The sequence below is a fragment of the Prevotella sp. khp1 genome (assembly GCF_900102205.1).
GTDB classification, from domain to species: Bacteria; Bacteroidota; Bacteroidia; order Bacteroidales; family Bacteroidaceae; genus Prevotella; species Prevotella ruminicola.
The window spans coordinates 1,038,086-1,448,203 of sequence record NZ_FNJZ01000001.1; the positions used below are offsets into that span (position 1 = coordinate 1,038,086).

The window sequence follows — 410,118 nt, forward strand, 5'->3', positions numbered from 1 at the left end:
ATGAAAACCAGCAGGACTTATGAATAGAAACGATAGTGTATCAAAAGGATGCGAACACTGCAGGTTACCCATCATATCACTATTTACAAACTGAGACACCCCAGGCGTATAAGCCAATACCACATACCACCCGACGAAAAACAAATTCCAAATGATATAGGGTATGAGCAGTGTTTTGGTCCTCTTAATGATTTTGGGTAACAAATCCCTCGTCTGAACTATGCCTTTAAAGAATAGCAATCCGGAGATAAAGTAGAATAGAGGAACCGCAGCCAAACTCATACCAGAAGTACCAAGAAACAGTTGTACAGACATTGCTTTGGGATAATCAACTGATTCCGAAAAATTAGAATGTATAAGCAAAACGAATAGGATAGCTATAAAATTAAGCGCCTTAATCTTTTGGCTATTATACGATGATATTACCATGAGACTATGGTTCTATGCTTTGTAAATTATGATGATAAACGGGATTAGATGTAGAGAATCTGCTCTTAATCCTATCGATAAATCTCTTAATCAAAGATTTTTGGGGTTTGGCATTAAAAAAAAGCAGATTTTGATTTTTCTTTTCTACAGGATAGGGAATTTTATTCAAGTAATCAAGAATTTCCGGTTTTTTTTGTGTAAAATCGTACGCATGGTCAGCCCCTTCATCATTCTCTACATAGAAACTCTTTTGGCGGAAATTGATACCTGTTGGGGTAATGTATAGTATATCACTATCTTGGTTATATTTTCGAAAAAAATTTAGTACATACTCGTGGTTCTCATCAATCCAATCGGCATCCTCTTGATCATATAGATAATAGATAAATAGACAGGGTTCTATGATGTCCTTATAAAATTGTGAAACCCTTCTCCTGTATTTTTCAATAACTTTATCTAATTGTGACTCAAGAGTATCCGTTGCGTTAAAATCATGGACAAAATATATTTGGAACTCTTTCATCAGATATATGTTGGGAATCGCTCGCTGATATAGGTTATCTATTCTCATACCGGAAAATAGTGGCTCAAAATTCTCTTCAAGAAGCTTCATCTTTAGTTTAAGACTTCTGGACCCACACCAATCAAATGGACCACTATGGTCTCGATAGCCAAGGTGTTCCAATTCGTGAGCAACGGCACAAGCGTGTCCAAGACTGATTACATGCTGGTATTCTTTATCCATAATATTATGCTTTTGAGCAAGGACCTTCTACAACTGAGGTTTTATGTTCTACTTGAATATTTTCAATTAATTTTAACAAACTCTTGGCAGCGTTTGCCGGACTCCACAACTTTACCATTGACTCACGTCCTGCCTTAGCGATCTGCTTACGTACGTCTGGATTATCCAACAAGTATCTCACCTGTTCGTAGAGTGAATTCAAATCACATGAACGGTAAATCATACCGGTTTCTTTATGTTTTACCAAATACCGTGTGCTTCCAATAGCATCGCTTGCTACCAACACGCACCCGTTGGCCATAGATTCATTGGCGACTGCACCCCACCCTTCCAAGCGGTCAGAAGTGAACAGGAAGATATCTCCCTCCTGCATGGCTTTTAATATATCACTATTGGGGCGATTACCTTTCAGTGTAACAATATCTGCCACATCCAACTTGTCAATCAAAGCCAACAATTTCTTTCGTGGATATGTGTTCCGGCAAGGACTCGAAGGCTCATCACCATACATATCAATAGCAACATCATAGCCATCCTTCTTCAATCTATCCGCTAACTCAATGACCAGCTCCGGATGTTTCAACAAAAGGAAACGTGCACACCAAAGGATGTGTACTTTCCATTTTGTTGAAACATCCGCGTCGAATGCTTCAACAAATTTTTCTTCTACCTTGGTAAAATAGCCCCATTTGTAGTGGCAGCCTTTATAGCAGCCAAGCTTAACATCATCTTCTGCCGTAAAGGCACTACAACAGAGACGATAGAAAGGTTTTTTTCTCAACTTAAACTGATAGAGCAGCCACCATTTAATAAGCCTAGGAGAGAACACATTACGCCATCCTTTCTTTAACCATCGTTCTGAGACTTCAAAAGAAAGTTTATTTGTTTTAGACCTTTCATTTTCCCATTTAAGATTACCGGCACCAAAAACGCATACATCAGATTCTATATTAAGTCGATGGGCCTCACATAAACCATTTTCACTCTCTGTAGACAATATACAATATGGCCTGTTGCTATAATCCAATCCACCTTTCAATTCCTTTGGGTCTCTTGGGCAAGTGGCAACAAAATGAAAATCGTTACCAATCATCTCATACATGGCATCAGCAACAAGAACCTGATGATGATTTAGATAGTTAAAAAAAAATGTAATCGTCATACGCCTACTTTATCATAGATGTGCCAAACAACAATTGACTAATCTTAGTTTTATCCATTATGCATGCACACATATAACTTAATGCAATAACCAAAATACTCGCTATAATGCCATAGAGAATCCTTAAATTATCAAAACTAAAGAATCTATAAAGCACAGAGATAAATGGTGTAAAGAAAAACGACCAACAAACAACAGGCAATGTATTCTTACCTATCCAACATATGGATGTTTTAATTTTATCATCTTTTATCCTCTCATATACACAAATAAACAATATGAAATACAACATAGTATTGGCAATTGTGACAGGAATACAGAATTGGAAAGAGTTATCGTAAAACCCAATAATGATCAGCCCAATTATGCATGAAAGCATCAAAAGCCAAGATGGAATAAAAGATAATCGAAAAGTTCGCAGCAATTGTCCCAACAAAAAAAAGATAACACACCTCCACATAAATACCGTGGGAAGCAACAACGAGATACCATAAAATATACAAGCAGATAAGATAATCGTCGTTAATTTCTGTCTATTGCATAATATATTTAATATATATATTATTGGCATAGCGACAAGCAACGTATAAATATACCACAAAGTACCCACAGGAGCAGACACCAGTCTTCCTAAAATCAGAGCAAATGAAAGTTGTTCTTGCTCACCTCCAGTCATAGTGCCGTAGAACCAAAAGCTTATAATATACAGTAGATTAAAAAACAAATACACTCCTAACAACAAACGATAACTATGCCAAAATTTCCCCAACGGCTTTTCTGGATTAAACAAGAATCCACTAATCAATAAGAAGGTCATCATATGGAAACTATAAACATAATCTGAAAGTCTAAGATATTGGCAATTAAAATCTCCTAAATGGAATAAAACCATCAGGAATATCATAATAGCCCTAATAAAATCCAGAGAAGGAAGTCGATGACCATTATCGATGGAAAGACAAACACTATTCATTGTTGTAGTACTTTAAATCATAACAAGCTCCAACAGCACTCCATAAATAAACGCAAAGAAAACTGCCTCCAGAGAAAATATAACCCTCCGCAAAAAGGTGTACCATAAACACTACAAGGGTTGCGAGATAAAATGGTCTTCTTCTGGAGTTACTATGTACTGCATTAGAAGTGGCTTTATAAAAAAATGAGAATATAAATAAGGCACCTATTATACCCGTCATGGATAGTACAGACAACCATGAACTTCCCGGCTCAATAACACCAGTAAGTTCATTAAAACTCCAACTATCCTTTAATCCGACCGCAGGAATACCCACTCCAAAAATAGGGCTCTCCATAAATTCGCCAATTCGGTAACTCCATTTTCCTGCGCGAGTTGCAAATATTGTACTACTGGATGCCATTCCTGCTGCATTTTTTGCCTCAAATCCAGAAGTCCACATCTTCCATAGGGGATATGATACGGCCAAAAGAATAACAACGATGAGTACGCGTTTGAAGAAAACTGTTTTTTTGTCTGACTGATAATAGAATACCACAATCTGACCAGCAATCATAGCCAATAGTGCAGATCTGGAAGAGGCGAAGAACAATGATCCTATTGCCATAATATCCAGAACCCAGAAAATCTTTTTTTTTGTAGTCAAAGCAAGATGACTGAGATAGACAGAAGCCATAGCAGATAATGGAGCAAGGGTCATAGAATGCCAAGTAATACCACCAAAGGTACCACCAGTATTGTTGACATTAGTCGGTTCTATGGCTGGCATCATATTAATGCCTAAAAAGAAACAAAAGAACGAACTGACAGCTACAAATACGTTAATTACGCTGAATGCCATCATCACATTATGACGAATATCCCTAATCCTGGGTGACTTAATAAACGGAGAGAAACAAATCAAGACAATAGCGAACAAAGGCATACGTACCCAGCAATTAAACAGCTCTGGTGGTTGAGCCAATAGCAGTTCTATTGGCAGATATAACAAGAATGCCATATATCCACTTTCCACACCCCTTCCATTGAAAAAAGCATAAACGGCAAATAAGCACATAGTAGCGTATGCTACAGTGGCAGTCGGCCACAATTGAATACCAATTGCTGTCGCATACATGATAATCGCAAACACAAAGGGCATCCAACCTATATTATTTTTAATAAATGCCGTTAATTCCGATATTTTGAACATAATTTATTATAAGTCAGTTAATGTGCGTCATTAAGAGCGTATAAATACTCGCCTATAAGCACATCGATATTCCATTTTTTTTCATAAATCTGCATCTGAGGTTGCGCAATAAAGTCTTCTATATGCTTAGAAAGACTCTTGTGGTCGAATGGCGCAATCGTCCATATTTTCATTTGCTGGTCAGAGATATATTCAGAACATCCTTGGTTGATACAACACATGAAAGGCACGCCACAGGCAGCAGCCTCGGTAAAGACACAGCCAAATCCTTCGAAATACGATGGCAGGACAAATATATCTAAGGTATTATAGTACCTAACCAATTCACTGTGATGAACCTCTTTCTCGAAAATAAAGTATTTTTGGAGATTATGTTGGTTAATATATTCCTGACATGCCTGTTTTGTAATGCCTGAGCCTACAAAAGAAACGCGAAGATTGTCGTATCTCACATCCTTAACCAGCATCTCAACTGCCTTTATCAAGGTCATCTGATCCTTCCAATCAATAAAGTTCGCAACACAGCCAATCTTGAATATGGAAGAGTCTTTCAGACCGTCAATAGGATGGAAAGATGAGATATCTACACCATTATACAGAACGTAAGTATTCAGATTTTGAGGAGATGGGATGTCTTTTACGACATTTAATGCTCGTTTGTATGAATCATAACATTCTTCTGGATGTGGAATCGGAAAATGGGTAAGGTTATATTCAACTTTTTTACTGATACACAGATGTAGGTCAATATACTTAAACTGCGAAATCAACTTTTTTGCCCGATACGTGGCATTCGGCTTCCATAATGCCCATTTACCATTTCGAATCTGATATGGGTCTGGATCGTGATATTGTATGACAGTCTTGATATTTATGTTCGCTTTCTTTAGGGCAGTAGCATAGCATGCAAATGAGGCTGTATGAACATGTACGACGGCTATATCTTTTAATGGAATACCCAATATTTGTAATTGCTTTAACAGATTTCTTCCGTTAAGGCCTCCACCAAACCCATTGAAAATATATGACGGAGTAAAGAACGATGGTACATGGTGTACCGTAATACCTTCATACTCATAAGGCTGCTCCCTATGCCATAAGCTGCAAGGCTTGAAAACAACGACCCTATACTTTCCTGTACGTTCAATAGCCTTTACCTGATCAAGGACATAGGGGCCCCGAAACGAATCTGGAGTTGGGAAGAAAGGGGTTACAACAAGGTATATTGGTTTCATTAATTGTGCAGATATCGTTTTAAAATCTTTTTAAACCATAATGGAAGGATTCGTGCCAGGATATGAGGCTTAGTTATTTCTGGAACTACAAAATGATCCAAATCCTGTTTTGCTTCAGGTAAAATATAGTCAATCGACTCACATGCTTCATTAAAAGTTTTAATATATTTCTTTACCTGTATCTCTGTTGAGAACTCCCTTACTGCTTTGTTGTGTGCAGCTTTACCCATACTAATTCTTAGTGCCTTGTCCTTGGCTAATCGTTCTATACCATCAGCAAATTCAGACATTGAATTCTTTTCACATAGGATACCCTCAACATCAGGATTAAGCATCATATTTGTTACATCATGTATGTAAGAAACGACACAAGGCAAGCCTACAAGCATTGCTTCAATCAATGCCATTGGACACCCCTCATGATTTGAAGGCATAATCATGATGTCATATTGACGGAGTACTGCCGGTATTTCAGTTGGTTGTAATAAACCCTTATAGGCAATAACATCCTCCACATTGTATTTCTTGTTAAGGGCATAAAATTTCTTTTCATATCCCCAATGAAAATATCCGTAAAAATCCCATTGCAGATTGAGGCCTCTTTTTTTTAGGATACTTGCAATTTCGGGTATTTTGTCACATCCTTTTGTTACATCCTCAATACGTCCGAAGAATACTACCTTAAGAGGATCGTTGGAGAATGTATAATCCTTTTCTGGATAGTCTTCTGCATTAAGAGCATTAGTAATGAATGAAATCTTATGATGCATAGATGTAGGAAGGGTATTCTTGAGTTTCTTCTCAACCTCCCAGCTGATAGCAATGAACCTACTTACACGCTCTTTGTATGCGGTAGCAATCTTTAGTGATGATGGGGATATACTATGAACTGACACAACAATACGAATATCTTTACGAAGATAGGGATAAACACAAGCCCAGTTAAAAGAGCCAAAGTGAGAGAATATACTGTTTTCTGGAATACTATTCAGATATTCGACCATCCTTTTGATAATATTCTCTGTTCCAGGATCTTCTGGCTCATCACAGATGAAGACAGGATGAAACTCCTCTATATATCCAGGAACATCTATGTGCTTCCATGCATGAACAGGTTGTACCTCTACGCCAACCTTCTTTAGGGATCTCATCAATGCCATTGCTTCCGATCCCATTCCATCCTGTCGGATGTCATTAAATCCAAAATATACCTTCATAACTATCTAATCTTTCGTTTTATGTTTTTTAATGGGTTAATTATCGCATTAGTAAAAATATCTATCATTGCCTTTACGGAATGACCTGTTGCTCTTTCGATATTATCGAAGAATTCTATTTTCCAAACATTTTGCTGACAATGATTCATCCACGCACTATATATTTCACGAACAATGATGTCATTTGCACTTATAACATCTGTTTGACAACTTTCCCCTCGCTGCAAGTTATCAAAAATCATCTGCCAACGAGCCACAACCTCGTCATCATTGAAATCAGATAAAGTTTCATAAGCATCTTCTCCCATCTGTTTAATTCTCTCAGGATTATGAAACAGTTCAATAATGCTCTTTGCCATTCCCTTAATGTCACTTTGCTCATGTATAATGACCCCTTTGCCGTCTTCTACCAATTCAATGAATGGAACATCATACATGACTGTAGGGATACGATAACTTTTTGCTTCTGCAACAACAAGACAAAATGACTCTGTAACGGAAGTCAGTAGATGTATAGAAGCACGTTCATAGTACTTTCCTATCTCGTTAGTAGGTGGAATGATTTCAATATTCTTTTCAATGTCTAGTTTTTTTATGTCTTTATAAAAAGCCCCCTTTTCAACCCCTACCATCAGTAGTTTAACATCAGGTACTTGCTTTGCTATTTCAGCGACAATCTCTAATGCTTCTACCGGTTTTTTTTGGGGGGCCCCTCTACCAACCCAAATCAAGGTGTGTGAGGTATAATCCTTCGTCGAATTACTATGATCATAGTAAGTAAACGGATTCCGAACAGGGAACGCATTGCATCCGAGAGCTCGCCACCATATTGCATCAAGTTTATTCACTGTTGCAACAGCATCGCACTCTTTCCCTATTTTTAGAACGTTTGCATAACTCTCCCAAGCCTCGTTAAAAAGGATAGGACTGGGAAAAGAGAAATGTATAGTGTTGATTACCTTTGCACCAGCGTCATGTATAAACTTAATATCTTTCAAATCGGGGGCTCCAAAGCCTCCATTTGTTATTACGAACTGCACATTGTGCTCTTGAATCGTTTTGATCCATGTGTTTTGCCGCTTTACGATGTCAGATGGCAGCAAAATACATTCCACATTTATTCTATTTCTATAAAAATGTGGTTCTACGTCTGTATAGAGAACACATGAATATTTTTTCTCCTCAAAAATGCGACACAGTTCAACAACAACGCGCTCTATTCCTCCTGAATGTTCCAACGAGGGATAATACAAAGCTACAGATTCCATCTATCTAAAATTAATATATTTAATTTATGGAAATACCATGCAATTATATATGAACACACCATTAATAGCATCATTGCCCAAAGACTACTACCTATTATGGTGTAAAATGGATAATGTACTAAATAAAGTTCATATGCTATAACCCCTGTAAAATACAGAAACTTATTATTATGAAAATGATCATTCATGCATAAAACAAGTATTATTCCTATAGAACAAAATGTTGAAATACACAAGTCTATATAAGGCAGCAAACTTGCTAATGAGCCATTTCTTACAATATCGCACTGTTTAATTGCAAGTAACATTATAGACAAAATAATTAAAAAGCCACCCGTTTTTGACAACGCCCCTGGCTTTGAATCACTAATAGTTTCTATTTTATACTTATATTCAGAAAGCAACACACCAATAGTAAAAGCAAAAGCTTGATTTGAGTTAACAAAGAAAAAACATGGAATGCCCAAAAAGAGTAACATCATCCATCGCCATTCATTTTTAAACATCTTTGATACTATCCAAAATGCGATATAGCAATATATGATAAATGCTATAAACCAATAGTATGGATAAATGAGTATGACGTTTCCAAGAAACCACATAAGAGAACGTTCTAAAAACAATGTAACTAAGGCTATTGCTATAACGAATGGTATCATTACACGAAGGAGACGCCTGCTCCAAAAATTCTTTAATCCATGATGTTTGTAACTTTCATTCAAGCCATAGCCAGAAAGCAGTAAGAACATGGAAACCCCGATACTACCGAAAGGAGTATAATATACCCCACAATAAGATGTGCAATGGCTTAACATTATCATGATAATAGCCACACCCTTCATACTGGTTGTGTATTTCCGATCTAAAAGGGCATTCAAGGAAATGCCCCCCCCAGGCAGTTCGCAATAACATGTTACTACAAAAGGAACAACGACAAAAATTGTCAACAATATGATATTCAACATACTATTTTTTTATTCCGACCATCCAAGGTAAATACGTAGTAATAACATAAATCAACGGGAACTCCAATGCCACAATAATACAAAACACCAGATAAGGATTCCAATCAAGATTCTTGAATATGTACATGTATATTAGAAAATGTGTAAGATAAAACACTATAGAGTTTTTTCCCACATAGGCAAGAAGGGTCGCGATAAGCGGCACCTTTTCTAGTATACGACAGAGTACAAGCCCCAAAAGAATACACATTAATGTATAGGGGAATCCATATACAAGCCAAGGGATATGACTTAGACAACCACTCTCCCAATCCACACAATGAACAAACAAAAGATATGCCGCCCCAAGTAAATAACAGGTTACACTTTGCACATTATTGGATATTGAAAATTCCAACACCTTTTTCCCATAGACATACCCAATTACATAGTAAATACCGAACATAAACAACTCCACAACTGGAATAATCGGTACCACTACATCTGGATATTTAACTTTCCAAAGATACCCAATAGGATATAGTATAGTTGCCAATGCGAGGTACCACCATTTAGGATGATACTTTTCAAAAGGATAGTTCAACGTCCTTAGACAAAACAAAGCAATTAAAAACCATGTGATACTACCGTTTCTGCATGCCTGCAACACCTCAATAACATTCCATGACCATAAATTGTCCCCTCTCATAGTCATAAGAATCGCGGCTATTGCCATAAAGCATACAGTTGGAACTAACAACCGATAGCTATCATTCTTTATTTGTTCTCTAAACGAACTCTTAACTCGAAAGAATGTACCAGACAGGAAGAAGAATATCGGCATCTGAACCGATGGATATATCAGTTCTGGCATATTCATGTGCATCCACAGGACCCAGATGATTGTGAAACCTTTCAGTATGTCAATATATTGTTGTCGCATAAAAAAATTATTTATTGAAGATAATCTTTGTAGTTATTATTTGCACAACTGTTTAATGAGTATCTCCCACTCATCAATTATCTTATCTAAATCAAATCTCTTTGTAGAAGCCAATGCTTTATCTGCCATTTGCTGTCTCAAATCCTCATCATCCATCAACCTTGACAACTTTTCTGCATACGACTGCTTATCAAATGGTGGGATAATATAGCCTGTTTCACCATCCGCGATTAGATTCTTAGCTGCTGAATAGGTGTCATATACTATAGGCACACACTTGCATTGCATTGCTTCGATAATCACCATGGGAGTACCTTCATACAAAGATGTCATGCACAGTATGCGCGCACGCTGATAATATGGCTGTGGAGTCACATTGCCTTTAAACTTTACCCCCTTTATGTTGTTTTGCACTGCATATTGCATAAGCGCTCCCTTAAATTCACCATCGCCACAAATCTCAAGGGTCCAATCCTTATGATTAGCATATACTTGCTTCCATATATCCAATAAAAAATCAATCCTTTTTTGCGAATAATCTAGCCTACCTATAGAAAGCACCACTTTTTCTTTCTGTAATGGAGATTCCGAAGGGATAAATGTGTTAGGATTATATATAGATATTATCTTTGAATAGTCACTTAGGTTAGCTAAATCTGCAAATTCCTTTATATAGGATGGACTCAAAACGACAACCTTATCTGAATATTCATACATGTATTTATACCTTTTTCCTGTGTTCTTAAGGAGTTTTGCCTTTTGATAAGGAGAACGAAGCCACTTGAGAATATTTATCACGCTGGTTTTGGGTTTGCTAATGACTACTGGTAGATATAGAGATTTGTAATAATATCTAAATGATAATGTAGGACAGAAATGCAGTTCTGTAATGATCTTTACATTATGCAGATGCTCCTTGCTAAACAAACGTACCTCTTCACAATTACCTGCCTCATTAATAATTATATCTATTTTATATTCAAGAATAAATTGCCGGAGATAGGAGATGTTATTTTTCGTAACACCTAATTCAGGAAGAAAGAAACATGGTATATCATATTCACCGGGAACCCTATCGTTGGACATATAGTATATGTTATGTCCACGAGCTTTAAGCCCGTGGGCGACATTGTCAGCAACGCGCTCTGTCCCACCACATTGAGGATTTATTTGATTAACAAAATAGAATAAGATATTCATTTGCACAGAAGATGTTTGATAGACCTCAGAAAATCATAAAGATTAAGTCTTTGGGAAATCATAATTACATTATTTCTCAGTTTTTCATTAAAAACACGTTTTTTACGCTTCAATAATAATTGCTTTCGCGAGATGAATTTTGCAAACTTATTATGATTACTGAGTAGGCTTTGAATAAGTTTAATATCATCTGTATCTTTGGATAAATGCATTACTTTATAACGATTCTGTTTGAGGAGTAGAATGTTTTGGAGTGTAACAAACTTAATTTCGTTATACACAAAATAATTACACGGGTCATTGATTAAGTCTTTTAAGGGTATGGAACATAATCCGCTGGGGGAATCATAATGCTCTTCGATTTCATCATCGGAAGGATATCGTAATTCTGGCGAAGCATGGAGGCAATAATAGTCAAGATCAAGAGTAGGTCTCAAGCCATAAATACTAAGCACCATTCCATTAACGATGATAAACTCATCCTTATCAAAACCTCCATGAGAAATTATGTCTTTAAAACGAGTAAAGAGTTTGTATGAGTCTTTATAGCGTGTTACGTCTGCATTCAAAAGATGGTGACGAGAATTTGGATTGAGTAATGCATTCATGGCCATTTTGGTCTCTCGGATATTGTCAGTACTATGAATGGAAGCCAGTCCAATACCAAACATATCGCGTACTTTACCTTTGATAGCTAATACCTCTTCACAACTATTTGCCTGAACAAGTACAATGCGAACTAGACCATTGTCTGCCCACACCTCATCAGCCTTGCCTGTAATGTTGGCATAGCCATCATCAATAGATCCTACCCAATCCATGTGACCATAAAGCTGAATCATAAGATTCTTAATTGCTTCGAAGGTCAGTTTATATTCGACTTGATATAAAATTGAAGTTTCATTAGCTATAAGCGAGATTGCCTTCTGCAATTTATCTGCACTTTTATGTGCCTTAGGCCAAAGGAATAAAGCAAAAATGTTATCATGCCATTTGAGAGACTCAATGGCCATCGTATCGGCAATGTCGGAAGGAAGGAACTCATGATGTAAGTATACATAGTCACATGGGAGCACCTCGCGTTCTAAAAAGCGTAAAACCTTTATCTTTTTATTGAAGTAAGCAGCACAAGAAATACGATGTGCCCCATCAATAGGTTCACCTTTTTTATCTACAGGGATGAGTGTCTTATCGTAGTCATAATTGTCATTTTGAAAATCAGTAATAAGATTGTCGAGTACTTTTATAAAGTCATCAAATGAGGATTTTTCATCATTTCCTATCTCAGAGAATCGGAAACCTGTCATGGCTCGAGTGCGCTCTTTATATACCTCTTTTGCGTATGATAAGTCTGTAACTCCCTTAACCTTTTGGTCGATGTAAAAGAGGATGCCATACAAGTCAAAGCGATAAGGTCCTAAAAGAGAACGTGCATCTATGACCTCTTCAATACAATTATCCTCAAGTGAATAATTGAAATAACACTTATCGAGTTTGTTAAATTGTTCTTGCGTCATATAATTTATTTCTGTATGTATTTGCAAACTTGCTGAATGATAACGTTACGTTCAGACGAAGTGAATCCTATTGTAAATATAGTCATACCAGTTAAAACAGCAATACAGATTGATTCTATAATCAGACGTACGATTGATTCACTATACGGAGCAAATTCCTTGTAAACAATTAATGGTAGAATCGTAATAGTACAAACTGCCATGACTGGCATAATTACATTTTTTACGAATGAGATTATAGACATGTCAATCTCTTTGTGTATAAACCATACCCGATAACCCATAAGAAGAGCAGCTACGATACATGGCATTAAGTATATCATGTAAGGCTCTATATCTAAATAGCATATGGTAAGTGCTGAGATAACACTAAGGATGCGAAAAAGTGATACTATAACCTGATAAGTCTTAATTTTACCTATGGCAAAAATCGTCGTATATAAGGGTGAGGAGATACACTCAAATAGTTGGACTACAATACCAAGAATACAGATAGAAACGGTATAGTTTGGTACTTGTCCTAGCCATAGATATAGAAATTGATAGAGATTTGACATAATGGGAAGTGAAAGGACGAACATGATGAAGAAAGAAAATTTGGCTGAACGACATATCAGACTGAATTGTCGCTGTCTATCGCCAGAAGATTCTGACATAACCAACTGAGGGTTTAGAGCTTGCTGGAAACCACTTACGAACTGATTGATAACTGCTCTTACTTGTCCTGCAATGCCTACAGCAGCATTTAACACGACACCAAAGAAGATATTGACAATCATATTGAGACCCTGAGTCTCGAGCATGCCAGCAACACTGCCAAATAGAGTCCATCCAGAGAAGGATAGAAGATATTTATAGAGGCTTTTATCCAAGATGGCAACAATCTTTAACCCTGGTAGTTTTTTATGGGCATAAAATAGTTGTATTACAAATCCAACAATAACTACAAATAGAATGAATGCGGCATAAGTGATAAGTTTATCAAACGTAACGACCAACAATATGTATGCCATCAATAGTTTTGACACAGCATCAAATATACTCATGTAGGCATAAAATGACATTCGTTCATAAGCAATAACGGATGCATCATACGGTGTTTTTATAATACCTATAAAGCAATTAACAAGCGCAATCTGATAGATCACATTGGCAGCAAACATTCTTTCTGTTGGTATATTGAGTTGGGTATTAAGAAACCAAAGCCCAACTAACTCACCCAATAATACAACCAGTGCGCCAAGTACAACATGGATTTTAAGACATGCACTAAATATCTCCGAAATTCTACCATCTTTTTTACCCAATTCATAGGATATGTGTCGTTGAGTTCCTGTTGCCATTGCATTATTTATAAATGTAAACAACACAACAACACCTGCAACAACATTGTAAATGCCATAATCTTCAACGCCAAGCGTATTGAGGACAACACGCGACGTATAAAGGCTAATGATCATAGTAACAAGCATGCGTATATAAAGAAGAATCGTATTCTTCGCTATTCGCTTGTTATTTGATGATGTATTAAATATTTGTTCTGACATTGAAGTTGTTTACTTTTATCATGCTCCGATTAATATTACCGTAGTAAGCATCCAATCCCTTTTTCCCCACATGCCTTGGACCCAGCATGTGTTGGGTGGCTGAGCATTATAAAGAAATTGAGGGAGCTTTGAGGGGGCTTATTTTTAAATAAATATTTAGAATGACGTATCCGTTAAGAATTACTAAACATGTCCCCACGGGGACAGATATTTTGTTGGTTCATTACTTATTCGTACCTTTGCGAGGTTAAAATGAATAGTAACAATTAATCACAAAATTAATAACCAAAAGATATGACAAATTCAAATTCCATCAAGACAACTTTACTCCATGCCGGCAAAACAACCACGGCATCGGACACTTATAAGCAATATCCTCATCCCTTCTTAACCCCCTCTCTATATAGTCCCCACCCTCTCTCTATAGAGAGGTGGGGCTATAGTAAGAGGGGTGTAAGGGATAGGGATATTTTTCCTTATTAGTTTTCACCGAAAATCAAGTTGATTTCTACTCATAAACAAGTTAATTTTGACTCAAAATCAATTTGTTTTTTCCTCGAAATTGAGAGGCCTCCCCCAAGATTGGAGTACCCCTTAACAGGGGTACGTAAATCTTTAGGGGGAAGGAGGCCTCGAAGTGCGGTGAATTAATTCAAAAGGGGCAATGAATTAATTCATTAAGGGTTTTGAATTAATTGACGGTATTTTTGGGGTTATATTTTCTGGAGGAACGGGGTTGGGATGTAGGCGGTGGCGCAGAGGCAATTGAGGGCGGTAAGAGCGACAAGCACTCGCTGCTGACCACGAGCCCTGATGACTCGACCACGAACACCTTTGAACTGACCACAGATAACCTCGACCTCATCGTCGGTTTTGTAATGGAAGTCGCCTCCCTGGAGCATCAGCAGATTCTCGTCGTTCGAGCAGGTGGCACGAATAAAGTTGAGCATCTCGTGCTCTGGGATAGTAAGCGGCGGGTTGCGCCAGTTCTCACTCTGAACAAAATGATTGTAGTAGAAGCTGAGGAACTCAGACAACTGCGGCGCAGGCGAAGGCTCATCTGGATCGTTATTACGAACGAAAATCATAGCCTGCCTGGGGGTGAGATAGGCGAACACGATATTGGCGATGAGGCATTGCAACACCTTTTTGGGGCGCCCCTTAACCTCGATATAGGCATAACGTTTGGGAACGTAGGCATAGACATGGCTCTGGATGAGTAGCTGTTCGGCTAATATCTCACGACCATAGGAGGCACGGAGAACATACCAACGCTTATCAGGGGCTGGAGCGTATTCTACCGACACCCCTTTTTGTGCATCTACAGCTTCGGGGATGGCCATGGGGGTAAGTCCACAGCGGGTTATTGGTGATGTAGCCTTGTTAGCATTAGTCAATGCATCCATATCGGCCTACTGTTTTTAGGCGCGCCAAAGTCTTGGCGGCAAGGCATAAAAAAAGCGTGGAACCGTCGCTGCCCGTTCCACCCTTCGAGGCTCTGGAATTGCCCATTGGAATTGAACAGACAACGTCAGAGCCCACGCCGATATGAATACAATGCGCCCTACCCCACATACGAAGATAGGGGACGCGTATAAACACATCCCGAGAGCATCTACCGTTGCTAAGTTCAAGATTCCAATTTTGAATTTTCCAGATTCCGAAGAGTCTTAAACGTAGCGCTTGTAAACGCCTTTAATATGTATGAAAACTCGCTACCCACCCTTCCACTTCTTGGCACGATTGCCTTGAATCCGGCGTGGACATGACGAGAATTCGGGCACAAAAGTACACCTTTTATCTGAAATAACCAAAGAAAAAGCCAATAAAGAATAAAAAAATCCTCCTGCCTTGATTAAAAGCAGAAAATAACAATTTGTTCATCTTCTTTTCAAAAAACTTGCAAGTTTCAACTATTTGTTTTATATTTGCAGCGTCTTAACAATATTAGAGTTATATATGGAAGATAATAATATCAAAATGGCTTCAGAGCCTGCAGTAGCATATCCCATAACATCTTATACAGATGTGATGGAGTATATTCACTCTATCCATATATCACGTGAAGACAAGGAAAAAGTGGCTCAGCGTCTTACAGTTGAGGTAACTCAACCAGCTTTGGCTGAGGCCTATGATCGCATAGATCACCTAAGTACGCTTGGAATAGATTGGGATGGCCACGGAGCTCTTCCTATATCATTTCGAGTACTTAAAAATATCAAGAGCGTTCTGATGATTTCACAGAATTCTGATTGGGAACACTGGATGATTGCTCCTGATACTAACGCTACGATTGATTTGGAGTCGGAAAAAACTGGAGCTGTAATCAGTCTTGGAGCTTATGAGTATTCTTATTTTGCAAAGGTTAATGGTGAAAGATTAGGTGAGAGTCATATTGATTTTAAACCAGAGGCTTTCCTTGAATTAATGCGTAAACTCGGATGAATACATATGACAAGAGAAGAAGCTTTAAAACGTTTCAAAGCAGCTAAGCTAACTAAATTTGATGCTGTAACTGCTCTTGAGCAGGAAATGAAACAGGCCTACGAAGAGCGTACAGGCTTAAAGGCTAACTATGTGATGTCGTTATGAACTAACAATATTCTATCGATATATCCAATGTTTACACTCGAGAAAGGAACAAAAAAGATGAATACAGTTGAAATTAATAATAAAGGAATAAAGGTTGATGTTTCAGTCATTCTGTTTAAGGAAGACGACGTTTTTCATGCCTATTGTCCGGAATTAGACTTGGTGGGCTATGATTATACCGAAGATGGAGCCAAGAAAAGTTTCGAATGGGTATTGAAGGATTATCTCGACTATACAGTTGAGAATGGTACCCTTGAGCAGGATTTGCTGAATCATGGTTGGAGAAAAACATGTTAATCTATTGGGAACTTACAGATTTAGTAAGCTCTCATTAGTAACAGAGTAACAATCGACTAGCGTATTTAAACATTAAATGTTTATTTTCGCTAGTCGATTGCAATTTATCTAATACCTGAAAACACCGCGGGGAATGCCGCGCGGCTGGGGGCACGCTGCCCCCAAAGAGCGAGGGCGGGTGGAGCGAGCTTCACGCGAGCGGGGTTATAATGCTGATGCGACTTTGTTGGTGAGTTTTGTCAACCATAACGATGATATTTTGGGTGCAAAGATACGAAGAAAAACGTAAAACGCGATATTTTACATAAAAACATAGCATCAGAATACGATATTTTACAAGAAACAACGTTTCAGAACGCGATATTTTACATAATAACGCCACAATTTTAAAAGTGTAGTTTATCGTTTGAAAAGTGTAGTTTTTAGCCACTTAACCCCATAATCTGATTCCATCTTCAGTTACGTTTTCGCGGAAAGGGCTGCTAATACTGCTATCCCAATCACGTTTGGTGTATAAGATAGCATTGATGCACTGATTATAGTCCCAACCCAATTCGCGTAATGGATAAGAATAATCATCAATATCCTGAGAGGTTATGTGATCTTTATCAAGTAGGATAAGCACATCCCAATCAGAATCTTCACGAGCATCGCCACGTGCTCTTGAGCCAAAAAGAATAACAATAGCACCCTTTGGCACAATCTGACTAGCCTTGTCTCTTATAGCATTCAAAATTTGATTATTAATCACGCTTACCCTCCATCTTATCAATAAAAATTTCCTTCCATTCTTGGATAAAGTATTCTGGTATCATATTTCATCAGTTTCTATTTCTTGATTAACAATCACCTTCCATCGACTATCAATTACCATATCGTCTGTTTGAGTCTTCGACTGCTTCAGACGGATTTTCCGAAACAGTTTACTCTGGTTTTGTGCAAGCATCAGCAGACGATCGGCAAGTTCATGCTCTTCAATCAAATCAAGCAAATATCCCAGACGCTGAATAACGGGTGCATTAAAGAAAGTGAGAAGATCTGTGAAGGATTCGTCGAAATGCATGTTTTCTGATAGTTCTATCAGCACCTCTGTAACGCGATTAATACCACCAACCTTGTTCTCATTAAGCACCAAATCAAGGGCCGTTAACTCAGGCGACGAAACATTTATGAACCCCATTTGAGTCTTCACCTGCTTCACATACATCATAGGGAGAGGGTTGCGAAGTGTAAAATCAAGTCTTACTCCATTCTTTATTCCAGAGTGTATAGGTGCTCCGTTCACTGTAACCTGAAACGCCATTGCCCGCTGATGCCCCGCGCCGTTCAGCGCAGCAGCCGACAGCAGAGATACGTAATAATCCCTACCTAAAGACTTCATCAGATGGTCGATATAAAGCGATGGTGGCACATTTCCCTTCAACCGATACTCCGTAGGCACCACCACATAGAAATTCTGCCAAGGAGAAACAATCACACCCTTCTTGCCTAACCTCGACAAAGCCGTATTCAGACTATCATCCGCCTGCGATAGCCCTTGTGCTAACACATCTTCCTTCGTAAAGATGTACCTGCCTCGAATCATTTGCTGGTCAACCCAGCTCTGTAAACTACCCGTTCGCATAACAATCTACTAACAGAAATAAACATTTAATGTTTAAATTCGCTTTTCGGCTGCAAATATAAACAATATAATTAAAACTACCAAGTCTTTAAGGGAAAAAGTTACTATTAGATATAAAAATACCCAAAAGGACCGTGGGGTATGCCGCGCGGCTGGGGGCACGCTGCCCCCAAAGAGCGAGGGCGGGTGGAGCGAGCTTTATGCGAGCGGGGTTATAATGCTGATGCGACTTTGTTGGTGAGTTCGATGAACTGGGGGATGGAGAGCTGCTCGGGGCGGCGGGTCATTATCTCATCGTCGAAGAAGCCTGCAGGGGCAGGATGATTGGCATCGAAAATCTGACGAAGAGAAACACGCAGCATCTTGCGACGCTGATTGAAAGTGGTTTTTACCACGCGACGGAACAACTGTTCGTCGCAACCCAGATCGGTAACCTCGTTACGCGTCATGCGGATAACGGCACTCTGTACCTTGGGAGGCGGATTGAACACGCCTGGCTCGACGGTGAAGAGATACTCCACATTATACCAAGCCTGAATAAGCACCGACAAGATGCCATACTGTTTGTTGCCGGGCTGTGAGGCCATGCGAACAGCCACCTCGTGCTGAATCATACCGGTGCAACAGGGAATCAGATCCTTATTGTCGAGCATCTTAAAGAAAATCTGCGACGAGATATCGTAAGGATAGTTGCCTGTGAGCACAAACTGCTGACCATCAAACACCTCACGAAGGTCCATACGTAGAAAATCGCCACCAATGATATTATCATTGAGACGTGGAAAATTCTCCTGCAGATAGGCTACACTCTCGCGGTCGATTTCGACGACCTTGAAAGGACGGGGCTTCTCTACCAGATATTGAGTCATCACACCCATGCCAGGACCAACCTCCAGTACAGGAATGTCGGGACAGGCATCAACGGTATCGGCAATACGCTTGGCGATATTCAGGTCGGTCAGAAAGTGCTGACCGAGATTTTTCTTGGGTCGAACTTGTTTCATGGGTGCAAAAATATAAAAAAAATCGCAGATTAGAAAATCTGCGACTCCATTTTTCAATTTTTTGTTCAATTACTTATTGTTGTCTACATTAACAGCAACGGTTACTACCAGTGATACAGCTAATGCGAAGGCAGCCATGGTCATTAATAAAAAACTTGTCTCTAAAGTTACCATAATTAATTCCTTTCTCTAATCTTTTATTTATTTGTTATCCTTAAAACCGCTGCAAAGGTACGACTGTTATCGCACACAGCCAAGAAAATAGTAGAAAAAAGCCAAAAAAGAGAGCTTTCTTTGACACGTATCAATTATTATTCGTACCTTTGTCGGCATGGAAATAAAAAACATCATCAGTAGCGTTGCTAAAGTGGTACTGCCTTTTATACTTGGCGGTGCCATTTTGTGGTGGATGTATCGTGGTGAAGACTTTTCGACTATCAGTCGTGTGCTGACCGAAGAAATGAACTGGACTTGGATGTTGCTATCGTTCCCCTTTGGAATCTTAGCACAGATGTTTCGCGGTTGGCGATGGAAACAGACATTGGAACCGATTGGCGAGCACCCTCGTTCGTCGGTGTGTCATCATGCGGTGTTTATATCGTATGCGGCCAGTTTGGTGATACCTCGTATCGGCGAGTTTTCGCGATGCGCCATCCTTAAGCGCTACGACGGCATATCATTCTCGAAAGCCTTAGGCACAGTAGTTACAGAGCGTGCAGTAGATACGCTGATAGTAATGATATACTCGGGTATCATCCTGCTTGTTGAGATAAGCGTGTTTGGCACCTTCTTCCGCAAGACAGGTACATCGCTCGACAGGATATTAGGAGGTTTCTCGGTAACTGGATGGGTGGTAACAGCCATCTGCGCTGTGGCCGTGCTGATACTGCTGCATCTGCTGCTGAAAAACTTCTCTATATATAATAAGGTAAAGATGACGTTAGGTGGCATCTGGGAGGGTGTGCTCTCGCTGAAGGGCGTACGCAACCTGCCACTCTATCTGTTTTTCTCGATTGGCATCTGGGTGATGTACTTTCTGCATTACTACCTCACCTTCTTCTGCTTCGACTTTACCGAGAACTTAGGTATCGGCTGTGCATTGGTATCGTTTGTGGTAGCCAACTTCGCCGTTATCGTGCCTACGCCTAATGGTGCCGGGCCCTGGCATTTTGCCATCAAGACCATGCTGATTCTCTATGGCGTGGCTGACGAGCATGCCCTCTGGTTTGTACTGATAGTTCATACCGTACAGACGATGTTGGTGATTGCATTAGGCATCTACGCCTGGGCAGCCTTGATGTTTACGAAACGTTTTAACCCAAATAAACAAAAAAACTATGAGTGAAATTAAGAATCTGAACCCAGTGTGCATCTGGAAGAATTTCTATGCACTGACACAGGTTCCACGTCCTTCTGGACATTTGGAGAAAGTACAACAGTTTCTGCTTGACTTTGCCAAGCAGGCAGGTGTAGAGGCCTTTAAGGACCCTGCAGATAATATTGTGATGCGCAAACCCGCTTCGCCAGGTATGGAGAAGAAGAAGGGTGTGATTCTGCAGGCACACATGGACATGGTTCCACAGAAAACACCTGAGAGCACTCATAACTTTGAGACTGACCCTATTGAGCCATGGATTGATGGTGAGTGGGTAAAGGCTAAGGGCACTACCCTGGGTGCCGACAACGGCTTAGGCGTAGCTGCCATCATGGCTGTGATGGAGGATAAGACCTTGAAGCACGGACCTATCGAGGCACTGATTACTGCCGACGAGGAGACAGGCATGTTTGGTGCCAACGCTCTGCCTGCTGGCGAGCTGAATGGCGACATTCTGCTGAACCTCGACTCTGAGTGCTGGGGAAAGTTTGTGATTGGTAGCGCTGGTGGTATCGACGTAACTGCCACTCTGGACTATAAAGAGGTAGAGACCGAAGCCGACGATGCTGCTGTAAAGGTAACTGTCAAGGGCTTGCGTGGCGGACACTCTGGCCTGGAGATTCACGAGGGTCGTGGTAATGCCAACAAGCTGCTGGTTCGTATCGTTCGCGAGGCCATCGAAGAGTGCGAGGCCCGTCTGGCCAGTTGGCAGGGTGGCAACATGCGTAATGCCATCCCATTCAAGGCAGAGGCTGTGCTCACATTGCCAAAGGAGAATGTAGCAGCCCTGAAGGAACTGGCTGCCGACTGGCAGGACGATTTCCAGGACGAGTACAAAGGCATTGAGAGCGGTATCGAGGTGCTCTGCGAGGAAGTGGAGACACCAAAGATGGAGGTGCCTGTAGAGATTCAGGACAACCTGATTAACGCTATCTATGGCTGTCACGATGGTGTGATCCGCATGATTCCCAGCTATCCTAACGTGGTGGAGACATCAAGCAACCTGGCCATCATCAACATTGGCGAGGGTAAGGCTTCGCTGAAGATTCTGGCTCGTTCAAGTCGTGAGGATATGAAGGACTATATCGTAAAAACCTTGGAGAGCTGCTTTAACATGGCAGGCATGAAGGTGGAGACTGCTGGCAGCTACGGCGGCTGGGATCCCAACCCCGATAGCGAGATTCTGAATCTGCTCTGCAAGGAATACAAGGCTCTGTTTGGCCAGGATGGTATTATCCAGGTTGACCATGCCGGTTTGGAGTGCTCTATCATCCTGGGCAAGTATCCACACCTGGATGTAGTAAGCTTCGGTCCCACCATGAAGTCGCCTCACACCACTACCGAGCGTGCCCTGATAGCTACTGTAGATCCATTCTGGACACTGCTGAAGCACACACTCGAGGTGATACCTGAGAAGTAGTTTTTTGGCACGGATTACACGAATTAACACGGATTATTTTTATACACAATCGAAAACTTTCGTGTAATTCGCGTAATTCGTGCCTTAAAAATTTGTTTTTTCAATTTTTCTTTTTACCTTTGCACACGATAAATTAATTTAATAACAAACATTATGGACGATTACCCGGCGAATAGTTACAACTGTTAGGCTGGAGGGTGGCAGGCAAGACCGCTAATCCTCTTGCCGCTAAGTCAATTATCAATTGTCAATTATCAATTGTCAATTTAAAATGAAGGATTAGCAAAATGAAGACATTCTGGAATACCCAAGGCGGACTGACCCAGATCAATGACTGGCAGCCCAATTGCTGGATACAGGTGACATGCCCCACCGAAGAAGACCAGCGCGAACTCGAAGAGAAGTTTAATATCCCCGACTACTTCATGTCGGACATCAGCGATACCGATGAGCGTGCACGTTATGAGTACGACGACGGATGGATGCTGATTATTCTGCGTATCCCTTACGTAAAAGAGATACGATCGCGTACGCCATACACCACAGTGCCCTTGGGTATCATTCATAAACGTGATGTGACTATTACCGTTTGTTTTTACGAAACAAACGTGATGATTGATTTCGTGAGTTTCCAGCAGAAGCGTGGCGAGGGCTTTACCGACCACGTAGATATGATTTTCCGTTTGTTCCTTTCAAGTGCCGTTTGGTACCTGAAGCGACTGAAGCAGATATCGATGCTGGTAGATAAGGCAAAGCGCAACCTGGATAAGGAGGTGAACAACGAGAGCCTGATTGGCTTGAGCCGACTGCAAGACTCGCTCACCTACTTCCAGACCTCTATCCGTGGTAACGAGACCCTGCTGTCGAAACTGAAGTTCAAACTGCAGATTGACGAGCTGGATGCCGACCTGATTGAGGACGTAACCATTGAGATGACACAGGCTCGCGAAACAACCATGATTTACTCGAACATTCTCGAGTCGACTATGGACACTTATCAAAGTATTATCAATAACAACATGAACACCGTGATGCGTACACTTACTACGGTAACCATCCTGATGATGATACCTACGCTGGTGACGTCGATGTTCGGTATGAACCTAATCAACGGCATGGAATCCAAACCATGGGGATTCATCTTGGCAGTCATCATTTCTGTCGCCATTTCGGCTATTGCATGGGGTATTTTCCGTCATAAACGACTGGTTTAGGCCTCAAAAACGCAAAAAAACGCCAAAAAATTAGGTTAATTAAATAATAATGTTTAATTTTGACCCCAAATGTTGATGATGCTAAGCATCATTTAGTAATAATTTAATAGTTAAATGATGGACTCTCAAGAGAATACCCTCGAACTGGGTAAAAACGAAGAAGTAGTTAACGAAGAGGTTACCTCTCAAGTAGAAACAACTGAAAACTCGGAGCCAGCAGCTGAGCAGGCCGAGGAGCAGACTCGTGTGGTTTATGAGACCAAAGCCGATGTACTGCACCGTTTGCAGGACATTGCACATGGCGAGGAAGTTCCACAGAAGGACGAAGTAGAGTATCTGAAGTCGTCGTTCTACAAACTGCACGTAGCTGAGCGCGAGGCTAAGCTCAAAGCTTATCTCGATGCAGGCGGCGATCCTGAGCAGTACCAGTACACGCCCGACGAGCAGGAAGAGGCTTTCAAAGCCGAGATGGGCATCATCAAGGAAAAGCGCGCCAAGGTTTTCAAGGAGCAGGAGGCTGAAAAGCAGGAGAACCTGACCAAGAAACTGGCTATCATCGACCGTATCAAGGCTATGGTAACCACCCCCGACGAGGCCAACAAGAACTACAAGGAGTTCAAGGCCCTGCAGGAGCAGTGGCGCGAAATTAAGAATGTGCCAGCTGATAAGGCCAACGAGTTGTGGCGCAACTATCAGCTGTACGTAGAGCAGTTCTACGATATGCTCCGCCTGAACAGCGAAGCACGCGAGTACGACTTTAAGAAGAACCTGGAGCTGAAGACCGCTCTTTGCGAGGCAGCCGAGAAGTTGGCCGACGAAGAGGATGTGATCAGCGCTTTCCACCAGTTGCAGAAGCTGCACCAGGAGTATCGCGAGATTGGTCCTGTAGCCAAGGAGCAGCGCGAGGAAATCTGGAACCGTTTCAAGGCTGCATCGAGCGTTATCAACAAGCGCCACCAGCAGCACTTTGAGGGTGTGCGTGCCAAGGAGGAAGACAACCTGGCCCGTAAAACCGTACTCTGCGAGAAGGTAGAGGCCATTGCTGCCGAGGAGAACAAGGGCAGTGGCGATTGGGAGAAGCACACCAAGCAGATTATTGATATTCAGACTGAGTGGAAGACCATTGGTTTTGCACCTCAGAAGATGAACGTGAAGATATTTGAGCGTTTCCGTGCCGCTTGCGACGATTTCTTTGGTCGTAAGGCTGCTTACTTCAAGGGCTTGAAAGAAACCTTCAAGGAGAATGCCGAGAAGAAGCGCGCCCTGATTGAGAAGGCCAAGGAGCTGCAATCGTCGACCGAATGGAAATCTACCAGCGACAAGTTCATCGCTCTGCAGAAGGAGTGGAAGACCATTGGTATGGTACCTAAGAAGTTGGGCGACCAGCTGTGGGAGGAGTTCCTGGCAGCATGCAACACCTTCTTCGAGGCCCGCAATGCCGCAGGTGCTGGTGCACGTGGTGAGGAGCGCGAGAACCTGGAGAAGAAGCTGGGCATCATTGAGCAGCTGAAGGCTTTGGCAACAGAGACTGGTGAAGAGGTGCCCGAAAAGGTACAGAAGCTGGTTGATGAGTACAACGCTGTAGGTCACGTACCTTATAAAGAGAAGGATAAGCTCTACAAGGAGTATCACGCTGTGCTGGACAAGCTGTATAAGGATTTGAACATCAGCGTAGCCAAGCGCAAGCTGAACAACTTTAAGCAGAACCTGAAGAACGTAGCTGAGCGCGGCGAGAATGCCCTCGACAACGAGCGCACACGCCTGTTCCGCCAGTACGAGAACCTGAAGTCGGAGATTCAGACCTACGAGAACAACCTCGGATTCCTGAATGCCAGCTCGAAGAAAGGTAACAGTCTGATTGACGAGATGAACCGCAAGGTGCAGAAGTTGAAGGACGATATGAACCTGATTCGCGAGAAAATCAAGGCTATTGATGCAGAAAACAAACAATAATTGCGGATGATAACAGAACAAGATAAGAAATTTATGAGGGAAGCCATCCGCCTCGCCAACGAAAGCGTTGAGCGAGGCGGTGGTCCCTTTGGGGCTGTCATAGTAAAGGACGGCGAAATCATTGCTGGTAGCAGCAACAGTGTAACCATTGATAACGACCCTACAGCTCATGCTGAGGTTAATACCATCAGAAAGGCATGTTTTAAGCTGCGCACGTTCGATCTCTCGGGATGTACTATCTACACCTCGTGCGAACCCTGCCCTATGTGCTTAGGCGCCATCTATTGGGCTCGTATCAGCAAGATATTCTACGGTAACACCCGTAAGGATGCCCGCGATATCCAGTTTGCCGATGATTTCATCTACGAGGAGCTGGAACGTCCTATGGACAAGCGTACGGTGCCCATTGTGCCACTACTGCGCGACGAGGCGCTACACACCTTCCGATTGTGGACAGAGAAAACAGATAAAACAGAGTATTAATAACAAAAAAGAGACCTGCGTTTCAGATCTCTTTTTTTGTGGGTGCTGATGGATTCGAACCACCGAAGTCGAAAGACAGCAGATTTACAGTCTGCCCCATTTGGCCACTCTGGAAAACACCCATCGCTCAAATGTGGGTGCAAAGGTACTAAGATTTTTTGAGCTGTGCAAATTTTCGAGCAAGAAATTTTAGAAATAATGCATATTCAGCTAAAAAAACAAGAATGGAGAGCTTGCATGGGCAAACTCTCCATTGTTTTTGTTAGGCCAAAAGAAGCTGATTACTTCTTCTCAGCAGGTGTTTCAGCGGCGGGAGCCTGAGTAGCAGGAGCTGCAGGAGCAGCTGCGTCCTTCTGCTGACTGGCACCGAAACCAGGCAGGTTGTTAGGATTGGTAGCAGGAGCCTGATAGTTCTCCATAACAGAGGTGTCGCCACCAGCCTGAGGAGCTACATAAGCGCAACAAACGCTAACGAGTACCATGAAACCAGCGAGGAACCAAGTGGCCTTCTCGATAAAGTCGGTAGTTTTACGAACACCGCCAATCTGGTTATAACCTGAGAACTGAGAAGCCAGACCGCCTCCCTTTGACTCCTGGATGAGCACAATGCCAATCATAAGCAGTGCTGCAACCACAATGAGAATTACAAATAATGTGTACATTTTTTTATTTATTTTTTTTGTTACTATTTACTATTAATTTCTCTAAGAAACGTATTTGATCTGCAAAGTAAGCATTTTTTTTCGGAATTTGCAAACTTAATCGCTGAATTATTTCCAAAGCTTTCGAATATCTACCCTGTTTGATGTAAATTCGTGCCAAAGTTTCGGTAAAGTACTCACTTTCAACCCCATTTTCTTCCTCAGAGGGCTCTGGTTGGGGCTCAGGACGGTACTCAGGTACCTCGCGCAGCTGAAACCCACCTTTGTCATCATTTATGAACGAATCAATCAGGTCCTGACCAAACATTTTTGGCATCTCACCAGGCATCTCCTGACCACCATCGGGCTCGATATCCATCAGGTAGGCCACGTAATCTACAGCAGCATCGGCAGGCGTAGGCTTGCGCTTGGGCTTCAGTGTATCGGTCTTGGCCTCCTCGGGGATACTATCCAGGAAGTTATCAATCAGCGAGATGGTACGATCTTCGGTTGGTTCAGCTGGCTGCTGAACAGGTTTTGCTGCAGGTGCAGGCTTAGCCACAGGATGATACTCGTAATGGCGCCCCTCGATCATCTGGAACAGCACGCGGCGATCGGTGATATAGGCTGATGCGCGACGCAATTCTTCGTCGAATGTAGGATCATGCAACAGATACAGATTCTGCAGCATCAACAAGCGAGCCGTCTGAAAATAGGGATACAGAGCCAGCAGCGAACGCAACTCGTAGAGCGTTTCGCGGTCCATCTGTTCAGGATGCTTAATGAGTTCTGTAATCTCCATTACGCTATTATCTTAACTTAAAATTACCAGTTGGCTACGGTACGGTTGAAGATCTGATCGCAGAGGTCCTTCACCATCTGTGTTACCAGTTCCTCCTGCACAGCATTCAGACTCTGTGTAGTCTCGTAGCTCTGCGAGGCAGTAAACTGCTGCTCAAAATCTTCGTTGTGGTTCTTATTATTCGTAAATCGTACGTTCACTGTCATGGAGAGCTCGGTCATAGCCGAATATCCCTCGGCACTCACGCTCTTGTTACGCTGCTCGTAGCGTATAATCTCACCCTCAATCTTCAGGTCGCCATTACGCTTAACCTGCTCCAAGCGGGTATGGTTAGCAAACTGATCCTTCAGCTGATTGTTGAACATCGGGCCCATGGGTCCCCACACATAGCTACTGCGAATGGGGAACTCGGCAATGGTGATGGTCTTGGTCTGCGAATAGTCGATGCTGGCACCGTTGAACTTATAGCTCACGGAGCAGCTTGTTACAACTGCAATGGCAGCAACAAACACGATTGTTTTTATCTTATTGATCCAAGCCATACTGTTTCAATCTGCGATAAAGGGTTCTATCACTAATACCCAGTTCCTGGGCGGCTTTCTTACGATTGCCATGGTTGCGCTCCAAGGCCTTCTCCAGCATCTGCTTACCCATGTCGTTCAGGTTCAAGCTCTCGAGTTCCTTCTCGGGCTCGATGTACTCCTCAGCAACTGCGTCTTCGACAGTTGCCACGGGTGCTGGGTGCTGGGTGATAGGTGTTGGGAATGTGGTGGCTGGCATATGCTCAACCTGAGGTGCAACTGGCGATGCAGTCTGCACATCGTCGAGCTGCTTTTTCAGCGCACTCATCTCGCGGCGCATATCGTTCACGTTACCACGAAGCTCGAACAGAATCTTATACAGAATCTCGCGTTCGTTCTCAAAGCTATGATCGCCACTGCCATCGCGATGGATGGTGGCCAGCTGTGTGGTTTCATGATCCTGAGGGATGAACTGACTGAGCACCTGAGCGGTGATGGTACGTTCGGGCGAAAGCACACTAATCTGTTCAGTGATATTCTTCAGCTGGCGAACGTTGCCCGGCCACTTATAATGCAGCAGTATCTGCTTAGCACCCTCGTCGAGCACCACGCGGTCCATCTTATATTTCTCGGCCATCTGCAAGGCAAACAAACGGAACAACAGGATGATATCCTCGCCACGCTCACGCAGAGGAGGCATCTGGATGGGTATCGAGTTGAGGCGGTAGTAGAGGTCTTCGCGGAAGCGACCCTCGCTGATGGCCTGACGGATATTCACATTGGTAGCGGCTACAATACGTACGTCGGTTTTACGAATCTCGGTGCCACCCACAGGGATATACTCACCAGTTTCGAGCACACGCAGCAATCGCGCCTGGGTGGCCAAAGGCAGTTCGCCCACCTCGTCCAGGAAGAGCGTACCCTTGTTAGCTACACCAAAGTAACCTGGCGAATCGTTGATGGCACCAGTGTACGAACCCTTTACATGTCCAAAGAGTTCTGAGTCGATGGTACCCTCGGGGATAGAGCCACAGTTGATGGCAAAATACTTTTCGCGACGGCGTGGTGAGTTGTCGTGAATCACCCTTGGAATGATTTCCTTACCTACTCCGCTCTCGCCTACAATCAACACACTAAGGTCGGTGGGCGCAACCTGTAAGGCTACGTCGAGCACGTGGTTCAATGCGTCGCAATTGCCAACGATATTGTACCGCTGTTTGATGTTTTGAAGTTCTGATGTCTTCATTGAGCTGACAAAATTACATATTTTTTCTGAAACATCTGCAATTTTGGCAGAATTTTAACGCTTATTACTTTTCTTTCTTGTCCAACTTGATTAAAAGCAGACCAATAGCCGTCCATATCAACTCACGCAAGCGCACCAGCAGGGCAACAAAAATACCAGCATTAGCTGTCATACTCAAGCCCTCGGTACTCATCAAGAAGCCACCTTCGCGACCACCCAACTGCAGGGGCATAAAGAACAGCATATTGGCAAACAGCGTGGTAAATGCGTAAATCAGGATACACTGCGGAATGGTAACCTGAGGCATAATCACCAGCAGGATAAAATAGATTTCGAACGTAGAGGCCACACGGCACAGCAGTTCGAGCACCACAGCCAGTTTAAATGTACGGGGGTTCTGATTGTGCAGGGCAGCTATCTGCTCGTCCACCTCGGCCAATTTTTCGCGGTTGCGCTCGATAAAGGGGGCAGCCCACTTCTTTACCATGGGGAAATGACTCAGGATGGTCATACCCGTCATGGCAATACCACGCTTGTAGCCACGCAAGAAGAACCAGATGGCCAACAGTGCCACTGCAGCGATGATGGGCAGCAGGATATAGGTAAGCGGTGTCATCTTCTGCGTGATAATATAAAGAGGTACGCTAAGCAGCCAGAACCAGAAGTGACTGTAGATGTGCGTCATCACATACAGTATGACTGACGATGATGCACGCTGGGTGCCCACCTTAGGCGACAGCGACATGATGCGGTAGGGCTCGCCACCCATCAGTCCACCAGGGGTAGCATAATTCAAGGCAAAGGCCGAGATGGTGATCTTATAGAGCCACCAGAAGCCCACCTTGCATTTGCGACACACGCCCTGCTCGTTACCGATGGTATTGATAATGAGATACCACGAGGCGGTGTTCATCATATACAGGAAAGCCCAAAGTACCAACACACCTACGAACCAATAGCCCGCATGCTGAATGCCCTCCCAAGCCTGACGGAAGTCGAGCTGCGAGGCCATGATAATCAGTACCAATAATCCGAACAGGAAAAAACCGTTCTGATATTTTTTATTCATTTTGTCTAGTTTCTCGTGATTTTATTTAAAGATATCCTTGGCACGAGGCATCTGGAAACGTGCCTTGTCGCCATCCTCACGCTTCTCGTGATACAGTTTTGGCAGTGGATTAGCCAATGGCTCATCGTACTCGGCACGATGGCGGAACATATCTACAGCCGTATAGATGGCATGGCGCAACGAGGTAGCATCGGCAATTCCCTTACCGGCTATCTCGAACTCAGGACCATGAACGGCAGTAGTGCAGATGGCAGTCATACCAGCCTTCAGCTTTACGCCATACTCGGTAGCCAGCGCATTAAATGGCAGTGTGCCCTGATCGTCGTACATAGCCAGCACACCATCAAACTGCTCGTACTGGTTGTTGGCAAAGAATTCCTCGGCAGCATAAGGACCAAAGGCCATCATGTTCTGCTTCTCCAGCTCGGCAATGGCAGGGGCGATAATCTGCTCCTCCTCGGCGCCTGGCTGCGGATTCAGTGCCAGCACAGCGATACGGGGATTGTTTACACGGAAGTCGCGCTTCAGACTCTTAAAGAAGATGGTACCCTTCTCAACGATTTTCTCAACGCTGATGCTCTGAGCCACCTCCTTGATAGGAAGATGGTTGGTAAGCAGACCGATACGTACACGCTCACTGAGCATGATGGTAAGCGGCTTTTCGTCGCGATTGGGGTTGGCATTTGGCACCACGGGGCCCAGCACCAGTACATCAAACAGGTGCTTCTGCATATCCTCTTTAACACGCTGCATCACAGCCTTGGCTGCCTTATCCGACTCATCGGTGGGCTGTCCGAAATCTACCTTCACCTCCTCGTCGAAGGCAGCCAACAAGTTCACACGCCCATCCTTGGCCTCGGCAGCGTCGTTAATAATGCTATACTGGGTTTCTATCTCCATAGCCTTACGATGAAAGGCTGCGGCTTTAGGCGAACCATAGATGATAGGTGTACACATATCCAGCATCATGGGGTCTTCGAAAGCACGAAGTATCACCTCATAACCAATGCCGTTGGTGTCGCCATGCGTGATGGCCACGCGAATTTTCTTATCCATAGATATATTTGACAATTTTTACGATTTACTATTTGACAATTTCTTGGCCGTACTCAGCAGACCACAGGCTGCAAAGATATCCTGTCCACGACTGGCGCGGATAGTGGTAAACACGCCATGGGCGGTGAGATAGTCACGCAAGGCTTCCATGCGCTTCTCGTCGGCACCAGGCAAATCCACACCAGGTATCTCGTGGAATCGAATCAAATTTACACGACAGTCCAATCCACGCACCAGCTTCACAATCTCGCGGGCATGCATGGTGGTGTCGTTCAGTCCGGCAAAGCAGATGTACTCGAACGAACAACGGCGCTGGTGCGAGAAGTCGTACTGCTTCAGCAGGTCAACCACCTCGGTAATCGACATCTGCTTCTCGGCAGGCATCAACATCTGGCGCTGTTCGGGCAGTGGCGAGTGCATCGATATAGCCACGTGGCACTCACTCTCGTCGAGGAATCGCTTCAGCTTGTTTTTCACACCCACACTCGATACAGTGATGCGGCGCGGACTCCAGGCATAACCCCAATCGGCAGTCAGTACCTGAGTGGCCTGCAGGATAGCGTCGAGGTTATCCATGGGCTCACCCTGACCCATAAACACGATATTGGTCAGTGTGTCGCGCTCTGGCAACGCATATATCTGGTTCAGGATATCAGCAGCAGTCAAACTGCCCTCAAACCCCTGTTTACCAGTCTGACAGAACAAGCAATTCATTTTACAACCCACCTGGCACGATACACACAGCGTGGCGCGATCGCCGTCTGGTATATACACCGTTTCAACAAACTTACCACTACGGGTTGGGAACAGATATTTGATGGTTCCATCCACCGAACGCTGACAGTCGATGGGCGCCATGCTGCCCACCTCGTACTGTTCGGCCAGTTTTTCACGGTTTGCCTTCGACAGGTTGGTCATATCGGCAATGCTACCAACATGTTGCTGGTAGAGCCACTTGGCAATCTGTGCAGCCGTAAACTTGGGCATTCCCAATTCGGTTACCACTTGCTGCAATTCGCCAGGCTGCATGCCTAATAATACCTTCTTTTCGTCGTACATCTTTACTTTTTGGGTGCAAAGGTAGAAAAATTTCCCTAATTTATTTGGTTTTCTCGGAAAATATTACGAATTTTGCGCTTTATAAATCACTAATTACACGTAATGAGAGAAAAAATTGACTGTTTTTTGCCTTGCAACGACCTTGAGACAGCGCGCGATGTGATAGCGCAAATCAAGGGTAGCAAGACTATTCAACATATCTGCTTGCTGGTAAACCAACCCCTCGAGGCCACCGACGAGGCCCTGAGCGATTGCGAGCAAATAGTAGTTAACGACCTGACAAGCAGCACCACCCTACAGGCTATTTCAGAACATGCCAAAGCTGATTACGCCCTGTTGCAGATTCGTCCACGACAGATACAGATGGCCAAAGGCACACTCGATCGCATGCTGCGTATCGCATCCGATTCGGATGCTGCCATGATCTACGCCGACCACAACGACCTGATTGATGGCAAGCTGCAGCCCCATCCTGTTATCGATTATCAGATTGGTAGTATCCGCGACGATTTCGATCTGGGCTCGCTCATCCTGGTTAAAACCAGTCTGCTGCACTGCTTTACCATGCAGTGCAACGAGCACCCCTACCAGTATGCTGCTGTTTATGCCCTGCGCTTGTTCCTGAGTCGTAAAGGCCGTATCTTCCACATTAACGAGAAGCTTTATACCGAGCAGGAGACCGATACCCGTGCCTCGGGCGAAAAGCAGTTCGACTACGTAAACCCACGCAACCGTGAGGTGCAGATTGAGATGGAGCATGCTGCCACCGCCCACCTGGCTGCCATTGGCGCCAAAATCGACCCCACGTTCTATCGTCGTCCCGACTTTAACGAGCAGGAGTTTGATGTAGAGGCATCGGTGGTTATCCCCGTTTACAACCGCGAAAAAACCATCTGCGATGCCGTTAACAGCGCCCTGAGTCAGAAAACCAAGTTTAAGTTTAATGTGATTGTGGTTGACAACCACTCTACCGATAAGACAACCGAGTTGCTGCGTGCCTTCCACGACGAGCGACTTATCCATATCATCCCCGATCGTAACGACCTGGGTATTGGTGGTTGCTGGAATATGGCTATTCACGACGACCGCTGCGGACGCTTTGCCGTGCAGCTGGATAGCGACGACCTGTACTCGTCGCCCAAAACACTGCAGCAGATTGTAGATACCTTCTACAAGCAGAATGCCGCCATGGTGATTGGTTCGTATCGTATGTGCGACTTCGACCTGAACACCCTGCCACCAGGACTGATTGACCATGCTGAGTGGACAGACGAGAATGGTCCTAACAACGCCCTGCGTATCAACGGTCTGGGTGCACCACGCGCCTTCTTTACCCCACTGCTGCGCCAGGTTGGATTCCCCAACACCTCGTATGGCGAGGACTATGCGTTGGGATTGATTTTCTCGCGCCACTACCGTATCGGTCGTATCTTCAGCGAACTTTATCTCTGTCGTCGCTGGGGTGGCAACAGCGATGCAGCCCTCTCTATCGATAAGGTAAACGCCAACAACCTGTATAAGGACCAGTTGCGCTCGTTAGAGATTATGGCACGCCAGCAGATGCTGCAGGGCAAGCAGGAAATGCTGAACGATTCGCCCCTGATGCGATTCTTCAACCGTCAGTTAGAGAAGTGGGACGATGCCCGTCGCCGCTATCACGACCTGCGCAACGTGAAGACCCGCGAGTTGTCGGTTGGCACTTCAACCATGAAGGTGCAGTATAACCCCGCCCGTATCGTATCAACAGGCGCTAAGATTGACAAGCAGACACTGGCCGAGCGCCCCTGTTTCCTGTGCGAGCAGAATCGCCCCAAGGAGCAGGTTAAGAAATCTATCGATGGACAGTTCGACCTGCTGGTCAACCCCTTCCCCATCCTGCCCATCCACTTTACCATTCCATCGGTAAAGCACGAGCCGCAGTTGATTCGTAATGCCTATGGCGAGATTCACAAGCTGCTTACCGAGTATCCACAGATGATGGTATTCTATAACGGACCAAAGTGCGGTGCTTCGGCTCCCGATCACGCCCACTTCCAGGGTGGCACATCAGGTGTATTACCCCTGCAGATGGCATGGGGCCGCTTGTCGCGCAGTCTGAAACCCATCCTGGATCTGAATAACGAGGAGGGCATCTCGCTCATCGAGGAGTATCCCTGCCCCGCCCTGCTCATCCACAGCAAAACGCAATATGGCGACGAGCAGCTGTTCCGTCGTTTGTACGAGTCGCTGCCCATCAAAGAAGGTGAGCCCGAGCCAATGCTCAACATCGTAAGCTGGCGAAACGATGCCGATTACTACTCGGTGGTATTCCCCCGCGACAAACACCGTCCCGACTGCTACTACAAGGAGGGCTGCGAGCAATACATCATATCGCCAGGTGCTCTGGACATGGCAGGTTTCATCGTTACCCCACGTAAGGAGGATTTCGATCGTATCACCCCCGAGGTAGCCCTGGGCATACTTAACGAAGTATCGCTGCCAGCCGATGCGCTTCAACAGGTTATCGAACGCCTGAGAGCTACTCAAAATTCAATGGTCAATGGTCAATGTTCAATGAAAAAAGAGCCAAACGTTACCGTGGGTATCGTCAGTGGCGAAAAGATATCGTTCAGCCTTAACAAACCTTACATGGCTAAGGGCGAGGTGATTACCGGCGACCAGGTAGTTGAGTTTAGCGATGGCGGTATTCTGTGGCGTGGCACCCAGTATCGTAACCTGACATTTACCCCACAGACCGACGATGCCTCGTTCTCGCTCAACGATGTGACTATCGGCGTTAACTTCCACTGGGAGCGCAAGGAAACCCAGACCTTCGAGGGTACCCTGCGCATTGTGGTTGAGGCCGATAAGATTGTGGCCATCAACGAGTTGCCAGTCGAGAAGTATCTTACCAGCGTGATATCAAGTGAAATGAGCAGCACCTCGAGTGTTGAGTTCCTCAAGGCCCACGCCGTTATCTCGCGTTCGTGGCTGCTGGCACAGATTGAGAAACGCAAACAGCACGAAAGCGGTGGCGACAACTTCTTCTCGTTTACTAAGAGTGACCAGGAGTTTATCCGCTGGTACGACCGCGAGGATCATACCATCTTTGATGTATGTGCCGACGATCACTGCCAGCGTTACCAAGGCATCACCCGCGCCAACAACACCCATGTTGAGGAAGCTATCAGTCAGACCCGCGGTCAGGTGCTGATGTATGACGATGAGATTTGCGATGCCCGTTTCTCAAAGTGCTGTGGTGGTCAGACCGAGGAGTTCCAATACTGCTGGGAAGATACCCCTAAGCCATATCTCGTTTCGTTCCACGATCCTTACTGCAACACCAGCGATAAGCACATCCTTTCGCAGGTACTCAACGATTTCGATCAGGAAACCCCCGATTTCTATCGTTGGACGGTAAGCTACACCCAGCAGGAACTGTCGGAGTTGGTAAACCGCAAACTCAAGATCGACTTTGGTACCATTACCGACCTCATCCCCGTTGAGCGTGGCAAGAGCGACCGTATCTGGAAACTCAAGATTGTTGGTACCAAAAAGACCCTCACCATCGGTAAGGAGTTGGAAATCCGCCGTGCCCTGAGCGAGAGCCACCTCTACTCATCAGCCTTTGATGTTGAGAAAGATGGCGATAAGTTTGTGCTTAAAGGCAAGGGCTGGGGCCATGGTGTGGGCTTGTGCCAGATAGGTGCCGCTGTGATGGGCGAGCAAGGTCATCCTTACGATGACATCCTGCTGTTCTACTATCGCGGTGCCCAAATCAAGCGCCTCTACGATTAAAAAATGTTTCATGTTTAATGTTTAATGTTTCATGTTTAATGTTTAATGTTTCATGAACAATAAGAATCCTTGGGCCTGGGTGCCCACCCTTTACTTTGCCGAGGGCGTTCCCTACGTAGCAGTGATGACCATCTCGGTTATCATCTACAAACGCCTTGGTTTGTCGAATACCGACATCACGCTCTACACCTCGTGGCTCTATCTGCCTTGGGTTATCAAGCCCCTTTGGAGCCCGTTTGTAGATATGTTAAGAACCAAACGCTGGTGGATACTCAGTATGCAGATACTGATAGCTGCAGCCCTGGCAGGTGTGGCTTTTACCATCCCGGGACCGTTTTGGCTGCAAGGCTCGCTCAGCTTTTTCTGGCTGTTGGCCTTTAGCAGTGCCACCCACGATATTGCTGCCGACGGCTTTTATATGTTAGGACTGGAGCAGCACGAGCAGGCCTATTTTGTGGGCATCCGTTCCACGTTCTATCGCATAGCCACCATTTTCTCGTCGGGCTTGCTGGTAGGCTTGGCAGGTGTGTTGCAGGTGCTCACCCGTAGCATCAGCTATGCCTGGAGCCTGGTGTTCTATCTCATAGCCGGTCTGTTTATCGCCTTGTGGCTCTATCATAGCTGGGCACTGCCCCGCCCCAGCGAGGACACCCATCGCATACAGAAAACCGCTGCCGATATCATCACCGAGTTCTGGAACACCCTCGTAACCTTCTTCCAGAAACCACAGGTATGGGTAGGCATCTGCTTTATGCTGTTCTATCGTATGCCTGAGGGACTGCTGGCTAAGGTATCGGCTCTGTTCCTGGTTGATAAGATGGCCAATGGCGGTCTGGGCCTGAGTGATGTAGAGTTTGGTATGGTTCAGGGCACCGTAGGTGTTATCGGTCTGACCTTAGGTGGCATCTTAGGTGGTATTGTTGCCAGTCGCGACGGACTTAAACGTTGGCTGTGGCCTATGGTGATGGCTATCACCATTCCCGATTTGGTATACGTATATCTTTCGTGCGCCCTGCCATCCAGTCTGCTTATCATCAACATCTGTATCTTCTTAGAGCAGTTTGGTTATGGTTTTGGTTTCTCGGCCTATATGCTATACCTTATATATTATAGTCAGGGCGAGCACAAAACAGCCCACTATGCACTGTGTACCGCTTTCATGGCTCTATCGATGATGATACCAGGATTGTTTGCCGGCGCCCTGCAAGAGGCAGTGGGCTATCGTGCATTCTTCGTGATCGTCGTGGTTTGCTGCGTGATGACCTACATCGTAGCCAGCTTACTGAAAATCGATCCCGAGTTCGGAAAGAAAAAAGAGTAATTTTCAGGCACGGATTAACACGGCTCTTTTACAAAGAAACACGGCCTTAGTTGGAATTCTAAAGCCGTGTTTTTAATTTATTAAAGCAGTGTTAATCCGTGCCAAATTTAAATTCCGGCTCCGTCTTGGAAAGCTACATCCACTGCTTTACTCTGCTGAATGCGCGAGTAAGGCGGCACGCTATGCGTTACCCAGATGTTACCACCAATCACGGAGTCGTGACCGATGGTGATACGACCTAAGATTGAGGCATTGGAATAAACCGTCACATGGTCTTCCAGGATGGGGTGACGGGGAATGTTCAGCATGTTACCATTCTCATCGTACTTAAAACTCTTGGCACCCAGTGTTACCCCCTGATACAGCGTGACATGATTGCCGATGATAGCCGTTTCGCCGATAACCACACCCGTACCGTGGTCGATGGCAAAGTACTCGCCAATCGTAGCTCCTGGGTGTATGTCGATACCCGTTTTGCTGTGTGCCTGCTCGGTGATGATACGTGGGATGACGGGCACCTGAAGCTCGTGCAACTTATGTGCTATGCGGTAGTGCGTCATCGTGTTCATTGATGGGTAGCAGAAGATTACCTCGCCAAAGTTAGGTGCAGCAGGGTCGTTATCAAACATCGCCTGTATGTCGGTATAAAGCAGTCGTTTAATCTCGGGCAATGCATCAATAAATGCAAGTGCTTTCTCTTCGGCTATGCCATAAACCTGTGCCTTGGTGCTGTTAGCCTCGCAGTCCTCGCAGAACTGTAGTCCGTGTGCAATCTGCTTGGTAAGCAGTGTTGTCAACTCCTCCATCCACACACCTATATGATAGGCACGGATAGCCTCGTCGGGCTGTCGCTTTTCAAAATAATCGGGAAAGATAATGCTCTTTACCAGCGTTACGATACGCTTCACCATCTCTACCGATGGCAGCGGTGCCACCGTGGCTGGCATCATACCCAACTCTCTTTCCGATTGCTTCGACAGCAGCGCCACATTCCTGCGCAATGTCTCGTTTATCTTTGTTTTGTCCATACTTACAACGTTAAAGTTCGGGGGCAAAGGTACGAATAAGTGAGCGAAATACAAAATAAATCGACAAATATTTTTATTTCCGAACGAAAGTACACTCTTATCTACTACAATCTGATTCCGTACTTAGCTATCCGCTCCTCCATCATTCCTTCGGGCATGAATCGGAGGAGCGTTTTTGTGATGGTATTCAGCATGGCCTGGCGGATGTAGTCCTCGCGGATGTAGAGCGATACACGGCGCTGCGACAGATAATCGCCCTCGATGCGGCGCACATTCTCGCGTTGCGCATCAGAAAGGAACGGCAGGTGCATCTCTGGGATAATGGTAAAACCGCCATTCTCGTCAACAATGCGTATCAGGGTATCGATACTGCCAGCCTCGTACACCCTGCGGCCCTTGGTGCGCGCCTTGCAAAAGCTGAAAGCACTATCGCGCAGGCACTGGGCATCGCGCATAATCCACATTTTTTCGTGTTCCAGATTCTCGGGACGGAACACGGGCAGCTTGCGCCAACAGTCGGCCGAGAGATACACCATAAACCGCTCGGTATAAAGCGGAATCTCGAGTATGCCCTGCTGGGCGTGGCCACCGGTGGCGATAGCACCATCGATATGTCCCTGCTGCAATTCGGCCAGAATGGCATCGCCCTTAAGCTCGATGATGGAAAGTCGCACCTGCGGATAATCCTCGGTATAAAAACGGATAAACTTGGGCAGGATATAAGGCGCGATGCTGGACACAACGCACAGGCGCAGATCACCAGCCACGTCGCCCTTGTCTTCGCTCACCAGCTCGTTGATACGCTCGGCTTCGGCGATAGTACGCTCGGCCTGACGGATAATTTTCTCGCCGGCAATCGTGGGCGTAACACTCTTGTTGCTACGCTCAAAAATGCGCACGTCGAGTTCGTCTTCCAACTTTACCAACATGGCACTCAGGGTGGGTTGCGAAATGCCTAAGGCGTCGGCAGCCTTGGCAAAACTGCGGTAGCGATCGATGGCTACAATGTACTTAAGTTGCTGTAATGTCATACGTTCCTGATATTTATAATAGACTACATCGATGCAAAGATAGATAAAATAATTCGTATATCTATCAAAATATGCGTAATTTTGCACCGTGAAAACAAAAAAAGGTAAAAAAGTAAAAAGGTAAAAAGTATGGCAAAACAATTTCATCGACATTTTGCAACACCCGGAAAGCCACTCTACTGGATTATCATCGCCTACATCCTGCTGGGATGGTTTTTCCCAGTGATTGGTCTGGTGGCAATCATCTGCATGATTGGTCCGGTGCTGTTCAGTATCTGGAAAGGTAGATGGTGGTGCGGCAATGTTTGTCCGCGCGGCAATCTGTACAGCCGACTGCTGTCGAAGTATTCGCCCCACCGCGAGATACCTAAGTTTGTGCGCACCTTCGGGTTCCGATTGTTTATGGTGTTCTTTATCTTCACCATGTTTGGCATACAGCTGAGCTTTGTGCCCTGGAGCGAGGGCGGACTGCCCATGTGGGCTGGCATCGGTAAGGTGTTCTGGACCATCATTGTGGTAACCACCATCGTGGGTGTGGCGCTGGCATTCATCTATGCCCCACGCACCTGGTGTACATTCTGCCCCATGGGAACCATCTCGAACTGGGTATCGCCCAAGCACGCACCACTGCCCAAGGCATTTACTAATGTACACGTATCGAGTGTCTGCCAGATGAAGTGTAAGAGCTGTGCCCGCGTATGCCCCATGCAGCTCACCCCGTACGACTCACGCGGTCAGGAATCGGGCTATCTGGATGCCGACTGCATCAAGTGCGGCAAGTGCACCCTGGCCTGCCCCACGAAGATTATGAGCATGAAACATTAAAGATTAAACATTAAAGATTAAACATTAATACCAACACAATTATTTATATATAGCCCACTAAAACTTGATATCGAACTTATATTCGGGGATTATTTCTACGTTCTGGATATCTACCACAGGGCCGTGTTCGAAATTGGGCACGGCCTTTTTGGGCAGATCGCCTAAGAAGGGAGCGTTGGCACGCAGCGGACGGAAATAAAACGTCAATGGATCGGTCTTAAGATCATCGGCATAGCGTTTCAAGCCAATCGTCCAGGGCTCGCCATGATAGAACTCATCCTGCACCAGCTGGCCCTTCATAAAGGCCATAGCCACATCGCCCACATAGTGGATGCGGAGGAAATACTCTGAAGCCTCTCCCCCCGCCCCTCTCCAAGTAGAGAGGGGAGATTTTACTGATACCGACATGCGGCGGGGACCTGCTTTTGTTACCTCGAACTGGGGCGTAACAGGTGCTACGCTAGCTGTCTGAGCCTTAAAGCCCTGCTTGCTGGGATAAACCACATAGCTTACCTGATGGTTACCAAGGCTTAGCAGCGTGGCGCCATTGGCTGCAGGCAGCACGGTGGCATCGGTAATTAGCAGTTTGCCGTTTACCTTGAGTGCGTTCAGCGCCTGCTGGCGGGTAAGCGTGGTTACCTTGATGGTGCGACCAGAAGCCGTTTTTAAGGCAAAAGTACTCTTAAAACCTGCAACAGGCTTAAAGAAATGCTTCCCCTTTACGGTGGTGGCATCAAACAGATATTCGGTAGCCATACCATCGGGCGCAAAGAAAAAATAATGCTCGGCATCACCATCCTTCAGCTTTGTAAGCAGCTGTGCGGTGGCGTATTTCAGCAACGCACCATCCATATCGAGATTGAAAGGCAGGATAACACTCTGATCCTTGCCAAGCGTAAAACCTCCCTGAGCGGGAATGTTTAATGTTTCATGTTTCATGTTTAATCTAACCTGCAGGTTAGTCTGATCGTGGCGCAGGGTGTCGTGGTCCTGAAAGTTAACCATAAACAGGAATCCGCTGCCATCCTTGATACGGGCAGCATAGCGCAGATGGTCGCGGTTGTCGGGTGTCATCTGCTGCCAATCGGCAGGCAGAACGGGCTCCATAGGCGCCAAAACATCGCCGAAATCGGCCAGGAAAGTGTGCAGCAGTCGCAAGTTACGATACATCTTACCCTCGAGTCCGAACTCACCGATAGGAGCCTGAAAATCGTAGCTAATCTTGGGCATACCCATGGGCTCATCGTTAAACGAACCCACCCCACCAATCTGCTTGGGCGTGCTGCCACCATGATACATGTAATAGCCAATGCCGTTGCTACCGCTACCCAAGGTGCGCACCATCAAGCCCTCGGCTGCCTGAGCCGTTACTATCGGACGGGCGCCATAAATCATCTGGATACCAGCACCCATCTCGGCACAGAACGAGGGGTAATCGGCAGGGTTATAACGTGTAGGCGCATAATCGGCCTCCTTGGTTAAATCCTTAAACATCAGGAATTTCGACATATGAGGCTTAGCCCAGAAGGGATAGGTATAGGCCGCTGTAACGGGGATGGCCTCGCCCTCGATAACAGCCGCATTACCCCACCCTGTGGCGGTGTAGAAAGGCACATCGATACCAGCCTCAACAGCCATCTTTTTAAGCAGCTGCATGTGCAGCGTACCCATCTCGGCACCAGTAGCCTTACGCGCCTGGTTGCCCACACCAATCATGGCCTCGCCGGCATTGTAGCTGGCAGCCGTGTTATCCTTGGGTTCGCCGGCATAGGTAATGGCCCAAGGGGCAGCCGAATGCTGCATCTCGTTCTCAACCTGACAGCCGATAATCGGGCCACCATCCTTGTAATACAGGCCTTGCAACTGCTTGCCAATCTCGGTATAGAGTCGCTTAACGATTTTCAGGTATTCGGGATCGTTACTACGCACCTCAAGAGGTTTGGCAAACAGCCAATCGGGGAAACCGCCACTACGAATCTCGCCATGGCAGAACGGACCGATACGCACAATCACAGCCATATTGTGCTTTTTACAAAGCTCGATAAAGCGGCGCAGGTTACGCTGACCGTCCCAACGGAACTGGCCCTCAACCTCCTCGTGCAGGCTCCAGAACACATAGGTAGGGATAACAGTTACACCACCCGCCTTCATCTTCAAGATCTCCTCCTCCCACTGCTCGGCCGGGTAGCGACTGTAGTGGAACTCGCCCATCACTGGGATAACAGGCTTGCCTGCCATCGACATATAGAAATTATTTACATCGATACGCTCGCCCTGCGGGTTTACGCCACCCATGCGCAGGTGGTTGCTACGTATAAGCTTAGGCTGTGCTGGCTCGGTAAGCTGGTACACCTGCTGTGCCTGAACCGAAGTTCCGACGGCCAACGCAGCTATCATGAAAAATTGTTTCATCATATTCATTATTATTTTGGATGCAAAATTACTACATTAAAATCTTATTCACATGGACAAAAGCATCATATATTATGGACTTTTTTGCGATATTACTTGCGTAACTCGCGGCTTTTGCGTATTTTTGCGGCGATGATTAAGAAGAAAGACGGTTTCCAGGGCGAACAGATGGTGGTGCTGCCACCGGTGTTGATCGAGATGGAAGAGCACGATGAGCTCTGCCAGAGTTTGTATATTACCGATATCGGCTACTATCCCAAGGCCGAACACCACCAGCGCACCCGCGAAAAGGCCATTCCCCAGTATGTGCTGATATACTGTGTTGAGGGCGACGGCTGGTACCAGGTGGATGGCAAGCGCCACCAGGTAAGCAAGAACCAGTACTTTATTCTGCCAGCCCACAAACCGCACGCCTACGGCACCAAACAAAGCTGGACCATCTACTGGGTACACTTTGCAGGCACGGCAGCCCATGTGTATGCCCAAGGTGCCGCCACGCCGCAGAGCATTAACGTAGCCATCAACTCGCGCATTGGCGAACGCCTGAACATCTTCGAGGAGATATTAGGCACACTCTGCGCCGGCAAGGAGCTTGAGGATATGCGCTACGCCAGCAGTCTGCTGCACCATTTCTTAGCATCCATGCGCTATTTAGGTCAGTTCCGCCGCGCCAAAGCCGAAGCACCAACCGACATTGTTGACCAAGCCATCCACTACATGCGCGAGAATATCGAGAACCGCATGATGATGGACGATGTACTGCGCTACGTGGGCTACTCGCAGAGCCACTTCAACACGCTGTTTAAAAAGAAAACGGGTGTTAGTCCTATCACCTACTTTAACCACCTTAAAATAGAACATGCCTGCAGACTGTTACGCACTACAGACATGAAAATAAATATGATTTGCTATAAAGTAGGCATCGAGGATCCGCTCTATTTTTCGCGCCTGTTCTCAAAACTCATGGGCATGAGTCCTACCGATTACCGCAATCAGTTGTAAATCGAGTTGGCATCGGTCTTCTGGTCAACCGATTTCTCCAGAATCAGGCTGCGCACATCCTGCTCCGATAGCTGCATGGCGGGCTTGAATGCATCGCTCAGCATATACTGCACCAAGCTGTACTGCATCTGTCGCAACTCGGGCAGATGGGCATCGGTCAGCAGGTCGATGCTCGAGAATATCAGACTACCCTTACCCACCTTTGCCTCGAACACCTGCGCCAAGCGGCGATTGTTCACAAAGTTATCTACACTCTCAACGATAGGCTGTACGGGCGCGATGCTATCCAGCACCATCACGCGACTACGCTTAACCAGGTTCCACCACTGCCAGTTGCTGTGCATCTCGGTGGGGAAGTTGGCCAATGCCGGGTGCTGCGGGTTGCACAGCAAGCCCATGGTGCCAGCCTGCTTGGGGAAGTGTACCGGACTCCAGAATACAGGCAGGAACTTGCCTTCCAAGCCCTTGATGGTAGCAGTTTTTGGCGACAGCAGCACCTTCTTGCCCTTCTTCAAGGCCTTCATAGCCTCGTCCACATCGCCCGTAACTATCAACTTTCCACTTTCAACTATCCGCTCGGCTTTGCCGCTTGGCTTGTCCAAGAACTTTACCTCGGGATAAACCCAGATGCTCCAGCGATTTCGCCATGGCGTGTCTTTGATGGCTACCACCAGCTCCAGGCGCTGCGCCTTCTCTACCTTGTTTAGGGCTATCTTTATGTTCTCGCCAGTTCCCTCGGCATAGGCATTACCAGCCTCATCGTTCAGCCGCCAGCTAATGGTTTTATCGGCCATCGTTTCAAAACTGTAGTTGGCAATATCCACCTTGGCGGTAAATGTCTCGTCGGCCTTCCACACAGCCTTATCAAACTGGGCCAAAGGCACCACGGGCGCACAAGCCTCGCGGAAACGCTGCGGCTCTACCAAGCCCTTACTGTCCCAAAAGGCATCCAGCAGTCCTACCAGCGCCGTTCCCTGTCCGGGGAAATCGTGCAGATCCAGCAGTTGGAAACCACTCTGCTGTGGCGTTTTCAGCGCACGCTCTATCTCCTCCTTGTAAAGGATGGCAGCCAGCTTTCCCGATGCCTTCAGATAGTCGTCGGCACGGTTCAGCAAGCCCTTCTGCTGCAGGTCGTTGCGTATCGCCTTAAAGTTCAGCGGGTTCAGCACACCCGTGTACTTATCTATCTCCTTGATGTTTGGATACACGCTGTACTGCCCTATCTCGTGACTTACCAATGGCACCGTAATGTTTTTGGCGGCCTCACGATAGTCGCTCTTAAAGTCGGGCACACGCTCATCAAACACGCCCTGCCCGCGCACCCATCCGTTGTCAGTCCACTGGGTAATAAAAATATCATCCTCGGGCTCCTGCTTTACGCCGTGTCCTTTCTCAAAGGTAAAGGTCGATGTTACGTAAAGGTGTCGTGGGTCCTGCTGCTTCATGTAATGCGTCAGTTGGTTCAGGAAGTCGAAGTCAGGCTGCAGCTCGTTACCACAGCTGATGATGCACAGCGATGGATGGTTACCGTAGTTGCGGACGATGTTGTCGAACTCCTGATACAGGAACTTGGCGGTTACTGTATCCTTGTTCACCGTGAGCGACCAGTTGGGCAGCTCCACCTGACAGTAGAATCCCATCTTATCGGCCACACGAAAAGCAGCCTCGGGCGGGCACCACGAGTGGAAACGCAGGTGGTTCAGGCCATACTCGCGGGCGGTGGTAAACACCTTCATCCAGCCGCGTTCGTCCGTTGGTGGTGTGCCTGTTAGCGGGAAGATGCAGCACTCTAATGTGCCCCTTAGGAAGGTTGGATGACCATTGATGAGCAGGCGATTGCCCTCAGCCTTAAAGCTGCGCATACCAAAGCTAACGGTTTTGGTTTGTCCGCCCGCCATCACACTCAGGGTGTAGAGATGCGGATTAAACTCGCTCCACAGCTGTGCATCCGCCATTGGCAGCACATACTCGCCAGCAGCCACCTTGGTAGGTTTCACCGCCCGTCCATCCAGCATAAACAGCGGTTCCTTCTTAGCATCCAGCAACGCCAATTTGATACGCGCCTGCTGTTTGTCCACCTCAGGATACACCTGCACATTGCTGATGGCAGGTGCCACGCTCAGCTCCATACGTCCCAACACACCGTTCCACATAATCTGCGTGTCGTTGGTGTACGAATGAGCCAGATTATCAACCGATATATCGTGTAGTTTGTTATTGTCGATCGTTAGTGTCAGCGTGTGCTTGCCCGCAGCCAGACCATCCTTCATATCAAAGAGGTGTGGCGACGTCAAGCTCTCCTGCATCTGACCCAAGTCCACGCCATCTATCATCATCCTACTGCGCCACATCACACGCTCCAGCAGCAGCTGTAGAGGTTTGCCAGCCATCGCATGAGGTATGGTGATATCGCGCTGATAGGTAGCCGTGCCGATGTACGAGTGGTTACGTGTCAGTCGCGACAGCTGCGGCTTTTGTAGCGCAGGCTGCAGCGTATTAGGCGTACCAATGCCAGCCCCATCAAGCGTGCCAGGCAGGGCAATAGGCTGCACCTTACCGGTGCCAAGCCTAACCTGCCACTGGCCACTCAAGTTCATGGTTTGCTGTGCCGACGCCGTCAGCATCATCAAACACGACAGAAAACATACTATACCTTTTATACCAATACCTTTAATCATATCACGTTAGTTGTTTTCGGCGGCCATCAGGGTGCGGAACTGGCGGGCGCCTAGGTGATTATTGTCCATTTCCTCTACCTGGCGCAGGTAGCGCTCGGCCTTTGCCTTATCGCCCATGCCGTAATAGCCCAGGGCGAGCATGTACAGGCAGTGGATGCGGTTAAGCTCGTCGAGGTCGCCCTCCCAAACCAGCAGGTCGGGCAGCGATACGGCAAAGTAGTCCATCACCACATGCTCGAAGATGTGCTGCTTGCCGTAGTTGATGAGCTTATGGAACAGCGAGCGGGCCTTATCTTCCTGACCGAGTTTGCGGTAGCACAGGGCGGCATAGAAGATTTTATCGGGCTTAGCATCGTTGTAGTACATGGCGGCAGCGGGCTCGGTTGGGCCTGCGGTACCTTCCTGGTAGCGGCCCAGGAAGTAGAGGAAGTCGTTATCCTGCGAGCCATAGAGCTTGCCCTCGCCCAAGTGATGTGGGAACACAAGGCACTCCTCCAGCAGCTGTTTGGCGCGGGCATCCTTTGGATACTTCTGCAACAGCTGCTTGGCAATCTCCAGGCGGCACATCTGGTACTGACCGCTCACCTTGCCTTCACCACCCTCCCATGGATGGAAGATGCGGTTATCAATCAACGCCTTAGCCTCTTCGTAGCGGCCCAGCATATTGAGCAGAGTGGCATGTTCGAGCACGAGGTCGTCGCGACGCTCTATCAGCTCGGCATGCTGCTCGTAGAAGGCCAAGCGCTCGGCATGCGGACGGTGCAGGCGCTTGTAAAGCTGGTCGAGCTCCATGAAGATGCGCTCATCGTTCTCATCCAGATGGAAGGCGCGCTCCATATATTCGAGTGCCTGCTCATGATTGCCCTGCTTATTGAAGCGTGCGAGAGCCAGGTTGCGCCATACGGTTGGAAAGTTAGGGTCGAGCTTGGCCGAGAGTTCCCAATTCTCGATAGCCAAATCGTACTGGCGCTTGTCGTAATACAGGCAGCCCAGATAGTAAGGTGCCTTGGGATCGTTAATTAGCTTAAAGGCCTCGAGCATACGTGCATCTTCCAATCGATTAGGGAAGCAATAATCGGGAGACGCCGTTATAGCCTTGTTGACATACTCCTTAACATCGGCCAAACTCATAACATTTGCCAGATAATAATAGGTGAGTGGCGACTCCTCTACCCCACGCTTGATGGCGGCTTGCAGCACCAGCGCAGCCTCGTTGTTCAAACCGGCCTGCATATAATCGAGGGCTGTTTCGTGGTAGTTATAGATGTTGCCGTGCATGAGTTCTACCATGCGATTGAGCGGTGCATCATCGCCTGTAAGCAGGTGCTCCTCGACCATGCACACATAGCTGAATGGATCAATGGTGTACGACTCCGTAATCCAAGCCAAAGCCTCATCTTTTCGACCTAATTTGCGCAGCACGGCAGCCTTCATGGCACGTGCCTTGTGGTTATGACTGTTGCTAATGAGGGCGCGTTCGAGTTCGTCGAGCGCATCCTCCCATTTTTCAGCAGCGATGCTGATGCAGGCGGCCTCGAAATAGCCGGCATCGGCCCAACCCTTGTTCCAGGTAGATTTCCAGAAGCAATTGTAGGCCACACCATATTGCCCCAGCAGCTTATTAACAACACCCAGATAAAACAGAGCCTCGCCATCATAGGGGTTGGGATTGCGCTTTTTCTGAACCTTTACGGCTGTTTCGAGATAGGTTCTAGCCTTATCGAAACGAGCGCGGCGCAGGTACCATAAGCCCATCTGCATGTTACAGCGGTAATCCATAGGATCGCGGCGCAGAGCCTCCTCGTAATAATCGAGTGCGCTCCATGTGGCATGTCGATACTGCTCGAGGTGCAAACCTGTAAGGTAAAGCTGATCGACAGTCTTGGTATCCTGTGGCGAGAGCGCAGCCTCGGCGGCATCGGGGATAGGACGGATTTTATCATCCTCGGCATGCCACTCTAACAATGGAAGCATGCGGGGATTCTCTGGACGATCGATGGTCAAAAACATATCGCTTAACTGCGCATCCTGGGTATCCACCGTCTCTATGAGCACCTCCTCGGGAGAGAGGGTTACTACCTGATTATAATACTCATGGCTGAATTTATCCTCGAGTACAATGCGTACCTCTTTCTTCGAAGTAGCCAGAATCTTAAAGGTGGTATGGGTGGCATCAGCCTGCTCGATATTCATCACGAAATCCTTTGAGGCCTGCTTGACGATGCCCACCTCGCGATAAGGCATGAAGTACTGCACAAACTGTTTCTCCTCGTAAGGCATCAGCCAGGTAAAGTCGGGCTGGTTCTCGGTATATACGCCTGCCATCAGCTCAATATAGGGACGGAAGCCCTCGCGATCGATATGCCACTGAGCCATCTCCTCGGGTGTAGCCTCGTCGGTGAGGTTACGGTCCCAAGCGCGACCAAAGTCGCCATTACCCCAAGTCCATTGTTTCTTGCCTGGCGAGTAGTGGTGACTGGCCACATGCAGCATGCCACCCTTGGTATCGTTCTCGTAACCACCCTCGAAGTCAAAGCGCGAGTTTACACCCATATAGCTGGTGGGTACGAAGATATTTTTATAGTTAGAGATATCGACACCAGCCGAATAGTCCATCTTATAATAGGTGCCTGTGGCGATGGGGAAGCTGCTTACGGCACGCTTTCCATGATCGAACACGGCATTGATATCTGGTGGGAACACACTCTGGTAGGCATCGTTAACCTCAACGGCTGGGTTGGCCCACCACAGGAATGTCTGCGGCAGATTGGTGCGATTGCTGACGCGACCCTGAATTTCGAGATAAGCACAACCAGGGCGCAGGGTAAAGCCTGCCATACCCTTTTGGTGGAACATGCGCTCCATCTCGTTTACCCATACGGTGATAGAGCCATCCTCGTTCTCAACAATGGTGCTATCAACGGGCATGTAGGTGGATGGACGATGGTGCTGGGGCCAGTTAAACTCGATACCACCGCTAATCCAAGGACCAGCTAAGCCTACCAATGCGGGCTTAATAACATGATTATAATACACAAAGTGGCGCTGCTTAATCTTATCGTAAGCCATCTGCACACGTCCGCCCAGTTCGGGCAGTATCATCACCTTGATATACTCGTTCTCGATATAAACGGCCTTATACTCTTTATCCACCTTCTCGTCGCTCATCGACTCGATAACGGGATAAGGATATACCACGCCACTAGAACCCTGATAAACACGTTTTTCCAGGAACATCGGGTTCTTCTCGGGCTTTCCTACTTCGTAGGTAGGAATAGTCACGATTTCTCTCCAAGCTTTTACCATATTTTAATGTTTACATTTTTACATTATCCCTACTTCACGAGTTCACTCTCCAGCTCCTCCAGACTCTTGCCTTTGGTTTCGGGGCAGTTGCGCAGCAGATAGATAAAGGCACACACGCAGATGCCGCTATAAATCCAGAACGTACCGCTACTGCCTAAAGCCGCATTCATGGATGGGAACGAGAAGGTAAGCGTGCAACAGCCCACCCAAAGGGCAAAGGTACACGTAGCCATGGCGATGCCACGCACGCGGTGTGGGAATATCTCGACCAACAGCGTCCACGTAACAGGGCCTAACGTCATGGCATACACAGAGATAGCAGCCACTACCAGGGCTACCATCAGCATGCCCGTCATACCCATAAAGTAACAGGAGCCAAGCGTAAGGTAAATCAGTCCCAGTCCGCCAGCGCCAATCAGAATGAGCGTACGGCGGCCCCACTTCTCGATGGTATAGAGTGCCACAAAGGTAAACACCACGTTGGCGATACCTGTGATGACGATATTGATAAACATACCATCCACATCGAAGCCTGCACCCACAAAAATCTCCTGAGCGTAGTTGAAAATCACGTTGGTGCCGCACCACTGCTGGAATACGGCTATAACCAAACCCAACAGCAAAACCTTGCCATATTTCTGCTGGAACAGTTCGCCCAAACCAGCCTCGCGCTTCAGCGAGCCATCAGTTTTGCCCTGCTTTAATGCCAAATACACTGGGCTCTCGGGTATGAAGAAACTCATCAGTAGGAACAGCGCTGCAGGAACGGTTTCGGCCCAGAACATCCAGCGCCAGCCCCACTCTACATTCCACGCCTGACTCTCGGCTACAGCCGTATCGCGCGCCAACAGCATGTTTACGATTTGCGCACCAAGTATACCAAGCACAATGGTCATCTGGTTCAGACTCACCATGCGACCGCGAATCTCAGCCGGACTCACCTCGGCTATATACATAGGTGCCAAGGCCGAAGCCACACCGATGCCTATACCACCCACAAAACGGGCGATATTAAATAAGGTGAAATCATTGAACAAGCCCGTGGCGATGGCCGACACCGTAAACAGTACTGCCGATGTCATCAACAGCGGTTTGCGACCGTACTTATCGGCAGCGGCACCTGCCACCATAGCGCCTACCAGACAACCAATCAAGGCAGTAGTCATAGCTACACCTTGCATCAAAGGCGAATGGCTAATGTCAAAATACAACTCATAAAAGGGTTTGGCACCGCCTATCACCACCCAGTCGTAACCAAAAAGCAGTCCGCCCATGGCCGACACGGCGCAGATGAAATACAGAAAACCTTTGTTATAGCTTTGCATATCTTTAAACGTTTTTAATTTTCACGGTGCAAAGGTAATGTATTTCCCGTACAACACACATAGAAAAAACAACGATAAAGCATGGATTATTTTACGGCATAGTAAAAAACAAAAAAAGGTCCCCCGCCATCAACCGGCGGGAGACCCCAAAATTGTTTTCAATTATATTAATTATTCAGTTATAAACGTTGTAATGCTGCGGGGAGGCAGTTGCTGGCTGCCAGCTGTTACACCCACAGGCTTTAATGTTTCGCCCGACACATCGGATGTGCGATACATGTGCCACTGGCGCGCCTGACCATCAGACAGACTGAGGTTGAAGGGCTGCAACTGGTTGCTATAGTTGATGACCACAGCCACCCACTTGCCATCGGCATTGCGATAGGCTGAGCACATCACACCGTAGGGATCGAACTCGGCCGACGACGACACCTCATAGCGCACAGCACCTGGACGGATAAAGCGGCTGTAGTTGCCCAACGCCCACATCAGGCGCGAATCTACGGCATAACCACTCTTCATCTGGTCGGAGGTATAAACACGTATCAAACCATCCTTGTAGTCCTCGCCTACCGAGCGCCACCACGACCAGCTTTCGGCATCGGCAAACACCAGGTCGTGATGAATGACACGAGCCACGTAAAGGGCGGTCTTCATCGAGAAGTCGTAGCCGCCGCCACCGCCGATCTCATCGTCGTTACCCATGATACAGAGCTCGGTTTGCCAGAACTTCAAGCCGTATTTGGCAATGGTATCGCGCAACTGCTCACGAATCTCGCGCATATAAGGCACGGGGGTGTTGGTCCAATAGCTATGGCCAACCATCAGCTTGGGCACGTTGGGCACATTTTCCAGATAAGTCTTTGTGCTGTCCTTCGAGAAGAAGGTGCGTATCTGATAGCCACGCTCCCAGTTGGTTTCGTGGGTAGCCAGCATACAGCGCAGGTCGCTCGACTCGTCAACGATAATCTGGGTGGTCAGGCCCTGCTTCTTGAAAGCCTTACCTGTTTCGCGTACCAGACGGGCTATCTCGCGGTTGGTAGCAGGCGAACCTTCCTGCTTAGGACCAAGCCAGTTCCAATGACCATCGGGCTCGTTTACAGGGCACAGATAATCAAAGTGGATACCATCGTGCTGCTCGATACCCTTGACGGCAGTAGCCATGAAGCGGGCAAAATCGTCGTAGCAATCATCCCTCAGGTTGATGTTGCCGCCACGACCGGTATTGGTGGCCAGTCCGTTCTGAGTGAAATAAACAGGCGCAGAATTAAGGAATGCCAGAAAATAAGGCACGCCACGCTTCTTGGCCATCTGCAGGAACTTGCGCTGTCCGGGCTGCTTGGTCCAATCGTAGGTGCCATCCTTGGTAAGGAAACACTCGGTACGTGTGCCTGGCTGTATCTGCGCATCATCGCCCTGCTCGGCACTACCGGCACCTAAGTTGAAGCGCCAAACCGATAGGCCAATACCCTTGGGTTTGCCCTGTGCATCGTTCTCGAGCGAAAAAAGCCAGTCGGCAATCTTCTCTTGTTCGGCCTCGTTATCCCACAAGCCGATGAACTGCATCGACCAGGCATCGGAAGCACCGAAGTGCTGGATGTGCTGACGGGGCTGACTGACCTCTATTTTAAAGTCGGCTGCCTGACAGGCTGTTACTATGGCTGTCAGACCTATTAACCATTGATATCTCATTTTACCACAAATTTCTTACCGTTCTTAATAATAATACCCTTCTGCGGATGTGACAGCTGACGACCATCAAGGGCATAGATCTTGTTGTTGCCCTTAGTAGTTTCGGTCTTGGCTGTGCTGATGCCCGAAGCGGTACCAAGTGTTGTAACAACGGTAACCACCGAGCGGGCTGGGATGTCCATATCCGACACATCGCTGAGCGAACTATCCAACTCCAGATCGCGATCCTTATCGGTAACATACGTCTTAACACTCTGTACCGACTGGCCGTCGAGCGAAAGCGCAATGTTACGACTGATACGATTCATGTTTACCAGCACCGTTACCAGCGTGTTGCCATCGGCCGACAACCACGACGAAGCCATCAAGGCATTCATCTCATCGGCACCGCTCACATCCACGCGCTTGTAGCCAGGACGGATAAAGCGGCTGTAGTTGCCCAGTACCCACAGGTTCTTATCGGCAGTAAGTGTACCACCGTTCTTGATATCGCGATAGCTCTCATCGCTGGTGTCGCCCTTGGCGTTCATACGGATAAGGTAGAAACGGTTTTTCTGGCTCCACTTTTCCTGGGCAAAGGCTGTCCAGTACGACCAGCCCGACATATTGCCGTAGTTCAGGTCGCAGTAGATCAACTTACCCATATAGAGTGCGATATCCATCTTGGTAGCGGCATCGTAGCTGGCAGGGAAACCTGCCGAAGTAGATGGCTCGGCATCGAGCATCGACCACTCTGTCTGCATCACCTCAAGTCCGTACTCGCTGGCGGCATCGCGCACAGCCTCACGAATATCCTTCAGGTCGGTATTGTTACCAAAAGTCCAGTAGCTATGACCGGCAACCACCTTGGCCAACGATGGCAAGTTGCCGATATAGTTTGAGCTGCTGCTATTGAAGAAAGCATCAATCTGATTGGCAGCACGACCGCTACCGCTATACAGGAGATCCCACGAGCTGGCCTCGGGAATAAGAATCTTTGTATTAAGATTGCGGCTGGTAACACTCTTATCCAGCTCGGTAACCAGCTGGGCAATGTTGGCATTCTCCCATGGTGAACCTTCCTGACCGTCTTTCCAGTCGAAACGGGGCTCGTTAACAGGGTCGATATAGGTCACGTTATAACCCTCGTCCACAAAGTGCTTGGTGGTGGTGGCCAGGAACTCGGCAAAGTCGTCGTAACAATCGTCATTCAGATTGCACGAGAGACTCTGGTTGTTGGTATTGGCCTTGCCGCTCTTGGTGTAATAGATGGGTGCAGAGTTTGAGAACAGCAGGAAATGATCTACACCGTAGTCCTTGGCCTGCTTCATGAACCACTGCTGACCGTCGCAAACCGACCAGTCGTAGGTGCCATCAGCCTTCATAAAGCACTCGGCACGGCGTGTCTCATCGTCGATATTGCTTGATGAGCCCTGCGAGGCAGAACCGGCACCCAGATTAACGCGCCAGCACGACAAACCGATACCCTCGGGATTGCCGTTGGCATCCATCTGCTGACTGAACAGCCAGCGTGCAGCATTCTCTTTCTGGGTGGCATCAAAATAATCGCTGATATACTCGGAGGTCCAGCAGTCGCTGGCACCAAAATCCAGCACGGTCTGATAAGTCTTGCTCAAATCAATCTTCACCTCGGCAGGGGGCAGCGCCTCGCCTGCACCCAGCGAGATATCATCGAAACAATAGGTGGCCTCGCCCCAACCCGAACGTGGATCGCTCCAGTTACAGCTCAGAACAATATAGATGGTATTCAAAGTCTTACCAACATAGTCGGCCATATCGATACTGATACGCTCCCAAGTGGCATCGGCCGACAGTTTTCCGATATACATCTGTTCAGCCTCCTCGTAGCCGTTAAAGCCTATACGCATATCCTTGGGCTGGATGGAGCGATAAACCGACATGGTGAGGATGCGGTTCTCGTCGCTGATAACCACTGGCTCATTCAGATCGAGAATCAGGAAATTCTTCTCCCAATCGGCATCGGCTATATTAACAGCACCAACACATTTTTCAGAGGTATTGATACCTGATTTTGAAGGATTATCCATGACACGGGGCTTGGTAGAAAACAGACTGCCTTTATAATCCTTATTAATACTTAACTTTCCAGTAGTGCCGTCTTCGAAGTCAGAAAGCAAAGAAGTCTGGGCATAGCTGCCCAGACTTATGATAGTTAAAAGAGTTACTAATATCTTCTTCATAAATTATTATTTGTAACCAGGATTCTGCTTGATGCTTCCATTCGACATGGTGATCTCAGAGTTTGGAATTGGGAACAGCAGGTCGCGGGTCTCGTCGAAGTTGATACCCTTGTCCGAAGCCTCGTTCTGGTTAGAAATCTCCCACTCGTCGGTGCTCTCAACCGTGTTGTAGCGAACGAATGAACCATTAGCACCCATCACGTTGCAGATAGCAGGCTTGCCGTTATCATCCTTCCAACGACGGAGGTCGAACAGGCGGTTACCCTCGAGTGCCAGCTCCAAACGACGCTCCAGACGGATGGCATCGCGCAGTGTCTTGCCAGTAGAGGTCACAGGATCGAGGTTTACACGGTCGCGAACCTGATTCAGTGCCTTCTGTGCCTCGGTATCGTTGCCAAGTGCATTCTCAACCTCGGCCTTCATCAGCAGTACATCGGCATAACGCAGAACACGATAGTTCAAGGGGATGTGAGCTGCATCGTAAGGTGATGGACGACGGTCAACAGGAATGTAAAGCTTCATATTAGCACGCGCACTCTTGTGCTTGCTTGGAGAGATAATATATGGATTATCCTCGGTCCATGTTGGATCGCCAGGAACGCTGGTCTGACCATGACGCATGATGGTGTACTTCAGACGGATATCGTCGCCGGCATCCTTGAAGGCCTTCTCCAGATTGCTGGTAGGACCACCCCACGACCAACCAGAGTCGTCGCGCGAACCTACTACAACCGAGAAACGCTCGCCCACACCATAACGGGTATCGTCGCTGGTCTGGAACTCAAACAGTCCCTCCTTGCTGTTATTATAGTCCATGCTCCATACCTTTGCAAAGTCGTCGAGCAGCTCGTACTCGCCGCTGTTGATTACAGCATCGAGCTGAGTCTTAGCCTCGTTATACTTCTCCTGATACAGATAAACCTTACCCAGCAGGCCCTGAGCAGCACCCTTGGTGGCACGACCCATATCGGCAGCAGCATACTCTGAGCGCAGTGGCAGATACTTGATAGCATCCAGCAGGTCGTTCTCGATAAAGGCATAGCTATCCTCTAACGAAGCACGCTCGATGCCCTGGATTTCGCTTGGCATCAGCAGGCCCTCGACGATAGGCATACCACCAAAGTTACGAACCAGGTCGAAGAACATAAACGCACGCAGGAACTTAGCCTCGCCAATCAGGCGGTTCTGATAGCTCTCGTCGTTGAATGTAAGTTCAGGAATCTTCTGGATAGCGATGTTACACTGCAGAATACCCTTCCAGCGGTACTGGTAGAAGTTCTGAACAGCATTACCACCCTCGACGGTATTACCGGTATAGTGCGACAGGGGCTTGTAATCGCCAGGCTCCTGAGTGGTGTTACCCATCCACTCATCGTCGGTACACATATCAACCAAGCCGTAGTGCTTGTAAATCTGCCACCAGTCGTCGCAAGCCAGATAAGCATAGCAACCAATTACCTGGTTGGCGCACTCATCCTCGGTGGCAAAGTAGTTCTCCATGTCCTGCTGTCCCAGAATAGGCTCTTCCAAGAAGCTAGAGCAACTGGTCAGCGAAAGTCCTGCGGCTAATGTCAAGCCAAATATTATTTTTTTCATAACTGTATTCCTTTAATTGATTAGAAGTTGAGATTTACACCCAGCAGGAAGGTGCGTGGGTTAGGATAGCCAGTCCAGTCGATACCAGCCTCGGTAACACTACCCATGGCTGCAGTTTCTGGATCCATACCGCTGTAACCAGTGATGGTGAAGAGATTCTGAGCCGACAGCGAAATGCGGGCAGTCATCTTAGGACCAAGCACGCTCTTTGGCAGTGTGTAACCAATCTGCAGCAACTTCAAACGCATGTAGCTACCATCCTCAACAAAGAAGGTTGATGGCTTGTTGTGGTTACCGTTAGCATCGTTAACCGACAAACGAGGGATGGTGGTATTGGTGTTATCTGGACGCCAAGCCAAATCGTAAGTGCCGGCAATCACGTTCTGACCATCGGTACCAAAGTAACGATCCTTATTCAGGTTGTAGATATCGTTACCGAATGTGCCGTAGAACTGAGCCATAAAGTCAAAGTTCTTCCACGAAGCATTCAGGTTGATACCCATCATGAGATCGGGGAATGGATTACCGATGTAAGTCTTATCGTTCTCGTCGATAGTACCATCGTTGTTCAAATCCTTGTAGCGGAAATCACCTGGCTGGGCATTGGGCTGCATCAGCTCACCAGTCTCGCTAGTATAAGAGCGCACCTCGGTCTCGCTCTGGAAGATACCATCTACCACGTAGCCGTAGAACTGAGAAATCAGCTGACCAGCCTCGTTACGGATGATGTAATCGCCATTGTGGCTACCGGTATAGATATAATCGCCATTCAGAGTGATGGCCTTGTTCTTAACACTCGAGAGGTTGATGCCTACGCCATAGTTAAAGTCGCCGGCATGATCCTGCCAGTTAAAGCCTAACTCCCAACCAGTGGCACGCATCTCACCTACGTTCTCCCACATCTGACCGTTCCACATGGGATAACCCAACAGCAGCAGGTTGTCCTTCTTCATCAGCATGTCGTGGCTGGTCTTGCGGAACCAGTCGGCAGTAACACGCAAACGGCTCTGCAAGAAGGCTGCATCGATACCAACGTTGTAGTCCTCAACAGTCTCCCACTTCAGTTTCTGGTTACCAATACCGCTAACCTGTGAACCAACTACTACCTGGTCGCCCAGTACATAGCGCATGGTTCCGATAGAGCTCAGATAAGCAGAGTTGTCGATATTCTGGTTACCAACCTTACCCCAACCAAGGCGCAGCTTCAGGTCGTTTACAATATTCTGATTCTGCATGAACTTCTCGCCAGAGATACGCCATGCAGCGCTGACAGCTGGGAAGGTAGCATACTTATTACCTGTAGAGAACTTAGAAGAACCATCCACACGGACAGAGGCTGTGAGGTAGTACTTCTCGTCGTAGTTGTACATTACACGTCCGAGATATGAAATCAGGCTGGTATATGAGTTATAACCGCTGGCATCATCGTCGTCAGTACCTGCACTTACGTAACGCATAGTGCTTACATTCGAAGGAATATCGTAGCTGGTACCGTAGAGGTTATAGTACTGGAAACGCTCCATGGTATAACCAGCCATCAGGTTCAGGTTATGCTTATTGAAGCTCTTCAGATAAGTAAGTGTATTTGTCCAGTTCCAATCAACGTTGTTAGCAAATGTACGTGAAGCCTGGTTGCGCGAAGCCTGCTCCAGATTGTCGATATAGAAGTTGGGAGTGAACGAATCAGACATATTGAAACGGGCGTTCACGCCAAACTGCGTACGGAATGTGAGTCCTGCGATAGGAGTGATAGCTACATAAGGTGTAGCCAGAAGTGCATACTCGTCGGCACCTGCGTCCAGACGGTACATAGAAGCAACGGGGTTCCACTCCTGGTTATTGTTAGAGCGGGCATAGTTGCTATACTGGTTGCTGGTCCACTGATCCTGTGGCAGCATAACATCGGTTGTTGGGTCCATGCTCATAACAGCACCCATCAAACTTGGGGTGTTGTCCCAGTTCTCATAACGAGGTGTGAAGTCGATACCGGCCTTTACCACCTTATTAAAGTTGTACTCCATCGAGAAGCGGGCAGAGAGCTTCTGCCAGTAACCGGTCTTGTACTGAGAGTTCTGGCGATAGTAGCCGATATTGGCTGAGTAGATGAACTTATCGTTACCACCAGAGAAACCAAAGTTGTAGTTCTGCTGTACAGCTACCTTATTAAATACCTCGTTCCACCAGTCGGTGTTACCGCCACCTGTGAAAGGTGAAATCTGACCATCGTTAGTGTAACGGGCGTTGTAAACCTTCTCATACTCTTCAGCATCGGCAATAGCGGGCTTTGAGAGAGTCTGCAAACCTACAGTAGCCGAAGCTGTGAACTTGGTGGCACCAGCCGAACCTTTCTTAGTGGTAATCAGTACAACACCATTCGAAGCACGAGTACCATAGATAGCGCTGGCCGAAGCATCCTTCAGCACCTGCATCGACTCGATATCGTTCTGGTTCAGGAAGTTGATGTTGGTACCAACAGGCATACCATCAACCACATAGAGAGGGTCGGAACCGTTAATGGTTGACACACCACGGATGATAACACGAGGAGTAGCACCAGGGCTACCGGCACCTGTTACCTGTACACCGTTAACCTGACCCTGCAGGGCATTCATCACGTTACCTGTTGACAACTTCTCGAGCTTATCGCCCTTGATAGCAGAGATACTGCTGGTAAGGTCGCCCTTCTTGGCCACACCGTAACCGATAACTATCACCTCGTTCAGGTCGTTAGTCTCGTCGGCAAGCGACACATTGATAGTTGTACGGCCGTTAACAGCCTGTTCTACAGTCTTATAGCCGATTGAAGAGAATACAAGTGTTGCATTCTTATCGACATTCAGCTGGTATTCACCGTCGAAATTAGTTACTGTACCAGTACCAGTTCCCTTTACCTTCACCGTTGCGCCAATCAATGGCTCGTTGGTCGAAGCCTCGACTACAGTACCTTTCACCGTGATGTTCTGAGCTTTAGCAGCCAGCGCAACAACGGCAATCAGCATGGTCAATAAATATTTTTTCATAAAATTTCTATTTTCAATTAATAATTTTCAGTTTATTTCACAAGATAGAGACGTGAACGCAGCAAGTGGTAATCAAACTCAAAGCGGTACTTACCTGTAGCAGGTACAGTCATCTTCTTCATGTTGTCGCCACCGTTCAGCGTGTTCTTCTCGTTATTATCGCTGCCGTCAAAGCGCCAGAAAGGCTCTGGCCACCAACCCCACCAGTGAGTAGCCGAGATAGTGAACTCAATCTGTGTGCCTGCCTCGTAGGTACCCTCACGATAGAGCAGATAGGGGTTCTTGGCATCCTGATTCAGGATATAAGCGCCAGCGTTCTGATTGGTCGTCCAGTTACCAGCACCATCGGGCAGTCCGGCACCAGCCAGACAGATTTGCGCAGGCTGATCACCACTACCATCACCAAAATCGAATGTTGTAGTACCATTTAAGGTAAGAGGATAGGTATATTTCTTACCATGCAAAGTAACCGTCACTGGATCAGGTGTATAGGTGTTAACACTATACTTACCAGTCTTGGTGTTGAACTTAATCTCGTAGTAGCTAACCTTGTCGAGAACGATGCTCTGCGAAGTCTCGGGATCGTTAGCAAAAACACTGTTGTTATCGGCATCAGGACCGAAGCAGATAGGCTCGAAATCGGTCATCTGAGGGATGAAGCGAACTTTTGTGCCAGCCTTCTGGTTATAATAATGAGCGGTGTACTCATAGGCACCAGTGTGATCAATCAGCATAGGTACGCCAAATACATCACTCGACAACTCAGCAGCTGTCTCTACATCAGCCAGATACATCTTATCGAAGTCGGGCATCTCGCTTACAACAATATTTGTTGAAGTAGAGGTCTGATTATCAAAAGCATCAGATACTGTTACAGTTAAGTCGTAGTTACCTGTTAAATTGGCAGGCAAAGTATATGCCTTGCTCAAATCGAATGTTGAAACCGAACCTGTCTCGATAATCTCATCGATAGCAAGAGCAGTACTCTGAACATGGATGTTCTTCAGCACCTTGTTGTCCGAAACCGAGCAGTTAAGCTTGAACTTAGGATTTGGACCAACCAGTACGGTAACCTCCTCGGATGGAGCTACAGTAAAGCTTGGATTGGTAAAGTCGCCATCGGCACTAACAGTCAGCTGGGCTGTCTGCTTGTTACCAACCACGTCCTCAACAGTAATCACAACGGGGAACGAATCGTCATCAGTCCAATCGGTGGTGAACTTCTTGAGATAAGTGTAGTTCAAGTTGTACTCCGTCTGCAGTCCGTCGTAAAGATCAAGCAAGTTGATGGTCTTGTCGAGCTGCAATCCCTCGCTCTTCAAGTTAATACTCTTGATACCATCGGCATCCTTAATTGTTCCCGAAATGGTGAACGCTCTTCCAGCCTCGGTCTGAATGTGATCCGAAAGCAATTCAATCGTTGGATTCTGGTTATCAACTGCTGAATAACCATCATCACTGCTACACGACATAACACCTCCCACCAAAGCAGGAAGAACAAATGCCATGAGCAAACTCTTTTTAAAATAGTTAGTCATTTTTTAATTATATTAATCAGTTTATATTATTGAAATTTTTATAACTTTAGAAGCATATGTTAGGTACGACCGCGCAAAATTACCTTTATTAACACTAAAGATAGGTCAAAAAATGAGCAAATACGGTAACAAATCGTGCATTGACCGATTTGTGATGCATTTTTTTCAGATTAATTATGTACCTTTGCAACATCAAAAACAATGAACAAGATGTACAAAAGATTATTCCTCATAAGTTTGTGTTTGTGCATAAAAGCAGCTGTCAACTGCCTAGGCGCCAATGCCATCAAGGTGCTTGGCTATCAAGAAGGACTGTCGAGTAGCTATGTACAAGCCATCACGCAAGACAAGTTTGGTTTTCTTTGGTTTGCCACCGAAGAAGGACTGAACCGTTTCGATGGCACGAACTTCCAGACATTCTACAAAACAAACGGTATGTCGGGCAACCAGTTGAATTGTGTGGCCGACGACCCAGAGCGCCCTATTATGTGGATAGGCACACAACGTGACGGACTATGCGCCTTTGATTACGAAAAATGCCAATTCACAAATTATTATCATGACGACAGCAACCCCAATAGTCTGATCACCAACGATATCACCAGCCTCTACCCTGCCAGCGACGGACAGATGTGGATTTCGACCTACTGGCATGGTATCGACAAGCATGACCAGCAGAATGGTACATTTGTTCACTACAATCGCCACACCATAAAAGGCTTGCCCAGCGATCAGACCTGGTGTGTGATGGATGATGGCAACGGACTGCTTTATGTCGGACATGTTAACGACGGATTGAGCATTATCGACATCAAAAGCAAGAAGATGGTGGCACATTTCCGTCATTCAAACCAACAGGGTTCAATTGCGGGCAATGATATTCATTGCATATTCAAAGATAAATTAGGTAACATCTGGGTAGGAACCGACAACGGTCTCGACCTTTATGATTCCATGAAAAAAAGCTTCATGCACTTTACCGACCATGGCCGTCTGAAGCGCCGCATCTTTGACATCAAGCAGTTTGGCACCAACCTGTGGCTGGCAACCGAACAGGGAGGAATAGCCGTTATCGACCTATCGCGACGATTCTTCTCGAACGATGAGTTACCACCGATAAGCTACATCTCCGAAGGAGAGAATAGCGACAATTTGAATGGTAATTCTGTACGATGCCTTTTCGAAGACCGCTTTGGTAATATCTGGGCAGGCGTGTACGGTGGAGGTGTAAACGTGATTATGCACCGCCAGGACATGTTTACCTGCATAAGTCGTCAACATTATATATATAGCAAGAACATTAATGCACAATCCATACTCAGCATTGCGCTTGATAACGAACAGAATATCTGGACCGGAACCGATGGCAAAGGTGTGGAAGTATATTCGCACGACGGCAAGAAAATTGCATCCTATCAACAAAAGGAGCTAAGCACCATTCAAACAGCCATCCGCGACTCGAAGGGCCGACTATGGCTGGGTAACTTCAGAGACAATGCATACGTATGCCCCAAGGGAGGAAATAACTTCAAGAAGATATTCGCATCCGACGGCATTGATGTACGTACATTCTATGAACATAAGCAAGCAGGAATAATGCTGGTTGGAACCAATAATGGATTATTCGAGGTGGATATGAATAGTCTTGAGGTAAAAACAAAGCATACCTTTAAGTTTCTTAACGATGTACGTGCCATACAAACGGATGCCAAAGGCAGATTCTGGATTGGATTCTATGGTGGCGGTCTGGAAATCTACAATGCAACATTCCAATTACTGAAGCGTTTTAATACCACGAATCAGTTCCCCTCAAATACTATCAGCCAGATTTTAAAGGACCATCAGGGCAATATGTGGGTAGCAACTCCCGAAGGACTTGTACACTTTACAAGAGGCAATGACAATGATTTTAAAGTATATTCGACAAACAACGGTCTGAAAAATGCAAATATCCACGCTATCGCCGAGGATGCAAACGGCAACATCTGGATGAGCACCAATAAAGGCATCAGTTGTAAGCCCCAGTCGTGCGAGACCATTTCGAACTATGGACATAATGAGGAATTCCTGAACGGTGTATTCTTAAGCGGATCGGTAGCGACAGATAACCACCAGAATATCTACTTTGGCTCATCATCGGGACTTTACCGATTCTCGCCCGAGAATGTGATGGAGCATATTGAAACGCCAGAAATCTTTATTACCGGCATTACCATTTACCGAAATGATGAAGAAAGTACCGAGAACACGCTTACACTAATAGGTCAGAGTCGTGTTACTATGGACTATCGCGACAATAATTTCCGCATCCGATTCAACATACAGGACTATTCTTTGGCCGACCGTGTAGAGTATGCCTATTGCTTAGACGAATACGGTAAGGACACATGGCGCACAACAGCCGAAAACAATATCATTTTCCACGATTTGCCCCCTGGCAAATACAAGTTGCAGGTGCGCTGCCGCCTACGCAATCAGGAATGGGGTACACAGTATGCTGAAATAGAAATTGTGATTACACCACCATTCTGGCGCTCTTGGTGGGCATATACCTGCTATATCATAAGCATCATTGCACTCATAGTTTACTTACTGAATGCCTACAAACACCGTCTGCACCTGGAGTATCTGCTGCAGTCGGAGAAACGTGAGCACGAGCACCAGCAGAGTCTGAACGAGGAACGTTTACGATTCTATACCAACATTACGCACGAGCTACGCACACCACTCACACTGATTATCGGCCCCTTAGAGGATTTCGCAAAGAACAGCGAGATACCTCAGAAAGCCAAACGCAAGCTGGCTGTTATCCATCAAAGTGCGTTACGCCTGAACAATCTGATTTCCGAACTGCTGGAGTTCCGCAAGATGGAAAGTCAGAACCGCAAACTATGTGTAGCAAAAGGCAATATTGTAGAAACCATTAAGGAGGTATGCCTGAAATATGATGAGTTGAACCGTAACGACAGATTGAGCATCCGATTCATGACAGTACAGAACATGATAGAGATGTGGTATGACAAGGAGGTTATCACCATCGTTGTTGATAATCTGGTGTCGAACGCTATCAAATATACGGATCAGGGGCATGTAACCATTTCTATCGAGCAACACGACAACGAAGTAAAAATTGCAGTTGCCGATACTGGGCACGGCATCCCTGCCGAAGCTTTACCACATGTGTTTGAGCGTTATTATCAAGCTGGCAGCGAACATCAGGTTTCGGGTACAGGCATCGGTCTTTCGCTCGTAAAGAGTCTGGTAGAGTTGCACCATGCCACCATCAATGTAGAAAGTAAAACTGGTCAAGGCACATGCTTCACCGTCACGCTACAGGCCGACAACAACTATCCTGACGCACTTCATGCCGAATCTGCCAGACATACATCTGTAGAAAAACCTGCCGCTACAACAGAATCGGACGTAAAAAACAGCGAGATGCCATCAATGCTCGTTGTTGAGGACAACAAGGATATCCGAGAGTATATCGAAGAGTCGTTCTGCTGCCAGTTTACGATTCATACGGCCCAAGACGGAAAAGAAGGATTACATCTGGCACAACAGATTGTGCCCGACATTATTATCAGCGATGTAATGATGCCCAACATGGATGGTAACCAGATGTGTCGTTTATTAAAGAACGACCTTGCTACCAGCCATATCCCCATCATCCTGCTTACGGCAAAGGACTCGCTCGCAGCCAAAGAAGAAGGCTATGACTCGGGAGCCGACTCGTACATCACAAAACCATTCAGCCACTCGTTATTGGCCAGCCGTATCAATAACCTGCTGAAACAACGGCAACGCTTGTCGAAGGTGCTCAGCACGCCCACTACACAGAATGATCAGGCAGAGAAGCAGACCATTCTGAAAGAGTCGTTGAGTAAACTTGACCAGGACTTTTATAACACGCTGAACCAGCTGATTGATGAGCGTATTTCGAGCGAAATTGATGTAAACTACTTAGCAGAGAAACTATGCATGAGTGTTAGCACGCTCTATCGAAAGATGAAGTCGCTGACCGGTCTTTCTACCGTAGAATACATCCGAAAATACAAGATGCAGTATGCGGAGCGGTTGATGCTGGAAGGCAAATACACTATCTCCGAGGTAGCCTACATGTCTGGTTTCAACAGCATCAACTACTTCCGTCGCTGCTTTAAAGAAGAATTCGGCGATGTGCCGTCCGACTATCTTAAGAAATTAAAGACCGTTTCATCGGGTCCGAGATAGAATCCGGGCTCCGATGGCTGGTTGTAGCCCACGTTCTGAGCAGCGGTTGAAAGGCGGTATGGGATATCCTCCATCAGGCAGTTGATACGATAGGCTGTAGGGATGGGCGACACAAAGATGCGCAGCTCGCTGCTGTCGGGGGTGCGGGCTATCACCTCCTCGCGCCAATCGCCTATGATATCGGCCGACAGGCATGGATTCGACTTGGTCCAGTTGTTGAACACCACGCCTTCGAACTTGGTTACGTCTGCAATAGTATGGTTCTGCCAATCGTACTTGCTCACGGTTTCGTGGTCGAGCAGTTCGCGCAGCAGGTCGCCATCCCACCAGATGCCGAAGTTTACCGACAGGTGGCGGCCACCCAGCTTCAGGTGCTGCTTGTGCTGCGGGTCGTCAGGATCTTCGGCGGTGTAAAGCACCTCGCCCTTCATGTTACGGATGCCATGACTATCGGTACTCCACATCTCTAAGCCAGGATTGGTGGGGTCGATATCAGCCGCCATGCAGCGACCCACATCATTGGCTGATGGTATCTTAAAAATCACCTCGCCTGTACGGGCATTACGGAAATCGCTGCCATCGCGGCGGTTCTCGTGGCAGTCCCACACCTGCAGTTCGGTGCTCTTCGGGTCGAAAGCCATCAGGTGCAGCGCATCGCCATGGCCCATGCCGGTGTTATACAATCCACGGCCATCGTGATCTACCGCCATCGAGCCGTAGGTAATCTCGTCGCAACCGTCGCCATCCACATCGGCCACACGCAAGTTGTGGTTACCCTGTCCGGCATAGCTGTGCAGGGGCTTGCCATCCTTGCCAACATCCTCGTTATTGGTGTCGAACACCCAGTGCTGCTTCAGTTCGTGGCCGTCCCAATCCCAGGCAGCCAGCACGGTACGGGTGTAATAACCGCGACAGAAGATGGCCGAGGCATGCTTGCCATCCAGATAGCCCACGGCAGCCAGCATGCGGTCGGAACGGTTGGCATAGTTATCGCCCCAGTCGCTCAGGTTACCACGTGCAGGCACGTAGGGTTTGGTAGCCAAAGCCTTACCCGTTAAACCATCAAACACGGTGATATATTCGTTGCCGGTTAATATACGCCCTGTTTTAGGGCGCCCCTGCTTATTATACTTAACCCACTCGCCTTCGGGCTTGGGATTCTCGGCATCGGCAGGCGCACGGTGGCGGTAGTCGGCATTGGCATCGCCAATCACACGCCCCACTCCATCGCGGGTACCATCACTGGTACGCACCATCAGCTCGGCACGTCCGTCGCCATCCAAATCATAAAATATAAAAGGTGTATAGTGGGCGCCGCTACGGATGTTGATACCCAAATCAATACGCCACAGCAGCGTACCATCCAGTCGGTAGCAGTCCAACAGCGTGGAGCCGGTATAGCCATCGTGGGCATTATCGTGGGCATTGGTTGGGTCCCACTTCAGCAGTATTTCGTATTGTCCGTCGGCATCCACATCGCCCACACTGGCATCGTTGGCCGTATAGCCGAACGTACGTCCGTCGGGAGTTACACCATCGGCAGGCTTCTGCAGTTTGATGGGCAGATAGCCATCAGGGGCATCGGCACGCAACTGATAGCAGCCGTTCTTGCCGCCACCACGCACCTCGTAGGTAGCATCGGCAGTCAACGGTGCCTCGTCAACAAAAAAAGTGCCACCCTGTCGCAAGGGCTTAGAATTCAGCTTTTGTCCGTTGCGGTACACATCAAAGGGTTGACCTACGGCATCGCTGGTAAGGGTGCGCCAGCTTACCATCACCTGATCGCCACTACGGATGGCTACCACGCCACGGTCTAATTGTTCGCGGTTGATATGCTGCATGTCATAACGCGGCTGGGCCTGCAGCATGGTGGCGCCCAACAGCATAAGTACGGTTGTTAGTGTATTCCTTTTCATCGTTAAATCATGTTTTTGCTGCAAATTTACACCTTATTTATAATATGCGCTCGACTTTTTATACGAAAATCTGTAGATTTGTTCGTTTTACGTGCTTGTTTCTCGGAAATAATCGTTAATTTTGCGCCAAATAACGACTAACAACGATGAACTTCAAACAAACCCTCATACTGTGCCTGCTCGGCATCAGCAGCATGCTCTCGGCACAAAACAAGATTCTAACCAACAGCCGCCATATCAGTTCGGCCGATGGCCTGCCAAGCAATCAGATATTCGACATGACACAGGATGCCGACGGCTATATCTGGATGGCCGCCGCCAACGGCTTGTGCCGATACGATGGCTACCACTTCTACAACATCTACAACCTGGGGCCCGAAAGCGACCCTATCCATGGCGTGGTGGGCTACGTGTTCCCCGACGACGATAAGCGCCACCTGTGGATGCGCACCAGTACCTACGTGTATTGCTGTTACGATCTGCATGCAGGCTACTTTATCGACTTTACCAACAAAGGCGACCATGCCCGCACCTATCGCAGATTTATACGTGGCAAGCAGGGTGTGGTATGGATGTTCGACGATGAGAGCGGTGTGCGCCGCGTAAAGGGCAATACCGACGGCCCCGTGAACTGTACCGACTACACCAAGGCAAATGGCGGACTGCCCATCAACCACGTGAACGACGCTTTCGAAGATACACAGGCCCGTCTGTGGGCCATGACCTCATCGGGCATCACCATCATCGACGCACAAGGCAAGGCACGCACCATTGCCAAGGGCATCTTCTTCCGCCGTGGCATACAGATAGGCAAGCAGATGCTGGCACTTACCAACACCGGGCTGGTTTACGCCTTTGATGAGAACGGACGTGAACTGCGCCGCATACCCATAGCTGCCGATGTGAACAACATCAAAATGGTTTCGGCCAGTTTCCAGTGGCATGGCTGCTGGATGATTATGACCAACAACCAGACGATTATGGTTAACCCCAAACAGGGTACTGCAGCTGCCACCGAGCAGTATCACGTGCGTAGCGGTGCCGTGATGGAAGGACTGACCAACGACGACAACTACTTTGTGAGCAACAGCACAGGTATACTGTACGTGTTCCCCGCCCAGGGCGACATGCGCGTGCTGAACCTGATGCAGGGCGTGAAATCAACCGTTGAACGTTTCCGTCGTTATAATATTAAGAAAGGTGCCGACGGCCAGTACTACATTGCCAGCTATGGTAACGGTCTGTTTGTGTACGACATCCAGCACGACCGCCTGCAGCACTACTCGGCCACATCGCCATGGGCTATCGTAGGCAACAGCTATCTGAACAACATCCTCATCGACCGTAGCGGCTGCATCTGGCTGAGCGAGGAATCAACAGGACTCACCTGCATTCTGCCTCCCGACAAGACCAATGCCGACTATTTCTACCCACAACCCAATCGCAAAGGCGACTGGAGTAACTTTGTGCGTATGGTAACCTACACGGGTGGCAACCGCGTACTGCTGAGCACGCGCGACAACATGCTGTACGAGCTGAACCCCACCTCGTGGCAAAGCGCCACAGCCACCACGCTGCCTGCTGCCGTTTACGCCTATTACAAGGACAGTCATGGCCACCAGTGGATGGGCACTCGCGGTGGCGGATTGTACATCGACGGTAAACCCATCGAATTCCCATCCAGTCAGATATACGATATTACCGAAGACCCATTAGGCCGATTGTGGATTGCCACCTGGGGCGACGGACTGTTTGTGGTGCGCCTGGAGGCCGACGGACTGCTGAACATCACACACCTGATGAAGCGCTCGTACAACGAGAGTCTGATACGTATCATACGCGCCGACAACCGTCACCACTACTGGCTGGCCACCAACAACGGCGTGTATCATATCGATATGCTGAAGAAAACGCTGACCGACGACGATTTCATCAGTCATAACATCCAGCACGGCGACTTCCCCTTCGACGAGATTTCATGTCTGATGCCCGACTCGGCTGGCAACATCTGGGTAGGCGGTCGTGGTGGTGGCTTGCAGAAGTGCCGCTACCAGGATGGCAAGTTCAGTATCCAGCAGGGCTACACCACCCACGACGGACTGATTACCAACAATATCCTGAGCGTAACCTCCGACCGTCAAGGCAACGTGTGGGCAGGTACCGACAACGGCATTACCTGTATCCGCAAGGATGGCAAGGTAAACTCGTATCAGTTCGGACATACGCTCGAAAGCAACATCTACAGCGAGAACAGTACTGCTATGCTGCCCGATGGACGACTGCTGTTTGGTACAGCCTACGGTATGATGATTCTGGAACCAGAGCGACTGAATGCCGACACACCCGAGAAGGCTGGTCGACCCATCATCACCATGGTGAGCATTAATGGTGTGGCACGTTACCTTACCACCAGCGACCGCCGATTGGTACTGAGTCACGACCAGAACTCTATCGAATTAGGATTCTCGAACCTCGACTATGCCGGCATCGCCTCAACCCAATACCGCTATTATATGGAGGGATTGGAACACGACTGGCGACAGCTTACCAGCGATAACAGCGCCCGCTACAACGGACTGCCACCTGGCACCTACCAGTTCCACCTGAGTTCGCTGAACAAGAACAACCAGTGGAGCGAGGAGTATGTGTTTACAGTGATTATCCGTCAGCCTTGGTACAACACATGGTGGGCATGGCTCATCTATCTGTTCATCATCGGCGTGCTGTGCTGGTACTTCTACCGTTCATGGCGACGCAACTTCGAACTCGACCAGCAGATTCGCGTGGAAAAGGAGCTTACCACCTTCCGTTTGAACTTCTTTACCCATATCGCCCACGAGTTCCGCACACCATTGGCCATCATCAGCGGTGCCGCCGACAAGCTCACCCAGAAGGGTAACGATACACAGGTATCGCGTTCGGCCGTGCAGACGGTGCGCCGAGGCACGCTGCGACTTACCAAACTAGTTAACCAGCTGATGGAGTTCCGACGTATCAACACAGGTAACCAGCGTTTGGCTGTGGTTGAGGACGATATCATCAAACTGGCACGTACTACCTGCGACGAGTTCCGCGAGGTGGCAGCCCGCAAGGATCAGTCGCTCACCTTTACCCCATTCGCCCATCAGCACCGACTGACGTTCGACCCGCACTTGATCGAGACCATTCTCTACAACCTGCTCTCGAACGCTATCAAATACACCCCACAGGGTGGCAGCATCAGTCTGAAGGCCAAGCTTTCCGACGATCAGCAGCAACTGCAACTGATAGTAGAGGATAGTGGTCCTGGCATCAGCGAGCTGCAGATACCACAGCTCTACCAGCCCTTTATGCACGGCTACGTATCGCAAGGTGGTATGGGCATCGGACTGTACACCGCCTATCAGTCGGCTCTGCTTCACAAGGGACGTTTAGCCTACGAGCGAATTGCTGCCGAAGGTGGCTCGCGTTTCATCGTTACCATCCCCGCCACTGCTGATGTTTATAGTGCCGACGACTATGCCGGCAGTACCGCCGTGAACACCCAGTACGAGCCCGAGCCTACGCCCGACCATATCCGTGAGCTGGCACCCGTGGCCTTTAACGAGAACTATACCGTGGCTATCATCGAGGACGATCCCGACATGCTCGACCAGATTCGTGAGAGTGTGGGTCGCTATTTCCGTACCATCAGTTACACCGAGGGAAAGAAGGCGCTGAGCGATATCGGAGAGCAGCAGCCAAGTCTGATTCTGTGCGATGTGATGCTGCCCGATGTAAACGGCTTTGAGATTGTACGCCAGCTGCGTGCCAACGAGGCTACACGCAACACACCGATGATTATGCTTACCGCACTGGATGGCGACGACCAGCTGCTGCGTGGATACAAGGCCGGCGCCGACGACTATATGGTAAAGCCATGCAACTTTGAACTGCTGGTACTGCGCATTACCCAGCTGATTCAGTGGTACGGCCGCTTACATCAGAATGCACAATCGCCCGCTCCAGCTCTGCTGGCTTGCAAGGCAAGAATGGTCAATGGTCAATCTTCAATGGTCAATGTCAATGCACCCATCATCACCGACGAGGCCGACCAGCGTTTCCGTGAAAAGATGGAAACCATCGTGGCTCAGCGCTTAGGCGATGCCGACTTTAATGTAGATACCCTCGCCTCGCTGCTAAAAATGGGTCGCACCAAGTTCTATGGTAAGATGAAGGAGTTTACAGGCATGTCGCCCAACAGCTATCTGCAGAACGAGCGATTGAAGCGTGCCGCCGAACTGCTTATCGAAGGCGATCTGAACGTTACCGAAGTAAGCTACAAAGTTGGTTTCCAATCGCCCACCTACTTCTACAAGTGCTTCAAAGAAAAGTACGGCGTTCCCCCCAGCAAATTCGGAAAGAGTAAATAAAAAAAGAAACCGCCCCGATGAGTCGCTACTCATGGGGCGGTTTTCAAAAAACAACTAACCTTAATTAATCTGCTAACATTTAATATGTATGAACCAAATTATGTCTAGTTGGTAGAATTAATAACCAGGGTTCTGCATAGCCTGTTTCTGTTCAGCAGACAGACTGCTACCATCCTCATTTGTAATATCGTTGAGGAACGACTGAGGAATAGGACGATAGTAATGCTTAGCAGGATCAAAATTACCAATACCCTGACCAGCGCCATCGTTGAAGGCATGCCAACGAGCATCAAGTGTACGTGTGCGAACCAGATCCTCATAACGATGTCCCTCACCAATCAGCTCGCGACTGCGCTCATCAAGCAGGAAGCACATCATCTTCTGAGCATTGGTAGTGCAATTCAAAGCCTTGTAAATACGCTGTTCGTTAGGCATATTATAAACATCGGCAACACTATTCAAGTGCATAACAGACTTGGTCTCAGCTGTTGTAACTGCAATATTGTTAGACTCGTAGTAGGTGTTAGCATCGGTATAGATGGCACCATCTAGGTTAGCAACACCTGTTCCGAGAGGATTGTTCAAATAAGCCTGACCACCATCAGGGCTCTTAGAGCGATCCTCACCTGCGGCGTAACCAGCACGGTCGCGCAGCATGTTCAGATAGGTAATAGCATTACCATACTCACTCTCACCCTTGCGGATATATGCTTCAGCAACCATCAGCACATCCTCTGCAGATCGGGCAGTGATAGCATCACGGCAACCAAACTGAGAGTTGTAACCATTACGTGAGCCATCACGATACTTTGACAGGGCTACACTGCGGTTGTGAGGATACAGAGTGTAATAGTTACCAGTACGCTCTTCCTTCTTCACATTCCAATTGAACGACTCATTGGCATAGTAACGAATAAATGTGTGAGTATTCTCAAGCTTACCATCCTTCAGCACAGCTAGATCGCTACGACCAGTACCAGCATCTGTAAAGCGGGTATCCTCAGGATTGTTAACGATATACTTAATACCAATCTCACCACCCTTGAAACGAGTATCGCCAGCAACAGCACCCTCTGGGAAGTAAGCTGCGTCAGAAGCATCCCACTTGGGAGCTGCACTACCCTTGTTACATCCGTAGCAGGTAATGAATGACTTCCAGAAACGAGAGTCGTTTACACGATCAAATACCTCCATCGCATACTCAGTAGCACTTACATAACAGAACTCACGACCACCAGAGATATCACGTACACAACCTGAGAGATTCTGATAAACCGAAGGATAGCAAAGGCTCATTTGGTTTCCGAAACGGCCCCAAGAATCAGAGTTATCAGAGAACTGGGCAGCCAGCACAACCTCGCTAACGCTCTCGTTAGCGTCATTAGGTTTGGTGTAGTTCCACAAATCGAGGAAGTTTCCACACAAAGGATGAGCAGCAATAACCTCCTTACCATACTTAATAACAGCATCCAGGTCGGCAGCCTTATAACTGCTATTCCAATTGTCACAACCCTCAGAAGCACGGAAGAGGTGAGCCTTTGCCAGGAAATGGGCAGCAGCACTCTTCAGAATACGACCTGTCTGGTTGCTGCTTGTAGGCAGAAGATTGTATGCCTGCTCGAAATCGCTAATAATCTGCTTGTAACAATCCTCTTCTGAAGCACGGGTGAAATAAGTCTCAACACCTACTGATGGCGACAACTTAATGGGCACACCACCAAAGAGCTTAACCAACTCGAAGTAACCATAGGCACGAAAGAAATAACCTTCGCCCAAACGGGTATTATAGTTGGCGTTGCTTTTGTTATAATACTCAGGAACATTCTGGATAATAATGTTTGACTGCTCAATCAGGCCATAGTAGGTATTCCATACAGTTGCCAAATCTCCCTGTGAAGAGTTCAAAGCTGAGCTGTAGTGATTGTAGTCAGCCATATCGTTATTACCACCAGTAAACTCGTCGATTCCCATGTGCCACATCTTGTAGGCCCACTGATACTCATAGCGGAACTTCAGTGTCTGATAAGCACCTGTCACGAGCGCATCGATACCTTCCTGAGTCTTAAAATACTCTGTATCATGCTTGGTTATTTGGTTTTCGTCAAGGAAATCCTCCTTACACGACGACATTACCACTGTTCCGGCAACAAGAAGTGCCGCGATATATACTTTATTGAGTTTCATATCTCTATCTAATTTTTAGAATCCAACATTAAGACCAACAACCCAGCTACGGATGGTAGTTGTAGTACCAAAGTTGCGAGTATTGTTATCGTAGTTCATCATATCAGTATCAAGCCACTTGCACTTTGAATAGATAGTGAATGGGTTCATGGCCTGTACATATACCTTCAGAGAGTTGATGCCCAGAGGCTTAAGCTGCTTCTTGGTGAAGTTATAACCTAAAGAGATGTTACGCATCTTGATGTAAGAACCATCCTGATAATTCATAGAGGAGGCATAGCGATCCTGTGCCTGACCATTGGTACCAGGGCCATAATAGAGGGCATCCTCATTCTCGCCTGCGATCCAGTAATCGAGGCTACGCATAGCGTAGCGACCATCGAGGTTAGCAGAGCCAGCAGGAACGGTGAACTTCCAACGAGAGAAGATGAAGAACGAGAGCTCGAACTCCTTATATGTAAATGTATTGCGCCATCCAGCTGACCAGCGAGGACGAACCTTACCCACAATAGCACGGTCGTTGTTATCATCCAGTTTACCGTCATCGTTCAGATCCTTTACACGAATCTGACCAGGCTTGCAACCATACTTGGCAGCCTCAGTAGCCTCAGAGGTCTTCCAGATGCCATCGTAAACATAATCGTAGTAAACACCAATCTCTTCACCAACAAACCATCTACGGTTGATATTCTCAGTAACACCATTATTCAGTTTCTCAATCTTGTTGCGATCGAGCGACCAAGAAAGAACGGTATTCCACTCAAAGTCCTTAGTCTTAATTGGCAGTGCATTAATCTGCAAGTCGATACCCCAACCTGAAGTCTCACCCACATTAGCCATTGTTGTTGTATAACCATTGAGTGATGGAATAGTGGTTGACATCAGCAGGTCCTTGGTATAAGTAGTATATACATCCAGAGAACCACCAATACGGCCGTTCAGGAAACTATAATCGATACCGTAGTTCCACTGTGAAGTCTTCTCCCAACCCAGTTCCTGGTTAGCCATCATGTTAGGACTCTTAGCATTTGGATCAGAAGGTACATAACCTACCTCAGTAGTCTTACCCCAGGTGTATGTCAGATCCTGAATAGCGCCCTTTGTAGCATAGGCAGAGATAGCAGCATTACCTGATACACCCCAACCCAAACGGAGTTTTAACTGATCAATCCATGTGATATTTCTCATAAACTTCTCCTGCTCCATGCGCCAACCCAAAGAAATTGAAGGGAAGCTGGCCCACTTGTGACCCTTAGAAAGCTGAGAAGCACCATCCCAACGCATAGAAGCCGTGAGCAAGTAGCGATCCATAAGCGAATAGTTCAAACGAGCCATGTATGAAGTCATCGAAGTCTCAGTCAGGCCTGTAGAATAATCAGTAGGATCATTATTAGAGTGAGCGTTATACCATAACTCTTCGGCTGTAGCCACATTAGCACGAATATTACCGCTCTCATAGTGGAAATCAGAAGCCGACTGCAACAGTGTGATACCAACATTATGGATATCTGCAAAAGTTCTATTATAGTTTACAATGTTATCCAAAGTCCAAGCTACACGCTGATATGGATTATATACAATCTGGTTACGACCAGCACCGTTGATACCCTCTGCTGCATTGGCAGTACCAGCACGATAATACTGGAGCTCAGGACCAAACTGAATGCGATATGAAAGTCCCTCAAGCTGATTCCATATCTGACCAAAATTAATCTGACCATAAGCACTACCGTTGATACGGAAGTTCTTACGCTGGTTCTTGGTATAGTTCAACTCATCGATGGGGTTCTGAATGTTTACATCACCTGTAGGATACTCAATGAAGTTGCCATCAGCATCATAAGGAACTGACCAAGGCAGCATACCACGTAGTGCATTGTAGTAGTCACCAGCACCAGTTGTAGATTTGGTGAAGCTATAACCATACTCCTGAGTGCCATAAGAGGCATTCATGGTCACACCCATAGTGAAATAAGGAAGCACCTTACCCTCGAAAGAGGTATTAAAAGTGAAACGCTGGTAGCTCTGACCAGGCATAACGCCCCTCTCGTTCAAGTAACCGAAAGAACCATAGCCACTGAACTTATCTGTACCACCCGATGCACTCAATGTGTGTTCGTGAGCAATACCAGTACGTTTACCTGCACTTTCCCAATCGTATGAACCAACTTTTGAATAATCAAATGTGGTGTGATCGGCACTCCAAGCCTTTTCGATGTTTGCCCAGGAAGCAGGAACATTACCATAAATCTTATAGTCAAGATCGTAGTTAGGTGTACCATCACCATATGCGCCCTGATTATAGTAAGCATAACGAGAATACTTCAACCACTCTGCAGCACTCATCATCTCTGCAACATTACTGAGTTTAGAGAAAGTAACGGTGCCTGAGTAGTTTAAAGTAACCTTACCCTGCTTACCTTTTTTGGTTGTAACAAGTACAACGCCGTTAGCACCACGGCTACCATAGATAGCGGTTGAAGAAGCATCCTTCAAAACCTCAATACTTTCGATGTCGGCAGGGTTAATATTCTCAATACCACCTGTTTGGATAGTCATACCATCAACAACGTAAAGTGGACCATTACTAGCATCGATAGAACGCTGACCACGAACGGTTATAGAACCTACTTCACCAGGACGCTGGCTATTGGTAATATCCACACCGGCAGCTTTACCCTGCATAGCCTGCAATGCATTGCTTACAGGCATGTTTGTCAACTCCTTGGCATCCATGTGTGCAAGCGCACCTGTTACGTCACTCTTTTTCTGAACACCATAACCTACCACTACGACTTCGTCGAGTAACTGACGGTCTTCTTCAAGAGTAACACTAAACTGAGACTTACCAGCAAGAGCCAAAACCTGTGTTTTGTAACCAATGTAGGAAATCTCAAGGTTACCTTTTGCGGGAGCGTTAGCAACAGTGAACTTACCGTCGAAATCGGTAACGGTACCATTGCTGGTTCCCTTAACAACGACACTTGCGCCGATGATGGGCTCGCCCTGTACATCGACGACAGTACCGGTTACTTTGTTCTGAGCGAATGCGCCAATAGCAAACACTGCGAACAGAACCGTAAACATCAACCTCTGGAGCATGCCCCAGCTGTTGTTCAGACTTGATTTACCAATGTCCTTCATACTGTGTTAATTTTTTGAATTTATAGTTTTGAAATAAAATTTGGTTTTGCTGCAAAAGTAGGTGTTTTTACCTATTTTATATATTACAAAATCGTTCGTTTACTATGATTATCGTACAAACTTTACATTTTTAATTGCCATCGGGCTTGGTTAGATTGGTATTTCCCGAAGGATACCATACAAACGCATCGGGATCATCAGGCTGATTAGGATTGTAATCCTGCCAATCTGTACGCAAGTACTCTACCAATGGCGAGTGCATCTGTTTCAACCCCATCACGATACACTTGGCCACCTGCCACGCACCGTAAGGATTAAAATGAGTGTTATCGGCCAGTGCTTCGGGCTGATTAGCAAAGGTATTAGCAGGATAGTGTACCAGCGCCTTCTTTGAGCCCTCGTAACCTAAAGTTTCGTACAGGGTGGTAGTCATACCATTCAGTTCAATCACAGGCACATTCTCTCTGCGAGCCACGGTACGCATAGCCTCAGGATAGTCGCCATGGGTGTTACGCAGTGTTTTCTGGTCGGCCTCGAAGAACCTGCGCGCTGTAGGTGTCACAAAGATGATGTTACCACCTTTGGCACGTACGCGATCCACAAATATCTTCAGATTGCGTGAGTAGCTGTACCAGGCACCATCGCCAGCTTTCTTCTCCTTCTCGTCGTTATGACCGAACTCACAAATCACATAGTCGCCCTTTCGCAGTTGGGTAAGAATCTTATCCAAACGCAGCTGTGCCAAGAAGGTAGTTGCCGAGAGTCCGCTTTCGGCATAGTTGGCTATCACCACCCTATCGTCGAACCAACGTGTAATCATCTGTCCCCACGAAGCCCAAGGCTCCTGCTCCTGATCCACCACCGTGCTGTTGCCACACAGGAATACCGTAGTGGCAGTTGTATCAGGCGTAATGGTAATACGCTGAACGGCTGGAGCCGGACCGCAGAACTGCAGGTTCAAAGCACCATCCCAGTTTTTGTAACTCAGCTCGCGGGGTTTCAGCTTCACGCTGGTGGTAGCATTTATCCGAGGCTCGTGCTTATTAACCACGAAACTCACGGTTTGGAATTTACCTTTCCTGGTGCTGATAACATCGGTGTAATGCCGACGGCTCTCAGCACGCACCACTGTCTGAGCAGCACGTTTCTTCGAACCGAGCGTAACGGTGACACGATAATTGCCATCGGGCACACGGACAGAAAAATTGATTGGAGCGGCACCCTCTTTATATAATAAGGTGTCGATGGTCTGTGCCTTGACACACAGACTGGCAACTACGGCCACAGTCAAAATGATTAGTCTTTTCATCAGAGTTATTAATTAGTTGGTGCAAAAGTACAGCCTTTATCACTATCATACGACCGATTATTGTCCGTAAACTATCAAACTTGTACAAAATTGCTAATTTCAGAACGAACGTATATGTATCATCACCGCATATTTACCTACTTTTGCAGCAGAAAACTAAAAACGTACGAAAGAGATGAATACAAATCGTATCACCGCATTGGTTTTACCGCTATGCATGGCAACGAGCATGTGGGCACAACCCAGAACAGTGCAATCGCTGAACCTGGGTTGGGAGTTTGCACGCGACTCGTTGTTTACTAACGCGCACCAGGTTGACGTGCCTCACGACTTTCAGATAGAACAGCCATGGGTTGCTCCAAGTGCCGACGAACGTGGCGACAACACCGATGTGGCTGCCAACATAAAAAGCCGTCTGTCGGCCAGAGGTTTTAAAGAGATGGGTGCAGGCTGGTACAGGAAGAATGTAAAAATTGAAGAATGTAAAAATGTAGAAATTGGTCGCCGCCTGCTGCTCGACTTCGAAGGCATTATGTACGTAGGCGATGTATGGTTGAACGGTGTGCATATCGGTGGCACCGATTATGGCTACGTGGGTTTTGAAATCGATGTAACCAAACTATGGCGCTATGGCGAGGACAATGAGATTATCGTCAAGGCACATACCATGACCGAAAAGAACTCACGCTGGTACACAGGTGGCGGTTTGTTCCGCAACGTATCGCTCATCGACACACCTGCCGATTTGTATTTCGAGCGCCATCCGCTCTACATCACTACGCTCGATAATAAATATGTAAATATAGCAGCCGATTTTACAAATCGCACCAAGAACCGTCAAACAGTTATGAAGGTAAGTATTTACGACCCTCAGGGAAAACTGGTAACAGAACAGACGGCTAAACGTGGCGGCAACCCACAAACACGTACACTCACGATACAGGCACCCGAGATGGAGATACCCAATGCGCAGCTTTGGGACACAGAACACCCCGCCTTATATAAAGTGGTGTGCCAGTTGCTGTATGCTGATGGTACCGTGGCCGATGAAGCAAGCGAGCAATTCGGTATCCGCACCATCGAGTACGGTCCCGACTTCGGCTTGAAACTCAACGGTAAGAAAGTGCTGCTCAAAGGCTATGCCAACCACCACACCTTAGGCGCCTTAGGTGCAGCTGCCTATCCCCGCGCCATCGAGAAGCGTCTGCAACTCATGAAGCAGTTCGGCATCAACCACATACGTACCTCGCACAATCCATACAGTCGCGATTTTATCCGCCTATGCGATAAATACGGCATACTGGTTGTTGATGAGCTTTACGATAAGTGGACCCAGCAGCACACTGGCGGACGCGTGCCGTTTATGAACCACTGGGCACAGGATGTTACCGAGTGGATTAAGCGCGACCGCAACTCACCATCGGTGATTATGTGGAGCTTAGGCAACGAGCTGCAGCAAGATCCAAACCTGCCGTTTAACGACTTTGGTGTTACCTGCTACCAGATGATGCGCCCCGTAGTGAACCGCTACGACTCTACCCGCAAGGTTACCGTAGCCATGCACCCGCGCTACCGCAACTGGGAGACCGACTCGCTGCCCTGCGACTTGGCCATGTACACCGATATACAGGCATATAATTATAGGTACATGTACTTCCCTGGCGATGGTCGCCGTTTTCCATGGATGACTTTCTACCAGAGCGAGGCCAGCATCAACAAGATGGGACCGAACTGGTTTGAGATGGACCTGAACAAGGTTATCGGTCTGGCCTACTGGGGTGCTATCGATTACTTAGGCGAGAGTCAGGGCTGGCCAGCCAAAGGTTGGGCACAGGGTGTGTTCGACATCGCGTTAGAGCCCAAGCCCAAAGCCTACTTTATGAAGAGTTATCTGACCGACACCCCCATGGTACATATAGCCATTATCGAGGATACTGATGCCGACATAGAGTGGAACGGCATACAGACAGGTAACGATATCCAATCGGAAAACTGGAACCGCATCGCTGGCACAAAAGTAAATCTGTTTACTTACACCAATGGCGATGAGGTAGAACTGCTACTGAATGGCAAAAGCCTTGGTAAGCAGGCCAACTCTACCGATGCCGAAAAGCGCAACCGCATTTTGTGGAAAGCCATCCCCTATCAGGCAGGCAAGTTAGAAGCCGTGGCCTACAAAAACGGTAAGGTGATAGCCCGCCATGCTATCGAAACCACTGGTAAGGCAGTTAAGCTGCAGGCCATTCCCGATAACACCAACTGGCAGGCAGATGGCGAGGATCTGCAGCATGTGCGCATCATCGCCGTAGATAGCAGAGGTCGCCGTGTACCCGATGCCAGCAACGAACTGCAGTTCGAGGTTGAAGGCGATGCCCGTATTGTGGCTGTAACCAATGGCGATATTGAGAGCGACGAACTGAACGTAACCAATCACCGTCGCCTGTGGCATGGTTCGGCTATGGTTATCCTGCGTGCAGGCAGCAAGCCATCAAAAGTAACGCTAAAGACTACATCCGACAACTTTAAAACCGTTATCAACAAGTTTGAAACTAAATAAACTACATATGAAGAAAACTATTATCGCACTCGTAGCACTCGTGGGACTCACCACCACAGCTACCGCACAGAACAATGTGTTAGAATCAGCACAGAAAACAAACAACTACTTCATGATGAAGTATAGTGACCCTACCCTTCCCACCAACGTGAAGAAGGTGCGCCCCTCGTCGCTTTGGACACGTGCCGTGTACTACGAGGGACTGATGGCCCTGAATGCCATCGACCCACAGCAGCGTTACATCGATTACGCCATGACCTGGGCCGACTTCCACAAGTGGACACCACGCAACGGCGTGAACACCCTTGATGCCGACGACCAGTGCTGCGGACAGACCTACGTGGAACTGGCAGCTTTGAAAGGTGGCGATCAGAAAGCACTCTTAGCTAACGTCATAGCCAATCTGGATCACCAGATGGTTACCCCAAACTCAAAGAAGCAAACCTCTACGCCCAAGGCCAAGACCAACGTGAACTCGTTGTACGGCTGGTGGACCTGGATTGATGCCATACAGATGGCAATGCCACTCTACATGCAGATTGCAAACGTTACTGGCGAACAGAAATATCGCGACCACGCCATGCAAATGTACCGCTGGACTCGTAACGAGTGTGGTGGTGGTTTGTTCAACACCAAAGACGGTTTGTGGTGGCGCGATGCCGACTACGTACCACCTTACAAGGAAAAGGATGGTAAGGACTGCTACTGGAGCCGTGGTAACGGTTGGGTGTATGCCGCCATCGTACGCTGCATGAACCAGTTGAGTCCTAAGAGTAAAGAATATAAGGAACTGAAGAAGGACTTCCTGCTGATGAGCAATGGCTTGCTCAGCTGTCAGCACGAAGATGGTTTCTGGCATGCCAGCTTGGTAAGCGATGCCGACTACCCTACCCCCGAGATGACTGGTACCGCCCTGTTCCTCTATGGTATGGCATGGGGTATTCAGCAGGGGTTGCTCAAAGCCAAGACCTATCGCCCAGCATGCGACAAAGCCTGGCAGGCACTCGCATCATGCGTACATAACGATGGATTCTTAGGATGGAACCAGGGCACAGGAAAGGAACCCTCAGCCGGACAACCTGTTACCTTCGACAGCGTACCCGACTTTGAAGACTATGGCACAGGCTGTTTCCTGCTTGGCGCTTCTGAGTATTACAAACTTACCAGATAATGAGGAAATTCTTAACCATAATATGTGTGGCGTGCTGCTATGCCTCGGCAACCTTTGCCCAGGCATGGCCACAGCCCAAACCAGAAGCTAAACCCGGCACCCGTTGGTGGTGGCTGGGTTCAGCTGTTAATCAGCGTGACCTGCAGTGGAACCTCCAGGAGTATGCCCGTGCAGGCATAGGCGCTGTTGAGATAACGCCTATCTATGGCGTAAAAGGTAACGATGCCAACAACATCGCTTACCTCTCACCCCAATGGATGCAGGCCCTGCAATCGGTTCAAGACATCGCCCGTCCGTTAGGCATCGAGGTGGATATGAACTGCGGTACCGGCTGGCCCTTTGGCGGTCCGCACATCTCGTTAGATCAGGCTGCTTGTCGTGCGATTATCAAGGATACCATTATTAATGGCAAGCACCAGTATGAGGTTGAGATTGGACACACCAAGCAGAAGGTAAAACGTGCCGCTCCTGGTGGCGAAGGCTGGGTGGTGGATCATTTCGACCGCAACGCCGTAGCGCACTACCTGGATCGTTTTGAACAGGCATTTGCAACATCGGGCGTACCTTACCCGCACACGTTCTTTAACGACAGCTACGAGGTGTACAAGGCCGATTGGACGCCCACCCTGTTCGATGAGTTCCAGAAACGTCGTGGATACGACCTGCGTACTAAACTGCCCGAACTGTTAGGCAAGGTAGATGATGGCAACCAGACGTTGGCCGATTATCGCGAAACACTCAGCGATATGCTGCTCGAGAACTTCACCCAGCAGTGGGTGACTTGGGCACACAAGCATGGTGTAAAGGTGCGCAACCAGGCTCATGGCTCACCTGCCAACCTGCTCGATCTTTATGCCGCTGTAGATATTCCAGAGATCGAAGGGTTCGGTCTTTCAGAGTTCGGCATTAAGGGCTTGCGCACCGATCCTGGCAAAACCCGTAAGAATGATAGCGATGTGTCGATGCTCAAGTATGCATCGTCGGCTGCTCATGTCATGGGCAAGCCCTTCACATCCAGCGAAACGTTTACCTGGCTCACCGAGCATTTCCGTACCTCGCTCTCACAGATGAAGCCCGATCTCGACCTGATGTTCACCTGTGGTGTAAACCACGTGTACTTCCATGGTTCGTGCTACACCCCACAGAACGCTGCCTGGCCAGGTTGGAAGTTCTATGCATCGGTTGATATGAGTCCTACCAACTCTATCTGGCGCGATGCCCCTTACCTGATGAAGTACATCGAGCGTTGCCAGAGTTTCCTGCAGTTGGGCGAGCCTGACAACGATTTTCTGGTATATCTGCCCGTACGCGACATGTGGCACCAGCGTGATAACAACAACACGCTACTCATGCAGTTCGACATCCACTCGATGGCCAAGAAAGCGCCTCAGTTTATCCGCAGCATCCTGACGATTGACAGCTTAGGTTACGATTGCGATTACATCAGCGACCGTCAGTTGGCTAAGGTACGCATTCAGGATGGCATGCTTGTTACCGAGGGTGGCACCCGCTATAAGGCGCTTATCATCCCCAGCGGCACCACCATCGATGCGTCGCTGCAAGCACAGATCAACCGCTTGAACGCCTACGTGATTCGTGGCGAACAGGCTGCCGACATGTCCAAGTTTGCAAAAGCTGAACAAATGAAGACCACCTACGGCTTGCGCGCCATCCGTCGCCATACAGCCGATGGTTGGCACTACTTCATCGTAAACCTCACACCGAAGGATATTGCAGGCGATGTAACCCTGGCAGTACCTTTCGAGAGTGCTACCTGGTTCAACCCCATGAACGGTGATATTCAGCCCGCCGAAGTACATAACGGACAGCTGCACATCGCCCTCAAATCAGGCGAGAGCCGCATCCTGCAGACGTCAAATCAACCTTCAACAAATATTGCTACTACTGCATCCGGGACCGAGGAGATAACTCTCCAAGGTCCATGGGTGCTTTCATTCACCGACGAAAGTCCACGTGTTGAAGGCACGTTCAAACTGAACAAGCTCCAGACGTGGGAGACACTGAGCGACAGTGCTGCCGTTACCATGGGTACAGGTGTTTATACCACCAGCATCAAGCTTTCGGCCCAACAAGCTAAGCAGCACTGGCAGATTGACTTAGGCGACGTACGCGAGAGTGCCCGTGTGTATATCAACAGTCAGTTTGTAGGTTGTGCCTGGGCCGTACCATTCATTCTGGATTGCGGCAACACTCTGCACAAGGGCAAGAACGAGATACGTATCGAGGTTACCAACCTGCCTGCCAACCGCATTGCCGAGCTTGACAGAAAAGGCGTACAGTGGCGCAAATTCAACGAGATTAACGTGGTGGATATCAACTATAAGAACACCACCTACGCCGATTGGAAGCCCGTTCCAAGTGGACTGAATACAACCGTTAAACTGGTTCGTTAAGTCGCACGTTACTTTTTAAAATAATGTACGTAAACGTTTCGTATTCGAAAACGTTTACGTGCTTTTTACGCACTTTCTTACCATCGAATAGCCGATTTTTAAATTTTTTATACTATATTTGCACCAATTTAAGGACTAATCTCTGAGAAGTAATTGACTTACTATTATAATTAATAACTTAAACATCAAAGTATGAATCAAGCAATGAGAAGATTGTGCAAACTGTGTCTCTTAGCAGCATTCTTTGTACTGGCTCCCCCTGAGGTGCTGGCTCAAACGATTGCGAAAGGACAGGTGTTTGACTCAACTAACGAGCCCGTTATTGGCGCTACAGTTGTAGAAAAAGGTAGTCCTAAAAACGCTACGATTACCGACTACGACGGTAACTTTAACCTCACGCTGCAGAACAGTAAGCAGGTTGTAATTACCTACATCGGTATGAAATCCAAGACCGTTACCATCAGCGGTGCCCCCGTTAAGGTAACCATGGAAGACGACAACACCACCCTGAACGATGTGGTAGTAATTGGTTACGGTTCGGTTAAGAAGAAAGATCTTACCGGATCGGTAGCAACCGTTAACAGCGAAACCTTGCAGGCTGTACCTGTAGCCAATGCCTCAGAGGCCCTCACCGGTAAGATGGTGGGTGTACAGGTAACTACCACCGAAGGTTCGCCCGATGCCGAAGTAAAGATTCGTGTTCGTGGTGGTGGTTCTATCACCCAGAGCAACGATCCCCTTTACATCGTTGATGGATTCCCCGTTGAAACCATCAGCGACATTCCCGCAAATGATATCGAGGACATCACCGTACTGAAGGATGCATCATCTACCGCCATCTATGGTAGCCGTGGTGCCAATGGTGTTATCCTGGTAACCACCAAGAGCGGTAAGGAGGGTAAGACCAAGGTAAGCTACAATGCTTACTACAGCTGGAAGAAGATTGCCAAGAAGCAGGATGTGCTGAGCGCACGCGACTATGCTACCTGGCAGTACGAGCTGGCCTTGCTGAAGAACAATAACGATCCTGAGAAGATCTCGTCGTACACCGATTATTTCGGCAACTATCAGGATCTGGATATGTACGACAATATTGCCACCAACGATTGGCAGGATCTGGTTTACGGCCGTACCGGTCACACCTTTAATCACAACATCAACATCAATGGTGGTACCGAGAATATCAAGTATGCATTCAGCTATGCACACATGAACGATAAGGCCATCCAGATTGGTTCAAGCTTCAAGCGTGATAACTTCAGTCTGAAGCTGAACACCAAGCCCACCAAGACCACAACACTCGATTTCCAGGCACGTTATGCCGATACCGATATCCGTGGTGGTGGTGCACAGGATGCTACTGGTGTATACGATTCTGACCACCGTCTGCGTTATGCTGTTATCTACAGCCCATTCCCTATCAAGAACCTTGATCCATCAGCCGGTTCTGCCGATGACGACTTAGGTAACCTCTACAATCCTATCCAGGCTCAGTGGGATAACGACCAGAAGAAGGAACGTAAGAACCTGAACATTGCAGGTGCTTTTGGATGGGAGATTTACAAGGACCTGAAGCTGCGTACCGAGTTTGGTTACGACGACTACAACAACTACGACCAGCGTTACTGGGGTCTTACCACCTATTATATTAAGAACGTACCAGCAGTTGACAACCAGAACATGCCAGCCATCCGACTGACATCAACTAACCGTCACCGCTTCCGCAATACCAACACCATCAACTACGACTTCAAGAAGCTGATTAAGAACGAGGATCACAAGTTGAACCTGATGGTAGGTCATGAGTACGTGATTACCAAGCAGCGCGTTAATACCGACGAGGTACACGGTTTCCCCACTGACTTTGATGCCGAGACCGCTTGGAAGCTAACCTCACAGGGTGTACCCTACTCTATCGACGATGCTTACAGCGCCGACGACAAGCTGCTCTCATTCTTCGGTCGTTTGAACTACAACCTCAAGGACCGTTATCTGCTCAGCGCTACATTCCGTGCAGATGCTTCTTCAAAGTTCAACAAGAGCAATCGCTGGGGTTACTTCCCATCAGCAGCCATCGCATGGCGCATCTCTTCTGAGCCATTCATGAAGGGTACAGAGAAGTGGCTCGACGATTTGAAACTGCGCGTCAGCTATGGTACAGCTGGTAACAACAACATCCCTGTTGGTCAGCTCGTACAGACCTATAGCGCCAGCTCAACAGCTTGGGTAAACGGTATCTCTTCATACTGGGCTCCATCAAAGACCATGGCTAACCCCGACCTGAAGTGGGAGACTACCATCACACGTAACGTGGGTATCGACTTCACCCTGTTCGGTGGTAAGCTGAACGGTACTATCGAAGCCTATCTGAACACCACAAAGGATCTGCTCATCCAGTTCCCTGTTGGAGGTACAGGTTACGACAACCAGTATCGCAACATGGGTAAGACCGAGAATAAGGGTCTTGAGTTCAGCTTCACCTACCACATCGTTAACCAGAAGAACTGGGGTATTGACGTGAGCGGTAACATCGGCTTCAACAAGAATAAGGTTAAGAGCCTTGGTGTGATGAACGACTTTGGTTGGAACACCAACTGGGCTTCGACCGAAATCGGTAACGACTACTGGATTTCTGTAGGCGATCCTCTCGGCCAGGTAATGGGATTCCGCATGGATGGCGCTGGTCGCTACGAGGTGAGCGACTTTGCTGGCTACGATGCTAAGCAGGGTTGGATTCTGAAGGATGGTGTAGCCGATGCTACAGCCGTAGTAGGCACTATCCGTCCAGGTTCGCTCAAGCTCAAGGATCTGGATGGCGATGGATTCGTAACATACGAGAACGATGTAGAGGTTCTGGGTGATGTTAACCCAACAGCATTCGGTGGATTCACCCTGAGCGGTCACGCTTACGGCTTCGACCTGAGCGCTGCCTTCAACTACAGCATTGGCAACAAGGTTTATAATGCTAATAAGATTGAGTACACCTCAACCTCAAAGTACCAGTATCGCAGTATGAGCACCGAGATGGCTGCTGGCAAGCGCTGGACCAACCTCGATCCTGAGACCGGTCTGCTCAGCAACGACCCAACCCGTCTGGCCGAGTTGAACGCCAACACCACTATGTGGAGCCCTTACATGAGCCGTATGGTACTTACCGACTGGGCTCTTGAGGATGCTTCATTCCTGCGTCTCAACACCCTGTCGCTGGGTTACACTATTCCTGCTGCCCTCACCAAGCGTGCTGGCATTCAGAGCCTGCGCTTCTATGTAACAGCTTACAACGTATTCACCATCACTAATTACAGCGGTTTCGATCCAGAGAGCGACTGCTACCGCCGTACAGCGCTTACACCAAGTGTTGACCACTCTGGTTATCCACGTAGCCGCCAGTTCGTTGTAGGACTCAATTTGAATTTCTAAAATGAAGGAGGACATGAACATGAAGAATAATATCAAATTAGCTATACTGTCAATGTCGCTGATGGGTCTGGCCTCGTGCGACATGGATGCCCCCAGCATCTCAACCCTCGACGAATCATCGGTATTCGCCACCTACTCGCTGGCCGAATCAGAGGTGATGTCGATCCACGTATCATTTGGCGAGACCAACTCATACCGTGGCCGTTTCCTGCCCTACTACGGTGTTAACAGCGATGTAGAATGGGGTAACGCACCATCGTATGCCGACCGCGTAAGCGATAAGCAGAGTCTGTGGAACTACAGCACTCAGGCTGCTAACGGACAGATGAACACCGCCAACAATGCCTACGCAAAGTTCTACGAGGGTATCGAGCGTGCCAATCTGGCCATCAAGGGTATCCGCCAATATGGTAACATCGAGAACAACGCCGATATGCGCCACCTGTTAGGCGAGGCTCTCACCCTGCGTGCCGTTATCTATAACGACCTGCTGAAGGCTTGGGGCGACGTGCCTGCACGTTTCGAGCCTAACAACTCAGATAATATGTACCTGCCCCGTACCAACCGCGATGTGATTTACAAGCAGTTGCTGGCCGATCTGTTAGAGGCTGAGGACTATTGCTACTGGGCTAAGGAGAATGCTATCACCAAGACTACCGAGCGTGTAAACAAGGACTTTGTTAAGGCCCTGCGTGCCCGTCTGGCTCTCTATGCAGGTGGTTACGGTCTGCGTGGCGATGGCTATCGCCTGTCGAAGGATCCCGAGTTGGCTCCTGAGAAGATGTACCAGATTGCCAAGCAGGAGTGCGAAGAGGTGATTGCCCATGGCAGCAGCAAACTGGGTTCGTTTAAGGAGAACTTCGTTAAGCTCTGTCAGGATAATGTAACAGCTGGTGGCGAAAGCCTTTGGGAGATTCCATTCTCTGCCGGTCGTGGCCGTGTGCTCTACACATGGGGTTTGAAGCATAACGCTAAGGACCAGTACACCCAGCAGTCGCAGGGTGGTATCAACCGCGCAGTTTCTACTCTGTACTACGATTATGATCCCGAGGATATCCGTCGCGACATCACCGTGGTACCTTACGAGTGGAGTAAGGACCTGAAGGATGGCAAGGCTCACGTTGTGCTGAGCGGCTTGAACAAGATGTGCTTTGGTAAGCTGCGCTACGAGTGGATGAGTCGTATTGTTACCAGTACCAACGACGATGGTGTAAACTGGCAGTACATGCGCTTGGCTGATGTTTACCTGATGGCTGCCGAGGCCGAGAACGAACTGGGTAACACCGCCGCTGCATGGAGCTATATGAAGCCCGTTCTGGATCGTGTACTCCCCGCTGCTAAGGTATCTGCCCTGCAGACCAAGTACACCGCCTCTCAGCAGGCTTTCCGCGAGGGCATCTACGATCAGCGTGCACTCGAGTTTGCTGGCGAGGCTCTGCGTAAGGCCGACCTGGTTCGCTGGGGTATCATCGACCAGAAGATGGCCGAGGCCAAGGCTAAGCTCCAGGCTCTGCAGACACGTACTGGCGACTATGCAGGACTGCCCGACAAGGTTTATCTGAAGACTGTTGAGAACGAGAGCGAGATTGAAATCTACGGTCTGAACAAGGGCGAGAACGATGCCACTGTTATCAACGGTTTCGAAGGCGATTGGGAGAGCAAGAGCTGGTTCGGCAGTGCCGACAAGCCAAGCCTTACCGACGATATCATCGACGGTCTCTACGTGGCTACTCCAAGTCTTAACTGCCTGTGGCCTATCTGGCAGAACTTCATCGACTCAAGCAACAACATGCTGAACAACGATGGTAACTACGGTCAGTTGTCTGATTGAAAATTGAACATTGAAAATTGAAGATTTTTTATGAAAAAAATATATTTAAAATCTATCGTATTTGGTCTGGCTACTGTGGCTTTAGCTTCATGTAGCGACGTTGCCGACGAGATTACGAGCATTGTGTATAACCGTAATTTCTCGCCCACCAGCGTAGAGGCCAAGGTGCGCAACCGCACCAATATCGAACTGAGCTGGAACCTTGGCGATGGCGTAACCAACTATAATGTTGAGGTTTATGCCAACGACAGCTTGACCTTTGCCGGTTCGCCCGTACAGAGTTTCTCTGTAACACCCGCTCAGGTGCCCGTGCTTATAACAGGTCTGGATGGCGAAACCCAGTACTCATTCCGTGTTCAGGCCACCGATGGCGATGCCACACGCGACTCAAAGTGGAGCGGTGTGTATGCCAAGACCGAGGCCGAGCAGCTGTTCAAGAACGTGAAGGAAGAGGATATCAAGGCTAAGGAGGTAACCCTGCGCTGGACTGCTGGCGAAGAGGCTGCCACCATCACCCTTACACCTGGTAACATTGTGTATAACATCACAGCTGCCGATATCGCAGCTGGTGCTGCTACCGTTACAGGTCTTACACCTGAGACCGAGTACACCGCTGTAATGGCACGTGCAAACGGTAAAACCCGTGGTAAGATTAGCTTCACCACAGGCGTATATCTCGAAGAGACCGACATTCTAGTTAAGGCAGGTTCGGATATCGCACAGGCCATCACCGACGCTCCTGAAGGCTATCGCCTCATTGTGGAGCCTGGCACATACGGTATCGCTACCGACGAGGCTGCATTTGGCGGTTCAGTAACGGTTAGCAAGAATCTCACCATCAAGGGTCTGCGCCAGAACGATCATCCTGTTATCCAGGGCCGTTTCAAGGTAGAAGCTTCGCTCACTATCGATCAGGTAACACTCGATGGTAAGGGCACCGATGGCGGTCAGGCATTCGATTTCACAGCTGCCAACACCATCGACCACTTCACTGTTAACAATAGCGAGGTGGCCAACTACACCAAGGGATTCTACTATGTGAATAAGGCTGCTAAGATTAACAGCTTGGTTATTAACAACTGTCTCATCAGCAACATCGAGTGTGATGGTGGTGATATGTTCGACTGCCGTGCAGGTGCTATCCTGATGCTCAACATCACCAACAACACTATTTGGAACTCTTGTAAGGGTCGTGACCTGGTACGCTACGACGACAAGTCAAGCAACTTTGCCGGTGTAGCTCCTGTCATCACCATCGATCACAACACCATCGTAGGTGCTTGTAACGATGCAGGAAAGCGCATCCTCTATGTTCGCTTCAAGGGCAATAGTATCACATTCACCAACAACATCGTAACCGCCTCTGCCGGTAACTTCTCTAACCAGAAGAATACCGCCGAGCCTACATTCGAGAACAACTTCTACTCAGGAGCTGATGGTTACGTAACCGAAGGTGCCAACGCCAATGCCCTCTTCGTAGATAAGAGCGGAACCATTGCCGATCCTCAGTTCAAGGACGCCGCCAATGGCGACTTCACCGTTGGCAACGACAACGTAAAAGATAAGAAAGCTGGCGATCCTCGCTGGTTCTAATCAAATAAAGAAGCCTCGCTCCGATGAGCGAGGCTTTTTTATTACTTCTTTAATCTTACAAATACTGGATAGTGATCTGAAGGCAGACGCTTCTGATACTTTTTAAAGCTGATTTCCTGTGGAGCATCGGCACCTTTAAGTTCCTCACCTTGCTGTGGACTCTCGGTCCAATAGGTGTTAGTTAACACGCCGTAACGCTGTACGGTAAAGGCAGGCGATACAAACACGTGGTCGATACGACTGGCGGTCTTCAATTCAGGATCCCAGCTGTTAAAGGTACCGTTCTCGGCAAAGCGGAACTGAGCCTTCTCAAAGCTGTCGTCCAATACACCCGACTGTGTAAAGATACCATAAATCTCGTTAGTCTGATCAACATTAAAATCACCTGTCAGCACCACGGGCTTACCCTTAGCAATCTCTTTGATACGCTGCACCACCAGTTTAGCACCCTCGCGGCGTGCCACAGTACCTACGTGGTCCATGTGCAGATTAAAGTAATAGAACTTCAGGCTGGTACCCTTGAGTTTAAAATAACCCCACGAGCAGATACGCACACAAGCGGCATCCCAACCCAAACCAGGCTTCTCAGGGGTTTCCGACAACCAGAAGTCGCCATGATCCAACAGTTTGATTTTGTTACGGTCGTAGAAGATGTTTGAGTGCTCGCCGGCATGCTTACCATCATCGCGACCTAAACCGATACAGTCGTAATCGGTCAGTTGCTTTAATAAGTCCTGACGCTGCGACTCCAATACCTCCTGAGCACCAAAGATGTCCGGATGCTCAAACAGTATCTGACCGCACAATACCGGCATGCGCTGCTGCCAGGCATTACCTGCTTTGGCATCGTCGTCGATCTGGTAACGAATGTTGTAACTGCCCACGTAAAGTTCCTGGGCCTGTGAAGTAATGCTGGCTGCCATCATCATGGCAACCAGCATAAGTTTACTGAATACTTTCATTAGTAGCGTTTAATTATTTGTGTAAATGAATTGAATAAATTATCTGTTCGATTCTACTTCGGCACGCTTTGCACGATAGTAACGATCCACGAAATCAATCTGCTCACGGTTAGGCACATTAATCAGCGATGCACCATTGCTGAACTGCATAGTGGTTGGCTTGCTCTCGTCGAAGGTTGGCCAGTAAGGCAGCCCCTTACCGTTAGGATTACCCGTCTTGGCGAAGTTTATCCAGTACTGCTGAATGATTTCGGCCAGAGCACTCTCGGTAGGATACTTCTGAGGTTGGTCGAGGAACATACCGTTCAGGTACATGATATCATCGGCATGAGCCACACCCTTACGACGTGGATCACGTGAAAAACTCATCTCCGAAGGCTGAGCCAGATAAGCCGCATAAGCCGCACTCTTACCAGTCTTGGCCTGCAAGCTAACCCATGCATACGATGGCCATGCAAAGCCCATATCACGGAAGGCATCGCCAAAGCCGTGCCAAGCCTCGTCGTTGGTAGCACCAGGATAGAACTTCAATGCCTCGTCGGCCCAAGCACCAAAAATGCTCTTCAGCGTTTTCTGATAGTCCTCGGCAGTAATGTTACCTGGGGCAAACAGCGCACCCTCGTCGCTATTGGTCATCACGATTACAGGCACATCGTTATACTCGCCGCGCTCATACATACGATACTGGTCGTCGCAAATCACGTAACCATCCACGCAAGGCCAGAAACCAGCAAAGCCCACGTTGCCATCGCACAGTGCCATGGCATCCATGGCACGCAGCTGCTTCAGATTCTTTTTCTTCAGATGCTTCATAAAGGCCACACCCTGCTGCTCGGCACCCTTCTGCGAGGCATCAAGTCCTAACGAACGTGGCGCATCGCTCCAAGGCGCAAACGAGCCACCGCTATGACTGATACAACGATGGAACAAACCACGTGCCAAAGGCGATGCACACAGCATGCTACAGCTGATGGCACCAGCACTCTCACCAAAGATGGTTACCTGATCAGGATCGCCACCAAACTGGGCAATGTTACGCTGTACCCACTGCAGGGCATAAATCTGGTCTAACAATCCGTAGTTACCCGAATGGCCGTCTTTGCTTTCCTTAGTCAGTTCGGGATGGGCCATAAAGCCTAAGGCACCTGTACGGTACTCGATGCTCACGATCACTACACCACGCAGTGCCAGGTGCTTCCACAGGTCGCCACCATACCACTCGGTCTGGAAACCGCCACCATGAATCCATACCATCACAGGCAGTTTGTCGTTTACGGTCTTAGCTGGTGTGGCAATACCCAGATACAGGCAGTCCTCGCTCATCATATCGGCCGTACGACCAGGACGTGTGGGCTGTGGAGGCATTTTTCCAAACTCATCGCACACGCGTACACCCTCCCAGGCCTTAGCAGGCTGTGGAGCGCGCCAACGCAGATTACCAACAGGAGGTGCTGCGTATGGGATGGCCTTATACACGGCCAGTCCATCGTCCAGTACACCTTGTACATCACCAGTCTCTACATGTGTAGTCAGGAGCGCTTGCGCCTGCACAGCAGTGCTGGCTGCCATCACAATGGCAACCAGCAACAGTTTTCTAAGTAACACTTTCATCACTTGTTTAATTATTATTTTTTAGTTGTTGTACATTCATTTACCAGATACACAATACTCATATAAGGTATGCCTGTGTTCGATTCGAGACCGATCTCACAGGTACGACTGTTAGAGTAGCCCACCTCGATATGGTTAGCCTCAATCTGTGGGCGCAGCTTGCGCAATCCGTACTTATTCAGCTCTGGGAAGGTAAAGCCTCTATCGCCAGCAAAGCCGCAACACCCCACACCCTCGGGTAGGAACACGTTGTTTGAGCACAGCTTAGCCAAAGCTATCATATCCTTATCTACACCCATCTGTCGGGTAGAACACGTCAGGTGCAGTGCTATATGACGATCGATAGGATGGAACTCCAATCGTGGTACCAAGTACTTCATAATAAACTCAGCTGGCTCGTAAAGATGCATCTTATGCATCACCTTGCGCATACGGTGCAGACACGGACTCTGCGCACACAGCACCGGATATTTGCCTTCTTCGGATGCTTTCCACAGCGCCTGCTCCAGTTCGGCACTCTTACGGTCGGCAATATCCAGCATACCCTTACTCTCCCATATCTGGCCACAGCACATACGCTCCATGCCCTCTGGGAAGATTACCTCGTAGCCAGCCTTAGCCATCAACTGTATCACCTCATCCACCAGGTCGTGAATCTTGCCACCACTCTTCGACTGTCCCATAGTCTGATTGATACAGCTGGGGAAGTAAACCACCTTTGAACATTGAACATTCTTGCCTTGCAAGCCAGCAGAGCTGGAGCGGAACATTGAACATTGAACATTTTTATCTTCTGTTTGCGCAGCAGAATGGTCAATGGTCAACGGTGAATGGTCAATGGAATTAATGATAAACTGCGTCAGGTCGCTCTTCTTGGGCTGGCGATGCTTCTTAGGCATAGCGGTAGTCCAGAGTGGCAGGCCCATCTTGTTCATCGTACGACATACGGTAGTCATCAGTGTCGGACCGAGTGTGACGTGTGCGGCATGTGCCACGTCGAGCACTACGCGCAGTCCGCTCTTGATGCCCGCCATATGCTTGGATGCATAATCGCCCACCCAGTAGCCCAACGGACGTGTGTTCATGTCCAGTTGTCGTATCAGGTGCGTCAGCTCGCCTGTATTAATCTTCATGGGGCATGAGGTTGAACACAAGCCATCGGTAGCACAGGTCTGATCGCCATAGTACTTATACTGCTTCTGCAGGCGCTCCAGGCGCTCGTCGTCCTCACCAGTCTTAATCAGATGACAAATCTCGCGCTGTACGGCGATACGCATACGAGAAGATAGTGTGAGTCCGCACGACATACAGTTAACCTCGCAGAATCCGCACTCAATACACTTGTTGGCACGCTTCACCTGCTCGATGGTTTCCTTGGCTGTACTCAGCTTGTGATCCATCAGGTAGTGTCCGCCATCAGGCACACTCTTGAAGTCGTAATCCAACTCTGGCAGCGGCTTCAGGCACTTGATAAAGCAGTCGGGATCGTCGTTGAATATCACACCCTGGTTCAGCAGTCCGTTCGGGTCGAAAATAGCCTTCAGCTCCTTCATCACCTCGTAGGCCTTCTCGCCCCACTCGTACTTCACAAATGGTGCCATGTTGCGACCAGTACCGTGCTCGGCCTTCAAACTACCGTCGTAGCCCTCAACCACCAGCTTAGCCACATCGCGCATCATCTCGGCATAACGGGCCACCTCGTGCTCATCGGCAAAGCTCTGATTCAAGATAAAGTGGTAGTTACCCTCAAAGGCATGACCGTAGATACATGCATCGTCGTAGCCATGATCGGCTATCAGCTTCTGCAACTTCACGGTAGCCTCAGGCAGACTCTCGATGGGGAATGCCACATCCTCAATCAGGCACGAGGTGCCAACCGGACGTGTACCGCCTACCGATGGGAATATACCGCTACGGATGGCCCAGTACTTACCGTACACAGCCGGATCCTCGGTAAACTCGGCAGGAATATAGAGTTTGAATGCACCTAAGCACTCCTTTATCTTCTCAATCTTCAACAGCAGCTGATCGTGGGTAATACCCTTGGTCTCGGTCAGTATTGCCGTCAAGTTATGGTAATCGCCAGGCTGCACGCCCTCAATCTTACCGGCATCCACATCCTGCTTATACTGCAGATAAACGGGATCATCAACCGATGATAGCGACTTATAGTCGAGCATCTCGGCACTCTTCACCATCAGGTTCTCGGCGCTCATCTCCAGGTCTTCGTCGCCAGCCTTCAGCTTCTTCATAGCCACCACAGCCTCGCAACTCTCCTTCATGGTCATAAAGTAAACCATGGCCGATGCCTTGAACGGATAGTCCTTCAGTGTTTTCATCGTTACCTCCGACAGGAAAGCCAGTGTGCCCTCGCTACCTACGATAGAGTGTGCGATGATATCAAACGGGTCGTCGTAAGCCACCAGTGGGCGCAGATTCAAACCCGTTACGTTCTTAATACTGTATTTCTTGGTAATGCGATCGGTCAGCTCCTGGTCGGCACGTACCTTGTCACGCAGTGCCTCGATCTTAGAGATAAAATCAGGATGTTGTTTCTTGAATGCCTCGCGACTCACCGGGTCGCCAGTATCCAGCACCGTACCATCCGTCAGGATGATACGCGCCGATAGTAGCATACGGTCGCTATTGGCATGCACGCCGCAGTTCATACCCGAAGCATTGTTTACCACGATACCACCTACCATGGCAGCACCGATAGATGCCGGATCGGGTGGGAACACACGTCCGTATGGCTTCAGTATCTGATTAACCCTCGCCCCCACTATACCAGGTTGCAGCTTGATGCTCTCGGCTGTATCCGAAAGCATATACTTCTCCCAATGCTTGCCAGCCACAATGAGCACGCTGTCGGTACAGCTCTGTCCCGAGAGCGATGTGCCAGCAGCACGGAAGGTAAAGGGCAGTTTATACTTGTCGCACAACTGTACAATCTTTGATATCTCGGCCTCACCATCACTACGAAGCACTACCTTCGGAATCTGGCGATAAAAACTGGCGTCGGTACCCCAACCTAAGGTACGTAGCTCGTCGGTGTAAATGCGCTCGGCAGGCATGAATCGCCGAAGTTCTGATAAGAATTCGTTTAGCATAGGGCTCTTGGGTTTAGTTATACTCGATTTTTGTGAGCAAATATACAAAATTTTTCGATATCATCACACTTTTTCTACGTTTTTTTGACTCTTTTGATTTTTTCACAAAAAAAATCGTGGTACGTATCAAAAGTTTTCGTATATTTGTCGGCAGAACTTATATAAATATTCACTAACACTAAAATCCTATGTCAGCATTAGTATCTGCTATCCCTATTCTGTTACTCATTGTATTAATGATGGGTTTCAAGGTATCTGGCTACAAGAGCGCTATCGTTACGCTGATTGTAACCGTTGTATTGGCACTGTTCGCAGCACCTGCCTTAGGCATTGTGCCCGAGAAGTATGCACAGGCAAGCATTGTTGGCATCACGCTATGGTCGGTAGTCGAGGGACTGCTCAAGGCCTGCTTCCCTATCATACTTATTATTATATGTGCGATTTTTAGTTATAACATCCTTTGCGAAACCAAGGAGATCGAGACGATTAAAACGCAGTTTATCCAGATGACCTCGGATAAAGGTCTGCTGGTACTGCTGCTTACATGGGGTCTTGGTGGTGTGCTCGAAGGTATGGCAGGCTTTGGTACGGCTGTAGCCATCCCTGCAGCCATCCTGATAGGCTTAGGTTTCAAGCCCATGTTCTCGGCTGTAATCTGTTTGATTGCCAACACTGTAGCCGTAGGCTTCGGTGCTGTCGGCCTGCCCGCCACCACACTGGCCAACCAGGTTGCTGCCAGCGGTACCGCTACCCCCGAGGAGCTTTGCGAGGTAGCCACCTTTATTATCCTGCAGCTGTCGCTCATGTTCTTTATCACCCCGTTCCTCATCCTGATGCTAACGGATAAGACCAAGGTTGTCAAGAACATCTGCATTGCACTGTTTGTGGGTTCGTTCTCTATTATCGTGCAGTTCTGCTGTGCCCACTTTATCGGTCCTGAGACACCAGCCATTCTGGGTTCGGTAGCCGCCATCGCCGCCATGCTGATTTACAACAAGCTGTTTATACACGATGAGAGTGCTAACGATACGGTACAGATCGAGAAGAAGAACTTCGGTCTGGTTAAAACGCTCAAGGCCTGGAGTGTTTACGGTTTGATTATCTTCTTCATCCTGATCAGCAGTAAGATTGTGCCTCCTGTTAACGAGCTGTTGGGTAGTACACTGGTTACCAAGTTCGACCTGCCCGTTATTGGCAACACCTTTAAGTTTGGCTGGCTGTCGAATGCCGGACTGATGATTTTCCTGGGTGCTGTGATTGGCGGATTGATTCAGGGCATGAGTATCGGTGCCTTGCTGAAGCTGCTGGCCAAAACCACACTGAACCTGCAGAAGACGGTGGTTACCATCTGCTGTCTGGTGGCCATGGCTATGCTCATGAACAATGTAGGTATGACTAACGATATCGCTAAGGGTCTGGTAATGCTTACCGGCGTGGCCTTCCCATTCTTTGCACCGCTCATCGGTTCTATCGGTACGTTTGTTACAGGTAGTGCCACCAACGCCAACATTCTGTTTGGTAAGCTGCAGGCCACTGCCGCTACCGACTTAGGATTGGTTAACCAGGGCACTTTCTTTGGTGTGAGTGGTAGCGAGACCAACTGGCTTGCTGCAGCCAACTGTGCCGGCTCCGAAGGTGGTAAGCTGCTGTCGCCACAAAGTATCGCCATCGCAACCGCAGCATGTGATATGGAGGGTCAGGATGGCGATATTATGCGTAAGACCATGCCGTTCGCTATCTTCTGGATACTGATGAACGGCCTGATGGTATTCTTAGGCTTGCACGTTATTTAGCAGGCTGCAGGTACCAGCGTACCGTCCAGCTTAGCTCAGCACCGGGAGCCAGGGTTGTATAAGCACCTTGGCTCTCGAGTTCTATATAGGTCTTGCCACGGTTCACGTACACCTGAATCTCGGCCTCACCAGGAGCAGGCTCATCAGCCTTCAGGTCGGCAAACTTCTTGGTCAGCACCAGGCCGTTGTTCTCGTAGCTCAGCCAGCCCTTACCGTCGGCATTCACCTTACGGTTCTGCTGGGCCTCGTCGGCAGCATAGCAAGCCACACCGTCTTTCTGCTCAAAGTTCATCAAGCCAGCAGGCCAGATGCTCTCCACAGGGGCATCAAACTTAATCACACCGGCATTAGGCACACGGGTAATCTCCCAGGGAGCCACTTTACGTTCCTCACCACTCTCGTTTATGATCGAATAGGTAATCACAATAGCACCATCCTTCTTATCGGTACTGAAGTCCTTACGCACACGATACTTCAGCTTCTCCGATACCGGACTGGTCATCACCAGATGCCCGTCTTTCTCTACCACCTCGTACACGCCCTTGTCGAGTTCGAATACGGGAGGCCAGTTCCACTCCTTCTGCGGACTTGTCCAGAAGGTGCTACCGAAGCTTTCGGGCCACCTGAGCTGCGAAATAACTTCCTGATCCTGATACTTGAGCGACGTGATTTTAGCGCCCTTTTCGGGGGTGATGGTCATGGTTACATCACCAATCTTCACCTCTTTGGTCTGAGCCATAGCTGCCGATGACATGAGCAGGGCTACGGCCGAAAGCATTACAATTCGTTTCATACTTATAGTTGATAATGATTTTTTTGATGTTAGACGTACGCAAAGGGCAAAAGTTAAGCCCCATTATAGTTCGTTAACGTTAGTTGTTTTGTTTTGTGCGCGCTTAATCGTACCTTTGCACCCGAAATGGATAAACTTTGGAATAGGAACTACTGCAAGGTAATGGCAGCCAACTTTACGTTGTTTTTTGCCTTTTACGTGCTTACACCACTGTTGCCGCTCTACCTGAGCGAGCACTTCGGAGCCACCAAGGACGTGATCGGACTGGTGCTCTCGGGCTATACCATCACCGCCCTGCTGTTTCGTCCGTTCAGCGGCTATGTAGTAGATTCGTTCCCCCGCAAAATGGTGCTCATGGTGTCGTTTGGCGTGTTTGCCATCTTCTTTGCCGGCTACCTGGCCGCCTCTACCCTGTTGCTGTTCACCATTGTGCGCACACTGCATGGCGGTCCGTTCGGCGCCCTCACCGTGGCCAATTCTACCGTGGCCATCGATGTGCTTCCCAGCAGCCGTCGTACCGAGGGTATCGGCTATTACGGCTTGAGCAACAATCTGGCCATGGCCATCGCGCCCACCATCGGCATTTTCATCTACCAGCTTACCAACAGCTTCGAGTTTCTGTTCTGGTTAGCGCTCATCGTAGCCACCACAGGCTGGCTGATTGATAGTACTGTAAAGCTTAAGCCTAGAGATTCTAGCCAGGCTAGAAGCTCAAGGCTCTCACTCGACCGTTTCTTCCTTACACGTGGCTGGCTGTTGGGACTGAACATGGTGGCTTTTGGCTTTAGTTTTGGTGTGCTTAGCAACTATCTGGCCATTTATGGTAAGGAGGTAATGGGCATTACCGGTGGCACAGGCACCTATTTCATGCTGTGCTCAGTAGGTCTTATCCTCAGTCGCCTGCAGGGTAGCAAAGCCCTCCGCGACGGTCGTGTAACCCATAACGCCGCCACCGGCATGGTCATCTCCCTGGTAGGTTACACATTGTTCATTTTAATGCCAACTTTGGCTCAAAGTTCCATGGTCAATGGTCCGCTCCAGCTCTGCTGGCTTGCAAGGCAAGAATGGTCAATGGTCAATGGTCAATGGTCAATGTTCATCGGCTACTACGGTTCCGCATTGTTGATTGGTTTAGGCAACGGTCATATGTGGCCTGCGTTCCAGAACATGACCATCAATGTGGCCACCAACAAACAGCGTGGCACTGCCAACAGTACCATCCTTATCTCGTGGGATATCGGTATGGGATTAGGAATTCTGGTTGGTGGTATCGTAGCCGAGTTGATTAGCTACAGCGCAGCCTTCTGGACGGTAGTACTCGTTAACGGTACAGGTGTAGCCACATATTTCCTGGCTACGCGCGCCTTCTTCCTGCGCCGTAACCTCAATCCTACCGTACGCTAAACAAGTTGTGGTTATTTTACCAGCCCCTTCTTCATGTCGCGCATCTTACAAGGTATCCAAACCGTAACATGGGTACCCTTGCCTTTCTCCGACTTCAGTTCGATGGTGCCATGCAGACCCTCAACAATCGACTTGCAGATAGATAAGCCCAGACCCGAACGCTGATTAAACAGTGCCAGCGAATCGTTACCCTGAATGAGTGTTGAGAAGTTCGACTTGAAGTCCTGAGGCTCACCGTCGCCTGTATCAATCACTTCTATCTTCAAGCCATTATCGGCATAATCATAATCGATGGTAATGGTACCCTCCTGGGTGTGCGCAAGCGCATTGTGCAACAGGTGTGTCATCAGCTGATACATCAGGTTGGTATCTACCATGCCCTTGGCGTGTGGCGATAATGGCGAACGTACAACTACTTGTACATTGGCACCTGCATCGCGCTGAGCCTCACGGCGATACGACGCTATCAACTCGGCCAGATTCACCTCTATCAAGGTAAAAGTGGCCATATTACTATCAAAGCTCGACAGTTCGAGTAGCTGCGATATAAAATACAGCAGCTGCTTACCATTCTGGTTAATGGTAGCCATCATGGCTTTCAGTTTCTTCGGATCAGATTCTTCATTATCCAGCAGCTTCTGACTATCGGTAATAATAGCATTCAAAGGCGTACGCAAGGCATGACTCACATTGGCCATAAACACCGTTTTAATACGCTCGCTACGCTGTGCACGACCTATTTCATTTCTTAGGCGCACGTGATAATAATGCTGCACCAAAAAAAGACAGATTGCAAACAAAACCAGAACCAGAATAAAAATAATCGATTGCCAACTCATAATGCTGTATTTTAGGTTTTAGACTGCAAAGATAAGAAATAATCCGAAAAAAAAGAAGCAGTTAACATTTGTTAACCGCTTCTCCAATGTTTTATTATGCAATGTCTATCTGTCGCGATAGCTTTACCTTCTCTTCTACTATCTTAGGCAGCTCTACGGTAAGTACTCCGTTCTCTACGCGTGCCTTAATGTCCTCCTTCTTCACATCGTCGGGCAGTATCAGTGTCTGCTCAAACTTCGAGTACGAGAACTCGCGGCGCAGATAGCGCATATTCTTATCCTCATCCTTGTGCTCCTGCTTCTGTTCCATCTTAATAATCAGGTTGCCCTCATCGTTAATATGAACATTAAAATCCTCCTTCTTCATGCCCGGTGCTGCAAGCTCTACGGTGTAGGCCTTGTCGCTTTCTTTTACGTTAATAGCAGGTGCTGTGCAATTTGCCTTCGGCATATACTCGGTGTCGAACAAATCTGCAAATACACTTGGAATCCAACTGTTAGTTCTCATTACTGGCATCATAATTTTTACCTCCTAATTCTATTTTTTTAAATTGTTAAACCATGTTGTTGAGCGCCTAGTGGCGTTCACAAGCCATGATTGCAAAACAGATACCAGAGGCAAATTACGCGTCAGATTGACATAATCTCCTGACAGATTGTCAGTGCAGAAGCTACAGTAGGTACTTCCGAAATCACCACCGAATGCTTGCCCTTACCCTCGCGGAAGTTGCACTTACGGGGATAGCGCGACACGTACTGCAGTATCTTACCAAAGGCCTCGCTCTGGAAGTAAGGACTATCGTCGCGACTCACAAAGTAGAAGAACATCTTCTGCTGCTTCAGCATGATTTTCTCGATACCCAGCTGCTTACCGGCCACACGTAACGGTACCACCAGAATCAGCTCCTCGCTCACAGCTGGTATGGCACCAAAACGGTCAACCAAACGCTTGCGATAGGCATCCAGTTGCAACTCCAACTGGGTACTGTTAGCCAGGTTGTCAAGCTCACGATACAGCAGCATACGCTCCGAATCGCTCGGCACATACTGATCGGGGAAGTACATCTCGATATCGCTATCCAGCGCACAGTCGTCAACCCAGGAGATATTACTAGTCTCACTAGCCAGGCTAGCCGGGCTAGTTTTTCCAGCGGCAGAGTCTGCCGCTGAAGCGGCCGATTCGGCCGAAGCTAGGAATTCGGGCTCTTCGTTTTTAAGCTCACTCATTGCCTGACTCAGAATCTTCTGGTACGTTTCGTAGCCCAAGTCGGCAATAAAGCCGCTCTGCTCCGACCCCAACAGGTTTCCGGCACCACGGATGTCCAGATCCTGCATGGCGATGTTAATACCCGAACCTAAGTCGGAGAAGTTCTCGAGGGCCTCCAGTCGTCGGCGACTCTCCGGGTTCAATGCCGAGAGTGGTGGTGCCAGCAGATAGCAGAAGGCCTTGCGGTTGCCACGTCCCACACGTCCGCGCATCTGGTGCAGATCGCTCAGTCCGAAGTTGTGGGCGCCATTGATAATGATGGTATTGGCATTAGGTATGTCGATACCGTTCTCAACGATGGTGGTCGAGAGCAGTATGTCGTAATCGTAGTTCGAGAAGTCGAGGATAATCTTTTCCAGCTCCTCGGGCTTCATCTGTCCGTGTCCGATACATATACGCGCATCGGGCACGTACTTCTGTATAATCTCGGCTATATGCTGCAAATCTGAAATACGGTTGTTCACAAAGTACACCTGTCCGTTTCGGCTCATCTCGTAGTTCACAGCCTCGGCAATAATCTCCGGACTAAAGGTATGGATCTCGGTCTGTATCGGATAGCGGTTAGGTGGTGGCGTTTGTATCACACTCAGATCGCGTGCGCCCACCAGCGAGAACTGCAGCGTACGTGGTATAGGCGTGGCACTCATCGTAAGTGTATCTACCGATGTCTTCATCTGGCGCAGCTTTTCCTTGGTTGATACACCGAACTTCTGCTCCTCGTCGATAATCAGCAGTCCCAAGTCCTTAAACTTCACGCTCTTGCTAATCAGTCGGTGCGTGCCGATGATGATATCTATCTTACCCTCGGCCAGATCTTTCTGTATACGATTGGTATCCTTAGTGGTACGTGCTCGCGTCAGGTAATCCACCGTTACAGGCATGTCCTTCAGTCGGTTGCTGAACGTACGGAAGTGCTGATAGGCCAATACCGTAGTGGGCACCAGCACAGCCACCTGCTTGCCATCCACAGCGGCTTTAAAGGCTGCACGCACAGCCACCTCGGTCTTACCAAAGCCCACATCACCGCACACCAGTCGGTCCATGGGGCGTGCCTTTTCCATATCGGCCTTCACATCCTGCGTAGCCTTCAATTGGTCGGGTGTGTCCTCATACAGGAACGAGGCCTCCAGCTCGTGCTGCAGATACGAGTCGCGACTAAAGGCAAAGCCCTTTTCCTTCCTGCGCTTGGCATACAGTTTTATCAGGTCGCGTGCTATCTCCTTAATGTGCTGCTTGGTGCGCTCCTTCAGGCGTTCCCACTGCCCCGTACCCAAGGTAGAGAGTCGTGGTGCCTCGCCATTATCCTGCGACTTGTATTTGGCCACCTTATACAGCGAGTGGATGCTCACGTAGATGGCATCGCCATGCTGATAGGTGAGCTTGATCATCTCCTGATAGCCATCGCCCTGCGGCATGCGTACCAGTCCGCCGAATCGTCCCACACCATGATCCACGTGTACCACGTAGTCGCCAATCTCAAACTGCTGTATCTCCTTCAGCGTCAGCGCCATCTTTCCGCTACGGGCCTTGTCGCTCTTCAGGTTGTACTTGTGAAAACGGTCAAATATCTGGTGGTCGGTAAAGAAGCACACCTTCAGGTCGTCGTCGATAAAACCCTCGTGCAGTGTCTTATCTACCGGTGTAAAACGTATCTGTGCATGCTCACCCTCGTTTTCGGCACGCTGTGCAAAGATATCCTTCAAGCGCTCGTTCTGCTTGGCACTGTCGGCCAGTATATACACCTGGTAACCCTGGTGCAGATAGTTGTCGAAAGCCTGAAACAGCATCTCAAAGTTCTTATGGAACAGAGGCTGAATGGTGATGTGGAAGCTGATCATTGACCATTGACCATTGACCATTGACTGGCGATGACCGAACTCAATCCTGCGGAAGCCCTCGGCCTGATGCATGAACTGCACGCCTGTTACCAGCGGCATATCCTCCTGGAAAGCGGCATCGATGGCATCGCGCACATACAGATAGTCCTTGGTGGCAATGATGGTATCCTGGGGCAACAACGACAGGAACGGCTCCTGAGCTGCCTCGTCGGCCTCCAGTTCGGGCACTATCTCTACCCTGTCACGCGCATCCAGCGAGAGCTGATCCTCTACCTGGAAGGTGCGCACGCTCTCCACATCGTCGCCAAAAAAGTCGATACGATACGGGTACTCGCAGCTGTAGCTATACACGTCGAGGATAGAGCCACGCAACGCAAACTGTCCGGGCTCGTACACGTAGTCCACCTCGTTAAAGCCCAACTCGCGCAACTGTTTAGTAATATCGCCTACGGGCACCTCCTGCCCTTTCTCAATCACCACCGTACGGTCGTTCAGCGTTTGCTTGGGTACCACCATCTCGGCCAGCGCCTCGGGATAGGTTACGATGAACACCGATTTGTCGATCTGTGTCATCACCTCGGTGCGCAGGATCTGTGAGGCCGAATCAAGCTGTCCGTACTTGATGGCACGACGGTAGCTGCTTGGGAAGAACAGCACCTGTCGGGTGCCCAACAGCTGTGTCAGGTCGTGATAAAAGTAGCCCGCCTCCTCGGCATCCTGCAGTATAAACAGGATGGGCGACTTGCACTTAGCAGCCAGACTACCAAACAACATGGGTGCACTCGAGGCCAACAGCCCCTCAAGGAAAATACGTCGTGTAGCCGCATTTTCTATCTCATGAGCCAGCGCCGCCACCTGTGGCAACTTGGCATATACCTTCTCTAGTTCTTCTATCTTCATTGTGATTCGCGGACAAAGATACAAAAAAAGGCACGAATAACGCGAATTTACACGAATTAATTTATTTTCTTCGCGTTAATTCGCGTATTTCGTGCCTAAACACACTCTGGCGCTACACGATTTCTTCGACAAGCGAAGCGTTTACACGATTTGTACGCCCGAGGCAGCTGCTCCTGCCGCTCCTAACAAGGCGGTTAGCACTGCCAAAAGGAACTTTGCATAAGTCCTCCAGTTCTTCATCATAATTCCTCCTTTCTTAATTTTTACATTATTACATTTTTACATTTTAATAAGGCTGGGGCCGAAGCCCCAAACCTCAATCCCCGATGGGCTCGTGGCTGCCACCGCCGTTACCACCGTTGCTTGGCTGGGTGCTACCACCGTTGCCACTCTGACTGTTACCGCCAGTGGTTGGCTTAGTGGTGTCGACATCGTTCTTTGGCGCCTCCTGCACACTGCAACCGGTGATGAAGGTCTTCTGACGCAGACCACTGCCATCGGTCTTTACCTCGGGCTGAAACAGCACGTGCAAGCCTTTGATGTTCTTGCTGATGCTGAAGTCAGCAGCGCTGTCAGCGCCCTCGCCACGGATACCGATCTTAAACGATCCAAAGCCGTTCAGCTTCACACGCTTAGAATCCTGTAACTGGTCGGCCATCGTCTCGATGAGCTCACTGATCACAGCCACGATATCGGCCTTTTTCAAGGTACAGTTACGCTGCATGATAGTGGCCAGCATCTCCGTATCCACGGTCTGGGTAATCCAATCGTGCGCCCATAGCCAGGAAAGCAGCCCAACAAATCGATCCTGGGCTTAGATAATTAGTTGTTGTGTTAGCTACTTCGGTCATTCCGGAATGCAAAAGTAACAAAAATATTTGAAACTTTAAATACTTCTTCGTATCTTTGCACGCAGAAATAGAGAATATTGTAGAAGGATTGCCTCTGGTGGCAGAAATGCCAATACTATAATAGACGAAAAAGTGTTGTACTTAAAAATGCAGAGTTATGACAAACAAAGAAATACAGGAATTTAACGAGAAATTACGTCGTGGTTTAGAGTTGGCAGAAAAAAGGATGCTTCAAGAAAAAGCTCTAAGAAATCAGGATGTAGTGGTTTGCGGAGCCGACCAGGTCATACGCCGTATACCTGCCAAACAGGTAATAGCCGATAATCCTATTTTTCAGGATTAGAAGTAACTAACAGTACAAATGAAACCATAATATACTCCCTTCGCAAAGTTCATACGAAGGGATTTTTGCACTATACTTATAACAATTGTTAAATAATAACAGAGAAATACAAGATTGGGAGGCTTTTCTGATTATATAAGCAAAACGATAGATTGAGAACTATAAATTCAGAAAGGCAATGAAAAGAGTAATTAAAAACATGATGAGACTAATGGTGGCATGTGTTTTTGCTGCCTGCAGTAGTAGCGACGATGAGCTGATGCCTGGCGTTACTTATCTTTACGAAGAAAACCCCACAACTCTCGAGAGAACCTGGCATCTTGTTAAGGCCAACTACGGATGGGGAGGTATTAAAGAATATCCAGAAGGCGATATCGAAGTTGTATTCAACCCAAGCACTATGCTGGTGATACAACATTCGCACAAAGATGATGAAAAAAACACGAAACCCTTTTTGGATGACGGTACGTACACTTACCAGATTCTTGAAGCCAAACATGACGGTGGAAGCAAACGACTGGCAATCAACGGCAGTGAGGATGGACCCGCTTTTGGTTTTCATGATGGTATGCTGATTATAGATTATGGCATGGCTGCTGATGGGCCTGGATATTACTTCAAAAAGGTAATACCAACATTTTCTACATTTGAAAATTAAATAAAACAACAATAACCATACAAAGAAAAACGAGTTTTCCTTTGGTATTTCGCTCGATTTGCACTATCTTTGCACCGATTTTAATAAAGAAAGTATGAAGCAAAGCGATAGTATAGTTATCATACCAACCTATAATGAGAAGGAGAATATCGAGAAGATTATACGCGCGATATTCGGGTTGGAGAAGAGTTTCCATATACTGGTGATCGACGATGGATCGCCTGATGGTACGGCTGCCATTGTGCGTAGCCTGATGTCCAATGAGTTTGGCGGACAGCTGCACCTGGTGGAACGTAGCGGCAAACTGGGACTGGGAACAGCCTACATTGCCGGATTTAAGTGGGCACTGGAGCGCGACTACGAATACATATTTGAGATGGACGCCGACTTCAGTCACGACCCGAACGACTTGCCACGACTGTATGCGGCCTGCAAAGACGAGGGCTACGATGTGGCTATCGGTAGCCGTTACGTGAGCGGTGTGAACGTGGTGAACTGGCCTATCGGACGTGTGCTGATGAGTTACTTTGCATCGAAATACGTGCGCTTGGTAACGGGCTTTAACGTACACGACACCACTGCAGGATTTAAGTGCTACAAGCGCCGTGTGCTGCAGACCATCGAACTGGATAAGATTCGCTTTAAGGGCTATGCCTTCCAGATAGAAATGAAGTACACTGCCTACAAAATCGGCTTTAAGATCAAGGAGGTAAGCGTGATATTCGTGAACCGACAGGAGGGTGTGAGCAAGATGAGCGGTGGCATATTCGGCGAGGCATTCTTTGGCGTGATGAAACTGCGCTGGGACGGATGGACGAGACGCTATCCGAAAATTGAAAATTGACCATTGACCATTCTTGCTTAGGCAAGCGTACTAAAGAAACGATTAGAACATTGAACATTATGCTTAAGATACTATATAGAATCTACCAGTTTATAGTTTGTTTGCCGGGAATAGTGCTGATGACGATGATTACAGCACTCGAGGTGGGCATTGGTACCACCATAGGCAATGGCCACTTCTGGGGCTACATGCCTGGCCATATATGGGGAAAGCTTATCCTCAAGATGTTTCTGATACCGGTAAAGGTGGAGGGGCGCGAACATCTGGAAAAGAACCAGAGCTACGTGTTTGTGGCCAACCATCAGGGATCGTTCGACATATTCCTGATTTACGGACATCTGAACCGCAACTTTAAGTGGATGATGAAACAGGCGCTGCGCAAGGTGCCATTCTTAGGCTATGCGTGCGAAAAGAGTCACCAGATATTTGTGGATAAGCGCGGCCCCAGCAAGATACGTAAGACCTACAACGATGCACGTGAGATACTGAAGGAGGGCTACAGCGTAACGGTATTCCCAGAGGGTGCACGCTCGTTTACCGGGCATATGGGCGTATTCAGAAAGGGCGCCTTTGCACTGGCCGACGAACTGCAGTTGCCAGTAGTACCACTCACCATCAACGGATCGTTCGACATCCTGCCACGCATGAAGGGCTTTAATTTTGTGAACTGGCATCCGATGACGCTGACCATACACGAGCCTATCTACCCCGTAGGACAGGGTCCTGAGAACGTAGAGGCAACGCTGCGACAGGCGTACGACTCGGTAATGTCGGCACTCGACCCTAAATACCAGGGCTTTGTAGAGAATCCCGATCAATGATTATCATCCGATTTATCATCATCACGGTGCTATTTGTGATAGCACTTACTGCCGTCAGCATCTGGGCCTATAAGCGCCGACTGAAGCTGGTGATGGCTGGCGCTGCCGTGGTGTGGTATATTGCGCTGTACGGCACGTTTATCGGCTTTCAGAAGCTGGAAGTGAACCATCAGACATATACATCGGCCGAGCTGCCGAAAGCTTTCGACGGCTACAAGATAGTGCTCTTTTCGGATGCGCACGTAGGCAGCTACACGGGGCGCAACGAGTGGCTGCTGCAAAGGGCGGTTGACTCGATCAATGCACAGAAGCCCGACATGATTGTGTTTACTGGCGACCTGCAGAACGTGGATCCGCAGGAGATAGCCGAACACCTGAGCACACTGAGCCAGCTGAAGGCTAAGGACGGCGTGTACAGCGTGCTGGGCAATCACGACTACGATAAGTACTTGCTACAAAAGGATGGGCTTGACACGCAGCCTTGCCGCGAAACCATCGCTCTGGAGAAGCGCATGGGCTGGCACCTGCTGCAGAACGAGAACTGCACCATTAAGCGCGGCAACGACAGCTTGACGATAGCGGGCTTGGATAATGATGGCGACGGCAAGCGATTTCCACAGCGAGGCGACGTAAAGAAGGCACTGCAAGGGGCTACACCATTTGTAATCATGCTGGAGCACGACCCGAGTGGATGGCGACGTAAGATTGTGCCCGATGGGCGCGCACAACTGACCCTGAGCGGACATACGCACAACATGCAGTTTGCACTGTTTGGTTGGGCGCCGATGAAGTTGACGGGCAAAGAGATTAACGGCTGGTACGAAGAAGGTCGTCAATCACTGTTTGTAACAGCAGGCTTAGGGGGATTGATACCGTTCCGCTTTGGGGCCACAGGGGAGATCGTGGTGATTACATTAAACATTAAAGATTAAAGATTAAAGATTCTTGCGTCCCTTCGGTAGCAAGCGAACAAGTTCGAGCGAAACATTAAACATTTAACCACTTTCTTAGGACTTCGGCGGGAACGGCGCGGCGGCGGGCGTAATCCTGTAACTGATCTTCACCGATTTTACCAATGGCAAAATAACGGGCTTTTGGGTTGGATATCATCATGCCACTCACACTGGCATGGGGCTTCATGGCACCGCTCTCGGTAAGGCGGATGCCAATCTGTTTCATATCCAATATCTCATCTAACAGGAAATTCAAACTGGTATCGGGCAACGAGGGATAGCCCACAGCGGGACGGATACCCTGGAACTTCTCGACGAGCATATCCTCTATGCTCAGGTTCTCATCCTTGGCATAGCCCCAATACTCCTTACGTACCTGTTCGTGCAGGCGCTCGGCAGCGGCTTCGGCCAAACGGTCGGCTAGCAGCTGGGTGAGCATCTTCTGATACACATCGCTATCAAAATCGGTCTCTAAGCCAATATCAACAGTAGTGGCGAACAAGCCAAGCTTTGATAATTGAGAATTGACAATTGACAATTGACATTTTTTGGGGGGGATGAAATCGGCTAAGCACATGAAGGGGGGATTGCCTTGCTGCTGGCGCAGACAGGGGATGGTGGCTACACGCACGGGGTGCTTAACGCCACAATCGGGGCACAGCAGGGTGCGGTAGATCTCGATATCATCATCCTGACTACGGGCATCGAACAGCTCGAATACGGCATGCACCTGATACTGGGCATCCAGCTCCTGCAGCTTGGCAAGGGCTTCGGCGTGCATACGCTGCTTCTCGGACTCATCCTTTACCTGCCAGGCAAAGTAGTAGTACACCCAGTTGATATAGGGCACCAGCTCGGATATGCGGTAGGTAATCTTCATCTAAACTGAACGGGTTGACCGATATAGTTGGTATCTACAACGCCATCCTTGTAAACGGTATGACCATTGCAAAGCGTCTGCTCAACACGCCACAGGTAGGTGTGGTTCTCCATCGGACTCCAACCGCACTTGCTCTGGATGATGTCCTTGGTTACAGTCCATGCGGCATGAGGACGCACAATCACGATGTCGGCCTGATAACCTTCGCGCAGATAGCCACGGTTACGCACACCGAACAAATCGGCTGGGCGATGGCACATCAGCTCAACCAAACGCTCGATGGTGAGCACACCTTTATCAACCAGCTCAAGCATGGTTACCAACGAGAACTGCAGCATGGGCATGCCGCTGGCAGCCTTACAGCAACCACCCTCTTTCTGTTCTAACAGGTGGGGAGCATGGTCGGTACCAATCACTGCGATACGTCCATCGGCCACAGCCTGACGCAGCGCATCGCGATCGGCTGCCGACTTGATGGCTGGGTTGCACTTGATACGGGTGCCTAAAGCGTTGTAATCGCGATCGCAGAAGTAGAGATGACTTGGTGTCACCTCACAGGTGATGGGTGATGGGTGTGGGGTGTGGGGGATTAGCTCTAACTCCTTGGCCGTAGTGAGGTGGGCAATATGCAGATGGGCATGGTGCTTCAGGGCCAGCTCTACAGCCAGTTTGGTGCTCTGATAGCAGGCCTCAACGCTACGAATCTCGGGGTGATGGGTTACCTTAGGGTCGTCGCCATACAGGCGCTTAGCCTCGGCCATATTGCGGTTAATAATGTCGGTATCTTCGCAATGTACCATGATAGGCATCTGGGCGGTAGAGAAAATCTTCTCTAAAGCCTCACGACGATCTACGAGCATGTTACCCGTTGAACTACCCATGAAGAGTTTGATGCCAGGAATACGATGCACATCGAGTTGCGAAAACAGATCGACATTATCGTTGGTGGCACCGAAAAAGAAACTATAGTTGACGTGACTTTTCTGAGCAGCCAGCTTAAACTTTTCGTCGAGGGCCTCGAGGGTGGTAGTCTGCGGTACGCAGTTGGGCATATCAAAGTAGGTGGTAACGCCACCTGCAGCTGCTGCCCTACTCTCGCTATCGATATCGGCCTTGGCAGTTAAGCCTGGCTCACGAAAGTGCACATGATCATCAATCAGACCGGGAAGTACGAAACATCCCGAAGCATCAATCACTTCGTCGAATGATGCGTTCGGGACGGTGTTTCCTTCTACAATCTTAGTTATCTTAGAATCTTCGACGATGACAGAACCGTCGAATTTGTTGGCGTCGTTAACGAGCGTTCCGTGTAGAATCAGGCGTTTCATTGTTTTCTTGAGCTGGTGCTGGAGTGGGTTGTACATCTTCAACAAGTCCGTTCTGACGAGCCTGAATCTCGTTAGCTACCTGGTAGTACTGCTTCACGTAAGGATCGGCCTTGAACTTCTTAGTAGCCTTGCTCATAATATCCTCGATCTGGGGAGTAAGGATAGGATACTGGTAGCTGCCAGTAATCATCATAAACACACCAGGACCCAGTACATTATCAAAGTTATCGACAATGAAGTTGGTAACGAGCGAATCCTCCTGCATGGCGATGCGATTGGCCTCGGCAGAGAGCTGACGGTTGATGACGTTCTCGTCGATACCCTCGAGCAGCATCTGACTCTGCTTGTGCGAGAGCTCATTGAGCTCGTTGCCCAGCTGATCGTGACGCTTCATAAACTCGTAGAGTTTCTCGTTGAGAGGTGAACCGCTAACGGTACGATTGGTATTGTCGATATGTATCTCGATATCGCCCTGCTCAATCACAACAGGCATCATGAGTGGCTCATCGTCCATATACAGACTGGCCATCTTGATGGTGTCGAGCAAGCCGGCGAATTTAAATTTTCCATGTACAACATCGCACGAGTCGAGATTCTTCAACTCGTCGTTGACCATTGTTTTGAGGTAAAGCTTACTTCCATCGAGTGCCGACACAGAGGTTGAGCCCTGAATGTTGTATGATTCAGCACACGATGCAAAAGTTACTGCTGTTAGTAATGCGTAGAATATCTTGTTCATAACATATTGTTTTCGGCCGCGAAATTACAACTATATATTGAGGTATGAAAATAATTTTGCGCATTTTAAAACAAATGCGCAATCTTTTAATTATTTTTTTGCCTCTTTTTCAAGTTCACTACCAATTCGGTGCATAGAATAAAGCTGCAACAGAGCGGCAATCAGGAGCACTATTACCCATTTGTTATATACATATTCTATATAGGTAATATAGCTCAAGCCTAAAAAATTGCCTTTGCTGGCAAACATCAAAAGGGCTGCCACCAGGAACAACACATCGCTGAGCAGCATCATGCGGCGCAGGCGACGGATGGTGAAGTTCTGACCCTCGTAACGCTGCTGCATCTGCATAGAGCTGAAGCCCAGAGCGCCGATGGCAAAAATATAAGGGGCACTGCCCCACCCTAATAATGTAGTACCGGCTCCAACAGCCATTAATATACCGCCAAACAGAAAGATGGCGGTTTGCAGTTTATTCAACTCTTTCATTAGTCTCTAACGGTTTTACATCGCGATCATCATCGCTCAATACAAATATATCTTCATCGTCGGCCTTCATGAAGTAGCGTTCGCGCGCTATCTTCTCGATGGCCTTGGGATTACGGTCTAACTCCTTGATCTGAGCCTGATCGCGGTTGAAATCAGCCTCGAACTGATCCTTCTCCTCTGTGAGCTCGGCAATACGCTGACGGTTCTTGAAATGACTCCAAAGACTGTTGTCGTCGAGGAAGCCTACCAGCAGCACACCTACAATACAAACCACGGCATACTTAAAGTAAACCGAGCGCCACACCAGCAGTGCATAAGCCTTAATACTCAACAAAACTTTCATAAGCTCATCAATTTGCCTGCAAAGTTACATTTTTTTAGGCACGAATTACGCGAATTACACGTTTTTTTTTATTATTTCGTGTTAATTCGTGCAATTCGTGCCTAATTTTCACTATCTTTGCACCAAGAAATTAAATTGAGCAATATGGAATATATCGTTTCGGCCAGAAAATACCGTCCGCTGAGCTTTGATACAGTGGTAGGTCAAGCGGCCCTCACTACTACACTGAAGAACGCAGTGAAGAGTGGGAAGCTGGCTCATGCCTATCTGTTCTGCGGACCGCGTGGTGTGGGTAAAACCACCTGCGCACGTATCTTTGCCAAGGCCATCAACTGCCAGCACCCTACGGCTGAGGGCGAGGCTTGTAATGAGTGTGAATCGTGCCAGAGCTTTAACGAGCAGCGATCGCTGAACATCTTTGAGCTCGACGCCGCATCGAACAACTCGGTTGAGCACATCAAGACCCTGATGGAGCAGACACGCATTCCACCGCAGTTGGGCAGGTATAAGGTGTTTATCATCGACGAGGTACACATGCTCTCAACAGCCGCCTTCAACGCATTCCTGAAGACGCTGGAGGAGCCACCTGCACACGTGATATTCATTCTGGCCACCACCGAAAAGCATAAGATACTGCCTACCATCCTGAGCCGTTGCCAGATATACGACTTTGAGCGTATGACCATACGCAACACCATCGACCACCTGAAGCATGTGGCCGAGCAGGAAGGCATTACCTACGAGGAGCAGGCATTGGCAGTGATTGCCGAGAAGGCTGATGGCGGAATGCGCGACGCCCTCTCTATCTTCGACCAGGCAGCATCGTTCTGTCAGGGCAACATCACCTACGAGAAGGTGATTGAGGACCTGAACGTGCTGGATAGCGAGAACTACTTTAAGATTATCGACCTGGCCATAGATAATAAGGTGAGCGACATTATGGTGCTGCTGAACGGCGTGATTAACAAAGGCTTTGACGGCGGACTGCTGATTCAGGGTCTGGCTAAGCATGTGCGTAACGTGCTGATGGCACGCGACCCACAGACACTGCCACTGCTGGAGGTGAGCGACCAGATGCGAGCACGCTACGAGGAGCAGGCCAAGAAATGCCAGATAACATTCCTGTACGACGCGCTGAAGCTGATGAACCAGTGCGATATTAACTACCGACAGTCGAGCAACAAGCGCCTGCTGGTAGAGCTCACACTGATTGAGATAGCCCAGATAACACAGCCAGCGGAGGACGGCGCGAGTGCGGGGCGCAAGCCCCGACGACTGAAATCCCTGTTTAAGAACATGATTCAGCAACAGAAGCCCAAGAACGCAGCCCCACAGGTAGCTGCGGCTAAAGTTGCTGTATCGGCTGCTGCAGCTGTTACTGCAGAAGCAACTGGCGAAAGCCAGACGGCTGGCACCACTGCCAGCGAGGCAAGCACTACAAGCAATGCCAAGCCCAAGCTATCGCTGGGTGGCATCGGCTTTTCGTGGAAGAAACTGCGCCAGCAGGATAATGGACCGCAGAAGGGCGGCATGCAGATCATCCCAGGATCGATTAACATGCCTACCGGACAGGATGCCGTTACTGATGCACAGTTTACACAAACCGATCTGGAATTCCAATGGATGGCCATGTGTAACCGTATGCCACAGAAACTGAGCGGTATTGCTACCCGCATGAAGAACATGAACCCTGAGATAACAGAGTTTCCTACGGTTGAGGTAGTGGTGGATAACGAGCTGATCAAGCAAGAGATTGAGGATATCCAGAAGAGCATTGCCAAAACACTGCAGGTATATCTGCACAACAAACAGATACAGATAACTGTTCGTGTAGCCGAACAAACGGAACACGTGAAGATACTATCACGACGCGAACAGTTTGAACAGATGGCAGAAAAAAATGCTGCCGTAGCAAAGCTACAGCAGGCATTTGATTTAGAATTGGCTTGAGTCATTCCGACTCAAGCCTTTTTCTTTCTATTAATCTCCAAGCAGTTTCTTAAGCAGCGCCATGCACTCATCGCGATTAACGGGCTTTGAGAGGAAGCCGCAGCATCCAGCCTGTTCGGCAGCTGTACGGTCGCTATCAAAAGCATTGGCCGTAAGGGCTACAACAGGCAGCTCGGGATGCTTCTCCTTAATCTGGCGAGTGGCCTGCAAGCCGTCCATGACAGGCATCTTAATGTCCATCAGTACCAGATCGTAAGCATTGGCATCAACCATCTCAACTGCAATCTGACCGTTCTTGGCACGTTCAAACTCAAAATCCTTCTTAAGCAGATACGTCATCAGTACGTAATTGCTGTCATTGTCTTCAGCTATTAAAATCTTTTTCATGTGTCAAAAAGTTATTTGTTAGTGAGTTTATCTTTCCACATCTTACTCATATCCTCGAGTGTCTTACCCTTGGTCTCAGGCACAAGGCGCCATACAAACAGGGCTGCCACTACGCAGATAATGCCATAGAGTCCGTAAGTGAACCAGTGACCAAAGTCATCGCCCTCACTCAGGTGCATGTTGAACATGGGCACGAACGATGAGCTGACGATGAAGTTTGAAATCCACTGGAATGCCACAGCAATAGCTACAGCACCACCACGGATGGTGTTGGGGAAAATCTCGGCAATGAGCACCCAGGTGATGGGGCCCCATGAGAACATGAACGAAGCCGAATATACCAACAGCGATGCAGCTGTAAGCATCTCGAGTCCGGCATGTCCGAAGGTAACTGCCACACCAAAGGCACCAAGTGCCATACCCAACGAACCGCTAATCAACAAAGGCTTACGTCCCCACTTCTCGACGGTGAACACAGCCACCAGGGTGAACGTAATATTAATAATACCCATAAATACAGTAAGAATCATGGGGTTATCCATTCCCATATCACCAAAGATACGTGGTGCATAGTAAAGCACGGCATTGATACCTACAGCCTGCTGGAATACTGAGAGCATGATACCCACAAAGATGCAGAGCGCACCATAGGTGAGCAGCTTCTCGGTCTTAACAACCATGGTATCCTTGATATCCTGCAGAATCTGCTGAGCCTTGGCTGTACCGTTGATCTTAGCCAGAATACCCTCGGCTTTCTTATCCTCGCCAATAGAAACAAGGTAACGTGGAGTTTCGGGTACAAAGCAGATGAGCAGTGCAAACAAGCCTGCAGGTACAGCCTCGCTACCAAACATATAGCGCCAACCGGTAGTAACTGTCCACTGTGCAGCAGGGGTAATCTCGGCAATCTGCTTACCGATATCCTCAACCAGTGGCTGCAGGTGGTCGCCCAGGATAAAGAAGTTAACGAAGTAAACTACCAGCTGACCGAAGATAATGGCAAACTGGTTCCAGCTTACAAGCATACCACGGATGTTTGAAGGGGCAACCTCGCCGATGTACATAGGACAGATAGCCGAAGCCAGACCTACACCGATACCACCGATAACACGGTAGAAGTTGAACATCAGAGCCAGTGTGTAAGTGGGCTGACCGTACTCGAAGAACAGGAACTCAGGGTCCATTGAGCCGAGTGCTGAGATAAAGAACAGCAAACCGGCAACGATAAGCGACTTTTTACGTCCCAGGTTAGTGGCCAGGAATCCAGAGATGGCTGAACCGATGATACAGCCGATGAGGGCAGAGGCAGAGGTAAAACCATGCCAGCCGTCGGTGTAATCAAAATCCTGCGCTGTTTTGAAAAACGCCTGTAATCCCTTTTCTGCACCGGATATAACAGCAGTGTCGTATCCGAACAGCAGACCGCCAAGTACGGCGACCATCACGATTGAAATGAGGTAGGCCTTGCTACCTTGTTCTGTTTGTTGATTCATAACTAATTATTTGTTTTAAGTTTAATTGGCAAACTGAGTGTAAAGGTGGTTCCAGCCGCAGAGGTCTGATCGAGCACAAGCGTGCCACCTAACTTGGCCACGGTTTCGTGGCAGTAGGCCAGTCCCAGTCCTAATCCTTCCTTGAATTCATCTACCTTGGTAAAGCGGTTGAAGATGGTACCAATCTTATCCGACGGAATACCACAACCGGTATCCTCGATAGTGAAGTGGAAGTAGTTCTTATCTTTGCTGAGTATAAGACGGATATAGCCGTCGTCGGTAAACTTAGCCGAGTTCTCAAGGATGTTGCCCAACATCTGCAGCAAGCTGTCGCTGTTGGTGGTGAGCGTCTTGCTATGACCTTCGGCCTGATCTACCAGTTCCAGGCTCACACGGTCGGGATTAACTGGTGGCATGGCACTCAGGGCCTTGTGGCAGATATCAAGGGCATCGGTTTCCTCTACATCCTTCAGCAGGTCCTTGGTATGCTCATTAGCCAAAGCCAGCATCTTGTTAACCAACGATGTAATCTGACGGGTGTTCTTACCGATGGTGTCAGCCAGACTTTGACGCTCCTCGGGCTCAAACTCGGCATTGGGCTCCATCAGCACTTGGGTAAAGCCATTGATGATGTTGAGCGGGGTACGTATCTCGTGACTCACACTACGGATAAAATCGGTTTTCATCTCATCGGCTGCAGCCACCTGCTTATAAGCGCGTTTCAATTCCTTGTTCTTGGTGAGCAGCATCTCCTGGTAGCGGCGGCGACCATAGATCGATAAGGCCAGCGCAACAATCAGCATCAAGGCCAGCACCATGGCTATCACCAATACGATGTTCATGATACGGGCAGCCTTCTGCTTCTGGTTCAACAGGAACATCTCCTCTTCCTGATTCTGGATGTTCTCGGCTATAATCACACCTGTGATAGAGTCGCGGGTATGCATCAGCTCACGCTGCAACAGGAAAGCCTTATCCGTATTGCCTAAATAAGTATAGATATCGCAACTTACCAGATAGCGCTCTTTCAGGTTGGACAGATTCTCTACCTCGGCTAAGGCTGCCTGGGTATTGCCATTGAGCAGCGTTTGATAGATACGGGCATAGGGCAGGAAGATGTCGCCCTGAGGATTGGTATTCTTGGCATCCGACTGCTCGGCCAGAGCGATATACTTATGAAAATCGGCGTACCTGCGCTTTTTAAACATCACGATGGCCTTCATGGCATAGGCATCGGTCAGTCCACGCCAATAGTCCTTCTGATCCTTATTGCGTGCCAGCTCCTCTAAGTCCTTATCAAGCCATTTCAGCGTTTCTGCACTATTGTTATTAAGCTGTATGTGCGCCATACCTAAGTACAGGAAGCTCAGTCCGTCCTTCTCGTACTTGGTACCTTTAATCAGCTCGATAGCCTTCTCAAACTCTTTCAGGGCACCAGGAATATTTCCACAGGCATTATACACATGACCTAACATCTTGGGCGCCAGATACTGCTCGTCCTTAACCACATCACGACGGCGTACCAGGTCGTCCTTCATGGTGTTGGCAATATGGTAGGCATCGTGAATATTCATGCGGTCGAGATTATACATCACACCGCATACCCACGAGTCGTAATAGCCGGTATTGTCCTTACATTCTATGCAATGAGCCTGATAAGCCCAGCAAGCAGCATACACCTTATGAGAGTCGTCCTGAGAGCAGGCGGCCCACATCGCATCGCGCAGCTTGCTATGCTTAGCCGTGTCGTTACAGAAGTCTGTCTGAGACACCGCAGGCAACGTAACCAACAGTGTAGCAGTACATAAGATATATTTAGCCCAATGGTTCAAAGTCATTCTAAATAGGTTTATTTGGAAAATCCTCCGCAAAAGTAACGTTTTTCTGCGAAATCGCCAAACTTTTTCGGGCATAAAATGTTATTTTTCGTATAAACTACACTAATATCAGATTTTTTATGTATTTTTGTGCCCGCTGACAACTAATTACAAAACGAGATATGAAACATTTATCAACAATCCTGCTGCTTGCAGCCAGTATGAGTGCTGGAGCGCAGACTCACGTTCTCGACGTGAACACCAAGAAATTAGGGGCACCCGTACAGCCCACTATGTACGGTATCTTTTTCGAGGATATCAACTATGCGGCTGATGGCGGACTGTATGCCGAACTGGTGATGAACCGCTCGTTTGAGTACCCCAACCACTTTGCCGGATGGGATGTATCGGGCAACGTAACCATCAAGGACGACGGACCCTTTGAGCGTAATCCTCACTACGTACGTATGGCGCCTACAGGTCATGGCGACAAGCACTCGATGATTGAGAATCGCGGATTCTTCGGCATGGGTGTTAAGGGCGGTCAGGAGTACCGTTTCTCGGTTTGGGCCCGTGTACCTGATGGCGGTAAGGCCAAGCTGTGGATCGATCTGGTTGACAATGCCACCATGGGCGAAGACCAGAAGCTGTGCAACGCTGGCGTAGAGGTTAGCGGCAGCGAGTGGAAGAAGTACACAGCCACACTGAAGCCAAAGACTACCTTTGCCAAGGCGCACCTGCGCGTATGGGCAGATAGCAAGGTAACCACCGATGTAGAGCATGTAAGTCTGTTCCCAACCGACACCTGGAAGGGGCGCGAGAACGGCATGCGCAAGGACTTGGCTCAGGCCCTGTTCGATATGCACCCAGGCGTATTCCGTTTCCCTGGTGGCTGTATCGTTGAGGGTACCGATTTGGCTACACGTTACCAGTGGAAGAACACTGTAGGTCCCGTTGAGAACCGACCACTGAACGAGAACCGCTGGCACTATACATTCACCAACCGTTACTTCCCTGATTACTATCAGAGCTACGGTCTGGGATTCTTTGAGTTCTTCCAGCTGTGCGAGGACTTTGGTTCAGAGGCACTGCCAGTCATCTCATGCGGACTCTCTTGTCAGTTCCAGAACCCTGATCCTACCAAGCCTGGTGTACACGTAGCACTCGAGGATCTGGAGCCATATATCCAGGATGCACTCGACCTGATTGAGTTTGCTAACGGTCCTGCCGACAGCAAGTGGGGTAAGGTGCGCGCCGAGATGGGCCATCCAGAGCCATTCAACCTGAAGTATCTGGGTGTAGGTAACGAGCAGTGGGACTACGACGAGGCACATGGCGGTTTTGGACCTGTGTTCACAGCACGCCTGAAGAAGTTCAGCGACGCCATCCGTAAGAAGTATCCAAACATCAAGCTCATCGGTACCACAGGTCCTAACTCAGAGGGTTGGGATTTCGACCTGCTGCAGCCTCGTATGAAGGAGCTGAAGGTTGACCTGTACGACGAGCACTACTATCGCAACGAGGAGTGGTTCCTGAGCCACGGACTGCGTTACGACTCATACGACCGCAAGGGTCCAAAGGTATTTGCTGGCGAGTATGCCTGTCACGGCAGCAACAAGCACAAGTGGAACCACTACTATACATCATTGCTGGAGGCTGCCCACATGACCGGTATCGAGCGTAATGCCGACATCGTACACATGGCTACCTACGCCCCACTCTTTGCACACGTTGAGGGTTGGCAGTGGCGTCCAGACGCTATCTGGTACGACAACCTGCGCATGTTCAAGTCGGTTAGCTACTATGTTCAGCAGCTCTATGCCATGAACAAGGGTACCAACGTACTGAAGCTGACAATGGACAAGAAACCTGTAGCAGGTCAGCCTGGTCAGGACGGTCTGTTTGCATCGAGCGTATGGGATGCTGCCACAGGCGAGGTGATTGTGAAGGTAGTAAACACTGGCGATCAGACACAGCCCGTTAGCATTCAGCTGCAGGGCATCAAGGGTGCACGTACAGCCAACACCATCACACTCTGTCACGATGGTATGGACGACGAGAACACCCTGGATCAGCCCGAGAAGATTATCCCTCAGCCAGGCACATGCCAGGTAGAGGCAGGCAAGCAGGCTGCGGTTATCAACGATAATCTGCCAGCTAAAAGCTTCCGCATTTACAAGATTAAAAAGTAATCAAGTATATCGCAACATCATCAAGAGTCCCGCTAAACAGCGGGATTCTTTTTTATATATACGGGCGCGCGTTCAGTTAAATATTCTAAAATAGTGGTGTTACATACAGAAAATTAGTAATAAAATATGTAATTTTGCAGGTTGAAAACATGTTATACAACTATATGGATAAGAAAGAAATTATTAGCATTTGTACAAAAGTAGTGGTTGGAATTCTGGTTACAGTCGGCATCTTTGCTGTAGTACCCATGATTATGCTGGCCATGGACATTATCGGTGTAAGAATGGCTCCAGAGGGAATGGAACTGCCATTTACATTCAAGAAACTTGGACTTGACGCAATGGAAGCTAGCAACCCAGGCGTACTTACAACTTACGTATTTACACTCGCAACAACATTGTTGGCTGCTATCTATGCCCTGCTGCACGCTATCGGCAGAGCTACATTCAACATTGCACCCATGAAGCGTATTGAGCAGATTGCAGTAGGTGCCATCTTCGTGGTATCACTCTGCGTATTGCTGCCCACTACCAAGAGTATTTTCGATGCTACAGAGAAGGCTCTTGTACCTCAGGACGAGGATCGCAACACCTATATGGGCACACAGATGGATGAGTTTAGCAAGAACTACCTGATTAAGAACGGTTGGACTCTGGTTAAGCACGAGCACTGTAACGACAACTACGTACGTAAGGGCGAGTACTACACAGGCGACACCGAGCACGCATATCTGGATGCTTGGAACCCTGCAGGACAGCAGGTTTACCACGCAGAGAAGCGCATGCCTGTTGAGCCTGGTACATACCGCATAATCTGTAGCGCACGTGCCGAGGGTAACGGCTGTTACATCTTTGCTACTACAACCAGCAAGAAGAGCGGCCTGAAACTGGTTGAGGTTCCTCACTATGGCAACAGCGGTGGTGAACTGTGGGAGAATGCTCCTGAGGGTTCAGACATCAAGGAGGCCAACAACGGCGAGGGCTTTGGCTGGAGCAAGGTAGTAGTTACCATCGAGGTGAAGGACGATGATACACTGGTATTCGGTGTAACAACCGATAAGAGCTTTACCGGTAAGTCTTACAACTCTAAGTGGTTCTCAGCAGCCGACTTCGAGGTTGAGCGCCTGAACATGAACTAATGATTAAGAGTCCTGATGATAGGTTATCAAGCCTTCTAAGGGACTCTTTAATATAGTACCCACATGATAGCCTAGTGTTTGCAGCACTAGGCTTAATTGTGCCTGATAGTACCAAGCGATACTGCCAACAAACGATACGGGCAGTTCGGGACGACCATAGCGAGAAAGATGCAGATTTACAAAATCACTGAAAGCGCTGTAAACCATCTCACGGATACCATCATCGTCGAGATGGCGATGAATAAACTCAGAGAATGAAGCCAGGAAACGATTAGGCTGTGGCTGACGGTAAACCTTATCAATAATATCCGACAATTTGAGTTTTGTTTCCTGTTCAAACATATTACGCACACGCTGCGACAGAACGCCTGTATAGATGTCGTGAATCAAATGCTTACCTAACACAGCACCACTACCCTCATCGCCAATAATATAGCCCAGAGCGGGGGTGTTGTGAACAATCTTATGACCATCGTAAACACACGAGTTTGCACCTGTTCCAAGAATACATGCTATACCCGAAGTACGACCGCACAAGGCACGGGCAGCGCCTAACATATCGCTATGAGCCTCGATGGTTTGAGCCGCAGGAAATGCCTCACGCAGCAAACCTGTTACACGCTCCTCAACCTCAGGGCGCACACCACTACCATAAAAATATACATCTGTAATCTCTACATCACCCAACTGGGTAAGCAGGTCGCGCACAAGCACCTGACGGAACTCGTCGTCTGACATATGGAATGGATTCAGACCCACGGTATGGGCCTCAACAGGTTGAATAGAGTTATCGGCATTAATACAAACCCAATCGGTCTTTGTACTGCCACTATCGGCTATCAGTTTCATAACTAAGCAATGTTAAAGCGTTCATTTTGGTGCAAAAGTAACAAAAAATTTGGAGAACTTGCAGAAAATAAAGAAAAAAAGAGTAATTTTGCAAGCAGAATAAAAAGAACTTTAGCTGATTATGAAAAGATTATTGGTATTTTGTATATTCGCATTGGCCATCGTTACCGAGGCTGGCGCGGTACTGAAGGAGAAGGATCTGGAACAGACGTTGGGTATTCTGCGTACTGAACTGAAGCAATACAACAACGAACTGGACCGACGTTCGACAGCACGCAGGGATCGCGCCAAACGACTGATACAGCAGTTGATGGGCACCATGAAGCGAGCCGACCAGAACGCACTGATGCTGTACTCGCAGCAGCAGGATAATGTGTTCGACCTGACTTATGCCTGTCATGAGGCCACACAGCAGTATCGCGATTTTCATAGACAGCAACTGCCTTTTACCAGTTTTCTGGAGAAAACCGAGGGTGAGATTGTCAGATACGACAGTCTGATAAACCATCTGCAAGGTATCCCTACACGCATTATGACCAAATATGGTACCAGCAATCGCGACTCTTGTCTGGTACTGGCCCAGAGCATCCGTGAGAAACTGGAGGTGAACGCCAATATACTGCGTAGAAACATCTATCTGTACACAAAAGCCGAAAACCGTTTGAGCGAGCTGAACGAGTACGCCCAGAAACGCTATTCGGACATACAGCAGAGCATTTTCATTAATGGTGGCGACAGCTACCCCACCCTGCTAAAGAACTTAGGTCGCCGATGGCAACAGATGACCGACAACATACAGAAAAAGTACAGCTTTAATGCCAATGCCAACTCACAATGGAGTCCGCAGTGGATATTCGGTATGTTCCTGGGTATCGTGTTCTACGTCATCGTATCTATCATACTCAACCTGCTGTTCTTCAAGTTCATACTCCCCAACAAAGTAAAGACCGAGGAGTTCAAGAAAAAGCGTGCATGCATTATCATGGCTACCACTACGGTAACCTTTGCCATCATACAGGGACTGGTAATCAACAACTCTAATCAGAACTTCCTGATTATGGCCTCTGGACTGCTGGTAGAGTACTCGTGGCTGCTGGGCGTGGTATTATTCTCGTTGCTTCTGCGTGTGAAAGGCGACCAGATAAAGAGTGCCTTCCGTATCTACGCACCATTGATTGCAGTAGGATTCATAGTTATCGGATGTCGCATCATCCTGATTCCTAACGAGCTGGTAAACCTGGTACTGCCTCCTATCCTGCTGCTGTGTGCGCTGTGGCAATGGCTGGTAATACGTCGCCACAATCAGAACATTCCACGTAGCGACATCTTTTACACATACGTATCGCTCATCGTGTTCGTAGCTTCGGTAGTATGCTCGATGATAGGTTACACGCTGTTTGCCGTACAGCTCATCATCTGGTGGATTATGCAGCTCACATGTATCCTCACCATCACCTGTATCAGTCGTTACCTGGAGATATACGCTAAGCGTAAACGACTGACCGACAAGCCCATAACGCAGACGTGGTGGTACTATCTGGTTGAAAAAGTGGCCATGCCTGTACTGGGTGTACACTCCATCCTGCTGAGTATCTACTGGGCAGCCAAGGTGTTCAACCTCTCGGATATGTGTGTAAGAATATTTATGTACCCTGTTATCGATACGCCTAACCTGCAGATATCGCTGGTAAAACTGATTATGGTGATTAACTCGTGGTTCCTGTTCCGTTACGTATCCAAGACTATTCTGGCATTTCTGAAGATGCACTATCAGATAAGCGATCCATCTACAGCCGCCAGCAAGGAGGTGATGGGACGCAACGTAATACAGGTGCTGGTATGGGGCATCTGGCTGATGTTCTCGCTATCGCTGCTTAACATCAGTATCTACTGGATGCTTGCCCTGGGAGGCGGCTTATCAACAGGTATCGGTTTCGCCTCGAAAGATATCATCGAGAATATCTACTATGGCGCCTCGCTGATGGCAGGACGCATAAAAGTGGGCGACTGGATTGATGTGGATGGCACCATGGGTAAGGTGGTATCTATCAGCTACACCTCAACGGTGATAGAATCAATTCAGGGTGAGGTGATTACCTTCCAGAACGCCCAGTTGTTCACTAAGAACTACAAGAACCTGACGCGTAATCATGGTTATGTGCTCACCACTATCCCATTCGGTGTGGCCTATGGCTCGAACCTGAAAGAGGTAACCAACTTGGTTGAAGCAGCTGTAAACGCCATGCACAACCAGTATATCGATCCTGAGAAACAGGCCAAGTGCGTGGCTACCGAAATGGCCGACTCGAGCGTGAACTTCAAGCTGGCTATCTGGGCCGAGGCTCCTAAGCGCACATACGTTACCAGCGAGGTACTTAAGTGCGTTTACGACACGCTGAACGAGCATCACATCTCGATTCCATTCCCACAGCACGATGTACACATAATCAACGGATAAAAAGTTGTAATTTCCGTATAATCCGTAGGCAAAACTAAAATTATTAATAAATAATTTGGCGGATTTAGAGAAAATGCGTATTTTTGCAGCATAATTATGAGCAAAATGACAACTATCATAGCAGGACCTTGCGTTATCGAGTCGGCTGAACTGCTCGACACGGTAGCGCAGGAATTGGTGAGTATCAATAAAACACATGGTACCGACATCATCTTCAAAGCCTCGTTCGACAAGGCTAACCGTACATCGATTACCTCATTCCGTGGCCCAGGCATCGACCGTGGACTGCAGATGCTGGCAGATATCAAGTCGAAGTACGGCTTGCGTATTCTGACTGATATTCACGAGAGCTGGCAGGCTAAGCCCGTTGGCGAGGTATGCGACGTGATTCAGATACCGGCTTTTCTGTGCCGACAGACCGATCTGATTGTTGCTGCAGCCAAGACAGGTGCTGTAGTAAACATCAAGAAAGCCCAGTTCCTTTCGGGTAAGGATATGGTTTACCCCGTAGGTAAAGCCAAGGATGCAGGTGCCAAGGAGGTTTGGTTGACAGAACGTGGCAACATGATGGGCTACAACAACCTGGTGGTTGACTTCCGTAACATCCCTGACATGCTGGAGATTGTACCAACGGTTATCATGGACTGTACACATAGTGTTCAGCGCCCAGGTGGCAGTGATGGTAAGACTGGTGGCGATCGCCGTTTCGTACCACAGATGGCATTGGCTGCCAAGGCCTTTGGTGCCACAGGTTACTTCTTCGAGGTACACCCCACTCCCGATCAAGGCCTCAGCGATGCAGCCAACATGTTAGAACTCGCCAACTTCGAGCCCCTGGTAAAGAAGCTGATTGAAGATTAAAGGATTAAAATGAAGACTACAAGAGATATCGCAATACAATGTATTAAGGACGAGTCGGAGGCAGTGCTGAGTCTGATTCCACAGCTGGACGAGAACTTCGACAAGGCTGTAGAGCTGATTCTGAACTGCAAAGGCAAGGTAATCGTAACAGGCGTGGGCAAGAGCGGCCATATCGGTGCCAAGATTGCAGCCACCCTGTCGAGCACAGGCACCCCATCGTTCTTTACAAACCCTCTGGATGTATTCCACGGCGACTTAGGTGTAATGACACAGGACGACGTGGTACTAGCCATATCAAACTCAGGTCAGACAGACGAACTGCTGCGTTTCATCCCCATGGTACTACATATGCAGATACCTATCATCGGCATGAGCGGCAACCCCAAATCGCTGTTGGCCAAATATTCTACCTATCACCTGAACGTGCAGGTTGAGAAAGAAGCTTGTCCACTGAATCTGGCTCCTACCAGCAGTACTACAGCACAGCTGACGATGGGCGATGCGCTGGCCATTGCCTTGATGGAAAAGCGTAACTTCCAGCCACGCGACTTTGCTCAGTTCCACCCTGGTGGCGAGCTTGGTAAGCGTTTGCTGACAACGGCTCAGGATGTGATGCGTACAGAGGACATGCCCGTATTGCCACCAGAGATGCATCTGGGCGAGGCCATCATCTTAGTGAGCAAGGCCAAGTTAGGTCTGGGTATCGCGATGGTGAACAACGAGATTGTTGGTCTGATTACCGATGGTGACATCCGTCGCGCTATGGAGAAATGGCAGGCCCAGTTCTTCGACCGTACCGTAAGCGACATTATGACACGTACACCAAAGATGGTAAAACCTGATACAAAGATAACAGAGATTCAACGAATCATGAACCAATACAAGGTACACTCAGTACTTGTTACCGATGGCGAAAACCACCTGCTAGGAGTGGTTGACCATTACTCGTGCATGATTTAGTGAAGAGTGAACAGTGAACGATATGAAGACTATAAAGAAAATACTAATCGCCTTAATGCTCATCATTCCACTAGGAGTGGTGGCTGCCTATCTGTTTAAAACACTGGAAGCCCGCGATGGACTGACATCCAGTCAGGTGAACTGCATATTAAAGGACTCTCGAGGTTACATGTGGTTTGGTACCCCAGCAGGCTTGTACCGCTTCGACGGATACACCTTCCGTAACTTCCAGAGCGACTCACAGAACGGTAGCTCGCTGAGCGATAGCTATATCAACTCTATCCAGGAAACACTCGATGGCAACCTGCTCATCGAAACAGCCTCGGGCTACTGCATCTACCACCCGCAGACAGAGAGCTTCGAGCGCGATATGAAGCAAGCCTTTGCACGCATGGGTATCGAGACCATCCCATCGGTGGTATATGTAGATAAGCACAAGAATCTTTGGGGAGCCATCCCTAACAAGGGTGTGGTTTGCTATAACCAGCAGCAGCAAACATTGCACGAGTTTGGTTATACCGACGATGCTAAAGGTGTGCCACAAGGCGTGGTTTGCTCAATCAGTGAATGTAAGGAAGGCGCCCTGATAGTTTACGACGATGGTAAGATAGCCTGCTGTGATGTGATGCACCAGCAGAGCACACTCTGGGTAAAAGAGGGAATACCTGCACTGAGAGATCATCGCACCAAATCGCTGCGTGCCTACGCCGACGTGAATGACAACATCTGGTTGTATGGACAAGGAACTCTGGTGATGTACGACAAGCAGAAGGACACTTGGGACTACACCATGGGCGAGAAGCTGGGTGTAACCGGTCTGGGTGTGGATCGTAACATCAACGGCATGGCCAGTAGCGCTGGTAGCATCTGGGTTGGTAGTGACCAGTTAGGACTGATTCGCTTTGACCCCAAGACCTTCGAGTATCAGGAGGTTCAGCCTAAGAACATCAACGAGCAGCAATGGGTAAAAGACCATACCAGCATCCAGAGTCTGTATATGGACGATACTGGTTTGCTATGGGTAGGAACCGAGAAATCGGGTGTGGCCTATACCGGTAAGTATATCTACCGCTTTGGTTCCGACCTGATGGGCGATGTAACCGCTATGGCACAACATCCCAATGGCACTATCTGGTACGGTACAAGCGACCGAGGTGTGATAGGTTTCGATGGCAAGTTGGCCAGTTTGAAGGTGTCGTGCATGAGCACCACCCCTGATGGAAGTATCTGGATTGGTTCGAAGCGTAATGGTCTGACACGAATCAAGGATGGCGTATCAACCATCTACTCGGTATCGAAGGACAGCGTTCGCACCATTATCGACGACCATATCAACGCCCTGACATGCGATAAGATTGGTAACCTGTGGATAGCCACCAACGGTGGTCTGCAGGTGTACAACCCACGTATGAACTCGTTCTCGAGCTACACACGCGAGAACGGCAAGTTGAGCACCAACAGCATTACCAGCTTGTTCTACAAGCAGGATGCCAATGCCAATAACCTGTTGGTAGGTACCAGCGAGGGACTGATTATCCTGAACCTCTCGACAACCGAGAAGAAGGTTCTGACAGGTAACAGCACCAACCTGAAGAGCTTTACCAACAACTACATTACACAGATATTCCAGGATTCGCGCGGACTGATTTGGGTTGGTACTCGCGAGGGACTGAACATACTGAACTTAGAGACCGACGAGCTCGACTATCTGACCGAGAAGCAGGGCTTGTGTAATAATAACATCTGCGGTATTGCCGAGGATAAGAACCACTGCATCTGGGTAACCACAAGCCGTGGTGTGAGCCGTATTGTGATACAGCGTAACCACGAGGACGGTGTGAACAACTACGGTCTGTACAACTACAGCACAGCCGATGGTTTGCAGAGCAACGAGTTTAATACCGGTGCTATCCTTACCAAACAGGATGGCGAAGTATTGCTGGGCGGACTGTATGGTGTGAACTGGGTACTGCACAGAGATGGTGCTGAGAAGGAGGACCTGCCACGTGTGATGCTCACCCAGCTGTTTATTGGCGAAGAAGAGATTATTACCGGTCATGAGTATCATGGCAAGGTAATACTTACTCAGGCTCTGAACGAAACCAGCCGTATCGATCTGGCTCACAACCAGAACACATTCAGCATCAAGTTTGCTGCTGGTAACTACAACCAGAGCGAGCGCCTGCAGTTTATGTACTGGATGGAAGGTCGAGACGAAGACTGGCATCATGGTGACGCGCTGTCGCATGGTGTAAACTTCAACAACCTGTCGGCAGGAAAGTACTATCTGCACGTAAAAGCCATCAACGCCGAGGGTGCAGTAAGTAACCAGGAGCGTGTGCTTGAAATCAACGTAGAGCGCCACTTCCTGCTGTCGTGGTGGATGATAACAGCCTATCTGATTGTGCTGGCAGTAATCATCTATTTCTGGCGCATAGGTATCAATCAGCTTAAAGCCATCAAGCACCGTAAGGAGGCTGTGATTAAGGAACTGCAGTTGCAGCGCGAGGAAATTAAGGCTGCGAGCGACGACTTGCGACAGCCTATGGCTCGTATGACATCTATCATCGGTAACCTGTCGGAGAAAGAGAAAACGCTTGAGGAGAAAGAGCAGCTGAATGCCCTACATTCACAGATGCTGCAGATTATCACACGTGTGGCTGATATGCAGATGAACCTGGAACACCCAGAGGAGCGCGCTAAGAATATGGTTCAGGACCGCCTGACCATCAACAGCAAGGGTGAGATTGAGTTGCCAGAGATTGCCAGCGACGTTCTGACATCAGAATCTACTCACTCACGTGCTGCTATCGACTCGCCTACCTCGAAGTTCACCGTTATCATGATTGATGACAACGAGGAGTTCCTGGAGTTTGCTGGTGCACGACTGAGATTTGTTTATAACTTCCACGTTTATAACGACATTGAGAAAGCAGCCGAGGATCTGGAGCAGATTAAGTGCGACCTGGTGGTTTGTAAGCAGGATATGTTTGGTATGACTGGTAGCGACCTGTGTAACCAGTTGAAGACCAACTACGCTACTCAGAACATGAAGTTTATCCTGATGACCGACACCGTGCTGACACCTCAGGATATGCGCTCGAAGAATATCACCCTGAGTGCCGATGACTATCTGGCCAAGCCATTCAACATGCAGGAGGCCACGATGCGATTCAATAAGGTACTGGGATTGGGTGCCGTACAGATGGACAGCAACCTGATTGAGGGTGCGGAGACACGCCGACTGGAAGGCCAGAGTAGCAGTATGACCACAGCTACTGAGACAATGGATGCTGGCGAGATAAGCGCCACTGCACTGGCCGAGGTTAGTGCCGACGACCCCATGAACAAGGTAGACACAGTGGTTAAGAACCCACGCAGTCAGGCAACAACCAGCAACCTGCCTGAGGGTATCAAGGGCATCGACGACGAAGAGGAAGGTGGCGGTAACGACTTCTCGATGATGGACGCTATGGACCTTCAGCTGCTGAAGAACATCGAGCAATACGTATTACAGAATATGAGCCGCGGACAGATTAGTCTGGAAGAGATGGCCAATGCCATGGGAATGGGACGTGTACCTTTCTTCCATCGTGTACGCAGCCTTACAAGCAAAACACCAGCAGAACTCGTGAGAGACATGCGACTGAAACACGCCTGCATTCTGCTTAAGCGCACTAATATTAACATGAGTGAGTTGGCGTCGAACATTGGATTTATGACTGCCGAGAACTTCATCAATATCTTCAAGGAAAAGTTCGGCATGACGCCACTCGAATACAGATTGAAACATCGTAAATGATATCAAGTAAACTACATCAGACAGGAATAGCCACTATGCTATTCCTGCTGATTTCTCTGATTGGAAAAGCTCAGACAAGCGACTCGCTGATAGTGAGCCAAATGAAAACTGTTGGTATTAACTTCTACCCACATAACGAGGTACAACTGATTATGTCGGGTAAGGATAAGTTCGACCTTTTGTTCAAGGATATCCGACAGGCCAAGAGCAGTGTACACCTTGAGTATTTTAATTTTCGTAACGACTCGATAGCCTCGCTGCTGTTCGACATACTGCGTGAGAAGCGCAAGCAGGGTGTTGAGGTACGTGCGCTGTTCGACGGGTTTGGTAACGACTCGAACAACCAGCCACTGAAGAAACATCACATCAAGAGTCTGCGTGCCGACAGCATCGACATCCACGAGTACGACCCCGTGCGTTTTCCCTGGGTAAACCACATCTGGCCTCGCGATCATCGTAAGATAGTAGTGATCGACGGTCATATTGCCTATACAGGCGGTATGAACGTGGCCGATTACTATATTGTTGGCACCAAGCAGGTGGGCGAATGGCGCGATATGCATTGTCGCATTGAGGGACCTGTAGTTAACGAGCTGCAGGATATCTTTGCCCGTATCTGGCAGAAGGTAACCAAGGAGCAGTTGAACGATCCTAAATACTATCAGGGTCAGGACAAAGGCGACAAGATGGTTGGTATCGCTAATCGCGAGCCAAACAAAACCAATAAGATCATGCGCCAGTTCTACATCTCGGCGCTCGACGATGCACAGGATTCCATCCAGATTATCAACCCCTACTTTACACTCACACCATCTGTGAAAAAGGCTATTCACCGTGCCATCAAGCGTGGGGTAAAGGTCGACATCCTAGTATCGGCCAAGAGCGATATCCCATTAACGCCCGATGCTGTATTCTATAACGTTCACAAGCTGATGAAGAAGGGGGCCAACATCTGGCTGTATCAGCCTGGATTCCACCACTCAAAGATTATGATGGTGGATGGCCGGTTCTGCACCGTGGGCAGTACCAACCTGGATGCACGCAGTTTGCGATACGACTACGAGGTGAATGCGCTGATTATTAACAAGCAGGTTACCAAGGAACTGCAGGATATGTTTATACGCGACACCAAGAAAAGCGTGCTGTTAACGCCCGACGAGTGGAACAAGTTCCGTACAGGCTGGCAGAAATTCCGTGGCTGGTTTGCCCAATTATTTACCCCATTTATGTAAGCACTCATGAACAGAAACACCGTCATATCTATTGCAAAGGGTTTAGCCATCATCCTGATGGTAATCGCTCATGCCGAGGCTCCAGGCTGGCTGTGCCGATTCATTTTCGAGTTTCACATGCCACTATTCTTTATCACCGCAGGCTACTTCTTCTCGTTGAAGTACCTGAACGATGAAGCCACGTTTGTAAAAAAGCGCGTAAAGGGCCTTTATATCCCCTTTGTTAAGTGGAGCGTGTTCTTCCTGCTTATACATAATCTGATGTTCAAGATTGGTATCCTGAACGAGATGTATGGCAACGAGATGGGCGGTGTTACCCACCCTTACAGCTGGCACCAGATGCAGCAGAACCTATGGACTATCTTTACCTCGATGGCAGGATACGATGCATTCCTATGTGGTGCGTTCTGGTTCTTCCGTGGGTTGTTCGTGGCCAGCATCTTATACCTTATTATATATAAGGTGCTCGACAGCACGGTATCATCCGTACGTTACAAGAAAGCCATCCCCTACCTCATCTGCGTCATCATGCTGCTGCTGTGCGGATGGAAAACCTACGAGGGACTGAGGGTGCTGACACTGATACAGGGCGGTTATCGCGATATGATGGGCTGCTTCTTCTTTGGTTGCGGTTTTATTTTCCGACAGTATGCCGAGAGCTATCAGTCAGCTATCAAGCGCTACTACGCCATCTTCTGGACCACCATTGTGTTCGGTGTAGTTGTGTATCTGTTCTCGCACTACCTAACAGCCAACATGAACTGGCGCTCTACCTATACCCAGTTCCTGTCGCTGCCTGTACCAGCCATTCTGGGATTCCTGATGATGTACAACATCAGTATGCTGCTTGACAAGAAAGATAACTGGCTGAAACGATTCCTGGTATATACGGGCGACCACACGCTGAATATCTTTATCTTCCACATTGTAGCCTACAAGGTGGTTAGCTTGATAAAGATATGGTACTACAGCTTGGATATCCGTCAGATAGGTTGCCATATGGTGATACACCACAACTCGCAGCACGACGCGTTCTGGGTGCTCTACACCATTGCAGGTGTAGGCTTACCATTATTGGGTACGTGGCTATCTGAAAAGTGGAAGATTAAGCGTTGTAAACGTCAACCCAGTCGATCATCATCTGAATCTCACGATCAGTAATGCCCTTCATCTCCAACAGGTCACTTTCTTTGTAAATGATGCTGTGAAGAGTCGCCCAACGCTCGTCCTTGGGCTTGGCATTTGTAACGTATGAACGGAAACAGTTGGCAGCATCGTCGATCTTACCTGTAAACCACAGATAGAAACCATAGTTAATGCTGTCGCTATCCTCAGGGTTCTCTTGTGCCAACAGCTGATCGTACAGGCGACCTGCCTGTTCGTACTTGCCATCGCCGGTAAGCGCCCAAGCCAACACACGCACCACATGCAGGTTATCGGCATCCTCGAAGTTCAGGCGGAACAGAATTTGTTCGGCCTCTTCAAAACGACACAGATTGGTAAGACAGATGGCCTTGTTTAGCTGATACGATTTCTTATCGGCATTCATCTCCAGCAGCTGGTTATAGGCATCGAGTGCTTTCTCGTAATCCATATGTTTAAACCAGATACGGGCCAAGCCTAATAAGGCACGTTCGCTCTGAGGATTCAGCTCAAGCGCCTTACGATAGCTATCCTCTACATTATCACCCAAATAGCCCTTCAGCATATAGTAATCGTAGTCGTGATACTTCTCCTCAAACCAGTTTGCTAACAAGTCCTTGGCATAATTCTTCTGGTTACGTTTAATCAGAAAAGCTACAACTTCCTTAAAATGAGCCTGTATATCGGTATTATCAAATGCGGTTCGGGTAATGAACATGCTCTGGAACGAATCCTTCTCGAACACGTTCTTAAACTCGTTGCGGAGCGGATTAAGACGGAAGAAACGGAACATGTCCTGCAGATAGATACGACGGATATAAGCAGGTGTACTCATTTCCTCGGTTCCTAACTTCTGATACATCACGGCCTCGCCACGATCCAGCATCTGACGTACATTTTCGGGAATACCATTCAGCACAGTCTCGAAGGCCAGCAAGAACGAATACTTATCGCTATTGCAGAACGGGCCAAACTCAAGAATGCTCGACAAGAACTTAACGTTGCCATACTTATCCCATGTGTGTGCTACACCTGGATGATCGGTAAAGAACGGTGTGAACCAGTTAGAAATCTCGTTAAAGAACGGATATCGCTTCATCTGCGAAAAACCTCCAAAGTACACATCGCTACCCTGTTTCTGCATGTCGATCATACGGTGGAAAGTGTTCTCAAGTTTTTCAAACTCCTGCTCTTCGGCATCAGGATGCAGAATATCATTCAGGATATTCTCTTCGTCCTGTTCCTGCTCGTCTCTATGCTGCATCTTCTGCTGATTCTTAAGCAGCTCGGGCATAATTTCCTTCTCGATGGTGTTACGATCCTCATCAGCACTCAGACAATAGAAGAACTGCTCCTGCAGCTCAATCAGCTCCTTCATGCAGTTGGGGTTCTGTACGGTTTGCTCAACCAGTGTTCGCATCTCAGGGAAGAGGAATTCCTCTAACTCGTTATCGAGCGAGAACACCCAACCAAACAAGGCTCGCTGGCGCACATATTCATCGGTCGACTGCTGGTACACATGAATAAGCGTACGGAACTTAACCATATCGTAGCAGTTCATGGATGCTAACGTGATAGCACTTACAATGAGCTGCTGGTCGGCAGAATCAACGGTGGGCGACAACAGCAGTTGTTCGATAGACTCACCCTGTCCGTCGGTCCATAAGTCGGCAGTCAGAATGTGGGCAAAAAGCTCGGTCATCAGCTGTGTATGCTGCTGGTGCAGCGCTTTGCGGCGCTCCTTAACGGTGTGCTGAGGTTCCAGTTCCAGCAAGGCGATATCAGACACGAACTTCTCTAACTGTTCGCGAACCACCTGTACCGACCAGTCGCGCGGACTCAGATGCGCCTTCATAAAGAGCGATGCCATCAGGGGCGATTGCAGCACGCGGGCATTAGTCATCACATTGGCATAAAGCACATACATACGGTGCAGCAGCTTATGGTAAAGCTGTGGAAGTTCCGGGTCTTTGTATCCTTTGCGCCAATAGTCGATCATCATCTGATAATCGGTTTTGATGGCAAACAATCGGTCGGAATTTATCTGGTGCGGATGGGCAGCCAGATAATTCTCCATATCCTTGATAGCGCACATCAGGTCTTTTCCCTCGAGTGCACCCAATACGTTATTTAAAGTATCGTCTCTAAACATGTGTTACTTCTTCTTTTTTTCAAGCCAGTTCTTAGCGCGGTCAATGTCTTTCTGTCGTGCTGCCTGATAGGTAAACTTCAGCGAATCGGGCAAGGCACTGATGGCCTGAGGTGTTAAGCCGTAGTACTTTTTCAGTATCTCCTTGTAGTGGGTAACACCAAAGCGGTTAATCGAGTCGCAAGCCTGCTTGTAACCCTTCATAAACACCTCCATCTGATGCAGGCGGGTCTTATCGTCCATATTCTTGGTGCGGAATACAAGGGCACCCATCTGCATATCCTCCTTACGGGTGTCGAGCAGCACGTGGTGCTTCTTCAGCAAGGCCTGACTGGCCTGTGGCTCTGTAAGCAGCATGGCATCCATCTCGTTGTTCTCAAGCATTTTCAGACGGATGTTCACATCGTTAATCTGTATGCGGAACACGCGCTCTGGAGCCAGCTTGGCACTATCCACAGCTATGTCGCCCAGCATGTCGGTAACCGAGTAGCGGGTCATGGCCAGCATCTTATCGTCGAGATGCTTAAAGTTAGTGATACGCAACTGGCGCTGACTCAGCATCAGCCAATAGGCATTGGTAGCAGCGGCATATCGCAGGGGTGTGCCCTCCTTTATCATCTTCTCGGCACGCACCAAGTCGGTAATGGCACCTTCGGCACGACCACGAATCAGGGCTGTATCAATATCCATCTGGGCGGTATATCGTTTCAGGCGGATGTCAACGGCTGTATCAAACATCTGGCGCTCCTTGGCCACAAACACAGGCAGACAATCCAATGTGGGCATAACGGCAATCTTGAGTGCAGCCGAATCCTCACGCCACAACTTCAAACGCTGCTCACGCGAGAGGCGTTTGGTTTCTTCGTACGACTGCCCGCAAGCAGCGAGCATTACGAGAGCTATGAATGCTAAAACTAATTTCTTCATAATCGAGTGCAAAGGTACAATTTTTTTTTTAATTTTCAATTTTCAATTATCAATTTTAAATTATTATTATTACCTTTGCACACAATATGGCAAAAGATAAGATAGCATACGTTTGTTCCAACTGCGGACAGGAATCGCCTAAGTGGATTGGCAAGTGCCCTGCCTGCGGACAATGGAACACGTTTAAGGAGATAAAAGTAGCTCCCAGTTCAACCCCTAAAACGGCTGCAGCAAGGGGCGGTTTAAGCGCGGGCACATCAGCCCAGTCGTCGGCTTTGCATGCAGGTAAGGTGCTGCGATTGCGCGACATCAGCTCGAAGGACGACCCACGTATCGACATGCACGATGCCGAACTGAACCGTGTACTGGGTGGCGGATTGGTGCCTGGCAGTATCGTGCTGCTGGGTGGCGAGCCTGGTATCGGCAAATCAACCCTTTCGCTACAAACGATGCTGAACATGCCCGAGAAGAAGATTCTATACGTGAGCGGTGAGGAAAGCGCCCATCAGCTAAAGATGCGTGCAGAACGACTGGGTGGCGAAAACGAGAACTTCCTGCTACTTACAGAGAACTCGCTCGAAACTATCTTCGACCATATTAAAGAGGTACAACCCGAACTGATTGTGATCGACTCGATACAAACCATTTCTACCGAGGATGTTGAGTCGAGTGCAGGCTCTATCGCACAGGTGCGCGAGTGCGCTTCAGCCCTACTCCGTTTTGCCAAAACCAGCGGTGTGCCCGTAATCCTGATTGGTCACATCACCAAAGAGGGCACCTTGGCAGGTCCTAAAATTCTCGAGCATATTGTGGATACAGTTATCCAGTTCGAAGGCGACCAGCACTATATGTACCGCATTCTGCGCAGCATCAAGAACCGCTTTGGTTCTACAGCCGAACTGGGCATCTACGAGATGCTGCAGAACGGTTTGCGACAGGTATCGAACCCATCCGAACTGCTGCTCACACAGGATCGCGACGGCCTTTCGGGCATCGCCATCACATCGGCCATCGAGGGTATTCGTCCGTTCTTAGTCGAGACGCAGGCCCTTGTTTCAACAGCCGCCTACGGCACCCCTCAGCGTTCGGCCACAGGCTTTGATCAGCGCCGACTGAACATGCTACTGGCTGTGCTTGAAAAGCGCGTGGGCTTTAAGCTGGCACAGAAGGATGTGTTTGTGAATATTGCAGGCGGACTTCGTGTTACCGACTTGGCGATGGACCTGAGTGTGATTGCGGCTGTGCTCTCATCTAATGTTGATACACCTATCGAGTCAGGTTGGTGCATGGCAGGCGAGGTTGGACTGAGTGGCGAGGTGCGCCCTGTCAACCGTATCGAGCAGCGAATTGCCGAGGCCGAGAAGCTCGGATTTACCGATATGATTATCCCCAAATACAACCTTCAGGGCTTCGATAAGAATAAATATTCAATCCATTTGCACCCTGTAAGAAAGGTGGAAGAAGCCCTACGTGCAATCTTCGGATAACAATTTGCTATACTTTTGAACATTTTGCTTACATAATTGATAGTTGAGCGCAAAAAAGAATTAAATAATCAATGTTCAATGTTCAATGTTCAATGTTTTTTAGTAACTTTGCAGTCGCATTTTAAAATGAAATTTTTCACATTATTAAATATTTAAATTATGACTATCAACGAATTCAACTTTGCCGGTAAGAAGGCAATCGTACGTGTAGACTTCAACGTACCCCTCGATGAGAATGGTAAGATCACAGACGACACCCGTATCCGTGGTGCCCTGCCTACCCTGAAGAAGATTCTGGCTGATGGTGGTGCTACTATCATTATGAGCCACATGGGTAAGCCCAAAGGTAAGGTAGATGCTAAGAAGTCACTCGGTCAGATCCGCGAGGCTGTTGAGAAGGCTCTGGGTGTTCCCGTTGCTTTCGCTCCCGACTGCGCTAAGGCTGCTGATGCTGCTAAGGCTCTGAAGATGGGTGAGGCTCTGCTGCTCGAGAACCTTCGTTTCTATCCAGAGGAAGAGGGTAAGCCAGTAGGTATCGACAAGGCTGATCCTGCATACGACGAGGCTAAGAAGGCTATGAAGGCCAGCCAGAAGGAGTTTGCTAAGACTCTCGCTTCTTACGCTGACTGCTACGTAATGGATGCCTTCGGTACAGCTCACCGCAAGCACGCTTCTACTGCTGTTATCGCCGATTACTTCGACGCTGACAACAAGATGCTGGGTCTGCTGATGGAGAAGGAGGTTCAGGCTGTTGATGCCGTTCTCTCTAACATCAAGCGTCCTTTCGTTGCCATCATGGGTGGTTCTAAGGTATCTTCTAAGATCGGTATCATCGAGAACCTGCTCGGTAAGGTTGATAAGCTCATCCTCTGCGGTGGTATGACATACACCTTCGCTAAGGCTCACAACGGTGAGATTGGTGATTCAATCGTTGAGCTCGACAAGCTGGATGTAGCTCTGGGTGTTGAGGAGCTGGCTAAGAAGAACGGTGTAGAGCTCGTTCTGGGTTCTGACTGCACCGCTACTAACGGTCTCGACTTCGGCACTATGAGTGTTAAGGAGGGTGCACAGATCATCACCTGCCCTGCCAACAAGGTTCCTGCCGGTTTCGAGGGTGTTGACGCTGGTCCTGAGAGCCAGAAGGCATTTGCCGAGGCTATCAAGGGTGCTAAGACCATCCTGTGGAACGGTCCTGCTGGTGTATTCGAGTGCGACGCTTTCACCGCTGGTTCACGTGCCATCGGCGACGCTATCGCCGAGGCTACTAAGAACGGTGCATTCTCACTGATTGGTGGTGGCGACTCTGTAGCTTGTGTAAACAAGTTCGGACTTGCTGATCAGGTATCTTACATCTCAACTGGTGGTGGTGCTCTGCTCGAGGCCATCGAGGGTAAGGTTCTCCCTGGCGTAGCTGCTATCAAGGGTGAGTAAAAATCAGACACGATTCGATTTTTAAATACAATCAATGGCCGTTCTGCTTAACAGCAGGCGGCCATTATGCTTTTAACATGCCTTGGTCGGCACAAGTCAAGAAAATCACCAACACCGAAATGATATGGTATGGACCCCTCACTGGCAAAACTATCAAACTAAAAAGACAATGAATAAAAGATTTTTAATTATTACTATCCTTGCGGCAGGACTGACCAACACCAGCTGGGCCGACAAACAAGAGAAGCTTGCATCGCCTAACGGCAAAATCGTAGCCAACATCAATATTGGCAAAGAGTTAACTTACAGCGCCTCGTTCAACGGCGAACAGATTCTGAAAGATTGCCCCCTTAGCTTGCAAGTTGGACAGGAATTATTGGGTGTAAACCCAAAGTTAAGCAACACAAAACGTACTAAGATTGATGAGCAGATACGACCTGTAGTGCCTTTAAAACAGGCCGTAGTGCCCAACAAGGCAAATGCCTTAACGCTCAACTTCAAGGGCTACAGCGTAGAGTTCAGAGCCTACGACAATGGTGTGGCCTATCGCTTTATTATAAATAAGAAAGGTGTTGTAGATATCGTAAACGAAGGTATCAACTACCATCTGCCCACAGCCTTCGAGGCTCACATCTCGAAGACGCGCAGCTTCAACACCTCGTACGAGCAGCCTTACACGCACATCAGCACAGCTCAGTATAAGGCCGACGACGAGATAACCTATCTGCCTGTACTGCTCGAAAGTCCCAAAGGCACCAAGGTGCTCATCTCCGAGAGCGATGTGCGCGACTATCCCCACACCTTCCTTAAAAGCACAGGCGCCAATGGTTTTACAGCCGTTCATCCCAAATCGCCCGAAACGTGGAAGCCACGTGGCGACCGAGGTTGGACCATCACCAAAGAGCGCAACTGCATTGCCCGTACCAGCGGACAGCGCACCCTACCCTGGCGTTTTGCCGTTATCGGCAGCGATGCCACGATAGCTGCCAACCAGATGGAACTGGTGCTGGGCGGCAAGTGCGAACTGCAGGATGTGTCGTGGATTAAGCCCGGACAGGTTAACTGGGACTGGTGGAACCACTGGACCATCTGGGATGTGGATTTCGAGACAGGCATCAACAACGATACCTACAAGTACATCATCGATACAGCCTCAAAGTTTGGCGTAGAGTATGTGCTACTCGACGAAGGTTGGAACAAACGCGTAGAAGACCCCTTTACCTACAGCGACAATATCGATGTAAAGGAGCTGGTAGAGTATGGTGCCCAGAAACATGTCGGCATCATTCTCTGGCTATCATGGCTCACCGTTGAGCAGCATCCCGACCTTATTAAGCATTACGCCGATATGGGTGTGAAGGGACTGAAGATCGACTTTATGGACCACAGCGACCAGTGGATGGTGAACTTCTACGAGCGAACAGCCCGCGAGTGTGCCAAGCACAAGTTGCTGGTGGATTTCCACGGTTCGTTCAAGCCATCCGGCCTGGAACAGCGCCTGCCCAACCTGATTTCGTACGAAGGTGTGCGTGGCTTGGAACAAGGCGGAGGTTGCCGACCTGAGAACAGCATCTGGCTGCCGTTTATGCGTAATGCCGTTGGTGCGATGGACTTTACGCCAGGCTCAATGCAGAACGCTCAGCCCGAGGATAATCACGGCACAGGCTCGTTACCGATGGGAGGAGGAACACGTGCCTATCAGATGGCACTCTACGTATGCTTTGAGAGCGGACTGCAGATGCTGGCCGACAGTCCTACCCGCTATCTGCGCGAAGAGGCGTGCACCCGATTCATAGCCTCGGTACCCACCACATGGGACGAAACCCGCGTATTGGCTGCCAAGGCAGGTGATTACTACGTAGTAGCCAAGCGCAAAGGTGCAAAATGGTTTGTAGGAGCCATCACAGGCAGCAAGCCTCAGGACATCACCATCAGTCTCGACTTCCTGACTCGTCCTGCCATGCTCACCTCCTTCCGCGACGGACGCAACGCCCATCGCATCGCCGTAGATTACAAAAAGGAGACTCAGGAGGTGAATCCTGCCACCACGCTCACCCTCCATCTGGCACGCAACGGCGGCTGGTGCGGCTCGATAGAATAGCACTAACTAACAGTTTTAAGATTACATATCTAAAATTATCTCCGCCAAATTTGCTTTTTTCGGATATTCTTTTTATCTTTGTGCCCAAGAAAAAAACAATCTAGTATTAACCCTATGAAAAAGAATATCCTAATAGCCGGTAGCCTATTGCTGACAGGCTGTGCCGACATAACAAACAATGTGGCAGAGAGTTTTAATAACAACCTGATTGCAGAAAACCGCTATCAGATGATTCTGGATGGCCTGCAGGTAACACTCATCATCACCCTTTGCGCCACGATTCTCGGCACACTATTAGGCGGACTGGTGTGTTGGATGCGCATGAACCGCCACAAATGGCTGCGACACATAGCCAGCGCGTATATCGACCTGATGCGAGGCACCCCCGTACTGGTGCTGCTCATGCTGATGTACTATGTACTAATGGCGCCAATAGATGCCACTGGCATCGTGGTAGCCATCGTGACCTTTGCCCTGAACACCGCAGCCTACATCAGCGAGATGCTGCGCACCTCCATCCAAGGCATTGACCGAGGACAGACGGAGGCTGGACTGGCATTGGGCTACACACAACGACAAACATTCATCAGAATCATACTGCCACAGGTAGTCAAGGCTGTCATGCCCGTCTATCAGGGCGAGGTAATAAGTCTGCTGAAAGGCACAAGCATCGTGGGCTACATCGCCGTGAACGATATGACACGAGCATCCGACCTGATACGCTCACGCACCTTCGACGCCTTCTTCCCGCTTATCGTCACAGCCATCATCTACTTTCTGATAGCCTGGCTCATCGGCCAACTGCTCACTGCGCTGCTGCAACGACAGCGGGCCAAAGCCACAGTTGCAGCCGTCATGCTGACCCTGTCGGGGCTTGTGGCCTACGTGCCTTCGATACTAACAGATGCGCAGGCAACGACAGCAGACACAACCGACGCACCACCAGCCATCAAGGCACTATCGGGCAAGCGCGTAGGTGTCATCATCGGCAGTATCCAAGATATTGCAGTAAGCACGATGGCGCCCGATGCCGACATACTGCGCATGACCACCACCACCGACATGATGGCTGCCCTGGAGAACGGCAAGGTGGATGTGGCAGGCAGCGAGAGCCTCACACTGATATTCAACAAGGAACTGGCTGACAAGGTTGACTCCGTAGGAGCCGGACTTACACCGATTCCTATTGGCGCATGCTTCAACCAGAAAAATACTGGGCTGCAGCAAGACTTCAACAGTTTCCTGGCAGAAATCCGCCGCGACGGCACCTATCAGAAAATATACGACCGCTGGCAGAAATCCGACAATCCGTCGGCTATGGACATTCCACAGCAGCGCGGCACTGGGCGCACCGTGCGCATAGCCACCTATCCTGCCATGCCTCCCTTCAACTTTATCAACTCCGGCAAACCATCGGGCCTGGAAATCGACCTGCTGACAGAGTGGGCCAACCGCCGCAACTGGCAACTGGAATTCCTGGTAATGGACTTTGCCGCTCAGATACCCGCTGTACAGACAGGCAAGGCCGACATGGCCATGGGTGCCATCAGCATCACCGAAGAGCGACAAAAACAGGTACTCTTCTCCAATGGCTACATCGAGTCGCACATCGTGCTGATCACACGCAAGAATGAAGCATCAATTATCACGAATCCGTCATACTCTTCCAGCACAGAGCACCCCACGAGCCCCTGGCCGTGGATGGTAGCAATACTTGTCATTGCCGGTAGCGGAGGTTGGTTCATCGTTCGCCGCAAGCGCTACAGCCAGCGGCAGCCTACTACCAACGCACTGGAGCAGCCGAAGGATGAGAAGGAGGCCGTCATCAGCATCGCCCACATGAAGAAGAGCTATGGCACGTTTGATGTGCTGCACGACATCAACCTTGATGTGCATCGGGGCGAAGTGATCTCTGTCATAGGGCCATCCGGCACAGGTAAAAGCACCTTCCTGCGCTGCCTTAACCTCCTTGAGCAGCCTACTGGCGGGAGCATTCTCATAGGTGGAAAAGACATACTGGAACGCAATGCCAACGTGCCGCTATTACGGCGACGCATGGGTATGGTGTTCCAGTCGTTCAACTTGTTCAATGGCATGTCGGTGCTCGACAATATCTGTCTGGCGCCCATGCAACTGTTAGGAAAAACACGGGAGGAAGCCGAGAAACGCGCTCAGCAACTGCTTGAGATGGTAGGACTGGCCGAGCGTGCCACAGCCATGCCCGAGCAACTTTCCGGCGGACAGAAACAGCGTGTGGCCATAGCCCGCGCACTGGCCATGGAGCCGGAGATATTGCTCTTTGATGAGCCAACCTCAGCCCTCGACCCCACCATGGTGAGCGAGGTGCTGGGCGTAATGACCAAACTGGCACGTGAGGGGATGACGATGATTGTGGTGACACACGAGATGCGATTTGCCCGGCAGGTGAGTAGCCGTGTACTATTCTTTGCCGATGGCGTCATCTATGAGGATGGCACCCCCGACCAACTCTTCGACCATCCGCAGCGCGAACGCACCCGACAGTTCATCCAGCAGATACACGAAATGCACTTCCTCATCGAGACCAAGCAATTCGACTGGTATGCTATGACGGCCCAGATGGAGCAGTTCTGCCTGCATTATAATCTGCAGCGCCAGCAAATCTTTGCGGTGCTACACGTCATCGACGAGACACTGGCCATCCTCGGCACTCACCCCAATACACGCCTGACGCTGGCTTATTCTGAAAAGGAAGACACGTTACAGTTCATCGTCAATAGTCCTCATGCCGTCGATAGCAGCGTATTCAGCCAAGAAAGTGATGACATAGCTGTGACCATCCTGCGCAACTTCAGCCGCAACATCCATGTAGATGGCAACACCCTCCGCATCACCATCAAATAAGCACTTTTTGGCGGAAATACGCAATGATATGATCCAGTCCCTCGTCGAGCGACACCTTGGGCTCCCATCCTAATTCACGCTTGGCAAGTGTGATGTCGGGACATTACAAAAAGCAGGTGCAGCAAGTAACCCCATCCACTCAACTCAAGCTCCACTTAGTTCGCAACGGTGGCTGGTGCGGCTCGATAGAATAACTGGAAGGTAGGACGTTAACTACATAACTACATAAAATCGTTCAAAACACCTGTATATATAGGCATTACATGAGCTTTACTAACTACATAAAAACTACATTCTAACTACATAAAACTACATAGCATGAATAGTAGCGTAAAAATTCTCTAGAGAATTTTTACGCTACTTAGGCAGAGAAAAATAGTTAGTACGGCACTAAGCCGAAAATTCTCTAGAGAATTTCTAATCGACCAATAAGGAAAAAGATAGCGAATAAGTTAAAGAGTTTGTTTTAGTAAGGCAGGTCATTTCTTTTTGTGCATCGAAAAGTTACTTTTTGCATCTCGAAAAGCTACTTTTTGAGCAACGAAAAGCTACTTTTGGGGCAACGAAAAGCTACTTTTCGCAGGAATCATGTAGATTTTATGTAGTTTTATGTAGTTAGAATGTAGTTTTTATGTAGGTCGAAAAGTACAAAAATCCCTTTATACATGAAGGTTTTAAGCAATTTCATGTAGTTATGTAGGTCAATTGATAAAAATAAATTTGTGAAATCAAGCCAAAGAGCATAGAACTACGACGCACGAAACAGTTTTACTCAAACGTTTACATACGATTTTTGGGGGTGTGGTGATACAATGTTGGCAGAAAGTGCGTATCTTTGCATCAGCTAAACAAAAGCAGAGGCTGAGATAGCTAAACGACAAACTACAGATCGAATATATAATAGTTAAAAATTATGGGTGAAAAATTTGTTATCGGAAACCGACTGAAGGAAGAATGGATAGCGGTTCTGGATACAGACAAGAAGATACTGGAATTTACCAGCAATCTGGTTAAAGCCCAAGAGTATCAATTGGAAGAGGACGCCCAAATGAACCTCGCCGAAATCCAAAAATCAGGTTACTTCAGCGACCTGCAGATCTACATAAAGGACAACAACAGAGCGTACAGAATTGACGAACGCGGCTGATTTATGATAGAGATGCGAAAAGTAAAAATCCCAGTAAGCAACTACTGGGATTTTATTTTTTTATGCACGAAACGTTTCACGTTTCATCTTGGCATCGAAAAGCCATTTGATGATTCTGGGACAACGTAATGCCCAGCGAAGCAGTCGCCATCCGATAGGACTGAAAAAGAACTCGTACACCTTCTTCTGATGCTCCATCTTGCGGAACTCCTCCTTATTGGTTTCGCTGAACGAACGTCCCTCAACAATAGCACGCTTGGCATTGGCCGCGGTTTTAAAGGCATCGTAAAGTCCCTCGCCCGTAAGCTTATTGGCAAATCCGCCAGCATCGCCAATCAATATCACATTATCGGCTGTATGGGGCACCGTATCAAGTTGGATATAGGCGCCGCAGATGCGATCTACGGGCACGCCAAACTTGGTAAGCGCATGCTTGAAGCCTGCCTTATGGCGGGGCATATCGTCGTTGGTTTCGACCGAGGCATAACCATACATATCGCGCCCTACACTCGAGAACTTATAGAATACGCCGGGACGATAGTTGTTTGAGAAGTGTACAAACACATCATCGCTCTCCTTACCTTCGTCGAACTGCTCGAGGAACATGGCCCGCAACTTGGAATCGCCATGAATCTGCTGACGAATCTGACTGTTAGAACCATCGGCTGCCACCAGATAACGACACGAAATCTGCTCACCCGATTTGAGGGTAACAAGCACCTGGCCGTCGGCCTGCTGATCAAAGCGGGCAAACGAACCTTTCATCAGCTCGCCACCGTGGTCCAAGTAATACTGCAACAACGAATAGTCGAAGTCCTTACGTCGCGTCATGCGGATAGGATATTCGGCCTGAAACTCGCAAACGGCATCGTTCTCGAACTGACAACGCATGCGGGTGATGGGGCGATAGTTATACTGAATGCCAGGCAGCAACATATCCAACAGTCGCCAGGCCTTAACCGTAAGTCCGCCACCGCAAACCTTATCGCGGGGGAACGTGGCCTGATCAACTATCAAACATTCAACACCGGCCTGCTTTAACAGACTACCACAAACGGAGCCGGCAGGACCGGCTCCGATTATCAACACATCAATATGTCTTATATTCTCCATAATTACTCTTTGTCCATCAGAATCTTCATCATCTGGATGGCCGAATACGGAATCGGGGTACCAGGACCGAAGATACAGGCCACACCTGCCTTGTAAAGGAAGTCGTAATCCTGAGCAGGAATAACACCTCCGGCAGTTACCATGATATCCTCGCGGCCCAGTTTCTTCAGCTCCTCGATGAGCTGAGGAATCAGCGTTTTATGACCAGCGGCAAGCGACGAGGCACCTACAATGTGCACATCGTTCTCGACGGCCATACGGGCAGCCTCCTCGGGCGTCTGGAACAGCGGTCCCATATCCACGTCGAAGCCACAGTCGGCATAACCTGTTGCCACTACCTTAGCACCACGGTCGTGACCGTCCTGCCCCATCTTGGCAACGAAGATACGTGGACGTCGACCTTCCTTCTGAGCAAACTCGTCGGTAAGCTTCTTAGCCTCCTCGAATTCCTTATCGTTCTTAGATTCTGAACTATACACGCCTGAAATTGTTCTGATTACTGCTTTATAACGGCCCACGATCTCTTCGCAGGCATCTGAAATCTCACCCAGAGTACAACGCAGCTGTGCAGCCTTGACTGCCAGGTCGAGCAGGTTGTTCTCGCTCTTTCGACCTTCCTTAAAGTCGCGTACACACTCGGTGATAGCCTTGAGTGCAGCCTGACAAGCGGCCTCGTCGCGTGTAGCGCGAACCTGCTTCAGGCTCTCCTCCTGCTGCTTGCGCACAGCGGTGTTGTCAACCTCGAGGATATCGATGGGATCCTCGTGCTCCAAACGGTATTTGTTGGTACCAACGATAGTTTGCACGCCACTATCGATACGAGCCTGAGTGCGGGCTGCAGCCTCCTCGATACGCATCTTAGGCAGACCAGTCTCGATAGCCTTAGCCATACCACCCAGCTTCTCAATCTCCTGGATATGCTCCCAAGCCTTGTGAACCAACTCGTTGGTCAGGGTCTCAACATAGTAGGAACCAGCCCATGGGTCGATCTGCTTGCACACCTTAGTCTCGTTCTGGATATAGATCTGGGTGTTACGAGCGATACGAGCCGAGAAATCGGTAGGCAGAGCGATAGCCTCATCAAGCGCATTGGTGTGCAGCGACTGGGTATGACCCAGCACAGCAGCCATAGCCTCGATACAGGTACGACCTACGTTATTGAATGGGTCCTGCTCGGTAAGACTCCAACCAGATGTCTGTGAGTGGGTACGCAGGGCCAGCGACTTAGGATTCTTGGCACCGAAGCTCTTCACAATCTTAGCCCACAGCAGTCGGCCAGCACGCATCTTGGCAATCTCCATAAAATGGTTCATACCGATAGCCCAGAAGAAACTGAGACGAGGTGCAAAAGCATCCACATCGATACCGGCATTAACACCCGTACGCAGGTAGTCCATACCATCGGCCAAGGTGTAAGCCAACTCGATATCGGCTGTAGCACCAGCCTCCTGCATGTGATAACCCGAGATAGAGATGCTGTTGAACTTAGGCATCTTCTGCGAGGTGTACTCGAAGATATCGGCGATAATCTTCATTGAGAATGCAGGGGGATAGATATAGGTGTTACGCACCATGAACTCCTTTAGAATATCGTTCTGGATGGTTCCAGCCATTTCTTCTAATTGAGCACCCTGCTCCAGACCGGCTACGATATAGAACGCCAGGATAGGCAGCACGGCACCGTTCATGGTCATCGAGACAGACATCTTGTTCAAGGGGATACCGCTGAAGAGCACCTTCATGTTCTCCTCGTTACAGATTGATACACCAGCCTTACCTACATCGCCCACTACACGAGCGTTATCGGGGTCGTAACCACGGTGTGTAGGCAGGTCGAAAGCTACAGAAAGACCTTTCTGACCCGAAGCCAGGTTACGGCGATAGAAGGCATTCGACTCCTCGGCCGTAGAGAATCCGGCATACTGACGGATAGTCCAAGGCTTGAAGGGGTACATCATCGAATACGGACCACGCAGATAGGGAGGGATACCAGCTGTAAAGTCGAGGTGCTCCATACCCTCAAGGTCTTCCTTAGTATAAACCGGACGAACCTCGATGTGCTCTGGGGTTTTCCAGTTGGCCTCAATACCATTATCTTTAATCCACTTGGCACCATCCTGAGCCTTGATGCCTGCATAGATATCAATATCTTTAAACTGTTTACGCATAATTCAAGTCTCCTATTCTTTAAATACCAAGTTTTTGATTATATTCTTTCAAAGTCTCGAGCACGTTGCACTTTACATGTACAAAGTTCTCGATGCCAGCGGCCTTCAGGTCTTCCATGCAAGCAGGTGCACCAGCTACCACGAACATGGCGCGACCATTAAGATACTTGAAGGCAGGGATAGCGTACTCGGCATACTCGTCGTCGCTCGAGCAGATAACCACGATATCGGCCTTAGCCTCTAAAGCGGCATCAACACCCTCTTCAACGGTCTTGAATCCAAGGTTATCAATCACCTTATAGCCAGCGCAAGCCAGGAAGTTGCACGAGAACTGTGCACGAGCCTGACGCATGGCCAGATTACCGATGGTAAGCATAAAGGCAGTAGGCACCTTAGTTTCCTCGGTATGTATGCGGAGATTCTCGAAGTCGGCAGCCAAGCGGGTGCTTTCGATACCCTTAAAGGCTACAGTCTCCTCGCCATGATGGTGCACGCCGCCACAACCGCAATGGTGCTTGTAAGCACGCTTGTTCTCGCTCTTCTCGGTGAAGTTTGGGAACTGGTTGGTACCCAGCAGGAACTCCTTACGCTTGGCAGCATCGCCATGACGCTTAATATTGGTAGCGTTGATATCGTCCTGAATGGTTCCAGCCTTGATAGCAGCGAGGAATCCACCCTCGTCTTCTACCTTCAGGAATATCTTCCAAGCCTCGGTAGCCAGTGCATCAGTGAGGTGCTCGATATAATAAGAACCTGCTGATGGGTCGACGATACGGTCGAAATGGCTCTCCTCCTTAATCAGCAGCTGCTGGTTGCGGGCGATACGCTCAGAGAAATCAGTTGCCTCCTCGTAAGGTGCATCGAACGGTGTTACCACCATCGAATGGACACTACCCAGAGCGGCACTCATAGCCTCGGTCTGCGAACGCAGCAGGTTCACATAACTATCAAACAGCGTCTGATTGTAGGTTGAGGTGGTGGCATTGATAATCATCTTGCAGGCACAGTCGCACTTAGGCTCGTACTGCTTCACAATCTGAGCCCACAACAGGCGGGCGGCACGGAACTTGGCAATCTCCATGAAATAGTTCTCGCTAACACCCATATTAAACTTGATGCTCTTAGCAGCCAGATCCACATCTACACCAGCATCGGTCAACTGCTGCAGATACTCGTTACCCCAAGCCAGAGCATAGCCCAGCTCCTGAACGATGTAGGCACCTGCATTGTTAAGTGCATCGCTATGAACGATGATGCTGCGGAAATTGGGATACTCCTTGAGCGACTCGGCCAGTTTAGGACCAAAGGCGAGCACAGGTGTTACATCCTTACCCGTCATCACAATCTTCTTCATGGGGTCCCACTCAATCGAGCCTACTATCTTTTCCTTGTCGTAACCCTTCTTGGTCCAATAAGTCTTCAGGATTTCGGCCAGTTCGAGCGAATGACGCTGACAGGTAGAGAAGTTAACCTCTACGCACTCGCAGTAAATGCCATCGAGCAATGTCTCGATAGTATCCATCGAAACCAGCTTTCCAGGAATATGGAAACCTAATGAGTCGATACCCTTGTTCAGGATGTCGAGTGCCTTGGCGTTAGCAGCCTTAGGGTCGGCAGCCTCGATATTCTGGCGCACATACCACTCGTTCGAATCCTTTTTATTGCCACGTACAAATGGAAACTCGCCAGGCAGGGCATCGGGTGTTTTCAGGTTAGCCAGATCCTCACGGCGATAGAAGGGTTGTACGTTAAAACCTTCGTTTGTTCTCCATACCAAGCGCTTCTGAAAATCAGCACCTTTCAGGTCTACCTCGATCTTGTCGAGCCATTCCTGTTTGGTAGGGGCTGTGAACTCGGTAAAGAGTTTCTCTTTGTTTGCCATAGATTTGATACGTTTAATTATTATATAAGTAATGTTTTAAGTTTATTCTTAACAGTGGACAAAGATACAACATTTTTGCTCAAAACGGCATTTTGAAGTGTGAAAGAAATAAAAAAACACTATTTATACGAAAATTGATGCACAAAAATGATAAAGATGAGCATTTTTTAACTACCTTTGCAGTCGAATTTGAGATATTTTAAAGAATAGGTATTATTTAGAATTATTTATGGAATCATTTCAGTGGTTAAGTGACCTTTTTACGACGACAGACTCGGTAGCGCACATTACGCTACTCTACGCTATTGTGATAGCGATTGGAGTTTATTTAGGAAAAATTAAGTTTTTTGGTGTTTCACTGGGCGTAACCTTTGTGCTTTTTGCAGGTATTCTGGCCGGACACATCGGCTTTACTGCTCCAACTCCCATTCTTACATTCGTACAGGACTTCGGACTGATACTCTTTGTATTCATGATCGGTCTGCAGGTAGGTCCTGGATTCTTCGAAAGCTTTGGTACACAGGGCATTAAGCTTAACGCAATGGCTGCCACAGCTATCCTGCTTAACATCCTGGTAATGTTCGGATGCTACTACATTTTCTTCGACACTAACAATACCAACAACCTGCCTATGATGGTTGGTACACTGTATGGTGCCGTAACTAACACTCCAGGACTTGGTGCTGCCAACGAGGCTCTCTCGACTGTATTCGGCGGCAACGCTCCACAGATTGCATCGGCCTATGCCTGTGCCTACCCACTTGGTGTGCTGGGTATTATCGGTGCTATTATATTAGTAAGGTATATCTGCAAGGTTAAGCTGGATAAAGAAGAGAAGGACCTTGAGGCACTGGACGAGACCAACGCTAACAAGAAGCCTTACAAGATGCACCTTGAGGTAACAAACAAATACTTGGAGGGAAAGACTCTGCTGCAGGTTCACGACTTCCTGAACCGCGACTTCGTAGTATCACGCCTGGTACACGAGGGCGAGCTGTTTATCCCTAACCGCGATACCATCTTCCACCTGGGCGACCAGATGCTGATAGTATGTGCCGAGGCCGACCAGGAGGCTATCACTGCCTTTATCGGTCCTAAGCTCGACATCGACTTTGAGCAGCAGGATCAGCCTATGGTTTCAAAGCGTATTGTTATTACCAATCCTAAGGTTAACGGTAAAACACTGGCATCGCTGCACTTCTCGAGTGTACATGGTGTTAACGTAACCCGCGTAACCCGTCATGGTATGGACATCTTCGCATCTCCCACCCTGCCCCTGCAGGTAGGCGACCGCATCATGGTTGTTGGTCCTGAGGACGCTGTTGACAACGTGGCTGGTAAGATGGGTAACTCAATCCGCCGTTTGGACGCACCAAACATCGCCACTATCTTCGTGGGTATCTTTATCGGACTTATCTTCGGTATGTTCCCAGTAGCTATTCCTGGCATGCCTGTACCTGTTAAGTTAGGTTTGGCTGGTGGTCCACTTATCATCGCTATTCTGATTGGCCGTTATGGCTATAAGATACATCTGGTAACCTATACCACCACATCGGCTAACATGATGCTGCGTGAGATTGGTTTGGTGCTCTTCCTGGCATCGGTAGGTATCAAGGCTGGAGCCGGGTTCTTTGAGACTGTGGTTCAGGGCGACGGACTGCTCTATGTGCTCACAGGTTTCCTCATCACCATCATCCCCATCCTGATTGTAGGCCCACTGGCTCGCTGGAAGTTTGGCTTCAACTACTTCACGTTGGCTGGTATGATTGCCGGTACCTATACCGATCCCCCCGCACTGGCATATGCCAACAGCATCTGCTCTAAGGAAGCTCCTGCTCTGGGCTACTCAACGGTTTATCCGCTGGCTATGTTCCTCCGCATCTTCACAGCGCAGATTGTGGTATTGTTCTTCTGCGGCTAACGGAGGCAACAATAAACTTATATAATAATTTACCAACAAAATGAAGAAAACCAAAATCCTGCTCAGCGGCCTATTGTTGGCCAGCGCCACGGCGATGATGGCTCAAGGAGCCAAAAACATTCGCATTAACGAGGTGCTGACCAACAATACCGCCAGCATTCAGGATGATTACGGACAAAACCACGCATGGATAGAGTTGGAGAACACCTCGTTCACTACCTATAACGTGCGTGGTATGTATTTTACTACTGATCGTTCCGTACTCGATCCAAAGATGAGTGTGCCTGAACGCATCAAGCGCATGAGTGTTATCCCCAGTGGCGATCCTCGTACGCAGATAGGCGGGCATCAGCACCTAATCTTCTACTGCAACTCTAACCCTGCACAGAGTAAGTTGCACCTCTCGCTCAACGTTCCCTTGTCGGAGCCCCTTTGGTTGGGATTCTACAACGGAAATGCCACCGAACTTATCGACTCAGTAACCATCCCCGCTTTGGCTGCCGATCAGAGCTATGCTCGACAGAACGCCAAATCGTGGGCTGTAAAATCGGCTGAGAACGTAACACCTGGCATTGAGAACTTTATCAAGACCGATGAGACCAAGGACGCTTATCTGAAGCGCGAAGACCCACACGGATTCGGCATTACACTGCTGGCCATGGGTATCGTGTTCTTCTGTCTGGCAGTACTCTTCGTATTCTTCTGGGTATTCGGAATCATTATGCGTAATATCGAGATGGCCAAGAAGGTGGCAAACACCCAGCCCATCAAACCTATTACCAAAACTGTTGAGGTTACCCACGACCTGGCACATGCCACAGGTAATATTCTGCAGGACGGTTTAAAGACCAAAGGTATAGACAAGGAGGTTTACATAGCCGTTATATCTATGGCCCTGAAGCAGTATCAGGATGATGTTCACGATGTTGAGAGTGGTATCATTACCATCAAGGCACGTGAAACAGGATGGAGCGACGAAGGCAGTCAGATGACGCACTTCTCGAAGCCTGTCATCCCAACATCACATCATGCACCCAAAATTCCAACAACCCCAGAAATCCGTTGAACAATATGAATAAGTATCAGTATAAAGTACAAGGCGTTGATTACGACGTAGAGATAGAAGAAGTGGAGGGCAACGTAGCCAAAGTAGTAGTAAATGGCGTACGTTTCGACGTTGAGCTGAAGCAGCCCATCAACCCCACAAGTACACTCAAGAAGGTTCGCGTAGAAGCACCTAAGACAGTGGCTCGTCCTTCGGTAGCCCCTGCAGCTGCACCCGCAGCCGAAAAGCCTGCAGCCGCCGGCTCAGGTCAGGCCATTAAGGCACCACTGCCAGGCACCATCATCGATGTGAAGGTGAACGTAGGCGACACCGTTAAGCAGGGCGACGTAGTGCTGGTGCTCGAAGCTATGAAGATGCAGAACAACATCGAGAGCGAGTACTCTGGCACCGTAACCTCGATCACCGTGAAAGCCGGTGAGAGCGTGATGGAAGGTTCTGTGCTCCTGACCATTGGATAATTGGACAATTGGACTATTTCACTATTGGACAATCATAAAATTGTAAAATCGTCAAATTGTAAAATGAAACTATGGATTTAGGACAGTTTATCATACAGAACTTTCATGAGTTTCTTACCTACACGGCCTTTGCCAATGCTACGGTAGGAAACCTAATCATGATTGCTGTGGGAGCCTTCTTTATCTGGCTTGCCATCAAGAAAGACTTTGAGCCACTGCTGCTCGTCCCCATCGGACTGGGCATCATTCTTGGCAATATCCCCTTCCGCGCTGATGCAGGACTTGAGATAGGACTTTACGAGGATAACTCTGTGCTTAACATCTTCTATCAAGGCGTGCGTCAGGGCTGGTATCCACCACTTATCTTCTTGGGCATTGGTGCCATGACCGACTTTACAGCCCTGTTGGCTAACCCCAAGTTAATGCTGATTGGCGCTGCAGCACAGTTTGGTATTTTTGGTGCCTATATGGTGGCCTTGGCTATGGGATTCGAACCCTCGCAGGCTGCTGGTATCGCCATCATCGGTGGTGCCGACGGTCCTACCGCCATCTTCCTCAGTTCAAAGCTGTCGCCCAACCTGATGGGAGCCATCGCCGTTTGTGCCTACTCGTACATGGCGTTGGTACCCGTTATCCAGCCATTCATCATGCGCCTGCTTACTACCGATAAGGAGCGCGTTATCAAGATGAAGCCTGGTCGCGAGGTATCGCAAACAGAGCGTATTCTGTTCCCCATCATCGGCTTGTTGCTCACCACCTTCATCGTACCATCGGGCCTGCCCTTGCTGGGTATGCTGTTCTTTGGTAACCTGCTGAAGGAGAGTGGCAAGACCACACGTTTGGCAAAGACTGCTGGTGCCGCACTCAACGACATCGTTGTAATGCTGTTAGGTTTAACCGTTGGTTGCTCAACACAGGCCAGCGAGTTCCTCACCTTCAACACCATCAAGATTTTTGCCCTTGGTGCTATGGCCTTTATGATTGCCACCGCATCGGGTGTTTGCTTTGTTAAGCTGATGAACCTGTTCCTGCCCGAAGGCAAGAAACTGAACCCGCTGATTGGTAACGCCGGCGTAAGCGCCGTTCCAATGGCAGCACGTATATCTAACAACCTCGGTCTGGAGTACGACCGTCACAACTTCCTGCTCATGCACGCCATGGGTCCTAACGTAGCTGGTGTGATTGGTTCGGCTGTAGCCGCTGGTGCATTATTAGGATTCTTATCATGAACAATAGACCCAAGATAGCTATCATCGACCCCAATACCCTCTCGGCATTGGGGTTGAAGGCTATTCTCCAGAACGTCATGCCCATCATGACGGTTGACATATTCGGATCGTTATCAGAACTTCAAGCCAACGAGCCCGAGAGTTATTTCCACTACTTTACTGCCATGTCGGTAGTGGTGGAGAACATGGCATTCTTTACAGAGAACAAGCGCAAAACTATCGTGCTCACGTTGTCGCTCGACACCATGTCGCAACTGTCAGATTTTAAATGTCTGTGTGTAAACGTGCCCGAACCCGAGTTGGTACGCTCGTTACTGATGCTGGAGCAGCACGCTCATGGCAAAGGCGAGCATCTGCCACCCATGCCAGCTATCTTGAGTCAGAAAATCCTGTCGGATCGCGAAATCGAAGTGATGTCGCTGATTGTACAGGGATATATCAACAAGGAGATTGCCGACAAGCTGAACATCGGCTTGGCAACGGTGATTACCCATCGCAAAAACATCATGGACAAACTGGGCATGAAGAGTGTTTCGGCACTTACCATCTATGCTGTGATGCATGGCTATGTTGACATCAACAAAATTTAGCGCAAAGGTTTTCGTGGTTTTTTAGGAATTTAGTAACCTCAAATTTGGAAGTATCACAAAATTCGCCTATCTTTGCACTCGCAAATAATAACAATTAAAACAATATTTAGAAATGAAACCACTAAACAAACAGTTTGCTCCTAAGAGCGTTATGCCTGAAAAGGTTATTCAGTTTGGCGAAGGAAACTTCCTCCGTGCATTTGTTGATTGGATTATCTGGAACATGGACCAGAAGACCGACTTCAACGGTTCGGTTGTTGTGGTTCAGCCTATCGAGAAAGGTATGGTTGACTGGCTGAATGCTCAGGACTGTCTGTACCATGTAAATCTGCAGGGTCGCGAGAACGGCAAGCCCGTTAACACCCTGGAGCGTATTGATGTGATTAGTCGTGCTTTGAACCCATATACCCAGAATGCCGCTTTCATGGCTCTGGCCGATCAGCCTGAGATTCGTTTCGTTATCTCGAACACAACCGAGGCTGGTATTGCTTTCGATCCCTCATGCAAACTCGAGGATGCACCTGCAAGCAGCTACCCAGGTAAGCTGGTTCAGCTGTTGTACCGTCGTTATCAGACTTTCAACGGCGACAAGACCAAGGGACTGATTATCTTCCCTTGCGAGCTGATTTTCCTGAACGGCCACGTGCTCAAGGATTGCATCTATAAGTATATCGAACTTTGGAACCTTGGCGACGACTTCAAGAAATGGTTCGAGGAGGCTTGTGGCGTATATGCTACCCTCGTTGACCGTATCGTACCAGGATTCCCACGCAAGGAGATTGCCGAGATTCAGGAGAAGATTTCGTATCGCGACAACCTGGTAGTACAGGCCGAGAACTTCCACCTGTGGGTAATCGAGGCACCAAAAGAGGTTGCCGAGGAGTTCCCCGCTGATAAGGCTGGCTTGCACGTACTCTTTGTACCATCAGAGGAACCATACCACAAGCGTAAGGTTACCCTGCTGAATGGTCCTCACACCGTATTGAGCCCTGTAGCATTCCTGAGTGGTGTTAACATCGTACGCGATGCCTGCAACCACGAGGTAATCGGCAAATATATCCACAAAGTTCAGTTTGAAGAGCTGATGCAGACACTCGACCTGCCTATGGACGAGCTCGAGAAGTTTGCTGGCGACGTACTGGAGCGTTTCGACAACCCATATGTTGACCACCAGGTAACCAGCATCATGCTGAACTCATTCCCCAAGTTCCAGGCTCGCGACCTGCCCGGCGTAAAGACATTCCTGGAGCGCAAGGGCGAGCTGCCTAAGGGATTGGTATTCGGTCTGGCTGCTATCATCACCTATTACAAGGGTGGTAAGCGCGAGGATGGCGTTGAGATTGTTCCAAACGACGACCAGAAGATTATGGACCTGCTGAAGGAGCTCTGGGCAACAGGCGACACACAGAAGGTTACCGATGGTGTGCTGGGCGCCGAGTTCATCTGGCAGGAGGACCTGAACAAGGTTCCTGGTCTGAACGCTATGGTGAAGCAGGATCTCGACCTCATTAAGAGCGTAGGCATGCTCGAGGCCGTGAAGAGTATTCTTTAATAATGAATGAGTGATTCAATAGAGATAAAAGGGGCGCGCGTTAATAACCTTAAGAATATTGACGTTAAAATTCCCCGAAACCAATTTGTTGTGATTGCCGGAGTCAGTGGCTCCGGCAAATCATCTTTGGCCTTCGACACATTGTATGCCGAAGGCCAACGCCGTTATGTAGAGAGTTTGTCGAGCTATGCCCGACAGTTCCTTGGAAGAATGAACAAACCTGAGTGTGATTTCATTCGCGGCATACCGCCTGCCATCGCTATCGAGCAGAAGGTAATATCAAGGAATCCACGAAGCACCGTGGGCACCAGCACAGAAATTTATGAGTATCTACGACTGCTGTTTGCCCGCATAGGTCACACCTATTCGCCCATCAGTGGTTGCGAGGTGAAGAAACACTCTACCGAGGATGTGGTACAGAAGATGCTGGAGTTCTCGAAAGGCACCCGATTCGTGGTGATGGCACCCATCCATCTGCGCGAGGGGCGCTCTATGGAGCAACAGCTCAAGACCTACCAGTTGGAAGGTTATGCCCGCATCTATGTAAACAATGATTTCCAACGAATAGATGATTATCTGGCAGCAGGAAAGTTCGACGACGAGAATATCTATCTGGTCATCGACCGCATGAGCGTAGATGATACCAAGGATGTGATTGCCCGTTTGGTCGACTCAGCCGAAACTGCTTTCTACGAAGGTCATGGTGAGTTGCGCTTGCTATTCCCGCCCACCATCTTCTACGATTTCTCGATGAAGTTCGAGGCTGATGGTATGACCTTTGAAGAGCCTACCGACCAGATGTTCTCGTTCAATTCGCCAGCAGGTGCCTGTCCTGAGTGTCAGGGCTTTGGACGTATTGTTGGTATCGACGAGAAGCTAGTCATCCCCAACACCACTCTGTCTGTTTACGATGGCTGTGTGGTTTGCTGGCATGGCGAGAAAATGAAAGAGTGGCTCGACTGGTTCTGTCGCCACGCGGCCAAGGATGATTTCCCCATCTTTGAGCCCTATATGAACCTGACTCAGAAACAGAAGGACTGGCTATGGCACGGACTGCCCTCGGATAAAGGAAAGAAGGAGCGTCCATGTATCGATGCCTTCTTCGAGATGGTCCAGGAGAATCAGTACAAAATACAATACCGTGTGATGCTGGCACGCTATCGTGGCAAGACCACTTGTCCCAAGTGTCATGGCACACGCTTAAAGCCCGAAGCCGACTACGTGAAGATTGGCGGACGCAGCATTACCGACCTGGTACAAATGCCTGTGGTAAAGGTAAAGGAGTGGTTTGATCGCTTGGAGCTCGACCAGCACGATGCCGAGATTGGTAAGCGCCTGCTAACAGAAATCAAGAGTCGTCTGCAGTTCCTGCTCGATGTGGGTCTGGGTTATCTTACCCTCAACCGACTGTCGAACTCGCTCTCGGGTGGTGAGAGTCAACGTATCAACCTGTGTACATCGCTGGGTAGTTCGCTGGTTGGCTCGTTGTATATCCTCGATGAGCCTAGTATCGGCTTGCACTCAAGAGATACCGACCGCTTGATTCACGTGCTGAAGGAGCTACAATCGTTAGGCAATACGGTGGTTGTAGTAGAGCACGACGAAGATATCATGCGTGCTGCCGACCACCTGATAGATATTGGTCCTGATGCAGGACGCCTGGGTGGTGAGGTAGTGTTTGACGGCGATGCCAAGGAGGTAAACGAAGCTTCGCTCACCAAGTGGCCTAAGAGCTACACGGTAAAATACCTGTTGCATCAGGAAGAGATTCCCGTGCCCGCATCGCGTCGCCCTTGGAACAGATTCATCACCATCAAAGGTGCTCGTATGAACAACCTGAAGGGTATCGATGTAAAGATACCTCTCAACGTGATGACGGTGGTAACAGGTGTTTCAGGTTCTGGTAAGTCGAGCCTCATCAAAGGCATACTGTATCCAGCCATGCGACGCCGCATTGGCGAAGCTTGCGATGCACCAGGCGAATATCTGGGACTGGATGGCGACGTAGAGGCTATCAAGCATATTGAGTTTGTAGATCAGAACCCCATAGGTAAGAGCACACGCTCAAACCCTGCCACATATGTGAAAGCTTACGATGCCATTCGCGATCTGTATGCCCAGCAGCCACTGGCCAAGCAAATGGGCTTTACGCCACAATACTTCTCGTTCAACACCGATGGTGGACGTTGCGAGGAGTGTAAGGGTGCAGGAACCATCACGGTTGAGATGCAGTTCATGGCCGACCTGGTGCTGGAGTGCGAGGCTTGTCATGGTCATCGGTTTAAGAAAGAGATTCTGGATGTAAACTATCGTGGCAAGAGTGTTGATGATGTGCTGAATATGACCATCTCTGAAGCCATCACCTTCTTCGAAGAGGGTGGCGAGAACGTCATCGTTAAGCGTTTGAAGACGCTCGAGGATGTGGGCTTAGGCTACATCAAGCTGGGACAGAACTCATCGTCGCTCTCTGGTGGTGAGAACCAGCGTGTAAAACTGGCCTACTTTATCGGACAGGAGAAACAGGAGCCCACGCTCTTTATCTTCGACGAGCCTACCACAGGTCTGCATTTCCACGATATACAACGCCTGCTGAAAGCCTTCGAGGCCCTGATAGCACGAGGCCATACCATCCTGATTATTGAGCACAACATGGAGGTCATCAAATGTGCCGACCACGTGATAGACTTAGGACCAGATGGTGGCGACAAGGGTGGTAACCTAGTAATAGCAGGAACGCCCGAACAAGTGGTGGCATGCAAAGAGAGTCTGACAGGTAAATACCTGAAAGAAAAACTGGAATAAAAAAAGAGTAACAACTTTGAGATACGATCAACTATTCACCAAAACACTACTGACCGCCATACTTACAAGTATGGTCATGAGTGTATCAGCGAGCAACAAACGTGACTCGCTGAATATCTTGAATCGTATCTACAATTATCAGCAGGCCAACACAGCAGCCATCGACAGTCTTGAGGATCAGGTGTATGCCAAATTCCGATATCATGTAGATAAGCGCAATGCCATACTGTGGCTCATCCCATCGATGTATGTGATGGCTAAGGACGAGAGGGATTATATACGCGAGTCGTACAGCAAGGTATTGTTTACGAATGCGCACGATTACGACATCACCAACCAGTTGCTGTCAGGCACCATCCGTCATAACCGCAAGGCACTCCCTACCCTGCTCGACTACATGACGCCCAACATCTACGATATCGACTTATACAATGGGCACATGCTCTCGCCCTTCAACAAATGCAACCGCAGGTATTACCGTTTTACCCAGAAGCTGCAGCACGACGGCACCACACGTCTGGAGTTCCGTCCGAAGATATACAACACGCAGTTACTGAATGGTTATGCCATCGTTGACACCAACACCGGGCGCATTATCCGTACACTGCTGAATGGCGAGTATGATATGCTCACCTTCCGCACAGAGATTACGCAGGGCGAGGAAGGCGGGCGATCTATCATGCCAGCCAAATGCACTACAGCGGCTACGTTCCGATTCATGGGCAACAGGATTTCTGCTCTGTTCGATGCCAACTATAACTGTAACAAGACGCTACCCGATTCTGTAGAAAGGATGGATAGCAGGGAGCTGATGGATGAGGTTCGTCCCACACCGCTTACAGAAACCGACAAGCATATATACGAGGCCTACGACCAGAAAAACCGTCAGGACTCGATGGTACAAGACACGCTGCCCAAGAAACAGCGACTTTGGAAGAAGATTTTCTGGGACACCATTGGCGAAAACCTAGTTACACCTATCAAGGCCGAATCGGAGGAAGCCAACTTCAGCATGTCGCCTATCATCAACCCGATGTATGTAAGTTACAGTCATGCCCGTGGTGTGCGTTATAAGATGCGCTTCCGCTCGCAGTACAACTTCTCGGCGCATCGTTATCTAACACTCAACCCCACGTTTGGTTACACCTTCAAGGAGCACCAGTTCTACTTTACGGCACCACTCCGTATGACGTATAACCCAAAGCGTAACGGATATACCGAGGTGATATTTGGTAATGGCAACCGCATCAGTACATCTACGGTGATGGATGTGATAAACGCTGCCCATCAGGACACCATCAACTTCGACAATACGGATATGGACAAGTTCAAGGACCAGCATTTCAGCATCATCAACAACATCATGGTGTTCGACTGGCTGGATATCGAAACAGGTTTCATATACCATCGCCGTTCGGCTGTTAACAAGGAGTTAATGAAGTGTTACGACATGCCAACAGAGTATCGAAGCTTTGCACCAAGCATCGGTCTGAAGTTCTCGCCTTGGCTGAATCGTGGCCCTGTACTTTCGGTAGACTACGAGCGAGGCGTGAAGGATGTTAACAAGTCGGATTTGGAATACGAGCGCTGGGAGTTTGATGCCCAATGGAAGAAGAAAATTCCAGGCCTGCGATTGCTCAACATGCGTGCAGGTGCAGGTTTCTATACCAACAAGAAGGACAACCTGTTTGTGGACTTCGCTAACTTCCGCGACGAGAATCTGCCTGAGGGATGGGACGACGACTGGAGTGGTAACTTCCAACTACTGCGCAGTCGTGTGTACAACCAATCCGATTATTATCTGCGTGGCAACGTGTCGTACGAGTCGCCTATGTTGGTGGCTACATGGATTCCCTACCTGGGAAAATATATTGAGAAAGAGCGCTTCTACCTGAGTGGTGTATTACTGCAGGATTCGCGCCCCTATTACGAATTAGGCTATGGCTTTACCAACAGATATATCTCGGTTGGTGCCTTTGCCAGTTTCCGTAACACCCACTTCGACCGTATTGGCGTAGAGGTAGAATTTGAACTATTCAGAAGATGGTAAACGAAACACAGAAATCACTCACCGTATATAAAGCCAGTGCTGGAAGTGGTAAGACTTTCACCCTGGCCACCGAATATATCCGCCTGCTGGTAGAGAATCCGCAAAGCTATCGCAATATCCTGGCAGTAACCTTTACCAACAAGGCTACCGAGGAGATGAAGATGCGTATTCTCAGTCAGCTGTATGGAATCTGGAAACAGTTGCCTGAGTCGGACAACTATCTGCAGAACATCCAAACCAAGACTGGTCTTAAGCCAGAGGTTATCAGCGAGCGTGCTGGTATAGCCCTCAACAACCTCACCCACAACTACAACTATTTCCGTGTGGAGACTATCGACACGTTCTTTCAGAGTGTGCTGCGTAACATGGCACGCGAACTCGACCTAACCACCAACCTGCGCATTGGGTTGAACGATTATCAGGTGGAAGAGCTGGCTGTCGACCAACTGATTGAGGATCTGACCACAACAGATGTGATGCTGCAATGGATTCTGAAATATATCATGGAGAATATCTCTGATGATAAATCGTGGAACGTGATTGCTCAGATTAAGAAGTTTGGTCAGAACATCTTTAAGGACTATTATAAAGAGGTAAGCCTCACCCTCGAACAGAAGATGGGCGAGGAAGGATTCTTCGAGAACTATACCACCACCCTACGCGAGCTGAAGAAAGCTGCCGAAGGCTATATGAAAGAGATTGGCGAATCGTTCTTCGATACCCTCGAAGGCGAAGGCTTGAGTGCAGACGATCTGTCGAGTAAGCAGCGAGGTATCGCCAGTTACTTTAACAAGCTCCGTAAAGGCACTTTCGATCCAAGCATTATCACAACAACAGTAAATAATCATCTGGAGAATATCGAGAAGTGGTGCCCCAAAACCCACCCACAGCGCGATGCCGTACTGAACGTGGTTGAGGCATCGCTGTTACAGATACTGAAATGTGCTGTAGAGGCCCAGGAAAAACAATGGAAAATCTTCCAGTCGGCTAATCTCACCCTACGCCATCTCAACCAGCTACGTCTGTTAAGCAGCATTGAGAAAAAGGTACGCGAGATTAACGAGACTGATAACCGCTTCTTGTTGAGCGACACCCAGCAACTGCTCCACTCGCTCATTGATGGCAGCGACTCGCCTTTTATTTTCGAGAAGATTGGTACCCAACTCAAGCATGTGATGATCGACGAGTTTCAGGACACCTCTACCATCCAGTGGCAAAACTTCAAGGTGCTGCTTTCAGAGACCATGAGTCATGACGATGGCAGTAACCTGATTGTGGGTGATGTAAAACAGAGTATCTATCGTTGGCGCTCAGGCGACTGGCGCTTGCTAAATGGTATTGAGCAGCAGTTTAACTCTATGCTAATGGAAATTAAGTCGCTCTCAACCAATTACCGTTCTACGCGTAATGTCATCGATTTCAACAACCAGTTCTTTACCCACGCTGCCAACTTAGAGTATGCATCACTCGAGGAGTTGAACTGCGACGAGCGCGACCAGCTAAAGAAGGCCTATGCTGACGTAACCCAGCAGGTACCAGATGGCAAGCCACAAGAAGGCAAGATTACCATCGAGCTGCTGCCAAGCGAAGAGTATCAGGAAGAAGTTCTGGCCCACATGACTGAAAACGTGAGTGAACTCATCAGCCAAGGCGTTAGTCAGAAGGATATCGCCATCCTGGTGCGCTATAACTTCCACATACCCATTATTGCCCAGTATTTTCTGGAGCATCTGCCCTCAGTAAGCATTGTGAGCGATGAGGCATTCCGTCTGGATGCATCGAGTGCTGTATGTCTAATGATTCAGGCCCTGCAACTCCTGCTCACACCCGACGACCAACTTACCAAGGCAGCAATCGTAAAAACCTGGCTCTGCACCGTTCAGGGCAAGGAACTGAGCGATAACGAGTTTATGATAGCAGGTGCCAACCTCGATACCTACCTGCCCGAGGCCTATATAGCTCACTTTGATGAGCTATTAACCCTTCCGCTCTACGAATTGGCTGAGAAGATATACGCTATCTTCGAATTGCATCGCCTAGAGGGTCAGGGTGCCTACCTGTGTGCCTTCTACGACCAGTTGGCTAACTACGTTAACGAGAATACTACTGATATCCAGGCTTTCCTGACAGAGTGGGAAGAATCGCTTTGCAAGAAGACTATCCAGAGCGATGAAACCAATGGTATCCGTCTGATCTCCATCCACAAATCAAAGGGTTTGGAGTTCGACCATGTGATTATTCCCTTCTGCGACTGGCCTTTAGAGAAAACAACTGATAATATTATCTGGTGCCAGCCTAACGAGGCTCCTTTCAACGATCTGCCCATTGTACCTATCGACTATAGTCAGAAGGCGATGTTAGGCACCATCTACGAGGGCGATTACCTGCACGAACACCTGCAGAACATGGTTGACAACCTGAACCTGCTGTACGTAGCCTTTACACGTGCTGCCAAGAGTTTGTATGTGATTGGTAAGCGCGGCGTTAAGAATTCGCGCTCAGCCTTGATAGAGCTCTGTCTGCCTTTAGTGGCTGGCGATATGCCCGATGCCCAGCTGGAAGGCATGGAGAACAATGATGCAGCGATTGTATTCTCGATGGGTTCGTTCTCAGTTGGAGCAACTGAGCAGAAAGAAAAAGCTCCTAGCAAGAACCCCTTCCTGCAGAAGTCAGAGGCTGTACATGTGGCCATCCGCAACTTCGAGAGCAAGGTAAACTTCCGTCAGAGTAATCGTAGTCGCGACTTTATCGAGGGCGACGAGCTGGATCAGCAGCACCGCTATATTCAGGCTGGTAGCGTGTTACACGAAATCTTCTCGACTATACAGACAGAGAAGGATATCCCTGAAGCCCTGCAGCGCTTGCAGTTCGAGGGTATTCTGTACGACGAGGAGATGACTGCCGAGAAGATTACCACCATGCTGCGTAAGCGCTTGGCCGATCCACGTGTAGCCTCGTGGTTCTCACCCCGCTGGACACTCTTTAACGAGTGTACCATTCTCTCTGTAGAAGATGGCGAAGTGAAGGAGCATCGCCCCGACCGTGTGATGACGGATGGCAACGAGTGGATAGTGGTCGACTTTAAGTTCGGCCATCCCAACCATGAGTACCATGCCCAGGTGCGCCGTTATATGGACTTATTGCAGTCGATGGGGCACCAAAACATCAAAGGCTATCTGTGGTACGTATATAGCAATCAGATAGAGGAGGTAGAACATTAAACATTAAACATTAAAGATTAAACATTATATGGGTTCATTCCTTGAACATGTAGCAGAAGACCTGCTTTCCAGATATGGCACCAATCTATCACGAGTAGCTGTGGTGTTCCCTAACAAGCGTGCATCGCTGTTCCTTAACGAGCACCTGGCGCGCCTGGCGCAGAAGCCCCTATGGAGCCCTGCCTATATTACCATCAGCGATTTGTTCCGTTCGCACTCCAAACTGCAGGTGGCCGACCCTATCCTGCTGGTTTGTGAACTGCATCGTGTGTTCACAGCCTGTACAGGTATCGACGAGACGCTCGACCATTTCTATGGTTGGGGACAGCTGTTGCTTTCCGACTTCGACGATTTGGATAAGAACATGGCACCTGCCGATAAAGTGCTGGCCAACCTACGCGATATACACGAGCTCGACGACACCTCGTACCTCACACCTGAACAGCGCGAGATGATTAAACGCTTTTTCAGCAATTTCTCTGAGGAGCATAACACTGAACTGAAAGAGCGATTCCTACGCCTGTGGAGCCATATTGGTGAGATTTACCATGCTTACAACCAGCAGTTGGCCGAAAAGCAACTGGCCTACGAGGGTGCCCTCTATCGCCAGGTGGCAACAGACGAGACGTTAGAGTTTGAATACTATACTTATGTGTTTATTGGTTTCAACCTGTTGCAGAAGGTAGAACAAACACTCTTCAGCCGATTGGAGAAGCAGGGCAAGGCCATCTTCTATCAGGATACCGACGAGGTGCCACCACACCACATTAACCTGATTTCGGCTCCTACCGAGAATATCCAGGCACGCTATATCAGCGAGTGGTTGGATGCCGATCGCATTAACGATGGTCGCAAAACAGCCATTGTGCTTTGCAACGAGGGCTTGCTGCAAACAGTTATCCACTGTTTGCCCGAGAATGTTGACAAGATCAATATCACCACAGGTTATCCGCTTGGTCAAACCTCGATAGCGTCGCTCATCAACACGCTTATCAACATGCAGGTGCATGGCTATTCGCTGCGCAAGCAGACCTTTGCACGTAGATGGATTGAGAGCATCAAGCGCCATCCATACGCCACACTGATGCCCGATGATTTTGCCAGTCAGCGTTATACCGATATCCAGCCCTTACTGCATTGGCTCATTAGTCTTACGCAGACCATCGCCACCTCAAAGAGTCCTATCATCGACTCACCACTCGATACTGAGAGCCTGTTCCGTATGTACACCTTGCTTAACAGACTAAGCGGTCTGGTGGATAGTGGCGTGCTGAAAGTGGATGTGATTACGCTGCAACGCCTGGTTGTACAACTGATATCAACCACCTCTATTCCCTTCCATGGCGAACCTGCCGAAGGAATCCAGGTGATGGGTGTGCTCGAAACTCGAAACCTCGACTTCGACCATGTGCTTCTGCTCTCGTGCAACGAGGGTAACATGCCACGTGGCGTTAACGATACCTCGTTTATCCCCTATGCCCTGCGTAAGGCCTACGGACTGACCACAATCGATTACAAGGTATCCATCTACGAGCATTATTTCCATCGCTTGCTGCAACGTGCAAAAGATGTAACCATCCTGTATAACAATGCCACCAGCGATGGTAAAACAGCCGAGATGTCGCGCTTTATGCTGCAACTGATGGTTGAGAACAAGATACCTATCACGTTCCAAACCCTGAAGGCTGGACAAACACCTCAGCTCCATGCGCCTCAGGCCATTAACAAGACACCCGAGGTGATGAGTCAGCTGCAGCGCCGCTTTGCCAAAGATGCAGGCGGCATCAGTCCTACAGCCATCAACACCTATCTGCGCTGCCAACTGCGATTCTTCTATCGTTATGTATGCGAGTTGAAAGAGCCCGACAGCACAGAGGACGATTTGATTGACAACCGTTTATTTGGTAACATCTTCCATAAGGCAGCCCAATTGGTGTACCAGTATCTGGTAGCAACCAAAGCAACCATCACCACGATGGCTATCGACGATTTATTAAAGGAAGAGGTAACGATAGAACGTGTAGTAGATGAGGCCATCAAGCAGGAGTTCTTCCATATCAACGATGCCTCACGTCCATTGCCTCCACTCGATGGCTTGCAGCTTATTAACCGCGAGGTGATTATCAAGTACCTGCGCCAGCTGTTGGAGTGCGATCGCCGTTTGGCGCCCTTCAGCATCCTGGGTCTCGAAAAGCCTGTTAACATCACTTTGAATAATCAGTATATTGCTGGTGTCATCGACCGTTTGGATAGTATTACCGATCCAGAAACAGGACTGGAACGTATCCGTGTGGTAGATTATAAGACAGGTTCGCGCCAGATGAAAGCCATGCCCGATGTGGCAGCCATTTTCTCACAGGAGGCCATCAAGGATCATAGCGATTACTTCCTGCAAACCCTGCTCTATGCCCATATCGTGCGTAGCAAAACACCACAGATGGTGTCGCCATGCCTGCTGTTTATTCAGCATGCAGGTAGCGAGGATTACGACCCTACCCTGAAGATTGGAAAGGAAGCCATCACTGATATAGCAGATTATTCAGATGAGTTTATCACGCTGTTACGCCAACAGCTGGACGATATCTATAATGCCCAGATAGCTTTTGTGCCAACTGACGACCAGCATCGTTGCGAAACATGCCCCTACGCTGCACTCTGTCGAGGGTAATTATCTGTTTTTGTTGTTTGTAAACCAGTTGTGGGTAAAATGGTACATAGCCAAAGCAGCTATTACCAGTACCAAGGCAGCTATCAGTGCGGCTGTAATGTTGCCTTGGAAGATAGCCACACCTGCGCCTACACCCCAAGCGATACCACTCTCCCAGCCTAACAGGAAGGTGCTCTGCGAAGTGCCTCGCTGACAGTGGCGACTCAGTTTGATAAAGAACAGCAGGAAGCGCGAACCTATCAAACCAACGCCCATACCAATAAACAGCGGAGCTGCATACATCACGATAGGCAGATGGCGTGTGATCATCATCAGCAGGGCCACACCCATCAGTATCAAACCTGTTACCACCTCGCTCTTCAACTCAGCATTCTTAAACACAAAGCGCTGCGATAAGATGGCCACAGCAAAGCCCACCATCATCATCGAGTAGAACTGCTCAATCATTACTACCGACAGGATAATACCCACGGCCAAAGTAACCAGTTGCAGGTTTACAAACAGTGGGAATCCATGAGGCAGGAAGAAACGATCCAAGCTAACAGTAGGGATATCATCCTGAGGTGCACGAAAGGGGAAGTTTACCAGCAGCACCAGTACCACCACAGCCATAGCACAAGCCATAGTTGCCAACAGCACATAGTGGAAGCCGGCAATGCGCCCAATGAGCAAACCTGCCATAGGACCCATACTCAGGGCAAATCTCGAGAACCAGGCAGCCGAGTGGTTAGCTTCGGTACGCTGGAACGACTCGCTGGTATCGATAATCAGCGTGCTTGTCAGCACCATCTGGGCCAGTCCGAACACGGCTCCTTGTGCAAAACGCTGCACAAAAACCACCATAGGATTGGCCACACGCATATGCAAACCATCTATATAATACAGGGCTGTAATCAATAGTGCTTCAACCAGCACGGCAAATATGCACACTAAGTTTCTACGATAGTGCTGAACCATATAAGATATGAATGCACCAAGTGCAAACAGTCCTACTCCGAATGCAGCCATAGCAATACCTGCATCCTGAGCCGAGAACTGCTGGGCATCCATCAGCCAGCGGGGCATAGTAGGTACGAGCATATAGACCGTCATAGCCAACAGAAAGTTGGCGATGGCCATCAACCAAAAGTCTTTATGCCACAACCTGATATGTACGGGCGTACTCTGTGAATTCATTCTGGTTTTAATGATTCTTTTATTATTTCGGCTGCAAAAATAGTGATTTTTTATGAGAAATTTGCTATTTTCGAGATTTTAGTGTAATTTTGCGCAAAAATAAATGCAAAAGTATGACAAACCAACTCAAATACACGCTCATTTTCGTTATTCTCGCCGTTTTTACGGGTTGTAGAAACGATGACGAAGGCAAACTGACTTTCGAGATGCTCGAGTCGGAAAAATCCATACGTCTATCAAACGAAGAGCTATCGCCAGTGTGCAATGTAAGTTTAAAACTGCCCTGCGCCACCAAAGAGAGTGGCGAGGTGGGAAAGAATATTAACGAGGCTGTGGTGTATCGCCTCTTTAACCAGGCCGATATGGGCATGCAAGGTGCCATGGACCAGTTTGCCGAGGCTTACACCATGAGTTATAAAACCAACATGCTGCCTCTCTACAATGCCGATCGTGCCGATACCACCAAGCGCTCGTGGTACGAGTTCCATTACATTATCAATGCCACTACCGAGCAAACCTCGAAGCGCACTTTGGCCTATCTGGCCACCATCGACTACAGCGAGGGCCATGCCAACAGCATCCATCAGCTTATCCCGCTTAATTTCAAAGTCGAGACAGGAAAAGAAATCAGGATGAAAGATATTTTTGTGGATGGCTACGAAACCCAGTTGCCACCCGTATTGCTGAAGGCACTCATGGAGAAAACTGAGAGCCAGAACCTTGACCAACTGAAGGAGAAAGGTTATCTGGACCAGGTAGAAATGTACGTACCTGAGAACTTTATTGTGAGCGATAATACCATCACTTTTATTTTCAACCCCTCCGAGATTGCCTCGTTGGAGTTAGGCACTATCGAGTTGGTGCTTACCTATGCCCAGCTTAAGAAATTTGTAAAACCCGCATTTATCAAATCAGTACAATGACAGCAGAGATTATTCAAAAATATTTTCCAAAGCTGAGCGACGAGCAGCGCCAGCAGTTCGACGCCCTCGATGCCCTTTATCGTGATTGGAACACCAAGATTAATGTTATTTCGCGTAAGGATATCGACCAGCTTTACGAGCACCACGTGCTCCACTCACTGGCCATCGCTAAGATGATTAACTTCCGTCCAGGCACACGCATTCTGGATTTTGGTACAGGTGGCGGCTTTCCTGGTGTACCCCTGAGCATTCTGTTTCCAGAGTGCCAGTTTAAGCTGATTGATGGCACAGGCAAGAAGATTCGTGTGGCCCAGGAGGTGTGCAATGCCATTGGCTTGAAGAACTGCCAGCCCACCCATCTGCGTGGCGAGGATGAGAAGGATAAGTACGACTTTATTGTGAGCCGTGCCGTGATGCCCCTCCCCGACCTGGTAAAACTGATGCGTAAGAACATCTCGAAGCAGCAGCAGAATGCCCTGCCCAATGGCGTTATCTGCTTGAAGGGTGGCGATTTGCAGGCCGAGTTGCAGCCCTATCATAAGATTGTAGAAGCCACAGAGATTTCGCAGTTCTTCAGCGAAGAGTGGTTTAAGGAAAAGTACGTTATCTATCTGCCACTATAATGCTACACGTAAAAACCTTCAGTTTTAATCTCCTGCAGGAGAACACCTACGTGGTTTACGACGACACCAACGAGTGTGTGATTATAGACTGTGGCGCCTATTATCAGGAGGAGCGCGATGCGTTGGTAAACTTTATCAACGAGCATCAGCTAAAGCCCGTACATTTGCTATGTACCCATGGCCATTTCGACCATAACTTTGGAATCAACACCGTGTTTGACACATGGGGATTGAAGCCCGAGATTTCGGCCGGCGATGAGTGGCTGATAACAGATATCCCTGGACAGTTCCAGGCGATGGCAGGCATCAAGCTCAACCTGTCATTCCCTGAGCCAGGCCATTACTTTGCCAACGACGAGGTCATCCGTTTTGGCACCCACCAGTTTAAGTTGCTGCGTACCCCAGGCCATACACCAGGTGGTGTTAGCTTCTGGTGCGAAGAAGAGAAGGTGGTGTTTACAGGCGATACCTTGTTCCGTATGAGCATAGGCCGCACCGATTTCGAACGTGGCAGCTATGCCGATATCATGCATAGTCTGCAGCACGTACTTGCAGCGCTACCTGCCGACACCAAGGTTTATACAGGCCACGGCCCACAATCAACTATAGGCGACGAACAGCAATACAATCCTTATATGAACGCATAAAAAAAAGAGTTGGTGTTAAACCAACTCTTTTGCTCTTTCTAATGCTATATTGATGTGCGAGCAAATGTTTTCCTCGCCTAACATCTTATCAAATCCGGCCTTATGGAGTACAGCCTGCACTGTTGGGTTCACACCCGAGAGTACTACCTGTATGCCATCATTCTGACTCATGGTACACAGGTTAGTAAGGTTGTGGATACCAGTAGAATCAACGAAAGGCACCTTACGCATACGAATAATGCGCACCTTGGGTCGCTGACCACGCAAGCTGGCCATAATCTCCTCGAACTTATTACCTGCTCCAAAGAAGTAAGGACCGTTAATCTCGTACACTTCTACACCCTCAGGGATAGTCAGGTGCTCCAGGTTACCCATCTGGAAGTCGCTCTGCTCCTCCTCTGGGTCGATCTCATCGCTGATAACCTTCACATCGGTAGTCTCTGCCATACGACGCATGAACAGCAAGCAAGCGCAGATCAGACCAACCTCGATAGCGATAGTCAAGTCGAAGATAACGGTAAGCAGGAAGGTTACACACAGCACAATCACGTCGCTCTTTGGGTTCTTCATGATCGAAGCGAACGAGCGCCAGCCACTCATGTTGTAGCTCACGATAACCAGCACACCAGCCAGACAGGCCATAGGGATATACTGTGCCAGTGGCATGAGGAACAGGAAGATGAGCAGCAGCACGGCTGCATGTACGATACCAGCCACAGGTGTACGTCCACCATTATTAATATTGGTCATGGTACGTGCAATAGCACCTGTAGCGGGGATACCGCCAAATATAGGACTGGCCAGGTTAGCCACACCCTGTGCAATCAATTCGGTATTAGAGTCGTGGCGATCGCCAATCACACCGTCAGCCACAGTGGCTGAAAGCAAAGATTCTATGGCACCCAAAATGGCGATGGTGATAGCTGGCGATACCAGACCCTTAATCACATCCCACGACAAAGCGGGCATTTCAGCATCAGGCAACTGGTTCGAAATACTGAATCTGTCGCCAATGGTTTCTATACTCATTACGCCAGCATACTGCTTCAACAGCAGAGCGGCTACAGTCATGACGATAATTGCAATCAGCGATCCTGGCAGCTTCTTCAGCAGACTGTTGTACTTAGCAACCATAGGCCATGTGGCAATTACAGCTACCGAGCCGATGCCCACAGCAGTGCTCCACCAGTCGATGGTACCAAAGTCGCCGATGTAAGCGCCCCACTTCTCGATAAAATCGCTGGGTACGCTCTCCATGGTTAAACCAAACAAGTCCTTAATCTGTGTGGTAAAGATGGTGAGCGCAATACCGCTGGTAAAACCTACCACAATGGGGTAAGGTATGTATTTGATGATGGTTCCCAGATGCAGCACACCAAACAGAATCAGGAACACACCAGCCATCAGTGTGGCGATGGTCAAGCCCTCGAAACCGTACTGCTGAATAATACCATAGATAATAATGATAAACGCACCAGTAGGTCCACCAATCTGTACTTTCGAACCACCCAGCAACGAGATAATCAGTCCGGCTACGATGGCGGTGATGATACCCTTCTCAGGGGTTACACCTGATGCAATACCAAAAGCGATGGCCAGAGGCAGTGCTACGATACCTACGATGATACCAGCCAGCAGGTCGGTGGTAAACTGTTGTTTGTTGTAGTGCCGAAGTGTCGACAAAAGTTTCGGCTTGAATGCAAATGTTGTCATCATCTTCTATTAATCTCTATTAATTCCTTTGTTATCTTGAAAAAACGCGTGCAAAAGTATAAAAAAAACAAATTTTATACAACTTTTGCGCTAACGTATTCTAAAATACTTTATTTTTGTTGCCGAAAATCAAGTCATATTAATTGTTTTACTTAAAAATTCAAAGCATTATGAAAAAAGTACTTATCGCAGTTGTGGCCTGCATGGCCATGGGTTTCGCATCTTGCGGAAACAAAACTCAGGCTCCAGCCGAAGCCGCCGATTCAACTGTAGTAGCCGAGCAGAGTGTAGATGAGGCTGTAAGCGCCATCACCGCTGCCCTCACAGAGCAGATTGAGGCCAAGGATGCCAACAAGTTCCAGGCTACACTGGCCACTGTACAGGAGCAGGTTAAAGAGTTCCTCACCACCAATCCTGAGTTGGCCAAGGAGTATGTAACCAAGGTTCAGGAGTTCCTGAAGGCCAATGCCGAGCAGATCAAGGCTTTTGCTGGCGACAATGCCGCTGTAGCTGCTGCTGTTGAAACACTCACTGTTACCCCTGCTGAGACATTCGTTAATGGTCTTACCAGTGCTGTAGGTGGTGTTCAGGAGGCTGGTCAAGCAGCTGTAGATCAGACAGTTGATGCTGCCAATGCTGCAGTTGAGGGTGCCAAGAAGGCTGGTCAGGATGCTGTTGACAACACCAAGAAGGCCGCTGAGGATGCCGCTAACGCAGCTAAGGAAGATGCCAAGAAGAAGGCTAACGATGCCATCGACGAAGGCGCCAATAAGCTGAAGAAGGGTCTGGGACTTTAATCCCAAACACACTTACTTCAATGTTAACTCTACTGGGCAGTGATCGCTGCCCAGTATTTGTGTATGTATCCGGGCATCGTCCATGCGCTCACGCAATCGGTCGCTAATCACAAAATAGTCGATACGCCAGCCAGCGTTCTTCTGGCGTGCCTGGAAACGATAGCTCCACCACGAGTAGGTTACCTGCTCAGGATACTTATAGCGGAACGAATCGGTAAAACCACTGGCCAACAGGGTTGAGAACTGCTCGCGTTCCTGATCGGTAAAGCCGGCATTCATACGGTTGGTCTTGGGGTTCTTCAGGTCAATCTCCTGGTGTGCCACATTCAAGTCACCACACAGTATCACAGGTTTCTTGGCATCGAGGCCCTTCAGATAGGCACGGAAGTCGTTCTCCCATGTCATACGATAGTCAAGGCGCTTCAAACCGTCCTGCGAGTTTGGTGTGTAGCAGGTTACCAGGTAAAAATCCTCCATCTCCAAAGTAATCACACGGCCCTCGTGGTCGTGCTCATCAATCCCTATGCCATAGGTCACGCTCAATGGGTGGTGCTTGGTAAAGATAGCCGTACCACTGTAGCCTTTCTTATCGGCATAGTTCCAATAGCTCTCATAGCCCTCAAAGGCCAAGTCGAGCTGACCAGCCTGCATTTTTGTTTCCTGCAGACAGAAGAAGTCAGCATCCAACTCACGGAAAGTGTCGCTAAACCCCTTTCCTTCACACGCCCTCAGGCCGTTCACATTCCAACTTATCAGTTTCATATCTATTCTTAAAATCTTTTTTCATATAAACATACGCCACGGCTACCAGGACAAACATGCCCACCAGCACATAGGCCGTCAGCTTGAGCACGTACATAAGGCCCAGCATATCAATCTGTCGGCAGGGCACCACCGTTACCATGGTCCAGTCGGTGTACTTCAGCGGTGTATAGAAGAAGTAGCTCTCCTCGCCATTAAACAGATAGCGCTCCTGTGTTTCGTCGCTACTCTGCTCTCCTGCCTTCATCTTGCGTTCCAGCAGGGTTTTCTTACCACTCTTGCTACCCCTTACGTGGTGGAAGAACTGGCCCTCCAATAGCTTTTCTGCCTTGGGGTGCGTGATAAACTTACCATCGTAGTTGATGATGAAACTCTGCGATTTCAGTCCCATCACCTTGGCAGCAAAATTGTTCTGGGCATTATAGGTGCTGTCTGTCTCGTCCAGCTTCCCTGTCAGCCATTCCAGTGAAATATCGGCTCCTAATACAGCCACAGGCTTGCCCTCAGCATCGTGTATGGGCACCATATAGGCCACCAGAGTGGTTGATTTGTCGTAGCCATCGTAGAAGGGATCACTCCACTCGCAGGTATCGCCTTCAATCACACTTCTGAACCAACGGTCGTTCAGGTAGTCAAAATCCTGATCGCCCTTCAAATCCGTCAGTATCTCATCGCGATTCTTTGGGTTACGCCAGGCAAAGGGACAGTATTTCTCACCCTTCTCCGGATAGTAGTTCTTGATAAAGTTCATGCCACAACTATGCACACGATTACCATTACGCACAATACGTGTCATAGCGTCGATTTGGGTCTCAGGTTTGTCGAGCGATTGCTCAATGTAATACACATGGTTAGAAACCTGTACATACACATCCGACAGCACGCGGCGCGTGTACTCATAGTTGATGAGCATACGCATATGAAAGTTCTCTGCATACTGTTTGGTGATACCGTTCAGCGTGTAGTGATAAGAAACAAACCCCACGCACACAGTAATTACCAAGCCACACAACAAGAGTCGGACAGCAATTTTTGCAGGTAACGATTTAATTCTTCCTTTCATAAGCCCAAACTTTTTTGATTCTCTTTGAGTGCAAGAGAGCTCGCTATAGGGTTAGCAAGCTCTCTTAATGGTATAGCAAAGCCGAATTATGCTTCGGCCTTTGTCTCTGCTTTCTTGACTGCTGGCTTTTTAGCAGCAGGCTTCTTGGCGGCCTTTGGCTTGGCAGCGGGTTTCTCGGCCTTGGCAGCCTTACCCTTGCAACCCTCCAGCTTCTCCAGCTTGGCCTTGAGTCGGGTAATCTCCTTATCCTTCATCTCAATCTCATCACCCTGGTTCTTAATGGTGGTGAGCAAGCCCTCCAGCTCGTCGTTATCGATATCGAGTGGATAAAGGGCATTTACACGATTGATAAAGTCGCCCAGGATGTTCATATAGTTGGTGAAGGCATCGAATGGTCCGCTGTAGATACCACGATCCAGTCCTACGTTCGAAGGCTTGGTGGTCATGAAGCGGAAGTTGTTCGAAGCCTGCAGATAATCCCAGTCCTGATTGATACGTGGATCGTTGGCGATACGCAGACGATCGGCCACACTGTACAGTTTGTTGAAAGCCTCGCGCTGCATAGCGTTACCCAACCAGCAGCTAGCGTCGCGCTCCTCGTCGACCCATGAGAGGGTATCAGGCACATCCAGCTGACTCACGCTCTTGCATGCCTTGCAGATTTCTGTAGGTGTAGAGAAGGTGATACCCTTGGCTTTGGCCTGTGCAGGCAGAGCCTTCAGGAAGTCGAGGATGTTAGAGCTGAGTGGCTGGGCGATACCCAGAGCCGAGAGCTCCATGAAGATATTTACAATCTGCTCCTCTTCGGGCAGACGGGCGATACGATCGATATAGGCATCGGCAAACAGTGGATAGCCATCCCACTCTGAGTTGTTGAAGCGCAACGAGATATCATCACTTAGTTCGATATCACGCAGCAACAGCTTCAGGTTTGGAGCCAGGTTGCAGTGGTAAACATAGTGTGGACTCTTCCATCCCAACACGTGCTTAGCACCCTCTGTGAGCATACCCTTGAAGCCCATCGAGGCTACCTGGGCGCCGATATCATCGCTATAGATGAGTGACGAGTTACGCAATACGGTAGGCTTCTTGCCAAACAGCTCCTCGATCTTAGCACACTGCTTCTTTACATCCACAGCAAAGCTATCGGGGTTAGCCAGCGACGACAGTCCGTGGCTGTAAGGCTCGGCCAGGAACTCTACGCAGCCAGTCTCGTTCATAGCCTGCAGCTTTTCGAGCACCTGTGGTGCATGCATCTCCAACTGCTCGATACCAGTACCACTCAGTGAGAAAGCCACCTTGAAGTACTTGCCATGCTCGTTAATCATATCGTGCAGGGCATTGAGTGCGGGCATATAGCTGCGCTCGGCAATGTCGCTGATGCTACGTTCGTTCTCGTAGTCATCATAGTAATAATGATCGGTACCGATATCAAAGAAACGGTAACGCTTCAGATGAATAATCTGATGTATCTCGAAATATAAACAAATTGTTTTCATAACATTTTTAATCTTTAATGTTTTAATCGTTTCTTTAGTACGCTTGGCATAGCCAAGAATCTTTAATGTTTAATTATTCCCATCCTAAGGTGCGGAGGTAGAGGGTACGGATCCATTTGCCCACCTTCTCCCATGTAATCTGGTCAACCTCCTTCTTACCCTCATCCTTCAGGTAGTTAAAGAGCGACTCGTTATGACAGATGGAGTAGATGGCATCGGCCAGCGCGTGGATGTCCCAGTAGTCGACCTTGATACAGTTATCAAGAATCTCGGCACAGCCACTCTGCTTTGAGATGATGCTTGGGGTTCCGCACTGCATGGCCTCCAAGGGCGAGATACCGAATGGTTCGCTCACCGAAGGCATGACGTACACATCAGAGTTCTTCAGGCACTCGTACACCTGCTTGCCACGCATAAAGCCAGGGAAGTGGAATCTGTCGGCAATGCCACGTTCGGCAGCCAGATGGATCATAGCGTCCATCATATCGCCTGAGCCTGCCATACAGAAACGCACGTTGCGGGTACGATGCAGCACCATGGTAGCGGCCTCTACAAAGTACTCAGGTCCCTTCTGCATGGTGATACGACCTAAGAAGGTAACCACCTTTTCCTTGCCAGTATGGTCAGGACGTGGAATATCCTGATACTCCTGTGGCAATGGGTACACAGCATTATGAACGGTAAAGCACTTGCGTGGGTCCTGATGATACTGGTTGATAACCGTCTGACGGGTTAATTCGGATACACACATGATACAATCGGCCCAGTCCATACCATTCTTCTCGATGCTGTAAACAGTAGGATTAACCTTACCACGCGAGCGATCGAAGTCGGTAGCATGAACATGGATACACAGAGGTTTGCCACTTACCTGCTTGGCATGGATACCAGCGGGGAAGGTGAGCCAGTCGTGAGCGTGGATAATATCAAACTCCTCCGTGCGGGCCACCTGTCCGGCAATGATCGAGTAGTTATTAATCTCCTCGTGCAGGTTGCCAGGATAACCACCGGCAAACTCCATCGCACCAAGGTCGTTCACGTTCATATAGTTAAAGTCGGCGTAGATATGCTCGCGCAACTTAAAATAGTAATCGGGATCCATGATATTGCCCACGCGCTGCTTGACGTAGTCGTAATCTACATCGCGCCACGCAATGGGCACAGCGTTCATGGCAACGATACGGCAGGCATGCTGACTCTCATCGCCAAAGGGGTGAGGCAAGCACAGTACCGTCTCGATATCGCCCTGAGCCTTCAGGCCTTCAGAGATACCATAGTTAGCGGTGGCCAATCCACCGAATACGTGAGGAGGATACTCCCATCCAAACATTAATACCTTCATAGCAGTTCCTCCTTACTTTTGATATGAATACTTTTCCATCAACTTGAGCGTGCGCAGAATCTCGGCCACGTTCATAGCAAACGACATGGCACCACGACCATGGAATGGCGGGTTACCGTCGAAAAGTTCAGAGATGGTACCAATGGCATGATAGTCCATTTCGTCTTCATAGCCCACCATCTGTCGCTCCACAAAGCTCAGGCGTGAGCGCTTGTACAGCTTCAGACAGGCCTCCATATAGAAACCACCCAGCCAAGGCCATGCGGTACCCTGATGGTAAGCATAGTCGCGCTGGGTCTGCGGACCCACATAGATAGGATTATAACCACCACTCTTTGGCGAGAGCGAACGCAATCCCTTTGGTGTCAGCAGCTCGCGGGTACAGATATCCACCACGCTCTTCATCTGCTGCTGGTTCAGTGGCGAGTAGTCGAGGGCTACAGCGAAAATCATATTCGGACGTACGCTCCAGTCCATCATCGTGCCATCCACATAGTCCAGCAGATAGCCGTACTCGTTTACAAAGGTTTCTACGAACGAATCCTTCACCTTGGCAGCCAGTTTTTCAATCATTTCAGCGCCCTTCACATCACCCTTCTCGCTAGCCATCAGGGCGCAGAATTTCAGGGCGTTATACCACAGGGCGTTAAACTCTACAATGTAGCCTGAACGTGGCACCACGGGCTTACCGTTGGCAGTAGAGTTCATCCACGTTACAGCCTTATCCTTTCCGTTCGAGTAGAGCAAGCCGTTGTCATCCAGTCGCAAGTTAGGATGCTTACCGTCCAGAATGTACTTGATAATCTGGTGCAACAGTTTACCATACATCTCGAAGCACTTGTCGCGACCCACCTCCTTGGCGTACTGCTGCATGGCCCATACCGCCCACAGGGGCACATCGGGTTGCTCCATCTCGTATATCTTACCACTCAGTGGTTTCTCCTCCATAAAGGCTCGCAGGTCGCGCTCGGCCGTCATCATCACCTTTTCAAAATAGTCCACCTCGCCAATAGCGAGTGTCAATCCAGGTAGGGCGATGAATGTATCGCGTGCACGGCACTTAAACCAGGGATAGCCAGCCAGCAGATAGCGGTCGTGATTTTTCTCCTTGCGATGAAACTGGTGTGCAGCTGTTACCAAGCAGTGGTAGAAGTTGTCGCGTGGCACGCGGTCGGCCACTTCATCGTCAAACAGTTTCTTCATGGCCGATGGCTTGATGGCCGATGTAGAACCCGAGAAGATGATGCTCTCGCCCTTCTTGATAGGCATCTCGAAATAGCCAGGCACGTAGAGGTCCTCGTTCGAAGCATAGCCACGTTCCTGCTCCTTGGGATACTCCACGCCACGATACCAGTCGGGCTGGAAGATAAACTCATTTTTCTTCGAGAACTGCATGTACAAGTCGGGATAGCCGGCATACATACAGGTCTTAATTCCATTTTCAACTTCGCTGTACTCTCTGCTGGCAGTAGCGTTCTCGTGTGTAAACTGTCGCACGCTGCGGAAAGCCAGGAATGGGCGGAAACGTAGTGTAGTAGCTGAGTGTGCATCCACCAAAGTGTAACGAATTAAGATACGATCCTCGTAGTGTTGGAAGATCACCTCTTTCTTTAAGATCACACCACCAACGCGATAAGTAGTAGTAGGAACGGTAGTGGCGTCGAATTCTCGGATGTACTTGTGTCCGTTAGGACTAAAATTGTTGCCCTGATACTTGTGCAGGCCGAGGTTAAACTCGGCGCCATGCTGGATAACCGTGCAGTCGAGCGACGAAAGCAACACGTGGTTTTCGTCATCCAACTCAGGCACGGGCACTACCAGCAATCCGTGGTACTTTCGCGTATTACAGTCTACCAGTGTAGAGCTGCTATAGGCGCCCGAACGATTGGTTCGGAGGAACTCACGGACCAGACTTTCCTGCAGGTTAGTCATCACGGCCTTTTCTAAACGTAGGTAGCTCATAGTTCCTGTCTAAAGGTATTTATTAGTGAATATTCAAGTTTGATTTTCCAAAGGTAGGCATTTTTATGCAGAGTTCAAAGAAATCAAAATGATATTTAACATTTATTTGCGGTTAAAGAAAAAAGGTGCACAATCGTTGCGCACCCTTATTCTTATTCTGGTATCAAGAAATTTACAACTTCTTGTTCAACCGTGATCCTGTACGAACCCACAGGCGTTTTCATCATGCGCCCATCAATGCCCACGATGGCTTTCTTGGCGTACTCCACCTCAATCTCCTTGGTGCGGTAGGGGTGTACGCTACGATGGTTCAGGAATCGGCCTGCCACCAACAGCCACAAACCCTCAATCAGCTGCACCACCTCGGGGTGGTAAACCACGCTCACATCCAGCATACCGTTATAGGGCACTGCATTAGGTGTTTGACCGTAGCCAGGACCCGATCCTATGCACACCGTCATCACCTTGCGCTCTATCACCTCGCTGTTAATCTTCAGCTTCATCTTGTACTCCATGCGGTGGAACAGCATCACAAACAAACTTACCAGGAACGATAAGGTTTGCGATCCGAACAAACGGCGCGTCTGCCGACGCAGATTCATGATGTCGGCAGTAAGTCCGATGTTAATACAATTCAAGAAATAACGGTGACATTTGTCGCCTTTCTTGTTGATATAGCGAATGCAGCCCAGGTCGATCTTGCGCACACGACGCTTGATCAGCCAATCGATGGTTTGCTCTATCTTATCATCGTCGAAATCCCAGAACTTGGCAAAGTCGTTCAGCACGCCATTGGGTATCACGCCCAAAGCAATCTCGTCGCGTACGGATTTCTCTTCCATCATCAGACAGTTCACGGCATCGTTCAGGGCCGAGTCGCCACCCACGATTACAATGGTTTTGTAGCCGTTCTGTATCATCATTTTCACTAATCGTTCCACGCTGTCGGCTGTCTCGCTCTGTACAAAGTCGTACTGCACCTGACGCTCGTCCAGCACCTTCTGTATCTTCTCCCAACGCTTATGCGAGTTAAAGATACCTGTTTTGGGGCAATAAAGTATAGCCCATCTTGTAGTTTCTACTGCCATGATTATTTATTGAACATTGAACATTGAACATTGACCATTAACCATATAACTCTATGATTTTTGCCACCTTATCGGGCATCGGGAGGGTGGCATCAATCCAGTGGATGGTAAAGCCACGACGCTCCATGCCGCGGAACCACGTCATCTGTCGCTTGGCAAACTGATGAATGGCTATCTCGAGCTTGCTGAACATCTCATCGTATGTGAGCTGTCCTATAACATATTCTGTCAAGAATTTATACTCCAATCCGTAGTAAATCAAATCCTCGGGCGCAATGCCTTCGTCGAGCAAACGGCGCACTTCGTCGACCATTCCATTTTCCAAACGGGCCTTCAATCGGCGGGTAATCTTTTCACGGCGCAACTCTCTGTCGATATCGATACCGATGATGAGCGAATCCACAGGTGGCAGCTCTCTACGGGGCACTGGGTTCTCGAGATTATACGTCTCAATCTCGATGGCACGGATGGCACGCTGACACGAATCCACATCTGTTTTGTTATGCATGTTCGAGCCCGTTCTGGCCTTCAGCTCCTGCAGCATCTGTGTAAGCTCAGGTAGTGTTTTGCCCTCCAGACTGTCGCGCAGCGCCTGGTTCTGGGGCACAGGCGATAGTTTGTAGCCCTTCAGCACAGCCTCGATATAAAGGCCCGTGCCACCACACAGCACGGGTGTTTTACCCCTACCCTGTATGTCCTGGTAGGCATCGTAAAAGTCCTGTTGGTATTGAAACAAATTGTATTTGGTACCTGGTTCGCATATGTCTATCAGATGGAAAGGAATGTTTCGCTCGGCTTTGCCGCTTGGCTTGTCCAAGAATGTTTCATCCTTCATGTTTAATGTATAATCATCGAGGTCCTTACCCGTTCCGATATCCATGCGACGATATACCTGGCGCGAATCGGCCGAGATAATCTCACCCCCAATCTTAGCAGCCAGGTGGGCCGCCACGGGTGTTTTACCCGAGGCGGTTGGTCCCAATATCGTTATCATTCTATTCATTAGCACATTATTATATATTCGATTTAGAAGCGAAGCCGGCCTTCAGATCATCGGCTGTCAACTCCGTCAGCTGTTCCTTGTTCAGGTTGCTCATACCGCCCAAACGGTTGGCCTGGGCCTGTATGCTCTTCTCAAACACGTTGCGAGCATAACGGGCATTACCAAAGTTGCGGTCCTTATGGGCCACAGCATACTCAAAGCGTTCCTTCAGATACTGCTCAGCATCGGCCGAGAGGGTGTACTGGTTCTTCTTCATGTACATCTTGAATATCTGAGCCAGCTCGCCACCCGTGTAGTCGGGGAAGTCGATGTAGCGATTAAAGCGCGACTGCAATCCAGGGTTCGAGTCGATAAAACGCTGCATCTCGTTCTTGTAACCAGCCACGATCACCACCAATCTGTCGCGATAGTCCTCCATACGCTTCAGGATGGTAGATATAGCCTCCTGTCCGTAGTCGTTACCGTTGCCCTGTTCAGGTACCAGCGAGTAGGCCTCGTCGATAAACAGCACACCATCCAGCGCCTTCATAATCACGCTGTCGGTCTTGGGTCCTGTCTGTCCCACGTACTGGGCACACAGGCCAGCACGGTCGGTCTCAACGGTATGTCCACGCTTCAGCACACCCAGGTCCTTGTAGATACGACCCACGATACGTGCCACGGTGGTTTTACCCGTACCAGGCGATCCGTAGAACACCAGATGGTAGCTCACCTTAGCCGTTTTCAGTCCCTTTGCCTCGCGCTGCTTTTGCAGCTTCACAAAGTTGGCCAGCGATCGCACCTCGTCCTTCACACTTCCCAAGCCTATCAGCTCGTCAAGCTCCTGATAGGGGTCGCCCTCCAGGGGTTCGTTCACGATCACGCTGTCACGTTTCTCTACCTGTTCCGTCTGGGCTGTCTGGTTCTCATCCTTGTTCTCCTCTTCCTCATCGGGCACGAAAATGCAGATGAGGGCTACCACTACGAAACAGATGATGCTAACACAGCCACACCCTTTCAGGAACTTATTGGCAAACTCTTTAAAATCCATATATTACTTGGTTGCAGCCTTAGCGGCCAATTCCTTTAACTTGTCCTTACCCTTAAAGGCGAATACCCATACCAGGAAACCTGCGATAACCAGCAAGGTAATGCCCAACAGCGGACGGTAGAACAGCCATGCCAGGGCAATCACTATCAGGCTCCACACTACACCCAGGATGGTGCATACCAATCCAACACCCCAGCCGAAAATGCCAGCGATGAATGGTACCACCTTCAGGATAGTCTCCAGGAATCCGAAGATGCCCTTCAATCCGCCAATCACCATCAGGATACCCACAATGCGCAGGGCCCACTTAATAAAGTTGTTACCCTCTTGCTCGGCCTCAATAATCTCGTCGCCACTCTTCTTACCCATCACCAGCGTCTGGAATCGCTTGCCGTTCTTGGCCTTAAAGGGCTTAAAGGTGTCGCCATCTACCACGGCCATCACCGTTACCTTGGCAGGCACCACTTTCTCGAAGGTTACACGCACATCACCCACCTCAGGACTTCCAGGCACACGTCCAAAGTACAGCACGTTGCCAGCCTGGTGTACATACGCCAGATCCTTCTTATTCAGAGCAGCCTCCATGGCTTTGTTAATCGAGTCGTTCACAGCCTGTATCGAGTCCAACTGAGCCTTTACCGAATCAGGCAGCAGGGCCTTGATCGAATCGGGGATGGCAGCTGGTTGCTGGGCCTCAGGTGCAGGCTGATTGTTATTCTTTGGGGCACCGTAGAATCGCTCGTAAGCGGTCTGGGTGTTCTTATCCAGCTGCTTCAGCAGATCCTCGGCAATGGCCAGGTCGAGTGCCTCACGCGAAGAAATGGCGTGAATCAGACTCTCGTTCAGCTTATAGGCACCCCACTCTACGTTCTCGGCATACTGCTGGTCATTCTCAACAGTTGTCAGCACCATGTTCTTTTTCTGGTAAGCGGAATCCTTAAACTCAGCACTCTCAACGGGGCGGCTCACCCACTCTTTGGTATAGGTATAGGTGGTAGTAGTTACCTCTTTGCCACCCAACTTGTCTTCGCTCTTTTCCTTAGCATGCTCTACCCACTGGTAGTACTCCACGGTGCGTCGCATGGCAATGGCTGTGGCACCTACGCCAAAATCCTTGTCAATCAGCGAATCCTGCGTGGTGGCCAGTGCCGTACCACAAATCAGTTCGCCCTCCAGCTGGGCATCCTTCTTGGCGGGGTTAGGCATCTCTACATAGGCGCTCCCTGCCTCTTCCAGCATCTTTTCGGTCTTCACTGCACGTCCTTCGTTCCACCAAAGTAATGCAGTACCCAAGCAGAACAGCACAATGCCGCCGCCTATAGCCTTAAACGAATTTCCTACGCGGGTTCCATATCCCGTTGTTCTTACTTCTTGATAAGCCATAATAATAAATAATAGGTTATTGGTTTTTTATAATGTTTAATGTTTAATCTTTAATGTTTAATCTTTAATGTTTAATGTTTAATGTCTAAAAATTCTCCTACTGCCCTGATAGCTCACGTGGCCCTGGTGCTCCAGATAGTCCATCACCAGCTGGGCTGTAATCTTACCGATACCCTTACCTGGGTCCTTACGGTTAGTAGTGCTGATGGCCACCGTATAGCTGTTGGTAATCACCTTGTAGGTCTTTTTCAGGTTCAGCTTCTTACCGTCCTCACCATACAGCACCACCTTTGTCAGGGCCTTGGTAGCAGGGTCAACGGTGTAATCCACCTTCATGCCACCTACATAGGGGAATCCCTGGTTATCGTTGTCGTAGCACTTCTTCATCATGTCAATCAGCTCCTTACCTGTCAGCTGCAGTTCGATAGCCTCGTTCTGGAATGGGTCCAGTCGCAGAGCATCGGCCACGGTAAAGCCACCCACAGGCTTTGTCTCGTAGCGCACACCACCCGGATTCTGGAAACTCAGGTCGGCATGACCCTCCTGTACGTAGGCATCGCACATCATGTTACCCAACTCCTCGTAGCACTCAAATGGTGTGTCCACCTGTGCCAGCACACGATAGAAGGCAGGGTTCTGCGAGAAATAATCCACCAAGGCTCTTACCACCTTATTCTCGTTCTTACCACCGCGAATGGCGATGTTTTCGGCCTGGCGATCCACCACCTTACCATCCTCAAGTGTCAGTGTGGTATGGGTAACACAAGCCAGTCGGTTCTTGTTCTGGGTGATAAACAGGCCATTGTGCATCTCACCACCCTTCAGCTGGGTGTGACTGTGTCCACCTACGATGATATCCACCCAAGGCAGATCCTTCGACACCTTTACATCGCTCTCAAAGCCCAGGTGCGAGAGGAACAGCACCACATCGCACTCCTTGCGCAGAAACTGGTACTGCTGCAATGTCTCCAGAGGGTCGGTAAACTTGATATCAACCGTATTTTTAGGGTGACTCTCGGGGATACCCATCGCACCCAGTGCCACAGCACCTACGATACCCACCTTAATACCGCCGCAATCAAACACCTGGTAAGGCTTTACGTGCATGTTCCACTTGGCATCGGGCTGCACATTGGCACACAGCGTGGGGAAAGCCGACATGCTAACCAGCTTAGCCAAACCCTCCTGTCCGGAGTCGAACTCGTGGTTACCCAGTGTGGTAGCATTAAAACCAATGATATTCATCAGTGCCACCATCGGATAGGCTGGTATCTCGTACATATCGTTCAGGGGTTCGCCCGAACGGTTATCGCCGGCACTCAGCACCAGCAAGTTGGGATACAAGGCACGCAGCGAGTCTGCCACAAAACCCACTCGTGGCATGCACTCTATAGCCGCATGCATATCGTTAGCACTCAGTATGTGTAGCTCTTTCTTTTCGCCGGCCTGAACACACAGTCCTGCCAGCAGCATCATCGATGCCAATACATATTTCTTTTTAAACATAATGTTTAATGTTTCATGTTTAATGTTTAATCTTTAAACTTCAGTCTGATTTGTGTAAATGCACTCGCGGGCGCATCAAGGTCAATCTCATGTCCCCACACGTCAGTTACTTCCAACTGTTCCAAAAACTTTAAGCTCATCCGCCGTCTGGTCAGATAAGAAATCAATGCGTGGCGTATCTCTGCGCCTTCAAACAACTCGATGGTTGTACGATTCACTTTCAGTTTCATTTCGTTATACGTTCCTTATTATTAATGTTCCGCTTGGCTTGTCCAAGAATGTTCAATGTTCAATGTTCAATGATTAACGTACGCCGCCTCCTCCGCCGCCGCCCGAGAAGCCGCCTCCGCCGCCGCCCCACGACGAGTGTCCGCCACCACCGCTTGCACGGTGTTCGCGTGCTGCCTTGGCAGCCACGGCACTCGATGTACTACGCTGCAGGGTACTGTAAATCAGTGGCAGCGTCATGTTGTCGGCCATGGTACTGGCCACACGGTCCATATCAAAGTAGGCAGGGTTCACCTGCTTCATTTCCTTAATCACCTTATCGGCTATACCAAACAGCGTGGCATATATCATATAATCCTTCCACAGCTTTACTTCCTTCAGTTCGCGCTCATCCAGCAGCGTAAATTCTTTCAGGAATTTTCGCAATCCAAACACCTCGTTCACACCCTTATCGTATGGAGGATACTTCGACAGATCCTTCTTGGCGTGCAAGGTAGTGATAAACTGGTCGATAGCACTCTGATGGGTTCTGCTCTTCATATACGATTTCAGCTCCCATGGCTCCAGTATTCTGTCGCTGCCTGCCGCATCCTTAAACATCTTGTACAGCTGGCGCATCAGCACAGGCTGCTTGTCAATATCCTTGTAGTCGTGCATCACAAAGTTGGGTTCCATCTTACCCTTCGAGTTAGGTTTTGTCTCAATGGTGATAACGCCCATGCTGATCAATTTCAGGATACAAGCCGACATCAGGTTATTATAATCGCTGTTAAAATATTTATAGGCATTCAGTATCTTGTTAGCCTCCTGCAGATTGCCGTTCAGGGGCACATCACGATACCACGTCAGCCCCTTGTTCAGTTGGCGCTTGGCCCGCCATACACGGTACATCTGCCACACGGCGCCACCAATAACCAACAGGGCTGCTCCGCCGTAAAACAGGATGAACAGCACCCACTCAAAGGGACTCATATCATCCTCGTCGTCCTCATCGTACACGTAGTCGCTACCCACAAAGGCCTCTTCCTTCTTGTTCTCAAAGGTATCGTTCTCCCATACGGTAGGCTCAAACATGCTCTTGGGGAATTTCACCATCAGGTACAATCCAGCCTCGTCGCTCATGGGCTTGGTGGTCTCGGCCATCACAAAGCCATCCTGCATCCATATCTCGCCCTCAAACTTAAAGCCCCACACGCCGCACGAGTCCTCATTGATTATCATCGTACTGTCGGCAGTGGTAATGGCCACGCGGGCATGCTCAGGTTTTGGCGATACAGCGGTATCCAGGAACACATGGCGGATGGCACACGCATCGGGATAGCCGCGCACCAGTCCAGTCATCACATAGGTGGTGGTGTACGTACGCTCGCCCTCGGCACCCAGGCCCCAGCACAGCTCAAAGCCGCGCTTGGTGGTAACAATACCGCATTTGTACTGTTTCCAACTGCGCGTCTGGTTCACGTCCCAATCCGTATATACATATCGGGCGCCCGTTTCGTCGGTCACTGTCAGGTTCTTTACAATGCTTGGCCCCATGTTAGCCAAGCCAATATAGCACTCTGTACCCTCGCTGTCGATGGTCATCTGTCGTGTTTCGGTAATCAGGGCATCGCCATTCCTGTCAAGCACCACCCGTATGTCCAGGTCGTGTAACTGCGGACGGGCCAATACCTGTATTACCCCAAGCAGCAAAAGTACGATTGTCAATTTCGCTTTCATTACAAGGTGCAAATTTAAAAAATAGTGCCGAAAGTAGCACCTTTCGACACTAATATTTAACGTTTCTTCCTTTAAACTATGTTAATTGGCTTTAATAAAACATATTTTTATGTATCTTTGCACGCAAAAACAGTACAATCATGGATATTAAAGAATTACTGAACCAGACCGACCATTTTGCAGCCAACGCAGGTTGTAGGATTGTAGAGGTAGACGATCAGCATGCTGTAGCAGAGATGACCGTAACCTCCATGCACCTGAATGGCGGACATGTTTGCCAGGGTGGTGCTTTGTTCACTTTAGCCGACCTTGCCATCGCCGCCTTGATGAACCAGCACGGCGAGTTAACCTTCGGCATCTCCAACAACATCATGTTTGTGGCCAGTGCCATCGAGGGCGACCATCTCAGGGCCGAAGCTACCTTCGTAGCCGATCACCATAAGATTCCCTCTGTTCAGGTTAGCGTCACCAATCAGGAGGGCAAACTCATCTGTCACGTCACCGGCATGGGCTACCGCAAATCCAAGCCGCTTCCGAAAGAATAAATCATACATTAAACTAATAAAAATGAAAGCTATCATTCTCCTAACAGCATTAACATTATCCATCACCGCCTCGGCACAGGATAAAGAGCGCGATGCCATCGTTCAGCACTACATGAGTCTTTCTGCCCAGCTGAAAGCAAGCACGCAGTCAGCCATCAAGTCCGATGGTTCGTTCTACTATCCCCATGCAGGCGATAAGTTCCCAACTTTCTCTGATAAAGACATCGATGGCAACACCTGGAACTCCGATAGCATCCGTGGTCGTGTAGCCGTATTTAATCTATGGTATTCCGGCTGTAGACCATGCCTTGCTGAGATGCCGATTCTTTCAGAATGGAAGCAGCAGCTACCCGAAGTGTTGTATTTTTCAGCAACATTCCACGATGCTGCCACCACCAAACGAATCACCGACAACCGTCAGTTCAGCTGGATCCATCTTGTTGAAGACAAGACCATGATGCCATGGATTGGTTCATTAGGATTTCCACTCACCATCGTAGTCGACAAGCAGGGCATCGTACGTTACGCCGTTCACGGCACATCAGAGCAAAAGCGCGCCGAAATCCTCGACGCCATCAAGTCCGCACTCAAATGACACTCAATGGTACATTAGTTCATTAGTTCATTTCCAATTCTAAGAGACACAAGCAGGAGGGCGAGAGAGGGTAACGGGAGGTGGAGACTATATATATTCTATATTATATATTAAATTTATATATATTATAATATATATAAATTATATAAAGCAATAAGAGTCCACGGATGCGCTACTAAATTTTACAAAATGAACTAATGAACTAATGTACCATTCCAACCCGCCAGCAGGGCATTTTATGTAGTACGGCAGAATCTGGTGGATAGTTTACGAGTTTTCTGTAAATCCTGCCGAACTTTCTCTTAGATAGCTTGGCTGTATCTCGAGGATTGCTGATAGATACATTATTTGTGAAGTAATATTAATTTACAATAAAAAAACAAGGTCCAAAAAACGTTTGGAGGGTAACATTTTTATTTGTACCTTTGCATCGTCAAAAAGAAACAAGTGCACACGTGGATTGAGACACACTAAGAGATTAAGTAACAAGAGTATTAACCATTAAAATTAAAAAGTATTAGAGTATGGCAAAGATTTTTTATGAGTTGTGACAGAACAAGAACAACAAGTCGCAGGTATTTGGCAAGTGGTTCGCCCACAGTAAGAGTATTGAAACCCTGAACACCCGCAAGCTGGCAAAGCACATCTGTGAGCACGGTAGTGTTTATACGCAGGATGTAGTATTTGGTGTGCTGGAGAAGTTCCGTAGCTGTCTGGTGTAGATGCTGCTGGAGAGCAAGCGAGTAAACATCTCGAGTCGTGAGTTCCTGAAGAAGGCCGAGTTTGTGATTTCCGTAGGGTTTTCCCTATCCACAAAGGATTTTTACTATATTTTTTAAATAGGCCGTTTTTTGTGATTCTGGTCAACAATATAGGCCTAATCCGCCATTTTCTACGAAACTTTTGCTTGGTTTAAAGTTTTCGCCTTACCTTTGCAGTGCATTTAGAATCAAAACAGGCGGTACTTTTGGGAGACCAAATGTATATGTTTAATTATTAAAAAGAAAAGAAAATGAAAAAGATTTTTATGACACTCGCAGCAGTGTGTGTAGCTGCAACAATGAATGCGCAGGTTTACGTAGGTGGTGGTCTTGGTCTGGCTTCTACATCTCAGGATGGCAACACCAACACTAGCCTTAAGCTCATGCCTGAGATTGGTTACAACATCAACGATAGCTGGGCCATTGGTGTAGCTTTCGGATATGCCGAGAACGAGCAGAAGGTAAAAGCTGGCAATCTCACTGTATCAGCCAAGGACAAGGTATTCCAGATTAATCCTTACGCCCGTTACACCTTTGCTAAGTTTGATAAGGTAAACCTCTTCCTGGATGGTGGTTTAGATTATATCCACGAGGATCCCGCTGTAGGTAACAAGGTAAACACCTTTGGTCTGGGCATCAAGCCAGGTATTGCAGTTAACCTCAACGATAAGCTCAGCTTTGTAGCTCACGCTGGTTTCCTGGGCTGGCAGAGCGAGAAGGAGGATGTAGATGGCGCCAAGGCTGCTAACACCTTTGGTTTCGACCTCGATGGTTCTAACCTCAGCTTCGGTGTTTACTACAACTTCTAATAGTAAAACCTTAGTTTATATAAATCAAAAAAAAGATGGCTGCATCGTTGCCGGTGCAGCCATTATTTTTATTTAAAGTTCTTACGGACGCCTTGCCACTCGGGGAATTTGAGCTTGAGGTACTCATCGTCGAGGAAGAGGGCCGACTGGCCTACCTGGCCTTTGAGCTGCCAGTCGAGCCATTTTACAACGGCCTTGGCATAGTTGCCACCGTGGGCCTCGTAATAGGTACCACTGTGGCCATCCTTAGAGTTGAGCATCACTACGGGGATATCGTCGGCAATACGCTCGTAATCCTTCTGGGCGTTGGCATAGGCGATATCGGCTGGACCACCAATCATATAGAACATAGGGGTGTGCAGATTCTTAAGGCACTCCTTGGTGGCACCCATCATCTCCATATCGCCAATACCGGTGTTGAGCATCACGCAGGTGCGGATACGGGGATCGTAGGCGATGGCAAGCACCTGAGCGCCACCACACGACTGACCCATGGCAGCAACACGCTGCAGATCGAGACAGTGGTAATACTCGGAACCAGCGGCGGCATTCTGCTCGGTGAGCCAATCGAGCACCTCGAGCAGCATCTTAGGATAGGTACTGAACTGAGGAGCAGCGGGCTGCTTAGCGGCTTTCTTAGCCTTCTTGGTGGCCTGGGCCATCATCTTGGCCTGCTCTTCCTGCTGGGCCTTAATCTCCTCAGCGGTAAGAGGCTTAATCTCCTCGCCATTGGCCATCACTACCTTGCCTTTGGTGGCAGGATAGGCTGATTTGAGCACACCACGCCACTGAGCCATGACATCGGCCTCGTCGTAAGGACCGATAGCAGCAGCCACGTAGCCATACGAGGCTACCTCGCTGAGCAGCAGGCGCATCTCTACATTATTATTAAAGCAGGCGCCGTTGGCATAAACGATAACGGGCAGGGCGCCTTTCTGGGCCACCACCTGCTGCAGGTTCTGCGGGCGATAAACGGTGAAGCCTGGGCAGGAGGCATCGCCTACCACCTCAGACTTAAAGGGGCCTGTACCTCCCTCTTCTACAATCTGTTTCTGAACTGTCTGGGCATTAACCAGCCCGGTACTTGCTGCGAACAGCATAGCTGATAATAGTAACTTTTTCATTTTTACGTTAGGTTTACTGTAATAATACGTTATTTTACGATGGCAAAGGTACACAAAAAAAGCCACCCGACAAAATCGAGTGGCTTAAAATATGTCAAACTAAGATTTGATCTTATTTGAGCTCAGCGAGGTACTTGATAGTACGAACCATCTGAGAAGTGTAAGAGTTCTCGTTGTCGTACCAAGAAACAACCTGTACGAGTGAGTTGCCGTCCTCCATCTTGCTTACCATTGTCTGGTTAGCGTCGAAGAGTGAACCGAACTTCATACCGATGATGTCGCTAGAAACGAGCTTCTCCTCAGTGTAACCGAAGCTCTCGTTAGCAGCAGCCTTCATGGCAGCGTTGATGCTCTCAACAGTTACATCACCCTTAACAACAGCGTGCAGGATAGTTGTAGAACCAGTTGGAGTTGGAACGCGCTGAGCAGCACCGATGAGCTTACCGTTGAGCTCAGGAATTACGAGACCGATAGCCTTAGCAGCACCAGTTGAGTTAGGAACGATGTTCTGAGCACCAGCACGAGCACGCTGAACATCACCCTTGCGCTGAGGACCGTCGAGAATCATCTGGTCACCTGTGTAAGCGTGAACAGTTGTCATGATACCGCTCTGGATTGGAGCGAGGTCGTTCAGAGCCTTTGTCATAGGAGCCAGGCAGTTTGTTGTACAAGAAGCAGCGCTGATAACAGTGTCAGCAGGAGTCAGAGTCTTGTGGTTTACATTGTAAACGATAGTAGGCAGATCGTTACCAGCAGGAGCAGAGATAACAACCTTCTTAGCACCAGCAGTGAGGTGAGCAGAAGCCTTCTCCTTAGATGTGTAGAAACCTGTGCACTCCAGAACAACGTCTACATCCAGCTTACCCCAAGGGAGCTCAGCAGCGTTAGGAATAGCATAGATAGTGATCTTCTGACCATCAACAACGATGTAATCCTCACCAGCCTCTACAGTGTGCTTGTTCTCACCAATCTTGCCACAGAAACCACCCTGAGCGGTATCGTACTTCAGCAGGTGAGCGAGCATCTTAGGACTTGTCAAGTCGTTGATTGCTACTACTTCATAACCTTCAGCCTCGAACATCTGACGGAATGCGAGACGACCAATACGGCCAAAACCGTTAATTGCTACTTTTGTCATTTTCTTAATTATTTAAATGGGTTATACCTATTATTACTAACTTTTTTAGCTCGAAAAACGAACTTTTTTTTATTTTCGGATGCAAAGTTACAAAATTATTCCTATATTTGCAGCATAAATCACTTAAAAATAAAGTGAAAAGTGAAAACTGAAAAGTAAAAAGTATAAAAATCGGCGGCAAAAAACCAATGATTGCAAAATACAGATTACAATTCACACATTAATATATTAAACATTAAACATTAAACATTTAAAGCTTATGGGATTTATTAAAGAATTCAAGGAGTTTGCCGTTAAGGGCAATGTGATGGACATGGCAGTGGGTGTTATCATTGGCGGTGCCTTTGGTAAGATTGTAAGCTCGCTGGTTGACGATGTACTGATGCCTGTTGTAGGTATGGTTACTGGCAATGTAGATTTTACCAGCCTGGCTTTCCAGATTGGCGAAGGCGAGGGTGCAGCTGTGCTGAAGTATGGTACGTTTATACAGAACGTGGTAGATTTTGTGATCGTGGCATTCTGTATCTTCCTGATGCTGAAGGGTATTAACAAACTGAACCGCAAGAAGGAAGAGCCTGCTCCAGAGCCCGAGGCTCCAAAGGGTCCCACCCAGGAAGAGCTGCTGGCTGAGATCAGAGATCTTCTTAAGAACAAATAATAAAAATCCCCGCCGATTGGCGGGGTTTTTATTTTACTTAAACTTATACGGCAGGTCGCCCTTGGCCCAGTTGGTGCCATCGCCCCAGCCGGGGTTCTGCTCGAGCACACCCTCCGACAGGGTTACCTGATCCTCAGGAATCTTGAAGAATCCACCACCCGTTTCGTTATAACGCTGCATAAAATCGTTGGTAAAGGCATACTCGCCAGGAATACCCTGGTTGGTAATCTTGTTGCCTACCTGATTCTTAACCTTCTCGGCCACATCGCCCCAACGGCGCAGGTCGTTCCAGCGCAGGGCCTCGAAACACAACTCGTAGCGGCGCTCCTTTTTAAGGGCAGCCAGACTGTAGTTGATATCGTTCAAACCGGCACGCTGGCGAACGGCATTCAGTCCGCTCTTGCCATTGAGCACAGCCTTACCATCGGTAAGCTCGGAGTGCATGAGCAGCACATCGGCAAAGCGCAGCCATACCAGCGACTGAGTAAGACCCGACTGGCGGTTGTTCTCAGAGCCATAGTAGTAGGCATAGCTAAGGTAGCGGCTGCTATGATCCTCGCTATAGGCCTCGCAACCTATGTACTTCTTAGCCAGCAGGTTGGTGTTCTCTACCTCCTTGGCGGGATCGCCCTTGTACTTAGGAATCTCGACGGCACGATCGCAGATAGAACCTACACGGCGATAGTCGCCCTGATAGTCGGGATCGGCAGCCCAATCGGTCCACAGTTTTTCGCATACAGGACCGTTAGAATAACCCTGAACTGAGAATGGGAAGGCATCAACAGTGGTCTTGCGCAGGCCGTAGAACTCAACAATACGGTTGTGGCGCAACTGCGAGTCGGCACTCCAACCAGCCTTGTTACTCATCTTAACGGCAAACATGTTCTCCATATTCTCGTCGGTCACCCAATTCAAACCGTTGTCGAGGGCATAAGGATAATCCTTGGCGGTATAGGGGTTGGTGTAAGGCCACAGGTTGCGCTGATCGCTAACCAGGCCAAAGCCAGAGTTCTGAATACAATCCTCGAGCCATGAGGCTACCTGAGCCTTTGAGATGCTACCACCCTCGGCCAAAGGCAGCTCGCTCTTGTTATAGAAACCTGTATAGAACAGCCATACACGGGCCATCAAACCCTCGGCAGCCCATTTTGAGGCACGACCCTCGCCAAAGGCGGGATACTTGGTTGAAGGACCAATCTCGATAGCAGCCTTGAGGTCGCTACCAATCTGGGCATACACCTCGTCGGCCGTGGCGCGTGGCAGGTTCTGCGGATCGGTGCTGAGAACCAGGGGCACACCATTAAACACCTGAGCGAGGTTGAAATAATAGAATGCACGCAGGAAGTAGATTTCGCAAAGCAACTGCTTTTTCTTATCGGGCGAGCTCCACTCAGTAACATTGTCGATGGTTTCGAGCGCGTTGTTGGCACGGTTGATACCAGCATAACGCTGCTTCCACATGGGTTTCATCCAATCCACATAGGCATTCATGAGGCGATCTACACCCTGAGCACCGATGTTACTCTGACTACCACCACCCAGGCGGTCGTCGCCAGCGATATCGAACACAAAGAAGGGATCTTCCTCGGGGTCGGCCAGGTTGCGGTTCATAACAGAGTAGATACCATTTACCATCTGCACGGCATCGGTCTCGTTAACAGGGAAGTTCGAGGTATCCTTCATCGTAAGGTTCTCGGTATCCAGGAAATCGTCGCAGGCGCAAGCCAGCAATATGGCTGCTACTGCAATGCCAAAATTACGTAATTTAAGCATGAAAGATTTATCGTGTTTCATAATTACCATGAGTTTAGAAGTTTATATTCAGTCCTACCTGCCATGAACGAGCCGATGGATAGTAACCACAGTCGATACCCGAAGCCCAGCTGGTGCCATTGCCGAAACCTACCTCAGGATCCATACCCGAGTAGCCGGTAAAGCAGAAGTAATTGCTGAGGGCTACGTAGAGGCGGCACTTCTGCACGGGCAGCTTGTTGTAGAGCTTCTTAAAGTCGTAGCCAAAGGCGATGCGAGAGATCTTGAAGAAGTCGGCATCCTCTACCCAAACCTTCGAGATTTCGCTCATGTTCACGTTCTTACCATCAGAGAAGCGTGGATACTTGTTGGTGCTACCCTCGCCTGTCCAGTACTTGGTGTAAACATCGGTACAATAGTTATCATCGGGGTGATCGGAGAACTGACGATAGCTTTTGGCCACCTGCTGACCGAACGAGCCGTAGCCATTCAGAGCCAGGTCGAAGCCCTTATAAGCCAGGTTGATGTTAAGACCTACGGTAAAGTCGGGGTTAGGATCACCAATCATGGTCTTGTCGGCATCGCCGGTATCAATCTTACCATTGCCGTTCACATCCACGAACTTCACGTCGCCAGGCTGCAGCGATTCGCCCTGCAGCGAGTTCTTCTTATCGCCACTACAGTTGCGGTTGATGTAATCCTGCAGGTCGGCCTCGTTCTGGATGATACCTTCCATGGCATAGCCCCAGAAGTAGCCGATAGGATAACCTACCTGCAAGCGATACAGCTCGGCGGTGTTCTGGGCGATGGCATTAGAACCACCATGGATGATACCCTCGGAGTTGGCCAGGCGGGTAACCTCGTTCTTATTATGCGAGAAGTTGAAGGTTACGCCATATACAAAGTCCTTACCCACCTTATCGTTCCAGGTGAGCTGCACCTCGTAACCCTTGTTCTGGATATCACCACCATTCACGTAAGGCGCACCTGTACCGTACGACAGCAGCATGGGCGCACGCACCAGCCAGTCCTTGGTGGTTTTGTTATACCAGTCGAAGGCCACGCCCAAACGGTTGTTCAGGAATCGGGCATCGAAACCAAGGTCTAACTGCTCAGAGGTTTCCCACTTTACATCCTTGTTAGGCAGGATGTTAGGATAAGCACCGATGCCTGGATTATCCTTGCTCTCGAAATAATAAGGATCGTCGAACGCGATGGTACCTACATACTGGAAGTTAGAGATGTTACAGTTACCATTCTGACCCCAGCTGGCACGAATCTTCAGGAAGTCGAGCCACGACTTGGTCTTCTCCATAAACGATTCATTGGTGATAACCCAACCAGCGCTGACTGATGGGAAATAACCCCAGCGCTTGCCACGGGCAAAGTTCGACGAACCATCGGCACGCAGCACGAGCGAGAGCAGATAGGTCTCATCATAGTTATAGTTGATACGACCGAAGAACGACGACAGGGCACCCTGATCCTCGGGGCTACCACCTATCGAGGTGTAGGCAGGGTCAACCACATTGGCGTTGGTGATATAGGCATGATCGAACGAGCCAGGGAACAGCGAGTTACTGTTAGTAACGCTGACACTGCTGCCATAGCCCCACTTCTCGATACTCTGCCCCAGCAGGGCGTCGATATTATGCAGACCGAACGATTTGACGTAGTTGATGGTGTTCTCTAACGACCAGCGGATGCTGTACGACTGGTTCTGACTCACGTCGTCGTTAGGATTCGATTTCTTGGTACTGAGCTCGTAAACGGGCTTGTAGCTGCGACCCTCGCGATGGCGATACAGCCAACCGGCACTGGCACGATAAGTAAGGTCCTTGATGGGCGAGAACTCGAGGAAGAAGTTGCTCTGCAGGCGCCAGCCCTTGGTATAGCCGTAGCCCTCGTCGTACTTCATCTGAGCCAACGGGTTGGCCATCTCGGCACTGAAATCCCAGCCATCGGCCACAATATCCTTGTACTCGAAGAAGCTGCCATCCTCGTTGTAAGCAGGCAGCAGCGGACTCATGGCCAGCAGGTTACGGATGCTGTTACCATAGATACCACCAATGCTTACACCTTTCTTATTAGTAGCCGAGAAGGTGATATTCTCGCCGAACTTGAGCACGTCGCGGCCCTTCTTGCGGATGAGCGAGTAATCGGAGTTAAGGCGAACGGTATAGCGATCGTACTTAGGATCGGCAGGATAGCCGATGGTACCCGTCTGGTGATACTTACTGAAACCTAACGAGAAGCGCGACACATCGCTACCACCAATGATATTTACTGAGGCATTGTGCATGGGCGCATCGTGGATGGTTGTCTCCTCCAGCCAGTTGGTGCCATTCCAAGTGCCATTCATAATCTGTGCATACTGCTTGGGAATCAGCTTGGCCCAGTCGTAGGTGCTCACACCCTGTATCTGGTAGGCCTTATCGTTAATCTCCATATACTGCTTGGCATTCAGCGGAGTAACACCATTGGTGTTAGGATTCTGCCATCCCATATAACCATCGAAGGTTACCTGCACCTTGCCACTCTTACCCTTCTTGGTGGTTACCAGGATAACACCGTTTGAGGCACGGGCACCATAGATGGCACTCGAAGCAGCATCCTTGAGCACGTCGATACTCTCGATATCGTTAGGCGACAGGTCGGTGATAGATCCACCAGGCACACCATCGATAACATACAGCGGGGTGTTGCTACCGGCTGTACCCATACCACGGATAACCACCTTGTAGCTCTCGCCTGGCTGACCAGAGTTCATCACGATGTTCATACCGGCAGCCTGACTCTGCAGGGCACCAAAGGCATCAACGGCATTGATGGCTGCGATATTATCAGACGTTACGTGTACGGTTGAACCTGTAACCAGCTTTTTGCGCTGGGTACCATAACCCACTACCACCACATCGTTGAGCACCTCGGAATCCTCTTCCAAAGTAACATTCACACTCTTGCCGGCGGTAGGCTTAACAGTTACATTCTTGTAACCCACAAAAGAGATACGGATACTTGCACCCCTGGCAACGGTAATGCTGAAGGAACCATCGGCTCCTGTAAGCGTTCCATTACTCTGTGTGCCTAACTCAATGACACTGGCACCTATGACAGGTTCGCCACTGGTGTCGAGAACCACACCCTTTACCTGCACAGTAGGCTTAGCCTGAGTAACAACCTGACTAGCTCGCGCCTGAGTCACGGGCATGGTTGAACCCATAACCAACATTCCTGCACAAACAGCAGAAAGGATCTTTGAATAGTTGTACATAATGATAATAATTAATTAGTAATATAACCGGTAATTGGTTTCTAGTTCCATGTTATATCAACCCTATGTTTATGGCTAGGATTGATTAATTCAGCATGTTTGATTTTTAACGTCGCAAATATACGATATATATCTGATAGTTGCAAGTAATTTAAGGATTTTAACAAAAAAGCCCTGCCTTGCGGCAGAGCTTTTAATGTGATGATGTTTACTCCCACTCGATGGTTGCGGGTGGTTTCGACGAGATATCGTAGCAAACGCGGTTTACGCCACGTACCTTATTAATTATCTCGTTACTTACCTTAGCCATGAAGTCGTAAGGCAGATGTGCCCAGTCGGCTGTCATTGCATCGGTACTGGTTACAGCACGCAGGGCTACGGGATGCTCGTAGGTACGCTCATCGCCCATCACACCTACACTGCGAACAGTAGAAAGCAGGATGGCACCTGCCTGCCAGATCTGATCGTAGAGCGAAACCTCGATCTCGCCATCCTTCATATCGGCAGGGATACCGGCAGCCAGCACCTTGCGGGCCTCTTCGCCACTCAGCTTTACCTTGTAATCGCGCAGGCCGCGGATATAGATATCGTCGGCATCCTGCAGGATACGTACCTTCTCAGGAGTGATATCGCCCAGGATACGAACAGCCAAGCCAGGACCAGGGAAGGGGTGACGGGTAATCAAGTGCTCGGGCATGCCCAACTGGCGACCTACACGACGAACCTCGTCCTTGAACAACCACTGCAGGGGCTCGCAAAGCTGCAAGTGCATCTCCTTAGGCAGACCGCCTACGTTGTGGTGGCTCTTAATCACCTTACCTGTAATATTCAAGCTCTCGATACGGTCGGGGTAGATAGTACCCTGAGCCAGCCACTTGGCATCGGTAATCTTCTTAGCCTCGGCATTGAACACCTCAACGAAGTCGCGACCAATAATCTTGCGCTTCTGCTCAGGATCGGTAACACCAGCCAGATCGGCAAAGAACTTAGCGCTGGCATCAACACCTATCACATTCAGGCCCAGCACCTTGTAGTCCTCCATCACCTGGGTGAACTCGTTCTTACGCAGCATACCATGATCTACAAAGATACAGGTAAGGCGATTGCCGATAGCCTTGTTGAGCAGTACAGCAGCAACAGATGAATCGACACCACCTGAGAGGCCGAGAATCACACGGTCGTCGCCCAGCTGAGCCTTGAGTTCGGCTACGGTAGAATCGACGAACGAAGCGGCACTCCACTCCTGCTTACTGCCACAGATATCAACTACGAAGTTCTTCAGGAGCTGTGTGCCCTGCAGGGTGTGGAACACCTCGGGGTGGAACTGTACAGCCCATACGCCATCGCGCCAGAATGCAGCGTTCTTAACGTCCTTAGTAGAACCAATAACCTCGAAACCCTCGGGGATTGAGGTGATGGTGTCGCCATGGCTCATCCAAACCTGAGAGTGCTGCTCGAAACCTTTGAACAGAGGGTTCGTGGTGTCGACAGTCTCAAGGTTGGCACGTCCATACTCGCGAGAGTCGGCCTTTTCGACCTTACCACCCAGGGTGTGACTGATGAACTGAGCACCATAGCAGATACCCAGCACTGGCACACGACCTACAAACTGCAATAGGTCGACCTTGAAAGCCTCAGGATCGTGTACCGAGTAGGGCGAACCACTCAGAATTACACCAATCACCGAGGGATCGTCCTTCGGGAATTTGTTGTAGGGCATAATCTCGCAGAAGGTGTCCAGCTCGCGCACACGACGGCCGATAAGCTGCGTGGTTTGCGAACCGAAATCGAGAATAATAATCTTCTGTGTCATACTTATATTAATAATTGAACATTGAGCATTGAACATTGACCATTATAAGCCGTCAATGAAGGCTTCGGCTTGATCGAGGGTGTCGAGTTTGCCTACGTCCATCAACCTCAAATCCTTGGCCTCGTAACCACGAATCAGATGGGTGCCACAGGCCTTGAGATAAAAGTCCATAATGGGGAAGCGATCGGGCCACTCATCCAACAATGGCACGAGTGATGGGTGGAACACGTGGATGCCGGAGAAAGCGAGCTTTCGCAATTGACCATTCTTGCCTTGCAAGCCAGCAGAGCTGGAGCGGACCATTGACCATTGACCATTAGAGATGGGGCCTTTGAGGGCGCCGGTTTCGATGTTGGTCCAGCCATGCAGGCGCATCTCGTCATCGAACATCAGATAACGCTTGGTCTGGCGCTCGCTGACTACCAGCAAGGGGGCATCCATGGGCAGCGCCTCGAGGTCGAGATTGCTCAGGATATCCACATTATGAATCAGGATAGGCTCGTTGGCATCGAACAAAGGCAGCGCCTTCTTGATGCCACCACCCGTTTCGAGCAGCGCACTGGTTTCGTCGCTGATACGGATATCCAAACCAAAGTTATGATTTCCCTCAAGATAGGTTACAATCTGATCGGCAAAGTGGTGAACATTTACCACAATGCGCTCATAACCAGAGGATTTAAGTTTTTGTATTACATGCCAAATGAGCGGCTGCCCCCCTACCCTCACCAGTGCCTTAGGCATGGTGTCGGTTAGTGGCTTGAGACGAGTGCCAAGCCCTGCGGCAAATATCATCGCTTGCTTCATTCGGCGCACTATGCTTTATTTGGGGTGCAAAGGTAGCACTTTTTTGGGAGATAAAAAAGAAATTGCCCCAAAAAATTTTGGAGCAATTCTGTTAATAAGTTAGTTAGAACATACGTGGGCCTCCGAAGCCGCCGCCACCACGACGACCGCCGCCGAAGCCACCACCACCTGGGCGACCACCGCCAGGACCACCAAAGCCACCACGACCAGGACCACCAGGGCCACCAAAGCCACCCTGACGACCAGCCTTACCACCAAACAGGTTCAAACGATAGATGACGTGAACCATACCATAGCTGGTAACGGCATTGTACTGGGTATCGTTACGCATCATAGCTGTGACTGTGCTCGACAATGTGCTCTGCTGGTGCAGGATGTCGTACAGCTGCAGCGAGATGGTAAGGGGCTTACCCTTGAGGAAGCTCTGCGAGAGCTGGGCATTCCAGATAAGCTCGTTGGTGTTCATCGAGGCATCGTAGTAACCACGACGGCTCTGCATGTTCAGGTTGGTGGTAAGCGATGTGCCCCAAGGAGCTGTTACGCCCACCATACCTCCGTAGGTAAACTGCCAGGTATCAAGGTTATTGCTGGTTTGCAACTCGCTACGGTTGCGGTTGTAGTTGAGCGATCCGTTGAGCTCGATCTCCAACCAATCGTTACGATAGCTGAAGGCCAGGCGCTCCATGATGGTCTGCGACTTGGTAACAGCCTTAGCATCGCTGACACCATCATTAACAAAACCTACGTTGTGGTTGTATCCAAAGTTAGTAAATGTATTCACGTTAAAGTAACCAGCCGAGTCGATAGCTGTGTTGAACATAAAGCCAACGTTGGCATTCCAGTTACCATTGATATTCTCAGGACGAGTCATACGTGCACCACCATCCAACAGGGTAACCTTGTTGGCGATAGAGTTAGCGGTGGTAGAGAAGTTTACGAATGTCATCACAGCACGCTGGTGCTTCTGGAAGTAATCGTTGTAGAACAGCTGGAAGTTCTGACGGAACGAAGGCTTCAAGCCAGGGTTACCTCGTGTAATGTTCAAGGGGTCGCTGTTATCTACGATATCCAGCAGATCGCTCATAGAGGGCTGCGAGGTGTTGGCACGATAGGTGAAGCGCAACTGACCAGTCTGCGACTTCTTCCAACGGAAGTCCATGGTAGGTGCAAAGTTGGTAACAGTGCGGGTGGTATCGGCATGGATACCCTTGTAGTCCTGAATAAAGTGCGACTTCTGAGGCACCATCTGTACACCAATATTAAAGGTATATGAGTTGCGAACGATACGCAGCATCAACTCAGCGGTGTGGATGTAGTTCTGATACTCAGAGTAGCGGCTCTGGCTATCATCGCGATAAGGATCGAGCGAAGTGATACGACCAAACTGGCCCAGATACTCATCCCATGAGCGATAACCACCATTCCATGCAGCAACGGGATCAATCTTACTGAAATCATAGGTACCACGATCGCTCTTCTGGAAACGGTACTGGTACTGATAGCTGAACTGCAAGTAAGTGCGAGGCAGAATAGGCTCGCTATAAGTAATGCGTGCGCTATAGTTCCAGTTCTTGGTTGGGGTGATAGAATAACGATTGGTAATGGTGGTTGAATCGACAATTCCTAAGGTGTAATAGTTAATCAGGCTGTTTGAAGCCGATTTGCTGGTGCCGTCGCTCCAACCTGCATTCAGCTGTACAGTGATATTACGACCTGTATTGCTGAGACGACGGTTGAACTGCAACATACCACTCACATTCTTTGAATCGCTATACGATACGCTGTTCTGCGTACGGTTGTTCTTCAGGAAATCCTTCAGCTCATCCAACTGGTCGAGCGGACTAGTGATACGCTTATTGTCGAAAGGATTGGCAGTAAAGGTAGCCTCGGCACCCTCGTTATCGCCATCCTGAGAGTTATAACGGAAGTTTGGGCGGAACATGATGTTGGTCATCGAGTCGGGGGTCCACTCCAAACGCATCTGGGCATTCCAGTTGTTAGAACGGGTATAGTTCTGTGTAAGACTGTTACCATACTGCGAGTTGGTAGCACCATACATAGTCATGCTGGTAACCTTTGAGAGGGCATCGCCATCGCTGTGGTTCCAACGTACACTACCATCCAGAACCAGCTTGCCTGTATTCTCGTAGTTCAGGTTGATACCAGTCATCTTATTAGCTGTAAGCCCCTGGCGACCACCACCAAAACGGCCACCACCGCCACCACCGGGGAATCCCATATCGTTGGTATTGTTGGCATTGGTCATCAGGAACACCTTCATATCGCTATTCATGATACCACCGAAGATACGGCCTGCATAACGGTTCTTAGTACCTGCGGCAAGGTCGGCATTCATCATAAAGCCCTTGTTCATACCCTGCTTGATACCAAAGTCGAGCACAGTCTCCTCTTCGCCATCCTCGATACCTGATACACGGGCCAGGTCGCTCTGCTTATCGTAAGCCTTAATACGGTCGATGATATTGGTAGGCAGATTCTTCATGGCAGTCTTGGTATCGCCAGTCATAAACTCCTTACCATCTACCAGAATCTTCTTCACCTCCTTACCATTAATCTTAATAGTACCATCGTCGCTCACCTCGGCACCAGGCAGACGCTTAACCAGCTCCTCAACTACCGAACCCTCGGGGGTACGGAAGGCAGCAGCATTATATACAAAGGTGTCGGCCTTCAGTGTCACCTTCGAGGCGCGTGCTGTAACAGTGGCACCCTTCAGCATGATAGCATCGGGACTGAGCGAGATGGTGCCGGCATTGTAACCCTTACCATCCTTTAAAGTAAACTTCTTGGTGTAAGTCTTAAAGCCCACGTAGGTAATCTTCAAGGTGTAAGTACCATCGCTGGGGGCTGTAACACGGAATGCACCATCGGTGTTGGTAACACCATTGGCCACAACCTTCTCGCCTGAGAGAATAGAAGCGGTGGCCTGAATAACTGCATCCTGCGTATCCTGCTCAATCACTTTACCTGTAACCACGCGCTGTGCGTGTACCGACAATACCGTAAACATTACGGCCATCATGAATAGTAATAATCTTCTCATTGCTACTTTTTTCTACGTTTTTTTGAAAGTTTGACGCCTTTTCAAAAAAAAAGTTTAACCTATAGGCTATTTTTTTTTTTAATTTGTTACGTTTTAAAAAAATAATGTTATCTTTGCACTCAATAAAAATTAAAAAGTCAACTACGGCACCAAACAATGAGCCCACAGAAAGTTGTCATATCAGACCAGCTAGATCGTACACTCGCTGAAGCAATAGCCGAGTGTGAACACGATAAGGTTTTCGTCCTGGCCGACGAGACCACAGTTGAGTGCTGTCTGCCAGTTATCGAGCAGTTCGAATGCATGGCAGGCGCTAAGCGCATCACGATCGAAGCCACTGATACGCATAAGAACCTGGCTTCGCTGAGCCATGTATGGCACGACTTGAGCGAGGGCGGTGCTACACGTCACACCTTATTAATAAATATAGGCGGTGGCATGGTAACCGACTTAGGTGGTTTTGCCGCTTCAACCTTTAAGCGCGGCATTAACTACATTAACATCCCCACTACCCTGCTCTCGATGGTAGATGCATCGGTAGGTGGCAAGACAGGCATCAACTTTTTAGGCCTGAAAAACGAGATTGGCGTGTTTAACAATGCCAAGAGCGTGATACTGGATACTGAATTTCTGAAAACCCTGGATACAGAGAACATGCTGTCGGGTTATGCCGAGATGCTGAAACACGGACTGATTAATGATGCGAAGATGCTGGGCGAGTTACTCTCGTTTGATATCGAGCACCCCGATCTGGAACAGTTAAAGCGTATGGTGGCCGAATCGGTAGCTGTAAAGCAGCGCATCGTAACCGAAGACCCCACCGAGAAGGGTATCCGCAAGGCATTGAACTTAGGTCATACCGCTGGACACGCGTTCGAATCGTTCGCTCTGAAGCACAATCCCGTACTGCACGGCTATGCTGTGGCATGGGGCCTGATAGTAGAGCTGTACCTGAGCGCCATCAAGACGGGATTCCCCACTGATAAGATGCGCCAGACGGTAAGATTCATATTGGATCACTACGGAAAGATGAACATTACGTGCGATGATTACCCCACCCTGTTGGAGCTGATGACGCACGACAAGAAAAATATAGCTGGCATCATAAACTTCACACTGCTGGGAGGTGTAGGCGATATCCTTATCGACCAGACGGCTACGAAGGAAGAAATCTATGAGGCATTCGACTTTTATAGAGAAAGCTGATGCTGGTGTCTTAACACAAACCAATTCAACTTAATAGACCTAATCATATTACTAACTAATCAGAGTAGGACTGCTCGCGAGAGTAGTCCTATTCACTTTTTAGCCAGTTCTTCGGCCCTTTTTCGGGCTGGTTTGCCTGTTTCGGTAAGCGGTATTTGGTTTACGTGCAAGTAAACTTTAGGTTGATGGTACTTGGGCAGCACCTGCTCGCAGATGGTTTGCGCCTCGGCGGTATCACCCTCGGTCAACAGCACCACTATCTCACCAAACTTCTCGTCCTTACGTTTACTTATAATATAAGGTACGCGCATGTACTTTTTTAGAATTTGCTCAACCTCCTCGATCTGAATCTTGATACCACCCGAACAAATCACATTGTCCTTACGACCACGGATGCGGAATCTTCCATCGAACTTCAACTCTACAATATCGTTGGTAGTCAATGTCTGGGCGCAAACCTCAGGAGCATCAATCACCAGACAACCCTCGTCGGTAGTACTCAACTTAACGGTGGGGAAAGGCATGTACCACTCAGAGGCCTCAGGGCCACTGATGCGACGCAGGGCGATATGCGAGAGTGTCTCCGTCATACCATATGTGCTCCAAACAGCATGGGGGAAGGTACGCAGCTCGGCCTCCATCGCCTCGTCGATAGCACCACCACCAATAATCAGATGTCGGATAGCCATCAGTCGCTCCTTCTCCTCAGGCACCTGCAATGAGTTATACACCTGCATGGGCACCATGGCGGCAAAATCAAATTGAAAATTGAAAATTGAAAATTGAGAATGTTTAATGTTTAATGTTAAATGTTTAATGTCAAGTGGATGCCCACAGGGGGGCACCTCAATTAATTTAAGGCCACGCTCAATAGAGCGTACCACCATCATCTTACCAGCAATATAATCGGTACTCATACACAGCAGCGCCGTATCGCCAGGCTTCAATCCCAAAAAGTCGCAGGTTATGCGTGCAGAATTAAGCATCCTGCGCTTCTCTACCAGCATACGTTTGGGCTCACCAGTACTACCACTGGTTTTCACCTCAACATACGCCGAATCATTATTCCACTCGTCTATAAACGCCATAGTTGATCGCCTTGAATGGTGAGGGGCATTTCGATGTTATCAGTAAACAGCTGACCAGTGCCTAAGCCCTGTGGCATGCTGATATCGTCGCCATACACACTCGAAGCAAACTGGGCGATGGCATTCAAACCGATATTACTCTCAAGGGCCGAGGTAATCCACGAGCCGATATGCAGACTGCGAGCGATATCAATCCACTCCTTACTACCCATCATACCACCATGCAACGAAGGCTTGAGGATGATATAGCGGGGCTTGATAATCTCGAGCATATGACGCTTCATCTCCGCATCATTCACACCTATCAGCTCCTCATCAAGGGCGATAGGCAGGGGCGACTCCCTGCAGAGTTCGGCCATATAAGCCCACTGACCTTGCTTGATGGGCTGCTCGATAGAATGGATATTGTACTGCGACAAGAGTTCAAGTTTATACAGCGCCTCATCGTAGGTAAAACCACCATTGGCATCCAAGCGCAACTCCACCTCGTGATGCGAGAAGCGCTCGCGGATACGCTTTACCAAATCAAACTCCTTTTCAAAGTCGATGGCACCAATCTTCAGTTTCACACAGCGGAAACCCAACTTCAGTTTCTCCTCCATGCGCTGCAGCATCTCCTCGTAATTGCCCATCCACACCAGTCCGTTAATGGGGATGCCCACCTCGCCACGCGAAAAAGCAGTATCGAAGAGTTTTTCGCCCTTTTGCAGATTCAGCCAGGCTGTTTCCAATCCAAACAGCATCGAGGGATAATCGCGCAGAGCATCATAATCCATCTCGCCCTTGGCACAGAATGCCTCGCAAAACTCCTTCAGTTTAGCTTCATACTGCTCGTCGGGCATCGCATCGCAACTCAGATCGGGCAACGGTGCACACTCGCCCACACCCTGCTTATCACCATCACTCAGATGAATCAGCCACATCGTGCGGGTTAAATAAACCCCGCGAGAAGTCCCCGCGGGTTGTTTAAAATACAATATTTTTTTTTCTATTTCAAATCGCATAATTATCTTCATTAATAAAGGCCGTGTCCTTTTATAAAAAGGCCGTGTTCGCTCGGCTTTGCCGCTTGGCTCGTCCAAGAATCCGTGCCTAATAAATCAAGGCATCTTTGGATATTTCTTGAAATCAGGCTTGCGCTTTTCAAGGAAAGCCTTGCCACCCTCCTGGGCCTCATCCAGGAAGTAATACAGCATGGTGCAATCGCCAGCTAACTCCTGGATACCAGCCTGACCATCCAACTCGGCATTCAAGCCAGCTTTGATCATACGCAGGGCCAATGGCGAACGTTCCATCATAATCTCAGCCCACTCTACGCACTCGTCCTCCAGGCGCTCGATAGGCACAACCTTGTTTACCATGCCCATCTCCTCGGCCTCCTTGGCAGTGTACTGACGACACAAGAACCATATCTCACGCGCCTTCTTCTGACCCACGATACGAGCAAGGTACGACGAACCAAAACCAGCATCGAATGAACCTACCTTAGGACCAGTCTGACCAAAGATAGCATTCTCTGAGGCAATCGTCAGGTCGCACACCAGGTGCAGCACGTGTCCACCACCAATGGCATAACCATTCACCATTGCAATAACAGGCTTGGGCAAGCGACGAATCTGCATCTGCACATCGAGCACGCTCAAACGGGGCACACCCTCTTCATCTACATAGCCACCACGACCCTTTACGTGCATATCGCCACCAGAGCAGAAAGCATGCTTTACATCGGCCAGGGTCTTACCCTCGGGCACCTCGCTCATAGCACCAGTCAACAATACCACACTGATATCCTGCATCTCGCGACACATAGCAAAAGCCTGACTCAACTCCCAAGTGGTCTTGGGGGTAAAGGCATTGCGATAGCGCGGACGATTAATGGTAATCTTGGCGATACCGTTATACTCCTCAAACAAAATCTCCTTAAACTCTCTTATCGTTTGCCAGTTTCTCATTTTTCAAAATTTGATAATATGTTTTTGCTACACGCTCGTCCTCATCAGCATCGGTAAATATCTCGAGCAATACAGGACGAGTAGATTTCTTATTTAATAAGTTGTCGACACACTGCTGCATCTCCTCCATATTGGTGGCCTTCATATAGCGGATGTTGTTCTGCTTACAGATGCCCTGGGCTGTGGTGTGATGCGCACCAGAAATGAAGCTATCACGAACAGGACTCTGTTCCAGACCCTTCAGCATGTTAAAGATACCACCCTTGCCATTATTCAGCACAATGATATGCAGGTTGCCATTCAGGTTCTGATTCCACAGGGCATTCTGATCGTAGAAGAAACTCAGATCGCCCAGCACGCACAGCACCTTCTCGTCGCCAGTAACAATCGAGCAGCCTGCAGCTGTAGATAGTGAGCCCTCGATACCATTCACACCACGGTTACAGAACACATAGTGCTTGGCATAGAGATTGGCAAAACGGATAGGACTGCTGTTGCCATAATGGATATAGCGATAGATGGCCTTGCCCAGTTTATCCTCCAGATACTTGACAGCAGCCATCTGCGAATACTCGGGTTCGAACTTCATGGCACGATAGGCTGCCAGTCGGGTGGCCTGATCCCATCGGGCCTTAAAGGTAGCAGTAGAACTGATGGCCTTGAACTTGATGGCGTTCACCAGATCCTCGATCACATCGGCAGGACTACCCTCGATCACACCATACAACTGCATAGAGGTATCATGAATGCTACCATCCTCGGTAACAGCCCAGATATGACAATCCTTCAGGCCACGCAACCACTTTTTAAAGCGCTTGCTAACCAGTGTATCGCCTAAGTAAAGCACAAAGTCGGGTTGGTAAGCGGGATTGTCGCCCAGCACATGTATCACCTCATCGAAATTGGTGCCACCCTTACCTACACTCAGTGCCTCGTGTACCACCACAGCACACTGTGAGAGCATGAACAGCTCCTGAGGAATCAAGTCTTCGGTAGACATCTGACCAATAACCACCATAGGTTTCTTGGCCTCGGCAAACTGGCCTGCGCACTCCAACGATATCAAAGCCGCATTGCTACGTGGTGTGAGTAACTGAATAACACGCTCCTGAGGAAGTTCTTCGACATTATACTCGAACAGGGGCTCTGAGATGGGCACATTGATATGTACAGGACCACAACCATGGTGGCGGGTCTCGTTCATGGCCTCGTTAACCAGGCGGTTACAGTACCAATGCAACTCATCGTTATACACCTCGGGCAGGTTCACAGCCTTTTTCACAAAGCGCCCCAAGGCATCGGGCTGAGGTAGCGTCTGACCATCCAACTGATCGATCCACTGTGCAGGACGATCGGCTGAAATCACCACCAATGGCATGTGCTGATAATAAGCCTCGGCCACAGCTGGGGCCACATTCAGCAAAGCCGTACCACTGGTTACACATACGGCTACGGGGCGATGAACCACCTGTGCGATACCTAAGGCATAGAATCCTGCACTACGTTCATCAGTTACAGGATAGCACTCGATATCAGGGCACTCGTTCAGGTTATGAACAATAGCCGAGTTACGACTACCAGGACAAACTACTGCGTATCTAACTCCATGCGCTACCAACAAACTTGTCAGTATGTTTACGTTCTGCTTACTGCTGTACATATAATAGCTTTTTCATTGTTTCCATTTTCGCTTCAGTTTCCAACCACTCCTGCTCTTCGACGCTGTCTTTCAACAGTCCGCCGCCAGCGTAGAGATGACACACATCGCCATCGATGTTCATACATCTTAGCGACACATAGAGATGGGTATCCTCCTGTGCAACAGGTCCCATAAACCCACTGTAATATCGACGTGGGGTATACTCGTTCTTTACTATAAACTTAAAGGCCTCGCGCTTAGGCAGTCCGCACACGGCAGGTGTAGGATGCAAGGCCTGTAACAAATCGCCTATTTTGTTGTTGTCGGCCAACTTAAAGGTAAAGTCGCTACGCAGGTGTACCAGGTTAGCGGCTCGTACAGTGCGAGGACCCTCCTCACGGAAATCATCCGTAAACTGCTCCAGGCACTCGGTGATATAGGTGGCCACAATGCGCTGCTCCTGAATATTCTTGGTGCTCCAGGTAAGTGTTTCGCCTTCGCCATCCAGCTGGTCGCCCTCCAGTTTCATGGTTCCTGCCAAAGCGATGGTTCGCCAATCGGCACCATGCCCATCCAGCAGGATCTCTGGGGTAGCAGTTAACCAGCAACCGCTTTTCTCAGTATCCACCAGTGCGATGAACAGACGGGGGTAAAGCTGGCAGGCACGATAGAACAGGTCGATAGGTTTTACACCATTGGGCATCTGCTCATCGGCACAGCGTGCCAACACTATCTTGCGGAACTTATCTGCCTCTAACTGCGAGTGATAGTTCGCAAAGTCAACCTTATAATAATTCGACATATCGCTTGGCAACCTGTTTTTTCCATCATCAGCAGTTAGTTGCTCGTTGCTCAAAGCAATCGTCTCTGTTTTTCCTTGTATCAAAACCACGGGCTGGTCGGCCTTCACCTCGAAGGGGGCCACTACAAAACCCTGTTTACCATTCAACTCTGTCAGCGAATGCAATTCCATGGGCACACCCACCGATTGGGTAATCAGTGTGGCGTGGTCTTCATGGGGTAATCTGTAAATAGCGTATGCTGACATTATTTCTTCTGCTTAATAACATAGTTAGTAACTCGCACATTTGATATCAGATCGCCTGCCGTGTCCTTGATATCCACATTCCACACATGCAGCGTCTTTCCCTTGTGCAACATCTTTGCGAAGGCAGTTACCGTGTCGCCTTCAACCACAGCTTTCACATGACTCCCAGTAACCTCGATGCCCACACAGGCGCATCCAGGACAGAGAGCCGACGATGCCACCCCGGCCACATTCTCAGCCAGAGCCAACGAAGCGCCACCACTCAAAAAGCCGAATGGCTGGCGATTTCGCTCATCAACTTTCATTTTCGCCAAACAAGTATCAACCTCGGGAGTAGAAATAAATTCCATCCCGAGGGCTGTACTTAAATTCGGCTTTGCGTTAATAATCTCTACTATCTTCTCTACGTTCACTCTGAATTTTTTAATTCTTAAATTTTTGAATTTTTACATTTTATTTAAACAGCGAGTACTCTGGTACACTCCAGGCCAGGGCACTGGCACCAAGCACATCGCGTTCTCTATCTTCAAGTTTCGAAACAAGCATCTTAACCTTGCCTCGCAAATTGCCAAACACATGCTCCTCGAACGACTTGCACGTTGGGTCTAACAACCACTTGCCAGCATGCGAGATACCACCCGTAAGGATGATAGCCTCAGGATCCACAAGCGATGCGTAGTTGGCTAATCCCAGGCCTAACATCTCACCTGTACGACGGTACACCTCGATAGCCATCTCGTCGCCCTGGTCGCAGCACTCCTTGATGGTACGTGGTGATAGCTTCTCAAGATTACGCATGATTGTAGGCGCATCACTCTCAGCCATCAGTTCCTTGGCGGTATTGACAATACCAGCAGCACCGACATACGACTCCAAGCAGCCAGTATGACCACAACCACAAGCACGACCGTTCTTCACAACACAGGTGTGACCAAACTCACCGGCATAGCCATTATGTCCGATATGGTCGTCGCCTGCCGTGAAAAAACAGCTGCCTATACCCACACCCAGACTGAGAATAATGAAATTCTTCATACCATGGGCACAACCAAAGGTATACTCGCCAAGAGCCGATACGTGGGCATCGTTCGACAAACCTACAGCCAATCCAATGCGGTCGCGCAGCATAGCACTCAGAGGTACGATACCTTTCCAAGGCAGGTTGGCTGCGTTCTCGATACAGCCCGAAACCGAGCTGGCACTGGGCGAACTAACACCAATGGAACGAATGGTTTCGTAACCGCCATTAGCCTCAACCAGATTCACAATCTTATCGCTCAAGGCAGTCACAAAGTTGTTCACATCCGAATAGCCGCATGTAAGGAACGATTCCTCGGCAATAATATTACCGCGGATATCCACAATGGCATAGGTGGTCAGTTCATTACTGATGTCGACACCTACAACTTTCGTTTTAATCTTGTACTCCTCCATAGATATAGGTCTAGTTATTATTTAAACAACGAATATTCCTTCACATCCCATGCCAGAGCGCTGGCGCCAAGCACATCACGCTCACCTTCCTTGAGAATCGACACCAGGATACGGGTCTTATTCTTGATGTTATGGAAAACGTGCTCCTCGAACGAGGCACGCATGGGTTTCAACAGCCACTTACCTGCCTGCGTCATATCGCCTGTCAGGATAATAGCCTCAGGGTTCAACACTGATGCATAGTTGGCCATACCCAATCCCAATATCTCTCCAGTCTTACGGAATACCTCGATGGCCACTTTATCACCTTTATAACAACAGTCAGCAATCGTCTTGATGCTCAGCTCCTGCTGCTCACTCAGCAATGTGGGTTCCTTACTGGCAGCAATCAGCTCTTCGGCAGTCTTAATCAAGCCCTTCTCCGAGCAATAAGCCTCCAAACAGCCTTTGTTACCACAACCACACTGCCTGCCGTTCAACTCTACACAAGTATGACCCAGTTCGCCAGCAAAGCCATTAAAGCCCAGATGGGGCTGACCGTTTGAGAAGAAACAGCTACCCAGTCCGCCATGACTGATTGAGATCACTACAAAGTCCTTCATGCCATGCGCACTTCCGTACGATTTCTCGCTGAGCGCTGTAATATGAGCATCGTTAGCCACTGCCACAGCCAGTCCTAACTGGTCTCTCAGCATTGCTCCCAGAGGTATCACACCCTTCCAAGGCAGATTGGCCGCATTCTCAATGCAACCTGTTACCGCACTGGCACTAGGCGCACTCACACCTACCGAGCGGATGGTTTCGTAACCACCGTTCTCCTCAACCAGCGCAACCACGCGCTCGCAAAGGGCCGCTACGTATTCATTAATATCAGTATAGTCGGAAGTCAGGAAATAATCCTGTGCCACAATCTCACCTCTGATATCTACCACAGCAAAAGTGGTACGATCCACACGGATATCGATTCCTACTACACGTGTTTTAATCTGGTCGATGCTCTCGTCTTTCTTCTCCATAACTATTCTCTGTTATTTAAACAACGAATATTCTCTTACTTCCCATGCCAAGGCACTGGCGCCTAACATGTCATTCGAGGACTTGTACTCCTCAGAAATCAGGAACTGGGTTTTGCCATAGGTATTATGGAACACCATTTTATCAAAGGTCTCTCTGGCAGGTTCAAACAACCATTTACCAGCCTTTGTAAGCCCGCCGGTAAAGATAAAGGCCTCAGGATCTACCAGCGATGCATAGTTGGCCAATCCATATCCCAACATCTCACCTGTTCTGCGGTACACTTCGATAGACAGTTCGTCACCCTGATCGCAAAACTCAGCTATCTGTAAGGCTTTCAGATTCTCAACGCCACGCATCAACGATGGTATGGTTGTTTCGTCCAACAGTTCTTTGGCAGTAGCTACGATGCCTTTTTTGGCCACGTAAGCCTCTAAGCAACCTTTGTTACCACAGCTGCACTGTCTGCCACCATTTACCACACAGGTATGACCAATCTCACCAGCAAAACCTTCGTTGCCTTTATGTATCAAGCCATTCGAAAACATACAGCTACCAATGCCACTGCCCATGGTAAGTACCACAAAGTCGCGCATACCTCTGGCCAGTCCGTAGGTATGTTCGCCCAAAGCTCTTACATCTGCATTATTAGCCACAGCCACAGCGTAGCCAGTACGTTCTCTAAGCAAAGTAGCTAAGGGAATAACACCTTTCCAAGGCAGGTTAGGTGCATTCTCAATGCTGCCTGTCATGAAGTTGGCGCTGGGCGCACTGATGCCTACCGAACGAATGCTCTCGTAGCCACCGTTGCGTTCCACCATTTCCATCACGCGCTCGCTCAGCACTGATACAAATAGGTTTATATCTGGATAGTCTAATGTCGGGAAGCTGTCCATCACAACCACCTCACCCTTCACGTCAACAATGGCGTAAGTAGTGGCTTCAAGACTGATGTCAATCCCGATGACCCTTTTCTTGATTGTTTCTTGTTCCATCAAAGTGTTCTCAGTTATCAGCCACAAATATATACTTTTTTTAGAGACTGAGCAAATCTTTCTCACTTTTTTTGCAAATATTTACTCGAATCTTGCATTTTTCGAGAAATTTCCGTAACTTTGCAGCCATAAAATTGAAATATTCGAATATTAAAGATGAACATTTTAGAGTTAAGCGAACAAGAAATCGGAAGGCGTCAGAGCCTTCAGGAACTGCGCTCGATGGGCATCGATCCCTATCCTGCAGCCGAGTTCCCAACAAATGCATTCAGCACAGAAATTAAGGAAAGTTTCAAGGACGATGAGGATCGTGAGGTCGTTATCGCAGGTCGTATGATGAGCCGTCGTGTCATGGGTAAGGCATCTTTTGCCGAGCTTCAGGACTCAAAGGGCCGTATCCAGGTGTACATCACCCGCGATGATATCTGCCCAGGCGAGAACAAGGACCTATATAATAATGTATTCAAGCGTTTGCTCGATATTGGCGATTTCATCGGTGTTAAGGGTAAGGTATTCCGCACCCAGACTGGTGAGATTTCTGTACATGCCTCAGAGCTTACACTGCTTTCAAAGAGCCTTAAGCCACTGCCTATCGTGAAGTACAAGGATGGTGTGGCCTACGATAAGTTTGATGATCCCGAGTTGCGTTATCGCCAGCGTTATGTCGACCTGGTAGTTAACGAGGGCGTAAAGGATACCTTCCTGAAGCGTGCAACTATCATTCGCACCATGCGTAGCATTCTCGACAATGCTGGTTATACCGAGGTTGACACACCTATCCTGCAGAGCATCGCAGGTGGTGCATCAGCCCGTCCATTCATCACCCACTTCAATGCCCTGAATCAGGACATGTACATGCGTATTGCCACCGAGCTTTACCTGAAGCGCCTGATTGTAGGTGGTTTCGAGGGTGTTTACGAGATGGGTAAGAACTTCCGTAACGAGGGTATGGACAAGACCCACAACCCAGAGTTCACCTGCATGGAGCTCTACGTGAGCTATAAGGATCTGCTGTGGGGTATGACCTTCACCGAGAAGATGCTCGAGGAGATCTGTACAGCTGTAAACGGCAAGCCCGAGGTTGAGATTGATGGTAAGGTTATCTCATTCAAGGCCCCATTCCGTCGCCTGCCTATCCTCGATGCGATCAAGGAGAAGACAGGTTTCGATTGCGATGGCAAGACCGAGGACGAGATTCGTGCATTCTGCCTCTCTAAGGGCATGGATGTAGATGAGACCATGGGTAAGGGTAAGCTGATCGATGAGCTCTTTGGTGAGTTCTGCGAGGGCACCTTCATCCAGCCTACCTTCATCACCGATTATCCTGTTGAGATGTCACCTCTTACCAAGATGCATCGTTCTAAGCCCGGTCTCACCGAGCGTTTCGAGCTGATGGTTAATGGTAAGGAGCTGGCCAATGCTTATTCTGAGCTAAACGATCCTATCGATCAGGAGGAGCGCTTTATCGAGCAGATGAAGTTAGCTGATAAGGGCGACGACGAGGCTATGATCATCGACCACGACTTCCTGCGTGCCCTACAGTACGGTATGCCTCCTACATTCGGTATTGGTATCGGTATCGACCGTCTGGTGATGCTGATGACTGGTAAGTTTGCTATTGGCGAGGTAATGCTGTTCCCACAGATGAAGCCTGAGAAGAAGATTCCTCAGTCATCTGTAGCAGAGTGGGCCGAGATTGGTGTACCCGAGGATATCGTTCCAGTACTCCGCAAGGCTGGTTTCAACCTGATCACCAACATTAAGGACGAGAAGCCCCAGGGTCTGCAGCAGAAGATTGGTGAGATCTTCAAGAAGTACAAGCTCGAACTCCAGAAGCCTTCAGTTGATGAAGTAGCCGCCTGGATCGAAAAGGCGCAAGCCTAATGGTCAATGTTCAATGATCAATGTTCAATGAACCATGTACGATTGTGGTAAGATAGCAATTATCGGAGGTGGCAGCTGGGCAACAGCTATTGCCAAGATTGTGGTAAGTCATACACACCATATAGGTTGGTATATGCGTCGCGACGACCGTATCGAGGATTTCCGTCGCATGGGGCATAACCCCGCCTACCTCACCAGTGTACACTTCAATATCGATGAGATCAACTTCGATAGCGATTTGAATCGTATTGCACAGCAGTACGACACGCTGGTGTTTGTCACCCCTTCGCCTTACCTCAAGAGTCATCTTAAGAAGTTGAAGACGCGTATTCGCGACAAATTCATACTTACCGCTATTAAGGGTATCGTACCTGATGAAAATCTCGTATGTAGCGAGTATTTTCATCAGGTTTACGACGTACCTTACGAGAATCTCGCTTGCATCGGTGGTCCTTCTCATGCCGAGGAGGTGGCACTCGAGCGTCTCAGCTACCTCACCGTAGGTTGTGCCGACCGTGAGAAAGCCCAGGCCTTCTGCGACGTATTATCAAGCGAGTATATCAAAACCAAGACCTCTACCGATGTGGTTGGTATCGAGTATTCTTCTGTTCTGAAGAATGTGTATGCCATTGCCGCAGGTATCTGCAGCGGCCTGAAATATGGCGATAACTTCCAGTCGGTACTCATGGCCAATGCCGTGCAGGAGATGAATCGTTTCCTCACAGCTGTTTATCCTTTGGATCGCAATGCTTACGATAGTGTTTATCTGGGCGATTTGCTGGTTACGGGTTATAGCAACTTCAGTCGTAACCGCACCTTCGGAACCATGATTGGTAAGGGCTACAGCGTGAAGTCGGCCCAGATCGAGATGGAGATGATTGCCGAGGGTTACTTCGGTACCAAGTGTATGAAGGAGATCAATCGCCACTGTCACGTAAACATGCCTATCCTCGATGCCGTGTATAACATCCTATACGAGCGCATCGCTCCCCAAATTGAGATTAAACTCCTTACCGATTCATTCCGCTAATAATGACAGCCAAAGAAGTTATCAACCATATGGAATCGCTGCGCAACGATGCCCAGCGACGCATCCTGATGGGCTTCTTCAAGACTGGTCCTGGCGAATATGGCGAGGGTGACGAATTCCTTGGCCTGAAGGTTCCTCAGACACGCGAGGTGGTTAAGCTTGTGGGGAAAGATTTCCCATTGAACGAAATCCCCGAACTCCTGATGTGTCGCTGGCACGAGGTGCGCCTTTGTGGACTGCTGATATTAGTATCTAAGTTCGAAAAACTGGCCACCAAACGTCTTGAAAACGATAAGGAAGCCATTAGCGCTCGCGACGAGATACTCACCCTTTATCTGCAATATGCCGAACAGGCCAACAATTGGGATCTGGTAGATCTTTCTGTCCACAAAATCCTAGGCCACTGGCTCTTGTTGCCCTCCAACTTAGGCGATAAAGATTACAAACTCAAGGTTCTCGACTCCTTGGCCCAAAGCCCCTGCCTGTGGAAACAGCGCATGAGTATGGTCTGTTCTTGGAAAACCTCACAGATGGGCGATCCCACTTGGTGCCTGCGCTATGCCGAAGTCCATTTGCATCACCCACACGACCTGATGCACAAGGCCGTAGGTTGGATGCTACGCGAAATGGGTAAACGTGTTAGCGAAGAGCTCTTACGCGATTTCCTCCGCCAACACGCTCACGAAATGCCCCGCACCATGCTCCGCTACGCCATCGAGAAACTCCCCGCCCCCGAGCGCCAGTATTGGATGGGCATTAAATAAGTTCACACAATCTTCAAGAAAGCCTCAACCTGATTCTTTAGTGCTACTTTCTGTTCATCGCTAAGAATCATACGTCCTTCAGTCCAGGCCTCAACATTCAGAGCGATGCCTGTCTGAGGCTCCATCACATCGGCCTTCAGAAAAGTAAGCAATTCCGTTAGTTTCTCACGACATTTGGCTGTAGCCATCTTGCCGCCTGCACCACTCAGCGCCACCTTTTTGCCATTAATAACAGTAGGTGTTTCATAATCGTTAGCTACCACTGGACGCGACAACCAGTCAAACAGGTTCTTTACATGACCAGGATAACTGAAGTTATACTCGGGCGTAAACACCCAGATGCCATCTGCCTCTTTCACCGTAGCACGCAGTCTACATAAAGCCTCAGGCTCAGGAAACTCTATATCCTGATTAATCAAGGGCACATCCTTATAATCCAGATAAGTAACTTCGGCACGTGCGCCAATCATTTGCTCAGCCTCGCGGGCCAACTGTCGGTTAAAGGAACCTTCCCTCAGCGATCCAACGATAAAAAGAATTCTTTTCATATCCATAAGTTTTTAATTATTCACGTTGCGAAAAATGAAAATCATTGATATACCAACCACCCTCTAATGAATTCCGTTGCATATGAATCCACTGATGGCGTGTCATATCTACATGACCATTTGGCTTAAAGTGGATACCCTCGGACTCTAGGAGGGGGCGTTGGCGACTCCAGCCTGGGGCGGTGCGACCAGATTTGTTCACTACACGATGACAAGGTAGATTCTCGGCACCTGGCGTGTAGCGCAACGTTCTACCTACCATACGCGAATGACTGGGCCAACCTGCCAGGGTGGCAATATCACCATAGGTGGTTACACAGCCACGAGGTATCTGGGCCACGATGTTGAGCACAGCATCGCGAAAGGCACGCGCCTGTTCGGGCGACATCTTATCTGGATAATCCTTCATTCTGAACTGTAAGTAGGATGTTCTGTTTAGCTGTGGTGGGTTGCATAGCCATGTCGAAGGGTAATCCCGGGGGATTGATGCAGGCAACACGGGCAAAGCCGGCATCGAGAAGTTGCTGTTGGTCAGCGATGCGACCGGCTATGAGCATAACAGGCACATGATGTTTCTGAGCACGCTGCAGAATGCCATAAGGCAACTTACCCATCAGCGTTTGTCTATCGGCTGAGCCTTCGCCAGTAATCACCAGGTTGGCATCCTTCAGGAGTTCGTCGAAATGGATGGCATCCAACAGAAGGTCGATTCCAGAGCGACAATCAGCTTGCATATACTGCATAAAAGCATAACCCAAACCACCTGCAGCACCTGCGCCTGGCATATCCTGACAGTCGCGCCCCAAGTGCTTGGCCGATGCCTCAGCAAAGCGTTTGGCCCGGGCATCGAGGGCGATTACGTCATCAGGCGAAGCACTCTTCTGTGGCGCAAACACATGGGCAGCGCCATTTAAGCCACAAAGGGGGTTGGTAACATCGGTGGCGATGGTGAAACGCACATCATCTAGCTGACGCACATCGTCCCAAGTCTTTCCTTTGGCAAACGCATCGATGATGGCACGCAGCATGCCTATACCACAATCACTGGTAGCACTACCACCAAGACCCACGATAATGTGCTTACAGCCTCTTCGCACAGCATCCACCACCAACTGACCAGTGCCATAGCTTGTAGCTACCATGGGATTACGTTCCTCGGGCTTCACTAGCGTTAGTCCACTGGCTTTGGCAATTTCAATCACAGCCGTATCGCCCTGCATCAGATACTGTGCTACAATGGGACGCATCAGCGGGTCCTTCACAGGCACCTGCACAATATCGCCACCCATAGCCGCTTGGAAAGCCTCCATAAATCCCTCGCCACCATCGCTCACAGGCACCTGCACCACCTTGGCATCAGGCATCCTGCTAAGAATACCCTCGCTGGCTGCCTGATTAGCCTCAACAGATGTCAAACAGCCCTTGAATGAGTCGATGGCAACAATGATTTTATGCATTTACAATAAGCTATCGGCCAACTGCTGCAGCAGGGCCTCGTCGGTAGATTTCATGCGTGAGCGGATGGTCACCAAGGGCTCTACAATCTCGCAGTCCTTCAGGGCCTCAATCATGGTGCGCATGGTCTTGCCGGCCGTAGGGGCCCAGCTACCATTCTCGATAATACCAAACCTACGCTTCTGGTAGTTCTTGATTTGCAGATGATACAGGAAGTCGTGCATCACAGGGAACACACCTGCATCGTAGCTCGAAGCAGCTACCACCACTGTAGGATAGCGGAAGGCATCCTCGATAACCTCGGCCATATCCGAGCGACTCAGATCGCTTACAACTACCTTTGGCGCACCCTTTTCGCGCAGTATCTCACCTAATCGCTCTGCAGCAGCGGCAGTACCACCATGAATACTGGCGTAGGCAATCAGTATGCCCTCGCTCTCTGGTTCGTACTTGCTCCAGATATCATATAGGCGCACAGCCTCAGCCAGAGCCTCACCCTTGAGCACAGGACCATGCAGCGGACAGATTGTCTGGATATCTAGGGCTGCCGCCTTCTTCAGCACACTCTGCACCTGCGAGCCATACTTACCACATATATTAAAATAATAGCGACGCGCCTCGCAGGCCCAGTCGTTGGGATCATCGTTCACCAATGCACCAAATTTACCAAAGCCATCGGCACTGAACAGCACCTTGTCGGTGGTGTCGTAACTCATGATTACCTCGGGCCAGTGAATCATGGCAGCACCAATAAACTGCAACGTGTGCTTACCCAACGCGAGTGTATCGCCCTCCTTAACAGTAACCACACGACCTGTAAAATCTACGCCCTCGAAGAAGTTCGACAGCATTTTTACAGCCTGCGCACTGCACACCAGCTGCACACCGGGATACGTTTCCAGCATCCAAGCGATAAGTGCCGAGTGATCAGGCTCCATGTGGTGAACCACCAGATAATCAGGCTGGCGACCATTCAAAGCTGCAGTCAGATTGGCTTTCCACTCCTCGCCCTTACGACGATCGGCAGTATCCAGCACAGCTATCTTCTCATCATCGATGAGATACGAGTTATAACTCATGCCCTCGGGCACCACATACTGACTCTCAAACAAATCGATGTCGAGATCATCCACACCGATATACTTAATTGTATCGTTCATTGTATTCATAGTTCTACGTTTAATCACATTCTGGCGACAAAGATAGTATAATTTTGTGGAAAGGCCAAACTTTTCGCACAATTATTTATGTGTTAAAATAGCGTTAACATAGCGTGCAGTGGTGCGCTATGTCGCCGATTTTTTGTACCTTCGCATCCGTTTTGCCCTTTTCGGGCAGCACTTTCAGGAAAAATGTAAAAAGATTGTTTAAAGATGGCAACAGGAAAATATCAAATTACTGAACTAAAGAAGTGTACAGCCGATTACCGAAATATATTAGGCGACGAACGTAAGGATGAGCTCCACGACAGGATAATGGAGATAATAGTAGATGACAAGAAATATCGTGATAAGGATTACACTGCCAGCAAACTGGCTGCCGACCTTGGCACCAACTGTCGTTATATCTCGGCAGTGATGACAGAGCGCTTCCACACCAACTTTAATGGATTGATGAACAAGCATCGTATCGACGAGGCTAAGACACTATTAGCCGAGGAGGAATATCGCGACAAATCTATCAGCGAGATTGGCGAGATGGTAGGCTTCGGTACCCGTCAGGCATTCTACGCCTCGTTCTACCGATTCTTAAACACCACCCCACGCGAATTCCGCGTCAAGCACCTTGGTCCTAAAAAGCGTAAGCGTTACAGCAAAAAGGCTTAATGCTTTTTACGGTATTCGTATAGCTCCAACGAGTTAACAATATTCTGCCACAGCACGTAACAGCCTGCACCTACCGATGCCACTGGGTTAAGGTAGGTATAGGCTACCCAGATGCTCAGGGCAGTATTTTTTTGGAACGAAGCCTGACCGCCATCGATCTCATCGCCTAACTGGCGACCAATCCAACGGCCCATCAGGAAAAGCACAAAGCAAAGAATCAGCGACATCACGGCTATCATCAGCAGCGTACGCAGTCCAGCGTCGCTATGCACGATGTTACGCACGGTAACACCCGACGTTACTGCCAACTGCGCTGCCCAGAGGTAGAACGAGAGGTCGGGTATCGACACTATCCACGCGCAGAGGCGCTTGGCATAGTGCTGCACCAACCATCCCAGCACCAGCGGAGCTACCAGTACCATAGCCAGTTTTTGCAGGATGATAAAGAATACCGCCCAGAAACCAGTGCTTACGCCACGCTCCAACAACGGGAACACGGCTGGAATCATAAGGGCCGAGGCAAAGGCCGACATCACCACATAGGCCGTCATGGTATTGATGTTACCGCCAATCTTGGCAGTAACCACCGGAGCTGCCGTAGCAGCAGGACCGATGATACAAGTAAGCACACTCTCCCAAAGCAATTTCTGTTCAGGGTCGGCATCCACTTGGAAGATAATCCACACGTTCAATGCCACCAAAGCCACCTGTGCCACCAGCACACCTATGTGCCAGCGGTGAGGACGCATCTGATGGAAGTCGATACGACAGTAGGTCGAGAACAGCGTAGAGAACACCATAAACGGGAAAATAGCATCCACCACTTCGCCTAACGTATCGCCTGCGCCATCCAGAAATGGCAACAGATAAAACAGCAGATACACCACAGTACCAACAGCTATAGCCACAGGAAGAGTCCAGTCTTTAACAAATTGCTTCAGTTTCATGGTGCAAAATTACAAAAAATTTTTGTAATAAAGAAATTTTTAGTATCTTTGCAGCCAATATGAGTGTTACTGAGTTTATACATCAAGATAAGGAGGCAAAGCGATTCTCATTCGAAGTGCTGCCACCGCTGAAGGGTACTGGCACAGCCAAACTGTTTGCCGATATCGACAAACTAAGAGAATTCGACCCAGCCTACATCAACATTACCACCCATCACTCGGAGTTTGTGTATCACGAACTTGAGAATGGGCAGTTTGAGCGTCGTCGCATTCGTCGCCGCCCAGGAACCATCGCCATAGCCGCAGCCATCCAGCAGCGTTATCAGATTCCCGTTCAGCCCCACGTTATCTGTAGTGGTGCCACCATCGAGGATATCGAGTACGAGCTGCTCGACCTGCAATTCTTAGGCATCAACGATTTGTTGCTGTTACGTGGCGATAAGGCCAAGGAGGACAGCCGTTTCCAGCCTACCCCTGGCGGTCATGCGCACACCACCGACTTGATGGCTCAGGTAAAACGCTTTAACGAGGGCTTTTTTGCTGATGGCACCCCCATCAAGAATCCTGGTCGTCCGTTCGACTATGGTGTGGCTTGCTACCCCGAGAAGCACGAGGAGGCACCCAACCTTGAGATGGACATGCAATACCTGAAGCAGAAGCAGGACCTGGGCGCCCAGTATGCCGTTACACAGCTGTTCTTCGACAACGAAAAGTACTATGCTTTTGTTGAGAAGGCACGCCAGATGGGCATCACCATCCCCATCATCCCCGGCATCAAACCCATGGCCAAGCTGAGTCAGCTAACAGTAGTGCCCAAGACATTCCACTGCGATATCCCTGAGCCACTGGCCAAGGAGGTAGTGAAATGTAAGACCGATGAGGATGCCAAGCAGTTAGGTATAGAGTGGACCACCCAGCAGTGCAAGGATCTGTATGCGCATGGGGTACACAACATCCACTTCTACACCGTCTCAGCTGTAGATAGTGTGGCAGAGATTGTGAAGAGATTAGTGGTTAGAGGTTAAAGACAGATGAGTTTCGACGAGGTTATAGGACAGAAAGAGGCCGAGGAGCGATTGCTACAGCTGGTACGCGAGGAGCGATTGCCCCACGCACTGATGCTGTGCGGTCCGCAGGGCTGTGGCAAGTTGCCATTAGCCGTGGCTTTTGCCTGCTATCTGTTGGATAATGGCACACCATCTGCCAAAGCCATGCTGGCCAAACTGGAGCATCCCGACCTGCACTTCACCTACCCCACCATCAAACTGCCATCGATGGGCGCCGAGCATAAACCTGTGAGCGATGATTTTGCCAAGGACTGGCACGAGCTGGTGATGCGAGGCCTGTACTTTACGATGGAAGAGTGGATGACAGCCATGGGCGCCGAGAACCAGCAGGCCATCATTACTGCAGGCGAGAGCGACGACCTGGTACGCAAGCTCAGCCTGAAATCCAGTCAGGGTGGCTATAAAGTCAGTGTTATCTGGCTTCCGGAGCGCATGAACATAGAGTGCGCCAACAAGCTGCTCAAGCTGATTGAGGAGCCCCCACAGCAAACGGTATTCATCATGGTATGCGAGGAACCCGACAAGCTGTTGGAAACCATCCGCAGTCGTGTGCAGCGCATCGATGTAAAGAAAATATCCAACGAGGCCATCGAGCAGGCACTCATTGAAAAGCGTGGCATCAGTGCCGACGATGCCCACCGCATAGCCCGACTGGCCAATGGCAGTTGGATAAAGGCCCTCGACGAGTTGCAGGTAGGTTCCGAGAACGAACTGTTTCTCGACATGTACGTGATGCTGATGCGCCTGGCCTACCAGCGTAAGATAAAAGACCTGCGCAAGTGGAGCGAGCAGCTGGCTGGCATGGGTCGTGAGAAGCAGAAGCGCTGGCTGACGTATTTCCTGCGTATGACCCGCGAGAACTTCATGTACAACTTCCAGAACGAGGAACTGGTATATATGACACAGCGCGAAGAGGACTTTGCCAAGAACTTTGCCCGCTTTGTGAACGAGAAGAATATCCTGCCCATCACCGATATGGCTAACCTGGCCATTCGCGATATCGGACAGAACGCCAACGGAAAGATTGTATTCTTCGACTTGGCCCTACAAATGATAGTACTGCTTTTGCAGAAGTAATAGTGAACAGTGAATAGTGATTATATATGGAAAAATCTAAAGAACATATCGTACACGTAGGTTGCGACCGCGGTTTGTGCCACCAGGCAGTGGGACGCCAGGACAAGCAGCTTAACACTTACGACTGGTTGGCCGATGTGCCTGGTAACCCCTACACCACTGATTTGGTAGAGGTACAGTTCAAGCACACCCGCAAAGGCTACTACCACAACGTAAATAATCTGGACCTGAAGAAAGGCGACATCGTAGCCGTAGAGGCCAGTCCTGGTCACGACATTGGTGTGGTTACCCTCACAGGCCGCCTGGTAAAACTGCAGCTCAAGAAGGTGAACATCAAGTCGCCCGATGATATCAAACGTATCTATCGCATAGCCCGCGAGAACGACATCCAGAAATGGCGTGAGGCGCAGGCTCGCGAGTACTCTACCATGATCGAGAGTCGTAAGATAGCCAAGGGCTTGGGTCTCGACATGAAGATTGGCGACGTGGAGTACCAGGGTGATGGCAACAAGGCCATCTTCTACTATATCGCTGATGAGCGTGTGGATTTCCGTCAGCTCATTAAGGACCTGGCAGTAGCCTTCCACGTACGTATCGAGATGAAGCAGATTGGTGCGCGCCAGGAGGCTGGACGTATTGGCGGAACAGGCCCTTGCGGACGTGAGCTCTGCTGTGCCACCTGGATGAAGAACTTCTCGAGTGTGAGCACCAATGCCGCCCGTTTCCAGGACATCTCGCTCAACCCACAGAAGCTGGCAGGTATGTGTGCCAAGCTGAAGTGCTGTCTGAACTACGAGGTGGATGATTACGTAGAGGCAGGCAAGCATCTGCCTGGCAAGGATATCATCCTGCAGACCCAGGATGGCGACTACCACTTGTTTAAGAACGATATCCTGGCCGGTCTTTGCACCTACAGCACCGATAAGAACATCGCTGCCAACTGCGAAACCATTACCGCCGAGCGTGCCAAGACCATCATCGAGATGAACAAGCGTGGCGAGAAGCCCGTATCGCTCACCCACGACGAGGGTAAGAAGGCAGAGCCTAAGCCACATATCGACCTGGCAGGTGGTGATATCAGTCGTTTCGACAAGGCCAAGAAGAAGAAAAAGAAGAAGAACAAGCCCAACAACAACCGACAGCCTAACGATAAAAAGGAGGCCAAGGATGCAAAATAAGGCAATCACACTGATACTGGCGATGGCAGGCTTCCTCATGATGGCAGCCTGCGATCGTTCGGTGGTGTACAATCACTACGAGCATGTGGATAACGAGGGATGGGAGCGCACTGATACCATGCACTTCTACGTACCTCCTATCAAACAGACTGGCACCTATCACCAGCAGCTCATGCTGCGCACCAACAACCAACTGCCCTTCTTAGGCATCAGCGTGATTGTTGAGCAGGATATCTACCCTGTAGGTCGCAAGCTGCGTAAGCGTATCGATTGTAAGCTGGTAGAACAGAATGGCCACGTGATGGGCAGCGGCATCAGCTGTTATCAATATACGTTTGATGTCGATAGTCTGCAGCTTAACGAGGGCGACTCGCTGCACATGTACGTGATGCATTACATGAAACAAGAGAACATGAAAGGCATCAGCGATGTAGGAATCTTAATTTCTCAGTAGATTTCTTCCTGCGTCAATACGTAGGAAGATAAACAGCAGCAGGGTGAAGCCCCACAGCGACGAGCCACCATAGCTGAAGAATGGCAATGGGATACCGATAACCGGCGTAAGTCCTAATACCATGCCCACATTGATAAACACATGGAACAGGAAGATACTCACCACACAATAGCCATACACACGTCCGAACCTGTGTACCTGACGTTCGGCCAGGTGTATTAGGCGCCATATCAGCGCCAGGAACAGCAGCAGTACGCCTGCTGAGCCCACAAAGCCCTCTTCCTCGCCTACAGTACAGAAGATAAAGTCGGTATCCTGTTCAGGCACGTATTTCAGTTTGGTTTGTGTACCATTCAAAAAGCCTTTTCCTTGCAGTCCACCCGAACCGATGGCAATCTCACTCTGGTGTACGTTATATCCCGCACCCTTCAGGTCCTCCTCCAGTCCCAACAGCACGTTAATACGCACACGCTGGTGGGGTTCCAGCACATGGTTCAGCGCATAGTCAGCCACGTTATAGAACATCAGCGAGCCTACTGCAAAGGCTGTAATCCAAAGATAGTTACGCAGGCGTGTAGCCAGGAATCGGTATAGCAGATAACCTATCAGCACCGCACACAGTGCCATCTCTACGTAATTCAGGTCAAAGGGGATAATCAGCAGACTGAAGACGAGTGCCACCAGGGTAGCGCCCAGTCCTATCAGCGCCATGCGTATGGTGTCGCGCTTATCGTTGCAGTACACATACACCAGTCCGATTGAGAACAGCTGCACCATCAGCAGCACAGCAAATTTTCCCACCGATGTTGGCGTATATACCATCATGGTATCTGCATAGCGTATGCCCACCACAAAGTACACCACCATGGCCACACCTGTAAACAGGATACTGCCAGGCATACCCTCGCGATACAGCATCAGGAAGAACGACAGATATACCAGTGCCGAACCTGTCTCACGCTGCAGCACGATAAACAGCATAGGCACAAAGATCACACCCAGCACCAGGGCAAAGTCCTTCCATTTGGCTATAGTAAAACCATAGGTATTCATCAGTTTCGCCAAAGCCAAGGCCGTAGCAAACTTAGCAAACTCAGCTGGTTGCAGTCGTATGGGTCCCAACACCAGCCACGATCGGGAACCCTTGATACTATGCGGATTAAAGATGGTTCCGAATAGCAGTAGTAGCATGATGCCGAATATAATATAGGCAAACATATCCAGATAGCGGTCGTCGAGCATCAGGATGACGAAGCCCAACACAATCGAGGTACCAATCCACACAATCTGCATACCCGAGCGGGTATCCAGACTAAACAGGTCGGTCTCGCCATAGCTGTAGCTGGCACCACACACACTCACCCATCCAAAGGTCAGCAGGGCGATGTAAATGATAATCGTCCAGTAATCGAGTGAGCGAATCACTCCTTTTTCTTTTCTGTTACCTATCGCCTGCGCCATATGCTATTCTGCGTTCCTGAATACTCTTGGCCTTAGCAATGCTGGCCTCCGAGAGTTTACCTTTTAAATATTTCTCCATAATCAAACCGCCGATGGGCACACCGTAAGTGGCACCCCATCCACCGTTCTCAACATACACGGCTACAGCGATTTTCGGGTTCTCCATGGGTGCAAACCCCATAAATACCGAGTGGTCGTGTCCGCGGTTCTGGGCAGTACCCGTTTTACCGCAGGCATTAAAATCGTATTTGCCTAACTCCTTACACGTACCGCCTAATACTGATGAACGCATACCCTGCACCACATAGTCGTAGGCCTCTTTGCTGGCCTTGGTATAATGCTTGCGGGTGTAAAGCGTATCAAGTGGCTGTCCCTGCACGTTCTTTACCACATGGGGCACCAGATAATAGCCACGATTGGCGATGGTAGCACCCAGGTTGGCAATCTGCAGCGGTGTGGCATTCACCTCACCCTGACCAATGGCGATAGAGATGATGGTGAGTCCGTTCCACGAGCCCTTGTAGGCCTTATCATAGAACATGGCATTAGGTATCAGTCCACGTTTCTCACCAGGCAGGTCGATACCCAGACGATAACCGAATCCCATCGATACCATATAGTCGCGCCAGGTGTTCATAGCGTTCTGTACCGAGCCATATTTGCTCACATTGGTATTAATCATGTGATACAGTCCCCAGCAGAAGTAACCGTTACACGATGTACTCAGGGCAGGTACCAAAGGCAGTGGTGCCGCATGTCCGTGACAGCCCACGTGCAGGCCTTTGAAGTTAAATCCATGCGAACAGGGGTACATGGTGTGCGAGTTGATGATACCCTCGGTCATAAACGTCAGTCCCTGGGTGGTCTTGAAGGTTGAGCCTGGTGGATACTGTCCCATGATGGCACGGTTCAACAGTGGTTTCCACACATCCTGCGACAGGGCACGATGGTTCTTACTGCGCAGTCGTCCTACCATCTGTCGCGGGTCGTACGTAGGCGATGATACCATACACAGCACCTCACCAGTAGCAGGTTCGATGGCCACGATAGCACCAATCTTACCCTCCATCAGGCGCTCGCCTAAGGCCTGCAGCTCAGCATCAATACCCAGCGTCAGGTTCTTACCAGGGATGGCACGCTGGTCGAGTGCACCATTCTGATAACGTCCCTGGATACGTCCATGGGCATCGCGCAACAATATCTGTATACCTTTCTGTCCACGTAGTTCTTTCTCGTACGAACGCTCTATACCCAACTTGCCGATATAGTCGCCAGGCTGGTAGTACTCATCCTCCTCGATATCGCCAGGCGACACCTCGGCCACATCACCCAACACGTGCGCACCCATATTATAGGTATATTGGCGCACACTGCGCTTCTGAATATAAAAACCAGGGAAACGGTACATCTTCTCCTGGAACACACTAAAGTCCTTATCGCTCAGCTGACTCATAAACAGCTGCTCGGTAAAGCGCGAATAACCAGGATTCTTACTGCGGTCTTTAATGGTGGCCATGCGACGGTCGAACTCCTCCTTGGTAATACCCAAGGCTGTACAGAAGTCGAGGGTGTCCAAACGGTCCTTCATCTCGTTCATCACCACCATGATATCGTACGATGGCTGGTTATACACCAGCAGCTTACCCTTGCGATCCAAGATGGCACCTCGCGAAGGGTATTCTATTTTTTTCAGGAAAGCGTTCGAGTCGGCACTCTTCTTGTAGTCATCACTTGTAATCTGGAGCATAAACAAACGGATGATGTAGATGAACACAATCAGTGCGGCCACCCCAGCAATCACGTATTTACGGTATTCCAGATCAAAGTCTTTCTGCTTCACCGGCTTCTAACACTTTCTACGGCCAGTATCAGTACCATCGTAAGCACAAAGCTGATGACCGATCGGGCCAACCATAACAGCACATCAAAAAAGTTAAACGCCTCGAGTGCGAAGAACACCAGACAGTACAGCAGTGTCAGCAGGGCGCTTAACGTTACAAACTTAGTGGGCCCCAGCACTTTGGACGATGCCTCCAGGTCTTCGGCCGAGTCGCGTGGTGCAACCAGTTCAATCAGGTATGTCTGTGCCAGTGCCACCAGTGTCATTGTGCTGGCAGCCAATCCTGGCGTATTCGAGAACACATCAATAAGCAGTCCTAACAGGAAGCACGATACCAGTACCAACCACTTGGGGAAGTTACGACGGAAGGTGATGGCAAAGTACACATACAGCAGCGGTGTGCCCACGCCTAACAGGTGTACATGGTTCAGGATGAGTACCTGAGCCACAAACAGGGCCACAAACATCACCAGTCGGTTTATCAATTCAATCTTCATAGTGCTACTGTCGCTGTTTAAAACTGATTGAGTCGCGGGCAGCCTGCATCAGTGCAGCACGCTCGGCTATACTCTTATCACTGATTACCACCACATCGCGCAGGTTACCAAAGTCGGTACTCAGGCGTACCTTCAGCTTGTAACTCAAACCATCGCTCGAGTTATAAACCTGTTCAATCTTACCTACCTGCACACCCGATGGGAAGATACTCGAGAAGCCGCTGGTTACCATCCACTCACCCAAGTTAAACTTGGCGTGGCGTGGCACATCCTCCACATAAGCCACCGATGGGTCGCCACCATACCAGTGCAGATAGCCAAAGTAGCCACGGTTACGAATGCTACAGCTGATACGCGACGAGGCAGCGTTCAAGGCCGAGATAACCACCGAATAGTGGTCGCTCACCAAGTAAACCACACCTACCACGCCATTACCGCATGCCACACCCATATCGGGCTCTACACCATCCTTACGTCCTTTATCGATGGTAATCAGGTTCTCAGCCTTGTGTATGGAGTTCTCAACCACCTTGGCGGGTATCAGCTGGTAATTACTCAGGAAAGCCAGCTCCTCGCGCTCAGCGGCAGTCGTGTCCTTGGTGGCCTCGGCATACAGGCGTCGCAACTGGTCAAGCTGTCGCTCCTGATAGATGTTACGCAGGGTCAGCTGTTCGTTCAGCTCGGCCATGGCCATATAGCTGGTCAGCTTACTCTCCATCTCGTACACCTTGCCTGCCACGGCATTGGCACTTGTAAACCACACACTATTCTGATAACTGTTGTACTTAAACAACAGAACAACACTGACTACTTCGAGTAATACGAAAACTAGCCAGTGATGATACTTGTATAGGAAATCCAGCAGATTGCGCATCGGCCCAAACTACCTTATTGATTATCGCATCAAGAAATTAAATCTATCGATATTCTTCAGTGCAATGCCGGCACCCTTAGCAACACTGTGCAAGGGATCCTCGGGCACGTGGAATGGGATATGCATCTTGTCGGTCAAACGACGGTCCAAGCCACGCAGCAAGGCGCCACCACCTGAGAGATAGATACCATTCTTCACGATATCGGCATACAGCTCTGGGGGTGTATTCTCGAGTGCTGAGAGTACAGCGTTCTCGATCTTGGCCACAGTCTTATCCAGACAGTGAGCAATCTCCTGATAGCATACAGGCACCTCCATAGGCAGGGCTGTAATACGGTTTGGTCCGTGAACGATAAAGTCCTCAGGAGCCTCGTCACCCAGGTCGGTCAGAGCCGAACCTACGTTAATCTTAATACGCTCAGCCATACGCTCTGAAACCTTCACATTGTGCTGACGGTACATATACTCCTGGATATCAGCTGTCAGGTCGTCACCAGCAGTACGGATCGAGTTGTTAGATACGATACCACCCAGTGAGATCACAGCAATCTCGGTAGAACCACCACCGATATCAACAATCATGTTACCCTCTGGTGCCTCTACATCAATACCAATACCGATAGCAGCAGCCATAGGCTCAAAAATCAGGTAAACATCGCGTCCGTCAGCATGCTCAGCTGAGTCGCGTACAGCACGCAGCTCAACCTCAGTAGAACCTGAAGGAACGCCAATCACCATACGCAGTGAAGGCGAGAACAGGCGACTACCTGTGTGTACCATCTTAATCAGTCCACGCATCATCTGCTCGCAAGCCGAGAAGTCGGCAATCACACCATCGCGCAGTGGACGGATAGTACGTATATTCTCATGAGTCTTCTCATACATCATCTTCGCCTCGTTACCTACAGCAATCATCTTGTCGGTACGGCGATCCAAAGCCACAACCGAAGGCTCATCTACCACAATCTTATCATCGCTGATAATGATGGTGTTGGCAGTGCCAAGGTCCATGGCAATTTCCTGTACGAAACTAAAAAATCCCATATATTAATTATTAATTATCTAATCGTTTCTTTAGTACGCTTGCCTAAGCAAGAATTATCAATTATTTTGCTGTTTTCTCAAACCAAGCGTTGATAGCAGTATCGTAGTGGCTGCTTACGCCAAAGGCGCGAGTAGCAAACATACGGCGATCCTCAATATCAGTCTGTGCACCCTTCTTGTTCAGGATGTCGAGCAACACGCTGTACTCAGCCTTGCTGGGCACGATAACCACATCCTTAAAGTTTTTGGCTCCAGCACGGATCAGTGAAATACCACCGATGTCAATCTTCTCAATGATATCAGCCTCGCTGGCACCGCTGGCCACAGTCTGCTCAAATGGGTAGAGGTCAACAATCACCAGGTCAATCTCAGGAATCTCGTACTTCTTCATCTGCTCCTGATCGCCCTCATTGTCGCGACGTCCCAGAATACCTCCAAACACCTTTGGATGCAGAGTCTTTACACGTCCACCCAGGATTGATGGGTAAGTGGTAACATCCTCGACCTTCTGACACTCATAACCAAGTGATTCGATAAACTGCTGTGTTCCACCAGTCGACAGGAACTTTACGCCCTCGGCGTTCAACTTCTTCAAAAGCTCATCCAGTCCGTCCTTGTGGAAAACAGACACCAATGCGGTCTTAATCTTCTTAATTTCAGCCATTTTTTATCCTTATAACGTTATAAATATAAATTTTGGGTGCAAAGGTACAAAAAGAAAACGGATTAACCTCAATTTCTCGGCGAAATTTTCAGATTAATCCGTGTTAAAAATATGATAGGTCAATTATTTCAGCGTAAAATTGCGCACCCACTCCTTCATGGGCTCTACAGCTTCGCTGTGTTCGGGCTTGTATCTCAGCATCACGGTTACCAGACGTATGGTGCCATCTTCAAGCACCTTACCATAGTAATCCCATTCTTCGTCCGAGCCCTCCTGTATGCTGTAGTCATCCCCTACCTCAACCAGGTCGGCCCCCATGGCCAACATCAGCTGACTGGCAGGTCGATGATTGCCTGTGAGCGAGTCAACCATTACCGATATACTCATCTCGTCGGCCATCAGCACCTCTTGGTTAGGCTCCTCGGGCAGATCCTGCAGGTATAGGAACGAGGGGTAGTTAATATCGAGACCTAGTTTCTCGCTGTGATATTTCAGCAGATCCCACTGTCCCATGCGTATGGTCAAACTGTCGCTGCTGGTCAGCTCTGTACCGCCATAAGCCCTAGGCTGCCGCTGTCCGCCACAAGCACACAGCATGCCCGCCATCAAGCCAGCTATCACCCAACACCTAACACCCTTCATCAACATTAATGTTTAATGTTTAATGTACATCAAATAAGGTTCATGCCCAGTGCCTTGCACTGCTTGCGCATCTCCTCAGGCCAGATACTTGCCTGAATCTCACCAATATGGCCCTTATGCAGCAACACCATACACAGACGACTCTGTCCGATACCACCACCAATACTCAGTGGCAGCTTGTCGTTCAACAGCTGCTGGTGGAAGTAAAGCTGCTCGCGCTCCTCCTTGCCTTCCAGCTTCAACTGGCGCAGCAGACTCTCCTTATCTACACGGATACCCATGCTCGACAGCTCAAAGCTTCTACCCAGCACAGGGTACCAGATCAGGATATCACCATTCAGTCCGGCACGTCCATCCTCAGCAATGGTGCTCCAGTCGTCATAGTCTGGTGCACGTCCGTCGTGCTTCTTACCATCACTCAGTTTACCGCCGATACCAATCACAAATACAGCACCGTACTTCTCGCAGATAGCGTCCTCACGCTCCTTGGGCGTCTTACCAGGATACATCTCCACCAGCTCCTCTGCATGCACAAAGTGTATCTTCTCAGGCAGGAATGGCTTAATCTGTGGATAGGTCTCACAAGTCAGATACTCTGTACGGCGGATAGCAGCGTAGATACGCTCCACGATATTCTTCAGGAATGCCAGCGTGCGATCCTCCTTACGGATTACAGCCTCCCAGTCCCACTGGTCCACGTACAGCGAGTGCAGGTTGTCCAGCTCCTCATCAGCACGGATAGCGTTCATATCGGTATAGATACCATAGCCAGGCTCAATCTTGTACTCAGCCAAGCTCAAGCGCTTCCATTTAGCCAGCGAGTGTACCACCTCGGCCTTGGCATCACCCAGATCCTTAATGGGGAAGCTCACAGGGCGCTCCACACCATTCAGGTCGTCGTTAATACCCAATCCTTTCAGCACAAACAGTGGTGCTGTTACACGTCTCAATCTCAGTTCTGTCGACAGGTTCTGCTGAAAGAACTCTTTTATCAGTTTAATACCCTGTTCCGTCTGCTTCATATCCAGCAGCGGTTCGTACATCACGGGTTTAATTACTTGTCCCATTTTAATCGTTTATGATAATTTTGCGTGCAAAGGTACACATTTTTATCAAATATGCAAGCAAAATTGAGATTATTTTTGCAAAATGACACAAATACATTGATTATTACTATCTATTTGACACCTGATACCAAAACAAATAAAGAAGCACAAAAGGGCGCGCGCCTCACGGCGCACGCCCCTTCAGATATCAAAAAATTAATGGACTGATAGATCTTTATAGAAGATAAACTTCCTACTTTTTTGCTTTTTTTCTACTATACTTTGATTAATACTAAACACCCAATCTATTTTCACGTGCAAAGGTAAGCATAAAACCGCAACTTAAAGACGAGTTTCCCGGAAATTTACATATTTTAAAAGATTTATTGACCAATATCATTAAATCGACACAATCACCACTTTTATCGTTTAAAATATTTTAAATCTACCTATAAAAAAATCCCAACCACCCGAAAGGGCAGTTGGGACCAACATATTTAACAACTAAGAACTGATGCTTAGATACCAGCGGCAGCAATCCACTCGTAAACGCAGCTTGCTACGCCGAACAGAGCGATACCTGCAGTGCAGATGCCAAGAGCCAGCTTAGTGGCCTCGTCGCTCTGGAATGTAGGCAGAGGATTCTCTGTCTTAGTGATGTACATAGCCTTCACAATGAGCAGATAGTAGTAAAGTGATACTACGGTGTTAACCAAGGCGATGAACACCACGCCATAGGCCATAGGCTCGCCATTCTGCACACCTGCCATGAACACAAAGAACTTAGAGAACATACCAGCAAATGGAGGAATACCAGCCAACGAGAACAGAGCCAGCGTCATGAGGAAGCTCAGCTTGGGGTTGGTCTGATAGAATCCGTTGTAGGCAGCCATATCTGTGCGACCGTTATTATTCTGCTCAACCACGTTAATCACAGTGAATACAGCCATGTTAGCTACGATGTAAACCAGCACATAGTAAGTCAGTGCAGCCACACCCAGCTGACCATTGCCAACCACTGCCAGCATGATATAACCGGCCTGTGAGATAGAACTGAAGGCCATGAAGCGCTTCAACTCGTTCTGACGGATGGCAAACAGGTTAGCCACGGTGATTGAGAGTACAATCACGATATACAGCATGTAGTCCCAGTACTCAACCATAGGCGCGAATGCCTTCATCAGGATGGTGCACAGTGTGATAGCGGCAGCACCCTTAGAGATTACGCTCAGGTAACCGGTAACAGGTGTAGGCGCACCCTGATAGGTATCGGCAGTCCAGAAGTGGAAAGGTACCAACGAAATCTTGAAGCCCAGACCACTGAAGAAGAATACCAGACCCATGATGCACAAGGGCGAGTTAGATACTGCAGCACAAACATCATCGAAGTACAGGGTACCTGTAGCAGCGTAGATGAACGAGATACCGAACAGCATCACACCACTCGAGAAAGTAGCTACCAGGATATACTTGGCTGCACCCTCGGCACTCTCCTTACGATGGCGATCGAAAGCCACCATACAAGCCAGGGGCACTGAAGCCATCTCCAAGCCCAGGAAGAACAGCAGGAACGAGCCAGCCGACATCATCATGAACATACCCAGCAGGGTACTCAGAATGAGCATATAGAACTCACCAGCGATACGCTGGCGTGTAGCAGCCCACGAATTCGACATGATAACCACAATCAGCGTACCGAAGGCCAGGATGGCTTTCATCACGTTGATAGCAGCCGATGTCACATAGATACCACCGAAAGCAGTGGTAGGTTCATTGTGAATCAGGCAGCTGGAGATAGTAGACATCAGCATAAAACTGGTGAGCATCCACAACAATTTTTTACTATCAGCGTTACGATGCGCGAAGAAGTCGGCAAAGAATACGATAATCAAGCCCAGTACCAATACAAACTCGGGCTGCATAAGCATAAAATCACTATAATTCATATCTTAGTCCTCCTTCTTTACATTACACCAATTGACTCCAGGATTGTACCTGCTGCAGGCGAAATCATATCGCTTACCCAGAATGGGAACGAACCCAGACCAGCTACGCAGAAAATCAGGCAGATAACAGCCACGCGCTCATCCCATGTAGCATCGGTGAGCTCCAGGAAGTGCTTGTTCTCAACCTCGCCATACAGAATCTTACCAACCACACGCAGGATGTAAACAGCTGTTACAACAATCGACATACAAGCGATGATGGTAGCCACCATGCGGAACGAGGCGTTGGGGTCGCCACTCAGTGGGTGTGCACCAAACGAACCTACAAAGATGGTCATCTCGGCAATGAATCCAGAGAAACCAGGCAATCCGAGGTTAGCCAAACCGGCAATCACATAACCTACAGCCAGGAAAGGCATAATCTTCATCAGTCCAGCCAGCTCGCGGATGTCACGGGTATGAGTACGACCGTAAATCATACCGATGAGGGCGAAGAACAGGGCTGTCATCAGTCCGTGTGAGAGCATCTGCAGTACAGCACCTGTCACAGCAGTCTGACTCATCATCAGCAGAGCAAACAGTACCAGTCCACAGTGCGAAACCGAAGAGTAAGCATTGATATACTTCAGGTCGGTCTGTACACAGGCTGAGAGTGCACCGTAAACTACCGAGATAGTAGTGAGGATGAGGAAGATCCACGAGAGATCCTGAGCAGCCTCAGGGAGCAGGTACATAGCTACACGGAAGCAGCCGTAACCTCCCAGCTTCATCAGTACACCAGCGTGCAGCATTGATACGGCTGTAGGGGCCGAAGCATGACCATCGGGGCTCCATGTGTGGAATGGGAACAATGCACCCAGCACACCGAATCCAATGAAGATGAATGGGAAGAAGATGTTCTGGATGTGACCAGGAATGCAGTGGTTAGCTGCGATTGTGGTCAACTCAAAAGTGTAGTTGCCGCTGTAGATACCATTAAAGTAGTAGATACCCAGCAATCCAAGGATCAGCAGGGCCGAGCCTCCCATCAGCATCAGGGTCAGCTTCATGGCCGAGTACTCCTTGCGACCCGAACCCCATACACCAATCAGCAGGTACATTGGAATCAGAGCCACCTCGTAGAACATAAACATAGTAAACAAGTCGGTAGAGATAAAGAAGCCATACACACCTGTAGAAAGCAGGGTGAACCACAGGAAGTACTCCTTAGTGAGTGGCTTCAACTGCCATGAGGCAAAGGTACCGGTGAACACGATGATGCTCGAAAGCAACAGCATCACCACCGAGATACCGTCAACACCAACGCTGTAAGCGATATTCAAAGGCTTAAACCAAGGTGTGCTATAGGTAAGCAGCATCTCGGCTGTATTACCTGCTGCACGCTCCTGAATAAAGTAGATGGTTAACCAAACTGAGAGGGCCAACAAACACGAAGCTCCCGTTACCATCACACCACGCACCTGATTAACGTTCTTGGCCAACCAGAGACCAACCAGCATCAGGGCAGGAATTATTACGAAAATACTTAATATACTCATATCTTTAGATGCATAAAAGGATTAATGTAAGGGCCACACTACCCGTGATGAACCATACGGCATACTGGCGAACATCGCCACTCTGCCAGCTACGGATACTCTCACCAGCCTCGTTAGCACCCCATGCCAAGAAGTTAAAGGTGCCATCCACAACGTGACGGTCGAACCAGGCAATAGGTGTAGAAACCAGACGGAAGATGATGCGATGTGTCACATACTGCCAGATCTCGTCCTGATAGAAACGCTTGTAGGCTGCGCGATGCAGCTTGGGGAAGGTAGCATACAGGCGATCGGCAATAGGCTGCTGCTCACCCTTATAGATATAGGTGGCCAGGCAGATGCTCAGAATCGCAATCACAGTAGAGGTAGCAGCAATCTGCATGTTAAAGTGGATGGTGTAGTCAGTACCAGCAGCACTTACGAAGCTACCGAACGAACCACCCCACTCTGCAAATCCTGCAATCGTGGTGTAAACACCCACACCAACGGTAATCACTGTCAGCACAATCAAGGGGATTGTCATGGTCAGTGGTGCCTCGTGTGGTGTATGATGTGCATGAGCCTCCTTGTTCTCAGTACCCCAGAAGATACCGTAGTACAGGCGGAACATGTAGAAGGCTGTCATGGCAGCGATACCTGTCATAATCCAACCTACCACCGGACTGTACTCCATGCAGGCAGTGATAATCTCATCCTTTGAGCTGAAGCCCGAGAAGAAGGGGATACCAGCGATAGCCAGACACGAAATCAGGAAGGTGATATGTGTGATAGGCATGTACTTGCGCAAGCCACCCATCAGCGCCATCTCGTTGCTGTGTACAGCGTGGATGATACATCCTGCACCCAGGAACAGACAAGCCTTGAACATAGCGTGAGTAAACAGGTGGAACATACCAGCCATGTAACCCAGCTGAGCGTGGTTGTCGAGGATAGCACCATGATGTCCGGGCAGTGATACACCCAGAGCCACCATCATAAAGGCAATCTGCGAAATGGTCGAGAAGGCCAGCACACGCTTGATATCGCTCTGGGCACAAGCCACAGCAGCTGCATAGAAAGCGGTGATTACACCCACCCAAACCACAATGCTCATAGCCTGTGGGGCATACTCAATCCACAAGGGGAACATACGTGCAATCTGGAACACACCAGCTACAACCATGGTAGCAGCGTGAATCAGGGCAGATACAGGTGTAGGACCCTCCATGGCATCTGGCAGCCAGATGTGCAGTGGGAACATCGCACTCTTACCGGCACCACCGATAAACATCAGTACCAGTGCAGTAGGAATGATAAAGCCACCAGCAGCTACAGCCTTCGCCAGGTTACCCTCGATGAAAGGTGTAGTACCCTGGCCCATCACAATGTCGCCAGCAAAATTAAAGCTGAACGAATCCACGAAGTAACCGAATGTCAGGATACCTACCAGGAAGAACATATCGGCAAAACGAGTCACGATGAACGCCTTCTTTGAGGCAGCGATGGCAGGCTTCAAAGGATAGTAGAAGCCGATGAGCAGGTATGAGCTAACACCTACCAACTCCCAGAACATGTACATCTGGAAGATGTTGGTGGCCAGAACCAGACCCAGCATCGACATCGTAAACAGCGAGAGGAAAGCGTAGTAACGCTGGAATCCCTTCTCACCATGCATATAGCCGAATGAGTAGATATGGACCATCAGTGATACAGTCGAGATCACAATCAGCATCATCACGCTGATAGGATCCAACAGGATACCGAGGTCGAAATGCAGGTTACCCAGGGGCAACCAGGTAAAGTTATACGGAACAAAGGTCTGATACACGCCATTCACACGATCCAGTCCGAAGAAGTACTGGAAAGCGGTGATATAAGAGAGTATCGTAACCATTCCCAACGAGCAGGTACCGATCAGTCCGGCCACCTTATGCTGCATCTTCATGCCAGCCAGTCCAAGAACAATGAACGACAGCAGTGGCAGAAGCATGATAAAGATTGTATATCCAAACATAATGTTTATTGTTTAATCTTTTAACCGTTTCTTTAGTACGCTTGCCTAAGCAAGAATGTTTAATGTTAAACTATCGTTTCATATTCTGGATAGCCTCAACACTATCACTCTTGAACTTGCGATACACGTTGATGATAATAGCGATGGCAACTGCGCTCTCGGCAGCAGCTACACCAATCACGAAGAGTGTCATGAACATGCCCTCCATACCGTTTGGATAAAGCAAGCGGTTGATAGCGGCAAAGTTGATATCCACGGCGTTCAGCACCAGCTCAACCGAGATGAGCATGGCAATCAGGTTGCGACGTGTAGTGAAACCATATACACCGATAAAGAACAACAGGGCACTCAGTGCGAAATAACATTCTACTGGAATCATGCTTTATCCTCCTTTCTTGCTACAACCAAGCCACCGATGATACATGCCAGCAGGAATACTGAGATGAACTCGAAAGGCAGTACATACTGATATTTACCCGAACCAACGAGAGCAGTACCAATCTCCTTCATAGGTACCTCTACGCCAGCAATCTCCTGTGTATAGAAACCAGTCTTAAGCAGAATCAATCCTACTACCACCAGTCCGGCCAGGGCGGCCAGGGCGCCAGTAATCATCTTGCTACTCTTAACTCGCTCCTCCAAACCCTGAAGTGTGCGCTTGCTTACCAACTGGATGGCAAACACATAGATCATCGTAACGCCACCGGCATATACGCTAATCTGAGCGGCTCCAAGGAAGGTGTAATCCAGCAGGAAGTAGATACCTGCTACACCAAAGAGCACAAACAACATGAATGTTGCGGCTCGCATAATCTTCGTCGTGGTCACACACATCAGTGCCGAAGCAATGATGAATACCGCGAGAATGATAAACATAACTGTATTACCCATAATGCGTTACTTGGTTTTAGTGTTAAACTTACCGACCTGCCATTCGGCACCGCCCTCAATCAGGTTAGGCAGAGAGCCACCAGCGTAAACCTCCTCGTTCAGGTGCAGTACCAGACGAGAGCGGTCGAACACTGCGTTCTCAAAGTCGTTTGTAAACTCGATGGCGTCAAAGTTGCAGGCGTTGGTACACAACTGGCAGAACATACAGTCGCCCAGGTCGTACGCATAATCGTCCAGCACCTTCTTTTTCTTGCCTGTCTCAGGATCCTCGGCCATGTGGGCAGTAATCTTGATGGTTCCGTTAGGACAGGCCTTTTCGCACAATGTGCAAGCGGTACACTTGTAGCTGCCATCCTCGTTGCGCTTAAAGGTCAAGCGACCACGGTGACGCTTTGATACGTGCAGTGTAGTCTTGCGGTTTTCGGGATACTGCTCTGTCGACTTATTGGTGAAGAAATCCTTGAAATACTCCTTCCAAGTAATCTTCATACCTGTAGCCAAAGTCTTCAGGCCGTGTCCGATTTCTCCGAAATATGTTTTGTTATCTTCCATTGCTATACCTTATTTAATATATAGGCCCAGGGCCACAACAACAGTCATAATTACCAGGTTGATAAGTCCCAGAGGCATCAAGTACTTCCACTCCAGCTTCAGGATCTGGTCGATACGCAAACGTGGGAAAGTCCACTTCACCCACATCAGCAACCAAACCACCAGCAGGGTCTTGCCAAAGAACCATACGATACCGGGGATGTAGTTCATCACGGTATCAAAGGCGTCCACACCAATGTTGATAGGCGCCCAACCACCCAGGAATACAGCCGAAGCCAATCCAGCAATGATAAACAGGTTCAGGAACTCAGCCAGATAGAAGAAACCGAAGCCCATACCCGAGTACTCTGTGTGATGACCGGCAGTCAACTCACTCTCAGCCTCAGCCATATCAAACGGACCACGGTTAGCCTCGGCGTTACCTGCAATCAGGAATACCACAAAGGCGATGATGGCAGGGATATGACCCTGGAAGATCAGCCACTTAAAGGCACCTGTCTGAGCCTCTACGATACCACTCATCTGCATGGTACCTGTCAGGATCACAGCGGTAATCAGACAGAGGCAGAGCGACATCTCGTACGAGATCATCTGAACAGCAGCACGCATGGCCGAAACCACCGAGTACTTGTTGTTCGAACCCCAACCAGCCAGGAAGATACCTACCACACCAATCGATGAGATAGCAGTTACCAGGAAGATACCTACATTAAAGTCAAGCACTTGGGCACCATTGTTCCAAGGCAGGAAGCTGAAGGTTCCTACCGACGCAATGATTACCAGCAGTGGAGCTACAGCATACAGCAGCTTATCAGCACGATCCACGAAGAAGATCTCCTTCACGAGCATCTTCAGTACATCGGCAAAAATCTGCAGGGTACCGTGGAAACCTACACGGGTAGGTCCCAGTCGACACTGGAAATAAGCGCATACCCAGCGCTCCATCATAATCATCAGCATGGCAATCAGCGCATATCCAGCCAGGATACCAGCGCCAACCAGCACGCATTCAATCAATATCGACCAGAAATCTCCTAAACCGAGAGTCTCGCGCAGGAGAGCGTCGAACCATGTTGTAAATATAGAAAAGTCGAACATAATCTTTACTTTTTACATTATTACATTTTTACATTTCGACTATCTGTCGATATCAGGAATTACAACGTCAATGGCAGCACAGGTGGCAATCAGGTCGGCAATCTTCTGACCACGCAGCATGGGGTCGAAAGCACCAACCAGCGAGAGTCCCATTGGGCGCATCTTCATGCGGTATGGACTCTTATCGCCACGCGAGTCGAGATAAACACCAAACTCACCAGCCACACCCTCAACCGAGTAGTACCACTGACCCTCGGGCACCTTGATGATTGGCTTCTGCTTCACGTAGAAGTCACCCTCAGGGATATTGTCGATGAGCTGCTCGATAATGTTCAAGCTCTGGTACATCTCGTTGATATGTACCAGGTAGCGGTCCATAGAGTCGCAACCAGTCAGTGTGCACTGCTCCCACTCCACCTTGTCGTACATATCGTATGGGTGGTTCTTACGCACATCACTCTTCCAACCCGAAGCACGTCCGGCAGGACCAGTCACTGCATACGAAATACAGTCTTCCTTGCTCATTGGTCCGCACTTCTCCAGTCGGTTGTGTGTAATCACGTTGTCACCAAACACATCCATATACTCCTTGATCATGGGGCGCAGGTACTTCACCAGTGCCTTCACGTTCGATACAAAGTTAGGATCGATATCATCCTGCAGTCCACCTATTCTATAATAGTTCTGAATCAGGCGTCCACCGGTGGTCTCCTCCATACAGTTCAGCACATGCTCACGATCGCGCATACCATACAGGAAGGCAGTCAGAGCGCCCAGGTCCTGAGCCACACACGAGGTGTACAGCAGGTGACTGTCCAAACGCTGCAGCTCATCCATAATGGTGCGGATGTACTTAATACGGTCGGTCAGCTCCACCTCCATGGCCTCCTCAATCACACCTACCAGTGCATGACGATGCTGCATGGCACCCAGGTAGTTCAGTCGGTCGGTCAGAGCCAGTGTCTGAGGATAGGTCATACCCTCCCACATCTTCTCGATACCACGATGGATATAACCAAAGTGAGGATAGATGCGCTTCACGGTCTCACCGTCCAGCACAGTCTGCAAACGCAGCACACCGTGGGTAGCAGGGTGCTGAGGACCGATGTTAATCACATAGTCGTCGGCCTTAAACAGTTTGTTCTGCTTGCACTGCAGCTTACCCTCCTTGTCCAGATAGTACTCCAGACCGTAGTCAGGCTCTACATCATCCTCCAGGGTGTACTTATCGTTAAACTCCCAATCCTTACGGAAAGGGTGTCCCTTAAAGTCGGTACGCAGGAACAGGCGACGCATATCCTTATGACCCAGGAACACGATGCCGAAGAAATCGTAAACCTCGCGCTCCAGCAGCTCGGCCACTCTCCAGATATCAGAAACGGTAGGGATATAAGGCGTATCGTTCTGAGTCTGTGCCAGCTGCTTCACAGCACAACGCTCGTGGGTGTTGGTATTCTCCAGAATATACACACAACCCAGACCTTCTTCTCCACCAAAATCCTCACCTACGATAGTTACAAGATAGTCAAAGCCTTTCTTGCTCTTCAAGTTCAGCATCTCCGAGGCGAACTTCTCAAAGTCGAATGATAAAAATTCTAATTTCATGCCTTGTCCTCCCCTTTGTTAGATTGAACATTGACCATTGAACATTGACCATTATTTGCAGCACCACTGACCTCCGAATGGTCAATGGTCAATGGTGAATGGTCAATGGAAAAATCCTCGGGTACATCTGTTACCACGATGGGCTCTCTACGATGATCACCCAGGTTGTTACGGAATGTCAACTCCTCGTTCGATACACCCAGCTCGCGCTCCTCAGCGTTCTGCTTGTGGTTAGCACCTCCAAAGAATTTCTCTACCTTCACCTTACGCTGCAGCTGCATCATACCATACATGATAGCCTCTGGACGTGGGGGACAGCCAGGGATGAACACATCCACGGGCACAATCTCCTCGATACCCTTTACCACATGGTAGCTCGACTTGAAAGGACCACCACTGATGGCGCATCCACCAACAGCCACCACATACTTAGGCTCAGCCATCTGGTCGTACAAACGCTTCAGGGCTGGGGCCATCTTGTGGGTGATGGTACCTGCACACATAATCAGGTCGGCCTGTCGTGGTGAGTTACGTGTTACCTCGAAACCAAATCGGGCAAAGTCGTAACGTGAGCAACCACAAGCCATAAACTCAATACCACAGCATGATGTAGCAAAAGTGAGCGACCACAGTGAGTTACTACGTCCCCAGTTAATCAACTGGTCAAGCGAACCTGTAACCACGTTTACGCCACCCTCATGCAGCTCGTCGATAATCTTCTCCAACGACTCGTTGTCGTTCCACTCCTCGTAAGGAATGCTCTTGATGTGGGGCTTTCTTACTTCCATTCGAGATCTCCTTTCCGCCAGGCATAAGCCAAGCCTAATACCAGAACTACTAAGAAGAAGCCGATGCTAAGCAGAGCCATTGCGCCGAACTCCTTCACTACCACAGCCCATGGATACAGAAACACCGTTTCCACATCGAACATGAGGAACAAGATGGCAAAGAGATAGAAACCTACCGAAACAGGCAACCATGAGCTGCCGCGGGTAGGAATACCACTCTCATACGGCTCACCCTTGACCTTTGCGTAGGACCTTGGTCCCAACAGCTTGGCCATCACGTAAGCCGCTACCACCAATGTAATAGCCGTCACCAAGACGGTAATTAACAAAGTAAAGTTCATAAAAAGCTAACTATAATTTTATATTAATGTTTTAATCATTTTTCTCAAGTAGTTACTGGCCTATCACCTCTGTAATAGGTTCACCCACACACGCGTTTGGCTGCTGTATGTGCAGCTTCTGGCACACGGTAGGTGCTATATCGGTAATATGCACTTCGCGACTGGTGGCCCCATGCTTCACCTGCCAACCGTAGAACAGCAGGGGGATATGGGCATCGTAGGGGTTCCACTCGCCATGAGTGGTGCCGATGGGCGACGATCCCTTACCAAATCCGTACCAGCCTGGCTCCAGCATAAAGATGATATCACCCGAACGGTCGTGATGATACCCCTTCAGGGCACGCTCTTTCAGCATCTCAGGCACGGGAGCAGTGGCAGCCTTCTTGAAATCAAAGGCGAAAGCAACATGTGGGGTCTTCAGCAACTCCTCAACAATCACCTCGCGCACTTTCTCCTCGTCGAGCCCCTGCTCACGGATAGCCTCCTTGTCCAGCACCAGACGGTAGTCCAGACAGTCTTTGATGATATTCTTAGTCAGGTGCAGTCGCTCCTGCAAGCGCTTGGCAGCCTCTCCACTATACATCTCGTCGAACATAAACGGACCTCCGCCCAGACGGTGGTCTTCCATGAACTTAAAGTTATGCGCAGCCCCGTGGTCGGCAGTCAGGAATACCAGGTAGTTACCCTCGCCCACCTGCTCGTCGAAAGCCTTCAGCAGTTTGGCGATATCCTTATCCAGCTCCAGGTAAGCCTCGTCGGTATGCTCTCCACGCGTGCCGAACTCATGTCCGATCACATCCGTCTGCGAGAAACTCACACACAGCATGTCGGTAGCCTCGCCCTTACCAAGCTGTTCGCCTTTTAAAGCAGCAATGGCCATATCAGCAGTGATATGACCACACAATGGATACAGTCCGACGTTCTTACCTACCTTCTGTAGCTCTTTGTTTTTCTTCAGCTGGGCGTTATACTCCTTGGCCCATTTGGGCAGTTCCTGCATATACCAGGTACTGCTGATAAACTGTCCGGCCTTGGTATCAATCCAATAGGCAGCATTGGCACTTCGTCCGGCAGGCAGAATGGCAGCGCGGTCTTTGTAGCTCACACCAATCACCTTCGACTTGAAGTCGGTATGCAGGCGCAACTGGTCGCCAATGGTCGTGGCCAACAGGTTGACAGGCGACGAAGCCTTCACCTTGTCCGAGCCAACGGTCTTCACGTCGTGATCCTCGCAACTTTCAATCTTCACGCCGTTCTTGTAAAAAGCATTACCGCAGATACCATGAAAAGCAGGTGTTGATCCCGTGTAAACACTGGTATGTCCGATGGCAGTTACAGTGGGCAGATAATTAATAAGGCAGTTATTACATGAGTACCCTTGGTTAATGAGGCGCTTCAGTCCGTCCTCCTGATACTGATTGTAATACCTGCCGAGATAATCCCAACGCATCTGATCAACTACGATTCCTACCACGAGCTTAGGGCGCTCGTTAAACTGCGTTTGTGCCTGACTGTCAACAACATAGCACAACGCCAATGCAACGAATAGTATCAATCTTTTCATAATTGGTTGCAAAGGTAAGAAAAATCCGCCAAAGTTCCAAATTCTCTGGCGGATTTTTTTATCTCTCTATGATTTCTAGACACATGCGCGAATTGTGATACGGACATTTCCAGAAACCGGCTTTGTCGTCTTTTGTGTTCAGCAAACCGTTGGCATGCCTGCTCCAGTACCACTCACCGTGTTCGTAATCTATCAGCTGTTTTTTGATATAATGCCAGCATTTTTCAGCACGATTCAGAGCCTCTTCATCGCCGAAATGCTGCCAGATATTATACCAGCCCACCACGTTCTCGGCCTGTACCCACCAGTGCAGATCATCATCCACATAGCCCGTATCCAGATTGGCCTCGTGTATCAGCGAACCATCGGGTCGCAAACCCTTCGCCGATGCCTGTGCAACCGCTTGTACAATAGGTTCCACCTTGTTCAGCACCTGCTGGTCGCCCAGCACCAGAGCCGCCTCGTGCAACAGCCACGAGCACTCGATATCATGACCATAACTCTCCAGATGGCCGGCCCCACGCGTCCAGTCCATTCCAAAGAACAGATCCAGGTGGTTGGTATCCTTGTTCAGTATCTTCTCTGTAAAGATATCTACCAAGTTTCTCAGTGCCCCTTCCACCTCGCTGATGGTCTGTGGCGGCACACTGATTCCCACAGGCAGCACAGAGCCGATGGCCGACACATAGTCGCACGACTCCTTCGCCTGCGCCTCTTTCAGACATCTCAGCAGGTTAGTATAAGGCTCGATAATATGCAAGTGGGTGTTCTGCGATTTGGGATAGTTGGCATCCAGATCCGACAGGCGCATATCCTCTATCCTACCCCACTCGCGTGTGCAGGCCTCAATATAGCCGTTATGCTCGCTGTCAAAGGCGTGCTCCTCTATACAGTCGTACAGGTCCAGCGCATAGTCCAGCGCCTCTCTGTCGCCCGTGGCACGGGCATATTCCGTCAGTCCGTAAATCATAAAGCCGATGGCATAAAACTGCTTCTTGGTGTCCAGCGGGTTTCCCTCGCAATCCACACTCCAGTACACGCCACCATACTCCTGGTCAATAAAATGCTCAATGATATAGTCCTTGGCGCGGGTGGCGGCCTCCAGGTACTCCGGGTGCTTCAGCACACGGAAAGCAGCCGAGAAGGCCCACAATATGCGGGCATTCAGGATGGCACCTTTCTCGGCATCCTTATGCAACTCGCCGTTGCCGTCCATCCTGCCGTAAAAGCCACCATGCTCATAGTCCATCATTTGGTCGAGCCAGAAACGCAGGATGTTATTCTCCACCACATCCTGCATCTCGCGCTTCATCATATCAACACGTTCGTTCATTTCTTAATCGGATAAATCCAGGTCAGTACAATAATCAGGCCGGCAATAATAGCCGGGAACAGAGAGAACAGGCTCCATACCATCGAGAGCACCGAGTCGGTAATCGAGGCTGGGTCCACCATGGTGTTACCCATGTCGTCGGTAATCATGCTGGCACCAGCCAGACCCAGGAAGAGGGCTACCAGCGAACCAGAGATGGCGGTACCGAACTTCTGGGCCATCGTACCTGACGAGAAGATCAAGCCAGTGCTCGAGGTACCGTTCTTTTCAGTTGCATAGTCAGCCACATCCGCATACATACTCCACAGCAGGGGCGAATACAAGCCGATACCTACCGAGGTGAGCACCACCAGCGCCACCATCACCCAGATATAAGCGGGATCCATAGGCACAAAGAAGAAAGCCACCGAGAATACCACACATATCAGCGCAGCAGCCATAAAGGCCTTACGCTTCGAGCCAATCAGCTCTGTGAACTTTGGCGACACGCCACCGAATATCATACAGGTCAGCTCACCAAAGGTCATAAACACGGTGTAGTTGATAATCAGTCCGCTCACCGTTACATCCCCATGCAAGCAGTATTCCAACAGATAGCCGGCCACAGCGTAGCGGAAGCCGTTAAAAAAGTTGGTGCAGATACCTATCAGCGTCAGGATAATCCAAGGCTTATTCTTAAACAAGTCGCCGAACTGCTTAAACTCAAATTTCTCGGCACGTACAGGCTTCAGGCGCTCCTTGGTCAGGAATCCGCAAGCCAGGGTACCGGCAGCAGCAATCACACCAAAAAAAGCACCCAGCACGGCATACTGGTGCTGCTCAGTACCACCCACCAGTCGCTGCAGGTAAGGGAACGACAGCAGGGTCACAAAACCCATCGCATAGGCACCTACCATACGGAAACTCGAGAACTGGTTCTTCTCGTTGTCATCATCGGTCATCACACCCAGCAACGAGCCATAAGGCACGTTCACAGCGGTGTACATCGCCATCATCAGCAGATACAGACTGTAAGCCCAGATGCGCTTGCCCGTCAGTCCGAAGTCAGGCGTATAGAGCAGCAGGGCAAACACCAGTCCGAAGGGAATAGCGCCAAATATCAGCCAGGGGCGATAGGTGCCCCATTTGCTCTGTGTACGGTCGGCGAGCGATCCCATCAGCGGGTCGGTCACCACATCAAACATACGTGCTATCAGCATCAGTGTCGCTGCATCAGCAAACGTCATTCCAAACACATTTGTAAAAAACAGCGGGAAGGCAATCGACATGATTTTCCATGTGATACCACCAGCAGCCGCATCGCCCAAGGCGTAACCTATTTTCTCCTTTAACGTCGCCATATAATCTTTAATGTTTAATGTTTAATTTTTAATGTTTCATGTTTAATGTACGTCTGTTTTTGTCTATCAACTTGTTGATGGTCAAAACAGAAGCCGCGGTATAATAGCCATCCTCAGGGGTGTTCATACAGTAATCGATGAGCTTATCGATGGTAGATGTAGCCACGTGCATACGCGTGTCGGCCGAGGCATAGTAGATAAACACCTTACCATCCTCATCGGCAATCCAACCATTCGCAAAAGCCACGTTCATCACGTCGCCATAGTACTCGTTACCCTCAGGCACCAGGAAATAGCCACCAGGACGTGCGATTACCTTTGTGGGGTCGTCGAGGGCAGTCATATACATATACAGCACGTAGCGCAGACCGTCGGCAGTGGCACGCACACCATGCGCCAGGTGCAACCATCCCTTGGGCGTTTTGATGGGGTGTGGTCCCTCACCATTCTTCACCTCGGTGATGGTGTGGTATTTGCGCTCGTAGATGATGGTTTCTTCCTTGATCTCAGCGTGGGTGATGTCATCCACCAGTGCCCAGCCGATACCGCCACCGCTACCAGTGTCGATAAAACCATCCTGCGGACGGGTATAGAAAGCGTATTTTCCGTTTACGAACTCTGGATGCAACACCACGTTTCGCTGTTGACTCTTGGATTTCAGGTCAGGTAGTCTGTACCAGGTTTTCAGGTCTTTAGTACGCGCGATACCCGCAGTAGCTGTAGCAGCACTCAGGTCGCCAGGCTGCGAGTCGTCATGACGCTCAGCACAGAACACGCCGTATATCCAACCATCCTCATGCTGTGTCAGTCGCATATCATAAACATTGGTAGCAGGCACCACATCATCCGGCATGGTGATGGGTTCCTCCCAGAAGCGGAAGTTGTCGATACCATTCTCGCTCTCTGCCACAGCAAAGTAGCTCTTGCGGTCAGCCCCCTCAACACGCACCACCAGACAGTATTTCCCCTGCCATTTAATGGCACCTGCGTTCAGCGTGGCATTACACATAATACGCTGCATCAGGTAAGGGTTGTCCTGCTCACTGAAGTCGTACTTCCACTCCAAGGGCACGTGTTCAGCTGTTAACACGGGGTTCTTGTACTTCTCGTAAATACCATTTCCCCACTCCAGGGGTTCGTTCTTTTTCGCAAGCAGCTCCTCATGATGTCTTCTCAGAGCCGCTACCTTCTGTTCAAACTCGCTCATATAATGTTTAATGCTTAATTTTTAATGTTTAATATCATTTAAGAACATCACGTTCTTGGCCTCCTTAAACGCTTTGCGGTAGTTTTCCCCACAGGGTGTGCCCGGCACCGGTCCGAACCATTCCTTCTCGTAGTTACGCCACAACAGGAAATAGCTGATGGGATATTTATCCATCTGTGGTTTCAGCACTCTGCTGAACCATGTGGCGTCAGGGATATTCTTATAGCCACACTCCGTCATCGCCAACAGTTTACCGTTATTCTTGGCAAACTGTGTCAGGAATGTCAGGTCGCTGTTCACGGCCTTGATAAAATCCTGCTCCGAGCCCCACTGGTAGGCATCCTCACCTATCAGCGTCACGCGGTCGTTACCCGGGTAGCGCTGCATAAAGCGTTCCAAAGTCCAGCCACCATCCAGGTTGGGCGAGTAGCTCCACAACAGGTTACTGAATCCACGCGCGTTCATATAATCCTGCAGCAGGTTCCAAAGCGCCTTGAATTCGCTGTCGCTGCACAACTTCTGTCCCCACCAGAACCACGAGCCGTTGTTCTCGTGCCAGGGACGGAAGATGATGGGTACTGGCTGTCCGGTTTCATCCTTCAGACTTTCGAGGAAGTCGGCCAAGCGGGCCATCCACACTTTAAACAAGTCCGCCTTCACGCCACCAGGCAGGATACTCTTCACCACCTTGTTGTTGGTCACATCCCAGGCTGTTCCACCTGTCAGCGGGTTACGTGGATGCCAACTGATGGTCACAATGCCCCCACGCTTCACATGGGCCAGCAGTTCATCGTGTATGCGGGTAAAGGGCACGCTGTCCAGGTTCTTCTCATCCCCCATCTCTATGCCACCCAGTTCAAAGCCCATCACAGCAGGATAGTCGCCCACGGTCAGTTTCACGTCGCTCTTACCATCCTCGTAGGCCCAACCGATACCGTAGAACGGATCGTCCTGATGCCCCGCCATATAGCCTTTCTGCTGCAAACTCGTCAGTCTGTCGGCCAACTGCGTCGCAGTCGTCTGTTTCAACTCTTTCAGCAACCAAGCCTCCCAAGTGTCCCATTGTTCCTGATGCCAGAAGTGCCAGGTAGCCTGATAAGGCTTTATCTCCTTCGGTCCCTTCACACTATTATAAGTAGCCCAGGCACTGGTAGGAGGCACCACGTCGTCGTTATAGCCAAACGAGAACCAGCCCTTCTGCCCCTCATCAATCAGCCGCGCAAAATTCACCCCATCATAATATCGAGAAGTAGTAATTTTTTCATTTTTACATTCTTCAATTTTTACATTTTCCCATTTTTTAATTTTTACATTTTCATAAAAGTAGTGAGGCCATCCACAGGCAGCCCCTTTCAGCGAGTTGGTATGATCGCAAAGAGCCGCATGCACAGGCGCATAGCAGGTGATACGCTTATCCAGTCCAGCTGTCACCAGGGTCAGGAATCCCCCTTGACTCGATCCTGTCACACCAGCCTTCTGTCCATCCCAGGGTGTGTACTGCTCGATATAGTCCATCGCACGGATACAACCCATAATCACATGGTGATAGTAGTGTTTTTCGCGGTTGTCCATATTAAACTCCCAGTACCCCTGCAGGGCGCCATTGCCCAGGTTGTCGTACACCCCTTGCTCCATCGTCACAGGAATGCCGTGGATACCAATCTCCAGGGTTATCACCCCCTGCGAGGCCGTATATACATCGCCACCATAGGGACGCACACCAGCACCAGGCACACGCAACAAAGCCGGATATTTCCCTTCGCGCACAGGCACGCATAAGATACCATAGGTACGCGAGCCCCATCGTTCGTTATTAAAGCTTACCTCGTACACGTTCACATCCTTCGTACAACGTTCAGGCAGCAAACGCTTGGTCGGGTTCAGGTCGGTTTTTCGTGCTTCGGCAATGCTCTTTTGCCAGAACTGCTCAAAATCCTCAGGCATCACGGTCGATGGTTGCAGTTTCTCGGGGTTAAAGGCAGCCCCACAGGCCCCGCGGTAATCCACGCCGTTTACATGCGCTGTGACATCCAGACGATAGAATCCCGGTTTCGCCATCGTGCCTTGCAGTTTCAGCGTGCCATCCTTCAGGGTCACGCTTTTGCGAATGTCCTGATACATCTCAGGTCCCATCGCATAATCTATAGCAACGTTTTTAAGTAATGTACCCTCCTGGCGCACCTCTACAGTAAAGTTCACCTTTTCGCCTGTGTTGTATCGCCAGTCAGCATGGTCAGGTTCCACGGTCACCACCACACTATTTCCACGAATCTGTGCCTGCAGCATCACCACTGCGCTCACACAGAAAAAGAAAGCAAGCAGCCTTTTCATTTTTTAATTATCGATTGTCGTTTATTTAATTTTAAGTTTACCGCTGCAAAGTTACGACATCTTTCTTAAACTGCAATACTTTTTTTTGCTCAATCATTACACTTTTCCACCAATCCCCGCTCGTCGGGGCTCTCTGCCCCTTGCCGCTGGGCGCTCCCCGAGTGTTTTAGCATGGTATTAGATAAAGGCCCTATGGGCCGCTGCTCAAAGAGCAGCCATGAGCAATATATGGCGAACCCAAAATATGGGTCGACGAAGTCAACCCTTATTTTGGGCAAAGGCTGGAGAGCCATACCAAAACTTTGATGGAGAGGGTCTTCCCTCGTAATCAACTAAAGCCCCTATGTAGGGGTTGGGGTAGCAATCTTCTTTGGTTCCTTTTCTTCTGTTGTCAGAAGCGCTCGGCTTTGCCGCTTGCTACCAAAGGGACGCAAGAAATGAACATAGCAAACGTTTATCCAAATCGTTTCTCAATAACCTGCCAGTCAATAATCTGCCACAAGGCAGCGAGATGATCGGGCCGACGGTTCTGATAATCGAGATAGTAGGCATGCTCCCAGACATCGAAAGTAAGCAACGGTTTCAAGCCCTTCTGCACAGGGTTGGCCGCATTCGTTTCCTGCGTGATAACCAACTTACCGTCTTTATCAGCAGAAAGCCACACCCATCCAGAACCAAACAACGTAGCCCCAGCTTTCTGGAATGCCTCCTTGAAAGCCTCAAACGAACCAAAGTCACGCACAATTGCCTCTGCCACCTTTCCGACAGGCTGATTGTCAGCCTTTGGCGCAGCAAACTGTCCGAAGTACAACTCATGATTCAGGATCTGTCCAGCATTGTTAAGGATACCACCCGTTGCCTGACAAACGATTTCTTCTAATGCCAGGTCGGCCATCGGATTTCCTTCCAGCAAACCATTCAGGTTATTCACATAAGCCGCCAAGTGCTTCCCATGATGAAAAGCAATCGTTTCGCGACTAATCACCGGCTCCAAGGCCTCAGGCGCATACGACAGCGCCATTAATTCAAACTTTCCCATATCGTTTCCATTTATTGGTTTCGGTTGCAAATATACGAATTAATTTCTATCCACCAAGAGATTTAAGAAATCTTATAAAAAAAATTGAGCCGCAAGCATTTCAGCCTGCGGCTCAACTGAGGGCTAAAACTTATCTCTAAAGCCATTTTGCAAACCTTTCCTTGAAATCAGCTTCAGAGAAGCACTTCCCTGCTTCAAAATCACGTTCCGCTCTTAATGCCGCATCTTTCATTTCTGATGTGAGTTTAATCCTACCTAATTCATCAGAATCAAAAGGAGTTTCCCTTTCCATATCCTTATTTAGATATTCCACAAGAGCCGCCTTATCCGGTTGACTCAGTTTCATAACTTGAGCCAACAAGCCGCTTTTTCTAACATCCTCACTTAACAAGGCTGCTGCAGGCTCTGCTGCATTAATCGTATCTTTCTTTTTCATCACAAATTGCTATTCTGCCTGCAAATATACGAAATATCTCAATATCACCAAACAAAAAATACGAAAAATAGCAGAAACGCGACAAAAAACAACAAACGCCCCGGAAAAGAACTTGTCTTCTCCGAGGCGCTTAGCTGTTGATGCCACGTAACTTCCCCTTGCCAGAACGTTTTGGGGCTCGAGCCCAAGACCCCAAGCGGATCACGATGGTTCTGATGTCAGGAACCTGTCCCCTGGCAGGGTGCGATAATTCTTTCCGTCTCCAGCAGTAGTCAAGGATTCCTTGACAACTGAATTCTTGAAACACCGGAAACACCGGGACAGGTTCCTGTTTCACCTCATGCGATAAATCATGCTTTTACTGATTCCTGTCAATCTCTCCAACTGACGCAATGATGCTCTTTTACCCTTCAATTCTATTAATACAGACTTCTTTATATCTGCAGGCAATTGTTGAAAAGCGCTGCAATTCGTTGCGCCAGTCTTTTCTTTTATCAGCATCATAACCTGATCATCTGAAGGACGTCCTTTCGAGGCATCCTCTATATCAAGACACGCAACTTCATCAGAAATAGGCTCATTTACAAGCTCACTCAACTCATTTAATGGTATTCTGTTCAAAACAGTATGAGTATCACACAACGGGAACAAAGTACTGTTCTTATCCATGTATTCACCCCAACTACTGAACTCATAATCCTTAACCTCACTAACCATCCCTGCCTTCACTGGGTTTTGGTGTATATACCTCAAAAGTGTCACGAAATAAGCCATATCGTTCACAGGCTCACTTTTAAAACGCTCGCGGAACAGATGACCGTCTCTTGAATACTTGTGATTATAATAGTACACATATGAGGAAGCAATCCTTTTTATAGCCATTCCAATTGTGTTCTCGCGTTCACGAATGAGAAGATGAATATGATTAGACATCAGACAATAAGCATACAGAATATAGTTCCTTCCTACAGGAGTACCATCAGGCTCGAACGACTGAGCCATCATGTCCAAGGTATTAAGAAACTGGTAATAGTCCTCCTGCTCCTCAAAGATATTCTGATGATTTATACCACGCATCATCACATGATATATACCCGTTCCCGATGATTTTCTGGATTGCCTTGGCATAGCTTATTATTGATTATTGATGACACACATTATTCGTGAAACAGGTACCTGTCCCTCCGTTTCTCAAAGTATTGGCAAAAGCACTCACGTTCTTCAGCCAACTCTGAATAATCCCCGTATTGGGCTGGGGCATCACAGAACATGTCTGCGAAACAGGAACCAGTCCCGGTGTTTCACGTCCACAACAATTTTCCGCGCTTTATTCATAAATAATTATGAATCAGCACTTTACATTATAATTAACTTTTATTATATCAAGTACTCGGGTTTCTTTTAGTTTTTTAATTTCCCCTTTCCGCCGGCAAATATAGTAAAATAGTTTTTACCAACCAAATCAAAATGTAAAAACTTACAAAAAAAATGAGCCGCAGGCATTTCTGCTTGCAGCTCAATTTCTTTTTCTACGAAACAGGTACCTGTCCCGGTGTTTCATATAAAAAAAATTGAGCCGCAAGCATTTCTACTTGCGGCTCAATTTGCGATTTAGATGATGCGTGCCACGTCCTGTCCCCTGACAGAATTGGCAGAAGAAGGGCGGCCTTTGCCAGCACCAAGCAGGGGCCCATCTACCAGTTTGGTGAGTAGGCGCCAGATGGGGCCCTTCTCACGATGCGAGAACGCACCCACACGCTGCATAAAGTGCCAGAGGGCTGTGCCTTGAGGATAACCTTCCTCATCTAGAAGACCACCATTCTGCTGTATTTTCATCAGTTTGTAGAAACCAAAGGTTACCATAAAACCTAAGCCTACTACGATGTAGAACTGCACATCGATCGATGCACCAAGCTTCCAGCTTGCATACCAGCAAGCCACTACCATCAGATTAATCAGCAGGATAAACAACGCTGCACCTAAGTGCGAGAATCCCATGTCGATAAACAGATGATGCAGATGCGTCTTATCAGGACGGAATGGCGACTTGCCACGCAATATGCGCAGTGTCATCACACGCAACGTGTCAAACACGGGGATACACATCACTGCCACGGTAAATGCCATCAAACTCATGTTTCTATCGTCAAGCATATAGCATGCCTGTGTCGAGCTCAAGGCATAGAAGCAGCACACCGTCATCATCATGCCCAGCATCAGCGTGCCACTATCACCAATAAACATACGCGATTTCTGGCCAAACACATTATGCATAAAGAAAGGCAGCAATGCGCCGATTACAATCAGCGTAACGCATACCATCGTTGGACTCCACACCTTCCAGAAGCAGATACCAAACAGCGTGCAGGCCATCATACCATAGCCACTCGAGTAGCCGTCCACGCCATCAATCAGGTTCACGGCGTTAATCACTCCTACACCAGCCAGCACCGATAGCGGTATCGCTACTGCGTCGGGCAAACGCTCTATGCCCCACAAGCCATGGAAATCGTCCACATATACACCTGTCAGTGCGATGAAACCCAGCACCAAGCCTATCTCAATCAGCAGTCGCAGTCCGGCCGATATATCCTTTACATCGTCCCAGAGTCCGATAGCCATCATGATGCTCATACCGATAAAGCCCGATATCATCACCTTGCTCCACAAAAAGCAGCTCAGCACCGCGCCAGCCACCAGAATACCCATATACACCACAATGCCACCGAACACTGGTACAGGCGTACGCTGCAGTTTTCGCGCGTTCGGGTTATCCACTATGCCATGTCGCCTGGAAAATACCAGTGCCTTTGGAAACACCGCCGCCGATGTCACCATAGCCACAGCAAACACAAGGAGTCCTAAGTATGTATTATCCACAAGTTTTTCAAGTTTTTAGTTCAACAATCTATTACCGCTTTACCACATTGTTATGTTTCCTTAAGATGTTAGCCGCCCACTTCTCATAGCCGGCATCCCCCACTGGTGCCATCAGCTTAAACTGGTAGTACGTTTTCACCGTATGCTCCACCTTTTGCAAGCTCTGTCGCAAAAACAGTATATGCTCTTTTCTAAGCAGTGCCACTGGCATCAGCAGTTCTTCCGAGTACGACATGTATGGCTCTGTTACCATGGTGGTGTAGTAGGCCGACTGTCCAAAAGCCAGGTACAAGCCAGCCATTGCATCATAGTACAGATACACGCTCTGTCCGTCGTTCTCCAGTTCTTTTTGTTTTATTTCAATTTTGTCCATACCTTAATTTATATGATTACGGTTTTTTGAAAAACGCGCTGCAAAAATACAGTTTTTTCTTTACCCCGGCAAATTTTGCCTAACATTTTTTTTAATTTTAGTAGATTATCTTGATAAACCCGATGTTTATCTACTAAATTACTTGTACTGATTCTTCCGTTTATGCTCTTCGATGAGTGCCAGCAGTTCTTTAAACCTACTTAGTCGCGGTTCCTTCATTTCCCCCGCATTCATTCGCTTCCTATTAGCCTTCAGCCAGTTAAGCATATCATGCTCCTCAATGCGATGGCGGGATGGATTGCGGTGATTGGTTTTTATGAAAGCAATCACCTCATTATAGCGTATAATCCAGCGTTCGTCTTGTGTCATACCTCCTCAGAAAAAATTATATCAACGATAAAATATATCTATAGTTTATTAGATAATCTTGTAATATCGATTATTTACACCATCAACATTTAAGCTATGCGTACGCTTTTGATGGGTTTTAGGAAAATGGGCGGAAGTGCACTTCCACATTTACCCCATTCTCATTTTTCGGTAGATGAAGATGATGAAATGCCAACGTGGATTCTCCATCAACCGAAAATTTCGCGATCTCTCCTTTCAACAATCCCAGTTTCCTGGTAGAGTCAATCACTTTCTCACGACCACCATCCACCCAGATGTCGATATCTCCTGGCTGGCGACACCAAGCGTACGGATACAATCTCGCATATCTTCCATCTCACATCTATTGTTTCGCAACCAGTTTCCATTTATTGATTTCGGTTGCAAATATACTAATAAATTTCCATCCATCAAGAGATTTAAGAAAACTTATAAAAAATGAGCCACAAGCATTTCTGCCTGCAGCTCATATTTTCCATTATTCATTTACGAAACAGGTACTATCCTGGGGTTTCATTTAAAGCATGAACTACTACATGTAGTTTATCAAATTAACTATCCTTGTAAAAATTTAAATAGTTGCGCGCAGATTCCTGATGATTTAATTTTGGCATCATTCAAGAATGAAGATTGTTCAATAATTGCAGGCGTTGCAGAACCAGCTTTCTGTAATTGCCCCATAACACCGATTCGTGCTTTCTGCGGATCTTTTGTTGACTTTACTGTCTGGAATAACTGAAAGGAGCCTCTTTTTTCAACATATTCTTTTGCACAATCAGCTATATCTTGATTATCCATCTCCATCATGGGAAGAATAATATCCTCCAACTTGCCTTTTCCATTCATATCTGCGAAAATATATGCTCCCCACCGAATGCCATTTGATTCAAGATAAGTGGCATTATCTTGAAATCCAATGAAATCAGAGTCAATTTGTGATATTTCCTTGCCAGCCTGTTTTAATCGCTCGTCTACTCCTACCTGATCTGCATCAAACTCATAAATAAAAGTTATGCTATCATTAGCAGACACTTCACCAGTAGAACGGGGGGCTGGAGCTAGGAAATAATCACGCAGGTCTGTTACAAGCCTTTTCCTTTTATCATTTCGTCCATCACCGCACATATGGAAGATGAGCATCAATTCTTCTCCAGAGTATAAAGCATATGATGGGAATAGAATTTGCTGACGCACGCTTTGTAAATTCAGTTCTGACACCGGAGCGTTTTTATATTGCCCTATCAAATATTTTGCTATCATTGAAGGCTGATAATCGCCTATATGCTTGGAATAAGTCTTGTATCCATAAACCTGCATTACCTTACTAATAAATGCACCGTCATGCGGTCCTTCAACCATAAGAATCTTTAAATTCATAATATCTGCATTTATCGGATGTCAAAATCAAAATTCTCAATAAACCTTTTCAGTTCCTCGCCGTTGCAATAGGTAAGACCGTAGTTCGTCTCATGACTTTCCATTCGAAATACGGCCAAGTCCTTAGGCAGAATAACTCTAGACATGGTATCGACACACTCTTTACTATGAGAAGATATAAATACCTGTACATTATACTCTCTCGAAAGTTTATCAATAAACTCCACGAACTTGCCAAGCAGACTTTTATGTATAGCACTGTCCAACTCATCTATAAACAAGCATCCGTCTGCACAATACAGCATATATAAGGATATCTCAAAAATACGCTGAAGCCCCTCTCCATACTTTGTTAGTTCAAGAGGAGTGGCATTGTAACGGGATTTTACTAGGAATCGCATCATTCCGCCGATATTGGTAAGTTCTATCGATTCTATTGCTTCGTCAAAATTTTCTTTAATAAAGTCTAAAAGGACTTTGAATTTACCCATCTCTACCACCTTTCCATGTATGTTCACCAACATGTCGCGGTTCTTTCTGTATGGAGAAGTAAAAAGGCTTCGGCAAAGATTCATAAGCATAGAATAATTTAGCTGATTGTCATGTCCGGCATACAATCTCATCGTAGTCTGCAACACAGATGCACTCTGAAGGTTCACTCTCGATTCGTTAGTAAGTGTGCCAAGATAGTCCTGCTTGTCAATATCTAGCGAATCTTCTATACTTCTAACAGTCTTCGTTGAACATTTTGTACCATTAAACACACCAGTCATATTATATCCTTCTGGCAAGTTGTACAATAGCCAATTTTTAGAGATTCTACCATCAACCTTTCCGCGAAGCTTTTCCATCTCCACGCATTGATTAATGTCGTTGAGTTGAGTAAACAGATAAATAGCTTCAAGAGCAGATGTCTTACCTGAATTGTTAGCACCAACAAGCAAATTAAAACGCGAAAGTCCCTTGAACTCCAACTCGCGAAATCCACGGAATTGATGGATATCAATATATGTAAAATGGGATTTTATTTCCCATAGCAATACCTGTGACTTCTGAAGTGATGATGAAAAGTCACTTTTTAGCATAGTCTGAAATTTTTCAAAAATTCTGATTAAGGATTGATGATCCGTTTTTTCAAGTTCATCACTACCAGCGATAGCCTCCACGCTCCTCTCCAAATCGGAGATGGCACTTGATATTCGCTGCCTTCTAACATAGTCGCTATATGCATATCCTTCAGAAACGCTTCTTGACTTTTCCATCCTCATAAGTGCGTTTTCGTCAGAAATAAACTGCTGCAGAACTCGTATGTCAGAACTCTTCTCAACGATAGGCTCTTCTATCGCTTGTGAGTCATTCTCGTTTTCTTCATCACTGACAGAGATTTCCTGATGCGAAAGCCACGAGAACAATCTTTCTTGATTTTTTAAACTTTTGCACACCATTTCGGAATCATCCCAATCTAACCATTCTCTCATATTAGGACTCTTAACCGTTTCCTCAAAGAAAGAATACATTGAGCTCTTGAATTCATCGCCAAAATCACTCTGCTTATATGCCTGAATGAGTGCCAAAGTTCTTTCGTATCTACGGAGCATCTGTTTTGAAAGGCCAAGAGATTGACATACCTCATCCTCTGTCATTCCGTAAACATCCATTAGATCATTTACCATCTGCGCTTGATTCAAGGGATTCCATTTTTTTTTGCCAGAGATGTGATGAAGTCCCATAGCAATTAAATGAGCTTTATCATCTTCGCCACTTATAACCTTTACACTTATAGCTTTAAATGTTTCTTCATTTATGCGGCCTGTATCGATATTATTGTCATATTGCTCTTGCAGAAATTTTAGTGTTGCTACTCGTCGATTACCCTCCAATACCAAATACAATTTGTTATCGAGAGCCTTTACTTGTATGGCTTCTATATCCAAAAAGCCATTATTTTTAAAACTTGTTATCAAATCCCTTACATTTTCCTGGCCTTTGCCTAACAACAGGTTTCGCGTACGTTGCTGAACCCGCAAATCTGCCGCATTCTCAGGCTCCACCTTTACATAATGCTCCGAATCCACAAAACGATAGTTGTTGGGATCCAATAAAAGTTGTGAAAGTCTAACTTTTTTATTATCTGTATCCATGCTTTGCAACATACTTTGATTAATTACAAGTCCAAAAAAAAAAATTTTATGGTGCAAAAATAATCTTTTTTTTTATATTTGCCAAGGAAATCTATTTTTTTTTATTATTATCTCAAAGTTGGTATTCGTAGATATACACGTTGTATCTCATTTATGTAGCACCTAAGATTTGCAAAAAGCGATCGATATCCACCCACCCAAAACGGGGATATCGACCTTTTTTTTGCAGCCTACAGCTCAATTCCTTTTTCTGCGAAACAGGTACCTGTCCCGGTGTTTTACGGTGTTTTATTATCTAGCTCGGACTTCATATCTATCTAAAGCTACCTTCCATCAATTTTAGAGGCAGCTGTCGCAGGCTTTTGAGTTGTACAATTGGAAACAGGCACATTCTTATGAAAAATAAAATTCACCTTCTTTGTCACATATATTTTTGCCTGTGAGTTTAACTCCAGAATCTTATTTATTAGCCTCCTAGAAGGATGACCTTCACTCTCTCCATCTGGAGGACATGAAATAATATACTCTGGAGTGCCAAAACGTCCAAGAATAGTTGGATCAATATTCTTCCTACTTCCATGATGCGGAAGTTGAACTACCGTAAAGTCCGAAGCTTTTCCGCCATTTTTCTCGTAATAGTCAAGCGCACTATTGATGGCTTCTTTACCTGCATCTCCAGTAAACAAGACTTTGAAATTGCCCAATGTAAGTGCGATCACAAGACTTGTCTGATTGACTGCAGCAGTCTTTTCGTCGTCATACCATTCTATCGGTTTATCTTTCACATAGTCTTCTTCTGTATATTTTGTCGGGACATAATCATCAAAACCGTCTTCAACATAGGACTCTGGAGTCTTATCAGAACTTAAAAGTCCTTTTTTATAAAGAGGTTCAGAAGGACCTAATACTGTAATTACATTACTATTCCAATTATCTCCTGCAAAACCTGAGTAGATATCAATTCCCCTTTCTTTTGCTATAGACGCAATCTCATCAGCAATAGTAAAAGCATCTTTCAATCTCTTTATCAGACTATCTTCAGTAATTCTTTTATCATTGAACATCTCTTTTGTAAACTTTGCATCCTTCCATGGTCTGTTCATGACTATAAAACCCACTGTAATATCATCATCACCTAGGACATTAACAAGTCCAGAGATATGATCTCTATCTGGGTGCGTATTAAAAACGGCATCAATATGAAGTGTAGAACATTCGGATTTGATATATTTTATTATACTGTCACCTGTTTCTTTATAGCCTCCATCTATCAAAACAAGATGCTCATTATCATACTCATCGAATAAACGAATAAGAATGGCATCTCCCCCCTTCGATCCGGTACCAACCTGGAAGAAACGAATCAAGTATTTATTTGTTTTCATACGCTTTATCGATAAAATTTTTCCTTAGCAACATTCCAAATAATTAATACACAGCTTACAAGCAAAATAAGAGAAAATATGACAATCAATAAAAAATTATCATACTGACACCATCTCAAAATTGAAAACATGAAAGCACCAGCTATGGCCATATTCAAAAAGATGAGCATGTAAAGACTCAGAAACTGAGTGCTATCGTAGTCCTTAACTCTAGGATACTGCGGATTCTCCCAAAAGTTAGTTTCATTCTTAAAACCATAAGGACGAAATTGAAGTACATGATGCCGCAACTCGTTAATATGTCTTGATGTACGAACAAAATATACCCTATTCTTAACAATCGTGAAGATAGATAAAACACCGAATACCAGACTTGCACCACATATAATGGTCATAACGATCCATTTCAAGTTAGGTATAGTTTCTTTTGCCATGTCCCAATTAAAAACAGTCCAGCATGCACCTACAGCAACCAAAATTTCTCCAAAGGCAAACTTGGTAATTTCCCAATTCAAGGAATCATAATGACGATGCATCTCCATACTCTGGGAGAAATCTTCTACCATCAGTTGTCCACAATAATCAAGAGGTGGTTCTGTAGTTTTGATAGGCCCTTCCTCCCAGGAGATGAAACTCGTTATCTTCTCATAGGCACCAGCCCAGTCACCATCAAACTGTATTGCTCTATCATCAACATAAACATCTGCAAGTGGCTTGCCTCCTTTGGCATTATCAGGCTGGTTTGGATTCTCATTGATTGCATCAAATGGAATACAATTTGTTTCCAAAAACTTGCTTATTTCATTCTTATCAGCCCTTGTTGTATAGATAATAACATACCAGCCATCTGCCTTCAAGTGTCGGATAGTCTCTGCACAATGAGGCAAGACCTCGCCAAAAGTCTTCGAATCAACCCACTCAATGTAGTGGCTGATTGTGCCATCAATATCTATACATACAGTCTTCATTCTTGTATTATTAAACAATTATCGTTCGATCAAATTCTTGTCTATAAAGTGTTGGGGGGTATAGATTTTCACCTATTCTACTGCCGATTCTTTATAGTCTGAGATATTGAATATATCAGATTCCCTATTTTTCGGTTAGAACCTCTTCCAAAAGTTCATCGGCACTGCTACTGGAATCAGCCATAAAACCACCCAGTTTAAAGAAACCCTCAGAGTCGTTTTCCAAAGCCTTTATTTTCTGGGTGAATTGTTTTGCATCAATAGCTTTTGTTGCTAAGGCAGCCTTTTCCTGCTCTACCAGTCTTTTGGTGAGTGCTATTCTGACTGCCTCAGTCTGTCCCTGTATCAATGTCCAAAGTGCATCTACAGGAGATACTTCTACTTTAGAATATGATGTTGTTACCATAATCGAATAAATTTACAAACCGCTGCAAATATATAATATTTCTTTGAAACTTGCAAGTTTTTGAACCCAAAATGATAATATCGGATTAAATGTGCCACCTGTATCGGGAACAAATGTACCATATAGTTTGAGGTCGTAATTCTGTCAGTATATTTTAACAATCCCCAATACCACCAAACAAAACACACGAAAAATAACAGAAATGTGGCAAAAAACGACAAACGCCCCGGAAAAGAACTTGTCTTCTCCGAGGCGCTTAGCTGTTGATGCCACGTAACATCCCCTTGCCAGAACGTTTTGGGGCTCGAGCCCAAGACCCCAAGCGGATCACGATGGTTCTGATGTCAGGAACCTGTCCCCTGTCATGCGTGTCCCCTGGCAGGAGGAACCTGCATTCTATGCTAAATTCCAAACATTAATTGATATTTAACTATATATTTAACATTTCGCAGAATAGGCAATTTCTTTGTTTGTCTGATAGACATGATCAGGATTGTATTTCACCCGGTCTCTAACTATTGCAACTAACGCATGCAACATCTTGTTTTTGATATTGTTGTGTATCAACAGAGGATGTTTGCCACGTTCTTTTAAACGCTGATAGTAGTTGTGTACATTCACGTCAAACTTGATTGCGACTAATGCTGCTTGTGAGAGCATAGACTTCTGAAAGTTGTCCGTATAGATCATCAGGCATGTCGCATTCTGTATGCCAATGCCTGGCATGGAGGTGATGATGTCGAAGACCTCCTTGAGCTCGTCATCAGCAGCAATGATATCCTTTATCTTTTGGTCGCATTTAGCAATGGCCTTGTTCACCTCCGTGATGACATGTCGTAAGCAGAGGCATAAAGGTAATTGCTTAGACCAATACTATAGCCTCCAGTATTCTCACCACAGAAGAGCCAGGAGTCAATGGGAGCAGACTCAGACTGAGCCTTTACCCAGGTTACCAAACGACGGAAGCCCGATGTCTTGTTGTTAAACACTTCGTGCACACTGGGGGCACATTCCTACAGTGCCGCTGGCATTCTATCTGGACTTTGCAACTAAAACAGGAAGGACTAAGACGGGTCATAGACTCTAGGGCTGTTGTCCCTTGGCAGGGGTGGCACATTTATTCCGATATTATCACGTTACGTTTTTATGAGGGATTGCCTGTCATAGATGCTCAGCCGCTCTCTTGCGTTTTACTTCCTCGAAATACAACTTCGGCAGTGTTGCTACAATCCAGAAGCAACGCTTTAGTTGTTTCTTGGGATCCTGGCAGATGCGATACACAAATTCCAGATGGTGTTTTTGTATCCATTTGGGGCAGCGTTTTTCGTCTGTTCCACTATAGAATTTAAATGCTGCTCCTACAGCAATCATCACGCCGCTTTTTAGATAAGGCAACAGCTTGTTCATAAACTTCTCCTGCTTGGGGGCTCCCAGTGCCACCCAGATTATTTTTGCACCATCCTCTTCTATCATCTTGGCAATAGCAGGATAGTCAAAGTCCTCAACATCACGGAAAGGCAGTTCAACAAACTTCATATCCTTCACATCAGGATTCATCGCCATTATTTCTTTCTGAAGCCCATCAAGCGTTTTCTGGCTCGTACCCATAAATATCATACGATACTCACGCGACGAAACAATATCCTTAAATATATCGGCACCGCAATACTGCTCATATTTAATACCATAGATAGATTTCAAGTACAATGGCACCCAGCTACTATCGCAAATGGCAAACAACCCGCCATTCACAACTTTCAGGTATTCCTCATCACGATTTGCATTATTCAGCACCACACCATCAGCCACACAGATATATCCTTTCTGTGCAGCCTCTATCTGCCGATGTACTTCAGCCTTATCAAACTCGTAGTTAATATTAAAATATGTATTCATTTTTTCTATTTATCATGGATTCTTACTACTGTTTCTGTTTTGTGCCCCTGGGGATAATGATCATTCAAATAATCACATTCAATTAGATATCATATATCCAACCTGTCTGTCTCCACTTATTCCATCCCTTCTTTCAAACACTCCAGCATCGTATTCTCAAACCGTTCTTCTGTAAAGCGTTCTTCATACAGCTTACGACCAGCCGCGCCCATAGAACGGCAGAGAGCAGGATTGATAAGGAGCCTTTCGATAGCATCAGCAAGAGCTTGTGGATTCTGACGTTCTACTATATAACCTGTTACTCCATCATCTATGATATCACGTATACCTCCCTCGATGGTCGAGATACAGGCCACTCCTTTCTCCATAGCTTCCAGCAGAACGAGAGGGAAGCACTCATTGTAGTAATAAGTCGGAAAAGCAAAAATATCTGTTTTTGCCCAAAACTCATCTTTTTCATTACCATACTTCTTACCATGGTATATTGCATTCTCTGTTAGTCCTCTTTTAGTTATCTCCTTTTGAATGCGCTCTTTCGAGATTTCCTTTGTATCCCCACCTATGAAGTCACATACAAATCTGTGGCCTCTGTTTTTCAGAATACCACATGCGTCGAGCAGCACAAGGCAACCCTTACTTTCAATCAAATTTGACAGAAACAGAATATGTGGTACCTCATCTTTTGCGTCGGCTGCATTATCCGATATGTTCTTATTCTCTGAAGGTTTTATGCCATTAGCACAAATCATAACGTTCTGCTTATTAACAATTGCTGAAATGTCCTCATAAAGATAATTTGAGAGCAGTATAACTTTTACTCCTCTATATACATGCTTATATAACCATTTATAGAGGGGCTTTTTAACAAAAAGAGACATACCCTTATTATGCTGGTGTATAACGATTTTACAGCCAAAAAGTTGACACAACAACACGAATGGAGCATCTTTGAAGAAACCAATTCCATTCACTGTGATAGCACAATAGCATAGGTTATACTTGTGCGCTAAAAGTAAACAGAAAGTACGGAAGAATGCACTAATAAAGCGAAACATTTTCTTTACGCTTAGCAAAAGCCCGCTCTTGCCAATTTCTTCTATCTTATGTGAGGTCCCTAGGTTGACATAATCGCCTTCGAAAACTTCATTGATTACCTTACTGTTCTTAATCTGCATACTCACTACAGAAGAGCCATGTACAGGTGGAGGGAAAGTCGCAATATACAGGGCACGAGGTTTGTTATGTTTCTCTTTCATATAATACCTGATTAATCACAGTTTCCATCCTCCTATCTTCTTGACACTCTTTGCAGGAGAGCCCAAAATGATAGTATTTGGTTCAAAGTTTCCGCTGCTCACAAAACTACAAGCACCTACTACACAATTATCCGGTATATTAGCACCCTTCATGATGACCACATGACTTCCAATCCATACTTTATCTCCAATGCGAACTTCCTTATCAGGATTCATCTCTTTGCCACTCTCATCATAGATGTGGTGCGTATCGCTATCCATCACCTGGCAACCCCAAGAGAACTGGATGTCTCGCCCCATCACCATGCTTTTGTAACACACAAAAGACGAGTTCGCACTTACTGCAAAGTTATCACCCAAATACATCCTTGCGCCTTTATGCACATGTATCTTCGTTCCCAACCCTATGTGAGCCGTTTTCTGAAAAATAAGTTCACCACCTTTCTGCACTGAAAGACATGTAGTATGATTAGGGTCAGACACATTCGATTCGTGTGAGCCGATAACTATCATTGCCATCTTAAGGGATGATGTTTCTTCTAGTTTCACCTTGCCTTTAATATTCACCTTTGTACCATATCTTACATAAAACGGTAGTTTTACCGCCTGTCTAAATGGTAAATGTCGAAAGTTGAAACAGATAGATTTGGGGAGGGAAAATATAAATTTTAGATATATATTCATATTTATTATTTTTATGGATGTTCTGCATTTTTCCAGTTAATACAATAGAAACGAATAACCTTAAAAATTGGATAATAACTAAAAGCAAACGGCCTGTACAATAATGGTTCTATACAACTTTATCTATGTCATTACATTTATCTCAATGAATATAGGAAATTCATTATTTTGCTAATAACTCTTTTGCGCAACGAATGGTACTTCAAGGCTTCATCTCTTAAAGATTTGTTCACATCAACGACTTCTGGAAAACAGAATTCCCTAAAACCACTCTCGTCAAAATCAAATTTAAATCGATTATACAGCATACAATTAGTACCACTTCCATCAAATCCCTCATTATCTATCTTGCTCACAATAGGGAAAAGTGCATGTTTATCCTGTACAAATTGACTATAGCAAAACCTGATAGCCCAACTTTGATTTCTACCTTCATGCCAACCTTTGAGCATAGCGAAACAGTCGCTTCCTCCCCATCGATTGAAGGCCTTGGCATTCATTTCGACAAGACTCCAATCCTTCAACTCCCAATCCACACTCTCCCAACGATTTTTCCATGTCGCCCACCCCCACGAACTACTCCTTGGGCAAAAATATGCATCAAATTGATATTCCTTCGGTATTTTAACTCTATTTGTATAACCACAGATGGAAAATACTTCCTCATTATTTTGGTATGTATCTAGCCCTTGATTCATAAATGCCAACAAATTTGTACTGGCAACCAAATCATCCTCTATTATAATTGCACGACCATATCTATTGATAACATCTGTAACCCCCGCTATAATAGATGGTCCTAATTTTTTGTTTACAACGGAAAAATGTAACTCCACATTACGAAACCCTGTAATGTTTTTCACGAACTCTCGTACATCATTTACCTTAGCAGCCTCACCTTTTATATTGTTTCTTGGTCCATCTACGAAAACTATTAAATCTGTCTCCGTTGCTTCAATATTATCTTTTAATGATGAAACACAAGTTTTTAATGGCTCCAGTCGATTAAATGCAAATAACACTATCGGTGCATACATAGTTTAAATTCTATATTATATTATTTAACATTTATGAGTTTCCAATATTTTCTTTGAAATACAATTTGGCAAGCACCCCATTATAAGTATGGGATAAGTTTCAAAAGCAAAAGGCCTGTACCATAGTGATTTCAAACAATTAGATATTGTATCCCCATGATCTCCAAACCTAAGACTTATACTTGCTTTCATTTTGTAGAACCTACCAATAAAATGAGATAATTCACTTTTTCTTGTATAATCAGACATTAGTAATTCTTTCAACCCTTCACAAACAGGATTACTATCATCCTGCCTGCGCGCAGGTTTCTTGCTATAATCGTATCCCTCTCCCAACATATATATAGCAGTAGGCTTCATTGAATAGGCCCAATCTGTACGAACTGCAATACGAGCCCACGTCAGAAGATCTTCCCCGGCTTTTATTCCTACAGGAAAGCCACCTACACTTAATATAAGATTCCGTTCAACACATACAGCACTACTCCACACTGGAGGCTGAGAGTTGCTGCATATTTCAAAATAGTTGTTCAATATTCCCGATTCTGTTTTAAATGGAATTTTATTGAGTACAATGTTTTTTTTAACACCATTCAGTTCATTATAGTAAGTTGTTGCGTAGGCTCTATTATTAGGGTACTTTTTGATTAATTGTGCAAGATTCTCCAAATGTCCGTTCAACCATTTATCATCTGCATCAAGGAACGCTACATATTCACCTTTGGCTTCCTTAATGCCAGTATTACGAGCAACACTCACGCCACCATTAGGTTGGCGGATAAGACGGATACGATGATCTTTGAATGTATCTACTATGGCAGCACTATTATCTGTACTGCCATCATCTACGACCACTATCTCAAAGTCTTGATAAGTTTGTGCAAGCACGCAATTTAATGTATTGGCAATGCTTGTTTCCTTATTGTATAAAGGTATAACTACTGATATCATAGCTTTAAATCAACTGACTTATATAATATTCCTAACATAATGAATGGTATGACAAATACTTGTTGGGCATACGTGATGGCATTATCAAAACCCATAACCAAAAAACAGGCAGCAAAACCCGCCACTGTCATTGCACCAGCAAATGTTACTGTTCGGCTATGTTGGTAAAACCACGTCACGCTAAGCACCTTAAATAGCATAATAATGGCAAATAAAATAAACAATCCTAAGCCAATATTACCTGACTCAGACATCATTTGCACCCAATCAGAATGAATAAGTTGTAAACCATCATCCTTGTTGATATCCTTCAGCCATCCCAAAGCTGCACCACAGCCACTACCGAAAGTTTCTTTACCATTATAACAATGTTCCATAATCATCTCCCACATATAGTTACGTCCATTCATCGAAACATCATCCATTGAAGCGGTACCAACTGTTACAGATGAAGAATTGTCGCCAAACATCTTTTCTCTAACTTCCGGTATAGCAAAGATTGAGATAATGAATACTAGCATACCCAACAAGATGTATGGTATAGCTCTTCCCTTTTTATATATCATATAGAAAAAACCCATACCTAACACACTTGCTCCAATACCTGTGCGGACACTCTCAAGAATAGTTGATAGGAATAACCATCCCGCCATATATAAATATTTCTTCTCTTTTGTTACGAAATACATAATAAAGGGGGCAGGCATCAATATAGCAAAAAAATCTGCCAGTGAAGCGTATGATATAAACAAACCACCCGTTGTAAAATTAAGGAAGGCATATAACGGACCTATGAATTTAGCAGATACGCCGCCGATAATCAAAGCATAAATAGCACAAATCCAACATGTACGTTTCAAAAAAGCATAGAAGTCGTCATTACACTTGATGGCATTATATCCCAACCAAAAATAAAGATATGGTAATGAAAACTTCAACACAATCATCCAACCCTGTTCCGGATAAGCAGAATATGAAATCGTATATATGTTCCACAACACAAATAATGAATATGCGCCCATAACACCATTCCAAGGACATTTGAACCCTTTTTTGAATGACATCAGAAGCATAATTATAATCCAAACACCATACTTTACCAAAGACAGCGGACCTAAAAACAGCATCGCCGTCAGGATACAGTACAACAAGAAACTGAGTTGCTGGTTGCAGACATATTTCTGCTCTTTGCCCCACGGATTAGATACTACCATCTTCTTCGTAAAGGCATATCTCCAAGCATAGTAAAAAGCAATCAGACCAACAATATAATTTATTACACTCATATTTTAGAGGTTAAAAATTATGGAGCATTCACCCCAATATTCAATCTATAAAGATGAATAGAGTTTATTAAATGATGTCGAATATTTTTCAAATGTAAACTGACTCACATGACCTGTAAGATTTCGCTTCATCTCTTCAAACAGCGCGCTATTTTCGAGCAAACAAGAAATCTTATCTGCCAAATCATCAATCGACTCTGGCTGGTGTAAGAGGCCTACTTTGCCATCAATGACAACCTCTGGCAGGCCACCAGTATTTGAAGCAACAACCACACACCCACGAGCCATACCCTCTATTGCTGTAAGTCCGAAGCCCTCACTTCGTGACGGCATCAGCAAAATGTCTATCTGGTCATAATATGACTGAAGCGTATCTTGTCCTTGACGACCTGCAAATGAGATAAGAGGTGAGAGATTTGAGGTAAGAGAACGCTCCATTGTCTCTCGAAGGGTGCCGTCACCTACAATTAAGAGTTTAATATTTTTATGCTTTCGATATACTTTCTCTACAGCAGGAATCACAAGATCCATACCCTTGATGGTCTCCAAGCGGCTGACAACGCCTATTGTCATCACATCCTTAGGTTCTCGCACCTTGTCTGTAATCTGAATATACGAGGGTAAAGAATTGTATATGGTATAATGTGCATGACACGGCAATGTCTCACCCTTATGTTCTGCATAATTGAAGGCAGAGCCAAAGAAAGCCTTTTCTGCTGTCTTAGTGATGCATGTGAACACCCTTGTGATGTGTTTCTGAATGAACTGCACCAACCGTAACTGTTTCGGAGAGTATATATCAGCATTGGTATGTGCCGTCGCAAGAATATTCTTCTGTCCCATCAACCACAGCAGGATGATAGGAATAGCACCAGGGGCCATATACTGAACATGCACAGCATCTGGTTTAAAGGAGCGCTTCATCCGCCACAGATGCTTTGCCAAGAACCGAATTCCTGCCAATCCTCCAACTCTCTTGCCTTCTTGCGAGAACAGCACTACCCTACTGCCTGCCTTCTCGTACTGCTCAACCATATAATCTGTATGCTCGAAGTAACAAGCAGTCACAACCTCATGTCCGCCCTCCACTAGGGCACGCACAAGATTGAGTGTCTGTATCTCCGTGCCCCCGGTCATGAGGCAAGGAATGGTGACTAGTATCCTCATCTCTTTATTAACTTTCTAATATTCAAAACACTCTTTTTCAGTTTGCTACTAAAACCACGTCCAGTTTGTTGCAACGTGTGTACATACTGACTGCCATCAGCCCATCCGCTCTTGTAGGTTTCGTCACCACGGAGATGATCATATTTAGCGTAACCTCTTTCAATAGCACGACAAATCAGATGATAAAGGTGAACCTTTACAGGTGAGGATTTAAGATATTCCGGGTTTCCTGCCGGCATATAATAGTAATATACGCCCTTAAAATCAAATCCCAAATGCCAGGCAACTACAGTTTCCCCAACATTAAGGGTGGAAAAATGTATCGGCCCTTCAAGGCTGCATTTATTAATGAGGTTCTGATGGAAGCCTGGAGCCTTATAGGCATTCGGCCATTTTTTTCGATGGGCATCCATGAAAGCTTCAAAAACCTCTGAAGAAACATCCTTGCCTGAAGCATATTGTCTAAACTCCAACGGAGCCACCTCATTCAACCTGCGAATCTGCCTGCGAATATCGCCACGGAGTTTTGTGCCAAAGAAAGCCATTAGGTCTGGCTCTCCTTTCATCTTTGATATATTTAGCGATGGACATATCTCACCCTGCGACCAACCTTCTGATAGCAAAGCACAAGAATCAGTAATGCCATCAATAAGGATCTCGTCTGCACCAAACTTTTTAAGTTCTGAAATAAGGTCTTCCCAAAAAGCATCATATTCGTCTTTAGATACCGGATTACGGAACAAAGGGTTGTGATAGTCATAATCCGAATAACCTACAGGTACAATGCTTTTCAAAAAGGCATTCTTCCAATTCTTGTGCCATAGTACTAAAGGCATAAAGACCTCGTTGCTGTCATTAGTGCCCCACACAAAAAGAGGATTCAATGAACGCAAAGGTAGATATGTATCTATCCAAACTTTTGCAACAATAGGATGAAAGAATACATGGCTTGTTGGAGATATATTCAGCAGATTGTTCCATCTATTTTGGAATTCATCAGCCCATATCTCATTCCAATCATTGTATATTTTGAAATTCCACATGATATTTACTATAAACGTGCTTATTACTTTACTCTAAAAAACAATTCAAGATTCCATTTATTTGCCCAAAGGAACACTGGTGGCAATACACCACTCCATGGCTTGCCACATGGTGCTTTTGGCTCAATGTAGGCATCAATCGCTTTAAGTTTGTTTTTATATTCCTGCTTTGTCATCTTTAGAGTAAATGCATTCTTCCAGTCAATCTTCCAACAGTTGTAAAACCAGAACCATACACAATACTCATATTGTTTTGCATCTGGTATTATAGATGCACATAAGTGCTTTGCAATCTCAGAAGTTCGTAAATGGTCGCTCCATCCCTCGCCTGCAGAGTGAGGATAGAATACGGAGATTGCCTTGTCTGCCACAGCCTTCTCAACGATTGATGACAGGGCACATTTCAACTCATCCGTATTCTCATCATCGAATTGAACCCCTCCATCTGGGAAATCCAAGAAATGGATATGCTCCTCTGAAAGACCATAAATAGATGCTGCATCACGAGTCAATTGTCGTCGATTACGAATCAACTCATCTTCATTGATGTCGCAACAACTGGCGTGACTCTTACCTCCACCTGTCATGATAATCAACTCCACTTGCTTACCTTCCGCCAACATCCTTTGCATCAATCCACAGCAGCCAAACACCTCATCGTCAGGATGTGGGGCAAAGATGATAGCAAACTCTGGTAGTTGAAGACTGGGCTTGCAAAAAGTTAGCGTGTGTATAAGAACTATACGCAATCGTCTAATTATGTTCTTTATCATTATTTCTTCAAAATATATTCATATACGTTTTTTATATTTTCTGCCATCACTGATGGCTGTAGTCTTTCCATTACCAACTTGTGAGCTTTCTCTACCATTAACTTGATTTCAGTATCGTGATCTAATACCCATCGCATTTTTTCAGAGATAGCATCTACATTTAGGGTATCTACAAGTAAGCCCGTAACTTTGTCTTCAATGAATTCCTTAATTGCTCCACCATCAGGACCTATAAATGGCACATCCATAATAGAAGCTTCATAGGGTACCAATCCAAATGCTTCACCATATCTGGTTAAAGACAACACCAAGTCTGATGTTTTATATATTTCAACAATGTTGTCAACTTGTCTTTCTGTATATCTTACCTTATCTTTTAACATAGGATATTCTGACTGAATACTCTTTAATCGATTAAGTTCATCATTACCACCTCCTCCTACTATATATAATAAAGAGTTTGGGTGAATAGCAACCATATTCGCAAATGCTCTTATGGCATTATCATGCCCCTTATGAGGTGATAGTTGGCCAATTGATGTTATAAGAAATGTGTCTTCAGGTAATTGTAGTTCTTTTCTTATTTGCAATTTACTCTTTACTGTTTTAAAATTATTCAGATCAAAGGAATCATAAAGGGTCCTTGTTTCAGTAAAACATCCCTTACTGCGTAAACGGTCTCTGCAATAATCTGAAACACATAAAACGATATCACAGCATTCTTGAACTTTTTTGGGTGTCATCCACTCCCATTCATCACTTCTAAAATGACCTACAATCTTTATTTTTGTTTTACTTGTAGGTAGAAGCCACATCAAAGAATCAACTCTAAGAAGATTTACATGTAAAACATCTACTTTCTCTTTGATCAATACACTTTTAAGTATAATTCCAAAAATAGTTCTTTTAAAAAAATCCATGCCACGTAATGGATGCTTCCAGTAATCGCTCCCCATCCAAAACTGTTTCTTTTTAAACAGGTATTTTGTTTTACAGTTCTTATAATAATAGTCCTTATGATGTTCTTCTGGGTATGGGAAAATGATGATTGGTTCTATGTATTCTCTGTCTATACTATTTATAATAGCACAAAGAACACGTTCTGCACCTGCAAAAATATGACTATAATCTAAATATGCAACTTTTATCTTATCCATAATTATTTTGATAGTATTTCTTTGAAATATTGTTCGTAATTATCATGGAACTTTTGCAGGCTAAACGATGTCTGTGCCTTCTCAGCGGCTTTTTGGCTCATCTCAGAAAGCTTCGTTCTGTCCATATTAAGTGTGATTATACGTTTAGCAAATGTATCTGCATCCTTTGGATTTTCAATCAGGCAACCATTAACGTCATCATCCACGAGCGCATCTGTTATACCCTTGAGATGCGACACAACAGGAACGGCTCCATTCATCATCGCCTCAGCAATTACGAGGCCAAAAGAGTCTATCTGTGTTGGATACAGAAAAATGTGGGCATTGGCCATTCGCTGATAAACTTCGCTTGCGGAGATTACTCCAGTAAGTTCAACCTTTCCTTCTGCAATTTCTTTTGCCATCTGTGATTCCAACTCCGGTCTAAGAATACCCTTCCCTATAATAGAAAAATGGAAATCAACACCTCTTGCCTCAAGTTTTTTAACTACATTTGGCAAAGTAAGGACTCCTTTGTGTTCATACAAGACGCCTGTAAACACAATCTCAAGTTTATCTCCTCTACCTGATATTATTTTGTATTTAGAAGGTAATTCTACACCATGTGCAATAGCTGTTACGCGATCAGCATACACACTTTTAGTATAACTATTAAAGTTATCTCTAACACCAGGTGTTGGCGTTATCCATCCATCCACATACTTTCCATTGATAGAAGCTATACGATAGAAATCTGCAGTATCATTATGAATAATATGTACTACTTTAGCATGACGTTTGCATAATGGAAGCACAAACTGTGATGGTGCGTGATAATTATTAATAATTAAATCAGCATTAATCTGACGTAAAAGCGCAACTAATCTAAAATACTTTCCATACTTACTGCAATTATGCAGTTGATGTATTTTGATGTTCGAGTCCTGTTCAAAGAGCTTTTCTTCAAACTCAGGTTGTTCCGCATGGGTAGTGATAATATGAAGTTCATTAGCATCTTTTTTCAGAACATCACAGAGACTATATACATATTTGCTAAGTCCACTGCCTTTAGTCAGTGAATTGACAGTAATTACGATTTTCATTATTATCAAGAATTTTGTTGATTTGTATATCCGACTATCCTTGCAGGATTTCCCACAACGATTGCATAATCTGGCACGTCTTTAACTACGACCGATCCTGCACCAATAATAGCATGTGAACCAATCGTGATGTTGCCTATACATATTACGTTTGCTCCAAAATCCACATAATCCTTAATCGTTGGTGCGTCAAGCGGCCTAAATGTTGATTTCGTTCCTATAGTAGAACATTGGCGTAGAACACATCCTTTCCCAACATATTTTGCCCGTACTATAGTACCGAAACAATGTTCAAAATACAGTCCCCCTCCCTCAATATAATTGTTTTTATTGTGTTGAGCAAGCTCCAATCTATTGTCTTCGGGACAAATAAACCTTAGTGACCATGGATAGTTGGGACAACGAAGATAAAAAATGTTTCTAAAATCACGTCTTCGCGTTAAAATACGTACCAACCGACTATAAAACCCATTCTCTTTTATAGAGAGTTCTATTCCCCATCTGTCTAAATCTTTCAAAAAGAGTTCATATAATGGACTCCTTTTAATAAAATACAAAAGAGGTAGATACTTAAATAGATGATATATATATTGTAATTCACGCATATCATTAATTTATTAATGAACTGGGATAAAAAAGTGCTTTCCTTTCACATATAACATTGAAAGTAGCAAAGATATTAGAGTAACAGCAAATGGTCTTATTAATGGAGGTATTTGAAAATTGTTAGCCAAATTAAATATTTCAATTATCATCCAATGGACGATATATATATGCAAAGAGTATTTACGGCCTACTTGACTTATAACATTTGTACTAGAAATGTGCAGTTTTGCAAATAATAACAAAAGACATATAGATAAGAGAACTGTTGGAAAATGGTAAGCGATATCTAAACCTGACAACTCTTGTATACCATACTTTCTTAACACGACACTAATGAATATGGAAAATGCCCCCCCCATTGCTATAACTAATCTGTTATCAAAATTATTTATTGAAAATCTTCGAATTAATACTCCTATGACAAAAAACACAAAACATAATATTATATTCCAACCAAATATAATATGATATTGACTTTTTATAAACACCCATAACAAAAATGCAATTAATAGCAAAACAAATGTTGGTGTCTTCCGAATAGAGACTTCTTTGTTCAAATGACTTGAGATTGTAGTCACCACCCAAAGAATCACGTTAAGATACAGAAATGCATGAATATACCATAATGGAGGGCAAAACAAGTTTGCACACGTCCACAAAGTTGAAATGGAATACGGTGTATTTATTTCAAATATATAGTATTTCACCACATCCCATAAAATGTACAACAATATGGAACCTATAAGGATAGGAGTTAATTTCTTGATATTTTTAGCGTATCGAGCTTTTTCTTCTTCTAAAGTTGACGGTGTGAAATAATATCCGCTAATCATCAGGAAAACAGGTACCGCACAATCTATAATATCTTGAGCATACAGACCAAAGATACATGTATGATTAGTAACGACTATAAATGCTAAGATTAATCTCAGGGCATCTATAGAACCATTACGGCCTTCGGTCTTGTTCACATTAATAACAGTCATGGTAGGCGCTGTAAAGATTCTAAGATTAATTATATTTCAAAGAAGAAGACAAGAAATTTAAAGAAATATGTTTTTGCCCATTCAACCGATGTTCAACATAATTCCAATCAATCGATTCATTTGCTATTGAAGTGTATATCCTGTCTCCTGTTAAGATTCTGCTTTCTAATCCTAAATCTTGGAGTAATTCCGTAACTCTATTATTGCTACCAGAATGAACACCTCTCAATGGTGCATATACGAATGGCCTTTGTAGTATTATCGATAGAACCACTCCATGGAAAGATGGTGTCACGACGAGGGAAGCATTCAAAATATTAGTCAACCATTGCTCTATTGTTGAATATGAATAGATGGCATCGTCCCCGAACAGTTTATCCCCAACGACATAGCCATCACCAGGTGTGACGACAAGTCCAAGATTTGCATGGTGTCTGTACTCATTTAAATCATGGAAACAAATATCTTCACTATTACTAATATTCAGACTATATATAAAGATATAAGGGTTATAAGTCAATGCTTTGGTTTTATTAGCGAGTTTTATGTATGCACCCTTATCTAGTAGTAACGTAGGATCTAAAACCTTTGTAGCATCAATACCCACACTTTTGCAAATATCAACACCTGCTTGCTCTCTGCATGATATCGTATCCAGATTCTTAAGGGAGTTCCTTAGTTCTGAAAGATAATCTATAGGGTAGTTAGCAAAGCCAAAGCTGGGTGCATATGATATTCGTTTTGTTGATATATCCCCAAACTCTAAAAAATAGGCTTTATTGTCTTCGCATGAAAGAATTTGTGACCAAACTTGATCACTACCAACAATATAACAATCAGCCACAGGGGGATTACTTTTGATTGCTTTTAATGTTTTGTAGGTACAGGGTGAAAGATCAAGATTTTTCTGTCTAAAACTTTCAAACATACGAAGTTTGTCGTGTAGGTATTTTTTCTTCTGCTGTTTATATTCGTAAGGATTGATAAAACGCAATAGCACTCCATACAGCCCCAAGGTTTCAAGGAATCGTCTTGGCAGCCCTTTTTTCTTATCTATTGAAAAGCGAATAACGAAAGGCTCATGCCCCATACTCTTGAGCACTTGTTGCAAAGCCCAACATTGTAGCATCATGCCATAATTAGCATTCCCATGCCAAAAGGTTAATACTCCTATTTTCATCTTTTACTTTCTATCTTTGTTACAGATTTCAAAATACCTCAGGGAATAACTCCATAAACACAACTCTAAACCTTGTATTTAAGTTCTTTTTGGGACAAACGAGTGATAAATCTTACTCACGAAAAACATGATAAGTCCGTATAACTTTCTTGTGAACGATGGTCTCATAGCTTTCACAACATTTCGGATGTTATCAGTAACTGTATCGCTTGAATACGAAGACCAAAACATCTTCCTATATTTTGTTTCCTGAACACTGCGTTCCAAGCAAGGATTACATTTCAAAGCGTCCTTATAATTAATATCGTAAAGTAAAGCATTGATAGATGCCAGGACGTCTTCCCCTTTTGAACTGTTTACAAGCACCAATGAAATACCTTTATCGTCATTTAGATCAGGGCAAACATCCCATACTCCCCAAAAATCCCCTAACGTAATATCGCTTTCACACCTACCTGATTTCACCCTACAATGATGACACGAAGGTCGTAAATAGAGATTATTCAGGAAACCTTGCATGTATACATTGTCATGCAATGATTCCCATATCTCACTCTTGGCTTCTACGGACGATAAACCGAATTTTTCGGACTTCCTTTGGTCGTCCGAATAACGAACCACAAAACCGTATTTTCGCCAGCCCAACTTTTTATCTCTAAACGAGATACCCTCTATCGAGGGATTTTCATTTAGAGATAACAAAACCGTATTTTCGCCAGCATCAGCTCCCTTTGGTTGCCAGATTGTTTTAATGTAATCTTGCCATACCATCGGAGAAGGAGTACCATGACAAATCACATCGACTGTTAACAGGTTATCATATTCCTTGCGCAGAAATTTTTTAAGTCCAGCAACCTGACATGCGGTTCCTGAAAATAAAACCTGCCTGCCTGTCTGGAGGTTTTGCTTTACATGGATGTATGTATCACAAATTGAACTCTGCACATATTTACTACCCTGCAGTTTTGACATATCTGCAATACTTTCGATTGCAATATGATGTACATTCCAATTGTCATCAAATGCCGCCCCATACACAACACCACCTGCTTCAATTATTTTCCTCATCAACATAGAGAATATACCTCCAGATGAACTTTGCAAGCGCTCTGTCTCATTAGGGTTAATAGCCGCATAGACAGATTGAGGTTGGTGTGATTCTAATTCTGCATTGAACGGACAGACTTTCTCGCAAAGACCACAATCGACACAAAGGCCTATTTCAACAGAAGGATACAAGAATCCCTCCTCATCTGCCTTCATCGTGATACAATGCTTCGGACAAGAATTTGAACAAGCTGCGCAACCACAGCAGTTATGTTTGTCAATAATATTTATCACTTTACTATTTTCTTAATCGTTCTCAAAATTTTGGAAATTATAGGGTTATGTAAAAGAAAAACATTAATTTTTTCTTTTATTCCTCTTTTGTACCCCATATTTTTTAACATTCCCAAGTATTCTTTCTCCTTTTGGGGCTGATGATAATAAATAGATAAGAAGTACTTTTCCCTTAAATATTTTTTTCGGATAGTCTTTACATACTGTTCCCGTACATCTTGTTTCATTACATAAATACTTTCCAGAGTGTTTATTATGATATTTTCAAAATTCTCATAATACTGAATAAGCTGATCATATGTTTTGTATGTTCCACGAGAATAAGAATCAGAGCGTACTAAAACACATGAAAGAGGTTCTTGTAATGTATGGCACTTAAAGGAGAATAAAAGAGGTAAAAGCATCTGCCAATTCTGTGGAGTATGGTATGTAGAGTATATTCTCATATCAGGATTTGCTTGCTTAAAACATGTAACTCTTGCCATATAACTAATCGGTGGCCATACGAAATCAGAACTTGAATAGAGACAGTTCTCAAATTGTTCTTCTGCATAAGACTTGTTTTTCTGTTCCTCGATGGGGTGTAAACTGACTTCATCTATTTTTATAGGATAACACCTAACCAAACCATAACTATCATCGATATAATTAAAACATTTAACAAAAGATGCTATAGAATTACTATTCTTATAATAGTCATCACTATCTGGCCATGCTAAAAATTCACCTTTAATTTTACCTAAAACGCTATTAACGGCTACAGATTGGCCTGCATTATCTTGATAGAAATAATATAATTTATAGTTTTTGTTTTCAAAGCGAGGAACGTATGACAAAACTATATCCTTTGTGTTATCAGTAGAACCATCATCCACAACAAACATTTCAATATTAGGATAATCCTGGCTGAGAACAGAATCTAACAATCTATGTATAACCTTCCCCGTATTATAACACGGAGTTATAAGACTAACTAAACCTTTTTCCATATAAACCTATTTTTTATTCTATATATGACACGTTTACTCAAACTCTTAGGTAATAAAAAGTAATAACCTAACACCAACAATAATAGTGAAGAAGATAATATTGTAACTAAAAAACGAATAATCTGATTACTATTCGCATGATGTATCACCATACAAATAATATATGTGATAACAAACACCGATATGCATGGTATCAAATCCTTCATTAAAAAAGTTACAACTGAAAATTGGCGTACATATAGATGAAGGGTTATTGCATTTGATAACATACCACAAAACACTGCAACAACGTTAATAAAATAAGGTATCCAAGGAACCCCACCTAATCTGAATACGAAATACGAAATAGGGATTACCAATAAATATAATGTACCATTAATCAGACTTGCGCGTTTTATTTTACCTGTTGCATGTATTCCTGTTATTATTACATGCGACATATTGGCAAAGAAATTAAACAACAACGTAAGAGAACAGAATTCATAGGTAAAATCAGGCACCTCTCCTAGCCAAAGATGTAAAACAAATGGAAGTTCAATCATCAATGGGATAGTAATAAACATAAGCAACAAGAAGTTCAAACGTACAGCATTTCTTATTAAATGAATCATCTCATTATAACTCTCTTGGGCATAATATTTGATAATCTGTGGTTTGACAGCGGTCAAAACATTTGTTGCAAATCCCATCACAGAACTTTGGACACTCATTGAAATTGATGCAGCAGCATTAACAACAGGGCCAAAGAACATATTGAGTAACATATTTACACCTTGTGTTCGGGCTGTAACACTCAAATTTCCATAAAGATCCCATCCTGAGAATGAAAACATTCTCTTTAACAATGGGTAGTCCCAAATAAACAAAAGCTTGCTTTCTGAAAAATGGTGTAAACAATAAATCCTATAATACATTGCAACACCCAATGATACTATAAAAACCAATATAGAATATAGAATTAGTTTGTCAAACAAGAAAATCTGCAGTAAATATACTATCAATAATCTAAAACAAACATTAATCATTTCGACATATGCATAAATATCCATCCGTTCATGTGATATAATACTCGCATTATATGGAACTTGGGTAACACCTATTATCATTGACAGAATAGATAATTGGAACACCCAATTGGCTGCTAAAAGTCGGTCTGGCGGAATAATCAGTTTTGAATTTAAGAACCATAATCCAAAAGTTTCACAAATCAAAAAAATTACACCAGCAATTATAAGATGTTCATAAAATGCCATGCAAAAGGTTTTATGTAACCTAATATTATCTCCTTTTCCTAATTCGTAAGTTAAAAAACGTGACGTTGCTCCTGACATTGAAGCATTAAGGAAGCTGAACATAGAAACAACGCCTCCAACAACCCCATAAATACCATAATCCTCCACGCCTAAAGTTTGTAAAACGATTCTCGAAGTATATAAGGATACAGCCATAGACAACCCCATCCTAATATACAAGAAGATTGTATTCTTCGCTATACGTCTATTGTTATTATAATTCTCAGACATTATTTTATCACTAAAAAAAAGAGAATGTGTTCAATTACTCCAAACACATTCAGTACCAATTTCATTAAGGAACACCCTAACTATTTTTAAGGGTCCTCAATTTTACTACTTACTATAAGTTTTTATACAGTTTTTAAAAGCATTAAAGTTGCCCATATCATACATTCGACCTTGTAGTTGTATTCCTATCATGCCATATTGCTCTCGTACCTTATCCAAAGCAGTTGTTAGTTCTATTTCACTATTCAGGTCTGATGCATTCTCAATATCAGTGCGGAGTTGCTCAAAAACTTCAGGTGTTAAGATGTACTGACCAAAAACTGACATATATTTTCGTTCACCATCCTTACATTTAACCCCCAGAAACTCTTCTGCATAGCTGGCCTTGGGTTTCTCTGTCATCTTCGAGATGTTCAACACCGTCTCATTTTTATCTTCCCATGTTCCAGAAAGTATTCCATAGTGTGAAACATCTGCCAATGAAACAGGATGAATTGATACCATCAACTTGTTATACTGCTCGTATTTTTCTATCATCTGAAGGGCACATGGTTTGTTGCTATCTGTACGATAAAGGGTATCTCCCAACATCAGCAATACAGGTTCATTATTAGCAAAGTCAGCTGCCTGGTAAACTGCATGACCAAAACCACGTTTTTCTTTCTGATAAACATAGCGTAGTTTTTTTCCTATGGCAAGTATCTTGTTCTCATATTCCTGCATTTCGGGGTTGAGTTTGCAGAAATGCTCTTGTGGCAAGGGATTCTCAAAGAAATCACGATACATCAATCTTTCTTCTTCAGAACCAAGAACCAAACAAATCTCCTCAATACCACTCTTCACTAATTCTTCAAGAAGAATCAGTATAACAGGCTTAACTATACCATCAACATCTGGTATTGGAAAGAAATCTTTCTTCATAGCTCTGGTGGCAGGATAAAGGCGGGTTCCGAAACCTGCAACAGGAATAATGGCCTTGCGTACAGTGTGAACTGGCTTTAAAGTCAAGGGGTATGCCTTCATACCTTGATTGTTTAAGTAACCAATCAGTATTTGCTGGCATTCTTTATCCTTGGCCAAGAATTGGATGGAACCATCACCTTGAGAACCAACACCCTTACCACCATAAACCAAAGGCTGAATAATAGGATCATTAAGAACCTCATGTAATTTGGGTGAAGCCAACTCATCAGGACACATGGGGGCAACAGCAGTATCAAACAAGGTCTGGGCACCTGTCATCAACTTACCTAAAGCCTCAGCATCACCTTTTGCCATATATTCGATGGCAAGGCTTATAATCTTCTGATTATCTTCACCTAAGGCTTTCTGCTCTCGTTCCTCCATCTCATTTGAAGCAAAAGGATAACCCTTATTCAAATCACGGAGAATCTTAATGGTATCTTTTTCTGCACAAAGATCGGCAAATACCCAATATAGATGTTTCTTAACATTCAGAGTTTTCACCTCGACCTCATCACCATCAAAAGTCATCAGGTTAGGTTTAACACCAAACGCGCAAGCCTGATCTAATCTACCGCAACGCGATGCCGTTCTAAGCTCTCCCACATAGGCAATATTCATCTCGCCCATGGTATTGAGATTGAGCTTATATATCTGGTTGAAGGCACGCGCAACCAATACGCAAATGGCAGCAGAACTACTCAGTCCCGACTTCATGGGGAGAGTCATACGTTTAAGCGTAATCTTCACACCACCCACATGGTACCACTCCAGCATATAACTGGCGACGCCTGCACAATAGCTAAAGAAAGAACCAGACTTTGCAACATTCTTTAATTCTTGCTCGTTCATGCGACAAGAAAAGTCCTGCCACACTTCTTCTATCTCAGGAGCCTCGCTATGCATCTCAAAGATAGGGGATTTCTCCACCTCTGCATAAATACCCTGCTCAATACCAGTAACAATCGATGCACCAGGAACGATGTCAGCGTTCATGGTTCGATATTTGCCAGCCCAATCGGTATGTTCACCAAAAAGGCATAAACGACCTGGTACGAATAATTCTAATGCCATGTTGAAATTTATAGTCTTGATTTAAAATAATCTATTGTTTTAGCCAGGCCTTCATCAAGTTTCACCTTGGGTTCCCAATCCAATTCGGCCTTTGCCAACGTAATGTCAGGTCTGCGCATCTTGGGGTCATCTGAAGGTAATGGGCGGAATACGATCTTGCTCCTAGAACCAGTCATAGCGATGACTTTCTCTGCCAATTCCAACATGGTGAATTCGCCAGGATTTCCGATATTGACAGGCCCAAGGAATTCATCACCGCTTGCCATCATGCGTACCATGCCTTCAATGAGGTCGGAAACATATTGGAACGAACGTGTCTGGGTTCCATCACCATAGATAGTAATATCCTCACCACGTAATGCCTGCATAATGAAATTAGAAACGACACGCCCATCATGTTCTGCCATACGTGGACCATAGGTATTGAAGATACGAATTACTTTAATACGTACTCCGTGTAAGCGATGATAATCGAAGAACATCGTTTCAGCACAGCGTTTACCTTCATCGTAGCAACTGCGAATGCCAATGGTGTTTACATTGCCCCAATAGGATTCTGGCTGAGGGTGAACAGCTGGGTCACCATACACCTCGCTGGTAGATGTTTGAAGTATCTTGCATTTTGTTCTGCGAGCCAATCCTAACATATGATAGGCACCAAAGACAGATGTCTTGGTTGTTTGAATAGGGTCATTCTGATAATATATGGGAGACGCAGGACATGCAAGATTATAAATCTCATCAACTTCAGCCCAATACGGCTGGCACACATCATGACGCACAATCTCAAAATTATGTTCACCAAGCAAGTGCCATACATTCTCTTTACTACCTGTGTAGAAGTTGTCGAGACAAATAACATCATTGCCTTCTTTTACTAATCTCTCACATAGATGGGAACCTATAAAGCCAGCTCCACCAGTTACTAAAATTCGTTTCATTGTTTTGGTTTTACAATATATTTTGTATACGTTCAAAACGTATGTCTTTGGATACCGAATTAGGCTTTTACGTAAAAACTGATTTTACTTTAAACGTTTTATCGACTGCAATAAAGGCAAACATTCTATGACCACTTTATGCTGTTCATACAGCCCTTTCCACTTTCAAGAAGAAAACACATTCATTTATGCATACATTCTATATCAAATCTATTACTTTTTTCTCCTATTCTAGCATAAACAAATCCCAGTTCTTCGAGTTCCTGACGGTCGTAGATGTTACGACCATCAACAATGACGTTACCCGTCATCACCTTCTTGATGACATTCCATGATGGCATGCGGAACTGGCGCCATTCTGTCATCAGGGCAAATACATCGGCACCATCGGCGGCATCGTACATATTTGTACAATAAGAAACAACATCGCCAATACGACGTTTGCACTCTTCCATCGCAATGGGGTCGAATACTCTAACCGTTGCACCATCCTTCAGTAATTTATCAATAACCACCAAGGCAGGAGCCTCGCGCATATCGTCGGTTTCAGGCTTAAAGGCTAAACCAAGGATGGCAATTGTTTTACCCTTAACATCGCCTACTGCCTTGATAATCTTATCATAAACAATCGATTTCTGCTTTTCGTTTACACGTTCTACAGCCTCAATTACCTCCATATGGTAGCCGTTGTCCATACCGGTATGTACCAAAGCCTTAACATCCTTAGGGAAACAGCTGCCACCATAGCCACAACCGGCATAAAGGAACTTGGAACCAATACGAGAGTCGGTGCCGATACCCTTACGAACACTATCCACATTGGCACCAACACGCTCACAAAGGTTGGCAATATCGTTCATAAAGCTGATACGTGTAGCCAGCATGGCATTGGCTGCATACTTGGTCATCTCAGCTGATGGGATATCCATAAAGATAACACGGAAGTTATTAATGAGGAATGGCTTGTAAAGGCGAGTCATCACCTCCTTGGCCTTCTCGCTCTCAGTACCTACTACCACACGATCAGGACTCATAAAATCCTTAATAGCTGCACCCTCTTTCAAAAACTCAGGGTTGCTGGCCACATCAAAGGGGATGTTGACTCCTCGTTTGTCCAACTCTTCCTGAATGGCAGCCTTAACCTTCTTGGCTGTACCAACAGGAACGGTTGACTTGGTGACCAAAATAGTGTACTTATTGATATTCTGTCCAAACTGACGAGCTACAGCCAGCACATATTTCAGATCGGCTGAACCATCCTCATCAGGAGGTGTACCAACAGCTGAGAAAACAACTTCTACATCGTCGAGTACCTCAGTAAGGTCGGTAGTAAACTTGAGGCGTTCGAAACCTACGTTACGTTTAACGAGTTCTTCGAGTCCAGGCTCGTAGATGGGCATAATACCATCCTTAAGTTTCTGTATCTTCTGTGCATCGACATCCACACAAGTAACATGTGCGCCCATCTCAGCAAAGCAAGTTCCCGTTACCAGGCCAACATAGCCTGTTCCTACTATTGCAATATTCATGCTAAAACTTTATTTTATCATGCACTATCGGCTGCACTCGGCAATGACCAAGCAAGCTTGTCATTGCACTCGCTTGCACGATAGTTCATATTTGGTTAATATTTCTATTTTGTTGTTATTGGTGCCACATGCCTGCCAGAGGGACAGGCGCGTGACATAATTGTGATTATACTTGTTTAATGTCTTTTAATCCATTTGGAATTCTAATACCCCATCTAATAATCCCGGCCGGAATAACCTATCAACGCAAGCAATCTCGCCTCATTTTCATTTGAATTGATTCACTCTCCGATATTTTCCATCCAGAGCCATCAAAGCCTTAAATTTCTCCTTTCTCTCAATAGGAAGATCGACTTTCGACATGAGTTTGATGTTTCTGCGAAGCCAATGCCACAGCAATCGCTCCTCAGCATAGTATTTTGATGGACGGCGGTGGTTGGTTGAAATGAAAACCATCACCTGCTCGTACTGCATCTGCCAGCGCTCGGATTGGGTCATTAGGAATACTTGTGGCTGTTACGCTTTTGTTATATTTTCAATATGCAGATTCATATCTATAACGCCTTATACTACTGTTTTAGATAATCACACCTCAGCCATTCTTGACATGGGGACAGGTCTGTCCCTGTGTTTCTGAAAACTTGCCACAACCTTGCCCTGCTGCTTGCACTTCGTTGAAGAGTGCCTCAATACTAGGATACTGTATAGCAGCCTTCATCCAATGGAAGAGGCGCTTCTGCTCTGGGTCAGATGCTTGTTCCAAGCACTTCTCTATAGCTTTCAGTATCAGTTCATCAGTGGTCATTAGTATCTGTTATTTTAGATTATCATATAAATAATCAAGCCATCTGTATCCCAGAGAGTAGTTGGCTGGCATATACTCATCTCTGAAATATAATTGCAAATGTGACTTACGTAACTCGGGCATATTCGAGAGGTCAAGTTTATATTGTATCCTCAGAGGAGGTTTCGTCGCACTAAATGATTCTGTGCAACGTGTTGTTCTATTTGGTTTCTGTTTCCAAACTTTATTGAACATTGATATTTCCTCATAAATCCAAGGCGAAAGAGTCATGTCTTGTATTCCTGTTATATTATAGTCCACCTCCGGCTTAATGAAAATACAGCACTCACATTGGTCTATCATTTCAAGCAATGCCATTGAGAGCATTGCATGTACATGTGAGGTTGAATAATTACGCTTCTCATAACTGTAAGAACCATCTTTGGAATCATGCGTACTCCAAATCTTATCTATAGGCCGAAGTATATCTTTATCACAACTACCCCAAACGAAACCATCAACAAAGCACTTAACTTCATATTTCATTAACAGATATGCAGCAAGGTCTTTTACACATTCTCCGTTGTCGTTGCAATGAGAATGTGATATAAATACATCATACTTGCTTGATGTTGTTGGCATACAAGCCTGCTGTAAAGCATCACCATCTATAATTCCCTGTGCATCACCTTGGAGTATCTTAGCTATTCGGGCTGTGATACTATTAGACTTTTTGTCTAATTCTGCGAGCGCATCTTCGTATGCCTGTTTCCTCATTCTGTTCTCATTAAAATAAGGAAAAGTAACATCGTTGATGGTTTCTTCGGTGATGCAATAACCTTTATACATTTGCTTAATACTTTATTTCATTCAAATTGACGGTTTTTGCAACTGGTGGATAAATAATAATATGTATACCACCCTGCATTGCGAGGCCTTTTATACCGATGATTGTATCAAGCGTATATTTCAAAATGAACTGGGCTGTCTGGTTTAATCTCGACATTCCCATTCCCATTAATGGCATATACACCGGGGTTACACCTACTTTATCTTTTAAATTACGACAGAGCAGACTTATGCTACGACCGAACTCTGATAATTCAACGAAAGCATGATCTTCTATGTCAAAATGTGTTAGAGCAAGAAGAACAAAGTGAGTATTTTCTTTAGTTATAATAGCACAGGTACCCAAAGGATACTTTGTAGTATATCCTGCACTATTAGGTCTATCTACGTCTTGGCCAGTTATAGCATTAGTAGCAAAGTATTGTTCTATTTCAGTGTGAAGCTGTTCGTGATTGTCCCGATAGTATCTTTTTATAAACTGGCCATGGATTGTTCCTGTATTGATAATCTTGTCATCAACGATTGTATCAAAGTATTCGTTAACAGGGATAACTACATAGTTCTCATCTTTAGCATAATCAAACAAGTCGCCTGATGAGACGTTCACTGTCAGATTGTTGGAAATAGTGAACTTTAAACTATTCTTCCTCCATGTTTGCCATACGGCAAAAAGGATACTCAACCCTATCACACCAACTATATAGAGGACAATGAGCCAACATGATGGGTTCTTTAGTTCAAAAACGAAACTCACCAATGTTACTACAGATGAGATTGTACCCACCGCAGCAAAGAAATATTTCCAAAACTCCCTACTCATATTACTCTTCAATAGCTTTACGAACTTTATTATAGTCGTACATATATCTGCCCCATGTGGTATTATATGACTTCATCTCTTTGTGCACACCAACACCTCGTAATATTTCTGGACATTTTGACTTGTCAACAGAAACTGCATTATATAATACGACTATCTTTATATCTGCTCTATATCGATAAGCCAAACGACATTCGAAATCTATAAAACTCTCTGTGGAATAGGTCTTACCTAACACTGTGCAAGTATAGGTTCCCGTCATAAAGCTGAAACTCTTATTACCACAGTCTTGGTAAGCACAAGAACCCTTTCGTGTGGATTTTGTGTTATTGCCCACAACGAGCACAAAGGTTTTTGTTCGCCCCATTCTCTCGGATAAACAATCTTTGATGGTGCAAGGCATTGAGGAATCATAGCACTGTTTAAATCCGTGCGCATCAACGAAGTGAAAATTCCACTTATTACCTTCGTTCCATTTATAAATCTGCTCAATGGCATCGCTGTCTCCATCCCATTCACCAGCTATATAAGTTCTTGTTCTTGCCATATTTTAAAACAACTTATATGAACGTACTACTACTTTATATTTTCTATTTTTTATCGAGCCTAACTCTTCAAGTTCTCCTGCTTTTACCATCGTTTGAATCTTTTCTGTCAAATAATGATAATTTTGTATTTTTGTTTCTTTCTGAAGCTCTTTGATAGTGAACTCTCCGAGTTTATTTATTGCTTCATTTACAACTGTATCAGGATTACCTGAAGAAATATGAGGTATTGATTGGGGGGCTATCCCCTCACCCTTTAATTCCGTCGTTGGCTTCGCCTCAATTGTTTTAAATTTACTTTTACATTCTAAAGCGCCAAGATAGTCATCTACAGCAGAAACTGCCGAAGTGAAATGCTTGGCCATATCAACATTCAACAATGTGGCTATTTGATTAACCAATGAAAGCAGTTGATTCTTGTTGGTAAGCCTGACGGCTTTCTTTAAATTGATTACCCAACCCAGTTCATCGAAATCAGCGTCGGGCAGCATCACTTGAATTATTTTCCTGTCAAGCGCCCAAGCGGCCCCCATTTCATTGAGACATACCTCACTCTTTTTGTAACCCTCAGATATCATTATCAAGACAACATCTGCATGTGCAATAGTACGCTTGATATAATTAGGAATGTCATCTCCTGGCACTATTCCATATCTTTCATCTGACGTAAAGACAATCTCGTCATTTGGGAGTCCAAGACCCAAAACAAGTACATTCTGTATGAAAGACAATATGATTTTATCGTCATTAGAACTATGACTGATAAATACGCGAGGGTATTTTTCCTCAATATGTCTCTCTGCTTTCATTTCTTGCCCTTGTATTGGGAACTTTCCTCTTTCAACATCATCCATAAGCATTGCATAATGGCCAGAAAGCATATCATATATACTTTTTAGCATATAGCCATTACCTGTGGCTCTTTGTTTTTTGATTATCTGGAAATTATCATTATTAGCAGGGACAACCTTATTAAAGAGCACGAGCATGGCTTTATGCCATGTATGGAATGCCTTAATAGCCTTGTCTGAGTTGCATTGCGTATTGCAATGCCCTAGATAGGCTTTCTCTAACTCTTTTACATTCTTTATCTCTGCTTGTAAATCCATATCTCTAATAATCAATGCGCCAGCCGATAAATAATCTTATCTTTCTGCAAGAGTGATAAATACCTATTTCTCAGAATCGAAATGTGGCTACAAGCCTCTTTGAGATTATTATGACTGGAGCCAAGTTCCTGTCGTTTGAGGAATCCGCTCTCTTCGTCAGATGTGAGCGACACCGCTTTGGGTAGCGAAAGGCTCTGGAGACCGTAGGGCTTCTGTGTCTGTAGCGTCCTCTCTGCCCTAATGTTAACTTGTTAAATGTTAATTCTCCAAGCTTTGCTTGTACCATTCAAACAATTTCTTCACGCCATCCTCTATCTCTACCTTATGCGTCCAACCCAGAGAATGCAGCTTGCTCACGTCAATGAGCTTGCGCATAGTGCCATCGGGCTTGCTGGCATCAAAGGCAACTTCGCCCTCAAAGCCAACGGCCTTAACAACAAGCTGGGAGAGCTCACACATTTGTATATATTATTACTGAATATCCTCTACGGAGGTTTCTCGATACCGAGATATGCGCGAATAGCGTTTAGGAGTTCATTCTCCCATCGTTTAAGCTCCTGGGGCTGGGATTGGTAATGCTGGCAGATGTCGCGATGGATGGCGATCAACTGGGCCAGGTTAAGAACATCACTTGCCGCAAGATTGTGGTCTTAGGCTCGCTTAAAGATACCATTACGAAACTGGTACCTACTCTCCATTGAGCGGCGGCTGTGGGCAAAGACGTTATCGGCCTTTACCAACACCAACTCTGATAAAAGCTTTTCAGCTGTCAGAGTTTCTAAGACTTTTTTCTTCATCTTAATAGAGTTTTTAAAATGTAAATAAATTATAATTGTGTCCCCGTGGGGACAGAAATTTGCACAGCAACTAACTTTGTTGTACCTTTACAGCGTTATAATTAACAACCAATTAACGTTATATTTAAACTTAAAAAAGTAATGACAAATCAAGACCCCATTGAAAAGGAGATTGCACTTTCGAGTGCAGCTCCTTCGGTAGCACCCGCGGTGCTGAAGCTCGACAAGTGTAGAATCATGGCCGACACTGAAGTTCAGTCGGAAGACTTCCTGATGCGCATGTATGGTGAACCATGTTTTCCTCGACTCGACATTTCGGCCATTACTGGTACCGAGAAGTGTGGTAAAACTTTCTTTACATCGATGTTGATGGCTTGCTGTGCTGCCAAGAACGTTTTAGAACTGGAACGCATCCGCGATGAACCACTGAAAGTGATGTGGTTTGACACGGAGCAGAGTCGCCAATCAACCAAAAGTATTCTTACCGATCGTGTGTATCAATTAGGCGATGCCGATGAAGCCAACTTCTTTGTGTTCAACGTGAGAGCTTGCAGCTGTCAGGAACGTATCGACTATCTGGTGGCAGGTATCGAAACCTATAAGCCTGATATGGTGATTATCGACAATGTAAGCGACCTGCTGTCGAGCATTAATGATGCCGAGGCATCTGCCGCGCTTATCGACCTGCTGATGCAGCTATCTACCGAGAACAATTGTAACATCACGATTGTGATCCACTTGAACCGTACTGGCGAAAAACGTGGATTGCGTGGCTGGTTGGGAACCGAGATACTGCATAAAGCCTTCGACGTGTATTACTGCGAGCAGATTGAGAAAACGGATGTATTCTCGGTTAAACAGACATTTACCCGCAAGTACCGTATCAACGAACAGATGTACTACAAGATTGATGATAACGGACTGCCTGTGATTACCACTAAGCCTAACTATCAGCCTCGCAACCAGAATGGGCAGTATATGACCAACAAGCCCGAAGCCTATCAGATTAGGAGCGACAAGGCCACGACCTTTAACCAGAAGTATATCATCCGCCATGATGGCAAAGCCCAGCGCCCTTGGGAATGGAACCTACGCCCACTGTTCAGCGATGCCTTTGGAAGTATTCCATCCTTACCATTAGAGAACCTGCAGAACCAGGTGATGAAACTGAGCGAGATTAAACAACCAAAGTACTACGAGAAGGTGTTCGACCTGGCGGTGGGCCAGCGGGTGATTAGTACTACCATGGACAAACACGGCCGCGTGGTGGCTGTTCTTATCCCCTCTTAACCCCCTCTCTATATAGTCCCCACCCTCTCTCTAAAGAGAGGTGGGGCTATAGTAAGAGGGGTGTAGAGGGATATATCACGCCATAAACGATTTTCGAATTAAATGAAACTTAAAGATCTATTTAAAGACTCTCTGAAAAATCTCGGTCTGTATATGCCAGCGCCGCCATTATGGGCTCGGCCTTTATCGGCCAGGAGCTGCTTTTGCCGAGCAGTGGTTGCCAACGGGATGCTTACCAAGCGGCAGATGGTGCATGCTGCACTGCGCTACCGGTTAGGCCGATCGAAAGATGATGCCGTTATCTACTGGCAGATTGACCAGATGGGCCGGGTGCATGATGGGAAGCTGATGTGGTATGGTGCCGACTGTCATCGACTGAAGGGCCGCCATGCGACGTGGGCGATGTATCTGATGAAGAAGCACTTCGGACTGCCGCAGGATAGTTTCCAGAGTGATCACGTGTTCTTTGGGTTGCATCTGGTACGTGAACCTTGCACGGTTTGTATCGTAGAGGCCGAGAAATCGGCGGTTATCTTATCGGAGCTGTATCCGCAGTATGTGTGGCTGGCGGCAGGCGGACTTTTTGAGTTGCAACCGCAGAAGTTCTGGGCACTGCAGCGCTGCCAGATTATCTTGCTGCCTGATACCGACGAGGAGCTGAAAGCTTACACAGAGTGGTATGATGTGGCACAGCAGGTGATGCATTCGTTTTTATGGCCCAAACAGAACCGCATCTACGTATCCGACTTCTTAGAGCGCCATGCCTCGGCCGACCAGAAACGGCGGAAGATAGACCTTGTGGATTATATCCAGGAATCAACTTAGTTTCGCTCCGTAATCAATTTACTTTTTATCTAAAATCAAATTAGTTTTCAACCACAATCAATATGGTAAATTACTACAATAAGCATCTATTTATCAGTAAGACCAAACTGGCCGAACTGGCTGGTGTATCAGACCGTACCTTTTCTCGTTATCTCAGTAGTCGCCAGCATATCCTCGAAGCAATGGGAGTAAGCCGTAAAGCTCAACTGCTACCACCACAGGCCGTGAAGTATGTTTGTGAAGATTACTGCATCGATCTACCACCGGAGCTGCAGGATCAGCGTGTACTGCAGAGTCATCAGCTTTATCAGAAGGTGGTGCGTGAGTTGCAACTGACTACCTTTTTTGACGGTAAGTGGACGAAAATCACTGAAATACCACCTGATTTCTAATTATTTTCGAGCTAACTGTTCATAACTGGTCAATTGCCCTTGGCGATGTCGTACCTTTGCCATCGCAAACAAGTTGCGCTGGCGAGTGAAGGCTGCGGTTCAACATAGCTCGAGCAAGCTCAGCTCTGCACTCACCTTGCACTTCACTTGCACTGCTATTCCGGATGGCAATATTTAATCTTTAATGTTTAATGTTTAATTTAAAACTTATGGTACGTTACATTTTGCAGCAAATCAAAATCACCGGTAACAAGTGTTTTGGAAAGTGGTTCGCCAAGAACGTGGTTGAAGAGACTATCGACCTGGATGCTCTGGCTGAGCACATGAGTCATCACAATTCGCCGTATTCTAAGGGCGTTATCAAGGGACTGCTCACCGACATGATTGGTTGTATCAAAGAGCTCCTGCTGGAGGGTAAGAACGTGAAGATCGACGACCTGGCCATTTTCTCGCTTGGTATCAAGAACAAGGAGATGGCGGAGAAGGAAGAGGACTTCACTGTATCTAAGAACATCAGCGGTGTGAAGCTGAAGGCCCGTGCCACTGGCGACCTGATGAGTAAGAGTCTTAACCTGGAGGCTACCTTGAAGAAGGCTACCTTTATCAATGGTAAGCTTGCTACCGAGCCAAGTAATGGCGGCGGAGGCTCAACCAGCGGTAATGGTTCAGATACGCCAAGCGGCGGTGGTAACACCGGTGGAGGCGGTAACCATGAGCCTATCGGAGACTAATCTCTTTTAAGCACGGGCTACACGGATTAATATCTTTTAGTCCTGTAGTCCGTTGCTAAAACCAAACTATTAACCCTTAAATTTATATTCTATATGGTGAAAGTAAATTGGACCAAAGTTGCTAAGGTCCTTAAATTTGTCGCAACAGTTATTACCTCAGTTCTCGGATCCATAGCCGTACAGTCATGCGCTCAGTAAACTTAATCGTTATTCACTGCAGCGCTACCCGCTGCAACAGGCGTTTCACTGTCGACATGCTCAAGGCTTGTCATAATGCCCGGTTCGGCAACAAGGGTATTGGTTACCACTATTACATTGAGCGTGATGGGCATCTGTATCAGACGCGTGATGAGAGCCTTGTGGGCATGCATGCCAGGCATTACAATGCCCATTCGATTGGAATCTGCTATGAAGGGGGCCTTAATGAGCGGGGCCAGGCAGCTGATACCAGGACGCCGGAACAACGTGCAGCGTTGATTGCCTTGCTACGAAGCCTTAAAGAGGATTATCCTCAGGCCGAGATTCTCGGGCATCGAGAACTCGAAGGAGTTCACAAAGAGTGCCCGTCTTTTGATTGTCAGGAGTACCGAGATTACTTCTCGGGCTCCAATGTCAGAGGGACAGCCTCTTGACATCTTCAGGGATCTGTTTCTGACACAGGGACAGGTCCCTGACACCTTATTAATATATAGCGCTCCTTCGTTCATTTCTTCTGACATCAGAAGAAAAAGAACCAAAGAAGACTGCTACCCCCAAGGCCCCCTTCAAAGGGGGATGCAAAGTCAGGATTTGGGAAAACCGCAAATCCCTCCTACCTTTTTGGCAGGCCGGGACTTCGGCCTTTATTGCTTAACGGGGCCAGCCCCCTTGCCCCCCTATTCCATCCAAAATAATCTATACCATGCTAAAACACCTAGGGGTTTTGCCGCGCGGCTGGGGGCGAGAAGCCACCAAAGAGCACTTCTAACCGAGGGTGTAGACGAAGACTACTGCGAGGGCCATGAGGAGGGCTAGGATTATTAAGGTAATCTTTAGTACCTTCTCGAGGGTTTTCTTCAGCTGCATCTGGGACAAGCTGCGCTGTTTGAATACGCTCGCATCGTCCGGCTCGTGATGATGATGTTTATTCATGGGGGTGGAACTTTATCTAAAGATATTGATGAGGAGCGAGGTGAGAGAAACCAGCATGCTGCTACCAGTTATCCACAGGGAGGTGTTTTGACTATACTTAGAGTTCTGGGCCTTGACCTTGTTGGGCTCTACGTACACAATATCGTTCTGCTGCAGATAATAATAAGGTGAATTGATGATGTTGGCATCGTTGAGATTCAACGTTACAATCTGCTTTTTGCCTGTGGCATCCTCACGAATGAGCTTTACCTTATCGCGCACACCATAGATGGTGAGGTCGCCAGCCTGTGCCAACGCCTCGAAGATAGAAATCTTTTCGCGTGACACCAGGAAACTACCAGGGGTGTTTACCTCGCCTAATACGGATACCGAATAGCTCGACATACGAACGGTAACAATAGGATTCTCGGTCTCGGCCATATAAGGGCGAATCTTCTCGGAAATGAGCTGTTCGCACTCCGACTTGGTGAGGCCGCTGACATGCAGCTTACCGATAATGGGATAATTGATATAGCCATCGTTATCTACCAAACAAGGCATGAGCGAGCCACCACCAGCAGAACCTGCTGTTCCGCCTTGCTGCACCAGATTGAAGGGTGCCGAAGCCTCGGGGGTTGTGGTGTTTACCGATATGGTGAGCTGATCCTTGGGCATGATGCGCGCATCGTACAAGAATCGTGACTTGTCGAAATTAATACTGTCGCTGTTCTGGAGATAGGCTACGTTCTTCACTGAGCCACAGCTTGCGAGCAGCAGTGCCAATGTAAGAATTAAAAAATTAAATAATGTAAGTTTCTTCATTTTTGAAAAATGTAAAAATTAAAAAATGAGAAAATGTAAAATCAAAATTGCCACCAGTGCTTTTTCTTGGGGGGGAGAGAGTGGTGGATGGATGACTGGGCCGCCATATCATCGACCACATCGTGCCACGACTGGTGGTGCTTAATCATCTGATAGATAGTGCCCCAATCGGGCAGACCACCAAGGTTGCGATCGTCGATAAACATATCAACCTTGAGCTTGCGCGAAAAGTGGGGATTGCTCTCGGTGGTTTCCTCGGGGTAGTCGCGATTCACGGCATAGAACTCCAAGCCGCGCTGGCGACAATATTCGACAGCCTCCTTAAGCAAACGGCCCTCGCGCACCGACCACAGAATCAATCGGTGGCCATCCTGGCGGAGCATCTTCAGAGTATCGATGGCGAAAGGTATCTCCTCGCCTATCTCAGGGTACTTATGGGTTACAATCGTACCGTCAAAATCTACCGCAATTAACATTAAACATTAAACATTAAACATGAAAGATTAAACATGAAACATTACTGCTTGATGGAGTCATCATTTTTGTTTGAATAATGGCTCTCGGCGTAGTTGCCGTAAGAGCCGTAGTTGCCATAGTTGCCGTAAGAGGCATGGCCGTAACGGCCGTACTTACCATACTTGCCGTAGCCATAGTAGTAGCCGTTCTTTTTCTTCGACATATCCACGCCGTTCAGGATGATACAGGTGTTGCTGAGCTTCTGCTCGGCTACCAGCGTGTTCACAATACCGATATTGCTCTTCGGGGTGTAGTCGTCGCGGCATACATAGCAGTTGACGTTACTGAAACGGGCAATCTGCAGGGTATCGGTAACCAAACCTACTGGTGCGGTATCCATAATCACATAGTCGTAATCCTGCTTGAGCAGTTCAACCACATCGCGCATATTCTGGCGGGCTAACAGCTCCGCTGGGTTTGGCGGTGTAGGACCAGCCAAGAGCAGATGGAGGTTCTCGTTCACACCCGATGGGCAGATAGTATTGCGCAGATCGGTCATAGTAACCGCATCCTTTACCAGCAGCTGACTGACACCAAGGGTACGGTCCTTCACACCGAACAGGCGGCCCAGGGCTGGCTTACGAATATCGAGACCGCAGAGCACTACCTTTTTACCCAGCAGGGCGAACGATACCGCCAAGTTGGCAGCGAGGAAGGTTTTACCCTCACCCGAAGTGCTGGAGGTGAAGAGAATCACCTTATCATTCTCCTTCATCATAAACTGGATATTAGTACGCATAGAGCGGAATATCTCGTCAATCTGATCGTTCTTATTGGCTTTTACCACAATGCCGGCGGCAGTCTTGACCGAATCACTGGCCACTGGCACATCGGCCACAATGGGCAGTTTGGTGAGGCGCTGCAGATCGGCATGACCCTCGAGGCGATAGCTGAGCAACTGGATGAGCAGGATGATACCGAAAGGTATGCCTAAACCCAGCCCAGCAGCTACCAACAGGATGACTGCATTTTTAGGACTAACCTGGCCCAAGGCCAGAGGCTCGTCGATGAGCTTACCCTTATCGGCTGTGGCAGCCAACGAGATAGAGTTCTCCTCACGCTTCTGCAACAACAGCAGATACAAACCACTCTTTACCTCCTGCTGGCGACCAATCTGGGTGAGCACACGCTCCTGCTCGGGGGTGCTACCAATACGACCGGCATACTTGGCCAATTGGCGCTGCAGGCCCTGGCGCTGGATATCAACCGAGCGGCGTGCCTGCAACAGGGCAGTACGGATAGAGGGCTGCAGATCGTCGAGTGTAGCGGTGAGGGTCTGTACCTGTGGAGCCTGCTCGCTCACAGTCTTAAGCAGGCGGTTGCGCTCCTGCACGGCCTGGTTATACGAGGCGATGAGCGCGGTAGAGGCGTTATCCTCCATACCTACGTTCGAAGGGATAATCTTATAATGATTGGCGGGATTATCCACATACTCGCGCAGATAGTCCATCAGGTGCAGCTGGGTGTTCACCTCGGCCAGCTGCGTCTCGTACTGCGCACTCTGGGTGAGGCTCTGGGTGGCATCCATCTCGAGCTGAGTCACGGCATTGCGCTTCTTATAGTTCTCGAGGGCGCTCTCGGTAGAGCCCAGTTCGGCATCAATCTTCTGCAAACGGGCATTGATAAACTCCTCGGTCTTCATCGCAATCTCATTCTTATCGGCATTGGCCTGGCGGTTATAGCAGATAACCAGCTGGCGCAGATAGTCGAGACCACGACGGGTATTCAGGTCGGTGAGCGTGAGCTCCACAATCGAGGTCTGCTTAGATGTATTGGCCACAGCGAGTGAGCGCGCATAGCCCGTAGCCACCACCATCGGGGGCTGGATGGTGATATGATAACGCTCGCCTTCCTCCATGGATCTAGCACCGTTCTGGGTAAAGGCCAATACGCCATAATTGGTACGGATGGTGGCAGGCAGTTTTTTTAATTCCTGCGAGAAGCTGCCCGTACTCTGGCCATTATAGAGGGTTTCGCCCTTTACCTGATACTGGCCATCGTTGCGCTCCAAGGTGAGCTGGATGGATTTCATGCCATCGAGCAACTCCTTATCCCACTTGCTGAGCGACAAAGAATCGATATCTACACTAACAGGCTGGATATTATAAACGGGCTGCTTGGCCATACGACCAGCCGTGACATACTGGGTGTAGAGCTTGAGGTCGATCACAGCATCGCGCGCTAAGATGCGCGACTGTAGAATCTCCTTCTCGTTCTCGACACCAGCCGAATTACTCATAAAACCAAGATCCTGCATGTTGGACAGCATCTGGCTGGATGATCCACGACGACTGTTCTTATCGTCCTTAATCAGCATCTTGGCAGACACCTGATAGGTTTTGGTGGCGTAGCGCAGGTAGATGAGCGCACCACACACGCAGATGAATAACGACAGCAGGAACCACTGCCAGTTGAGCACCAGCATAGCATACAGGTTCTGGAAATTAAACACAGACTGTTCATCCTGAAGATCGGTCGAGCCTAAACCTTCATCATTCAATTTTGATTCGTCAATCATATACGGGATGTTTTAAATTATATTATGCAATTAAAAAGTGATATTCTCGTCGGGCAGCCAGTCGGTATTGAGTAGGAAAGAAAAGTTGGAGGTTCCTGGCGTGAACACCGCACCGGTGGCCTTGGTGATTTGATTACGTTTGAAATGTACCTTAGGTAATGTTTTGCTGATAAGTACCGACTTGTCTGCATCGAGTGCCTCGATGGTTACCGGCATGGTTTCTTCGTTATTAGCGAGGAACACTATGCTAAACACGGCGATGGTACCATCATCCTCATCAGGAACCACTGAATTGGTAACTGAAAAGCCCTTATCGTCGGTGGCCAAACCTGTAGTTGGATTAAAGCTTTTGCTACCTGCGCCATAGGTGGTGCGGATGGTGGCGGCTGCTTTTGGTGCCTGATCGGTTGAGAGGAGTTGGAACTGTGCCATCACACGATTCATCACCGGACTGATATCCACTGGCGTCGTGCCAGTTACCGTAATGCTTTGTGTACAGCAGAAAGTTTCGCGTGCACGCTCGCTGGTATAGGCAGCCTGCGTAGGACTGGTGATGGTAAACTCGTCGCCTTTACTTCTGCTTCGCGCCACGGCTACCATGGTGTAGGTGCCTATGGGCAGACTGCACTCAAACTCGCCAAAGGTGGTGTAGGTGGTAGCATCGTCCTTTATCTGAGTGGCGGCATACACCTGCTTGTTCCCGGCGGCAAAGATGGCGATATCGATAGCCTTAACCGCCGTATAGTTGTTGGGATCGTCGCCAGCACGCGTTTGGGCATCAGGAAAATTCTCGTTGGAGAATGAGAAATCACTTACATGTACACGCACTGGGGTTTTCACCTCGTCTTGGTTGTTCTCTTCTGCAGCCTTCTGGCTACAACTTTGAGCCAACAGGAGTATTCCTGCCAGCATGATTGATTTAATTCTCATTTTTTAAGTTATAGGTTTATTTATAACGTTATTGAAATTCTATGGTCTGCTCACCTTCCCACTCGGCATTGATACCGATGATGATGGTGATGGTAGAGCCATCGGAGCCCGAGAAGTACGGACCGGTGAGTTTGGTAATCATGCGCTGCTTGAGCGGCACTTCAAACTCGCGATTCTTGATTTCGTTATCAGCATCATCAAGGGCTGTAGCCTTCAGATGCAGCGTACCCTCGGTATCGTGGAGAAAGGTGTACAGATCGAAACGGCATGCCTGTTCGCCAGGTTCGACTGCGAAGGTCTCCTTCTGGGTACTGTTAACCGAGCCTAAGCCTGTGGCTGCATCGAAAGCACCTGAGCCACCTTTATACTCGAACTGTATCTGTGTGACACGGGCCGGGATGGCATCGGTAAACACTACCCTACAGAGCGACACGATACGATGTAAGTCGGCATCAATGGTGGTTTCGGCGTCGTCGGTTATCTGAATAATGGCGTTATGCAGAAAGGTATCGGAAAAGCCATCCTTATTGTCGAACCGAATCTTCTGCGGATTGGTCATCGTGGGATTACCATTGCTGCTGTGACCCACTACCACTACCTGATAGGTACCTGGATCTATCCGGAAGGCTACCGTGCCGTAACTGGCATCGCCTGTTTTTTGGTTGACTTGCTTAATGAGCTTGCCCGCCGTATCGTAGACAGCGAAATTGAGTCGCTGACAGTAATCGGTGATTGATGTGCGCGTGAATGGGACTGCAAACGACTGTTGCTCGATCTGGAATACTGAAACAACCAGATTGCCATCGGCGTCGCCACCTATAACGTCTTGTTCGGGGATGAGCGGATGCTCGCAAGATGTGAGGATTAATAAGATAAGGTAGAATGGAAGAATTAACCGTCTCATCTAGTAATTTGCGTACTTTCCTCCTTCCGTGCTGACCAGCATAATTTGTTTGTAGTCAGTACGTTATAATATTTTTTAGTTTTATTAACGCATTGGTATTCGGGATAGAATTGAATTCGATTTCCCTTTTCCGCGGACAAAGGTAGGCTTTTTATTTTAATTAACCAAATTTTTTAGAAGCAAAAGTTGTTTTCCTCGACTTTTCTTGGCGTATTTGGATTTTTTATACCTTTATAGTTTGTTTTTCTGCTATTTTATTTGTACTTTTGTCCCCCGAAAAAGATTAGCGATGGCAGAAATACAAGAAGATATAGAGAAATGGTATGTGCTGGGATGCTTGAGTGTACACCACGAAGAGAAAGTGAGGGATGCACTGAGAAAGGCAGGATTCCGCAGTCACGTACCTATGAAATATGAGGTAAAAACCGTGCGCCGCCAGGAGCAGCGTACGATGGTGCCTGCCATCACGGGATTGATTTTTGTGCGTGCTACCGAGGAGGCGCTGAAGGAGTATATCCGACATAAGTCGCGCGAGAGCATTTATATGCGCAAATCAACCTTCTCGAACAAGCAGGACTATCTGACGGTGCCTGATTATGCCATGGAGCGATTCATCGAATTCACCAATATCCGACAGGAGAAGATTACCTACTTTAAGCCCGAGGAGCTGAACCTGAAAGAGGGCGAGAAGATTCGTATCAAAGGTGGTATCTACGATGGCTACGAGGGAACCATCCTGCGCTTTAAAGGAAAGCGCAACAAGCATCTGGTGGTGCAGATACCAGGGGTGATTATCGCCGCCGTAGAACTGGAGCCAGAACTGGTTGAGCCCCTGAACAACCCGATAGAACGAGAGATTAGGGAGCGCCCATCGAAAGATGTGGATGGGGATAAGAAATACCTGTTGGAACTGGCCGAGTGGCTATTGGAGAACCAGGCGGACAAAGATGTGCCGAAGGTGGAGTTCAACCTGAAGCTGTATGAGCTGAAGCGCACCCGCGCGCGCCTGCTGAAGTTTAAAGGTTTTACCCCTACCACCGAAGCAGAGCTGGCCCTGCCGATGTACTTGGCTGCGCTTCTCTTAGATGAGGACGTAGAGGCGTATCGCCAGCGCCTTGAAAAGGCCACCGAGCGCCTAAAAGACAGCAGCAAGCTGAAGTCGCGCTGCAGGGAAGCGCTAGAGATTAAACATTCTTGCGACCCTTCGGTAGCAAGCGAGCATAGCTCGAGCGAAACATTAAACATGAAACATTGATAAACATTATTATAATTTTAACTGATTATGGAAATGATTAAGCTTGACATTACGAAGGCTGCATGCTTTTTGAAGGAAGGTGCAGTGGAGAGTTTTGAACCAAAGGTAGCTGAGGCACAGAAGGCTCTTGAGGCTGGTACTTGTCCTGGCAACGACTTCCTGGGTTGGTTGCACCTGCCCAGCAGCATCACACCTGCATTCCTGGATGAGCTGCAGGCTTGCGCCGACACCCTGCGCGCTAACTGCGACGCTATCGTAGTAGCCGGTATCGGTGGTTCGTACCTGGGTGCACGTGCCGTGATCGAGGCTCTGAGCAACGCATTCAGCTGGTTGGTTAACGATCCTAAGACCCCCACCATCCTGTTCGCAGGTAACAACATCGGTGAGGACTATCTGTTCGAACTCACAGAGTACCTGAAGGGTAAGAAGTTTGGTGTGATCAACATCTCGAAGAGTGGTACTACCACCGAGACTGCCCTCACCTTCCGTCTGCTGAAGAAGCAGTGCGAGGCCCAGCGTGGTAAGGAAGAGGCTAAGAAGGTGATCGTAGCCGTTACCGACGCCAAGAAGGGTGCTGCCCGTACCTGCGCCGACAAGGAGGGTTACAAGAGCTTTATCATCCCCGATAACGTGGGTGGTCGCTTCTCGGTACTCACTCCAGTAGGATTGCTGCCTATCGCCTGCGCTGGTTTCAGCATCAAGGATCTGGTAGCCGGTGCCCAGGAGATGGAGAAGGCTTGCGCCCCAACAGTACCATTCGCCGAGAACCCTGCAGCCCAGTATGCTGCCGTACGTAACGGCTTGTACCAGAGCGGTAAGAAGATTGAGATTATGGTGAACTTCCAGCCTAAGCTGCACTTCTTCTCTGAGTGGTGGAAGCAGCTCTACGGCGAGAGCGAGGGTAAGGACCTGAAGGGTATCTTCCCTGCCAGCGTTGACTTCACTACCGACCTGCACTCAATGGGTCAGTGGATTCAGGAGGGTGAGCGCACTATCTTCGAGACTGTTATCTCTGTAGAGGAGCCCGAGAAGAAGCTGCTGTTCCCCAACGACGAGGAGAACCTGGACGGCCTGAACTTCCTGGCTGGCAAGCGTGTTGACGAGGTGAACAAGATGGCTGAGCTGGGTACACAGCTGGCTCACGTGGATGGTGGTGTGCCCAACATGCGCATCAGCGTTCCTAAGTTGAACGAGTACTACATCGGACAGCTCATCTACTTCTTCGAGATTGCCTGTGGTATCAGTGGTAATGTGTTGGGTGTGAACCCATTCAACCAGCCTGGTGTAGAGGCTTACAAGAAGAACATGTTTGCCCTGCTTGATAAGCCCGGCTACGAGGCAGAGAGCGCCGCCATCAAAGCGCGCCTGGGTTAAACATTAAACATTAAAGATTAAACATTAAACATTGATTAAGGCAGTATTATTTGATATGGACGGGGTGCTGTATGATTCGATGAAGAATCATGCAGTGGCCTGGGTCCAGTCGATGAAGAAGTTCGGAATCAATATGACAGCCGATGATGCCTACGCCACTGAGGGAGCTCGTGGCGTAGACACCATTCGCTATATGGTAAAGCAACAGCAAGGTCGCGAGATTACCGAGGCAGAATCGCAGCTGATGTACGATGAGAAGACACGTATCTTTCATTCGATGCCAGAGGCGCCGATCATGCCGGGTATTTTATCGCTCATGGAGCAGATACATGCAGCGGGCATTACCATTGGCATCGTAACAGGCTCTGGACAGCGCCCCTTGATTAATCGCATCCTGCGCGATTTTGGCAAATACGTTACCATCGATAACATCACCACAGCCTACGATGTAAAACGAGGCAAGCCTAATCCCGATCCCTATCTCATGGGATTACAAAAGGCAGGCAATCTGCAACCGAGCGAAGCGATGGTAGTAGAAAACGCCCCCTTAGGTGTCCGCGCTGGTGTAGCTGCCGGCATTTACACCATCGCCGTCAACACCGGTCCCCTTCCCGACCAGGTTCTCCAAGATGCCGGAGCCAACATTCTTTTTCCAACTATGCAAGCCTTAAGCGATTCTTGGAAGGATCTTCCCACAGCCTCCCACCATTCTACACTGTAGCACTACAGCGCGCAACAGGTGGTGACTATTTCGTACGAAGCACACGATTGATTCCTTCTTTAAGGGAAATCTGTGGTTTCCACCCCAATTGCTCAATGGCTGATGTATCCAAGGCTGTGCGGCGATAGGTGCAATAACCTTTCTGTCCGCCCTCAGATACAACAACCTTTATCTTCTTATCCTCTCTCAAAGTAGCCATCATGTGGGCTAGATCTTTAATACTGATAGGCTCTGTCTCATTGGCCAGATTATATGCCATAGCAGGTTCTCCATGAAAGAGGACAGTAAACATACCCGCAACTGCATCTGTTATATAAAGAAATGCGCGAACAGCCTCTCCACTGCTTTTCAACATGATATCCCTGCCAGCCACCACATCTCCCATCAGGTCGGCCATCACCCTTCCATCATTCTCCAACCTCATCGTAGGACCATATGAATGGGCAATGCGAATAGTATTAAAGTTCACACCATATTGCAGATAATAGCTCTTCAGCAGAGTTTCAGCAGCTCGTTTGCTTTCAGGATAGCATGATCTGTCGTCCAAAGGAGTAAGAGTGCCAAAGGCTTGCTCATCCAATAGTTCTGCCTCTTCGTTCTTGCCATACACTTCGCGTGTGGAAGCAAAGATTACCTTTATCGTATGGCATTTGCGAGCATACTCCAGCACGTTTATCGTGCCCAACAGATTGCACTTCATAATGCCAACAGGATCGGAATTGATGAAATATGGACTGGCATTACCTGCCAAATGAAAAACATAATCCACTTTACCCTCATAGGCGATAGGAGTGCATACATCCTGAATGAGCAAATGGAAATAAGACTTGGCTAAATACGAGCCAAAGTATTGCTCTGCTTTCTGACGATTCCTGCAAAGTGCTATTACTGTGATATTGATGCCAGCATGCTCGTGCAGATAGAGTAACAGTCCTGTGACATACGAGGCCAACATTCCTGTAGCACCAGTGATGAGGACGGTCTTTCCGTCAAGTTCTCGCCAAGGCAAATCAGCCTCACTTATACTCTGTAAATCTTCTATGATAACCTCGCTCTTCATATGTACTGTTTACAATCTTAAAAACCAAATACGGCACTTTCTTCTCTTGCTTCTATGATGGCCTTGAACATAAAGTAGTCGGCAGGTGTAGTAATCTTGATATTCTCAGCTGTTCCTGTAACAGTATGTAGCTCATAACCATAATGATTCATCATCGAACTGGTATCGATGAAGTCGTGCTTTCCCTCAGCTAATGCTTTCTGATGGGCTTCTAATACATCTTTTAGGATAAAACACTGTGGCGCCCTGAACATCAGAACGTTGTCGCGATTTGGTACCTCCAGAGAACCATCAGTATTTTTAATGGCTACTGTTTCTGTTGCTGGTACACAAACCACGCAGTTGCCTTTCTCCTTAGCTGTTTCTATACATTCAATAACAGTCTTCTCCGTCACTAACGGACGCACACCATCATGTATCAGTACTATTGAATCGTCAGAGAAATGTTGCTTAGTACATACCAGTCCGTTATAGATAGAGTCTTGCCCTTTCTCGCCGCCAGGTACAATATCTATCACTTTAGTCAAATCATATTTCTCTACCTGACTACGAAGATAAGGGATCCAGTCGTCCAGGCAAGCTACCACGATAGCATCAACTTGCTGGATATGTTGAAACACCTCGATGGTATAAACCACGATGGGTTTACCTCGAAACTCAAGAAACTGCTTGGGGCGACTATGATAATGTAGTCTGTTGCCCTGTCCTCCTGCAAATATTACTGCTATATTCATCATTGTTTAGTTATTATTTATTGGATAATCGTTGGGCCATTCTACAGTCTTTCCATTTAGGAAATCTGCCATCTTCTGTGCGATGTCCTTAGCCGAATGGCCAGTTTCATTCTGTCCCATTCTTACGGCGAAAGCGTCCCACTTCTTTAGATAATCCTTCATGTCGAATGTTTTCACGTTCTGCTCCATCTCGTCGTTATTCTTGGCGTAGGGAAATGGTAGTTCTTCCATTTCGTAATACACGCCACGCTCCTCATACTTATACTGTTCAAAATCAGTGGCGTATGTAAAACAGGGAATGCGCCTGAGAGCTGCATCGAAGATACAACTAGAATAGTCGCTCACCATTACGTCTGTCGCCATTAGCAGCCGCTGCATATCCTGATAATCCGTTACGTCCTTTACCTCAGGATGCGACTCCTGATAACCTTTCGAATAGAGTCTTAAATTGGGATGGAATCTGATGAGCATTGTCCACTCGCCTCCAAACTTATCTGGCAGCAACTTTTTCAATCGTTGCAGGTCAAGATTATACACCTCCATATCTATTCTCTGTTCCAGCGTAAATCGCTCTCGCCATGTGGGTGCATAGAGCAATATTTTGTGGTTCTCGGGGATGCCTAACTCCTCTCGAGCCCTTGCGCCATCCTCAGGATCCCCATTCACCAACATATCATTCTTGGGGTAGCCACATTTCCATATAGGGCCATGATATCTGAATGCCCTACGATAAATCTTTGAGAGATGGTCGGAATTCGATATATACACATCCGCCATATCCGAGGCATTCTTCAGAAACAACGTTTTATCAATAGTATCTCCTACTTGGCCATCACAATCTCTTGCCACCGTTTTTATGCCCAGTCCGCCATGCCAGGTTTCGATATACATCTGTCCTTTGCGCTTCACAAAATAGTCTGGTACACTACAATTATTAGTCCATATCTTAGCTGTTGCATGTTCGTATATCCATCTCATGCTATACCATCTTATCGTTCTCATCCACACAGGCACCTCATATTCATATTTCGGATCCTTCGCCCAAACGATGTCTGCATCAGGGCAAAGCTTATGGAATTCTTCTATGATGAACTTCTGGTTATCATCATAACGCTGGCCTGCTGACACACAAACTATCACCTTATTCTTTTTAATTGGAAATACGCGTAGCAGATAGAAGATAATCATTATTCCTACCGCTAACACAGGCCTCAGGACTGGCCTAATCCATCTCCATATGTTTTGATTCACCATAGCAAACTAACAATAAATCTTCTTTAAATGGGCAACCAAGAAAGGAATATTCCAGAACCTCCCAAATATTGATCGAGCATTTATCAATTTTTCTTTAAATATCTTGATAAGTTCTATATTTTTATCAGGAAAAACAAATCTACCAGAGAGTAATTCATTAATAATATCCATACGATAATCTGAATATACATTTATGAGTAGGGTATAACAGAAATGCTTATATCGGTTGGTACCTTTTTCGCTTGAATTCGAGTAATTATTTCCATGTTGCCTATACTCATTTACGATTTCTGAGGTAAAAGCAAGACCGCCATACATACAACTCAAAATGGAAAGCCACAAATCATGGTATTTTGCGACTTCAGGTATAGGCAATGCTACTTCTAGAAACTTCCTATTAATAAGCATCGAGGCTCCCTGAAATGTATTACGGTAAAAGAAAAGTCGATAAAGTAGATCTGTTCCAGACATTATGGGCAAAACTAAATGATCACGATCTATTAATGTCGAACGAAGGTCGTTTCCATATCTATCTATAAATCGAGCATTACCACACGCTATAGGTTTATCCCCGATTATGTTTAACAATATAGATAGATGTTCAGGCACCCATCGGTCATCTTGATCGCATAAGGCAATATACTCTCCTTTGCAATACCTGATTGCTTTTTCGAAATTCTTGATAAATCCTAATTTACAATCATTCTTATAAACCGAAATACGTTCATCCCGTTTCTTGTACTCTTCTAAAATTGCCAAAGTTTGATCTTTGGAACAGTCATCGCAGACAATTATTTCAAAGTCCTGAAAGGTTTGGTTCAGAACAGAGTCTAATTGTTCACGAAGGAACTCTTCTCCATTATATGTTGCAAGTGCAATTGAAATCATATTTATAGGTTTAGAACAGATCCCAGACAGAGAGTAGGAATTTTGCAAAATTCTTGGCGCAGATATACAATCTTCCTAGTCTATTCTTGTCCCATGCATTCAGGACTTTCCTTTTTATCGCTCTTGACTCATATCTTTCATGAATACAAAAACTTAGGTATCTCACCCTCTCTTTCCAAATATTGGAGTGCTCAATATAGCCATTATTTACAAGATAGTCAAATACTATCTTATGTTCCGTTTGAGATATACCTCTATATTTAAGCGACTTTGTTGTATTCAATGGAAATAATCTGTAATAATTCAATTCTTCCTTACAGAAAAATACATTTCCCAATTGCATGAGTTCTATCCAAAACAACCAGTCCCCCTCTCCTTGCATAGACATATACTTCCTATCTACAGAAAGGGCTGCTTGACGATTGAAAATAGCAGAACTGGCATTGGCCACGATATTTCCATGAATCATATGTTCTTTTATAAAATCATGGCCAGTCATGGAGAAACTTTTGACCAGTTTGTCGTGAGGAAAATAGCAACATCTATTTCCATCGACATCGTATTTACATGACTTACAAAATGCCAATACGGCATCGCTTTCCAAATACCCCTGAACTAAGACCTCCAGTAACTTTGTATCACAAGAATCATCGCTCTCGGCAATCCAGACAATATCCCCTTTCGCTAGTTCAAAGCCCTTGTGCCATTGTTTGAAGGTAGAGCCACTATTCTCCTCATTAACTACAATTTTAGTCACATGCGGATCATTCTTGTACTTATTGATAACTTCCAAACTACAATCTGTTGACTTATCATCCAAAATGATCAGTTCAAAATTCTGGTAAGTCTGGTTGAGCACTGTTTGAATGCGCTCATCCAGAAATTGCGCATGGTTATAATTGGGTATTATAACAGATACTAATGGATTATTCATTTTAACTCGTCTTTTAAAATATGTTCTGCATATAATTGCTTCTCATCAGTTCTTCGATTATACATAAAGAAAAAATCCAAATTAAGGATTTCTTTCCATGACTCGACTGAACGATCAGGTATACCACGTTTCATTTTGTTCTTTACCCACTCACCAATCGTTTTTGTTGAATAGTGACGAATAAAGGCGACACTGAAATCGTAATTTTGAAAAGGGGAATTTGTCTTAACAGGCTCTCCTAAGGGGTTACAGCAATAATAGCCTATACATATTGGCGTGTGTGGCGTGTCGTTCCATCTCACATACGACAGCCCCCCACGGACTATACTTTTAATATGATTATTTTCAGGAAGATTTCTTGAATACATTCTTGTATTATAGGGGAGTGGCTCAACAAACCTTTCAATCACATTTCTTCCGTCATTATCCAACAAGTCGTTATCACCATAGATTTTCCAGTTGATGTGGAGTAACTGGTAAGGCAAGAACTCCTTTTTATTAAGGAACTTGTGAATATCATCATTCCCATCAGCGATAGTCAAGAACTCATCAATATCAAAAAAAGCTATCCAGTCATACTCCTTATTGTGCTTATTATAACAATCTTGATAAGCTGACAGTTGAGCACGCTCCATGCCTCTAAAATCAATAATATCAACAAAGCCACTCTGAATATAATCATTTATAACATCTTCAAATTTTTCTCCGTCAGTGTTATTATTATCATAGATGAAGATTTTATCAAAATGTAGATTCTTATAATATTCAACAAAGAATCTAATATAATCATTCTCCATCTTAGCAATACAACATAATGCAATCTTCCCTGTTTTAGTGTACTGTGTCCATCGTCTATTATAAAAACCTATTATAGGTGTGCAACACGTTTTAATCATCCACACTATTATGGGCTTCAGAAAGCTCAAATAGGTATTAAGTATTTTTTTTAGATATTTCATAAACATTGATAATGCCATTTTTCTTAATCTAATTCATTCTAACTCGTCTTTTAAAATACGTTCAGCATATAATTGCTTCTCATCAGTTCTTCGATTATATCTAAAGAAAAAATCCAAATTAAGGATTTCTTTCGATGCGGCTACGGAATGATTTCCTAAGCCACGCTTCATTTTGTTCCTTACCCACTCACCAATCGTTTTCGTTGAATAGTGACGAATAAAGGCGACACTGAAATCATAGTTTTGAAAAGGGGAATTAGTATTAACAGGCTCTCCTAAAGGGTTACAGCAATGATAGCTATCACTAAACGGTGTATGAGGATTCTCCCATTTAATATATGATAGTCCGCCACGTATAAGAGTCTTTATATGACTATTTTCTGGATCTTCATCAGGAAGTGGTTCGACAAATCTTTCAACCACATTTCTTCCATCATTATCCAACAGGTCGTTATCACTATAGACTCTCCAGTTGATATGCATTAACTGGTAAGGCAAGAACTTCTTTTTATTAAGGAATCTGTGAATATCATCATTCTCGTCAGAGAAAGTCAAAAACTCATCAATATCAAAAAAAGCAATCCAATCATACTCCTTATTGTGCTTATCATAACAATTTTGATAAGCAGACATTTGAACACGCTCCTTGCCTCTAAAATCAACAATATCAACAAAGCTACTCTGAATATAATCATTTATTACATCTTCAAATTTTTCTCTGTCAGGGTCATTATTATCATAGATGAAGATTTTATCGAAATGGAGATTCTTATAATATTCAACAAAGAATCTAATATAGTCATTCTCCATTTTGGCAATACAGCATAAGGCAATCTTTCCTGTTCTAGTGTACTGTGTCCAACGTCTATTATAAATTCCTCTTATAGGAATATAACAAGCATTATATATTCCCACTATTATGGGCTTTAGAAAGCTCAAATAGGTATTAAGTATTTTTTTTAGATATATCATAACCATTGATGATTACAAAGAACAATCTTTTCTAAAAACATTGACGGCATCTCACTCTAGACCGTAATCGTCTGCCGAAAACGTGGATAACAACCGGTTCAAACAGTCGGAGAAATAATAATCGCATTTCATGTCTTCTTAATTTTATGGATTAGTGGGCGTAAACAATGATAAATACCATATTGCCAATATGGAGCTATAAAAACTGGCAACAAATAATGAAGGTCGTGTAAAAAAATCTTCAAACTATAATGATTAACTAGCATCAATTCCTTCATATTGATTCTAACATGTATACGTAATTGTTTATAAACTGCCACATAACAAGATAGAGAGCTTGAATAATAATTTACAACCTCAGAGAAATACTTTTTTATAATTGGAAATGATACCTCCTTATTTATTTTATTATTTACAATAAAGTCACCCATTTCCTGTACAATCACACGAAGTGATTCAATCTGAATCCTTTTATTGAACGGCTGAGTAATACTCCCCATTCTACTTTTATATATATATGTACATTGATTTAATAAATAAACAGAAGAAGCTAAACTTGCAATCATAAATCCCCATAAAACATCTTCATATAGAAGTCCCTCTTGAAATCGAATACAATACGAATTTACGAAATTCCTGCTATACAGTTTACTCCATGCAGACCATTTCCACTTCTTGCCGAAAGTTTTTAAAATTGAGGTTCCTCTTAAAAGTGTATTTTCAGAAATATTTAATTCCCAGAAAGAAGTTTTTTGCCAATGACCTGTTTCATCTTTCTTATATGCGTTAGCATCTCCAACGACTATATCATACAACTCTTTATTTAATGGCTCCGACAATTTCTCTATGCAATCATCAGTCAGTTCATCGTCGCTGTCGAGGAAGAAAAGATAATCCCCTGTTGCGGCATCCATTCCTGTATTGCGAGCAGCGGAAAGTCCACGATTGTGAGTATGATGGAGGATTTTGAAAGTAATAGGGCCGTTATAGTCTTCGATGACTTTGTCTACTATTGCCAAACTATCATCTGTACCGCAATCATCCACAATAATGCACTCCATCCCTCCATCATACGTTTGGCGCATAACACTCCTAATGCAGTCTTCAACATAAGGGGCCACATTATATACTGGGACAATAATACTAACTAATGTAATATGCATAGGTCATATCTTTCATTTTTAATCGTTCTTTTTTGAGATGTTAGAAATTAATTGTGTACATTTAGCAGACAAATCCTTTGCCAAGGGTTCCCAGTTTTTTTTATTCGCAACAATGTTAGTTTCGGATAGTTTCCCTTTATAATCGAAATCACAGGAAATAGAATTTGAATAAACTGTTATCTTATTAAACAATTCTGTTATTCCAACAAAACGACAATCACTTTCTTCATTACATGAACCCCCTTGAGTAAAATAGACAGGAGTTTGAAGGCCCAAACAAGGTAAGGCACAATGCAGTCTACTTGTTACAACAAATTTAGCACGAGAATACAATCTAATTAGTATCTCTGCCTCATACAGTTTTTCTTCATTTGACCAAACATCATAACGATTGCTTACATGCTCTATGAATTTGGCATTTTTTAGGCATTTCTTAGTAAATACCTTTGAATAGGCTCGAATAAACTGAGATGATCTGGAAATTCTATTTCTAAAACTATTATGGTTCCCTTGGTTTGATAGCTTTTTCGATATCTTATATACAAGAAATGGATGACAAAGTAAAGCAACAATTCTCATCACTCTATCTTGTTTTGTGGGCTTTGGTATACAAGGATCAACAAAATAGACATTTTCCTTCTTCTCACCTGAAGAGTATTTATTTCCCAAAGTAAGTGTTAAACATCCTGTGAACCATGATTCGACCCCCCTCTGTTTTAACAAATTGAGGGTGTATAGGTCTCTGCAGCCTATTGGGCCATTCTCTTTCAAATATGTTACTCCAGAATTAGTTAGCATTTTATCCGATGCTTTTTTATTAATGTGAAAACTGAGGAAAATGGGACTGATTTTCTTACTTGGTGGCCAATTATTGGGAAAATGCATAAACCATCCATTCATAATGACCACACTCTCTTCTCCATCATATTGTGATAATTCCTCCCTGTTTACATATCCATCAACAGAAGGAAGAAATTGAGACGCAGCCAACGCCTGAATATAATCGCCAATATTAGTCCAACCGTTATTTTTTTCCACAGATAATAACTTATATTTCATATTCGGATTGTTGATTGATAATTCTTTTTCATAAATATTATTAAACAGACTCTAATCCAATAAATCCCTCTGTGGATAAAACTATTGGTTTGGCAAATTGATTGTAGAAACCTTCAATATGAAGAGTCATACAATTCTGTGCATAAAAGAAATTCTGCACATATGGCTCATGAAGATTAATATCTATCAAATAATTACCATCAGCTATATACTTTGGAAGACGGATATGTTTTTGAATAGTGAATTCTCCACGCTCAATATCATATAGTTTTCCTGTATAACGACCTTCAATAAGAGAGGCCATAGGGGTTCCATCTAGTTTTTTGATAATCATTTTTATCTCGCACTTCATGGGTTCAATAGTATGTCCTTTAATCTGTATATCGAGAACTTCCTGATCATGAGTCAGATAGGTAGAATTATAGGGAGTATGATTAATCTGTATCTCATTGATTTTTAAAAAGTTTTTGCAGTCGGTAATATAATCTGTCATTAACTTCTGTCCCTCTAACTGAGTAGAGGCCGTAGCTAGATAATGATCAATAGCTTCATCTGCAGTACCAATGAAATCGGTCATACCATCGCGAAGAACTACACCCTTCTGGCAGAGGTTACGAACAGCAGCCATATTATGGCTCACGAAAAGAACGGTTCTGCCCTCGCCTTTCGATACATCCTGCATCTTGCCGATGGCTTTCTTCTGGAATTCGGCATCGCCAACAGCCAACACCTCATCGACTACAAGGATTTCAGGCTCCAGATGAGCGGCAACAGCAAAACCTAAGCGTACCTTCATACCCGACGAATAGCGCTTGACTGGCGTGTCGATATAGCGCTCGCAACCAGAGAAATCGATAATTTCGTCAAGTTTGCGGGTGACCTCTGCCTTGGTCATGCCCATGATGGCACCATTCATATAGATATTTTCACGACCAGTCATTTCAGGGTGGAAACCTGTGCCTACCTCAAGCAATGAGGCGATGCGCCCGCAAACATTAATCTCGCCAACACTGGGAGCCGTCACTCGCGAAAGTAGCTTCAGCAAAGTGCTCTTACCTGCGCCGTTCTTACCAATAATACCCATCACATCGCCTTGCTCCACACTGAAACTAATATCTTTCAGCGCCCATACAAAATCGCTTTCGCCCTTTGTGGAACGAACGTTGGTATCGCCAATCTTAAGATAAGGATCTTCCTTGCCCAGCACATTCATGGTCCACCAACGGTTCAGGTCATGGCTGAACGTACCTGTTGAGACTACTCCCAAGCGATACTGCTTACCTACATGATTAAATTCAATAGCCTTCATACAGTATCCATGAAATTACGTTGTACCTTATTAAATATAGCAACGCTGAACAGCAACAGCACGCTCATAAACAGGAAACTATAACCTAAGGCAAACCAAGAGAAATAGCCCTGTCCCAATGTGGCATACTTGAAAGCCTCAATGATGGAGGTCATCGGGTTGGCCATAATCAGCGTGCGAAGCGTTCCTTCTTCCACCATACTAATGGGATAGACAATGGGGGTGGCGTACATCCAGAGCTGGACGATGAATGTAAAGAGAATGGAAAAGTCGCGATACTTGGTGGTGAGCGAGGAAATCAGAATGCCAAAGCCAAGACCAAGACCTGCCAGCATCACGACCAAAAGGGGCGTAAGCAGAATAGCCCAATTGGGGGCAATCGGAGAACCTGCCATAAAGAAATAGAGATAGAGTGCCACAAAGAGTCCTACCTGTATGACAAATCTAAGCAGATTTGATATCACCACAGCGATGGGCACCACCAAACGTGGGAAATAGACTTTTCCAAACATATTCTGATTGGCTGTAAACGTGTTTGACGACTGGTTCAGACAGTTTGAAAAGTAGAACCAACAAATGTTGCCTGCCATATAAAACAGGGCCTGAGGCATACCGTCTGTGCTCATCTTTGCGATATTTCCAAACACCACCATATTCATGATGACGGTCAAAATGGGCTGTATCAGATACCAAAGCGGACCAAGGATAGTTTGCTTATACTGTACGACGATATTGCGCCTGACGAATAGTTCTATCAGGTCGCGATAACGCCAGATTTCGCCTAGATTGATGTGCCACAATCTCTCATGAGGTCTGATTTTCATTGTCCAGACTTGCTGTTGCATATAACCTCCAAAAGTTTTTTCGTTGCAAAGATAAAAAGTTTTTGTTAAACTCTGCACTCTCGCTTATTAAATATGGTTAATTTATTAAAGTTTTAAAGTGACCTGTCCCCTGGCAGGGATTACTCGAAATGAAGAACTACGTTCTTATAGCCTAAGCTCTTGAACAGATTTGAAACTTGGATTTCGGCATTAACCTCAGCTGTCTTAACATTTTCTTTGGTGAGGCAATGCTTTAGCATCTGGCGGTGGGCTTTTTGATAGAGGGCCTGGTGGGCTTGGGGAGTCCATTTGCCACTCTCGTAGAACGACTTGGTTTTGGCTTCGTCGATGAAGTCTTTGTCCAGGAGGGTGACCTTGGGTAAGGTTACCTGGAGGGTGTCACTTTGGACGCGTATCGCGTCCTCGCTTAGGTTTTGCATGTTGATGCCCAGACGGAGGGTGCCGTAATAGATGCGGACCAACTCATCGTCGGAGAAGAAACCCTTACGGACGGTGTCGACCATCTCTTCGGCAGAGATAGAGAGGAACTCCCACTCACCAATGTCCCTGATGCTCTGGATCTGCGTGGGGGTGGGCTCAATCTTGTCGTTAGAACCAATCTCGATATAGTTGCTCTTCAGGACGCTCTTAACCCAGAAGAAAATCGCGATAACAGCGATGACTATAACTGCACCTATGATGATATTTATCTTCTTCATAACTCTAATCTTCAAAGCGTATTAAGCCTTGATACTTGTGACGGAAATCCAAGTCCTTACGGAAGGCGATGGTGATATTCTGCTCCTCGTAGCCCAACTGGGTGAGCATGGGAACGAGGACCTTAGCTGCATTGGCACGGGCGGTTTCTTCGATGCCCATGTCGGGGATGCTCTGCAGGATGGCCTCCCTACCCTGCTGCTGATAGTTGGCCAACTCCTCGTCGCTAAAATGCGCACGCGTGAGACCTACATATTGCTTGACGTTCTTCTGATCAATCTTAGAGCTGGTCATCACCACCTGTGGATCGGGGAGGATGATGGTAATCTGATTGCCAGAACGCTCGATGTTCTGTTCGGAGAATTCCGAGAAATCGATATAGGCCTTGATCTTAGCATCCATGGGGATGGCAATCTTTCTGTCGGCCAGGGGCACCTTGAGGTTGAACTGCTTGCTCATCAACTGGCCCTTTAGGCGCAAGGCATCGTCGTGGGTGACAATCTTATGCACGCGATACTCGGCGGTGTAGAGTTTGGAGCATTTCTGGACCTGCATGATGAGCATGGGGACGGTATCGATACTTCTGCCAGGGGACAGGTTCCTGGCATCTGAATCAGCTGCCAGGAACCTGTCCCCTGGCAGAAGCTGGCAGCGAATCAGCAAACCGATTAACACCAACAAAGCCAGCACGACACTGACTACCAAAATACTACGACGACGCTGTTTCATTACTCTAGATCCTGATCGCGGGAGATGCCTACCTCGCCGAAGTTGCTGACGGTGACGATTAATGGGATGTACTCATCGGTCTGGGGATGACAAACGCTGGCGGCAAAGAACAGCTGGTTGCCCTCGGCCTTGTCGAACACAAAACCTTCGAGGATACCGGTCTTACGATAGTCGTCGTCGAGACAACCCTCGAAAGCGGCCTTGGTAAAGGTCTTGGTGCAGAACACGCTGCCATCGGTACGGATGACCTTGAGGGTGATGCGGTTATCGACGAACTTCTGTCCGTTCTCGTCCTTCACCATACGCAAAGAATCGTCGGCTGTGCGCGACACCTCAACCTGGTACTGCTTGCCCAACCACTGCACATCCTTTACATCTTTATAATCCTGCATACGGATGGGAGCCTGAGGCTTGGGCGCCTCGGTATGCTGTACGATGATATCATCGTGCTGCTTTTTCTGACCGCAACTTGCTAACAAGCAAGGCATTGCTATAAGGGCTAAAATCAAATTCTTATTCATAACGCTTTTTTTATTGACGGTGCAAAGATAAGCAATTTTAGGCACGGATAACACGGATTGCACGGATTTTTTTATTTTAACGATAAAAAATGGCAAATTTATTTGGTAATTATAGAAAAGTTTGTACTTTTGCAGAAAAGAATACCGACTAACCTAAGATTTATGAATATAGGACGAATCCTTTTGGCTGCAGCGCTATTACTTGGAACGAGTGCCAGCCACGCAAATATAGATTATAAGAAAGACGCGAAATACATAGAACTTCGCGACTCCATGAGCCATGCGTTTAACGATGGCGACAGTGCCCGATTCTATACACATCTGACGAACCTGCAGAACTATCTGCTGGAACATAATGACCTGCACGGCTACTACACGCAGCGGTGCAATGACATTATCTTTGAGATGAACCGCCAGAAGATTTTCGAGGCGTACACCAAAGCCCAGGAGCTGTCGAAGGAGTTGCGCGAAAAGAAGTTGACCAAGGAGATGTATATGGCCGTGAACATGATGGGTCATATCAACCGCTATTGTGGTAACAAGGAGGCTGCCAAGAAATGTTGGTACGAGGTGGTAGAGATGATGGAGAAGAACGGCTACTACGAGAGTATCCCGCCCATCTACATGAATATCATCAATGTGGCCATAGACGATGACGCTCAGGAGGCATTAGACCTGATGGACAAGGCCAAGGAGATAGCCAAGAAATACTCGCCCGAACGGGTGTTCGACATCGAGACCCGAAAGACACTGACCTACTATAACGAAGGTAAGATAGACCAGTTCCTAAAGGGTTACAAGGTGTATAAGGAGGGCGAGCGGAAAGGTCTGTCGTCGGTTCACGGACGTAGCATGGAGGCCTACTATCTGGCTGCCACCGGTAAGGTTGACGAGGCCATCGAATATGCCAAACGCGAGTTGGGTGACGAGGGTGCCGATGCCATCCCCTTGATTTACGAGCGTGCCGGCAGATGGGAGGAGGCCTACAAATCGTTTAAGAAGGAATCGCTGGCCAGCGACTCGATAGATAATGTGGTGCTGACCAATAGTATGCAGGGTATCCAGGAACAGGTAGAGCTGTACGAAGCCGAGAAGAAAGCGGCTACCGTACGTACCACCGCCCTGATGGGTGCTATCCTGCTACTGACACTGCTGATTATCGCCCTGGTATATATCGTGCAGATACGCAAAAAGCACCTGAAGGAACTGCGCAAGGCGTATAAAAAGGCCATGGAGTCGGAGAAGATGAAGACGGCGTTTATCCAGAACGTGAGTCATGAGGTGCGCACGCCGCTGAACATCATCACGGGTTTTGCCCAGGTGATAGCCGATCCTGATTTGGCTGCTGATCCCGAAGAGCGCAAGCACATATCGACCATGATGCAGAAGAGTACCCGTCAGGTGACCATCCTCATCGACGAGATTATCGGTCTCTCGCTGATTGAGAGTACCGAAAAGATGAGCAAGGACGATGTGACGAACATCAACAACCTGTTGCGTGGATTACAGACAGAGTACAAGGAATACGTGACCGACGAGACCGACATCAAACTGGAGACAGAGTTGGCCGACGACCTTACGCTGAAGACCAACGAGAACATGCTGCGCCGTATATTTGCCTGCTTATTGGACAATGCCGTGAAATATACCGAGAAGGGCTGCATTACCATCCATGCCAAACAGGAGGGTGACCAGCTGCAGATGATGGTAACCGATACCGGCTATGGCATACCCGCTGAAGAGGCGGAGCATATCTTTGACCGCTTTGTGAAGTTGGATAACTTTAAGGAAGGTATCGGACTGGGACTGCCACTGAGCAGAAGACTGGCCGAACAGTTGGGTGGAAAAGTAGAACTGGACACCACCTATACAGATGGCGCCCAGTTTATTGTTACACTGCCAATAAGCGAATAAGCCTATTAGCCGAGGTATTTCATCAAGATGCGTGCATAACCACTGTCGTGCAGTTTGGTGATGCTCTTTTCACGAATCTGACGTACACGCTCACGGGTGAGTCCCATCTCGGCGCCAATCTCCTCGAGACCACGCTCCTGACAGCCAATACCGAAGCACTCCTTGACAATCTTGAGTTCACGATCCTTCAGTACGTTACGCAGTACATTGTCCAGATCGGAAGTGAGCGACTCGTAATCCACCAGCTTGTCGGTACGGGTATCCTCGCCACTGCTCAGCATGTCGGCCATTGAGTTGTCGTCGTCCTCACCGAAAGGTGCGTCGATACTCATGTGGTGACTATCGGCCTTGGCAGTCTGCTCAATCTTCGACTCCTCAATCTGTGTGAGCTCAGCCAGCTCGGTAACAGATGGGCGGCGCTGGTGCTGCTGCTCGAACTTATTGATTTCCTGATTAATCTTGCTCAGAGCGCCACTCTGGTTCAGGGGCAAGCGCACAATACGACTCTGCTCGGCGATGGCCTGCAGAATGCTCTGACGAATCCACCATACGGCATAAGAAATAAACTTAAATCCGCGTGTCTCATCAAACTTCTCGGCTGCCTTTACCAGTCCTATATTTCCCTCGTCGATCAGGTCGGTGAGTGTCAATCCCTGATGCTGGTACTGTTTTGCTACAGACACCACGAAGCGCAGATTGGCTGTTACCAGGCGTTCCTTCGCCTTCTCGCCCTCAGGACCGCCACGACGGATGGCCTGAGCCAGCTCAATCTCTTCATCAATAGTGACAAGGGGTTGACGACCGATTTCTACAAGATACTTGTCGAGTGCCTCACTTGATCGGTTGGTAATACTTTTTTGAATCTTTAATTGCCTCATATTTATATCGTTACTCTGAAAAAGTCTGCAAAAGTACAAAAAAAAGCGATACGTTGCAACCAACATATCGCTTTTTTAGACTATTTTAACAAGATAACTTGTGTATTGCTATCTCACAGATTACAACTTGACGGTGATAGCCTTTCCGTTGTAAGAAACGAGCTTGCCCGATGGGTTGTCGAGGTTGAGCGGCTGGGGATGCTCTTTTGATATCAGTACAATATTGAACTGACGATTCTTGAGCATGCCAGCGAACTGACCCTTGCGCGCACCAAACGAAACGGTACGGGTAGCATCATCGTAAGTGATGTCGATGGTGGCATACTTGCCCTTCTCGTAATTGTAGTTGGTGCCCTCGTCTTCGTAGAGTTGGAACGAGCCATCCTGACCGGCATAGACGTAGAGATGGATGAGCTCGGCGGGCTTCTCGTCGCTCCACTCCATCTCAGGACCGAATGGGATGATGGCGCCAGCGCGAACGAACACTGGTATCTGCTCGTAGGGAGCATCTACCACGAGCCTGCGGCCCGAAGATGAAACATTAAACATTAAAGATGAAACATTAGGTTCGGCATCGATTATCATCTCTCCAGTATATAAATCATACCAAGCGGTTTGGGTGGGGAAATAGACACTGCGGTTGCGGGCTTTGTAGTAGCCTACGGGGCAGGCCATGAGGGCGGGACCGAACATCCACTGGTTGCCGATGTTCTCTACCTCGCGATCGCCATTAAAGTCCATCACCAAAGGGCGCATCAGGGTGTAATCCTTGAAGTGTGCCCAACCAGCCAGTGAATAGAGGTACGGCATGAGGCGGTAACGCAGTTTATCGTAGTAAACAAACGACTTGTAGGCGGGGTGCTCCTCAGGGGCGATGTTCCAGATTTCGCGCAATGGCCACTGACCATGCGAACGGAACAAAGGAATAAAGGTGCCGAACTGGTTCCAGCGGGTCTGCAGCTCGCGCCACTCCTTCAGGTCCTCGTTCTCCACCTTGGTGCGATCGTACAACTGCTGGGCAGCCACATAACGGTTCTCGACACAGAAGCCACCCTGGTCCATACCCCAGAAAGGAATACCAGAGATAGAATAGTTCAAACCAGCCGTCATCTGGGCACGCATATCCTCCCAACGGGTACCGATATCACCGCTCCAGGTAGCGGTAGAATAACGCTGCTCGCCAGCAAATCCGCTACGTGTCAACAGGAATACTCTTGGCTCGTTAAGCTTACCCTTCCAAACAGAACGCTGACCATTGTAGATGGCATCGGCATTCACGGTTGAGTAGGCATTGAAATATTCGGTTGAGGTGCCTAAGGCTGTGGGGCCACTCAGGGCTTTGCGGTACCACATGGGAGTGCAGTCGCGTACATTGGGCTCTGAGGCGTCCATCCACCAAGCATCTACCATTGAACATTCTTGCGTCCCTTTTGGTAGCAAGCGCCCCTTCGGGTCGAGCGGACCATTCACCATTGACCATTTTCCCAGCCCCGAATAAAGGGCTTTGTCCATTTGATTCCAGAACAGCTTGCGGGCGCCGGGGTCGTAGGCGTCGTAGAAGCCATTGGTGTAGCCGGGGCCTACCCAGTCGTGGATATCGTCGGTGGGGCTCTGGATATACATCCAACCCTTGGCATCGAGCTCCTTGTAGTTGTCGGTATTGCAATAGAACTTAGGCCATACCGAAATCATAAAGCGACCGTGCATCTGGTGTACGTTGTCGAGCATCTGCTGGGGATTAGGATAGCGCGATGCCTCGAACTGGTGCGAACCCCACTGATTCTCGGGCCAGTAGTTCCAGTCCTGTACGATATTATCGATGGGGATATGACGCTTACGGAACTCAGCGAGAGTTCCCTCAATCTCGTCCTGTGTCTTGTAACGCTCACGACTCTGCCAGAAGCCTAACACCCACTTGGGATAGAGCGACGCCTTACCAGTGAGGGTGCGATAACCACTGACCACCTGATCGAGGTTGTCGCCAGCGATGAAGTAGTAGTCCATATCCTTGGCCATCTCGCTCCAGATGCTGAGCTGCTCGCGCTCCTGCTTGCTACGGGGCTCAGCCACACGCAGTCCGCAGTAAGCCTCACCACCATCGGGTCGCCACTCGATACGCAACTGCACACGCTTGCCCTGCTGCAATTCGGTTGAGAACTTATAGGCATTGGGGTTCCAAGCGGTACGCCAGCGCTCAGGGACAACCTCGTTGCCGTCGATGTAGACCTTTACGTAGCCGGAGTAATACAGAATGAACTGGTACAATGGACTATTTGACAATTTACCATTTGACAATTGGGGTTCGATGAAGCCTTCGTAAGTGACGGTGGCTCCCATGAGATTGATATCTTTGGGGAAGTTTTTGATGCCGCCATTATCGGTTTGCTGGGCAATGAGCGATTTCTCGGGCGTACCATATTCATAATAGATAGAGTCCTCGTCGCGGACCAGCTTTTTACCACGGGCATCGATATAGGTGCCGGTGAGATGACCCTCCTTACCACTCTTATCATAGAGTTTGAAGGCACGATTGAGTTGCAGGTAATCGTTGGGGTTACCAAAACGACAGTAGCTGTAAGAATCCCACAGCAGTCCGTAGTTCTTATTAGAGAGTACGAAAGGAATGCTGACCTTGGTGTTATACTGGAACAGATCCTCGTTCTTTCCCTTCATGTTAAACTCTTCGCTCTGGTGCTGACCCAGGCCATAGAAAGCCTCATCGTCGGGACTGTCGAACTTCATCTGCCACGACAGACCATGCTTCTGCTCCTCTGGAACGGTATAGCCCGTCTTCATACCCAACTCGCGCTCAGGTACGGTAAAGTCCCAGAACTTCTTGCCTTCCTGGGCCTCCTTGAGCAGCTGTTTGCCAGAGGCATCGAAGAAGGTAATCTGACCAGTGGCCTTCTGTACCACAGCCTTTACCTTCTGTGTTCTGACCACCACGTTATCGCCCTCGTCGGTAATGGTGTAAGAGCCTTTGGCAGGTGCTGCCACAGGTACCCTGATGAGCGAGGCAGGCTTAACAGGCAACGCATCCTTACTGGTGGCACGCACACGGATAATCTGATTGTTAATCACCTCAAGGTAAACTACCTTGGCCTGACCACCATCAGGCGTAATAGTCACATTGTTTCCATTGGTCTGCACCACAGCTGCCATCATGGTTGAGGATAGCAGCAAGCCAGACACTAAAATCTTAATTCGTTTCATTACTTAGTTATTGTTTGCTTAATAATGTTGATACTTCGTATCGAGCCCTCTCACGCTCGGCAAAGCTCAAGCAAGCTTGGCTGTGCACTCGCTTAATCGAGGCCTTTAATGTTTAATCTTTAATGTTTAATCATCATCAAGCATCACCGCTTCTTCGGGCAGTTGCTCTACGGGCAGGGTGATGGTGAAGATAGAACCGCCACTGGGGTTGTTCTCGGCAGTGATGGTACCACCATGCATCTCGACAATGGCCTTGACGAAGAACAGACTGATGCCCGAGTCGTCGTCGCTCACCATGGGATCGAAGATGGTCTCCTCGCCACCCTCGGGGATACCCACGCCATTATCCGAGATACGGATAGAGCCGGAGGTAGAGGTTTTATCGACAAACACCTTGATGCGGCAGTCGGTTGGTGAGAACAGGGCACAGCTGTTGAGCAGCATCTGTACGGCCTGTGCCATCTGATCGCGGTCGAAATCGACGGTGAGGTCGTTGGCCAATGGGAAGAACGAGAACTTGACATGCTTGCCAAGCGGTGCCTTGAACTGGGCGCACTGCTCTTTCATGAAGTGCTGCAGGTCGTGAGGTTTCTTCACCGTTTCCTCGATGCTCCATGCCTCGTTGTAGAGTTCCTCGGCCTGAGCCTTCTGATCGTTCTCCTGCTGCTGTTGCAGCTCGGCACGCATCTCGGCCATCCACTGTTTCTTCATCACCTCCATGCGCAGATAGTCGCGCTCGGTCTTCTCGGCCTGGCGCTTGAGGAAGAACCTACGCCAGATGAACACACCTAAGAGTACCAGCCCCAGGAAGATGACCATAATCCAACGGTTACGCAACAGCGGCGGGGTGATGGTAATCTTGAGGGTGGCCTCGTTCTCGCCCATGGTGCCATCGGCATTGAGCATGCGCACATGCAGGATATAGTCGCCATGGTGCAACGACATATAGGTAATGTTAGGATCGTTCTCCTCGGTCTTAATCCACTTATCGCTGAAGCCTTCGAGCTGATAGACGAAGCGCGACTCGTTGTGCATCTCGCCCTTGTCGGTGGCCAACTGGATGGTGAACTGATTCTCGTAGTGGCGCAGGATGAGTTCCTTGCTCACGTTGAGGTCCTCCTCGAGGATGACGCGACCATCGTAAGCCTCGCCTATACCCAACTGCTGTCCGAAGAGTTTCAGACCGCTGAAGATAGGTGTTTCGTTGTTATCGATATTAGTAACCAGCTTGGGGTTGATGACATCCACGCCATTCACACCACCAACCAGCACCAGACCGTCGTGGGTGATGCAGATAGAACGCTGGTTGTAAGGGCCCTGCTGCAGACCATCCTTGGTGCTGAAGCTGCGCACATTGAAGGTCCATTGGCCCTGGTCGTCCTTCTTAGCTACCACGTTGGATACACCATACTCGGTAACCACCCACATGGTGTGCTGCTTATCCTCGGCAATACCCACCACGCTTGAGCCAATCAGTCCGCTGTTCATATCCAGCAAGGTCTGCGTATTGTTCTTCCAATCCACAATGCAACAGCCTGAGGTAGAGCCCTGCCATACCAGACCACGACTATCCTCGAAGACACAGGTAGAAGAAGGCATGGCCGCCTGCTGACCTTCGACGGTAGGAATCTTCATGTTGGCCACCTTACTACTCACGGGGTTGATGAGTGAGTAATACTGCGAGTGACCCACCATGAGCCAGCCCTTGGCATTCCAGGTGGCTGTGGTCATAAAGTTCTCGGGCATGGTAGAGTTATGTGAGTTGATGGTGCGGAACTGTCCGGTTTTGGTAGAGAGGCGCTGCACACCACTACCCAGGGTTCCCATCCAGATGTCGCCCCACTTATCCTCGGTAACCGACCAGATGTTGTTATTGATCAATTTTCCGCTGGTATTCGCCATGGTGTAGTTCCTGACCTGTCCGTTGGAAAGGTGAATGAGTCCACCATTATAGGTTCCGAACCATACCGAGCCATCCTTGGCGCCACAGCTGGACACCATCACATCGCTGGCAAAGCCGCAGCGCGCCTTATCATAGACCTCGATTTCGCCAGTGGCTGGCAGGTATTTGATGATACCACGGTTGTCGGTACCAAACCACCAGTTGCCAGCAGCATCCACACAGGTGGTGTTCACGTCGCCCACCTCTAAGGTATTGAAGCCCAGGAGTTTCTCGATATACTGGTTCAAGCCGTTGCGATAGCAGCCAATCCACATGTTGCCCGAGCGGTCGAGCATCAACTTTTTCGCAGTGTTCTCGCTGATAGAGGTGGCGTCGTACTTGTTATGGACGAAGTTCTTGACCTCACCACGCTTCATGTCGATGACAAAGATACCCATGTGGTCGGTAGCCAGCCACATCCAACCGCGCTGGTCCATGCACACATCCCACACCTCGAGACCTGCTGGCAGAGGGGGTACACCATACTGTGCCAGATAATCGTTGAGATGGGCGTACCATTTCTTATCCTTCTGGTCGTACACAAACACATGGCCCACGTTCAGCACCCAGTAGTTGCTATGCTTATCCACATAGCAGTTATAGGCCTGACTCGACTGTCCGCCATTCAGCTTCATAAAGTCGTCGCGCTGGATAATCTCGCCCTTCTCGCCATCGATAATCATCAGGTCGCCATCGGTTGAGGTGACCAGCAGCTTATCGTTCCACTCGGCAAAGTTAGAGAAGTTGTACTCCTTAGGTATCTCGTTCTGCTCGTAGCCATATTTGATGAGCTTATAGCTCTTTTTACGCGGGTTGTAGCAATACAAACCCTCGTCGTAGGTCTTAACCCAGAAGCGCTTTTGCGAATCGACAAAGAAACGGTCGATATTACCTTTGATACCCCATTGCGACAACACTGATTTAGGGTTGCGGTTTACCTGCTCGGTAAAGGGGTTGAACAGACTGTAGTTCATGCCCTGCTTGAGCCACAGCATACCATCGGCATCCTCCCAGATCTGGTCCACCAGGTTGTTACGCAGCGAGGTGGTATCGGTGGCATTGGAGTAATAGATGCGGAAACGGTAGCCATCGTAACGGTTCAGACCGTACGAGGTGCCAATCCAGATAAAGCCACGCGAATCCTGGAACAGGTAGTTGATCTGTGAGTTTGACAGACCGTCGCGGGCATCCATACGACGGAACTTCATGTCGGGGATGACGGCTGTTGCCGCACTTGCTGTGAGGCAGAACAGACAGAGGATATAGGTAAGTAGACGTTTCATATATATACTATCAAAAGGATTTTTATTTCTTAGCCGATGTTTCGCGGATGACCAGTTTCTGCGGCACAATCTTCTTGTAGATATGGCTGTCGCCATTGATATTCTTCAACAGCAGTTTGCAGGTCTCGGTACCCATCTCGTAGCTCTGATCGACAATGGCCGAAAGGCGTGGGGTGACATAGCCCGCATGCACATCGTCGGTAAAACCAATGAGCGCCACATCGTCGGGGATACGCAGGCCCAGCTGCTTGATAGCCGTAAAAGCTGCGAAGGTGATGATATCGTTGAAGGCCAGGATGGCATCAGGACGGTTGGGCATCTGCAACAATCGGGTAGCCGCCTCCAGGGCCCAGTCGAAATCAATCTTTTCGCATACCACCAGGTCGCGCTCGATGGGGATACGGTTCTCGCGCAGAGCCTCTAAATAGCCATGCTTACGGCGCACCACCATATCCAGGTGGTTAGGACCGCCGATAAAGGCGATGCGCTTGCTACCGGTATCGATGAGGTGCTGGGTGGCCTGCTGGGCAGCAATGTCGCCATTGGCGGTGACACACGAGAATTTATCCGACAAACAGGTGCGCCCGAAGAACACCATGGGTATCTGCATGTTGTAGATCTCCTCGAAGTGACTGTAGTCGCGCGTATCCTGCGCCAGACAGGCAATGATGCCCTCGACATGCAGGTTGATGAAGTTATCGATGGCTTTCACCTCGAGCTCGCTATCCTCGTGGGTGTTGGCGCTGATGACCGAGTAACCGGCCTTACGGGCCTCGTCCTCGATACCATCGAGCACAGCCGAATAGTAGTGCGTAACCAGGTTAGGCACTACCACACCGATGACTCTTGGCGCCTCTTTACGTAAACTCTGCGCAAAGGGGTTGGGACGGTAATTCATCTTACGTGCCAGCTCCTTCACCTTCTCCTGCATGGCCGCACCAATCTCGGGCGAACTACGCAAGGCACGACTGACAGTAGCTATACTGACGCCCAATTCCTGAGCGATATCCTTGAGTGAGGTTCTACGTTTATTTGTTACCATTTCTACATTCGTATCATGTGACGTTGCAAAGGTACACATTTTTTTGAAAATCGCAAACGTTTACGTGTGATTTTTTGCGTTAATGTATTGATTTCGAGTATTTTTCTTCGTACCTTTGCACCAGCAAAATCAGAAATGAGTAATGAATAGTTGATAATAAGTTAGTTAGAAAATGGAAAAGCAAGACTGTCGGGATGACACTCTTGCTTTTTATTTTTATACGTGTTTTAAACCGTTTTTAGAACGTGGCTCGCACCATGAAACGCACCCCATGCTTGTGGGCGGTGGGCAGTTCGTTGTAGTTCAAACGGCGGATATACTCCACATGAATTATCTTGAAGATATTGTGCAATCCTAAGCTCAGCTCCATATAGGGGCGCTTGGGGTCGATGACGTAGCTACCCTCGGGGAAATACATGAGGATAGGGTTGCCGATGTTGTGATCCTTGTAGGGATTGTTCTTATCACTGAGTTCGCCCCACAGTACACGGAAGCCAATCCACTCACGCCACTTGAGCTTACGCAACAGGGGGATGCGGTTGAGAATCTTACCGTTCATATCCCAGTTGACCTGTCCCGACAGGAATCGGTCGGTGGGGAACTCCATGTTGTTGATGGCCTCGAAGGTATAGTCCTGCACGATATACGAGAGGTTGGTCTCGGGCATGATGAGCAAGGGGAAAGGCACCTTCTCCCACTGGATACCACCTTTGATATTGAAGTCCATCTTTCCCCACGACTTGAGCCAGAAGCGCTTGTAGATAGAGCCCTCGGTATAGTTGTAGCTATACTGTCCGCCCAGCACATCCTTCAAGCCCAGGGTATGACTGACGGTAAACACAGGGGCATCGAGGTTGATAGGCAGGCGACGCTGCTTGGTGTTGATAAAGGTCTCGCCAGGAGCAAAACGCAACTCGGCACGCAACTCGGTGGTGCGGATCTTCTGCGACCGCACTGGCAGTACGCCTGTGCTGAATCCCTCTACCGGGGGCAAGGTAGGATGGCTCCAGTTGGTCCACAGACTGCGATCAGACGACATCGACATAGGGATGAAATACAGACTACCAGCAGCCTCGTTCTCCTCGAGCTTCATGGAGAGTGTGGTACGGAAGCCCCAGTCCTCCTCGCGCTCGAAGGTGACCGACTGGCGGTTATAGAACATCATCTTATCTACCTTGCTCCACTTAAAGGCGGTAAACACATTATCCTTATCGGTGTGCATAAACTTATCGGATGGCGACATGACATCGTAGGTAGATGAGAAGGTGAGCGTGCGCTGCGGGAATTCGCGGGGCAGGTACTCCTTCTTATTGAACGACCAGATGACATCGCCCTTGTAATACCACTTCTTAGAGTCCCAACCACGGGCCACGTAGCCACGGAAGAACAGGTTGGAATCGAGGTTAGCGGTACTCTGGGCAGAGATACGCGTACGAATACCATCGATGATATTCTTGGTAATCATGGTGTTGATAGGACCGATATCCACCTTGCTGGGGTGCTTCTTGGTACCTGTCTCCACAAAGTTCTCGACCAGAGCCTTCAAACCGAACAGTACCCACTTAAAGCCCTTGACATTCTGCATGCCATTGACAAACTGATCCATCTGACTCTCGGCCTTGGTGAGCTCTACCTGGCGATACTGGTTCCAGAACTCATCGCTACGCATCATGGCGTTCACATCCTTCACCTCTTTCTTCGTACCCTTAAACAGCTGTTTGGGCAGTTCGTCGAAGGCATAATCGTTGATACGGGTGTTACGGATGACGGCAAACTTCTGCAGGAAGTTGGCCAGCTTGAGTTCGGTAAACATATCATCTACGCTCAGCACCCAGTCGCCATCGGGCAACTGCGTGAACTCCTGCACCACCTGCATGTTCTCCACGAAGTTCACATCGCTCTTCTTAGGGATGGTCATCTCGCAGCGCTTCACCTGCCAACTGCTGTCGGCCAGGATATACAGGTCGCCACGGAACCCAAAGTCCTGCTGGTTGTTGGGCAGGAAGTGCAGATGGTAGCACAGGTCCTTGTCAACCATGAGCGTATCCTCGATATAATAGCGGTAGAAGCCGATGGCATCCTTGCCGATAGGCGAGGTGAAGGGGTACTGCAACAGACGGATCTGATCGTCGTAGATGTTCACATCGGTAAACACATCCTTCATGATGGTGTTCAGGATGTCGCCCGTCTGGAACAGGTCGTTGATACCCTGGGTGTTGATACCCTTGATAATCGTCTTCTCGTCGTGTGGCTTCTTGCGATAGATTTTTTGCGAAACCGTCTCATCCACGCTGATGGGCAGGATGAGTTTGTTGTTATACGGGCACGCCTCAATCTGGTCGATGAGCCACTGTTTCTTCTTATACTTGGGTGAATCGAGCACCTCGGGCTTGAAATCGTTGAGTGCCAGCGTAATCTTCTGGTACTTGTTGTACTGATAATAATCGCGGTTGTCGAGATCGGTCTGCTTCTTGGCAGCTATCACCTTACGCATCATCTCGACGGCAGGGTTGTTCTTACGACTGTAGCGACCACGCTTGGTTTTGATGGTGACCTCTTTCAGCATCTTATTATCGGTCTTGAGCGCTATCTTGATGACGTTCTTGATACCCGAGTTAATCTGTACCGTGTGGGATACGTAGCCTACCGACGTAAAGGTAAGCTGCCAGCCATTATGACGGACAATCGAAAAGTTGCCATCGATATCAGAAGCCACTCCTACCCCATGACCCAGGTACTGGGCACTGGCAAAGGGGATGGGCTCGCCGGTCTTGGCATCCACAATCTGTCCGCTGATGGTGTGCTGCGCATATGCAGTGAATAGTGAACAGTGCATAGTGAATAGTATCACTATCACCCTCAGTATCCACTGTGTTTTCCAATCAATATTTCTCTTCATTATTTTCTAAAATCTGTGTTAAGTCTGTTATCACTTTCCCGGCGGGGGACTCATCAACGGGATCGTTGGTCCAACCTTCGCCTTTGAACCATACAGTGTGGCATCCCGCCTTACCGGCTGGGATGATGTCTTTATCCATACTATCGCCTACTACCACTACCTCGTCAGGGCGCATGCCCAGGGCCTCAACGCCTAAGGTAAATATCTGTGGGTCGGGCTTGCGAACGCCTACCACGGCGCTCTCGATAATCTTATCGAAAATACCATCCAACTTGAACTCCTGGAGCACGGTGGCGATGTTACCATAGAAATTGCTGACCAACACCATGGGGTACTGCTGTTTGAGTTGCAGCAACACCTCGCGACTCTTGGCAGTCTCTTTCACAGTTGCCTCGTACAAGCTGTCTGTGAGAGGTTTTAGATAAGAAGAGACAGAAGAAACATCATTTTCCTCCTGGAGATACTCCAGCTGGATGCGGATTTTGGTTTCTATCGTTTTGTAGAACGTAAAATCGGGCTGGATGATAGGATTCTTACCCAATGTGCGCTCGGCATGCACATAGGCATCGCGAAAAGCCTCCTCGCTCACAGGCACCTGCTGGCGCTCGTAAGCATGCCAAATCACCTTCCCCCAATGCTGTCCACCGGTATCCAAGGTCCCACCGTAGTCAAATATATAACCCTTGAGCATTATAAAATGTAAAAATTATAAAATGTAAAAATGTAATAATTACAAAATGTAAAAATGTAAAAATTATAATTTAGCACAGAGGGCCTCGTGCTTGTGGTGCATGTACATATACATGGCCTGGAAGACGGTAATCTCTACCAAGGGATATACCCAAGGGCAATCCAGCAGACAGGTGACATAGATGGTGATGGCGCGTGCATTGAAGGTGAGCAGGTTGGTGTACTTCATCAAAGGACGACTACCTGCTAACAGGCGCTGACGGATATCCTCGGAGGGTTGCTGCTTCCAAGCGGCAAAGAACTTCTGGAAGTTGGGTGTGCGCTGCTCCTGACTCTTACAGTAGTTGGCATAATTATAATAGAACACGCGCGAGAGCACATCGCTCTTAGGCAACGACTCGTAGTGCGCACGCTGCTGCTTATAGTTATCCAACTCGCTACCATCCTTACCCAACAGGAAGAAGAGGTGGATCTGACGGTAGTAGTCGGCCAGAGAGCTCTGTTTGGCATGCAGACCGATGCCAGCAGCGGCACACAGCAGGAAGCCCCAGAAGCGCCACTCGATATCGGTGCCAGGGATGGTCTGATACCACAAGCGGGCCACAATACCCAAGTAGATAGAAGTGAACCACAAATCGCCCGAGAAACCATCGAGCATACGACCAATCAGGGTTTTCTTACCAGTGATACGTGCCATCTGACCGTCGGTAGAGTCGCAGAAATTAGCGAACATCAGCAACAGTACACCATAGATGTTATGCAGCAGGTCGGTGTAATGAAACATCCAACCAGCGCCCACGCCTAAGAATATCGATACAATGGTAATGACATTGGGGTGGATATCAAGTTTGTTCCACAACAATGCAAATACCAGTCCTATAGGACGTGTGAAATGCACGTCCAACCACTCTTCAGTATCCTCCGATTTAAATGATAATTTCAGTAATTCCTTAAATGTTGCCATTATATTATTTGACTATTTTACTATTATACTATTTTACAATTGTCAATTAGTGCGGCAATCGCACTTGCCGCATCTTGTCGGCAGCGCGAAAAGCTGGGCCAGTCGTTGAAATCGATGACACAGTAGCTGCCATCCTCGCGGATGATGCAGTCGCCACCATATACGCTGATGCCTACAGCCTGTGCCAGCTTCTCGGCATCGGCCTGCAGCGCCTCTACCACAAAGGGATAATGACGGGCGGTACCATTACGCAGTTCGTCGTTGAACTTGGTGTCGCCATCATCTGTGGGATAGTAATAGCGGAAGAAGCCCGTACCAGCCACTCCATAGAACTTAACCAGATCGCCAGGCACGTGGGCACTGACGGTATAGGCCGTGATGCCACGCTGCTGGAAGGCAGCTATCTTCTCGTTCAGCTCGGTCTGATTAGCCGCAAACTGCACATCACTCTTATCCTGTGCAGCCGCATCGCCACGCTTCAGCCAGTAGCCATGAGCCCCCTGGCGTGGTGGCATGGGCGTGCCAATCTGTTGCATGAGCGCCTCTAACTGGCAGCGCGCGCAGTTTGCAATGCCTGCTGAGGTGTTGATGGTGGGATAATCGCGCAGTAGTTCGAGGGTCTGTGGCAGGCGTCCCATCGAGAAGATACGGTGGTAACCGGCAGGATTAAACGGCTGCTCCTCGCTCACCATCTCTACCTCGTAACCAGCCGCACAAAGCTTAGCGCCTACTGCCTCGAGTATCGCCTTGTCTTTCTCAACCGAATTAGGTGAGAACACCTCCGCCCGCTGTACTAATAGTATCTTCAATTCTAAATGTTTAATCTTTAATGTTTAATGTCCAAAAAGGCTTCTGCCTTTTCGATGTCGCTCGCATGGTCGATATCCAGCACCTTTGAGAAGGGGTAAGCCTTGAGCAACAAGCCATCGGCCACCAGGGCACGCTGGAAGTTGCGCATACGACTCTCGCCACGCTCGATACAACGCTGCAATACAGGGATGGCCTTAGGTGTTAAGCCATAGATGCCACCACTGATATACTTAGGTTGCTCACAGGTATCAAAGAAGCCTGTTATCTGCAGGGCATCGTTGGTACCCACATACAGGGGTTTCTCGTCGTCGATATAATCGGTAACGCCCATCAAGCCATCCACCTCGCCTGTCTGTGCCAGCAACTCAAAGGTCTTGGCATAGGTAGCAAACTCCTTTTCGCGGAAGATGGTATCTACGGTGGTGAGCACAAAGGGCTCGTCGGTGAGCCACTGACTCAGCTCCCAGGCACTGTGCATAGAGCTGGGGGTACTCTTCACAATAAACTTCAGGGGCACTTGCTTTGCCTCTGCTATCTCCTTCAGATGCGCAGCCACAGCCGTCATCTGTTCATTACAAATCACACATATTTCGCTGGCGCCATTGGCCATAAACACACGTATCAAACGGTCGATCAGATGTTCGCCACCCACTTCTACCAGGGGCTTTGGCGCCTGTACGCCTTCTTGTGCCAATCGCGATCCCTCGCCAGCAGCTATAATTGCATATTTCATCCTGAATCGTCTAAAATTACTAGTTTTCGGCGGCAAAGGTACGCATTTTTACCGAATTACGAAAACTTTGGCTATATATTTAGGTTTTATTTACTATAAAACCATAAAAAAAGGTGGGGTTTTAACGCCCCACCTTGAGATTATCGGTATCGATGTCGCCTGAGCCACTTTTATGTTTGTTCATGGATTGAACCGTGCCCCGGAGGTCGATATCACCCGAGCCCATGAGCTGGGCATCGACTGAGCCACAGCCTTTTGCAAACTCAACATTCACATCGCCAGAGCCACGCAGGGTGATACGGGTAGAGGCGGCATTCTGCTGGCGCAGGTTGATATCACCCGAGCCAATCAATGTCACATCAGTCTCACGGGTATCGAGGTTGCGGATAGAGGCATCGCCTGAGCCTACCACCTCGAGATTGCAGCGATCGCACAGCAAAGACGAGAACTGGATGTCGCCAGAGCCCTTTAAGTTGATGGTGATATTATCGGTATCCACGGTTCTCTCGCTGATAAAATCGCCAGAGCCAGCCAAGGAAACCGACACGAGATCGGGTGAAGTAACGTACACAGCCAGCGTGTAATCGCCACCGAAATTGATGTTGAACATGCCTATCTTACCACGATTGCGGATGGTGAGTTTGCCATCAGACACTTCGGTGATGATGTTATCAACAATATCCTTAGGACCTTTGACCTTGACCGAGAACGAGTCGGCCTGCTGGTAGTAAACAGTGGGTGAGCCATACACCTCGATTCCCTCGAAACCACGTAATGAACGACTCTCGGTAACCTTCGGACCGAAATCACCAAACTTAAACGACATATTTTCGCGACTGCAGCTGCAAGAAGTCAGCAGAAACGCAATAAGGACGAAAAGAAATATTTTTTTCATTAAACATTAAGTATTAAACATTAAACATTCAGAAACTTTTCTGACTGTTAGACGGAGTAAACAGCAGAAAAGTTGCAAGGGGGCGAAACTTTTTTTTAGCTTAATGGCAGCTCGACCCAGAAACGCGAGCCATTATCAAGCACAGAATCGACACCAATGCTACCACCTAAGCTCTCGACATGACTCTTGGCTACCGACAGGCCTAAGCCTGTGCCAGGCACATACTCATCGACCTTGAAGAAACGTTCGAAGATGCGCTCCTGATGCTCCTCGGCAATACCCTTACCTGTATCGAGCACCCACAGCAGGAGCTTGTCGCCTTGCTGCAAGTCGAAGCCCAAGGTGATAGAACCCTGTGCGGTGAACTTGACGGCATTCTGCATGAGGTTGTTGACAATCTCCTTGAACTTGGTGATATCGGTGTTCATCAGAATCTCGGGATAAGGGAACTGGGTGGCCAGAACCACGGTGCTGCCATCTACCATGGTGCGGTAGTAATCGGCAATTTCCTGCAGCACAGGCACGATATTAGTCTGCGACTTGACCAGACTCTTGGCCTCGGCCTCGACCTTCGACATGCTGACCAATCCATCGATAATATTAAGCAGCTTATAGTTATTTTTCTGGATTTCGGAGATGAGTTGGTTACGATCCTCCTCGCTCTCAACCACCGGCAGCAAGTCGGCAAAACCTACAATGGCATTAAGCGGCGTACGGATTTCGTGACCCATGTTTGCCAGGAAGGCGGTCTTCAGGCGGTCGCTCTCCTCGGCCTTGTTACGGGCAGCAATCAGGTCGGCCTCCATCTGCTTCTGCGCATCGATACGCATAGAGGTACCTACGATACGGGTTGGATTGCCATCCACATCGCGGGCAGCAATGGTACCATAACTCTCCTCCCAATAGTACAGGGCACCCTTACCCAGTTTTACACGATACACCTCATGATAAGAAGGCGAGGCACCGGTACAGATTTTATCGATGGCCATCCACACACGCTGGGCATCGGCCCTATCGATGACATTGGTGAGATCTTCGATAGGGAATTCGGGCGGACCCACCAGGCCACCTTTGTTATCACGGAAATCGGCATCTACATAAAGCATTTTGGTAGGCACATCGATATGCCACGTACTGAGCTTCATGGCCTTGAGCACAAACTCGGACTCGACATTGTTCTGGCGCACCTTTTCGAGCTCGACCAACTCGGTCTGGAGCTTACGACCAGCGCGACGCTGAACAAAAATCATGATGAACAGCCACAAGAACAACAACGCACCGCCCAACCAAAGGGCCGGAACGAGGTACGGACTTTCCGATTGCGTGTATAGTAGCAAATTATACATCTTGGGTTTTGAATTAATGTGGCAAAAGTAAGGAAATTATTTGGAAAACGAGCATTTTTTGGCCGTTTTTTATAAAAAACGAAGATTTTTTGTTAGATTAACAGTAAAAAAGCGCATTTTTGGGCGAACTTTCATTACCTTTGCACGCTGTAAACTATTAGAAATGGAGCAAAAGTTTGAATTGATCGCCAAAACGTTTATGGGACTGGAACCTGTACTGGCGAAAGAGCTGACCCAAATGGGGGCTAACGATGTTGAAATCGGTAGACGAATGGTTTCGTTTACGGGTGATAAGGAAATGATGTATCGTGCCAACTTTCAGTTGCACACGGCTATCAGAATTCTGAAGCCAATACGCCATTTTAGAGCTAAGAGCGCAGACGATGTGTACGAAGAGATCAAGAAGATTGACTGGACTGAATATCTGGGTACCGACAAGACCTTTACGGTTGACTCGGTAGTCTTCTCTGAAGAATTCCGTCACTCAAAGTTTGTTTCGTATAAAGTAAAGGATGCGATTGTTGACCAATTCCGCGAGAAGACGGGCAAGCGCCCCAATATATCGGTGGCCAACCCTGACATCCGACTGAACATGCACATTGCTGAAGACAAATGTACGCTGAGTCTCGACTCGAGCGGTGAGAGTCTGCATCGTCGTGGCTACCGCCAGGAGAGTGTAGAGGCACCACTGAACGAGGTGCTGGCAGCTGGTATGATTCTGCTGAGCGGATGGCAGGCCGATACTGATTTTATCGACCCCATGTGTGGTAGCGGTACCCTGCTGATTGAGGCTGCCCTGATAGCCAAGAACATGGCACCGGGATTGTTCCGCAAGGAGTTTGCCTTTGAGAAGTGGCCTGACTTTGATGCCGACCTGTTTGATGAGATCTACAACGACGAGAGTCAGGAGCGTGAGTTTAACCACAAGATTTACGGCTACGACATCGACATGAAGGCTGTGAACACCGCCCGCATGAATGTGAAGGCAGCCGGACTGAGCGATATCATCACCGTAGAGCAGCAGGACTTCAAGAACTTTACACAGCCTGTCAACAAGAGCATCATGATATCGAACCCACCTTATGGTGAGCGTATCTCGACTCCCGACCTGTTGGGTACCTACAAGATGATTGGTGAGCGACTGAAGCACCAGTTCAAGGGCAACGACGCCTGGATACTGAGCTATCGCGAGGAGTGCTTCGACCAGATTGGATTGAAGCCCAGCATCAAGATTCCCCTTTACAACGGCAGTCTGGAGTGCGAGTTCCGTAAGTACCAGATGTTTGACGGTAAGCTGAAGGACTTCCGCTCGGAAGGTGGTGTGGTGAAGACCGAAGAGGAGAAGCGCCAGATGGCCGAGAAGCACCGCTTTAAGAAGGAGCGCGAGTTTAAGAAGCGCCTGGAAGAGAAAGAGGAGAACGAGGAGGCCGATATTCTGAACTTTACTTTCCACAAGCACGATCTGGGTAGAAACCGCGGCGGACATGAGAGCTTTGACCGCAGTGGCAAGGACCGCAAAGAGCGTAAGGAGTTTAGCAAAGGCGACCGCAAGGAGTTTGGTAAGGGCAAGGACCGCAAGGACTTTAAGCGTGGCGGCAAGCGCGACTTCAGCAAAGGCAAGGACTTTGGAAAGAAAAAGAGATTTGATGATGATGAAGATTAAACTGATGGTGGCCGCACTGGCCATGATGATGACTGCCACAACCATGAGCGCTCAGGATAAGAAACTGTTTACACTCGAAGACCTGAACTTCGGCGGTAACAACTATGCCAACCTGCGTCCACAGAACATGTGGCTGACATGGTGGGGCGAGCAGCTGATACAGCAGGATGTAGAGGCCTGCTACACCATCAACACCAAGACAGGTAAGAAAACCCTGCTGTTTACACTCGACGACATCAACAAGTGGGCAGGCAGTGATGATACCAAGTACGTGCGCCACCTGATGAACGCCACATTCCCCTACCCCAACAAGCCTATCGTGAAGTTGGGTAACAGGAAGGCGGTGATACTGCTCGACTTCAAGGCCAAGCAGGTGATCTGGCAGGACAGCATAGCCGGACAGCAGGCCTACGACTGGAACGCCACCTCGCGTGCCACAGCCTATGTGGAGAACCACCAGCTGTATGTGGTGGATGGTGCCGGTAAGAAGCACCAGCTGAGCACAGACGGCAGCCGAGAGATTGTGTACGGTCAGAGTGTGCATCGTAATGAATTCGGTATCGACAAGGGTACCTTCTGGAGCCCTGATGGTAGCAAACTGGCTTTCTATCGCATGGACCAGAGCATGGTAACCGACTACCCACAGGTAGATATCTTCCCACGTAACGCCAGTTACGAGCCCGACAAGTACCCCATGGCTGGTATGACCAGTCATCAGGTGACCGTGGGTGTGTTTGACGTGAAGAGCGGTAAGACCGTATATCTGCAGGCTGGTGACCCAACCGACCGTTATTTCACCAACATCAGTTGGGCTCCCGATGCCCAAACGGTGTATATGCTGGAGCTGAACCGCAAGCAGAACGATTGTCGATTGGTATCGTACGATGCCAACACAGGCGCCAAGATAACCGAGCTGTATCGTGAGACATCGGAGAAATATGTGGAACCACAGCACCCCATCGAGTTCCTGCCTTGGGATGCCAGTAAGTTTGTGATGCAGAGTCAGAAGGATGGCTACAACCACCTGTACCTGATGGATAAGAGCGGTAAGCAGCTGAAGCAGATTACCAGTGGCAAATGGGTAGTGATGGAGGTGTTAGGCTTTAACCTGAAGGATAAGTCGGTGATTATCGCCTCGAACGAGCTGAGCCCCCTTCAGCGTAACCTCTGGGCTGTAAACATCAGCACAGGCAAGCGCACCCTGCTGGATAACGGTAAGGGCGTACATCGTGGTGAGCTGTCGGCAACAGGTGCCCTGTTGTTCAACAAATATCAGGAACCCACCGTTCCTAATAACATTGAAGTAACCAGCACCCACCACCCATCACCCATCACCTTATTGAAAGCCGCTGACCCCTGGGCAGCCTTCGAGCAGCCCATCTATGAGAACGGCAGCATCAAGGCCGCTGATGGCACTACCGATTTATATTATAGAATGGTGAAGCCACACGACTTTGACCCCCATAAGAAATACCCCACTGTGGTGTATGTGTATGGCGGTCCTCACGCCCACAACGTAGACGCCTCGTGGCACTGGGCCAGCAGATCGTGGGAGACCTACATGGCACAGAAAGGCTACATCTGCTTTATTATCGACAACCGTGGCTCGGAGAATCGCGGACGTGATTTTGAGCAGGCTACCTGGCGTCAGTTAGGACAGGTAGAGATGCAGGACCAGATGAAGGGTGTGGAGTTCCTGAAGCAGCAGTCATACGTGGATACAAACCGACTGGGTGTTCACGGCTGGAGCTTTGGTGGATTCATGACCATCAGTCTGATGACCAACTACCCCGACGTGTTTAAGGTAGGTGTAGCAGGCGGTCCGGTGATCGACTGGAAATGGTATGAGGTGATGTATGGCGAGCGCTATATGGGTACCCCACAGGATAACCCCGAGGGTTATGCCAAGAGCAGTCTGATCAGCAAGGCCAAGAACCTGAAGGGCAAACTGCAGATTATCACGGGTTATAACGATAACACCGTGGTGCCACAGCACTGCCTGAGTTTCCTGGATGCCTGCATCAAGGCCGGCACACAGCCCGACTTCTTTGCCTACCCAGGCGAGGAGCATAACATGCGTGGTCATGCCTCAGTGCACCTGCACGAGCGCATCACCCAATATTTTGAGGATTACTTGAAATAACAAATTGTCAAATCGTAAATAGTCAAATCGTCAAATATGAAAATCTTACTGTTAGGAAGTGGCGGACGTGAGCACGCCTTAGCTTGGAAAATTGCTCAGAGTGATAAATGCGAAAAGCTTTACATTGCCCCAGGTAATGCCGGAACCAGCAACTGCGGAGAAAACGTAAACATGAAGGCCGACGACTTTGAGGCCATCAAGCTGTTCGTAGTTGAAAAGGGCATTCAGATGGTAGTGGTAGGTCCTGAGGATCCCCTGGTAAAGGGTATCTACGACGACCTGAAGGCTGATGAGCGCACCAAGAACGTACCAGTGATCGGTCCCTCAAAGGCAGGTGCCGTGCTCGAAGGCTCAAAGGATTTTGCCAAGGCCTTTATGGAGCGTCACCACATCCCCACAGCCCGCTATCAGACCTTTGATGGCGAACACCTGGAAGAGGGACTGAAATTCCTGGAGACACTCGAGGCTCCCTATGTGCTGAAGGCTGATGGTCTGTGCGCTGGTAAGGGTGTGCTGATTCTGCCTACACTCGACGAGGCCAAGAAAGAGCTGAAGGAGATGCTGGGCGGTATGTTCGGTAATGCTTCGAGTCGCGTAGTGATCGAGGAGTTCATGAGCGGTATCGAGTGCTCGGTGTTCGTACTCACTGATGGCAAAAACTATAAGATTCTGCCCGAGGCCAAGGACTACAAGCGTATTGGCGAGCACGATACAGGTTTGAACACCGGTGGTATGGGTAGCGTTACCCCCGTGCCTTTTGCCACTAAGGAGTGGATGCAGAAGGTAGAGGATCGTATTATCCGTCCAACCGTAGAGGGTCTGGCTGCTGATGGCATCGACTACAAGGGCTTTATCTTCTTCGGACTGATTAACCGCACCAACACCCCTAGCAAGGAGGCTGAGCCATACGTGATTGAGTATAACTGCCGTATGGGCGACCCAGAGACAGAGAGCGTGATGCTGCGCCTGAAGAGCGACCTGGTTGACCTGTTGGAAGGTGTGGCCGAGGGGAACCTCGACCAGCGTGCCATCGCCTTTGATGAGCGTGCTGCCGTGTGCGTGATGCTGGTATCGGGTGGTTATCCACAGGAATATAAGAAGGGCTACCCCATCACAGGCATCGAGGATGTGGAGGGCAGCATTGTATTCCACGCCGGTACAGCCCTGAAGGATGGCGAAGTAGTGACCAATGGCGGACGCGTAATTGCCGTATCATCATATGGTAAGGACAAGGCCGAGGCCCTGCAGAAGTCGTTCGAGGAGGCACAGAAGATTCAGTTTACCGACAAATATTTCCGTCGAGACATCGGAGCGGACTTGTAGTGAATAGTGAATAGTGAAAAGATTTCAGAATAAAATAGCTGAGAGCCGTCGCACGTTGCCGATTACCATCCTGTATGGTGTCGGCATCTGGCTTTTGGCGGGGTTGGTACATCAGGGTTGGTGGTTCCAGTTCCTGTGTTTCTTTGCATCGGTATATGCCATGATTCACCTGAACAACATCAACATGCTGATACGTATCTACAGTCGCTCGGTTTCGGTATTTTATATTCTGTTGGCTTGTTCGGCCACCTGGATGTTCGGATCCATCCTAGGTACGGTGCAGGTGCTCAGCATGGTAATAGGCTTGTTGCTGCTGTGCTCGTGCTATCAGGACCAGAAGAGCGTGGGGCGCACGTTCTACCTGTATATGCTCATCAGCATTGTGAGTCTGTTGGAACCGCACTTCCTGTTGTATGTGCCCATCTTCCTGTTGCTGATGGCTACCACCATCTACTCGTTGAGCTGGCGAACCTTTTTCGCAGCACTCATCGGACTTGTTACACCCTACTGGCTCTATACCGGTTGGCGACTCTACATCTACAGATACCAGCCTGAGATGGCTTTCGACAATCTAAACCGCTTTACCGAGGTACAGTGGAGCACCGACTATAGCGCTGTAAACACCCAGCAGTGGGCGTATCTGGCTTTGTTGGTAGTGCTGTTTATCGTGGGTACCATCCACTTCTGGATGAACAGTTACAAGGATAAGATACGTGTGCGCCAGATATACAACAGTATGATGATGCTCACCATCTACACCCTGCTACTGATGGCTGTGCAGCCTCAGCAGTACGACACGTTTATTGGTATGCTCACCATCGTGGTGTCGCCCATCGTGGCCCACTTCTTTACGCTTACCAATAGCAGACTGAGCAACCTGTTCTTTATCGTAACCATGGCCACAATCCTATTCCTAACAGGCATGAACCTATGGATTTCATCATCAGCTTTCTAACCCAATACGGCTACTGGGGTATGCTGTTGGCAGCCTTCCTGGCTGGCAGTTTCTTTCCATTCTCGAGCGAGGCTGTGATGGTGGGACTGATGGCCACAGGACTTGACCCATGGAGCCTGATGATATACGGTACCATAGGTAACGTGCTGGGCAGCGTGTTCAACTACGGTGTGGGACGCATGGGTAAGATAGAATGGATAGAGAAATACCTGCATGTAAAGAAAGAAGACCTTGACAAAGCCCACCGTTTTCTGGCAGGACATGGTGCATGGATGGGGTTCTTTGCCTTTCTGCCTGTGTTAGGCAGCGCCATCACCATCGCTTTGGGACTGATGCGATCGAACGTGGTGATTACGTTCATAGCCATAACCCTAGGCAAATTATTCCGTTATGTGGTATTAATCTATGGTGCAGGATTGTTTATGTAAGTTAATTCTCAATTATCAATTGTAAATTATCAATTATATTTATTACCTTTGCACCACCAAACGCGAATTTTAACGTTAAAGTAAAAAAAATAATTTGTAATGAAACAATTTAGATTAGTAGACAACACGTTGGGCTGGCTGACATTCCTGATTGCGGCCTTTGTCTATTGTTCTACCATCGAGCCGACAGCCTCGTTCTGGGACTGTCCCGAATTTATTACCACTGGTTATAAACTGGAGATTGGTCACCCACCTGGGGCACCTTTCTTTATGTTGACAGCAAACCTGTTCTCGCATTTTGCCAGCGACGCCACCCAGGTGGCCCGTATGGTAAACACCATGAGCGCCCTGCTGTCGGCTACGTGTATCCTGTTCCTGTTCTGGACCATCACACACCTGACACGCCGACTGCTGATTAGCAACTGGAGCGAGCTCAGTATGCCCAAACTGATTGCCATCGAGGCATCAGGACTGGTAGGTGCCTTGATCTACACCTTCAGCGATACCTTCTGGTTCTCGGCTGTTGAGGGTGAGGTTTACGCCTACTCATCGGCCTTTACCGCTGTGGTATTCTGGCTCATACTGAAATGGGAGGATCAGGCCGACGAGCCTCATAGTGATCGCTGGCTGATTCTGATTATGTATATGACAGGTCTCTCGATTGGTGTACACCTGCTGAACCTGCTGTGTGTGCCTGCCATTGTGCTGGTATATTACTACCGTCGTTTCCCCGATGCCAACCTGAAGGGTTCGCTCATCGCACTGGCAGTATCAGTAGTGATCCTGGCTGCTGTGCTATATGGCGTAGTACCTGGTATCATCACTGTGGGTGGCTGGTTTGAGCTGTTCTTTGTGAACACCCTGGGCATGCCATTCAATACGGGTGAGATTATCTACCTGATTCTGTTGGTATCGTGCGTCATATGGGCAGTTTACGAGACCCAGACACAGAAGCACTCGCTGACTATCCAGAACCTGGCATTCCTGCTGTCGGTAGGTATGTTGGGTATCCCCTTCTATGGTTGGGGCTGGTCGGCCTTCCTGATTGGCGTGGTAGTACTGGCAGTACTGTGGTTCCTGCTGAAGTACACCCGTGAAAAAGAGCTGCTCATCACAGCCCGCATGAAGAACACCATGCTGCTGTGTATGCTGATGCTGATGATTGGTTACTCGAGCTACGCGCTGATTGTCATCCGTTCGTCGGCTAACCCACCTATGGACCAGAACTCACCTGAGGACATCTTTACGCTGGGTGATTACCTGGGACGTGAGCAGTACGGACAGCGTCCGTTGTTCTACGGACCCGCCTACACCTCACAGGTAGCTCTGGAGCAGGACGGCAACTACTGCAAGCCTGTGATGAGTAAGGGTAAGCCCGTATATCAGCGTAAGGAGAAAGCTACTACTGATGAGAAGGACTCGTACTTTGTAGTACGCACCAAGGATGAATACAAGTATGCACAGAATATGCTGTTCCCACGTATGTACGATGCCGGTCATGCTGCCGCTTATGAATCGTGGATGGGTGGTGTTGATGGCTCGCAGGTACCTTACGACCGCTGTGGCGAACAGATGATGGTGAAGGTGCCCTCGCAGCTGGAGAACCTGCGGTTCTTCCTGAGCTATCAGTGTAACTTTATGTACTGGCGCTACTTTATGTGGAACTTTGCCGGACGACAGAATGATATCCAGGGCAACGGTGAGCTGGAGCATGGTAACTGGATTACCGGCTTCTCGTTTATCGATGATGCACGCCTGGGCGACCAGAGCATGCTGCCTACTGAGCTGAAGGAGAACAAGGGACATAACGTATTCTACTGCATGCCACTGATACTTGGTTTGCTGGGCTTGTTCTGGCAGGCTTGGTACACCCGCAAGCGTAAGACCGTGGTGAACGGCGTAGAGAAGACCGTTGAAGAGCCTATCGGCATTCAGCAGTTCTGGGTGGTATTCTTCCTGTTCTTTATGACAGGTCTGGCCATCGTGATCTATCTGAACCAGACACCTATGCAGCCACGTGAGCGCGACTATGCCTACGCTGGTTCGTTCTATGCCTTTGCCATCTGGTGTGGTATGGGTGTAGCTGCCATCATCGACTGGCTGAACCGCAAGCTGAAGAAGGAAAACCTGGTAGTGGCCGCTGTGATTGGCGTTGCCTGTCTGCTGGTGCCCATCCAGATGGCCAGTCAGACTTGGGACGACCACGATCGCTCGGGTCGTTACTGCTGTCGCGACTTCGGTCAGAACTACCTCATGACCTTGCAGGAAGAGGGTAACCCCATTATCTTTACCAATGGTGATAACGACACCTTCCCATTGTGGTACAACCAGGATACTGAGGGATTCCGTACCGACGCACGTGTATGTAATCTGTCGTACCTGCAGACCGACTGGTATATCGACCAGATGCGTCGCCAGGCTTACGACTCACCTTCAGTGCCCATCACCTGGAGCCGACTGGAGTACTGTGCCGGTACCAACGAGTACGTACAGGTTGACCCATCGCTGAAGGCTGAAGTAGAGAAACTGTATCGTGAGAACCCAGAGGAGGCTAAACAGAACTTTGGTGAGAAGCCATTCGAGCTGAAGAATATCCTGGAACGTTGGGTTCGTTCGAAGAATAAGGATCTGCATGTGATTCCTACAGATACCGTATATGTAACCATCGACAAGGAGGCTGTTCGTAAGAGTGGCATGATGATGGCTGCTGATACCATCCCCGATCAGATGGTGATCTCGCTGAAGGGTAAGAACGCCCTGTACAAGCAGGACCTGATGATGCTGGAGATGATTGCCCAGTGCAACTGGACACGTCCTATCTATGTAGCTACTACCGTAGGTTCGGAGAACTACATGAATCTGGGCGACAACTTTGTTCAGGAGGGCTTGGCTAACCGTATCACCCCATTCACCACCAACGCCCCTGGTGCCAAGAACTTTGATACTGAGAAGACGTATAACAACGTGATGAACAAGTTCAAGTTCGGTGGTGTGGACAAGGCTGGTATCTATCTTGATGAGACTGTGATGCGCATGTGCTATACCCACCGCCGACTGCTGTCGCTGTTGGCCATGAACCTGGTTCAGGAGGGTAAGGACAAGCAGGCTAAGGCTGTATTGGCCAAGGCAGAGAAGGCCCTGCCAAGCTACAATATCCCACACGACTACCAGAGTGGTTCGCTGGATCTGGCCAAGGCATACGCCCTGACTGGACAGCCTAAGAAGGCCCAGCAGATTATCGATAACCTGTGGAAGAAGTCGACTGAGTACATGCTGTGGTACTGCTCGCTGAGCACCGACCGCTTCGCCATGTCGCAGCAGGAGTGCATGGTTCACATGTATATCCTGAACCAGATTCTGAATCTGGAGTCGGTTGTTGACGAGAAGCAGGCCAAGGAGAAGGAAGCACAGTTTAAAGCCATCGGCAATCTCTACGAGACCAAAGGTGGCACATACGGAGAGTAAATCATGTTTATAGAGCAACCAGCTATCTATCTGCGCTGGCTCTATCCAAGAGCATACTGGCGAATGGACCGTCGCGTGAAGGCAGTGTACCTGACCTTCGACGACGGTCCTATCCCAGAGGCTACCCCATTTATTCTCGATACCCTGAAAGAATTCGGCGTGCGTGCCACCTTCTTTATGGTGGGCGATAACGTACGCAAATATCCGGAACTATACAAACGTATTCTGGCTGAGGGCCATCAGGTGGGCAACCATACCCACAACCACATAGGTGGTTTGCGCCATACCGTGAAGGAATACAGCTACAACGTGGAGAAGGCCAACGCCTATATACACAGTCACTATGTGCGTCCACCACACGGTTGGATGCGTATGGCACAGTATGCCTGGCTGAGCAGAAAATACAAGATTGTGATGTGGGACCTGGTGACCCGCGACTACTCGAAATGGATGACCGCCGAAGATGTGGTTAATAATATAAAGAGGTACGCGCGTAATGGTTCGATCATCACCTTCCACGACTCGCTGAAGAGTATCAACAAACTGAAGACAGCCCTACCAGAGTCGCTACAATGGCTGAAGGATCAGGGCTATGAGTTCCGTATCTTCCCATAACCTCCATGTAATTACTAAGATTAAAGGCATCAACAATATGAAAAGATTACTAACAACTTGCTTATTAGCAACAACATTTGCAATGACAACAAACGCTCAACCCCAACTCCGCGCCGATAATATCGACGAGGTAATCAAGGCAATGACCCTTGAAGAAAAGGCCAAACTTTTGGTTGGCGGTGCCAACAACTTTTTCAGTGCTAACGCCGTAGTGGGTGGCGAGGCCGACCTGGTGGCTGGTGCTGCTGGTACATCGCCTGCCATACCACGTCTGGGCATTCCTGCCACAGTGCTGACCGACGGTCCTGCCGGTGTACGTATCGACCCGACACGTAAGGATACCGACAAGACTTACTATGCCACAGCCTTCCCTATCGGCTCGTGCCTGGCTTCGACCTGGAACACTGAGTTGGTAAACAAGGTAGGACAGGCTATTGGTAATGAGACCAAGGAGTATCGCTGCGACGTGATTCTGGGTCCTGGTATGAACCTGCATCGCAATCCCCTGTGCGGACGAAACTTTGAGTACTACTCGGAAGACCCTCTGCTGACAGGTAAGATTGCAGCAGCTTATATTCAGGGTGTGCAGAGTCAGGGTGCCGGTGTGAGTGCCAAGCACTTTGCCATCAACTCGCAGGAGACCGACCGTACTGCTGTAGATGAGCGCGTGAGTCAGCGTGCTGCCCGCGAGCTGTATCTGCGTGGTTTCGAGATTGCCGTTCGTGAGAGTAACCCTTGGACCGTGATGTCGTCGTACAACCAGATTAACGGTCAGTACTCGATGGGTAACCGCGACCTGCTGACCAAGATTCTGCGCGAGGACTGGGGCTTTAAGGGTATCGTGATGACCGACTGGATTGGTATTCGCGAAGGTCTGCCTACCATCACTGAGGTACAGGCCGGTAACGACCTGATGGAGCCAGGACAGCCTGCACAGGTGAACGAGATTATCGAGGGTGTGAAGAGCGGTAAGCTCGACATCGCCGATGTGGATCGTAACGTGCGTCGCATGCTGGAGTATATCGTGAAGACCCCAAGCTTCAAGAAATATCCTGCCTCTAACAATCCCGACTTTGTGGCCCATGCCGCCATCACCCGTCAGAGTGCCAACGAGGGTATCGTACTGCTGAAGAACAATGGTACACTGCCCTGGAAGAACGGCAACATTAAGACCGTGGCCCTGTTTGGTGAGAACTCATACGACTTCCTGAGCGGTGGTACCGGTTCGGGTTGTGTTCACCCACCTTATGTGGTTGACATGCTGGAGGGTTTGAAGAATGCCGGCATCAAATCGAGCGAGACTCTCACTGATATCTATCGCAAGTATATCGAGTTTGCAAAAGTAAAGTTCCAGGCTGAGCGTCATCCTGCCAAGTGGTACCAGAACGAGTACTTCGGACAGCAGAAATATCCTGAGATCGGTCTGGATCCTATCTGTGTGAATAAAGAGGTGAATGGTGCCGATGCAGCTATCATCACCATCGGTCGTCAGGCTGGTGAGGGTGTAGATCGCGACATCAACACCGAGTTTAACCTGAACGCTGAGGAGCGTGCCCTGATTACAAATGTGTGCAACGCTTTCCACGCTGCAGGCAAACCTGTGATTGTAATCATCAACTCGGGTAGTGTGATTGAGACTGCCTCATGGAGTGGTTATCCCGATGCCATCCTGTGCGCTTGGCAGCCTGGTATGGAGGGTGGTAACTCGATTGCCGACCTGCTGACTGGTAAGGTGAATCCTTCGGGTAAGCTGACCATGACATGGCCTATTGCTGCAACTGATCATGCATCGACCAAGAACTTCCCTGGACAGATTGACGACTACTCGCTGCAGCAGATGATTGGTAACAAGACCCCAATCCCTGGACATGCCTACACCAACCATGAGGAGGATATCTACGTAGGTTATCGCTATTTCGACACCTTTGGTCGCGATGTGGCTTACCCATTCGGATTCGGACTGAGCTACACCACCTTCGCCTTCTCAAAGCCTGTAGTAAAGGCCAAGGGTAAGGATGCTGTTGAGGTGAGCATCACCGTTAAGAACACCGGTAGCGTTAGTGGTAAGGAGGTGGCTCAGGTATATGTGAAGGCTCCTAAGGGCAACCTGGAGAAGCCTGCACAGGAGCTGAAGGCCTTTGCCAAGAGTCGTGAGTTAAAGCCTGGCGAGAGCGAGGTGCTGACCATGACCATCCCTGTACGCATGCTGGCCAGCTTTGACGAGGCTAACAGTCAGTGGTTGACCGAGGCTGGTACCTATACCTTCTGTATAGGAAATAGCAGCCGCAACATTGCTGCGACTGCTACACTTAAGTTAGGTGAATATACCGAAAAGACTACGAATGCACTGGCACCTCAGCACAAACTGAATCTGCTGAAGCAGTAAGCACGTCGCATCTTTTTAGAATGATATTGTTAAGGAGCCGCCAATTACGAAAGTATGGCGGTTCTTTTTTATATGTGTGTTCACAGGCGACATCTCCGATATCATGTCAGCAGCATATGCCGGATCTATCTCCTGCATCATCTCCGCAAAGTCGAAATATGTCGGGAGAGCCGAATGCATGAACTGTGTGGGATTATACTCCAACGTATAGGTCTTACGGGCCATATCATAATCTACAAACAGGCGCCAGGCATAATTCTCCTTGTAGGCATAGGTCAGCGAGATACCTGTTCCCCACTTAAAGGTGTTGTTGGCATTCAGCGTAAAGTAATCCCATTTGGTATCGTAGGTCTCATCTGTCTCGTAGAAAAAATTGGGATCATCATCCAAGATGGCCATGGGGTTGACATCCACCACCTTACCCTGGTAATGGGCAGAGAGATTCAGCTCCTGCATGATACTACGACCGGCCAGCAACTTGGCGCCCATAGCAAAACGCTTAGAGAGTGGCAGATTGAAATACACACCAAGGTCGGCAGCGAACTCTGTCAGGTGGTCGCTCTCAATCGTAAACTGAGGCTGTTTATCAGCTGTTCTGAAGACGATATTATTCAGTGGTCTCAGGTCCATGTCGGCATCAAGATCCTTAAACATCTCCTTCACATCCTGGTCGGCATAGTTCAACACGCGGTCCCAGCCATTGATAGGTGTGCTATTCACACGCAGACGACCACCCACACCAACATACTTATTGAAGAAATAGGCACCCTCGGCAGATACGGCAGTAGAAGCACCAAACTTCAGGTTAAAGTTGTCGTGGGCATCACTCATGGTCTCCGCACCGAAGTCGAGCGATTGCGAACCTAATCCTAATCCCATCGAGATAGAGAAGAACGATGGATGGTCGATGATGCTACGCTCGCTGATGGCATCGCCACGCAACAGACCCTTACCCTTGAAAATCAGGTCGCTCATGGCATAAGCCAACTCACCCGACATGATACCTACACCAGCACCTGAGAGCACATCGCTTACCCAGTGACGGTTGTTCAGCACACGCATCACACCAGTAGCTGTGGCCACGCCATAACCAGCCACAGAGTACCAAGGCGAACGGGTTAAGCCATACTCCTTATGCAGAATGGTAGCACCCACAAAGGCTGTAGCAGTATGTCCGCTGGGCCATGAGTTACGTGTAGAACCATCGGGGCGCATCTCCTTGGCGGTGTACTTAATACTGTTGACAAACAATGCCATGAAACCATACGACATAGCAGTTGAGGCAAGATAACGGCCCCAATCGCTACGACCCTCTACACCAGCAATCTTCAAGCCAGTAGCCATCACCGGACCAAAGAACTGGGTGTAGTTATCAATCTCGGTCTTAAAGTCGGTCACCAGTGTGTGACGGTTATCACCGGTGTTCTGACGAAACGATTTCTTCTCGCCCTTGGCAATGATACCAGCCACAAACAAAGGGATACCAGCAAAGGTGAGATCGTCCATCACCTTATAGGGTTTTACACCAGGGTTGGTACGCATCCACGTGAGCTGATACTTCTCGCTGCTACCCATCAAAGGCGACATGGGCAGTTCCAGTTCCGGGCGATAATCGGGGGCTGCCTGACAATCAAGTTTCATCTCCATCACAGGCGTCTGCAACTTCAACGGTTCCAGATTGATATCAAGATCAGCGGCTTTTGCTACGTTGCCCATAGCAAACATCATGAGTAATACAAAAAAAGTTTTCTTCACCGTTATAATTATTTAGATTAGAATGTTTACCTATTTATAATTGCAAAATTATGAAAAAATTGAGATAACCGGGTGGATTTTTGTTTTAATTTTTGTTAATTCTGCCAAAATTCCAAAAAATATCGTATCTTTGCAGACATAAAAGGGACGTTTTGTTATGAATGATTAAAAACTACGATTATGATGCATAAGTACGAAGAAGCGGTACGCTGCTTGTTATGCGAGGATGCTCCTTGCACCAAAGCGTGCGGTAAAGGTGACGTGGCCAGAGCCATCCGTGCCATCCGATTTGATAACGAAAAGAATGCCTGGCGCTGGGTAACAGGTTGTACTGACGACGATCTGTTACGTGCCGAACAGGCGTGTATCCACTACGATCAACCTATCAGAATCAAGGAACTGCTGGCAGAATGCGCATCTGCCAATGAGCTGATGGGTGATGCCACGCAACAATCGTTGGGTATCACATTCTGCGGCATTGCCTGCGAGAATCCCTTCTTCCTGGCATCGTCGGCTGTGTGTACCAACTACGATATGGTGGCACGCGCCTTTGAGGCTGGTTGGGCAGGTGTGTTCTATAAGACCATCTGTAAGCAGGATATCCGTGAGGTATCGCCCCGTTTCGATGCAGTAAAGAAAGGCACTACCTTTGCGGGATTCCGTAACATGGAGCAGTTGTCGGAGAACCCCTATGAGGTAGATTTCGACATCCTGCGCCGATTGAAGCAGAACTACCCCACCAAGGTGGTAATTGCCTCGATTATGGGACAGTTTGAGGAGGAGTGGATAGAGTTGGCCAAGTTGGCCGAGGAGGCTGGCTGCGATGCAATAGAGTTGAACTTCTCGTGCCCACAGATGCGACTGGCAGGTATGGGTAGCGACATCGGTCAGGATCCGGAGTTGGTGAACTTCTACACCAGCTATGTAAAACGTAGCGTAAAGATTCCTGTGATTCCCAAGATGACACCTAACATCACGCAGATGACCCGTCCGGCTATGGGGGCTTACTTTGCTGGTGCCGATGCCATCTCGGCTATCAACACCATCAAGAGTGTGACCATGTCGAAAGAGGCTGAGGTGAGCGGTAAGCAAACCCTATCGGGCTACAGCGGACAGGCTGTAAAGCCCATTGCCTTGCGCTTTATCCTGGAGATGAGTATGGATCCTGTGATTAACGGTACACATGGCAGAGCCATAGAACTGAGTGGTATAGGTGGTATTGAGACATGGCGCGATGCCGTGGATTTCATACAGTTAGGTTGTAGGAACGTACAGGTTTGTACCGCCGTGATGCAGTATGGCTATCGGATTATAGACGACCTGGTATCAGGTCTGCAGACCTACCTGACAGAACGAGGATTTGAGAAGTTAGACGACCTGGTAGGCGAACAGCTGCCCAACTTTGTGAGACCATCCGACCTGGATCGCGACACCATGGTATATCCTAAGGTGGACCGTGAACTTTGTATCGGTTGCGGGCGCTGTTATATCTCGTGTATGGATGGCGGGCACCAGGCCATTGCGTTCGAGGAGCACCAACCACGTATCGTAGGCACCAAGTGCGTGGGCTGTCACCTATGTCGACTGGTATGTCCCACTGGGGCCATCGGACTTACCAAACGTATTCCCAAAAAGAGATGAACAGAATAATCGTTATACTTTGTCTGTTGCTTGGTACTATAACCATGCAGGCACAAAACGCATTTGTAGGTCAGCATCGCTATGATGGTAAGCATAAAAACGAGATATCGGGCTATGCAATAGCAGGTAACAACGTGGTTGTTAGTGGCTATGGCGGTCTCGGTCTCTCGTACAAACGGCATTTGACTGATCGTTGGCATGTGGGGGCTGATGTTCAACAACAATGGGGCAAACAGCTCTACTCGAACGACGTGCAGGGTGGTTACCGGTTGCCCGTCTGGTGGGGTGATATCTATATAGATGGAAAACTGATGTACAACCGCTACAATCGCTGGAATGCCAACGAAACTATCGGGAACCTCTCTCTGACTTGGGAGATGCCGTATTTCTATCTGCGAGTAGGTGAATCGTATATTCATTGGAAAACCGGTGACTTCGGCTATACCGAACCACTGACTCTTACCTTCGGATTCGGAGCCATGATTCGTCCACGTACCAACTCATGGAATATTGGACTCTTTTTCCGTAACTACGACGATTTCTATTATGAGAACTGGAACATCAACTGGGGACTGAATTTTTACGGGAGACTGACCAAACAGATGTACTTATTTGGCGAACTCAATATCCGTCCCGCTGGCAGTATGAGTCAGTTGGCCAGTAAATACGAGACATCGGGAAAATTAGGACTTAAATACGCATGGTGACAATGAAGACTACACATTATATATTATTAGGAGCTGTACTGCTGGTGCTTTCGGCTTGCGACAAAGTGAGTCCGATTGGAGTATTGGTAAGTGGCACGGGTGTTGAGGATCGTGTTAAGATGTCGAATGCCTATTATCAGGGTCATAAGGGTGAAGGTAGTATGCTCAGTGGTTATGAAGGGGATGAATACACATTCTTAGTGGGTGCTGACAGTCACCTGACAACCGATGATGGTCGTATGCGCGAAATGCTACAGATTGCGCTCGATAACAACGATCTGCTGATGGCGCATCTGGGTGATATCGCCGATACCAAAGCTGAATACTACATCATACTTGAAGACCTGATAGATGAGTATCGAGAGAAATATGCGAAGAAATACTACGCCGAACAGTATTTGAACGATGAAAAGTTCTCGCTTGATCAGGTGAGCTATCCCTTTTATCCAGTGGTGGGCAATCATGATATCACACATAATGGATGGGCATTGTGGTCGAACATATTCCACTCATCGTTCTATGATGTCTATGTGCTGGTAAATCTCGATCCTCCTCAGTTAGATCATTTTATTTTCCTCGACTCGGCCAGTGGTACGTTGGGACGTGAACAGGTCAGACTATTAGAAGAAGGCGTATTGAATGATTATTATGATACAGGTGAGAAAATAATCCGTCATACCTTCGTATTCAGTCATACCAATATCTTCCGTCCGCGATCAGTAGAGTTCGCCTCTACCTTCCCGCGTGAGGAGATGTTCTTCCTGTTGAACAAGTTTAGTGAGTGGGAAACGGATATGGTATTCCTAGGGCATGTGCATAAATGGGACTATCAGAAAGTAGGCGATACCGAATACCTGACGCTCGACTCGATGTGTGAGGCCAACAATCCCCAACCTGGCGATTATCTGGTTCGTGTGCATGTGAAGAAAGACGGCACTATCAGTTGGGAGAAGGTTAGAATGAATTATACCAAAAAATAAAAAAAGGGCGCGCATCAACTGCGGGCCCTTTTGTTGTTAACTATTCGTTTAACATCTACTAACAAAGTTTTTAAAACCAACTACTAACTAAATTCGATTGCAAATATACAACATTGTATGACTGTTTGCAAGTATTTTAACAATATTTACCCGCAGAAATCAAAAAAGTACGCATCTTTGCAAAATGACGACTGCAAGTTATACAATTTTGCCTTAGGTATACGCGTATAAAAAATGTTAAAGTTTTAATTATAGTCCCGACTAATCGAAAAATATCGTATCTTTGCAGCAAGATTTTAAGACAATTTAAGCTATTATGCCAATTAAGAAATACATTCAGCCTGTTTATATACTTGCAATGTGCTTCGTGATTCTACTCACAAGCAGTTGCAAGCGCCAAGCAAATGCGACTGTCACAGCGGTTGCTCCTGATGATGCCAGTGGCTTTGTAACACTGACCGATGCTGTACCCGATGCCATCCTGGAGATACGTTACTTTGGTACCTACAACTTTGTGGGACAGCGTATTGATGGTTATCTGGACCCCACAGCCCTGCTCACCAAGCAAGCAGCAGACAGTCTGCGTGCAGTGAGCGACGACTTGAAGGCGCAGGGTTACCGACTAAAGATTTACGATGCTTATCGTCCACAAAAGGGTGTTGATCATTTTGTACGTTGGGCAGAGGATATACCTGATACACTGATGAAGCGCTACTTCTACCCCGACTTAGACAAGAGCGTACTGTTTGAGCAGGAGTATATCTATGAGAAGAGCGGACACACACGTGGCAGCACGGTTGATCTGACCCTGTTTGACATGAACACAGAGAAGGAACTCGACATGGGTGGCACCTTCGACTGGTTCGGACCAGAGAGTCATCCTGACTTCTGCGGTAATCCCGAAACAGGCGATTACACGGGTGACAACTCGAAGTCGCCCCAGGGCCGTAAGATTACCGAAAAACAGTTTAATAACCGCATGATACTGCGCAACGCCATGCTGGCACATGGTTTTAAACCACTCGACAGCGAATGGTGGCATTTTACACTTGAGAACGAACCATATCCTGATACCTATTTTACTTTTGAGGTGAAACAGCTAAAACAAAAATAAATAGGGAAGGAAAATCTAACGAATGAAAAAACGAAAGGGGGAGATGCTGTCGTCGCGACGGGGTCTCCCCCGAACTTATATAATAATACACGTATGATTGCCTCAACCACCCTTACATCGAGAGTGTTTCAGCAACAAAATCGCAGAAGGCTGGTCTTCAGACTTTCCTCCACTATCCGACGCCTTCTCGCCCAAAACGGGGCAATGGCCTATAGTCGGACAGCCATAATGGAGTTCACTGCTGCGGGACAGTCGGAGATTCTCACTCACATTCCCAATTAAGCACAGTTACGTGCACCTTCGCGGGTGATATTACGCAATATCACCAGTTATCCCTCGGCCGACGCTTCGGCTTCGGTATCTTGTGTCAGCAAATCGGCAATAGGCAGCTGACGGTCGATAGCCGTATGGAACGATATCAGCGTCTCACTGCTTGAAAGGCCGAGTGGCTGCAGCTTATCATGAATAATCGTTAGCAGATGGTGGTTGTTGCGGGCATAGATCTTGATAAACATATCAAAGTTACCCGTGGTAAAGTGACACTCCACCACCTCAGGAATCTGCTTCAGTTGTTCAAGTACCTCGTCGAACTTAGCGGGGTCTTTCAGGTTCAGACCAATAAAGGCACAGGTCTCGTAGCCCACGCTTTCGGGCTCAATCAGGTACTGGGTGCCCTTCAGTACACCCATGTTGTTCATCTTCTGGATGTGCTGGTGAATAGCAGCACCACTTACATTACAAGCACGAGCCACCTCCAGGAATGGAATACGGGCATCGGCGGCTATCAGACTCAGAATCTGCTTGTCGAGTTCGTCAATTTTTACCATAGCAGTAGTTATTTTTTGATTTCTGTTGCACTATAATTAATCTTCAAGGCATAGGCCTGTTGCAGCTGGCGTTTCACCTCGCTGACCAAACCCATGGGGGCCTTTTTATCAACACGCAGACTAACGGTGAGTCGCTGTTGATTCTCTTGAGAGAGCCCACTACGAATCTCTTCGATACGGGCTGGAATATCGCCTGGCTGTACGATGTCGTTGTTGAGCTGTACATGCCAAGCCTCACCTTTATGGCCGATATAGATGTTTACCACAGCCTGCTTATTGGCTAACTTCTGCACCTCGCTGCCCTGAGGCACCTGCAGGCGCACCTTTACCTCGTCGCTACGCATGTGGGTGACAATCATAAAGAAGAAGAGCACCGTAAAAATCAGGTCGGGCATCGAGGCCACATTGAGCGATGGCACACTGCGACGAGTCTGACTGAACTTGCTACGCATAGGTCTCATTGGGCACCTCCTTCCTCCACTACGGGGCCTTCGCTGATGCGTTGTGGATAGTACTCGTTGATCATCTCGCGCTGTTCGGCATTACAGGTCTCGTAGGTACAGCCATAGTGCTTCTGCGCATACTCTTGGCGCAGAGTATGATAGGCGCCCACAATGGCATCCTGCATACTGAAATAGGCCTCATAGGTGGTCTTGGCATCGGCTTCGATCTGCACTACATGACCAGTGCGGTTCACCATGGCCAACGTACGTACCTCGGCTGCCAGTTGTTGCAGTGTCACAGGTTTGCCATCACACGAGAGTTGGTTCTGTGCATCCAGCTTAACCTGCATCACATTGTTGCGATTGATATCCTTAGGTGTCTCGTGTTCCAATGGCGGTGGTGCCATCTGACGCATCAATCCCTTCTCCGTGTCCATCGATGAGGTCACGAGGAAGAAAATCAACAACATAAACGATATGTCGGCTGTTGATGTGGTGTTCAGCTCCGGAATTTGCTGACGATAGCGCTTACGAAACATCCGATAATCAATATAATAGAGGTATATATAAACATATCAGCGGCACGCAACCAGAAGCCATCGGTAAGCCACGTGCCATTAGTAAGGATGGGCTTGGTAGAACCTAAGGCAAAGGTAACCACCATGATGAGCACAAAGCCCACAGCCACCAGCCATCCAATGCGCCCTGCAGGCACACCGTTAACCACATCGCTGCCCTTACGACGGTTGCGCAGGCCATGCCATACCGAATAGGCAGTTACACCCATGGCAGCAGCTAATGTAATATACATCAGCCACAGCATCACATCGGCAATAGCAGGCGAAATAAAACTATTCATCACTATTCACTCTTTGTCTTCCACTCAGCAATCAGGTCGAGCAGTGTAATGGCAGCTTCTTCCATCTGTGCGGTCAAACGTTCAATCTTTGAGAGGATATAGCTGTAGAACAGCTGTAGTACCAGCGCTACTACGATACCAAAGATAGTGGTAATGAGCGCCACCTTCATACCCTGAGCCACGATGGTTGGACCGATATCGCCTACCTGCTGAATCTGGTCGAAGGCCATCACCATACCAATCACCGTACCCAGGAAACCCAGCGATGGTGCCATGGCAATAAAGAGCTTAATCCACGAGCAACCTTTCTCGAGGTTAGCGGTTTGCAGACCACCAAAGTTGGTGATGCTACGCTCGATGGCATCCATGGGCTGTTTGATATGCAGCAATCCCTGATAGCACACTGAGGCTACAGGACCACGGGTGTTACGACAGAGTGTTTTGGCACCCTCTACATCATTGGCCTTCAGACGCTGTTCGATATCAGCCATCAGCTGATGACTCTTAATCTCGCTCAGTGTCAGATAGATAATACGCTCAATGCAGAATGCCAGACCCAGCACTAAGGCCAGGGCCACCAGCGACATGAAGGCTACGTTGCCATCAACAAACTTGGTCTTCAGCTGTTTGTGCAGACCACCACCCTCTTCAGCCTCATCGCCTGTAAGAGCTTCCAACTCGCCATCCATCACGGTCATGGAGTCGGTAGCAGCCACAGAATCGGCAGGCACCACAGCAGCAGCGCTCTTAACACTATCAGCTGCAACTGCGGACTGAGCAAAACAGGTTTGCGAAAAACTAAGCAGACCTATCAGTGTAAATAGAAAAACCAATCGTTTCATATATTACAATCAATACGCGGAGAGAACAGGATACCTCGGCACTATGCCTCGGAGCTTTGAATCCTCGTTCTTCCTAGCGGAGAGAACAGGATTCGAACCTGCGAGCCGGTTTTGCCGGCTACACGCTTTCCAGGCGTGCCTCTTCAACCACTCGAGCACCTCTCCTTATTTCAAACATTTATATTTAATACTCTTCTACAATTCTCATTTGTTGCTGTCTCAACCTCTTCCTCGCTTACCTGATAGGCCTCAGCCAACTTCTTCAGCACGTAGGCCACAAAGGCGGGCTCGTTCCTCTCGCCACGCTTAGGCACAGGGGCCATATAAGGGGCGTCGGTCTCGAGTACCAATCGATTCAAAGGCACCACAGCAGGCAGCACCTCAGGAAGATGCGACTTCTTGAAGGTTGACACGCCACCAATGCCCAGCACAAACCTGTCGAACTGCAACAGTTCCTTGGCCTCGAGTTCATTACCCGTAAAGCAGTGGAACACGCCACCTGGCAACTGGTCCTTATAGCGTTTCAAGATGGCTACCATCTCATTCTGGGCCTTGCGACAGTGAATCATCAGCGGCAACTGCAACTCAACCGACCATTTTACCTGCTCCTCGAAAGCTAACAGCTGCTCCTGCTCAAACTCACGACTCCAGTAAAAGTCCAGGCCCACCTCGCCTACAGCAATGGGTTTTACACCATCCTGCTGGAAGTAGGGTTTTATCTGATCCAGCACCTCCTGCCAGTCGGCCTTCACATCCTCGGGATGCAAGCCCAGCATGGGATAGCAGTAGTTGGGATAGCGCTTGCAAACGCTGATAACAGTATCGAGCGACTGCAGATTGATACCTGGCACACCGATGGCTTGCACGCCAGCCTCGCGAGCACGTGCAATCACTTCGTCGATATCCTCAACGAACTCTTCACCATCAATATGACAATGCGTATCTATCATTAGCTCTGACGTTTCATCATTTCGGCAGCGTAAGCCTTGATCTCAGCCTTGCGCTCTTCGCTAGCGCTCACCTTTGTCAGGTAAACCAGACTCTCCTGGTAGTACTGCTCAATCTTCTGCTCACACAGCTTACGGATACCAATCTCGTTGTACAGGTTGGTTACTGCAGCCACCTTTTCGTTGCGGTCGAACTCCTTGGCCTCAACCCACTTGGTGAGCTCTTCACGCTGGGCAGGAGTAGCACGGTTAAAGGCATTGATGAGCATATAGGTCTTCTTGTTCGAAGTGATGTCGCCACCAATATTCTTGCCAAACACAGCGGGATCGCCATACACATCCAGCAAATCGTCCTGCAACTGGAAGGCCAGACCTAACTTCTCGCCGAACTTATACATATTCTCGATATCCTCGGCTGGGGCATCAGCCATAATAGCACCCACCTTACAAGCACAGGCCAGCAGCACGCTGGTCTTCAGACGGATCATCTCAATATACTCATCCTCGGTAACATCGTTACGCTGTTCGAACTCTACATCCAACTGCTGTCCCTCACCAATCTCGAGTGTGGTCTGGATAAACACCTTGAATACAGCAGGCAGCTTAGCAGGATCGCAATCCTCTACACGCTCAAAAGCCTGAAGCAACATGGTATCGCCCGACAAGATAGCACGGTTGGCATCCCACTTCTTGTGTACAGTCTCATGTCCACGACGCATATCAGCGTGGTCCATCAGGTCGTCGTGCAGCAGAGTAAAGTTGTGGTAGGTCTCCAGTCCGAGGGCCTGAGACATAATGCTCAGTGGATCGTCTTTATAGAGATTGTACGCCAGCATGGTGAGTACTGGACGTACACGTTTTCCGCCGATAGACAGTACGTACTTAATGGGGTCGTACAACGAGGCAGGCTGGCGATCGTAAACCAGATTATCGAGGGCCTCATTCACTTTCTTCAGTAGATCTTCTGATTTATACATATCTTTTATAAATTAAATACAATAGGAATACACACCATCGTGCGACAGGGCTTGGCATTCATCATACCGGCCTTCCACTGTGGCATGGTCTTGAGCACACGCATCACTTCGGCATCGCAGGCAGGCTCCAGGGGCTGTACCACCTGCAGGTCGCTCAACGAGCCATCCTTGTTAACCACAAACTGTGCCACCACTCTGCCCTTGATCTTTTTCTGTTGGGCCGAGGGGGGATATTTCAGGTTCTGCGTGAGCCACTTCATAAACTCGACGGCACCACCAGGGAACTGCGGCAGGTCTTCAACCACGCGGAAGTCGATGGGTTCGTCGTACATATCCACCACCTGAGGCTTCTCTTCGGCAGCCTTCTCGGTGGGTTCTTCTTGTTCGGTCTCGTCCTGCAGGATGGGTTCGGGGGGTAGCTCCACATCATTATCCACCAAGTGTAGCTGCTCGCTCTCCTGTTTTTCAACTTTCTTTTCCTGAGGCATCATCATCGGCACTTCGTCCTTATCGCGCTTCAGGGGCGAGAGTTCCACCTCGGCTTCCAGACTGTCGTCGTCATCAAACAACGCCCAGCCAGTATCGCCACTGTTCCACTCGAGTAGCACAAACAGCGTGGCCAGCACCACAATCAGTCCCAGCAGGAACCCCTGTGTGCGTTTCTGTTCCAAATCCGCTTCTCTACTCTTCTTGATGTCCATCTACAGTTTTCATTAAACCGAGTGCAAAGATAGTATTTTTTTCCGTATAAATAGATATATATTAAGTTTTTTTGCTAACTTTGCGACCAAATTAGGAGAAATGAACATCAGAAACGGCGTTATCACCACCCTACTCACGTTTTGGGCCTGTACCAGCATGGCGCAGGAGAGCAAAACCGTGTACAATTTCCTGCGACTGCCCGTGAGTGCGCATGCTGCAGCATTGGGTGGCGAGAACATCACACTGACCGACGACGACGCCACACAACTGTTCCACAACCCTGCCCTTATCAGCGGTGTAAGCGATAAGACACTGAACCTGAATTACATGACGTATATGGAGGGTGCCAAGACAGTGAGTGCCTCGTTTGTTCGTCTTTCGGGCGAACGTGCCTCGTGGGGTGTTTCGGCACAACTGATGGACTATGGCCGCATAAAGCAGACCTCGTTTGCCAACGAGGACCTAGGCGACTTCTCGGCCCGAGATATTGCCATTGGCGGTACGTTTGCCTACGAGCTGACCGAGCGTATCAGTGGTGGTATCACCGCCAAGTTCATTACCTCAACCATTGCTGGCTACAACTCCTTAGGTGTGGGCGTGGATTTAGGTTTGAACTATCTCGACGTGGAGCGTGGCTGGAGTGTTTCGACTGTGGCACGCAACTTAGGCGGACAAATCAAAGCATATGACGATGAGTTTGAACGCATTCCCTTTGACTTGCAGGTGGGTGCCAGCAAGCGTCTGCTTAACTCGCCCCTGCGTTTCCACGCCACAATGAGCCGACTTACCGACTGGAGCGAGGGCATCGGGCGCCATTTAGCCATCGGTGCCGATGTACTGCTTGGCGAGAATATCTACGTGGCAGCCGGCTATAACTTCCGCAAAGCCAGCGAGATGAAGATTACCGACAGCGAAGGATCGTCGGCCCACGGCGCAGGACTCACCTTAGGTGCAGGACTCTCGCTGCAACGCTTCAAGCTCCACTTAGGCTGGGGCAAATATCATGTCAGCACATCATCGCTAATTATTAATATATCATACACATTATGAAGAAGATAACAATTGCAATCGATGGCCACAGCTCGTGCGGTAAAAGCACAATGGCCAAGGACCTGGCCCGCGAAGTGGGCTATGTATATGTAGATACAGGCGCCATGTATCGCAGCGTAACACTCTACGCCCTGCGCCACAATCTGTTTAATGCCGATGGCAGCGTAAAGACAGCCGAACTGGAGCAGCAGATGCCCCAGATACAGATTTCGTTCAAGTTCAATGCCGAGACCGGTCGCCCCGACACCTATCTTAACGGAGAGTGTGTTGAGAAGGAGATCCGCAGCTTGGAGGTGAGCAATCATGTAAGTCCCATTGCAGCCGTAGGTTTTGTACGTACCGCCATGGTTGCCCAACAGCAACAGATGGGTAAGGACAAGGGTGTGGTAATGGACGGTCGTGATATCGGTACCACCGTGTTCCCCGATGCCGAACTGAAGATTTTTGTAACTGCATCGGCCGAGGTACGTGCCCAGCGCCGTTTTGACGAGCTGAAAGCCAAGGGCATGCCTGCCGATTTCGATGATATCCTGAAGAACGTACAGGAGCGCGATTATATCGATTCGCACCGCGAGGTAAGTCCACTGCGCAAGGCCGATGATGCCATCGAATTGGACAACAGTTACATGACCATTCCAGAACAGAAACAGTGGTTAATGGACCGTTTTAAGGAGAAAATAGAGCAATAATTGTTCTATTTATGTATTTTTTTCGTCATTTTTTCGCTTCTTTTGTTATTTTTTGCTACCTTTGCAGCCGAATTTCATTAGAAGCAAGAAAAAATGACGAAAAAATTATTTATTTCGGCTTTGTTGGCAGTAGCCACTACAGCCACTGTCCACGCCGGTGGACTCATGACCAACACGAATTATCACATAGCATTCGACCGTATGTTTGCGCGCGGTGCTTCTACCGAAATCGACGCAGCCTACAGTAACCCCGCCGGATTGGCTTGGGGGCACGAGGGATTCCAGTTTTCATTGAACTTTCAAAAGCCATGGCAGAACCGTGACATCGAGACAACAGTACCAGGTTTCCTGGGTACAGGATTCCAGCAGAAGTACAATGGTAAGGCTTCGGCCCCTATCGTACCTGCACTGTTTGCTTCGTATAAAAAGGATCGTGTGGCCTTATCAGCCATGATCGGTATTGTAGGCAGCGGCGGTTTCGTAAAGTACGAAGAAGGCATCCCCATGTTCGAGGTACCCCTCAAGGCCATGCTGGCACAGGCTGGCATGATGCCCAACAGCTACCGCTTCGACTCAGAGATGAAGGGTAAGCAGTACATCTATGGCGGCCAGGTGAACCTGACCTACAAGGTGAACGACAATTTCTCGGCTGCCATTGGTATGCGTGCCAACTACTACGATGGTTACAACCGTGGCCATGTAGTAGCCGACATCCCCAACTACACCTCTTCGACAGCACCTGCAGCCAACATCGACCTGATTAACCTACAGCTCGACTGCATTCAGCGTGGTTGGGGCTTTGCACCTATCGTAAGCTTCGACTACCATGACGGTCCACTCACCATCGCTGCACGATACGAGTTCCGCACAAAAATCAAGACTGAGAATGATACCAAAACACTTTCGGCTCGTATCAAGAACACTGATCCTACCACTGCGAGTGTAATGCCTTACATCGAGGGCGACCTGGCATTGGCACAGTTCGGCGATAAGGTGGCTGCCTATAAGGATGGCGCCGAGACACGTTACGACATGCCTTCGCTGTTTGTAGCAGCCGTAGGCTACGAGTTCTCAGAGAAGCTGCGCGGTACACTGGAGTACCATTTCTTCGACGACAAGCACGCCAAGATGGCTGGCGACCGTCAGAAGGAACTGACACATGGCACCCACGAGATTCTGGCTGGTGTAGAGTACGACATCAACAAGAAGTTTACTGTTAGCTGTGGTGGTCAGCGTACCGACTATGGTTTGGCCGACGGATATCAGCAGAACACCTCGTTTGCCTGCGACAGCTACTCAGTAGGTTTGGGTGGTGCCTGGAACATCAACGACAAGATGCGCCTCAACGTCAGCTACTTCTGCTCGCTCTACAGCGACTACACCAAGGCGCAGAACCAGTATCAGGGACTGCCCTACGCTGGCACCGACGTTTACAGCCGCACCAACCACGTAATTGGTGTTGGATTAGACTATAAATTCTAAATATCAAATTCAATCTCTAATTTCACCGAGCGGGATCATCACAAAATCGCGCTCAAGCATCAGAGGGTGGGGAATCTGCAAGTCGGGTTCATCCACCCTCAGATCGTCATATAGCAGAATGTCTATATCTATCAGGCGATCGGCATAATGACCTCCTACCGACTTGTGTGTACGCCCTAACTCGCGCTCAATCTTCTGGGTGGCAAGCAGCACCTGGCGGGGCGTTAGTGTGGTTTCGCATAGCACGCAGGCATTTACGAACTGGTTATCCGACTCGAACCCCCAGGGCTCGGTCGAAATAAGAGAGGACTGGCGCACAACCAGTCCTACTCTTTCGCCGATAAGCGATATAGCGTTGCGGATATTTGCCTCCTTATCGCCAAGATTACTTCCCAGCCCAAGGAATACCCGATGTAACTTTTCACTATTCACTTTTCACTATTCACTTTTCACTATTCACTCATTAATCGTCCAACATCAACAGGGCATCACCGTAGCAGCCGAACTTATAACCCTCTTTCAGCGCACGCTGATAGCCCTCGTACAGCAGGTCGTAGCCTGCAAACGAAGCCTCGGTCATCATCATGGGTGATTCAGGGTGATAGAAATTACCAATCAGCGCATTACACAGTCCGAACTCGTATGGAGGGAAGATAAACTTGTTGGTCCATCCCTCAAACTCCTTCAGCATACCATCGGTACCTACGGCACTCTCGGTAGCACGGGCGGTGCTCACACCTACGCAGCACACACGGTGTCCTTCCTCCTTGGCCTTGTTTACAATCTCACAAGCCTCGGCAGGAATAAACATCTGCTCGCTCGACATCTTGTGCTTGGTCAGGTCCTCAACCTCGATAGCATCGAAGTTACCCAGACCGCAGTGCAGGGTGATAAAGGCAAAGTTGATACCCTTAATCTCCATACGCTTCATCAGCTCACGACTGAAGTGCAAGCCAGTGGCAGGTGCAGTAACAGCACCCTCGTTCTTAGCGTAGATGGTCTGGAAATTAGTCATATCCTCCTCGGTAGCAGGACGACGGTCGATAATGTAGCGTGGCAGTGGAGCCTCGCCCAAACCGAACAGCATCTGTTTGAATTCATCGTGTGGACAGTCGTAGAGGAAACGCAGCGTACGGCCACGGCTGGTGGTGTTATCAATCACCTCAGCCACCATAGGACCATCTTCCTCGAAAAAGAGTTTGTTGCCGATACGAATCTTACGGGCTGGCTCTACAAGCACATCCCACAAGCGCTGGTCGGCATTAAGCTCGCGCAGCAAGAACACCTCAATCTTGGCATCGGTCTTCTCCTTGGTACCGTACAAACGGGCAGGGAACACCTTAGTGTCGTTGAAGATGAATGCATCGTCCTCGTCAAAGTAGTCGAGGATGTTACGGAAGTCGAGACCACTCTCGATTCGCTTACTCTTACGATGCAACACCATCAGCTTGCACTCGTCGCGATGGAAAGGTGGCTCAAGTGCAATCTGCTCTTCAGGTAACTTAAACTTAAACTGTGATAACTTCATATTTTAATGTTTAATCTTTAATCCTTAATCTTTAATTTTTCTTCAAGCCAGGCTGGGAACTCATCGAATGTGAGACAGTCCTCCAGTCTGACATCACCCACGCGTGTACGGCACAGGGCAGTAAGATGTGCGCCGCTGCCAAGGGCCTCGCCAATGTCGCGGGCCAGCGAGCGGATGTAGGTACCCTTACCACATCCCACACGTATCTGCAGCTGCATCTTTTCGGGATCGAAATCTATGATTTCTATCTCATCGATATGCACGGGCTTCTCGGCCAACTGGTGGTCGCTACCCTTGCGTGCCAGTTCGTAGGCACGGTCGCCACCTACCTTACAGGCCGAAAACAGCGGTGGTCGCTGCATTATATCGCCCACAAACTTGGGCAGTGTCTGCTCAATCAGCTCACGGGTGATATGCGCTGTGGGATAAGTTGCGTCCACCTCATGCTCCAAGTCGTAGCTGGGAGTGGTGGCACCCAACTGCAGGGTAGCCGTATACTCCTTTGAGTGCAGCTGCAAAGCCTCAATCTGCTTGGTGGCCTTACCGGTACACAGCACCAGCACACCTGTTGCCAAGGGGTCTAAGGTGCCAGCATGTCCCATTTTCACACGTTTCACATGCAGTCGTTTGCTCAGCACATAACGGATATGTGCCAGCGCCCCGAAACTGCTCATACGATAGGGCTTGTTGATATAGATATATGCGCCTTCCTGAAAGTTCATCGAGTGAGCTGATAAATGAGCACTGTTACACCGATGATGGCGCAATAAATACCAAAGTAAACAAGCTTACCCTTCTTAACCAGGTTAATCATCAGCTTGCAGGCAAAGCAACCCGACAGGAATGCAGCCACAAAACCAACAATCAAGGGGAACAAGCCGATGCTATCGTTTACCACCTCGTCGCCCTTCATGGCCTTCAGCACATCCAGCAGGGCCTCACCCAGGATGGGAGGAATCACCATCAGGAATGAGAACTGAGCCAGCTTCTCCTTCTTATCGCCCAGCATCAAACCGGTAGCGATAGTAGAACCCGAACGCGACAGTCCTGGCAATACGGCACACGCCTGAGCCACACCGATTACAAAAGCATCCTTCAGTGAGATATGCTCCTTTACACGGGGCTTGGCATAGTACGAGAAGATAAGCAGTACCGAGGTAACGCACAGCATCACGCCTACAATCAGCAAGCCAGCGCCAAATGCCTCTTCTACCTTATCCTTAAAAAATACACCTACGATGCCTACGGGAATCATCGACACCACAATGTTCAGGGCATATTTTGTTTCGTCGTTCATCTTAAACTTAAACAGTCCCTTCAGTATCCAGTCGATCTCCTTCCACAGGATAACCAGCGTACTCAGCACGGTAGCCACGTGTACAGCAACAGTAAACTGCAGGTTGTCGGCACCATCGATGCCAAAAAAGTTTGAGAGGATAGTCAGGTGTCCGCTCGAACTAACAGGCAGATACTCTGTGAGTCCCTGCACCAAACCAAGAATCAAAGCTTGAATCCAATCCATATTTCAATTTTTACATTTTCTAATTATTACATTTACCCTACTAGTCTTTTGGTTTACGAACTACGGCATAAATCATCGACACGAAACCGAACAAACATACCACAGGGGCCACCTTGGTGCGACGCACACTGAAGATATCGGGTTCGAATGCGGTATCGGTAGAATTAGGACCTACCATCAGCAAAAAGCCAATCACCACGATGGCCATGCCGATTGCCAACAATATAAAGTTGGTCTTATCGAATGCAAAATTCTTCTTATCCATATTTCAATTTTTACATTTTCTAATTCTTACATTTTTAAATCTTGTACAGTTCTCCTGCCGACATACGCAGGAACTTGTTTACCGAGATATACGAGCATGCAGCGGTAATAATAATACCAAACAGCAACACAGCCACAGCCGTAATCGTAAGCTCGCGCCAGGTAATAATGCTGATAATGTTGGGCTCGTAGTAGTAGAGCGCATACATGCAGCCACCCAACACAGCAATGGCTATCAAGGCAGCTATCACACCCACCAACAGCGCCTGCTTCATAAACGGCTTACGGATAAAGCCCCACGAGGCACCCACCAGCTTCATCGTATGAATGATGAAACGGCGCGAGTAAACGCTCAGTCGTACGGTGTTGTTAATCAGCGAGAACGATACAAACGTCAACAGCACGGCCAGCGCCAGGAGCACCAGATTAACCTTAGTGAGATTGCGGTTCACGCTGTCCATCAGGTCAACCTGATAAGCCACATCCGTAATCTTCGGATTTTTCTGTAACTCGCGGGCAATCCACTTGAGCGAATCGCGGTTGGCATAATCCGAATGCAACTGCAGCTCAAGCGTGGCTGGGAACGGGTTAACGCCTAAGAACTCCGACGGGTCGGAACCCATGGCCTCGCTCTGTTCCTTCAGAGCCTGCTCTTTACTAATGTAGTCGATGTTACGCGAATAGGGACGATGATACAGGTCGCGACACAACAGTTTTGCGCCGTTCACCGATACATCATCGCTCAGCATCACCGTCACTGTGAGGTTCTCCTTCACCCATTGTGACAGATTACGAGAGGTCTGGACTGAAAATACCACCAGTCCAAGCAAAACCAGAACCATCGCTGTACTAATGCAAAGTGTTACCAACTGCACACCACGACGGTTGCCAGCATCTTTTTTTCGTTTTTTCATTAATTTACGTACGTAAAAATTCGAATTCGGCTGCAAAGATACTATTTTTTTTCTTTATCACAAAAAAAAAGTGTAATTTTGCACCCGTTATGAGTACAATTATCTATCCATCGCCCATTTTTGGGCCTGTTCACAGTCGCCGACTGGGCATTTCGCTCGGTATCAACCTGTTGCCTGCCGACGGTAAGGTATGCAGTTTCGACTGCATTTATTGCGAGTGTGGTTTCAACGAGGACCATCGCCCCACCCTGCCCATGCCAACACGCCAGGAGGTGATAGAGAAGCTCGAGGCCAAGTTGCAGCAGATGGTGACCGACGGTCAGTTGCCTGATGTGCTGACCTTTGCCGGTAATGGCGAGCCCACCTGCCATCCGCATTTTGCCGAGATTATCGATGATGTCATCCGCCTGCGCAATCAGTATTGCCCCCAGGCCAAGGTATCGGTACTCAGCAACTCAACCATGATTCACCGTCAGCAGGTACACGACGCCCTGATGAAGGTAGATAACAACATTTTAAAACTCGATACCGTTGATCCTTTATATATTAATAAGGTAGATCATCCCAACGGCACCTACGATGTGGCCCAGATTATCGATCGCCTAAAGGCCTTTAACGGTCATGTGATTATACAGACCATGTTTATGCGCGGCCAGTGCCAAGGCGAGAGTGTGGACAACACCGGAGAGGAATACGTTGCCCCCTGGTTAGAAGCCGTTAAGGCCATCAAGCCCCAGCAGGTAATGATTTACACCATCGACCGCGAAACGCCCGCCCAAGGTCTGGAGAAAGCCACCCACGAGCAACTCGACGCCATCCGCGACCGCGTCATCGCCGCCGGCATCCCCTGCACCGCATCGTATTAAGCAAAAAACAATCCCCAGTCGAATGGACTGGGGATTGTTTTTTATTTACACATGATACCGCGTTTGGTATTCTCGAGGAAAGTGATAATGTTGCGGATTTCAGGGCCGTCGGGCACCTGTTCCTTAATCTGATTAATCACATCGAACACACTCGTCTTACCGTGGAACAACAAACGGTAGGCATTGGCAATATGCTTCTGAACCTTTGGGTCGATCTCGGCGTAGTTCATCACAGTGGTGTTAGGACCGCCATATTCCATGGGCGAACCACCGGCAATTACGTAAGGAGGCACATCGTGAGAGAAGGTGCAACCTGCCTGAATCAACGAGAGGTCGCCAGCACGGGTGTTGGCATTCTGGATGGCACCCGACGAGAAGATAACACCGTTACCAATCTCGCAGTCGCCTGCTATCTTAGTACCATAGCCAAACACGCAGTTATCGCCCACCACGGTATCGTGGCTGATGTGGGTACCCTCGAGCAGGAAGTTGTGATTACCAATCTTGGTAACACCATCCTTGTTGGTACCGCGGTTGATAACCACGTTCTCGCGGATGACATTGTTATCGCCTATCTCAACATACGACTTGGCACCACGGAAGTTAAAATCCTGTGGCAGGGCAGCAATCACCGAACCCTGATGGATTTTATTGTTCTTACCGATGCGCGAGCCGTCGCAGATGCTAACGAAGGGGAAGATGATACAGTTGTCACCAATCACCACATCGTCCTCGATATACACGAAGGGGAATATCTTACAGTTGTCGCCAATCTTGGCCTTTGGGCTAATCTCGGCTTTTGGACTTATTTCGTTCATATCATTCACAATTTAAAAATTAAACAATTTAAAAATGTAACAATTAGATTTTACCATTTTTGCATTCTTACATTTTTTAATTTTTACATTTTTAATTGGCTCCGCCACCGAGGGCCTGATAGAGGCTTACTACGGCCTGCATCTTTGAGAGTTGGTCGCTAACCTCTGCTATCTCAGCGTTCAGCAGATTGCTCTGAGCGGTAATCACCTCGAGATAGGTGGTGTTTGACGACGACTCCATCAAACGCTTGGTGTCCTCGACATTCTTCTTGAGCACCTCTACACGCTTGCCATCGAGTTCGGCCTTCTGACTGTAAGAGTTGTAGGCTACGAGGGCATTCGACACCTCGTTACCTGCCTTGTAGATAGCGTTCTGCCACTTGTTGTAAGCCTGCTCGTACTGCATCTTGGCCACCTTCAGGCCTGCCACAATCTGTCCGTGCTGGAAGATGGGCTGAGTGAGCGAACCAACAGCCGAGAGCAACCATTTACCTGGATTGATTGAACCACTATTGTTGGTAAAGGCTGCTGTACCAGTGATGCTAATGCTGGGATAGAAACGGCTACGGGCCGTCTCCACATCGTAGAAGCACTGAGCAAGCGACATCTCGTACTGGTGCACATCGGCACGGTTGGCCAGCATCTGGATACCTACACCTGTCGAGAGGTCGGTAGGCAGCGACTGACCAGCGAACTTGCCACGGGCGATGGCCTGACCAGGCTGACCCAGCAGCAACGAGAGCGAATTCTCGGTCTCACGCATCTGACGCTCCAGATCTACACGCTGACTCTGTACCTGATAGTAGGCAGCCTCGGCACTCTGAACGGCTGTAGAGCGATAGCCTGCGCGGTTCTCGTGCATAAACTGCATCTTCTCCCAGGTCTCCTTGGTGAGCTGCTCCATATCGGTAACAATCTCCATCTGGCGATCGATCATGAGCAGGGTGTAATACAGGTTGGCGATGGTAGAGATGACGTTGGTCTTTACTACCGTCTGGTAATCCTTTGTAGCGATGAGCTGCATCTGAGCCGAGCGCTTAGCACTGAGCAGATTGCCGAACAAATCGACATTCCAACTGGCCGAGATGGGCAGCGAGTACGACTTGGTAGCTGCAGCACCATCGAACGAGGTGAGTGAACCCTGTGGACTTACTGCTACTGAGGGCAGGAAGGCCAGCTTGGCCACCTTGAGTGCCTCGTTAACCATCTGCACGTTGAGGGCGGCATTCAGCAGATCGGGATTGTTATCAAGTCCCTGCTGGATGAGTGCCTGCAACTGTGGATCGGTAAACACCGAACGCCAAGGCATATTACCAAAGGTGGTGGTGTCCTGTACAGCCAGGGTATCGGTCAGCGACTGAGTGTCGCGAATCAATCCCTTGGTATCCACCTCGGGGCGCTCGTATTTATTATAGAGTCCGCAGCTTGACAGCAGCAATGCTGCAGACATGCATATCATGAGTTTCTTCATATTACTTCTCCAATTCATAATCTTCTGATTTTTTATGTGCATACTGAGCCAGCTCGGCTGCAACCTCAGGATTCTCCTCGTCCTCGAACTTAATCGGACTAATCTTCTCCTGTAGCGTCTGGAAGATAACGAACAGTGTGGGCACCACGAACAGCTGCAGGATAGTACCAATGAGCATACCACCCACGGCAGCAGCACCCAGCGTCTGGTTACCATTCTTACCAACACCGCTGGCAAACATCATTGGCAGCAGACCGATAACCATGGCCAGTGAGGTCATGAGGATAGGACGCAGACGAGCAGCAGCACCAAGAACTGCCGACCAAGAGATGGCCATACCCGTCTGACGGCGCTCAAGGGCGAACTGTACGATCAGAATGGCGTTCTTAGCCAACAGACCAATCAGCATGATGAGTGAGATCTGCATGTAGATATCGTTGGCATGACCAAACAGGTTGGTGAACAAGAAGCAACCAGCCAATCCGAATGGAACAGAGAGTACTACCGACAGTGGCAGGATGTACGACTCGTACTGTGCCGACAGAATGAGGTAGATGAAGATGAAGCACAACAGGAAGATGATACCTGTGGTGTCGGAAGCCTTAGCCTCCTCACGGGTCAGACCTGAGTAGTCGTAGGTATAACCACTTGGCAGCATCTGAGCAGCCACCTCGTCGATAGCCTTCAGCGCCTCACCGGTAGAATAGCCATCAGCCACAGTACCTGTTACGTTGATAGAGGTGAACAGGTTGAAGCGGTTGATGTTCAATGGGCCATATACACGCTCCAAGTTACAGAACTCCTTAACAGGCGACATGCCCGCAGGTGTGCGTACATATATACTATTAAGCGACTCAGGCGTCATACGTGTCTCAGGTGAACCTTGAATCATCACACGATACAGTTTACCGAACGAGTTGAAGTTAGAACCATACAGTCCGCCATAGTATCCCTGCAGTGTGCTGAGCACAGCTGTTGGCGAGATGCCCGACTGCTTACACTTAGCCACATCCACATGAACCATGTACTGAGGATAGCCAGGGTTGTAAGAGGTTTGTGCCGACTGGAACTCAGGACGCTTGTTCAGTTCAGCCAAGAACTCCTTAACCACACCGAAGAATCGGTTCAGATCGCCACCAGTACGGTCCTGCATAACCAGCGAGATACCCGAGTTAGCAGAGAAACCAGGAATCATTGGGGGCGAGAATGCCAGAATCTGTGCATCCTTGATATGAGCTGTCTTGATAAAGATCTGGGCAATCACACCGGTAGCATCGTAAGGATTGATGAAGAAGCGATAGATACCATCGCCCTGCCACAAACCAGAGAGTTTCCACCAGAATCCTTTCTGACGCTCCTCAAAGGGCTTCAGCTTGATGATAAACGTACCCTGGTCGGAACCGGCACCTGCGATAAAGTTATAACCCTGAACCATCTCACGGTTCTTAATGGCAGGAATCTGCGACAGGATAGAATCTACCTGCAGCACGACCTCTTTGGTACGAGCCTCGGAAGTGGCAGGAGGCATAGAGATGGTACAGAACAGTGTACCAGTATCCTCATCAGGCACCAGACCTGTCTTGGTAGTCACGAAGGTAACAGCCAGCACGACGATACCCACAACGACTGTACCGATAATGGCCAATGGCTTGCGCACCAGTTTCTCGAGAATACCACGGTATTTAGCGGTTGTGGTTTCGAAAGCCACGTTGAACGACTGGTGGAAACGATCCACGCGCGACATCTTCTTTTCGTGACCATCCTTATCGTGAGGTTTCAGGAACACAGCACACAAGGCTGGCGACAGTGTCAAGGCGTTAACAGCCGAGATAATAATGCTGATAGCCATGGTTACACCGAACTCGCGATAGAACGTACCCGAAGTACCGCCGATGAACGATACAGGCACGAACACAGCTGCCATTACCAGTGTAATAGAGATGATAGCGCCCGAGATTTCATTCATGGCATCGATAGAGGCAGTCAGCGAACTCTTATAACCCTGATCGAGCTTAGCATGCACAGCCTCGACCACCACGATGGCATCATCCACCACAATGGCGATGGCCAGCAGCAAGGCCGACAGTACCAGCAGGTTGATTGAGAATCCCATCACATTCAGGAAGAAGAATGTACCTACCAGTGATACTGGCACGGCAATCAATGGGATGAGTGTAGAACGCATATCCTGCAGGAAGATATATACCACGAAGAATACCAGTGCCAATGTCATGAAGAGGGTGAATACTACCTCCTCGATTGACGCATAGAGGAACTCGGTTACATCGTAGTTGATCTTAACCTCCATGCCTGGGGGCATCAGCTTCTGCTGCGATTCAAGCTCGGCCTTTACCTGCTTGGCAATCTCGTTAGCATTCGAACCAGCCACCTGCTGTACCATGGTCATTACCGAAGGTACACCATTGTTCTTCATCGATACCGAGTAGCCTTCACCACCCAGCTCGATCTTAGCCAGATCCTTCAGCTTCAGTGTCTGTCCGTTAGCATCACTCTTAATAATAATGTTGCCAAACTCCTCGGCAGTACGGAAACGACCGGTATAACGCATCGAATACTCGTAAGCCACATTGGAAGCCTGCTCACCAAACTTACCTGGTGCAGCCTCGATGTTCTGCTCGGCCAGCGCAGCGGTGATATCCGATGGAATCAGGCTGTGCTGCTTCATTACATCAGGCTTCAGCCATATACGCATAGCGTAGGTCTTAGAACTGAATCCAGAAGCATCACCCACACCCTCGATACGCTTCAGCGCAGGCACGATGTTGATGGCGTTATAGTTGGTAAGGAACTCATCGTCGTAACGTCCGTCGGATGTCAGTGAATACATCAGTACCTGTGACGACTGACGCTTTACCACGCGCACACCAATCTGGTTAACCTCGGAAGGCAGCAGAGCAGTGGCCTGACTCACACGGTTCTGTACGTTTACGGCACACATATCCGGATTCATACCCTGACGGAACATCACCTGAATCATAGCCGAACCAGGCGATGCTGTTGAGGTGATATAATCCATTCCCTCAACACCGTTGATACTCTCCTCAAGTGGCGTAACCACGGCATTCTTCACCGTTTCGGCATCGGCACCTGGGTAGCTACCCATGACCACGATGTTAGGCGGCGCAATATTCGGATACTGCTCGATAGGAAGCGAGACCAGTCCGATGAAACCCAGCAGCACGATGAGGATAGAGATCACCGTTGACAGTACCGGGCGTTTTATAAAATTCGTAAATGTCATAATTGTCAATTATAAATTTTCAATTATCAATTATTTCTTCATCGCACCAACGATGTCGCCGGCAGTCATAGCCTTAGCCTGCTCGTCGATCTTCTGCTGGTAGCGCTCTGGGGTGATGGGCACAATCTCCATACCATCGCTCAGCTTGGTGATACCGTTGGTCACATACTTGTCGCCAGCCTTCAGTCCTGCTGTCACCATGTAGTTCATACCATCGTTCTGTGGAGCAACCTGAATCTCGCTATATTTCACCTTGTTGTCGGCACCCAGCAGGTAAACAAACTTCTTGTTCTGAACCTCGGATACAGCCGACTGTGGGATGATGATGGCCGACGAATTGCTGTGAGGAATCACGATAGCACCTGAGCCACCACTCTTGAGCACACGCTGTGGATTCTGGAACAGGGCAATCATCTGTACCGAACCAGTAGCAGCGTCGATCACACCGCTCATCTTGGTTACAGTACCATCCAGATTATACAAAGTACCATCGGCCAGCTTGAGCTTAACTGGTGGGAACTTTGATACGGCAGCATTCTGACCACCCTCGCCCTTGCTCATCTCGAGGGCATCCTTCTCGGTTACCGAGAAATAAACCTCCATCGACGAGTTGTTTGATACGGTAGTGAGCACGCTACCTGTGCTAACCAGTGCACCTACCTTATATGGCAGGGTACCTACTACACCAGCAGCAGGGCTCTTTACATAGCAGAAGCTCAGCATCTCCTTATTCGATGCCAACAGAGCCTCAGCCTGAGCTACTGTGGCCTTAGCCTGCTCGTACTGGTTGGTGGCCTGCTGCAACTCAAAGTCACCAATCACACCATTCTCGTGCAATTTCTGTGCGTTCTCATAACTCAACTTGGCAGTATTGAGCGAAGCCTTTGCTGTATTTACGCTAGCCTGTGCCTGGCGCACCTGAGCCTGATAAGTGACGTTATCAATCACAAACAGCACCTGTCCAGCGCTCACAGTCTGACCTTCCTTCACGTTAACCTGAGTAATGAATCCAGCCACCTTAGGACTAATCTGCACATCCTGTACACCCTTGATGGTTGCAGGATAAGTGGTCTGTGTTTCAGAACTCTGAGTACCTACAGTTGTTACAGGATACTCGTTGTCGCCAAACTGGGGGCGACCACCGCCACCACCGCATGATGACAAAATCAGCGATGCAACGGTCATTACCAAAAACATTCTTTTCTTCATACTAACTATCATGTATCTAATTTAATCCAAACACAATTCAACCCGAAAACTTTGCGTATTACGCGCGGTTTTCGGGTTGCAAAGATACGAAAATTATATCTTACGATATATTCTTCTGAATAAACTTTTAACGTTTATTGCCTATAGCCTATAGAGCAACGCATTTTTTAACATTTAGAATGGAAATACCAAACCAACGTTCAGTGTGCTGTGACCATCGTACTGAGTTTTGTAGCAGTACTCGCACTTGAACGAAAGATTGGCATTGAGAGGGTACTCCATACCGCAACCGATGTTCAGGCCCAGCTTAGAATCGCTACCCTCATCGTAGCTCCAACCCATCACGTTCAAACCTGCCAGAGGATAAACGGTGAACTTGCTGTTAGAAATATGGAACAGGTACTCTACGTTGATGTTGGGGTTCCACATGCTCACGTGATCCTTGTTGAAGTAGTAGTCGAACTGAGCGACACCACGAACATTCTCAGCAAACTCATAGCCAATGTTGGCACCGATACCACAATTGTTAGGTGAGTCGAGCAAGTAATTGAAATGACCGCTGATAGTGGTCTTACCAACTTGTGCATACGATGCCACACTAAGCATCAAAGCACAGATTCCCATTACAATCTTTTTCATAACTTTTTGTCTTTTAAGAATTAAATTAATAATACAAAATATTATATCATAGTTTGATATAAATCTTCTTTCGATACAACACGTAACCGATGGCAAAATTCAGTAGTACAAAGTAAACTGCATAAGCAAACGATGCCCACTTGAGGGGCGCGATCACCGCATGAATGCCATTATATACCATTTCGGATACTTCGATATTTTTCAACAGAATAGCCAACAGTTCGCTCGACACATACAAGGCCAGCGCATTCACACCGAACACGTGGAAGAAGGTGGTCCAACCGCTCTTCTTCTGTATGTCGATCACATACATCAGCAGGGCCTGCAGCAGCGAAGCCAAACCGCAAGTCATGAGCACGTAACTAGGACTCCAGATGCGCTTATTCAGGGGCAGCCCATAGCTGAGCAGGTAGCCGCCAATCACACATACTGCACCAACCACAAACAGGGCAATCACCTTCTGTTCAACCGTTTCACGCTTGCGAATCAGCATGCCACAATAGAAGCCCAACAGTACATGGGCTACCGATGAGATGGTACCCACCAAGCCCTCGGGGTCAACCGGACTTTTATGATAGATATGATCGTAACCAAACAAATTCAAATCCACCTGTGCCAGCACATTCACGTTAGCATCCTCGGCATAGCCGTTACCCAGAATCAGGATGGCGGTATAGATGGCTAACAAACCACCAATCACAGACAGGGTGTACTTGTGATTACAGAACAGCGCAAACAGCGACACGATACCATAGCACAAAGCTATACGCTGCATCACCGCCCAGATGCGCAGATGACCGAAGCACAGTAGGTCGCCCTCGATGGCATGGTCGAACCAGTTGATAAACAAGCCGATAGCAAATAGCAGCACCGTACGCTTAACAATGCGACGGATGACCTGTGGGGTTGGCTTGAACTCTGACTTTACCAGCGAGAGATAGCACGAGATACCCATGATAAACAGGAAGAAGGGGAACACCAGGTCGCAGGGCGTCATGCCGTTCCACTTAGAGTGACGCAGCATCTCGAAACTCTCGCCCCAACCGTTGTTCACCAGTATCATGCCTGCCACGGTGATACCGCGCAGAATGTCGAGACTTAATAATCGCTTACTTTCCATTGACCATTGAACATTGACCATTGAACATAAAATCTATCACCTCCTTGGCTACATCTACGGGTGAGCCTTCGGGGGCAGCTGAGTATGGTGTCTGGTCCAGCGTCCAGGGCTCTTCCATAGCATAGTAGTCGAGCTTTACCTCCTGAGGCAGTGCCATAGCAAACAGCTCGGCAGCTGTCTTAGTAGCATTCGGACCACCACCCAACAACTCAGGCTGTGGGGCAGTCTGGGCCTTCATCTGAGCTGCCAGGGCATCGAAGTACGACTTCCAACGTACATAGTAGAAGTCCTTCAACAGTCCCTGCCACTCCTTGTGGGCATAGTCGCGCAAACCACCCGTATCGGCACAGTAACGGTTACCCCACGTCGTGATCTGTACGCGCGCGTTCCATTCGTATAGCTTTTTCTCCTCTGCAGTCGTGCCGGCATTCACAGCATCCTGAGTCCAATGACCTACACGAAACTCGGTGCGGGTGCCCAGCAGCTTATCCTGCAGAAGCAACATTTTTAAGAAACGGTCGGCATCGCGATCGAACTGCTTACGACTGAAAGCCTTGTAATCGGCAATGGTCTTCTGGTACTGCAAGCGTGCCTGATCGGCCAGAGCCTGACGGGTGATATCCACCAGATCGTATTCAAAATTATTGTTGCCACGGTATTTCTCGGCCACACTATTCATCAGCTTGGCTGCCTTCTTGGTCATTGCTGGGTCGTAGTAGTTCTTCATCTTCGACCAGCTTGATGCCTGGAAGTTATTGAGTGTGGGGCGACCGCAGAAGATACTCTCGTGAGGACCCTGCTGGTTGTTGCCTGCAGGACAGTTGTAGATGCTCTTGGCCAGAGTAAGCCAAGCCTTCTCGATAGCCTCATCCTCTACACCATAGCGTGCCTTCACATAATTCTTAACCCACTGCTCCTTGGTAAACTTCTCGGGGCGCCAAGGCAGCTCGCTCATCAGCTCGAACATCACAGGATTGTTCTCCGAACCCTCCATGGTGAAGCCGATGCCCTTTAACTTTGAGCTTTGAGCTTGGAACTTTGAACTTTGCAACATATAGAAGTTGTCGAGCAACTGATCCATACGTCCGTGCAGACCGACGTTGGCACCGAAGTTCTCAAGCAGACAGAACAGCCACTGGTGCTGCTTGTAACCCTGCTCACGCTTCCAGATGCTGGGGATACCGAACATGGGGCGACACTCCGAGAAGAGATCGAGCACCAGCAGGTCGCCAGTCTTCATGCCGTCCACCATCGCCTCGCGAGGATTCTCGGTCCAACCCTGAATCACCCATACAGCCTTAGGATTCACACGTTTCATGGCCTGCATCATGGCCTGACCGGCTTTAGCATAATCGATATTTGGATCATCGTTACTCTCGTGGAAGGGATCCATCGAATAGTAATCGGCCTTACCAAACAGCTTGGTGAGCTCATTATAATATAAGGTGGCGATTTCGGAGAATCGCGCATCGGTAGGCAACAGGTTAGCAGGGCGCTGGAAACCATTCCACAGACCTGCGTCGGCCACGTTCAAGCCTAACTTCTCCTTTGCGTCGTGAGGCACCATACCGCAATAGCCTGGCAGTACAGGGTGCATGCCCAACTGCTTCATGCGAGCCAGAATCTGCTTCTGCAGCTTTTCCTGACGGGCATACCACGATGTGGGCAGTGGTCCACCCCACCCTTCGAGGTTGTTCATCTCCCACCAAGCCAAGAAGGCAGGACCGGCGATAAACTCGCCCACCTCTTTCTCGGTATAGCCTAACTTCAACAGCATATTACGCCATACGCACTCCTCGCCAACAATAGCCAGTGGCATGTTGATGCCGTGAAGTGCCATCCAGTCGATCTCCTTTTCCCAGCGTTTCCAATCCCAGAAAGCCATCGAATAGCTGAAGGTGCAGTAGTTGAAATCGTAACGCAGCGACAAATCGGTTTCGCGGCGCTCTTTCTTGGTTACTGCGGGCAGCTTGGCAGGCAGTTTAGCCTGCATCTGGTTCCACGAGAGGTGGATGCCCGCATAATATTTCAGATACCAGTTCAGTCCCGAAGCGATGTTTACCCACGAGTTACCGCGGATAACCACCTTATTGCCAGCCTGGTCGAGTTCAAAGAAATCCTTGTCGCTCTTTACCAGCTGTGTTTTAAACTTGGCCGAAGCGCCCTTGTCGATTCTTTCCAGCAAATCATCTACAGGATTTGCCCACATCTGTATAGACAGCAGAATTCCGATAATAGTTAGTAGTTTCCTCATATCACTTAATTAGTTTCATTTCCTTTGCTTTTGCCATTAGCAATGCCATCAGGGGTTCGCGCTCGTTTTCCACCTTATTATCTAATACAGCATCCTTCAGGTACTGCTTGAGCACTCCTACCTCACGGCAGGGCTGCAGATGGAACATCTCCATAATCTCGTTACCATCAATCACAGGCTGCAACAGGCGCACGTAGTCCTTCTCCTTCAGGTCGGTCAGCTTTTCGCGCACCATGCGGAAGTTCTCAAGGAACATTTTTTTGCGCACCTCGTTCTTCGAGGTGATATCAGCCTCGCACAGGGTCATCAGGTCCTCGATATCCTCACCCGCATCGTTCATCAGTCGACGTACGGCCGAATCGGTCACAATCTCATCGGCAATCACGATGGGACGCATGTGCATATCTACCAACTTCTGCACGTACTTCATCTTCATGTCGAGTGGCAACATGAGGCGACGGAATATCTGAGGCACCATCTTGGCACCAATCATATTATGATTGTGGAAGGTCCAGCCGATAGCTGCATCCCAACGTTTCGACTTGGTTTTACCCACATCGTGCAACAGGGCTGCCCAGCGCAACCACAGGTTGTCGGAGTGCTGGGCCACATTATCCAACACCTCGAGGGTGTGGTAGAAGTTATTCTTGTGCGCACGACCGTTCTTCTGCTCTACGATATCGAGTGCCGACAGTTCGGGCAGGATGATATTGAGCAGACCGCAACGCTGCAAATCTACAAAACCACGCGATGGTGTCTTAGAGAGAATAATCTTGTTAAGCTCGTCCTTGATACGCTCGCCGCTCACGATCTTGATTCTGTCGGCCATGCGCTCCAGGGCCACAAAGGTTTCCTCCTCAATCTGGAAGTTAAGCTGTGTGGCAAAACGGATGCATCGCATCATGCGCAAGGGATCGTCGCTAAAGGTGATGCCTGGCTCCAGCGGGGTAGCAATGATACCATCCTCCAAGTCGGCCAAGCCATTAAACGGGTCGACCAGCTCGCCAAAACGCTCTTTATTCAAGCAGATGGCCATGGCATTGATAGTAAAGTCGCGACGGTTCTGATCGTCCTCCAATGTTCCGTTTTCGACAATAGGTTTACGGGAGTCGTGACTGTAGCTCTCCTTACGAGCTCCCACAAACTCCACCTCGTATTCGGTACCCTTCTGCCAGAATTTCACCTGGGCAGTACCAAAGTTCTTAAATACGCTAAGATGTGCTTTCTTGCCTACGATGCGCTTGAGTTCCTCGGCCACCTTGATGCCGCTGCCAACTACCACCACATCGATATCGTTAGACGGACGTTCCAGGAATATGTCGCGTACATATCCGCCCACCACATAGCACTCCAGACCCAATCGATCTGCAGCCTCGCTTATTTGGTGGAAGATGTCCTGATTTAATATCTCTGCTAATTCCTCGTCGCTATATAAATTCATTATATATACCTTTTTAGGTTGCAAAGATACGGATTTTTTTCCTTTCCACCAATTATTTTAGCATTAATAAATAAAATAATCCTTGTTTGTCTTCTTTTTAATATTTTCTTTAATACTGCTGTATAACGGATCGTATTTGGCATTAGGCTTATTAATGGTAAAGCCCTTTACCTTTATAATATAGTTCTCAACACTATCGGCCGACATCTGATCGAGATGCAACGACTCATTATAAAACGCCTCCATTTCCGGCAACGAGTTTTGCGTCAACAGAGGTTTCTCTCCGTAGTAAGCAAGTCCAAGAAGCAGGACCGCAGCAACTATCAACAACAGTTTCTTCATTTGCGTATAGTTTTTTAAGTGGTGCAAAGATAAGTATTAAATTTTAAACCGCCAAACATTTTTTTGCAAAATTACGTATTTTGATATCAATTTGCCACTTTTATTTTGTCATATCAGTCAAAAACACTACCTTTGCGCCAAGAAATCAGTTACATTGCCAATGGAACCAATTAACGACTTTTTTTCGCTGATGAGTTCATTCCTCTGGGGATGGCCTATGATAGTGCTGCTGCTTGGTACGCACCTGTTCCTGACGTTCAGGTTACACATACCTCAGCGCAAACTGTTCACAGGCATCAAGCTATCCGTAAAGAAAGACTCCAAGGCCGAAGGCGACGTGAGTCAGTTCGGAGCCTTAGCCACCGCACTGGCTGCCACCATTGGTACAGGTAACATTGTAGGTGTGGCCACAGCCGTAGCCCTGGGCGGGCCAGGTGCTGTACTGTGGTGCTGGTTGACAGGTATCTTCGGTATATCGACGAAATATGCCGAGGGACTGCTAGCCGTGAAATACCGCGTAAAAACAGCCGATGGCAGAATGCTTGGCGGTCCGATGTACGCCTTGGAGCGTGGTTTGGGCATGAAGTGGTTAGGCATTCTGTTTGCCATTTTCACGGCTTTGGCCTCGTTTGGTATCGGCTGTACGGTGCAAGCCAACTCGATAGCCCTGCTGGCACACGAAACATTCGGAGTACCTGCCTGGATTATCGGTTTAACCGTTTGTCTGCTCACCGCTTTGGTTATCTTAGGCGGTGTAAAAGCCATTGCCAAGGTGTGTACGGTGCTGGTACCTTTCATGGCACTGCTGTATGTACTGGGGTGCATCGCCATACTTTGTATTAACAACAGCTATGTGTGGCCAGCCATCCAACTGATTATCAATTCGGCTTTCAACCCATCGGCTGCAGGTGGCGGATTTGTAGGCGCCACAGTGATGATGGCCGCCCGTTATGGTATTGCCCGTGGCTTGTTCAGTAACGAGAGCGGACTGGGTAGCGCCCCAATTGTGGCAGCTGCCGCCCAGACACGTAACCCCGTGCGTCAGGCCTTGGTGTCGAGTACAGCCACCTTCTGGGATACCGTGGTTATCTGCGCACTCACAGGATTGGTATTGGTAAGCAGCATTCTGGCCTACCCCGACATTACCTATGCTGATGGCGCAGCACTTACCAAAGTGGCCTTCTCGAAAATTCCCTACGTAGGTGCGCCCTTGTTGGCATTCGGTATTCTGACGTTTGCTTTCAGCACCATCATTGGCTGGAGTTACTATGGCGAGAGTGCTGTAAACTATCTTGAAGGCAGAAGAACCAATCGTTTCTACCGCATTCTGTTTATCGTGTCGCTCTTCTTCGGCTCTATCATTAATCTGGACATTATCTGGAATATTGCCGACTGCATGAACGCGTTGATGGCGATACCTAACTTGATAGCCCTGCTACTGCTAAGCGGTGTGGCTGCCCAGGAAACCAAGAAATACCTGTGGAGCAACCGTCTGGACGATGAGATGGAAGAAGTGAAAGATGAAATATAAGGTGACAATCTATTAATAATTAAACCAAGGTATGAGAAAAAACATTTTAATGCTGGCCGTAGCTATGATTGCGGCAATGTGCGTAACCACGTCGTGCGGAAACAAAGCCCAGAAACAGGACGAAACGCAGGCTGGACAAGTGAACAACTTCCGCATTAAGCGCGGAACCAACATCAGTCACTGGCTGTCGCAGAGCGAGCAGCGTGGCGAGGCCCGTCGCCTACACATTCAGGAGGACGACTTTGCACGTCTGGAGGAGTTAGGATTCGACTTTGTACGTATTCCCATCGACGAGGTACAGTTCTGGGACGAGGACGGCAAGCAGCTGCCCGAGGCTTGGGGATTGCTGAACAACGCACTCGATTGGGCTAAGAAGCACAACCTGCGCGCTATTGTGGATCTGCACATTATCCGCTCACACTACTTTAACGCAGCAAACGAGAACGATAAGGCTGCTAACACCCTGTTTACTTCAGAGGAGTCGCAGCAGGGACTGATTAACCTATGGAAGCAGCTGTCGGACACCTTGAAGAACCGCAGCAACGACTGGGTGGCTTACGAGTTTATGAACGAGCCTGTAGCACCCGAGCACGAGCAGTGGAACCAGCTGGTAGCCAAGGTACACAAGGCCCTGCGCGAACTGGAGCCACAGCGTACACTGGTGATTGGTAGTAACATGTGGCAGGGACACGAGACCATGAAGTACCTGAAGGTGCCCGAGGGCGACAAGAATATCATCCTGAGTTTCCACTACTACAACCCCATGATTCTGACACACTATGGTGCTTGGTGGACACCACTGGGTAAGTATCAGGGCAAGGTGAACTATCCTGGTGTGCTGGTATCGAAGGAGGATTACGAGGCTGCTCCTGCTGAGATTAAGGATCAGCTGAAGCCTTACACCGAGCAGGTTTGGGACATCAACACCATCCGTGCCCAGTTTAAGGATGCCATCGAGGCCGCCAAGAAGTACGACCTGCAGCTGTTCTGCGGTGAGTGGGGTGTTTACGAGCCAGTGGACCGCGAGTTGGCTTACAACTGGACACGCGACATGCTGACCGTATTCGACGAGTACAACATTGCCTGGACTACCTGGTGCTACGATGCCGACTTTGGTTTCTGGGATCAGCAGCGCCACACCTTCAAGGACCGTCCATTGGTTGAGTTGCTGATGAGTGGCAAAAAACTGGGAGACGAGTAATCGAGAATTGAAAATTGATAATTGAAAATTGACAATTAGAAATTGAAGAAGATTGCATTGGCCGTGTTTACGGCATTACTAATAACGGCTTGTGGCGAGACGAAGACCCGACAGGAAATCAATCGCCGCAAGGCCGCTTTGGTTGAGAAACAGGAAACAGAGTTGAAGAAAGCACAGGCCGAATTATGGAAGACCGACAGCCTGTTGCAGTTAACCAATCAAAAATTTGATTCATTGACCAAGGAGGTAGAATTGCACAAGCAGGCGCTGAAGGCTACACCCGAAGAATTGACTGCCCTGACACAACTGCGCATAAAACGCGATTCCATCCGTACTCAATACGAAGCTTTGGGGCTGAAAATCCGCTATATACACAAAAAGCAGAAAGAAAAGTAGCAGTTCGCAGACATGCTAACTTCAAAAAAAGTGAAAAGTGGCTAAAAAGTTTTCCACTTTTCACTATTTTTTGTACCTTTGCACCCGATATGACCCAATTTGAAAAGACAAACGCTCAGTTTGAGCAGGCTCTGGCAGAATGCAGAGCACTGTTCGAGAAGAAACTGCACGACTACAAAGCGTCGTGGCGCATCCTGCGTCCCACGGCATTAACCGATCAGTTGTTTATCAAAGCCAAGCGCATCCGCTCGCTCGAGATTAAGAAAGAATCGCTGGTGGGCGAAGGCATACGTCCGGAGTTTATCGCACTGATTAACTACGGCATTGTAGGTCTTATCCAGCTGGCTAAGGGATTTGCTGATACGGTTGACATCAGCAACAGCGAGGCCATGGCACTCTACGACGAGCATGCCAAGGAGGCCCTGGAACTGATGAAGCGTAAGAACCACGACTACGACGAGGCGTGGCGCGGCATGAGGGTTAGTAGCTATACCGACCTGATTCTGACAAAAATTGAACGTATCAAGGAGATCGAGAACTTGCAGGGCGAGACACTCGTGAGCGAGGGTATCGATGCCAACTATATGGATATCATTAACTACGCGGTCTTTGGAGTAATTAAATTATCGGAGGACGACGATAACGCCACAGCATGAAGAAAGCTGCCGTTAACATCTGCCGAATAGTGCTGGCACTGACGTTTATCTTCTCAGGATTCGTCAAAGCCGTTGACCCACTGGGAACACAGTACAAAATACAGGACTACCTGGTGGCAATCGGATTAGGGCGCATGATGCCCGACTTTACCACGCTGGCCTCATCGGTACTGTTGGCAGCCACCGAATTCTTCTTAGGCATCTGCTTGCTGTTTGCCATCAGGCGTCGCATTGTGTCGAAGCTGGTGCTGGCCATCATGGTCGTAATGACACCGCTCACACTCTGGCTGGCCTTGAGCAACCCTATCAGCGATTGCGGTTGTTTTGGCGACGCGCTGGTGCTTACCAACTGGCAAACGCTGTGGAAGAACGTGATACTGCTGGGCGCAGCCATCGTGGTATGGAAATGGCCATTGGAGCAGGCACGACTCATCAGTCAGAGCAATCAGTGGATAGTGATGAACTACAGCTTGGTGTTCATTCTGCTGTTTATCTCGGGCAAGAGTCTGTACACCCTACCCCAGTTCGATTTCCGACCCTACCACATTGGAGCCGACATACGCGAGGGTTGGACAAAGATGATGGAAGGCGAGGATTCGCCCTACACCGATTTGTTTATCGAGCAGGTGAGCGATGGCGAGGACCTGACGGAGCAGATACTTAACGACGAGGGATACACCTTCCTGTTGGTTGCCCCGCATCTGGAACAGGCCGACGACTCACGATTGGACGAGATTAACCAGATGTACGAGTACAGTCTGGATAACGGATATCCGTTCTACTGTCTGACAGCCAGTGGCGAGAAAGCCATCGAGAGCTGGCGCGACCTGACAGGTGCCGAATACGCCTTCTGCCAGACCGACGACATCACACTGAAAACGATGATTCGCTCGAACCCTGGACTGCTGTTGCTCAAGGATGGTAAGGTGATACGCAAGTGGAGCCACAACAACCTGCCCACCGAGGAGGAGTTGACCACCAAGCTTGAAGACAGCGAATTAGGCCAGTTGCCCACCGAGACCGTAACCACCAAGATACTGTGGGTATTAACGTGGTTTGTACTACCGCTGGTACTCCTGACGATTGCCGACCGCCTCTGGGCTTGGACCAAGTGGGTGAGACGAGAGAAGGATACTGTGGATAGTGACAGTGAATAGTGATTAGTGAATAGTGATTAGTTTTTTTACATTATAAAATTTAGTAGAATTATGAGAAAGAAAATTGTAGCAGGAAACTGGAAGATGAACATGAATCTCCAGGATGGTATCGCTCTTGCAAAGGAGCTGAACGAGACTCTGAAGGCTGACAAGCCAAACTGTGGTGTAGTAATCTGCACTCCATTCATCCACCTCGCATCTATCGCACAGTTCCTCGACCAGGACATCATCGGTCTGGGTGCTGAGAACTGCGCCGACAAGGAGAAGGGTGCCTTCACTGGTGAGGTATCTGCTGAGATGGTAAAGAGCACAGGTGCTCAGTACGTTATCCTGGGTCACTCAGAGCGTCGTGAGTACTACAAGGAGACTCCAGAGATCCTGAAGGAGAAGGTGCTTCTGGCTCAGAAGAACGATCTGAAGGTTATCTTCTGTATCGGTGAGAGCCTGGAGGAGCGCGAGGCTGGCAAGCAGAACGAGGTAGTTAAGGCCGAGCTCGAGGGTTCAGTATTCAACCTCTCTGAGGAGGACTTCCGTAAGATCGTTATCGCCTACGAGCCAATCTGGGCTATCGGTACCGGTAAGACCGCTACTGCTGAGCAGGCTGAGGAGATTCACGCTTACATCCGTTCAATCATCGCCGAGAAGTATGGTCAGGCTGTAGCTGACGACACTACTATCCTTTACGGTGGTAGCTGCAAGGCTAGCAACGCTCCTGAGCTGTTTGCTAAGCCCGACATCGATGGTGGTCTGATTGGTGGTGCTTCATTGAAGGCTGCCGACTTCAAGGGTATTATCGACGCTTGGAAGAAGTAATCGCAGTGAAACGATTAATGACTATAATGACGCTTTGCATCGGCTGCTTTATGGTGGCCGATGCTCAGTCGTCGTTTACCCAGAGGCTGCAACAGAGCAAGAACGGCGAGGGCAAGATAACCCTTACGCAGACTAAGGCCATCGACGAGCTGGTTAACGGTCCGGCTACTACTGCGGCTACCACAGGTACTACACCTGTACACCCCAAGAACACTCAGAAACAAACAGAGAAGAAAGAAAACAATACTGCTACAAACACAAATCAGGATAAGGAAACAAAGCCGAAGGTACAGCCCGTAGTGGTTGAACACAACGACACCGTGAGTCTTGACAACCCCGAGGAAATCCAGAAAAAGATTATGAAGGGTACCAAGGTGCCAGGCTATCGCGTACAGGTGTATGCAGGCGGCAACTCACGTAACGACCGTATCAAGGCCGAAAGAATAGGCAGTGAGATCAAGGGATTGTTCCCTGGCGTACCTGTCTATGTACATTTCTACTCACCACGATGGATTTGCCGCATGGGCAACTATCGTACCTACGAGGAGGCACACGAGGTGCTGGAGCGTGTAAAGCGCAACGGCTACCAGTCGGCCATCATCGTAAAAGGTAAAATCACCGTACAATATCAATAATGAATATAGAGATTAAGGAATACGACAACGAGAAATATCGCGATGGAATCGAGGAATTAGCCGACCACTACGAGAAGATACTCGGCCTTTTGGGCGAGGATCCTACCCGTGAGGGTTTGGAAAAGACCCCCATGCGCGTGGCCAAAGCCATGCAGGTGCTTACCAAAGGCTACACAATGGATGCCCACAAGATTCTGACCGATGCCCTGTTTAAGGAGGACTACAACCAGATGGTGATTGTAAAGGACATCGACTTTTTCTCGCTGTGCGAACACCACATGCTGCCATTCTACGGTAAGGCACACGTGGCTTATATCCCTAACGGCTACATCACCGGTCTGTCGAAGATAGCCCGCGTGGTGGATATCTTTGCCCACCGTCTGCAGGTTCAGGAGCGCATGACGCAGCAGATTAAGGACTGCATTGAGCAAACCCTGCACCCCTTAGGTGTGATGGTGGTGATCGAGGCCAAGCACATGTGCATGCAGATGCGCGGTGTGGAGAAACAGAATAGCATTACTACAACAAGCGACTTCAGCGGTGCCTTTAATCAGGCTAAGACCCGTCAGGAGTTTATGAACCTCATACACAATAATCAAATCTAAAACAAAAAAGGTATGTATCAAGCTGACATTGACACCAACACCAACTACAGAACCAACGAGTCGTTTACACAGGAGTTTACCCGCAGCTGTCTGGGCCGCATACTCATCTTCGGCGTCATTATCCTGGTAGGAATGCTGGTAGCTTACTTTACCGCTCCTAAAGAGGAAGACATGAACGAGGAGATGACCGATAACCTGATGCAGTGCCTGGAGGTTAACGACGGCATCAAGGGCGATGTGGTGGATGACTATGTGCACAACTTGACATTTATCTTTACCACCGCAGATACCACAGTGATACCACAGGACGACTTGGAGATTTTCCACAAGTACAACCGTCTGATATCCTATCGTCATACGTTCTACTCAACATCTTACCTCCACAACAACATGCACCCCGAGGGCACTCGCGTAGGTGTAGGTATGTTCGGCATCATCATCCCAACGGTATTCTTCGAGGATATCCTGCTCGAGGTGGGCACCATCCATAAAGGCTACGAGCAGCGCCTGAATCAGCCTGAAGTTAAAGAGCCCGAGGAGGTAGATCTGGGCCAGACACCTGAAATCCGCGAGTTCCACTACAAGGGCAACGAGGACGACTAATCGCAAACTTACTGCGAACTAATTATTATCAATTATATGAAGACCAGGACTTTACTGAGCATCGCCCTGATGCTCTGTGCCTCAACGAATATGCAGGCACAAAACCATGCTGCAAGCAAGCATGAGAACATAGTTACAAACATGATCGACAACCCCATGCTGTGGGCCGATGTACCCGACCCCGACATCATCCGCGTGGGCGATACCTTCTATCTGGTATCCACCACCATGCACCTGATGCCTGGCGCACCCATCATGAAGTCGAAAGACCTGAAGAACTGGGAGACCGTGGGTTACATCTTCGACAAGCTGACCGACTCGCCCAAGTACGACCTCTCGCCTACCGAGGGTACCGTTTACGGACGCGGACAGTGGGCCACATCACTCAAATACCATAAGGGTAAGTTCTATGCCCTGCTGGCTCCCAACGAGCGTGGTGCCATGGGCGATACCTATATTTTTACTGCCGACAAGGCCGAGGGTCCATGGAAGATTGTGTCGCGCATGCGCCACTTCCACGACTGCTCGCTGTTCTTCGACGATGACGACCGCGTGTACGTAGTATATGGTACAGGCGAGATGATGGAGCTGAAGCAGGACCTCTCGGATGTGATTGAAGGCACCCACCGACAGATTTTTAAGCGCGAAGCCGACGAGACCGGACTGCTTGAGGGTTCGCGTATGATAAAGCATAACGGCAAGTATTACCTGCTGATGATTTCGCATGTGTATGCCCCTGGCCGCCATCGCCGCGAGGTGTGCTACCGTGCCGATAATATCCAGGGCCCTTACGAGAAGGCTACCATCCTGCAGTCGGAGTTCGGTGGCTTTTCTTACGAGGCACAGGGAACCATTGTTGATACCCAGGATGGCGACTGGTATGGTGTGATATTCCAGGACCGTGGCGGTGTGGGCCGTGTGCTCACCTTGATGCCCTGTCGCTGGATTGACGGTTGGCCTATGCTTGGCGACGAGGAAGGTCGTGTGCCCGACCGCGTTCGTGCGCTGAAGAATGGCGAACCCGAGGCATCTATCGTAAAGGCCGACGACTTTTCATCAGATAAGTTAGGTTTGCACTGGCAGTGGAATCACAACCCCGTAGATAAGGCCTGGAGCCTGACCGAGCGCCCAGGTTACTTGCGACTGAAGACCAGTCGTGTGGTGCCCAACCTGTATCTGGCCCCCAACACACTTACCCAGCGCATGGAAGGCCCACAGTGTTCAGGTGCTATCGTGATGGATCTCTCGAAGATGAAGGATGGCGACTGCGCCGGTCTTTCTGCTTTCAACAGCGATTCAGGCACCCTCACCGTGAAGAAGAACGGTAAGAAACTCACCCTCGAGATGAGCGAAACCAAGGTGACGCTGAGTCCGCGCGAGAAGAAGGTGGAGAAGGTGGAGGAAAAGGTTGTAGCAACTGTAGCACTGCAACAACTGCAGCAAAAGAAACTGTGGCTGCGCATCGATGCCGATTTCCGTCCGCAGGGCGGTCAGGGTATCGACACCGCAAAGTTCTACTACAGCCTCGACGGCCAGGAGTGGCAGCAGATTGGCAGCGACTACCGTCTGAAGTTCGACTGGCAGCGCTTCTTCATGGGTTCAAAATTCGGTATCTTCAACTACGCCACCAAGAAAGCGGGCGGCTACGTGGATATCGACGAGTTTGCATATAACAAAATCCAATAATCATTATGAACAGAGTAACAATAGCCATTCTTGCCTTGCTGGCACCAATAGTTATGTGTGCACAAGGTGTAAAAATCGAGTTCTTTACACCTTCTGTTGTACATGTGGTAAAGTACCCAGGGCAGCCAGTAACACCCGAGAGCAAGGTGATTATAGCCAAGCCTCAGGAAGTAAAGCTTACCCGCAAGGGCAGCACCACATCGAGTAGCGAGCTAACGGTGAAGCTCGACGAGAAAACGGGCTGCATCACATTCCTTGATGCCAAAGGAAAAGTGCTGCTACGCGAAAAGTCGCACACGTTTACCCCACTCAACCAGACCTTTACGCTTGATAAAGGCGAGGCTATCTACGGTCTGGGCACCATCCAGAACGGCAAGATGAACCGTCGTGGTGAGCATAAACGCATGGAGCAGAGCAATCTGGAGGACTTCCAGAACGTGATCCAGAGCATCAAGGGTTGGGGCCTGTATTGGGATAACTACGCCCCCACCCAGTTCGACGATGATGCACGCGGCATGTCGCTTACCTCTGAGGCCGGTGATGTGATCGACTATTACTTTATGTATGGTGGCTCGGCCGATGGCGTGATAGCCAAGATGCGCCACCTGAGCGGCGATGTGCCCATGTTTCCCCTGTGGACGTATGGTTTCTGGCAGTCGAAGGAACGTTACAAGACCGCAGCCGAAACCGAGAGCATTGTTGATAAATACCGCGAGCTGCAGGTGCCCCTGGATGGTATTATCCAGGACTGGCAGTACTGGGGCTCTAACTACCTGTGGAATGCCATGGACTTCCTGGCTGAGGATTTTGCCAACGGCAAGCAGCTGATTAAGAACGTACATCAGAAGCATGCCCACTTCATGATCAGTATCTGGGCCAGCTTCGGACCTATGACACAGCAGTTCCGCGAGCTGGATGCCAAAGGCTTGCTGCTGCCCATCGAGACATGGCCACAGAGCGGTATCTCGCATGTATGGCCTCCACGCATGGACTATCCTTCGGGCGTCAAGGTCTATGATGCCTTCAGTGCCGAGGCACGCGCCATCTACTGGAAATACCTGAAGAAGCTGTACGATTACGGCACCGATGCCTGGTGGATGGACTCTACCGATCCCGACTTCTTCAACCCCAAGGAGAGCGACTACCAGCACCCTGTTACCGGCGGTACTTGGCGCTCGCTGCGTAATGCCTTCCCACTCGAAACCGTACGCGGTATCTACCAGGCACAGCGCAAGGACGATCGCGGCAAGCGTATCTTCATCATGACACGCTCGTCGTTTGCCGGACAGCAGCACTATGGCTCAAACATGTGGAGTGGCGACGTAGCCTCGTCGTGGGAGATGCTGCGCAATCAGATTCCCGCAGGCTTGAGCTTCACGCTCACCGGTAATCCCAACTTCAACACTGATATCGGTGGTTTCTTCTGTGGTTCGTACAACACCAAGGGCTCTGGCTCAGCACCTAAGAACCCACAGTTCCAGGAGCTGTATGTACGCTGGATGCAGTACGGACTGTTCTGTCCGGTGTTCCGCAGTCATGGTGCCGATGCCCCTCGCGAGATATGGCAATTCGGCGAGCCTGGCACCCCCGTTTATCAATCTATCAAAAATTTGATTGATTTCCGTTACCGCCTTATACCTTACTTATATAGTACCGCCTCGCAGGTTACCAACAACAACTTTAGCTACATGCGCCCGCTGTTCAGCGACTTTGCCGCCGACAAGAAAGTATGGGACATGACCGATGAGTTTATGTTCGGTCGTAGCATCCTGGCCTGCCCCATTGTAGAGGCCCAGTACACCCAGGAAAAGATTATCAAGGAAGATGCCATGACCGGCTGGAACCGTAAGGAGGTTACGGGCGAGTCTGCCGCACAGGCAGACTGGACCGAAACCAAGACCGCAACCAAGTACCTGCCAAAGGGTGCCAACTGGTACGACTTCTGGACAGGCAAGCTATATAAGGGCGGACAGAACGTGGTGCTTACTACCCGATTCGACCAGGTACCGATGTTTGTACGTGCCGGTAGCATTGTGCCATTGGGTCCTGTGATGCAGTACGTAGGCGAGAAGCCTTGGGACAACCTCGAGATACGCATCTACCCAGGTGCCGATGCCGAATTCTCGCTGTACGAGGACGAGGGTGATGGTTACAATTACGAGCAGGGTTACTACTCTAACATCATCTTTACTTGGACCGACCGCACCCGCACGCTGCACATCAGTGCCCGCCAAGGTGGTTACAAGGGGATGATACTGGAACGCAAATTCACTCTGGTATTACCCGATGGCACTACCAAGACCATCGATTACAACGGCAATCAAGTAACAGTCAAGTTATAAATCGAGAACACGAAACGGAAAACAAAAAAAGAGAGAGACCCGAAAGTCTCTCTCTTTTCTGTGATCCGCTTGGGGCTCGCGCTCGGCGACGAAGGAGACGCTTTGACCTTGGTCAAAGAACCCTTGGGTGAGAGCCCCCAACGGTGAAACAAAAAAGAGAGGCTAAAAAACCTCTCTTTTCTGTGATCCGCTTGGGGCTCGAACCCAAGACCCCAACATTAAAAGTGTTGTGCTCTACCAACTGAGCTAGCGGATCAACCTTGTATGACGTATGCTTTCTTACGAAAGCGGGTGCAAAGGTACGAAGTTTTTCCGAATTAACCAAATTTATTCGGAAGATTTTTCGTTATCACCCTCATTTTCTGTATCTTTTGTAACATATTGTTCGTAATACGCGATCAAAAGTGTGGTTAACGGCAGGGCTATAATCAGTCCGATAAAGCCCAGCAGCGCGCCCCAAACCGAGAGCGAAAGCAGCAGGATGGCAGGGTTCAGTCCCATGGCCTTACCCATCACCTTAGGCGTTACAATCATGTCGCATATCAGCTGCACCACGATGAACACCAGCAGGGCCAGCGCCAGGATACCCCAGAAGTTCTGCCCGGTATCGGCCGACTTGAGCAGTGCCAGCAGCACCGTAGGTATCAGCGCAAAGGTGTGCAGATAAGGCACCAGGTCCATAATACCTATCATGATACCCAGACCGATGGCCATGGGAAAATCGATAATCGTAAAGCCTATGCAGAACAGGATACCCATGATGAGTGCCACCGTTCCCTGACCGCGCACGTAGTTGTTAAGCGCCTGTCCGGCATCCTTACCCAAGCCCTGCCAGAAGGGACGACTCTTCTTGGGGAAGATACGAATCCAGTTGTCCGTGAGGTACTCGTAATCCAGCAGGATAAAGAACATATATAATAAGGTAATAAGCGATGCCACGATACCGATAACCACGGTAGCCGTCTGTCCCAGCACGTTAAACAGTCCGGGCAGCACCGTCTTGACACTGTCGGTAAACGTAGCGCTCTTAAAGAACTTTTCAATCTCGCGGCTGTTCTGGTTTATCCACAGCTGTATGGCACCAGGAATATCCTTGATGTGCGCCTCCTTCCGTATGTAGTCGGTTGCCAGGCTGCCCAACTTCTCAAACTGCTCAATCATAGGCGGTATGATCAGGTAGATAACACCAGCCATCACGGCTATCAACAGCACCAGCGTAATCACAATGCTCAGTGCCCTGTTGCCCACATGCAGCTTATACTGCACAAATTTTACAGCAGGATAAAGCAGATAAGCCAGGAGCCAGGCCACAAAAAACGGCAGCAGCACACTGCTCAGGTAGTTTACCAGCAGCAATATGCCTATCACCAACAGGCCGGCACCCAGCCAGCGTACCAGCTGATCAAGCGTGATTGTCTTTTCTTTCATTTTCCTCTCTTATTGCTTTTTGATAACACTCGCGACACAGGGGCTCGTACTCGGTAGTCTCGCCCAGCAGCACGCGTTGCTCGCTCTGCACCTTACGATGACTGACATAAGCCAGATTGCCGCACTTCACACAGATGGCATGCACCTTAGTCACATCGTCGGCAATGGCACACAGGGCAGGCATGGGTCCGAAGGGCACACCCTTGTAGTCCATGTCCAATCCGGCCACAATCACACGTACACCGCGGTTGGCCAGCTCGTTACACACATCTACGATACCCATGTCGAAGAACTGGGCCTCGTCGATACCAACCACGTCGATATCGCTCGACAGCAGCAGGATACTACCCGGCGAATCGATGGGTGTACTCTGGATGTGCTTCTGATCATGACTCACCACATCCTCTTCCGAGTATCTCACGTCGATAGCAGGTTTAAAAATCTCCACCTTCTGACGGGCAAACTGCGCTCTGCGCATTCGCCTGATCAGCTCCTCAGTCTTGCCCGAGAACATCGAGCCGCACACCACTTCAATTCTTCCAGGTCGGTGTGCCTCACCTGTTAAGTTTTCTATCATATTGGCGACAAAATTACAAAATACCTTTTAAAAATTGCAAAGATTTGCGTGTTTTTTTGTCTATTCCGTCAATTTGCCTTATATTTGCCCCTTGTTATGGGTATATTATACATCGTACCGACTCCAGTTGGGAATATGGAGGACATGACTTTCCGAGCCATCCGTATTCTGAAAGAAGTGGATCTGGTGCTGGCAGAAGATACTCGCACATCGAGCAAACTGCTGAAGCATTACGAGATTCACAACCAACTGATGTCGCACCACAAGTTTAACGAACACGGAACGTCGGCCTCGGTCGTAGCCCGATTGCAGGCAGGCGAGAACGTAGCACTGATAAGCGATGCAGGCACACCAGGCATTAGCGACCCGGGATTCTTCCTGGTACGCGAGGCCGTGCGCGCAGGCATCGAAGTACAATGTTTGCCAGGTGCCACAGCCTTTGTGCCCGCCCTGGTGGCCAGCGGATTGCCTTGCGACCGCTTTGCCTTCGAGGGATTCCTGCCGCAGAAGAAGGGGCGCCAAACCAAGATAGAATCGCTGAAGGGCGAGCAGCGCACCATGATATTCTACGAGAGTCCCTACCGCGTGGTAAAAACGCTGCAGCAGTTTGCCGAGGCCTACGGTGGCGATCGCCAGGTAAGCGTGTGCCGCGAGATATCCAAGATACACGAGGAGAGTGTACGTGGCTCGCTGGAAGAGGTGATAGCCCATTTCAAGGAGCACGAGCCCAAGGGTGAGATTGTGATCATCCTGGCTGGAAACGATCATAAAGAACAATCAAATAAACAAAAGTAATTATGAAAAAGTTATTTATCTTCGCCCTGTGCCTTACCGCACTGGCAAGTTGTAATGAGGGCGCCAAGAAAACGGAGAACGCAGCCCGCGCCGAGCGCGACTCGCTGAACCAGGTGATTGCCCAGAAGGATGACGAGATTAACGACATGATGACTACCTTAATCGACATTGAGGACGGATTCCGTGAGATTACCGACGCTCAGAACCGTGTTACCCTGGCCAAGCAGGGCGAGGGTACCAACAGCAAGCAGCGTATAGCCGAGAACTTCCAGTACATCCAGTCGATGATGCAGCAGAACAAGGATCTGATTGCCAAGTTGCAGCAGCAGGCCCGCGAGAGCTCGATCAAGGGCGACAAGCTGAAGAAGATCATCGCCAGCCTGCAGGAGCAGATGGAGAAGAAGGACTTGCAGATTGCCGAGATGCAGGCACAGCTTGACCTGAAGGACATCCACATCAACGAGCTTAACAACGAGATCAACACCATGCAGGACGACGCTCGCGCCATGAAGAGCGAGAACGACGCTCAGGCTCAGAAACTGCAGGAGCAGGACAAGCAGCTTAACACTGCCTGGTTTGTTTACGGTACTAAGGACGAGCTGAAGAAGCAGCAGATTCTGACCAAGGACGGTTTGTTCAGCAAGAGCAAGATTCTGCAGGGCAACTTCAACCGCGAGTACTTCACCAAGATTGATATCCGCGTGGATCGCGACATCAAGCTGTACAGCAAGGATGCCAAGGTACTCACCTCGCACCCCGCCAGCTCTTACCGCTTAACCGCCGATGCCAACAAGCAGCTCATCCTGCGCATCAACGATCCAATCGCTTTCTGGAGCACCAGCAAATATCTGGTAATCCAGGTTAAGTAAGAAAACTAACTGTAGCACTGTAGCGCTGTAGCGCACGCGCACGCGCACGTGTATATACAATGTATACAAGGTGGATATTTATACAGTATCCACCTTTTTTGTTGCCTTAAAACTCACAAACCAAGTAAGGGTTTAAGCCATTAAAAAACACATTTCGAAAGCAAATGTTGCGTTTTACTTACAAAGTGTAATTAAAAAGCATTTTTATACTTTTACATTGACATAAATCAAGTCACCAAGAATAAAAATGCAAAATATTGCCCAAAAGTGTGATTTTTTTATAATTTTATTTGTTTTTTAGACTTATATACTATAATTTTGCACTCTATCTAAAGTAATATTACAAACGTATAATTAAACAAAGAGAGTGAATTTATGAAAAAAAGTCTAACAATGTTGATGGTCAGTCTTTTCCTGTGTGTAGGAACAGCGCTGGCACAGACTAAAGTTACTGGTACAGTGCTCTCACAAGAGGACGGACAGCCCATCATCGGTGCTGCCGTTAAGGTAGATGGCACCAGTACTGGTATGTTGACAGATGTAAACGGTAAGTTCTCACTGACTCTGCCTGAGGGCAAGAAGAGCCTCACGATTTCGTATCTGGGCTACGAGGCCAAGACAGTAATTGCGAAGAACGGTATGCGAGTTTTCCTGAAGTCGGATGCTACAGCTCTTGAAGAGGTAGTAGTAACCGCCATGGGTATTAAGCGTTCGGCCAAGGCGCTGGGTTACTCAGCCACCTCGCTTGATGGTGAAGAGATTGCCGAGGTTCGTACCAACGATATCATGTCGGGTTTGGCAGGTAAGGTAGCCGGTGTGCAGATTTCAACCACATCGAGCGACCCAGGTGCTTCAAACTCGGTTATCATCCGTGGTGTAAGCTCGCTGAATGGTAGCAACCAACCATTGTATGTTATCGATGGTGTGCCCATGACCAACAGCTCTGTTTACAGTAGCGACGGTCTTAACAATGGTTACGACTTTGGTAACGGTGCCAATGCTGTTAACCCCGACGACGTTGAGAACATGACCATTCTGAAGGGTGCTGCTGCTACTGCTCTGTATGGTAGCCGCGCTGCCAACGGTGTAATCCTGATTACCACCAAGAGCGGTAAGAAGCAGAATGGTGTAGGTGTAGAGTACAACGGCGGTTTGCAGTGGGAGAGCGTACTTCGCTTGCCACAGAGCCAGAACGACTTCGGTATGGGTTGGTATGGTAACAAGACCGACGACGAGAACGGTTCGTGGGGACCTAAGTTTGATGGTTCTACCCTGCGCTACGGTTCAATCTACGATTACTCACAGAAGATGAAGTCGTATGTTGCCATCAAGGACAACATGAAGGACTTCTTCGATACCGGTATGCGTTACAACAACAGCGTATCGTTCAGCAACGCTACCGATGCTACTACATACTATGTAAGCTTGTCGCAGATTCACGATGATGGTATCATCCCAACAAGCGCCGACAGCTATACAAAGTACACATTCTCGGCTAATGGTAGCCAGAAGGTTAAGAACGTTACCATCAGCACAGCCCTGAACTATGCTTACCAGAAGAACAGCTTCGTATCGACCGGTCAGGGTGGTAGCTCAATGTACAACGCTATCATGCAGACTCCTCGCGATATCAGTATTGCTGAGATGAAGGATCTGAGCGACCCATTCAATACCCCAGGTTACTACTATACACCTTACGGTATTACTAACCCTTACTGGATTCTGAATAACTACGAGAACAAGCAGGAGAGCGAGCGTTTCTACGGCAAACTGCAGTTGGATTACGAGTTCTTGAACTACTTCAAGGCTACATACCGCTTCGGTCTCGATACTCAGACCCGCCACCACAACCAGGGCGAGCCTAACTTGGAGAGCATGTTTAAGGACACCTACAATGCCGATGCTTCGACCATCGCAGGTGCTACCGGTGCTGTAACACAGCAGACAACACGCCAGCGCGAAATCAACCAGGACTTCTTCGTAACATTCGATATGCCTGTTAGCGATTTCAACATCAACGCTGTAGCTGGTTTCAACGGCAACGAGCGTAGCTCAAGCTACCTGTACGGCCACGTTGAGAACCTGACTATTCCTACATTCTTCGACCTGAGCAACTCTTCAGAGCGTCCTGAAGTAGCTCAGTACTCACAGAAGCGCCGCCTCTACGGTATCTACGGACAGGCCGAGTTGGCTTGGAAGAACATGGCCTACCTGACTGTTACTGCACGTAACGACTGGTCGTCAACCCTGCCTAAGGAGAACCGCTCGTTCTTCTATCCTGGTGTAACTGCCAGCTTCCTGTTCTCTGAGCTGTTCAAGGAGGATATGAAGAAGATTATCAACTTTGGTAAGGTTCGTGCCGCTTGGGGTAAGACTGGTAACGACGCCAGCGTATATATGACTCAGAGCGTTTACGCTCAGGCCTCTTCTAGCTCATCTGGTTGGGCATCAAGCGCATTCCCATTCTCTAAGACTGGTACCAACGCTTACACAGCTGGTAACACACTGGGTAGCTTGAACCTGAGCCCTGAGATGACCACTGAGTTTGAGCTCGGTTTGAACATGGGCTTCCTGCAGAACCGCATTGTAGTTGACTTCTCTTACTACGATCGTAAGTCAGACAAGCAGATATTCTCTCTGAACATGGATCCTGCTTCTGGTTACACCGCTATGAACACCAACCTTGGTAAGATTGGTAACAAGGGTATCGAGGCTTTGATTACTCTGGTTCCTGTTCGCACTAAGGACTTTGAGTGGGCTATCACTTGGAACTACACCAAGAATAAGAATAAGGTTATTTCACTGCCTGAGGAACTGGGTGGCGAGGTTAACATCTACGGCTTCAGCGGCGGTACAGGTCTGTACGCTATCGAGGGCGAGGAGATGGGTATCTTCAAGTGCTACCGTACCAAGACCGACGGCGAGGGCCACATCGTAGTTAACAACAAGGGTATCCCCTTGCAGACCGATGATATCGAGAAGGTTGGTTCGATGAACTATAAGTACCAGATGGGTATCGGCAACACATTCCGCTACAAGGGTGTAAGCCTGGGTATCGACTTTGATATCCGTAAGGGTGGTTTGCTGTTCTCTCGTACTGCTGATATCTCTTACTTCACTGGTAACGCTATGCAGACAGCTTACAACGATCGTAACCCATTCATCATTCCTAACTCTGTACAGAGCGACGGTAACGGCGGTTACGTTGAGAACACCACTCCTCTGGATCCAACCCAGATCTACAACTTCTGGAACAACGGTGGATTCCTGAGCGACGAGTCGTTCCTGCTTGACAAGAGCTATGTTAAGCTGCGTTCGGTTGTACTGTCATGGGAGCTTCCTAAGAAGTGGCTCAGCGGCACTCCATTGCAGGGTGTTAAGGTGTCGTTCTTCGGTAACAACCTGTTCCTCTGGACACCATCAAGCAATACGTTTATCGATCCTGAGCTCACATCGTTCGGTAACGACCTGTCGGGTAACTTCGGTGAGTACTCGGCTAACCCAAGCTCACGTAAGTTCGGTTTCAACGTTAATGTTAAATTCTAAAAAGAAAGGAAATACAGTATGAAAAAGATATATTTAGTAGCCGCTGCGGGTCTGATGATGCTTTCCAGCTGTGAAATGGACATCAACGAGAACCCGAACTATCCGTCGAACGGCGACGTAACGGCCGACCTGGTGTTTCCTGCCATCGAGAACTCTATCGCCACTGCTGTAGGCGACCAGATGTTCAATTACGCAGGTTTCTTTGCACAGTACTGGGATCAGATGCCTACAGCCAACCAGTACAACGACCTGGCCGAGCTGCACATTGATGAGGGTAGCGACCTGTTTAACCGTTGCTATTCTAACCTCTATGCACAGGCTTTGCAGGATGTAGAGGATGTGCTGGGTAAGACCACCAATACAAGTGATATTTTTGCCGCTAAGGTACTGCGCGCTCAAGCTTTCCAGTACCTGGTAGATAACATCGACCAGTGCCCTTACACCGAGGCTCTGCAGGGTAGCGCCAACGCCATGCCTGCTTGGGACGAGGGTAAGACTGTTTACACAGGCGTTCTGGCTGAGCTCGACGAGGCCGAGGCTGCACTCAAGGGCGAGAGCATGAGCGTTACCGATCCCCTGCTGGATAAGAACGTAAACCAGTGGAAGGGTTATGCCAACGCACTGCGCCTGCGCATGTACCTCCGACTGATCGACGGTGGTTCATCAGAGTATCAGAGCAAGGCTCAGGCTTTGGTTGCTGCTGGCAACTTCTTCACAGGCGATGTAGCTTGGGATGTTTATTCAGATGCAGTAGGTCAGCGTAACCCATGGGGTGCCATCTTCTACGAGGGAACCCTGGCTGGTACCAAGAACCTTTGCGCTGCTTATCCTATCGTAACCTACTATCAGGCCACTCAGGACCCACGTATTGCTTACGTTCTGGAGAAGAGCGCTAAGTACAACGACTACGTAGGTCAGCTGCCTGGCTGTAAGACCGAGATGGGAACCTGGACTGGCCTGGGATCTAAGTACAACGACGACTACGTAAGTAACATCAACCGCGCTCCTGCAAAGGCTATGCCTATCTACCTGTTCACACAGAGCGAGCTGCAGTTCCTGATTGCCGAGGTTGAGGCACGTTTCAACAACAACGACGCTGCAGCCAAGGCTGCTTACGACGCTGCTGTTAAGGCCGACTTCGCATCACGTGGTATCGATGGTGCCGACGCTTTCCTGGCTGCCAGCAAGACCAGCTGGAGCGCACAGGCTAACCAGGCCGACAAGCTGAAGCTGCTGTACATGCAGAAGTGGGTTGCATTCTTCTATCGTAACCACATGGAGGCATGGTCAGAGGCTCGTCGTACCGACGTTCCTCAGCTGTCTGCCCAGAGTGCCAAGAGCATTTACGACAACTCTACCGTTTACACAGCCGGCGATTTCGTAAATCCTGGTGTAAACTTCATCGAGGGTGGCGGCCTTGCCAAGCGCGTGCCTTACCCCAGCAATGCTCGCCGTTACAACAAGAACACACCTGCTGTTAAGCTGCTTAGCGACCGCGTGTTCTGGGATGTAAAATAAGTATGTGATGAGTTATAAACATTGAATTAAAAGACAATTAGAATATGAAAAAGATATTTTTAAGCCTCATGCTCGGAATGTCGCTGTTCAGCCTTACATCGTGTAACGACAGCAAGGACGAACTTACCGACTCACGACTGACATACTATGTGAAGCTGGATATGCAGGGCGACGCCTTTGTACAGGTGCCCATCGGCAGTACTTACACCGATGCCGGCTGCACAGCTACCATGAACGGCGAGGATGCTACATCACGCATCATTACCACCGGTCTTGATGCCATCGACACCAACACCGCCGGTCTCTACACCGTAACTTATTCGGCTGTAAACAACGACGGTTTCCCCGCTTCGGTATCACGCACCGTTGCCGTTTGCGACCCTACCATCACTACCGATATCAGCGGCACATGGACGGTTCAGGCAGGTTCGCACCGCTTGTATAACGGCACCAAGACTCCTTATGCCGATTACACCGTAAAAATCCGCAAGGATGCTCCCGGTATCTTCTATGTGAGCGACTTCCTTGCAGGTTGGTACGACCAGCGCGCAGGCTACGGTTCGAGCTATGCTTGTAAGGGCTATGTGCAGTTACTGGCCGACGGCAAACTAGTATGCCTGGAGAGCTTTGTACCCGGATGGGCTGATTCTTTGGAGGATTTCGAGGGTAGCTACGACGAGGCCACTGGCACTATCGAATGGGATGCTACCTACACCGACTATCCTTTCGTGTTCCACGCAATTTTAAAACAATAAGCAGTTAAAGTTATGAAGAAATATATTTCAATGATGGCCATGGCACTGTTGCTCGCAATGAGCTTCACTGCCTGTGAGGTAGAGACCGACGAGAAGCCCGGTGGTGTGAACATCGAGAAAATGTGCGGTTACTGGGATGTTACGTGGTATGCTGTTGATGCCAATGGCGAAGTACTCGACGAGTGGGCAGAAGGCACCATCTTTACCTACAACACTGCCGACAACTCAACCACAAAGATGTGGATTGACGATCAGGACACTTACTGGGCATTCCAGTTCCAGTGCGATATCGACTACGCTGCTAAGACCTTTACCGCCAGCGAGCGCGACTACGATGCTGCTGGTAGCGGTAAGGCAGTGCTTACAAACGGTAAGATTCTCGAGGGTGCTGGTAAGAACCTGCACGGTGCACCAACAGATAGTATCGCCTTCGAAATCTCGTTCGACGACGACAACTATCCTGGCAAGTATGGTTTCGACCATTACCTGGTAACTGGTATCAAGCACTCAGGATTCACAGAGTAGATCAATCTCTCTTTTTAATAATTGTCCCCCCGCAAAACCATGTGAATGGCCCGCGGGGGGATTTCTTTTTTCTAACTGTAGCACTGTAGCGGTGTAGCAAAAGTGTTGCGCACAGACAACATAATTTTATAAAAAGTGTTGCGCGCAAGCAACATTTTTATCAAAAAGTGTTGGTTGTATGCAACATTTTTATTATTTTTGCCGACGACTGGGATATGCCCGATGGTGCAAAACTCCCACTCTGGATGCTAGGTTTCTTATATTAATGATAATACAAAAAATCCCCCCACTTATGGTTCAGCGGGGGGATTTCTTTTCTACATGCCCATGCAGCTGGTGGCGCCCAGGGCCGTTACTATCGCCGTTGCGATACTTGCAATCATCTGTACGATGAACTTCAGGGTTTCTTTCTTACTCATAATGCTTTTAATAGTCAATGGTTAATAATTTGGCACGGATTAACACGGCTTTATAAATAAAGGCACGGCTTTTGTCGATGAAAAAAGAGCTGTGTTTCTCTAAAGAGAGCCGTGTAATCCGTGCCTAAACTCAATCTCCGATTGGCTCGTGACTGCCGCCACCCTGGTTGCCGCCGGTGTTCTGACCGTTGCCACCGGTGTTACCGTTGTCGGTGGTGTTGCCGCTCTCAGGGTCCTCGATGTCGCCGCTGTCGCCACTGGTTACGCGCTTCAGTACGGTGCCGTCCTCGTCCAGACAGGTAATCTGGATGCTGGTGTTCTTCAGCTCGTCCTTCACATCCACCGATGGGGTAAACACAATGCGACGGGTGGTAATCAGTCCGGTCTTCACGTCATCAAGCTTCTCAACGGCCTTGGCGCGCACGCCGAATCGCATGGTTCCCAGTCCGGGCACGGGTACCGAATGGCCCTCGGTGGCCCAGGTACGGATAACGGCGCCTGCTGCCTCCCATGCAGCCTTGATAACACCTGCGCTAATGCCCGAGTGGGTGGCTGCCTCGGTAAACACCTTCTTCTCGGCGATGGCGCTGTACAGGTCGGGGCGCATCACGAAACGCTTGGCCCCAGGGTTCTTGCCGATCTTAAGCTCTCGGCGCTGTGCAATAACTTTGATACTCATAGGTTTAGTAAAATTAAAAAATTAAAGAATTAAAAAATGTAATAATTATAGGATTGTAAACAATTTTTAAATTTTATCATTTTTACATTTTTACATTGTTATGAGTTCGGGTTCGGGCGGGTATTAATCCTGCAGGGTGCTACGATTAAAGGTAACAATTGTTACTATTAATCTTCGCAAATCTGGGGATTAATGTCGCCCTCAAGCCTCCCTCATTTTTAACGTTACAAAGGTACAACTTTTTCATTGCGGTTCACGAATAGCGAACCTACTTTTTTTGCGAAAATCACTGCGCGCGCGCCGCCATCCGCTGTCCGCTACGCGCTACAGCGCTACAGTTGTTTTCCATCCCATCGCACACCATTATTTACTTCTATATTTATATATATAAATATAGACACTACCGCTACCATCCTCCACCCCCGCAGTTCCAACTGTAGCACTGCAACGCGTAGCAAAAATAAGCACGATTTCTCGCATAAACATTTGGCGGTTTGAAATATTTGTGAAGGTAAAAAGTTAAAATAGTTTTAATTTGTACAGAAAACAAAGAAAACATTTGTTTTGTGTACGAAATATAACTATATTTGCACCATTCAAGCACTAATTGTATATAGATGACACCGTTTGAGAACATAGGCAATATCCCCTTTGATGTTAATGTGCTAAGTGCGTTTTTCCCGAACCATAAGCATATTAACGAAAAAGCGCGCGCGCTCGAAAAGAATGGTCAGATTATACGCTTAAAGAAGGGTATGTACGTGGCCAGCAAGATGGAAACCGGTAAGGAACTGTCGAAGGAACTGATAGCCAATCACATTTACGGACCATCGTATGTGGGTTGCGAATATGCCATGCGCTATTATGGGTTGATACCAGAACGTGTGTATCAGGTAACATCAGTTACCACCAAGCACTCCAGAGATTTTGAGAACGCTGTAGGCCGTTTCAGTTATCAGAACTGCTCGCCAGAATACTTCGCTGTTGGCGTTAGAATAGAGCAGGCAGATGGTGTTAGTTTCTTGATAGCTACCCCCGAGAAGGCTCTTTGCGATGTGATTAACTTTAGCAAGTGTCTGAATCTACGTTTCATGAAGGATGTAGAGAGTTATCTTGAGGAAGACATTCGTTTTGACACTGACGCACTTGAGAACTTTGATATCGAACTTCTTGAACGATGTGCAATAGCAAGCCGCAAGCAATCGAGTATAAACACGTTAATAAAGTATATAAAGCATGTCAGACATCTTTGAACAAATGATAGCGCAGCACACTATCGCAGGCGATAACGATAGGAAGAATGCACTCTACGAG

The 410,118-nt window shown here is 47.9% G+C and carries 328 protein-coding genes, 3 tRNA genes, 4 pseudogenes and 1 riboswitch (1 of these 336 running past the window's edge); of the genes and pseudogenes, 112 read left to right on the forward strand and 223 right to left on the reverse strand.

Features of this window, described 5'->3' with window-relative positions; genetic code table 11:
- From BLR73_RS04470 to BLR73_RS04535, 14 genes are all read right to left on the reverse strand, one after another.
- A protein-coding gene (locus BLR73_RS04470) for an acyltransferase family protein (RefSeq protein ID WP_091859361.1) crosses the window boundary here: on the reverse strand, positions 1–429 show its 5' end (the start). Its footprint begins 612 nt before the window's first position; only the first 429 of its 1,041 coding nucleotides appear in the window; it begins with the start codon at positions 427–429; its stop codon lies beyond the left edge, outside the window.
- 4 nt (positions 430–433) lie between these two features.
- Positions 434–1,174 (reverse strand): DUF1796 family putative cysteine peptidase, encoded by a 741-nt coding sequence (locus BLR73_RS04475; protein WP_091859363.1) that lies wholly within the window; start codon positions 1,172–1,174, stop codon positions 434–436.
- Between the two features lie 4 nt (positions 1,175–1,178).
- Entirely contained in the window at positions 1,179–2,336 is a 1,158-nt protein-coding gene (locus BLR73_RS04480; RefSeq protein WP_091859366.1) for a glycosyltransferase family 4 protein, read from the reverse strand.
- A 4-nt stretch (positions 2,337–2,340) separates the two neighbouring features.
- Complete coding sequence (locus BLR73_RS14715; RefSeq protein ID WP_091859369.1) at positions 2,341–3,309, reverse strand: acyltransferase family protein; 969 nt, start codon at positions 3,307–3,309, stop codon at positions 2,341–2,343.
- On the reverse strand, positions 3,302–4,504 hold the full coding sequence (locus tag BLR73_RS04490) for an O-antigen ligase family protein (RefSeq protein ID WP_091859372.1): 1,203 nt from the start codon (positions 4,502–4,504) through the stop codon (positions 3,302–3,304). The genes BLR73_RS14715 and BLR73_RS04490 overlap by 8 nt, the downstream gene beginning before the upstream one ends.
- A 17-nt stretch (positions 4,505–4,521) precedes the next feature.
- A complete protein-coding gene (locus BLR73_RS04495; RefSeq protein WP_091859375.1) occupies positions 4,522–5,739 on the reverse strand; it encodes a glycosyltransferase family 4 protein in 1,218 nt (405 codons plus the stop codon).
- Positions 5,739–6,956, reverse strand: a complete 1,218-nt coding sequence (locus BLR73_RS04500; protein ID WP_091859378.1) for a glycosyltransferase family 4 protein — start codon at positions 6,954–6,956, stop codon at positions 5,739–5,741. The genes BLR73_RS04495 and BLR73_RS04500 overlap by 1 nt, the downstream gene beginning before the upstream one ends.
- Before the next feature lie 2 nt (positions 6,957–6,958).
- Complete coding sequence (locus BLR73_RS04505; RefSeq protein WP_091859381.1) at positions 6,959–8,224, reverse strand: glycosyltransferase; 1,266 nt, start codon at positions 8,222–8,224, stop codon at positions 6,959–6,961.
- Positions 8,212–9,189 (reverse strand): acyltransferase family protein, encoded by a 978-nt coding sequence (locus BLR73_RS04510; RefSeq protein WP_091859384.1) that lies wholly within the window; start codon positions 9,187–9,189, stop codon positions 8,212–8,214. The genes BLR73_RS04505 and BLR73_RS04510 overlap by 13 nt, the downstream gene beginning before the upstream one ends.
- 1 nt (position 9,190) lies before the next feature.
- Complete coding sequence (locus BLR73_RS04515; RefSeq protein ID WP_091859387.1) at positions 9,191–10,111, reverse strand: acyltransferase family protein; 921 nt, start codon at positions 10,109–10,111, stop codon at positions 9,191–9,193.
- A gap of 36 nt (positions 10,112–10,147) precedes the next feature.
- Entirely contained in the window at positions 10,148–11,311 is a 1,164-nt protein-coding gene (locus tag BLR73_RS04520; protein ID WP_091859390.1) for a glycosyltransferase, read from the reverse strand.
- Positions 11,308–12,828, reverse strand: a complete 1,521-nt coding sequence (locus BLR73_RS04525; protein WP_091859393.1) for a hypothetical protein — start codon at positions 12,826–12,828, stop codon at positions 11,308–11,310. The genes BLR73_RS04520 and BLR73_RS04525 overlap by 4 nt, the downstream gene beginning before the upstream one ends.
- A 5-nt stretch (positions 12,829–12,833) precedes the next feature.
- On the reverse strand, positions 12,834–14,375 hold the full coding sequence (locus tag BLR73_RS04530) for a lipopolysaccharide biosynthesis protein (protein WP_143010879.1): 1,542 nt from the start codon (positions 14,373–14,375) through the stop codon (positions 12,834–12,836).
- A 713-nt stretch (positions 14,376–15,088) separates the two neighbouring features.
- The gene (locus tag BLR73_RS04535; RefSeq protein ID WP_091859398.1) at positions 15,089–15,781 is read right to left on the reverse strand and encodes a transcription termination/antitermination NusG family protein; all 693 of its coding nucleotides are present in this window, start codon (positions 15,779–15,781) and stop codon (positions 15,089–15,091) included.
- A 553-nt stretch (positions 15,782–16,334) separates the two neighbouring features.
- On the opposite strand from BLR73_RS04535, the gene BLR73_RS04540 reads away from it, so the two are divergent.
- Genes BLR73_RS04540 through BLR73_RS04545 form a run of 3 tightly spaced genes read left to right on the forward strand, consistent with a single transcriptional unit; the run spans position 16,335 to position 17,264 of the window.
- The gene (locus BLR73_RS04540; protein WP_041385958.1) at positions 16,335–16,820 is read left to right on the forward strand and encodes a hypothetical protein; all 486 of its coding nucleotides are present in this window, start codon (positions 16,335–16,337) and stop codon (positions 16,818–16,820) included.
- A gap of 6 nt (positions 16,821–16,826) precedes the next feature.
- A complete protein-coding gene (locus BLR73_RS14325; RefSeq protein WP_176763611.1) occupies positions 16,827–16,967 on the forward strand; it encodes a hypothetical protein in 141 nt (46 codons plus the stop codon).
- 57 nt (positions 16,968–17,024) lie between these two features.
- A complete protein-coding gene (locus BLR73_RS04545; RefSeq protein WP_143010880.1) occupies positions 17,025–17,264 on the forward strand; it encodes a hypothetical protein in 240 nt (79 codons plus the stop codon).
- A 430-nt stretch (positions 17,265–17,694) separates the two neighbouring features.
- On the opposite strand, the gene BLR73_RS04550 is transcribed toward BLR73_RS04545, so the two are convergent.
- The 3 genes from BLR73_RS04550 to rsmA form a co-directional block, all read right to left on the reverse strand.
- Positions 17,695–18,015 carry a nucleotidyltransferase domain-containing protein gene (locus tag BLR73_RS04550; RefSeq protein ID WP_091859403.1) on the reverse strand — a complete coding sequence of 107 codons (321 nt, stop codon included), beginning with the start codon at positions 18,013–18,015 and terminating at the stop codon, positions 17,695–17,697.
- A 60-nt stretch (positions 18,016–18,075) separates the two neighbouring features.
- The gene (locus BLR73_RS04555; protein WP_091859406.1) at positions 18,076–18,888 is read right to left on the reverse strand and encodes a type IV toxin-antitoxin system AbiEi family antitoxin domain-containing protein; all 813 of its coding nucleotides are present in this window, start codon (positions 18,886–18,888) and stop codon (positions 18,076–18,078) included.
- Between the two features lie 212 nt (positions 18,889–19,100).
- The gene (gene rsmA / locus BLR73_RS04560) at positions 19,101–19,892 is read right to left on the reverse strand and encodes a 16S rRNA (adenine(1518)-N(6)/adenine(1519)-N(6))-dimethyltransferase RsmA (protein WP_091859409.1); all 792 of its coding nucleotides are present in this window, start codon (positions 19,890–19,892) and stop codon (positions 19,101–19,103) included.
- Positions 19,893–20,223: 331 nt separating this feature from the next.
- Between rsmA and BLR73_RS04565 the strand changes: the two genes are divergently transcribed.
- The 5 genes from BLR73_RS04565 (at position 20,224) to BLR73_RS04585 (ending at position 26,337) form a co-directional block, all read left to right on the forward strand.
- Positions 20,224–21,237, forward strand: a complete 1,014-nt coding sequence (locus BLR73_RS04565) for a lysylphosphatidylglycerol synthase transmembrane domain-containing protein (protein ID WP_091859412.1) — start codon at positions 20,224–20,226, stop codon at positions 21,235–21,237.
- Complete coding sequence (locus BLR73_RS04570) at positions 21,230–22,687, forward strand: aminoacyl-histidine dipeptidase (RefSeq protein ID WP_091859415.1); 1,458 nt, start codon at positions 21,230–21,232, stop codon at positions 22,685–22,687. Before BLR73_RS04565 ends, BLR73_RS04570 begins: the two co-directional genes overlap by 8 nt.
- 287 nt (positions 22,688–22,974) lie before the next feature.
- The gene (locus BLR73_RS04575; protein ID WP_091859417.1) at positions 22,975–23,901 is read left to right on the forward strand and encodes a magnesium transporter CorA family protein; all 927 of its coding nucleotides are present in this window, start codon (positions 22,975–22,977) and stop codon (positions 23,899–23,901) included.
- A gap of 114 nt (positions 23,902–24,015) precedes the next feature.
- Positions 24,016–25,854: a DUF349 domain-containing protein gene (locus BLR73_RS04580; RefSeq protein WP_091859420.1), complete on the forward strand. Its 1,839-nt coding sequence runs from the start codon at positions 24,016–24,018 to the stop codon at positions 25,852–25,854.
- Positions 25,855–25,860: 6 nt separating this feature from the next.
- A complete protein-coding gene (locus tag BLR73_RS04585; RefSeq protein WP_080694856.1) occupies positions 25,861–26,337 on the forward strand; it encodes a nucleoside deaminase in 477 nt (158 codons plus the stop codon).
- A 39-nt stretch (positions 26,338–26,376) separates the two neighbouring features.
- Here the strand turns inward: BLR73_RS04585 and BLR73_RS04590 are convergent.
- The 8 genes from BLR73_RS04590 to rlmN form a co-directional block, all read right to left on the reverse strand.
- Positions 26,377–26,459 (reverse strand) — tRNA-Tyr (locus BLR73_RS04590).
- A gap of 159 nt (positions 26,460–26,618) precedes the next feature.
- Positions 26,619–26,999 carry a preprotein translocase subunit SecG gene (gene secG / locus BLR73_RS04595; RefSeq protein ID WP_013064528.1) on the reverse strand — a complete coding sequence of 127 codons (381 nt, stop codon included), beginning with the start codon at positions 26,997–26,999 and terminating at the stop codon, positions 26,619–26,621.
- Positions 27,000–27,003: 4 nt separating this feature from the next.
- Positions 27,004–27,780, reverse strand: a complete 777-nt coding sequence (locus tag BLR73_RS04600; RefSeq protein WP_091859423.1) for a tetratricopeptide repeat protein — start codon at positions 27,778–27,780, stop codon at positions 27,004–27,006.
- Positions 27,781–27,803: 23 nt separating this feature from the next.
- Positions 27,804–28,322, reverse strand: a complete 519-nt coding sequence (lptE, locus tag BLR73_RS04605; protein WP_091859426.1) for an LPS assembly lipoprotein LptE — start codon at positions 28,320–28,322, stop codon at positions 27,804–27,806.
- Positions 28,306–29,547, reverse strand: coding sequence for a sigma-54 interaction domain-containing protein (locus BLR73_RS04610; protein WP_091859429.1), 1,242 nt, complete (start codon positions 29,545–29,547; stop codon positions 28,306–28,308). Before BLR73_RS04610 ends, lptE begins: the two co-directional genes overlap by 17 nt.
- A gap of 64 nt (positions 29,548–29,611) precedes the next feature.
- Positions 29,612–30,616 carry a lysylphosphatidylglycerol synthase transmembrane domain-containing protein gene (locus tag BLR73_RS04615; protein WP_091859432.1) on the reverse strand — a complete coding sequence of 335 codons (1,005 nt, stop codon included), beginning with the start codon at positions 30,614–30,616 and terminating at the stop codon, positions 29,612–29,614.
- A 21-nt stretch (positions 30,617–30,637) separates the two neighbouring features.
- Positions 30,638–31,672: a PdxA family dehydrogenase gene (locus BLR73_RS04620; RefSeq protein ID WP_013064170.1), complete on the reverse strand. Its 1,035-nt coding sequence runs from the start codon at positions 31,670–31,672 to the stop codon at positions 30,638–30,640.
- A gap of 18 nt (positions 31,673–31,690) precedes the next feature.
- Entirely contained in the window at positions 31,691–32,731 is a 1,041-nt protein-coding gene (rlmN, locus tag BLR73_RS04625) for a dual-specificity RNA methyltransferase RlmN (RefSeq protein ID WP_033149858.1), read from the reverse strand.
- 102 nt (positions 32,732–32,833) lie between these two features.
- Here rlmN and BLR73_RS04630 point away from each other — a divergent pair, with 102 nt between their 5' ends.
- Both BLR73_RS04630 and BLR73_RS04635 read left to right on the forward strand, forming a co-directional pair.
- A complete protein-coding gene (locus BLR73_RS04630) occupies positions 32,834–36,508 on the forward strand; it encodes a DUF4922 domain-containing protein (protein WP_091859435.1) in 3,675 nt (1,224 codons plus the stop codon).
- Between the two features lie 52 nt (positions 36,509–36,560).
- Complete coding sequence (locus BLR73_RS04635) at positions 36,561–37,829, forward strand: MFS transporter (protein ID WP_091859436.1); 1,269 nt, start codon at positions 36,561–36,563, stop codon at positions 37,827–37,829.
- 107 nt (positions 37,830–37,936) lie between these two features.
- Here the strand turns inward: BLR73_RS04635 and BLR73_RS04640 are convergent, their stop codons facing one another.
- A complete protein-coding gene (locus BLR73_RS04640; RefSeq protein WP_013063536.1) occupies positions 37,937–38,857 on the reverse strand; it encodes a serine O-acetyltransferase in 921 nt (306 codons plus the stop codon).
- 104 nt (positions 38,858–38,961) lie between these two features.
- Positions 38,962–39,888 carry a LysR family transcriptional regulator gene (locus BLR73_RS04645; RefSeq protein WP_091859439.1) on the reverse strand — a complete coding sequence of 309 codons (927 nt, stop codon included), beginning with the start codon at positions 39,886–39,888 and terminating at the stop codon, positions 38,962–38,964.
- Between the two features lie 129 nt (positions 39,889–40,017).
- On the opposite strand from BLR73_RS04645, the gene BLR73_RS04650 reads away from it, so the two are divergent.
- Positions 40,018–40,713 (forward strand): 4Fe-4S binding protein, encoded by a 696-nt coding sequence (locus tag BLR73_RS04650; protein WP_091859442.1) that lies wholly within the window; start codon positions 40,018–40,020, stop codon positions 40,711–40,713.
- A gap of 57 nt (positions 40,714–40,770) precedes the next feature.
- Here the strand turns inward: BLR73_RS04650 and BLR73_RS04655 are convergent, their stop codons facing one another.
- On the reverse strand, positions 40,771–43,128 hold the full coding sequence (locus tag BLR73_RS04655) for a beta-galactosidase (RefSeq protein WP_091860126.1): 2,358 nt from the start codon (positions 43,126–43,128) through the stop codon (positions 40,771–40,773).
- Between the two features lie 129 nt (positions 43,129–43,257).
- Between BLR73_RS04655 and BLR73_RS04660 the strand changes: the two genes are divergently transcribed.
- Positions 43,258–44,127, forward strand: a complete 870-nt coding sequence (locus BLR73_RS04660; RefSeq protein ID WP_091859445.1) for an AraC family transcriptional regulator — start codon at positions 43,258–43,260, stop codon at positions 44,125–44,127.
- Here the strand turns inward: BLR73_RS04660 and BLR73_RS04665 are convergent.
- The 8 genes from BLR73_RS04665 to BLR73_RS04700 all read right to left on the reverse strand — a co-directional run bounded on the left by BLR73_RS04665 (position 44,118) and on the right by BLR73_RS04700 (position 61,453).
- Positions 44,118–46,805, reverse strand: a complete 2,688-nt coding sequence (locus tag BLR73_RS04665) for a glycoside hydrolase family 2 protein (protein WP_091859448.1) — start codon at positions 46,803–46,805, stop codon at positions 44,118–44,120. The two genes, BLR73_RS04660 and BLR73_RS04665, sit on opposite strands and share 10 nt — an antisense overlap.
- 6 nt (positions 46,806–46,811) lie before the next feature.
- Entirely contained in the window at positions 46,812–50,111 is a 3,300-nt protein-coding gene (locus tag BLR73_RS04670) for a DUF5107 domain-containing protein (protein WP_091859451.1), read from the reverse strand.
- Between the two features lie 29 nt (positions 50,112–50,140).
- A complete protein-coding gene (locus tag BLR73_RS04675; RefSeq protein ID WP_091859453.1) occupies positions 50,141–51,436 on the reverse strand; it encodes an MFS transporter in 1,296 nt (431 codons plus the stop codon).
- Positions 51,437–51,607: 171 nt separating this feature from the next.
- A complete protein-coding gene (locus tag BLR73_RS04680) occupies positions 51,608–53,128 on the reverse strand; it encodes a glycoside hydrolase family 30 protein (protein WP_091859456.1) in 1,521 nt (506 codons plus the stop codon).
- Positions 53,125–55,329: a glycoside hydrolase gene (locus tag BLR73_RS04685; RefSeq protein WP_091859459.1), complete on the reverse strand. Its 2,205-nt coding sequence runs from the start codon at positions 55,327–55,329 to the stop codon at positions 53,125–53,127. Before BLR73_RS04685 ends, BLR73_RS04680 begins: the two co-directional genes overlap by 4 nt.
- Positions 55,330–55,335: 6 nt before the next feature.
- The gene (locus BLR73_RS04690; RefSeq protein ID WP_091859462.1) at positions 55,336–56,925 is read right to left on the reverse strand and encodes a RagB/SusD family nutrient uptake outer membrane protein; all 1,590 of its coding nucleotides are present in this window, start codon (positions 56,923–56,925) and stop codon (positions 55,336–55,338) included.
- Between the two features lie 20 nt (positions 56,926–56,945).
- Positions 56,946–59,945, reverse strand: a complete 3,000-nt coding sequence (locus BLR73_RS04695) for a SusC/RagA family TonB-linked outer membrane protein (protein WP_091859465.1) — start codon at positions 59,943–59,945, stop codon at positions 56,946–56,948.
- A gap of 32 nt (positions 59,946–59,977) precedes the next feature.
- A complete protein-coding gene (locus BLR73_RS04700) occupies positions 59,978–61,453 on the reverse strand; it encodes a hypothetical protein (RefSeq protein WP_091860128.1) in 1,476 nt (491 codons plus the stop codon).
- A 240-nt stretch (positions 61,454–61,693) separates the two neighbouring features.
- Here BLR73_RS04700 and BLR73_RS04705 point away from each other — a divergent pair, with 240 nt between their 5' ends.
- Entirely contained in the window at positions 61,694–65,716 is a 4,023-nt protein-coding gene (locus BLR73_RS04705) for a hybrid sensor histidine kinase/response regulator transcription factor (RefSeq protein ID WP_176763612.1), read from the forward strand.
- Here BLR73_RS04705 and BLR73_RS04710 read toward each other — a convergent pair.
- Positions 65,674–67,632: a rhamnogalacturonan lyase gene (locus BLR73_RS04710; protein WP_091859473.1), complete on the reverse strand. Its 1,959-nt coding sequence runs from the start codon at positions 67,630–67,632 to the stop codon at positions 65,674–65,676. The two genes, BLR73_RS04705 and BLR73_RS04710, sit on opposite strands and share 43 nt — an antisense overlap.
- A 146-nt stretch (positions 67,633–67,778) precedes the next feature.
- On the opposite strand from BLR73_RS04710, the gene BLR73_RS04715 reads away from it, so the two are divergent.
- A complete protein-coding gene (locus tag BLR73_RS04715; RefSeq protein WP_091859477.1) occupies positions 67,779–72,023 on the forward strand; it encodes a hybrid sensor histidine kinase/response regulator transcription factor in 4,245 nt (1,414 codons plus the stop codon).
- 117 nt (positions 72,024–72,140) lie between these two features.
- On the opposite strand, the gene BLR73_RS04720 is transcribed toward BLR73_RS04715, so the two are convergent.
- The 3 genes from BLR73_RS04720 to BLR73_RS04730 form a co-directional block, all read right to left on the reverse strand.
- The gene (locus tag BLR73_RS04720) at positions 72,141–74,207 is read right to left on the reverse strand and encodes a RagB/SusD family nutrient uptake outer membrane protein (protein ID WP_091859480.1); all 2,067 of its coding nucleotides are present in this window, start codon (positions 74,205–74,207) and stop codon (positions 72,141–72,143) included.
- A 15-nt stretch (positions 74,208–74,222) separates the two neighbouring features.
- Entirely contained in the window at positions 74,223–77,351 is a 3,129-nt protein-coding gene (locus BLR73_RS04725) for a SusC/RagA family TonB-linked outer membrane protein (protein ID WP_091859483.1), read from the reverse strand.
- Between the two features lie 130 nt (positions 77,352–77,481).
- Entirely contained in the window at positions 77,482–78,660 is a 1,179-nt protein-coding gene (locus tag BLR73_RS04730) for a rhamnogalacturonan acetylesterase (RefSeq protein ID WP_233456411.1), read from the reverse strand.
- 175 nt (positions 78,661–78,835) lie between these two features.
- On the opposite strand from BLR73_RS04730, the gene BLR73_RS04735 reads away from it, so the two are divergent.
- The 6 genes from BLR73_RS04735 to BLR73_RS04760 all read left to right on the forward strand — a co-directional run bounded on the left by BLR73_RS04735 (position 78,836) and on the right by BLR73_RS04760 (position 91,646).
- Positions 78,836–81,217: a glycoside hydrolase family 2 TIM barrel-domain containing protein gene (locus tag BLR73_RS04735; RefSeq protein ID WP_233456410.1), complete on the forward strand. Its 2,382-nt coding sequence runs from the start codon at positions 78,836–78,838 to the stop codon at positions 81,215–81,217.
- 7 nt (positions 81,218–81,224) lie between these two features.
- Positions 81,225–82,388 (forward strand): glycoside hydrolase family 88/105 protein, encoded by a 1,164-nt coding sequence (locus BLR73_RS04740; protein WP_091859489.1) that lies wholly within the window; start codon positions 81,225–81,227, stop codon positions 82,386–82,388.
- Entirely contained in the window at positions 82,385–84,802 is a 2,418-nt protein-coding gene (locus BLR73_RS04745; protein WP_369821136.1) for a glycosyl hydrolase, read from the forward strand. The genes BLR73_RS04740 and BLR73_RS04745 overlap by 4 nt, the downstream gene beginning before the upstream one ends.
- A gap of 204 nt (positions 84,803–85,006) precedes the next feature.
- A complete protein-coding gene (locus tag BLR73_RS04750; RefSeq protein WP_176763613.1) occupies positions 85,007–88,222 on the forward strand; it encodes a SusC/RagA family TonB-linked outer membrane protein in 3,216 nt (1,071 codons plus the stop codon).
- Between the two features lie 19 nt (positions 88,223–88,241).
- Positions 88,242–90,053 carry a RagB/SusD family nutrient uptake outer membrane protein gene (locus BLR73_RS04755; protein WP_091860133.1) on the forward strand — a complete coding sequence of 604 codons (1,812 nt, stop codon included), beginning with the start codon at positions 88,242–88,244 and terminating at the stop codon, positions 90,051–90,053.
- 30 nt (positions 90,054–90,083) lie between these two features.
- The gene (locus tag BLR73_RS04760; RefSeq protein WP_091859498.1) at positions 90,084–91,646 is read left to right on the forward strand and encodes a DUF4957 domain-containing protein; all 1,563 of its coding nucleotides are present in this window, start codon (positions 90,084–90,086) and stop codon (positions 91,644–91,646) included.
- Positions 91,647–91,687: 41 nt separating this feature from the next.
- Here BLR73_RS04760 and BLR73_RS04765 read toward each other — a convergent pair whose 3' ends face one another.
- From BLR73_RS04765 to BLR73_RS04775, 3 genes are read right to left on the reverse strand one after another with little or no spacing between them, the layout of a single operon-like run.
- Positions 91,688–92,608 carry an endonuclease/exonuclease/phosphatase family protein gene (locus tag BLR73_RS04765; RefSeq protein WP_233456409.1) on the reverse strand — a complete coding sequence of 307 codons (921 nt, stop codon included), beginning with the start codon at positions 92,606–92,608 and terminating at the stop codon, positions 91,688–91,690.
- 39 nt (positions 92,609–92,647) lie between these two features.
- Positions 92,648–94,219 carry a carboxylesterase/lipase family protein gene (locus BLR73_RS04770; protein ID WP_233456495.1) on the reverse strand — a complete coding sequence of 524 codons (1,572 nt, stop codon included), beginning with the start codon at positions 94,217–94,219 and terminating at the stop codon, positions 92,648–92,650.
- Positions 94,220–94,233: 14 nt separating this feature from the next.
- A complete protein-coding gene (locus BLR73_RS04775) occupies positions 94,234–97,329 on the reverse strand; it encodes an FAD-binding and (Fe-S)-binding domain-containing protein (RefSeq protein WP_091859501.1) in 3,096 nt (1,031 codons plus the stop codon).
- 188 nt (positions 97,330–97,517) lie between these two features.
- On the opposite strand from BLR73_RS04775, the gene BLR73_RS04780 reads away from it, so the two are divergent.
- Entirely contained in the window at positions 97,518–99,122 is a 1,605-nt protein-coding gene (locus tag BLR73_RS04780) for an L-lactate permease (RefSeq protein WP_091859503.1), read from the forward strand.
- Here the strand turns inward: BLR73_RS04780 and BLR73_RS04785 are convergent.
- Positions 99,115–99,915, reverse strand: a complete 801-nt coding sequence (locus BLR73_RS04785) for a hypothetical protein (RefSeq protein WP_143010881.1) — start codon at positions 99,913–99,915, stop codon at positions 99,115–99,117. The genes BLR73_RS04780 and BLR73_RS04785 overlap by 8 nt on opposite strands.
- Before the next feature lie 126 nt (positions 99,916–100,041).
- Between BLR73_RS04785 and BLR73_RS04790 the strand changes: the two genes are divergently transcribed.
- Positions 100,042–101,319 carry an MFS transporter gene (locus BLR73_RS04790; protein WP_233456408.1) on the forward strand — a complete coding sequence of 426 codons (1,278 nt, stop codon included), beginning with the start codon at positions 100,042–100,044 and terminating at the stop codon, positions 101,317–101,319.
- An 11-nt stretch (positions 101,320–101,330) separates the two neighbouring features.
- On the opposite strand, the gene BLR73_RS04795 is transcribed toward BLR73_RS04790, so the two are convergent.
- The 4 genes from BLR73_RS04795 to BLR73_RS04810 form a co-directional block, all read right to left on the reverse strand.
- Positions 101,331–102,077 (reverse strand): sensor histidine kinase, encoded by a 747-nt coding sequence (locus tag BLR73_RS04795; RefSeq protein WP_176763614.1) that lies wholly within the window; start codon positions 102,075–102,077, stop codon positions 101,331–101,333.
- A 175-nt stretch (positions 102,078–102,252) separates the two neighbouring features.
- On the reverse strand, positions 102,253–102,678 hold the full coding sequence (locus BLR73_RS04800) for an Hsp20/alpha crystallin family protein (protein ID WP_028907222.1): 426 nt from the start codon (positions 102,676–102,678) through the stop codon (positions 102,253–102,255).
- Between the two features lie 110 nt (positions 102,679–102,788).
- Positions 102,789–106,163, reverse strand: a complete 3,375-nt coding sequence (gene mfd, locus BLR73_RS04805; RefSeq protein ID WP_091859511.1) for a transcription-repair coupling factor — start codon at positions 106,161–106,163, stop codon at positions 102,789–102,791.
- A gap of 316 nt (positions 106,164–106,479) precedes the next feature.
- Positions 106,480–106,914 (reverse strand): HU family DNA-binding protein, encoded by a 435-nt coding sequence (locus BLR73_RS04810; protein WP_091859515.1) that lies wholly within the window; start codon positions 106,912–106,914, stop codon positions 106,480–106,482.
- Between the two features lie 257 nt (positions 106,915–107,171).
- Here BLR73_RS04810 and BLR73_RS04815 point away from each other — a divergent pair, with 257 nt between their 5' ends.
- The 5 genes from BLR73_RS04815 (at position 107,172) to BLR73_RS04835 (ending at position 110,612) form a co-directional block, all read left to right on the forward strand.
- Complete coding sequence (locus tag BLR73_RS04815) at positions 107,172–107,357, forward strand: hypothetical protein (protein ID WP_091859519.1); 186 nt, start codon at positions 107,172–107,174, stop codon at positions 107,355–107,357.
- 178 nt (positions 107,358–107,535) lie between these two features.
- On the forward strand, positions 107,536–108,015 hold the full coding sequence (locus BLR73_RS04820; RefSeq protein WP_143010882.1) for a hypothetical protein: 480 nt from the start codon (positions 107,536–107,538) through the stop codon (positions 108,013–108,015).
- Between the two features lie 94 nt (positions 108,016–108,109).
- Positions 108,110–108,859 (forward strand): polyprenol monophosphomannose synthase, encoded by a 750-nt coding sequence (locus BLR73_RS04825; protein WP_013063502.1) that lies wholly within the window; start codon positions 108,110–108,112, stop codon positions 108,857–108,859.
- Positions 108,860–108,918: 59 nt separating this feature from the next.
- Positions 108,919–109,680, forward strand: coding sequence for a lysophospholipid acyltransferase family protein (locus tag BLR73_RS04830; RefSeq protein ID WP_091859525.1), 762 nt, complete (start codon positions 108,919–108,921; stop codon positions 109,678–109,680).
- Positions 109,677–110,612 carry a metallophosphoesterase gene (locus tag BLR73_RS04835; protein WP_091859528.1) on the forward strand — a complete coding sequence of 312 codons (936 nt, stop codon included), beginning with the start codon at positions 109,677–109,679 and terminating at the stop codon, positions 110,610–110,612. Before BLR73_RS04830 ends, BLR73_RS04835 begins: the two co-directional genes overlap by 4 nt.
- Before the next feature lie 55 nt (positions 110,613–110,667).
- On the opposite strand, the gene BLR73_RS04840 is transcribed toward BLR73_RS04835, so the two are convergent.
- The 5 genes from BLR73_RS04840 to BLR73_RS04860 all read right to left on the reverse strand — a co-directional run bounded on the left by BLR73_RS04840 (position 110,668) and on the right by BLR73_RS04860 (position 114,412).
- A complete protein-coding gene (locus tag BLR73_RS04840; RefSeq protein ID WP_091859530.1) occupies positions 110,668–111,513 on the reverse strand; it encodes a vitamin B12 dependent-methionine synthase activation domain-containing protein in 846 nt (281 codons plus the stop codon).
- Positions 111,510–112,841, reverse strand: a complete 1,332-nt coding sequence (locus BLR73_RS04845; protein ID WP_091859533.1) for a dihydroorotase — start codon at positions 112,839–112,841, stop codon at positions 111,510–111,512. Before BLR73_RS04845 ends, BLR73_RS04840 begins: the two co-directional genes overlap by 4 nt.
- On the reverse strand, positions 112,807–113,580 hold the full coding sequence (locus BLR73_RS04850) for a DUF4369 domain-containing protein (RefSeq protein ID WP_013063767.1): 774 nt from the start codon (positions 113,578–113,580) through the stop codon (positions 112,807–112,809). Before BLR73_RS04850 ends, BLR73_RS04845 begins: the two co-directional genes overlap by 35 nt.
- A 90-nt stretch (positions 113,581–113,670) precedes the next feature.
- Positions 113,671–114,069: a hypothetical protein gene (locus BLR73_RS04855; protein WP_013063039.1), complete on the reverse strand. Its 399-nt coding sequence runs from the start codon at positions 114,067–114,069 to the stop codon at positions 113,671–113,673.
- Complete coding sequence (locus BLR73_RS04860; RefSeq protein ID WP_052173359.1) at positions 114,053–114,412, reverse strand: FtsB family cell division protein; 360 nt, start codon at positions 114,410–114,412, stop codon at positions 114,053–114,055. Before BLR73_RS04860 ends, BLR73_RS04855 begins: the two co-directional genes overlap by 17 nt.
- A gap of 144 nt (positions 114,413–114,556) precedes the next feature.
- Here BLR73_RS04860 and BLR73_RS04865 point away from each other — a divergent pair, with 144 nt between their 5' ends.
- Complete coding sequence (locus BLR73_RS04865) at positions 114,557–116,362, forward strand: DNA polymerase III subunit gamma/tau (protein ID WP_091859536.1); 1,806 nt, start codon at positions 114,557–114,559, stop codon at positions 116,360–116,362.
- A gap of 30 nt (positions 116,363–116,392) precedes the next feature.
- Here the strand turns inward: BLR73_RS04865 and BLR73_RS04870 are convergent, their stop codons facing one another.
- Genes BLR73_RS04870 through BLR73_RS04880 form a run of 3 tightly spaced genes read right to left on the reverse strand, consistent with a single transcriptional unit; the run spans position 116,393 to position 120,080 of the window.
- The gene (locus tag BLR73_RS04870; RefSeq protein ID WP_033149819.1) at positions 116,393–116,749 is read right to left on the reverse strand and encodes a response regulator; all 357 of its coding nucleotides are present in this window, start codon (positions 116,747–116,749) and stop codon (positions 116,393–116,395) included.
- Between the two features lie 11 nt (positions 116,750–116,760).
- Complete coding sequence (gene xylE / locus BLR73_RS04875) at positions 116,761–118,242, reverse strand: D-xylose transporter XylE (protein ID WP_013065642.1); 1,482 nt, start codon at positions 118,240–118,242, stop codon at positions 116,761–116,763.
- A 2-nt stretch (positions 118,243–118,244) separates the two neighbouring features.
- Positions 118,245–120,080, reverse strand: coding sequence for a sensor histidine kinase (locus tag BLR73_RS04880; protein WP_176763615.1), 1,836 nt, complete (start codon positions 120,078–120,080; stop codon positions 118,245–118,247).
- A gap of 161 nt (positions 120,081–120,241) precedes the next feature.
- Here BLR73_RS04880 and BLR73_RS04885 point away from each other — a divergent pair, with 161 nt between their 5' ends.
- Together BLR73_RS04885 and BLR73_RS04890 are read left to right on the forward strand one after the other, a co-directional pair.
- A complete protein-coding gene (locus BLR73_RS04885) occupies positions 120,242–122,251 on the forward strand; it encodes an alpha-L-arabinofuranosidase C-terminal domain-containing protein (protein WP_091859542.1) in 2,010 nt (669 codons plus the stop codon).
- Between the two features lie 164 nt (positions 122,252–122,415).
- Entirely contained in the window at positions 122,416–123,390 is a 975-nt protein-coding gene (locus tag BLR73_RS04890; RefSeq protein ID WP_091859545.1) for a hypothetical protein, read from the forward strand.
- Positions 123,391–123,393: 3 nt separating this feature from the next.
- Here BLR73_RS04890 and BLR73_RS04895 read toward each other — a convergent pair whose 3' ends face one another.
- Positions 123,394–124,239 carry a hypothetical protein gene (locus BLR73_RS04895; RefSeq protein ID WP_091859548.1) on the reverse strand — a complete coding sequence of 282 codons (846 nt, stop codon included), beginning with the start codon at positions 124,237–124,239 and terminating at the stop codon, positions 123,394–123,396.
- A gap of 121 nt (positions 124,240–124,360) precedes the next feature.
- Here BLR73_RS04895 and BLR73_RS04900 point away from each other — a divergent pair, with 121 nt between their 5' ends.
- The 6 genes from BLR73_RS04900 (at position 124,361) to BLR73_RS04925 (ending at position 134,713) form a co-directional block, all read left to right on the forward strand.
- Entirely contained in the window at positions 124,361–126,697 is a 2,337-nt protein-coding gene (locus tag BLR73_RS04900; protein ID WP_091859551.1) for a mechanosensitive ion channel domain-containing protein, read from the forward strand.
- Between the two features lie 96 nt (positions 126,698–126,793).
- Entirely contained in the window at positions 126,794–127,558 is a 765-nt protein-coding gene (gene kdsA, locus BLR73_RS04905) for a 3-deoxy-8-phosphooctulonate synthase (RefSeq protein ID WP_028907204.1), read from the forward strand.
- A gap of 9 nt (positions 127,559–127,567) precedes the next feature.
- Positions 127,568–128,518, forward strand: coding sequence for a KpsF/GutQ family sugar-phosphate isomerase (locus tag BLR73_RS04910; RefSeq protein ID WP_091859554.1), 951 nt, complete (start codon positions 127,568–127,570; stop codon positions 128,516–128,518).
- Positions 128,519–128,540: 22 nt separating this feature from the next.
- Positions 128,541–132,320, forward strand: coding sequence for a two-component regulator propeller domain-containing protein (locus BLR73_RS04915; RefSeq protein ID WP_143010883.1), 3,780 nt, complete (start codon positions 128,541–128,543; stop codon positions 132,318–132,320).
- Positions 132,317–133,552 carry a cardiolipin synthase gene (gene cls, locus BLR73_RS04920; RefSeq protein WP_091859562.1) on the forward strand — a complete coding sequence of 412 codons (1,236 nt, stop codon included), beginning with the start codon at positions 132,317–132,319 and terminating at the stop codon, positions 133,550–133,552. Before BLR73_RS04915 ends, cls begins: the two co-directional genes overlap by 4 nt.
- Positions 133,553–133,558: 6 nt before the next feature.
- Positions 133,559–134,713 carry an acyltransferase family protein gene (locus BLR73_RS04925; protein ID WP_091859566.1) on the forward strand — a complete coding sequence of 385 codons (1,155 nt, stop codon included), beginning with the start codon at positions 133,559–133,561 and terminating at the stop codon, positions 134,711–134,713.
- On the opposite strand, the gene BLR73_RS04930 is transcribed toward BLR73_RS04925, so the two are convergent.
- Together BLR73_RS04930 and BLR73_RS04935 are read right to left on the reverse strand one after the other, a co-directional pair.
- Positions 134,658–136,847 (reverse strand): tetratricopeptide repeat protein, encoded by a 2,190-nt coding sequence (locus tag BLR73_RS04930; RefSeq protein ID WP_139294731.1) that lies wholly within the window; start codon positions 136,845–136,847, stop codon positions 134,658–134,660. The two genes, BLR73_RS04925 and BLR73_RS04930, sit on opposite strands and share 56 nt — an antisense overlap.
- Before the next feature lie 3 nt (positions 136,848–136,850).
- The gene (locus BLR73_RS04935; RefSeq protein ID WP_091859569.1) at positions 136,851–137,771 is read right to left on the reverse strand and encodes an ABC transporter substrate-binding protein; all 921 of its coding nucleotides are present in this window, start codon (positions 137,769–137,771) and stop codon (positions 136,851–136,853) included.
- Positions 137,772–137,857: 86 nt separating this feature from the next.
- On the opposite strand from BLR73_RS04935, the gene radA reads away from it, so the two are divergent.
- The 6 genes and pseudogenes from radA (at position 137,858) to BLR73_RS04960 (ending at position 146,820) form a co-directional block, all read left to right on the forward strand.
- The gene (radA, locus tag BLR73_RS04940; RefSeq protein ID WP_091859572.1) at positions 137,858–139,258 is read left to right on the forward strand and encodes a DNA repair protein RadA; all 1,401 of its coding nucleotides are present in this window, start codon (positions 137,858–137,860) and stop codon (positions 139,256–139,258) included.
- Positions 139,259–139,417: 159 nt separating this feature from the next.
- Positions 139,418–140,689, forward strand: coding sequence for a phosphoglycerate kinase (gene pgk / locus BLR73_RS04945; protein ID WP_091859578.1), 1,272 nt, complete (start codon positions 139,418–139,420; stop codon positions 140,687–140,689).
- A 169-nt stretch (positions 140,690–140,858) separates the two neighbouring features.
- Complete coding sequence (locus tag BLR73_RS04950) at positions 140,859–142,790, forward strand: glycoside hydrolase family 97 protein (protein ID WP_091859584.1); 1,932 nt, start codon at positions 140,859–140,861, stop codon at positions 142,788–142,790.
- A 228-nt stretch (positions 142,791–143,018) separates the two neighbouring features.
- A pseudogene (locus tag BLR73_RS14720) lies at positions 143,019–144,422 on the forward strand (ABC transporter permease subunit); the annotation flags it as partial.
- A gap of 207 nt (positions 144,423–144,629) precedes the next feature.
- Positions 144,630–145,328: pseudogene (locus tag BLR73_RS14725) on the forward strand (amino acid ABC transporter ATP-binding protein); the annotation flags it as partial.
- Between the two features lie 1,258 nt (positions 145,329–146,586).
- Complete coding sequence (locus BLR73_RS04960) at positions 146,587–146,820, forward strand: hypothetical protein (RefSeq protein ID WP_033149808.1); 234 nt, start codon at positions 146,587–146,589, stop codon at positions 146,818–146,820.
- A gap of 60 nt (positions 146,821–146,880) precedes the next feature.
- Here BLR73_RS04960 and BLR73_RS04965 read toward each other — a convergent pair whose 3' ends face one another.
- Genes BLR73_RS04965 through mutA form a run of 3 tightly spaced genes read right to left on the reverse strand, consistent with a single transcriptional unit; the run spans position 146,881 to position 151,983 of the window.
- Positions 146,881–147,933, reverse strand: coding sequence for an NAD(P)/FAD-dependent oxidoreductase (locus BLR73_RS04965; protein WP_091859590.1), 1,053 nt, complete (start codon positions 147,931–147,933; stop codon positions 146,881–146,883).
- A gap of 2 nt (positions 147,934–147,935) precedes the next feature.
- Entirely contained in the window at positions 147,936–150,101 is a 2,166-nt protein-coding gene (gene scpA / locus BLR73_RS04970) for a methylmalonyl-CoA mutase (RefSeq protein ID WP_033149806.1), read from the reverse strand.
- A gap of 19 nt (positions 150,102–150,120) precedes the next feature.
- A complete protein-coding gene (gene mutA, locus BLR73_RS04975) occupies positions 150,121–151,983 on the reverse strand; it encodes a methylmalonyl-CoA mutase small subunit (protein WP_091859593.1) in 1,863 nt (620 codons plus the stop codon).
- A gap of 229 nt (positions 151,984–152,212) precedes the next feature.
- On the opposite strand from mutA, the gene BLR73_RS04980 reads away from it, so the two are divergent.
- The 10 genes from BLR73_RS04980 (at position 152,213) to BLR73_RS05025 (ending at position 169,540) form a co-directional block, all read left to right on the forward strand.
- On the forward strand, positions 152,213–153,904 hold the full coding sequence (locus BLR73_RS04980; protein ID WP_013064796.1) for a putative transporter: 1,692 nt from the start codon (positions 152,213–152,215) through the stop codon (positions 153,902–153,904).
- A gap of 40 nt (positions 153,905–153,944) precedes the next feature.
- Positions 153,945–154,970 carry an OadG family protein gene (locus BLR73_RS04985; protein WP_013063871.1) on the forward strand — a complete coding sequence of 342 codons (1,026 nt, stop codon included), beginning with the start codon at positions 153,945–153,947 and terminating at the stop codon, positions 154,968–154,970.
- A 5-nt stretch (positions 154,971–154,975) separates the two neighbouring features.
- Positions 154,976–155,428, forward strand: a complete 453-nt coding sequence (locus tag BLR73_RS04990) for a biotin/lipoyl-containing protein (RefSeq protein ID WP_013063260.1) — start codon at positions 154,976–154,978, stop codon at positions 155,426–155,428.
- Between the two features lie 71 nt (positions 155,429–155,499).
- On the forward strand, positions 155,500–156,657 hold the full coding sequence (locus BLR73_RS04995) for a sodium ion-translocating decarboxylase subunit beta (RefSeq protein ID WP_013065095.1): 1,158 nt from the start codon (positions 155,500–155,502) through the stop codon (positions 156,655–156,657).
- Positions 156,654–157,247, forward strand: coding sequence for a response regulator transcription factor (locus BLR73_RS05000; RefSeq protein WP_013063361.1), 594 nt, complete (start codon positions 156,654–156,656; stop codon positions 157,245–157,247). Before BLR73_RS04995 ends, BLR73_RS05000 begins: the two co-directional genes overlap by 4 nt.
- Positions 157,248–157,359: 112 nt before the next feature.
- Positions 157,360–158,799 carry a tagaturonate reductase gene (locus tag BLR73_RS05005; protein ID WP_013064280.1) on the forward strand — a complete coding sequence of 480 codons (1,440 nt, stop codon included), beginning with the start codon at positions 157,360–157,362 and terminating at the stop codon, positions 158,797–158,799.
- 6 nt (positions 158,800–158,805) lie between these two features.
- Positions 158,806–161,601, forward strand: coding sequence for an excinuclease ABC subunit UvrA (gene uvrA, locus BLR73_RS05010; protein ID WP_033149802.1), 2,796 nt, complete (start codon positions 158,806–158,808; stop codon positions 161,599–161,601).
- 16 nt (positions 161,602–161,617) lie between these two features.
- The gene (locus BLR73_RS05015) at positions 161,618–163,651 is read left to right on the forward strand and encodes a DUF5686 family protein (RefSeq protein WP_143010884.1); all 2,034 of its coding nucleotides are present in this window, start codon (positions 161,618–161,620) and stop codon (positions 163,649–163,651) included.
- Positions 163,645–166,872: a UvrD-helicase domain-containing protein gene (locus BLR73_RS05020; RefSeq protein WP_091859599.1), complete on the forward strand. Its 3,228-nt coding sequence runs from the start codon at positions 163,645–163,647 to the stop codon at positions 166,870–166,872. Before BLR73_RS05015 ends, BLR73_RS05020 begins: the two co-directional genes overlap by 7 nt.
- A gap of 28 nt (positions 166,873–166,900) precedes the next feature.
- Positions 166,901–169,540, forward strand: coding sequence for a PD-(D/E)XK nuclease family protein (locus BLR73_RS05025; RefSeq protein ID WP_091859602.1), 2,640 nt, complete (start codon positions 166,901–166,903; stop codon positions 169,538–169,540).
- On the opposite strand, the gene BLR73_RS05030 is transcribed toward BLR73_RS05025, so the two are convergent.
- Complete coding sequence (locus BLR73_RS05030; RefSeq protein WP_013065022.1) at positions 169,541–170,716, reverse strand: MFS transporter; 1,176 nt, start codon at positions 170,714–170,716, stop codon at positions 169,541–169,543.
- Positions 170,717–170,829: 113 nt separating this feature from the next.
- Between BLR73_RS05030 and BLR73_RS05035 the strand changes: the two genes are divergently transcribed.
- Genes BLR73_RS05035 through BLR73_RS05045 form a run of 3 tightly spaced genes read left to right on the forward strand, consistent with a single transcriptional unit; the run spans position 170,830 to position 172,909 of the window.
- Positions 170,830–171,639, forward strand: a complete 810-nt coding sequence (locus BLR73_RS05035; RefSeq protein WP_091859607.1) for an RsiV family protein — start codon at positions 170,830–170,832, stop codon at positions 171,637–171,639.
- A complete protein-coding gene (gene rsmG / locus BLR73_RS05040) occupies positions 171,636–172,262 on the forward strand; it encodes a 16S rRNA (guanine(527)-N(7))-methyltransferase RsmG (RefSeq protein WP_091859610.1) in 627 nt (208 codons plus the stop codon). Before BLR73_RS05035 ends, rsmG begins: the two co-directional genes overlap by 4 nt.
- Positions 172,262–172,909, forward strand: a complete 648-nt coding sequence (locus tag BLR73_RS05045; RefSeq protein WP_091859612.1) for an MBL fold metallo-hydrolase — start codon at positions 172,262–172,264, stop codon at positions 172,907–172,909. Before rsmG ends, BLR73_RS05045 begins: the two co-directional genes overlap by 1 nt.
- 15 nt (positions 172,910–172,924) lie before the next feature.
- Here the strand turns inward: BLR73_RS05045 and BLR73_RS05050 are convergent, their stop codons facing one another.
- The gene (locus BLR73_RS05050) at positions 172,925–174,622 is read right to left on the reverse strand and encodes a SulP family inorganic anion transporter (protein ID WP_033149795.1); all 1,698 of its coding nucleotides are present in this window, start codon (positions 174,620–174,622) and stop codon (positions 172,925–172,927) included.
- A gap of 170 nt (positions 174,623–174,792) precedes the next feature.
- On the opposite strand from BLR73_RS05050, the gene BLR73_RS05055 reads away from it, so the two are divergent.
- Entirely contained in the window at positions 174,793–175,419 is a 627-nt protein-coding gene (locus BLR73_RS05055) for a hypothetical protein (protein WP_081358122.1), read from the forward strand.
- Positions 175,420–175,431: 12 nt separating this feature from the next.
- On the opposite strand, the gene BLR73_RS05060 is transcribed toward BLR73_RS05055, so the two are convergent.
- From BLR73_RS05060 to BLR73_RS05115, 12 genes are all read right to left on the reverse strand, one after another.
- Positions 175,432–176,181, reverse strand: a complete 750-nt coding sequence (locus tag BLR73_RS05060; protein ID WP_033149793.1) for an exodeoxyribonuclease III — start codon at positions 176,179–176,181, stop codon at positions 175,432–175,434.
- Positions 176,138–177,244 (reverse strand): PDC sensor domain-containing protein, encoded by a 1,107-nt coding sequence (locus BLR73_RS05065; RefSeq protein ID WP_091859615.1) that lies wholly within the window; start codon positions 177,242–177,244, stop codon positions 176,138–176,140. Before BLR73_RS05065 ends, BLR73_RS05060 begins: the two co-directional genes overlap by 44 nt.
- A gap of 86 nt (positions 177,245–177,330) precedes the next feature.
- Positions 177,331–178,743, reverse strand: a complete 1,413-nt coding sequence (locus tag BLR73_RS05070; protein WP_091859619.1) for a glycoside hydrolase family 57 protein — start codon at positions 178,741–178,743, stop codon at positions 177,331–177,333.
- Positions 178,744–178,816: 73 nt separating this feature from the next.
- Positions 178,817–180,085, reverse strand: coding sequence for a glycosyltransferase family 4 protein (locus BLR73_RS05075; protein ID WP_028907172.1), 1,269 nt, complete (start codon positions 180,083–180,085; stop codon positions 178,817–178,819).
- Positions 180,086–180,097: 12 nt separating this feature from the next.
- On the reverse strand, positions 180,098–182,047 hold the full coding sequence (locus BLR73_RS05080; RefSeq protein WP_091859623.1) for a glycogen debranching enzyme N-terminal domain-containing protein: 1,950 nt from the start codon (positions 182,045–182,047) through the stop codon (positions 180,098–180,100).
- A 152-nt stretch (positions 182,048–182,199) separates the two neighbouring features.
- The gene (locus BLR73_RS05085; RefSeq protein ID WP_073043885.1) at positions 182,200–183,135 is read right to left on the reverse strand and encodes a diacylglycerol/lipid kinase family protein; all 936 of its coding nucleotides are present in this window, start codon (positions 183,133–183,135) and stop codon (positions 182,200–182,202) included.
- Between the two features lie 37 nt (positions 183,136–183,172).
- Complete coding sequence (gene miaA / locus BLR73_RS05090; RefSeq protein WP_091859626.1) at positions 183,173–184,129, reverse strand: tRNA (adenosine(37)-N6)-dimethylallyltransferase MiaA; 957 nt, start codon at positions 184,127–184,129, stop codon at positions 183,173–183,175.
- Positions 184,130–184,148: 19 nt separating this feature from the next.
- Positions 184,149–185,168: an AAA family ATPase gene (locus tag BLR73_RS05095; protein ID WP_013064924.1), complete on the reverse strand. Its 1,020-nt coding sequence runs from the start codon at positions 185,166–185,168 to the stop codon at positions 184,149–184,151.
- Between the two features lie 3 nt (positions 185,169–185,171).
- The gene (locus BLR73_RS05100; RefSeq protein WP_091859629.1) at positions 185,172–186,551 is read right to left on the reverse strand and encodes a TMEM43 family protein; all 1,380 of its coding nucleotides are present in this window, start codon (positions 186,549–186,551) and stop codon (positions 185,172–185,174) included.
- Positions 186,552–186,629: 78 nt separating this feature from the next.
- Positions 186,630–188,057, reverse strand: a complete 1,428-nt coding sequence (locus tag BLR73_RS05105) for a bifunctional metallophosphatase/5'-nucleotidase (RefSeq protein WP_091859632.1) — start codon at positions 188,055–188,057, stop codon at positions 186,630–186,632.
- A 26-nt stretch (positions 188,058–188,083) separates the two neighbouring features.
- Entirely contained in the window at positions 188,084–188,287 is a 204-nt protein-coding gene (locus BLR73_RS05110) for a hypothetical protein (RefSeq protein WP_033149785.1), read from the reverse strand.
- 73 nt (positions 188,288–188,360) lie between these two features.
- Positions 188,361–190,004, reverse strand: a complete 1,644-nt coding sequence (locus BLR73_RS05115) for a DUF2207 family protein (RefSeq protein ID WP_091859635.1) — start codon at positions 190,002–190,004, stop codon at positions 188,361–188,363.
- A 140-nt stretch (positions 190,005–190,144) separates the two neighbouring features.
- Between BLR73_RS05115 and BLR73_RS05120 the strand changes: the two genes are divergently transcribed.
- From BLR73_RS05120 to BLR73_RS05135, 3 genes are all read left to right on the forward strand, one after another.
- Positions 190,145–190,549 carry a PaaI family thioesterase gene (locus BLR73_RS05120; RefSeq protein ID WP_176763616.1) on the forward strand — a complete coding sequence of 135 codons (405 nt, stop codon included), beginning with the start codon at positions 190,145–190,147 and terminating at the stop codon, positions 190,547–190,549.
- A 22-nt stretch (positions 190,550–190,571) separates the two neighbouring features.
- Entirely contained in the window at positions 190,572–191,144 is a 573-nt protein-coding gene (locus BLR73_RS05125; RefSeq protein ID WP_091859640.1) for a TlpA family protein disulfide reductase, read from the forward strand.
- Between the two features lie 1,012 nt (positions 191,145–192,156).
- Entirely contained in the window at positions 192,157–192,714 is a 558-nt protein-coding gene (locus BLR73_RS05135; protein WP_091859643.1) for an outer membrane beta-barrel protein, read from the forward strand.
- A gap of 68 nt (positions 192,715–192,782) precedes the next feature.
- On the opposite strand, the gene BLR73_RS05140 is transcribed toward BLR73_RS05135, so the two are convergent.
- Positions 192,783–193,838: an alpha/beta hydrolase gene (locus tag BLR73_RS05140; protein WP_091859646.1), complete on the reverse strand. Its 1,056-nt coding sequence runs from the start codon at positions 193,836–193,838 to the stop codon at positions 192,783–192,785.
- Positions 193,839–193,950: 112 nt separating this feature from the next.
- Positions 193,951–194,976 carry a type I glyceraldehyde-3-phosphate dehydrogenase gene (gap, locus tag BLR73_RS05145; protein WP_013063865.1) on the reverse strand — a complete coding sequence of 342 codons (1,026 nt, stop codon included), beginning with the start codon at positions 194,974–194,976 and terminating at the stop codon, positions 193,951–193,953.
- Between the two features lie 259 nt (positions 194,977–195,235).
- Here gap and mscL point away from each other — a divergent pair, with 259 nt between their 5' ends.
- Positions 195,236–195,634: a large-conductance mechanosensitive channel protein MscL gene (gene mscL, locus BLR73_RS05150; RefSeq protein WP_013063381.1), complete on the forward strand. Its 399-nt coding sequence runs from the start codon at positions 195,236–195,238 to the stop codon at positions 195,632–195,634.
- A gap of 33 nt (positions 195,635–195,667) precedes the next feature.
- Here the strand turns inward: mscL and BLR73_RS05155 are convergent, their stop codons facing one another.
- From BLR73_RS05155 to BLR73_RS05175, 5 genes are all read right to left on the reverse strand, one after another.
- The gene (locus BLR73_RS05155; protein ID WP_176763617.1) at positions 195,668–197,428 is read right to left on the reverse strand and encodes a RagB/SusD family nutrient uptake outer membrane protein; all 1,761 of its coding nucleotides are present in this window, start codon (positions 197,426–197,428) and stop codon (positions 195,668–195,670) included.
- A 13-nt stretch (positions 197,429–197,441) separates the two neighbouring features.
- Complete coding sequence (locus BLR73_RS05160) at positions 197,442–200,660, reverse strand: SusC/RagA family TonB-linked outer membrane protein (protein ID WP_233456407.1); 3,219 nt, start codon at positions 200,658–200,660, stop codon at positions 197,442–197,444.
- Positions 200,661–200,868: 208 nt separating this feature from the next.
- Complete coding sequence (guaA, locus tag BLR73_RS05165) at positions 200,869–202,473, reverse strand: glutamine-hydrolyzing GMP synthase (RefSeq protein WP_091859653.1); 1,605 nt, start codon at positions 202,471–202,473, stop codon at positions 200,869–200,871.
- Positions 202,474–202,515: 42 nt separating this feature from the next.
- Complete coding sequence (locus BLR73_RS05170; RefSeq protein WP_091859656.1) at positions 202,516–203,277, reverse strand: nucleotidyltransferase family protein; 762 nt, start codon at positions 203,275–203,277, stop codon at positions 202,516–202,518.
- Between the two features lie 103 nt (positions 203,278–203,380).
- Positions 203,381–206,341, reverse strand: a complete 2,961-nt coding sequence (locus BLR73_RS05175; RefSeq protein ID WP_033149777.1) for a TonB-dependent receptor — start codon at positions 206,339–206,341, stop codon at positions 203,381–203,383.
- A gap of 156 nt (positions 206,342–206,497) precedes the next feature.
- Between BLR73_RS05175 and aroB the strand changes: the two genes are divergently transcribed.
- Positions 206,498–207,547: a 3-dehydroquinate synthase gene (gene aroB, locus BLR73_RS05180; protein WP_013064647.1), complete on the forward strand. Its 1,050-nt coding sequence runs from the start codon at positions 206,498–206,500 to the stop codon at positions 207,545–207,547.
- Positions 207,548–207,639: 92 nt separating this feature from the next.
- Here the strand turns inward: aroB and BLR73_RS05185 are convergent, their stop codons facing one another.
- The 9 genes from BLR73_RS05185 to BLR73_RS05225 all read right to left on the reverse strand — a co-directional run bounded on the left by BLR73_RS05185 (position 207,640) and on the right by BLR73_RS05225 (position 216,717).
- On the reverse strand, positions 207,640–208,635 hold the full coding sequence (locus BLR73_RS05185; protein WP_091859659.1) for an AMP-binding protein: 996 nt from the start codon (positions 208,633–208,635) through the stop codon (positions 207,640–207,642).
- Positions 208,623–209,642 carry an o-succinylbenzoate synthase gene (gene menC, locus BLR73_RS05190; protein WP_369821137.1) on the reverse strand — a complete coding sequence of 340 codons (1,020 nt, stop codon included), beginning with the start codon at positions 209,640–209,642 and terminating at the stop codon, positions 208,623–208,625. The genes BLR73_RS05185 and menC overlap by 13 nt, the downstream gene beginning before the upstream one ends.
- A gap of 93 nt (positions 209,643–209,735) precedes the next feature.
- Entirely contained in the window at positions 209,736–210,587 is an 852-nt protein-coding gene (gene menB, locus BLR73_RS05195) for a 1,4-dihydroxy-2-naphthoyl-CoA synthase (protein ID WP_028908209.1), read from the reverse strand.
- The gene (gene menD / locus BLR73_RS05200) at positions 210,556–212,247 is read right to left on the reverse strand and encodes a 2-succinyl-5-enolpyruvyl-6-hydroxy-3-cyclohexene-1-carboxylic-acid synthase (protein WP_091859663.1); all 1,692 of its coding nucleotides are present in this window, start codon (positions 212,245–212,247) and stop codon (positions 210,556–210,558) included. The genes menB and menD overlap by 32 nt, the downstream gene beginning before the upstream one ends.
- Positions 212,234–213,274 carry an isochorismate synthase gene (locus tag BLR73_RS05205; protein ID WP_091859666.1) on the reverse strand — a complete coding sequence of 347 codons (1,041 nt, stop codon included), beginning with the start codon at positions 213,272–213,274 and terminating at the stop codon, positions 212,234–212,236. The genes menD and BLR73_RS05205 overlap by 14 nt, the downstream gene beginning before the upstream one ends.
- A complete protein-coding gene (locus BLR73_RS05210; protein ID WP_013064861.1) occupies positions 213,274–213,687 on the reverse strand; it encodes a PaaI family thioesterase in 414 nt (137 codons plus the stop codon). Before BLR73_RS05210 ends, BLR73_RS05205 begins: the two co-directional genes overlap by 1 nt.
- 40 nt (positions 213,688–213,727) lie before the next feature.
- A complete protein-coding gene (locus BLR73_RS05215) occupies positions 213,728–214,708 on the reverse strand; it encodes an ROK family protein (RefSeq protein ID WP_091859669.1) in 981 nt (326 codons plus the stop codon).
- Positions 214,709–214,725: 17 nt separating this feature from the next.
- On the reverse strand, positions 214,726–215,724 hold the full coding sequence (locus BLR73_RS05220) for an ROK family protein (RefSeq protein ID WP_013064085.1): 999 nt from the start codon (positions 215,722–215,724) through the stop codon (positions 214,726–214,728).
- A gap of 12 nt (positions 215,725–215,736) precedes the next feature.
- Entirely contained in the window at positions 215,737–216,717 is a 981-nt protein-coding gene (locus BLR73_RS05225) for an ROK family protein (protein WP_091860145.1), read from the reverse strand.
- A gap of 156 nt (positions 216,718–216,873) precedes the next feature.
- On the opposite strand from BLR73_RS05225, the gene lysS reads away from it, so the two are divergent.
- From lysS to BLR73_RS05240, 3 genes are read left to right on the forward strand one after another with little or no spacing between them, the layout of a single operon-like run.
- Positions 216,874–218,601: a lysine--tRNA ligase gene (gene lysS, locus BLR73_RS05230; protein ID WP_091859674.1), complete on the forward strand. Its 1,728-nt coding sequence runs from the start codon at positions 216,874–216,876 to the stop codon at positions 218,599–218,601.
- Between the two features lie 34 nt (positions 218,602–218,635).
- Complete coding sequence (locus BLR73_RS05235; RefSeq protein ID WP_013064950.1) at positions 218,636–219,631, forward strand: NAD(P)H-dependent glycerol-3-phosphate dehydrogenase; 996 nt, start codon at positions 218,636–218,638, stop codon at positions 219,629–219,631.
- A gap of 2 nt (positions 219,632–219,633) precedes the next feature.
- Positions 219,634–220,395 (forward strand): DNA alkylation repair protein, encoded by a 762-nt coding sequence (locus BLR73_RS05240; protein ID WP_233456406.1) that lies wholly within the window; start codon positions 219,634–219,636, stop codon positions 220,393–220,395.
- Positions 220,396–220,397: 2 nt separating this feature from the next.
- Here BLR73_RS05240 and BLR73_RS05245 read toward each other — a convergent pair whose 3' ends face one another.
- From BLR73_RS05245 to BLR73_RS05260, 4 genes are read right to left on the reverse strand one after another with little or no spacing between them, the layout of a single operon-like run.
- Positions 220,398–220,943, reverse strand: a complete 546-nt coding sequence (locus tag BLR73_RS05245) for an NADPH-dependent FMN reductase (RefSeq protein WP_091860151.1) — start codon at positions 220,941–220,943, stop codon at positions 220,398–220,400.
- A 16-nt stretch (positions 220,944–220,959) separates the two neighbouring features.
- On the reverse strand, positions 220,960–221,352 hold the full coding sequence (locus tag BLR73_RS05250; RefSeq protein WP_176763618.1) for an MGMT family protein: 393 nt from the start codon (positions 221,350–221,352) through the stop codon (positions 220,960–220,962).
- Positions 221,333–222,400, reverse strand: a complete 1,068-nt coding sequence (locus BLR73_RS05255; protein ID WP_091859677.1) for a glycerate kinase family protein — start codon at positions 222,398–222,400, stop codon at positions 221,333–221,335. The genes BLR73_RS05250 and BLR73_RS05255 overlap by 20 nt, the downstream gene beginning before the upstream one ends.
- Complete coding sequence (locus BLR73_RS05260) at positions 222,401–223,567, reverse strand: FprA family A-type flavoprotein (protein WP_176763619.1); 1,167 nt, start codon at positions 223,565–223,567, stop codon at positions 222,401–222,403.
- Positions 223,568–223,771: 204 nt separating this feature from the next.
- On the opposite strand from BLR73_RS05260, the gene BLR73_RS05265 reads away from it, so the two are divergent.
- A complete protein-coding gene (locus tag BLR73_RS05265; RefSeq protein WP_013064035.1) occupies positions 223,772–224,224 on the forward strand; it encodes a helix-turn-helix domain-containing protein in 453 nt (150 codons plus the stop codon).
- On the opposite strand, the gene BLR73_RS05270 is transcribed toward BLR73_RS05265, so the two are convergent.
- Positions 224,221–225,171 (reverse strand): hypothetical protein, encoded by a 951-nt coding sequence (locus tag BLR73_RS05270; protein WP_013064784.1) that lies wholly within the window; start codon positions 225,169–225,171, stop codon positions 224,221–224,223. The genes BLR73_RS05265 and BLR73_RS05270 overlap by 4 nt on opposite strands.
- 59 nt (positions 225,172–225,230) lie before the next feature.
- Between BLR73_RS05270 and metF the strand changes: the two genes are divergently transcribed.
- The 4 genes from metF to BLR73_RS05290 are packed head-to-tail and all read left to right on the forward strand — an operon-like array spanning position 225,231 to position 228,947.
- On the forward strand, positions 225,231–226,196 hold the full coding sequence (gene metF / locus BLR73_RS05275) for a methylenetetrahydrofolate reductase [NAD(P)H] (protein WP_013064350.1): 966 nt from the start codon (positions 225,231–225,233) through the stop codon (positions 226,194–226,196).
- 6 nt (positions 226,197–226,202) lie between these two features.
- Positions 226,203–227,315, forward strand: coding sequence for a DNA polymerase III subunit (locus BLR73_RS05280; RefSeq protein ID WP_013064903.1), 1,113 nt, complete (start codon positions 226,203–226,205; stop codon positions 227,313–227,315).
- A 26-nt stretch (positions 227,316–227,341) separates the two neighbouring features.
- On the forward strand, positions 227,342–228,493 hold the full coding sequence (locus tag BLR73_RS05285; RefSeq protein ID WP_091859679.1) for a PSP1 domain-containing protein: 1,152 nt from the start codon (positions 227,342–227,344) through the stop codon (positions 228,491–228,493).
- The gene (locus BLR73_RS05290) at positions 228,483–228,947 is read left to right on the forward strand and encodes a gliding motility lipoprotein GldH (RefSeq protein ID WP_074683629.1); all 465 of its coding nucleotides are present in this window, start codon (positions 228,483–228,485) and stop codon (positions 228,945–228,947) included. Before BLR73_RS05285 ends, BLR73_RS05290 begins: the two co-directional genes overlap by 11 nt.
- Here the strand turns inward: BLR73_RS05290 and rodA are convergent.
- The 64 genes and pseudogenes from rodA to BLR73_RS14330 all read right to left on the reverse strand — a co-directional run bounded on the left by rodA (position 228,933) and on the right by BLR73_RS14330 (position 295,305).
- Positions 228,933–230,408 carry a rod shape-determining protein RodA gene (rodA, locus tag BLR73_RS05295; RefSeq protein ID WP_013063040.1) on the reverse strand — a complete coding sequence of 492 codons (1,476 nt, stop codon included), beginning with the start codon at positions 230,406–230,408 and terminating at the stop codon, positions 228,933–228,935. The genes BLR73_RS05290 and rodA overlap by 15 nt on opposite strands.
- Positions 230,389–232,248 (reverse strand): penicillin-binding protein 2, encoded by a 1,860-nt coding sequence (gene mrdA, locus BLR73_RS05300; protein WP_091859682.1) that lies wholly within the window; start codon positions 232,246–232,248, stop codon positions 230,389–230,391. The genes rodA and mrdA overlap by 20 nt, the downstream gene beginning before the upstream one ends.
- A complete protein-coding gene (gene mreD, locus BLR73_RS05305) occupies positions 232,245–232,745 on the reverse strand; it encodes a rod shape-determining protein MreD (RefSeq protein WP_073043801.1) in 501 nt (166 codons plus the stop codon). Before mreD ends, mrdA begins: the two co-directional genes overlap by 4 nt.
- Before the next feature lie 4 nt (positions 232,746–232,749).
- Positions 232,750–233,619, reverse strand: coding sequence for a rod shape-determining protein MreC (mreC, locus tag BLR73_RS05310; protein WP_013064278.1), 870 nt, complete (start codon positions 233,617–233,619; stop codon positions 232,750–232,752).
- 21 nt (positions 233,620–233,640) lie between these two features.
- Positions 233,641–234,663 (reverse strand): rod shape-determining protein, encoded by a 1,023-nt coding sequence (locus BLR73_RS05315; protein WP_013064665.1) that lies wholly within the window; start codon positions 234,661–234,663, stop codon positions 233,641–233,643.
- Positions 234,664–234,724: 61 nt separating this feature from the next.
- Positions 234,725–235,327, reverse strand: a complete 603-nt coding sequence (locus BLR73_RS05320; protein WP_013065513.1) for an IMP cyclohydrolase — start codon at positions 235,325–235,327, stop codon at positions 234,725–234,727.
- A gap of 123 nt (positions 235,328–235,450) precedes the next feature.
- Entirely contained in the window at positions 235,451–235,969 is a 519-nt protein-coding gene (locus BLR73_RS05325) for a hypothetical protein (RefSeq protein WP_143010885.1), read from the reverse strand.
- Positions 235,970–235,998: 29 nt separating this feature from the next.
- Entirely contained in the window at positions 235,999–237,036 is a 1,038-nt protein-coding gene (gene asnA / locus BLR73_RS05330; RefSeq protein WP_033149761.1) for an aspartate--ammonia ligase, read from the reverse strand.
- 497 nt (positions 237,037–237,533) lie between these two features.
- The gene (locus BLR73_RS05335; protein ID WP_091859691.1) at positions 237,534–238,961 is read right to left on the reverse strand and encodes an NADH-quinone oxidoreductase subunit N; all 1,428 of its coding nucleotides are present in this window, start codon (positions 238,959–238,961) and stop codon (positions 237,534–237,536) included.
- 17 nt (positions 238,962–238,978) lie between these two features.
- Complete coding sequence (locus tag BLR73_RS05340; RefSeq protein WP_028911754.1) at positions 238,979–240,499, reverse strand: complex I subunit 4 family protein; 1,521 nt, start codon at positions 240,497–240,499, stop codon at positions 238,979–238,981.
- Between the two features lie 4 nt (positions 240,500–240,503).
- Positions 240,504–242,492 (reverse strand): NADH-quinone oxidoreductase subunit L, encoded by a 1,989-nt coding sequence (nuoL, locus tag BLR73_RS05345; RefSeq protein ID WP_013063411.1) that lies wholly within the window; start codon positions 242,490–242,492, stop codon positions 240,504–240,506.
- A 70-nt stretch (positions 242,493–242,562) separates the two neighbouring features.
- Positions 242,563–242,871, reverse strand: coding sequence for an NADH-quinone oxidoreductase subunit NuoK (nuoK, locus tag BLR73_RS05350; RefSeq protein ID WP_013065623.1), 309 nt, complete (start codon positions 242,869–242,871; stop codon positions 242,563–242,565).
- Positions 242,868–243,383, reverse strand: a complete 516-nt coding sequence (locus BLR73_RS05355) for an NADH-quinone oxidoreductase subunit J family protein (RefSeq protein ID WP_013065044.1) — start codon at positions 243,381–243,383, stop codon at positions 242,868–242,870. The genes nuoK and BLR73_RS05355 overlap by 4 nt, the downstream gene beginning before the upstream one ends.
- Before the next feature lie 6 nt (positions 243,384–243,389).
- Positions 243,390–243,935: a 4Fe-4S dicluster domain-containing protein gene (locus BLR73_RS05360; protein ID WP_013064037.1), complete on the reverse strand. Its 546-nt coding sequence runs from the start codon at positions 243,933–243,935 to the stop codon at positions 243,390–243,392.
- Between the two features lie 9 nt (positions 243,936–243,944).
- The gene (nuoH, locus tag BLR73_RS05365; protein WP_091859694.1) at positions 243,945–245,033 is read right to left on the reverse strand and encodes an NADH-quinone oxidoreductase subunit NuoH; all 1,089 of its coding nucleotides are present in this window, start codon (positions 245,031–245,033) and stop codon (positions 243,945–243,947) included.
- 39 nt (positions 245,034–245,072) lie between these two features.
- On the reverse strand, positions 245,073–246,638 hold the full coding sequence (locus BLR73_RS05370; RefSeq protein ID WP_091859697.1) for an NADH-quinone oxidoreductase subunit D-related protein: 1,566 nt from the start codon (positions 246,636–246,638) through the stop codon (positions 245,073–245,075).
- Positions 246,635–247,426 carry an NADH-quinone oxidoreductase subunit B gene (locus BLR73_RS05375; RefSeq protein WP_091859700.1) on the reverse strand — a complete coding sequence of 264 codons (792 nt, stop codon included), beginning with the start codon at positions 247,424–247,426 and terminating at the stop codon, positions 246,635–246,637. The genes BLR73_RS05370 and BLR73_RS05375 overlap by 4 nt, the downstream gene beginning before the upstream one ends.
- Positions 247,417–247,767: an NADH-quinone oxidoreductase subunit A gene (locus tag BLR73_RS05380; RefSeq protein WP_028908178.1), complete on the reverse strand. Its 351-nt coding sequence runs from the start codon at positions 247,765–247,767 to the stop codon at positions 247,417–247,419. Before BLR73_RS05380 ends, BLR73_RS05375 begins: the two co-directional genes overlap by 10 nt.
- Positions 247,768–247,819: 52 nt before the next feature.
- On the reverse strand, positions 247,820–249,331 hold the full coding sequence (locus tag BLR73_RS05385; RefSeq protein WP_091859703.1) for an alkaline phosphatase family protein: 1,512 nt from the start codon (positions 249,329–249,331) through the stop codon (positions 247,820–247,822).
- A 58-nt stretch (positions 249,332–249,389) separates the two neighbouring features.
- Positions 249,390–250,664 carry an AGE family epimerase/isomerase gene (locus BLR73_RS05390; RefSeq protein ID WP_176763620.1) on the reverse strand — a complete coding sequence of 425 codons (1,275 nt, stop codon included), beginning with the start codon at positions 250,662–250,664 and terminating at the stop codon, positions 249,390–249,392.
- Positions 250,661–252,004: an MFS transporter gene (locus tag BLR73_RS05395; protein ID WP_091859707.1), complete on the reverse strand. Its 1,344-nt coding sequence runs from the start codon at positions 252,002–252,004 to the stop codon at positions 250,661–250,663. Before BLR73_RS05395 ends, BLR73_RS05390 begins: the two co-directional genes overlap by 4 nt.
- A gap of 28 nt (positions 252,005–252,032) precedes the next feature.
- The gene (locus BLR73_RS05400) at positions 252,033–253,211 is read right to left on the reverse strand and encodes a glycoside hydrolase family 130 protein (protein ID WP_091859710.1); all 1,179 of its coding nucleotides are present in this window, start codon (positions 253,209–253,211) and stop codon (positions 252,033–252,035) included.
- Between the two features lie 21 nt (positions 253,212–253,232).
- Positions 253,233–255,542 (reverse strand): glycosyl hydrolase, encoded by a 2,310-nt coding sequence (locus tag BLR73_RS14730; RefSeq protein ID WP_091859713.1) that lies wholly within the window; start codon positions 255,540–255,542, stop codon positions 253,233–253,235.
- Positions 255,543–255,996: 454 nt separating this feature from the next.
- Complete coding sequence (locus BLR73_RS05415; RefSeq protein ID WP_091859719.1) at positions 255,997–256,581, reverse strand: superoxide dismutase; 585 nt, start codon at positions 256,579–256,581, stop codon at positions 255,997–255,999.
- 136 nt (positions 256,582–256,717) lie between these two features.
- Complete coding sequence (locus BLR73_RS05420; RefSeq protein ID WP_091859722.1) at positions 256,718–257,017, reverse strand: hypothetical protein; 300 nt, start codon at positions 257,015–257,017, stop codon at positions 256,718–256,720.
- A 333-nt stretch (positions 257,018–257,350) separates the two neighbouring features.
- Entirely contained in the window at positions 257,351–258,145 is a 795-nt protein-coding gene (locus tag BLR73_RS05425; RefSeq protein WP_091859724.1) for a transposase, read from the reverse strand.
- 483 nt (positions 258,146–258,628) lie between these two features.
- Positions 258,629–259,897: a glycosyltransferase family 4 protein gene (locus BLR73_RS05430; protein ID WP_143010886.1), complete on the reverse strand. Its 1,269-nt coding sequence runs from the start codon at positions 259,895–259,897 to the stop codon at positions 258,629–258,631.
- 31 nt (positions 259,898–259,928) lie between these two features.
- Positions 259,929–260,270 (reverse strand): hypothetical protein, encoded by a 342-nt coding sequence (locus BLR73_RS05435; RefSeq protein WP_091859729.1) that lies wholly within the window; start codon positions 260,268–260,270, stop codon positions 259,929–259,931.
- Positions 260,271–260,408: 138 nt separating this feature from the next.
- A complete protein-coding gene (locus BLR73_RS05440; RefSeq protein WP_091859732.1) occupies positions 260,409–260,639 on the reverse strand; it encodes a hypothetical protein in 231 nt (76 codons plus the stop codon).
- Positions 260,640–261,215: 576 nt separating this feature from the next.
- On the reverse strand, positions 261,216–262,037 hold the full coding sequence (locus BLR73_RS05445) for a DUF3226 domain-containing protein (protein ID WP_091859735.1): 822 nt from the start codon (positions 262,035–262,037) through the stop codon (positions 261,216–261,218).
- An 11-nt stretch (positions 262,038–262,048) separates the two neighbouring features.
- Complete coding sequence (locus BLR73_RS05450) at positions 262,049–264,178, reverse strand: AAA family ATPase (RefSeq protein WP_176763621.1); 2,130 nt, start codon at positions 264,176–264,178, stop codon at positions 262,049–262,051.
- A 323-nt stretch (positions 264,179–264,501) separates the two neighbouring features.
- Positions 264,502–265,563, reverse strand: a complete 1,062-nt coding sequence (locus BLR73_RS05455) for a ComEC/Rec2 family competence protein (RefSeq protein ID WP_091859740.1) — start codon at positions 265,561–265,563, stop codon at positions 264,502–264,504.
- 5 nt (positions 265,564–265,568) lie between these two features.
- Complete coding sequence (locus BLR73_RS05460) at positions 265,569–266,531, reverse strand: HAD family hydrolase (RefSeq protein WP_091859743.1); 963 nt, start codon at positions 266,529–266,531, stop codon at positions 265,569–265,571.
- A 124-nt stretch (positions 266,532–266,655) separates the two neighbouring features.
- Complete coding sequence (locus BLR73_RS05465) at positions 266,656–266,937, reverse strand: hypothetical protein (protein ID WP_091859745.1); 282 nt, start codon at positions 266,935–266,937, stop codon at positions 266,656–266,658.
- A gap of 438 nt (positions 266,938–267,375) precedes the next feature.
- The gene (locus tag BLR73_RS05470; RefSeq protein ID WP_091859748.1) at positions 267,376–267,756 is read right to left on the reverse strand and encodes a hypothetical protein; all 381 of its coding nucleotides are present in this window, start codon (positions 267,754–267,756) and stop codon (positions 267,376–267,378) included.
- On the reverse strand, positions 267,753–267,935 hold the full coding sequence (locus BLR73_RS14140; protein WP_143010887.1) for a hypothetical protein: 183 nt from the start codon (positions 267,933–267,935) through the stop codon (positions 267,753–267,755). The genes BLR73_RS05470 and BLR73_RS14140 overlap by 4 nt, the downstream gene beginning before the upstream one ends.
- Positions 267,936–268,098: 163 nt before the next feature.
- Positions 268,099–268,833, reverse strand: coding sequence for a WecB/TagA/CpsF family glycosyltransferase (locus tag BLR73_RS05475; protein WP_091859751.1), 735 nt, complete (start codon positions 268,831–268,833; stop codon positions 268,099–268,101).
- A 116-nt stretch (positions 268,834–268,949) separates the two neighbouring features.
- The gene (locus BLR73_RS05480) at positions 268,950–270,089 is read right to left on the reverse strand and encodes a glycosyltransferase (RefSeq protein WP_091859753.1); all 1,140 of its coding nucleotides are present in this window, start codon (positions 270,087–270,089) and stop codon (positions 268,950–268,952) included.
- Positions 270,090–270,104: 15 nt separating this feature from the next.
- Positions 270,105–270,395, reverse strand: a complete 291-nt coding sequence (locus BLR73_RS14575) for an acyltransferase (RefSeq protein WP_233456405.1) — start codon at positions 270,393–270,395, stop codon at positions 270,105–270,107.
- Positions 270,396–270,910: 515 nt separating this feature from the next.
- Complete coding sequence (locus BLR73_RS05490; RefSeq protein ID WP_091859759.1) at positions 270,911–271,810, reverse strand: glycosyltransferase family protein; 900 nt, start codon at positions 271,808–271,810, stop codon at positions 270,911–270,913.
- A 24-nt stretch (positions 271,811–271,834) separates the two neighbouring features.
- Entirely contained in the window at positions 271,835–272,761 is a 927-nt protein-coding gene (locus BLR73_RS05495) for a glycosyltransferase family 2 protein (RefSeq protein ID WP_091859763.1), read from the reverse strand.
- Positions 272,758–274,047, reverse strand: coding sequence for an O-antigen ligase family protein (locus BLR73_RS05500; RefSeq protein WP_091859767.1), 1,290 nt, complete (start codon positions 274,045–274,047; stop codon positions 272,758–272,760). The genes BLR73_RS05495 and BLR73_RS05500 overlap by 4 nt, the downstream gene beginning before the upstream one ends.
- A gap of 45 nt (positions 274,048–274,092) precedes the next feature.
- Complete coding sequence (locus BLR73_RS05505) at positions 274,093–275,214, reverse strand: glycosyltransferase family 4 protein (protein WP_091859770.1); 1,122 nt, start codon at positions 275,212–275,214, stop codon at positions 274,093–274,095.
- Positions 275,211–276,257 carry a GNAT family N-acetyltransferase gene (locus BLR73_RS05510; protein WP_091859773.1) on the reverse strand — a complete coding sequence of 349 codons (1,047 nt, stop codon included), beginning with the start codon at positions 276,255–276,257 and terminating at the stop codon, positions 275,211–275,213. The genes BLR73_RS05505 and BLR73_RS05510 overlap by 4 nt, the downstream gene beginning before the upstream one ends.
- A gap of 23 nt (positions 276,258–276,280) precedes the next feature.
- The gene (locus BLR73_RS05515) at positions 276,281–277,030 is read right to left on the reverse strand and encodes a PIG-L deacetylase family protein (RefSeq protein ID WP_091859776.1); all 750 of its coding nucleotides are present in this window, start codon (positions 277,028–277,030) and stop codon (positions 276,281–276,283) included.
- Positions 277,030–278,187: a glycosyltransferase family 4 protein gene (locus BLR73_RS05520; protein WP_091859779.1), complete on the reverse strand. Its 1,158-nt coding sequence runs from the start codon at positions 278,185–278,187 to the stop codon at positions 277,030–277,032. Before BLR73_RS05520 ends, BLR73_RS05515 begins: the two co-directional genes overlap by 1 nt.
- A gap of 2 nt (positions 278,188–278,189) precedes the next feature.
- Entirely contained in the window at positions 278,190–279,269 is a 1,080-nt protein-coding gene (locus BLR73_RS05525; protein WP_091859781.1) for a glycosyltransferase family 4 protein, read from the reverse strand.
- A gap of 5 nt (positions 279,270–279,274) precedes the next feature.
- Positions 279,275–279,874 (reverse strand): serine acetyltransferase, encoded by a 600-nt coding sequence (locus BLR73_RS14675; RefSeq protein WP_091859784.1) that lies wholly within the window; start codon positions 279,872–279,874, stop codon positions 279,275–279,277.
- 12 nt (positions 279,875–279,886) lie between these two features.
- The gene (locus BLR73_RS05535) at positions 279,887–280,846 is read right to left on the reverse strand and encodes an acyltransferase family protein (protein ID WP_176763622.1); all 960 of its coding nucleotides are present in this window, start codon (positions 280,844–280,846) and stop codon (positions 279,887–279,889) included.
- 40 nt (positions 280,847–280,886) lie between these two features.
- The gene (locus BLR73_RS05540; protein ID WP_091859790.1) at positions 280,887–282,041 is read right to left on the reverse strand and encodes a polysaccharide pyruvyl transferase family protein; all 1,155 of its coding nucleotides are present in this window, start codon (positions 282,039–282,041) and stop codon (positions 280,887–280,889) included.
- Between the two features lie 78 nt (positions 282,042–282,119).
- Positions 282,120–283,382 (reverse strand): Coenzyme F420 hydrogenase/dehydrogenase, beta subunit C-terminal domain, encoded by a 1,263-nt coding sequence (locus BLR73_RS05545; RefSeq protein ID WP_091859793.1) that lies wholly within the window; start codon positions 283,380–283,382, stop codon positions 282,120–282,122.
- Entirely contained in the window at positions 283,379–284,371 is a 993-nt protein-coding gene (locus BLR73_RS05550) for a glycosyltransferase family 2 protein (RefSeq protein ID WP_091859795.1), read from the reverse strand. The genes BLR73_RS05545 and BLR73_RS05550 overlap by 4 nt, the downstream gene beginning before the upstream one ends.
- Positions 284,356–285,819, reverse strand: coding sequence for an MATE family efflux transporter (locus tag BLR73_RS05555; RefSeq protein WP_233456403.1), 1,464 nt, complete (start codon positions 285,817–285,819; stop codon positions 284,356–284,358). Before BLR73_RS05555 ends, BLR73_RS05550 begins: the two co-directional genes overlap by 16 nt.
- Positions 285,820–285,999: 180 nt before the next feature.
- The gene (locus BLR73_RS05560; protein ID WP_091859799.1) at positions 286,000–287,931 is read right to left on the reverse strand and encodes a sugar phosphate nucleotidyltransferase; all 1,932 of its coding nucleotides are present in this window, start codon (positions 287,929–287,931) and stop codon (positions 286,000–286,002) included.
- Between the two features lie 8 nt (positions 287,932–287,939).
- A complete protein-coding gene (locus BLR73_RS05565; protein ID WP_091859801.1) occupies positions 287,940–288,872 on the reverse strand; it encodes a UDP-glucuronic acid decarboxylase family protein in 933 nt (310 codons plus the stop codon).
- 182 nt (positions 288,873–289,054) lie between these two features.
- Positions 289,055–290,401: a UDP-glucose dehydrogenase family protein gene (locus BLR73_RS05570; RefSeq protein ID WP_091859803.1), complete on the reverse strand. Its 1,347-nt coding sequence runs from the start codon at positions 290,399–290,401 to the stop codon at positions 289,055–289,057.
- 267 nt (positions 290,402–290,668) lie between these two features.
- Positions 290,669–290,899, reverse strand: coding sequence for a hypothetical protein (locus BLR73_RS05575; protein ID WP_091859805.1), 231 nt, complete (start codon positions 290,897–290,899; stop codon positions 290,669–290,671).
- A 94-nt stretch (positions 290,900–290,993) separates the two neighbouring features.
- Entirely contained in the window at positions 290,994–291,206 is a 213-nt protein-coding gene (locus BLR73_RS05580) for a hypothetical protein (RefSeq protein WP_091859813.1), read from the reverse strand.
- 9 nt (positions 291,207–291,215) lie between these two features.
- Positions 291,216–292,034, reverse strand: coding sequence for a hypothetical protein (locus tag BLR73_RS05585; protein ID WP_091859817.1), 819 nt, complete (start codon positions 292,032–292,034; stop codon positions 291,216–291,218).
- A gap of 4 nt (positions 292,035–292,038) precedes the next feature.
- Positions 292,039–292,854, reverse strand: coding sequence for a macro domain-containing protein (locus BLR73_RS05590; RefSeq protein WP_091859820.1), 816 nt, complete (start codon positions 292,852–292,854; stop codon positions 292,039–292,041).
- A 1-nt stretch (position 292,855) separates the two neighbouring features.
- A complete protein-coding gene (locus tag BLR73_RS05595) occupies positions 292,856–293,401 on the reverse strand; it encodes a TIR domain-containing protein (protein WP_176763623.1) in 546 nt (181 codons plus the stop codon).
- 3 nt (positions 293,402–293,404) lie between these two features.
- Entirely contained in the window at positions 293,405–294,508 is a 1,104-nt protein-coding gene (locus BLR73_RS05600) for a toll/interleukin-1 receptor domain-containing protein (RefSeq protein ID WP_091859823.1), read from the reverse strand.
- 258 nt (positions 294,509–294,766) lie between these two features.
- A pseudogene (locus tag BLR73_RS05605) lies at positions 294,767–294,961 on the reverse strand (GDP-L-fucose synthase); the annotation flags it as partial.
- A 197-nt stretch (positions 294,962–295,158) separates the two neighbouring features.
- Positions 295,159–295,305: a hypothetical protein gene (locus BLR73_RS14330; RefSeq protein ID WP_176763624.1), complete on the reverse strand. Its 147-nt coding sequence runs from the start codon at positions 295,303–295,305 to the stop codon at positions 295,159–295,161.
- A 141-nt stretch (positions 295,306–295,446) separates the two neighbouring features.
- Here BLR73_RS14330 and BLR73_RS05610 point away from each other — a divergent pair, with 141 nt between their 5' ends.
- From BLR73_RS05610 to BLR73_RS05630, 5 genes are all read left to right on the forward strand, one after another.
- The gene (locus tag BLR73_RS05610) at positions 295,447–296,595 is read left to right on the forward strand and encodes an AAA family ATPase (protein WP_091859826.1); all 1,149 of its coding nucleotides are present in this window, start codon (positions 295,447–295,449) and stop codon (positions 296,593–296,595) included.
- 228 nt (positions 296,596–296,823) lie between these two features.
- Positions 296,824–297,420, forward strand: coding sequence for a DUF6371 domain-containing protein (locus tag BLR73_RS05615; RefSeq protein WP_091859830.1), 597 nt, complete (start codon positions 296,824–296,826; stop codon positions 297,418–297,420).
- A gap of 62 nt (positions 297,421–297,482) precedes the next feature.
- Positions 297,483–297,812, forward strand: coding sequence for a hypothetical protein (locus BLR73_RS05620; protein WP_013063763.1), 330 nt, complete (start codon positions 297,483–297,485; stop codon positions 297,810–297,812).
- Positions 297,813–298,021: 209 nt separating this feature from the next.
- Positions 298,022–298,543 (forward strand): HU family DNA-binding protein, encoded by a 522-nt coding sequence (locus tag BLR73_RS05625; RefSeq protein WP_091859833.1) that lies wholly within the window; start codon positions 298,022–298,024, stop codon positions 298,541–298,543.
- A 185-nt stretch (positions 298,544–298,728) separates the two neighbouring features.
- Entirely contained in the window at positions 298,729–299,175 is a 447-nt protein-coding gene (locus BLR73_RS05630; RefSeq protein WP_091859837.1) for an N-acetylmuramoyl-L-alanine amidase, read from the forward strand.
- Positions 299,176–299,506: 331 nt separating this feature from the next.
- Here the strand turns inward: BLR73_RS05630 and BLR73_RS14335 are convergent, their stop codons facing one another.
- Genes BLR73_RS14335 through BLR73_RS05655 form a run of 6 tightly spaced genes read right to left on the reverse strand, consistent with a single transcriptional unit; the run spans position 299,507 to position 305,343 of the window.
- Entirely contained in the window at positions 299,507–299,674 is a 168-nt protein-coding gene (locus tag BLR73_RS14335; RefSeq protein ID WP_176763625.1) for a hypothetical protein, read from the reverse strand.
- A 12-nt stretch (positions 299,675–299,686) separates the two neighbouring features.
- Complete coding sequence (locus tag BLR73_RS05635) at positions 299,687–300,475, reverse strand: polysaccharide biosynthesis/export family protein (RefSeq protein WP_091859840.1); 789 nt, start codon at positions 300,473–300,475, stop codon at positions 299,687–299,689.
- 41 nt (positions 300,476–300,516) lie between these two features.
- The gene (locus tag BLR73_RS05640; protein ID WP_091859842.1) at positions 300,517–300,951 is read right to left on the reverse strand and encodes a BT0820 family HAD-type phosphatase; all 435 of its coding nucleotides are present in this window, start codon (positions 300,949–300,951) and stop codon (positions 300,517–300,519) included.
- Positions 300,952–300,992: 41 nt separating this feature from the next.
- Positions 300,993–303,509 (reverse strand): GumC family protein, encoded by a 2,517-nt coding sequence (locus BLR73_RS05645; protein ID WP_091859844.1) that lies wholly within the window; start codon positions 303,507–303,509, stop codon positions 300,993–300,995.
- A 30-nt stretch (positions 303,510–303,539) separates the two neighbouring features.
- On the reverse strand, positions 303,540–304,439 hold the full coding sequence (locus BLR73_RS05650; protein ID WP_143010888.1) for a FimB/Mfa2 family fimbrial subunit: 900 nt from the start codon (positions 304,437–304,439) through the stop codon (positions 303,540–303,542).
- A gap of 28 nt (positions 304,440–304,467) precedes the next feature.
- Entirely contained in the window at positions 304,468–305,343 is an 876-nt protein-coding gene (locus tag BLR73_RS05655) for a FimB/Mfa2 family fimbrial subunit (protein WP_091859850.1), read from the reverse strand.
- Positions 305,344–305,632: 289 nt separating this feature from the next.
- On the opposite strand from BLR73_RS05655, the gene BLR73_RS05660 reads away from it, so the two are divergent.
- Genes BLR73_RS05660 through BLR73_RS05670 form a run of 3 tightly spaced genes read left to right on the forward strand, consistent with a single transcriptional unit; the run spans position 305,633 to position 308,693 of the window.
- Entirely contained in the window at positions 305,633–306,598 is a 966-nt protein-coding gene (locus BLR73_RS05660) for a UpxY family transcription antiterminator (RefSeq protein ID WP_091859853.1), read from the forward strand.
- 27 nt (positions 306,599–306,625) lie between these two features.
- Positions 306,626–307,972, forward strand: a complete 1,347-nt coding sequence (locus tag BLR73_RS05665; RefSeq protein ID WP_091859856.1) for a glucose-6-phosphate isomerase — start codon at positions 306,626–306,628, stop codon at positions 307,970–307,972.
- Positions 307,973–308,003: 31 nt separating this feature from the next.
- Positions 308,004–308,693 (forward strand): HAD family hydrolase, encoded by a 690-nt coding sequence (locus BLR73_RS05670; protein WP_091859859.1) that lies wholly within the window; start codon positions 308,004–308,006, stop codon positions 308,691–308,693.
- A gap of 25 nt (positions 308,694–308,718) precedes the next feature.
- Here BLR73_RS05670 and BLR73_RS05675 read toward each other — a convergent pair whose 3' ends face one another.
- The 14 genes from BLR73_RS05675 to BLR73_RS05740 form a co-directional block, all read right to left on the reverse strand.
- Entirely contained in the window at positions 308,719–309,702 is a 984-nt protein-coding gene (locus BLR73_RS05675) for an NAD-dependent epimerase/dehydratase family protein (RefSeq protein ID WP_176763626.1), read from the reverse strand.
- Positions 309,703–309,770: 68 nt separating this feature from the next.
- The gene (locus BLR73_RS05680) at positions 309,771–310,487 is read right to left on the reverse strand and encodes an IspD/TarI family cytidylyltransferase (protein WP_091860163.1); all 717 of its coding nucleotides are present in this window, start codon (positions 310,485–310,487) and stop codon (positions 309,771–309,773) included.
- 6 nt (positions 310,488–310,493) lie between these two features.
- On the reverse strand, positions 310,494–311,675 hold the full coding sequence (locus BLR73_RS05685; protein ID WP_176763627.1) for a CDP-glycerol glycerophosphotransferase family protein: 1,182 nt from the start codon (positions 311,673–311,675) through the stop codon (positions 310,494–310,496).
- 72 nt (positions 311,676–311,747) lie between these two features.
- On the reverse strand, positions 311,748–312,629 hold the full coding sequence (locus BLR73_RS05690; RefSeq protein ID WP_091859869.1) for a glycosyltransferase family 2 protein: 882 nt from the start codon (positions 312,627–312,629) through the stop codon (positions 311,748–311,750).
- A 10-nt stretch (positions 312,630–312,639) separates the two neighbouring features.
- A complete protein-coding gene (locus BLR73_RS05695) occupies positions 312,640–313,563 on the reverse strand; it encodes a glycosyltransferase family 2 protein (protein ID WP_091859872.1) in 924 nt (307 codons plus the stop codon).
- On the reverse strand, positions 313,560–314,540 hold the full coding sequence (locus BLR73_RS05700; RefSeq protein WP_091859875.1) for a glycosyltransferase family 92 protein: 981 nt from the start codon (positions 314,538–314,540) through the stop codon (positions 313,560–313,562). Before BLR73_RS05700 ends, BLR73_RS05695 begins: the two co-directional genes overlap by 4 nt.
- A gap of 15 nt (positions 314,541–314,555) precedes the next feature.
- Positions 314,556–315,332, reverse strand: coding sequence for a glycosyltransferase family 2 protein (locus BLR73_RS05705; protein ID WP_176763628.1), 777 nt, complete (start codon positions 315,330–315,332; stop codon positions 314,556–314,558).
- Between the two features lie 290 nt (positions 315,333–315,622).
- Positions 315,623–316,657, reverse strand: a complete 1,035-nt coding sequence (locus BLR73_RS05710) for a glycosyltransferase family 2 protein (protein ID WP_091859881.1) — start codon at positions 316,655–316,657, stop codon at positions 315,623–315,625.
- Positions 316,658–316,675: 18 nt separating this feature from the next.
- Positions 316,676–317,716, reverse strand: a complete 1,041-nt coding sequence (locus BLR73_RS05715; protein WP_091859884.1) for a polysaccharide pyruvyl transferase family protein — start codon at positions 317,714–317,716, stop codon at positions 316,676–316,678.
- Between the two features lie 40 nt (positions 317,717–317,756).
- Positions 317,757–319,025, reverse strand: coding sequence for an ABC transporter ATP-binding protein (locus BLR73_RS05720; RefSeq protein ID WP_091859887.1), 1,269 nt, complete (start codon positions 319,023–319,025; stop codon positions 317,757–317,759).
- Complete coding sequence (locus tag BLR73_RS05725) at positions 319,022–319,870, reverse strand: ABC transporter permease (RefSeq protein WP_091859890.1); 849 nt, start codon at positions 319,868–319,870, stop codon at positions 319,022–319,024. Before BLR73_RS05725 ends, BLR73_RS05720 begins: the two co-directional genes overlap by 4 nt.
- 119 nt (positions 319,871–319,989) lie before the next feature.
- Positions 319,990–320,568 carry a DUF4230 domain-containing protein gene (locus BLR73_RS05730; RefSeq protein WP_233456402.1) on the reverse strand — a complete coding sequence of 193 codons (579 nt, stop codon included), beginning with the start codon at positions 320,566–320,568 and terminating at the stop codon, positions 319,990–319,992.
- A gap of 4 nt (positions 320,569–320,572) precedes the next feature.
- The gene (locus BLR73_RS05735) at positions 320,573–321,295 is read right to left on the reverse strand and encodes a DUF4230 domain-containing protein (RefSeq protein WP_091859896.1); all 723 of its coding nucleotides are present in this window, start codon (positions 321,293–321,295) and stop codon (positions 320,573–320,575) included.
- Positions 321,295–321,816, reverse strand: a complete 522-nt coding sequence (locus tag BLR73_RS05740) for a DUF4738 domain-containing protein (RefSeq protein WP_091859899.1) — start codon at positions 321,814–321,816, stop codon at positions 321,295–321,297. Before BLR73_RS05740 ends, BLR73_RS05735 begins: the two co-directional genes overlap by 1 nt.
- A 162-nt stretch (positions 321,817–321,978) precedes the next feature.
- Between BLR73_RS05740 and BLR73_RS05745 the strand changes: the two genes are divergently transcribed.
- A complete protein-coding gene (locus BLR73_RS05745) occupies positions 321,979–323,730 on the forward strand; it encodes an ATP-binding protein (protein WP_091859902.1) in 1,752 nt (583 codons plus the stop codon).
- A 5-nt stretch (positions 323,731–323,735) separates the two neighbouring features.
- Here BLR73_RS05745 and BLR73_RS05750 read toward each other — a convergent pair whose 3' ends face one another.
- The 11 genes from BLR73_RS05750 to BLR73_RS05800 all read right to left on the reverse strand — a co-directional run bounded on the left by BLR73_RS05750 (position 323,736) and on the right by BLR73_RS05800 (position 340,329).
- Positions 323,736–324,608, reverse strand: coding sequence for a sigma-70 family RNA polymerase sigma factor (locus BLR73_RS05750; protein ID WP_013064420.1), 873 nt, complete (start codon positions 324,606–324,608; stop codon positions 323,736–323,738).
- 120 nt (positions 324,609–324,728) lie between these two features.
- Positions 324,729–327,821, reverse strand: coding sequence for a TIM-barrel domain-containing protein (locus tag BLR73_RS05755; RefSeq protein WP_091859905.1), 3,093 nt, complete (start codon positions 327,819–327,821; stop codon positions 324,729–324,731).
- A 126-nt stretch (positions 327,822–327,947) separates the two neighbouring features.
- Positions 327,948–331,046: a ligand-binding sensor domain-containing protein gene (locus BLR73_RS05760; RefSeq protein WP_176763629.1), complete on the reverse strand. Its 3,099-nt coding sequence runs from the start codon at positions 331,044–331,046 to the stop codon at positions 327,948–327,950.
- Between the two features lie 22 nt (positions 331,047–331,068).
- Positions 331,069–332,088: a LacI family DNA-binding transcriptional regulator gene (locus tag BLR73_RS05765; protein WP_013065421.1), complete on the reverse strand. Its 1,020-nt coding sequence runs from the start codon at positions 332,086–332,088 to the stop codon at positions 331,069–331,071.
- Positions 332,089–332,326: 238 nt separating this feature from the next.
- Positions 332,327–334,987 carry a DUF5686 and carboxypeptidase-like regulatory domain-containing protein gene (locus tag BLR73_RS05770; RefSeq protein WP_091859911.1) on the reverse strand — a complete coding sequence of 887 codons (2,661 nt, stop codon included), beginning with the start codon at positions 334,985–334,987 and terminating at the stop codon, positions 332,327–332,329.
- Positions 334,971–335,678 (reverse strand): HAD family hydrolase, encoded by a 708-nt coding sequence (locus tag BLR73_RS05775; protein ID WP_091859916.1) that lies wholly within the window; start codon positions 335,676–335,678, stop codon positions 334,971–334,973. The genes BLR73_RS05770 and BLR73_RS05775 overlap by 17 nt, the downstream gene beginning before the upstream one ends.
- A gap of 63 nt (positions 335,679–335,741) precedes the next feature.
- Positions 335,742–336,641, reverse strand: a complete 900-nt coding sequence (locus tag BLR73_RS05780) for a CDP-alcohol phosphatidyltransferase family protein (RefSeq protein ID WP_091859918.1) — start codon at positions 336,639–336,641, stop codon at positions 335,742–335,744.
- Positions 336,642–336,664: 23 nt separating this feature from the next.
- The gene (locus tag BLR73_RS05785; protein WP_091859920.1) at positions 336,665–337,450 is read right to left on the reverse strand and encodes an ATP-grasp domain-containing protein; all 786 of its coding nucleotides are present in this window, start codon (positions 337,448–337,450) and stop codon (positions 336,665–336,667) included.
- Positions 337,451–337,467: 17 nt separating this feature from the next.
- The gene (locus BLR73_RS05790; protein WP_091859923.1) at positions 337,468–338,184 is read right to left on the reverse strand and encodes a sugar phosphate nucleotidyltransferase; all 717 of its coding nucleotides are present in this window, start codon (positions 338,182–338,184) and stop codon (positions 337,468–337,470) included.
- A 121-nt stretch (positions 338,185–338,305) separates the two neighbouring features.
- The gene (locus BLR73_RS05795; RefSeq protein WP_049769129.1) at positions 338,306–339,010 is read right to left on the reverse strand and encodes a head GIN domain-containing protein; all 705 of its coding nucleotides are present in this window, start codon (positions 339,008–339,010) and stop codon (positions 338,306–338,308) included.
- A 164-nt stretch (positions 339,011–339,174) separates the two neighbouring features.
- Positions 339,175–340,329: a sensor histidine kinase gene (locus BLR73_RS05800; RefSeq protein WP_013063465.1), complete on the reverse strand. Its 1,155-nt coding sequence runs from the start codon at positions 340,327–340,329 to the stop codon at positions 339,175–339,177.
- 259 nt (positions 340,330–340,588) lie between these two features.
- Here BLR73_RS05800 and BLR73_RS05805 point away from each other — a divergent pair, with 259 nt between their 5' ends.
- The 8 genes from BLR73_RS05805 to BLR73_RS05840 all read left to right on the forward strand — a co-directional run bounded on the left by BLR73_RS05805 (position 340,589) and on the right by BLR73_RS05840 (position 353,403).
- A complete protein-coding gene (locus BLR73_RS05805; RefSeq protein WP_091859930.1) occupies positions 340,589–342,088 on the forward strand; it encodes a THUMP domain-containing class I SAM-dependent RNA methyltransferase in 1,500 nt (499 codons plus the stop codon).
- A complete protein-coding gene (locus tag BLR73_RS05810; protein ID WP_091860167.1) occupies positions 342,078–344,231 on the forward strand; it encodes a S9 family peptidase in 2,154 nt (717 codons plus the stop codon). Before BLR73_RS05805 ends, BLR73_RS05810 begins: the two co-directional genes overlap by 11 nt.
- A 36-nt stretch (positions 344,232–344,267) precedes the next feature.
- A complete protein-coding gene (gene purD, locus BLR73_RS05815) occupies positions 344,268–345,554 on the forward strand; it encodes a phosphoribosylamine--glycine ligase (RefSeq protein ID WP_091859933.1) in 1,287 nt (428 codons plus the stop codon).
- A 13-nt stretch (positions 345,555–345,567) separates the two neighbouring features.
- Entirely contained in the window at positions 345,568–346,509 is a 942-nt protein-coding gene (locus BLR73_RS05820; protein ID WP_013064817.1) for a hypothetical protein, read from the forward strand.
- Positions 346,485–346,937 (forward strand): YqaA family protein, encoded by a 453-nt coding sequence (locus BLR73_RS05825; RefSeq protein ID WP_013064215.1) that lies wholly within the window; start codon positions 346,485–346,487, stop codon positions 346,935–346,937. Before BLR73_RS05820 ends, BLR73_RS05825 begins: the two co-directional genes overlap by 25 nt.
- 99 nt (positions 346,938–347,036) lie before the next feature.
- Entirely contained in the window at positions 347,037–350,402 is a 3,366-nt protein-coding gene (locus BLR73_RS05830; RefSeq protein ID WP_091859936.1) for a DUF2723 domain-containing protein, read from the forward strand.
- A 3-nt stretch (positions 350,403–350,405) separates the two neighbouring features.
- On the forward strand, positions 350,406–351,017 hold the full coding sequence (locus BLR73_RS05835; RefSeq protein WP_028907694.1) for a polysaccharide deacetylase family protein: 612 nt from the start codon (positions 350,406–350,408) through the stop codon (positions 351,015–351,017).
- Positions 351,018–351,054: 37 nt separating this feature from the next.
- Positions 351,055–353,403 carry a glycoside hydrolase family 3 C-terminal domain-containing protein gene (locus tag BLR73_RS05840; RefSeq protein WP_233456401.1) on the forward strand — a complete coding sequence of 783 codons (2,349 nt, stop codon included), beginning with the start codon at positions 351,055–351,057 and terminating at the stop codon, positions 353,401–353,403.
- 15 nt (positions 353,404–353,418) lie between these two features.
- On the opposite strand, the gene BLR73_RS05845 is transcribed toward BLR73_RS05840, so the two are convergent.
- The gene (locus BLR73_RS05845) at positions 353,419–355,158 is read right to left on the reverse strand and encodes a phosphatase PAP2 family protein (protein ID WP_143010889.1); all 1,740 of its coding nucleotides are present in this window, start codon (positions 355,156–355,158) and stop codon (positions 353,419–353,421) included.
- A 180-nt stretch (positions 355,159–355,338) separates the two neighbouring features.
- On the opposite strand from BLR73_RS05845, the gene preA reads away from it, so the two are divergent.
- The 4 genes from preA (at position 355,339) to BLR73_RS05865 (ending at position 359,600) form a co-directional block, all read left to right on the forward strand.
- Positions 355,339–356,799, forward strand: a complete 1,461-nt coding sequence (preA, locus tag BLR73_RS05850; RefSeq protein ID WP_091859944.1) for an NAD-dependent dihydropyrimidine dehydrogenase subunit PreA — start codon at positions 355,339–355,341, stop codon at positions 356,797–356,799.
- Complete coding sequence (locus tag BLR73_RS05855) at positions 356,796–357,506, forward strand: hypothetical protein (protein WP_143010890.1); 711 nt, start codon at positions 356,796–356,798, stop codon at positions 357,504–357,506. The genes preA and BLR73_RS05855 overlap by 4 nt, the downstream gene beginning before the upstream one ends.
- Positions 357,507–357,508: 2 nt before the next feature.
- The gene (locus tag BLR73_RS05860; RefSeq protein ID WP_176763630.1) at positions 357,509–358,486 is read left to right on the forward strand and encodes a metallophosphoesterase family protein; all 978 of its coding nucleotides are present in this window, start codon (positions 357,509–357,511) and stop codon (positions 358,484–358,486) included.
- A gap of 316 nt (positions 358,487–358,802) precedes the next feature.
- A complete protein-coding gene (locus tag BLR73_RS05865; RefSeq protein ID WP_091859949.1) occupies positions 358,803–359,600 on the forward strand; it encodes a M15 family metallopeptidase in 798 nt (265 codons plus the stop codon).
- A 130-nt stretch (positions 359,601–359,730) separates the two neighbouring features.
- A riboswitch (cobalamin riboswitch) is annotated at positions 359,731–359,917 on the reverse strand.
- 12 nt (positions 359,918–359,929) lie between these two features.
- On the opposite strand, the gene BLR73_RS05870 is transcribed toward BLR73_RS05865, so the two are convergent.
- The 9 genes from BLR73_RS05870 to BLR73_RS05910 all read right to left on the reverse strand — a co-directional run bounded on the left by BLR73_RS05870 (position 359,930) and on the right by BLR73_RS05910 (position 365,196).
- Positions 359,930–360,427 (reverse strand): Lrp/AsnC family transcriptional regulator, encoded by a 498-nt coding sequence (locus BLR73_RS05870; RefSeq protein WP_013065330.1) that lies wholly within the window; start codon positions 360,425–360,427, stop codon positions 359,930–359,932.
- 8 nt (positions 360,428–360,435) lie between these two features.
- On the reverse strand, positions 360,436–360,879 hold the full coding sequence (locus BLR73_RS05875; protein ID WP_033150144.1) for an ExbD/TolR family protein: 444 nt from the start codon (positions 360,877–360,879) through the stop codon (positions 360,436–360,438).
- A 5-nt stretch (positions 360,880–360,884) separates the two neighbouring features.
- Positions 360,885–361,409, reverse strand: a complete 525-nt coding sequence (locus tag BLR73_RS05880; protein ID WP_091859951.1) for an ExbD/TolR family protein — start codon at positions 361,407–361,409, stop codon at positions 360,885–360,887.
- A complete protein-coding gene (locus BLR73_RS05885) occupies positions 361,370–361,729 on the reverse strand; it encodes a hypothetical protein (RefSeq protein WP_091859953.1) in 360 nt (119 codons plus the stop codon). The genes BLR73_RS05880 and BLR73_RS05885 overlap by 40 nt, the downstream gene beginning before the upstream one ends.
- A gap of 2 nt (positions 361,730–361,731) precedes the next feature.
- Positions 361,732–362,571, reverse strand: coding sequence for a MotA/TolQ/ExbB proton channel family protein (locus BLR73_RS05890; RefSeq protein ID WP_091859955.1), 840 nt, complete (start codon positions 362,569–362,571; stop codon positions 361,732–361,734).
- A gap of 77 nt (positions 362,572–362,648) precedes the next feature.
- Positions 362,649–362,736 (reverse strand) — tRNA-Ser (locus BLR73_RS05895).
- Positions 362,737–362,741: 5 nt separating this feature from the next.
- The gene (locus BLR73_RS05900) at positions 362,742–363,521 is read right to left on the reverse strand and encodes a TatD family hydrolase (protein WP_073043513.1); all 780 of its coding nucleotides are present in this window, start codon (positions 363,519–363,521) and stop codon (positions 362,742–362,744) included.
- Entirely contained in the window at positions 363,521–364,495 is a 975-nt protein-coding gene (locus tag BLR73_RS05905; protein ID WP_013063494.1) for a polyprenyl synthetase family protein, read from the reverse strand. Before BLR73_RS05905 ends, BLR73_RS05900 begins: the two co-directional genes overlap by 1 nt.
- A gap of 5 nt (positions 364,496–364,500) precedes the next feature.
- Positions 364,501–365,196 (reverse strand): energy transducer TonB, encoded by a 696-nt coding sequence (locus BLR73_RS05910; protein WP_033149687.1) that lies wholly within the window; start codon positions 365,194–365,196, stop codon positions 364,501–364,503.
- A gap of 100 nt (positions 365,197–365,296) precedes the next feature.
- Between BLR73_RS05910 and porQ the strand changes: the two genes are divergently transcribed.
- From porQ to BLR73_RS05925, 3 genes are all read left to right on the forward strand, one after another.
- A complete protein-coding gene (porQ, locus tag BLR73_RS05915) occupies positions 365,297–366,247 on the forward strand; it encodes a type IX secretion system protein PorQ (protein WP_091859957.1) in 951 nt (316 codons plus the stop codon).
- Positions 366,244–366,936 (forward strand): (d)CMP kinase, encoded by a 693-nt coding sequence (gene cmk / locus BLR73_RS05920; protein ID WP_091859959.1) that lies wholly within the window; start codon positions 366,244–366,246, stop codon positions 366,934–366,936. Before porQ ends, cmk begins: the two co-directional genes overlap by 4 nt.
- A 93-nt stretch (positions 366,937–367,029) precedes the next feature.
- On the forward strand, positions 367,030–368,418 hold the full coding sequence (locus BLR73_RS05925) for an OmpP1/FadL family transporter (protein WP_233456400.1): 1,389 nt from the start codon (positions 367,030–367,032) through the stop codon (positions 368,416–368,418).
- 9 nt (positions 368,419–368,427) lie between these two features.
- On the opposite strand, the gene folK is transcribed toward BLR73_RS05925, so the two are convergent.
- Genes folK through BLR73_RS05955 form a run of 6 tightly spaced genes read right to left on the reverse strand, consistent with a single transcriptional unit; the run spans position 368,428 to position 372,646 of the window.
- Positions 368,428–368,850, reverse strand: a complete 423-nt coding sequence (folK, locus tag BLR73_RS05930; RefSeq protein ID WP_033149684.1) for a 2-amino-4-hydroxy-6-hydroxymethyldihydropteridine diphosphokinase — start codon at positions 368,848–368,850, stop codon at positions 368,428–368,430.
- A gap of 31 nt (positions 368,851–368,881) precedes the next feature.
- Positions 368,882–369,946: a tRNA preQ1(34) S-adenosylmethionine ribosyltransferase-isomerase QueA gene (gene queA, locus BLR73_RS05935; protein WP_013063116.1), complete on the reverse strand. Its 1,065-nt coding sequence runs from the start codon at positions 369,944–369,946 to the stop codon at positions 368,882–368,884.
- A 17-nt stretch (positions 369,947–369,963) separates the two neighbouring features.
- Complete coding sequence (gene truB, locus BLR73_RS05940) at positions 369,964–370,668, reverse strand: tRNA pseudouridine(55) synthase TruB (RefSeq protein ID WP_091859961.1); 705 nt, start codon at positions 370,666–370,668, stop codon at positions 369,964–369,966.
- Entirely contained in the window at positions 370,665–371,468 is an 804-nt protein-coding gene (locus BLR73_RS05945) for an undecaprenyl-diphosphate phosphatase (RefSeq protein WP_091859963.1), read from the reverse strand. Before BLR73_RS05945 ends, truB begins: the two co-directional genes overlap by 4 nt.
- Before the next feature lie 40 nt (positions 371,469–371,508).
- Positions 371,509–371,733, reverse strand: a complete 225-nt coding sequence (locus BLR73_RS05950; protein ID WP_013063608.1) for a DUF3098 domain-containing protein — start codon at positions 371,731–371,733, stop codon at positions 371,509–371,511.
- A gap of 34 nt (positions 371,734–371,767) precedes the next feature.
- Entirely contained in the window at positions 371,768–372,646 is an 879-nt protein-coding gene (locus tag BLR73_RS05955) for a cell division protein FtsX (RefSeq protein WP_033149681.1), read from the reverse strand.
- 89 nt (positions 372,647–372,735) lie between these two features.
- On the opposite strand from BLR73_RS05955, the gene BLR73_RS05960 reads away from it, so the two are divergent.
- Complete coding sequence (locus tag BLR73_RS05960; protein ID WP_091859965.1) at positions 372,736–373,512, forward strand: radical SAM protein; 777 nt, start codon at positions 372,736–372,738, stop codon at positions 373,510–373,512.
- 41 nt (positions 373,513–373,553) lie between these two features.
- Here the strand turns inward: BLR73_RS05960 and lpxA are convergent, their stop codons facing one another.
- The 10 genes and pseudogenes from lpxA to BLR73_RS06005 all read right to left on the reverse strand — a co-directional run bounded on the left by lpxA (position 373,554) and on the right by BLR73_RS06005 (position 386,068).
- Positions 373,554–374,330, reverse strand: a complete 777-nt coding sequence (gene lpxA, locus BLR73_RS05965) for an acyl-ACP--UDP-N-acetylglucosamine O-acyltransferase (RefSeq protein WP_091859967.1) — start codon at positions 374,328–374,330, stop codon at positions 373,554–373,556.
- 91 nt (positions 374,331–374,421) lie between these two features.
- Entirely contained in the window at positions 374,422–375,801 is a 1,380-nt protein-coding gene (locus BLR73_RS05970) for a TolC family protein (RefSeq protein WP_091859969.1), read from the reverse strand.
- A 1-nt stretch (position 375,802) separates the two neighbouring features.
- Entirely contained in the window at positions 375,803–379,063 is a 3,261-nt protein-coding gene (locus BLR73_RS05975; protein WP_091859972.1) for an efflux RND transporter permease subunit, read from the reverse strand.
- A gap of 30 nt (positions 379,064–379,093) precedes the next feature.
- Positions 379,094–380,272 (reverse strand): efflux RND transporter periplasmic adaptor subunit, encoded by a 1,179-nt coding sequence (locus BLR73_RS05980; protein WP_091859974.1) that lies wholly within the window; start codon positions 380,270–380,272, stop codon positions 379,094–379,096.
- Between the two features lie 174 nt (positions 380,273–380,446).
- Positions 380,447–380,911 carry an outer membrane protein gene (locus BLR73_RS05985; RefSeq protein ID WP_028908370.1) on the reverse strand — a complete coding sequence of 155 codons (465 nt, stop codon included), beginning with the start codon at positions 380,909–380,911 and terminating at the stop codon, positions 380,447–380,449.
- 46 nt (positions 380,912–380,957) lie between these two features.
- Positions 380,958–382,031, reverse strand: coding sequence for an acyltransferase family protein (locus tag BLR73_RS05990; protein ID WP_091859976.1), 1,074 nt, complete (start codon positions 382,029–382,031; stop codon positions 380,958–380,960).
- On the reverse strand, positions 382,021–383,961 hold the full coding sequence (locus tag BLR73_RS05995) for an alpha-N-acetylglucosaminidase (protein WP_369821138.1): 1,941 nt from the start codon (positions 383,959–383,961) through the stop codon (positions 382,021–382,023). The genes BLR73_RS05990 and BLR73_RS05995 overlap by 11 nt, the downstream gene beginning before the upstream one ends.
- A gap of 42 nt (positions 383,962–384,003) precedes the next feature.
- Positions 384,004–384,285: pseudogene (locus BLR73_RS14735) on the reverse strand (alpha-N-acetylglucosaminidase N-terminal domain-containing protein); the annotation flags it as partial.
- A gap of 1 nt (position 384,286) precedes the next feature.
- A complete protein-coding gene (locus BLR73_RS06000; RefSeq protein WP_091859980.1) occupies positions 384,287–385,726 on the reverse strand; it encodes an HD domain-containing protein in 1,440 nt (479 codons plus the stop codon).
- Positions 385,727–385,789: 63 nt separating this feature from the next.
- Complete coding sequence (locus BLR73_RS06005) at positions 385,790–386,068, reverse strand: hypothetical protein (protein WP_013063461.1); 279 nt, start codon at positions 386,066–386,068, stop codon at positions 385,790–385,792.
- A 160-nt stretch (positions 386,069–386,228) separates the two neighbouring features.
- Here BLR73_RS06005 and BLR73_RS06010 point away from each other — a divergent pair, with 160 nt between their 5' ends.
- From BLR73_RS06010 to BLR73_RS06060, 11 genes are all read left to right on the forward strand, one after another.
- Entirely contained in the window at positions 386,229–387,599 is a 1,371-nt protein-coding gene (locus BLR73_RS06010) for an alanine/glycine:cation symporter family protein (protein WP_091859982.1), read from the forward strand.
- A 31-nt stretch (positions 387,600–387,630) separates the two neighbouring features.
- Entirely contained in the window at positions 387,631–388,800 is a 1,170-nt protein-coding gene (locus BLR73_RS06015; protein WP_091859986.1) for a glycoside hydrolase family 5 protein, read from the forward strand.
- A gap of 42 nt (positions 388,801–388,842) precedes the next feature.
- Positions 388,843–389,196: a hypothetical protein gene (locus tag BLR73_RS06020; RefSeq protein WP_091859989.1), complete on the forward strand. Its 354-nt coding sequence runs from the start codon at positions 388,843–388,845 to the stop codon at positions 389,194–389,196.
- An 89-nt stretch (positions 389,197–389,285) separates the two neighbouring features.
- Complete coding sequence (locus BLR73_RS06025; protein WP_013063675.1) at positions 389,286–389,852, forward strand: DUF1599 domain-containing protein; 567 nt, start codon at positions 389,286–389,288, stop codon at positions 389,850–389,852.
- A complete protein-coding gene (locus tag BLR73_RS14740; RefSeq protein WP_091859991.1) occupies positions 389,849–391,009 on the forward strand; it encodes a DoxX family protein in 1,161 nt (386 codons plus the stop codon). The genes BLR73_RS06025 and BLR73_RS14740 overlap by 4 nt, the downstream gene beginning before the upstream one ends.
- A gap of 51 nt (positions 391,010–391,060) precedes the next feature.
- Complete coding sequence (tpiA, locus tag BLR73_RS14745; protein ID WP_013065496.1) at positions 391,061–391,822, forward strand: triose-phosphate isomerase; 762 nt, start codon at positions 391,061–391,063, stop codon at positions 391,820–391,822.
- A gap of 17 nt (positions 391,823–391,839) precedes the next feature.
- Positions 391,840–392,457 (forward strand): SPOR domain-containing protein, encoded by a 618-nt coding sequence (locus BLR73_RS06040; protein WP_081372942.1) that lies wholly within the window; start codon positions 391,840–391,842, stop codon positions 392,455–392,457.
- Positions 392,457–393,062, forward strand: coding sequence for a GTP cyclohydrolase I FolE (gene folE / locus BLR73_RS06045; protein WP_013063830.1), 606 nt, complete (start codon positions 392,457–392,459; stop codon positions 393,060–393,062). Before BLR73_RS06040 ends, folE begins: the two co-directional genes overlap by 1 nt.
- A 12-nt stretch (positions 393,063–393,074) precedes the next feature.
- Entirely contained in the window at positions 393,075–393,665 is a 591-nt protein-coding gene (locus tag BLR73_RS06050) for a hypothetical protein (RefSeq protein ID WP_091859993.1), read from the forward strand.
- 36 nt (positions 393,666–393,701) lie between these two features.
- A complete protein-coding gene (locus BLR73_RS06055; protein ID WP_369821131.1) occupies positions 393,702–395,351 on the forward strand; it encodes a glycoside hydrolase family 43 protein in 1,650 nt (549 codons plus the stop codon).
- A 5-nt stretch (positions 395,352–395,356) separates the two neighbouring features.
- Positions 395,357–397,693 carry a glycoside hydrolase family 31 protein gene (locus BLR73_RS06060; protein ID WP_091859996.1) on the forward strand — a complete coding sequence of 779 codons (2,337 nt, stop codon included), beginning with the start codon at positions 395,357–395,359 and terminating at the stop codon, positions 397,691–397,693.
- Positions 397,694–397,876: 183 nt separating this feature from the next.
- Here BLR73_RS06060 and BLR73_RS06065 read toward each other — a convergent pair.
- From BLR73_RS06065 to BLR73_RS06075, 3 genes are all read right to left on the reverse strand, one after another.
- Positions 397,877–397,949: transfer RNA gene (locus tag BLR73_RS06065), tRNA-Lys, on the reverse strand.
- Between the two features lie 71 nt (positions 397,950–398,020).
- Entirely contained in the window at positions 398,021–399,121 is a 1,101-nt protein-coding gene (locus tag BLR73_RS06070; RefSeq protein ID WP_033149642.1) for an AI-2E family transporter, read from the reverse strand.
- On the reverse strand, positions 399,096–399,698 hold the full coding sequence (locus BLR73_RS06075; protein ID WP_013063875.1) for a thymidine kinase: 603 nt from the start codon (positions 399,696–399,698) through the stop codon (positions 399,096–399,098). The genes BLR73_RS06070 and BLR73_RS06075 overlap by 26 nt, the downstream gene beginning before the upstream one ends.
- A 96-nt stretch (positions 399,699–399,794) precedes the next feature.
- On the opposite strand from BLR73_RS06075, the gene rsmI reads away from it, so the two are divergent.
- The 6 genes from rsmI to BLR73_RS06105 all read left to right on the forward strand — a co-directional run bounded on the left by rsmI (position 399,795) and on the right by BLR73_RS06105 (position 407,706).
- Positions 399,795–400,493 carry a 16S rRNA (cytidine(1402)-2'-O)-methyltransferase gene (gene rsmI / locus BLR73_RS06080; protein ID WP_013065482.1) on the forward strand — a complete coding sequence of 233 codons (699 nt, stop codon included), beginning with the start codon at positions 399,795–399,797 and terminating at the stop codon, positions 400,491–400,493.
- Positions 400,494–400,495: 2 nt separating this feature from the next.
- Positions 400,496–401,362 (forward strand): Cbp1 family collagen-binding glycoprotein adhesin, encoded by an 867-nt coding sequence (locus BLR73_RS06085; protein WP_013064364.1) that lies wholly within the window; start codon positions 400,496–400,498, stop codon positions 401,360–401,362.
- 375 nt (positions 401,363–401,737) lie between these two features.
- Complete coding sequence (locus BLR73_RS06090) at positions 401,738–404,908, forward strand: SusC/RagA family TonB-linked outer membrane protein (RefSeq protein ID WP_091860000.1); 3,171 nt, start codon at positions 401,738–401,740, stop codon at positions 404,906–404,908.
- A gap of 18 nt (positions 404,909–404,926) precedes the next feature.
- Positions 404,927–406,426 carry a SusD/RagB family nutrient-binding outer membrane lipoprotein gene (locus BLR73_RS06095; protein WP_091860004.1) on the forward strand — a complete coding sequence of 500 codons (1,500 nt, stop codon included), beginning with the start codon at positions 404,927–404,929 and terminating at the stop codon, positions 406,424–406,426.
- Positions 406,427–406,470: 44 nt separating this feature from the next.
- Complete coding sequence (locus tag BLR73_RS06100) at positions 406,471–407,181, forward strand: BT_2262 family domain-containing protein (protein ID WP_091860007.1); 711 nt, start codon at positions 406,471–406,473, stop codon at positions 407,179–407,181.
- A 12-nt stretch (positions 407,182–407,193) separates the two neighbouring features.
- The gene (locus BLR73_RS06105) at positions 407,194–407,706 is read left to right on the forward strand and encodes a lipid-binding protein (protein WP_091860010.1); all 513 of its coding nucleotides are present in this window, start codon (positions 407,194–407,196) and stop codon (positions 407,704–407,706) included.
- Positions 407,707–408,023: 317 nt separating this feature from the next.
- On the opposite strand, the gene BLR73_RS14340 is transcribed toward BLR73_RS06105, so the two are convergent.
- Positions 408,024–408,125, reverse strand: coding sequence for a smalltalk protein (locus BLR73_RS14340; protein ID WP_155949436.1), 102 nt, complete (start codon positions 408,123–408,125; stop codon positions 408,024–408,026).
- 130 nt (positions 408,126–408,255) lie between these two features.
- On the reverse strand, positions 408,256–408,804 hold the full coding sequence (locus tag BLR73_RS06110; RefSeq protein WP_073047291.1) for an HU family DNA-binding protein: 549 nt from the start codon (positions 408,802–408,804) through the stop codon (positions 408,256–408,258).
- Between the two features lie 617 nt (positions 408,805–409,421).
- On the opposite strand from BLR73_RS06110, the gene BLR73_RS06115 reads away from it, so the two are divergent.
- Positions 409,422–410,057 (forward strand): type IV toxin-antitoxin system AbiEi family antitoxin domain-containing protein, encoded by a 636-nt coding sequence (locus BLR73_RS06115; protein ID WP_091860012.1) that lies wholly within the window; start codon positions 409,422–409,424, stop codon positions 410,055–410,057.
- Positions 410,058–410,118 lie beyond the last annotated feature (61 nt).

Excerpts from the sequence above, each read along its gene's own strand:
- BLR73_RS05900 (WP_073043513.1), bottom strand. The coding sequence starts at position 363,521 with ATGATAGATACGCATTGTCATATTGATGGTGAAGAGTTCGTTGAGGAT.
- BLR73_RS05980 (WP_091859974.1), bottom strand. The coding sequence starts at position 380,272 with ATGAAGAAAAGAATGTTTTTGGTAATGACCGTTGCATCGCTGATTTTG.
- BLR73_RS05495 (WP_091859763.1), bottom strand. The coding sequence starts at position 272,761 with ATGATATCAGTAGTTATACCTTTATACAATAAGGAAACAAGCATTGCC.
- BLR73_RS06115 (WP_091860012.1), top strand. The coding sequence starts at position 409,422 with ATGACACCGTTTGAGAACATAGGCAATATCCCCTTTGATGTTAATGTG.
- asnA (WP_033149761.1), bottom strand. The coding sequence starts at position 237,036 with ATGGGACAAGTAATTAAACCCGTGATGTACGAACCGCTGCTGGATATG.
- BLR73_RS05155 (WP_176763617.1), bottom strand. The coding sequence starts at position 197,428 with ATGAAACACGATAAATCTTTCATGCTTAAATTACGTAATTTTGGCATT.
- BLR73_RS14335 (WP_176763625.1), bottom strand. The coding sequence starts at position 299,674 with ATGAATAAACATCATCATCACGAGCCGGACGATGCGAGCGTATTCAAA.
- queA (WP_013063116.1), bottom strand. The coding sequence starts at position 369,946 with ATGAAGTTATCACAGTTTAAGTTTAAGTTACCTGAAGAGCAGATTGCA.
- BLR73_RS05620 (WP_013063763.1), top strand. The coding sequence starts at position 297,483 with ATGGTAAATTACTACAATAAGCATCTATTTATCAGTAAGACCAAACTG.
- BLR73_RS05030 (WP_013065022.1), bottom strand. The coding sequence starts at position 170,716 with ATGAATTCACAGAGTACGCCCGTACATATCAGGTTGTGGCATAAAGAC.
- BLR73_RS04860 (WP_052173359.1), bottom strand. The coding sequence starts at position 114,412 with ATGAAAGTTTTGTTGAGTATTAAGGCTTATGCACTGCTGGTGTGGCGC.
- BLR73_RS14575 (WP_233456405.1), bottom strand. The coding sequence starts at position 270,395 with ATGGTGATGGGGCGAGACATCCAGTTCTCTTGGGGTTGCCAGGTGATG.
- BLR73_RS05985 (WP_028908370.1), bottom strand. The coding sequence starts at position 380,911 with ATGAAAAAGATTGTAATGGGAATCTGTGCTTTGATGCTTAGTGTGGCA.
- BLR73_RS05005 (WP_013064280.1), top strand. The coding sequence starts at position 157,360 with ATGAAACCACTAAACAAACAGTTTGCTCCTAAGAGCGTTATGCCTGAA.
- BLR73_RS05595 (WP_176763623.1), bottom strand. The coding sequence starts at position 293,401 with ATGGCAAGAACAAGAACTTATATAGCTGGTGAATGGGATGGAGACAGC.
- BLR73_RS05260 (WP_176763619.1), bottom strand. The coding sequence starts at position 223,567 with ATGAATACAATGAACGATACAATTAAGTATATCGGTGTGGATGATCTC.
- xylE (WP_013065642.1), bottom strand. The coding sequence starts at position 118,242 with ATGAATCAACAAACAGAACAAGGTAGCAAGGCCTACCTCATTTCAATC.
- BLR73_RS04700 (WP_091860128.1), bottom strand. The coding sequence starts at position 61,453 with ATGGCATTTGTTCTTCCTGCTTTGGTGGGAGGTGTTATGTCGTGTAGC.
- BLR73_RS04845 (WP_091859533.1), bottom strand. The coding sequence starts at position 112,841 with ATGAAACGCCTGATTCTACACGGAACGCTCGTTAACGACGCCAACAAA.
- BLR73_RS04895 (WP_091859548.1), bottom strand. The coding sequence starts at position 124,239 with ATGAAACTGATAGCCGATAGTGGCAGTACAAAGACCGATTGGGTTTGT.
- BLR73_RS05290 (WP_074683629.1), top strand. The coding sequence starts at position 228,483 with ATGCAAAATAAGGCAATCACACTGATACTGGCGATGGCAGGCTTCCTC.
- BLR73_RS04570 (WP_091859415.1), top strand. The coding sequence starts at position 21,230 with ATGAGTGAAATTAAGAATCTGAACCCAGTGTGCATCTGGAAGAATTTC.
- BLR73_RS05085 (WP_073043885.1), bottom strand. The coding sequence starts at position 183,135 with ATGGCAGTAGAAACTACAAGATGGGCTATACTTTATTGCCCCAAAACA.
- BLR73_RS14340 (WP_155949436.1), bottom strand. The coding sequence starts at position 408,125 with ATGAGTAAGAAAGAAACCCTGAAGTTCATCGTACAGATGATTGCAAGT.
- BLR73_RS05515 (WP_091859776.1), bottom strand. The coding sequence starts at position 277,030 with ATGATAAAGAACATAATTAGACGATTGCGTATAGTTCTTATACACACG.
- BLR73_RS04880 (WP_176763615.1), bottom strand. The coding sequence starts at position 120,080 with ATGACTTTGAACCATTGGGCTAAATATATCTTATGTACTGCTACACTG.
- BLR73_RS05035 (WP_091859607.1), top strand. The coding sequence starts at position 170,830 with ATGACAAACCAACTCAAATACACGCTCATTTTCGTTATTCTCGCCGTT.
- BLR73_RS05745 (WP_091859902.1), top strand. The coding sequence starts at position 321,979 with ATGAATATAGGACGAATCCTTTTGGCTGCAGCGCTATTACTTGGAACG.
- BLR73_RS05860 (WP_176763630.1), top strand. The coding sequence starts at position 357,509 with ATGAAGACTACACATTATATATTATTAGGAGCTGTACTGCTGGTGCTT.
- nuoK (WP_013065623.1), bottom strand. The coding sequence starts at position 242,871 with ATGATTCCAGTAGAATGTTATTTCGCACTGAGTGCCCTGTTGTTCTTT.
- BLR73_RS05705 (WP_176763628.1), bottom strand. The coding sequence starts at position 315,332 with ATGGAGAATGACTATATTAGATTCTTTGTTGAATATTATAAGAATCTC.
- BLR73_RS05520 (WP_091859779.1), bottom strand. The coding sequence starts at position 278,187 with ATGGATAAGATAAAAGTTGCATATTTAGATTATAGTCATATTTTTGCA.
- BLR73_RS05420 (WP_091859722.1), bottom strand. The coding sequence starts at position 257,017 with ATGAAAAAGAAAGATACGATTAATGCAGCAGAGCCTGCAGCAGCCTTG.
- BLR73_RS06025 (WP_013063675.1), top strand. The coding sequence starts at position 389,286 with ATGACCCAATTTGAAAAGACAAACGCTCAGTTTGAGCAGGCTCTGGCA.
- BLR73_RS05695 (WP_091859872.1), bottom strand. The coding sequence starts at position 313,563 with ATGAATAATCCATTAGTATCTGTTATAATACCCAATTATAACCATGCG.
- menB (WP_028908209.1), bottom strand. The coding sequence starts at position 210,587 with ATGAGAAACTGGCAAACGATAAGAGAGTTTAAGGAGATTTTGTTTGAG.
- BLR73_RS04535 (WP_091859398.1), bottom strand. The coding sequence starts at position 15,781 with ATGGATGCATTGACTAATGCTAACAAGGCTACATCACCAATAACCCGC.
- BLR73_RS05880 (WP_091859951.1), bottom strand. The coding sequence starts at position 361,409 with ATGTTTCGTAAGCGCTATCGTCAGCAAATTCCGGAGCTGAACACCACA.
- BLR73_RS05825 (WP_013064215.1), top strand. The coding sequence starts at position 346,485 with ATGGATTTCATCATCAGCTTTCTAACCCAATACGGCTACTGGGGTATG.
- BLR73_RS06070 (WP_033149642.1), bottom strand. The coding sequence starts at position 399,121 with ATGAAAGAAAAGACAATCACGCTTGATCAGCTGGTACGCTGGCTGGGT.
- BLR73_RS05120 (WP_176763616.1), top strand. The coding sequence starts at position 190,145 with ATGGATATTAAAGAATTACTGAACCAGACCGACCATTTTGCAGCCAAC.
- BLR73_RS05830 (WP_091859936.1), top strand. The coding sequence starts at position 347,037 with ATGAAACAATTTAGATTAGTAGACAACACGTTGGGCTGGCTGACATTC.
- BLR73_RS05910 (WP_033149687.1), bottom strand. The coding sequence starts at position 365,196 with ATGGACATCAAGAAGAGTAGAGAAGCGGATTTGGAACAGAAACGCACA.
- BLR73_RS05720 (WP_091859887.1), bottom strand. The coding sequence starts at position 319,025 with ATGAAGGCTATTGAATTTAATCATGTAGGTAAGCAGTATCGCTTGGGA.
- BLR73_RS04540 (WP_041385958.1), top strand. The coding sequence starts at position 16,335 with ATGGAAGATAATAATATCAAAATGGCTTCAGAGCCTGCAGTAGCATAT.
- BLR73_RS04525 (WP_091859393.1), bottom strand. The coding sequence starts at position 12,828 with ATGACGCAAGAACAATTTAACAAACTCGATAAGTGTTATTTCAATTAT.
- BLR73_RS05140 (WP_091859646.1), bottom strand. The coding sequence starts at position 193,838 with ATGAAAAAGTTACTATTATCAGCTATGCTGTTCGCAGCAAGTACCGGG.
- BLR73_RS04865 (WP_091859536.1), top strand. The coding sequence starts at position 114,557 with ATGGAATATATCGTTTCGGCCAGAAAATACCGTCCGCTGAGCTTTGAT.
- BLR73_RS05905 (WP_013063494.1), bottom strand. The coding sequence starts at position 364,495 with ATGTATAAATCAGAAGATCTACTGAAGAAAGTGAATGAGGCCCTCGAT.
- lptE (WP_091859426.1), bottom strand. The coding sequence starts at position 28,322 with ATGGCTTGGATCAATAAGATAAAAACAATCGTGTTTGTTGCTGCCATT.
- BLR73_RS05240 (WP_233456406.1), top strand. The coding sequence starts at position 219,634 with ATGACAGCCAAAGAAGTTATCAACCATATGGAATCGCTGCGCAACGAT.
- BLR73_RS04725 (WP_091859483.1), bottom strand. The coding sequence starts at position 77,351 with ATGAAGGACATTGGTAAATCAAGTCTGAACAACAGCTGGGGCATGCTC.
- BLR73_RS04760 (WP_091859498.1), top strand. The coding sequence starts at position 90,084 with ATGAAAAAAATATATTTAAAATCTATCGTATTTGGTCTGGCTACTGTG.
- BLR73_RS05065 (WP_091859615.1), bottom strand. The coding sequence starts at position 177,244 with ATGAAAGGAAGAATTAAATCGTTACCTGCAAAAATTGCTGTCCGACTC.
- tpiA (WP_013065496.1), top strand. The coding sequence starts at position 391,061 with ATGAGAAAGAAAATTGTAGCAGGAAACTGGAAGATGAACATGAATCTC.
- BLR73_RS05355 (WP_013065044.1), bottom strand. The coding sequence starts at position 243,383 with ATGGGTAATACAGTTATGTTTATCATTCTCGCGGTATTCATCATTGCT.
- BLR73_RS06005 (WP_013063461.1), bottom strand. The coding sequence starts at position 386,068 with ATGAAGAAACTGTTGTTGATAGTTGCTGCGGTCCTGCTTCTTGGACTT.
- BLR73_RS05070 (WP_091859619.1), bottom strand. The coding sequence starts at position 178,743 with ATGAAAACAATTTGTTTATATTTCGAGATACATCAGATTATTCATCTG.
- BLR73_RS05775 (WP_091859916.1), bottom strand. The coding sequence starts at position 335,678 with ATGCTCAAGGGTTATATATTTGACTACGGTGGGACCTTGGATACCGGT.
- uvrA (WP_033149802.1), top strand. The coding sequence starts at position 158,806 with ATGAGTGATTCAATAGAGATAAAAGGGGCGCGCGTTAATAACCTTAAG.
- BLR73_RS05765 (WP_013065421.1), bottom strand. The coding sequence starts at position 332,088 with ATGGTAACAAATAAACGTAGAACCTCACTCAAGGATATCGCTCAGGAA.
- BLR73_RS04765 (WP_233456409.1), bottom strand. The coding sequence starts at position 92,608 with ATGAAAGTATTCAGTAAACTTATGCTGGTTGCCATGATGATGGCAGCC.
- BLR73_RS04785 (WP_143010881.1), bottom strand. The coding sequence starts at position 99,915 with ATGAAACGAATTGTAATGCTTTCGGCCGTAGCCCTGCTCATGTCATCG.
- BLR73_RS05170 (WP_091859656.1), bottom strand. The coding sequence starts at position 203,277 with ATGAAGCAAGCGATGATATTTGCCGCAGGGCTTGGCACTCGTCTCAAG.
- pgk (WP_091859578.1), top strand. The coding sequence starts at position 139,418 with ATGACTATCAACGAATTCAACTTTGCCGGTAAGAAGGCAATCGTACGT.
- BLR73_RS04985 (WP_013063871.1), top strand. The coding sequence starts at position 153,945 with ATGAAGAAAACCAAAATCCTGCTCAGCGGCCTATTGTTGGCCAGCGCC.
- BLR73_RS05875 (WP_033150144.1), bottom strand. The coding sequence starts at position 360,879 with ATGCGTAGCAAGTTCAGTCAGACTCGTCGCAGTGTGCCATCGCTCAAT.
- BLR73_RS05615 (WP_091859830.1), top strand. The coding sequence starts at position 296,824 with ATGCTTACCAAGCGGCAGATGGTGCATGCTGCACTGCGCTACCGGTTA.
- BLR73_RS04515 (WP_091859387.1), bottom strand. The coding sequence starts at position 10,111 with ATGCGACAACAATATATTGACATACTGAAAGGTTTCACAATCATCTGG.
- BLR73_RS05220 (WP_013064085.1), bottom strand. The coding sequence starts at position 215,724 with ATGGAGAAGAAAGACGAGAGCATCGACCAGATTAAAACACGTGTAGTA.
- BLR73_RS05160 (WP_233456407.1), bottom strand. The coding sequence starts at position 200,660 with ATGTACAACTATTCAAAGATCCTTTCTGCTGTTTGTGCAGGAATGTTG.
- BLR73_RS04500 (WP_091859378.1), bottom strand. The coding sequence starts at position 6,956 with ATGAAGGTATATTTTGGATTTAATGACATCCGACAGGATGGAATGGGA.
- BLR73_RS05250 (WP_176763618.1), bottom strand. The coding sequence starts at position 221,352 with ATGAAGGATTATCCAGATAAGATGTCGCCCGAACAGGCGCGTGCCTTT.
- BLR73_RS05750 (WP_013064420.1), bottom strand. The coding sequence starts at position 324,608 with ATGAGGCAATTAAAGATTCAAAAAAGTATTACCAACCGATCAAGTGAG.
- BLR73_RS05690 (WP_091859869.1), bottom strand. The coding sequence starts at position 312,629 with ATGATTTCAATTGCACTTGCAACATATAATGGAGAAGAGTTCCTTCGT.
- BLR73_RS06015 (WP_091859986.1), top strand. The coding sequence starts at position 387,631 with ATGAGAAAAAACATTTTAATGCTGGCCGTAGCTATGATTGCGGCAATG.
- BLR73_RS04475 (WP_091859363.1), bottom strand. The coding sequence starts at position 1,174 with ATGGATAAAGAATACCAGCATGTAATCAGTCTTGGACACGCTTGTGCC.
- BLR73_RS05440 (WP_091859732.1), bottom strand. The coding sequence starts at position 260,639 with ATGACACAAGACGAACGCTGGATTATACGCTATAATGAGGTGATTGCT.
- BLR73_RS04660 (WP_091859445.1), top strand. The coding sequence starts at position 43,258 with ATGATTAAGAAGAAAGACGGTTTCCAGGGCGAACAGATGGTGGTGCTG.
- BLR73_RS04620 (WP_013064170.1), bottom strand. The coding sequence starts at position 31,672 with ATGGATAAGAAAATTCGCGTGGCCATCACGCATGGCGACACCAACGGC.
- folE (WP_013063830.1), top strand. The coding sequence starts at position 392,457 with ATGAATATAGAGATTAAGGAATACGACAACGAGAAATATCGCGATGGA.
- BLR73_RS05510 (WP_091859773.1), bottom strand. The coding sequence starts at position 276,257 with ATGTGGAATTTCAAAATATACAATGATTGGAATGAGATATGGGCTGAT.
- BLR73_RS05110 (WP_033149785.1), bottom strand. The coding sequence starts at position 188,287 with ATGAAACTGAAAGTGAATCGTACAACCATCGAGTTGTTTGAAGGCGCA.
- mutA (WP_091859593.1), bottom strand. The coding sequence starts at position 151,983 with ATGGCAAACAAAGAGAAACTCTTTACCGAGTTCACAGCCCCTACCAAA.
- BLR73_RS05660 (WP_091859853.1), top strand. The coding sequence starts at position 305,633 with ATGGCAGAAATACAAGAAGATATAGAGAAATGGTATGTGCTGGGATGC.
- BLR73_RS04715 (WP_091859477.1), top strand. The coding sequence starts at position 67,779 with ATGAACTTCAAACAAACCCTCATACTGTGCCTGCTCGGCATCAGCAGC.
- lysS (WP_091859674.1), top strand. The coding sequence starts at position 216,874 with ATGAACATTTTAGAGTTAAGCGAACAAGAAATCGGAAGGCGTCAGAGC.
- BLR73_RS05870 (WP_013065330.1), bottom strand. The coding sequence starts at position 360,427 with ATGGTAAAAATTGACGAACTCGACAAGCAGATTCTGAGTCTGATAGCC.
- BLR73_RS05125 (WP_091859640.1), top strand. The coding sequence starts at position 190,572 with ATGAAAGCTATCATTCTCCTAACAGCATTAACATTATCCATCACCGCC.
- BLR73_RS05265 (WP_013064035.1), top strand. The coding sequence starts at position 223,772 with ATGGCAACAGGAAAATATCAAATTACTGAACTAAAGAAGTGTACAGCC.
- BLR73_RS05630 (WP_091859837.1), top strand. The coding sequence starts at position 298,729 with ATGCGCTCAGTAAACTTAATCGTTATTCACTGCAGCGCTACCCGCTGC.
- BLR73_RS05795 (WP_049769129.1), bottom strand. The coding sequence starts at position 339,010 with ATGTCGTTTAAGTTTGGTGATTTCGGTCCGAAGGTTACCGAGAGTCGT.
- BLR73_RS05740 (WP_091859899.1), bottom strand. The coding sequence starts at position 321,816 with ATGAATAAGAATTTGATTTTAGCCCTTATAGCAATGCCTTGCTTGTTA.
- BLR73_RS05560 (WP_091859799.1), bottom strand. The coding sequence starts at position 287,931 with ATGGCATTAGAATTATTCGTACCAGGTCGTTTATGCCTTTTTGGTGAA.
- BLR73_RS05025 (WP_091859602.1), top strand. The coding sequence starts at position 166,901 with ATGGGTTCATTCCTTGAACATGTAGCAGAAGACCTGCTTTCCAGATAT.
- BLR73_RS04655 (WP_091860126.1), bottom strand. The coding sequence starts at position 43,128 with ATGATGAAACAATTTTTCATGATAGCTGCGTTGGCCGTCGGAACTTCG.
- BLR73_RS04730 (WP_233456411.1), bottom strand. The coding sequence starts at position 78,660 with ATGAAAAGACTAATCATTTTGACTGTGGCCGTAGTTGCCAGTCTGTGT.
- BLR73_RS05800 (WP_013063465.1), bottom strand. The coding sequence starts at position 340,329 with ATGATTTTTGTTCAGCGTCGCGCTGGTCGTAAGCTCCAGACCGAGTTG.
- BLR73_RS05700 (WP_091859875.1), bottom strand. The coding sequence starts at position 314,540 with ATGGCATTATCAATGTTTATGAAATATCTAAAAAAAATACTTAATACC.
- rsmI (WP_013065482.1), top strand. The coding sequence starts at position 399,795 with ATGGGTATATTATACATCGTACCGACTCCAGTTGGGAATATGGAGGAC.
- BLR73_RS05730 (WP_233456402.1), bottom strand. The coding sequence starts at position 320,568 with ATGAAGAAGATAAATATCATCATAGGTGCAGTTATAGTCATCGCTGTT.
- BLR73_RS06075 (WP_013063875.1), bottom strand. The coding sequence starts at position 399,698 with ATGATAGAAAACTTAACAGGTGAGGCACACCGACCTGGAAGAATTGAA.
- BLR73_RS04935 (WP_091859569.1), bottom strand. The coding sequence starts at position 137,771 with ATGAAGAAATTAGTTTTAGCATTCATAGCTCTCGTAATGCTCGCTGCT.
- BLR73_RS04790 (WP_233456408.1), top strand. The coding sequence starts at position 100,042 with ATGGATAAACTTTGGAATAGGAACTACTGCAAGGTAATGGCAGCCAAC.
- BLR73_RS05385 (WP_091859703.1), bottom strand. The coding sequence starts at position 249,331 with ATGAAAAGATTGATACTATTCGTTGCATTGGCGTTGTGCTATGTTGTT.
- BLR73_RS05075 (WP_028907172.1), bottom strand. The coding sequence starts at position 180,085 with ATGAAGGTATTAATGTTTGGATGGGAGTATCCTCCTCACGTATTCGGT.
- BLR73_RS05325 (WP_143010885.1), bottom strand. The coding sequence starts at position 235,969 with ATGAAGGGTGTTAGGTGTTGGGTGATAGCTGGCTTGATGGCGGGCATG.
- BLR73_RS04835 (WP_091859528.1), top strand. The coding sequence starts at position 109,677 with ATGATTATCATCCGATTTATCATCATCACGGTGCTATTTGTGATAGCA.
- BLR73_RS04980 (WP_013064796.1), top strand. The coding sequence starts at position 152,213 with ATGGAATCATTTCAGTGGTTAAGTGACCTTTTTACGACGACAGACTCG.
- BLR73_RS04530 (WP_143010879.1), bottom strand. The coding sequence starts at position 14,375 with ATGTCAGAACAAATATTTAATACATCATCAAATAACAAGCGAATAGCG.
- BLR73_RS04720 (WP_091859480.1), bottom strand. The coding sequence starts at position 74,207 with ATGAAACTCAATAAAGTATATATCGCGGCACTTCTTGTTGCCGGAACA.
- BLR73_RS05115 (WP_091859635.1), bottom strand. The coding sequence starts at position 190,004 with ATGAAAGCGAAATTGACAATCGTACTTTTGCTGCTTGGGGTAATACAG.
- BLR73_RS04505 (WP_091859381.1), bottom strand. The coding sequence starts at position 8,224 with ATGGAATCTGTAGCTTTGTATTATCCCTCGTTGGAACATTCAGGAGGA.
- BLR73_RS05435 (WP_091859729.1), bottom strand. The coding sequence starts at position 260,270 with ATGGACAAAATTGAAATAAAACAAAAAGAACTGGAGAACGACGGACAG.
- BLR73_RS05945 (WP_091859963.1), bottom strand. The coding sequence starts at position 371,468 with ATGGATTGGATTCAAGCTTTGATTCTTGGTTTGGTGCAGGGACTCACA.
- BLR73_RS05970 (WP_091859969.1), bottom strand. The coding sequence starts at position 375,801 with ATGAAGAAACTCATGATATGCATGTCTGCAGCATTGCTGCTGTCAAGC.
- BLR73_RS04735 (WP_233456410.1), top strand. The coding sequence starts at position 78,836 with ATGAATACAAATCGTATCACCGCATTGGTTTTACCGCTATGCATGGCA.
- BLR73_RS14675 (WP_091859784.1), bottom strand. The coding sequence starts at position 279,874 with ATGCGTGAATTACAATATATATATCATCTATTTAAGTATCTACCTCTT.
- BLR73_RS05990 (WP_091859976.1), bottom strand. The coding sequence starts at position 382,031 with ATGGAAAGTAAGCGATTATTAAGTCTCGACATTCTGCGCGGTATCACC.
- BLR73_RS05340 (WP_028911754.1), bottom strand. The coding sequence starts at position 240,499 with ATGAGTATATTAAGTATTTTCGTAATAATTCCTGCCCTGATGCTGGTT.
- metF (WP_013064350.1), top strand. The coding sequence starts at position 225,231 with ATGAGTGTTACTGAGTTTATACATCAAGATAAGGAGGCAAAGCGATTC.
- BLR73_RS05500 (WP_091859767.1), bottom strand. The coding sequence starts at position 274,047 with ATGAGTGTAATAAATTATATTGTTGGTCTGATTGCTTTTTACTATGCT.
- BLR73_RS05205 (WP_091859666.1), bottom strand. The coding sequence starts at position 213,274 with ATGTCAGCATACGCTATTTACAGATTACCCCATGAAGACCACGCCACA.
- BLR73_RS04750 (WP_176763613.1), top strand. The coding sequence starts at position 85,007 with ATGAGAAGATTGTGCAAACTGTGTCTCTTAGCAGCATTCTTTGTACTG.
- BLR73_RS04575 (WP_091859417.1), top strand. The coding sequence starts at position 22,975 with ATGAAGACATTCTGGAATACCCAAGGCGGACTGACCCAGATCAATGAC.
- BLR73_RS06055 (WP_369821131.1), top strand. The coding sequence starts at position 393,702 with ATGAAGACCAGGACTTTACTGAGCATCGCCCTGATGCTCTGTGCCTCA.
- purD (WP_091859933.1), top strand. The coding sequence starts at position 344,268 with ATGAAAATCTTACTGTTAGGAAGTGGCGGACGTGAGCACGCCTTAGCT.
- BLR73_RS04855 (WP_013063039.1), bottom strand. The coding sequence starts at position 114,069 with ATGAAAGAGTTGAATAAACTGCAAACCGCCATCTTTCTGTTTGGCGGT.
- BLR73_RS04520 (WP_091859390.1), bottom strand. The coding sequence starts at position 11,311 with ATGAATATCTTATTCTATTTTGTTAATCAAATAAATCCTCAATGTGGT.
- BLR73_RS04915 (WP_143010883.1), top strand. The coding sequence starts at position 128,541 with ATGAAGACTATAAAGAAAATACTAATCGCCTTAATGCTCATCATTCCA.
- BLR73_RS05810 (WP_091860167.1), top strand. The coding sequence starts at position 342,078 with ATGAAGATTAAACTGATGGTGGCCGCACTGGCCATGATGATGACTGCC.
- BLR73_RS06105 (WP_091860010.1), top strand. The coding sequence starts at position 407,194 with ATGAAGAAATATATTTCAATGATGGCCATGGCACTGTTGCTCGCAATG.
- BLR73_RS06110 (WP_073047291.1), bottom strand. The coding sequence starts at position 408,804 with ATGAGTATCAAAGTTATTGCACAGCGCCGAGAGCTTAAGATCGGCAAG.
- BLR73_RS06010 (WP_091859982.1), top strand. The coding sequence starts at position 386,229 with ATGGAACCAATTAACGACTTTTTTTCGCTGATGAGTTCATTCCTCTGG.
- BLR73_RS05465 (WP_091859745.1), bottom strand. The coding sequence starts at position 266,937 with ATGGTAACAACATCATATTCTAAAGTAGAAGTATCTCCTGTAGATGCA.
- BLR73_RS04890 (WP_091859545.1), top strand. The coding sequence starts at position 122,416 with ATGGATAAGAAAGAAATTATTAGCATTTGTACAAAAGTAGTGGTTGGA.
- BLR73_RS05960 (WP_091859965.1), top strand. The coding sequence starts at position 372,736 with ATGAGTACAATTATCTATCCATCGCCCATTTTTGGGCCTGTTCACAGT.
- BLR73_RS05610 (WP_091859826.1), top strand. The coding sequence starts at position 295,447 with ATGACAAATCAAGACCCCATTGAAAAGGAGATTGCACTTTCGAGTGCA.
- BLR73_RS05590 (WP_091859820.1), bottom strand. The coding sequence starts at position 292,854 with ATGAGTAGGGAGTTTTGGAAATATTTCTTTGCTGCGGTGGGTACAATC.
- BLR73_RS14740 (WP_091859991.1), top strand. The coding sequence starts at position 389,849 with ATGAAGAAAGCTGCCGTTAACATCTGCCGAATAGTGCTGGCACTGACG.
- BLR73_RS05890 (WP_091859955.1), bottom strand. The coding sequence starts at position 362,571 with ATGAAACGATTGGTTTTTCTATTTACACTGATAGGTCTGCTTAGTTTT.
- BLR73_RS06095 (WP_091860004.1), top strand. The coding sequence starts at position 404,927 with ATGAAAAAGATATATTTAGTAGCCGCTGCGGGTCTGATGATGCTTTCC.
- lpxA (WP_091859967.1), bottom strand. The coding sequence starts at position 374,330 with ATGAACGAAATAAGTCCAAAAGCCGAGATTAGCCCAAAGGCCAAGATT.
- BLR73_RS05490 (WP_091859759.1), bottom strand. The coding sequence starts at position 271,810 with ATGTATGCACCGATAGTGTTATTTGCATTTAATCGACTGGAGCCATTA.
- BLR73_RS05655 (WP_091859850.1), bottom strand. The coding sequence starts at position 305,343 with ATGAGACGGTTAATTCTTCCATTCTACCTTATCTTATTAATCCTCACA.
- BLR73_RS06085 (WP_013064364.1), top strand. The coding sequence starts at position 400,496 with ATGAAAAAGTTATTTATCTTCGCCCTGTGCCTTACCGCACTGGCAAGT.
- menD (WP_091859663.1), bottom strand. The coding sequence starts at position 212,247 with ATGTACAGCAGTAAGCAGAACGTAAACATACTGACAAGTTTGTTGGTA.
- BLR73_RS05755 (WP_091859905.1), bottom strand. The coding sequence starts at position 327,821 with ATGAAACGAATTAAGATTTTAGTGTCTGGCTTGCTGCTATCCTCAACC.
- BLR73_RS05135 (WP_091859643.1), top strand. The coding sequence starts at position 192,157 with ATGAAAAAGATTTTTATGACACTCGCAGCAGTGTGTGTAGCTGCAACA.
- guaA (WP_091859653.1), bottom strand. The coding sequence starts at position 202,473 with ATGACACAGAAGATTATTATTCTCGATTTCGGTTCGCAAACCACGCAG.
- BLR73_RS05645 (WP_091859844.1), bottom strand. The coding sequence starts at position 303,509 with ATGATTGACGAATCAAAATTGAATGATGAAGGTTTAGGCTCGACCGAT.
- BLR73_RS06040 (WP_081372942.1), top strand. The coding sequence starts at position 391,840 with ATGACTATAATGACGCTTTGCATCGGCTGCTTTATGGTGGCCGATGCT.
- BLR73_RS05400 (WP_091859710.1), bottom strand. The coding sequence starts at position 253,211 with ATGAGCGAGTTTGAACAGAAGGTAGCGGCTCTGAGAAGACATCATGAG.
- BLR73_RS05175 (WP_033149777.1), bottom strand. The coding sequence starts at position 206,341 with ATGAGAAGATTATTACTATTCATGATGGCCGTAATGTTTACGGTATTG.
- BLR73_RS04495 (WP_091859375.1), bottom strand. The coding sequence starts at position 5,739 with ATGAAACCAATATACCTTGTTGTAACCCCTTTCTTCCCAACTCCAGAT.
- BLR73_RS05460 (WP_091859743.1), bottom strand. The coding sequence starts at position 266,531 with ATGAAGACTGTATGTATAGATATTGATGGCACAATCAGCCACTACATT.
- cmk (WP_091859959.1), top strand. The coding sequence starts at position 366,244 with ATGAAGAAGATAACAATTGCAATCGATGGCCACAGCTCGTGCGGTAAA.
- BLR73_RS05480 (WP_091859753.1), bottom strand. The coding sequence starts at position 270,089 with ATGAAAGAGAAACATAACAAACCTCGTGCCCTGTATATTGCGACTTTC.
- BLR73_RS05080 (WP_091859623.1), bottom strand. The coding sequence starts at position 182,047 with ATGAGCTACCTACGTTTAGAAAAGGCCGTGATGACTAACCTGCAGGAA.
- BLR73_RS05375 (WP_091859700.1), bottom strand. The coding sequence starts at position 247,426 with ATGGAAGTAAGAAAGCCCCACATCAAGAGCATTCCTTACGAGGAGTGG.
- BLR73_RS05855 (WP_143010890.1), top strand. The coding sequence starts at position 356,796 with ATGAACAGAATAATCGTTATACTTTGTCTGTTGCTTGGTACTATAACC.
- BLR73_RS05975 (WP_091859972.1), bottom strand. The coding sequence starts at position 379,063 with ATGACATTTACGAATTTTATAAAACGCCCGGTACTGTCAACGGTGATC.
- BLR73_RS05315 (WP_013064665.1), bottom strand. The coding sequence starts at position 234,663 with ATGGGATTTTTTAGTTTCGTACAGGAAATTGCCATGGACCTTGGCACT.
- BLR73_RS04825 (WP_013063502.1), top strand. The coding sequence starts at position 108,110 with ATGAAGCAAAGCGATAGTATAGTTATCATACCAACCTATAATGAGAAG.
- BLR73_RS05000 (WP_013063361.1), top strand. The coding sequence starts at position 156,654 with ATGAACAATAGACCCAAGATAGCTATCATCGACCCCAATACCCTCTCG.
- nuoL (WP_013063411.1), bottom strand. The coding sequence starts at position 242,492 with ATGTTTGGATATACAATCTTTATCATGCTTCTGCCACTGCTGTCGTTC.
- BLR73_RS05665 (WP_091859856.1), top strand. The coding sequence starts at position 306,626 with ATGGAAATGATTAAGCTTGACATTACGAAGGCTGCATGCTTTTTGAAG.
- BLR73_RS05770 (WP_091859911.1), bottom strand. The coding sequence starts at position 334,987 with ATGAAGAGAAATATTGATTGGAAAACACAGTGGATACTGAGGGTGATA.
- BLR73_RS05320 (WP_013065513.1), bottom strand. The coding sequence starts at position 235,327 with ATGGCTGAAATTAAGAAGATTAAGACCGCATTGGTGTCTGTTTTCCAC.
- BLR73_RS04995 (WP_013065095.1), top strand. The coding sequence starts at position 155,500 with ATGGATTTAGGACAGTTTATCATACAGAACTTTCATGAGTTTCTTACC.
- BLR73_RS04510 (WP_091859384.1), bottom strand. The coding sequence starts at position 9,189 with ATGTTGAATATCATATTGTTGACAATTTTTGTCGTTGTTCCTTTTGTA.
- BLR73_RS05600 (WP_091859823.1), bottom strand. The coding sequence starts at position 294,508 with ATGGATTTACAAGCAGAGATAAAGAATGTAAAAGAGTTAGAGAAAGCC.
- BLR73_RS04580 (WP_091859420.1), top strand. The coding sequence starts at position 24,016 with ATGATGGACTCTCAAGAGAATACCCTCGAACTGGGTAAAAACGAAGAA.
- BLR73_RS05280 (WP_013064903.1), top strand. The coding sequence starts at position 226,203 with ATGAGTTTCGACGAGGTTATAGGACAGAAAGAGGCCGAGGAGCGATTG.
- BLR73_RS05505 (WP_091859770.1), bottom strand. The coding sequence starts at position 275,214 with ATGAGGATACTAGTCACCATTCCTTGCCTCATGACCGGGGGCACGGAG.
- BLR73_RS04775 (WP_091859501.1), bottom strand. The coding sequence starts at position 97,329 with ATGCTAAACGAATTCTTATCAGAACTTCGGCGATTCATGCCTGCCGAG.
- BLR73_RS04545 (WP_143010880.1), top strand. The coding sequence starts at position 17,025 with ATGAATACAGTTGAAATTAATAATAAAGGAATAAAGGTTGATGTTTCA.
- BLR73_RS05575 (WP_091859805.1), bottom strand. The coding sequence starts at position 290,899 with ATGACCCAATCCGAGCGCTGGCAGATGCAGTACGAGCAGGTGATGGTT.
- BLR73_RS05525 (WP_091859781.1), bottom strand. The coding sequence starts at position 279,269 with ATGAAAATCGTAATTACTGTCAATTCACTGACTAAAGGCAGTGGACTT.
- BLR73_RS05565 (WP_091859801.1), bottom strand. The coding sequence starts at position 288,872 with ATGAAACGAATTTTAGTAACTGGTGGAGCTGGCTTTATAGGTTCCCAT.
- BLR73_RS05555 (WP_233456403.1), bottom strand. The coding sequence starts at position 285,819 with ATGGCTGTATCCTTATATACTTCGAGAATCGTTTTACAAACTTTAGGC.
- BLR73_RS04600 (WP_091859423.1), bottom strand. The coding sequence starts at position 27,780 with ATGGAGATTACAGAACTCATTAAGCATCCTGAACAGATGGACCGCGAA.
- BLR73_RS04850 (WP_013063767.1), bottom strand. The coding sequence starts at position 113,580 with ATGAACAAGATATTCTACGCATTACTAACAGCAGTAACTTTTGCATCG.
- rsmG (WP_091859610.1), top strand. The coding sequence starts at position 171,636 with ATGACAGCAGAGATTATTCAAAAATATTTTCCAAAGCTGAGCGACGAG.
- BLR73_RS05415 (WP_091859719.1), bottom strand. The coding sequence starts at position 256,581 with ATGGGAAAGTTTGAATTAATGGCGCTGTCGTATGCGCCTGAGGCCTTG.
- BLR73_RS04645 (WP_091859439.1), bottom strand. The coding sequence starts at position 39,888 with ATGACATTACAGCAACTTAAGTACATTGTAGCCATCGATCGCTACCGC.
- BLR73_RS05425 (WP_091859724.1), bottom strand. The coding sequence starts at position 258,145 with ATGCCAAGGCAATCCAGAAAATCATCGGGAACGGGTATATATCATGTG.
- BLR73_RS05445 (WP_091859735.1), bottom strand. The coding sequence starts at position 262,037 with ATGAATTTAAAGATTCTTATGGTTGAAGGACCGCATGACGGTGCATTT.
- BLR73_RS05370 (WP_091859697.1), bottom strand. The coding sequence starts at position 246,638 with ATGAAATTAGAATTTTTATCATTCGACTTTGAGAAGTTCGCCTCGGAG.
- BLR73_RS05760 (WP_176763629.1), bottom strand. The coding sequence starts at position 331,046 with ATGAAACGTCTACTTACCTATATCCTCTGTCTGTTCTGCCTCACAGCA.
- BLR73_RS04710 (WP_091859473.1), bottom strand. The coding sequence starts at position 67,632 with ATGAAAAGGAATACACTAACAACCGTACTTATGCTGTTGGGCGCCACC.
- mfd (WP_091859511.1), bottom strand. The coding sequence starts at position 106,163 with ATGAAGATAGAAGAACTAGAGAAGGTATATGCCAAGTTGCCACAGGTG.
- BLR73_RS04670 (WP_091859451.1), bottom strand. The coding sequence starts at position 50,111 with ATGGTAAAAGCTTGGAGAGAAATCGTGACTATTCCTACCTACGAAGTA.
- BLR73_RS04690 (WP_091859462.1), bottom strand. The coding sequence starts at position 56,925 with ATGAAAAAAATAATATTTGGCTTGACATTAGCCGCAGGACTTTCGCTG.
- BLR73_RS04815 (WP_091859519.1), top strand. The coding sequence starts at position 107,172 with ATGACAAACAAAGAAATACAGGAATTTAACGAGAAATTACGTCGTGGT.
- gap (WP_013063865.1), bottom strand. The coding sequence starts at position 194,976 with ATGACAAAAGTAGCAATTAACGGTTTTGGCCGTATTGGTCGTCTCGCA.
- BLR73_RS05185 (WP_091859659.1), bottom strand. The coding sequence starts at position 208,635 with ATGGCGTTTATAGACGAGTGGAATAATGATTCGGCGTATGTTGAGGTG.
- mreC (WP_013064278.1), bottom strand. The coding sequence starts at position 233,619 with ATGCGCAATCTGCTGGATTTCCTATACAAGTATCATCACTGGCTAGTT.
- BLR73_RS05060 (WP_033149793.1), bottom strand. The coding sequence starts at position 176,181 with ATGAAACTGATAAGTTGGAATGTGAACGGCCTGAGGGCGTGTGAAGGA.
- rodA (WP_013063040.1), bottom strand. The coding sequence starts at position 230,408 with ATGGCGCAGGCGATAGGTAACAGAAAAGAAAAAGGAGTGATTCGCTCA.
- BLR73_RS04685 (WP_091859459.1), bottom strand. The coding sequence starts at position 55,329 with ATGAAGAAGATATTAGTAACTCTTTTAACTATCATAAGTCTGGGCAGC.
- BLR73_RS05540 (WP_091859790.1), bottom strand. The coding sequence starts at position 282,041 with ATGAAAATAGGAGTATTAACCTTTTGGCATGGGAATGCTAATTATGGC.
- BLR73_RS05055 (WP_081358122.1), top strand. The coding sequence starts at position 174,793 with ATGAAAAAAGTACTTATCGCAGTTGTGGCCTGCATGGCCATGGGTTTC.
- BLR73_RS05270 (WP_013064784.1), bottom strand. The coding sequence starts at position 225,171 with ATGAAACTGAAGCAATTTGTTAAAGACTGGACTCTTCCTGTGGCTATA.
- BLR73_RS04490 (WP_091859372.1), bottom strand. The coding sequence starts at position 4,504 with ATGTTCAAAATATCGGAATTAACGGCATTTATTAAAAATAATATAGGT.
- BLR73_RS05790 (WP_091859923.1), bottom strand. The coding sequence starts at position 338,184 with ATGAAATATGCAATTATAGCTGCTGGCGAGGGATCGCGATTGGCACAA.
- BLR73_RS05735 (WP_091859896.1), bottom strand. The coding sequence starts at position 321,295 with ATGAAACAGCGTCGTCGTAGTATTTTGGTAGTCAGTGTCGTGCTGGCT.
- BLR73_RS04650 (WP_091859442.1), top strand. The coding sequence starts at position 40,018 with ATGGCAAAACAATTTCATCGACATTTTGCAACACCCGGAAAGCCACTC.
- BLR73_RS05950 (WP_013063608.1), bottom strand. The coding sequence starts at position 371,733 with ATGGATAAGAAGAATTTTGCATTCGATAAGACCAACTTTATATTGTTG.
- BLR73_RS05585 (WP_091859817.1), bottom strand. The coding sequence starts at position 292,034 with ATGTATAAAGGTTATTGCATCACCGAAGAAACCATCAACGATGTTACT.
- preA (WP_091859944.1), top strand. The coding sequence starts at position 355,339 with ATGATGCATAAGTACGAAGAAGCGGTACGCTGCTTGTTATGCGAGGAT.
- BLR73_RS04705 (WP_176763612.1), top strand. The coding sequence starts at position 61,694 with ATGTACAAAAGATTATTCCTCATAAGTTTGTGTTTGTGCATAAAAGCA.
- BLR73_RS04640 (WP_013063536.1), bottom strand. The coding sequence starts at position 38,857 with ATGGACAAAACAAAGATAAACGAGACATTGCGCAGGAATGTGGCGCTG.
- BLR73_RS06000 (WP_091859980.1), bottom strand. The coding sequence starts at position 385,726 with ATGAATTTATATAGCGACGAGGAATTAGCAGAGATATTAAATCAGGAC.
- miaA (WP_091859626.1), bottom strand. The coding sequence starts at position 184,129 with ATGATAACGATATTGGGACCAACCGCCTCGGGTAAAACACCCGTGGCG.
- nuoH (WP_091859694.1), bottom strand. The coding sequence starts at position 245,033 with ATGTTCGACTTTTCTATATTTACAACATGGTTCGACGCTCTCCTGCGC.
- BLR73_RS05650 (WP_143010888.1), bottom strand. The coding sequence starts at position 304,439 with ATGAGAATTAAATCAATCATGCTGGCAGGAATACTCCTGTTGGCTCAA.
- BLR73_RS05680 (WP_091860163.1), bottom strand. The coding sequence starts at position 310,487 with ATGAATATAGCAGTAATATTTGCAGGAGGACAGGGCAACAGACTACAT.
- BLR73_RS04885 (WP_091859542.1), top strand. The coding sequence starts at position 120,242 with ATGAAACATTTATCAACAATCCTGCTGCTTGCAGCCAGTATGAGTGCT.
- BLR73_RS05885 (WP_091859953.1), bottom strand. The coding sequence starts at position 361,729 with ATGAATAGTTTTATTTCGCCTGCTATTGCCGATGTGATGCTGTGGCTG.
- BLR73_RS05550 (WP_091859795.1), bottom strand. The coding sequence starts at position 284,371 with ATGGAAAAAGGTTTAGTTAGTCTTATAACTCCGTGTTATAATACGGGG.
- BLR73_RS04740 (WP_091859489.1), top strand. The coding sequence starts at position 81,225 with ATGAAGAAAACTATTATCGCACTCGTAGCACTCGTGGGACTCACCACC.
- BLR73_RS04910 (WP_091859554.1), top strand. The coding sequence starts at position 127,568 with ATGAAGACTACAAGAGATATCGCAATACAATGTATTAAGGACGAGTCG.
- BLR73_RS05625 (WP_091859833.1), top strand. The coding sequence starts at position 298,022 with ATGGTACGTTACATTTTGCAGCAAATCAAAATCACCGGTAACAAGTGT.
- BLR73_RS04820 (WP_143010882.1), top strand. The coding sequence starts at position 107,536 with ATGAAAAGAGTAATTAAAAACATGATGAGACTAATGGTGGCATGTGTT.
- kdsA (WP_028907204.1), top strand. The coding sequence starts at position 126,794 with ATGAGCAAAATGACAACTATCATAGCAGGACCTTGCGTTATCGAGTCG.
- BLR73_RS04665 (WP_091859448.1), bottom strand. The coding sequence starts at position 46,805 with ATGATTAAAGGTATTGGTATAAAAGGTATAGTATGTTTTCTGTCGTGT.
- BLR73_RS04565 (WP_091859412.1), top strand. The coding sequence starts at position 20,224 with ATGGAAATAAAAAACATCATCAGTAGCGTTGCTAAAGTGGTACTGCCT.
- BLR73_RS04630 (WP_091859435.1), top strand. The coding sequence starts at position 32,834 with ATGAGAGAAAAAATTGACTGTTTTTTGCCTTGCAACGACCTTGAGACA.
- BLR73_RS04870 (WP_033149819.1), bottom strand. The coding sequence starts at position 116,749 with ATGAAAAAGATTTTAATAGCTGAAGACAATGACAGCAATTACGTACTG.
- rsmA (WP_091859409.1), bottom strand. The coding sequence starts at position 19,892 with ATGAAACAAGTTCGACCCAAGAAAAATCTCGGTCAGCACTTTCTGACC.
- BLR73_RS05045 (WP_091859612.1), top strand. The coding sequence starts at position 172,262 with ATGCTACACGTAAAAACCTTCAGTTTTAATCTCCTGCAGGAGAACACC.
- BLR73_RS05715 (WP_091859884.1), bottom strand. The coding sequence starts at position 317,716 with ATGAAATATAAGTTATTATCTGTGGAAAAAAATAACGGTTGGACTAAT.
- BLR73_RS06100 (WP_091860007.1), top strand. The coding sequence starts at position 406,471 with ATGAAAAAGATATTTTTAAGCCTCATGCTCGGAATGTCGCTGTTCAGC.
- BLR73_RS04695 (WP_091859465.1), bottom strand. The coding sequence starts at position 59,945 with ATGAAAAAATATTTATTGACCATGCTGATTGCCGTTGTTGCGCTGGCT.
- BLR73_RS05380 (WP_028908178.1), bottom strand. The coding sequence starts at position 247,767 with ATGAACTTTACTTTGTTAATTACCGTCTTGGTGACGGCTATTACATTG.
- BLR73_RS06060 (WP_091859996.1), top strand. The coding sequence starts at position 395,357 with ATGAACAGAGTAACAATAGCCATTCTTGCCTTGCTGGCACCAATAGTT.
- secG (WP_013064528.1), bottom strand. The coding sequence starts at position 26,999 with ATGTACACATTATTTGTAATTCTCATTGTGGTTGCAGCACTGCTTATG.
- mreD (WP_073043801.1), bottom strand. The coding sequence starts at position 232,745 with ATGAAGATTGAATTGATAAACCGACTGGTGATGTTTGTGGCCCTGTTT.
- BLR73_RS05955 (WP_033149681.1), bottom strand. The coding sequence starts at position 372,646 with ATGAAAAAACGAAAAAAAGATGCTGGCAACCGTCGTGGTGTGCAGTTG.
- BLR73_RS04780 (WP_091859503.1), top strand. The coding sequence starts at position 97,518 with ATGTCAGCATTAGTATCTGCTATCCCTATTCTGTTACTCATTGTATTA.
- BLR73_RS05725 (WP_091859890.1), bottom strand. The coding sequence starts at position 319,870 with ATGCAACAGCAAGTCTGGACAATGAAAATCAGACCTCATGAGAGATTG.
- BLR73_RS05255 (WP_091859677.1), bottom strand. The coding sequence starts at position 222,400 with ATGCATAAAATCATTGTTGCCATCGACTCATTCAAGGGCTGTTTGACA.
- BLR73_RS05570 (WP_091859803.1), bottom strand. The coding sequence starts at position 290,401 with ATGAATATTGCAATAGTAGGAACAGGCTATGTTGGCCTGGTAACGGGA.
- BLR73_RS04755 (WP_091860133.1), top strand. The coding sequence starts at position 88,242 with ATGAAGAATAATATCAAATTAGCTATACTGTCAATGTCGCTGATGGGT.
- BLR73_RS05780 (WP_091859918.1), bottom strand. The coding sequence starts at position 336,641 with ATGGCAACATTTAAGGAATTACTGAAATTATCATTTAAATCGGAGGAT.
- BLR73_RS04960 (WP_033149808.1), top strand. The coding sequence starts at position 146,587 with ATGGGTGAAAAATTTGTTATCGGAAACCGACTGAAGGAAGAATGGATA.
- BLR73_RS05805 (WP_091859930.1), top strand. The coding sequence starts at position 340,589 with ATGGAGCAAAAGTTTGAATTGATCGCCAAAACGTTTATGGGACTGGAA.
- BLR73_RS04635 (WP_091859436.1), top strand. The coding sequence starts at position 36,561 with ATGAACAATAAGAATCCTTGGGCCTGGGTGCCCACCCTTTACTTTGCC.
- BLR73_RS05925 (WP_233456400.1), top strand. The coding sequence starts at position 367,030 with ATGACGAAAAAATTATTTATTTCGGCTTTGTTGGCAGTAGCCACTACA.
- BLR73_RS05580 (WP_091859813.1), bottom strand. The coding sequence starts at position 291,206 with ATGACCACTGATGAACTGATACTGAAAGCTATAGAGAAGTGCTTGGAA.
- BLR73_RS05835 (WP_028907694.1), top strand. The coding sequence starts at position 350,406 with ATGTTTATAGAGCAACCAGCTATCTATCTGCGCTGGCTCTATCCAAGA.
- mscL (WP_013063381.1), top strand. The coding sequence starts at position 195,236 with ATGGGATTTATTAAAGAATTCAAGGAGTTTGCCGTTAAGGGCAATGTG.
- BLR73_RS14715 (WP_091859369.1), bottom strand. The coding sequence starts at position 3,309 with ATGAATAGTGTTTGTCTTTCCATCGATAATGGTCATCGACTTCCTTCT.
- BLR73_RS06050 (WP_091859993.1), top strand. The coding sequence starts at position 393,075 with ATGTATCAAGCTGACATTGACACCAACACCAACTACAGAACCAACGAG.
- BLR73_RS05390 (WP_176763620.1), bottom strand. The coding sequence starts at position 250,664 with ATGAACGAACGTGTTGATATGATGAAGCGCGAGATGCAGGATGTGGTG.
- BLR73_RS04680 (WP_091859456.1), bottom strand. The coding sequence starts at position 53,128 with ATGAGATATCAATGGTTAATAGGTCTGACAGCCATAGTAACAGCCTGT.
- truB (WP_091859961.1), bottom strand. The coding sequence starts at position 370,668 with ATGAACTTTCAGGAAGGCGCATATATCTATATCAACAAGCCCTATCGT.
- BLR73_RS04965 (WP_091859590.1), bottom strand. The coding sequence starts at position 147,933 with ATGGAGAATATAAGACATATTGATGTGTTGATAATCGGAGCCGGTCCT.
- BLR73_RS05685 (WP_176763627.1), bottom strand. The coding sequence starts at position 311,675 with ATGATTATCTTCTATCTGCTACGCGTATTTCCAATTAAAAAGAATAAG.
- BLR73_RS05475 (WP_091859751.1), bottom strand. The coding sequence starts at position 268,833 with ATGAATACATATTTTAATATTAACTACGAGTTTGATAAGGCTGAAGTA.
- BLR73_RS05100 (WP_091859629.1), bottom strand. The coding sequence starts at position 186,551 with ATGGCTTATCAAGAAGTAAGAACAACGGGATATGGAACCCGCGTAGGA.
- BLR73_RS06090 (WP_091860000.1), top strand. The coding sequence starts at position 401,738 with ATGAAAAAAAGTCTAACAATGTTGATGGTCAGTCTTTTCCTGTGTGTA.
- BLR73_RS04830 (WP_091859525.1), top strand. The coding sequence starts at position 108,919 with ATGCTTAAGATACTATATAGAATCTACCAGTTTATAGTTTGTTTGCCG.
- BLR73_RS04800 (WP_028907222.1), bottom strand. The coding sequence starts at position 102,678 with ATGATGCCAGTAATGAGAACTAACAGTTGGATTCCAAGTGTATTTGCA.
- BLR73_RS05235 (WP_013064950.1), top strand. The coding sequence starts at position 218,636 with ATGTACGATTGTGGTAAGATAGCAATTATCGGAGGTGGCAGCTGGGCA.
- BLR73_RS05285 (WP_091859679.1), top strand. The coding sequence starts at position 227,342 with ATGGAAAAATCTAAAGAACATATCGTACACGTAGGTTGCGACCGCGGT.
- BLR73_RS04925 (WP_091859566.1), top strand. The coding sequence starts at position 133,559 with ATGAACAGAAACACCGTCATATCTATTGCAAAGGGTTTAGCCATCATC.
- BLR73_RS05640 (WP_091859842.1), bottom strand. The coding sequence starts at position 300,951 with ATGTTAATTGCGGTAGATTTTGACGGTACGATTGTAACCCATAAGTAC.
- BLR73_RS05105 (WP_091859632.1), bottom strand. The coding sequence starts at position 188,057 with ATGTTTAAAAAGAAATATGTATTGGCATCGATGATGCTGCTGGCAGGA.
- BLR73_RS05710 (WP_091859881.1), bottom strand. The coding sequence starts at position 316,657 with ATGCATATTACATTAGTTAGTATTATTGTCCCAGTATATAATGTGGCC.
- BLR73_RS04840 (WP_091859530.1), bottom strand. The coding sequence starts at position 111,513 with ATGAAGATTACCTACCGCATATCCGAGCTGGTGCCCTATATCAACTGG.
- BLR73_RS04585 (WP_080694856.1), top strand. The coding sequence starts at position 25,861 with ATGATAACAGAACAAGATAAGAAATTTATGAGGGAAGCCATCCGCCTC.
- BLR73_RS04770 (WP_233456495.1), bottom strand. The coding sequence starts at position 94,219 with ATGAAAGTGTTACTTAGAAAACTGTTGCTGGTTGCCATTGTGATGGCA.
- BLR73_RS14330 (WP_176763624.1), bottom strand. The coding sequence starts at position 295,305 with ATGAAGAAAAAAGTCTTAGAAACTCTGACAGCTGAAAAGCTTTTATCA.
- BLR73_RS05395 (WP_091859707.1), bottom strand. The coding sequence starts at position 252,004 with ATGGCGACGTTAAAGGAGAAAATAGGTTACGCCTTGGGCGATGCGGCT.
- cls (WP_091859562.1), top strand. The coding sequence starts at position 132,317 with ATGATATCAAGTAAACTACATCAGACAGGAATAGCCACTATGCTATTC.
- BLR73_RS04480 (WP_091859366.1), bottom strand. The coding sequence starts at position 2,336 with ATGACGATTACATTTTTTTTTAACTATCTAAATCATCATCAGGTTCTT.
- BLR73_RS05865 (WP_091859949.1), top strand. The coding sequence starts at position 358,803 with ATGCCAATTAAGAAATACATTCAGCCTGTTTATATACTTGCAATGTGC.
- BLR73_RS05245 (WP_091860151.1), bottom strand. The coding sequence starts at position 220,943 with ATGAAAAGAATTCTTTTTATCGTTGGATCGCTGAGGGAAGGTTCCTTT.
- BLR73_RS04675 (WP_091859453.1), bottom strand. The coding sequence starts at position 51,436 with ATGCAAAGCTATAACAAAGGTTTTCTGTATTTCATCTGCGCCGTGTCG.
- BLR73_RS05635 (WP_091859840.1), bottom strand. The coding sequence starts at position 300,475 with ATGAAGAAACTTACATTATTTAATTTTTTAATTCTTACATTGGCACTG.
- rlmN (WP_033149858.1), bottom strand. The coding sequence starts at position 32,731 with ATGTACGACGAAAAGAAGGTATTATTAGGCATGCAGCCTGGCGAATTG.
- BLR73_RS05455 (WP_091859740.1), bottom strand. The coding sequence starts at position 265,563 with ATGAAAACAAATAAATACTTGATTCGTTTCTTCCAGGTTGGTACCGGA.
- BLR73_RS04900 (WP_091859551.1), top strand. The coding sequence starts at position 124,361 with ATGAAAAGATTATTGGTATTTTGTATATTCGCATTGGCCATCGTTACC.
- BLR73_RS04615 (WP_091859432.1), bottom strand. The coding sequence starts at position 30,616 with ATGAATAAAAAATATCAGAACGGTTTTTTCCTGTTCGGATTATTGGTA.
- BLR73_RS05450 (WP_176763621.1), bottom strand. The coding sequence starts at position 264,178 with ATGGATACAGATAATAAAAAAGTTAGACTTTCACAACTTTTATTGGAT.
- BLR73_RS05840 (WP_233456401.1), top strand. The coding sequence starts at position 351,055 with ATGAAAAGATTACTAACAACTTGCTTATTAGCAACAACATTTGCAATG.
- BLR73_RS05225 (WP_091860145.1), bottom strand. The coding sequence starts at position 216,717 with ATGGAACAAGAAACAATCAAGAAAAGGGTCATCGGGATTGACATCAGT.
- BLR73_RS14325 (WP_176763611.1), top strand. The coding sequence starts at position 16,827 with ATGACAAGAGAAGAAGCTTTAAAACGTTTCAAAGCAGCTAAGCTAACT.
- BLR73_RS04610 (WP_091859429.1), bottom strand. The coding sequence starts at position 29,547 with ATGAAGACATCAGAACTTCAAAACATCAAACAGCGGTACAATATCGTT.
- BLR73_RS05095 (WP_013064924.1), bottom strand. The coding sequence starts at position 185,168 with ATGGATTTTAAAGAGTTTGCCAATAAGTTCCTGAAAGGGTGTGGCTGT.
- BLR73_RS05215 (WP_091859669.1), bottom strand. The coding sequence starts at position 214,708 with ATGGAGGAGTACAAGATTAAAACGAAAGTTGTAGGTGTCGACATCAGT.
- BLR73_RS04930 (WP_139294731.1), bottom strand. The coding sequence starts at position 136,847 with ATGTTTAGAGACGATACTTTAAATAACGTATTGGGTGCACTCGAGGGA.
- BLR73_RS05335 (WP_091859691.1), bottom strand. The coding sequence starts at position 238,961 with ATGAATTATAGTGATTTTATGCTTATGCAGCCCGAGTTTGTATTGGTA.
- BLR73_RS14730 (WP_091859713.1), bottom strand. The coding sequence starts at position 255,542 with ATGAAAAGGCTGCTTGCTTTCTTTTTCTGTGTGAGCGCAGTGGTGATG.
- scpA (WP_033149806.1), bottom strand. The coding sequence starts at position 150,101 with ATGCGTAAACAGTTTAAAGATATTGATATCTATGCAGGCATCAAGGCT.
- porQ (WP_091859957.1), top strand. The coding sequence starts at position 365,297 with ATGAACATCAGAAACGGCGTTATCACCACCCTACTCACGTTTTGGGCC.
- aroB (WP_013064647.1), top strand. The coding sequence starts at position 206,498 with ATGAGCCCACAGAAAGTTGTCATATCAGACCAGCTAGATCGTACACTC.
- BLR73_RS04950 (WP_091859584.1), top strand. The coding sequence starts at position 140,859 with ATGAATAAAAGATTTTTAATTATTACTATCCTTGCGGCAGGACTGACC.
- BLR73_RS05050 (WP_033149795.1), bottom strand. The coding sequence starts at position 174,622 with ATGACAACATTTGCATTCAAGCCGAAACTTTTGTCGACACTTCGGCAC.
- BLR73_RS04555 (WP_091859406.1), bottom strand. The coding sequence starts at position 18,888 with ATGCGAACGGGTAGTTTACAGAGCTGGGTTGACCAGCAAATGATTCGA.
- BLR73_RS04990 (WP_013063260.1), top strand. The coding sequence starts at position 154,976 with ATGAATAAGTATCAGTATAAAGTACAAGGCGTTGATTACGACGTAGAG.
- radA (WP_091859572.1), top strand. The coding sequence starts at position 137,858 with ATGGCAAAAGATAAGATAGCATACGTTTGTTCCAACTGCGGACAGGAA.
- BLR73_RS05020 (WP_091859599.1), top strand. The coding sequence starts at position 163,645 with ATGGTAAACGAAACACAGAAATCACTCACCGTATATAAAGCCAGTGCT.
- BLR73_RS05360 (WP_013064037.1), bottom strand. The coding sequence starts at position 243,935 with ATGGAAGATAACAAAACATATTTCGGAGAAATCGGACACGGCCTGAAG.